Below are 461,373 nucleotides of genomic sequence, written 5' to 3'. Positions count from 1 at the left end.
CGACTCAATACTGTAGACAAGTATCACTATTTAATTAAATAACAAGGAGGAAGTAGAGATGAACGAAGGCAATAGAACGTTATATCGAATTCCTCAGTCAGGTAAAATAGCGGGTGTTTGCGCAGGCATTGCAGATTACTTTAATTTTGAAACTTGGTTAGTTAGAGTGTTAGCCGCTTCAATTTTCTTATTGGGTGGCTCAGGGATTGTACTGATTATCTATGTGTTGCTTTGGATGATTTTGGATATCAAACCTGGCACTGGTAAAAACGAGCTTTCAAACAAAGAAATTGGACTAAAGAAGAAGATTTGGCAGTCGGGTGAGCCAGCTAAAATGGCATTAAGGGACGTAAATAGCCAGTTTAGATCGTTAGAAGTGAGGTTACAAAACCTTGAACGTCACGTCACTTCCGACAATTATGATCTTAAAGATCAAATCAACAATTTATAGATGAATCATCTATAGCGAATCATCTATCAGTTCGATGACGGGGCAGGCTATACTGCCCTAGAACCTTCTCAAACGAGTTTTACTTCATTTTATGGTAAGTCTTAAACGCTCTCTCAAAAAACTCAGTAAGAATACTCAAGCCGTTGCGCTTAGAACAACCGATAGAAACTTACGCCTCGCGGTTACAGGCTTGGCGGGGGCGGGTAAAACAGCGTTTATTACTGGCCTAGTTAACCAACTGCTTCATTCAGGTATTGCTGAAACTAGCTCTCAATTACCCTTATGGCAAGTCGCCCGCGATGGCCGGCTGTATGGCGTAAAGCGCGATATGCAACCGGATTTAACCATTCCAAGTTTTAATTATGATGGCGCAATTAAATCGTTAACGACTGAACCCCGAGTTTGGCCTGTATCTACCCGTAGTATCAGCGAGCTAAGACTCGCCATTAGATATCGTCCAGCTAAAGGCTTGTTATCAAAGATCACCGATAGTGCCACCTTATATTTAGATATTGTCGACTATCCAGGCGAATGGCTACTCGACCTGCCAATGCTAAAGTTATCGTTTCAGCAGTGGTCAAATACTCAGGTAGAAAGAAAGGCTGTCTTTGAGCAGTCAGATTATTACGCACAATTTTCTCAACTGCTAAATAGTATTGATTTAGCCAGCGAAGCTGATGAACTTAAGTTACAACAAATTGCAGATAGTTATCAAAAGTTGCTGCAAGACTGTGTGAATAATCATGGATTTTATTATGCTCAGCCGGGACGCTTATTATTACCCGGAGAGTTAGATGGCACGCCAGTGTTGGCACTGTTTCCACTGCTTGATATCGATGACGTTGGTTTTCAAACACTTGAACAATCAGGGGCTAACAGTTTTTATCACACATTAAAGCAGCGTTATAAAGAGTATGTGAGTCGGGTGGTTAAACCTTTTTATCACGATTACTTTGCCAAATTTGATAGACAGTTACTATTGGTTGATTGTTTTACGCCACTTAACCGTGGCCGGGCTCAATTTGATGACATGAAATCAGCTATCCATGCGGTGATGGAGAGTTTTCAGTTTGGCCAGTCGAGCTTACTTAAAAGGCTGTTTTCACCAAAAATAGACAAGCTGCTGTTTGCAGCCAGTAAAGTTGACCATGTTACTCGTGATCAGCAAGGTAATGTTTTATCTCTGCTGACTCAATTAGTCCATCAAAGTCAGCAACACGCTAAGTTTGAAGGGTGTGAGGTTGAGACTATGGCTATCAGCGCCATTAAATCAACCAGCCATGGCATGGTCAAACAAGATGGAAGCGAAATAGAAGTGGTGCGCGGCACCGAGTTGACCGAGCAGGTACCAGTGACCCTGTTTCCTGGCGAGGTGCCTAAGTCCTTACCTTCTGCCGATTTTTGGGATAATCAGGGCTTTGAATTTGTTAATTTTGCGCCAGCAGTTAATCAGCACCCGCAGCGCAGTAATGCCGACTTTGAGCACATACGTTTAGATCACGTATTGCAGTATTTACTCGGCGATAAATTGAAATAAAGTTAGATAAGATTTTAGGCAAAACGTTAGGCGAGTGAGAGTGTATGTCACAAGGTGAGAGTTCCATTAAAAAGCAGCAACGATTCGACAATAATGACAGCCATAGCAACGATACCGATGTGAAGCTAACTGCGGCTAGTAACTTTGACCCACAGGTTGAATTTATCGAAACAGACAGTCTTTCTGAGCTTGAGCTTGAAACCATAGTCGATGACCGTTTATCCGGTATTGATCCATTAGAGCAAGAAAGTGCAAACGCGCCACGCTTAACGCGTAAACGGGCTTGGTTGGGCAAGTTATGTCTAGCTGGCATCGCTGTGGTCGTGGTTGTGGAAGCCGTTCTTAGCCTACAGGCTGCTTTTTTACAGAGTAGTTGGTTATTTAGCCTTTATGCCAGCGTCACAGGGCTAGTAACACTGTGGGCAGGTAAAATGACTTTTGCTGAATGGCGTAAGCTAAAAGCCTTAAAACATATCGAAGACTCCCAAAGTGTGGGTAACCGTTTAGTGCACAGCATGCAGATGGGAGAGGCCGATCCCTTTATTGATGAGATCATTGAAAAACTGCCTAAAACGGCGCAAGTTAGCCGCTATCTTCAAAGTGCTACAGCTGAACATAACGACGCTGAAAAGCTCAGTTTGTTCGATTCTCTAGTATTAACCGAGCGTGATTTAGTGGCTAAAAAAATCGTGCGCCGTTTTGCTCAGGAGTCTGCCTTATTACTGGCAGCCAGCCCATTAGCTATGTTAGATATGGCGATTATTCTTTGGCGCAACCAGAGCATGATTAATAAACTTGCCGCCTGTTATGGTGTGGAGCTGGGTTATTGGAGCCGAATAAAACTTATTCGTAGCATTATTGGCAATATTATCTACGCCGGTTCGAGCGAGATTATTACCGACTTAGGAACCCAATTATTGTCGGTAGAGATGTCAGGCAAACTATCAGCGAGGCTGGCCCAGGGCTTAGGTGGCGGACTGTTAACGGCAAGGCTCGGCTATCAAGCGATGGCATTATGTCGTCCGCTTGAGTTTACTGCCCAGTCTAAGCCTAAGCTTTCTGGGATCCATAAAGAGCTGCTACTCAGTTTAAAAGAGCTATCGGCGAGCGTACTGTCTAAAACCGTTAAAGCGGAGAAGAGTCAAGTCCATAAAGACTAGTCTTGCATATTCCCCGTACTAAAGGCTTCAGCGCTAACTTATAAGCATTTATATGTTAGCCACTCGCGTAAAAGCATCCACTCATATCAGTCTCCTCCTTAAATATTAAGCCGCTTGTAACATTCAGTTTACAAGCGGCTTAACTCAAATTCGCCTCAAATAGTATGATCTTTAGCCTGAGTAGTTCATGTTGACTGCATAACACTGAACTAGCCCTGTTGTTTGATTTGTTGATGAAATGGCTTGGCAAATTCATTTGAGATTTAAAAGATAAAGCTGACATTCACAACTATTAAAAAGTCAGTGTAGATCAAGTAGGGAGTGCAATATGCAAGATAGATGGAAACTCGCCACAAAAGTGATTCATGCCGGACGGGAAAGTAATCAAGCTGGTGCACTAGTGACGCCATTATGCCAAAGCGCCACTTTTGTGTTTGATAGCGCAGAGCAGGGCGGAGCGAGATTTGCAGGAACTGAGCAAGGTTATATTTATACTCGTTTAGGAAACCCGACTACAGCAGAGCTTGAGCGAAAAATTGCCGCACTTGAAGGCAGTGAAGCTGCAGCCGCTACAGCCTCAGGTATGGCTGCGGTATCGGCGGCGTTGTTAGCCAATTTAAGCCATGGCGACCACTTAGTGGCATCCAATGCCGTATATGGCTGCACCTTCTCACTGATGACCTCACTGTTAACTAAATTCGGCATTGAAGTGACGTTAGTTAACTTCAGTGATGAAGCCGCAATTAAAGCCGCGATAAAACCCAATACCAAAGTGATTTTTTGTGAAACACCGGTAAATCCCCATTTAGATGTGTACAACCTGGATCTAATCGCCGCCATTGCTAAGCAACACAATTTAGTGAGTGTGGTGGATAACACCTTTATGACGCCGTTATTGCAGCAACCGATTAAGCATGGCATCGATATTGTTATTCATAGTGCAACTAAATACCTCAATGGTCACGGTGATGTTATCGCTGGGCTTGTATGCGCGAGTAATGAGCAGATGGAGGTGATTAAATATGAAGTACTAAAGGATGTTGGTGCAGTACTGTCTCCCCATGATGCGTGGCTCATTCTTCGCGGGTTAAAAACCTTAGATGTTCGTCTTGAAAGGCACTGTGATAACGCCGAGAAAGTTGCTAGCTACCTTGAGTACCACCCTAAAGTATCTAAGGTGTACTACCCGACACTTAAAAGCCATCCTGGCCATAAATTGCTTGGCCCGCAGATGCGAAGAGCGGGCGGTGTAATAGCGTTTGAGCTTGACGCAAGCCTTGAAGAATCAATAAAGTTTATTAATCAGTTACCGTTATTTTCTATTGCGGTCAGTCTTGGCGATGCCGAGTCGCTGATCCAGCACCCCGCCTCAATGACACATTCTCCTTATACAGATGAGGAGCGGAGCAGAGCTGGGATCACTGACAATTTACTGAGGATCTCGGTGGGCCTTGAATCCGTAGAAGATATCATTCAAGCACTTGAGGGGGGCTTAGATAAGTTGCACATTAACCAATTGCTATAAAACTCGAATGGTTCAATAAAGTATAAAAAGAGCCCGACCTAAGGTTGGGCTCTTCTGTATTAGGTTAAATATCCCAGAAAGTATGGGCGATGATATAAAGTACTATCATGCTGATAAAGTTGATAATCACACCAGCCTTCATCATTTCCGACTGTTTGATATAACCTGAACCGTAAACGATGGCATTTGGTGGTGTCGCAACAGGTAGCATAAAGGCGCAAGATGCAGCGATACCAATCAACACCGACAGCATCACTGGTGACAGTCCTAACGCTTCGGCTATGGCGGCAAACACAGGAACTAGCAGTGCGGCGCTGGCAGTGTTACTGGCAAATTCAGTTAACATGATGACGAAGGCAATCACAGCAAAAGTGAAAAGTGCCATATGAGTATTACCAAAGATATCGGTGATCCAATGGGCTAAAAATACACTAGTACCAGTCGCTTTAAGCACAGCACTTAAGGTTAAACCGCCACCGAACAGGATCAGTACCCCCCAATCTGTTGTGGTTTCTATTTTCTTCCATTTTACTAAGCCAAGGCCTGCCAATAGCACCACTGCACTCAGTGCCACAATGGTATCGAATTTTGCTATACCGCCTAAGGCTTGTGATATAGGTTTACTGAAAATCCAGCAGCATACTGTTGAGATGAAAATTAGCAGTGTCAATTTGCCTTGGAAGGTCAGTGATTGTTTTTCCTGCTTTATGTCGAAGATCACTGAAAGGTCGGGTTTAAAATACATATAGAGCGCAATAAGCATCATAGGAAGCATAATCGCAACGGTAATAAGACCAAACTCAAGCCAATCAGCAAAAGATAAGCCGACTTGAGCGGCAGCGATAGCATTGGGTGGGCTACCCACCAAGGTACCGATGCCACCGATGTTGGCAGAGTAGGCGATACCCAGCAGTACGAACAGGTAGGTGCTTTTATGTTTAGCGATATCTATTTGGTGCAAGATCCCTAGCGCCAGAGGTAGCATCATAGCCGTTGTAGCCGTGTTGCTGATCCACATCGATAGGCCCGCTGTTATTCCAAATAGCATCAGGCAAGCGACTGATAAGCGCCCTTTAGAGACGGTCAGTACTTTCTGGGCGATGAGTCTATCGATCCCCTGATGGTTAAGTGCAGCAGCTAGCACAAAGCCACCAAAGAAGAGGTAGATAATGGGATTAGCAAAATGACTCATGGCAGATTGGGTTTCGAATACCCCAAATAACACGGCCAAGATTGGAATGAGAATGGCGGTGACACTGATGTGAATGGCTTCTGTTAACCACAGGATTGCCGCAAATACCAGTATGGCCAAGCCTGTATTAACACCCTGGTCGAAGGGGAAGAAGTTATACATCAAAAATAACAGTATGATATCAGCAGCTAAAATGATTAACTTTTTCTGCTGTGTTGACATCTTGCCATCAGTATTGTCGGGTACTTTTGTTGATTCAAATGACATTGTAATGTCCATTATTATTTTAGGTTGCGTCACTCTAATTCAGCTTTAGCTAAGTTCAAAATGTGAGGCAACGTTAAAAACTTTCAGTATTGACCAGAGTAAGTTGTGATAACCGTCCCGAAAGCACCTCGATTGCGATAAACATCTCTTAACTTTGTTCTGTTTTTTCGAAATTTATTACTCAAACGGGTACTTATTGTATTGGCAATGCAAGTTACTGAAAGTTAATCATTATTCGCTTAGTGTGATCTCGATCTCTTTAGGTTGAAGGCTGATGTGATGGTGATCGCCTGTTGGCGGAATTCGAGCCTATGATCTACCTTTTAGTCGTGGCCAAGGAAAAAGGATTGCGGCCATACATTTAAGGATAAATAAAAGGAGTTAACTATGTACAAAGTTTTTTTGTCTGTTTTATGCCTGTCTAGTTTATTAATATTCCCTGCAGTGTCGGCAACCAAGGTTGCAGAAACCCCTACTTCTGAGCAAGCAAAACAATCTCAAGCTAAATCAGAGTTGATTAAGATTAATAGTGCAACGGTTGCTCAGTTGTCTGCGTTAAGTGGTATCGGGGAGGCTAAGGCGGCTGCAATTGTTGAGTATCGTCAAGTGCATGGTAAATTTGACTCAGTAGATCAACTCACTGAAGTTAAGGGAATTGGTGAAAAGTTGATCGAGAAAAATCGCAGTCAACTAAGTTTATAGTCAACTATGGCTAAATAACTCGCTATAGCTAAATAGTTAAATAAACAGTTAAACCCTCGCGCTATCAACTCTGCCACCCTCCACCGTATGGTAGTAGTTAATAGAGTGGCTATGTAAATAGTGTAAAAAAAGCCCTTTTTTAAGGGCTTTTGTTTATAGAATCGTCGATTAAACCAAAACTAGGCCAAGTTAGGCGATAATCACTTGATTGCTTGTGATGCATGATAGATAATGCAGCCGTTCTTTGGAGTTACGCTCTTAAAGAAATCTGTGGTGACCCTAGGGTCCCTCCGCAATGATAACTTGTGAACTCGGCCAGGCCTGGAAGGGAGCAACCGCAGCAAGTGACTCATGTGCCGGAGTGCGGCTCTAGGGGAGCCTCCAAAACTCCCCCGCTTTATGTAAAACATCCAAAATAACTCTCTGATTTTAATTGATAATCTAACTGACGTTTTCAGTTGTTTACCATGCTTTTCATTTAAATCGGCCTAGTTGTACAATTCGTGTGTACCACCTCATATTGCTAATGTAATCAATACGTGGCTCTACGGACACTTCCCAACAGACTCTTAAGTCATACAGTTAATGTCGTCACTGCTGGATATTGACTCCGCAAGACGCCATGAACTCATCCCTGAGGGCTTAACTACAGCATCCATGCTGCAGATCCTTGCTCGTTCAATATCATGCTGCTCCTTATTGGGCTTTAATATCCTCTGCCTTTTATAAAGCGTCATGAATGATAATGGGTTCACTAAAGCCAATGGGTAATTTGTTGCTACTGGCTCACGGTCACTTATGACGGTGTCATTTAACTGTACCCATTTGATAAACTTGAGTACCTCTATTATTTTACTGCTGAGATATGTTCTGGCTAGGTTATGTCGCCATAGGTAAATAGGTAAATAGGTAAATAATCTAGGCAAGAATGAGACCAAACGCAGCAAGTGGCTCATGTTACTAATACAACTCATGCAATCAATACGCGGCTCTACGGACACTTCTCAAAAGACTCTTAAGTCATAACTGTTAATGTCGTCGCTGCTGGATATTGACTCCGCAAGACACCGTGAACTCATCCCTGAGATCTAATCGCTTTTGAAAAACGATCAAAAAAGGCTCAATTTGAGCCTTTTTGTAAGTGAGAACTGAGGTTAAACACGCTTAATGATAATCGCGGTTCCCATTCCGCCTCCAATACACAATGAAGCAAGGCCATAGCTGAATTTTTGCTTTTGCAATTCATAGAGCAAGGTCGTCAATACTCGACCACCTGAGGCTCCAAGTGGATGACCTAGGGCAATAGCTCCACCATTGAGATTAGTTTTATTGTCAAACCACGAAAGCTCAACACCGTGCTCTTCACTCAATCCATGCATAACACCAATCGCTTGAGCTGCAAAGGCTTCGTTGAGTTCAAGTAGTTCAATATCTCTCAGGTTCATGCTGGCTCGCGTTAAGGCTTGCTTAATCGCGGGTACAGGTCCTAGACCCATAAACGCTGGATCTAAGCCACCTTGGCCATAGCTCGCGATCTCTGCTAGTGGTTGTAGATTATATTTTTTAACAGCCTCTTCAGAAGCGATAATAAAAGCCACGCCGCCATCATTAATACCCGATGAATTTCCCGCCGTTACAGAGCCCTCTTTTTTGAAGGCTGCTCTAAGTTTTGTTAGGCTTTCTATCGTTGCGTCTGCTCTCGGGTATTCATCGGTATCGAAACTGAATGACTTTCTTCGCTGAGTGACTTCAATAGGAGCTATCTCATCGGTAAAGCGGTTACTTTCAATTGCTGCGCATGCGCGTTGCTGACTGCGAAGCGCAAACTGATCTTGCTGCTCACGAGAGATCTGATATTTATCTGCAATATTTTCAGCGGTTATTCCCATGTGATAATGATTAAAAACATCGGTTAGACCATCGTTTATCATTGAGTCTATAAGCTGCTGGTTCCCCATTTTGCTACCAAAACGGTTATTGCTATTGAGTAAATAAGGTGCGCTTGACATGTTCTCCATACCAGCAGCGACAAGTATGTCAGCATCACCAGCTTTAATTTTTGTCGCTGCTTCGATGACAGTTTTCATGCCGCTGCCACAAATCATGTTGAGGGTATAAGCTGGAACGGTATCAGGAATACCCGCATAACGTGCAGCTTGTCTACCTGGGCCCATCCCTTGGCCTGCACTTAACACATTACCGACAATAACTTCATCAAGATGTTCAGGTGAAACACGAGCTTGAGCTAACGCAGCTTTAATTGCTTCGCCGCCAAGTTGATAAGCTGGAACAGATGCAAGGGCACCACCGAAGCTACCAAGTGCAGTCCGCTTCGCACCAACAATAAATACTTTTTTCATAGACTCTCCAAAACTGATTTTTTAATTGAAGCAATGCTTGATAACCGCTGCTTCAATTAAGCAGTAATTCAACATGGTGTGGTTATATTACAAGGCCACCATCAATTTTAAGGGTCTGTCCGGTGATAAAGTTGGAGTTGTCACTGGCAAGAAAAAGTACACCATTGGCGATATCTTCAGGCTTACCCATACGGCCAAGTGGTGTTTTACCTTTCATGAAGTTAAGTACTTTTTCTGGTAACTCAATCGTCATTGGTGTTTCAATAAATCCTGGAGCAACACAATTGGCGCGAACTTGCGCCCCTTTACGAGAAAACTCTTTAGCCCAACCCTTGGTCATGGTGATGACGCCGCCTTTAGTTGCGGCATAATTTGTTTGTCCAACATTTCCATCAGTTCCAACAACAGAAGACATCGTAATAATCGAGCCTACACCATTTTCAATCATTAATGGTGCTACTGCTTGGGTCATATTGAACACACCTTTAAGGTTAACGTTGATGACCATGTCCCAGTCATCTTCACTCATTCTATCAAGCAAATTATCACGGGTAATTCCAGCATTATTAACTAAAACGTCAATCTTGCCATGTTCGGCTTTTAGCGTCTCAATGAGTGCTTGAATGCCCTTGCGATCGCAGACATTAAGTTCTTTAGCTGACACATTGCTGTATTGTTCTTCAAGGTCTCGCATCGCCTCTATATTCATGTCGCAAGCGTAAACTTTAAGCGCACCTTGCTGAGCAAACGTTTCAACGATGCATCGACCAATACCTTGTGCGCCGCCAGTGACTATACAGATTTTGTTATTTAGCATAATGATTCCACCATTTTGAGTGTTAGCAAGCGCCAAACGAAGAGGCGATATTTGCTTAGATTTGGACCTATATTAGGCTCAGGAACATTGAATGTTTAGCGTTAATAGAACAAAACACTATTGCAAAAAGGGGATAAAAAAATTATTTATCTTATTTTTATGGGATAGTTAGCAGTAATTGTTGGATATATGAATAATGATAGAAACGCTAGCACTTAATAAGTGACGCTATTTTACGTTTCACATGTTAAGGATGTGTTTTAACGGGTTGGTTTATTGACCAAGGTACTCATTAACAGCGAAGTGTCTATGTTAGATAAAATTGTTTATTTTTTACATGTAGTTAGAACTGGGTCTTTTAGTGATGCAGCGAAGCAGTATGGTATATCAGCCTCTGCAGGGAGTCGCTGGATCATTGAGTTAGAGGAAAACATGGGGGTGAGCCTGCTTAAACGCTCAACTCGTAAAGTTGTTCCGACTCAGGCAGGAGAGCGATTATTCGACCGATTCTGCCATGTGAACACTGAAATTGATGACATTCTCACAGAGATTCAAAATTTAGGAAATGATGATCGGGGAGTCATTCGTATTGCCAGCACCCCTCTGTTTGCTAAAAAATTCTTGAGCCAAGTCGTTGGAGAATACTTGTGTGAATACCCCTATGTGTCTTTTAAGATTGTTGAAACCGCTTATGAGATGGATCATGTCGGCGAAGTTGACTTTGCTATTCGAGCAAATGCGACATATCAAGGTTATCAAGAGAAAGATAGCTTGTTGGTTAAACGGTCATTGCTTAGGTACCCGCTTAAGGCTTGTTGTTCACCACGCTACATCGAACGTTTTTCTTTGCCTGAAACTCCCGAAGAGCTAAAGAAACATAATTGTTTGTATGCATCGACCTTAGTGGGGGGAAATAAATGGGTCTTCGAGCGAGGGGGGGAATTTACAACGGTCGAAATAGCCCAAACTGTGCAGGTTGAAGATAGTGAGTTTTTGAAAACAGTTGCGTTAACTGGCGCTGGAATTGCTTATTTACCCACAAGTTTAATACAAAAAGAATTAAATGATGGTTCATTAGTCCCTATTTTAGATGATTACAGTAATAGTCATTTTGAGTTTGGACTATATTTCAGACCAAGAAAGCAAATGCCAACTCGTTGTGTAAATTTTAAAGACTTTTTAATTAGACGGGTAACAGAGATAGCATCTGAATTAGAAGTCAGCTGATTATTGTTTTTGGTGTGCAAAGCGTAATGTAAATGGCTTTTAAAAAAGATTCAAAGATGAGGTTGGTGAGTTAGTACTTAGATATTTACCACAACTTAATTTGTATTTTTTAGCGTAGGTACTTATATACCTACGCTAAGCATTTTGTGATTAGTTAATTATGATTTTCTATTGCCCAACCACTTCCAGCCATCCGCAGTCTTGATAACTTTGCTCCCTTGACTAAAGGGAACGGATATATTGCCTAAATTAACCATTCCTTCAACAAAATACTCATCAGATTTATTGGGATCTTGTTCAAATTTGATTAGAGAGACCTTATAGTCATTAACACTGGCCATTTGACTATACAATATCTCTAAAAATGCAGGTTTGTCATAGCCGTTTTCGATAAAGTTTTCTGCATAAAAATTGGCAATGTTAGTCTTATGCTTACTCACTAATGCATGTTTAAACTTATTAAAGAAAGCGGTTACTTCTTCAGGAGGTAAGATGATAGGTGGTTTATAGTTTGAAACTTTTTCAATGCCAGAGATCCTTTCTCCAGCAAGAAATTTAACTACGTCTTGATTAAATCTTTCAGGAATATCGGTATGAATAAAATGGCCAACATTAGGGTAAATGATTACCGTAGGCTCATTACCATTGTTTGATAACTTTTCATACACAGGCTTAATGATGTCCCAACGTAAACTTTGCTGACCACTAAAAATGGTTGTTGGAATAAAGGGTTCTTTTTCACCATAGGTGATAAGTATCGGAGCTTTAATTTGATCAATTTTCTTAACTAAACTTTGAGGGTCTTCAATACGAACTTCAACTCCCATTGAATAGATATCTCTGATATAAGTCTCGGTGTATGCTCGGTACTCTTCAGGTGAGTTTTCAATCATGTGCTGACGGTTTTGGGTAATATACTCTGTCATTGGGGTTTTATTGATAAAGTATCCAGCAGGAGAGTCCATTACTTCGCCACTCTCAGGGTTTTTAGCTTTGAAGTAATTGAAAAGTTCAACATCTTCTGCAGTTTTAACTTGCTCTTTTTTCAGTGTGCTCCCCCAGATTTTAGCCCAATTTTCGTATGATATTTGTTGTTCATCGCCAAAAAATGACAGTCCTGCAATATTGGTTGGGAACTCCTCCATACCACCAGAAGCTTCAAGTATTATCTTATCAACTTGCTCAGGGTATGCTAAGGCATAACCTATTACCCATTGGCCTCCCATTGAGTGACCAAGAAAGCTGGCTTTGTTTACATTTAATGTATTTGCTAACAGATCATGAATGGCTGTGCGTGTGTCATCCAGTGAACGTGTAATTGGATTATCTAAGTTTCCAGGCAAAGATTTACCATAATTAGGTAGGTCGGGCACAATGACACGGTAACCTTGAGTCAGTAAAACGTTCATCAAATCTGCAAAATAGCCACCATATACTCCTTTTCCATGGATAAGTACCACGGTTTCAGGAGAAGGTTTATCACCAGCATATTCGTCCATATAGGCAACTTCCCACTGAATCCCTGTACTATCTTTAGCTTGTGCATAATGCACAGGAAACGGATAAGTTACACAATCTTTCCAATAGCTGCCTTCACATTGTTGTGTCACTGTTAAGGCTTGCATATTATTTACTGGATATTGAGTTGTCCCACAGCCAGCAAAAAGAGTGAACAGCGATAATGAGAGTAAGTGAAGCTTGATACTTCTACGCATTTTATAGGCCCTAGTGATTATTTAATAAAAGTGAGTACTTGATGGCTGATGTCATCAAGTTGATCGATAAACAAGGAGTGGCCACTATTGGGATAGATTTTTATAGTGGTAAAGACCTCTTGCTCTGTTATCATTTTATGAGTGTGTCGAGCGGTATCAACGGCAATAACCAGATCATCCTCACCGTGTAGTATTAACGTAGGTGTTTTGAATTGGTGAATTTGACCTGTTCCATTAGCTACACCATTAAATTCATCCATTAGATTGAAGACGGATAATGAGTAATAAATATCGGCTAAGTTGACTTGCGTTAGGACATCATCAATCAGTAAATCATAGTTTTGTGGGGTTGGTTTTTTATGGTTATAGACCACCATATTCCATAAACCCTGCACAAAATGTTTATCTTTGTTTTTGAAAGCAGAGAAAACAGGCGCAAACATTGGCTCATCCAATATTGCTTGTTTACTTTTAAGGTAATCACCTTGGCCCCCGTTGGATTTGATCGGGTAACCATTCATTCCGATGCTGCTGATGAGTACAAGTTGATTGACTTTTTCATGATGGTTAATACAGTGGTCAATGGCAACGCCGCCACCGGTAGACCAGCCCGCGATGGCATAGGATTCAATATTGAGTTGGCTGAGTAAATCCGCAATATCTTCAGATAGATCATTCAAGTTGGAAACAGGATGATTGTAGCTAGACTGCCCAAATCCTCGCATATCAGGAGCAATAACTCTTAACTCAGAAGAAACGGACTTCATAAACTCTTCAAGATGAAAAGATGAGGTCATATTGCCATGTAATAGAACTAATACAGGCCCTTTACCGCACTCTCTATAATAAATCTGTTCACCATTAGCTAAGATCACTTTTTCAGTATTTATTTGTTGGCACATGGCCTGACTCCTAATATGATTAACTGAAATTTAGTTCATCATATCTGCATTTTGATTTCTTGGTTACCCCATCTACATCCCGTAAATGAAAAAAAGAATCCCGAATTTACTAGATAACAAAACCTTACGAGTTGGTAATATGATTATGTGTTGTTAATGGGTGAAGGTGATTAAAGTGGATTTTAGGTTTATATTTATTTCTGGTTTTTTATTAACATTATTTATATCAACTAATACTTATTCAGTAGAATGTGATAATCATAATGGGTTCATTTGCTCTGATTCAAACTATCAATTTGCTGATAACTTCACCGAGCAAGGTAAATACACCGATGGTGGCTTTGGCGGCGGAAACTGCCAAGCAACCAAAACACCAGTAATATTCCTCCATGGTAATGGAGATAATGCTATTGGTTGGGCCTTGCCACCAAGTGTTCAGCCAGAAAACTTCCCACGAGCGCCTTTTTCCGTTTATGAGTCATTTATACAAGCTGGCTACAATGACTGTGAATTATTCGGGCTAACTTATCTTTCTATCGAACAGCGCCAATCTCCCCAGCTTAATTACCACGATGCAGTCACACAGCAAACTATTAATCAATTTATTGAGGATGTTCTGATATATACCGGCCAGAACAAGGTCAATATAGTGGCTCATTCACTAGGGGTATCATTAGCAATTTCAAGTCTACATAAATATCAGGCTTGGAACAAAATTGACCGATTTATTAATATTGGTGGTGCAATTCGGGGACTACAGTCGTGCCTTTATACTGGGTATGCGAATGCACTCGTTCCAACGTGTGGCAGTCAAAATCTTTATCAAACGAATACTTTTGGCTTATATCCTGATAATGGCAGTTTATCCCCTTTATGGGGAAAAAATGCGTGGACCGGAAATAATGACTCTCTAAGTATGCGTCATTTTCCTTCACAGACATTAGGTAGTCGATTCTACAGCTTGACTGCGGGCTTACATGATCAAATCCACTGTACAACCATGTCCGGCCAGAGAGCTTGTGTTCACGGGGCCCTATTTACACCCAATAGTAATGTTAAGGCACAACTACAATTGGGCGCTGGCACAATAGCAAATGCACTTGATTTTAATTTTAGTGATTTAAGTCCTTATAACCTATCCGGTGGCGATCTGGATGGTGTTGGACATTTTAATAGCAAAATAAATAGCGGGGCCATATTGGTTGAGATGCTGACTAGTGACTGTGAAGGTGTTGCTTGTGCTAACTCTTATTTAAGTGGACCTGTTAACAATGCGCTTTAAATTCTACTTGTATTAAATATAAAAATAAAAACTTATAAAATAAAGGAATTGAAAATGAAAAAAATGACAACTAAGTTAACAAATATCGCTTTAGCTTGCTCGTTGGGGTTGATGTCCTCTGCTTCAATTGCGGCATCAGTAGAAATTGATGATGTGGGGACAATTGAATTTAAAGCCGATGCATTCATCAAAGCTTACGACGTTGATAATGGTGAAGGTAATTTTAATACTGGCGACAGTATCAATGGTGCTTTATCTCAAGTACGATTCACACTTAATGTTGCTAATGAAACGGGTTGGTCGATTAATACTAGAATGTTAGGTTTCTATGAATGGGCTGGTGATCGTCGCCATAGTGGTGGTTCTGGAACCGATTATACCAGTACCGATAATCTAGATTCATTATCACTCGATCTTGCTTATCTTCAATACAAAACTGATGACGGCTGGTTATTTCGTGCAGGACGGCAAGAGGCAAGCTGGGCTTATGGGTTTAATATTGCCGACGATCGCCGAGATCGAATTCTTGCGATGAAGACACTTATGACTGATGGTGGTTATGTAGGATTAATTGGTATATACGATCTACGATTTTCTGAAGACTTTTCTGAAAATAGCTTAGCAGACCTTTCTACTGGTGATCTGAACATGTATGCACTTGCTGCTGTAGGTAACCAGAGCGGTCTTGACTGGGGAATGTTATGGGCATATTTCGATGGTGAATCAGCACCGAGTGATTTTAGTCAAGTATCTAATCCTTATTACATTAAAAACTTCCATAACCTCTCTCCTTATCTAGGTAAAACGATTGGTAACTTCTCATTTAAAGCAGCGGCAAACTTTAACTTATCGGATGCGAATGATGATGATGCCATTTATTTTTGGGGAAATAATAGTTGGGCAGCGTTCCTAGAAGCGGGCTACCAAATCACACCTGAATTTCAGTTGCAGGCTCAGATAGCAGGTATTGGTGATGGTGGCCAGGTCGGTAGAGGCTGGGATAGTTATTCTATGTTAATCAACAACTCTCCTAGAAACGAGATTAATCCTACACGCACGGAATTTTTTGGTGGTTTAGGTAATTTCAATGGCAACGCGGGCAAAGACGGTACCATTTATGGCCTTAGAGCTAATTGGAATCCATCTGATGAGCTTGAGTTTACCTTTGCTGTTGGTCGTATGGAGTTAGACTTGTATAACGCCAACCTACATGAAGTGTTGCCTGAAAATTATCGTGATAATACATATGGCACTTTTTATGATGTAAAAGCTCTGTACAAATTTAGTAAGGGCAATACCATTGAAGTCAGAGCGGGTCATGCTGATGAAGATATTGATGACACAGCGATTATGACAACGCTACGAGTCAGTTTTGGTTAATACCCGATAATAGAATAATAAAAGAGTTGCTGTATTTTATATAGCAACTCTTTATTTTATGTTTGGTGTTATTTTAACGGTCTTAATTTTGTTTTTTAACTCTATTATATACTGCTTAGTATTGTTCGCCATTTCATTTATATAATCCATTTTAGTTTATCTCTAGCTTGTGGTCATTCACTTGAAGCTTAATAGTTGTAGCTTGTTTTTACTCAGTTAGTTAATTAAAGCCGGTCTGAAATAATACCGATGACATTATCCCATTTTTGCAATTATCCTTTCAGTTTTTGTCTATTTTCTCAGTAATCACAACACCTTAAACTTCAGTTATTACCTCAGCGTCACATCGGCTATTGGTTACCCCATTATTCAGTTTTGAAGGAAGATGTTATGAAAGTAAAAATACTGACAGCAACTCAGGCAGCGTCTTTGATTAAAGACGAAGATAAAGTAATTCTAGGGGGCTTTATTGGTGCCGTAGTGCCTGAAGCAATCGAAAAAGCGATTGGTGAACGATTTCTAAGTTGTGGGCATCCTAAAGCACTAGAACTTTATTTCACAGCAGGCCAAGGAGATGGAGCGACCAAAGCTGCTAACCATATGGCATATCCTGGTATGGTAAAAATGGCCATGGGCGGACATTGGGGGCTCATTCCACGTCTGCAAAAGTTGGCTAATGAAAACCAGATCCAAGCCTACAACTTTCCGCAAGGGGTCATAGCGCAACTGTTACGTGACTCTGCAGCGGGTAAGCCCGGCACACTTTCTCATGTTGGTATTGGCACTTTTATCGATCCGCGTATTGATGGGGGCAAGATTAACAGTGTGACTAAAGAAGATCGCGTCTCAGTAATAAACATAGATAACAACGACTATCTATTTTATAAGCGTATGGATGCCAATGTTGCACTGCTTCGAGGCACCACTGCTGATGAAAATGGCAATATCACCATGGAGGACGAGTGCCTATTCTTAGAGAACTTAGCCGCTGCTCAGCTAGTCACTAATATGGGTGGCACCGTCATTGTGCAGGTAAAAAGAATTGTAAAAGTGGGGACTCTAGACCCACAGCAAGTACGTATTCCGGGTATTTTTGTTAATGCCGTCGTGGTGGTCTCCGAAGAGGAACACCATATGCAGACCTTCGCTGAGAATATGAATCCTGCTTACTGCGGACGTGGTAAACAAGGCGCTGACAAGCAGATCTCAAGAAAACTTGACGCTAAGAAAATTATCGCTCGCCGAGCTGCAATGGAATTAACAAGGGGCGCCATTCTCAATTACGGTATTGGTGCGCCAGAGGTGATAGCCAGTGTAACGGATGAAGAAGGGATCACCGACCAAATGATTGCCACTGTTGAGCCTGGTGCCATTGGTGGCACGCCTGCGGGCGGTTTAAGCTTTGGTGCCTCAGCATTCCCTGAAGCGATTATTACTCAAGATCAAATGTTTGATTTTTACGATGGTGGTGGAATTGATCAAGCATTTCTTGGTTTAGCAGAGTGTGATGAAAATGGTGACCTAAATGTATCCAAATTTGGCCCTAAAATAGCGGGCTGTGGTGGCTTCATCGATATTACCCAAAATGCTAAGCAAGTTTTTTTCTGCGGGACTTTTACAGCGGGGAAACTACAAATAGAGACGGGTAATGGTGAGCTGGAAATTATTGAAGATGGCCACATTTGTAAGTTAATTCGTAAAGTTGCTCAGATTACTTTTGCTGCCAATATCGCAAGAAAAAATGGCAAAAAAGTCCTCTATATCACAGAGAGGGCTGTTTTTAGGCTAGCAGATAAAGGTATTGAGCTTATTGAAATAGCGCCTGGTGTCGATCTTAATAGAGACATCTTGCAAAAAATGGAGTTCATGCCGGCTATCAGTGCCAATTTAAAAATGATGGATAGACGAATTTTCACTGAGGCGCCAATGGGGTTATCACTTGATGAAAATAGCTTTAGCTCACAAGTTGACTCTGCAGCGTAAACATTAAGGCATAAATAGGTAAGTAGTATGAGCTATACAATTGGGCAGATAAATATTGGCCAACAAGCCAGTTTTGAAAAAACCATCACTGAGACCGATGTGCAACTATTTTGTGGTGTGAGTGGTGACATTAATCCGGTGCATGTCAGTGAACTTGCGGGTAAAGAAAGTGTATTTGGTGCCCGAGTTGCTCATGGGATTTTAGTGTCAGGTTTAACTTCTGCGGTTCTGGGCATGCAATTACCCGGTCCGGGGACTATTTATTTAGGGCAAGAGCTTCGATTTAAAGCCCCTGTTTATATCGGTGACACGATTCGAGCCGTTGTAGTGGTAGCGGAAATCATCACCGATAAGAATATCGTTAAACTCACAACACAAAGTATTAATCAAGACGGCGTCGTCGTCATCGAAGGCATCGCAACTGTTATGCCTCCCAAAGCCGTTTAATGAAGCCAATTTAGGAATTATTTATGATCATCGAACCGATTGTTAAAGGTGTTGTTGCACGAAATTCGCATCCTGCTGGCTGTAAACAGGCCATTTTGAACCAGATTAATTATGTTAAAACGGCAAAGCCGATAGAGTCAGGAGCCCAAAAAGTGCTGATTTTGGGTGCATCTTCAGGTTTTGGCTTGGCATCAAGAGTGTCTTTAGCCTTTGGCGGTGCATCGGCAGATACCATTGGAGTGTCATTTGAACGTGGCCCTAGTGATAAAGGGGTTGGGAGTGCAGGTTGGTACAACAACATATATTTTCGTGAACAAGCTGAGCAAGCGGGTTTAATTGCAAAAAACTTTGTTGGTGATGCTTTTTCCCCTGCAATGCGTGCTCAGGTTATCGAGTATATCCGTGCTGAGTTTGGTGGCAAAGTTGATCTGGTTGTTTACAGCTTAGCGACAGGGATTAGACCTAACCCTGAAACCGGTGAAATGTGGCGTTCAAGCATCAAGACCGTTGGAGAGCCGGTAACGGGTCCAACAATTAATATTGAAACCGATACTATGGAGCAAATGACAGTCGGGACAGCCACAGAGCAAGAGATCATCGATACAGAAAAGGTGATGGGCGGGGAAGATTGGGAGAGTTGGATTGAGATATTGTCTGAAGCGGGTGTGTTAGCAACGGGGTGCAAAACGTTGGCTTATTCATATATCGGTGGAAAAAGTACTTATCCTATTTATCATCAAGGTACGCTAGGGCGTGCTAAGACACATCTGCACACGACCAGTGATAAATTAAATGAGAAGTTAAGTGCGATTGGTGGTAGTGCCCACGTTTCAGTATGTAAGGCGTTAGTGACTAAGGCCAGCGTTTATATACCAGCATTTTCGCCTTATATCCTTGCACTGTATAAAGTCATGAAACAGCAAGGTACTCACGAAACCTGTATTGAGCAGATGCAGCGGCTTTTTTCGGAACGAGTTTATACCTCAGGCGTTACCCCTATTGATTCTGAAAGATTAATCCGTATTGATGATTGGGAGCTGGATGCTTCAGTGCAGCAGGAAGTTGATAAGTTGATCGCTAAAATTACCCCCGATAATTTTGCTGAAGTGGGTGACTATGAAGGCTATAAAACTGAGTTTATGCAACTCAACGGTTTTGGCTTCGCTGAAGTAGATTACCAAACTCGTGTGGATTTTGATTCTCTCACTCAATTACAGCCGTAATACTCAAACTAGACAAGGTTAAATTTGCAGCAAGCTTCATGGAGAGTAGACTTGCTGCAGACTCTGCAATATTACCTTCTATTTTATCCAATAGTGATTAATCAAATTAGTTAGCGCAGTAGCTATTGGGCAGTCAATACATTCATTTAAACAAAATACTTGGGCTTTCCCCATGTGTTATAGGATTACTCATGTCAAATAAATATGTCTTAGTGCTGAACTGTGGCAGTTCTTCGCTAAAGTTTGCCGTTATCGATGCGATCAGTGGAGAAGATCTACTCAGTGGTCTAAGTGAATGCTTTGGTCTTGAAGATGCCTGCATTAAGTGGAAAACCCGAGTCGGACAACAAGAGAGTAAGCATCAAGAGAGCTTAGGAGCCTTTAGTGCTCACACTGAAGCGATGGCCTATATTGTGGATACAATTCTTGCTGCCCACCCAACGCTTAAGCAACAGATCCTGGCCGTAGGACACCGAGTCGTACATGGCGGTGAACAATTTAGTGGTTCGGTTATTATTAACGATGAGGTACTGCAAGGTATAGAGGCCTGCGCCACGCTTGCTCCATTACATAATCCGGCGCACATTATCGGTATTTTAGCCGCTAAGGTTGCCTTTCCACAGCTTGCGCAGATTGCCGTGTTTGACACTGCATTTCATCAAACTATGCCTCAAAAAGCCTTTATTTATGCGTTGCCATACCAGCTTTATCGTGAACATAGTATTCGACGCTTTGGTATGCACGGCACTAGCCATCGCTATATTTGCCAAACAGCGGCTAAGACATTAGGGATTGCTGTTGAGGACCTAAACTTGATCAGTGCACACCTTGGTAATGGTGCTTCAGTTACCGCCATTAAAGCTGGAATAAGTGTCGATACTTCGATGGGAATGACGCCTCTTGAAGGGGTGGTAATGGGGACTCGCTGTGGTGATTTAGACCCTTCAATCATTTTTTACTTAGTGCAAAACCTAGGTTATAGCCTAAAAGAAGTCGAAGATATGATGAATAAACAAAGTGGTTTATTAGGAATTTCTGAGCTTACCAATGATTGCCGCGGTATTGAGGAGGGACATGCTAATGGACATAAAGGCGCGAGCTTGGCACTGGATATATTTTGCTATCGTTTAGCAAAGTATATCGCTTCATACACAGTGCCATTAGGACGTATTGATGCACTAGTGTTTACTGGTGGCATTGGTGAAAACTCGGCATTAATTCGCCAAAAAGTTATTGAGTTACTCTCTATTTTCAATTTTAAGTTAGACAGACAGCGAAACCTTGCGGCCCGTTTTGGGCAACAAGGGCAGATCACTGCTGATACTGGTCCTGTTGCGATGGTGATCCCAACAAATGAAGAGTGGGTTATCGCTCAAGATGCACTGAAGCTAATCGATTAAGGATTTTGCGTTGGTCGTTGGAAACGTCAGGCGTGCAGTGCACGTTAAATTGAGATGAAAAACAGCAAAACTAGAGCAGATTAATATGCCACGTAAAATAATGTTGGTTCCAATCGGGAGTGGTGTCGGTCTTACCTCTATAAGTTTAGGTATGGTGCGGGCATTTGAACATCAAGGTGTGAAAGTTCGCTTTTTTAAGCCTATTTCGCAAATTCGAGTGGGTGATAAAGGCCCTGAACGCTCTAGTACCATTTTAGGAAACTCTCCTCGAGTCAATCCTATTGAGCCTTTTGAGATGGCGTGGGCGCAACAGCTTATTCGTGAAGGTAAAAGTGATGTATTGATGGAGCAGATTATTGCAAGAGTCGCTAAAAGTATTGATTCAACAGAGACTCTAATAATCGAAGGGCTTGTTCAAACTCGCAGCCAACCTTTTGCTAATGATGTGAATTACGCAATAGCCAAAGCGCTTGATGTCGATGTGATTTTTATTACTTCGCCGGGTAATGAACAACCCGATGATGTTAAAAATCGAATAGAAATAGTCTGCAACCGTTGGGGGGGGGCAAAAAACCAACGAATTGCGGGGGTTATTGTTAATCGTATCGGGGCGCCTGTTGACGATGAGGGAAGAATTCGACTCGATCTTTCTGAGGTGTTTGACAGTAATGGCAAGCTTGTATTCGACAATAAGAAGTTAATGCGCAGTTTGAGTACTGCTTCTGTGCCTGTTTTGGGGGCTATTCCTTATAATCCAGATCTTGTTGCTCCTCGAGCATTAGATTTAGCAAAGCACTTAAATGCTAAAATTATTAATTCTGGTGAAATGGAATTAAGACGCCTACGCCATGTGACATTATGTGCTAGAACCATACCGAACATGGTTTCCCATTTCAAAACTGATGCGTTACTGGTGACATCCGGTGATCGCAGTGACGTGATTACCGCTGCCTGTTTAGCGGCAATGAATGGGGTTAAAATTGGTGCATTATTATTAACAGGAGGCGTGGATCCTGCCCCAGAAATACTCGAACTTTGTGCTCAGGCTTTGGCTACAGGTATGCCGATTTTTTTGGTGAATAGCAATACTTGGCAAACGGCGCTTAATATTCAGCGCTTTAATCATGAAGTTCCCGTAGATGATATTGTTCGCATTGAAGAGGGAAAAGAATTTGTTGCTAAACTCATAGATAAACAATGGGTTAAAAGTGTAACTAAAGATTCATCACGTGAGCACCGTCTATCACCTCCAGCTTTTAGATTCCAACTTACAGAAATGGCACGTGCTGCAGGTAAAACGGTGGTCTTGCCTGAAGGTAATGAGCCAAGAACGATTGAAGCTGCGACTATATGCGCTCAACGAGGCATTGCTAAGTGTATATTACTGGGTGATAAAGAAGAGATCACCCGTATCGCTGCACAAAAGGGACTGACACTTGGTGATGGCGTGGTGATCGTTGAACCTCATGCTGTTCGAGAACAGTATATCGAGCCAATGCTGGCCTTGAGACGCCATAAAGGGTTAACCGAAGTGGTGGCAAAAGAGCAACTTAAGGACAATATGGTGCTAGGCACCATGATGGTTGCCCAAGGAGAAGTCGACGGTATCGTCTCTGGTGCCGTAAATACTACGGCTAATACGATTCGGCCTCCACTGCAGTTGATAAAGACAGCGCCAGGTTCAAATTTAGTATCATCAATCTTTTTCATGTTGATGCCTGAGCAAGTACTTGTTTATGGTGATTGTGCAATTAACCCCGATCCGTCTGCTGAGCAGCTTGCAGATATCGCGATTCAATCGGCACAATCTGCGGCTTCTTTTGGTATAGAGCCAAGGGTAGCGATGATCAGTTATTCCACCGGGAATTCAGGATCGGGCTCAGATGTCGATAAAGTGAGAGAAGCTACACGAATAGCAAAACAGAAATGCCCAGAACTGATTATCGATGGGCCATTGCAATATGATGCGGCTGTAATGCCAAATGTAGCTCAATCAAAAGCGCCCAATAGTCCCGTTGCTGGCCAAGCGACAGTATTTGTATTTCCGGATCTTAATACAGGTAATACCACTTATAAAGCGGTTCAACGCAGTGCAGATCTTATCAGCATTGGCCCAATGTTGCAGGGCATGCGAAAACCAGTTAATGATCTTTCGAGAGGCGCCTTGGTCGATGATATTGTTTACACAATAGCACTGACAGCCATTCAGTCTGCGCAGACTGCATTATTGGAGTAACGGATTACAAGTTTTGCTTGATAAAGCACCAAGTGGCAGCACTGGTGCTTTTTTTATATTGAAATAAAAATAGTCAATCAAGGGATAGAGTTAAATCGTGATGGACATCAAAATTCTATTTATGTAGTCGCGATGAGTATCGAAAATTTGATGCAATTATATATTGCGAAATCGGGAAAATGGTCGTGATTGTTATTGAGTAATATAGAGACAGTTTAGAAATAACGTCTTTATACTCTGGGGTCTAATATGACAAGAAAACATTTAATTGAGATAGTAATTTTTATGACATATGCGCTTTTTGCTATGTCATGGGTTGCGGGTTCCATGATGACTACCAATATCATGGCTTACTATAATATTGAAGGAATGGCCGCTGCGACATGGATGACCAATGCGATTACTATCGCAAAAATCATTGGTAATTTAGCAGCAGCTTGGCTACTTGTGAAAATGGGCCCTAAGAAAGCCTTTACCTTTGCTTCAATTTTAATTGTACTCGGCGCACTTGGTGCCTTTGCATCCAGTTATCCTATCTATGTTATCTCCCGACTTATTATGGGATTCGGTGGTGCTTTTGTTATTGTTTACTTTAATCCTATTGTAGTGAAGTACTTCACTGCTGAAGAACGTCCAATGATTAACGGTATTAATGCGGCAGCATTTAACACGGGTAACTTACTTGCAATTTTGCTAACGGGTACGCTGATAGCCAATTTTCAGACATGGCAGAATGTTATTTTAGCCATTTCAGCAGCCAGCTTTGTTGTATTAGTTATCTGGTGGTTTGTGAGTGACGATTTCTCTCTAGATGGCGGTTCTAAGAATGGTGCTGTAAAAGAGACATATACGTTAAAAGATGGTTTTAAAGATCCAGTTAATATTTGGCTTCCCTTTGCATATTCTGGCTTACTATTTTGTTATATCTCAGTATTTGCATTGTTTCCTATGGTTCCAACCTTTGCGGCAGAAGCTAAGTATTTATCATCAATAATGATTGGTGCCGGTATGGTGGGTACCATTGCTGGTATTATTACAGCTAAACGTTACCCTCTTAGAGTGCCTGTTATTCGTTATTGTGGTTTGGCTATGACTTTGTTTGCTGCAATGATGATCACAACGTCGAGTGCTGAAATTGCATACTTTTCCGCCTTTATGGCCGGATTCTTCATGTTTGTTCCTATGACCGCACTGATTACTCTGCCACAGGAATTACCTAACATGACACCTACACGGATCACTGTGGTGTTTGGTATGTTTTGGTCTATCTCTTACACCATTGAAACAGGGCTAATGTATATTGCGGGTGTATTGGCTGATATTACTGGTGACATTGCGATATCGGCAACCTTTGCTGTGACTTGTTCATCTACCTTCTTTATTGCTAGCTTCTTTTTACCTGAAACCGGTAAAAGAAAACCTGTTCCATCATCAGTCACTGTAACGAAATAATTGGGAAGTATTATGAGAAATGTAAGTGAAAAACTCAAACCTTGGCTAGATAACTTTAATACACAAATAGCAGTTTTAATTGAAAACGGCTTTAAGCCAACAGCGACTAATGCACGTGAAGGTTTAGCTAATCTGACGAAAGGTTTAGTGACAAATATTCCTGATATTGCATGGGTAGCCGACGATTTGGTCATGAATGAACAGTACAATGTACCCGTACGTATTTATCATCCGGTGCCCACTAAAAAATTACCTGTAATTGTGTATTTTCATGGTGGTGGACACATGGCTGGTAGTGTCACGGTTTACGATCCCATTTGCCGTAAACTTGCCAATGCGACTCAACATATCGTGGTATCGGTTGACTATAGACTGGCACCAGAGTGCCCATATCCTGCTGGCGTGAATGACGGTTATGCAGTAGTTGAAGGGATCTGGGCAGTACTCGATGGACGTTCAGTTAATTATCAGAAGCAACTATCCGTAGTCGGAGATTCTGGTGGTGGCGCATTGGTGGCTAGCGTAAGCGGACGAGCTCAATTTGATAAGTCGGTGATTATTGACAAACAGGTAATGATATACCCAAGCCTTGATTACACAATGGACACTCCTTCAATGGATCAAAATGCCGTTGGGTACTTATTACAAAAAGGCAAAATTGGCTGGTATTTTGATAACTATTTTAGTGAAGCTGACGACAGAGTCGCTGCATCCCCACTGCATGGTAATTTAACCCGCGCATTACCGGAAACGTTAGTATTTACTGCTGAATTCTGTCCATTAAGAGATGAAGGCAAAATGTACGTAGACAAAGTTAAGCAAGCGGGTGGTAAAGCAGAGTTGATACACTTTGATGATATGATCCACACGTTTTTGAACATGGAAGACCTTGTTCAAGCTGAGTGCGATTTAGTTTATCGAACAATGGGTGAGTTTTTGAATCGATAATTGCTTTCAACCATTGTTTTGACTAACAAAAAAGACCGTTTATAGATTCTATTCGGTCTTTTTTCTTTAAAATTCAAAACTGCTGATATTAGAATTTAAGGTCGCTTTAACTTCATGCTGTTAAGTTATAGTTGCACTTCAGAACCCTGTTTGTCTTATATAAGCGATAGCGAAAAGACTTTTGAGAATATTCAATTAATAGTCAAAGCTGATTTATTTGTTACTCGACTTCAAAAACGCTCGCGACTTCTCTAATGCTTTTTGGATCTCATCTTTCATCCGTTGTAGTTCGTTGTAATCTTCGAAGAAGTAAGTATCCACTAAGTGCCTGATGTAACGCACGGGGAGCTGGTTGAGTGTGACGCAACATAGATCGGCTAAGTAATCTTCGGGCAGTTCATCTAAGAGTCCTTCATCGGAAAGCAGTTCTAATAGTAGTACTTCGTAGTAATTTCTTATTTCTAATTGCATGTAACACTCCTTGTGTAGCCACTATAAAAGCCACTTAATCCGGTTAAAACGGGCTACCAGAGGTTGTTCGCGGCAATAAAAATTGGCTATGACGAATACTTAAATGAGTTCAAACTTTACTCTATCCGCCGCCAGTGACACAAGCAATGGCTATTTTAAGTTATTGTTAGATGTTATTTATTTTGTGCACAGTGAGTCCGTTTTATGTCATAGGGAGATGATTGTTTACTAACGGGAAAATTCTATTAGCAGTGAGTAGAGCGGCTATAGGTACAAATCTTGGTGCTTAGGATTAGGGCATTAAAGGTGAGAGGGTAACGCCAGCGTAGAGTCGCTGGCGTGATATAACAATGGGAGCCTACTCAATTTAGAATTGGCTCAGGCATTATCTTAAAGTTGTTTAATGGCCCAGCTCATGAACTCTTTACGTGTTTGTTCATCAGCGTGTAACCACCAGTATTGCAGCATTTGCTCGGCTTTTGCTGCATCATCACTTGAAGTCACAGGTGCTGTGGTACTTGTTGCTGAAACTGCTGGCAACGTTGCAGCGGCCGCAGGAGAAGGCTTGCTAACCGGGGCGCTAGGCGTTGATGCAACGGCTACAGCGGCTCCAGTTACTACCGCGGCTTCAGCGTCTAGGTCTGTGGCGTCATTGCCACTGAAGAAGCGAGAAACAAAAGACTCTTCACCGATGTTCGTTTGAGTGACTTGATAGCTAACATTGCCTTTGTCTTCGCGAGTAATCACAACTTGTGGCGCCTTAGCAAAGCTTTTTGGGTTTTTAACAAACTCACCATCGGCGGGTTTTAGTTGATAGCTATAATCGCCATCGACATCAATTGTCACAACGAAGGCATTGGACTTGATGTTAGTTTCACTGTCGCTAAAATCATCTTCAACGAGATCGTTATAGCGGATAGCAATTTTATGAGTGCCTTTATCAAGCTCAATCTCTGATTTATGATTAAAAAGGCTAGTCTTGATCTCTTGTCCATCAACTGCGATGTATTCAAAGGCCATTGGGATGTTGAAGTCAGCGGCAAAAACTGCTGAAGAACCACATAGAGTAAGAAGTGCGGTAATGGTTAAACGTGGTTTCATTTTTGTTCCTTAACGATTTTGACTCTTAAAAGGTCGCTCGAATAATTGGATGCGGTCTTCGATATAGCTGGTAGCTTGTCGACATTTACCTAGCCGACTGTGCAGAGAAAGGATCTCATTCTGCAGCTTGATTTTGTCAGCACTATGACAGTTTTCAAGTGAAGATTGCAAATTTTCAATTTTTTGTTCAATAATCTTAGCCCAGTTCAAATGTTTGTTAAGTTCTTCATAGAGTTGATGGCTATTTTGCATCACGTTTGAGGCAATCCAGCTAAAGCCACTTTCATTATGAGACTTATTTCCGCGTTTGATTGCATAGGCTCTGCGGCTACGTTTTTGCTGTTCAATGGATTTAACATTAATACCGGTTGTCATTAGGGCTCGTCTGAGCGCACTAAATCTATCTTGAATTTTCTCGCAGCTAGAGACAATCGTGTGGGGGGAGCGATTGGCTTTTAATAGCTGTTCAAGTTGAGCAATGTTTTTACCGAGTTGATCGATACAAGGCTGGAGCTGCCCACCCACTTGAATAAATAGCTCGTTATTAAAGCGTTCGACATCTTGCATCATTTTACGCTGCCCTGGTGGCAGACGATGATCATGCTGCAGTACTTCTTGCTCCAGCTGCTTGAGCTGTAACTTGAGTTTTTTTATTAGCTCATCGGTGGTCATAACCAAGCACTCCAAACTAACTGTGCCGCTATTAATAGTATAACGGTGATAAAAATAGGTCGAATAAACGGCAGGCCAAATTTTATGGCAGAATGCGCGCCGATATAGGAGCCTGCCATCATGCAAAGTCCCATCGATAAACCTATGACCAAGTGAACCTTTCCTAGCATGAGAAAGATAATCAACGAGGTGAGGTTACTGGTAAAGGTCATGGCTCTGGCGAGTCCACAACTATAGAGCAAAGGCAGTTTATGCAAACCGGTACTCGATACCGTCCAGAAGGCACCAATACCTGGGCCTGCAAAACCATCGTAAAAGCCTAATGGTAAGCCTTGTAGCCATTGCCTTAGTTTGCTCTTAGGTTTAGTTGGAATTTTATGGTTGTGATCGCCCATGGCATTGGGCTGAAACAGGGTATAGAGCGCGATGGCGATAATCATAATCGGCAGCCATTTTTCAAGCCATTGATTATCAATTAGGTAAACAATAAAGGTACCTATTACTGCGCCTATAAAGGTGGCAATAAAAGTGTGATACCACAAAGATGGCGAAAATAGCCGCTGTTTATAGTAAGTGTAAGCTGCCATTGAGGAGCCAAAACATGCGGCTAGCTTATTGGTACCCAGTGCCATATGGGGTGATACGCCCATGGTTAACAATGCCGGGATCGACAAGAGTCCACCGCCGCCAGAAACAGCGTCGATAAACCCAGCAATAAAACCCACTAATGCGAGTATGGCCCAACTACTTGGGTCGAGAAGTAAATCCAATGCTTATCCTATTCAATTACACGGCGAAAAGGTGGTAGGGCGTCGAGCAGAGATTTTCCATAGCGCTTCGTCACTAAGCGTCTATCTAAGATTGAAATCCGGCCATAATCCTGTTCTTTACGTAGTAATCTACCACAGCTTTGCACTAGTTTGCGTGAGGCATCTGGGATCGTAAGCTGCAAAAATGGGTTGCCACCTTTAATCTTGATATATTCTGAGTGTGCTTGCTCAACAGGCGAGGTTGGCACGGCAAAAGGAAGCTTAGTAATAATAAGGTTAGTTAAATAGTCACCGGGCAGATCGAGACCCTCAGAGAAACTACCTGTGCCAAAAATAATGCTCGGCTTACCTTCATCACAGCGCGCCTTATGTTGCTTGAGGATCTCTTGTCTTGGCAGTGTACCTTGAATGAGTAAGCCTGTTTTTATTTTACTTTCGACTAAGTCGGCGACTTTTTCCATCTGCCAATAAGAGGCGAACAAGACTAAGCTTGCCATCTCGTCTTCGACCAGTTTGATGATATGCTTGGCTAGCTCATCGGTATACTTGTCATCTGTTGGCTCGCAGTCCATTTTGGGTAAAAATAGGGTCGCGTTTTGCTCAAAATCAAAAGGTGAGTCTAGGGCTAGGTAGCGACTGCCGTCATTAATCGATAATCCGACTTGATGAGTAAAATGATTGAAGTTGTTTAGTGCGCGTAACGTCGCACTACAAAGTACGACACCTGCAGCCTTATCCCACAATAGGTTTTCCAGCATAAAGCCGACCTCAATTGGCGAGGCACTAAATAGGTAATCGGCTTGCTTACCGGTTAGTTGCTCAATCCAGCGTGCCATAGGCGCACCTTTTGGGCTGTCTTCTTTGGCCATCATCTTCCACAGCTTTTGCAAATTCTCAAGCCGTTGCAGCATGAACCCTGTCTCAGATAGTAATGCTTCAGATTGATGCTTGGGGATCTCGCCATCTTTTATCGCTTCGTTCAGCAAGCTAAGCATTTTATTAAATTGCTTTAGCGCTAAATTGGATGCCGTTGCCAAGTTTTCTGCTTGAACCAATAGTGCTGACGGCAATTTTCCATGCTCGAAGCGGAAGCGATTTTCTGGGTTATCAAATTTTGCAGATTGCGCGTCACAAAACTGTGCTACTTGATTCAGTAGTCCCGAAATATCACCGATATGATCGAGCATCGACTGCGCGGGCGCGATGATATAGTTGCTCTTAATCTGGTTCTGAAGTTTGCTGGTGGTTTTGCTCAGCTTATCGAGCCAGTCGGTTGCGCCGCGCACGGTAGACTGCGCGCTACTAAAGTCTCTTGCGACAATCGGTAGGTGGTGCGCTTCGTCGATGATGTAATACATATCTTCTGGATCGGGCAAAATCACGCCGCCGCCAAGTTCTAAATCGGCAAATAGCAAGCTATGGTTAGCAATAAGCACATCCCAAGTGTCGATATCTTCACGTGCCTTATGGAAGGGGCAGTTTCGATGGCTAGCCAGTTGGCGATGGCAGCTATGTTTGTCGCAAGCGATCTGTTGCCATAGATGATCGGGTAGTGGCTTAGTTAATGTATCGCGCTCGCCATTCCAAGTGCCTGCTTGATAGTCTTTTAATAAGCCTTCTAGCATATCGACCTGGCTTTGGTCTGGCTTGGTTTGCCACATCGCCATCTGGCTGCTGTTATCGGGACCGACTAACATCTCTAACTTAGATAGACAGACATAGCGTTGACGACCTTTGACTAAACCAAAGGTAAAGTCGAGCCCAGATTGTTGCAGAAAAAATGGCAGGTCTTTATGTAGCAACTGCTCTTGCAGTGCCACTGTTGCCGTTGCGATGCAGACTTTTTTCTTACTGGCTAATGCCAGTGGAATTGAGCCAAGAATATAAGCCAGTGACTTACCAATACCCGTGCCAGCCTCTACCACGATAATGCGGCGCTGTTTGTCATATTCCCCAGCAAGCGTTTTTGATATTTCCGCAACAATATAATTTTGCTCCCGACGAGAGCGAAAGTTAGGCAAGGATGTAGAAATGCCCTTATATATAGTACGAATTTGAGTTTTAACGTCTGCGGATAACATGAATGCACTAAGCTAATAAATAGTGCTGTACATAATAACAGTGATTACTTAGCCTAAGAAGCGTTTAGTGATTAATAGTGCATTTAATTGAGTATAAAGTATGAATTCAAGCTTGAGCGAACAGCAAGTGATTAAAGGTCGAGTCTTGACTCGCCATGCGGTCAATCGGCAGGGCAGCCTGATCTTGCAGTATTTTGTTCAAACCGAAGCGGGGCCAGTGACTGTTGAAATTCCTCATCAAGAGCATGTTTGCTTTATCCATACCAGTGATGAATTCCGCTTATTACAAAGCACAGACCTAAGAGGGGTCCGCTGTAGTACGCTAGCACTTAAGAGCTTTCAAAATATTCCTGTATCAGGGCTTTATTGTGGCGATGCACGCCAGTTACGCACGTTAGTGAGAGCCGCAAGAGATCTGGATATTGAGCTGTTTGAATCAGACGTAAAAACCGAGCATAGATTCTTGATTGAACGCTTAATCGCATTAGATGCGGAGTTTCAGGGGCAGTTTCAAGAGCCGTCCACTCAAAGCCCACAAGTCATAGCCCCGGTCTCAGATCTAGCCCCAGCGAAGCGTCAGCCACTGTTTATTGCTAATAGGGCGCGTAGAACTGAATCGACGATAAGGCTTAGAGCCATCTCTTTAGACTTTGAGTGTAGCTTTAGCGGCGAACTCTACTCTGTTGGCCTGTATGGACAAACACTTGACGGTATTGTCTACCAAAAAGTGATTATGGTCGGTGAGCCCGAGGAGACGGAGCAAGGCTACATCGAATGGGTTGCCAATGAGTTCGAGCTCATCATGCGACTAATAGCATGGTTTAATGAATATGATCCCGACATTATCATTGGTTGGTCAGTGGTCACTTTCGACTTGGCGTTACTTTATCGCCGAGCGAAATACCATAACATCGCCCTCAATATCGGTCGTGATAATCATCCTCTTAGCTGGAAAGTCGAAGATAAGTTTCGCCCAGAAACATTGTCGCTCCCAGGCCGAGTCGTATTAGATGGTATTGATTGGCTTAAGGCGGCCTTTTATCAATTTGAGCGCTACTCGCTCGAATTTGTGTCACAAGTGCTATTGGATGAAGGTAAAGCGATTCATAACGTTGATAACCGCATGGATGAAATCAACAGTCTGTTTTTGAATGACAAACCGGCCCTAGCTCACTACAACCTTACCGATAGCCGCTTAGTTTGGGATATTTTTGAAAAGACCCAATTATTTGATTTTGTCATTGAGCGCGCCAAGCTGACCGGTCTTGAGCTTGGCCGTGTTGGCGCCTCGGTGGCGGCGTTCAATAATTTGTACTTGCCTCACCTACATCGAGCGGGTTTTGTTGCGCCAAGTAAACCCGTTAGTGATGGCATAGAGAGTCCGGGTGGGTATGTGATGGACTCGGTTCCGGGCCTGTACCGCCATATTTTAGTGCTTGATTTTAAAAGTCTATACCCCTCAATTATTCGAACTTTCCTTATTGATCCTAAGGGCTTAGTTCAAGGACTTAATCAATTGCTTAATCAAGGGCAAGACGAAACTGTACCCGGTTTTCTCGGTGCTAGGTTTAGCCGTGAAAAGCCGATACTCCCCATGTTAATCAAAAAATTATCAGAGGAGAGGGAGTCCGCCAAGAAACACCTGGATGCGCCGCTATCGCAAGCAATAAAAATCATCATGAACTCGTTATATGGCGTACTGGGATCCCGCGGCTGTGTGTTTCACGACGCTCGCTTAGCGAGTTCGATCACCATGCGTGGCCATGAAATCATGAAACAAACAAGGCGTTGGATCGAATCTGAAGGCTATGAGGTCATCTACGGTGATACCGATTCCACCTTTGTTTGGCTTGGCAATGACTTTGATCCCGCTAAGGTGCTGCAAACCGGTAAAGCACTGGCTAAAAAGGTCAATCAGTTATGGGGTGACAAGCTTAGTAATGAGTTCGATCTAGAGAGCTTTCTGGAATTGGAGTTTGAGACCCATTTTGAACAGTTTTTTATGCCTACACTAAGAGGCTCTATAGAAGGCTCAAAGAAACGCTATGTTGGAACTAAACGTAATAATCTGGGGGACTCTGAATTAATTTTTAAAGGCATGGAGCAAGTTCGTAGCGATTGGTCGCCGCTCGCAAGGCGAATTCAATATGAGCTTTATGACAGATTGTTCCAACAACAAGACGTTGAGTCTTACTTAAGAGAAATCGTAGATAAGCTAAATCGTGGTGATCTTGATAATGAACTGGTTTTTACTAAGCAGTTAAGGCGTGATCTAGAGGAATATACCGCTAAGTCTGCCCCGCATTTAAAAGCCGCCCGCAAACTCTGTGATGCAACGGGGGACTCTCAGTACGGTAAACGCGGTGCTCGAATTGAGTATGTGATGACATTAAATGGTGCTGAACCTGTACTATATACTTCTGCATTAATTGATTATAACTATTATCTTTCTCGGCAATTAGAACCGATTGCTGAACCAATCCTTACAATATTGAAAACAACTTTCAACAAAGTTACTACAAATCAAATGTCGTTAATTTAAGGTGTTCATCATTAATCGATCGCTAATTAAATGTTAATGTTTGGTTCAAAGTCTTGGTGTAAGTGTATTTACCAGTTAATCCTGTGCAAAATCTAACGAATAATGTGATGTTCGTCTTTGAGTGGTTGCTAATCTTTTGCTAATCTCGCAGTTAATCAGGATAGAAAGAAAACAACGAAATGGATGTCAATTTGAATGAAGCAGACTGAACAACATAAAGGTTAGGCAAATTAAATGAAAAAGACTCTAGTAGCATCGGCCTTGGCGGCAGTGATATTCGTACCAACAGCATCAGCAATTGAAATTTATAAAGATGATAAGAACGCAGTAGAAATTGGTGGTTATGTTGATGCTCGTATCATCAACACTCAAGGTGCTACAGAAGTGGTTAACGGCGCTTCACGTATTAATTTCGGTTTTACTCGCCAGATGAGTGATGGCTGGAAAGCCTATACTAAACTTGAGTGGGGCGTTAACCCATTCGGTGACAGTAAGATTGTTTACAACAGTAACAGTACGTTCGAATCTAAAAGCGGTGACTTCCTTAACAATCGTCTAGGTTATGTTGGTCTTGCTCACGATACTTACGGTTCAATCACTATCGGTAAGCAGTGGGGCGCGTGGTACGACGTAGTTTACAACACTAACTATGGTTTCGTATGGGACGGTAACGCTTCAGGTACTTACACTTATAACAAGGCTGATGGTGCGATAAACGGTACTGGTCGCGGTGACAAAACAGTTCAATACCGTAATGCGTTCGGTGATTTCAGCTTCGCAATTCAAGCTCAGCTAAAGCAAGATACATTCGAAATAGGTGAAGTGCCAAGTGCTTCTAACCCACTTTTCCCTGCAGCTGATTTCATGTCAGTTAAAGCTGCCGGTGTAAATGTTAATAGCTCAGTGACAACAGTTGAGTACAACTACACCTACGGTGGTGCGGCTACATACAATGTAACTGATATGCTAACTTTGACAGCTGGTTTCAACCTAGGTGAGTTTGAAGCAACAACGTCTGCAGGCAAGCGTCTAACAGAAACCGATTCTATCTATGGTGTTGGTGCAACATGGGGTAACTGGAATTCAGAAGGTGTTTACGCTGCATTTAACGTTAACAAGCAAGAGTTCCATGATACTGACAACCTAGGTCGTATGATGCCAGAAGCTAAGGGTCTTGAGTCTCTAGCATCTTACAAGTTCGAAAACGGTATCCGTACATTCGTTTCTTACAACATTTTAGATGCGGGTAGTGAATACGAAGCGGCTTACAACGGTGATGTATTTAAGCGTCAATTCGTTGTAGCGGGTGTTCACTATGTTTGGGATTCAAACACAGTACTTTATCTAGAAGGTCGTAAAGACTATAGCGACTTCACTGGTGTACATGCAGAAGCAATGGCAAAATCAGAAGATGACGGTATCGCAATCGGTATCCGTTACACACTTTAATTTGTCTAATTAATAGTGATAGAAAAGCGCCTTTTAAGGCGCTTTTTTTTGGCTTGGATATTTTGAGATTAAAAGTGGAGTATGAATATTGTTATGGCTGAAGTCGACCCTGAAGCTAATGAATGTAGCAAGCTAGGAATAAGCTTTTGATGCTAGCTTGATAGTTGTAATTTTTTAATAAATGAAGTCTCGACCGATATATAGAAAGTATCTATCGCCGGATAGTTTATAGCTGGTGGGAGTGCGTTGACACGAGTTTGCTGCAAATAATAAAAGCAATGATGTTTAATTTGTGAACGATTTGTGTACGTTTTATGTGTGACTGATGTTTTACAATGGCTATCAGATGTACCTCTGTAGCATGTTGTTTTGCGTAAAAAATATTCTCCTTAGTGGTGTTAGTAACGTGAACTTGAAAAAGTTTATGTCATTTTTTAATAATTAAAGCAAGTGTTTTAGCAAGTGCTTCTGTATGTTTTATCCTTTTCTTGAATGCTGCCAATCTTGTATACCTTATTTATTTTAGTTGGTTAGCTGTTTTGTTTGCTCCCGCTTAAAATGCCTGGGTGCTGCTACGCGATTAGCCCTATACGAATACGATTACATTAATGTCTAAAGCCTTTATCCCCCCCTTTTTTCTAAATAAGTGATATTTACTTTACCTTCATCTAAATATGTAGTTTGTATCATCGTGTTGTTTCAAGTGTTGTAAAATTGTTTCCAATGTGTTTTTATTTGTTTGCAAAATAAGTCTTATGTAAGTTTTTGTTAAAGAATGTTTGTTTTGCTAAAAATAATAAAAGAGAGTCCAGGGAGATTTACAATGTATAAGAATAATTTACTAACTAACTCAGTGCGCTTAGCGCTAGTTAGCGGTGCAATGACAGCAGCGTTTACCGCACCAGCAGTATTTGCGGCAGAAGAAGATAAAGTTGAACGTATTGAAGTGACTGGTTCGCGAATTAAGCGTGTAGATATGGAAGGGGCTAATCCCGTTCAGATTATTACACGCAAAGATCTTGTTGAGTCAGGTATATCTAACCTTGGTGATATTCTTCAAGAAATTCCAGCCGTAGCTGGTGCTGCAACAAACACTGCTGTGAACAACGGCGGCTCTGGTGCTGTTCGTGTATCTCTGCGAGGCTTAGGCAGTGCTAGAACATTGGTTCTAATTAATGGTCGTCGTATGGTTAATTCTGGGACCGGTGCTGATTCATCAGCAGATTTGAGTACTATTCCTGTAGCAATTATTAAGCGAGTAGAAGTCTTAAAAGATGGTGCATCAGCGGTATATGGCTCTGATGCTATTGCTGGTGTTGTAAACATTATTACTCGTAACGACTTTGAAGGTTTTGAAGTCAATGCATCTTACGATGGGTCGACTGCTGAGTGGGACGGAGAAACAAAGACAATCGATGTAACTATGGGTGTTACAAACGAGAACTCGAATGCTGTAATTAGCGCGTACTACACTCAACAGACTGAACAGATGTCTGGAGACCGAGATTGGTCAGCGTTTGAATACGACCTCAATCCAGAAACTGGAGAGCTAGATAAAGGTGGTTCTTCTGCACCACCGTGGGGTCGTTATAATGGTATTGACGGCAATATTGCTGGTCAAGAGTGTAGTTCATTTACTCATGGTGCGGGCAGTGGTCCAGGTCAGTCAGATCCTTCTGACTTTTCAAATCCAACGGGCTATGACTGCTGGGATTGGGACAAAGATACCTATAACTATGCACCAGCTAACTACCATCTAACTCCGCAAGAGCGCTATGGCGTATTTGCAGGTGGTGAATATCAATTTACAGATTCTCTGCGCTTTTTTACTGAGTTATCATTTAACCGTCGTACCTCAAAGACTAAGCTAGCACCGTTGCCTTTAGCGCCTTTAGCTTTCTTTGGTTGGACTGATGCTCCATATTCAGCTGATAACTACTATAACCAAGAGTTAGGCCCTAAAGATAAAGATGGTAACAGTGTAGATATTACTGATTGGCGTCGCCGTATGGTTGAAACTGGTGGACGTGATACTTCATTCCAAGTTGATACTGTCCGTGCTGTATTTGGCATGGCTGGTGAGTTTGGCGAAACTTGGGGTTATGAAGTTTCTTATGTATATGGTAATAACTCCTCCTCTTCAGCTAGAGCAGGTGGAGTAAACTTTGAAAAGGTTTCACAAGCAGTTGGGCCATCTTTTAAAGATGCAGAAGGCAATATTGTATGTGGAACTGTTGATAATCCAATTTCTGACTGTGTGTCTTTAAATACTTTCGGTGTCCCTGGAACAGATACTCAGGTATCTCAAGAGATGCTAGATTTTATCACATTTGAAGCTCATGACTTAGGTGAGAATGAGCAAACAGTATTAAGTGCTAGCGTATTTGGTGATGCATTTGAGCTTCCCGCTGGTTCTGTTGGAATGGTATTTGGTGCAGAGCATCGTGAAGAATCTGGTTCTGACTTACCTGATGCACTAATTGCGTTAGGAATTACAAGTGGTACTACTCGTCAAAAAACACAGGGCAGTTATGAGGTTGATGAATTATATACCGAAATGAACTTCCCGCTGCTTTCTGGTGTCGTTGGTGCTGAGAGCTTAGAGATTGACGGTGCACTGCGTTACTCTGACTACAATACATTTGGCGATACAACAAACTATAAGCTTGGTTTGCGCTGGATACCACTTGATGGATTGATGTTCCGTAGCACTGTATCTACAGCGTTCCGTGCACCTTCAACGAGTGAGTTATTCGCAGGGGCTTCAGATAATAGCCCAAGTGTCACCGATAAATGCGCAACAAACCCGACTCCTTTCTGTATTGCTGATGGCGTTCCTGCTGGTGGTTTTGAGCCAATTGGTGACCAACTATCTTCAACACGTGGTGGTAATGAAGATCTAACACCAGAAGAAGCGGACACGTTGACCGTAGGTATTGTGTATAGCCCTAGCTTTATTGAGGGTCTATCTTTAACCGTAGATTATTGGGATATCAAACTTGATAACGCGATTAGCACAATTGGTGAACAGTTAATCCTTGATAAGTGTGCGGACGAGGGCCTTTACTGTGACCAGATTACTCGTTATGGGGCTGACGCTGGTGCACTTTATGGTAACTCAAGTGATATTGATGATCGTAATGTAAACGTTGGCTCTATTACCTCTAAAGGTTATGACTTCAACGCAGTATATGCTATTGAAACTGGTATTGGTGATTTACGCTTCAACTTAGATTCTACATACTACGATACATATGATATCACTCAAGCAGATGGTTCGGTTGTTGTGAATGCTGGTTGGTTCCGTCGTTCAAGTGGTGATGGTAACTTCCCTGAGTGGAAAACCAACTTTAACATTAATCTTTCTCAAGATGATTGGGCTGCAAACTGGAAGATTCGTTACATTGGTGAGTCGCTAGAACCATTTGATGCGAACAACGATGGTGAGACAGATTTAGATGATTTAAGCGATTCTCGCACTATTGATAGCCAGACTATCCATGATGCCGGCTTCACTTATTTCTTTGAAAATGTTACTGCAACTGTCGGTGTAAACAATATCTTCGACCAAGACCCTCCATATGCAGCAACAGGGTTTAATGATAATACTGATCCGCGTACATACTCTACAACAGGTAGGCATCTATATTTAGGTGTTGGTGTGAAGTTCTAAGGCGAAATCTAATTTAGTTTTAAGGTTCGACTTAAAGACATGGCTTGTATAAGCCATGTCTTTTTATTTAAAGGACATAATTTATGTTTAAAATAACGTTGTTATTTTTAAGTGTTTTCTTGTTTGGCTGGCTTCACATAAATATGTAAACAGTAACGCTTACAGGGATGAAGAGTTAGTACGTTGCGAAAGCAGGAAGTCATCTAAAAAAGAGAACATGTATGACCCGTCAATAGTCTGATGAACTCAGAAAATGAAAACGATTTACGAGAAGCTTCGCGTACTGGACAGACACAAGCTAAGGCTAAATAATCGAGAACCTAATTGGTTCCCATGCCACCTTCCTCATCTTACTGACTTTTAATGGGTGTTGTTGAATAAGGTTGAAAGCATTCTACGGATCAAAGCCATTCGCTCTGCATTTTTTCTATCGTCTATACGGTCAAACTCATCGATATCGAGCCATCCTTCGCAATCTGATGCAATAGCAGAGTTAACCAAGAACATAATGTCGACAGGGTCGTGCTCATGATTAATGGAGGAGCGAGGAGCTTTGATGATGCTCAAGTGTTCAAACCGGGACATGGCAACGACCCATAAGAATAACATACCCGATCAGATCATGCCTTGCCGTTAAAGTTCCCTTCAGTTAACAAAGTATGAGACCCCGGCTCTGAAGGTGGATTTCTTACTTTTAGAGACTGGGTATTAATTCAGGATTGTTGTGAGGCACTGTTAGCTCCATAAATAGTGTTAATTTATTAGCTAACTAACAAATTACCGAGTCTTGAGACATTTTGAGTCAATTCCAAACTTATCAAAACAATACTATGTGTATCTCTGTTCTTAGCCTTTATGAGCGCTTTAAATGACATTTTGTGACTGATTACGCCTTAGGGATATACATTCACTCCAACCAAATTTTATACAATAACTTATATATTATGACTGCTAAGTTAAAAGCTGCCACTGAGCACAACAGCTAATAAAATGACTTCCAGTGCAATGTTTTTATCAGCTAGGGCTAACCAATAAGACGTGTTTAGCATTCATTAGCGGTAAATTAGCTACTGGTTTTACCTGTCTATGTTAATGAGGTGTTAAAATGCTGCTTGTGTGCATTGATTGGTTATTCCTCATAATTACAGTTGGTTGCGTGGGGGCGCCTCAAGCTTTATTCATCATAGTTTCAATTTTGTTTACATCATTTTTTGAAAAAAGTCCCTTTTGATTATTTTCCATCCTTTAAGCTCGTTTTCTGATAGTTTTTGCTGTTTCTCAATGTTGACACAGGTCAACATTTTGTGAAATGATGCCAGCGGGTCTACATCCTCGAAGATGTAGCAAAGGAAGATAATAATTAACAATCACAATAGAAAGACAGGCTTAGGCAATAGGGAACTAAAGCAAAATAAGCGCATGCACCCTGTTGTCGATAAGTTAAAGCTTTTTTAATCACTTCAAATTGGTTGGGAACTATGTCCAAGGTAAGCAATAAAACAAAAATCGCTACAGCGCTCATTGGCGCACTAGCCTTAGCAGGCAGCAACTTAGTGATTGCCGATCCTCTTTCTGATGTTCAGAAAGCTGACGCTAAAATTCACGCGGAAGCCGCAACATCTCAAAAGAAAGTCGATAAGTATTTTGACCAAGCTCAGGACATGTTGTTCGAGTATGGGTCAGTTGCTGATGAACGTGAATCACTAAAATCTTATAACGACTACGTAGCAGGTCTGGTTGCAGACCAAGAAGCTACCATGAAATCTATTCAAGGTGACATCAACGGTGTTGATGCATTACGTCAGGGCGTAGTGCCATTGATGTTTAAGATGGTTGACGCATTAGAGCAGTTTGTTGCTCTAGACCTTCCATTTAACACTGAAACACGTGTTGCACGTGTCGAAAACCTTAAAAACCTACTTAACAGTGCTGAAGTCACTCTCGCAGAAAAGTATCGTCTAATCCTAGATGCATACTCAATCGAGCGTGAATATGGTGGCTTCATTGCGGTTAAAACCGGTCAGTTAGAACTTGACGGTAAAGAAGTACTCGTAGACTTCTTTAACCTCGGTCGTGTAGCACTTTACGCTCAGAGCTTAGATGGTAAGTCAGCCTGGATGTATAACGATGAGACTAAAGGCTGGGATAAGCTAGATGATAGCTACCTGCGTGAACTCACTAAAGGTATCCGCATTGCACGTAAACAGGGTGCACCGGATCTATTCTCGTTACCAATTCCTGCTGCGGAGGCTGCACAATAATGAAGAAGTTTATCACTACAGCAATCGTTGCTGCGAGCCTGTCATTAACGGCCGGTATTGCTAGCGCTGCAGATGCACCGAAAACAATCGATCAACTACTTAATCAAGTAAAAGTCGATCGTGCCAATGCATCTAAGACAAACGTAAAGCGTGAGCAAGAGTTTAAAAATGAGCGTGGCGACAAAGCTGCATTGTTAAAGCGTGAGAAAAATGCTTTAGCGACAGAGCGTCAACGCGGTAAAGACTTAAACCAAGCGTTTTTGGATAACGAGCGCAAAATTGGTCAGTTAGAAGAAGACTTAAAAACAGCTCAAGGTGACTTGGGTGAAATGTTTGGTGTTGTTAAAGGTGATGCCGGTGACTTCGCGGGCAAGTTAGCGGGTTCAAATATTTCTGCACAGTATCCTGGACGTGATGTCTTTATCGCCGACCTAGGTGCGCGTAAGCAACTTCCAAAAATTGATGAGCTAGAGCGTTTCTGGGAAGAGCAGCTGTTCGAAATGGCTGAGTCTGGGAAAGTGGTTAAGTTTGAAGGCTCTGTAACCGGTATCGACGGTAGCGTGAACAACACGACGATTACTCGTGTTGGTCCATTCAATCTTTTAGCCAATGGTCAGTATGTTGTTTATAACGCTGAGCTTGGTCTAGTTCAGGAGCTTTCACAGCAACCAGGTAGTTACCAAACAAAGCCTATTGCTGTATTTGAAGAGACAACGGCTGGTTCATCTCAACTTTATATCGACCCGGTTAAAGGTGTGCTACTGAACATCTTTACCCAAAAAGCGACTATTGAAGATCGTATCGAAGCAGGTGGAACCATCGGTTACATCATTATGGCACTATTAGCTCTCGGTGCACTAATCTCAATCGAGCGCCTAATTACGCTAGGTGTTGTTGGCGCGAAAGTTAAGGCGCAACGTAAGCACCTAGATAATCCTGGTAACAACCCACTTGGCCGTGTACTTAAAGCATACCAAGACAACAAAGATGTTGACGTTGAAACACTAGAGCTAAAACTTGACGAAGCAATTCTGAAAGAAACACCTGCACTAGAATCGCGTATCTCTATCATCAAGGTTCTTGCCGCTATCGCACCTATGATGGGTCTACTTGGTACCGTAACCGGTATGATTGCAACCTTCCAAAGTATTCAGTTGTTCGGTACGGGCGACCCTAAGCTTATGGCGGGTGGTATCTCTATGGCGCTTATGACGACGGTTCAAGGTCTAGTTGCTGCTCTACCGTTAATGTTGATGCACGCTGTTGTAATTGCACGTAGCAAGTCAATCGTGCAGATCCTTGAAGAGCAAAGCGCGGGTATCGTTGCATCGCACGCTGAGAAGAGGAAAGCCTAATGTTATTCCTGATGGATATGTGGGATTCCGTCAGGGGCTTCATGGCCGCCGGGGGCGACGTCCTCTGGTTGGTAGCGGCAGTGTTGTTTGCTATGTGGGTATTGATGCTTGAGCGTTACTGGTATCTCAATTGGGTATCACCAAAAGCGCACAAAGCAATCATTACGGCATGGGAAGCGCGAGAGGATTCAACCTCTTGGTACGCACACCGCATCCGTGAAGCTTGGGTATCCCAAGCGAAGCAAGATTTAACTGCACGTATGCTGCTTATCAAAACCTTAGTTGCTATCTGTCCTATGATAGGTCTACTAGGTACCGTAACCGGTATGATTTCAGTGTTCGATGTGATGGCAGTTCATGGGACGAGTAATGCTCGTATGATGGCAGCTGGTATTTCAATGGCGACCATGCCGACAATGGCTGGAATGGTCGCAGCATTATCGGGAGTATTCTTTAGTACTCGTCTCGATGCGAAAATGAAAATCAGTTTAGCAAAGCTAAAAGACAGCATGCCTCACCACTAGAGAGAGATTGAACATGGCACGTAGAAAGCATTCAAGCGTAGACGAAGAAGCTGAGATTGATATGACCCCGATGCTCGACATCGTGTTCATCATGCTTATCTTCTTTATTGTAACAACATCGTTTGTAAAGCCATCAGGCCTTGACTATAACAAGCCTGAAGCATCACAAGCGACGAAGAAGCCTTCGGCGAACATCTTTATTGGTGTGAGCAAGACTGGCATCATCATGATGGAAAACCGTCAAGTTGATATCGAACGTGTAACTGCAAACGTAGAGCGTATGCTTGCAGAAGCACCAGAGGCTGCAGTATTAATTCAAGCAGACCAAGACGCTAAACATGGTTTAGTGGTTAAGGTACTTGATAACGTAAAAGCTGCGGGTATCGATAAGATATCTGTATCGGCGGGGAACGAATAATATGCTGAGAGGAATAGTATCACTGATAATTGGTGCTGCTGTGACTTTTGCTTTGTTTGTCTTCATGGCATTTTTGGTAGGTGGCGGTCCAACCCGCCACGATTCCTCGACAGAAACACCTGTCATTGAAATCACCATGAACAAAGATGATGCATCAGCGCAGAAAAAGCCAAGGGTTAAGCCTAAACCGCCTACACCTCCTGAGCAGCCGCCAAAGCCGGATACTACGCCACCAGATAGTTCATCTGACATTGATACTAATATGTCATTTAACATGGGTGGAGTTGATGCCGGTGGTGCAAACACTGGATTTAAACTAGGCAACATGATGACGCGCGACGGTGATGCTACACCTATCGTTCGAATCGAGCCTCAGTATCCAATTGCTGCTGCACGTGATGGTAAAGAAGGTTGGGTACAGCTTCGCTTTACGATTAACGAGTTAGGTGGTGTTGAAGACGTTAAAGTCATCAAGGCTGAACCTAAGCGTGTTTTTGATAAAGAAGCGCGTCGTGCACTTAAAAAGTGGAAGTACAAGCCAAAGATTGTTGATGGCAAAGCCCTTAAACAACCTGGTATGACGGTCCAACTTGACTTCACTCTAGATAAAGGAGGCAGATAATTATGCGTAAAGTTAATTCGATTGCTGCTGCTTTATTACTTTGTTTAGGTGGAAGTATCGCGGTTGCTCCTGTTGCTTATGCAGCAGAGAAGTGCCCGATTGAGAAGCGTAAATCGAAAGCTGTTGGCCAAAGCGCCTCTAAAAAAGTACAGAAGTCTTTTCAGGCATATACCGAAGGTAATGTTGATGAGGCTATTGCGATTCTTTTAGAAGCCAATGCAAAGAATGACTTCGATAAGGCCTATATCGCCCGTATGCTAGGTAACTTCTATGCGGAAAAAGGAGATATGGCTACGGCGATTAAGTACCTTAAATCTGCTGTAGATGCTGATATTCTGGGCGGCGTTGACCACGCGCAAACTCTAAGACTCTATGCTGATCTCCTGATTGGAGAGAAGCAGTTCAAAGAGTCTATCCCTATGTACTACAAGTGGATGGAGTTTACCTGTAAAGAAGATCCGCAAGTGTACCGTCGTATCGGTATTGCATATTCTGAGCAGAAGCAGTGGGATAAGGTGCTTGAGGTTGCTGACCAAGGTTTAGCCATCACGGAAAAGCCAGATAAAGGCCTATATCAGATGAAGCTAACTGCTTACTTCAATCAAAAGAAGTATAAGGAAGCGGTTAATGTTCTTGAAGTCATGGTGCCATTATTTCCGGACGACAAGCGCCTCTGGGTTCAGTTAGCTCAGTTCTATTTGATGACAGAGGACTATACAAAGTCACTAGCGACTTATGACTTGGCTTATATGAATGGATTTTTGGAAACGGCGGGTAATATTACTCGTTTGACCCAGCTGTTAGCACAAAATGGTTCGCCATACCGTGCAGCGCAGATCTATTCTAAGCATATGAAGTCAGGAATGATTAAGGAAGATGAAAAGACCTTAACTATCCTCGCTGGTTTTTACCATAATGCTAAGGAGCTGAAACAAGCTGCTAACACTTACGGTAAAGCGGCTGCAGTTAATAATGCTGGCAAGCTGTACCTGAGACAGGGTCGTATCCTAACCCTAGATGGTGAGCATAAGTCTGCAATCACTGCGCTGAAAAAGGCTTTGGATGCTGGAATTAATAATCCAGGTGAAGCTCAGTTCGAACTTGCTTTAGCTTATCTCAGCTTAAAGCAGTACAAGTCAGCATATAAATATGCCAAGCTTGCTGCTAATGATAAGAAGACTGCGCGTTCAGCTAAGAGCTATATCGCTTACATTAAAGAAAAAGCGCGCGTTCATAACGTGACCCTTTAACTTAATGAGTTGTTTAAAAGCCCCTTTTAAGGGGCTTTTTTATGTCTTAAATTTGGTGAGCAATTCTTTGTCGCTAGAGATGAATAAGCCTATGTTCAACGGGATGAGGCAATCGCATTAGCTCAGTATGATGCTCGACTGCTTCAAATAGCGTATCGAGATAAAGGTCTTTATTTGGACGGCAAACACAGCCTCCAAGTTCGTACTTGATTAAGCCGTGGTGTTGAGAGTGTAGCTGATGATTAAACTCGTTAATCGCATGCTCTAATCGGTCAATAACCACATGAGCTCCAGCATCATCAACCTCAAAAATGCCTAATGCAAAGGCTTGATTATCAAGCCTAGCGAGTAGATCGGTACTGCGCAGAAGGGCTTGTTGTACTTGCTTCATGAATAATTCTAACAATTGTGGTTGAGAAATAGTTTCATGAATGTGTGGGCATAGATACAATAAGGCGAGACTTTTGTGGTCACGTATATGGCGGTGCCATTCACGATTGAAGACTTCCATAAAATAGGTTTGGTTATAAACGCCTGTTTCAGGATCTCTAAAACCAGAATTACTGAATGAATAAATCATTAAAAGCTCCTTATGTGCTTCTGGTTTAAGTATAGAAAAGATAGAACATAGAACGATAAATAAAAGGAATAATAAAATGAGGAAGGCGGTACTGGCGTTGTCTATTGGCGCGATTTTAGGGTTAGCAGGCTGTGGTGAAAATGATAATAAGCAAATCCAGCAAGCAGAGAAAACTGCGCAACCTACAGCTGAACAATCCGCTCAAATGCAATCTGCAGAGCAAGTCTATCTGTTGTTAGTGGATAATTACTTTAAGGATTTATTGCAGCTGGAGCCTATTTACGCCACATTTGTTGGCGTTAATGACTACAACGATCAATTTGGCGATGGTTTATCTGATGCATACTTAAAGCAGCGTCACGATCTCAACACGCGCTATTTAAAAGAGGTCAAAAAAATAGATCGTAGTCAGCTATCAAACGAGTTAAAGCTCAGCTATGACATGTTTAACTATGATCGTAATGTCGCCTTAGCGGATGAGACATTCCCTAATCACTTTATGCCAATGAACCAGTTTTATAGCACTGTGATTAGCATGGTGCAACTTGGCAGTGGTGAAAGCGCCCAACCATTTAACACTGTTGAAGATTACCGTAACTGGGAGAAACGTCTACAAGGCTTTATTGAGTGGCTTAAGCTCGCACAAGTTCGTATGGATGAAGGTGTCCAGAGCAAAGTGGTACTGCCGCGTGTGCTTGTTGAACGTATTATTCCTCAGTTAAGTGCTCAGCTTGTCGATAACATTAGCGACAGCTTGTTCTATACCCCGATCACCTTGATGCCTGAGTCATTCTCAGATGCAGACAAACAAGCGCTGACTCAAGAGTATACGGCGTTAATTGGTGAGCAGCTGCTGCCAGAGCTGACATCGCTTCGCGATTACTTTCAAAATACTTACCTGAAGTCATCCCGTGCAACTGATGGTTGGTGGGGGCTACCAAACGGTAAAGTTTGGTACCAGCATCTTGCTAATTCGCACACTACAACGACCATGCCTGTCGATGAAATCCATAAAATTGGCCTAGATGAAGTTGCCCGTATTTTATCTGAAATGGACAAAGTTCGAGTTCAAGTTGGTTTTGAAGGCGACCTAAGTGACTTTTTCGCATCATTGTCATCAGAGCCACAGTACTTCTTTACAGACCGCCAAGGCTTAATTGATGGCTACATGGTTCTTAAAGATAAAATCAATCTAGAGTTACCTAAGTACTTCAATGTCATGCCAAAAGCCGATTATGTGGTTAAGCCTGTAGAAAGCTTTAGAGAGCAATCGGCAGCAGGTGCCTCATACGATGCTCCAGCGGTTGATGGCTCTCGTCCGGGGGTATTCTATATTAATACCTATAACCTTAAGGCACAGCCAAAGTGGGGCATGACGACGCTGTCTCTGCACGAGGCTGCGCCAGGTCATCACTTCCAAATCGCGATTAAGCAAGAGCTATCTGGTGTGCCTGAGTTCCAACGCTTTGGAAACTACACTGCATTTGAAGAGGGCTGGGCACTATACGCTGAGTACTTAGGCATTGAGATGGGCCTATTTAACGACCCATATCAATACTTTGGTAAGCTCTCAGATGAGATGCTGCGTGCTATGCGCTTAGTGGTCGATACGGGTCTTCATGCTAAAGGTTGGACTCGTGAGCAAGCGATTCAGTATATGAAAGACAATTCGCCAATGGCGGAATCTGACATTATCGCAGAAGTTGAGCGTTATATGGCGATTCCTGGCCAAGCATTGAGCTACAAAGTAGGCCAGTTAAAGATTTTGTCGCTGCGTGCACAAGCGGAAAAAGAGCTGGGCGAACAGTTTGATTTAAAAGCGTATCACGACCAAATCCTCACTTCAGGCTCGTTGCCGATGGAAGTGATGGAGTTAAAAGTGAACGATTGGATAGCTGCGCAAAAGTAAGCGAGCTAATCAGTAAAAACCCAGTTGGGATGTACCGTATTTCCAAGTCGTTTGGCTATAAATAATGGTATATACTGGCTGGGTTTATTTTTGCCTAACAGGCAATGACATTTATATTTTTGGAGATTAACCATGGTACAAGCGACTGCAAGACACCTATTAGTAGATACCGAAGCTCAGTGTCAAGATCTTAAGCAACAGATCCTTGATGGTGCCGATTTTGGTGATGTAGCTAAAGCAAACTCTTCTTGCCCATCTTCAGCTCAAGGCGGCGATCTAGGTTCATTTGGTCCAGGCATGATGGTAAAAGAATTTGATGAAGTGGTTTTTAGCGCGCCATTGAACGAAGTTCAAGGTCCAGTTAAGACTCAGTTTGGTTACCATCTTCTTGAAGTAACAAGCAGAGGCTAATCGCCTTTAGCTTTGCTAAACAAGAGGGGAAACATGCTCGAACTGTATACCGATAGACTCAGGTTAAGAACGGTTACTCCAGGAGACTGGGATAACTTTCTATATACTCATTCAAGTGAACAACTAAATGAGTTTGTACGAAAGCCTCAGATTGAATCGGAGATACGACAAAAGTTCGAGCGTGTTTTAGAAAATCGAGAGTTTTGTGAAGGCGAGTGGTTACTCACTATTATCGAGGATGCCCATACACATGACTTTATTGGTTTCATTGGGCTGCATAATAGCGATGCCGAAATGGCGCAAATGCAAGTTGGTTATATGATGCACCCAAGCGCTCATGGGCAAGGTTATGCCAGTGAGAGCTTAAAGGCGATTGTCGATTGGGCATGCCTATCCTACGCGCCCCACAAGTTTATAGCCTATTGTGTAGAGCAAAATATTGCTTCAACTAAGGTGCTGGAAAAGTGTGGTTTTAAGCGCGAAGGTTTGTTGCGAGAGAACTGTAAAATCGGCGAGCAATGGTTTAACGATTGCGTTTATGGACTCTTAGCAACAGAAAGAGTTTAGCAACACTAGAAAGCATGTATAGGCATCTCAATTGGGTGCTATAATGCTGTCAGTTTTGATTATTTAAGGCGAAATACCGTGAGTTCAGATACTCCAACGTTGACATTAAAGTCAGGCGAAGTTTACATCGAGTTATACAAAGTGTTGAAAGTTCAAGGAATGTTGAGTGCTGGTGGCGAAGCTAAGCACGTGATTTCTGAAGGGCAAGTGACCGTTAATGGCGAAGTTGAAACCCGCAAGCGCAAAAAGGTGGTTGCTGGTGAAGTTGTTAGTTTTAACGGCGAAAGCGTTAAAGTTATCGCTGAGTAAGTGACAAGAGAGGATTAACATGCAATTTCCAGATGATGATAATGGCAAGATGCTTGAAGCCATGGCTGATGCAGGTATCGACTTATCGGTAGCACTTGATGTCGACTTCTTCTTAGTTTTTGATGATCAACGCGATGCTGAGTCAGCACTAGAAGAGCTAGGCAAATCAGATCTTGAAGGCGAAATTGAACTACTACTGAATGATGATTCAGGTAAGTGGGAATTAATCGTTTGCCTAAACATGGTGCCAGAATACGACGCTATTGTAGAGCAAGAGATAAGCCTACATGAATTTGCCCAAGAGTTTGGTGGTATCACCGACGGTTGGGGAGTGATGCAACATCAAGAAGGCGATGACGATTTTGCCGATGATGAACATGAGTGCGGTGACGGTTGTAAGCACTAAATTAACACTCAAAATCATTTTTAAAATAAGCCACTTATATAAGTGGCTTTTTTGTGCCTATAAGATGAGAATGTTGTTAGTTTATCTAAGAATAATTGCCACCGAAGGAGAAAAGAATGGCAAGAATGATAAGTTTTGGGACACCTGTTAACGATGCCGAACGTTGGGCATTCTCCTTGTTAGCTGATGAGCTCCCAGAAGATTATATCTTACTGACCAATGTTGAAATCCCGACTAAATCGGGCCAAGCCATGGAAGTCGATGCGCTGGTGATCGGCGAGTGGGGCGTATACGTTGTCGATGTGAAGGGCTATATTGGCCGTCTAGATGCGGGTTTGCATGCATGGTCGCTAGATGGCCGCGAAGTTGATAATAGCTTAGCAAAGGCTAATTATGTCGCACGTGTCTTGGCGGGCAACGTCAAGCACAAAATCCCTGTCGGAGTTTACGCTCCTTGGTGCCAAGGCATGGTGTTTGTGACTGGGCGTAAAGGTGAAGAGATCGAGCTTGAAAAACAGCAAGGCTCACTGAGTATTTATACGCCTAAGCAAATTGTTGAGGCATTAACCAAGGAGTGGGGGCTCACTGCACCAAGAAAGCATCAAGTCACCGATACCCAGAAAGAGTTGGTTTTGGAAACGATAGGTCAAGTTGCAATTGTTGAGAAACGCAATAATAAGATCCAAGACTTTACTAAACTTAAATGTTTGTTTATTCAAAGCGGGCTAGAAGTTTGGCAGGCAGAGTATAACCCTGGCGAATGGACTGCGCCTTGGTTGCTAAAGGTACTGATCCCAACACAGTTTACTGATAGCGAACAGTCTGAGACTCATGAAGCTCAACTTAGAAGTGAGTTTCAGAGGTTACAATCTTTATCTGGCTGCTGTGGTGTTCCCTATTGTGCACCCCTTATTCAAGATGGTGAGCAGTTAGTACTTCCTATCCGTATGCCCCGCGGTGTACCACTCAATGTGCTCCAGTCTGAGCAGATGACAACTTACCAACTGCTTGAAGTGTTACGCCGCAGTGTGACGGGGTTACAACAGATCCATCGCCGTGGCTTTACCGTGGGCGGCTGGACCAGTAATTGTATCTTTGTCTCTGACATGGGCGATGTCGAGTTTATTGATATTAAAGATAATGTTAGCAGCAGCGATGATATTAAAGCCTATGCTGAAGGCTTCTTGGCGATTGCAGAGCAAACCCAACAACCTCGAGTTTACCAATGGTATCGAGAGGCCGTCGCTGGAGGTACAACCGACTTGGATGCACTGCGTAGCGACCTGTCGGCGTTGATTGACCATGGTGTATGCGACACTGTGCCAGAGAAGATAGAGATAACCGCTGGAGCAATTGTTGACCACCACTTCAGATTAGAACAGTTTATTGCTGCCACTGAAACCAGCCAGTTCTGGCGTGCAACACATCTGCAGGGCCAATATCAATGCGGCATATCGATTTACAGTCGAGTCGAAGCCAATTGGCCGACGCTGAGTAATATTTACCGCAGCTTAGCCAAAATATACCACCCGCATATTGAAAAGGTACTGGCTTTTGGTCAGCTACCGCAAAGTGAAAACCTGTTTATTGCAAGGGCGTGGGAATATGGCGTCTCTATTGATGAGCTTGAGGAGATCCGCCTCGGTCAGCCTTTGATGTGGTTTACTCAGTTGCTGACGGGTCTGCAATACATGCACCAAATGGATATCTATCACGGCGCAATTTGTCCAAAAAATATCATCTGTAATCCGAATAAAGCGATATTGGTTAACTTTGGTATCGGGCTCGATATTGCCGCTAGCCATTATGCTTCTCAGTATGCAGATCCAACGCTATGGGAAGTTGAAGGCGAAGCTGAGAGGGATCTTTATGGCTTAGTCGCCAGCTTCATAGATGCGATGGCGCCCGAGAGCTTAAAAGGGGACTTATGCCAATCAGGTATTATTAATGCGTTGGAAGCGTTTGATAGAGAGTGGTTCGGTGAAGCACTTTATGACGTTTGCCATAAAGTGCTTAACTTTGACTTGAATGTTCATGCTGGTATGAACTATTTAGAGATGTTTGACTTAGCTGAAAATGACGTCATCTAATAGCAACCAGTATAAGGCTGATGGCCATCAGCGGCACCGAGATTAATGGTGCCGATAAGGGCTAAAAAGTTCGAGTAGCCAGTCGATAAAAGATTGCACTTTTAACGGCAGGTTACTCGATTTTGGCGTTAATAAATAGTAACGGTAGGGGCTGATGAAGTTTGCCTCGAAAGGGATCACCAACTTGCCTGTGCTAAGTTCATCTTCAATAAAAAAGCGTGGAATAAGCGCCACGCCCATACCGCTGGCCGCCGCTTGGCTCAGCATATAGAAATGCTCGACGCCGAATTTCTTATCCGTTGTTAACGTAACACCAACAGTCTGTGCCCACAGTTGCCATAAACCCGGTCTCGTGGTGTGCTGTAGCAATGTCATATTATTGATGTCGCCAAGAGTATTGAGGGCTGGCGCCAAATCGGGTGAGCAGACCAAACACAGATCCTCATCCATCAAGGTTAATACGTTGGCCGCTTTGGGCACCGTTGTGCTACTGCGGATGGCAATATCGTAGTTAACCTTGTTAAAATCGACCTCAAAATCACCGATTGACAGATCCACATAGAGGTGAGGATAGCGTGACTTAAACTCTTCCATTCTCGGGATCAGCCAACTGATAGTGAGGCTAGGCAGCACATTGATAGCCAGCGTTTGGGTTCTAAGAGGCTGAGTAATTAAGTCGCTGGTTGCATTATTAATGGTTTGAAGAGCCGCTTGTGCATTAACAAAATAACGCTCCCCCTCATCGGTCAATTTAAGGCTTCTGTGCTGCCTAATAAACAATGGCATACCCACAAAGTTTTCCAGTAATTTAACTTGCTTACTTATTGCGCCGTGAGTGACATATAGCTCTTTGCCTGCAAGCGTAAAACTCATTAATCGAGCTGAGGCTTCAAAGGCTCTAAGCGCATTTAATGGGGGGAGATGTGAATACATTAGGGGCGCCTTAATCGTGTTTAGTGTGAAAAAAACTCACTTAAGGCGAACAATAACTCCTTTGTGTTTTAACTGCAAACCACGTCTAATAGCGACACTTAAATTATCTGTTAACGAATCATGACTCTAGATCTTACTTTTGAGCTTATTGCACTGCTATTTTTTATTGCCATGTTGGCGGGTTTTATCGACGCGATTGCGGGTGGGGGTGGCCTGCTAACCATACCGGCATTAATGTGGGCAGGCCTTCCGCCAACAGTGGCGTTGGCGACCAATAAACTGCAAGCCTGTGGTGGTAGCTTCTTTGCCAGCTTTTATTTTGTACGTAAAGGTATGGTGAAGCTCGGTGATATGAAGCTCAGTATTGCCTGTGCATTTGTTGGTGCGTCGCTTGGCACGATTGCTGTACAGATGATCGATACCGCATTTTTAGAAGTGTTTTTGCCTTTCTTGATGTTAGCCATCGGAGGCTACTTTTTGTTTTCTAAAAAGATCAGCGAAGACGATAAGCTACAAGTGCTCACCCCTGGTGTATTTGCTTTTACAGCAGCCTTGGGGGTCGGTTTTTATGATGGATTTTTTGGCCCCGGAACCGGCAGTTTCTTTGCGTTAGCGTTCGTATCGCTCGCCGGTTACGGGCTGGCAAAAGCCACCGCTCATGCCAAAATTTTAAACTTCTCAACTAATATCGCATCGCTCATCTTTTTCGCCATTGGCGGCAAGGTATTCTGGATGCTGGGTGGTGTGATGCTTATCGGCCAAGCGATTGGTGCAACGCTTGGCTCTCGTCTAGTGCTTACCAAGGGCACCAAAATAATTAAGCCGTTAGTGGTGGTGATGTCGATTGTCATGAGCGTTAAGTTGTTATCGGCGCAGTACGATCTATTTGCGTGGCTATAAATACTATTTTTAAGGATGACCTTTTTGATGAGTGTGCTTAAACCTAGCGATATAAAGACAAATAACAATACGGGATATTGGGCACGTCTTTTTCTTCCGCTAGCGGTTTTTATTACCACACCTTTTCAGGTGTCGGCAGCACTTGAGGAACGTTCTGATTGGCAGCAATATTTTAATCACTACGATGCCAAGGGGACGATAGTGGTGCGCGATGAGCGCGGCCCTAAAGCCAAGCTCTGGGTTGTTGATAGTGAGCGTGCCCAGCAGAGGTTTTCACCTGCATCGACCTATAAAATTCCACACACGCTATTTGCTTTGGATGCCAAGCTGGTTAAAGATGAGTTTCAGACGTTCAAATGGGATGGGGTCAAAAGAAGTTTCACGCTGCACAATCAAGATCAGAACCTGCGCTCAGCCATGCGATACTCTGCAGTGTGGGTTTATGACGAATTTGCAAAACAACTTGGCGAACCAAAAGCCCAGCAATACTTGTCGCTAATTGATTACGGTAATGCCGACTCGAGCTTTGATAAAGTAATCGAAGACAGTGACAGTTACTGGATTGATGGCAAGTTGACTATCTCAGCCACAGAACAAGTGGAATTTCTACAGGCTTTATATCGAAACGAATTACCTTTTGATTTAGCTGACCAGTTATTAGTTAAAGATATTATGATTGTTGAAGCGGGTAAAGATTGGATTTTACGGGCGAAAACAGGCTGGCAAGGGCAATATGGCTGGTGGGTTGGTTGGGTAGAGTGGCCAGTAGGCCCAGTATTTTTTGCTTTAAATATCGATACACCAAATAGGATGAAAGATCTTTATAAACGAGAGACCATCACACGGGAGATCTTACAGTCTATTGAGGCGCTACCTGCTAAGTAATAACTAGCGGTCCTCAGTTAGTCGCTAGTCGCCAAAAGAGGTTTAATACTTCAGTTAAACAATCAATTCGCCAAGATACCCGATTTATGATTTCAGTTCCTTAGCCAAACTCCTTGTTTGCGATTAGAGGTGTATTTGAAATGATCAGAGAGTGCCTGTGAGGCACTCTCTGTGTAATATCTCTATTGTTCAATACGGCTATGATTCAATCTTAGTGTTAAACACACTCCAGCCCATTAATTGGCTAATATGTTTGATCATCAGCTGTCCTTTAACACTATTACCGGCCGGATCTAAAGGAGGTGAGAAGGTGGCAAGTGCGCCAACATTAGGGATGACAGCAACTAGACCGCCACCCACGCCACTCTTACCGGGTAATCCAACATCATAGGCCCAGTCGCCTGAGCGTTCATATAGGCCTTCCATCGTCATATCGGCAAGAATATGCGATACGTTTTTTGAGTGAATAACCGTTTGTTTGCTGCATGGATTAAAGCCACCATTGGCCAATGTTGCCCCCATCGTGGCCAGCTCGACACAGTTAATTAATGTTGAGCATTGACGTGTATATACATCACAGGCTTCAAGCGGATCGCTATACATGCATCCCGCCGCCTTTAGCAGTAAAGAGATGGCTTGATTGTGAGTATTGGTGGTTTGCTCCGATTGGTTTACTTCATCTGATAATTTCGTTGCACTGTTAGTAAAGCGTGACTGGCAGTCGAGGATTTTTTGCCAGCGCTGCTCCTTGTCATCTGCCTTGATTAAACTCACAGTTGCCATTGCGCCTGCATTGACTAGCGGTGTGAGTGGCTTGCCATTATGGATCTCTAATGCAAGAACAGAGTTGAAAGGTAATCCAGTTGGATCGGCGCCAATTTTACTGTGGACAGCTTCACTTCCCGACTCCTCTAATGCTAAGGCTAAGGTAATCACTTTTGAGATTGACTCAATTGCAAAGTGATAGTTGCTGTCACCAAAACTGGTGACTTCACCGTTAACTGATACAAAAGCGATTCCGGTTAACTCTGAAGGCACTTGTGCTAAGTACGGAATATAAGAGGCATTTTTTCCGCCATGCTTGCCTTTGTACTTATCGTATGCTTGTTGCATAACATCGGCTAATAAGACCATCATTTATCCTCGTCTTGACTTAGTTAGGTTGATGTAAAGTGTGAGTGACTTTATCCGATGGGTTAATCACACCCGGATGTTTATCCTCAATTTCCCAAGTGAAAGGGGCAAAGTCAGTGACTTCAGGATCGCGCCAGTGAGGCTTACGTGCTTTATAAATTAGCAGGGGTATAGAGACAAAGACAATAGTGAGGATCACCAAGATGGCGACAAAGGTTTCAGGGCTACCGACCGCGATTTGTGATGGTGGAATAAATGAAAATAGGAAAGCGGTTAATGAGCCAATAAAGCCTAGACCCGCAATCAACCACATACCGAGACTTCCACCAGGAATTTTATAAGGACGAGGACGATTAGGCTGGCTGTAGCGTAAGTATATGGCTGCAGCAAACATCATCAAGTACATAATGAGATACAGTACAATCGTTAGCTGACTCAAGATTTGGTAAGCAGCTTGCACAGAGGGAAGAACCACAAATACCGTTGAAATTAAGGTCACTAACAGTGCTTGTGCCATCATGATGTGCGTAGCCATACCGTGTTTATTGGTTTGCTGCCAAAAGCGAGGAAGGTAACCGCCTTTTGCTACTACAAGTAGCGCAGAAGATGGACCTGCAACCCAGCCTACAACACCGGCTAATACGCCAAGTGCCAAACATGCTGCCATCACTGGAGCTGCCCAGCCTATACCTGCCCAAACAAACATGTCGTGATAGGCCACTAATAAGCTTTGCGTTAGGTTAATCTCTGACTGAGGAATAACAAAAGCAATTGCCAGTGTACCAAGAACGAAAACGAGCACCGTACCTAATGCCGCAATACCGATGGCAATAGGGTAATTTCTAGGGGCATTATCGACCTCTTTCACATGGATGGCATTCATTTCCATACCGGCATAGAAGAGGAAAATACTGGCAGCAAGCACAACATTATTAAAGTTTGAAAAGTCAGGAATGACATCTTTCCAAGCTAACTCGATCTGTGGCGTATTACCTGCAAAAAGATATGAAAAACCTAATACGATAAGAATCACACCTGGAATAACGGTACCTATCAAACCACCCCATTTTGCGAGTTTTGCGAAGGCTTCAGTACCGCGTAGAGCTACAAATGTTGCCAGCCAATAAATGGCAAGCACAATGGCGAGAACAAAAAATTTATTTTCAGATAAGGATTGATCCCACGTTTGATTTGGCCCCATAAACGCAAGAGAGACTGAACCAAAAGTTAAGGCGGTTGGGAACCAAACCGTCACCTCAATCCAGAGCATAAAGATAGCAATTAGGGCTAGCTTAGGGCCAAATGCCTCACCCACCCAGCGAAATACGCCTCCTTTTTCTGACCAACCCGTCGCGAGTTCGGCAGCGACTAAAGAGACAGGAACTAAAAAAACAATGGCAGCAAAAATATAGTAAAATATAGAGCTCAAACCATACTCTGCTTCAGCTGGTAATCCACGCAAACTCACCACAGCAACAACATTAAGCATTGCTAAGGCAAATATGCTGATCCCTTTTTTTTCTGTTTGTTTCATACTTTTCTCTCAAAAATGTATTAATTCATTCTAAATTGATGACTGCATAGCGCTGCAAATAAGCGTTGCTTAGCTAAACAAGTGATTTAGGCTGTTGTTATGTAGTGTTTTTTTATTTATTTCATTCTCTGCAGCTTTATTAAATAAAAAAACCACTATATAAAAAGTAGCAGATGTATTGAAAATAACTTTTTGGCTCTACATCATTATATGAGTCCATGTAAAGTCCACTAAAAATCAAAGAGCTGCTATGTAGCTTGAGCGACTCTCTTCATTTTATGAGCTAACTGGTTTCAAAATTGAGTGCAAAACATTGATACAATTGTTAATTAAGTCAGGGGTTGAAAGTGTGATATCGCTCACAAAACTGTGTGAATAAATACAAAAGTCGCATGTTTTTTTGTTGATCGCTGTTTGTTTAGTCAGTGACAAGTAAAATACGCTGTCGTAGAAAGGAGTTTAGATAAATTGAGCCTGACCTTTACCGTATTGTTTAAATGCTGAATTGTTAGGCATTGAAGAGATATCACGACTAACCTAACCATAGTACTGTTTACTACTAAGTTGATAAAATTTAAGTATGAATAAAAAATTAAAACAAGGAATAAGAGTGCTTTTTCAGTCTCTGCCTTTTATTGAGAAGATCCTGCATTTTGTCGTCATGATTGGAGTGCTACTTCAACTGATCTCCAGTTCGTTAATGCATGTGCATGGGGATACACCACTAAATAAAATTGCAGATCTTGCATTTATTCACATATACGCGGGATTAGTGCTTCTGCCACTCGGTATTATTTTTGCAATAAAAGTTATTATGCGACGTAGGTTATTCGATCTTTATCCATGGCTGTTTGGGCGGTATGAGGGGATTAAAGAGGATGCGGAATCCTTGCTAAAAGTGATACTCCCTGAGCCTAAACCTGCAGGATTAGCTGCAACCGTTGAGGGCTTAGGGCTGCTTGCTTTATTGCTAGCTTTAGTCACTGGCGCTACGTGGTTTTTAGTGGTCAATATGAGTGGACCAAACGAGTTACTTCTGTCAGTCCATAAGCTCTCTGTGACATTTATTCAGGCTTATTTCTTTGCTCATGGAGCTTTTGCATTGCTGCATCTATTTAAATGGTGGCGAGAATAAGCCTATAGGAATGAAATAACTATGGATGGCCATGTTGTTAGGTGCTGGAATTAAGTTTGCTGAAAGGTTAGATAATGCTCTTGCGGCTAACATCATTAAATGCTTATAAAGGATAAAAATTTCAAGATTATAATTTAAAACGTGAACGTGCGATTCGTGTTGATGAATTTGAACTTGAAATTATGAAAGACAAAGCGATTTGAAAATCGCTTAAACCCATCTAATTAGCACGGGTTAATTTGTATTAGCGCTGACTACATCTTACGCATTGACGGCAAGCTACATAGATTGTGGATTTTTTATGCAATTGATTATGGTTAATTGCGATATTTATAACACTAAGTTCATTGCAAAGATGTTGTAAGTGTTGATTGCATGCTTGCTATGTTGCACGTGTTGTTGGTGATGCTTGTTTGTAGGTATGTAGAACGTAAAATAAATTAGTCACAGCTAATTTATTTTGGCGCATTTTTTGATCTTCATTTATGTATCAAGTTGTATCATGTTAAAATAGGCCAGCTTAAATCGACTTTTAGAGGTCGATTTTTTTTATCCAATTTTTACGATACAGGACTTGTTATGACCGAGCGCAATCGCATCCTACTCACATGGATAAGCTTTTTATCCTATGCATTAACGGGATCTTTGATTATTGTCACTGGGATTGTGATGGGGGATATTGCTAAATTTTTCAATTTACCTATCTCCAGCATGAGTAACACTTTTACATTCTTGAATACTGGCGTATTAATTTCTATTTTCTTTAATGTGTGGTTAATGGAAATCATTTCACTGAAAAAGCAGCTTATTTTTGGTTTTATTCTGATGCTACTGGCGGTTTTAGGGTTAATGTTTGGTCATAACCTTGCAATCTTCTCTGGTAGCATGTTTGTTCTTGGTGTGGTGAGTGGTATTACCATGTCAATTGGTACTTATTTAATTACTCGCCTCTACCATGGTAAACAACGTGGTTCACGATTACTGTTTACCGATTCATTTTTCAGTATGGCAGGTATGATTTTCCCGCTAATTTCGGCTGCATTACTCGCACACAGTATTGCTTGGTATTGGGTATACGTTGCCATTGGCATGATTTACGTTGCTATCTTTATACTGGCACTTATTTGCGAATTCCCTGCACTGGTTAAGTCTGATGAACAACAAGCGGTAAAAGAGAAATGGAGCCTAGGTATTCTGTTTTTAGCGATTGCAGCACTTTGTTATATTTTAGGGCAAATGGCTTTTATTTCATGGATCCCTGAATATGCAACTAAATCGTTGGGCATGAATTTAAGTGGTGCAAGTCAATTACTAAGTTACTTCTGGGGCGCATACATGCTTGGTATGTGGGGCTTTAGTATATTAATGAAGCGATTTGATATTCAATATTTTGTATTGGTGCTTTCTGCTTTAGCCACTGGATTAATGTTCTGGTTCAATATGGATACAGATACTGAGCATTTACTTATTATCATCTCAGTATTAGGTTTCTTCAGTAGTGCTATTTATACGACCATCATTACACTGGCGTCACAGCAGACAAAAGAAGCATCGCCTCGCATTGTAAATTTTATTTTATTCTGTGGCAGTATTGGCACTATGTTGACTTTCGTTGTTACCAGTCCAATTGTGAAGAGTTATGGTGCGCATGCAGCAATGCTGACCGGTAATGGTTTATATGCGGTCGTATTTATTATGTGCTTATTAGTCGGCTTTGTAACAAAGCATCGTATTCACGGCCATTCATCAAGCCATTAATTAATTAGATAAGTGAGTAAGCCCCCTCTTTTGAGGGGGCTTTTTTATGTATTTTTTATAATACTAAGCCGAAGAACTTAACATTGACGCGTGAGCGAGGCGGTAACCGTCGGTGTCATGGCCGCTCTATGACATCCATGTCACCGCAACATTAATGGAATCGTTCACATCAGATGTCTCCACGAGAGTATCACTGTCGTGTCACGGAAGTGGTTACGCGTAAGCCTTCGCGACCTCTTCGCTGATAATCGCAATGCCTGCGCGCATCTTGGCTTCATCTTGCACATAGTTCATGCGTAAGCACTGACTAGCATGGTCCCAATCATCCTCTAGTCCAAAGAAGAAGTACTCGCCGGGGACAATTAACACGCCGCGCGCTTTTAGTCGGTTATAGAGCTCCATTGTGGTGATAGGTAACTCATCAAACCAAAGCCAGAGGAACATAGCGCCTTCTGGTTTATGAATTTTAAATCGGCTATCAGTAATCGATTGCTGCAATAAGGCAACGGCAAACTCAGACTTTTGCTGATAAAAAGGCTTGATGACGTTTTCGCTCAAATTCAGTAAATCGCCAGACTCAATCATGTGCTTAGCGATTGCAGGGCCGAATCCCCCCGGTGCTAGGCTTATGATGGCATTAAGATTGGACAGTGCTTGAGTGATCTCTTCGTTAGCGATCACAATACCACAGCGAACACCCGGTAGGCCGAGCTTAGATAGGCTCATACATAATATGGTGTTGCTATTCCAAAACGGGGTCACTTCTTCGAAGATGATATTCGGGAAAGGGGTGCCATAGGCGTTATCTATGATCAGTGGGACTCCGTTAGCACGCGCTAACTCATCGAGTTTTGCTACTTCTGCATCGGTGAGTACGTTACCCGTTGGATTGGTTGGGCGAGACACACATATTGCCGCCACTGAATCGTCGATCTCTAATTGCTCAAAGTCAACATGGTACTTAAACATGCGGTTGTCTAGCATCTCAATATCGGGGCGATAAGAGACAAAAATGTCATCATCGAGCCCGGTATCGTTGTAACCGATATATTCAGGCGCGAGTGGTAACAAGATTTTCTTATGGCTGCCATCATCTTGCTTACCAGCCAGTAAATTGAATAGATAGAAGAAGGCGCTTTGGCTACCATTGGTCAGGCTGATATTCTTTGGACTGATGTCCCAGCCGTAAGTGTCCCGTAATAGAGATGCCAAGGCATTTAAGAAGGTATCTTTTCCCTGTGGGCCGTCATAGTTACCTAATGCCGAGACGAGCTCGCCATTGGCCAGCATATCGGCTGTCGCTTGGTGAAAATAATCTTGCATGGCAGGAATAGATGCCGGGTTACCACCGCCGAGCATAATCGCGCCGGGTGTGCGTAACCCCTCATTAAGATCATCCATTAACTGAGTAATGCCGGAGTAACGATTAAATTTTTCACCAAACTTTGAAAACTGCATGCTATCTAGTACCACTATTACTTAAGTACGCCTGTAGTAACAATACTCAGAATAAAACGCACTCATTTTTTCAATTTTTAGTGACTAATTTGGCATAGGTCATATTTTACTGATGAAATCGTAAATTATTTGTTCAATCACTCGATTTGATTCAAAACGGAACTCAGTGGTTTGTGTGTTGTTTGTGTGTGATTGATGCGCAGAGCTTCACTTAGTTTATCTGTCTTGCGTAGGCTATTGTGCAAATGGTTCAGTTTTCTTACTATTATCAAAACGGAAAGCCGAAACTGAAACTTAAACAGAAAGTCTTCACGGACACTCTCCCGGATCCTCCTCATTTTTAAACGAGAAAGCATGAAATTTATCCATACTTCTGACTGGCACATCGGCAGACAGCTTCATAACCAGAGCCTGCTCGATGATCAGCGCTTCGTTTTAAACCAAATTGTCGAACTCGCTAAAACCCGAGATGTTGATGCTGTGGTTGTTGCAGGTGATATCTATGACAGATCTATTCCGCCAGCGGCAGCGGTCGCTTTATTGGATGAAGTCGTTAATCGTCTGGTGAATGAACTTAAGATCCCACTTATCATGATAGCGGGTAACCATGATGGTCACGAACGTTTAGGTTTTGCTTCAAGACAGATGAATGACAGCGGCTTGCATATCATAGGTCCGCTAACTCAAGAGGTTAGGCCTATTGAGCTTAAAGGCAAGCAGGGTAATGCCATGTTTTATGGTCTGCCTTATGCCGACCCTGCCACCGTACGTCATGTGTTTGATTGTGAGGTGAGTACCCATGAAGAGGCAATGGCAAAACTGCTTGAGCAGGTGAGTGAGCATGATAGCCAAGGGCTACCAAAAATCGTTGTCAGCCACTGTTTTCTCGATGGTGGCAGTGAGTCTGAATCTGAGCGTCCGCTCAGCATTGGCGGCGCAGATAAAGTCTCGCCTAAATTGTTTAATGCTTTTAATTATACCGCATTGGGTCACCTGCATGGGCCGCAATACAAAGGCGCTGAACATGTTAGGTATTCGGGTTCAATGCTCAAGTATTCTTTTAGTGAGCAGCATCAAAACAAGTCTGTCACCTTGGTTGAATTAGACCGTGACGGCAAAGCGAGCTTCGAGTTACTGCCGTTAACAGCCATGAGAGATGTGCGCATTATCGAGGGGTTACTTGCCGATTTGTTAGAGGCTGGCAAAACCGATCTTAATCGTGAAGATTATCTGATGGTGAGACTGAGTGATAAAACTGCCATCTTAGATGCCATGGGTAAACTGAGAAGCGTGTACCCGAATGTGCTGCACTTAGAGCGTACAGGTTTAATGAGTGAGGGCAGCAAGGTTGAGCTAAGCCGAGATCATATAAAGAAGGGCGAGTTTGACATGTTTACCGACTTTTTTACTCAGGTGTCTGGTGAGCCAATGACAGAGGCGCAAAAGCTGGCAATGACCAGCGCAATCGACGAGCTACATAAAGTGGAGCGCACATCATGAGACCCATTACGCTAGAGATGTCGGCGTTCGGCCCTTTTGCATCGACTCAAATGACCGACTTTGCAGCACTGGGTTCTAATCCGCTGTTTTTGATAAATGGTCCTACTGGTGCGGGTAAAACCACATTATTAGATGCCATCTGTTTTGCACTGTATGGCAAGACCACAGGTGATGAGCGCGAGGGCAGCCAGATGCGCTGTGACTTAGCGCCAGACAGCTTATTGACCGAAGTCACCTTTAGTTTTGCTTTGGGTGATAAGCAGTACCGCATACGCCGAGTGCCAGAGCAGCAGCGGGCTAAAAAAAGTGGCGATGGTTACACGGTACAAAAGCCGGAAGCTCAGCTTTATCGCATCGATAGTGATGGTAGCGAGCATTTGCTGGTAGCGAGTAAAGTTTCAGAAGCCACAGCAGAAATAGAGAGTCTTACAGGCCTCGATGCCGATCAGTTTCGCCAAGTGATGGTGCTGCCTCAGGGCAAGTTCCGTGAGCTGTTGATGGCAGACTCTAAAGACAGAGAGAAGATTTTCAGCCAGCTATTTCAAACGCACATTTATCGTAAGATTGAAGACAAACTGAAGTTTCAAGCTGCAGCGATTAAAACTGAAGTACGAGATCATCGTAATAAACGTGCTGGTATGTTGCACAATATCGAGCTTGAATCCGATGAAGCGTTAAATGATGAACTCATTGAGCTCGAACCAAAGCTGGCCCAAGCTTTAGTGCTCAAAGAGCAGAGTCAACTAGCGCTCATTAACGCTAATAAGCAGTTTGAGTCGGCTAAGTTACTGGTTAATGACTTTGATGCGCTAGATAAGCTTAAACAAACCGCCGCCTTACTCGATGAAAAAAAACAGGCGATAGAGCAAGATAAGACAAGGCTTGAGAACGGCCAAAAGGCACTGCAACTCAAACCTGTGCTTGATATGTCACTTGCTCGTGACGCCGAAGTGGTACAGTCCCAAGGCGCATGCGTTAACGCACAAGTGGCGAAAGAGAGTAGCGCGCAGTCGCTAGCCCATAGCCAAACGCAAATAGATGTCTTGCCAGAGCAAGAGCAAAAGTTGCAAAGCGCACAAAATGAATTGCAGCAATTAAGCCAATTATTACCGCAATTACAAGGTTTTGATGCACTGCAGCATCAGGTAAATCAAGCCATTGTGCAGCTAGAGCAAGCTAAACAGAAAGGCATTAATGCAAAAGGGCAGTTAGATGCGCTGCAAGCGCAAAAACAACAAGCCGAGCAGCAGTTACCGCAATTAGAGCAAGTTGCAAGCGAGCAGGTTAATGCTCAACAAGCACTTACGGCACAAAGTGACTTGATTGAGCGTTATCAGCTTTGGCAACAAGCTTGTAGATATGCTGAAAATACAGAACTTGAATTGAAACGAGCAGGGGAAAAGGGTAAAGAGTTTCGTTTAGATGCCCAAGCTAAAGAAGACGCTTTTGATCAAATGCAATTGGTATGGTACCGAGGTCAAGCAAGTCTTTTAGCGCAAAAACTTAGCCCTGGAGAGCCTTGTTCAGTGTGTGGTAGTGATGTTCACCCGAATCCTGCTCATAGTGAACAATTGCTGCCGACAGAAGAACAATTAGAGTCAAGTAAACACGCCTGTGGCCTTGCAAAAGATGCGCTGAATAAAGCAATAGCAGATTATAAGGGAATAAAAGCTCAACTTCAGGAGCAAACGAAGCTCAAGGGTGAGTATCAACAAAAAATTGGCGATGCCAGTCAACAATCGATTGATGAGTTGCAGATGCATTTGCATATTTTACAGCAACAATTAAAGCAGACTAATGATGCTGCTCTGCAATTAGGCCAGTTAAGAGGCCAACTGCAAGAGTGGCAAACGAAAGAAAGAGCGCTACAAACTCAGCTTGAAACAGAGCGAGAGCATTTTTCTGATCAACAAAGTTTGCTGGCAGAGCTGCAGGGTCAGCTTAAGCATGCATCAACCGCCATTCCTGAGCATTATCGTAGCGTCGATGCATTAAATGGCGCCATAGCGCAAGTTAACGTGCAGATTGCAGTTATGCAGCAAGTGATTAATTCGACCCGCCAAAATCATAGTAAGGCGGCGGAGTTAGATGCATCCAACACATCGGCATTGGCGGCAATTCAATCTAGCCTTGCTCAAGCAAAAGGGCACAGTGATAAAGCGTTAACAGAATTAACGACTCAGCTTTTAAGCGCAGGGTTTAGCGATCAACAGGCGCTAACTCAAGCCTTGTTATCCAGTGAGGCACTTAAAGGCATAAGCGACGAGATAGCAAAGTATCAGCAAGATTGTATCGCGAACCAAACGACACTAAGCCAACTGAGTGACAAGTTATCAGAGCGAGTTAAGCCAGAACTTGTAGATGTAGAGACAAGCTTAGCGAGTATTCAAGCTGAGCTGCAAGCGGTGGAAGCAGATTGGCAAATGCTCAAGAGCCGAGTGATGCAGCTGATGCAAACCCAAAAGCAGCTCAAAGAGGCCGATGCCAAAGCTAAGAAGCTTGAAGATGAGTATGCGGTGATCGGTACCTTATCCGAAGTGGCCAATGGCCAAACAGGCAATAAAATCAGTTTACAGCGTTTTGTGCTAAGTGTGCTGCTTGATGATGTATTGCTTGAGGCGAGTCATCGTCTACAGCTGATGAGTAAAGGTCGCTATCGTTTACTGCGTAAAGAGGAGCGAGCCAAGGGCAATAAGGCGTCTGGACTGGAACTTGAAGTGGAAGATGCCTACACCTCAAAAGTTCGCCCTGTAGCGACCCTCAGTGGCGGTGAGAGCTTTATGGCGGCCTTGTCTATGGCGCTCGGGCTGTCCGATGTTGTACAGGCCTACGCTGGTGGCATAAAACTCGATACGCTATTTATCGATGAGGGCTTTGGCAGTCTAGATCAAGACTCGCTAGATCTCGCCATTCGGACCTTGATGGATCTGCAATCATCGGGCCGCATGATCGGGGTTATCTCCCATGTGTCTGAGATGAAGGAGCAGATAGGTACCCGTATCGATATCAATAAGACTGCAATCGGCAGTGAGGTAAGCATAGTACTGCCTTAAAGTCATGTTCGTGTTAGACAGGTTTTATCCTGTTGAAGTTGATTATTTATCACTCGACTTCAACAGGGGAGCCTTTTATGGTCTTATATTTATATTGGTTACATCAGTAATTTGTGCGATAGAACAGTTTGTAAATTGAATTATTTTTGATATAACTTGGCGTCAAACCTCGTATTGAAGGGGTTTTTTGGTCAAATAGATAATCATAATAATGAAAGTTGAGGCACAGGTTGCGCGCACGTAAATTTTCTTTTTCAAATATGTCTAAAAACCGTTTCGCGGGGCTATCTTCTTTACATCGAAAAGTCCTTTTAGGTTCGGTGTTGGTTATTGGCGCTGTCATGTTAATGCCAAGCCAGCATGAGCTAATGCCACAGCGGATCCCGGTTCAGCTCGATATTGAGTCTATTCTTTCTCAAAGCGTGACTCTTCCCCGCAGTCAATTGTTAGAGCCTGCGCCGGCGTTTCAAAAAGAGATAGTCAAAGGCGATACCTTAAGTGGTTTGTTTGAGCAGGGCGGCGTGGATCAACAAACCATGTACCGTGTATTAGAAGCTGACTTAAATGTGTTGGCGTTAGATACCTTAAAGCCTGGCAATAAAATCCAGTTTTGGTTAAATGATGCTGGTGAGCTGCAAAAACTCAGTCTCTATTTTAATGCCGCGAGACAGGTGATTTTTACGCGTTTCGATGATGGTTCATTTAACGTTGACGAAATTAACATCGAAGGTATTTGGCGCGATCGCGCCATCTCTGGTCAGATCCATGGCTCTTTTTATGTTTCAGCCAAAAAGATGGGACTCAATGCCGCAGAGATCCAGCGTGTTGAGTCGTTACTGAAAGAGAAACTCAACTTTGCCCGCGATCTTCGCGCGGGTGACAAATTTTCGGTATTGATGAACGATCAGTTTATCGATGGCGAAGCCACGGGTAATAGCCATGTGCTGGGCGTGACCATCGATAGAGGTTCTAGCAGTATTAATGCTTATCAGCATACTGACGGTAACTTTTATGATGAGAAAGGGCAGAGCTTAGCGCGCGCATTTCAGCGCATTCCACTGGCTAAAAATTACCGAATTAGCTCTCGATTCAATCCTAATCGCCATCATCCTGTAACTGGACGAAATTCGCCTCACAACGGGACTGACTTTGCTATTCCTATTGGCACTAAAATTGTCGCACCTGGTGATGGTATCGTGTCTTTGGTTACCGATCATCGATTTGCAGGTAAGTACATCGTAATTGACCACGGTAACAAGTATCGCACTCGTTATTTGCACTTGTCGAAAGCACTCGTGCATAAGGGGCAGCGTGTCTCTCGTGGTCAAGTGATTGCGCTGTCGGGCAATACAGGTCGAGTGACTGGCCCACATCTGCATTATGAATTTCATATCAATGGTCGCCCAGTTGATGCCATGAAAGCCAAAATACCGATGGCGAGTAAGCTCTCTTCTAAAGAGATGAGCGAGTTTAGCCAGATTGTTAAGGTAAGAAAGATGATGATGGGCATAGCTTAAGCGCAATTGGTATCAGGTTAAACTCATCAGAGTAAGTTTCTAAAAGTGAGTTTCTAAAACTGAAAGTATAAAAGCCATCTTAGGATGGCTTTTATACTTATGATAAGAAGGTACTAGGAAAAGCAGGTTCTAGATCCTAGGGGCGAAAAGACGGTATAGACTAAGGCAGAAAACCATAGGTTGGATAGCGCTATCATAGTCGCAGGCTTTACTGGTATTGAGCTCAAATTTTGACAAATGGGATTCACCACGACGAATATGGCGAAGCCATGTGCTAATAAGCGAGAGCTAGGGATTGCGAACTGGCCGTTAAACACGGATGTTATTGGGACACCGAGATCACGAAGAAAGGCTGCTATCTTAACCTTTCTGTTTTTCGTAGCGCTTAGAGCCCAATTTATATCGTAGTCATTACTTAGTAGTCATTTAAGCTTGAGGCTGAGTCAAATTGCTTTGCTGTTTTTCACAATACTTGTTCACAACCAAGGATTGAAGAGCGCCAAAGGCACTCGAAGTAGCCCAGTATAAACTCAAGGCTGAAGGGGCTGTAACCAAAACAGCAACACTGACCATTGCCGGGATAAGCAGAAACAAAGCATTCGCTTGTTCTGCACTGTCAGGCATCATAAGCATAGATAAATAGGTTAATGCTCCTACAAGCATTGCTAATGCGATATCTGGCTTAGCGATATTAGAAATCCATGCGAATTTACTGCTAAAAATAGCCTTTTGAAGTACCTGAAACATCCCAAATCCGAATATTGCTTGGCTGGAAACATTAGCGACAAGGGTTTTGCTAATAAATTTTATATCGTGCTTTCGATACAGCGCCATTGTTTGTTTAGCCATTTCGTTTGGCTTGTCTTTATAAACTGACTTTAGCTTATCTAACTCAGGTTTTATTGCTGCCATCGTCTTTTTATTTTTATAGCTATTAATCATTGCAGAACAACTGATAGGGCTGAATAGTAAACGCACTACAAGCGTAAGCAGAATGATTGCAACACCTTGGCTTACACCTACCTCCGTTGTTAGAAAACCAATAGTCTGTATTAGCAAGTCGGTAAAATTTGTCCAAAGTTCCATGATATCTCTCTATCCCTAGCTGACGGTATTTTATACTACGGACTTAAGACATATTATGTCAATAGCGTTGCGACATATTATGTCGGTGGCATTGCGACATATTAAGTCGAGAGTTTTTGAACGCTGCTTGCATCATAAACCTTGCGGTTTACTTTAGATAAAGGGCGAGAGGCTAAGTCACAAAAGATATGATTGTCCTATCTTTTCTTACTATCTTTTCTTTTTTTAGCCCGTATAGCGCGACATTGTTTAAACTTTGATAAATGGGTAGGAGCAAAAACGCCACCGGTTGGTGGCGTTTTTGTGTTTTAAGCACCAACGTAGAAGCAGGTGTAATGATGATAGCGAAACCTATCAGTTTGCAGCTGTCGTAGGGAGAACACGTTTTAAAATATCGGCGAGGGTTACTACGCCCACCATTTTTCCATTATTACTCACTACCGCTAACTGAACGCTGGCTTCACGCATACGAGCCAGTGCTTCATAGACCGGCGTTTTCGAATCCAGCACAAATGCATTGCGTGCGACTTCTCTCGCCGGTCTATCAGTCGGTTCCAGTAACGTATCACGCACATGAACCACCAGTGGTTTGAGACCACTTTTTCCAAATACAAGAATACGTAAATGCCCTGACTCCATCGCAGCGGCACGCACATCGGCTACAGTCGCATTCTCGTCGACATGAGCCATTACCTGACCTTCAGTCAATAAGGTGTCGACAGGGATTGAACTCAGGTCAATAAGACCAGTGAGCTGCTTTTGAATATTCGGTTTCAGTGTGCCGACATTGCCAGAATGCTCAACCAACTGACGAATGGTGTCTATATCCTGTCCACCGACAGCAGCGCTTTCCACGGGGTCAACACCAGAGGCTTTCACCAAGCGGTTAGCAATACTGTTGATCCAATTTAGCAGCGGACGCAATGGCCAAACGTAAGCTCTGGCAACGATACCGATAGCAAGTGCCGACTTCTCTGGATGCGCAATGGACCAGGATTTGGGCGCCATTTCACCAACAACCAAGTGCAAAAATGTCACCACGAACAGCGCAAAACCGAAGGCTGCCCCATCGGCTGCCCAATCAGGCAAGCCCATAGCAATAAAAACCGGGCCAACCCACAGATCAACAGCAGGTTTCGTCACCGCACCTAGTGCGAAGGTACAGAAGGTAATACCAAGCTGGGCACCGGCCAACATCAGCGTCAGATCATTCATACCGCGCAGCGCAGCTCGCGCAGAAGCGCTCTCAACTGCTATTTCTTCAAGACGGTGGCGACGAGCGCCCATCAAAGCAAACTCGATGATGACGAAAAAGCCACTCAAGACAATTAAGGCCGTTGTCACTAGGGTGACAATTAACGGATCGGTCATGCTTCACCCTCCACGATTGGCTTCTCTACCAGTTTTACACGCACTTCTGTTGGCACATGTCGCTCGATACGCAACACATCAACCTCAAGATGTCGCAATACAGGCTCACCTGACGCGAGCTCTGAAGGATCAATTGGAAGATCAATAATGACGGTATCTCCCTCCGATGGAAGTGCGCCTCGTGCGGAAATCAGCATACCCGCAATGGTTTCCACATCGCCACGCGGCAGGTCATAACCAATCGCGCGCTCAACTTCATCGATATGAACGTCACCTTCCATCAACCAGACATTGCCGCTCTCAGAAACAACAGCATCACCGCTATCCGCATCATGCTCGTCGGTGATTTCGCCCACAATCTCCATCGCCAAATCTTCAATCGTCAACACACCGGCAAAACCACCGTATTCGTCGATAACACAGGCGATCTGATTGGTCGAAGTAACAAGCTGATCAAGCGCGTCAGGCAGTCGCATCAGCGTTGGTAGCACGGTGGCAGGACGCATCACAGAAGAGACAGTGCCATCAGCATAGCCCGCATCTATTCGCGCAAGCACATCTGAAAGATGGACAACACCGACAGGCGCGTCATCATCATTGATGACTGGGTAGCGAGTGTGTGCTTGTGCCATCAACGACAAGAGTTCCGTTAATGTGGTTTCTGGTTCTACCCAATCCACTTGCGAACGGGGCACCATGGCGTGTTCTACGTCGCGTTCTGGAAAATCAAGGATGCGATCCATCATCAGTGACAGTTCTACAGGCAAGTCACCGCTATCGCGCGAGTTGGCGATGATGTGGTGTAAATCCCCTTCCGAGGCACTAACGTCGAGATCATGCACAGGCTCTATGCGAACAGCACGGAGAAGGAGGTTCGCGGATTTATCGAAGAAACTGATGATCCAGCCAAACACAGACATGTAAATCAGAGTCGAGCGAGACATCATACGAGACATTGGCTCTGCGTTCGCAATCGCAAGGTTTTTAGGGTACAGCTCACCCAAAATCATTTGAACAACCATGGCGACGGCTAAGGTGCTAACAGTACCGATAGCGATACCAGTCTCAAGTGATAATCCAACGCTTTGTAATATCACCCCTATAGATTGGCCGACGAGAGGTTCTGCGACAAAGCCTAACACCAGACCTGTCACTGTGATGCCAAGCTGTGCACCTGATAACATAAAACTGGTACGTTTTGTAATTGCCAGAGCGCGCTTTGCGGCTTCATCACCAGTGGCAGCCAAGGTTGCGAGCCTAGCTCTATCCACTGCCATATAGGCAAATTCTTGGGCAACGAAATAGCCGTTTGCGGCAATAATTACCAAGATAAATAGAATGCCAAACAGAAGAGTAAGAAGGAGCTCAATCATTACTGTATCCTCCCTTGGTAACATAAAACCAGTAAGGGGTTACACAATCGACTAGAGTTGGGGTCCACAAAGTATTCCTAATATAAAAACAAGAAGTATAGTATATTCCCGCTATAACAACGCCGTCTACTCAATAGTTACACAGCAACTTGCTAACAAAATAAGACAGTGTGCCCAACCGAAAAGAACACAACCTTTGAAACGTAAAGGCGTCAGATCTTTCTTTTGCCTTTCTATTAATCATAGTATTACAAAAGTCGTTTATTGAGAGCCATTCTTTCATTTTGGTCAACTTGTTTTGGGGCTCTTCCAAGTTAGAAACCAAACCTTAATGGCTAAATGAAGATACCAATTATTCAGTGTAGATATCGCTACGGACTTCGATGAAAGGGCTGCTCTATGACATCCATGTCACCGCGACATTTATGAATCCGCTCACATCAGATATCAGACCCGTCTTTCATAAAGAGCTGCAGCGTCTCACTGCAGTGTCTGCACATAAGGCCGTTCCTTCACACTTGGGCCATAGGGAGATGGTAAATGTCATTGTTATGTAGGGAATATCATTGAGAATGTGGTCACGATATTAGGACATCCTGTCCAGCACCCGCTGTAGGTGATTAATAACGACTAAACAACAAGTTCCAACGGGTTAATTGGTAGCACTAAGCCAAAAATAGAATGTATAAATCCTTCATTCGAAGGGGCATATCTATGCTTGTTTACGCTGTTCGCTTTTCATCGCGCATAAGCAGGCTTTGCCGCGAAGTGCTGGGCAACTTTTACAAGGCTGGCGCTTATGGGGGCGATACAAGTGAGCTTGAGCAATGGTTTGCTGGTGGGTCCTTAGCGGTGTAAATATTGATGCATTAGCGGCTGCATCATTAGCTGGGGTGAGGTTAGTGTAAGCGGCGAATTGGATAATTTGCGCGTCGATACGTTTAAGCTTTAGCTGACGCTTGATGATTTTCAAGCGATATTTACACAGCTTGGCTGCGCGCTTTTTAAGGGATATTTCGCTGTCTTTTAGTTGCGAATAATGGCTGATTTTCTGCTGATATTTAGCCAGCTTTCGGCGACACTTCTGCTGCTTTTTGATTAAATCATCATTCATCTCTCACCACTCATTACGATCCGCCAAACAATTAGAAAATGTCTAAACACTTGATTGGCTAAAGTGTAATCGAATTGACTTTAAATGAAAATCATTATCGTTAACTGGTTTTGACATTTTAGGCAAAGTGGCTGTTTACCATCAAGTGTACGGATTTTGCTCTGTATCGATTAAGGTGAGTAACAACCTTAGCTCAAACTCCAATTGGTGGTAGTCACCGTCCATGTGGCAACAAAGTTGATAAAAGGCTTTGTTATGTTCTTTTTCTTTTAAATGAGCAAGCTCATGCACCACAACCATCCTCAGCAGTCCTTCGGGTACTTTTTTAAGCCGTGATGATATTCGAATTTCATTCTTAGCTTTTATCTTTGCCCCTTGTTTACGGGCGACGTAAGAATGCAATCCAAGCGCCTGATGGCTTAGGGAGATTTTGTCATCGAAGATCACTTTCGATAAGGGCTGAGACTTACGCAGATATTGGTTCTTAATCGCAATCGTGTAGTCATACAGGGCCTTATCAGTGCGAACAGAGTGGATCTCTGGGTGACGTTTAAGCAGGAATTGTCCGAGTTGATCTTGGTCTAATAAATGTTGAACTTGATCTTGGATTTCGCTTGAGTAACCCGCGAGGTAAGTGAGTTTTTGCATGCTTTACTTATATTCGAGGACAAGACAGAGGATATATAAAAAGGGCGCCCTGAGTGCGCCCATTAGTATTTACTGTGACAGTACTTATTCTTCGTCTGTCTTGTAAATCGTCATATTATGGAATGCATAAGCGGCTTCGAATGCACTCTTTTGGAAACGCTTAAGCTCAAGACCTTCGAAATCTACCTGAGGTGGATTACGCTTTAACTGCTCTTTGATAGCCACAGGTGATACCAACGTCACGTTGACAGGCAGGATTTGAATAAGGGCTTCTAATTTAAAGCTGGTTACGCTGCCTGCGCCTTTACCTTTCTGCTCACGTTCGATAATGGCGATTTCATCGACTCTGTAGTCTTCAATCAACTTACCAAAAGCGAAGTGAAAATCACGCATAGTTTCGGTGTTTTCTGAGTTTGAAATCACGAATGATTTTTGACGGCAATCCGGCACGTTATACGTTTCGCCTTCATAACTTAATAAACTGATGATGGCTTCGCCACCTTTTAACTCTACGCCACAAATTCTCATGATAAACCTTAAAAAAACAATATTGCGGATATTGTAGCGCTATTTCTCGAAACGGTCAGCGTTTTAATGCGCTTTATGCCGCGAATAAATTACTTTTCGTTACTCAGGTGGCTAGCATCGCTAACAGAATGCACTTTGCAGCGAGGAGTAGCGATAGACGCTATTTTTAAATCAATAAGCAAAGTATTTGATCCACAATGTTTGAATAAAAAAAGCCGCAGTGATAATCATCAATGCGGCTTGTTTTCTTGCTTAAATGAATCGCGAACTAGTTAACATAACCAGAGTGCAAAACACTGCAACTGCAAGATTTAGTCTTCAGGTGTATCTTGAAGCTTAGATTTTGGTTTTCTAAGCATTGGTGCATCACCCACGTCAACACCTGTGGCAAAACGTCTATCACGATTTGCAGCAGCTTTAGCCGTCGATTTTCTTTTAGCGGTCGCTGCTTTCTTTTTGGCTGTCGCGGCTGGCTTGGCTTTAGTTTTGTTTGCTGCCTTAGCCTTTAAACCACTGAACTTAGCTTTAAGACCTTCAAGCTCACTGAAGTTGAACGTCTTATTTAAGAAAGTTTGTACTTGGGTAAAGTTAACCCAATCTTTAGGACCAACAAGTGAGATTGCATCACCTTTTGCACCAGCACGGCCAGTACGACCAATACGGTGAACATACTCTTCGGCAAACTTTGGCATATCAAAGTTGATCACTAAAGAGACGTTTAATAGATCCAGTCCACGAGATGCAACGTCTGTCGTTACAAGGATTTGCTGCAAACCACGGCTAAACTCATCCATGATCTGGTTACGCGCATTTTGCTTTAGCTCGCCGCTTAATGATGCGGTTTTAAAACCTTCTGCAGCTAACTTTGTCGCTAAACGGTCTGTATCTTGTCTTGTGGCAGTAAAGATGATGATCTGTTTTTGCTGCTCTTCTTTTAGAATGCGAGTCAAAATCGCTTCTTTATGATCTAAGTGATCACATAAGAAGATACGCTGAGTAATATCTTTGTGCTCTAGATTACTTGCGCCAATTGCCACGTGCTCAGGGAACTTTAATAGTTCGTTGGCAATGTCATTCACATCACCATGATCTAGGGTTGCAGAGAACATTAAGGTTTGGCGACGCTTATGGTCTGCCGCGTTGTTAATTAGCTTTAACTGCTCAGCAAAGCCAAGATCAAGCATGCGGTCAGCTTCATCTAAAATCAGCAGTTCAAGACCATTAAGGTGAAGGTGGTGCTGCTTTAGGTGGTCAGCTAAGCGCCCTGGTGTTGCCACAACAAAATGCGGATCACGGGCTAAGGCTTTAGCTTGATCATTAAAGTTTTCACCACCTAAAATTTTAGTTGCCTTGAATTGAGTATTGGCAACTAATAATCGTAGCTGGCTGTACACTTGAGTCGCAAGTTCACGGGTCGGTAATAGAATGACTACCCGAGGATCACGCTTACTCAATGCTTTACACGAAATCAGTCTTTGCATCGCTGGCAACAAAAAGGCCAATGTTTTACCAGAGCCTGTTTTAGAAGACGCCATTAAATCTTTGCCTGCAAGGGCGATAGGAATGGCTTGCTCCTGGATCTCTGTTGGGGTGTCAATGCCCATGTGCTTAAGACTCTGTAACAGACGCTGATCCAGTGCGAAATCGGTAAATTGCAAAGGTGTACTCCATAAATGATACGACCGCATATTATAACCTACAGATTTACCAATGCGCTACGAATACCCTCAACTTTGTTCTTCAATGGAGAGATTTCTGCTAAAATGCTAAACTTTCCAGTGGGAACCTTCGTCTAGTGTCGCTATGATTTACAGATTCAGCTGACTATAACGATTGGTTTTATCCAGTAGAGAATGATTAAGTGCTTATTTAGCTTAGCGTTATTTCATTAGCGCCGAGCGTGACTTAGAAATTGATAAAAGGCGCTTTGGCATTGAGTGTTAAAGAGTCTACTTTAAAGCTGACCTATGGAGTCATTTTAGCGTGTCTACAAATAAAAAATCAGTACGAATAGGTTTAGCATTAGGTAGCGGAGCCGCAAAAGGTTGGGCGCATATTGGTGTACTAAATGGCCTTGCTAAAATGGGGATCTATCCCGATAAAATTGCAGGTTGTTCAATTGGTGCGTTAGTCGGTGCGGCTTACGCCAATGATCACTTAGAAGAGCTTGAGAGTTGGGTGCGCAGTTTTAGCAGCTGGGATGTACTTGGGCTGATGGATCTCAGTTGGGGCCGAGGCGGTCTTATTGGTGGTGAGCGAGTATTTGATGTGCTGCAGCAGCGTATTGGTGATCTGCAGATAGAAGACCTGAAAAAGCCGTTTGCTGCAGTTGCGACCGATCTGTATTCCGGCCAAGAAATTTGGTTTAAGGAAGGGGATTTACGCCACGCTGTACGGGCATCTTGCTCTATGCCGGGTATTTTGCCACCCGTTAAGGTAGGCGAGCGTTGGTTGGTTGATGGTGCAGTCGTTAACCCTGTTCCCGTTTCGGTTAGCCGCGCCATGGGCGTAGACCTCGTGATTGCGGTCGATCTGCATGGGCTTCGTCGTGGTCGTATGCAAGTTTTACCCGTGAATATGAAAAGTAACAAGCCAACACCCGAAGAAGTGCATGAGGCTGAGAAGCATAAAGATAAAGGCTTTACCGATCTGTTAGCTCGAGGCAGGGGTTACATTACGGGTTTAACTGATAAGTTCTCCCTTGGTGGTAAGAGCAATGCACCGCATAACCCTAATCCGGGGATGCTAGCGGTCATGCATCAATCGATGGAAATTTTGGAAGGGCGCCATAAGCGAGCGCGTTTGATGGGCGATCCGCCTGATATCTGTATCGTGCCGGATATAGGGAATATAGGAACTATGGAGTTTCATCGTGCTGAAGAAGCGATTGCGGCTGGTGAAGCTGCGGTTGAGAAAGTAGCGCACTTGATTGAAGCGGCTCTGATACAGCATGAAGTCTAAACGGTTTTGTGTGTTTGGTTTTTGAATAAAGAGGCGCTAATCGCGCCTTTTTTGTGACCTTTTTCTGGTTTTATATATGCCTAAATACCGTGTTTTACTGCTCATTGAGCTGAAAGCTCTTTTTAAGCAAGTTATAAGCTAGAACAAGGCCAGTTTGAACGCAGAACAAATTGAACCGCTTAGGACGTTTTGCTTGGCGTTAATACCAATCACATATTTAATGTGATTGGTATAACTCAAGAGTTGGCGTAAAAGTAATCAATTGATATTCTAATTAAAGAAGTCGGCACGTTAAATGCTTTAGAGATATTTATACTCTTTCTACGCCGGCTTTTTGACGATGAACCCACTTAGCAGTATCAGTAACGCAGTAAATAGTAATGCACTTGTATCCGACGCCTATGGCGTTAATAGTGGCCAGTCAAATGTTGGCGGTGCAGGAGTTGCTACAGAGGTAGGCGCTAAAACCGTCCAAGCTGAAACCACGTCGCTGACAAAAAATGATAATACGCTTGTGTTATCAGACCGTGCAGAAAGAGCGAAGAAAATAGAGGCGATGGCGAATGACTTTTTTAAAGGGGGGCAATTTAATTCGGCGCAATTACCGGCTCTCATTCAACGTCTCTATCAAGATGGCATTCTTTCAGAGGGGCAGCTTAATCGATTATCTAACAGTGGCTTTGAAATCCCCCCAGCCGATGAGCAATCGCTATCTGACTTTATCGACGAGCAACGTGCCAGCTTGAGTGATAGTGATGATGACAAAAAGCTAGCAGCGATGTTAGATGATGCAAAGTGGGTGATGGGAGCGATGGATATCTCTCAGTCGCCATTAGTTGCTCAGAAAGCCAACCGTGTTTCAAGCCAGATCACCGAGCTGTTAAATTCGGAAAAACCACTGAGTGAAGCGCAAGCAAATCATTACAAAGGACTTAAATCTTTGATGCAATTAGCCTCTATGACTGGTGAGCATCAACAGGAAAACGGTCAACTTAATAGCTACCTTGCTTTAGCTAAAAGACATTAGATTTTTATCCACAATTTATACCTAAATTATCCTGTCACTAGCCCGCTTCTAGGTCTTCGTCAAGGCCATAATTTGAGATCAGTGGCTTTGTAGGCATAACTGTTTTCTTATTGTCATCCTCTTTTAAAATAATGATCTGGATCAAAGTACTTATCATTATTTTATAGCTTAATACGCCACATATTGTGATTTATTGAAAAAGTAGCACTATATATAGTGTTACTTTGATGAGCGAGCTGAAGAGGATTTATACAATGCCAGTGGTTATTAAACGGGATGGTTACCGTACGCCTTTTGACGAAACAAGGATTAAAGACGCCGTGATAGCAGCTGCTAACTCGGCAGGTATTGAGTGCGCTGAATACGCACAACAGATTGCTGAAAATGTAAGAGAAAGTGTGTCGCAGTTAGCTGAAGTTAACATTCACGATCTGCAAGACACAGTTGAAAACTTGCTGATGGAAGGGCCGTACAAATCTTTGGCGCGCGTTTACATCGAATACCGTCACGATAGAGATACCAATCGTGAAGTTAGCAGTCGTTTGAATAAAGAGATCCGTGGTTTGGTTGAGCAAAGCAATGCGGCTTTGTTGAACGAGAACGCCAATAAAGACTCTAAAGTGATCCCAACTCAGCGCGACTTGCTTGCGGGTATCGTGGCCAAGCATTATGCCAAATGCCACATTTTACCTAAAGATGTCGTTGCCGCACATGAGTCTGGTGAGATCCACTACCACGACCTAGATTACGCGCCATTCTTCCCGATGTTTAACTGTATGCTTATTGACCTAAGTGGCATGTTAACTCAGGGCTTTAAGATGGGTAACGCTGAAATTGAAACCCCTAAGTCAATTTCAACCGCGACAGCAGTGACGGCGCAAATTATTGCGCAAGTGGCAAGCCATATCTATGGCGGTACGACGATTAACCGTATCGATGAGGTCTTGGCACCCTTTGTCGCTAAGAGTTACGACAAGCACTACCAAGTGGCATTAAACTGGGGCATTACTGACGCGAAAGCGTTTGCAACGGCGCAAACTGAAAAAGAGTGTCATGATGCATTCCAGTCACTAGAGTATGAAGTGAACACGCTACATACGGCAAATGGTCAAACCCCATTTGTGACCTTTGGTTTTGGTTTAGGCACCTCTTGGGAGTCACGCTTAATTCAACAGTCCATGATGACAGTACGTATTGCAGGTTTGGGTAAGAACCGTAAAACAGCGGTATTCCCAAAACTTGTTTTCGCTATTCGTGATGGCATCAACCATAAAGCGGGTGATTGTAACTACGACATCAAGCAGTTGGCACTTAAGTGCGCTTCAACGCGTATGTATCCCGATATTCTTAACTATGAACAAGTTGAGAAAGTGACGGGTTCATTTAAGACGCCAATGGGCTGCCGTAGCTTCTTAGGTACGTTCGAGCAAGATGGTGAGCTTGTGCATGAAGGCCGCAACAACTTAGGTGTTGTGAGTTTGAACCTGCCACGCATTGCGCTAGAAGCAAAAGGTGATGAAGCTGAGTTTTATCGTATTCTTGACACACGTTTAGCCATGTCTCGTAAGGCCTTGGATACTCGTATCTCGCGTCTTGAAGGTGTTAAGGCGCGTGTCGCTCCTATCCTTTATATGGAAGGTGCTTGCGGCGTACGTTTACGTGCCGATGACGATATTTCTGAGATCTTCAAAAATGGCCGTGCATCTATTTCATTAGGCTACATCGGTCTGCATGAAACCATTAATGCGCTTTATGGCACTGAAGAGCATGTTTACGACAGTGAAATGCTACGTGAAAAAGCCATTGCGGTTATTAAGTACATGAAGCAAGCAACTGACAGCTGGAAAGCTGAGTCTGGTTACGCATTTAGTTTGTACAGCACGCCAAGTGAAAACTTGTGTAGCCGTTTCTGTGCACTCGATACCAAGGTATTTGGTGTCGTTGATGGGGTTACCGCTAAAGGTTACTATACCAACAGCTTCCATTTGGACGTTGAAAAGCAAGTTAACCCATACGACAAGATTGATTTTGAACAGCCATATCCTGAGATAGCTAACGGCGGTTTCATCTGTTACGGCGAATTCCCTAACATGCAAAATAACGTAGAAGCGTTAGAAAACGTGTGGGACTACAGTTATAGCAGAGTGCCATATTACGGCACTAACACACCTATCGATGAGTGTTACGATTGTGGCTTTACTGGTGAGTTTAGCTGTACCAGTAAAGGTTTCACTTGCCCTAAGTGTGGCAACCATGAGCCAAGCCGCGTGTCAGTGACTCGTCGTGTATGTGGTTATTTAGGTAGCCCTGATGCAAGACCGTTTAACTATGGTAAGCAAGAAGAAGTTAAGCGCCGCGTTAAGCATCTATAATACCTAATTTGTAGCGCAATCATCGCGTTCAAGTAATGACTGAAATATGAAAGGTGCTGATATCAGCACCTTTTTTATCTCCCAAGCTGAAACGAGTTTAATATGAATTATCATCAATATTATCAAACCGATGTGATTAATGGGCCCGGTACTCGGACCACACTTTTTGTGTCGGGATGCGAGCATCAATGTCGTGGTTGCTATAACCAGTCCACTTGGAATCCTTGCTCTGGTCATCTATTTGATGAACAGATGCAACAGCGCGTTATTGATGATTTAAATGATCAGCGTATTAAGCGCCGTGGTTTGTCGTTATCTGGTGGCGATCCTCTGTTTCCTGCAAATCTAGCGGCGATATTGTCGTTAGTTAAGCTGGTGAGGGAGCAGTGTCCGGGTAAAGATATTTGGTTATGGACGGGCTACACCTTAGGGAATTTAACGGCTCAGCAGCAGGAAATTGTCGACTTAGTGAATGTTGTGGTTGATGGTAAGTTTGAGCAATCGCTTGCCGACCCAAGCTTAGTTTTTAAGGGAAGTAGTAACCAAGAGATCCATTATCTAAGATAAGCTTGCTATAAACCTAGGTAAAATTGACATATATACTGTTATAATGTGGCAATAATGGCAAAACAGCGTCAGTTAACTGAGGCTGTTTTTGTTTCTAAACGTGTTAATTAGATTTGAATTTAAGGTCTGTAAATGAATTTAAAGCAGGAGCTGCAAACGCTCAACGATAAGTTAGACAAATTTCGTCGTAAGCTAGCAGCAGCTGAAAAGCGTGCTGATCCTACAATTGTGATGCAGTTTAAAAAAGAAATTGCAGCTGTTACTAAGCGGATTAGCGCTGTTAAAGGTCAACAGACTCGTGAGCTAAGCAAAGAAGGCAGTACAGTTGTTGGCCTTAAGTTTAGCCGTGTATTGACTAAAGCCGAGCAAGCAGACATGGGCAAGCTTAAAAAGTCAGTTAAAGGTTTAGTTGTGGTGCACCCAATGACGGCATTAGGTCGTGAAATGGGGATCAAGCAAGTCACAGGCTTTGCACCAAAAGAGTTTTAACTGCTTTTAGTTATTGATTTAGTGAGCCGCTTCAAGGTTATCTTTAAGCGCTGGGCTTATGCTTGCTCAAGTTAAGTCTATGGCGGATTAGAGAACACTTTAAGCCATAGACTGATTTGATCATTGAGCTAGCAAGAGTATCGTCTCAAGCATTTATTTTCTTTATCAGGACGTTTGCAGTCTCATGGAGTGAGAGTTGTCGTTAAGGTTTTTCATGTCGATTAAATATATAGCGTCTTCAAAATTACCGACCCCTTGGGGTGTTTTCGAAATGCATGGTTTTGAAGATAGTGAGACGGGTAAAGAGCACGTTGCGCTTACCTTTGGTACACTTTCTCCAGATGCACCCATCCTCGGGCGTATTCACTCAGAATGTTTAACTGGTGATGCATTGTTTAGTCTGCGTTGTGACTGTGGTTTTCAGCTGCAAACAGCAATGCAAAATGTAGCTGAAGAAGGGCAAGGCTTTATTCTTTATCTACGCCAAGAAGGCCGTGGCATTGGTTTGCTGAATAAAATCCGTGCTTATGAGCTACAAGATCAAGGCGCGAATACAGTAGAAGCCAACGAACGCTTAGGCTTTGAAGCCGATATGCGTAAATACGACATGATCATTCCGATGATGGAGAAGATTGGTGTCGCTAAAGTTCGCCTAATGACCAATAACCCTCGTAAAGTGAAGGCGATGCAAAGCTTTGGTTTAGAGGTCGTTGAGCGAGTGCCATTGCAAGTGGGTAAAAATCGCTATAACGAAGGTTACCTCAAGACAAAGTCGACCGAGTTAGGCCACATGATGTCTGAGCACCACTTTACTGACGCTGATACTGAAGCAAAGAAAGATTAATCCCTTTCGGTAAAAGTGTTAGTTTTCATGGATTTTACCCTGCAATACCGCTATATTCGGGCTATCGATTAGAGTTTAATTAAGTTTAAAGTCAATTTATGGCCCGTTTGCGTTACCTTTCCATTTCACCTCTCTTGTTTATATTGCCTGCTCATTCTGAGACCGATTACAGCCATTACGCATTTGCTAATTATTTGGGTAGCGGACTCTATCGCACGGCTGGTCAAAACGCGACGGTCGCCAATATTCCCATTAGTTTCGACTTGCAGCGCAGTGAAACAGAATCATTAGTCCTGAAAACACCGGTATCCATGGGTTTTTTCAACTTTACTTGGCGTGATTTACCCGAAGGTGAATTTCCCTCGAGTGTCGGAACCTTAACGGTAACTCCTGGATTGGAGTATCGAATCAAAACCTCAGATACCCATGAATTCCAAACGTATGCCGATCTTGGTTTTGGCACCAACTTTACCAATAGTAACGATGTGATTATCTATTCAGCTGGGATGTCGAGCCTGCTTGATTTTGAGTTGGGCGATTCTGATCCTGTATGGGTGAACCGTATATTTTTTGCCGGTTATAGCACCTTACATGATGGTTCGAGCGAGACATATTCCGCAGTGCAATCCGGTGTCGATATCGGTACCAATCTTCATTTTCAGCTTGGGGGAGTCGATATGGAACCTCGATTTTTCGCCGCAGGCTATTGGTATTTCGATCGCTTAAAGTTCACTACGCCATTTGAAGAGGACGTGCTGGTGGCGAATAGTTTTGAAGCTGGGATCACCTTGGCTTTTTCAAAGCCGATAGGTTGGGACTTAGTTAATATTGATCGCTTTGGGATTAGTTACCGGGCGGGTGATGGTGTTGAGGTTTGGCGTTTAATTTTTGAGTTTCCTCTCTAAAAATCATCGTAAATCATTGGCTTAATCAGATCGACGATTAAACCAACGTATTTAGTCTCTTGCTTAATGGGATTATTTTCCCCAAATTTTCGCATTGACCTCAGGTAATGGCTCTTTAGATTTTTGCGGTTTAGCGACACGATTTTCACCGTCATAATCTCTTGGCGCAGGCAGGGGTAATTTATTCATTTTAAGATAAAGGTACTCAACTTTATCTCTTGCCCATTGTGTTTTACGCAAAAACTTTAAACTCGATTTTATGCTCGGATCATGAGTAAAGCAGCGGATTTCGATACGGCTACCTAGCTCCTCCCAACCATAATGATCGACAAGATCCGTTAATAAGTCTTCGAGCTTAATGCCATGTAGTGGGTTGTTTACTTGAGTCATAGTCTTGTTGCAATCGTCTTGTTGGTACTTACCTGAATGAATTAATTATATCAGTTTATTAATAACAGGTCTTGAGCTTAATATTGCAATAAAAAGAGAGCCATAAGGCTCTCACTTATAAAAGTCATTGAACAATGAGCATCTTAGTGCTGCTTGCTCATTAGCATTTGGTATCCACCACCATTATAAACATTGGTGTAACCTTCACTGACTAACATTTGGTTGGCGATACCGCTGCGATTGCCACTACGGCAATAAACCACAACAGAGCGGTCTTTTGCGATCTGCTTATTGGCAAATTCAGTGTTAATTTGCTCATAAGGAATATTGATTGCGTTCGGTAGGTGCCCCTGAGCAAACTCTCCTGGCGTACGGACATCCACGACTAAGGCACCGGCTTCAATTTTTTGCCAAGTGACTTTAGGGTCTTGATCTGCGGCCATTGCCAAAGCGCTAAACATCATCAGTAAAACACTTAGCCCTAACAACCAAAGCATGGTTTTTGGTCGTTTTTGCTGTAAATTAAACGCGTTACTCATCAATATACCTTTATTTATTTTTATTTAATCTTTATTGGCAGACGCTAATTGCGCTTCGGATTTAAAGCCTAATTTACGCATAATCATCGCCGCCGGACAAAATCCAGTATAGGCGCTTTGAAATAAATTAGCTCCTACAAAAACGGTTAACCAGATAAAATTATCATTAATCCATACAGTTAGAGCTATGGATACTAAAACCATAAACCCTGCGAATGCCATGATGGCGCGTTCAATTGACATAGAAACTCCTGTTTAAATTCAGCTAAGCTGTTATAGGTTTTGATAAGGGTATTGGCGCCTTTTGAGCGCCAATACGTGAGGTTGAATTACTGATAACGCTTTTTCATCACTGCGTAATAAAGCACTGGGATGACAACGAGGGTTAACAGTGTTGAAATTAAGATGCCAAAGATAAGGCTGATTGCCAGCCCATTGAAAATGGGATCGTCTATGATAAACAGCGCACCAATCATGGCGGCCAATGCCGTTAGCATAATGGGCTTGGCTCTCACTGCACCGGAGTGGATCACAGCTTGCTCAAAAGGCACGCCTGCTGCCGTTTCTTGAACAATAAAATCGACCAAAAGAATCGAGTTACGCACAATAATCCCCGCTAGGGCGATCATGCCTATCATGGAGGTTGCGGTAAATTGTGCTCCTAACAGTGCATGCCCCGGCATGACGCCAATAATCGTCAGTGGAATAGGTGCCATAATGATGAGTGGAACAATGTAGGATCTAAATTGGGCGACCACTAACAGATAAATAGCGATCATGCCAACAGCATAAGCGATACCCATATCTCGGAATGTTTCGTAGGTAATTTTCCACTCACCATCCCAAAGGATGGCTACACTATCGAGTCCATTAGGTTGGCTGATATAGTGTTGGTCAAAGCCAAGACCTTGCTTATCATTGATTTTCCCGACCATATCAAACATGCCGTATAACGGACTATCTAGTGGCCCCGCCATATCAGCAACCACCATGATCATCGGGATCATATTCTTATGGATGATCGGTGCATCGATATTACCTTTGTCGATACGGACCAGTTCTGATAACGCAACGGCCTGGTTGTTATTGCCGCGTAAGGTTAAATTGAGTACCTGGTCCAAATCAACTTTGGCACCTTCTTGTAGCTGGATGTTGATGGGTACTGGGTGCTTTTGGTTCGCTTTATATAGATAGCTAATATCCTTACCACCGACGGCCGTGGCGACTAAGTCGACAATTTTACTATAAGGAACGCCGAGTAAACTGGCTTTACTTCTGTCGATAATAACCTGCCATTTGGCGGCTGACTCAGGCAGGTAAATGTCGATGTCGACCACATCCTTGGTCTGTTTTAATACGTCTAGGAGCGCATTGGCGGCTTGCTCGCGTATTGCTTCACTGGGGCCGTAGACTTCAGCCAGTATAGGAGACCAAACTGGCGGCCCTGGTGGCACTTCGACCACTTTGATATTGGCGTTATATTTTTCACCAATAGCTTGCAGTGGCTCGCGAACCGATAAGGCTATGCTGTGGCTATCACGGTCACGGTGTTTCTTATCGACTAAGTTAACTTGAATGTCGCCGAGTTCCTGAGTTTGACGCAGGAAATAGTGACGCACTAAGCCATTAAAGTTCATCGGTGCACTGGTACCGGCATAAAGCTGATAGCTCTCAACTTCTTCAACCTGATTAAGGTAGCGACCTAACTCTTTGAGTGCTTTTTGTGTCTGCTCAACCGGCGTGCCCTCTGGCAAGTCAACCATCACTTGAAACTCAGACTTGTTATCGAAGGGGAGCATCTTTAGCACCACTAACTTTGCCATTGGAAGTGCAATGGCTCCAGCAATGAGAATGAAAATACCAGCCGCTAAGCCAAGTCTTGCTTTTCTGGCATTTTTACCTTGGACAAAGGGGCCAATTAAATGGTTAAACAATTTAAACATGATGCCTTGGTTAAGATGCTGTTCACTATGCTGCTTCTCATTATGCGGGGTCTGCGGGTATTTAAGAAATTTGCGGCTCAGCCAAGGGGTGATCATAAATGCTACACCAAGAGAGATCAGCATGCCCATACTGGCATTGATTGGGATAGGGCTCATATAGGGGCCCATCAAACCAGATACAAAGGCCATAGGGAGTAGGGCGGCAATAACGGTAAACGTTGCGAGTATGGTCGGACCGCCTACTTCATCGACTGCAATGGGAATAAGCTCAGAGAAAGAGCGTTTACCCATCGCCATATGTCGGTGAATATTTTCAACCACCACAATGGCATCATCGACTAAGATCCCGATTGAAAATATCAATGCAAACAGCGATATTCGATTGAGGGTAAAGCCCCAAGCCCAAGAGGCAAAAAGCGTAAGGGCTAGGGTGATGATGATGGCTATTCCAACCACTATAGCTTCTCTAAATCCCATCGTGATTAAGACTAAGATCACCACCGCGGCTGTGGCAAACACTAGCTTTAACATTAAGGTGTTGGCTTTATCACCTGCCGTTTCGCCATAGTTGCGCGATATGCTCACCTCAACCCCGTCGGGGATCAGTACGTTTTCAACTTGGTTGACGCGCTCTAAGATAGCGTTGGCGACATCAACAGCATTTTTACCCGGCTGTTTGCCTATTGCGATGGTAACGGCTGGATAGATCTCTTGCTTGTCTCCATGCCAGGCGCTTTTCACTGGGATATCTGACTTGAGACTGATTTGCGCTAGATCGGCGAGATAAACGGGTGACGCTTGACCACTGGCGTCCTGCTTTACGGCAACGACTAACTGCTTTACATCTTCAATATTTTGTAGGAATTGTCCAGCCTGAACCTTAATCTCTTGGTTACCTTGTACAAGAGATGCAGGCATTGAAATATGGTTGTTGCTACTGAGGCTTTGATTTATTTCATCAAAAGAGATGCCATAGTAGTTCAGTTTAAGCGGATCGATTCTGACGTTTAATATTAGCTGGTGCTCGCCAACGGAGCTGATTTCTCTGGTGCCAGGAATACGTTTAATTTCAGTTTCTAAGCCGTTAGCAATATGGGTGAGTTGCTCGGCTGAGACTTGAGGCTGTTTTGACCATAGCGTTAGGCTAACAATAGGCACATCATCGATACCACGAGGCTTTATTTGTGGTTCTCCTACGCCAGCCGCTAGGGGCAATTTGTCGAGGTTAGAATAAATTTGATTGTAGAGTTTTACGATGGCGTCATTACGCTCAATGCCGACTTCAAATACCACGATAAACAGGGCGCCGTCAGGCTGTGAAAACGAATAGAGGGTGTCGATACCTTTAATTTCAGAGATTATCTGCTCGGTGGGCAAGGTGACCAAACTTTCCACCTCTCGGGGAGTCGCACCGGGGAAGGGAACAAACACATCGGCAAAGGTCACATCGATTTGTGGCTCTTCCTCTTTAGGGGTCACTAATACTGCAAATAGGCCGAATAATAAGCCCAGCAGTGCCAATAATGGTGTGATAGCACTGGATTGAAAAGCGCTAGCAATGCGTCCAGAAATACCTAATTTGTTTTGAGTTTGCATGACAGGTCTTCCTTAAAGCTAGGTTCGATTAGGTTTTATGGTTTATTGCTTTGCTTAAGCATTAATAGCGCATGGTAGGCATCTTTGGCGATAATATCGCCATCGGATAAACCTGCCAAGATCTCAACCATGCCGTTATTGTTCTGGCCCAATCTCACTTGATTTAGCACCCAGATATCATTTTGCTGAATATAAACGGCACTGAGCTCATTCATGGTCAGTAATGCCGATTGAGGAATAAAATAGGCGTCTCGGCTACCACTGATGAATTGCGCTTTGATCATGCTTCCTGGGATCACGCCTTGAGTATTTTCAGCTAGAGGGATCCGTACTTTATAACTATGACTTTGGGGATCAACAAAACTGAATAGAGTTGGATTACTCACGTCGAGCTGTTGGCCGTTATTTAAGGTTAACTTGAACTTAGGCTGCTGTTTTAGTGCTTGTATGTAACGCTGAGGAACTTGGGTGACGGCGCGCATCTGTTTAAGTGAGTAACCAGAGTAGAGTGGCTGCCCCGGAGTGACGGTTTCGCCTTGCTCTACATGTCTTTGGGTAACAACGCCAGAAAAAGGAGCACTAACGACTGTATATTTTAATGACTCGGTAGCTTGAGTTATGCGTGCTTTAGCTACGCTAACCGCCTGTTTAGTTGATTTTGCATTGGCTTCAGCTTCATCCATCTCTCCTTTTGAAATTGCGCCTTTTGGGAATAGTTTTTGATAGCGTTCGAGTTGGAGCTGAGCTTCTGTATTTAGTGCACTGGCTTTGGCGTAATCGGCTTCGGCAGCAGCAAGCTGTGCGCCTTGCTCTTTATTGGTGATCTCGAGTAAAGCAGCGCCTTCAGGAACGATATCGTTAATATCATAGTTAAGATTGATAATTCGACCGGAAGTTTGGGCTGAAACCGTAGCTGACTTAGTTGGCTCTACCATTGCGTCAAGGGATACCCAATTAGCATATGACTTTGCGGCAACGGTTATAGACTCGAGTTGTTTACTTTCAGCAAAAGCCGAGATACTGAAAAAAGGGATAGAGCCTAACAGTAGATAGCCAAATAATGATTTTTTCATATTTATAGTACGCCAAATAGTACGCCAAAATTAATCCATGCAATAATTCTAATGGAAGTGGCCATTATCTGCAATCATTATTCATTAGAAAAATACGATGGATGATTCTGTGGCAATATTTCTCACATTGATGAGGCTTAAAATATAAAGGCTTAACCAAAGTTAAGCCTTTATATTTATCCAGCCCAACCCAGCGGGATTAATCGTTAAGAAAGTAGGTTAAGGTTGAAACGATACGAACCTTTTTGATGTAGGGAGTGTTGCTATCTCTGTCATTGATACTAAATTGCCCTTGGGAAGCTTGCTTAATTTTACCTAGTTTAGAGTTTGAGTCTTTGGCAAATTTCTCGGCAACTTGACGGGCATTTTGAGTGGCAGATTGAATCATTTCCGGTTTGACTCTGTTTAGCTCTGTAAACAAAAACTGCGCTTTACTATTGTAGTCTTGATCGGAAATGGCAATACCATCTTTAGCAAGGCTCAGCATATTGCTGCGGGTTGTAAGCAGCAGTTCGACGTTGTCTGTGTATAACGAGATAGAGATTTTTGCTGCGTAGCGGTACTTAACATTTGGGTCGACATAGCCTTGAGCTTGCCTATCTTCAATGGCAGGCAGAGCGACGGTAATTTCATCTTCACTAAAACCTTGCTGCTTTAAAAAGTCGACGACTCTATCGGTCTTGTTTTGCACCGTTTGGTAAAGATTATTGAGATCGTTATCGACTTCACTGAACCGAATTGGCCAAATCGCTACATTGGCTTTTACTTCTTTTTCGGCTAAGCCTTTTACTGTTACTGTTCGCTCCATGGCTTTCATCTTAATAAGCTTATCGCCAATGGTGCTGGCTGACATTATCAGGCCAAAGCAGAGTAAGCTACCAAGAATAAGGGCGGGTAGGGAATTATTTTTAGACATAAAGCGCTCGCGGTGACTGAAAGTACTTTTAAATTAGCAGGGAATAGTAGGCGAAGACAATGAATTTACTTTCACCAGCAAGCGAGTTGTAACTTATCTCAGGGCGAGATACTAAATACAATAAAAAAAGCCGCATTAATATGCGGCTTTTAGAACAAAACAACTTCTACAGTTAAGCGCTTAGCTTAGAACTTGTAGTTGTATTGAATTGAGTAGTAAGTTGCATTTGACGTCGTTGTCGCGTGCACAGTACTAAGATCATCGCCTAGAGCAGGGTTTAGGTTACCTACCAAGCCTAATACAGAGCTTTGTTCTGTTAGATTCGTCTCTTCGCCACGTACAAATGCGATACCAAAATCAAGGCTGGTGTGCTTAGACAGGTTGTAAGTCGCACCCATGGTGTACCATTGACGATCTGAATCTGGAATAGAGATAGAGCTCACTTCACCCACAACACCTTGGTCGAACATGTAACCCGCGCGTAGCGTCCACTTATCAGTTAGGGTATATGTACCACCCACACTGAATAACCAAGAGTCATCCCAAGCGTATTTCTTTAGCTGTGCTTCAGCAGGATCGGTAACCGTGATCTCGTGGAAGTCACCCCAAGTGGTCATCTGCGCAGTGTAGTGAAGAGCAAAGGTGTCTGTTAGCTGGTGGAAACCGGCAACTTGGAAGATATCAGGAAGAGGAATATTGATCTCTTGGTAATCAGTGCCAGCGAACATCACTGTACCATCAGCGGTGAACTCTGGGCTGAAACGGTAGCTTACACCAAAACGGTTGTCAGCATTGATTTCATATACTGCGCCTACAATACCACCAAAGGCGATACCATCAGCATCTACATCAACTAGCTCTACATGCACTGGATCAGCACCAGTAGGCATAGCACCACCACGCGTTAGCGTGCCAGAACCATAGATCACATCAAGACCTGCACCCACACTGAAGTTATCGTTGATGCGGTATGACGCACTTAGATTGAAGTTGATTGTAGTGACTTCAGTCTTACCAAGTAGATCAATAGGGGCTGGTATTGCACCCATAGCGATGTTGTTTGAAAGTTCGGTCGTATCAGTACCGGTACCGAAGTTACTGAACATCGCCACGCCATAAGCGAACTTGTCGTTTACAGGGCTTACATAGTAAAAGTTAGGGATAACTTTAGCTTCAGCGCCATCGTCTACATTGCCGAAGTGTAGTTCACCTAGATTTGAGTTTACGAATACATCCTGAACTTCAACTTGTACGTCAGCATAAGTTAAGCCCATTGAAAGTTGTTTCTCGTCAAACAACGCCATAGCCGCTGGGTTACGTGAAAGTACTGATGCGTTGTCGGCAATCACGGCGTCACCGGCAAATGCACGGCCAATACCCGTTGCCGATTGGGCGTTAATCTGAAAGCCAGCAGCCATTGTTTGAGTGCTTACTAGAGCTACTGATACAGCAATAAGAGTCTTGTTGAAAATCTTCATTATTATCATCTCTATTATATTTTGGTCTTGCTTATTCGGGGCTAATTTCATGATTAGCGGCAAGATCCACTTATTAGACCAGTGCATAGTAGGGAGATGTGAGCAAGCTAACAACTCCGACCAGAATTGTTTTGTTGTTAGTTATTAGTTAATTGTTGCGTGTTTTTATTGCGGTCAAATTAACAGCGCAATTGAAATTGGCATCAGAAACTATAGCCAGCATGGGCTTAGCGCTATGAGTCAGTTTGATTGTAGGTTAATGAGATGTAAGTGGTGCGAGGTTTAGGAGGTTATTGATAAAAATAAAAAAAGCGTACAAATGTACGCTTTTTATCTGTTGTCGCTCGCTATTGAAGCTATAGCTTAGCTTCGAAGCTATCGAACTGCTGTTTAATGCTCTCTGCAGGACTTTGCATCTTACTGACAATCACACCAGCAAGCGTGGCTAAAATAAATCCTGGTAGAATTTCGTAGATGTCGAAAATGCTGCCAGTCAGCTGCTTCCAAATTACAACCGTAAGCGCACCAACAACAATAGTAACGATTGCGCCATTACGGCTATAGTTACGCCAAAACAGTGAAAGTAATACTACAGGACCAAAAGCTGCACCGAAGCCGGCCCATGCATAGCTCACAAGGCCAAGTACGCTACTCTCTGGATTGAGGGCAACCACACCAGCAATAATGGCAATGGCCAATACGCCAATACGACCGACTAACATAAGCTCTTTGCTTTGTGCTTGCGGACGTAGCCATTTTTTATAGAAGTCTTCGGTGACAACACTTGAACAAACAAGAAGCTGTGAATCAATCGTACTCATAATTGCCGACAAAATGGCTGCGATTAATAGCCCACCAATCCATGGATTAAAGGCTGCATGCGCAAGATGGATGAATACGGTTTCAGGGTTTGATAACGGTTCTGCCGCAAAATAAAGGCTACCAGCAATACCTGTCGCTAATGCACCTAATAAGGCGAGTAACATCCAACCCATGGCAATGCGACGTGAAACCGGAATATCATCAGGTGAAGCGATAGCCATAAAGCGCGAAAGAATATGTGGTTGACCAAAATAGCCGAGTCCCCATGCTAATAACGATACGAACCCAATAAAGGTGGTATTTTCATTAAACATAGACAACATAGCAGGATCGATATTTTCTAGGCCAACTTGTGTTTCTGGTTGGCTAAAGATGGCGATAGGGACGATAAGTAGAGCGGCTAACATTAAGCAGCCCTGGAAAAAGTCAGTCCAACTAACGGCAAAGAAGCCACCCACGAACGTATAAGCAACGATAATGGTAGAGCCGATAATCAAGGCTAAGGTGTAGTCTAGGCCGAATACTTTTTCAAATAAAATGGCGCCGCCAACCATGCCTGATGAAGCATAAAAGGTGAAGAAGACTAAGATAGTAACCGCTGAAACTAGCTTCAATATGCCATTCTTATCTTCGAAACGTTTTTCAAAAAAGTCAGGTAGGGTGAGTGCGTTATCGGTAAATTCCGTATAAACACGTAAACGTCTCGCGACAAATAGCCAGTTAAGCCAAGCACCAAAGACTAAGCCTATACCAATCCAAGCCTCCCCTAATCCACCTAGATATACTGCGCCAGGTAAGCCAAGAAGTAGCCAGCCTGACATATCGGACGCACCCACGCTGAGTGCTGTTACTGCAGGGCCCATCCCGCGGCCACCTAAAATATAATCGTCTACTGAGTCTGTTGCTTTATAAGCCCATAAGCCTATGCCCATCATCAGGCTAAGATAGGCAATAAAAGTAATTAAAACGGGTAATTCAATTGTCATGTGTGGTTCACGCTTCTTTTCTTTTCTATTTATGTGGGCGCTATGCTAGCAGATTTATGAGCCAAGGCTCAAATAGGGAGGGAAATGTGATGACGTTCTAACCAATGATGCTCGTTGAACATCATTGGTTGTGAATAGATTTAGATAAATGTTTGCTTAATCTCGTTTTTAACGTAATTAAGATCTTGTCTTTGCTCACCGACGAGTAACATGTAGGCGTTATCCGTTTCAAAGCCCATGCCTTGGTATTTGTTGTCGGCAAAGGCTTTATCAAGCACCATGCGGTCTTCTAGAGGTACAATAAACAGGGTTACTTTTCCTTGTTCGCCTTGCATTACAAGGTGTAAGCTTTGTACACCTTGGAAGTCGCAGTATGTACTGTAAAATACTTTGCCCGGCTGCTGCGTAAACCTCATCTCACTTTTTCCACCGAGGGAAGCAAGTTGGAAGTTTACATCTTGAAACGGTACATCTTGGTCGATATGCAGGGCTTTATCCTCATGATAAACGTGGGCTAGGGCATGTTGACCTAAATCCACAGGTCCCATTCTTAATAGGGTGAAGGTCATTCCCGCTAAAAATGCCACTGACGCGACCAGTGCAAATGCAAATCCTGTCTTACGGCGCTGTGACTGATGATGATGCAGCTGTTGTCTTAGCAGTAATTTTGCAGCGAGATCATCAGGAACATCAACTTTTAATGCACGCTCAATTTTATTGTCTAAGCCTTTTAGATCATTTAAAAAGGCTTCTCTTTCTACTGACTTCATCGCAGCATCGAGAAAGTCAGGATCTTGACTATTGGGTTCACTGTAGGCCTGGCGGCGAAACTTAAGCTCATCCATTGGATTGACCCCTGTGTTTTGGTGGTTCAAGTACATCTTTAAGCTGATTTCTTGCTCTAAATAAACGAGTCATAACGGTATTACGATTTAAATCGAGAATGCTTGCAATCTCATCACCGCTAAATCCCCCGATGACTTGTAGCAAAAGTGGTTCGCGATACTCGAGTTCCAACTTAGCTATTTGTCTCTGTATTAAGTGTTGCTCAGCATGTTCTTCACTGCTGCCGGAAAAAGTATCTTCAATAAACTCTTGTTCAATATCGGAGTAATTAAACTGTTTTCGCTCAAAACGACGAGCATTTTCTCGACGCAAAATAGTGATTAACCAAGCTTTAGCGGCCTTTTCGTCTTTTAAAGAGTCAAGTGAGCGCCAAGCACGGAGAAACGTTTCTTGAGTGATATCTTCTGCAATGTGTTTATCGCCGCATAACCAGTAGGCGAAACGGTATATATCAGCATGAAGTGCCCTGACAAGGCTATCGTATCGTCGTTGTTTGCTAACCATGTCTGAAGAGACCGTGGACTTCGACTTTTTATTTCGCCAACTATCAAACATTTTTTATTTTTTCTAACTGGATCAATAAAACACAGCTTAACCTCGTTGAACTTCGAATACCAATTGTTAACTTTAACGGTGTAATACCAATCAGTATAAAGATTTGGTTACTCAGCGAGAGTTTAGCGGCACTGAGACAAGGTCATTAAGTGCTCCTGCTTTAATGACATTCACCACATCCATGTGGTTTGCAACGAGTGACGAGCATAGTTATTCTACGTTTAAGCTCCCTCTTGTTCCTTAAGAGTCACAGCATCAGAGCCGCTAAAACTCGCCATTCTGGAGCGTTTTTGGCTGCCTACTTCTGCGTTGAACAACTTCACAAGGGAGCAACCATTCTTTCAGTTATTCGCCTTGAATTAGTTTGTCAAAAACGTTCTGAGTAGATCAACTTCTTATACTGATTGGTATAAAAGTAGCCAAGCTGGGCTATGTAAGTAATTTATCGTTTAGCTTAGCCTGAAAACAAAAAAGACGCTTACATAGAAGCGTCTTTGGTTGAGTCTGTATATGAATCGAGTCAAAAGGCGTTAATCTTGCCTTCGGCTAACTCTACTTTTTTTGGGTAGGAGTTTGGCCGGAGTTTAGCTGGGATTAAGCTTAACCAGTGCCGATGTTTTAGCTTGAGAGTGAGCAGCTTTTGCTGCTTTTACTGCGGCTAAAAGCTGAGCAAAGTCGATACTTTCAGTGAGTTTACTCGGGCTGAACGCAGTGCGTTGCAACCGCTCAATAGCGGTGGCTATCACAGAGTCTGTCATCGAAATTTGACTCAGAGACATCGGCTGTTGATATAGCTCAGTGTAATAGCGAGTCAGGCCGTTCAGTACTCGTGTGGCATCCTTTGCGTGACAGGCTGCCTGCAAATCCGACAAGGTATTGCTCGGCTTGGCAGCGATTGACTTAGTGCCCGTTGGGATGCTGGTTTTCTTACGGGCGTTAAGCCACAGTGCGAGGGTGATTAACCAAAGTGTGCCTAAGGCTAGCGACAACCAAGGCCAAAACCCGCCACTATTATTTGTCGGCGTTTGTATCACTTGCTGCTCAATAGGCTCAATTGCTTCTCCACCTTTTACAACAATCGTGCGGGCGGGCAAGGTCGCTAACTGCTGTTTGTTAAGGTGTGGATTCCACCATGGCACTTTAATTTCTGGCAGGGTGTAAGTCCCCGGGCTCGTTGCAACAATCGCTGTTGTTTGAGTGAGTTGCGACACCATTTGGTTATCACGAAGGAAGGTCTTTCGCTGCGCTTTTTCAGGGTAGGTTTTCAGTGCCTTCGGGGTAGACATAACGATGTCTGGCAAACTCGTCTCATCGGTATTGGATGCCAGCAAGGTGATGGTGCGAGTGATCGGTTCACCAACATTATATTCAGTTGCCGTCTCAGGCCAATCCTCTTTTAACACCACTAGATCAGATACCAACCATTCTCCATGGTAATCTATCGGAATAGGGTTGATCAGTACCATCATTTTAGGCGCTTGTGTTTGTGTTGGTCTGCTTTCATTAAACGAGAACATGGCCCCATTGCGTCTTGATTGGACGAGTACGTCGCCTGAGAAGCTAGCGCCTGTAATTGTCAGCTCACCAGGTTGATCGGCAATAATGGCGTAATTGCGCTCAATCACACGGTAACGACGACCATTAACAATTTCTGTGCTGTCTTTATCTTCTCCAAGCTGCTTTATTTGCGCGCCTTCAAGATCGGGAGCATTAAGCACTCCGCGCTGCAGCTCTAGCGCTAAATAGAGCTTCACCTTGTAAGTTAGCATTTGGCCTACATAGGCCTCATCACTCGAGAGGTTTGCGCGCATAAAGATATCTTGCATCTGCTGCGGCTGAGAACCTGTTTTCAGTACAGATAAAGGGATAGAGTTAGAGCTAATACCATCGATGTTAAATGCAGGAATGATTAGATTTCCGCTGCTCCTCGGTGATAGCAGCACCTGCCAACGAGTCTCGTTGCTGGCATCAAAGTTCATGATTTTTTTACTGCGGCTGATACTGGTTCGACCGACAATAAAGTCTTTAAGCAGCATTGAGGTATCGAGCTTTCCACTGTTGAGATCGTCATCAGCGGTGACCGTCAGTACTAAAGTCTCCCCTTCCATAACCGGGTTGCGATCTACAGAAGCTTGAAGTGTCGTGATCGCGCTCGCTGGAAAGGCGGTTGTTAGGGCGATAATCGCTAAAAGAAAAATATGCCGTATTACCACTGTTCGTTTTCCTTAGAATTGATGCCTTGTTGGCGACGTTTCTGGTATTCAAGTTGCATTTTATTACGTAGCAAGACTTGGGGGTCATCAGCGATTGCACGTAGAGCCCGCTCCATCTCTGGTGGCAAAGGCTCGTCGGTGGGCACTGCGCTTGCGGCGACTTGCTGAGATTCAGCGTCTGACTGCTCGCTCTCCTTATCAGTCTCAGCTTGCATTCTTGCTGCTGAGTGCTCTTGTTCACCTTGCTTATCTTGCTCTTGGGCTTTATTTGCCTCAGCATTTTCTGTCATAGGCTGCTGTGATGTTGGAGGCTCTGGTTCAGCTTGCATTTCTGCTTCATTGTTTGCCTCTGTTTGATTAGAGGACTGCTGTTCAGATCCTTGCTGAGCTTGATCTTGTTGGCTCTGCTCTTGTTGAGATGGCTCACTCTGCTGCTGTGATTGCTGCTCTTGAGACTGTTGCTCACTAGATTGTTCATCTTCGGATTTGTCGCTGCTAGGCTGACCATCTTGAGACTTCTTGTCTTGAGACTTCTCGTCTTGAGATTGAGCATCTTGAGATTTGTCTTGTTGCGACTGACCGTCTTGAGACTTTTCGTTTTGAGATGGGTCTTGTTGCGACTGCTCATCACTTGATTGCTGTTCAGACTGGTCAGCGTTTTGTTGCTCTTGTTGCTGCTGGAGATTTTTAGCGAGGGCTAAGTTACTCTTTGCGGCATCAAATTGCGGTTCTTTATCTAATGCAGACTGGTAGCGCTTTTGCGCTTCTGCATATTTCCCTTGCTGCATTAAGGCATTGCCTTGGTTATATAAGCCATTGGCAGAGTCATCTTTTTCAAATGCGCTGAGAGCTTGCTCATATTCGCCTGCTTTATACAGTGCACTCGCCTGCCATTGAGGGGTGACAAATTGCTCTGCTGCTGCTTGGTAGTCATCTGCTTTGTAGGCCTGCATCGCTTGTTGATCTTGGGTTTGCCACAGGTCATTCCAGGTACTGGCATAGGCTTGCTCACTCGGTTGGATAAGCATAAACAGAGCAAACGTTGCAATCATGCCATTTCTAAAACTCAGCAGGGCAGGTAATAGCAGTAATAGGGCAAAATAAGGTCCCAAGTCTTGCCAGACTTCGCCCTCAAGATCACTGGCTTTTGTATCTTGTGTGCTAGCGAGCCATTGCGTTATTTGAGTGATATCAGAGCCATCTGCTCGACTAGGCACTAAGATGCCGTTCGCGTCGCTCGCTAACTGTTTTAATAGGCCGTAATCTGTTTTGGCGACAACAATTTGATTGGCACTATCCCGTAATAGTTGGCCATCAGGCAGCTTGATTGGTGAACCTTGCTGGCTACCAAAGGCAATAATTGCCAACCGATATTGGCTGTCTTTTAGTACAGATTCGGCGCGCTTAAATTGAGTACTAGAGATCCCGTCAGTAAACAAAATAATATCGCCTCGAATATGCCCACCTTGGCTTAATAAAGATTTCGCCTGAGTGATCGCAGCTTCAAGGTTTGAGCCCTTAATGGGCATAATGCTAGGGGTCAATGTGGGCAATAGATTAAGCAGTGTGGCTTTATCTCGCGTCAGTGGACTAATGGTGAAGGCATCACCAGCATAGGCAATTAAGCCTGTTTCACCATCAGGTAGCTCATCGATAAGGTCAGTTGCTTTAAACTTTGCTTGAGTCAAGCGGTTAGGGGCTAAGTCATTGGCATACATAGACTGAGACATGTCCATGACGATGACACGCCCTTGAGCCGACTCGTAGACTGGCAGTGCTTTTTTCTCAAATGCTGGGCCAGATAATGCAAACACAGCGATGAACCAAGCGATAGCCAAATAGGTAATATTATTGTGCTTCTTCTTAATTGAACCACCGACTAATATTTTAGCTAGGTGTGGTGCAATATAATGGTTCCAGCTAGAGCTTGCGGTTTTGCTTTTATATAAAAACAGTAATAACAGGCCTAATGGTATCAGCGCAAGGAACCATTCTGGACGTAAAAAATGCATGCTTAACGTCCTCCTTTCATTCGGTTGGCATTGGTGTAGGTATTAGTGTTGGCATCTGTTTTAATGGTTTTTCGTCTAAACAACGAGACTTGACTCAGTGAGATGAAAATAGAGGCAAGTAGCGCCAGCCCTAGAGGCCAGTAAAACAGTTCAGATTGTGGATGGTAGCTCAGTTGATCACGAGTAACAGGTTCAAGGGTGTCTATCACTTGATAGATCTGCTCAAGCTCTTCGGTATTGCGCGCTCTAAAATATTGGCCGCCAGTTGTTTTAGCGATCTCTTGCAGTTGGGATTCGTCTAAGTCCATTGATGGATTGACTCTTTCTTTACCAAATAGGGTTCTACGCTCCATCACGTCGGCACCGACGCCGATGGTGTAGATGGTGATCCCTCTTTTTGCCGCGATTTGAGTGGCTTGCTCGGGTGAAATAGCCCCCGCATTGTTTGAGCCATCAGTCAGTAAGATTAACACGCGATTACTTTGTTCAACTTTGTCAAAGCGCTTAACGGCAAGAGCGATGGCTTCGCCAATCGCAGTTTGTTTACCGACTAAACCGATCTGCGCCTCTTTTAAATATTGCGCAACCGTGCGCCTGTCTTGGGTCAACGGAGATTGCAGATAGGCATGGTCTGCAAACAGGATAAGCCCGATACGGTCGCCTTTTCTGCGTTCAATAAAGTCACTGATCACATGTTGAATAAGACTAAAGCGGTCAACGACTTTACCGTCGAGCACCATATCTTCTATTTGCATACTGCCCGAGAGATCGACCGATAACATAAGATCGCGGCCTTTACTCGGTAGCTCAATGGCTTCACCGACCCATAAAGGGCGGGCGCAGGCCAATACGAGTAAGCACCAAACAATCCAATAGCGTTTTTTTGTCGCGAGATTTTTCTCAGTCGCAGCAACTTGGCTCGGTAGGCTGGCACCGGGCAGGATCAAATGACCACCCCGTTGTTGTGTTTGCTGCTTCTTTCTAAAAATGAGCGGTAGAGGCAATAGCAGCAATAGTAATGGCCAGGCAAGCGTTAGCATGGGCTTACCTCGTTCTCGATTTCATTGTGTGTTTTACCTTGTTTATTGCTTAGCGGCAGGGCGCCCTTTAACCAGTTTTGAGCATGGTGTTTAAGCGCTTGCTTGTCTTCATCGCTGAGGGAGAGTGGCTGAAAGCGCATGGCCAATAATCGGCACAGTTCATCTTGAGGCGTCGCCACTTGCGCGTTAAGCCAATGATCCCAATCATCACCACAGAGCTGGGCGACCTGACTGCGAGAGCAATAGCTCATCGCTGCACGCTTGAGGATGCTGCTGACCTCTGTGACATATTGTTCACTGTGCATGTTGAGTTTGGCTAACTCGACTAATGCAGCGCGTTTTGCTGCACTGACTTGGCGACGCTTCTTAAACCAAACGATGAGTAGTGTGGCAACCAAAATAATGATTAACAGACTGATCCAATAGCCATAGGCTAAAGGCCAGAGGCCAATTTCGATAGGTGTTTGAATGTCTTGCATCGAGGCAAGCGCGGGATTAACAGGATTCGTCATCTATCTAAGTGCCCCTAATTGCTGATTAAGGCGTTGTCCTGCATCGAGAATACGGGTTTCAACATTGAGCTTTTGCATCATTTCAATAAATTGGTTTTGTAGATGTTGTTGGTTCGCCAGCCATTGCTCGTAACTGTTTCTGTCAATAATGAGCTCTTTAGTACCTTCTCTCACCGGAAGCTGAAAGTGCTTAGGCAGTGATAACTGGCCTTGGCGCAGTGGGTCTGTGATCAAAAATGCACCCATATCACAGTGTCGCTTTAAGTCCGATAGTGCTGCCAAGCACGCAGGCGTGAAATTACTGCCGTCAGTGATTATCCATATTAATGAGCCCGGTTTGGCAAGCCGTCGTAATCGCTGACAGGCTTTAGCCAAATGATCGGGCTCTGGTTCTTGCTGCGCAATATTTTGCAGTTGATTCTCATGCAGTTTTTTTATGGCTGAGATAACTTGCAATATCCCTTGTTGGCGGCTTCTTGGTTTAAGCTCCACATGCTCTTGCTCGGTGGCGATTAACGCGCCTAAACGGTCACCGTGTAATATCGCGCTCCAACCCAGAGTTGTTGCAAGATGGGCGGCTTGTACCGATTGCAACATTAAGCTCGAACCAAAATAGAGACTATGGCTAAGATCGAGCAGCAGTAGAACAGGGCGTTCGCGCTCTTCAACAAATAATTTAGTGTGCGCTTTACCCGTTCTCGCCGTGACTCGCCAGTCTATGGTGCGAACGTCGTCGCCACTTTGATAGTGACGCACCTCGGCAAATTCCATGCCGCGACCCTTAATCAAGCTGGCACGATGACCAGCGAGACTCGCTTTGGCTTTTGTGCGTTTTTCTGGCAACGCTTTCGCGAGGCTTTGACAAGCAAGCAACTCTTTTTCAGTAATATGAATGCCATCGCTAAACAATGGCAGCTGTGTATTGACCATTAAGGGACCGCAACTTGAGAAAGAATATGATTGATCACATCGTCTGCACTGACGCCATCGGCTTGTGCTTGATAGCTTAAAAGCAGACGGTGACGCAGCACGTTAGGCGCAACGGCTTGGATATCTTCCGGAGACACAAAATCACGCTCATATAGATAGGCTCTTGCTCGCGCGCAGCGCTCAAGTGATAAGGTTGCACGAGGGCTCACGCCATATTCAAGCCAGCTAGCAAGCTCTTGGCTATAAGCCTCTGGTTTGCGGGTTGCCATAATAATATCGACGATATATTTCTCTAGTGGCTCAGCAAGATAAATTTGCAGTGCGTGCTCTCTGGCTGCAAAAATATCACCTTGAATAATGGGCTCAACCCGGGGAACTTCTTGTTTTAGCGCTTCATTACGAGACATACGCATGATCTGAAACTCGGTCTCGGCACTTGGGTAATCAAGATTCAAATGCATTAAGAATCGATCTAATTGTGCCTCGGGTAGCGGATACGTCCCTTCGTTTTCTAGTGGGTTCTGTGTTGCCATCACTAAAAACAGTTCCGGCAGTTGATAGCTGTGCTTGCCCACAGTGACTTGCCCTTCAGCCATCGCTTCTAATAGAGCTGACTGTACCTTAGCTGGCGCGCGATTAATCTCATCGGCCAAGATAAGGTTGTGGAAAATAGGGCCCGCTTCAAATTCGAAGGTTGCCGTTTGGGCGCGATAAATATCGGTGCCCGTTAAGTCTGCTGGTAATAAGTCAGGGGTAAATTGGATACGGTGAAAGTCCCCTTCGACGCCATCACATAGCGCTTTTACTGCACGAGTCTTAGCAAGACCTGGTGGGCCTTCGACTAATAGGTGCCCATCGGCAATTAATGCAATTAGTAGATTCTCGGTGAGAATAGGCTGTCCTAGGATGACAGAATTTAAGTATTCGCGTAACGCGTGAAATCGACTCAAAGGCATGATGCTACTCGGTTTATTTAAAGTTAGTTAGATATAGACCAACGACATAGTAAAAATTCCTTTAGGGTTTGGCTAGTGCCAATTTACCTTTAGGCTGATAAGTCACCACAATGGTATGACTTAATAGGATGACAATAAGTCCCCTGCAAGATTGTCGCTTTTGCTACATTTAATCGTTAATGAGTAAAAAGATAGACAACAGTAATTCAGTTTTTATCCATTAACGTTTGTTAATGCACAAGATTTGTATATTTTTAAGACAAAAAAACAAACAAGTGTTTAAAACTTTTCAGTAAGAAGTTAGAATCAGATCACACTTTAATGGTCAGACCTGTTTAATTGAAAGCAAATAGGTTTCTCAAGGATATAAGAAAGCGCGCAACGATAAGTGAGCGAGCAGAATAAGAGGGCGAAAAATGAGTGATAGACAACAGGTGACAAATGCGAGAGGCGAACGTATCGCGATTGTTTCGGGATTGCGTACACCATTTGCTAAACAAGCCACCGCTTTTCACGGGGTGTCGGCATTAGATATGGGCAAGATGGTAGTCAATGAGCTATTGTCTCGTTCTGAACTTAATCCTAAAGAAATTGAACAGCTTGTTTATGGTCAAGTTGTTCAGATGCCAGCTGCGCCCAATATTGCTCGTGAAATTGTATTAGGCACGGGTATGGATGTGAGTACCGACGCTTACAGTGTGACAAGGGCTTGTGCGACCAGCTTTCAGTCAACGGTAAATGTCGCTGAGTCTATCATGACGGGCAATATGGATATCGGTATTGCTGGTGGCGCCGACTCTTCATCTGTATTGCCGATTGGCGTCTCTAAGAAACTTGCCCATGCCTTGGTTGATCTCAATAAGGCGCGCAGTTTTGGTCAGAAGTTAGCAATCTTTCGCAGATTAGGCTTAAAAGATTTACTACCAGTGCCACCTGCGGTTGCCGAGTATTCGACAGGTTTGTCGATGGGGCAAACCGCAGAGCAGATGGCAAAGACTTACAATATCAGCCGCGCCGATCAAGATGCATTAGCTCACCGTTCACATACCTTAGCCACAGAAACGTGGAATGCAGGAAAGCTTGCAGAAGAGGTGATGGCTGCTCATGTCCCACCTTATAAGTCATTTATCGACCGTGATAATAATATTCGTGAAAACTCAACGCTAGAGTCTTACGCAAAATTACGTCCGGCTTTCGATCGTAAACACGGCTCAGTGACAGCGGCTAATAGCACGCCGTTAACCGACGGTGCATCGGCCGTACTCTTGATGAGTGAAGGGCGCGCCAAAGCCCTTGGTTACACGCCTATCGGTTACATTAAGAGTTATGCCTTTACAGCCATTGATGTATGGCAAGATATGTTGATGGGGCCTTCATACGCAACACCACTCGCGCTTAAACGTGCAGGAATGGAACTTGAAGATCTGACCTTGATTGAGATGCATGAAGCGTTTGCCGCACAGACTCTGGCAAACATGCAGATGTTTGCTTCGAAAAAGTTTGCCGAAGAGAAACTTGGCCGCAACCGTGCGATTGGTGAAATCGATATGAGTAAGTTTAACGTACTCGGTGGCTCGCTTGCTTATGGCCACCCATTTGCGGCAACGGGAACACGATTGGTGACGCAGGTGTGTCACGAGCTTAAACGCCGTGGTGGTGGAACGGGTCTCGCAACAGCATGTGCTGCGGGTGGTTTGGGTGCAGCAATGATTGTTGAAGTGGAGTAATCACATGGACATGGAAAAGACATTTAATTTAACGCGCCGCGATGATGGTATTGCCATATTAACTATGGATGTGCCGGGCGAAACTATGAATACCCTGCGTAGCGAATTTGGGCCTGAGATCAGTGACGTACTCGCCGAAATCAAAGCCGATACTAGCATTAAAGGTTTGGTATTAGTCTCGGGTAAAAAGGACTCGTTTGTTGCTGGCGCCGACATTTCGATGCTTGATGCATGTGAAACTGCAACCGATGCAAAGCAGTTATCTCAGCAGGGACATGTAGTATTTAATGAGCTGGAAAGCTTACCAATCCCTGTTGTTGCAGCGATTAACGGCGCTTGCCTAGGTGGTGGCTTAGAGCTTGCTTTGGCTTGTCATAAGCGAGTGTGTTCACTTAATCCAAAAACTATGATGGGTGTACCAGAAGTTCAATTAGGTTTGCTGCCAGGTGGCGGTGGCACTCAGCGTTTACCGCGTTTGGTTGGCGTCACGACTGCGCTTGATATGATGCTAACGGGTAAGCAACTGCGTCCGAAGCAAGCATTAAAGATGGGCTTAGTCGATGATGCTGTTCCGGAGTCAATTTTACTGCGAACTGCTGTAGAAATGGCCTTAGCGGGTAAACGTCCAGCGAAGAAAAAGCATCAATCATTCTTTAATAAAGTGCTTGAAGGCACCAGTGCTGGTCGAAATATTATTTTCGATCAGGCAGGTAAGCAAGTTGCGAAAAAGACTCAAGGTAATTACCCCGCTCCCGCGAAAATTATTGACTGTGTTCGCCAAGGCATGACCAAGGGAATGGCGAAAGGGCTTGAAGTTGAAGCGAGTCACTTTGCCGACCTTGTAATGTCGAAAGAGTCTGGAGCAATGCGAAGCGTCTTTTTTGCGACCACCGAGATGAAAAAAGAAACGGGCGCTGGTGATGTTGAGCCTCAGAAAGTTAATAAGGTTATGGTATTAGGCGGAGGCCTAATGGGTGGCGGTATTGCCTCGGTGACGACGACTAAGGCTAAGATCCCTGCTCGAGTTAAAGATATCAGCGAGACAGGACTGAGTAACGCGTTAGCTTATGCCTACAAACTCCTCGACAAAGGGGTTAAGCGCCGTCATATGACGCCTGCTGTTCGCGACAATTTAATGGCACTCATGACAACGACGACAGAATATAAAGGCATTAAAGATGCCGATATTGTTGTAGAGGCCGTTTTTGAAGACTTAGCGCTGAAGCATCAAATGGTTAAGGATGTTGAACGTGAATGCGGCGAGCACACTATTTTTGCTTCAAATACTTCCTCTTTGCCAATAGGGCAAATTGCTGAAGCGGCCAGCCGACCAGAAAATGTCATCGGTTTACACTACTTCTCGCCAGTTGAGAAAATGCCATTAGTTGAAGTGATTGCCCACGAAAAAACCTCGGCAGAAACCATCGCAACCACGGTGGCATTCGCTAAGAAGCAGGGCAAAACACCGATTGTAGTTCAAGATGGCGCAGGCTTTTATGTAAACCGTATTCTGGCACTTTATATGAACGAAGCTGCCCAGCTCTTACTCGAAGGGCAGAGCGTAGAGCATCTCGACAAGGCTCTGATCAAGTTTGGCTTCCCTGTTGGACCCATGACGCTCTTGGATGAAGTCGGTATCGATGTCGGTGCTAAGATCTCACCCATTCTTGAAAAAGAGTTAGGTGAGCGTTTTAAAGCACCAACCGCATTCGATAAGCTTTTAGCCGATGATAGAAAGGGCCGTAAGAATGGCAAAGGTTTCTATCTTTATGGTGGAAAGAAGAAGGCCAAAGAGGTCGATCAGACTGTTTATAGCGTTTTAGGACTTAAGCCTGGTGTCGATACCGAAGCGACTGAAGTGGCTCAGCGCTGCGTAGTACAGATGCTTAACGAAGCGGTACGCTGCTTAGAAGAGAGCATTATTGCTTGTCCAAGAGACGGTGATATTGGTGCGATATTTGGTATTGGTTTCCCACCTTTCCTCGGTGGACCTTTCCATTATATTGACACGCTAGGCGCTGCGAACTTAGTTAAGATCTTAGAAAACTACCAGTCTAGATACGGGAGTCGTTTTGAGCCGGCTGCCAAACTTAAACAGATGGCGGAAGAGGGAACACGCTTCTTCAGTTAGGTAGATGAGCTAAACCTAACAAGCTGTATTTTTGTAAAGTTGCATTTTACAATGTGGCATTTCACAAAGAGAAAATTAACAAAGCGGCAGCATGTTGCCGCTTTGTTATTTGTTCTAGGCTATTCTTTTCAATGTAATAGTCTCTGCTCATCTAGAACCAAAAACATCCACACCAATTTGGTTTTGACTATATAATGCGCAGCTGGTTATCTGCCTTTGAAGGGCGAGCCTATTTGTTGTGGGGTGTAGATAAGTGCTATTTGCGATTGTATTGATATTAATCTGTTCAGGCTATTCGTTAGGTCACTCAGCATTTAAAGCTGGGCTTCCTGTTAAGCGTTGGGCGTTTGCTGGTACGTTATTAGGGCCTGTAGCTTACCCCTTGTTTAACACTCATAAACAGTTGGCATACCGCAAAGCGATGGGCAGGCAGGGGGCTTCAATAGCTTTGTGAGCTGCTAGGGCATTTAAGTTTCTCTTATAAAAGATAACAAAAAAGGAGCGTAGGCTCCTTTTTTGTTATTTGAACTAATGCACTAGTTACATCAATCTGGACACATAGCGGTCCAGAGACTTAGTTAGCTTGGTATTAGTTCCACCAACCTTTGGCTGGGATAACTTCTAAGTGATTCAGACCGTCAGGTAACTGAACTTTTTTACGAGCAGGTTTTGCTAATCCAAGTACTTTCATCAGTGAAGCAAACATAATCTTACTCCTCAAAATCTATATTTATTACCTAATTCCACCAACTTTTGGCTGGAATAACTTCTAAGCAGTCAAGCCCTTCAGGCAGTTGTACTTTCTTGCGAGTTGGCTTTTCTAGACCAAGCATTTTCTTTATTGAGTCGAACATCATGACTTCCTCTAATTAAGCCGTTGCTTGGTTGATGTACTTGATGTTTGGGAAACCAGCAGTCTGTAGTGGCTGATACTTAATATTTGGGAAACCAGCAGTTTGTAGTGGCTGATACTTAATATTTGGGAAACCAGCAGTTTGTAGTGGCTGATACTTAATATTTGGGAAGCCAGCAGTTTGTTGTGGCTGATACTTAATATTTGGGAAACCAGCAGTTTGTAGTGGCTGATACTTAATATTTGGGAAATCAGCAGTTTGTAGTGGCTGATACTTAATATTTGGGAAGCCAGCAGTTTGTAGTGGCTGATACTTAATATTTGGGAAACCAGCAGTTTGTAGTGGCTGAAACTTAATATTTGGGAAGCCAGCAGTTTGTAGTGGCTGATACTTAATATTTGGGAAGCCAGCAGTTTGTAGTGGCTGATACTTAATATTTGGGAAACCAGCAGTTTGTAGTGGCTGATACTTAATATTTGGGAAGCCAGCAGTCTGAAGTGGCTGATACTTAATATTTGGGAAGCCAGCAGTTTGTAGTGGCTGATACTTAATATTTGGGAAACCAGCAGTTTGTAGTGGCTGATACTTAATATTTGGGAAACCAGCAGTTTGTAGTGGCTGATACTTAATATTTGGGAAGCCAGCAGTCTGTAGTGGCTGATACTTAATATTTGGGAAGCCAGCAGTTTGTAGTGGCTGATACTTAATATTTGGGAAACCAGCAGTTTGTAGTGGCTGATACTTAATATTTGGGAAACCAGCAGTTTGTAGTGGCTGATACTTAATATTTGGGAAACCAGCAGTTTGCAGTGGCTGATACTTAATATTTGGGAAACCAGCAGTTTGTAGTGGCTGATACTTAATATTTGGGAAACCAGCAGTTTGCAGTGGCTGATACTTAATATTTGGGAAACCAGCAGTTTGTAGTGGCTGATACTTAATATTTGGGAAGCCAGCAGTCTGTAGTGGCTGATACTTAATATTTGGGAAGCCAGCAGTTTGTAGTGGCTGATACTTAATATTTGGGAAACCAGCAGTTTGTAGTGGCTGATACTTAATATTTGGGAAACCCGCGAGTAGGCTATTATGGACAGCTGCTGAAATAATTGAGTTCTGGTAGACTGGTACTTCTAGGCTATTTTGTGATGCGATAGCTGATACTGAACATGCTAATGCAACTGAAGTAACTAATCCTTTAATTATTGTTTTCATTTTGTACCTTCTCATAGAGTATTAAATATAAAGTAATATTTTTGACTTATGAGAAGGTAACTGCAGTTGTTGTGCCAATGTTGGCGTTTGTTTTGTTATTAACCTCTTTTTGCCGGAAGTGGTGTTATCTGTTTCTCTACGGTGTCTTTTTGTAATAGCTTGGTAAACTCGGTTTCAGTTACCGCTTTACTAAATATATAGCCTTGGATCTCTTCGCACTTTAATGCGCGCAATATACTGAGCTGGGAGGCTTCTTCAACGCCTTCACCAACAACGGATAGCCCCATGTTATGGGCGATCGTGATAATGGAGTCAACCATTTTCAGATCTCGATCCGACTTGTCTATATCATCAACAAACGCTTTATCAATTTTTAAGGTATGAATAGGGAAACGCTTTAAATAGGACAGTGAAGAGTAGCCGGTACCAAAATCATCTAGGGCTAAACTGACCCCCATTTTAGATAACTGCTGCATCACTTTAATGGCTTTTTCAGGCTCTTTGATAACCGTGCCCTCGGTGATCTCGAGCTCTAGATTCGTCGCAGGCAGTTGAGTTAGCTGTAAAATTGACTCGATACGCTGCTGCAGATCGGGTAACGCAAACTGTTTCGACGATAAATTGACGGCGACTCGGCCATTAAATAAACCTTGCGAACGCCACTTTTGCGCAGCGAAGCAGGCTTTTTTAAGCACCACATCACCAATTTCGACGATGAGACCATTCTCTTCCGCTAGGGGGATGAATTTATTTGGCGGTATTAAACCATGCTCAGGGTGGTTTAGGCGCACTAAGGCCTCCATACCTGCCATGCGTCCCGATTTTAAGTCTACCTTTGGTTGATAATAGACCTCAAATAGATTGTCTTTAAGACCTTCACGGATGAGGTTTTCAACCTCTAGTTGCCTGATGGCATTTTTGTTTAACGATTCAGAGTAAAACTGATAGCGGTTGCCGCCAGCAGATTTTGCATGATACATGGCGATATCGGCTTTTCTTAACAGGGCTTGTTCATTTTGATCATCCTCTGGGTATAGCACAATACCAATACTTAGGCCGACGACGACTTTTTCCTTGGTTAGCTCAAATGGCATTTCGAAGGCATGAATGACATTCTTAGCGATTATCGCGCTCGTGCCGATATCGGGGTTTTTATCGACGAGGATGGCAAACTCATCCCCACCGAGTCGATAGATGCTGGTATGGCTAGGGACGGCAACTTGAATTCGCTCCGAGACTTGAACTAGAAGCTCATCGCCTACTTGGTGGCCCAGAGAGTCATTAATTTTTTTAAAGTTGTCTAGGTCTAATACCATTAGTGTATGGTGGGAATCTCTCTTGACTAAATTGCCGAGCGTCACCATAAGGTTAGAGCGGTTGGGTAGGTTGGTCAGTAGATCATTGTTGGTGAGTTTTCTCAGTTCCTCCTCCTGCTGCTTGCGGCGGCTGACATCAGAAAATACCCCGACATAATGTGAAAGTTCACCCTGTTCGTCGTAAATGGCATCGATAGAAAGCTCCATCAAGAAACTGGCTCCATTACCCCGTGTCGATTCGACTTCATTATTCCAGCGACCTTGCTGTTTTAGGATGGCTCGGATCTGCTCTGAATAACTATCAGGGTAAAGGTCAAAGTTGAATAAACGACCAATAAATTCCTTTTTACTCAGCATAACGAGATCGCAGCAGGCCTCATTAACTTCAACAAACTTAAAATTGTTATCGAGAATAAACATGCCTTCAGAAATATTTTGTATAGCACGTTCAAACAGTCTTAACTGCTCCTCGGCTTGTTTAAAATTACTGATGTTTTTGATGGTGCCAGTCATGCGAACGGCATTGTCATTTTCATCTCGTTCTACAATTTTCGCTCTATCTAAAATCCAGACCCATTCATTATTCTTACCTTTGACGCGATAGGCGGCTTCAAAGTGATCGGTTTCGCCATAAAAGTGTTTATTCAATGCCTCGCGAACGCGCTCTTGATCCATTGGATGGATGTTGCTCTCTTCTCCCTGACTACCAGAGCGTTGTCCATCTTGAGGAAATTCTAATGAACCCCAAATATTTGAGCGGTAGATCTGACCGGTTTCAATGTCCCAGTCCCACATCTCATCACCACTACCCCATAAAGAAAGCTTAAGTCGTTCTTCGCTCTTGGCTATCTGCTGTTGAATCTCTCTTCGACGCAATATCGTCTTAATGACTAATATGGAAATAAATAATGAGCATAGAAAGTAAATTAGCTTTGCTATGCTAGATAGCCACCAAGGTGGCGTGATCTCAATATCTAGATTTCGTACGGGACCATGTTTACCGGTAACAGGATCGATGGCGTAAATCGAAAACTGATAATCGCCGGGCGATAAATTGGTATAGGTAGCAGAATTTGTTCCCTTTGAGTGAATATAGGTTTCAGACAACCCCTGCATTTGATATGCATAATTAATGTCTCTGAAAGAACTACTTGGGCTACTGAAGGATATTGTAAATGGATAGTCTGAGTATTTAAGCTTTATAGCATTGGTTCTAGATAATTGATTGTTTAATACTTTACCATCTGTATCTTCACGGATGTTAAAAATTAACAGTTCTTCAAGAATGGTTTTTGGCGCCTCATTCGTTGCTAAGTAACTGGTTAGCTTTTCTGTTGAAATAAGGCTTAATCCAGATATTCCACCAATAAAAATGTTGTTTTTGTTTTTTAAAATAGCATGTGTGTTATATTCATTTTGAATTCCAAACTCATCATTCACAATGGATGCTTTCCCATTGTGCCTGTTAATTACAATTAGTTCATTAAGTGATGAGGCAATTATATGTTTGTTACTGTGTGAAATTGAAAATACGGGTTTGTTATTTGAATATAGTGTGTCTATGTTTTCTGAACTTAAGTTGTAAAGGTTGATCCCCTTGCCTGTGCCAAAATATAGTTTGTCATCAACAATGTCAATACTTGCGACTAGCTGCTCTTCATATAAAGTTTTTACATTATTACCGTTAAGCTTGAATAGCCCTCCTTGCGTTGCTATAAATATTCCCCCTTTATACTCCTTTATATCAAAGATTGGGTTTTTATTATCAACGATGTACCTCGATATTTTTTTTGTCTCGGTATTGTAAAAAATTATTTCCCCTGTGCTAGAGCCAATAATAATACTTTTGTTATCGCTGTGAAGCTTGGTTATGAAGAGTCTCTCATTAATTATTTTTGTTATTTCACCTGAAGTTATATCAATGGCCTCAAACCCATTATTGCTAGCTACGTATATATTGCCATTTAAGATGGATGCAGATTTTGGCCCTTTGATATTCGAGTCGTACTCTCGCTTTAAAGATAGGTTTGAATCATAAAGTATTATATTTGGAGCGTCTGTCGTGACTAAAATATCTGATGCATTAGATTGTGAGATAGACCATACGTTCCCACCTACAACTTTTTTTGTTTTAACGAGGTTTCTCTTGTCGTCAATAATCAAAAAACCGTTGTCTTGGTTTGAAATAAATGTTTTGTTTTTTCCTCTTGTGATCTTTGCATACTCTATATTTTGAATCGGATTATTAAGTACGCCAACTAGCTTGGTTTTATTCATGTTGTTAGCGCTGTAAATATTGTTCCCAGATAATGCTAGGTATCCATTTTCTGAAGCCGTGACACTCGAATAAGCTGTGTTGTCTATTTTTATCGGAAATTCATTTTTGTATTGGTAAACACCTGAGTTTGTGAAAAGGAGTAATCCGCCTTTATTTTCAAGCATTGTGTTCACGTTGTTAAGTACTACTGCACCTTTTGGGTTTGTTATATTAGCTACTGTTCCAGAATAGTTTTTGACGAAAATATTCTCAGATGTAAATGCAATTTCTTTTATTCCTGAGTAATTTCCAGTGTAAGTTTTTTCTATATTTAAATTTAATATTTTACTGTGCTTTTCATTGACTTTATAAACTGAGTTTTCTGTCCCTAAATAAAGTTTGTTTTTGTTTTTGAATATTGACCAGATAGGCTCATCAAGCTTTAAACCATAAGTTGAAGCGGAGTTAATTCGATCTTTATCTCGATCATAAACAGCGAGGCCTTTATCTGTGCCTATGTACATAACACCGCTATCGCTGATAAATAGGCTACGAATAAATGCGCTGGGCAAGTCATTCTCTGGTGAGGGGAAGTAGTGACGGAACTCTTTACCGTCATATCGGTTCAGTCCGTTGACGGTGCCAATCCAGATATAGCCATCGGCATCTTCAACAATTGATGTGACGTTGCTCTGTGATAATCCATCTGAAACGCCTAAAGATGTGGAGTTTAGCGTTAAAGAAAAAGCAGAGTTTGCCATGAAAATGGAAAAGAATAGAGACATCACAATTTTTAAAAGAATTCTAGGCATATTTTTGTTTAATTATTAACCAATAAAGATAAGCAACTAGTTGTTATTCCCACTTTTTCAGAAAGTGATGACATTGTCAAAAGCTCTAATGCTAATTGTAGCGGCTAATGAGTATTATCCTCTATTTATTTGCGTCACTTAATCTTTACAATCTTCTGTTTCTAGATTTTTATTTTGTTGTTCCTCGATAGTTTGGGTTAACCATCTGCTAGCGCGTATTTTAATTCTATTTGTAGATAAAACCGCTTTTGCTAACAGATATTGCCTATAATCGATATTTTTACATTCTTCTGTCAGCCAGCCAGTTAGTAATCAAACTGCTCTGCTCCTTGTTTGAATGCGCGCAGATCTGTGATCATCTTGTCTGATTCTAAAGGTGCTTGTTCTAAATGTGAGTCTCCAGTGCTGAACAAGACTAAGCGATCACAGTATTTAGTGCGCATTTTTCGCATGATGAACTTAATAAGGTCTGCTCGAGTCAGCGACTTAATTTGTTCCGCGACACATTCTCTTTGATTAAATTTGTAATCTTTATTGCCAATACTTGACCAATAGCGTTGGCTACGAACCTTTAGACTCGAGTCTTTTACCAGTACTTGATTGATGAGCCCGTGTTTTGTTGATTCCCATTGCTCGTTGGTCATTTGCAAAACGGCATAAGCAAAGTCAGCAATAAACTCATCAATTGCTTCTAGTAATAACTTAGGGCCCGAAGTGGGAGATTGAATATAGAAAATAATTCCTGGATAACGGTTCAACGGGAGGTAGCCTGTACCAACCATGTAACCTAGTTGTCGCTGAGTACGGAGTTCGTGAAAGAAAGTCGAAGACATGGTGTGATTTAGCAAGCTAAACAAGGCCATGGTTTCTGGCGTTGTAACGTCGGACTGGTAATAAACAATAATGCTACTGTCAGGGTGAGAGGCGGGGATCTCACGCAACAAGGTGCCCTTATTTGAAAGATCGATAAGCTCACGAGATGACTCATTACTCGGGCTGGTCACCAGCGATAATATTCTTTCTAACCGTGTGCCTAACACCTTAGCTTCACTTTCAAGCCAATCGCCATAAACGAGCCCCTCTAAGTGAATTTTTTCGTAGAAGCTTTTTACATGAGCATGCAGATCATCGAGAGTGATTTCTTCGAGTAATTCAGCCATTCTGGAAGGTTCAAAGCTGCGTTTTTGAAGCGTAACAGTCAAGCTAGTAAACAGCTGTGAAATTGGCTTTGCTTGAGAATGATTATACCAAGCACGCAAAATCTGGCGCTTAATCAGATCGAAGCGGTTTTGGGTGAAGTTACGCTCTCTGGCTTTAGCGATAACCAGCTCAAGCAATGTTTCCTGCTTTCCTGTAAAGCCAGTTAGATGAAGTGTAATGCCACCTTGATGGGGGTAAATATTATAACTGAGGCCCGCAACTTCGGCTTGATAGGTATATTCGGTCAAATAGTCGAGTAGCATTTCAACGTAAAGACGGGTTAACGCAGCATGCCTTGGGGATGCTGCGGCTTGAGCCGAGTCAAGTGACAGATACAGATGCCCCTTAGGTACGTTGAATTCATCGTCCTTACGATGCCATATGCGATAGCCTGTTTTTTGCGCAACAACAATGGGAACCTTCGCTTGGCTCTTATCGGGTCTAGCAATGCACTCTTCACTGATAAAAGGATTTTTAGGAGGTAAATGAAGCTCGTCACGGATCACAGGCTTTGACCAGCGGGTAATATCTTCGCTCGCAATTGCTTTCATCTGATAAGGGGAATGATACCAAGCCGCATTCTTATTGGTATCTAGCTCAGCAGCAATTAACTGGATCCGCATGTTAGATGGGACCATGAGTGCCAACAGCTGTTCGGTTTCCTCAACTCTTAGGCCGTCCATACGATAGTCACCGTAAACCGTATCCTCAACATCATAATGATGCATATTGATACTGAGGTGACTGGCTAAGTCGAGAGCGTTAACTTGCTCCTGATATCGAAATGCGACTTTTAATAAGGCGGCCCTTTCATCGTATCGCCATGCCTGTAAACCCTCTGTGCGAATTAACTCGATATATTCAAATGTTGACTCAATAACGGTATTTAAATCAGCAAGACCACGGTCTGTAAGCTGAATGCTTATATTGAAGTCTTTAAAGTTGTAACCGTTAACGCCCCCACCTGCTGAGAGATTGTTGGCAAGCCCGAGTTCTTTTAAGTACGACAGCAGGCTTCCTTTGCCTTCGTAACCTAACAAATGGCTGATAAAGGTCAAAGGTTTATGTTGGTAAAACGGTTCAATAGCGGGAAGGGCAAAGGTAATTGCTACGCGTTTTTGTTCCTTTAGTGGCAAGATGTTAATTTGAGTTTGCAGCTGCTCGGGTAAATAAATTGACACATCTGGATAGCCATCAGTTGGGGAGTGATCACTAATATCATTAAAGTATTGTTTAGCAAGTGACTCGAGATCATCCAATGATTTTGGCGCAACTAAACACAAGGTCATAACGCTGGCACAGTATTTAACTTGATAGAAGTCGAGAAGTTCCTGTCTTAATTCACTCTCTTCTCCAGCTAATGTTTTTAAGTTTCCAACTGAGAACTTTGAAAAAGGGTGCTCTGGGTTAACCGTTTCTTTTTGGACTTGATAGACACGGCGAATATCATCTTTTATCTTCATGCTAAATTCGGATTCAATGGCATGACGTTCACGGTCAACTAAATCAATATTAAACAGCGGTGCGATAAAAAACTGGCTAAATCTATCGAGTGAATCTTCAAACTGGTCAGCGTTAATGCTGTAAAAAAAGTTGGTGTGTTCGGTACCCGTCCAAGCGTTATTTGTTCCGCCATGTTGGTTAATAAATGCGGAGTATTCTCCCGAGTTAGGGTATTTTTCGGTGCCTAAAAATAGCATGTGCTCAAGAAAATGCGCCATACCAGGCCGTGCAATCGGATCGTCAAAATGGCCTACCCCCACAGCCATAGAGGCAGCAGATTGGCTGGCTTTTTGATCTTCAACCAGTAGTACAGATAACCCATTTTCAAGCATAAAATGGCGATAGTGTCTGTGGTCATTTGGACTGGTTTTTATCTGTTTCGCTTTGGGCAAGGCATGGCTCCAGTATCTAGAGGAGGCAAGTCCACAACTTGGCCCCTCATATGGGTAATTTTAGGCATAAGCTATAAACGTAACTGTTTGAGTAAAAACTAGTTAATTTAACTTAGCAAGTTAACTTGCCATCATTTTGGAATATCTTCAAACACAACTGCTGTAAACTCTAAAATAAAGTGATGTTTGACTAAAAAATGTCAGCCAATCGAAGTTCGAGCCACCGTGCTTTAGAAAACATTTTAGTTGCTAGATATCTATTCGACTAATTAATAACTAAATAACGGTATGTTGGCGCATAGATTCGGACTACAATTACTAAAATAAGAATAAAGAATTGGGAGTAGCCAAGCAGTATGCAGCTATTTTTAATGCGTCACGGAGAAGCGGGCTATAATGCTCATTCTGATAGGGAACGCACACTCACGGACATGGGGCGTCATCACACTGGGCTGATGAGTAATTGGTTAGGGCTTACTATCAAAGAGTTCGATTTGGTATTGGTTAGCCCGTATTTAAGAGCGCAGCAAAGCTGGCAAGAAGTCAGAAAGCACTTTCCAGAGCCTCATAAATGGATCACTTTAGATGAATTAGTACCTTCGGGAGATCCTGAGCAGGTTGCTCATCTTGTGCTCGCCTATGCGGAGCAATACGCTGCTAACAATGTATTAGTCGTCGCACATATGCCGCTATTAGGCTATTTGGTCAGTGAACTGGTTCCTGGCGTCGAGCCGCCGTTGTTTGCCACATCGGGAGTCACCTTGATTGATAGGCAAAATGGCACAAACCACTTGGTTTGGCAGCATGCGCCACACTCAATTAGCTAATTCGAACAGAACCCGTCGAGCACAATAAAAAGTGAGTCATTCTCGTGTATGTAGAAGACTCACTTTTTATTGTCTCATGTTTATTAATTTGTACATCAGCGGCGATAGGGCTGATCACCAATATCGATCAGGATTAATAACGCTGCATCGCCGCCCCATTCTTTAGTCGCTTGATGAAAAGCTTTTACATGGGGATGCTGTGCTAGCCACATTGGAATATTTTGCTTCAAAATGCCGGTGCCATGGCCATGCATAATGCAGCAGCAATGGCTCTGTTGTTTGATGCAAGCTTGGATCAATGCGGCAAGCTCAAGTTTCGCCTCTGTTTGGCGCATTCCGTGCACATCGAGTAGAAGATCGGGCAGGTAGTCCCCCCGTCTTAGACGTTTGACTTCATGCCTATCTACATCATCTCTTGCCCACTTCATCGGCCCGTTAACAGGCAACAGAGGTTGGTAGGTGTCGGAGAAATAACTATCTGCATGCAGCTGCTGTTCTTTCTCTTCAACAATTTTTCGGTCTTTAGGAGCCGTAGTGAAATGGTGCTTACTTTGCTGAAAAGGCTTTATTCCCTTTGTCAGCTCAGTAAAAAGAGCCAGATCATCGTTATCTTTGCTTTTATTCATCTTTCTATTTTATTGAATCCGATGCCATATGAATAGAGTTCAGTTACAATGAGTCGGAATTAAAAAGTTGGAGTGAATTTTGGATAAGATTTTTGTTGATGAAGCGGTAACAGAATTACGCACTATTGGCGATATGCTACGTTGGGGGGTCAGTCGTTTTAATGATGCAAACATTTACTATGGTCATGGTACCGATAACGCGTGGGACGAAGCTATCGCGTTAGTATTTTATGCGTTGCATCTGCCGGAAGAAATTGGTCAGCAAGTTATTCACTCTAATTTAACCAGCAGTGAAAAGCATAAAATTGTTGAGCTTATCATTCGCCGTGTAAGAGAGCGCTTGCCTGTTCCCTATCTAACCAATAAAGCACATTTTGCAGGGTTAGAGTTTTATGTGGATGAGCGTGTACTTGTTCCTCGTTCACCGATTGCTGAGTTAATCGCAAATCGATTTAGCCCTTGGTTATACAACAAGCCTGTTAACCGCGTACTCGATCTGTGTACTGGTAGCGGTTGTATTGCTATTGCCTGTGCCTATGAGTTTGAAGATGCAGAAGTTGATGCCTTAGACATCAGTGTTGATGCACTAGAAGTTGCGCAGATCAACATTGAGACGCTTGAGGTGATGGATAGAGTGTTCCCTATGGAATCAGATCTATTCTCTGCAATTCCAAAAGGGCCGCATTACGATTTAATCGTTTCTAACCCGCCTTATGTCGATGCTGAAGATATCGGCGACATGCCTGATGAATATCATCATGAACCAGAGATTGGCTTAGCGTCGGGTCGTGATGGCTTAGATCTCACTAAGCGCATACTTGCTAATGCCGCCGATTATCTCACCGAAGATGGTTTGTTAGTGGTAGAAGTCGGCAACTCAATGGTGCATTTGAGCGAGCAGTTCCCAGATGTGCCGTTCACTTGGGTTAACTTCGAAAATGGCGGCGACGGCGTGTTTATCTTAACTCGCGACCAGCTAGTTGAAAATGAATCACTTTTCGCCATCTACAAAGATAGTGAATAATAGATTCTAGCCGCAGGCTTGCCTGCGGCGTTTTATCAATCAGTACTCCTACATTGTGATTGATATTTAATTGGGTATAGATGAGGTATTTACCGACAAAGCGCGGGTAAATAATAATGAGAATAAAGCGATAGAGGGCGATAAAGCGGATGTCGGGAAACAGTATTGGTCAAAATTTCGTAGTAACAACATTCGGTGAAAGCCACGGTGTAGCCATTGGTTGCATTATCGACGGTTGCCCTCCAGGCGTTGAGCTGACCGAAGCGGATATGCAGCACGACTTAGATAGACGCCGGCCAGGTACGTCACGCTATACCACGGCTCGTCGCGAGCCAGATGAAGTGCGTATTCTTTCAGGCGTATTTGAGGGCGAAACCACAGGTACTTCAATTGGCTTGTTAATTGAAAATACCGATCAGCGCAGCAAAGATTACTCAAATATCAAAGATTTGTTCCGTCCAGGACATGCCGATTACACTTATCAGCAAAAATATGGCCAGCGCGATTATCGTGGCGGCGGACGTTCATCTGCTCGTGAAACGGCAATGCGAGTGGCAGCTGGTGCTGTCGCTAAAAAGTATTTGAAACAAGTTCACGGCGTTGAGATCCATGCGTATCTGTCACAGCTTGGTCCTATCTCGGCCGAGACTGTCGATTTTGAACAGATAGAGCAAAATGCCTTTTTCTTCCCTGATGCATCAAAGTTAGCGTCATTAGACGAATATATGCGCGAGCTTATAAAGAGCGGCGACTCGATTGGTGCTAAAGTTTCAGTGGTTGCAACGGGTGTACCTGTAGGGCTTGGCGAGCCAGTTTTTGATCGCCTCGATGCCGATATCGCTCATGCGCTTATGGGCATTAATGCCGTGAAAGGTGTTGAGATTGGCGATGGCTTTGAGGTGGTTAATCAAAAAGGTTCAGAGCACCGAGACTTGATGTCACCAGAGGGCTTTGCGTCAAACCATGCTGGCGGTATTTTAGGCGGAATTTCATCAGGCCAACCGATTGTTGCCCATATCGCGATGAAACCCACTTCAAGTATTAGCGTGCCAGGCGAAAGCATGACAGCCCAAGGTGAAACCGCTGAAGTGGTTACAAAGGGTCGTCACGATCCTTGTGTCGGTATTCGAGCTGTACCGATTGCAGAAGCCATGCTAGCAATCGTATTGATGGATCACCTTTTACGTCACCGCGCGCAAAATATGGATGTGAATAGCAGTACACCTATTATCGGAATGCGTTAATGTTTCAACCCAAAAGCACAGAGCAGCAACTGCGCTGGCTCTGTGCATGTTATTTCTTTTTCTTTTCTATTCTTGGCATTATGGTGCCTTATCTTGGCGTTTTTTTTGATAGCCGTGGTTTTGACGCCCAAGAAATAGGCTTCTTGCTTGCAATCTTAATGGGCACGCGGATTATCGCACCGAACTTATGGGCCATCGTTGCCGATAAAACCGGTATGCGCTCCGAACTCATTAAGATTGGTGCCGGCGCCGCAGCATTAAGTTATCTCACTTTTTTCTATGACGGCGGCCTCGCTTACTTAGCGATTAGCCTAGCGGTATATACCTTTTTCTGGAACGCCATACTAGCTCAGCTCGAGGTTATCACTCTTGAAACCTTAGGTGATGACGCTAATCGCTACGGTGCGATTAGAAGTTGGGGCAGTGTTGGTTATATCGTACTGGTTGTCAGCGGCGGTTTTGCTATTGGGCACTGGGGGCCACAGATTTTACCCTATATTGGCATGACGCTATTTATCGGTATGCTTATTAGCGCACTGCCATTACCGTCTAATCGAGCCGTTGTCGATAACACTCAAATACGTAAGCCACTGGTCTTCGATAAAGCCTTAATCTGGTTTTTAGTGTCAGCTATGTTACTACAGATGAGTGCTGGGCCATTTTATGGTTTCTTCGTTCTGTATTTAAAGCAGGCTGGCTACTCTGAATCTGCTGCCGGTATTTTTGTCGCGCTGGGTGTGGTGGCTGAAATCGTCATGTTTATGTACGCCCCTAAATTATTGGGTCGCTTTGGGGTGAAGTTTTTGCTGGTGGTGAGCATCGGCTTAACCGCCGTTCGCTGGCTATTACTCGCTTATGGTGTTGAGAACATCTTATACCTGAGTATTAGCCAACTATTACATGCCTTTACTTTTGGCTTAACCCATGCGGCATCGATTCAGTTTGTACACAAGCATTTTGATATTAGCCGCCGAAGCCAAGGGCAGGCGTTATATGCGAGCTTAAGCTTTGGCGTGGGTGGGGCAATAGGGACTTGGCTATGTGGCATTATCTGGGGTGATGGCTCCGGCGCCATGTCCACTTGGATCTTTGCCGCAGGCTGCGCATTTTTATCTATGCTAGCCGTGTTATTCATTCCTAAAGCACAGGCATAGACTACTTAGTAGTGAAAGTTAGCGTCAAAATGGAGTATTGATTGTGGGAAAGTTTCGTCTCGGGTTAATTATTAATCCACTTGCAGGCCTTGGCGGTAGTGTCGGCCTAAAAGGCAGTGATGGGGTAGCTTCAGAGGCGATAGCCAAAGGAGCCGTGCCTAAGGCGGATCTTAGAATGCAGCAAGCGCTTACCGTTATCGAACCTTATAAAGCGCGTATTGAGGTGATAACAGCCTCAGGTGATATGGGAGAGAAGCTTGCGAAAGAGATGGGTTTTACTACTCGAGTGGTATACCAAGCGCCGAGTGAGACTGGGGCTCAAGACACTCAAAAAGTAGTCAGTGAGCTATTGAATGAAACGTTAGATTTGTTGCTATTTGCTGGTGGTGACGGTACCGCGCGAGATGTGTATGCCATCGCCGACGACAACATTCCCGTGTTAGGCGTACCTGCAGGCGTTAAAATTCACTCTGGTGTATACGGTATTACCCCTCATGCGTCAGGTATGGTGGTGAAAATGCTACTCGACGGTGATTTAGTCAGCTTAATGAGCGCCGATGTGATGGATATCGACGAGATTGCGTTTAGAGACGGTGTGGTGCGCGCGCGCCGCTTTGGCGAAATGTTAGTGCCTGCCGAGCCAAGATACGTGCAAGCGGTTAAAATGGGCGGTAAAGAGAGCGATGAGCTGGTGCTTGCCGATATAGCTGCAGAAGCGATTGAGCAGATGGAAGATAACCTCTGCATCATGGGGTCGGGTAGCACCGTTGCCGCGGTGATGAGTGAGTTAGCGCTTGATAACACCCTGCTAGGTGTCGACGTTATTCAAGATGAGGCCTTAGTTGCCAGCGACTTGTCTGCCAGCGAACTTCTACAGCTCTCAGAAAACAAAGCGCTAAAGCTGTTCATTACGTTAATTGGCGGTCAAGGACATATCTTGGGGCGGGGCAACCAGCAGCTCAGTCCCGAGCTGATAAGGCGTGTAGGAAAAGACAATATTGTTATCCTAGCGACAAAAACAAAGCTAAAAGCACTTGAAGGTAGGCCGTTAATTGTGGATAGTGGCGACCCTGAATTAGATAAAGCGCTAACGGGTTACTATAAAGTGATCACGGGTTATCATGATTACGTGATGTATCAGGTTGCAAACCCGGACTTGGCATAACAAAGAGTGTTCATCAAGTCGGTCTTTAAATTGCAGACTGAACGATCTCTGGCTATTAATATATATCGTCTGATGTGAAAATTTATCTAAACGTTTTGACTAGATGGCGAAAGTGTCGACAGCTAGTCCATAATAAAAAATGCGGAGCCCTCGATGATTGAGAAGTATGAGCAAACACTACAAGACTGGATTGAGAGCATTGTTGCCGAAGGCGATGATGACGCGTTATTCGCAAGTGGTTATTTACAAGGTCACTTTGCTGTTGTGTTGTCACAGCTAGAAGTTGAGACTGAGCAGGGGCTAAGCGCGTTAGAAGCTAAGATGACCGAGTGTTTGCTGCTTGCGAGAGAAGAGTTGAGTGACAGTGACTATGCACTGGTAAATGATGCTTGGGCTCAATTGAGTGTAAAATTAGCGGCATAAGTACTTTTCTTAAGTGTTCTATATCGGTATTAAGCGTTAAATGTATAGGTTAATGAGAGTTTAAGCTTTTATGAGTATGAGTAGTTTTGTTGCAATTGGCCTTGTAAACCCAAAAAGTCCGACCAATGTTGGTGGCATTATGCGCGCCGTGGGTTGCTATAGCGCTGATGCAGTTTTCTATACAGGTAAACGGTATGAGTTAGCGTCCACTAACGGCAGTGCTCAATACAATACTGACACTAAGCGTGCGAGTAGTTCAATTCCACTTAGCAAAGTGGAATCATTACTCGATGCGATAGAACCTGATGTGAAAGTGGTGTGTGTCGATCTGGTCGAAGGAGCGATTCCTTTACCTGAGTTTGAGCATCCAGAAAAAGCGATTTATATTTTTGGCCCAGAAGATGGCACCATTAGTCAGCAGGTTGTTAACGGTGCCGATGCCGTGGTTTACGTGCCAACCGTGGGTTGCATGAATTTAGCGGCGTCAGTAAACGTTTTGCTTTATGACCGATTGGCTAAGTCTTCATCTATCGCCAGCGATGAGCTTATTAGAAGTAGCCGCGATACTAACAATCGAGTTAGGGTAAAGCGTTAACTTTTGTTGTTTTAGAAGCCACTGTAGAGTGGCTTTTCTATTTTCGGCTAACCACCGAGTTTGGTGGTGGGGCCCTGAAATATTGAGGGTTAAAGGCCCGCGGCCATCTCAGAGCTAACTCTTTCCACTCATCTCTAGTGCTTTACCTTTTAATAGCTTACGCATCCACATCCGATTTGGGTTTAGTAGTGACACAAAGTCCAAACTAATCGGCATCGGTTCGCCACAAATTTGTGCAGCTAGTGCCTCGGCGGCTAAAGGGCCTGAGCATAATCCGCGTGAGCCTAGGCCACCGAGAACATATAAGTTTTTATGAGTTGGCGCCGCATGAGTTTGCCAGAATTGGCGGCTTTCAGGCGTCAGTTGATGCTGCTGATAAAGCGCTAAGATAGCGTCTAAATTAGGTACAGGACCCATCATTGGGGCATGATCTCGGGTCACCATACGTACGTCAACACGGGCGCTATGGCCTGAGACATCGATATCTTCTATCCAATCTTGGCCGATATAGCTATGTTGAATTTTGTGTAAGTTCTCGACTTGCTCGCTAGGGCTGTAACGAGTATCAGCAGCGTTTTTAACGTAACTCGCGCCTAAGCAGTGCAAGTCGTTATTGCTGGGCGTCATATAACCGTGTGCGCACAGTACTGCGCTGAGTTTTGATAGCTTGGCTCGAGAGGGGACATGGCTGACTTGACCTCTAAAACCTGTGGCTTGTAGGTATTGTGTTTGTGGGTATTGAGTGATCGACTTACCGTTGGCAACAATAAGTGCCTTAAAGGGGCCAAAGCGTTCTGTCTTGCTGCTAAGGTACCAAACGTTATCTTTGCTATGAATACCGGTTATCTGGGTATTGAGCTTAAGGGAAGCATCGCTAATTGCTTGTGCTTGATTAAATGCCGCGCGAGTAAAGTCTTGTGGTGATACCCAGCCACCTTGTGGGTAGAAAAGACCGCCGTCATCAAGTTTAACCCCTGCAATGTTGGATGCCTGTTCGGCAGCAATAGCCAGGGCGATATTCGGCTCCCAGTTGTGACCATGGGTAATCTTGGCCACCCGCTTGCGGCTGCGCTCATCATGCCCGGTGTGCACTACACCGCATAGGTCAAAATCAATTTTATGTCCTCTAGCGGCGAGTGTTTTCAGTCTTTGTAAGCTAAAAAGGTAAGCCTGCTGAAAATATTGGCTTAAAGTGTTGTTATCTGGAGTGAGCAGTGGATAGATAGCCCCTTGTTTGTTGCCGGAGGCGGCTTGGGCTAAGGCATCGTCTTCACAAAAAAGAGTGACTCGTTGATCTCGTTCGGCTAACGACAGAGCCAAACACGCACTGGCTACACCGCCGCCAATAATGGCGATACCAATATCGTTTTCAACAGGCGTTAAAGCGGCTGGACAGATAGGAAATGGGGCTTGCTGCTGGTGGCTCTGCGCGCGAAGGGCGGCGCGCTCTTGAAAGAGGGTATCATCGTTTTTGAGCGGCAGCTCGCTATATAAACCGACTTGCTCGGCAAGTAAAAGACTCTGTTGCTGAGCTTCTGGCGTTAATGTGGGCTCAAGGCAAAATAGGCAGTCATTATGAGCTAACTTCGCCATTTGCCAAAAAAGTGCACTATCTAATTGCTCTTGCGCTAGGTTGTCCGCCATGTTCCAGCCATCAATAAATCCCGAGCTGACAATGGGTAACTGTTGTAATTGTTGAGCGTAACTTCCCAGATGAAAATCAATCTTCAGCTTGCCATCATTAACAATAATTCGCTGACAGCCTTCTATCGCCGCCAAACTTAAGCTGGTGTTTGGCTTTGAGCTAAACAGTTCAGCTAGCTCAGTATCAGAGATGAATGTGTGTAAGTTTGGCTCTATCTGGCTAAAAATCTTCAGCGTGACTCTGTGGTCAGATATAAGCTGAAGCTGCTCAATGATTAACTGCTTCAAGCTTGCTAGCGAGCCTAAACCTAGCTGCGCAATCACTATCTGCCGAGTCGTTTTACGATTAATTACTTGCTTGAGAATTTTACTTACTGTCATGGTTATGTCTTTAATGGTAAATTAAGCACTCACAGATATGCTTTAGAATCGTTTTCACTTGCGGAAATTGTACCTTTTTATGGGCATATTTGGGCAAAGATTATACGTAAGGTCTCATAATGAGCATTATTTTTGTGTTCTTTATGGAAAGCTGACCACTTAAATGGATGAAAAGCGATACCATTGGTGCAGCAAAATTGGTACTAGATGTACAAAATGGAAAGTTAATAATGAAAAGAGTCGTGATCACCGGGCTTGGCGTCGTTTCAAGTATCGGTAACAACAAGCAAGAAGTCACTGAATCATTAAAAGCGGGTCGTAGTGGTATTACCCACTCAGATCAGTTTGAAGAAATGAAGCTGCGTAGTCATGTTTGGGGCGACATTAAGATTGACCCATCAGAATATATTGACCGTAAAGCATTGCGCTTTATGGGTAATGCAGCAGCCTACGCACATATCGCAATGCAAGAAGCGATTAAAGATGCAGGTTTAGTTGAAGAGCAGTATTCAGACCCTCGAGTCGGTATTATCGTAGGCTCGGGCGGCGCATCTTCAGCAAACCAGGTTCAAGCTGCAGACACCTTGCGTGCCAAAGGCGTTAAGCGCGTTGGCCCATATATTGTGCCGCGTATCATGTCGAGCACAGCGAGTGCGTGTTTAGCAACGCCATTTAAAATTAAGGGCATGAACTACTCTATCAGTTCTGCTTGTGCAACCAGTGCGCACTGCATTGGCCACGCAGCTGAGCTTATCCAGATGGGTAAGCAAGATATGGTATTTGCAGGTGGTGCAGAAGAAGTTGATTGGACGCTAACCATGGGCTTCGATGCTATGGGCGCGCTATCAAGTAAGTATAATGATGATCCAACAAAAGCGTCTCGTACCTACGATGCAGACCGTGATGGTTTTGTTATCTCTGGTGGCGGCGGTATCGTGGTTGTTGAGGAGCTAGAACATGCTCTTGCTCGTGGCGCAAAAATCTACGCTGAGATCATCGGTTATGGCGCGTCATCAGACGGCTATGACATGGTTGCGCCATCGGGTGAGGGTGCGGTTCGTTGTATGCAGATGGCTCTTGCCGACGTAGACACACCAATCGATTACATCAACACTCACGGTACTTCAACGCCAGTGGGCGATACGCGAGAGCTTGAGGCACTGCGTGAAACCTTTGGTGATAACCTACCAGCTATCGCATCGACTAAGTCTCTGACTGGCCATGCGCTAGGTGCTGCGGGTGCACACGAAGCGATTTACAGCTTAATCATGATGGAAAGCAGTTTTATTGCGCCGAGCATCAATATCGATACACTCGATGAAAAAGCGGAAGGCATGCCGATTGTGACCGAAATGACTGAGAAAGAGCTTAACACTGTGATGAGCAACAGCTTTGGTTTTGGTGGCACAAACGCAACGTTGGTTATGCGTAAGTACAAGTAAATAGTACTTAGCAATAAACTTCTTTAAAAAGGAAGCCTGGATAATATCTAGGCTTCCTTTTTTTATATGCAGTATTCAATGGTTAGGTCACTGTTGGGCAGCGTTAACGTGCAGGTACTCATAGGGTCATAGCCATCCACTAATAATCAATAATATGTAATTCTATCGATTATCAGCACTTAATTACTTGTTATGTAGTACTTAAAACTTAAATTCCGAACTTGGTATAAATTATATTTGCTTTTTACTAAAGTAGATTCTACTGTTTAATTGGGTGCGCTCATATTGAAATGAGTACTACGATTGTGATGGATGTAATCATCAGCCACCTTGTTCTTATCAACTGTAACATTTCACAAAAAAGGCCAGCTTTTGGCTTAGTTCATCTCTCTGTAAAACATGAGCTTTCGTGTGACTTCATGCAGTTAGATACCACTTTTAATATGGAGGCACACCGACCTAGACCAAGCATACACTGGTGCTTTTAAAGGCGCTCAAGGTAAGAGCATTCGCCTTATTTGTTTTTTGTGAACTTATTGCAATTGGAAATAAAAGGAATTGAGTCCAAGAAAAAATCATTTACAGCAGCTTGTTTGAGGTTTTTTCTACACTGTTCATAAGTAAAGCCAAAGGAAGGTTTCATGAATTTAGATAAAGTAGCAGTAAGTAGAAAACAGATTAGTGGTGAGGTGCCAATGGTGGTGGCTGAAATCACCGATGGCTGTATGTATTCTGGCCTTTTCGGTTCGTTAGACTCCGCTAGAATGAGCGCGGTAATCGAAAAATTAACCTATGAGTGTGAATCTAGATGCATCAATTTAGTCATCATCGACCTTGGAAATGTTGATGCGATTGACTCTGCCATTGCTGGGCAAATAATTCGCCTCGGTAATATTTTAAAGCTCGTGGGTGTATCAACAATTTACTGCGGAATAAGTTCCATTTTAGCAAACACTATGGTGACTACAGGTGTTTCAATCGGTGATGTCAGAGTGGAGCGGGATCTGAAATCTGCCTTGACCTTATCCTATAGGCTTTCAGGTTATAAACTGATAAAAAACGCTGAATAATGCGGCCTGATTATTTACAGAAAGATAACCTTTTTATATGTGAAATAATCGAGGAAGCAGATGTTTATTATATCGCTGGCGTCAGCAAGGTAATAGCAGAACATCTCGGATTTTTGGCATATGAAAGTGGTTTGATTTTTATCGCGGTGTCTGAAATTGCGATGAATGTTATACGCCACGCCGAACGCGGAATGGCGACCATCACACGTACTTCTAATAATAAAGGCCTTGAGATCCATATCGATGATTATGGTCCAGGAATACAGAATTTAACGGATGCAATGTGCGACGGTTACAGTACGTACGGAAGTATGGGAATGGGATTTGGTGCAGCACGTCGCTCAGTTGATGAGTTGATTGTCCAAAAGAGTGACCCGTCAGGCACATCAATCACATTAAGGAAGTATCTTCCCGTTCCTGATGATTTTGTGGATATTGGAGTCGTTTCCCTTCCTGCTGTCGATGCTAATTTAAATACTAATGAGCACATGATTATAGAATATGAAGGTGACAAAGTACTCGTTGCACTTCTTAAGTGTGTAGAGCAAAGGCTAAAAACCTCAGTGATTACCGATATTTCCAAAGAGATCATCAAGGAAAATTGCAGACTACCGTTAGAACAGTTGATTGAAAAGTGCTCGTGCACGCTTAAGGCAAGTGAGCATGCATGTCGTTTTGAACTGGCCCTGTTAAGGCTTGCTGGGGATACCGTTGAGTTTGCAAGCCTTGGTAGCATAGGTATTCATGCGCACTCAATACCCCAAATCTGCTTTTCGATTCAAAAGGAAAACGACGATTTAATCATGCTTGAAAAGATCAATGTGATGAGGTTTAGCAGGCCGATACCATTCTGTTTTATTCTCCACTCAGGTTTCCTCCCTTATTTCCATTTTTCGTCAATAGACCAATGTTCTAATTCTTCTAAATCAATCGCAATGAGTATATTTGATCAATATGCCGCCAGTCATGATGAGAGTGACACTGTGATAGTAATGAAAGGGTAGTAAAATGAACCATTCGACACAGCAGACAGTTGCTCTGAGACAATACCTTACAGGCATTATTGGTAATGCTCCGTTCGGGATCTTGACGATTTCCGAAGAGATGGAAATTAGCATTATAAATGCCGATGCAATCAAGCTACTTGGTTTACCTCTGTCTGATCTAGCCGATATGGTCGATATTCCATACTCTGAAGCCTTCGTTAATATTCCTGAGTTACAAGAGAACTTTGAAACATCAATTATCGGAAAACAAAGCCGACAATGTGATTTGTCACGTATTAAAGCTAACGCCTATATTCTAAATATAAAATGTCGAAGTATGCTTCACGGTACACTCGTTATTATCGAAAATGTCACAAAACAGGCTGAACTTGAAGACAAGTTACTGTATCAAGCGACCCATGACAATCTAACAAAACTGGCCAATCGCAAGCAATTTGAAGAAAGACTTAAACGATTTATTGCCAAATCCAAGCTTCATACTTTATCGGGTGCTGTAATATTTATTGATATTGATCGTTTCAAACCGGTCAATGACACAGCTGGCCATGCTGCGGGCGATGAGCTCTTAAAACGTGTCACGGCGATCATGAAAACGAATATTAGAGAAAGAGATACTCTCGCAAGACTTGGAGGTGATGAGTTTTCCATTTTGTTGGAAATGTGTTCACTGAATAAAGCTGTGCAAATCGCTGAAAAAATACGTAAGGAAATTGAGAGTTTTGTTTTTACTTATGGAAAAAAATCTTTCAAGGTGGGTATTTCGGCCGGTATCTCATTGGTCAATGTGCCTTATGATACGGTGAGTGCGATTATAAATGCCGCTGATAATGCCTGCCAAATAGCAAAAAATAATGGCCGAAATAGGGTGCATGTTATTAATTTGGAAAATGGTGAATTAGAGGAGCATATTCGTGAGGTGGAATGGCTAGGCAAACTGAATTGGGCTTTAGCATCAAATCAGTTTGTTATCTATGCGCAAAAGATCTGTGCAATTGGAGGGGGAGAGGAAAGTAGCCATTTTGAGGTGTTGATTAGACTCAAGGATGAGGATGGGATGATTATTTCTCCAGGGGTCTTTATTCCACCAGCTGAACGTTATGACCTAATGCCTGATATTGATCGTTGGGTTCTGAAGGCTACGTTCAGTAAAATTACCCCTTCGTGTAATTATTCAATAAATCTCTCTGGTCAAACACTGTCTGATGATAGTTTAATCAACTATATCGAAAATTTACTCGATACCTATAACGTTAATCCAAAGCAGATCTGTTTTGAGATCACTGAAACGGCAGCGATACAAGAGTTGGACAAAACAGTCGCATTAATAAGTTGTTTAAAACAAAAGGGCTTTTGTTTCTCATTAGATGATTTTGGTTCTGGCCTTTCATCATTTTCATATCTTAAAAAATTACCTGTCAACTATTTGAAGATTGATGGCGACTTTGTCAAAGATATCGCAACAGACTCCGTTTCTTATGCCATGGTAAAATCAATCAATGAGGTTGGTCATACCATGGGGTTAAAAACCATCGCTGAATTTGTCGAAAGTGAAGCAATTTTGGCTAAGTTAACCGAAATTGGAGTCGATTACGTTCAAGGTTATTATATTCATGAACCACAACCCTTTGAAAAACTTTGCAATACTGTTAATTGTAACCGGGCTGATTGTAATACCACAAATTGCAACGCAGCGAATTTATCGTCGATGACACATGCTCCATGTTAGGGCTTTACGATAACAATTGGGTGAAGCAAGGATTTCATTAACGAGAATGAACCGTCCTCGGCAGCAGTTTCTGCGTTACTCCACGTCCTAAAGCCGTTTAGTCGTACACTGAACTGCATGCAAAGTGGTATAGGGGCTAGTCTATTGGCAAGTCATTGATGTTTGGGTACTCTTTTAGCAAATTAATTAGCGGCAAAAACAGCGGTTGCGGAAGTTCATTTAGTTTACACCACTTCCATTGCTTACATTTATCTGGCTCAGTTACTCGAGGCTCACCGTCACCACATGATGCAATAACAAATAATGTCACGTAATGCTTACTTTCTTTTTCGAAAATATCATTAGTAAAGCCAAGTTTGGTTATCGATTTTACCACTAAGCCTGTTTCTTCTAGTACTTCACGTCTTGCACATTCCTCGATATTCTCACCAAGTTCCAGATGCCCACCAGGAGTTGCCCAAGTTTCTGAGCCGTGAGAGCCTATACGCTCACCAAGCAAAAGGCAGTTATCCCTAAAAATGACTGCGGCAACTCCTACACGTACTTCTTTATTCACTGTTTGTCTCCTTTCATAAATTGGATTACCTAACGGTTATCATGGCGCTGATAATGTTTGGCTAAAATGTGTAGCTGAACGAAACAGCTTCAAACTTAAGCTATTTTGCTTGTACTGCTCGTGCACGCCCTGCATGCGTAAAACTAAATAGGTAGAACTAATTAGGTGAAAGCTTCCAAAGGAGGCTACCGTTCAATAAAATGCTGTTATTTAATGTACCAGTGCTTACTTCCAAGGTTCTGGATATAGTCGCTCTTTTAGGAGTCGAATAAACCCCGAAATCCGCGCTGAACGCTCTTTTTCAGGGCTAGATAATAACGCAACAATATTGGCGTTGGGTAATGAATAGTCGGGCAATAGTCGCACCAGCTCACCGCTGTTGATCTGCGGCTGTACATCCCATTCAGAACGCATAATAATCCCAAGTCCAGCTATCGCCCAATCTTTAATGACGCGGCCCTCGTTACTGGCCAGCGTTGGCGTGATCCTAACCATCTCAAGTTTGTCGTCGGTAAAACGGTCATTGGCCTGCTTGTCGTGTGACAGTTTGCTAAAAGACCACAGGGTGACATCTTCGTTATTCTCTCTTAAGGCGATACATCGATGCTTGAGCAGCTCTTGCGGCGCTCTAGGTGTGCCCATTTGCTTAAGGTATTCAGGCGAGGCGCAGATAAACCTCTGATTAGGTGCCAAGGTGATCATTTTCAATGAGGAATCATTGAGCGCCCCGATATAAATAATGATGTCCCATTTATGATGACTTGACCAATTCGGGTTATCGGATAGTTCAAGCTCGATATCTAGCTGAGGGTGGCTGACTTTGTATTCTCCCAGTAATGGCGCGATATAATCATTACCAAAACCTAAGGGGGCCAACACCCTGAGTTTGCCGCACACATGCTCCTTAAGTTCATCGAGCTGTTCTTGTAGCTCATCGAGTTCGCGCAAAATAGGCAGGCCTTTATCTAACAAGAGTTGTCCCTCTTCGGTGAGACTTACGATTCTCGATGGGCGCTGGATAAGTTTAATCGACAGCTTTCTTTCAATATGTTGCAGTCTAAGTGTCACCGAGGGGGGGGTGATATTTAAGGTTCTCGCTGCATCAGCCAATGTTCTGTGACTGGCAATTGTTGTAATGAACCTGAGATCTTCAGTGGTGATCATTTGGTTTAAACCTAATCTATACCTTAATAAGTATTAATGTAAAACAAAACCAACTTCTTGGATACTCTTGTTCTACTCGCTGGTTTGATGTCGCTCACGTGCATCAAATCTAGCAATGACTTATTTGATTGTTCTGGTTAATAGCCCTGGTTAATAGCCCAGATTAATAGTTCAGATTGATAGTTTAGGAAATCAAGCATGTTAAACAGTGAAAACCCAAATCCACAATTGTCGAGTCAATATCAGAGTCTCGATACGCCTTTTTTGTTAGTCGATAAACCGCTCATGCTTAAAAACCTAGCGCGATTACGCAATAAGACCGAAGCTTTAGGAGCAGAGCTGCGGCCTCACTTTAAAACCGTAAGAGCACTCGAAGCGGTTAATCACCTACTGCCACAAAAAACATCGGCAATCACAGTCTCAACCGTAAAAGAAGCTGAGGCGTTGGCAGGTGAGGGCTACACTAACATCGTTTATGCGGTTGGTATTTCTGAGGGCAAATTACCGAGAATCGAGCAGCTTATCGTTAAGGGGGCTGAGGTAAGGGTACTACTCGACACCGTAGAACAAGCTGAGTTTGTGAGTCACTATTGTGAGCAGCACAACTGCGCCATTCCAGCTCTGATAGAAGTTGACTGTGACGGGCATCGAGGCGGCATTCACCCTGATGATCCCAAGTTAATTGAAATCGCCAATCTGCTGCACCAAGGCGCAGCGAGCTTCCATGGTGTGTTAGCCCATGCTGGTGAGTCTTATCTTTGCTTCGATCAAGAGTCCTTAGCTGAAGCTGCCCGCAACGAAGTTCAAATGACCCTTAAGGCGGCTAATAACTTACGTGCAGCAGCAATTCCTTGTGACATCGTTAGCATCGGCTCAACGCCTACTGCTCATAGCTATCAAGACCTGACAGGGATCACCGAAGTTAGAGCGGGGGTTTATGGTTTCTTCGATTTAGTCATGACCGGAATAGGCGTGTGCCAGCTTGACGATATCGCAGCCAGCGTGGTAACTACGGTGATTGGTCATAATAAGGAAAAGGGTTGGCTGTTTATTGATGCAGGATGGATGGCACTGTCGGCTGATCGCGGCACCGCGAGTCAACCTAAAGATTGCGGTTATGGACTAGTCGCTAAATCCAATGGTCAGCTCGTTGAAGCAATGCAGGTGATTGGCGTTAATCAGGAGCATGGCATTATTGCTGCAGTTGGCAGTGATGGGATCAATTTTGATGATTTCCCTGTTGGTTGTCGATTACATATTCTGCCTAATCATGCCTGCGCCACCGCCTCTATGCATCAACACTACCATGTGTTTGATACACAAGATAACACCTACGAGATCTGGAACCGAATTCAAGGCTGGTAACATGCAATATTTAAATGAAGCGCAAACCGCAAAACTGATCACCCATCAACTGGCCTATACCGCCGTTAAAGAGGCGTTTATCGCAGCCATAACCGATGAAGCGACCCTGTTTCCCGTGGTTAATGCATCAGGACCACAAACGGACTCGATGTTTTCAATGAAGTCAGCTTCTACGGCAACACTCGTTGGCTGGAAGACGGGGAGCTACTGGCCGGGTAATCAAGCCAAAAACATGCCGTGCCATGGCACTAATGTATTTCTGTTAAGCCCAGAAACCGGAGAGTTGGTTGCAGTGGTTGCCGCAACACAGGTTAACGCCTACCGCACCGCGGCAGCGGACGCGGTTGCAGTCGATTATCTCGCTCGAAAAGATGCCACTGTGTTGGCTGTATTTGGCACTGGCCACCAAGCCGAGTACGAAGTGTTAGCCATTGCACAAGTGCGTGATATCACTAAGGTGATGGTTGTTGGTCGAGATAAGCATCGTTGCGAAGCCTTTATTAAGCGTCTCGTCGATAAAGGCTTGCAAGCAGAGTGTACAGTCACCAGTGCCCAATATGGCTGTGAAAGTGCAGATATTATCGTGACCGCAACCACAGCCTGTGCGCCGCTATTTGAGGCCAGCTGGGTTAAACCGGGCACCCATATCTCAGCCATGGGCGCAGATAAAGTCGGCAAGCAAGAGCTACCGGCTGAGCTGTATAAAAACTCAAGTTTATTTTGTGATTATGGCGCGCAGTCAGTCGTTATCGGTGAATTTCAGCACTCGAATCATGCGCAAGTGACAGAGATTGGTAAAGTTATTACTAGCGCATTAGCAGGGCGCATTGATAATGCCGATATTACGATTTTTGATAGCTCAGGCATTGCCATTCAAGACTTGTTTGTCGCCGCTAAACTGCTAGAGCTCAGCCAACTGCAATAAGGTTGCAATTAATTGTTCATCAAATCACTAGATGATAGCACTAAACGTTTGCTCTAAAAGCCAGTCGCTAACTGCTACTGGCTTTTAATTCTTGCACCAAGCTGGATGGCTAATATTTGAGATGAGAACGCTTATGTGAATAAACTATTGAGGCCTTCGTTTTTTGTTTGGTGGCTTTACTAAATTACCAAACCTTGTGTCTAAATGTTTATCTAATAGAAAAACGGGTATAAAAATAAGTAAGGAAATACCACCTAAGAGACCAAATAATCCAACTAGACCTGAACATATAAATAAAATTGAAAATTGCAATGCCCAAGAAGAAAACTGAATCCATCTCGGTTTCGTTTCGAGTTTAGATTTGGCGCTACAGTGCGGACAATCGTAAACACCTCTACTAGAACGCCAGTAACGCTTCCAAGTTACTAAGATTTCCTCATGGCAATTTGAACAAACTAGGCTCCCCATTTTCTAAAAACCTTCAAGACATCTAACCCTGCTAATAAGTGAACCATATGTTAGTGGACTATTTGCTCAGCGAATGGCTGTCTGCCTTGGCGATTCTTAATTCAGAGGCTTGATTAGTGGGATTTAGCAACCTAATTTTTATCTAATCATGCTCGGCCTTTAACAAAGCCTACAGACAAAAATATGGCTGATGAGATTAAAAAAATTGCAGAACCAAACAGATCTTGTTCTATAACATTATAAATCAAACCTAAAAACATGATGAGCGATGCCCAATAATATCCGCTAGGTTTTGATAATAAACTGGTTTTCATTGATGATTCCTTTCTGTAAAAAACAGGTGCTATTGTAAACCTCTACCGCCTTGCTAAGCGGCATAAAATAGTTGTTAAAATTAGAGAGAAACGAACACCTGTCCACTGTTAGCCCGCTACTTGATTGGCTTGCTATATTTATATTAATTTAGCTCTATTTCAGGATGATCTTTTAATCCATACGCTTCTTCCATAAATTTAATATAAAATTCTAATGGTGGCATTTTTAGATCAGCCCTTCGTTTGTCTACATTGGCTTCATCATCTATGGGTTTGATAATAATTGCACCATTTACATGTTCAGCCTGGGTACCGTACAGCTGGTTTTTTCCTTGTGAAACAAGCACGTTATCAGTTAGAAGAGCTAACTTCTGACCGGTGACGCCTTGGTCATTAGAGTACGCTTTTTTTAGTTTGGGCAGCATTGCTACTTTAAAATCAATGTCCGGTGAGTGTTGAATAATGAGAAACCCTGCATTAACGCCTTTGACACCAACCAAATCTTTTGTTGGCCAAGAGTGCTCCTCAATAATAGCTTTCAGCTTTTTAGTATTAATAGCGTCAATTGCTTTAAGTTTATCAAGTAAGTATTGAGGTGAATTGTTCCAACCTACTTTCGCAATTTCTTCTCGAATTTTTTGGTCTTTAACTCCCATTTCTATTAACTCTTTTTGAAGCTCTAGGTTCATCTCTGCAAAAGCCGAGAAAGAGAAAAAGAGTAAAACTAATAAACAACGCATGACCTGAACACTCCTTGTACACATAACTACGTTAGCGTTAATTCTAATAATCGCACTCGCAACATTTTGCTCTATAGCTAAAACCGACTCCAATACTCGTTGTTAATTTAATGTTTTAACAACCATGCAACTTAACATTTGTTGCTTTAACGTACAACTCATGTAATGAATGATAAAAGTGGAAAATTTGCTAGTTGCAAGTGGATAGTGCCCCTATTCGTTATGTCTCCGTCTTCGTTTATTTTCAATGCTATTTTCAATGCTATTGTTTCTAATAAATTGACCATCTTGTTAGAATGCAGTCCATACGCATTCAGGCCACTTTAGGGAACCACAATGAAGATCCTTGCCGATGAAAATATGCCTTATGTACAACAGTTATTTGGTGATTTGGGCACGATTGAAACCGTAAACGGTAGGGAGTTAACGCCTGAGCAAGTAAAAGATGCCGATGTACTGCTAGTGCGCTCAGTGACTAAGGTCGATCAAGCATTGTTAGCAGAGAATAACCGACTTAAATTTGTCGGCAGTGCCACCATAGGTACAGATCATATCGATTTAGATTATCTTGCAAGTCACAATATTCCCTTCTCTAATGCGCCGGGCTGTAACGCCACTGCTGTGGGGGAGTTTGCCTTTATCGCCATGCTTGAGTTGGCGCAGCGCTTTAATAGCCCACTTAAAGGCAAGGTGGTGGGTATTGTTGGTGCGGGTAATACCGGCACTGCGGTGGTTAAATGCCTTGAGGCTTATGGCATTGAAGTACTGCTTAATGATCCACTGTTAGAGCAAAGTGGCGATCCCCGCGACTTTGTGTCGTTAGATACGCTTATTGAAAAGTGCGATGTTATTAGCCTGCATGTGCCGATAACTAAAACTGGTGAGCACAAAACTTGGTATCTGTTCGATGAGCAGAGGCTCAATAGCCTAGCTGAAAACACCTGGCTGGTTAACTGTTGCCGCGGTGAGGTGATAGATAATCGTGCCCTGATTAAATTCAAACAACAGCGTGATGACGTCAAAGTGGTGCTCGATGTGTGGGAAGGCGAGCCCAACCCTATGCCTGAGTTGGTGCCCTATGTTGAGTTTTGTACGCCCCATATCGCCGGTTACTCGTTAGAGGGTAAGGCGCGCGGTACCTATATCTTGTATCAAAAATTGGCTGAGGTGCTTCAAATTAGCGCCGACAAACAGATGGAGTCGTTACTGCCAGCGCTGTGGAGTGAGCGGGTCTTAGTGCAGGAAATTAGCGATGAAAGAGCGTTATTACAGCTGGCGAGGTTTGTCTATGATCTGCGCGATGATGACGAATTATTTAGAAAACAGTTTCTAAATAACCAGGGGTTTGATCATATGAGAAAAAATCACACCCATCGGCGCGAATTTAGTGCATTAAAGGTAGGCAACACGGGGCAAACTAATGTAAATTGGTTATCCAATTTAGGGTTTTCAGGAGTCGAGCTGTAATTATGTCGCAGGAATTTAATGTTGTCGTATTAGGTGCATCGGGCGCAGTGGGTCAAACAATGATTGAGATCCTCGAAGAGCGTAACTTTCCGGTTGCTAATTTATTTCCATTAGCCAGCAGTCGCAGCGCCGGTAATACGGTCAGCTTCCACGGTAAACAGGTCGAGATTTTAGATGTAGACACCTTTGACTGGTCACAGGCTCAAATCGGTTTCTTCTCTGCTGGTGGTGATGTTTCAGCTAAATGGGCGCCAATCGCCGCTGAAAACGGTTGTGTTGTTATCGATAACACCTCTCACTTCAGATATGACATCGATGTGCCATTGGTGATCCCAGAAGTGAACCCTGAAGCGATTGCCGATTTCAGAAATCGTAATATCATCGCTAATCCAAACTGCTCAACGATTCAGATGTTGGTTGCATTAAAGCCTATCTATGACGCGTATGGTATTTCACGTATTAACGTGGCGACCTACCAGTCAGTGTCGGGTTCTGGCAAGCAGGCAATCGAAGAGTTAGCAGGCCAGTGCGCTAAGCTGCTACAAGGCTTACCAGTAGAGCCTAAGACTTATCCTAAGCAAATTGCGTTTAACGTATTGCCACAAATCGATAAGTTTATGGATAACGGCTACACCAAAGAAGAGATGAAGATGGTGTGGGAAACGCAGAAGATCTTTGGTGACGACAGCATAGTGGTTAACCCAACGGCGGTGCGTGTACCGGTATTCTACGGTCACTCTGAGGCGATTCACCTAGAAACACTACAACCTGCCGATGCCGAGGATATTAAATCGGTATTACGTGGTGCTGAAGGTGTTGAGCTATTTGAAGGCGATGAAGATTACCCTACAGCAATTACTGAAGGCGCAGGGACTGATCCTGTTTATGTTGGCCGCGTGAGAAAAGATATCTCTCATGAAAACGGTATAAACCTTTGGGTTGTATCAGATAACATCCGTAAAGGTGCTGCACTAAACAGTGTTCAAATTGCTGAAGTATTGATTAGAGATTACTATTAATTTTTAGTTTAAATATGCTTTGACTGAAGAAAAAGCCCGCCTTATGCGGGCTTTTTATGTTTTAAAGTTGTGAACAGTAGCAGGGCAGCAGAATCTAGTTTATAGTAATCTCAATAAATACAATGCTTAAGGCTCGTCACCAGGGTGGTGACTCCAGCGTGCTTTAAAGGGAAGGATTGATGAACTTTCGCACATCGCATCTTGTCGGCTTAATAGCCACGGGGATAGTGGCTATTGCTGCCCCTTCGATTAACCCAGTTGCTGCTGAGCCATTAAAAATTACAGGGCCAGATGGCCAAGTAAAGCAAAGCATTCGTCAATATGGCCCAACAACCTCCGCCGATACTTTTTGGAGTATTGCTCAGACCGTCAAGCCTGATAATAGCGTTACTATTTATCAAGTCATGTCGGCGCTATATGACGCCAATCCTCACGCCTTTGCTAGCAAAAACTATAACAGCTTGGAGCGCGGCATGATTTTGCTGGTGCCAACTAAAGCTGTGATGTTGCAGACCTCTCAAGCCGATGCAAAGTCTCGCGCCGAACGCAGCGACCGTAGATGGTCTTCAGCGAGTGTTGTACCTAAGCCAAGCGTGGCAGCAAAAGTTGTCGCTCCAACGTCTGTTACCCCTAAAGCGAGTGTAACCCCTAACCTTTCGGTTGCAGCTAAGTCCAATCCATTAATTGCAGAGTTATCGGCAGAAGTCGAAGCCTTAACTAAGCAAATGGAAGAGAGCCAAGCTCAAAATCTCGCTCTTACCGATGAGTTAGCACGAGCGAGTGATGAGATTGTTGTTGGCTCGTCTGATACCGAAGCATTTCAACAGGAAATCGCCCAACTTAAAGAAGAGAACGCTCTGCTAAAGCAGGCGCTGCAAGATTCCAAGTCTGAAAATGAAGCGCTAGATCAAGAATTACAGCTTAAACAGCAGCAGCTTTCCGCTATAAATGAGCCTAAACAAGAGCCAACGTCTGATCTGTGGCGAACCATAATGGATAACCCGCTATTATTGGTTTTAGGAGCCGTATTACCTGCTCTTATTGTCGTTGCCCTGTTCTGGTTGTTTATTAGACGAAGAAATGACGCTAATACTGAAGAGCCAGTAAATGAAGAAGCGGCAATAGAAAAGCAAGCAAATGTAGCTCAAGAAGACGATTATTTAGACGATAAGTTTGATGATGCGGACGGTTTGGCCGTGCATCTTGATACCGATGACTCTTCAGATATGGATGTATTAAAGCGGGACGCGGACGCAAGTACGGCATCCTCGGCTCTAGCAGAAGAGCAAGATATTGTTGTTGAAGACTCTCAAGACGAAGGCCAATCATTAGATGATTTATGGGCTGAGGCGATGGGGGAGCAAGAGCAAAGTGAAGCCGATGAGTTTGATGCATTTAATCGTACTTCAGCTAATAATGAATCTTCATCATCTGATGAAGACGATCTTGATTCGTTGCTTGCAGGTTTCGATGAGCCTGCAGAGCGAGATAGCAAAGAGCTATCTACAGAGGCCAAAGATCATGACCTCGATGCCTTGCTCGCCGGTTTTGACAATGACGAAACCGAGGTGGTTCAATTAGAGCCTACTGATACTACAGACGTCAGTGCTGAAGACGATTTAGACTCGTTGCTTGCAAGCTTCGATGAAAGTGATGCTAACAGCTCAGTTAACAGCAATGATGAAAGCGTACTCGATGCAAAAGATGACTTTGCTTTTGAGGCCGATGCTAATGCCGTGACCGATACTGCGGCTGAAGATGATGTTGATGCTTTATTGGCAGGTTTTGACGAAACAACAACAGAACTGAGTTCAGCTGTTGCAGCTGAAGATGATATCGATGCTTTGCTTGCCGATTTTGATAGTTCAAATCAGCAGCCGGAGCCAGTGGCTGAGTCGGTGACTGCTGCTGACGTTAAAGTCGACGATGATCTGGATTCATTGTTGGCAGAGCTTGAAGGCGATGAGAAATCTCACGACGATAGCAATGAGCCGAAAGATATCGATGCGCTCTCTGATGAGATAGCGGCAGAACTTGAGCTTGGGTTTGAGATTGCTGCCGAACTGGATCTACCAGCCTCAGATGATGCAGACCAAGACAAATTAGACAGTGAGCTAGACAGTGAACTTGAAGCTTTACTGGCAGATCTTGAAGCGCCGTCAGAAGAGGGGATTAGTGCAGACACTAAGCTGGATTTAGATGCAGAACTAGAATCTGAGTCTGAAGTTGGATCAGAGCTTACACAGCAAGTCGAGCCAGCATTTGAGCCGCTAGCAGAACAGACCGTTGAGGCAGAGCAGAGCGTTGAGGCAGAGGCTGAGCTTAATTCTCAAGCTGCAGAGGAACTTGCGTCGATAAATGCTAAGGACTCAAATAGCCTTGATTTCGAGCTGACTGAATTTAATCATGAGCCGAACGCACTTAGCTCAACGGCACTTAATTCAGAGGTGGATAGCCTTGATGCTGAAGCAACTGAGAGCAAAGCTGCTGAGGCTAAAGCCGACGACATGCTTGAGTTTACTCTGCCTGAATCTGACGTTGAGCCAGACACTAAATCAAGCACGGGCTCAGACACGGGATCAGACACTCGGTCCGACCTAGTTTCTGAATTAGAAACTGCCATTGTTAAGAACGAGAAAGAAAGCGGTTTCTTCGACGATCTCAAAGGCGATAAGAAGCCTGAAGAAAATTCGTTAGATTGGGAAAGTATTGCAAATCTAAGTGATACTGATGATGAAACGGTTGCGATTTCAGCATCAGTTGAGCTGTCTGATGATGAACTATTGAGTAGTTTGACCGCCGAGGACGATTCACAAGAGCGGACTCTTGAGATCGCTGACGATGACGCATTCTCACTCGATGATGATCCTAAGATGACTGTCGATGAAGCCTTGGCTGCACTCGATGCAGAAGAGCAGGGTGACAAAGCGGCAGGCAAGAGCGCGGTCGCGATGCACGACCTAACGACTTTCCAGAGAGACAATGGTTTTATCGATATTGATATGCTCCTAAGTGAGGCCGATGAAGATAGTGGTGATACCGATCTTTATAAGGAGCTTGATGTCGATATGGGGGAACTCAACTCACTAATGGGTAATTCACCCATGGTCGATGTCGATGATGAAGAAAACTCGGTTAATGCCAAGTTGGATCTTGCCCGTGCTTACATCGAAATCGATGACAATGACAGTGCACGCGCACTGCTTAAAGAAGTTGAGCTAGATGGTAACGACCGACAACAGGCTGAAGCCATGGGGTTACTCAAAGAGTTAGTTTAAATATAAACAGTATAAAAACGGCGCCTTTGGCGCCTTTTTTATACTTATCGTTTGCCGTGAGTATGCTAGAATCGCCGCCTATTAAAAGATTTCGTTTATCCGATCTGTTCGCCAAATACGGTGGGCGGTCGAATAGCAGTTTAACCGAGTTATAGAGGTGTGAGATGCGGGTTGCGCTAGGTATAGAGTACGATGGTAGTCAATATTTCGGATGGCAACGTCAGGCCGAAGTGGACACTGTACAAGAGCGGCTAGAAAAAGCGCTTTCGATCGTTGCTAATGAACCTATTGCGGTGCAATGTGCGGGTCGTACTGACGCGGGGGTTCACGCGACAGGACAAGTGGTTCATTTTGAAACGAATGCCGTGCGCAAGGATACCGCTTGGACACTTGGCGTGAATGTGAACCTGCCAGATAATATTGCAGTGCGCTGGGTTAAAGTCGTTGATGATGAGTTTCATGCTCGTTTTACGGCAACGGCAAGACGTTATCGTTACATGATTTATAATCATCAGCTTCGTCCAGGCATTTTACGCAGTGGCGTAAGCCATTACCCTGGTGTTATCGACGAAGCCAAGATGCACCAAGCGGCGCAGTATCTTCTGGGTGAACAAGATTTTACTAGCTTTAGAGCCGTACAGTGCCAGTCCAATACACCGTTTCGCTGTGTACATGAAGTCAATGTGAGCCGTCAGGGTATGTATATCTGCGTTGATATCAAGGCCAATGCATTCTTGCATCACATGGTGCGTAATATTGTCGGTTCGTTATTAGAGGTTGGTTTAGGTAATCAACCTATTGAGTGGATTGAGCAATTGCTTGCACTAAAAGATAGAAATAAAGCTGCAGCAACAGCCAAACCTAATGGTCTGTATTTAGTGGATGTCACTTATCCTGAAAGTTACCAATTACCTAAGCTATCACTTGGTCCATTATTTATGTTGGACTAAGGCATGTTTAATGAGGGTTAAGGATAATCTTAACGGTAAAGGTTTGGGCCTTTAGGTTTTAAATGGATAAAAGTTTGTGATTGAACAAGACACATTAATGCCAGTAGCACCAAAGTCAGGTGCTACGTTAAACCGCTGGTTAGATTTTTTATTAGCGATTCATCCAACCGAAATTGATATGGGCCTTGGGCGTGTATCACAGGTTGCTAAACGCATGGGCTTAACCGATTTAGGTGAGACCAAGGTTGTCACTGTAGCAGGCACCAATGGCAAGGGAACCACCTGCGCCATGATTGAAGCTGCATTGCAGTTGTCAGGACAAACCGTCGGTGTTTACAGCTCTCCTCATCTGCTGAAGTACAATGAACGCGTGCGCATAAATGGCCTTGATGCGACAGATGCAGCGTTAGTTAATGCATTTGAATCGATTGAAACCGCGCGCGCAGAGATCTCATTAACCTTTTTTGAATACGCGACACTAGCAGGTCTTTATCTTTTTAAAGCCGCTAAGTTGGACGTGATATTGCTCGAAGTTGGTCTGGGCGGTCGACTAGACGCCACCAATATTATCGATACCGATATTGCGGTCGTGACCTCTATCGATTTAGATCATCAAGAGTACCTCGGTGATACGAGGGAGCACGTTGCTGCAGAAAAAGCGGGTATATTCAGAGCCAATCGTCCGGCAATCGTGGGTGAGCCTGATTGCCCAAGCTCGCTGCTTGATGTAGCCAATCGAGTTGGTGCATCACTTTACCGAGTCAATAGTGAGTTCAGTTATCGTTGCAGCGATAAAGATTGGCACTATCAAGGCCAACATTTCGACCTAGATAACTTGCCGTTCCCTTATTTGCCTCAACCTAATGCCGCCACGGTTATTGCGGTACTTGAGCATCTTTGCCCCACTATTTCAGAGGATATTATTGCTAAAGCAGTGGGAGAGACCCAACTTGCGGGGCGATTAGAGTGTCTTAATGATTCTCCAAGAGTGATTGTTGATGTCGCACATAACCCTCATGCCGCGCGTTATTTAAAGTCACGTTTAGCCGCGATGCCAAAGCGTCGCTTAATTGCACTTTGTGGCATGTTAAAAGATAAAGATGTGCGCTCTGTGCTACAGGAGCTATCGGCAGATGTTGATCAGTGGTATTTGTGCGATCTGTCTGTGCCACGGGGAGCCACCGCTGCAGACTTGAAAGCATTCATGCCTGCACAAACACAAGCTTCAACTTATACCGATATGAGTGCCGCCTGGCATGCGCTTCGAGCGCAATTGCAGCCTGATGATGTGGTAATTGTATTTGGCTCATTTTACACTGTTGCAGGTTTTAAAGATTTGTTTAAGGGAGAGAGTCTTGTCTAGTCAATTTCAAAACCGTCTTGTCGGTGTCATCGTTATTGTGGCATTAGGGGTTATATTTTTACCCGATATTTTGGATGGTAAAAAACAGCGCGAAGAAGAACAGTTTGCTGAAATTCCCATTAGACCCGAGATCCAACAAAGCGAGCTGCCTGAGCAAAATATCGAAACGGTCGATCTAGGCGCTGATGGTAATTCGTTAGCTGACGGCTCTCAATCGGCTGAAGGCTCTAAATCCGCTGATGGTTCCCAATCCGGTGACGACTCTTGGCATATAGCCGAAGAGGGCGGCCAGAGCCAAAAGTCGGAGGCGAAACCCGCCAATACGCAAGTGAACAAGTTTGCACCAGAGCCTACAAAGCCAGCCGCTAAACCTAAAGCGGCCTGGACGATTCAGTTGGGTAGTTTTAACAATGCGGCCAACGTCAAAGGCTTGGTCAAACGCCTTCGTGAAAAAGGTTTTACCGCTTATACCTTGCCGACTAAACCCGTCGATGGACAATTAACCAAAGTGTTTGTCGGCCCTAATGTGTCTAAAGATAAGCTGAGTGGTATGCAGCGTGATATCGAGAAGTTGACACAGCTAAAAGGCCGAGTGGTTGTATATAACCCCGTAGAAAAATAATTAATCGTGATTGTCTTTGTCTGAGAAAAAGTTATTTCGCCGCGAAAGCGTGAGAAATAACTCTGTCTCTGATAGAATCGCGCCGTCTTAAACCCTATGCTGGATAACCTCTTAAATGGTTTGGATCGATTACGCCATCATTATTGTTATCGGACTATCAACTCTGATTAGTTTGGTCCGTGGTTTTGTAAAAGAGGCCATGTCTCTTGTCGTTTGGTTTGCTGCTTTTTTTATTGCCAGCCAGTTTTACCTCAAACTCGCTACGCATCTGACTCAGATGCAAGATGAATTGGTTCGAAATGGAGTGGCGATAGCCATCTTATTCGTATCAACGCTGATCCTTGGCGCACTCGTTAACTACTTAATCGGTCAATTGGTTTCTAAAACCGGATTATCAGGCACCGATAGAGTGCTCGGCTTATGTTTTGGTGCGCTAAGAGGCGCATTAATCGTGAGCGCGTTACTGTTTTTTATGGATGCTTTTACCGGAGCACCCAACACAGATTGGTGGCAAGATTCTACACTCGTGCCCGAATTTGGAGTTGTGATCCAGTGGTTCTTTGACTACGTGGAAAATACCTCAAGCTTTGTACCCAAAATATAAAATGCACTAAAGCATTACTTGGTTTTAGGTGAGTATTTGTATTCACCTAAAGCAAAAATATTAAATAATAGAACATCTTACAATGAGGAAGCTTACCCATGTGTGGTATTGTCGGAATAGTTGGCCAGTCATCGGTTAATCAAACCATTTATGATGCACTGACTGTGCTCCAGCATCGTGGACAGGATGCTGCTGGCATTGTGACCGTCGATGGCAGTGCGTTTAGGCTGCGTAAAGCCAATGGTTTGGTGAAAGACGTTTTTGAGCCAAAGCATATGCAGCGCCTACAAGGTAATGCTGGCATAGGTCACGTGCGTTACCCTACTGCAGGAAGCTCTAGTGCTTCTGAAGCTCAGCCATTTTATGTTAACTCTCCTTTCGGTATTTCATTAGCGCACAATGGTAACTTAACCAATACGGTTGAGCTGCATGAGCGTTTAGTGAAGCGGCGCCGTCATGTTAATACGACTTCAGACTCGGAAGTGCTACTTAACTTACTCGCCGATGAACTGCAACAGAGCACATCAGATGATTTGTCAGCAGATGATGTGTTTAACGCAGTGGTTAAGGTACACGATATTACTCGTGGCGCTTATGCGGTTGCAGCCATGATTATTGGTCAAGGCTTAGTTGCATTTAGAGATCCCTTTGGTATTCGTCCGCTAGTGCTAGGTAAGCATGAAACGGCAACGGGCACCGAGTATATGATTGCATCGGAAAGTGTCGCCCTAGATGCAGTTGGTTTTGAGGTTATGCGCGATGTCGCGCCGGGTGAAGCGGTTTATATCACCCTCGACGGTGAACTTTATACACGCCAATGTGCTCACTCGCCAAGCTACTCTCCTTGTATTTTCGAATTCGTTTATTTTGCTCGTCCAGACTCGACGATTGATAACATCTCTGTTTATAGCAGTCGCGTCAATATGGGAACCATGCTGGGTGAAAAGATTAAGAGAGAGTGGGAAGATCATGATATCGATGTCGTGATCCCTATTCCTGAAACCTCATGTGATATCGCGCTCGAGATCGCGCGTCACATGGATCTACCTTATCGCCAAGGTTTCGTTAAGAACCGATATATCGGTCGTACCTTTATCATGCCGGGCCAGCAAGAGCGCAAGAAGTCAGTGCGCCGTAAGCTAAATGCGATTAAAGCCGAATTTGAAGGTAAGAACGTGTTACTGGTTGATGACTCCATTGTTCGTGGTACGACTTCTGAGCAGATCATCGAGATGGCACGTGACGCCGGTGCCAAGAAAGTATATTTCGCGTCAGCAGCACCTGAAATCCGCTTCCCGAATGTGTACGGTATCGATATGCCAACCACTAACGAATTGATTGCTCATGGTCGAGATGTTGAAGAGATCAATGCGTTGATTGGTGCCGACGGCATGATTTTCCAATCACTGCCGGATTTAATTGAAGCGGTACGTAAAGAAAATCCAGCGATTAAGCGTTTTGAAACCTCAGTATTTGACGGTAAATATGTCACCAATGACGTGAATCAAGAGTACTTAGATTACATCACGCAGTTGCGTAACGATGATGCCAAAGCCAATCGTAGCAAAGATATTGGCACTAACTTAGAGATGCATAACGTCTGCCATCCTTAAGTTGCTAAAGCCCCATGAAACAAGCCGAGCAATAGCTCGGCTTTTTTAGCGCTAGCATTTGTGTTTAAAGTGCCAAGTGGGAATGCTTCTTTGCAAAATAGACACTCATTGAGTAAAACCTAGTCACTTCGCTGGTAAATAGCCTCGACCGTTCGGCTTTCATTTGCACCCTTTAGCGCTTCAAGGTACAGTTACTGTTAATTTATACAGTAATCCTAATTCTTGCTGATGATCTTATATATTGCTGAAAAACCTAGTCTTGGTAGAGCCATTGCCGATGTATTGCCTAAGCCTTTAAAGAAAGGTGACGGGTTTATTCGCGCTGCAAATGGCGATTGTGTCTCTTGGTGCGTCGGCCATCTACTTGAGCAAGCTGAGCCTGATGCTTATTCGCCTGAATACAAGTCATGGAAGTTTGAACATCTACCGATCGTGCCTGATAACTGGAAGATGAAACCCAAATCTAAGATGCGTGGCCAGATTGCAGTACTTAGAGGCCTAGTTAAAGAGGCGACTCAATTAGTGAATGCTGGCGATCCAGATAGAGAGGGGCAGCTTTTGGTCGATGAGATCATCGCCCATCTCGGGGTTAAAGGGGCTAAGTTACAAAATGCGCAGCGCTTGTTGATCAGCGATTTAAATCCTCAAGCAGTAAAAAGAGCATTAGGACAGTTGCGCTCAAACCGCGAATTTATTCCCCTTTCGACTTCAGCGCTTGCGCGTTCCCGCGCCGATTGGCTCTATGGTATGAACATGACCCGTGCTTATACCATCCAAGGCCGTAAGGTGGGTTACCAAGGCGTGCTGTCTGTTGGGCGGGTGCAAACCCCGGTGCTGGGCTTAGTGGTGCGCCGCGACGGTGAAATTGCCGAGTTTGTCTCTAAACCTTTTTATGAAGTGTTTGCGCATCTGGCTACCGACAACCAAGAGCGCTTTAGCGCCAAATGGCAACCGAGTGAAGCCTGTCTGCCCTATATGGATGAAGAGGGGCGGGTACTATCAAAAGGGTTGGCGCAAAATGTGGTGGGTCGCATTAACGGCCAACCTGCCACGGTAGAAAAGGTAACCGCTCAAGATAAGAAGCAGAATGCGCCTTTGCCTTATAGCTTATCGGCACTGCAGATTGATGCCGCTAAGCGCTTTGGTATGAGCGCAAAAGCTGTGCTCGATACCTGTCAGTCGTTATATGAGAAGCACAAACTTATCACTTATCCCCGCTCAGATAGTCGTTACCTGCCAGTTGATCAACACGGGCTAGCCCCAAGTGTTATTCGCGCGGTGCTTAGCGGCGCGAGTGAATTGGTGTCTAGTTGCGATGAGCCTAATGCCAAACTTAAGTCTAAGGCGTGGAACGACAAGAAAGTCGACGCCCACCATGCGATAGTGCCTACCGAAAAAACAGCTAATTTATCTAACCTTAGCCAGGCTGAGAAGCAGTTATATCTGCAAATTGCACGTCAGTACTTGATGCAGTTTTATCCGGCTTATCTTTATAAAGAGACCCAAGTTGAGATCATCATTGCTGGTGGTTTATTTAAAACTAAGGCTAAGCAAGAGGTGGCGTTAGGTTGGAAGCAACTCCTTAAGCTGTCAGCAAAAGCAAGCCAAGAAAAGAGTTCGAGTGAAAAGTCACAAACTGATGATGACGAGCATCTAGCTAATATTCCAGCCCTCAAAAAAGGCCAAATTCTGCTGTGTGAACGCGGTGAGTTATTAGAGAAAAATACCCAACCACCAAAGCACTTTACCGATGCGACATTACTGGGCGCGATGACCGGGATCAGTCGTTATGTTACCGATAGTGAAATTCGTAAAATCTTAAAAGACACCGACGGCTTAGGGACTGAAGCGACGCGGGCTGGAATTATTGAGCTGTTATTTAAGCGTAACTATTTAACTCGTCAAGGTAAGTCTATTTTGGCCACAGAGGTGGGTAAAGGCTTAATTTACAGCTTACCCCAAAGTGCGACGACGCCGGATATGACAGCACTTTGGGAAAATAACCTCGATGCCATAAGCCGTAAAGAGGCTAAATATCAGAGTTTTATGGACCCTTTGGTCAACTCTCTGCAAGGGTTGATTGAACAAGCGGGCTCGCAACTGCCCACATCATTGCAAGGGGTTAAGTCTCCAGATGGCGGCTTTAAAAAACGTCGCTATTCCGGCAAAAAGAGTACGACCACGACAAAATCGGCTATCGCCAATAAAACACCAGCTAAAAGAGCGAGCACGGCTATGACTAAGACAAAGAAAGCGACTTCCTAAATCATCAGCTTGAGTTCTTGTTTAGTAACTTTCAATTGTCTACCGCAGCCCTGTAGGTTAACTTTGTTGCTCAGTATAGTAATGACTGAGTATGCCAATGACTTAGCTAAGCAATGGATTAGCTTGGCAATGAATTGGTGGCCAATGGCTTGGTTTGAAATAAGCAGACTATCAATAGCAAACGGGTGAATAATAGGGATTAGGCTGATGTTTGATTGGGTCGAAAAAATTGCCTTTAACGAGGCCAGTCCATTAACGGTGCAGGCTCAAGATACACAGTTTGGCTTTCATCGTAAAAAGCCTGCGGTGATGGAGCACAGTCATTGGCATGGTCATATTGAAATTAATTACCTGTTTGATTGCTCAGCCGACTATCTGATTAATGGCCAAGAGATCACCGTGCCCGAGGGGCGAATGATCATCTTCTGGGCATCGTTTCCCCATCAAATGACCGCCTCTCGTGGCAATGGTGAACTGGTCAATATCTATATCCCCTTGCCGTCTTTTCTGACCTGGATGCTACCAAGTGGCTTTGTTAGCCAGTTACTACATGGTGAGGTTATTGTCTCAGACAGTCTTTACGCCTGTGATAAGCAGCTGACTCAGATCTGGGAAACCGATATTAAGGGTAATGAACCGCTTTTGACTAGCCAAGTGATTAACGAGATCCGCGGCCGTATTCGTCGCATGTCGATAGAGCAGTACAGCACCTATGAATTAGCCAATAAAGTGGTTAAGCGCGAGGACAAACCTGTGTTTGGTGGCTTAAACCATATTCAAACCATGCTGCGTTATATTGCCGATAATTACGATCAGAAAATTACAATTGAAAATGTTTCAAGCTCAACCGGCCTGCATAAAAACTATGCCATGAAGCTATTTAATCGGGTGATGAAGGTGTCGATTAAGCAATACATCAACCAACTTAGGCTGCAACATGCCCAGGCATTATTGATTGATACCCAAAGCCCTGTGCTCAATATTGCCCTTGAAGCCGGCTTTGGTTCCGTGAGTCGCTTTTACGATATTTTTCAGCGTGAATTTGCCATGTCACCTTTGGAGTTTCGTCGTAAGGTGAATGGCTAATACTAAGCCTGATATTCTAACGTTCTGCTCATTCAGATTAGTTAAGGTGATTTTTTAGGAAGGCTTTACGACTTTCTAGTAAGCGAACTCATGATTGTTCGTGTTTCAATCAGTTTCAATAACTTCTTTATTAGTTTTAATAGCCTGCATCGGCCAGTCAGGATTATTAGCTAAAAAGCTGACTGGAATAACGCGAAATATAACGAGAGCTTTATGAAAAAACTGTTTGCCACCTCTACCTGTGCCATCGCCATATTGTCTGCCTGTTCTAACGCCTCTCAAGTCGTAAATAATCCTGAATCTGATGCACTCGCAATAGAAAACAAACAATATTTAAATGGCTTAGCCGATAGGCTGACAGACCGTTGGCAGTTAACCGCTAATGGTCTGGTATGGGATGTGAGTGATAGCCATGAAGATCATATTGAGATGAGTGGCGAGCAAATCTCGGCCATTATCTATTATGGCAGTGATAGCAATGGGAATTTGAGCTTAACGCGAAAGCTGGTGTGGCCGATGCTGCGCACCATTCCTAATGATACTCATGCCAGCCTTATTCATGATTTTCCGTTGAGCCAGTCTCCTAGCATTAGCCTTAATGGCGAGCTAGTGAGTCAAGAGCGGCTACAGCAGGCTCGCATAGATGGTAGGTTGACTCTTGTGAGCCAAATTGGTGAAGGTGTTGAGCTCACTCGAACCGTATCTGTGAGCACCACACAGCCCGTGGTGATTGAGGCGCTGAGCTTTAAAAATACTGGTAACGCTGCACAAATACTGCAACTTGGTGAGCTTGATTACCACATCGATACGGCAAAAGAGCAAGGGGTATACGGCAGTTATCTTATAGAAGCGACTAGCGATAAAGCGGGGACATTTGAATTAGAACCGAATGATAGTGTAACTGTTTACCTAGAGTTCAAAGCCACCAAAACGGGGCAAAACCGTGAGTTTGATGCTGTAAAAGAGCTGGAATTACGTCAACAGTACGTAGCGGGTTTGAATAATAATCTGCAGCTGATTACGCCTGATGAGAACATCAACAAGATGTTTGAGTTCGCCAAGCTTCGAAGCGCAGAGTCCATTTTTAGAACGAAGGGCGGCTTGATGCATGCGCCAGGAGGTGGGCGTTATTACGCGGCTATTTGGGCTAATGATCAGGCGGAATATATCAATCCATTCTTCCCATTTTTAGGTAATGATGTCGGTAATGAGTCAGCCATTAATAGCTTTGAGCACTTTGCTCGCTTTATGAATGAGGAGGGTAAGGCGATTCCATCTTCGATTATTGCCGAAGGGGATGATATTTGGAACGGTGCCGGCGATAGGGGCGACTGCGCCATGATCGCCTACGGTGCAAGCCGATTTGCACTGGCCTATGGCGATGAAGATCAGGCTAAAGCACTGCTGCCGCTGATCGATTGGTGTATCGATTTTAGTTACGCTAAGCAAACTGATGAGGGCGTTATTGCATCGGACAGCGATGAATTGGAGGGGCGTTTTCCAGCAGGAGACGTCAACTTAAGTACCAACATGCTGACCTATGGCGCTTTGGTTTCATCTAGTCATTTGAATAACGAGCTTGGTCGAACTGCTATTGCAGTAGAATATCAACAGCGTGCAACCAAGTTAGCAATAGATATCGAAAGTTACTTTGGCGCCAGTGTGCAAGGCTTTGATACCTACCAATACTATCAGGGCAACGACAAGTTACGAGCCTGGATTGCGCTGCCATTCTCTTTTGGAATTTTTGACCGTAAAGATCAAACCTTAGCGGCTGTATTATCTGATCAACTGTGGAGTGTAGATGGGATCTATAGCGAAGCGGGCAATAAGACCTTTTGGGATAGGGCGACACTTTATGCCTTTAGAGGCATTTTTGCAGCTCAAGAGACCGACACCGCGATGCGCTACTTTAAGTATTATTCACGTAAGCGTTTGCTCGGTGAGCATGTGCCTTACGCGGTAGAGGCATGGCCTGAAGGCGATCAGCGCCACCTATCAGCAGAGAGTGCGCTCTATGCTCGGGTAGTCACTGAAGGCATTTTCGGTATCGAACCGACAGGCTTCAAACGTTTCGACATCGCCCCTTATCTGCCGGCGACTTGGGACAATATGTGCTTAAAGCATATTCGTGCCTTCGAGAGTAATTTCGATGTTTGTGTGAGCCGCGTGGAAGGTACTGAGCAAGGTTTCAATGTCACCATAGAGCAGGAGCAGGGCGATCTGCAGCAGTTTAGCTGGGACGGGCTGTCTCCTATTAGTATCAGCCTATAAGGCTAGGTAACCAAAGCAGGTTAAGTGGTATCGACTTAACCTGCTTTTTTATGATTTTGATAGTATTTGATGGTAAATAGTAGATCTGCTTACTCAAGCTTAGCTAGGGAAATCTGACGCCATGGTGAATACTCAGCCTGATAACTTTAATATTAACTTTAATCGCCCGATGAGCAAGACCACTCGGATGTATCAATTGGCGATGTATGTGGTGTTTGAAAGCCCGCTATCGATGCTTGCGAACACGCCATAACCCTTGCACTGAGTGGTGGCTGGGGAGTGAGATTGACGCTGCTTTAGGGATGACTCGGTTTGACAAATAAAAAAGGGAAGCTCTGCTGTGATATTCACACGCAATGGCTTCCCTTAGCACATTATTTATCGCTAGCTATCTTTTATAAGATAAAAGTTTCTACCTTTGAATTCAGGTTATCGGCTCTATCTTTTAGGGTCTGAGCTTGGTTTAAGTGCGCCATTGCCGATTCGGTAATATCGTCGGTCACATCTTTAATTGCGACGGTATTTTGAGTGATCTCATTAGTGACTTGAGTCTGCTCCTCAGCCGCCGTGGCGATTTGACCAGCCATATCTGAAATTAAATTCACCGCTTGGGTGATCTCCTCAAGCGCCTGAGCCGCCGCATTGACATCGACTACGCTATTGCTCGCCAAACCTTGGCTGCTTTGCATCAATTGTACCGCCTTTTGAGTGGTGTTTTGCAGTGTCTCAATAGTGGTGTAGATCTCTTGCGTCGAATCTTGTGTGCGACGAGATAAGACTCTCACCTCATCGGCGACGACGGCAAAACCACGACCTTGCTCACCGGCTCGTGCCGCTTCGATGGCAGCATTCAGTGCTAGCAGGTTGGTTTGCTCGGCAATGCCTTGAATCGTCGTTAAAATGCCTGAAATCGCTTGGGCGTGAAGATTTAACTCTCCAATCACGTCGGTGGCTTGGCCTACTTCGTTTGCCAGAGAGTTAATAGTGCTGCGCGTCTTATCGACTAAGCCTTTGCCTTCTTCACTACTCGTTGCAGATTGCTGGGCTGCAGTCGCAGTATTTTCGGCATTAGCGGCGATCTCATGGGTTGCACTGGCCATCTCTGTGACAGCCGTTGCAACCATCGTCACCTCTTGCTGTTGACGCTGAAGCTCATTGACCGTGGTTTGGTTAGTCACTAGGCTTTGCTGGGCATCGGTCTCTAGTTCACTGGCCAGCTGACGGATATGGCTGATCAACTGATGTTGGCTAGTCACAAAGCGATTAAAGCTTCTCGCCAATACACCGACTTCATCATGGCTGTCGATTTCAATGCGCTGAGTGAGATCGCCATTACCATCGGCAATATGAGCGAGTGCTTGGGATACACGGCCAAGAGGCGCTAACAGAATCGTTAAAAACCAAGAGATGGCTAATACGCTAAATAGAAGCGCTAAAGCCGATAACCCAAGCTGTGTCAGCAATAGATTCGTCAAAGGAGCTTCTAGGGTGTCTTTATCCAGTACAAAAATAAGCTCCCAGTCAGTATTTGGGATCTCAGTTCCCCAAACTAGCTTATCTTTGCCTTCGCTTGCAAAGTATAGCGGTAGCAGCGTTCCGGCTTGACGGCTTTTCGGTGCTATCTGGGCATTAAGTTGAGGGTCGATATTCTGTATTGGTCCCATCGACTTAGCATGATCTTTATAAGCGATAACGGTGCCATCTTTATGCATCATGATGGCGTAACCCTTTGCCGGTAGCTGCATGCTGTTAACACTATCGACAAGACTCGCAATGGATAGGTCACCGCCTACTACGCCATCTGGGGCGGGCTGCGCCATCGAAACGACTAAAATGTTATAGGCAACATCGATATATGGCTTCGTTAAAATTGGACCTTGTTTCGCCATCGCTTGCTGATACCAGGTGCGGCTGCGAGGGTCATATCCGCTGCGGTCGATACTCGGGTCTGAGTCTAGCATCTGGCCGGTTTGAGAACCGAAATAGGACAGTTCAAAAGGTCCAGATAGCTGCGCTTGCTGCAATACATTTATACTATCGCCGTTTATTTTTGCGGCGCTTGCGGCAACAATTCCTTGGCGGTCAGCTAACCACTCTTCTATTCGCTTAGCTTGTTGTTCACCAAGTTGACGCACCTGATCGACACTGCTTTGCAATAATAGCTGCTTTTGGCTTGAATAACTTTGCCATGACAGCAGTCCGATCACGACGGAAAAGGCGAGTACAACAGAGAGAAGAATTTTTTTCTTGAGCGAATATGAATTCATTTGATGTCTTATTTTAACAAGTAAGTGATATTTCGGCTTGTAGGATCGATAGCGACTGTTATTAGGTGTGGTTAACTGAAAGTTAACCACTAATTTGGTGTTATTTTCGCACACTAATGGCTGTTCAAAAAGTGAATAACCCAAAAAATGTAAATAAATTACACATCTAAGCTAAGTTAGACTTTTTTTGAACGATTGCTGACCTGAATTAATCACTGCTGCTTAGGCAGTGTTTTAACAGTTTTTCTATTATCCGGTAGCGCACTGGTAGACCTGTTGACCTTGCTCGGTAATTTCAAATTGTTTGTTGAGGCGGGTGATAAGAGAGTGGCCGCAGGCTTGCTCTAGTTTCTGGATCTGCTGGCTCACGCCCGGCTGAGTCATATGTCATTTCTCAGCGGTTTGGGTAAAGTGCCCAGTATCAATAAGGCTTTTAAAGGTGTGTAATCAAATAGGTTTGTAATCAAATAGGATTGAGCGTTGGAGTTCCTTATATTGACGACATAAGTTGTTTTAACGCCATCGAAAGGAAGCCGCTTTTATCGGCAAAATATGAGGTGAGTTATGTCACAGCTAACTCAGCTAGAATAATCAGCAATGCCTTAGCCAAGAACCTTTTATTATGAAAATTAACCGAATAAGGGGAGACAACATCACAAGGATAGCGTTTTTATAGGAGTTAAAAGCGCCTTTTCAGGAATGACTCTTAAGCTTAACTAGCCGAGCATACGGAGTATTCTCCTACGGCTTAAAAACCTTGCTAATGACGCAAAAAAACGACCCACAGTTTGACCCCAATGAACACTCTCATCGTAGATATAACCCTCTGACTTCTGAGTGGGTACTCTTGGCGCCTCATCGAGCGAAGCGACCTTGGCTTGGGCAGGTGGAGGCCGCAGAACCTTCAGCTTCACCATCACACGATAGAAATTGTTTCTTGTGCGCGGGTAATACGCGAGCCAACGGTGAAGTCAATCCAGATTACCGAGCGACCTTTGTGTTTCAAAATGATTTTTCTGCCTTGGTTCCCGATACCCCTGAGGCCAGCGATAGTGACCCGCTATTTCGCTTTAGCACCGAGCGAGGAGAGAGCCGCGTGATCTGTTTCTCTGCCGATCACTCCAAGACGCTGCCTGAGTTATCCATTGCTGAAATAGAGCAAGTGGTTAACACTTGGCGCGTCCAGAGTGAAGAGTTAGCAGAGCGGTATGTCTGGGTGCAGATTTTTGAAAACAAGGGCGCAACTATGGGCTGCTCCAATCCACATCCTCACGGACAAGTCTGGGCCCAGAGTCAGTTACCGAGTTTGGTGGTAAAAAAACAGCAGAACTTATTGGATTACACTGCGCAGTATGGCAGTAACTTATTGGCCGATTACGCAGATAAAGAGCTCGAGCGCCAAGAACGAGTTGTTATTTACAATGACGATTGGCTGGTGGTGGTGCCCTATTGGGCGGCGTGGCCATTTGAGACCCTGTTACTGCCTCGTTTTAACATCAAGCGTATGACTGAGCTTAGTGAAACAGAGCAAGTGTCGCTGGCTGAGATCTTAAAACAGCTGACGACCTGCTATGACAATCTATTTCAGTGTTCATTTCCCTACTCTATGGGCTGGCAAGGCGCGCCTTTCGATGGTTTTGAGCATACAGAGTGGCGTTTACATGCGCATTTCTATCCGCCATTGCTTAGAAGCTCTAGCGTTAAGAAGTTTATGGTTGGCTATGAGTTGCTGGCTGAAACTCAGCGCGATATTACGCCAGAGCAGGCTGCAAAGCGACTGCGAGATGCACGTGGAGTCCATTACACTTTGAGTTATCGCGAGTGTTAGTTAACGCGGTTTATATTGGTTACAATTTTGGTCGTACACAAAGCCACTGGCAGCCAATTTTTGCTCCAATAACTCACTCTCAATATCAAGATCATAAAATAGCGCCTGTCTATCTTTGCAGTTTAAACGTAGATGCTCATTTGCAATACCGACTAAGATCTCGGCGGGGAGCGTATCGAGACGGTCACTGTTCATAAATTTACCTTAAGCAGATATGCTCACAAGTTAAGGGGCCACAATCTGAGGACACAGTAAAAGTATGTGCTGTTAATAGCAGATTTTCCAATACAGACATGAGTGAGAATTTTAAGGCAAAAAAAAGCAAGCCTTAATAAGGCTTGCGAAAGTGATACAGGTGAGGAACAGATTACATAATGTCCCATTAATCTTAAGTGTTTCTTAATTAACGCAACATTTTCCCACGATTAATTACAATTAATCTATCGAGAATATGCTCACCATCCATACGAATACCATTGTGTTCATATTCTGAAGTGAGCCAATATTTAAGATTACCGACTTTGGCAACGGTTTCTAAGCTGTATTGCATCTCGACGAACATATCTTCACTGTAAATAGCCGCGGTAACGGGGACTTGATTGTTTGCCAGCTTGTCTATTTGATAGAGTGCAGGCCAATCCTGTTTCTGTGCGATCAGCTCGGCTGCTTGCTGCAGTGGCTTTAGGTTGGTGAACTGCTCAAACATCCACGGATAGATCATCTCGCCAGAAAATAGGAAAGGCTTGTCGCTGCTGTAGTTGAACTCAGGATACTCAGCTCTTACTCTGTGAGCGGCCCAGTTAGACGCAGATTGTTGGCAATAGATAGACTCATGTAACAGTGCAAAGATTGGATTGGTGTTGTAATCAAGTAGCTGACAAAAGTGCGCTAGGAACAGCGGGTTAACCTGTGTGCCTGATGTGGTTTCGATCAATGCCTGCTCTAGCAGGTAATAGACGCTTTCAGGGCCTTGCTCCATGCCGATGTTGATCCCAAGTAGTTGCAACATCTCAACGGTCAGGCGCTCACCAGTTGCTAGCGTTACTTGGTTCTCTTGGATATGGGTCGCTAGGGCTTTAATCAAGTCTTGTGCATCACTAAAGCGGTTAAAAAAGTCTTGGTTTTTAGCGAGTACGCGCTTGTAAGTCGCTTGATAAACTTCATCTGCACAGCGAGTCAGTGATGGAATGCCGCCAGTGATATAGGCTTCAGCTAATCCTTCTGGAGCATCATTGAGGTACTTGAGTACACAAAAACCACCAAAGCTTTGCCCTAGAATGGTCCATTTATCATTATTGGTGAGTTGTTTACGGATAGACTCGGCATCACGAATGATATTATCGGCTCTAAAGTGAGTTAGGTACTCAGCTTGTTCATCGGCCGATAGATGCGCCAAACTGGCAAAGCTTATTGGCGTTGAAAGGCCCGTGCCACGTTGGTCCAGTAGCAATACTCGGTACTCTTTGAGCGCGCGTTTTATCCAGCCGCCATTTGCCGTGGGACGAATAGCACCAAAGCCTGGGCCGCCTTGAAAGAAAACGATAAAAGGCAACGCTTTAGCCTGATTTTCAGGGCTTGAGATCTCTCGGGCAAAGATTGAAATTTGCTCGCCATCAGGCTCTTGATAATTAAGAGGTAAACGAAATTGATGTTTACGGGCAACCATGCCTGCAAAAGTGAGTTGGGCTGAAAGTTCTGAAGTCATTGAGTCGACCTTTTTATAAAGAGTTCTTGTTAGATTACTACTTTGGGGTGCTATGTCAGTGATGCAAAGTTTACCGACAGTGCGGCCTGACAGAGAACGAGTATTGACGATTGTATACCAAACTTTATAGCCAATGCAGTGTTTATGCTGGTGGAAAGATACAGCTACAAACTAAGGCTGAACTAGGTAAAAAATATAATGCAGTTTTTGTGAGCGTTAGATCAAATTATCCTAATTATAAATAGTCGAAGAGCCCAACATGGCGTAATCTTTACCCATTCACAGCGAAACATAGAGCCTTAGGTGATTATCGATGAAGTATCAGTTAATACCCGTCACTCCATTTCAGCAAAATTGTAGTTTAATCTGGTGCGAGCAAACCATGAAAGCGGCCGTGGTCGACCCTGGTGGCAATGTCGAGCGGATCCTTGAACAGGCCAGTAAAAATAATCTGGTGATTGAAAAAGTATTACTGACCCATGGCCATATTGACCATGTCGGTGGCGCTAAATTGTTAGCCGATCAGCTTAATGTGCCGATTATTGGCCCCCATAAAGCGGATGATTACTGGCTAGAGAGCTTACCAAAACAGAGTCAACACTTTGGTTTTGTGCATTGCGATGCTTTTACGCCGACACAATATCTCGAAGAGGGTGATGAAGTCACAGTGGGTCAGCAAGTGCTTAAAGTGATCCATACACCTGGTCATACTCCTGGTCATATCGTGTTTTTTGCTAAAGAGAGTAAGGTCGCTTGGGTTGGTGATGTATTGTTTAGAGGCTCTATTGGTAGAACCGATTTCCCATTGTCTAATCATCAAGATTTAATTGACTCTATCACCCAAAAGCTTTGGCCTTTAGGTAACGATGTGCAATTTATTCCAGGCCATGGGCCACTATCGACTTTTGGTGATGAGCGAGTGCAAAACCCATTTGTTGCCGACCAGCTGTTTGTCTAATGTTAATGCCAATTCATTAATGCCAAGTCGTTAATGTTAGTCCCTTTACCCAGTCATCATTTTACTATTACTGGGTAAAAAAAGCGCCTAAAGGCGCTTTTTTTATGGCCAAACCATTTTACTCAAGATCACGCTTCTATCGATTTATACCAATAATATTGTTTTTTGAATATTTTATATCGAGCTGTCTATTTACGTTTTTATAGCGAAAATTTGGTTTTTTTACTACATAAAAGGCGTTTTTGTGCACTTTATCTGCGATTGAGTGAGATTATTGGCTCTGGATCGTGTTTTTTTACATATAAAAAAGGTAATTTAGCTCACCAGATACTAACTCACTTGCAGTAAGTGAGTTAACGGTAAAGAGGTAAGCTATGGAAAATCGTTGGCAGATTGCTATTTCAGCAGGACTACTTGCTGCTGTTTGGGCCGGTGTGGCAGATGCTCTGCATTTGGTTACCTGGATTGGATTTCTGAGCTGTAGTACCTTCTTTGCCCAAACTCATTCCGGCATAAAAGGCATGTTGATGGCGATGACCACCAATCTTTCAGGCGTTTTCTGGGGCTGGTTAATTATTTCTGGTAGCAGCTTCTTTGTCTCGCCACTAATGAGTTACACCTTTACGGGGATCGCAACGGCAGCTATGTGCTTACAGGCTAGCCATCATAAGCTGGCATTTATTCCTGGCGCATTTATTGGGTGTTGTATCACTTTTGCCATGGGCGCAGATATTGCCGCCATCATTCCGCCATTATTATTGGGCGCAGTGCTTGGTTACAGTATGAGCCTACTTACTGGCCAATTGATCAGTTTAACCAATAAAATGCAGGGTACTGTCACAGCAGAGGCCAAAGAGTCTTAACAAACGCTCAGCTTTACGGTACATCAATAATGATAATAATAGTTACCTCTAGGGGACGGCGAAGGGCTGGACCATAGAGGATGGCTTTGGCCAAGGGAAGGTAGAATGAAACAGATTAATTTCCGCAAGATTGACGCTCTGTTGATCAAATTGAGCCTAAATGGCAAGTTTTGGGTGCTTTGTTCTATGGTGACACTGCTCACCGCTGCGGTCGCCTTAACAAACTATCATCACAGCAAGCAGTTTATTGAGTCCAGCTCATTAGCACGCGCACAATCGAGTATCGATTCTTATGCCAATATCGCTAACACAGAGCAACTTGCAGGTGCTGCATTAAGCCATTTTGCACAAAAAGCTGGGGTAGAGGTGCGTACAGGCCTAACGACTTCGCGCCGTGGTGATCTGTTATCGGTTAGCGCGCCAGTGGGCAACAGGGCACTGAGCCAGCAAGTGAATGTCGCGAGTTGGGAGCAAGATGCACTTTCACAAGCAAATATGATGTTATTGCTGGCTTTTGTTGGATTATTACCGCTATACCTTTTGAGTTACTGGGTATCTACATCCTTAGGTGGTGGGCTATGGGATATGTACATGGCGATTAAGCGTCTTGCAGATGGTGACTTAACTCATAGACTTAATTTTTTTGGTAAAGACGATTTCAGTCTTATCGCCCGTGAAATTGATCGCAGTGCCGATAATATGAGTGAAATGGTGCAGGCGATTTCAAGTAATGTACAAACGTTAAATGATGCGGCAGACGAGTTTACCCAGCAAGCGAGCCGTAGCGAAGAGCTGACCCATTTTCAGCATCAGTTCTTAGATACAGTCGCAGTGGCGATGTCACAAATGACTGCGGCGGTGGAAGAGGTGTCCCAAAGCGCGTCTAACACCTCTGAGCAGACTCAACAAAATTCGAGTCAAGCCGCCAACAGTCAAGTCCAAATTGCCGAGGCCATTGAACGAATTGCTGTACTAACGAGTAAAATTTCTGAAGCGTCAACCTCAGTTGAGAACTTGTCTCATGCCGCCACCGAAATTGGTGCGGTCGTAACGACAATTAATGGCATTTCTGAACAAACCAATCTACTTGCGTTAAATGCGGCTATTGAGGCTGCAAGAGCGGGTGAGCAAGGTCGCGGATTTGCAGTCGTGGCCGATGAAGTGCGAACATTGGCGAGCCGTACACAGCAGGCTACGGTTGAGATCCAGTCGATGATTTTGGGCTTACAGACAGGTACTGGTAAGCTGTCAGATATTACTAATGAGATCGTATCTCAGGCGGACAAAGGCCGTATGGCGATTGAATCTGTCGGACAAGATGTTAATAGTATGGCTGAGTCTATCAGTATCGTGTTTGATATGAGCTCACAGATTGCGGCATCGTCAGAAGAGCAAAGTGCGGCCTCTCGTGAAATAGCGACGCAACTGAATGATATTCGTGGCCAAGCGGAAACCATTAAAGAAACGGCGCAAAACTCGGTGAGCTTAGCGGCCAATTTGGCGGGTTCATCTAAAGGCTTGGAACAAATTTTAGGTCAATATAAGTTGGCAAGAAATTAAGCTGACACCCTGCTTAAATTATAAAAAAAGCCAGCAATTTGCTGGCTTTTTTGTGGCACAAAAACGTTAGTTTTTAACTAAAACTGCTCCAGATAGGGGCGTGATCAGATGGTTTTTCAATACCACGCAGCTCATAATCCACATCTGATTCAGTTAGGTGTTGAGCCAAAGATTTAGTTGCCAAGATCACATCGATACGCAGGCCGCGATTATCGACAAAGCCTTTACTGCGATAATCAAACCAAGAGTAGCGTTCGCTGCGAGTTGGGTGAAGTTCACGGAAGGTATCGACTAATCCCCAATCCATCAAGGTTTTTAGCCACTCACGCTCTTCTGGTTGGAAACTACACTTACCGGTTTTTAACCAGCGTTTAGCATTAGGCTCACCAATACCAATATCGAGATCGACAGGAGAGATGTTGATATCACCAATAATAGCAATGTCTTCATCTGCACTGTGGTATTCATTAAGGTACTGCATCAGATCTTTGTAAAATTTACGCTTAGCAGGGTACTTAGTTTCATGGCTGATGTTATCGCCTTGAGGAAAGTAGCCGTTAATCACTGTGAGTGGACGACCATTTTCCTGCATAAAGGTGCCCATGATCATACGACGCTGAGCGTCTTCTTCATCCGTAGGGAAGCCTTTTTGTACCTTGATAGGTTCCGCTTTTGACAGCATAGCCACACCGTAGTGGGCTTTGCCGCCATGGTAATGGACGTGATAGCCCATCGCCTCTACATCGGCTAAAGGAAACGCTTCATCGTGCACTTTTGTCTCTTGCAGGCCAATAATATCGGGCTGATGAGTGTCGATAAGTGCTTGAAGTTGGTGCAGCCTTGCTCGCAATCCATTGATATTAAATGAAACAATTTTCACGGTGGCTTCCTTTTTACTTACGGCAACACGAGTTTGTAAGGCTTAACGATAACGCTTTCATATACGCCCGCAGCGATATAGGGATCGGCATCGGCCCAGCTCTGTGCATCTTCAAGTGAGGCAAAGTCGGCAACAACGAGAGAGCCTGTAAAACCTGCTTCACCAGGGTTTTCACTGTCAATGGCTGGGTGTGGACCGGCGATCAATAGACGGCCTTCATCGGCGAGAAGCTGCAGACGAGCTAAATGGTCAGCACGAACAGATAAACGCTTTTCTAAACTATTTTCAATATCTTGCGATGAAATCATGTACCACATTATTTGAGTTCCTTACGATCTTCTTCAGACATGTTTTTAAACAGATAGAGGACGGTTAACACGGTATTGATAAGCGTTAGTGCGGTCAAACCGAATACTTTAAAGTTAACCCAAGTTTCTTGTGACAGGCTAAAGGCCACATAGATATTTACTAGGCCACAGACTACAAAAAAGCTGACCCAGTACCAAGTCACGCGAGCCCATACTTTATCTTCAACGATAAGTTCTTTTCCAAGCATGCTCTTGAGCAGTGGCTTGTTCATTATTTGGCTGACACCTAAGGCGATAGCAAATAAAGCATATACAATGGTGACCTTCCATTTGATGAAAGAGTCATCATGCAAAATAAGCGTGAGTGAGCCAAATACGGTTACCATCACAAAAGTAATAAGATGCATTTTTTCAAGCTTCTTATACAGCATGTAACTGATGACAAGTTGCAGCGCTGTTGCCGCGATTAACGCGCCGCTGGCAACGTAGATATCGAAAAATTTATAGACAGCAAAAAAGATAATAAGCGGTAAAAAGTCGAGCAACTGTTTCATAGAGTTGTGTCAGTTTAAAATTCAAAAAATTAACGCCGAGTGTAGCATGCTAGCTTGCGGGGAAAAAGTGAAAGCCGATGACTGCGACTTGAATCGATGACGGGGTTATAATACCAATCAGTATAAGAAGTTGATCTACTCAGAGCGGTTTTTGGCAAACTAATTCAAGGCGAATAGCTGAAAGAATGGTTGTTCCCTTGTGAAGCCGTTCAACGCAGAAGTAGGCAGCCAAAAATGCTCCAGAATGGCGAGTTTTAGCGATTCTGGTGCTGTGTTAACGAGCTTAACCGTAGAACAACTATGCTCTTCACTCGTTGCCTTGCCTCATAACCGCTAAACTCTCGCTGAGCGACCAAATCTTTATACTGATTGGTATAAGCTTTGGTTTCTTGTTAATTCAATGATGCTTGTTTTTATACTCCAAACAGATAATTGATCCGCCCCGTATAGGTGAGTATTCAGGGCGAATTACTTTAGTCTGCCAGCCAGTTGTCGATCGCTTGGCGTTTTTGTTGCTTGAGATCATTTCTTACCTTGTCGGTAATCTCGTCTCTTGGATCTAACTTATCTTTTGTTTTGTTCAACTTTTTAGCGGCATTATCTTCAATTTTCTGTAAACGTTTGCTGGCGTAGTGTCCCTCTTTAACGGAATCGATATTAGCCTGAGCCTTATCGAGTTTACGCTTGGTTTTTTTGACCTTTTTGTTGTACTGTTTCTCTGCTTTATTGATGTCCCTATTTAGGCGCACGGCGTCTTTAAGTACATTCTGAGCGAAAACTGGCGTGGTGATAGCGATTAGCAGCGCTATGATTAAGGCAGTGAGTTTATGCATGAAAAGTATTCGATATCATTGAGTGTGGCGGGCATTATGAAGATTGTGAGTAGGCGATTGAATGCACGATTGTTCATAGTGGTTATAAGCAGGTGTAATAAAGCGGAGTAACCCTTTTGTTGGTGTTGTGACGACTTGATTAAAAATGTTCTATGAATTAAGTTGGTGGCGAATAACAAACAAAGGAATGTATATGAAAGTAATAGGATTAGCGGCTTTTGCGCTGCTTTTAGTACCGCAAATGAGTCAAGCTAAAAACGTGTATGGTGAAGTATTGCTGACAGAGGTAGAACCTAGCACACAAAAGGTCTGGCACAGAGAAGGTAACAAACCACACCCATATCCAATAGAGTTTGCTCAAGCAAAGTTGCAAGGGTGCGCCGTATTGTCTTTTGACATTTCAGAAGAGGGACACACTGAAAATGTAGAGGTGATAAGCTCTGTCCCTAACAGGCATCTGGGCAAAAACTCTCGTAAAGAGGTCAAACGTTGGCGCTGGCAACCGCTTGATACTGAGTTACAAGCGACGGCTGAGAAGCGCGTGCTCAGAATCGATTATTGTCTCTCAGATGTGTCGGAGGAGCAGTCTTTAGCGCAATGTCAGCGACAAGCGCAATTGAATTGCGGTTAAAGCGGCTTGGTAAAAGATGACTTGCACCGCTGTACTGTAAATACAAATATTGCGTTTCCACAAACAAAAGCCTGAACTTGTTTCAGGCTTTCAGCTGCCACCTAGCGCAGCTTTCCCTTCTAGGCTGTATTTTGAGTTAGAGTTTGAGTTAGATTTAATGACCAAAAACCGGATTAAAATCACCTTTAATCGGTAAACTCAAGTATCATATGGCCATGAAAGATGAAAATACCACAGACTGTATATTGGTTGACTTGCACAGCCACACGACCGCATCCGATGGTCAACTAACCCCATCAGAATTAATAGCGCGCGCGATAAGTAAAGGCGTGCAGATATTTGCCATTACCGATCACGACACCACAGATGGCTTAAAAGAGGCACATGAGTTTAATCAGGCACATGAGACCCCATTAGCACTTATTAACGGCGTTGAGATCTCAACTCGTTGGAATAATTTTGATATTCACATCGTGGCACTCAATGTTGATACCGATAATGTCGACTTGGCCGCATTTTTACACAATCAACGTGAGTTACGATCGAGCCGAGCCCAAGAGATTGGTGAGCGCTTAGCAAAGGCGGGTATAGAGGGCGCCTATGATGGCGCAAAAGCTTATGCTGGTGAAGCGGCGATTAGCCGAGGACACTACGCGCGTTGGTTAGCAGAAAAAGGGTACGCTACCAATACTGCCAATGTATTTAAAAAGTATTTAGCTCGTGGAAAGACGGGATATGTTCCCAATAACTGGGGCGACATGGCCAGCGCGATTGAGATTATTCATCGAGCCGGTGGCGTCTCTGTATTGGCGCATCCGAGCGGTTATAAATTGTCGGCTAAATGGCTTAAGCGCTTAGTGCGTGAATATAAAGAGGCTGGCGGTGATGCGATGGAAGTGGTGTTAGGCCAGCAGACCATAGATGATCGCAATAATCTTATCTCGCTAAGTATCCAAAATGGGCTGACATGCTCGTTAGGCAGTGATTTTCACTTTCCTGGCAGCTGGATTGAAATTGGTAAAAATATGTTCCAACCCCAAGGAGTGAACTGGGTTTGGCAATCAGAGAAATGGAAGGTAGTACAATGAGTCAGTTTTTTTATGTGCATGAGGAAAACCCTCAAACGCGCTTAATTAGCCAAGCTGTGAACGTGATTAAAAGCGGTGGTGTGATTGTGTATCCAACCGATTCAGGTTATGCATTAGGTTGCCTAATCGGTGATAAAAACGCGATGAGCAAAATTGCGCGCATCAGACAGATTGATAACGATCATAATTTTTCGTTGATGTGCCGTGATCAATCTGAGCTAGCAACATACGCTCGCGTTGATAACCAAGCTTACCGCTTGCTTAAGCAAAATACACCGGGTCCTTACACGTTTATTTTTATGGCATCGAAAGAAGTGCCTAAACGCCTTCAAAATCCGAAAAAGAAGACAATCGGTATCCGTGTACCTGACAATGTAATAGCTCTGGCTTTGCTAGAAGCCTTAGGTGAGCCATTAATGTCGACCAGTTTGATTTTACCGGGCCAAGAGTTTACTGAATCAGATCCTGAGCATATTCGCGATATTCTAGAGCATCAAGTGGACTTGATTATTCACGGTGGCTATTTAGGCGAGAAGCCAACCACGGTAATTGACTTATCTGACGGTGAGATTGAGGTGATCCGTGAAGGCGCTGGTGACGTAACGCCATTCCTCTAAAATCGATGCCGTTGTTAAAGGTCGCTGTTGTTATCAGCAAACGATAACCGCAATTGCTTTAATCTGGGAACATTTGTACCCAAGTCACCTATAGCTGTGCTCTGAAACGAGTAGCTTGAGGTAGCTTGGGTATACAGGTATAATCGCGCGTTTGCGAAAATATAGAGGGTTTACGGATGGAGGGCGTTCAGCAAAAATTGCCTTTAGCCGTTGTTCGCGGCCAACCGTTTAAGGTGATGCCAAAAGACCTTTTTATTCCGCCAGAGGCATTAGAGGTTTTTCTCGAGTCTTTTGAAGGGCCATTAGATCTTCTGCTTTACTTAATCCGCAAACAAAAGCTTGATGTTGTAGATTTACCGGTTTTTTCTATTACGCAGCAGTACCTTGAGTACGTTAATTTGCTGCAGGGAGCTCGTGTTGAGCTCGCGGCAGATTATCTGGTCATGGCGGCAACCTTAGCCGAGATTAAGTCTCGTCTATTGTTACCAAGACCCGAGATTGAGCAAGAAGATGAAGAAGATCCTCGGGCACAGTTGATCCGTCAGCTTAAAGCCTATGAAGTGATCAAAGACGCGCAGGAAAAGCTGGATGAATTGCCTAGAATGGAGCGAGATCTGTTTCAGGCAAAAGCGGTTCCAGCCGCCAATATTAAGCCTGAGTTACTGCCTCCAGAGGTCTCGCTTACAGAGATTGCCAGAGCATTTTCATCGGTATTAAAGCGCATTGAAGCGACAGAAAGCCATCATGTCGTGCGAGAAGTGTTATCGACTCGCGAGCGTATGGCGCAGATTTTGGCAAAGCTTAATGCTGAAACCTATCTACCGTTTGAAGCGCTATTTGATTTTGAAGAGGGGCGCAGCGGTGTGGTCGTGAGTTTCTTAGCGTTAATGGAGTTAGTCAAAGAGTTGCTGGTTGAGCTTGTACAAGCTGAGCCATTTTCAACTATACATGTTAGGGCGTACTGATTGTCTCAGATAAATCCAGATCAGCTTAAGCAGTTAATTGAAGCCAGCCTGTTTGTGTTGGCAAAGCCGATGACGATTAAAGCATTGAAAGAGACTGTACTGTCTAACTTTAATGTGTCGCGGGTAAAAATTAAGGCATGTATTGATGAGTTACAGCTCGATTATGAAGATCGAGGTGTACAATTAGTAAAAGTAGCGGGGGGATATCGATTCCAGACATTGGCTGAATTGAGTCCATTTTTGCAACCGTTATGGCAAGAAAAAGCACCGAAATATTCGCGTGCGACGTTAGAAACCTTGGCTGTCATTGCTTACCGCCAACCTGTCACCCGAGGTGACATTGAGTTTGTACGTGGGGTTGCCGTGAGCAGCCACATTATAAAAAGTTTAAACGATAGAAACTGGATTAAAGTTGTTGGACATAAAGAGGTGCCGGGAAGGCCAGCGCTTTATGCAACGACGACCGAGTTTCTAGCTTATTTCGGCTTAGACAGTATTGTGGATCTTCCACATTTGTCGGATGCCGAATCATTGGCCGCGCTTTTTTCAACTGAAAAAGTCGTGACCGAAAATATAGAAGAGTCTACTAATGAGTGAAAAATTGCAGAAAGTCTTGGCCCGTGCAGGCCATGGCTCCCGTCGTGAGATGGAGGCATGGATTGCTGCAGGTCGAGTTAGTGTTGACGGTGAAATTGCAAGCCTAGGCGATCGCGTTGAAACTGACGCTAAAATTCGTATCGATGGGCGTACAGTTTCTATTCGTTCTGAAGAAGATGTGGTGTGCCGAGTGATAGCGTACCATAAGCCTGAAGGTGAGATCTGTAGTCGTAAAGATCCAGAAGGTCGCCCAACGGTATTTGATCGTCTACCAAAAACTCGTGATTCACGCTGGGTTGCAGTTGGACGATTGGACATTAACACTTCAGGTCTATTATTGTTTACCTCTGACGGTGAACTAGCAAACCGCTTGATGCACCCATCAAATGAAGTTGAGCGTGAATACGCTGTACGTACTTTTGGTGAGGTTAATGACGCATGTATTCAGCGTCTGCGTATGGGCGTGACCCTAGAAGATGGCCCCGCGAACTTTGACAAAGTTAAAGCCGCTGGTGGCGAAGGCATGAACAAGTGGTGGCACGTTAGCTTAGCTGAAGGCCGTAATCGCGAAGTTCGTCGTCTATGGGAATCTCAAGAAGTTCAAGTAAGCCGTCTTATCCGTATTCGTTACGGTATGATTGAGCTGCCTAAATCTCTACCTCGTGGTGGTTGGATTGAGCTGCCAATTGAACAAGTGAACTACTTACGTAAGACTGCCGGTATGGATGAAGAAACACGTTCAATACTGGGTACCGATAAGCACAGTGTTGCTCGTAATAAAGTACGTAGCGCAAAAATTAAACGTGCCGTGCATAAACATAAAGTTGCTTCGGGTAGACCAAAGCCATCGCGTCAGCGTAGCTAATTGCTAAGTCGCTTATCGATTAAATATTGTTGATTAAAAGATAAGTATTAAAAAGGCCGCTAACTTAGCGGCCTTTTTGTTTTTCAACTGTTTATTTTCAATGCTTTATTTGCAATTGATATAAGAGTGGCTTACTGAGCATTTAGTTGTTGGCCATTTATCTCTTTTGAGTCGTCACCCATTAAGTATAGGTAAGTTGACATGATCTCATCAGGAGCTTTTAGCGTCTGTGGGTTCTCAGCTGGGAAGGCATTTGCGCGCATACCTGTGCGAGTCGCACCGGGGTTAATGCTGTTAACACGTATATTGGTATCTTCATACTCATCAGCAAGTGACTGCATCATACCTTCGGTGGCAAATTTAGAAATAGCGTATTCCCCCCAATATGCGCGGCCTTGACGGCCAACACTGCTAGAGGTAAACAGGAGTGATGCACTTGTTGATTTACGCATTACGGGCAGTAAGGCCTTAGTGAGCATGATCTCGGCAATAACGTTTACTTGCATCACTTCTTCAACTGTGTTCATCGTCATATGCTCGAACGGACCTAACACACCTAAGACGCTCGCATTATGTAGTAGCCCTTCAAGCTGACCAAATTGCTCTTCGATAGTGTCGGCCATATCTTTATAGTGTTGTTCGGTGGCACCTTTCAGATCAAGCGGAATAATGGCTGGTGTGGGGTAACCCGCTTGTTCAATTTGATCATATACGGCTTCTAATTTTTTAACTGTCTTGCCTAACAAGATGACTGTTGCACCGTGTTTTGCAAAAGCGATCGCCGCAGCCTTACCTATACCGTCTCCGGCACCAGTGACTAAAATAGTTTTGTCTTTTAGTAGATCTTTTGCAGCTTGATATTCCAACATGAGTTATTACTTCCTCAGAGCTCAAACGCCCGTCACTTCTAGAGTCGCTGATGTGATAAACAGCTGTTTTAAACAAACGATTAACCTTCGCCTGCTCAATTGGTGTTCAAATGTGACAAAAATGTAGCTAAGTCAATAATTTTACGTTAACTTGAGTCTAGCTAAGGACTAACGATAAGTCCTCTTGGTCATACTTTGTTGACTATTGTGACCAATTTCAAGTGAAAACAAAATTATTACAACAAGATTTGGGGAAAAAAGATGAAAAAACTCTTTTTGGGCGTAGCAATCACCTCTGCATTGGGGCTCAGCGCTTGTAGCGAAGATACTTATGATGAATTAGTGGACAAAACTGAACCACTTGTCCCCCAGTCTGTTATCGTTTTTGATCCGGGAAATGGTGAGTTACCAAAACCAAACGATATTCTCTTTAGCGGCACTACCGATGGCACCATCAATATTCCTAAAAGCGATGATCCCACTGCGCCAAGTGAAGAGAACGGTGATTACACCGATCCGACTATCGCACTCGGCGCGTTAGATGGTTGGTCGACAACGGCCCCTATCAGTATCGAAGTGGCACCTGCCATGGATAACGATGGCGCGATGCTGACATTAAGCAAAGTATCGGTTGAGCAACCAGGTGCGGTTAAGATGTTTGAAGCTACGGTAGGCGGGGGCTTATCATCGGATCCTGAGTGTAAATCGGCACCGGATATAACAGCTTGTAAGGTTGGCGCTGAGCTGCAGTTTGGTGTTGATTTTGTTACGACAACATCGGGTAATACCATTGCAATTGTTCCATTAAAGCCACTTAAACCCAATCAATCTTATATTTATGCCACTACCTCACTCATTCAAGACTCAGCAGGTCGAGCAATTGCTCCATCCGCTACATACGTACTGTTAAAACTCGATATCGAGACTAAGCCACTTGAAACACCTGATCAGCTAGCGCTGCAAGCGGCTGTGAACAGTTATGAGAAAGGCTTGGCTGGAGCAGGGGTTGATACTGACTCGCTTAGCTATTCAGGGCTTTTCACAACACAATCTGTCGCCGATGTGTACGAAGTCTCGAAACTCTTGATTGCTGGCCAACCTGGCTATATGCCAGAGTTCGTTCAAGCGCCAACAGATAGCGGATTTACTCTGGCACAAGCGTTAATGATGCCAGAGCTGCACCCCGCCTATGAAGGGGCAAGTAAGGTCAATGTTTGGAGTGCAGCAATTAAGCTACCTGTTTACGGCGAGTGTTCATCGACGAGCTGTTTAGATGCTGATGGTAATGCAACGATTAACGGTATTTGGTCAGCGGCTTATGACAGTCCTGTTTCAGTATTAAAGGCGCTTGAAAGTGGCACTCTGAGTCAAGATAACTATTTTGCCCAAGCGATTGAAAATGGTATAGAGGATCCGATTGCCGCGCTGAGTGACCCTGCTCAGTTAGCGGGTAAACTTTGGATGCTAGATGATGGCACAGCTGCCGATAAGGCAAGACACTTAACTAAGTTTAATCCAATCCCACAGATCAGAAACTATGAAGTTGTCCCCGTTCAAATGACGGTACCTAACTTTGCACCCGCTCCGGCAGCTGGTTGGCCAGTGACTATTGCTATGCATGGTTTAGGTGGCGGTAAAGAGATGGCATTTGCTTATGCGGGGACCTATGGTGAGCTTGGCGTAGCAACAATCGCTATCGATATGCCGCTACATGGCGCTCGCTCGTTTGGTAAAGGTTTACTTGTACCTGGGGCTTATACCGTTTCGGCTTCTTCACCAGAATTTGGGGCCGTTGTTGGCGACGATGTCTTATTCTCATTGGGCGATCCCTTAGCTTTTATCAATATTGGCAGTACATTAACGGTACGTGATAACTTCCGCCAAGCGACATTTGATCATCTAGCACTTCGCGCTGCGTTTACCGGCTATGCTGGAAAGCTGATGGAACTTGGTGCTCCCCAACTGTTTGATGCGAATCAATTCAGTGCTCAAGGCCTCAGTTTAGGGGCTATTGTGGGCACTAACTTTGCGACTTACGCAAGCACCGGGCTTACGCATCCAACTGGAGCGGATTTGAGTCATGTGTATAAGCTAAACGCGGCGTCATTAGTGGCACCAACCGGTGGTTTTGCTGGAACCTTTGTTGGGTCGGCGACATTTGGCCCAATGCTGTTTGAGAATATCGTTACCACAGAGGCCTTTATGGCACTGGTGGAGGAAGCGAATAAAGAACACGGTTTCTTACCCGATACGCCTGAGTATGATGCGTTAGTTAAATCGGTTTATGATGCTTTCCTACCGACATTTGCCTTTGCCGTTCAAACAGCAGTGGATAGCGCGGATCCGATTAACCATGCGGCTATGCTTAAAGCAACGGGACTTCCGCTGCATATCATTGAGGTTGTTGGTGATGGTGCGAATAGCCTCCCAGATCAAGTGCTGCCAAACCGTGTGGCAGGGTATCCTGTTTCGGGTACGGAGCCTCTGATTGAGAACCTAGGGTTAGCTTGTGTTGATAGCACTACAGTAGGCTCTGGAGCGGTTCGCTTCTCTAAGGGGCATCATAGTTCGCTTATCGATCCATCACCTGTTGATGGTGTGACTGATGGGTTTGAAGATGTTGCAACGGTAGAGATGCAAACTCAGGCAGCTTTCTTCTCATACAGTGCAGGTCTTCCAGAGGCGGATAGCCCAACGATATTCCTTGGTTTAGTGACAGGTGAGGCTGCACAATATGTAGTCGCTCCCTGTGCTCAATAGTGCTTACAATAAAATCTAGAATTGTTTAAAAAAAGACCCAGCGAAAGCTGGGTTTTTTATTGACATGTTTTATTGGCAAATAGGCTGGTAGAATAGCGACCAATTGAAGAGATAGAATTGGTTTAGCTGGAGAATATTTTGGAATTCTTGTACGAGTACGGTTTGTTTTTGGCCAAGGCGGTGACCATTGTGGTCGCAATTCTTGCGGTCGTGATTGTTGTGCTTGCGTCTTCTATTAAGCACAAAACTGAAAAGGGTGAGCTTAAGCTAACGAACCTAAGCGATAACCTTAAGTTATTGAAGCATGACTTGAAAGAAGAGCTGTTATCTAAGAAAGCATTTAAAGCTTACGAAAAACAGTTAAAAGCCGACGAGAAAGCTAAAGAGAAAGAGCAAAAAGATAACGTCGAAGAAAACGAACCTAAGGTTTTTGTTGTTGATTTTAAAGGCAGCATCGACGCGAGTGAAGTCGCGTCACTGCGTGAAGAGATCAGTGCAATTCTTGCTATTGCTGATAAAGGCGATGAAGTCATTGTTAATGTTGAGAGCGGCGGCGGAATGGTTCATGGCTATGGTTTAGCATCAAGCCAGCTTGACCGTTTACGACAAGCTGAGATCCCTCTGAGCATCTGTGTTGATAAAGTGGCTGCCAGTGGTGGTTATATGATGGCCTGTGTGGCGAATAAGATATATTCAGCGCCGTTTGCCATCGTAGGTTCAATTGGTGTTGTGGCTCAGGTGCCTAACTTTAATCGTTTATTGAAAAAGCACGATATTGACTATGAGCAGCACACAGCAGGTGACTTTAAACGTACCCTGACCATCTTTGGTGAAAATACCGATGAAGGCCGTGAGAAGTTTCAGAAAGAGCTAGAAGAGACTCATGTGCTGTTTAAAGAGTTCATTGCCAAGTACCGTCCCGATTTAGATCTTGATAAAGTGGCAACGGGTGAGCATTGGTATGGTCAGCAAGCTATTGAATTAGGCTTGGTTGATGAAATTTCAACCAGTGATGATGTGATTATGAAGCTGGCAAACGAACGTACCGTTATTAAGGTGCGTTATCAGCTTAAGAAGACATTATCAGATAAGATTGCCCATGGAGCATCACTGTCTTTTAATACCATTTTTAATAAGTTTGCCGAGAAGAATCAGCCGCTTAAATAATTGAGACTCGGTTTTACCACCAGAAAAACCTGCATTGTGCAGGTTTTTTTTGGTCTAAATGTTAGTGGCCAAATTAACTATGCCACCACACTAGAACCATAACTCGTTATTGGACCAAAGTTATTCACCACGGCGAATATGGCGAAGCCATGTGCTAATAAGCGAGAGCTAGGGGTAGCGAACTGGCCGGATGTTATTGGAACACCGAGGCCACGAAGAAAGGCACTGCTCGTAGTAAGCTCACATGTCACTACTTCTGTGGGACGCTATAAAGCCCTCCTTGGCCGCTCTGCGGTTTCATCCTTGAAACCGAAGCCCACAGCCGCACCGACATCTGACTATTCATCTCTGCGAATTAGCCCACTCAGATGTTGGTGATCACAAACGTTATGAATAGAACTGTGATTACCGAGGGAGCCTGACGGAATAAAAGCCAAGCGACTTTGTCGTTCACTATATAGTCTAGCCTATCATGCTAGATTTCCTTATTTAGGGATGCAGCTCGTTTAACTCGAAGCTCTCTGGTATTCATCACCTCACGCTTCCAGATATTTCGGATCGTGGCACTGCTTACTGTGATGTTGTGATCCCTTTTAAGCTCAGTCATTAGTTGAAGGGAAGTACGATATGGATTGTTGAGTGTCAGCTCGACGATTTTCTCTTCTGTCACCTGAGGAATGCGATTTTTGTTTCTTTTTAAGGGCTTGTTGATACGTTTAAGCCCCAGCACACCCTCTTCTTCCAGCACCTTTTGATAGGTATAGATACTTTGCCGAGAGCACCCCGCAACTTGAGCAGCTTTGGTCACGCTACCTAAGGTTTGGGCTAGCTCGATCACATCCAACTTACGCTGAACCTCCATTCCGAACTCAGAGCCTCTTGGTGGTTCTTCTAGCTCTGTTATATGAAGTTTTCTATGGCCAAAATAAACCGAAAATGTCCCATCAAACTGACTGCGAATTTCAAGCTTTTGATTGACGATAGAATATCGAATTGGCGAGTCGATAACGTACATCTTGTTGTTATAACTAAAGGTATGGTCTCGTCGTACCTTCCGATATTCCTTGTACACACAGATAGTATCTAAGTCGATATGCTCAGGAACGGCTTTGAAGGCTGACAACTTACTTTTCGCTTTCACGGTTATTTTCTGTTGCCAATATATGGGGATAAACACCTTCTGAAGATACTCATTCGCACTGTGCATATCGGTGATATTGTGAAGCCTAAGCTCAGGAACCAGTCGGTCTTGGAACGTATCAAAACAGCGTTCAACTCGACCTTTTCCTTGTGGAGAATTGGCGAAGATGATTTCGATCCCTAACTCCTCACAAGCACGTTGCATCTGAGAGAAGTGACAGCGCTTGGGACCACCAAAAATACCTGCTCGGTCGACGTAAAGCGTCTTAAAGAGTCCTCGCTTCTCGATGTAAGCCTTCATGACTTTCATGCAACCTTCCGTCGTTTCTGAAGGGTAAAACTCAGCATGGATATCACTCGTTGCGTCATCGATAATGGCAATCAAACACGATCGACTATCACCAAACCAACGATGAGGGCTACCATCCATTTGCAGCATTAGCCCAGGTGATTCCATACGCTCTCTGTACTTTCTTACTTGACTGCGTCGACGTTTGGCTCGTTTAACATGTTTAATCTCGTGAGCCCAACCTCGCAATGTTTCACGCTTAATGCTCAGTCCTTCATTTTCAGCGAGCAATTCGGCAAGATGCTGTAAATTGAAGTCGTAATACTTGGTTTGAATGAGGTGTAGCACCTGTTTTTTCAATGACTCAGGCGTTCTATTGATGGGTGCACGACCTTTATTACCATGCACGATAAAGCGGATACCTTCAGCCCGATAACGACTGAGGTAACGTTCAATTGTTCGACGGGATTTATTGAGGAGCTGAGAGGCACTGTTGATGCTGATCTTACCTTGGGTGACTTTGGCGATCACATCAACGATAAGTTGAGAGCGAGAATCCATGATGATCATCCTTAATAACCCCTAAATAGTAATTAAAACTATTAAAGGATTATGTATAAAAATGGATCCGTCATTTTCCCTTGGTAATTAGCAAACCGACAAAATCGGTTGGTAGTTAAGATACGACATAATCGCTTGGTGATCACAACGTTATGAATAGAACTCTAACTCGTTAGTGGACAAAAGCTTGTTAGAGTTAAAGCTCAGGAAGTGATAATTGTCATTAGGGAAAGTATTGCAATCAAATACGCGACAACGCAGCTCTAATAGGTGAACTAAGTGCTGGCGACAACTCGAACAGTGCGTGAACTGACAGCCTTAGCAAATTATAATTAGGTAGTTACACAGAATCTGCTACAGAGTCTTTTTAGCGACTACGAATCTGACGTTCCCTTGTTTCTCATGAATATTAGAACCAAGGTTAGATAATAATTCATCACAAAAATCAGGGTACTCACCTCCAAGAAAGTAACTTAATTTATTCATTCTCTTGAGCCTTGCTAACCACCCCTCGATAATTTCCGGTGCCGCGGAACCAGAAAAATTCAATTCAGGATCTGTTACATTATTATCGAAATATACAATCTTAAACCCAGCATCCTTCAACAGATCTTGCATTTTTGAACCAAAATCAAAATCATATAAACCAGACCTATATGACTTTAATTCAAACCTTCTTACTCTATCGTAATACTTGCTATCTCTAGCAAGGTTGCCTGAGATAAAGCAGGATACATCCAGCAGTGCAATCCAGCCTTCATCGCTCATCACAGAGTTTAGAGCTTTTAAGTAAGCTAATGGGTTACTAAGATAAGATAAAGAAAAGCTCCCCCAAATACCGTTAATATCACCAAAGGATAAATAATCAGCACTCTCAAAGTCACTAAGAATAAAGGCTTCGTTCTCCTTCCTTCTTGAATCACAGAACTCAATAAATTCCTTATTAATGTCTATGCCTATAACATTGTTTACTCGCAGCGAAAAGACACGAGATACATCACCGACGGAGCAGCCAAGGTCAACTACAGTGTCACTTTGACTTAACGGTATAAACTTAAGGTAATTCTCCCAGCTTCTCCACTTCTGTTGTTTTTCATATTCAGCAAAAAGAGACAATTGATACTCCGCATACTTTTATCAAAGCTATTGATTAATAATCACTCTACCAAAGCAATGCTGAAATAACGAGCATGACCTACCGAAAGTAATCTGTAACTGTCATTTATCGATTAGTAAAAGTAGGTCAACTGGCTCGTTACTTATCAGTGCTGCTTATGCCTGCAACTCATAAATAGGCATTTCCAAGTTAGACATCAAATCGCTATGACCTAAGTTAGTACACCAATTACTCAGTGCAGATACGGCTGAAGCCATGGAAAACAAGGTGAAAGATAACGAAGTTATCACGCTTTGGAACGAGAGGTATGGATACCGAGCTGGCCTTTTAACAAGGATGTTTTTTAAGCTTAATTTAATAAAAGGCTGTTAATTCAGATTTAGATCCGTTAAAAATATTGATACAGATCAACTTATCGAAGAGCTCAATGCATCAGGCCTGTAGCTATAAACCACATATTCGGGTAGGGGATCAGTCTTATCCTGCTTATGAATTAAAGAATCTGTTTCGCTATCTCAAGTTGCACTTTGCGAGTGAGGTTGTCGAACGACTCTATACTGACATAGGAATTGGCGAGGCGGAGCTAGCGCTCAGTCAATTTGTTTATGTGTGGCAGGTTGAATATGCAATGAACTATCTTCGTGAACTCAGTCCGGATCCAGAAACCGCCGTCAAAGTTGCATCCAGTTATAGGGTTGCCACATTAGATGTGTTGCTGCCTCATTTAACCCAATTTAAGACCTTGGGACAATGCCTACAGTTTGCAATTTCAAATCCTGACCTTGTCGGCAGTTTTTCCGATACTTTACTGCGTAATCATGATGGCCATTTACATGTGAGATGGCTAAATACCAATAAAGTCGATACCGAACACTATAGTTTCCAATTTCAGCATAGCCTTTGCTCCTTGCTGGCAGTGGCTAAAGAGTTAACGGGGGAGGCTGTCCAAGTGTCTCATATCTCTTTCGCTGAGCCAGCAAGAGCGGTTGACTTATTATCGGTACAGTCTGGAGCCGATATTAGGTTTAATAGTGAGTTCTTCGAGTGGTCGATTGATCATCGTTATCTATCGCTGCCAGTGACTTACTCTTTTGAGCAAGATGTTGCTGGCTGCAGCATTGTCAGTTCACATTCCTATATATCAGAGATTTTAACGATATTAAGGCAGCAAGCACCAGAGCTTGCTTGCATGGAATCGATGGCAGAGTTACAGAATATCAGCGCTAGAACACTAAGACGAAAATTAGCTAACGCCAATACCAGTTATCAAAAGCTGGTGGATCAGGTTCGCTGCCAAAAGGCCATTGACTTGATCTTAACCAGTAACTATTCGATAGATGAGATCTCAGAGCTAATGGGCTTTAGTGATGTTAGTCATTTCAGGCAAAGCTTTAAGCATTGGATTGGCTATCCTCCTGGCCACTTTCACCTTTTAAATCGCCCACTTACTGAGAGTCTTGCTAGCAAGTAGGCGAGTGGTAATATTAAGTTAACCACTGATCCGTTCTAATGCTGACAGTTTCCAAGTTCAGGTGCCATCTCATCTATCCATTGCTCTATGAGGGCTACAGCGTCAGTATGAGCAATACTGCGGCCTATCGGAGGCATTCTGTCTTTGGGCTCATTGAGCTCCTGCCTGTAGACCAGAATCGAGTGTTCACCATCACCCGGGATGATGTCATAAGACAGACCCTTAGCGCCGCCGTCCCAACCGGGAGGCTGTTTACAAATGCCATATTCAAAGCTGGTATGATCCACATAAAATCCTAGCCTTAATCCTGATATGCTAGCGAAGCCTTGTGGGTTATGACAATGGGCGCAATTAATATCTAAATAGCCTTTAGCCCTAGCAGTTAATGGCGCCGACTCATCAAAAATATCATAGGCCTTGCCAACTTGAGTAAGCACGGGTAGACCGTTAAGTAATCCAAGTTGCTGCCATAGTTGCAATTGATTGAGCTCGCTTCCTTGGTGAACAACAGGGCGATTAAGTAGGTGGGCTTTTAAGCCGATAGGCTCAATTCGACTGCTGTCGGCACTGGTTTGGTGACAGAGCTTGCATTCGGCTCTACTTGGAACGTGGTAATCGAAGCTTTGGCGCTCACCTTTATGATTTAGAGTATGGGGGATCTCTTTGCCAGCGACGTGCAGTTTTGCTTCGCCGTCTTGCCAGATATAGGGCAGGGTCGTCCAGCCTGCTGCTCTATGGATCAGTAACCGAGTCTCAATTAGTACTTCATTATTCGCGCCAGTAACTTGAGTATCAAACGGCAATGAGAAGGTTTTTACGAGTACTGTCCCTACCGGCATATCGAAGGTATCCGTGGCATCATAGCTAACGCTTTTCCCGTCCGGTATGAAGATGAAGCGGTGTTTACTGGCATAGTTAGAAAAAAGCTGAGTCGATAGTTGATAAGGGAGCCCTGGTGCAATGGGAGAGGCTGTCGGAATACTGGGGTCGACAAACAGGCCATATTGCGCCAAGAAGGCACAGTCTTCATTCATGAGTGCGTCCCAGTTAACCTCACTGGTATTGGTTTCACAGGCAGAGCTTGGAGCCGGGTCTGGTGTGGGATCGGGTGTTGGGTCGGGTGTAACGCTAGGTGTTTCGGGTAGCACATCTATGTCAGCTTGTTCATCTGAGCCACCACAGCTAATTAACGACATCAGTAGCATAAGTAGAATTAGTTTACGCATACATCACCTACGACTGTTTTTATTGTTAGAAAAAAGGCCGGGAGTCCCCGGCCTTTATATTGATGAGTGCTTAGCTAAATCATTAGATAGGCTCTCATATCATCACATCATTATTTAGCGCAGCTTGCTAGTTAGAGCAGCTTGCTTGAGGCAGACGCTTAATCCACTCATTGATAAGGGCAACACCCTCGGCGTGAGATAAGCTACGGCCGATCTCTGGCATTCTGTCACCTGGATCATTCGACTCCATTCTAAAGTGCAGAATCGACTCTTCAGGGCTACCTGGCACAATATCAAATCCAAGTGAGCCACCACCATAGGCAACTGGCGACTTACAGGTACCATGTGATAAGCCTGCATCCTCATCGTAAGCTCTCCAATACTCTAGCTTTAAACCAGTATTTGAAGCGTTACCTTCAGGGCGGTGACAGTGGGCGCAGTTAATGTCTAAGTACCCCTTAGCTGTTTTCATCAGATCAGCATCAGACATCGCAGCTAGATTGACTTCATCACCATCGTTAAAGGCTGGAACAGCATCAACGCTAGCCAACTCGGGTACGCCTTGCAATATACCAGCTGCTTGCCACTTGAGTAGCTGATTCATGGCGCCATCGCTATAGGTGTAATCCTTATTGAGGTTACGTGCCTTAGTACCAATAGGGGCGAACTTAGCAGGGCTGTCAGCATCGGCCTTTAACTGGTGACACTGTTTACACTGGTTCATGCTCGGAACGATATAGTCAAAATCCATGTCTGTACCATTATGCATAACAGTCTTGCCTTGGATGGCACCGGCTTTGGCCAACACGGCGTCAGATTTTTCTGCATTCCAGACATATGGCAGTGCAGTCCAACCCGTTGCACGCTTGATCAATAGGCGCGTTTCAACCAGCTCTTCGTTGGCTATTCCACGTTTGCTAGTGTCTGCAGGTAGGGCGAAAGACTTAACAATGACACTACCAACAGGGAACTCAAACGATTCATTTTCTGAGTAGTTGGCTTTCTTACCCTCTGGTACGAATACATAGCGATATTTACTCGAATAATCGGTAAACAGCTGGGTATTCATATCGTAAGGCATACCGCCAGAATTTGGTGCGTCTGTCGGGTTCTTCATATCGGCGAACAGGTTGTAGTCAGACAGGTTAGGGCAGTTCGCTTTAAGCAGCGCGTCCCAAGAGGCATTTGAACCTTCAGCCTTACATAGACTGAGATCCCCATCGCCATCAAGTCCAGCTTCATCTTCGCCGATGCTACCACCGCCTCCAACAAGGTTGCCGCCATCACAGCCTTCTGTTTCGTCATCAACACCACAGCCGAAGATCTGCTCACCAAAAGTCACGGTATGAACAGGAAGGCTCACCTGTTGGCAATCCATAATATCGACTTGAGTCTTCTCAAATAAGAACTCGGGGCTCGCCATATCGGTATTGTCGTTAGCGTACAAACGACCAAATGAGACATCGCCGTTGTTGCTAGCACAGATGTTATCGCTGCCATCCGCTGCAAAAGGGAGCTCCTGTAAGCCTAGATAAGCAGCGGTACCGTTATTGGAGAGTAACTCACCTAAACCATCGTAGAGCACGCCAGGGAATTGACCGTGAGTAAATAGATAACCTTTGATGATGTCATCGATAAGATAACCGTTTGGCTTCTGGCCATAGCCTTCAATCACATTATCGTGTAGATAGATATTACGCGGCGTCGGTCGCCAGCCATCTTCGATAGGCTGACCCGGTTGGCCATAGTTGGCGACAAAGGTTGAGATATCGGGCTCAGCGATGAAGAAGCTTGAGATCGTCACCCCCATGGTATCGTGGTTAGTTACCTCGTTGTTGAAGATCTCGACATCATCGGTAGAGAGAATAATCATACCGGTTCCTGGTGGAACGATATGTACACCAGCCGGGTTAGCAGAGGCGTTAGCAAAGTTTTTGGTATTGTTATCGTAGACTTTGTTATTGAAGATACGCACGCTTGAGCCGTATCTATGGTTGCCGATAGGTAGATCGAATACCAAAATACCACCAGTATTGCCCATGGCTTCGTTGTCATACACGTCGGCATATTTTGAGTTTTCAATTTCAATACCGGCAACGTTTTCTTTGGCGATATTTCGACGGACCACTATGTACTGAGACTGGCCGACATAAATACCTGCATCGGCACTACCACGCACATAAGTATCTTCAATTAGAATGTTCTCACACTCAACAGGGTAGAGACCGTAAGCGCCGTTGCCTTCATCTAGCTCACCTTCCCAGACGGTAGCGAGTCGACGTAGGATGATGCCATTGGTATTTTTAAGCTTTATGCCGTTGTTTTTGGCTTCATTGACCGACATATCCTGAATAATAATATTGAGCGCATTCTGAACAAAGATACCATCGCCTGAGTTAGCATTGGAGAAGTCTAGAACCGTCTTTTCCATGCCATAACCCATAATGGTTACGTTTTTTGCGTAACTGCCGTCACCGTCGACATCACCGTCAAAAAGTAGTGTTGACTCGATCTCAAAGTTACCTTTGGGTAGCACGATAACGTCACCGCTTTGTGCGTTGATTAAGGCTTCTTGGATGCGGATGGTTAGGTTTTCACCGTCTTCAACCATGATGGCACCATCAGGGAAGATGGGGCCGGGCTCTGGCGTCGGTGCAACGACGGCAGTGTCCTCTTCGACTACGTTGGGTTCGTCATCGTCTGATGAACAAGCTCCAAGGCTTATTGCTACAGCACTGGCAATCAAGGTAGGCATAAGCCATGAAGGTTTCTTGTTGAGCATAGCGTCTCCAATATTTATTTTTATTATGCGATTACTAGATTGCACTGGCGTACAAGATAAGCAATGTGAAATGTGGACAACAAATTATTAACATGCTAGGTGAAAACTGTTTTCGGAAGGGGATTAAACGTTGGGGTAAAGCTTAATACTTGAAACTTAATGTGAACAAGCTCACGTTAAAACGCGTGTATGAATTGCGTGCTATTCAGAAAGATATCCAATTATTTTACAGAACTGGTGATGGTATACTTTAATTTTGATTTTTTTACTTTGGCTATCAATGAGTCGAGCGTTAACTGGTTGACCCGCATTGACAGAGATAATTTTAAGTTAGAAGAGGCTGATTAATGAAAAATCCCTACCATATATGATGGCAGGGATTTTAATTAATTTGGCTAGTAGTGGTAATGCTAGCGGTTAGATATCGATACCAAAACCGATAATAAACTGGTAATCGTCCCGTTTAGGAATAAAGTTGTTCGAGTCGGGCTGTGGATTGTTAATGCGGTCCCAAACGAATGACAAATCTAAGTCAAACATGCTGGTTAGCTCAATCTCTAATGTGGCAATCGCATGGTGGGTATAGCCACCCGATTTCTCATTACCATATTGAATTCGATATAGCGTATTGAAGTCGATATCACTGGTGATCTCGGTGTCATAAACCGTTTCTATCACCATTGCGGCACTACCATCGTCAATCTCTTCACCGTCTACAACTTCGTTGAATCGAGTGTAGGTATATGCAGGACCGCCACTGATACTCCATTCGGTTTTTGAATTATCTATGATGTTGTAACCGAGACCTGAACCGAGTGTGACTCTGTAATCGATGTTTGAGAAGGGATCTTTATAGATCTCGGCAAACACTGGTCTTAAGTAGAACTGCTTGGAGATAAACCAGTCAAAGTTAGTGTTGATACGGTGATTATTGATGCGATTTTCACCATCGGTTTTAGAGTAGTTACCGATATAATCAAGATTGAAGCGCGACTCTGTCGTTCGGCGCATGGTTTTGGCTAAGGCACTGTAATCGAGCTGGTCTGTATTACCACTGCGAAAGTTAGCACCTAAGGTAATCTTACTCGACCAGTAGTTAGCTTCAGATTGATCGCCCGCAATAATGGTCATAATTTGTGAGTTATCAAACTCTTCACCATCAATATAAGACTTACCATTTTCAACCAATAAATGGCCGGTTTTGGTGCTTAGGTCGGTAAAGCCTATACTGACGATGCCGCTACTTTGTAGCACTTTCACATCTTCCCAGTCGATAAACACCGTATCGAGCTCATCACTCTCAAACTCTAGTTTGTCATCATAAAGGTTTTTAATCTCACCCTTTAACAGCTCTAACGAGGTCAGCTGCAACCAGTCATACTTGCTATCGACGGGAGGATAAACCTGTTCAGGCTTTAACGATTGCTCCTTTGGAGCAATGGGGCTGACTTGTGTGGTAGGCTCTGCCGAAGTTGCTGAGGTGGAGCAGATGGCAGCAAAACAAGTCGCCGCAATAAGTGAATAGCGCATATGGGTTTCCATGTAACTCTCCTTGAAATGGTATAACTAACCCTGTGGCTGGTTTTATTATGCAGTTTGCCAGCTTAATTTAAGGCAAAATTTACTGTTTAATGCTAGGTCGTGCAATGACTTATGGGTGATTATAAAGCCTGTTTAAGCCATGGCAACATAAACTCTGCAATGGCTGGTTGTGCTTTTTGATTGGGGTGGATGCCATCTCGCTGCATTAAGGAGGGGTCTATAGCAATCTGCTCCATAAAAAATGGCATCAGAGTCACTTCGTGTTCAGTCGCTAGCTCTTTATAGACGGTACTTATTTGTGACGCATACCTTGGTCCATAATTAGGGGGAACCATAATTTCGCTGAGCAAAATCGTGACCTGCTGTGCCTTAGCAAGCTCGATAATTTTTGTAAGATTTGTTTTCAGCTGCTTGGGTGGAAAACCACGTAGTCCATCGTTACCGCCAAGTTCAATTAATAACAGTTCAGGTTGAGCAGATTCAAGTAGCGCGGGGAGTCTACGTAGACCACCTGCTGAAGTCTCTCCACTCACAGAGCCATTTATAATGCTGTGATCCGGCATCTTTTCACGTAATAATTGCACCCATCCCTGATCTTCGGGCATGCCATAACTTGCACTTAGGCTATCACCTAGGATTAATATAGGGGCAGCACTCAGTGGAAAACTGCTGAAAACCAATAATAAAACCAAGCCGCCGAGACGGCTCTTAAAGCCTGAGAAGGATTCTATGTCTGAAAATAGCGCCATAACCGTAAGTCACCTAATTAAATCAGTTGTTACTCAAGAGGGAGAACTGACTATCCTCAACGGCATTAATATGGATGTCAAGCATGGACAGAGTGTGGCTATTCTTGGGCCATCGGGTTCGGGTAAGTCAACCTTACTTGGCTTGCTCGCAGCATTAGATTCACCCACTAGCGGTTCGATAAAACTCGATGGTGTTGCCCTAGAAGATCTCAATGAAGAGAGTAAGGCATCCCTACGTAAACAAAAAGTTAGCTTCATTTTTCAATCTTTCATGTTGGTCGATACCTTAAATGCGCTGGAGAACGTCATGCTGCCAGCAGAGCTTGCCGGCGTTGCTAAGGCCAAAGAGAAGGCCGAGGCGATGCTAGTGCGAGTGGGACTAAGTCATCGTTTAACTCATTTCCCGAATCAGCTATCGGGCGGTGAGCAACAAAGAGTGGCGATTGCCAGAGCCTTTATCTGTGAACCTAAAGTGCTGTTTGCCGATGAACCAACGGGAAATCTAGATTCGGCGAATAGCGATAAGATTGCTGACATGTTGTTTGAGCTTAACCGTGAAAGTGACACGACCTTGGTACTCGTGACCCACGATATGACGCTTGCGAGTCGTTGCCAGAGACAGTTCATTATGGACTCAGGCTATTTGAGCGAAAAACAGAGCGAAAAGCACAAAAGTGATATCGTCGATGAGGCAAGCGCATGGAGCTAAGTTTAGCCTGGCGACTGTTTAAAAGAGAGTTGCATCAAGGGCAGTTATTGCTGATTATTCTCGCCATTACTTTGGCTGTTTTATCGGTAACGGGTCTTGCTAGCGTGAGTGAGCGCTTGCAGTTAGCCATTAATGGTCAAGCGTCAACATTTATCGCCGCAGACCGCATCATTGACTCACCGGCCAAAATTGATCCGCAAATATTAACCTTGGCTGATAAGTTAGGTTTAGCTCGCGTTGGCAGCATGCAGTTCAACTCCATGGTCTATGCTGGGGATGCCTTTCAGCTCGTGACTGTAAGGGCCGTTGAGCAAGGTTATCCACTCAAGGGCGATATTGAGCTGAGTGGCGGCAAAGCCCAAGGCTTGCCTCTGGCTGACAACATCTGGTTTGAAACGCGGCTCGGTGGCCTGTTAGGTTATCCGGAGCAGATAGAACTGGGTAATGCTAATTTTAATTTGTCCAAGGAAATTATCCGCCTGCCTGATGCGGGATTTAACCCGTTTGCGTCATCCCCTGTTGTACTGATGCGCATCGAAGATGTTGCTAAGACGCAAGTTATCCAGCCGGGTAGTCGCGTGACCTATCGATACCAGTTTACAGGTAATAGTCGTCAGCTCAGTGCATTTGAGCAGCAAGCAAAGCCACTACTCAACACCAGTCAGCGTTGGGTCGATGTGCAGTCGGGGGACTCGCCAATCGCGGCAGCGGTACAGCGTGCCGAGCGATTCTTACTATTAGCCAGCCTATTAGGCATAGCGCTCGCCTGTGCGGCCATTGGTATTGCGGCGCAGCGATATTGCCAGCGTCATTATGATGTGGTGGCTATGCTGAAAACCTTTGGTGCATCGGCAAAACAGATCAGAGTGTTATTTGGCACTCATCTGCTGCTGGTTACCACCGTTGGCGTACTGCTTGGTTTGCTCGGTGGTTTTGCCTTAGATAGAGGGATCACAGCATTTCTACCGATAGAGATTGCCGCTTATACCCCACCGATTGGTCGGCCAATCATGTTAGGTATAGCGACAGGCTTTATTAGTGCTTTTATGTTCTCGGCTTATCCGCTAATGCGTCTATTGGCGATTCCACCTCTTCGGGTACTACAGCGTCAACTTGAAGGCTTGCAGCTGGGGATGTGGCTACACCTTATTTTAAGCTTAGGTGCGATGGCGCTGCTGGGCTATCTCTACTCTCAAAGCTTAGCGCTAACCTTAACCGTCGTGGCTGCCGTATTGCTGCTGGGAGCCTTACTGAGTGTGCTGGGCTTTTTTATGATCCGTTTAGGTCACAGTGTTGGGATGAAAACCACCAATCCGCTACAGCTGGCGCTCGCTGGTCTTAGGCGCAGAGCCAAGCAAAATGCGGTGCAGCTTGTTGGTTTCAGTAGCGCCTTGGTATTGTTATTAACGATTCTGGCGCTTAGACAAGATTTGTTGCAGGAGTGGCAAAAGCAATTACCCGAAAACTCACCTAACTACTTCTTAGTCAATATTGCACCAGAAGAAACGCAAATCATTAGTGATTTCTTGGCGCCTCACCTTAAAACATCACCCATTATCTATCCTGTGGTGCGCGGTCGTTTAACTGAGATTAATGGTGAGGAGTTGATCTCTAACGCGCAAAAGCAAGAGGGGAGTGAAGGGAGAGTTGGGATCTCTCGTGAGCTCAACTTAACCTATCAAGCGAGCTTGCCACCCAATAATGAGATCTTAGAGGGCGAATTTAATCAAGATACACTCGATGTATCGGTGGAATCAGGAGTTGCCGAGCGCTTAGGGGTATCGATAGGTGATAGCTTAACTTACACCATAGATAATCAACCGCTTACGGTTAAGGTGACCAGTATTCGTGCGGTACATTGGGAAACGCTGCAGCCTAATTTCTTTATGATTTTTACTAAAGAAGCATTGGCACCGTTTGCTTATACCTCGATGTCGAGTTTTCACCTTGCAGACTCTCAACGAGGGTTGATTTTGGATTTGATTAAGCAGTTTCCTACCGTATCCATTATCGATGTCGGCGCTATGGTGAGTCAGCTGAGGCAGATTATCGACCAAGTGTCCTTGTCACTGACACTCGTATTGATATTGGTGTTATTGGCGAGTGCTCTGGTGATGATAGCTCAGACCGAAGCGGGCATGGCAACGAGGCAAAGAGAGCTCGCGGTATTGCGCACCTTTGGCGCATCGGGATGGTTACTGCGAGCGGCAACCGGACTTGAGTTTGCCCTGTTAGGGACCATTGCAGGTATATTGGCCGTGATAGTGGCGGAGTTCACGCTTTACCTGCTAAAGACTCAGGTGTTTGAGCTTAATGTCTACATGCATTGGCCTTGGTGGGGGATAGCGCCGTTATGTGGTGGTTTAATTGTGGCGTTGCTCGGCATTTGGCGCTGCAGGCAGCTACTGAATAAGTCGTGTGGTGAGCTACTTAAAGGCCACTAAAGTGGATGAAACGCCAATGTATAGGGATAGTTTAGCTATCCCTTTTTATAAAGTTAACTGCTTATGCTGCAGGTAAGTTGCAGATAAGCGAAGACTAAGTCAGCAGCTGTTTTAGTGCACCTTCAAGCTCAGAGTATTGGAATACAAACCCTGAGTCTAAGGTGCGTTTAGGCATCACATATTGCCCTTCTATTAATAGGCAAGACATCTCACCCAGAGCAACCCTTAATACGAAAGCCGGTACAGGAATAAAGGCGGGGCGATTTAACGTATGCCCAAGTGTTCGGGTAAACACTTTGTTACTTACAGGGGTTGGGGCGCAACCATTATAGATACCGTTGCAATCAGGGTTATTGAGTAAATGCGCGAAAAGCTGAACTAGGTCTGATTGGTGGATCCAGCTCATACCTTGCTCTCCGTTAGCAATCGGCCCGCCAAGCCCCAATCTAAACGCAGGTAACATTTTAGCCAAGGCGCCGCCAGTGCTACCGAGAACGAGTCCAATTCGGATAATACAGACGCGAGTCTGTTCACCGTTTGCTTTTAATGCGCCATCCTCCCAGCGTTGACATACTTGATGAGTAAATTCGGCTAAATTGGCATTGCTGACTTGATAGCTCTCATCGACAGGGGTTTGGCCTTGATTACCGTAATAACCCACCGCAGAGGCACTGATAAAGGTATGTGGAGGAGTGGCACTGGTTTCGATAAGCTTTGTGAGTTGTTCGGTTATATTCCAGCGGCTTTGGCAAATATCGAGTTTTTTCTGTCCGCTCCAGAGTTTTTCCGCAATAGGCTCACCTGCCAGATTGATAATGGCATCAAAACTATCTAAGTCTTTAAGTTCATCTAATGAACTTAAATAGTCATGCTTAGCGCCTAGTATAATGGCAGAGCGCTGGGGATCGCGGCTGAGGATAGTTAACTGATGTTGAGGTTCTAAGGCGCTGACCAGTTGCTTACCGATAAATCCACTGGCGCCAGTCATTAATATATTCATAGGCTCAAATAGATGTTGTTAAATTAGATTAAAAGGTATACCTACCTGCTATATAGATTATAGCTACTATAGCGATGCTTTTTGGTAACATAGCTCAAGAGAGACTGAATCTGCAAAGCGCAGCGCGTGTGGCTTGTCGATTTCGACCTTGGCAAAATCGACCCACGGGTGTTCACTGGCGATCTGTAAAACTTGGCTAGTGAGGTTCTCAAGTAAAGAAAAGCGGTTGTTTTCAACTAAAGCAATGATCTTTTTGGTAATCGTGCGATAATTCAGAGCATCATCCATATTGTCGCTGTTTCTAGCCTTATCCGCACAATAGTGAATAACGGTATTTATGGTGACATCTTGCTTATTTTGTATTTCGTCTTCCTTAATCCCAATGTAGGTACGTAGCCTAAGGTTTTTAATTCGGATCACGGCGATTTCTGGTTTCATAAATAACGATGTCCTTATAGTGTATGTTAGAAGCAGTTTATATAACCCTATCAATATTATAGTGAATCAAGAAGGATTTTATTGTAATGAGACGATTTGAGAATCAAGGCGTAGCATTTAAAGGCTTTGCTATTTCGGCGTTTATCATTGTTATTTTAGCGGGCATTAAGGCGGCGAGCCCGATTGTCGTGCCTTTTGTGCTGTCGGTATTTATCGCCGTGATCTGTAATCCGATGATTAGCTGGATGACCCGTCATCGTGCACCACGTGGTTTAGCTGTGCTGCTGTTGATGGTCTTTATCGTGATGATGGGACTATGGTTAGCCTCGGTGGTTGGCACCTCGATTAATGAGTTCTCTAAACAGTTGCCATTTTATCGCGACCAGTTGATCGAGCAGTTCTCATGGGTTGTTGAGAAGCTCGCCGCGTTTAATATTCAGATCTCTAAAGAGCAGATCTTGGCCTACTTCGACCCTGGTGTGGCACTGTCGATGACCACGAATATGTTGTCAGGCGTGGGGAGCGTGATGGCGAACCTGTTCTTAATCATCTTGACCGTGGTGTTTATGTTGTTTGAGTCCAATGGTTTTTCGACCAAGATGCATTTAGCGTTAGATGATCCTGATATGCGCTTAAAGCAGGTAGACCGTTTCTTGAATTCGGTAAACCAATATATGGTGATCAAGACACTCGTCAGCTTAGGTACTGGCTTGATTATCGGTGTAGGTTTGTACTTTATCGGCGTAGATTATGCCTTGTTATGGGGTGTTATCGCATTCCTGTTTAACTATATTCCAAATATCGGTTCGATTATTGCGGCCATCCCCTCTGTACTACTGGCGTTTATTCAATTAGGCCCTGGCGCCGCTGGTGGAGTCGCACTGCTGTATTTAGGCACAAATACAATTATGGGGAATGCCATTGAGCCTAGATATATGGGCAAAGGCTTAGGTTTATCGACCTTAGTGGTGTTTTTATCGTTAATCTTCTGGGGCTGGTTGTTAGGCTCTGTGGGGATGTTGCTATCGGTGCCACTAACCATGATCGTGAAGATAGCCCTAGAGTCTAGCTCTGGTGGTCGTTGGCTAGCTGTTTTGCTTGGGGATGATGTCTCTGAAGAGCAGCTGCAAGTGGCTAAATCAGCCGCCTCTGCTCAGGAAGAAAGCGCTGAGTTAGAAAACTCTCAGATAGAGAACTCTCCGTTAGAGAGTTCAGAGTTAAAGAATAGAGAAAAGTGAGTTTGATGCAGTTATTTATTGAAGCAGTAAAGCAAATAGAGTTATCAGAAGATGTCGGACGGCTATTTCATGGTCGAGGAGGGCGTTTTCAAGGCTGTGAACATCTTTGTCTCGATTGGTTTTCACCGGTGCTACTGTTAACCAGTTTTAAAGTGTTAGAAAGCGATGAGCTAGACAGCTTATGTGCAGCCATTGAGCAACGCTGGGTTGAGCTAAAGGGCGATGAGCCTCTTAATCTTGTGTTTCAATACCGCCGTGGTGGTGAGACTCACACCGAGATCATTAAAGGTGAAGTACCAGAGAAGCACATAGTCACTGAAAATGGTGCATGTTTTCAAGTGCATCTGTTGCGCGGTCAAAACCATGGTTTGTTTCTCGATATGCGCAATGGCCGTCAATGGGTACGTGAACACAGTGCACACAAGAAAGTATTAAATCTGTTTGCTTATACTTGTGGTTTCTCTATAGCTGCGCTGCAGGGAAAGGCGGATGAAGTGGTTAACATCGATATGAGTAAAGGTGCATTGTCGATTGGTAAGCAAAATCATCTACTCAATGATTTCAAAGTCGGCGCGCGTTTTCTGGGGCATGATATCTTTAAGTCATGGGGTAAGCTCACTAAACTTGGCCCATATGACTTGATCATCGCCGATCCGCCTAGTAATCAAAAGGGCAGTTTTGTTGCTACTAAAGATTATGCTCGTTTGTTAAAGCGACTACCAGAGCTTTTGGCGGATGACGGTGACATGCTGCTTTGCTTAAACGCTCCAGAGTTAAGCATAGAGTTTCTAATGAATCAGGTAAAAGAGTACAGCCCAAGTTTGGTATTTTGTGAGCAGCTAGAAAATCCTGCAGTTTTTGAAGATATCGATCCTAACAAAGCTCTAAAAGTGCTACGTTATCAAAAATCTTAACCAGTAGATTGATATAAAAAAGGCCAAACCCAGTGTTTGGCCTTTTTTATGCGCCAACGTTAGTAAATGAGCCGCTTCAAGCTAATATTAGGCCATACCCTCTAGGTATATTTTTTGGGCGTATAAAAATTGCTGCTAAGCTCATTTTTGAATTAAAAGTTGTAATTCTTTCATGTTGAGTTTCCTGTTTATAAGTTTTTGGCTACATTTTTGTGATGTTTGGCTGCTTTTTACCTTCAGTTGTGAAAGTTTTTTGTAAGTCATATCTTAAAGCTGTTATAATCGCCATTAGAAACGATGCGTAATTGGCATGTTTTAAAAAAGGCAAAATGTCACACTATTGATGACATGCCTTTGTCCCTACACCTTAATCAGAGATCCGGAGTCGTTATGGAAATTCAGGAATACGAAGGCGCGTATTATCAACTACAAGACGAGATGTTAGAGTCTCTTCCAGTTGAGATAGATGAAGAAGCGTTTTTAGATTAAGGAAAATCATTTAAAGCCCATCACTAAGCTTTAAAAATAAAATAGCAACCACTAGGTTGCTATTTTTGTTTGGGCTAGCTAAACAGCGGATCTGGAAACTGATGTTAGTTAGCCATTCACTTGACGTTTTTCTGGCATGATCTCCACGATAATCCAGTTACCATTGCGTTTATGTAGGCGTAGGGTTCGATCATCAATCCATTGCTGTCCACCACGCAGCCCTTTAATCTTAATAATAACCGTTACATCATCGGTGAATTTTCGAAAGAAATCGATGTCGACTTCATCGACCTCAAGCTCAACATCTGTCATCGACAAGTTCAACATATTACGCTGTACCGAAGCTGCAATATAATAGTGGCTTAAGATCTCTTTAAGTGGCTCATCGACATATAACTTGGCTTTGTCCACATTTCTATCGACGTAAATAGCACTCAAGAAGCCAAGTGACGTTAACTCCGGCGTCCTAAGGGAAAGGGGGGCTGAAATGCTTGAGTCGTCACTATGTTGTTCTGAGGGGCTACAGGCTATAAGTCCAAATACTGCGCTGGCAAAAAGTATAGCTTTAATCATGGCATAAAGAGGTGAAGAATTTTGTGCAGTATTACGATTCTTAAGCATTAACGCAAGAATTTCATAAAGGATCGCGAGAAAAGCTTGACCTCGCTAAAGATCTGAGGCATATCTGTAGAGATGACATAAATAGGTTATCCACAGAATCTGTGGACAACTATGTTGAAGACTATTTTTAACTTGCTTAAGTTGTTCATATTTAAGCAGTAAATTAGCTGGTTGTTTTTTGAGTCATTCCTTTGCAACTGAGTTTCCCTCGCAAATATATACTCCTTATCCCTTCGGCATCATGCTTTTTAAAGATCCAGCGAACATTTGCCGTGCACTTGTTGATAAGTGACATTAAACCTTGATTATTGCCTTCCTAATAGCATTCGTTTAGCTGACTAGTTTGAATCGTTAGTAGGCAATAATACTATTGCCGGAAGTCTCTTGTCGCGTAAGCTAACGGCTCTATTTTTGCGTGACTTGCCATTTTTAAGCGGCTTACCTGCTATTATCGATTGAACTTAATCTATTATCGATTGTTCGAACACAAAGGAGAACTTATGACGAGTCGCGTATACGTTTTAGCTCAGTTTAAACCTAAAGAGGGCAAAGAAGAGGAGCTGTTTGAAGTGCTTAAGGCGCTTGAGCCAGACTCATATCGAGAGCAGGGCTGTATTCAATATATGTTGACCCGCCAAATCAGTCATCCGAGTGCGACAGGTAATGATTACCCGATTGTATTTAATGAAATCTGGGAGAACGCTGAGGCGTGGGCGGCACACGGAACCAGAAAGCAAATTCAGCACTTTTTTGAAACCCAAGTCCAAGCCGAAACAGGTTTAGTGGATGATGCGATTGTCACAGCGTATACCGATGAAGGCTACCATTATGACAGTCCAATCTATAAGTAAGCGGACTAGTTTGCGATAGATACAAAAAAGCCTGCAGATGCAGGCTTTTATAATGGGTTAGTCAAAGCTAATTAAGCTTTTTCGTTCTGTGCCGCTTGGATTGCAGTTAGTGCGATCGTGTAAACGATATCGTCAACTAATGCACCACGAGATAGATCGTTTACTGGCTTACGCATACCTTGAAGCATTGGGCCAATAGAGATCAAGTCAGCACTACGCTGTACCGCTTTGTATGTCGTGTTACCCGTGTTTAGATCTGGGAATACGAATACAGTCGCTTGACCAGCAACTGGGCTGTCAGGCGCTTTTGAGCGAGCAACGTTTGGCATTACCGCTGCGTCATACTGAAGAGGACCGTCGATGATAAGATCTGGACGCTTCTCTTTCGCGATGCGTGTAGCTTCACGAACCTTATCTACGTCAGAACCTGTACCTGAACTACCAGTCGAGTAACTGATCATCGCTACGCGTGGCTCGATACCGAATGCAATTGCAGATTCTGCAGATTGAATCGCGATATCGGCTAGCTGCTCAGCATTTGGATCTGGATTAATCGCACAGTCACCGTAGATATAAACTTGATCAGGCATTAGCATGAAGAAGATAGAAGACACTAAGTTTGAACCTGGTGCAGTCTTAATCAACTGTAGTGGTGGACGAATTGTATTCGCAGTGGTGTTTACCGCACCCGATACGATACCGTCAACTTCGCCTTGAGCTAGCATCATAGTACCTAGTACCATGTTGTCTTCAAGTTGCTCTCTGGCAACAACTTCAGTTAGACCTTTACCGCGACGTAGTTCAACCATCGCCTCAACATAACGGCTACGTGATGTTTCTGGGTCGATAATTTCAACGCCATCGCCTAGCACTACACCTTGTTGTGTTGCGATACGCTCAATCTCTTCGCGGTTACCTAATAGTACGCAACGTGCAATGCCACGTTCAGCACAGATGGCAGCGGCTTCGATGGTTCTTGGCTCGTCACCTTCAGGTAATACAACAGTCTTACGCGCCGCACGAGCAAGTTCAGTTAGCTTGTAACGGAATGCAGGTGGTGATAAACGGTGTTCACGAGGTGAGTTTTTAGTGATGCTTTCAACCCAGTTCTGATCGATGTGGCTAGCAACAAACTCTTGAACGAGTTCAATACGTACAGCGTCATCAACAGGCACTTCATGGTCAAAACGCTGGATGTTTAGCGCAGTCTGCCAAGTGTTAGTATCGATTAAGAAAACAGGTAGACCCGTTTCGAATGCTTGCTCACAAAGCTCCATGATCTGTGGCTCTGGCTCATAACCACCAGTAAGTAGCAAGGCACCGACTTTTACGCCGTTCATTGATGCAAGACAGGCCGAAACGATAACATCAGAGCGATCGCCTGAAGTCACAAGTAGTGAATCAGTTTTAATATGGGTAACCATATTCGGAATACTGCGAGCACAGAAAGTCACTTTACGCATACGGCGAGTGTTCATCTCACCGGCGTTGATGATTTTAGCGCTTAAGTGCTTAGCAAGATCTGACGCACGTGGTGCAACCAAATCTAAGTTGTAAGGCACGCTACCTAAAATACGAAGTGGGCTCTTGCCAGGAAGTTGGAACATGCTTGCAGCATCTGGACGTTGCATTTCATCATGATCAAATACTTCTGATAGATCTGGACGTGCACGACCTTCGTCATCAACCGGTGCGCCAATCTTGTTGACGATTGCACCAATTAAACGTTTGTTTTCAGATCCACCCCAAGAGTTATGAGAAATCTCTAGGCGGTTCATCAATGCTGTAGCACTTTCGTTACCTGGAGTGGCAACAAAAATAATGTCAGCATCAAGTGCCTTTGCGATAGCATGGTTTACATCGCTTGAGAAAGGATGATTACGAGTCTGGACTAAGCCTTCGACGATCAACGTTTCTGTATCATCAGCACATTCTGTTGCACGAGCAATGATCTGCTCCATCAACACATCAGTTTGGTCTGCACGAATAAGCTTCTCAGCGTGCTCCATCTCGAATGGCTCGAGTGGATTAACGGTAGGAGACTTGCTCAAAATCGTTGTTGAACGCTCTGGGCCGTTGTCATTTGGACGTTGCTGAGCGATAGGCTTGAAAAAGCGAACTTTAACGCCGTGGCGTTCAAGTGCACGTACCATACCTAAACTGATGGATGTTAAACCAACTCCGGTACCCACAGGAATGAGCATAATGTTACGAGACATAATGACCTCTTAAAACTCGATAATGTCATACAAAGTATGACTGAAAACTAAATTGCACCAACAGCAGCTAATACCATGTATTAGCTGCTTTAATTGTATACTTTAGTTACTTGATTAGCTCGATTGCGTCTTGCGCAATAACCCACTCTTCATTAGTAGGGATAACCATAGCAACAGTACCTTCGTCAGTCGTGATCTTGCCACCATTACCGAAACGAGCTGCAGCGTTACGCTCGGCGTCTACGTTGAAGTTAAAGATAGCTAGAGAGTTAAGTACTTTCTCACGAATTAGGTTAGAGTTTTCACCGATACCACCAGTGAATACTACAGCGTCAAGGCGCTCTAGTGGTACAGTGTAAGAAGCGATGTACTTAGCTAGACGGTAACAGAAGATCTCAAGTGCTAATGTCGCACCTTTATGACCGTTTTCGAAACCTTCTTCGATGCCACGGCAATCGTTAGTTAGTTCAGAAATACCTAGTAGACCACTTTGCTTGTTCAGTACAGATTCAACTTCATCCAATGTGTAACCTAGACGGTTAACTAGATGGAAGATAACTGAAGGATCAACGTCACCACAACGTGTACCCATTACCAAACCTTCTAGAGGAGTTAGACCCATAGAAGTATCAACACTCTTACCGCCTTTAATCGCAGTAACAGACGCGCCATTACCTAGGTGAGCACAGATGATGTTGGTATCAGCTTCGTCTTTTCCTAGTGCAGCAGCAGCTTCGCGGCTGATGAATAGGTGGCTAGTACCGTGCATGCCATAGCGACGGATAGCATTTTCACGGTATAGCTTGTATGGAAGCGCGTAGATATACGCTTTCTCAGGCATAGTTTGGTGGAACGCAGTATCGAACACAGCAACTTGTGGTAGAGCTGGGAAAGATGCTTGTGCTGCACGAATACCGATAAGGTGTGCTGGGTTATGAAGTGGTGCTAAAGTTGCACAATCTTCAATACCGTGAATAACAGATTCGTCAATAATTACTGAGTGAGTGAATTTCTCACCACCGTGAACAACGCGGTGACCAATTGCTTGGATCTCAGCAGCGATTTCTGGGTGAGCACCTAGAATGTCGTTAACAATGTATTCAACAGCTTCTCTGTGAGCGGTAAAAGCACCTAGGCTAGCTTCACTCTTCTGGCCGTTAACTTTCCATTTGATTCTTGAATCTTCAAGACCAAAACACTCAGCTAGACCTGAAATTTGATCATCGCCAGAAATCGCATCAATTACTGCAAACTTTAGAGATGAACTACCACAGTTAAGCACCAGTACCAGTTTGTTTGACATGTTTAAACCTTTCGCAATAAATGGTGAAGCCGTTTGACTCACCTAATAACAAAACTTCATATGGCAACTATAGCCGAAGTCGTAAAGTATGCTCTTTAAAAGAGCAAAGTTGTGTCTTACTCTGCTGTAGCCCTTGGGGCTGGCCGAGTGTTTATGCTAAAGTTAGGCTGTTAATTTTATTTATAGGTGCCATCGTTGAGCATTCAAGTTCTCAAAACATTGGGCGAAGGTCGTCGTTATATGAAGACCTGGCCTATGGTTCGACAACTCAGTTATTACTTTCCTGAGTATCGCGTCATGCGAGCCACTAAACTGGCATTGCCGTTAATGCCATTATTGGCTATTTTGGCTGCGGCGAGTCAGTTGTACTTGCATGGCTGGAGCTATCTGCCCCAAGCGATAACCATCGCATTGTTCTTTATCAGCTTGCCTATTCAAGGCTTACTCTGGCTCGGTTGGCGTTCTCGCCATCCTTTACCACTCTCTTTACTTGACTGGGGTAACCAGTTATCGACTAAATTAATGCAATTGGGCGTTAATTGTCGGCCGCTAGGCGCTAAAGCGTGTTATTTCGATATGGCGCTAATATTAAAAGCGGCCTTTGAACGCTTAGATGCCAGTTATTGGGAAGAACTCTAGCTTATTTGCTTAGGTCCTTGCTTTAATCACGCGGTTAATAAACCGCGTTAATTCCCATATCAGTAAAGACTTTCTTAATCTGTTCCATGGTTTCGGTGCTGGGTGGTGAGATCGTATTAAGCTCATAGTCCACCCCCATCGCTTCCCATTTATGCTTACCTAGCTCGTGGTAGGGGAGTAACTCAACCTTTTCCACATTAGTCATAGGTTTTATAAATTCGGCTAGCGCTTGTGCTGATGGGATATCGTCGGTATATCCGCCAACAACCACATATCGAATCCATGTTTTTTGCCCACGCTTATGCAAATACTCTGCAAACTGTAGCGTACGGTGGTTACTGACATTGGTCAGAACGATATGCTTTGCATCATCAATCTGTTTTATATCCAGTAACACTAAATCTGTATTATCGAGTAACTCATCGATAATTGGTGTGTGCTTTCTAACAAAGCCATTGGTATCGAGGCAGGTATGAATACCTTCCTTTTTACACGCTTTGAAAAGTTCAGCAACGAAATCAGCTTGTAATATCGCTTCTCCGCCACTTGCGGTAACACCACCGCCACTGGCTTCAAGAAAAGGTCGATAACTAATGATTTGACTCATTAAGTCATCGACTTTCATTTCTTTACCACCGTGTAAGTCCCAAGTGTCGCGGTTATGGCAGTATAAACAGCGCATTAAGCAGCCCTGCATAAAGGTGATAAACCGGATACCGGGACCATCTACTGTTCCGAAAGATTCAATTGAATGAATCCGACCGATAACTGCCATTTTTACTCCTGTTAGGCTGACGAACGCTTGACGTTACATCAGCCGAATCGACACTTAATTAAACTTACAGACCTTTAGTAAAGGTACGGGTAATAACGTCTTGCTGTTGCTCAGGCGTTAGAGAGTTAAAGCGTACTGCGTAACCAGAAACACGGATCGTTAACTGTGGATACTTATCTGGGTTAACAATAGCATCTTCAAGCATTTCACGGTTCATTACGTTAACGTTCAGGTGTTGACCACCTTCACGGTTATCGTTGTGTGCGAAGTAACCATCCATAAGCGCAGCTAGGTTTGTCTTACGAGCATCATCATCTTTACCTAATGCGTTAGGTACGATAGAGAATGTGTAAGAGATACCGTCTTGTGCGTGAGCAAATGGTAGCTTAGCTACAGATGTTAAAGATGCAATTGCGCCTTTCTCATCACGACCGTGCATTGGGTTAGCACCTGGAGCAAATGGTGCACCAGCGCGGCGACCATCTGGTGTGTTACCTGTCTTCTTACCATAAACTACGTTTGAAGTAATGGTTAAGATAGACTGTGTTGGGATCGCATCACGGTACATCTTCATAGCACGGATCTTCGCCATGAAACGCTCAACTAATTCAGTAGCAATATCGTCAACACGTGGGTCGTTGTTACCGAACTTTGGATAGTCGCCTTCGATGTCGAAGTCAACAGCAATGCCGTTTTCATCACGGATTGGCTTAACTGTTGCGTACTTAATAGCAGCTAGTGAGTCAGCAGTGATAGAAAGACCTGCGATACCACATGCCATAGTACGACGTACGTCTCTGTCATGAAGAGCCATAAGAGCTGCTTCATAAGAGTACTTGTCGTGCATGAAGTGGATAGCATTTAGTGCAGACACATATTGTGTAGCAAGCCAGTCCATCATAGTGTCTAAACGAGCCATAACGTCATCGTAGTTCAATACTTCGTCTGTAATTGGCGCAGACTTAGGACCGATTTGAGCGTTAAGTTTCTCGTCAACACCACCGTTGATTGCGTAAAGCATTGTCTTAGCAAGGTTTGCACGCGCGCCGAAGAACTGCATGTGCTTACCCACGATCATTGGGCTTACACAACATGCGATAGCGTAATCGTCAGATTCGAAATCTGGACGCATTAGGTCATCGTTTTCGTATTGGATAGAGCTAGTATCGATAGATACTTTAGCCGCGTACTTCTTGAAGTTTAGCGGTAGTTGCTCTGACCATAGAACCGTGATGTTTGGCTCTGGGCTAGGACCCATGTTGTATAGAGTGTGCAAGAAACGGAAGCTTGACTTAGTTACTAGTGTACGGCCGTCAAGACCCATACCAGCGATAGACTCTGTAGCCCAGATTGGGTCGCCAGAGAATAGCTCATCGTATTCTGGAGTACGTAGGAAACGAACCATACGTAGCTTCATTACGAAATGGTCAACCATCTCTTGAGCTTCTTGCTCAGTCAATGTGCCATTCTTAAGATCGCGTTCGATGAAGATATCTAGGAAGCTAGAAGTACGACCTAAAGACATAGCCGCACCGTTTTGGCTCTTAACTGCAGCTAGGTAGCCGAAGTAAGTCCACTGGATCGCTTCTTTAGCGTTAGTCGCAGGTAAAGAGATGTCGAAGCCGTAGCTTGCTGCCATCTTCTTCATTTGACCTAGTGCTTTGTGCTGCTCAGCAATTTCTTCACGAAGTTGCATAGTGTAAGACAAGTTTTCGCCAGTTTCGAAATCAGACTGAAGAGAAGTGAACTGAGCAAACTTGTCCGCCATTAGGAAATCAATACCGTATAGCGCAACACGACGGTAGTCACCAATGATACGACCACGGCCGTATGCATCTGGTAAACCAGTCAATACGCCAGACTTACGACAACGCATGATTTCTGGAGTGTAGATATCAAACACACCTTGGTTGTGTGTCTTACGTAGCTCTGAGAATACGTATTTTACGTCAGCGTCTAGTTCACGGCCGTATGCAGCGCAAGAACTTTCAACCATACGAATACCACCGTTTGGCAACATAGCGCGCTTAAGCGGAGCTTCTGTTTGCAGACCAACGATAGTTTCTAAATCTTTAGTAATGTAACCAGCTTCGTGAGAAGTGATTGTTGATACGCGAGATGTATCAAAATCTACAGGAGCGTGAGTGCGGTTCTCTTCCTTAACGCCAACCATAACTTTGTCCCAAAGTTCGGTCGTTGCTTCAGTAGCACCGGCAAGGAAAGACTCGTCGCCTTCATAAGGAGTGTAGTTAGCTTGAATAAAGTCACGCACATTGACTTCAGTTTTCCAATCGCCAGCGGTGAAACCTTCCCACGCGGTTGCAAACTGTTCAGTTTTTTCGGTCATCGTACTATTACCTTCTGTTTGAGATAAGGTTATTGGGTATCGATATTGGCTCAAAAATGAGGCGCGCGATACACCAATAGTTAAGTCTTAAAAAGCTCCCACAAGATATATCTGCTGAGGGAACTGGTTTCCGAGTTTTATCTCTCGGAATGTTCTGTCCATTTGATACCGATATGAAAAATGATCCGTTTACGATGAATATCGGCTATCGGTAATTAGCAAATTGGTAAGACCAATTTACCGGAAGTATATTAACATAAGCAGAGATAAGCTGCATCTTAATACGCTTTGTTTGGTCTGCTAATTTTAAAAATTGTCGTCCATGCATCAATTTTTAACCAAAATAATATTTTGGTCTAACACTAACGTCAGTTATTGGAACAGCGATAACTAAATAAGGCTGCATCATTTAAACATTTGAGCAAACTCACCAACAACCACTCGATAAGGTGTTTGATAGCCGTTTAATGGACAATGTTCTTTATATGCCGTTGCTTATCATTTATCGGAAAGTTGATGTTAGTGTTAGGCAGCGAGAAGAGTCACTCTTCTCGCTATCTCTTTTATAAAAGAGCTGGGATACCTGGGATCATACCCACTGCAAGCATAGCAGCTAAACAGATCACAAAGGCAAGACCAGGAATAACGATACGATCAACCACAGATAGTGTTTTAGCACGCTCTTCGTCACCGATCAGTCCGTTATTGTCTAGGAACATAGTTAATGCCCAAGCCAGTACAGGGTTGGCAACAAAAGCGGCAAAAATACAGATACCGGCAGATTGGCTGCTCTTAGTGTCCTTCACCATCTGCATACCCGCTTCAAGTAGAGGCAAGAATACGCCAACAAGTAGTGCGATAGACATTACTGGTTGCCATACAGCGATATCCATAGGATAGCCAATAATAGCGACGACGATACACAAGATACCCAGTAAAATGGCACCCGCAGGGATCGGACGTTTTGCCGTTGCAGCAGGTATCATATAAGTTCCCCAAGATGACGTAATGTTACCGCCACCCACAGCTGTACCAACGATTTGACGCAATGAACAGGTCGTCATAGTGTCATCAACGTCCATTAATACCTTTTCTGCGCCTTTAGGGTAGTTAAGCTCTTGGAAGATACGGTGGCCTAAGAAGTCAGGAGACCACATAGCAACAGCCAAGATCGCAAAAGGTAGAGAAGCAATGAAGTGCTCTAGGTTAGGTAAGCCTAACTGCCAACCTTGCTCAGTTGAACCCCACCAGTACACAGGGTTAAGGTTCGGAATGCCAGGCTCAGTTACAAATTGTAGATCTAGGCCAGCACCTAAGCCGAAAGCCATTGCTACTGCAGCAATAGAGCACAGTGGAATGGCTAACCAACGCTTACCAATTTTTGCTAAAACGGCATATAAGACCACATTGGCAAGCAAGATAAAGAAGGCGACGTAACCTAAGCTGTAATCAAGGTTGTGTTTAGACTGCAGGTTACCAGCCCAATCAAATAGAGAACTAATTTGGCCTTCAGCTCCCATAAAGCCAAGGAAGACTAATAGACCACCTGCAACCCCGCTGCTGGTCAGGTTGACTAAGCGAGAACCACCTTTTACATAGCTTAATATTAAACCGAACACTCCCAATAAGATCGCAAGAGCTAATGGGTGAGCGCCAGCCAAGGCAATCGCACCAATAAGTGGGATCATCGGGCCATGGTTACCAGCTAAGTTAGCTTTTGGGTTAAAAAAGCCTGAGCTGAGAATACAGAATAATAGTGCAGGAATAAGCATTTCAACGCGGACAACTTGAGTTGCAAACTCAGCTCCTAGGTTAACATGTTCCCATCTTTCGCTAAGACCCGCAGCCCAAGCTGCCATAACGGCCGAGTACATTACGGTAATACCAATAGTACCTGCGATAGCTGGGACAAAATCTTCCCATTCAAAACGGAAATCACGACCGGGGAGGTTTAAGCCCCAACGTCTAGGCTTCATGATTTTTAGTTCATTGTCTAAGTACTCTTCACGAGTTTCAAACTCAGACGCTGGACGGTGAAGCTCTCGGTAAGATTTTTCCGAGTCTTCCATTTGTTCGTTTTTCACTGTTTCTGACATAATTTCTCATTCTCCGAGAAGAACATAGTGATTCATCTAATGCGATGACAACTTTAGTGGTCCTTGAGTATTAACTTTAGTATTAGGAGCTCACTTAGCTGCACTATTTACTGAGTTAACTTACCTGTACTATTTGTGACAAAAACAGAGGGCCTGATTTTGCCGGCTATACAGTTGTCTTCCGTAACCATTTTAATTTAATTGGTAAGACCAATTTACCCTGCGAATACTAACACATAGGACGACCGTCTTCATTAAGTATCAATATTCTTGAATTAGGTGATTAAGCTATTTGAGATCCAGTTAACAACTTATACAGGGATCGCTAAACAAATAGGGGGGCGGCATATAAATTGCACTGGGTGTTGGTCACGTTTTTCGTGTATTTGTGAGTCGTGGCGCGTTAGCTCCGTGTGGTTTGAACTTTGCCGCACATCTTATTGTAGTGTGATTAGCGTTTGGTGATTGATTATTTATTTTGTGCAGTTGATCTCGTATTTTGGCTTGGGCCACTTGATGATGTACAGATCCCGCTTAGTTTTTCAAATTTTTGTTCGGTTGGCTTCAAGCTTCAAGAATACTTATATTAGAGATGAATCTGCCATTGTGAAGCTCAAAATCTCTGTGATCCCTTTATAGTTAGTTGACGCACTTTAGTCTGCTGATAATTCATTAAAGCAGGTATCATGGTTATTACTCCTTTAAAAACAACTGCTTGTTGATAATCCTCTTATTGTATTCAAACTCTCAAACCTCCACCTGTGCATCAGGATATTTGATACTGCTTATGATTATTATCAAATTTTATTGCCCCAAATTTCTAATTATATTTGTAGGTACAAAATAACAAGTTAGTAGATAAAAATGGGCAATAGAGTAATGAAAATGACAAATTTATACGCTTCCATTTGGAGTGGAATAAATGTTTTCTAATCATGCGGTTAAAGCGCCGGTGATAGTTAACCCAATCCAACAAAGTGTTGAGCTTCCCAAGCCAGAATTATTGAGCCTGTATCAACAGGCTGAGCATTATGGCAAGGCTAAGGTGATTAAATCTGCATGGCAGTCGTTCGGTTTAGCGGCCTTTGCTGGTGCTTTTATTGCGCTGGCGTTTGTTTTTTATATCACAGTGACAACTGGAAGCGATGGAGCATGGGGATTAGTTCGCCTTGCTGGGGGATTAGCATTTAGTTTAGGTCTGATGCTAGTGGTGATCTGTGGCGGGGAGCTTTTTACCAGTACCGTTCTTAGTAGCGTTGCCTGGGCTCAGAAGCTTGTTACTACAATCGATCTAATTAAATGTTGGGGGCGAGTATACCTAGGTAATCTAATTGGAGCGGTGATCATGTTGATTTTGATCATGTCAGCTCGAATGCACGAACTTGATGGGGGGCTGTGGGGATTAAACGCATTACAAATTGCCCAGCATAAGCTGCACCATAGTTGGGGGCAGGCCTTCGTTCTTGGCGTATTGTGCAATATGTTAGTTTGCTTAGGGGTGTGGATGACATTTTCCAGTCGTGACGCTCTCACCAAGGCGATCTTACTTATGCTGCCTGTTGCCATGTTCGTTAGCAGCGGTTTTGAGCACAGCATTGCAAACCTGTTTATGGTTCCTTTAGGGATCACCATCCACCAGTTTGCCGACCCAGCTTGGTTTGAAGCCTTAAATATCAGTCGTGATAGCTTTGCCGACCTGACTCTTAGCAATTTTATTTTCAATAATCTCATTCCCGTGACCTTAGGAAATATCGTCGGTGGTGGCGTTTTTGTTGGCTTAGGTTACTGGCTTATCGAAAAGTCTGATCAAAGCCTAAAAACTTCCTTAGTTCATAGCACACCACAACTTGAAACATCTGCCCAAATACATCAAATCCCTACTTCTGGAGTACTGATTAAAATGCCTAAAATAATTAAAAAACTATCTGTTAAAGATCTTATGGACCCAACTCCACTGACGATCTCTTCTGAACTGTCTGTATATGCTGCATTGAGCTTACTTGCAGATAATGAGTGTCGTAGCGCACCCGTTCTCGATGAAAATAAGCGTTTGCTTGGTTTTATCTCACAGCAAGATCTACTGCGTAGCCTTTGGTCTGAAGAGTTTGCCAGAGGGGTTTCATGTAAGGTTAGTGATTTGATGCAAACGGAGGTGATGACGCTGTCACCACAAGACTCAGTTGCTGAACTAATAGAGTTAATGGTCGTTGATCGTAGTAAGTTATTCCCGGTTAATGAATACGGGATCTTAACGGGCAATACTTTTAAAAGCTATGAAGAGCGATTACGCCGTGCGTCGCCAAATAAGCCGAGTGTCTTTCCTGTTTTAGATAATGGCCTATTGTGTGGAGTGATCACACGAGAAGCGATAGCCAAAAGGGTGTGTGAGGTTTATAGAGTCTAGTTTTTATTTTAATGATGTGAAACGGGACGATATCGTCCCGTTTTTCTTATCTTACTAGCTTTTCATCTGCCGAATACGGCTTAATCTTTTTGCCTCTGTGATAATACAGTCCCGTAAGGGGTTTTCACCTGAGTCTGCACGCCAGATGAACGAAAGATGGCGCTGCATATTAATTTGAGGGGTAGGAAGAATCACCAACTCACCATTAGCAACCTCCTTCTCCACATCCAGATAGGGTAGGCTACTAATATATTGCCCATTTTTAACTAAAGATTTTAACACCGGTACCTGCTCGTATTCCTTCCACACATTAAGCTTTTCGATAATACCGTGAATTGCCCCTTCGAATATTCTTCTTGTTCCGGCACCTTGTTCTCGTAACACCCATTTTGCTTGCTCAAGTTGAGATAAGCTGGCGCTTTCATATTTCGCATAGGGGTGATTGGGAGATGAAATGATAACGAGATGGTCATCAATCCATCTCTCTTTATGTAATCTAGAGTCGTCGTTTCGCCCCTCAATAATCCCAAGATCAAACTCATAGTTGAGCAATCCTTCAATGACATTCTCGGTATTTTCTACCGAGAGTTCGATTCTTAGCTCGGGAAAATCAGTATCAATTTTACTGATGAGTTCGGGGATTAAATGCTCTGCTGCGGTTTGGCTCGAACACAATCTGAATTGGCCACTGATAAGGTGTTGTTCGTGAAGACCAAATTCGATATGTTGTGCCTCTTGCAGTAAGCGTCTAGCTTTGGGGCGTAACCAGTTTCCCCAATGGCTTAATGTTAATCGGTTTCCCTGGCGAATAAACAGTGGACGCCCAAGCAAATTTTCCAATTGTGCAAGTGACATACTGACCGCCGATTGGGTCATCGACAATTTTCTTGCTGCAGCACTGACACTTTCTAGGCTGGCTACAGCGTCAAAAACGGTGATTTGCTTGAGTGAATACTTCATCTGTTACCTACGGCTTCCCTATATGAAAATAACGATAGTTGAAACTATCAATAAAATTGATGGTTCAAGATTCGATTTTAGAGTGTGTATAGAGACGTAACAAGTAGAGTCGGTCCCCGTAATAGTAGAAGTTAGAGGGAACTCACCCTTTTTAGGTATATGGGCGATTATTTAAGTCTGAATTAAGTTTTGTTCTACTGTTAATCAATGGGTTACAAAGTCTGTCTTTTGGGCCAACTTAAGTGAATAAGCGAAAGTTATGGCCAGTTAACTGTGATTCAATGCAATTATTTCCGCGCACTTTTGATTTCTTATCATGTTTTTGATTTTTGCTCTTGATCACCGTCTAGCATCCTGTGGCATTATTGATTAAAATTGCGCGCTTAAAACTCTTTTCTTAGCTGCGGCCTTCACACTTATGAGTTTGCTTACCAAAACCTCATTAATACTCACGTTGAGTTACTTTTTCCTCTGGTGCTTTGGTCCATTATGGCTCAGTGAACTGGGGAACTGGTTTGGCTTACCGCTATGGTTTTGGTTTTCCTGTATCGGTGCACCGCTTTTGCTGATAGTCAGTCTTAGATTTTTACTTACTAAGGTTGTGAGTAAGGTTGAGGAACGTAATGACTAGTTTATTGCCGGTATTAATTTACCTTGGGTTAAGTTTGGTGATCACTCGGGTCTGGAGTGCGCGTCAGGCTAAACAGTCTCAGCAATTCAGTGATGATAAAGCTAAGCGCTTTTTTATCGGTGGGGCGTTCCTTAGCGGCCCATTGTTAGCGTTAACTTTGGTGGCTACCTATACCAGTGCGGGCTCATTTATTGGCGGGCCCGGTGCTGCTTATAAGTTCGGACTAGGCTGGGTATGGCTGGCTGTGATCCAGGTTCCTGTGGTTATTCTTACCTTAGGGGTTTTAGGGCCTAAATTTCTCGCGCAAAAAAAGCAGTACAGCACCATTATTGAATGGCTTGACGAACGATATAGCAATAACTGGTTGAGCACGATTGCTATGCTGAGTTTGGTTGTTGGCTTTGTCGCTATGATCTCGGTGCAATTTATTGGCGGTGCCCGATTACTTTCTGGAGTAACCGGAGTCAGTTACGAGCTGGGTTTGGCGGTATTTGTGCTGACAGTGCTTGCCTACACCTTAACGGGTGGTTTCAGAGCGGTTGTACTCACAGACGCTCTGCAAGGCATAGTGATGCTACTCGGATTAATCATCTTGTTACTTGTGATCTTAACTCGCCCCGAGCTCAGTTCACAGTTAGCGGTGGAAACCGCCAAAATGCCCCAGCTACTCAGCCCTCATGGGGTGGATGACTTTTTAAGCTGGCCTATGATGTTGTCGTTTTGGGTATTGATCTGTTTTGGCACCATGGGCTTACCTCATACTATTGTAAGGCTATTAGCAGTTAAAGACCCGTTGTCACTAAAGCGAGGCATGTTGTGGGGAACGATAATTTGCTTCTTGATGACACTGATCCCACATCTATGCGGCTTTCTTGGTCGCGCGCTATTTCCAAATCTTAGCGTGCCCGATCAAATTATGCCGACCTTAATCGCGCAGTTAATGAGTCCATTCTGGGCGGGTATTTTGCTCGCCGCGCCGATTGCTGCGGTGATGTCATCGGTAGACTCTATGTTGCTGCAGTCGGCTGTCAGTATCGTTCGTGATGGCGTGGTTAAAACAAGGCCAGCAATGAGCGCGACGGCTCAGGTGCGCATGACGCAAGTGCTGATGGTCGTTATTACGGCGCTAGCCTGTTTTTGGGCTGTGAAGCCGCCAGATATGATCGTTTGGATTAACCTTGCGGCTTTTGGCGCTTTGCAGGCAGTATTTCTATGGCCCATTATCGCCGGGATGTTTTGCCCAACGGTGAATGGTCAAACGGCCTTGATAGCCATGTGCAGTGGTATGCTAAGTTATATTGTGCTGCAATGGCAGTCGCCGTTGATTTTCCATATTCATCCTATTGTGCCAGCATTGCTATTTTCGTTGCTTATGTTGGTTATAAGTCACTTTATTAGCAAAGTCTTTGTTAAGAGCTCTATCGCAAGTGGTTAAGGTAGATGGTTAACTTGGCTAGCTAATAGTCAGTCATTGGTTTATATTGCCGCCATATAATAATAAAATGGTGGCAAAATGGACCCTGTTAGCGCTTCTAATACCCTAGATAATCAGTTGGTTACTCCGAAAACAACCGTGAGAATGCCCGACACCCTCGTCATTATCTTCTTCGTTGCCATTGCGGCGGCAATTCTGACTTATTTTGTTCCTATTGGCTCATTTCAAACTCAAGACATTAGCTACGTTGTTGATGGTGTGGAAAAGAGCCGCAGCGTTATCGATCCCAACTCCTTTGCCTATGAAGTCGATGATGCAGGCTCACCCATATTAAACCCTGTCGCACTATTTGAAGGCAACGGCGGGGCGGGCTTCTTTAACTTTGCCTTTGAAGGCTTAGTCTCGGGCTCTAAGTGGGGTAGTGCTATTGGTGTGATCATGTTCATGTTAGTTATTGGCGGTGCTTTTGGCATCGTGATGGCGACAGGTACCATAGATAACGGCATTTTAAAGCTAATTGATCGCACCCGTGGTAATGAGGCGCTGTTTATTCCAGTAATTTTCATACTCTTTTCCCTTGGTGGTGCAGTCTTTGGCATGGGGGAGGAGGCGATTGCGTTTGCCATTATCATCTGCCCGCTGATGATCCGCTTAGGCTATGATGGTATTACCACAGTGATGGTGACCTATGTAGCGACTCAAATTGGTTTCGCTTCCTCTTGGATGAACCCATTTAGCGTGGCTATCGCCCAAGGTATCGCCGGTGTACCAGTGTTGTCCGGCTCAGGTATGCGCTTTGTGATGTGGTCCGGTTTTACCCTGATGGGACTTATCTTCACCATGCGTTATGCCGCCAAAGTGAAAGCCATGCCTACGCACTCTTTTAGTTACCAAAGTGATAGCTACTTTAGAGAAAACCTTAAAGAATCCAACCTTGAAAGCCGCTTTAACCTAGGCGATATCTTGGTATTGCTCACTATATTCGCAACGGTTGCGTGGATCATCTGGGGGGTGATTGCCAAGGCGTGGTTTATCCCAGAGATTGCCAGTCAGTTCTTCACCATGGGGATTGTTGTCGGCATTATCGGTGTCGTCTTTAAGCTCAACAAGATGAATATCAATACCGTAGCGGTGAGCTTTAAGCAGGGCGCTGCCACTATGCTTGAACCCGCTGTTTTAGTCGGCTGTGCCTCGGGTATTTTGCTGCTGCTCGGTGGCGGAGATGCTTCAACCCCAAGTGTACTCAATACCATATTGAGTAAAGCGGGGGAGTTTATTGGCCAACTTCCGAGCGTGATGTCGGCATGGTTTATGTATGTGTTCCAATCGGTGTTTAATTTCTTTGTTACCTCGGGTTCGGGACAGGCTGCGCTCACCATGCCACTCATGGCTCCTCTTGCTGACTTGGTTGGAGTCACTCGTCAGGTGGCAGTGTTAGCATTTCAATTGGGCGATGGATTTACCAATATATTGGTACCAACATCGGCATCCTTGATGGCGACATTAGGTGTGTGCCGTGTCGACTGGGGTCAGTGGCTTAAGTTTATCTGGCGTTTTATGCTGACACTATTTGTGACCTCGAGTGTGATTGTGATTGGCGCGCACTATATGGGATTTAGCTAGGGCTGGAACCGCTGATAAAAAACGGCATCCTAGGATGCCGTTTTAGTGTGGAGTAAACTAATATCAGTTCTTATTTAGAACTTCACTTCACCTTCAACAAACCACTCGCGTCCACGTGCGTTATAGATGCTACGTGGGTAGTGTGGCCATGATGTTGCTGTTGGATCGAAGTTAGGACCTGCATCAAATAAGTTAACGATACCCGCTTTAACTTTAATTGAATCAGAGAACGTGTAACCCGTCGTCAGATTCCACTTAGTTTGAGAGGCAACTTCATGATCCTCTTCAACAAATACGTCACCAGCAGCTTCAGCAGCTTCTTTGAAAGACTTATATTGTGAGCCGTGCATACGCGCAGTGTGGTAAGCACCGAGTGTGGCCTCAAAGTCGTCAATGAAGTAGCCAAGGATCAAGTTAGCACGGTACTGTGGTAGACCACCGTTTTCGATATCATCTTCAACTGGATCGCTCTGGGTTAGTTGATACTCAGAGTTTAAGATATAGGTACCGCTAAAGTTAAGCTTTAGTTCGCCAAAGCTATTTAGATCCCAGTCGTAGCCAGCAGTTAAGTCAAAACCACGGACTTCTTGGTACGCCAAGTTTTGCGCTGTTGCATTAATATGAGTAATGGTGCCTTTGTCATCACGGGTGATCATGTCTTCATACAGCTCATATTCACGAGCGGCTTGTGAAGCACTGATATCACTCACCATGTCATCTAGCTTCCACTCCCAAAGATCGAATGATGCGTTGAATGAATCTCCGCCCCATACCGCACCTAGGTTGGCGGTGTAGCCTGTTTCTGCTTCTAAGTCTTGGTTCGCACCCGTTGTGGTGTCGATATGTAGCTCATTACAGATAGCATTTAGGTTTTCATCTGGGTAACTTGTACCCGGTGTTCCCCCCATAGCTTGACACTGTTTAAAGTCAATTACTGTGTTAAAGCCGTTGGTTGGGTCTCCATATACACGGTGCATGTCTGGTGCACGGAATACAGAACTCCAAGAACCACGGACTAGTAGCTCTCTTAGTGGGCGATACTCAACTGCGATCTGTGGTGAAAGATTGCCACCAAAATTGTCGTAATGGTCGTAACGCAGCGCCGCATCAATCGTTAGTTCATCAAGTACAGGAATACTTAATTCAGCATAGGTTGCCCAGTTTTTACGCTCGCCCGCACCCGATGAGCCGCCCTTACCTAAGATGTTACCGTTTTTAGACTCAGAGTCAGAATCTGTTTCATAGCTTTGAATCGTATACTCGCCACCAAAAGCAAACATGGCATCACCAGCATCCATCTCAAATAGCGAGCCGGTGATGTTAGCTTGAATGTTTTTTTGCGTAGACTGAGCGCGCTCAAAAGAGCTATAAGAGGCTTTTTCCGCATCTTCTGGAGACATATTCTCTAGTAGTGAGTTACCATTTTCACCAGCTGTGAGGTAGTCAAACATACCGCCAACGGTTGCGTTACCGCCACCAAATACGTCGACGCTGGTGCGGCCGTAGTTAACCGAAGCATCCCAGTTGTATTCGTCGGCAATTAAGCCTTCAAGGCCAGCGGTGAAGAAGTAATTGCTCGTCTTAGTTTCAGTTGTGCGATTACCTAGTTCATGTAAACGACGTGCGTAATAGTAATCACCATCTTCGGCATTGGCAAAGTCACCATTTAGTGCGGTGGACTTATCATCAAACACTTTGCTCATATAGTTATCAGCACCAACTTGACCGTAACTAACGGTTAATTGGTTGCCATCGACGGCAATATCGTAGTCATCGATTGCCGAAGGCTCGATGTTAGTGACAGATTTTGCTTCTGCGAAGTCTAAACGACCCACAAAACTGACGTCGTCAGCAAGTTCATAGTTAAAGATTGTTGAGCTGATAAAACGCGTGCTCTCAGGTTGTAAGTCGCGCCATGCAGAGCGGTCAAAACCACAAATGTTACGAGCAGAATCCCATAAGAAGCCGCCAGCAGTACATTCTTCAGCTGTTAGTTGACGTGCACCATCACCAGTACCGGCGATTCTTGCACCGTATGAGCTGTATTGAGAGAATGGGCTGTGAGGCACTTTATCTGTGTGTAAACCGAAGTTTTCTCTATCTGTCGCTTTTAGTGACTCGTTGTCAGTAAATTCGATAAAGCTTGATACGTTACCTCTGTCAGATGAAGCACCTATTGATAGCGCCACACGATCGTTGCCACCGCCGCCATTTGTGGTATCGCCATGGCGATATTTAACAGCAACACCTTCAAAGTCTTTTTTCAAGATAATATTGATTACACCACCAACTGCATCGGCACCATAAATGGCTGAACCACCGGATTGCAAAATCTCAATGCGTTGTACCGCCTCCATCGGCAGGTTCGCCGTATCAACAAAGTTATCAGTGCCGCCAGCTGGCTTTGGATATTGGTTTAATCTTTTGCCATTGATCAGCGTCAACGTGCGGTTTGCGCCTGCACCGCGAAGACTAATAGATGAAGCTGCTGGTGTGAATCCATGAACCGATTGAGTCGTCATTGCACTTGTAGATGAGGTTAAGCTTTCTAAGGCATCTTGAATACTCGTGAAACCCTGATTAGCCATCTCATCGGCACTTAATACAGTCACTGGCGTTGCCGTTTCCATATCACTACGTTGAATACGAGAACCTGTCACTTGGATACGTTCTACGTTCTCATCATCTGCGGCAAGAACAACTGGCGAGCTAAGTGCTGCTGTTGCGGCACCTGTTGCTAACGCAAAGCGAATAGCCTTGGCCAATCTTGAGTTGAGCTGCATATCTTTTACTCCCTGGAACCTATAATAGTTATTTTTGTTTAGTTTCTGCTTCTTAAGTGTTTGTAAATATATGTCAAGAAGTGATCGCTAAGATGGGATGTAAGCACAAGTTAATAACTGGGGCAACATGCTATTTACAGGTGTTTTATTTACCTGTTTTCAGTTTGAAAAGCTGCTGGTTAACAGGATGTGAATGAATGAGCGGCGCATAAGGGGGTTTGTGTTGCTCTTGTGTTTAATGTGATGTATACGTGTTATTTTTGTATTTGCAATGGTGCTGAGTTGTTATTTGTTTTTTAATTGCCTGTGGTATTTATGCTGATTTTTAGCTGATTACACATTAGTCTATACAGTGGTGTAATAGGTGATGCAAAAAGCCTGAAATGTGAGGTGCGTCACACTTAAGGCTTGGGGAAAGAGGTGATAATAGAGAAATGTTACATTTAGGTTTAACTATTTTAACGGCTTAATGTGTAACAATTAAACGGGGTAATTTATATCAACTTTTTAATTCGCTGTTCTGCCAAGAATACTTGCCTTGTAGTGGATGAGGTATTTTAGCGCAACATAAGTAACAACAAGTGTCGCTATGATAAGCTCGAATTTTGCAGCGATAAGTAAATCAAAGGAAAGCACGCTTGCACCGTATGTAGCTATTAACCATTGTACCGTTTTAAATAGGGCGGTAGCACCAATGACCATAGGGAAGGTGAATGCGGCGTAACCGGGTGAAAATGGTAGTCTTAGTAAGTGAAAGAAGGCTAGATAAATCACGCTTGTCATTAGCAATGCAAGAGTGAGTAATACTCCTACGATAATCAATGATGGCTGAGTTGAAATTGTTAAGTAGCCTGCTAAAGAGAGGCTCGCGGGTGCTGCTAAAATTGCGATGGTAGGCTTAGCTGCGTCAGCAATGGGGTCACAGAAGATCAAGCGATAGATCATGATTGGTAGCATCACCAGATAGCTGACCATGCCAAAGGTGAGAATTGCATCGGCCAGCCACTGATACTGCAACTCTGAGCCATGAGGAAAAGATACCGCTGCGACAATAATGCCGATAGGTGGCACAAACCAACTTGGCACCATATGCTCGAGTTTAAAATCAATGGCGCGGAAATAAATGAACAGAGTTAAAAACACGATATGAATGGTAATAGCCAATAGCCATATTGTTACCGCTACACCGTGATTAAATTGCCCTATGGCGGCCGAGACTACCATTAAGGCCATCGCAAAGGTCGGGATCACGCTACCAACCACAGGGTGAGTCAATTCTTGAATGAGTACTTTTGGATGAAGCACAAATTTGGCTACCAACATCAGCAGCATAACGGACGCTATCGACGCACCTACTAATTGAGCTTGGTTACCAAAACTTGGCAGCATACTTTCCCATGCCCAGCCTAAGCTAGCGATAGCCAGTGCAAGCCCTGCCATCGGACTTGGTAAACGTGATACTCGGTGTCTTAGCTTATTATGTGTTGTGGTCATTTTTTTCTCCTGAAATCAATCTTATACAGCTATTTTATAAGTACCGTTTGGTAAGTAAAATTGAAATAATGTTAACCGTAGATTCAATTTTACTGAATCTATATGGAGAGAGATGATCTTAGTGAGAGTGGTATTAGTGGGGATGGATTTACTGGAGATAGCGAATTTAAGCTGGTTTGGGCTAAGGCTATTTGAATACGCCCTGTGTAAACTTAAGCCTAGAACGAATAATCGCTTTAGGCTTAAGTCTTAAACGTGCAAACCTTAAAGTTTGTAACGAATGAGTCTTTAATATATGGGGCTTAAGGCTTGAGCTTACAACGTAGTAGCGTATGTCCTAGGCCGATATTGTCGATATCTTCATCAACAAAGAGTCCTGCTTGGCTGATTAATGTCAGTAAGGTTTTACTGTGATACATGCGGCTATTACCGTTGGCGATGGCGGTAAAATATAAAGAAGTGGCATTGACGCAATAGGCTCCCGCTTCAAAAGGTTGGCGATCCCAGAAGGTTTCTAAGATACAAAGTTCACTCCCAGGCTTCATCACTGATGCGGCTCTCTTTAAGATGCTGAGAATTTCGGCCTCGGAAAAACAGTCTAAGAATTGGCTCATCCAATACAGATCACCGCCTTCACAAAAGGGTTTATTTTCATCGAGCAGATCGGTGGCATAGGCTTGAACGCGCTCAGAAACCCCAGCAGTCATCGCATTTTCCATAGCAACCTTTAGCTGGCCAGGCAGGTCCATAATGGTGATCTGCACTTGGTTATCGTAACCCGTGCAAGCCAATGCCCATTTGCCAGTATTACCACCAACATCAACGATATGTTTGGGTTTAGCTTGAAAAATTAGCGGTAGAAGCGATTCAAAAGCATGATCTGAGTAGTAGTGATCAAACTCAAACCAGCTCTTTTTTATTTCATCAGGCAGCTGACTCAGCCCTGGGTAAATCGTTGGCCAGTCACCAAGGGAACTTAATCCTTTAGGCTTACCTTCAATTAATGACGCTTCTAGTTCGAATAGGCCTTGATAACACACATCATGGGTAAAATTTAAGTTGGTTTTTGCCATATCATCATGCAGCAAAAAATGGCCAATTTTGTCTAGTACGTACGTGTCTTCATTTAGATAGAGCAGACCCATACTGAGTCCCATGTCGACCAATACTCCTACGGCATATTCAGATAGCTCAGATTGCTGTGCCAAGCTATTTAGGCTACAGCCTTTCTCGCCACTCTCTGAGATGAGTTGTAATAAGTTAAATTTTAAAAGACAGCGTGCTACTTGAAAACTAATTGGGGCAAAAGCAATTTTTTGCGCTTCAAACTTTGCGTCAAAAGCACTGATAGAGAGAGGAGAGCGATAAAAAGACATAAGTTCAACCAAGATAAGCTTACAGAGTATTAGTGGAGCCAAATTTTACATGTTACAGTTTGTTAATTGTTTGAGCTTGATCCTACTTCACACGGATAAGTGTGATTTTAATAAGTTTAAAAGTGGTTTTAGCCTGCTCAAGCAGCATATTTATTAGTCTAACGGGAGCCGATATGCTTGTGCCTTTGACCTATGTGGGTCGTCAATCAAGCCGTAGCGATGGTCAAGCACGGCGTATTGCAATATTAGAAGCAACCTTGCGCTTAATCGTAAGAGAGGGGATCCGTGGAGTTCGACATCGTGCTGTAGCTAGTGAGGCTAATGTGCCGCTATCTTCAACTACTTATTATTTCGATGATATTAAAGATCTTATCAGTGATTCCTTAACCTATTTTGCAGAAAAAACCTTGTGGATGAATAAGGTATTAGAGCATAAGAGTTACGCCTTGGTGGAGAGTGTTAGGTTGGAGCAACAAACGGCTGATGAGTCGCAGATGAAGGCGTTTATTATCGATAATCTCAGTCAATTTATCTGTGAGCATATTAAAGAACAGTTAGCTCATCGAGACGACAGGATCCTTGAGGTAGCGTTTCATGAAGAGGCGTTACGTAATCCGCAACTGGCGGCGGCAATCACCGCATTAGATAAAACCTTTCTTGATAGTATTAAGCATTTTTTTGCTGATATGGGCTCAAGTTCGGCTAATGCCGATGCACATCAGGTGTTAGCGATTATTAAACTCCTAGAGTACCAGTATCTTATTCGAACTGATATTGATGATCACGCCTTGTTAGATATTGTCAGCTCAACAGTCAATCATATTGTGATGGCAATAAAAAACCCAAGCTAAGGCTTGGGTTTTTTATTTTACGCTAGGTGAAGTTATTGCACGTTTTCGGCATCGCTAAACTGGCCTTGGAACAGGGCTGAAGATAGGTAACGCTCAGCTGCTGACGGTAAAATAACCACGATATTCTGGCCTTCAAATTCAGGCAGTGCGGCGATACGGTTTGCGGCTACCACCGCTGCACCCGATGAAATACCGACTAAGATCCCTTCTTCTTTCATCAAACGCTGGGCCATCTCAATAGACTCTTCATTGGTTACCGCTTCAACGCGATCAATAAGGTTAAGATCTAAGTTTCCAGGGATGAAGCCTGCACCAATACCTTGGATCTTGTGTGGTCCAGGTTGTATCGTTTGGCCTGCTAATGTTTGCGCGATAACGGGTGAGTCGGTTGGCTCAACTGCAACCGATGTAATCGCTTTACCTTGAGTGTTCTTAATATAACGGCTAACACCGGTAATGGTACCGCCAGTTCCTACACCCGCAACAACGACATCGACTTCACCGTCGGTATCATTCCAGATTTCCGGTCCAGTGGTTTTTTCGTGGATCTCAGGGTTCGCAGGGTTATTAAACTGCTGCAGTAATACATATTTTTCAGGGTTTGATAGTCTGATCTCTTCAGCCTTATCAATCGCCCCTTTCATGCCTTTAGCCCCTTCGGTCAGCACAAGGTTGGCACCAAGGGCTTTAAGTAATTTTCTACGCTCTAAACTCATGGTGTTTGGCATTGTTAGAGTCAACTTATATCCACGAGCAGCAGCAACATAAGCCAGAGCAATACCGGTGTTGCCTGATGTGGGTTCAATAAGCTCTTGCTCTTGAGTTAGAAGGCCTTTTTTCTCAGCATCCCAAATCATATTGGCACCGATACGGCACTTAACGCTAAAGCTTGGGTTGCGAGCTTCTATCTTGGCAAGCACTCTACCATTACTTACACGGTTTAGACGGACAAGAGGGGTGTTACCAATTGTTTGTGAGTTATCTTCGAAAATTTTGCTCATTGATTGCTTGCTCCTTTAAATGCACAGTTAAATCATAATAGGCTTTTGCAGTAATAGAAGTGATAGTTTGTTCTTCGTTATTCTTTTTAGTTATTAAAGCGTTTGCTGTTATTCGTAAAGATCGATATAGCACAGGAAATGCTGTGTTAACATAATGTTACTTTTGAGGTTCGAGTCTGTCAGTTCCCCAGTTACAACGGGATATTCGTGTCGCTAAACAGGCTAATGAGGTGGTTCTATGAGGCAGCAGCAGATGAGTAAACATGATGATCCTAAGACCTGGGTAACGCCATTTGCCTTTGATGTATCGCCAAATATTCTTTACTTGCCATTAGCAAGTCCGCTTAAGCGAGGCTTGGCCATGATGATCGATGGCCTTTTGGTTGCCGTGCTCGCCGAAAGCGCTGGCTGGCTCTTTATCTTATTGGTGTTGGCTACACTCTTAATTCAAAAGCAGAGTAAAGCCGTGGGCAAGTTGTTTAAGTGGGGATTATACCTACTGATGTTGGCTGCTTTGATCTCGGCAGTCGTTGGTTATTATAGCGACGTAACGGTTAAACCGCCAAAGCAGGGAAGCCATTTAGACGCTAATGGCAGCATTGTGAAACCAGCAAATGGCGATGATGGCTTAGCGAGTTTGACTGAAATGGTGGGCTATGTGCCGGCCGTGATTGTTGCAAGTCAGTGTGAAGATTTTGCTTGTGCGCAAAAGAAAATGGCCGAAGTGGAGCAGGCCTTGTCTCGCTCAAGCCTGCCAACAGCAGAGCAAACACAAATAATCAATGAGTTAGTAGCAGGATTACCGCTTTCGACGATGGAGAAGCAACAGCTTTATCGACAGCAAGATCTTGAGAAAGGCGCACCGCAAGTCAGTGAGTTAGGAGCCAACCCAGATACGGAGGCTGGTATAAGTAGTAATACAAAGAACAGTACTAAATTAATTGCTAAATCAAGCGCTAAATCAAATACTGGATCCGATGAAGAAGCGGATATCAAAGCCAAAACCGCTCTAGACTCAAAACCTGAGATTGGAGCCGATTTATCTGAAGCTGGCGATATGCAGGCTCAAGGTTTTATGTCAGAGACCGCGATGGAAGGAAGCTTAGAAAAGATAGAGGAAGCTGCGCAAGCGTTAGAAAATCAAAATGTTCAGCTCGAATTTCTGCCAGAAAAAAATGAATCGACAACTAGTCCGTTGGCGTGGATTAAAGGTTTACTCAATGATCTTGGTTTAGGCTTTGGTTGGGCCGCTTTTTATTTTACCGTGTTCACCGCATGGTTTGATGGTCAAACATTAGGTAAGAAGCTATTTGGCATTCGTGTCATTCAACTCGATGGCACCAAAATCTCACTCTGGGATGCGTTTGGTCGATATGGTGGTTACGCGGCAGGGTTTACCACTGGTTTGTTAGGCTTTTTCCAGATCTACTGGGACGCTAATAGGCAAGCGATTCAAGATAAAATTTCGGCAACCGTGGTCATTGATGTGCGTAAAACCAAACATGAAGCTGCACTTGAACATGCCGCTATAGATAATAAATCTATTAACTTAGCGGTTGAAACGGGTGTAAATATTTGACATTAGTTATACCGTTTTCTCCCCGCAGACGTTAAGCTGAAAACGAATAAGAAGCGCGTAAATATAATATGCGACGGAATAATATTTCCTATTTCGACCTGCAAACTTAGCCAAGTAACCAAGGTTATTGGTTATCAAGAGCCTGAAAAAGGTTTGCTAAGTGCGGGGAGAAGCAATATAGGGAGAAGGAGAGCAAGTTTGCGGATTTTAGTGGTTGAAGATAGCCAAGTGGTTTCTAGGGTGATGCGGCACCTGCTAACCCAGGAGTTGTGTTGTGAGGTCGATGTTGCCTCTGACATGGCCAGTGCCAAGGAACTATTGGCACACAATGAGTACTTTGTTGCGATCACAGATTTAAATCTTCCTGATGCACAAGAAGGCGAGATAGTTAAGTTTGTTTTGGAAAAACAGATCCCTTGTATTGTATTAACTGGGAGTTGGGATGCCGAGCAGCGAGCTCGCTTATTACAACTAGGTATCGTGGATTATGTATTTAAAGAGAACCGTTTTAGCTATGAATATACCGCAAAACTGGTGAAGCGCTTACGCCGTAATCAAAGTGTAAAGGTGCTTGTGGCCGATGACTCTGTCGTTAGCCGCAAATTTATTCGTAGCTTATTAGAACAACATCTGTTTCAGGTGATAGAGGCCGATGATGGCATTTCTGCGTTAGAGACCCTTAATGATAACCCTGACATTACCCTACTTATTACCGATTATAATATGCCAAGGCTTGATGGTTTTGGCCTCATCATTAAGGTGCGAGAGCGACTGGGTCGTGAAGAGCTTGCTATTATCGGCCTGTCTAGTGACAGTGATGAAAGCCTGTCAGCACGCTTTATTAAAAATGGTGCCAACGACTTCTTGCAAAAGCCATTTGTACACGAAGAGTTTCATTGTCGAGTATTAACGACACTAGACTCGTTAGATATGGTCACTAAGTTGTGGGAACAGGCAAATCTCGATTACCTCACTAATGTGTTTAATCGGCGGTATTTCTTTAATTTTTATCAGGAGAAGTTAACCGAGGTTGCCCAGAAACAAGGTTCTTTGTCCTTGGCTTTATTGGATATCGACTTTTTCAAGAAGGTGAACGATACCTATGGCCATGATGTCGGTGATGAGGTGTTAATCGAATTTGCTTCGCGATTAAAGCAGTCTTTTTCACAGCACTTCACCGTGGCGCGTATTGGTGGTGAAGAGTTTGTGGTGGGGTTTAAAGGTCTTCATATCGAAAAGGCTTACGCCTTGATAGATAGATTCCGTATGCAACTTGAGATCACGCCGATAGAAACCTCAAAAGGGGCATTAACGATTACTGTCAGTACTGGAGTGACAGAGTTTGGCCATGACGAAACCGTCGATGAGTTGCTAAAGCGCGCAGATACGGGCTTATATGAAGCGAAGAGTGCAGGGCGTAACTTGGTTAGTATTGCAGAAAGTTAGTTTTTCAAGCTTGATTGTAACCCATAAAAAAGCAGCCAGATGGCTGCTTTTTTAATGTCTTGTCCTGAAATATGTAAACAGATTTCAGGACAAGACATTTGTAAGAAAAAAGTCACTTAGAAACATGGCTTTTGCAGAGTGATAATTTTGTTTTTATTCAGGTGCAATCATATCGTTTTTATAGGCGGCGCGATATTTATCGACCCACATGGCAGTTGCACCACAAATCGCTACGGGCATCACCACGAAGTTTAAAATGGGGATCATTGAGAACAAGGTGACAGCAGCGCCAAAACTAAAGCTACTGCCCTTGGTTTGGTTGAGCGCAAACTTCATATCTTGAAACGGTACTTTGTGGTTATCAAATGGATAATCACAATACTGAATTGCCATCATCCAGGCGCTAAACAGAAACCACAAAATAGGGGCCACAGTTTGCCCGACAAAAGGGATCCAGAACAGCAATAAGAATACGATGGCCCTAGGTAGATAATATTTAAGTTTCGTCCACTCTCGGCCCATGATCCGTGGTAGATCTTTAACCAGATCGATACCGCCACCAGTGTTAAGTGATTTACCCGTAAGCTGCTGCTCCACTTTTTCAGCCAATAAACCATTAAAAGGGGCGGCAAGCCAGTTCATTACCGAGCTAAAAACAAACGACAGTACGACTAATAAGGTCAAGACTGCCAGTGGCCACAAGATGAAGTTTAGCCAGCTTAAATAGTCTGGAAGCTGACTGGAAAGCCAGGCAAACACACTCTCTAATTGGCCAATGGCAAAATAGATTAGGCCACCAAATAATAATAAATTGATTGAAAGTGGAATAAAGACAAATCTTCTAAGACCTGGCTGCTTAATTAGGCTGAACCCGTCGAGAAAATAATTAACACCGCTTTTTTTTTGTACTTGTTTGGTTTTATTCATAGAAATATTACATTGTTAAGAATGCGCATTCGTACGATTGTGAGTCAGTCGGTATTTAATCACAAGTTAAAAGCGCTTAATCGTCAATAAAAAGCGTTACAAAATGCAGTGAGCTTTGGTAAAGTTACATCCTATATAAACGTTATTACTAGGCTTCCTATGCTAGTTCTCGAACTTAATCGCTAACATGCTAGCGAGGAAATGACTAAACGGCACCATGAGACTTAAACAGATTAAACTTGCCGGATTCAAGTCATTTGTCGATCCAACTAAAATACCTTTACTTAGCCCACTAAGCGCCATTATTGGCCCGAACGGCTGCGGCAAATCAAATGTGATTGACGCGGTGCGTTGGGTATTAGGTGAAAGTTCTGCAAAACATTTGCGTGGCGATTCCATGGCCGATGTTATTTTTAATGGCTCTACAGCAAGGCGCCCTGTATCTGTTGCCAGCGTGGAGCTGTTATTTGACAACCAAGATGGGCGCTTAGCGGGTCAGTACTCCAGTTATCAAGAGATTGCCGTTAAGCGTCAGGTGAGCCGAGACGGTGACTCAAGTTATTTTCTCAATAATCAAAAGTGCCGCCGTAAAGATATTACCGATCTCTTTATGGGCACCGGTCTTGGACCGCGTAGTTACGCCATTATTGAGCAGGGTACGATTTCAAGGTTAATTGAGTCTAAGCCTCAAGACTTAAGGGTTTTCATCGAAGAAGCGGCGGGGATCTCACGTTATAAAGAGCGTCGTCGTGAAACTGAAAACCGCATTCGTCACACCCGAGAGAACTTGGCTAGACTCGGTGATATTCGCTCTGAATTAGCCAAACAGTTAGACAAGTTAGCCGAACAGGCAGAAACCGCTAAAAAGTATCGAGAACTAAAACAAGCAGAGCGTAAGTGCGACGCCGAACTATCGGTCTCACGCTATCATGAGCTGCTGCAGCAAATCGCTAAAATAGATGAGCAACTGGGTAAGTTAGCACTGCAGCAAGCCCAGTTTTTGGCTGAAAAGCAGACCATAGAGCTGCGCTTAACTGAACTTAATTTGAAGCTAAGCGAACTCGATACCAAAGAAGCACATCAGGTTGAAGACTTTTACCTAACCAAAACGCATATCGCTAAGTTAGAGCAGTCGCTAAAGCACCGTGAGCAACAGGATGAGAGCCTGAGTCTGCGACTACAAGAGATTGCTGCGCAGATGCAAGCTTATCGCGCCCGTTTAGCCGAAGATGAAGCTAAACAGACCCTGCTCAATGAGCAGCAAGCAAGTGCTTTGCCTGAAGCAAGTCTATTACGACAGCAATTGGCAGAGCATGATGCCGAGCTTTCTACCTTAGTTGAGCAGCTTGAGTATTTAAGCGAGCAATTAAATAGCTTAAATGAAGCACATACTCAGGCGCACCTTGCTTTTGAGATGAATCGCAATCAACTCAGCCATGCTGAAACCGATATTAGCAATAAACATAAGCTGGTCGCGAGACTAGAAGATCAAGCGCTGCAAACCGCTTCCGATCTTGAATTGCTTAAATCACAAGATATCACTGAACAGGTGAGTGAACTTAGCGGTGTTATTGAGCAAGAACAAGAAGTGCTCGATGAGTTAAACTTCCTGCTCGAAGCAAAGCAGCAAACTGAACAAACATTGTTTGCAGAGCAGGACACTCTGAAAGTTAAACTTGCAGATGAGCAAGGCCGGTTATCTGTTGTGTCTCAGTTATTACCGACCGATAAGGACGGTGAATGCCAAGAGTTATGGCAAGTTATCGATGTCACTCCCGGCTGGGAAAGCGCTGTTGATATTTTATTATCTGGGCTATTAAGTGCGCCAGTGTTATCGGCTGCTGACTCTCAAAGTAATGACTCTAATCTGTCGCAGTTTGGCTTTGAAACAGCAAGTACGCAACTTGCAGCAGTCAAGGCGCCGGTAAACCTTGCCCCTTGGTTAAACCATGTCACGTGGCTAGAGACTATAAACCAAGCCATGCTACAGCGAGGTGCGCTCAAGCAAGAACAGTTAATTGCGACCGCCGATGGTTACCTTGTCGGTATCGACTTTATCATAGAGAAAACCCAAGCTGCAGGCTCGATTGTCGAGCTTAAGAATGAGCAAATCGCTCTGCAGCAAAGTGTCACTAATAGCCAAGCTAACTTAGCAAGATTAACGGAGTCTCTAACTGAGATAAAGTTAATGGTGGTGCCGCTTGTTAGCCAAGCTCAGCAAAAGCAGCAGTTGATCCAAGCCAAGCAGATAGAGCTTGCTAGTTTAAGCTCGCAACTGCGCTCGCAGCAGCAATCGATAGTCGATATTGCTTCTAGACTCGCAAAAGTGGAACAAGAGTTAGTCGAGGCTAAGCAAGAGCGACAGGATTTTCAACTCAATGTAGAGCAGCGTAAGCTGCAACATCAGTTACTCAACGAGACACTCGAACAGACACTGCGCGCTAAAACTCAAGGTCAGCAGCAAAGAGCACTGGCGGCTGAAAAAGTTGCGCAGCTAAAACCGCTACGCCAACAGTTAGACGCAAAGGTGACGCAAACCTCATTGAGTGAGCAGGGCTTACATACTCAGTTGGTGCTAATTAAGCAGCAGGTTAACCAACACGAACAGCGTATACTTGAGCTTGAACAAAATGAGCGTCAACTGCATAAGCAGTTAGACGCCAAAGACAGTGCGCAGGAAGAGGGCCAGTCACAGCCTCTTAGAGAACAATTAGATCAGGCCCTGCAAGCGCAACAAATTAAGCAAGAGGCGTTAACAGTCTTAAGGCGGCAGCAAGCAGAGTTACAGGAACTGTGCGATAGTGCAGGAACGAATAAAAAACAACAGCTTGCGAAGCTAGAAGACTTGACTCAATCTTCCAGCACGTTAAAGTTACGTCGTGAAGGTTTAAAAGGTCAAATTGACAGTCAGCTGCGATTGTTAAATGAACAACGCGTTGATGTTGAACTGATATTATCGACGTTAGACGATAAAAAGACCATGCTGTGGCGTCAAAAAGAGCTAGAACGACTAAGGGAACAGATAGGCCTTTTAGGTGCCATCAACTTAGCCGCTATTGAAGAGTACGATCAGCAAAATCAACGCAAGTTGTATTTAGACAGCCAAGATGATGACCTTAACGCGGCACTGAGCAGTTTAGAAGAAGCGATCCGTAAGATAGACAAAGAGACTAAGTCTCGCTTTAAAGATACTTTCGATAAAGTGAATACTGACTTAGGGATCTTGTTTCCCAAGGTCTTCGGAGGTGGTAGCGCGTATTTAGCCTTAACCGACGATGATCTATTAGAAACCGGTGTGTCCATTATGGCTAGGCCTCCGGGCAAGAAGAATAGTACAATTCACCTTCTTTCTGGTGGAGAAAAAGCGCTAACCGCTTTATCATTAGTTTTTGCTATTTTTAGATTGAATCCTGCACCATTTTGTATGTTGGATGAGGTCGATGCGCCTTTGGATGATGCCAATGTCGAACGATTTTGTCGTTTGGTAAAAGAGATGTCCCAAAGCGTACAATTTATATATATTAGTCACAACAAGATCACCATGGAATTGGCCGATCAACTTATCGGTGTGACGATGCATGAGCCCGGTGTTTCGCGCATCGTGGCAGTTGATATCGATGAAGCGGTGGCATTAGCCGACGCTGGATAAACATAAGAAATACAGGGTAATCAATGGAAAATTTGCAGCTGGTATTGCTTCTTATAGGTGCGATAGCCATTATCGCCGTACTTGTGCATGGTTTTTGGTCCATTAGAAAGCAGCAGCCTAAAGGGTACAAACAGGGCTCGATGGTCGGTATCAATCGTGAACGTCGTGATGCTGAAGGTTTCGATAACGATGGGATTGGTGAAGTTAGAGTCGTTAAGTCAACTCCTGCCGAGGCTGAAACGAGCAAGCCCGATGTTAACGAACAAGCGCCACAGTTCATAGAGCCAGTTGAAGAAGCGTTTGAGTTGAGTCAGGCTCCTGCGATTAAGGTGAATAAAACACGAGTTGAGCCTTCTTTGTCAGCAGAGGCTCCCGCTTTTACTGCAGAAGCTCCTGTACAAGAGTCTTTGTTCGCAACTGATGAGCCTTTATTGGCTGAGCCCGTTATCGAAGCTCGTCAGGCACCTTTAGATGTTGCACCACAAGAGCCCGTTGTAGATGAGCCAAAGCAAGTGGCTACCGAAGCGTTAGGTGAACCACAAGACGTGTTAGTCCTACATGTTGTGGCTAAAGAGGGAAAGGAGCTAAGTGGCGCCGAGTTGCTGCCATGTCTGCTAACGCTTAACTTTAAGTTTGGTGATTTAAATATTTTCCACCGTCATGAAGATAATGCGGGTACTGGAAAGGTACTGTTTTCGATGGCGAATATGGTTAAGCCTGGTGTATTTGACCCAGATAATATGGAACAATTTAGCACTCAAGGTGTGGTGTTATTTATGACGCTACCTTGTTATGGTGATGCGTTAATGAACTTCTCCATCATGCTTAACTCTGCTCATCAAATCGCCGATGATTTAGGAGGTGTGCTACTCGATGGTGGCCGCGATGAGTGGTTAGAGAGTACCAAGCAAAACTATATCCAGCGGATCAGAGCGCAGGCCTAAACTCCGTCCTAAGCTTAAGCGCAAATCGAGCCTGCCTTAAAGCTAAAGCAAAGACTTAAACACATTAGGGTAGTTTGAGTCTACATTCTAGGCTTTTGAAATATATACACATTTGAAAGGCCGCAGTAGCGGCCTTTGTTATTATTTGGACATTAAGATGCAAGCTATTCAAACTGAAATTGCTCAGCTCACCGCTGAACTTAATCAACACAACTACCGCTACTATGTTGATGACAGTCCCTCTATTCCCGACTCGGAATACGACCGCTTATTGAACAGGCTGAAAGCGCTAGAGACTGAGCATCCACAATTTTGTCTTGCCGACTCTCCGACACAAAGGGTCGGCGGCGAGGCATTAGCTAAGTTTGAGCAAATTCAACATTTGAAACCTATGCTCAGCCTAGATAACGTCTTTGATGAACAAGAATTTACCGCGTTTAATCAACGTATTACTGATAAAACGGGCAGTATAAGTTACTGCTGTGAACCTAAGCTGGATGGCCTTGCGGTAAGTATTACTTACCGTGATGGTGTGTTTGAGCGAGCGGCGACCCGTGGTGATGGTCAGACTGGTGAGAATATCACCGAAAACGTGCGCACGATTAAATCGATCCCACTGCGATTACGTGGTGATAACTTTCCGCTGCTAGTTGAAGTACGTGGTGAAGTGATTATGCCGCACAAGGCGTTTGATGCACTCAATGAACGTGCTCGTGCCAAAGGTGAGAAATTGTTCGTAAACCCACGCAACGCTGCGGCGGGTAGCCTGCGCCAGTTAGACAGTAAGATCACCGCCAGTCGCGCTTTAGGCTTTTATGCTTATGCGTTAGGAGTGGTGGAGCCGGAATCTTGGGAGCTCGCCGACAGTCATTATGGTCAGCTTGAACAACTGCGTTCTTGGGGCGTACCCGTTAGCCAAGAGGTTAAAGTGTGTGACTCAGTCGCTCAGGTGATAGAATATTACAATGACATTCAACAGCGCCGCAGCAGCTTAGAGTTCGAAATTGACGGTGTGGTGATTAAGGTTAACCAAATTGCTCATCAATTGAGTCTAGGTTTTGTCGCCAAAGCACCGCGCTGGGCAACAGCATTTAAGTTTCCTGCGCAAGAAGAGATGACGCTATTAGAGGGCGTCGACTTTCAGGTTGGCCGTACTGGTGCGGTGACACCGGTGGCGCGCTTAAAGCCTGTGTTTGTCGGTGGTGTAACCGTATCAAATGCAACCTTACATAACGCAGATGAAATAGCCAGACTTGGCGTAAAAGTGGGTGATACCATCATTATCCGCCGCGCGGGTGACGTGATCCCGCAGATTGTTGCGGTTGTGGCGGAAAAGCGTCCTGATGATGCAAAAGAGATTAGCTTCCCTGCACGTTGTCCTGTGTGTGACAGTGAAGTTGAGCGCGTCGAAGGTGAAGCGGTTGCACGCTGCACTGGTGGACTATTTTGTGAAGCGCAGCGTAAAGAGGCGATTAAGCACTTTGCATCACGCAAGGCGTTAGATATCGATGGTATGGGCGACAAGGTTGTCGAGCAGCTTATCGATAAAGAGTTAGTCCAAAGTCCAGCCGATCTATTTAAGTTGACCGCATCTGCCATGACGATGCTAGAGCGTATGGGAATGAAGTCGGCGACTAAGCTTGTTGCGGCTATCGATGTCGCTAAACAAACCACGTTTGCTCGCTTCCTTTATGCGCTAGGAATACGCGAAGTGGGTGAGGCGACAGCTGCGAACTTGGCGGCATACTTTAAGACGCTCGATGCACTCAAAGCGGCAAATGAGGAAACCTTTATTAAGGTCGATGATGTCGGCACCATTGTGGCGGCGCACTTAGCTCACTTTCTTGCCCAGCCACATAACTTGGAAGTCATTGATAAGCTGATTGAAGCAGGCGTACATTGGCCAGCAATTGAAGAGGTTGCAGAAGAAGACCTTTCTCTGAAAGGGCAAACTTGGGTATTAACAGGAACCTTAACTCAATTAAACCGAAATGACGCCAAAGCCAAGCTACAGTTGTTAGGTGCTAAGGTGGCGGGTAGCGTATCGAAAAATACTGATTGTCTCGTTGCTGGTGCCGCTGCTGGGTCAAAACTGGCTAAGGCGCAGGAGCTAGGGGTTAAGGTTATCGATGAAGAAGCCTTGATTGCTATCTTGTCATAGTGACCCATTAATTTTAAAAAAGCTCCTTAGGGAGCTTTTTTAATGCTTGAAAACTGTCGATTTGTCGCCATATCTAGTTGTAGGTTTAGCAGCATAGTTGTACTTAAGGCTTACTTGTCGTCTTGAGTCATAGATCAAAGGAAAGGATTTGAATTTTAGTCATATCACTTGGCTCGATGATAAAGGTCATGTAAAGCCGCCATTGATGCTTTATTTATTGTTGGTATTTATCGCACGTGGTTGGTGCGTGTTTATCGCATCGCTCACTCAGGCCAGCGATAGAGCCGCGTTGGTCGAACTGTTTTATCCCCACAAAAGTGACTTCTTGATGGCATTGGCCGCAGGTGCTGGCGCCTTAGTTGTTTATGGCGCTGTTATTGCTGAGAGAAAGCGTGCACCCAATTGGGTTAGACCAATCTTTCCCTATATGAAATGGCTACTGGTGCTGTTGCTATTTATCGATGGCGGCTTACTTATCCAGCGTGTGTTGCATACTTACTATGTCTACAGTTGGAGTATTGGCTTAGATGCACTGCTGCTATTCTGGAGTGCTTTGTACCTCTATAAATCAAAGCGTTTGAAGCTGTACTTTAGTGATTGGAAAGAAAATGATTGCAAGGAAAAGAGTAAAAAAAAGACGCTGCAAGCAGCGTCTAAAGAATCTTAATTCAGAGAGTCACTCTGTATTTGTGATCCGTAGATTTACGATAAAAACCTTCTAAAGCTAGGCAATAATCAGACACCGATTTCGACTTAACTTTGTAAAAGGACAATTGACAGTATTGCTTCCTAAACATCATCTTCGGGGCGACCGATCTTAAGAAACAATCTCAGTATAGAGCGGTTGGATATTATATACAATGTTGGGTTGTAATAATTTGGCATGAAAAAGATACAAATAGGGAATAACTTATTCTATATCGACTATATTGAAATCACACTGATGCGTAAAATGGGTGGTTTTCGTATTTATGCGTGTCATTTTTCTCTCCTTTGTCATAAAATTGACGCAGCTGAGATGGTCCTACCCTATTATGGATATCGGGTTTACGACAGAGACGACCATTATTTTATCAGGCTACAAGCGTCGATAGACTCACTGACAACAAAGTGAGTTTGTAACACAAGGGCGTAAGAAGCGCGTGTGCCCAACTGGGTTAGCGATAAACGGTAAGCTTAAAAGTTAATGTTGGAGTGGCATAAATGTCAAAGGCGGCAGAGTTGCAAATCCCTTTGTCAGAGTTGAAAGTGGGTATGACAGTGAAGTTACCACTTTCATGGACGGATCATCCCTTTCTATTTAATCAAATAGAGATAGAGAAATCGGCTCATATAGAGTTAATTAAGACCTTAAATGTGTCTTACGTTACCTTGATCGGCGGCGGTGAACTGTTAACTGATGATGTTGCTCCCGAAGTTGAAGAAGTCTCGCCAACGCCGGAGCAGGTCGCTGCGGACTCCAAGATATTAGTCAGAAAATCCATTCGAATGGGTCAGCAACGGTTTACCAAAGGCGCGAGTGATTGCCGGGCGACATTTTCAAAACTCGGTGCCGACCCCCAAGGTGCTTATCGTAGCGCTGCGACCCTAGTCGAAGAGCTGATGGATCACCTAAAAGAGACGGATACTCCCCATTTAGCATTGGTCAATCCCGGTGAAGATATCTCAGTCAATCAACATGGCGTGTCGATTGCGGTATTATCCATGATGATAGGCCAAGCTCTTGCAATGAACCATTCGCAGCTACGTGATATCGCCATGGGCTCGCTGTTTCATGATATTGGTAAGCTGAAGGTGCCTGATGTGATTAGGCGCAAGAAAAACAACCTGTCAGATCATGAAATTAACTTTTTAAATATGCACCCTAACTTTGGCTATGACATGCTCGATAAACTGGGCCTGTTCTCTAGTGAGGCCTTAGATATTGTGCAGCATCACCATGAGTGGGTCGATGGCAGTGGTTTTCCTCATGGGCTAAAAGGCAAACAGATAGCGCTCACGACTCAAGTCGTCAGTTTAGTTAATGATTTCGATCGTTTACTTAGAGGGGGGGAAGGGCGCTCGCCGCAGGTGGCATTGGGTTACCTATTTAAGAATCGGGTCGGTAAACATGAGGCCGAGTTAATCTCAACCTTAGTTAAAGTACTAGGGATCTATCCTCCAGGTACTATGGTGCAGCTTAGTGATGGTCAAGTGGCCAAAGTGATGATAACCACTTCAGAGGTTCAAAAGCCCATAGTGTGGAGTTGTACACTTGACGGACAAAATGCAAGATTACGTTTTTTGGCCGAAGAGTCTGAAGATATTATCGGGGTACTTAAGGCTGATGAGCTATCATCTTCGGCGCTTAAAACCCTCGATGGTAACTCGACTGTCAGTTTTTACTTTAGTAGTTTGTAGTCAAGCTACAAATAAGCTAGAAATCGGTGTTTACTTCTTCCTACGTGCACTTCACCATGCTGCATGCGAATATCATTAAATTAAAGAGCGAAAGAGTAACTGCATGATTAAATCCGTTTGTATTGTTGGCTGTGGCTGGTTCGGGCTTCCACTCGCTAAGGCATTGGTCGCCCATGGGGTGACTGTTTTTGGCAGTAAACGAGAGTTATCTCAAGCACTGGCATTGAAAGAGCTGGGTATCGATGGCTTTAGGCTTGATTTAGATGACGATGTGCATCTGCAAGACGATAGCGCAGAGATCACGCAGATGTTGGCTACAGACTGTTTAATCATCAATATCCCTCCCGGACTAAGAAAAGCTCCTGACGCTTATTTGCAGCGACTGACTAACTTAAAACAACTCATCGGCGATCATAGCTATAAAAAGCTTATTTTTGTCAGTACAACGGGCGTCTATCCGTCTATAGAGGGGATGTTTACTGAGTGTGTTGAACAAGATGCTAAGGCTCACTCTGAGATCAGTGAAAAACTATTACAAGCAGAAGCATTGTTTGTCGATAATGCCAACGCTTGTATTGTTCGTTTTGCCGGGCTTGTCGGCCCTAAGCGGCACCCTGGACGTTTCCTTGCGGGTAAAACTGGACTTCCCGGCGCTAATAGCGCAGTAAACCTGGTTCATCTTAATGACTGCATTGTTGCGGTGACGACGCTATTGTTTAATCCAGCAGCAAGCACCGTTTATAATGTGTGCGCACCGAATCACCCGACACGACAAGGTTTTTACCCAAAAGCGGCGAGTGACTTGGGCTTAGCGGCACCACAATTTGTCGATGATGGCGTAGAGAGTAAGCTTACTGGTAAGTCTATTAGCAGTGATAGATTGATTATAGAGTTCAGTTTCGAGTATCAATTTAGCGATCCAATGGATATGCTGACAGCATGCTAATTTATTAGCATTGATAAACTAATAGAACCTAAGGATAAATATGAAGCCGTTTAAACAATCACTTGGTCGCATCTTTATTATTTTCACCATGTTATGTCTACCTTGGCAAAGTGCATCGGCAGCGCCTTATCAAGAAGGCGTAGATTATGTCAAAATAGCTGGGATCCCAGAGAGTTCGACACCCGTAGTCCGAGAGTTTTTTTCATATAATTGTGGTCATTGTTACCGCCAAGATCCTTTCTTCGAACAGACCGCACACCTTCTCGGCGATGACATTAAGTTTGACCGAACGCCTGTCGGCGCAGGGCGTACTAGTTGGATCTTAAGCCAAGAGGCTTATTACTTGGCGCAAAAGTTTAATGTGACGAAGCAAGTACACGGTAATATTTTCACTCGTATTCATGAGCAAGAGGGCGCTTTTACTCGTCCTGAACAGTTAAGGGACTTTTTTGTAAGCCAAGGGCTAAATGCAAAAGAGGTTGAAGCGGCGATGAATTCTACTGACGCTAAGCTTGCCTTGATGAACTACGATACCCAAGCACAACTAGCCGAAATTCGTGGTGTACCATCACTAGTGGTTAACGGTAAATATCTGGTAAAGAACCCAGGTAAGACACCCGAGGATTTAGCCAAGCTTGTCCGTTACTTGAGTACACTTGAGGAAGACAACAAGCCTTAACAGCTTTCATTGTTATTGATGAGCCCACTTAAACGTGGGCTTTTTGTTGTTCCGGTCTTAATAATCACAGACAGTCATAGTCAATGATGACTCTTGCCAATGGCCTTGTTCAAAGTAGAAGTGCACCACCAAGCGTTTGGCTTTTACGAAAAACACCAAGGTAAAATGATTTTGAATGGCCTAAGTTGTTGCCGTTTTTAGTGGCCTCAGTGTCTTTCGTGGAGAGCTGCTTTTGTCCTGAATAGGCCTCAGTCTCGCTGATAGCTTCCGACTAAGCGGTTCATGCCAATTAAATTTGGCTCAACCTTGGCTAGCAATTCTCGCATGCTTAAGCCTTCGGGAAGCTCCAATTGTGTATCCAGTGCCAAAACCCAAAAGTAATATAGGTGTATGCCATGGCCTTTAGGTGGCATTGGGCCGCCGTAACCACCTCGTCCAAAATCGTTCAGTCCTGAGGTATAGAGGTTGCTATCTTCTTCAAGTTGGTGAATATCAGACGGGATATTGTAAACAACCCAATGTACATAGCCGTATGTTCCGTCGGCGTTGACTCGTGGGGCATCGGGGTCATGGCACACAACGGCAAAAGATTGGCAGCCATCAGGAATGTTTGCCCAGCTGAGCTGTGGGGAGCGGTTTTCAGCCTCTCCTGTGTGTGTATTAGGAATTTCACCTAGCTGATTAAACGCGGTACTGGTTACGGTGAGATCGCAAAGCGCAAAGCCCATTATATTTCTCCTGTAAGCTAACAATTGATGATTCGTACACTCTAAGTGACTATTTTAACAATCGAGGCTATTGTTACAAGGTGATGGCTGTCTATGTTTAGCCTGTGTTTTAGCCTGTATTTTTAGTCGGTGTTTTAATAATACCAAGCCAGAATAAATAAGCCATTGTGGCTTTTAGGCGCAATCACTTTTGATGACATGACGTTGACTTATCCAACGCAAGACTTGAAAACAGTATGACATTCGCTTTCAGATTATTACTAGGCCTACAGAAAAGCCCCGATATTGTCGGGGCTTATGTGTTTTATAAATTCAATTCAAATTAGAATTTAGCTTTAACCCAAACCATGCGGTGGTCAGAAGAAACGTCCTTACCATTACCCCACTTGCCTATACGGCTATCGTTAAATAGCATACGGCCTTCTTGGTAACTTGCTTGCCAGTATACACCTGAGTCTACAATATTTAGCGACGCAGAAGGAATGGCGTGGTCAGCATTAATACCACCGCTTTGGAATTCAGCGGTAATACGATTTGGGTATGGGTGAGTTGGACTTGACTTAACGGCATACTCTGCAGCACCATAACTTGTAGGATACAGGTCACCGTTAGTCACATTTTGGTTCACGACAGGGTCAGCATGTAGCTCAGCCATAACCTCTGTTAAGCCATCACCCGCACCCGTTGCCGCATCAAGGTTTTGGTCGCCCACAATCACAAAGTGCGCACCTTCTTTTAGTGCGCCAGTGTTGCCAGCATCATCGTAAAAGTCTTGTGCGTTGGTTACGTAGTTATGCCAAAATTTAACTTCTGCCGCATTCTGTACCAAGTTTTTACCTGTATCAAATACCGGCGGCGTTGGGTGAGACATCAGGATATGGATCGTCTCAATGCCATCTTTAGTCGACACTAAGATTGGTGCATCTACGTGGTTTTTAGACGACAGTGTCATCTGTTGCCACTCTTCAGCTGTATACCACTCTTCGCCACAGATCATACCATCAGGAATAGGGTTCTTTTCATCTTCACAATTAGTGATAGTTGGGATAGTTGCACCTTCAAGATCTTTCCATTTGAAGTTTTGGAAAGTACGGGTGTTTTTAGTATCGATTTCATATTTAGACATCAGCGCGAAAGCGTATTGACCGTGGTATTTACCAAAACCCCAAGCATCATTGGCATAATCAAAAGAGTTAACGTCCTCTTTTGTCGCAACATAGCCATCGTTATTCAAGTCGAACCCGCTTAAGCGGCCAGTATTAGTTGCGTAGCTTTCAGCAAATGGGTATTCAATCGGCTCTAAGTTCGCTTCACCACCCGCGCCATCAAGACTTTGGGCAACTGACAGATAGTTTGTTTGGAAGTCTTTCAGTGCCGTTAGATCTTCGCCTGTACCATCGTTATTATATTCACCCATCATTAACACATCAGGACGATTCTTCTGAATAATCGCTGCAACGTTACGGATCTGAATAACTTTTTCAGCAGTGGTTTTATCCGCAGGCTCCATCGCCTCACGATCTTCAATGTAAGCTGAGACTAATGCAGTTTGTTCAGCTGAAGTCAGTGCCATCTCTGCAACTAAATCTGCAAATGTATTGCGATCAAAAGAGAGATTGTAAGTCGCAATTTTAACTTCGGTATGATCAACATACTTTACATCGTCATCATTACAACCAGTAAGAAGTGCAACACTGACAGCCAAGGCTGCAGCAGTTTTTAATAGTTTCATATAGTGACCCATCTTTAATTAGTTATTATTTTGGCTCAATTTATTTGAGCTCCTGCGTGATTGTATACAGGTGTATAAGAAAAGATAGAACAGCCATATTTTTTTGTGATTTAGGCCATCACTTTGTCCAAAATAAAAGCGCACCACATAAGCGCTGCGTTTTCACGAAAAGCACGAGATAAACCTGTGGATCTTAAAAAGCTTGAAGCTATCGCTTTTCTTCGTGGCTCTCAGTGCTGTTCGTGGTGGGTCGCTTGTATCCAAAAATGAATTTAAGTCACTTATCATAATCTGGGGCTTTAAGCTCTACCTTAGTGAGAACATGGACTCTAAGTACTTAAACGAAAGTCGCAATATGGATAAAGCAGAGTGATTCAAGTCACACTTTCTTCTGCTGTCTAATGAGAGAATACAGATCTTTAATAGCCTATCCATTCCAGTCAATTTCATATGTACTCCACAACAGTAAACCACGCTTCATCTTCATTTAAGGGCAACGCACTCGCCGCCTTCTCATTCCTATTATGGGGCATGCTGCCGCTCTATTATCATTTTCTTCCTAATGCGAATATTAATGAATTATTGGCATTTAGGATCCTCTTCTCGGTCCCTTTTATGCTGCTGGTATTTCTGCTAATGGGGCGGAGCATACCGTCAATGGCACAGCTTAAAGCCGACAAAAAGTCAGTAGCACTCTGTGGACTGGCGTCGCTTATCATGTGTGTCTCTTGGTATAGCTTTACTTGGGCTATCACTCATGGACAAGTGCTAGCGGCCAGCTTAGGTTTTTTCATTAATCCACTGTTTGCCATTGCTTTAGGTGTACTGTTTCTTGGGGATAAATTAACGGCAGCACAAAAAATGGCTGTGGTATTGGGAGGCTGTGGCATCAGTTACATGGTCTATAGCTATGGAGAACTTCCATGGCTTGCACTCAGTATGGGCAGCTTTTTTGCGCTCTATGGCCTATGTAAAAAGTTTATCCGCTTCGACTCTCTTACCTCAGTGACATTAGAAGCGCTGCTACTGATGCCATTTGCCGCGATCTATTTATTCTGGTTGTGGAGCTCAGATCAAAGTGTAGCGATATCTTCAGCACTATCAGGAGAGACATCAGTATTACTACTCTATATCGGCTCTGCTCCAGTGACCTTAATGCCTTTAGTGTTCTTTGCGCTGGCTATCAGGGCCACCAGCTTGTCTATGATAGGGCTGATGCAATATATCGAGCCTAGCTTGCATTTCCTCTTGGCAGTTGTTTTATTTAATGAGCATTTTGATCAGGTTAAAGCGGTCAGTTTCGCCTTAATATGGACGGGACTACTGCTATGTTCGCTCGAAGCGCTTCCAAGACTAAGACACAAGTTTCGAGCGAGTCGACATCCAAGTTAATCAAATGACTAATCAGCTGAGGTGAGCGAATTGACTCTAGGATGATTCCTTTAGAGTGATTCGCTTTAGGGGATGTACCATAAAGCGGGTTGTTACGTTATATTGATTGCATTGAACTAATCACGGGCTTGCTAGAAAGAAAATGCTATGGGACAAGACGCTATAAAAGAACATATCCAGCTATGGTTATCTCGGGAAGTTGCAAATGGCGCCGTTAGAGGCTTGCTCGATTCTTCAATCGCAATGGGCAGCGATGTCGGCAATATTAGGCCGGAAAATCAAGATAGGGTTGTTTGCGTACAGGTGCAAGTAACGGCTTCTGACTCTTTTATCATAGGAATTTTATGTGATGGTATGGGGGGAATGGCTTCAGGATCTAAATGTGCCGGTCTGAGTATTGCTTCATTTATAAGTAGCTGTGTCAACAATCTAGAACTGCCAGTGGCGGAGCGATTAATAAAGGCTGTGGAAGAGGCAAATGCCGATGTTTATTCCATATATAACAGCAACGGCGGGGCGACTTTATCGGCTTTTATTTATGATAGTCATGGTCAATTTTGCGCTGTAAATGTTGGTGACAGCCGTGTATACGCTAATTTTGCCCACGGCATTAAGCAGTATTCTAAGGATGATACTTTTGCTGGGCAAAACGCGGATGCAGCTGGCGTTTATTTAAGTAAAGGCTTGTTGCAATATGTCGGAGTCGGGCCAGAACTAAAAGCACAAATTGTTAGCTTTCCAAAATATCGAAATATTAAGCGCTTAATTTTGACGTCTGATGGCGCACATTACATTGAAGCGAGTACGTTTAAGCAAATTCTGAATCAGAAGCTATCGGCCTGTGAGCTTTGTAGCAGGCTGATTCAAGTGTCAAAGTGGTGTGGTGGTTACGACAATACCTCAATTTTAATCGTGAATGATCTGCTTAACATTTTTACAGAGCCAGATAAAACGTCTTTACCTGCAGGTACGGTTAAGCTTTGGGATCCGTTTGGTGAAATCCAATTTATCGGAGCGATAGCCCCTGCGGGCAATGGTTAACAATGGCTAGAAGTGGCTAATTGTCTGAAAATTTAGGTCTACCACAATAGTGATTCGAGATTTCTATCTCTCGCTATAGATAAAAATTGGACTTTGAATGTTTGAGAGGGCAAGGATGCCTAGACTCAACTCAACTCAACTCAACTCAACTCAACTCAACTTAGCTTAGCTCAACTTAGCTTAGCTCAACTTAGCTTAGCTCAACTTAGCTTAGCTCAACTTAGCTTAGCTCAACTTAGCTTAGCTCAACTTAGCTTAGCTCAACTCAGTTCAATTCAGTTCAATTCAAGTTAGCTTATGTAATTCCACTTTTTTCATAGTGTCAGTTACGCTATGAAGAGAGCGGTTTTATGAATTTTATTTCGTTTTTTTGCCTGCACTTTATCTACATCACTTCCTGTTGGCTGGAACATATCTTCGCCAAACTAACCGAACTCAGATCTCAAACCTCGCGACGCGCTACAACGACGCGCTACAGTTTTTTGCCATATTCGATTACTACCTTGGTCTAAGGTTTTGTTTGAAAAACACTCATGGTTTACGTTGGCGTCAACATGTAACCACTTGTTAATAAGTTGTTTTTATGTTTGTAGCGTTAAAGTTTCCGTTGGCGTTAGACTAAGGTCGCGATTGTTGTTCCCTCTGTGCTTGTTAGATTAACTCATGACTTAATATAAAAATCAGCACATGGGAGTCACTATGAGTTTTGAAAGCAATGAGAAGGCAGAGGGATATTGGCGCGAGAATCTGCGTCTAGTACTTGGCTTACTAGCCATCTGGGCGGCAGTGTCATTTGGCTGCGGTATTTTATTAGTAGATGTGCTCAATGAGATCCATTTCATGGGCTTTAAGCTGGGATTCTGGTTTGCACAACAGGGTGCAATGTATGTGTTTGTGGCACTTATTTTTGTCTATGTCGCTAAGGCGAATGCATTAGACAAAAAATATGATGTACACGAAGACTAAATATAACCCGAACCAATCCATACAATAAGGAATCATGAGATGGACGTACAAACACTAACCTATCTGATTGTCGGGTTTACATTTGCCCTATATATCGGAATCGCGATCTGGTCAAGAGCCGGATCGACTAAAGAATTTTATGTTGCAGGTGGTGGTGTTCACCCTGTACTTAACGGAATGGCAACGGCTGCCGATTGGATGTCTGCTGCATCATTTATCTCGCTAGCGGGTATCGTGTCATTCGTCGGTTACGACGGCTCGGTATACCTTATGGGCTGGACGGGTGGCTATGTGCTATTAGCACTCTGTATGGCTCCATACCTACGTAAGTTTGGTAAGTTTACGGTACCTGACTTTATTGGTGATCGTTATTACTCTCAAGCTGCGCGTACTGTCGCGGTAGTATGTGCCATCTTTATCTGCTTTACGTATATCGCAGGGCAAATGCGTGGTGTAGGTGTTGTGTTCTCAAGATTCCTTGAGGTTGATGTTGATACCGGTGTTTATATCGGTATGGCGGTTGTATTCTTTTATGCTGTGTTAGGCGGCATGAAGGGGATTACCTATACTCAGGTGGCTCAATACTGTGTGCTTATTTTTGCTTTCATGGTGCCAGCTATCTTCATCTCGGTGATGATGACAGGCCACATCATTCCGCAAATTGGCTTTGGTGCTGAGTTAGTTGATGCCGCGGGTAACGGTACGGGGGAATTCCTGCTTGATAAACTCGATGGACTGTCGACAGAGCTTGGCTTCTCACAATATACCGAAGGCTCTAAGAGCATGGTTGATGTGTTCTTTATTACTGGAGCTTTGATGTTCGGTACTGCGGGTCTGCCTCATGTTATTGTTCGTTTCTTCACGGTACCCAAAGTAAAAGATGCACGTGTATCAGCGGGTTGGGCATTAGTATTTATCGCTATCATGTATACCACTATTCCAGCACTGTCTGCGTTCTCTCGTGTGAACATGATTGAAACCATTAATGGTCCTGAAATGACTGGTACACCTTATGAACAGTCTCCTGAGTGGATTAAGAACTGGGAAAAGACGGGATTAATTACGTGGGAAGATAAGGATGATAATGGCCTTATTTATTACGCAAATGGTCCTGAAAATGAGATGAATATTGACCGCGATATCATCGTATTAGCGACACCAGAAATTGCCAATCTACCAGCATGGGTTATTGCACTTGTAGCGGCTGGTGGCCTAGCGGCTGCATTGTCTACTTCAGCGGGTCTATTGCTGGTTATCTCTACATCGGTATCTCATGACTTACTGAAGAAAAACTTTATGCCTGATATTTCCGATAAAAAAGAGCTGATGTATGCACGTATTGCTGCTGCGGCCGGAATTGTGATGGCAGGTTACTTCGGTATTAATCCTCCTGGGTTTGTGGCAGCGGTGGTCGCAATTGCGTTCGGTCTCGCGGCATCGTCACTGTTCCCTGCAATCATCATGGGTATTTTCTCTAAGACTGTAAACAAAGAGGGTGCAATTGCAGGTATGGTAACGGGTCTACTATTTACTGCAGCTTACATTGTTTACTTCAAGTTTGTTAACCCAAGCGCTAACAACGCCGATAATTGGCTGTTTGGTGTTTCACCAGAAGGTATCGGTCTATTAGGTATGGTGATTAACTTTGGTGTGGCATTTGCTGTAAGTAAAGTGACAACCGCTGTACCACAAGATGTTGTTGATATGGTTGAGTCGATTCGCTTCCCTAAAGGGTCGGGCGAAGCACAAGATCACTAACTGTTACTAGAGATTAGAGCAAGGTAAAAGAGCGCTTCGGCGCTCTTTTTGTTTATCTATACCCAAGCCTTTAGTCGAATAGAGCTCATAGGGGAAACCGCGATATAGTGAACGATTGTTTGATAGTGGGAATGAGATAATGGATGCCAGCGAATTACAACCCATCATGCAGTTTTTACAACAGAGAGTACCATTTGACTCGTTAAATGAGGGGGGCTTATCTCGCTGCTGCCATGCGCTAACTATCGGTTATTACAGTAAAGCCTCCGCTTTCGTGCCATTAGACCCAAACCATCCTCAGCTTTATATCGTTCGCAGCGGTGCATTTGAAGTACGTGATAAAAATGGTGAGTTACTCGATAGGTTGGGCGAAGGAGACTATTTTGGTTTTCCCTCTTTGCTATCCGGTGAGGAGGCCAGTAACCGCGTCGCCATTCTCGAAGATGGCTTGGTGTACCACCTGCCGCCACAGATGTTTGATTATTTAAGGCAAGAGAGTCGAGAGTTTGACCGTTTTTTTAATCGAGCGTTTGCAAAACGGCTGCGTCATCAAGGACGATTTAAAGCCAAAGAGTTGGCCACTACTAGTCGGGTTACCACCTTAATGTCGACCTCGCCACTGACGATAGATATGAAGTCGACGGTTGCAGAGGCAAGCAAGCTGATGCGTACCTCCCGAGTATCCTCTGTATTAGTTATTGATAATAATAAGCTTGTTGGGATCTTAACCGATAAGGATCTGCGTAATCGTGTGTTAGCCGAAAACTTTGATGGCAGTTTGCCAGTGCATCAAGCGATGACAACCACTCCTGTGACGATAGAGTCCAACTCCTTGGTGTTCGAAGCCATGTTACTGATGAGTGAACACAATATTCATCATCTTCCCGTTGCCGATAATGGTGTGGTTACAGGCATCGTCACCAGCACAGACATACTGCGCGGCCAGAGCTCTCAACCTTTACTGCTGATTGGCGAGATAGAGCGGCAAAAGGATTTGCAAAGCCTGATCCAGGTGAGTAAACAGATCCCGCTACTGCTGCAAAACCTAATCAGTGCTGATGCCAGAGCCGAAGAGATTGGCCGAGTGTTGACCTCGGTGACCGATGCGCTAACCCGGCGTTTAATCGTTCTCAATCAACAAATATTGGGTGAGGCGCCGATGGCTTTTTGTTGGTTGGCTTTTGGATCGCAGGGGCGACAAGATCAAGCGGCGTGTTCAGATCAAGATAATGGCTTACTGCTTGCTCATGAGCCGGATGAGGCTGCGCAAGGTTATTTTGATGCTCTGTCTCATGCAGTATGCAAAGGCTTAGATGAGTGCGGCTATATCTACTGCCCCGGCGATATTATGGCGCAAAACCCTAAGTGGCGAATGTCGCTTGATAAGTGGAAGCAGGTCTTCGATAAATGGGTTAATACTCCCGAGCCTAAGGCATTGATGCATGCCAGCATCTTTTTCGATATGCGCTCAGTTTACGGGCCGCAAACCCTGTTTGATGGCTTGCAAGACACTGTACTCAATAATACTAAAGGTAATGATATCTTCCTCGCAGGTTTGACTGGTAACTCGTTAACAAGCGCGCCCCCGCTGGGCTTTTTCAGAAAGTTTGTGCTAGAGCGTGATGGCAGTGAAGTGAAGGGGATCGACTTGAAGCATAAAGGTAACGCCTTGATTAATGATATTGCGCGGGTGTATGCGCTGTCAGCTGGCATTAAAGAGGTCAATACCGCCAAGCGCATACGTGCGTTGATGGAGCAAAGTATCATCAACCGCAAAGATGCGCTCAACCTTGCCGATGCCCATGAGTTTATCGCTCATATGCGGCTATCTAATCAAGGTTACCAGTATACTCAGTCCTTACCTGTGACCAATTACCTTATGCCTCAGAACCTTTCCTCTTTAGTTCGCCACCAGTTGCGAGACGCCTTTAAAGTGGTTCACGATGGCCAAGTTGGGCTAAAACTTAAGATGATGCGCAGCTATTAAGGTTATTAACAGTGCTAAATAGAGTTGGTGAAGGGACGCTAAATTGAGACTGCTAATTTGAGAAATTTGTATTTAAAAACACGATTGCAGCTTAATGCCTTGCTTTGCAAAGATGCAGTGATTAGCGATTATAATCGAGCATTAGTGGCGCAGATCTCTAAGCCGCTATCACAGCTGCCCTTGATGGCTGTGGATCTGGAGATGACAGGTTTAGACTGTCAGTTCGATCAGATCTTGAGTATCGGCCTAATTCCAATTCATAACGGTTTACTGCAAGTTGCGAAGTCCCAACATCTTTTAGTGAGTATCGATGGCAGCGTCGGTGACAGTGCCACTATTCATGGGATCCTTGATAATCAACTGACCCAAGCGGTCAGCGCCAAGCAGGCTATGGCGTGGTTTTTAGAGCAGAGTAAGGGGCATGTGCTAGTGGCTCACCATGCGCCGTTAGACCTTTGCTTCTTAAAGACAGAAATTCAACGTTGTTACGGTCAGACGATGCAGTTTGTGGCAATCGATACTATGGCTGTAGAAAAGAAGCGCCTACTTAGACAGCACGATGTGATTAAGGAGGGCACCTTAAGGCTCGATGCCTGTCGCCAACGCTATGGCTTGCCTGTATATACGGCTCATAATGCGGCCGTAGATGCGCTCGCCTGCGGAGAACTGCTATTGGCACAGATGGCGGGCATTGCGGGGAACGATGAGTTGAGCTTGTTCGACTTATTGGGTTAACTCTGTGCCGCAATAGCGGTGCTATTTTATCTTTGCCCACCATTCTGTCAGTACATTTCTGATCTCTTGTTTCTGGTAGGGCTTATTGATAATGCCATTCATACCGCATAGATAACACTGCTCAGTTTCGGTGGAAGTCGTACTCGCCGTTAAGGCAATAATGGGTTTACTGTAGCCGCTGTTTCGCAATCGTTTAGTGGCTTCAAATCCATCGACAACAGGCATGCGACAGTCCATAAAGATCACATCAACCACGTGAGAGTCAAGATACTCTATTGCCTCGAGACCGTTATTAACAATGGCAGGCTTGATATCAAATTTTGCTAAGATCATCTCTATTAAGACTTGGTTGACAGGGCTATCTTCCACTACGAGCACTGTCATCGCATCGATAGCAACATCGACTTCGTGAGTATGGTTTGGTTTTTGACTGGGCGGTGCAAGCTTTAATGGTAGTCGAATGTTAAATTGCGTCCCTTTGTCTAGTTCAGAGGTTAGTGTCAGATCGCCGTGCATCTCATCAACGAGGTGTTTACAGATTGCTAGCCCTAGCCCTGTTCCCTCGTAGACGCGATTGCTAGAGTTATTGACCTGAGTAAAAGGGTCAAACAAGGTATCTACTTTATCGGCAGGGATCCCACACCCTGTATCGGTCACAGAAAAGCAGAATTGGCCATCTTGCCACTCTATATCAACGGTTATTTGCCCTGATTGAGTAAACTTAATGGAGTTACCAATTAGATTTACAAATAGTTGCTTAATTCTATCGGGATCGCCGAGCAATCTCTCTGGCACCTCTGTGTGGTAATTAAATGCAAAGCTGAGCCCAAACTCTGCGGTTCTTTGCTTAAAAATATCGTAAATCATGGTACAAACTTGTCTAGGTGAGAAGGATATTTCCACTATCTGCAGCATACCCGCACTCATTTTACTCAAATCCAGCAGATCATTGATGATCACCCGTAACAGTTCACCGGACTGGTGCATAGTGTTTAACAGTTGGCGCTGATGCGGTGTTAACTGGGTATCGCTCATGAGCTCTGCTGAACCTAAAAGTCCGTTTAAAGGTGTTCTAAGCTCATGGTTAATCATGGCTACAAAGTCTCTGGTGGAACGTTCAGAACTCTCAGCACGTTGCTTCTCTTCAATGGTTCTCGCGAGTAGCTGTTGGCGTTTGTGCGCGGCGCTAATCATTTCACAAAACAGTAGGAGCTGTTTTTCAATCGTATTTTGCCATGTTCTAGGGGCATCTATGACTAATGTTAACCCCCCTAAAATGTTAGCTTCGGCATTGATAATAATGTTGAGCTGTTGATAGTCTTCACTCCAGTAGAGTGCCGAGTTTGCTTTGAGTTCAGACTGAAATAGTAGTTTGTTGCCGGCGTAAAATGTCTTGGCTTTTTTTTCTGAGGTGAGAGCATTAAAGCGGATCCTGCAGGCTTTAACTTCATCTATGCCAATGAGATCATCGAGAAGCCTTTGTAGTAATAGATCTGAAATTGGTTTTTGTAGAAACAGCTGGTTAAAATCAAGCAGGATAGACTCTAGATAGGTCTTGAAATGCAGCAGAGCGATATCTTGCTCAGACTTTTCTTTTATATTCATTAAAGAGTCTTCGACAAGCTGTTTAGCAGCATAAAGCTCACGACTTTTTTCTTCGAGAAGCTTTTCAGCTGCTTTTTTAGCAGCCTTTTCTCGCTCAATCTTCCTAGAAAGTAAGTTAACTTTTTCAGTTAAACTATTGAATTCATCATTTGGCATAATTCACACTCAAACTATTCTAGACAAGTGATGGTAAACCGAACTTGAGACTCATCGGCAGTAATGGGGTCCATTTGAATCTCGATATTTTCTGCAAAGTGCTCGGCACAGCCTTGAATGAGTCCGAGACACACATGTGACATACAGCGAGCAGACTGGTAGTCCATAACAAGTTGTGTCTTACTGGAAGAGATAAAGTTAAAGCTGGGTGGGTTAGCATTGGGGTAGAGCTTTTTGACTTCAACATGAATGTACTCTTCGACACTCTTAATAAAGCTAAAGGTAGAGTCTGCCTTACCGTCGAGTCCAGGCAAGCTGTTATATAGGGTTTTAAAGACGGATTGACCATAAATCCGTTGTAACTCCTCAACTGATACCCCAGTTAGTTTACTTAAGCTTATAATGAGATTGACTAAATCTTTATGGTCATAGGTTCCAACGCTAGTGTAGACCCCGTCATTTTTATTCTCGTCTAACATTTTTTGGCAGACATCAAGCCCAAAAGAATTTTCAACTAGCTCTAGAAACTCTGCGAAGATAATCCCTTTCATTTATCACTCCCTTATAAAACCACTAATATTTAAGGTAGTGTATTAAAAGGGACTATTCAATGTGTTAGCGCGTATTTTAGTTAGAGTTTTGAGATTTTTATAAGCTAGTTTTACTTGCATAAAAACGAGGAAGCCTTGCTAAAACGGATCAAGTGGAGAAAGGCTTCGTTACACTTTTATGCTTCATGGGCTGAAAGCCATTCTCTATATTATCTATAGTTAGCTTTATTTGAACTCAAAATCGAATTTTAGCGAGACAGTTGTTTCAGTGAAATAAATAGGAAGAGCAGATGGCATTTCCGTTAATTTGGTTAGGTGCGGCGGCCGTTGGAGCCGCAATTGTCGCTGAAGAGCGAGAGAAGCAAAAGTCGATAGCGTTAAAGCGTCGACAAGGAAAGGCAAATGCCGAGCATCGTCAGGGGCAATCGGCAGCGCTTGCCCCCAGTCTATGGAAAACTGGCGATAAAATGGTTGCACCAGAGCCTGGGGGCCTAGTGTGTTGTTTCGTCTTTGGTGTGATTGAGCACACCGGTATTTGGATTGATGATAATACGCTGGTGGAACTACACGGCAGTGGTTTGGTGCGAGCTGTATCGGTACAACGTTTTTTAGCCGGACGCACGGGAAGCCGCATCTATCAGGCCTGTAACCATCAGCACCAAGCCTTAATTGGCGAGCAAGTGCTTGATAGGGCTAAGCGGTCTATTTTTAGCTATCGAGACTATGATCTGTTCGACAACAACTGCCACCGTTTTGTCTGGCACTGTTTAACTGGAGAGGAGCGGGCTTTATCAAGTTTCAGTAAGCTTAACGATAAAATCGGTAACCACTTTTCAGAAGCGGTTTATTGGGACGAACTGGATTTGTACTCATAATTGTCATAATCACACATAGTCAAGTGGTCATCAAACACTGACATAAAAAAACACCGAACTGAGTTCGGTGTTTTTATTCAGCTATTGGCTACGACTAAGGGGAGCTTAGCCGCAGAAATGCTTAACCGCTTTAGCGACAAGTTCGATACCTGTCTTATCACAAGGCGGTAGCTCAGCATCGGTGGTGTTAATTGGTGTGACTCTATCGCCCCACTTAATCAATGCCGCTGCAGAAGTCAGGCCGGCACCAAATGCACAAGACAAAATCATTTGGTTAGGCTGGATCTTACCTTGCTCTAGGGCATCACAGATCGCAATCGGAATTGTCGCAGCAGAGGTGTTACCGTAGTTGGCAATGTTAACTATGGCTTTCTCTTTCGGGATCTTCATGCGGCTAATTAGTGTATCGATAATACGTTCATTCGCCTGATGAGGAATAACCCAGTCGATCTCATCTTTGTCGATGCCGCACTTTTCAATCACTTTCGTGCTTAGCTTACCCATGCCTGCGATAGCGCGTTTGAAGATCTCTTGACCATTAAACTCGATGTAGAAATCTAAAGACGAAGCTTCAAATCTATCCATCGCAGTACCAAAGCCAGCCTTTAGGATGTCACGGCCATCAGGGTCATTATTAAGCTCGTAGCCTAATACACCAATCGCTTCATCTGTAGCTTCAACTACTACAGCACCGGCGCCATCGCCAAATAATACCGCAGTATCACGACGAGACCAGTCGAGGAAAAAAGATAGGCGTTCAGCACCAATCACCAATACTTTTTTACACTGGCCGCTCTTGATCTGTGAGCTAGCTAGACCTAGGCCATATAAAAAGCCGCTACATGCAGCGTTGATATCGAATGCGGCGCAGGTTGCACCCACATCGGCTTGTACTGTCGAAGCGATGTTTGGGATTAAAGTGTCTGGTGTTGCTGTGGCGAGAATAATCATATCTAGCTCGCTACCATCTAGCCCTGCTGCTGCAAGCGCACGTTTGGCGGCAACAGAGGCTAGCGCAGACGTATCAACGTGGCTGATGTGTCTTTGGCTAATACCCGTGCGTGGTTTAATCCACTCATCTGAGGTTTCGATAAATGTTGCAAGATCATGATTTGTTAGAGTGGCTGGCGGAACACACTTTCCCCAACCAGTAATAGTGGCGTACTGCATCTAGGTATTCTCTTAAATTAAAAAGGCAGAACCTTAGCTCTGCCCTATGGGATCTGTATAAGTGAAGCTTAGCAAGGATTATGCTAATCAAACAGTGAGCTAGTCGTCTTGTTGGCTAACCAGTACGCGGATCGCTTCGGCAGCGTGCAAGATATGTGCGCGTAGTAGCTCGACGGCCTTTTCAATATCTTTCTTCTTACAATATTCAAGCAGTTCACGGTGATCTTGTTGAGCCTTAGGTACACCGCTTGCTAAAAACAGCTGTAATCGAATATATCGGTCACAGCTAGTGTTAAGACCTTGAACGACTTCAAGTGTATGTGGGCGATTTGCCGCACTATAAAGACAAGTATGGAATTGGGCGTTTAATCCACTCCAATTTTCGACTTGCTCTTCATCTTGGAAGGCCGCGTCCATCTCTTCAAGAATATTTTCGGCTTGATTAAGGTCTTCTTCACTTAAATTCGGAATCGATTTAGCGAGCAAGTCGCCTTCAATCAGTGCTCGTAAATCAAAAAGTTCGGTGACATGTTCAGCTGACAACAGTGTTGCTGTAGCGCCTTTATGGGCTTCAAATTTAACTAAGCCTTCGGCCTCTAATTGCAGTAAGGCTTCTCTTACCGGGATCCGGCTAACATTTAACTCATCGGCTAAAGCGCTTTGACGCAAGGGTTTTCCTGCCGCAATTTCACCGGAGAGGATTTTTTCCCTAAGCACCTCAACCACAATTTGTGTGCGAGTTTTATGGACGATAGGTGTTGTTCTGCTCATAGTTCCCGATTTTTTGTTATTTATACAAGTTGATCCGTCCTAGGGTACCGCTAATGTCAATATAATGAAAGGGGAACAGATGGTTCCCCATCATATTTTGACCGTTTTAGAAAGTCTTTACGCCAGCTTCTCCCTCTTGTACACGCGTTGGAAGCAGTGCTTGAGGCATGTTTTGATAACAGATTGGTCGCTCAAAGCGCTCCATGGCGGCCGAGCCAACAGAAGTGGTGCGGCTGTCGGTGCTAGCTGGGTATGGACCACCGTGATTCATCGAGTGACACACTTCAACACCCGTAGGCATCTGGTTGAAAATCAAGCGTCCAACATTGAAAGCAATGGCTTCAATGAGGGTTGTGTTTTCAGTCAGCTCAGGCACTAGGCCGTGTACTGTGGCGGTCAATTGCCCTTCAAGCTGCTCGGCAATTGATTGCATCTGCGCGCTATCATCGCACTCGACTAATACGGCACAGGGACCAAATACCTCCTGCTGAATCGCATTCGAGGCGATAAACTCTGTTGCCGTCACTTTCAATGCCATAGGGCGAGTAAAGTGGTTGGCTGGCGATGACTCTCCTTGAGCGATAAGCTCCACTTTTGGATCTGCCAGTAGTGTTTCAATCTGTGCTTGATAATTGGCAGCAATACCAGCGCTAAGCATGCTGGCAGCGCTTTGGGATGCGATATCTTGAGCCAGTGTTGCCTTGTAGCGATTTAAGGCATCACCCTTAACAGCCACGATTACGCCTGGACTAGTACAGAACTGACCGTGGCCCATTAGCATTGACTGCACTTGAGTAGTTGCTAAGCTTTCAGCTTGCTCATCTAAGATATTTGCTAAGATAAACTGCGGATTGATTGAGCCTAGCTCGCCATAGAAGGGGATTGGCTCAGCGCGTGCTGCACAAAGGTCCGATAAGATGCGGCCAACTTTGAGTGAACCGGTAAAGCCAACAGCTTTGATAGCTGGGGTTGTGACTAGTTGAGTCGACACCTCTGGTGCACAACCTTGGACCAAGTTAAACACGCCGTTTGGCATATCACACTTAACGGCTGCACGCTCGATTGCACGGCTAACAAGTTCGCTTGTTGCGGCGTGGGCGGGATGCCCTTTAACAACAATGGTACAGCCCGCGGCGAGTGCCGATGCGGTATCGCCGCCCGCAGTTGAGAATGCTAGCGGGAAGTTAGAGGCCCCAAATACGGCAACTGGGCCTAATGGTAGTGTCGTCAGTCTGGTCTCTGGCTTGGGTAGTGGTTGTCTTGCTGGGTTAGCGAGATCCACATAGCGGCTGTCGATAGGGTTTCGTAAGTTGCCTGCAAATAAACGCAGTTGACCACATGTACGCCCGGTTTCGCCTTGAAGGCGCGCCATCGGTAAACCTGTTTCTAAATGAGCTGTTTCGGTAATAGCTACAATATCTGCTTGGATCTCATCGGCAATTGCTTCTAAAAACTCGGCACGGCGCGTAGGTGCAAGACTGCGATACTGAACAAAGGCTTGCTTCGCCGCAGCCGCCGCACTGGCAACGATGGTTTTGCTGGCATTAGCAAAGCGAAACGAAAGGGCTTCGTTGGTCACTGGGTTAGTACTGCTGAAGTCTGTTGACTCGTTAGTCCATGCACCATTAATAAAGTGTTGGCCTGAAATCGCAACTTGGTTTGAATCTGTCATGTTTACTCCTGAGTTTTAAAGCTCATTTAGAAATAGGGTTCTTTACACTACTTGGAAGCCAAAGGCATAAGGGTCGCTATCATCTACCGTGATGGCGTTCTTGCCGGTGATCCTTGCCCAGCCTTTGATACTCGGCATAATCGCTCTGTGTTCACCGACGCTGGTTTCAGCTTCGATGCGACCGACAAACTGGCTACCGATAATGCTTTCGTGGGTGTATTCATCGCCAACACTGAGTAAGCCTTTAGTAAATAACTGGGCTAGACGTGCGCTGGTACCTGTGCCACAAGGAGAGCGGTCGATAGCTTTGTCGCCATAGAAAACTGCGTTGGCACCATCGGAGCCATCACTGATAGGGTCACCAGTCCAGAGCACATGGCTGACGCCGTTGACAGTTGGGTCATCTGGGTGAATACAAGTGAGTTGCTCTTGGGCGACCTCCCTAACGATTGGGCTCCACTTTAGGATGTCTCCCGCGCTCCAGTGACGAAGCCCTGGGAAATTTTCCTGCGGGTCGACAATCACGTAATAGTTACCACCGTAAGATACGTCGACTTTGAGTGTGCCGAGTCCTGGAATATCTAAGGTTTTATCTCTATGGGCGAGGTAAGCGGCAACGTTATAAATTTTGACCCAATCGACTTTCTGGCCAGTTTGCTGGTAATCGATGCTAATTTGACCTGCAGGGACGTCGATAATTAATCGACCTGGTGTCTTAGCGGTTAACAGGCCGGATTCAATGGCGGCGGTGATTGTGCCTATGGTGCCGTGGCCACACATAGGTAAACAGCCACTGGTTTCGATAAAGAGAATAGATGCATCAGCGTTGTCAGAGCAAGGAGGGTAAAGAAAGGCGCCGGACATCATATCGTGGCCGCGAGGTTCAAACATTAAGGCTTTACGGATCCAGTCATACTCACGAAGGAAATGTTGGCGTTTATCACTCATGGTATCGCCAAGCAGGTGAGGGTGGCCGCTAGTGACTAACCTAACCGGATTGCCGCAGGTATGGGCATCAACACAAAAAAAAGTGCCTTTCAGCATGTAAAACACTCCATTGTTATCGTTATTGTTATCGCTATTATTGTTAGAGTGATCTAAGCCAGCCGCTTAATCTGCATTAAACGGCTGGTTTACTGGCGATCAGACTTTTTTATTAGTCGATGTTGTACTTGTCTAGATTGATACGAGTCTCTAACGCATGAGCAATAACCTGCTCAACGTATGCACGCTCTTCGCCGATTAGCGTAAGACGCGGTAGACGAACATTTTCACTACCACGACCCACAATCTGTTCGGCAAACTTGATGCACTGTACAAGTGTTGGGATGGTGTCCAAACGTAGCAGTGGCATGAACCAACGGTAGATCTCACGTGCTTCTTCAAGACGGCCAGCGCGAGCTAGCTTATAAAGCGTCACAGATTCACGTGGGAATACGTTGGTTAGACCAGAGATCCAGCCTGTTGCACCAAGAAGTAAGCTCTCAAGTGCGATATCGTCAACACCACATAGGATGCTGAAACGCTCGCCGAAACGGCTTTGTAGCTCAGTTAAGCGACGGGTATCGGTAGTCGACTCTTTAATCGCAACGATGTTTTCTTCTTCAGCAAGAATCGCCGTCATTTCAAGATTGATGTCTACGCCATAACCGACAGGGTTGTTGTAGATCATGATAGGTAGCTGAGTTGAACGCGCTACCGTTTGGTAATGAGTTACCACTTCACGGTCGGTGCCGCGATATACCATAGCAGGAAGTAGCATTAGACCATCAACACCCAGCTTTTCAACATCTTGAGCGTACAAAGATGCTGCTTCTGCTGTGTTTTCAGTGCAGCCTGTTAGAACAAGAATACGACCATTTACCGTTTCAACGGTATGCTTGATGAACTCACGCTTTTCTTCAGGGCTTAGAGAGGCGTTCTCACCGATTGTGCCTAAAGCAATAATTCCGTCAATACCATCTCTGATCAGATCTTCCAACATGCGAGCATTCGACTCGTAATTGATTGAACCATCTTCATTAAACTGTGTTGAGATCGCAGGAAAAACACCTTGCCAATTTACGTTCATATTAAGCCTCTATTACTGCTGTGTCGCGTTTGGAGTTATATGTGGGTTGGTATATTGTATACGCATGTTTTCAAAATGAAACCCTTTTGTATTGGGAATGTATATGAAATTCTGCTACCAAAACCACAAGAATTATTGTATACAATATCCAAATATTATCGCTGGAGCAATAAAAATATGCAATCGATCACAATAAGCCCTGAATTGGCGAGTCATTTCAAAGATTTTGTCACCATTGATGCCCACACCGAGGGTGAGCCACTAAGGATTATTATTTCGGGGTATCCGGAGATCAAAGGCGCTACGATTTTAGAGAAGCGTCAATATATGCAGCAAAATCTGGACCGTTACCGCAAGTTACTGATGCATGAACCTAGGGGCCATGCGGACATGTATGGTGCATTGATTACAGAGGCAGTGACTCCTGAGGCTGATTTTGGGGTGCTTTTTTTACATAACGAAGGCTATAGCAGCATGTGTGGTCACGGGATCCTGGCCTTAGTTAAGGTGATGTGCCAAACGGGGGCTATCGATTTAGGACAAGAATCACGGATCATTAAAATCGATGCGCCAGCAGGTTTGATTACCGCCAAGGCCTATCGCGATCCGCAGGGTAAAACTCATGCTAGCTTTAAGAATGTAGACTCTTGGGCCGATGCACTCGATTGCAGTGTGAATGTCGAGGGTTTTGGTGAGGTTCGCTATGATATCGGCTTTGGTGGCGCCTATTATGCTTATGTCGATGCCGATGCTCACGGCATTAGCTGTGGTCAAGATAATGTGGCGCAGCTGATTGATATTGGCCGCAGAATTAAACTGGCGGTAATGGCAACTCACCCATTAGTACATCCACTAGAGGAAGAGTTAAGCTTTCTTTATGGCACCATCTTTACCTCGAAAAAGGTGACGAACCCCGAGGCTCATTCACGCCATGTGTGTATTTTTGCTGATGGTGAAGTGGACCGCTCACCTACGGGAACAGGCGTTGCAGGGAGAGTGGCGCTTTTATATGCCAAGGGCGAGGTCGAGCTTAACGCGCCGCTGATGATTGAAAGCATTGTCGATGGCAGAATGATTGTTAGTGCCTCGGCGGTGTCCGAGTTTCATGGTAAACAGGCGGTGATCCCTGAGGTTTCGGGTCGCTCTTATATTACCGGCAAGCATCAGTTCTTTATCGACTCCGATGATGTGTTTCAAAACGGTTTTATGTTGCGTTAATTGCATCAGCAAAATGAGTGGAGAAAAGTTATGAGCAATAATAGGCATCCTGACACATTGACCATTGTTGGCGCAGGTATTGTGGGATTAGCGGCGGCGATAGAGCTGCAGCGAGCGGGATTTAATGTCACGGTTGTGGATAGAGAGGGCGCGGGTGCGGGAGCTTCAAAGGGCAACGCTGGTCACTTTGCCACCGAGCAGGTATTTCCTTTAGCGGATCCTGCCATGTTACCCAAGCTGCCAGGTATGCTGCTGGATCCGCTTGGGCCGTTTCGTATTCAACCTCAGTACTTTTTAAAGGCGCTACCTTGGTTTTTGCGTTTCCTACACAATATGTTGCCTTCACGTAGAGCCAATAATAGTCGAGCGATTAAAGCGCTTAATCAAGGCTCTATCGCGGCGATAAAGTCCCTTGCTGAGTTTTGTGGCTGTGAAGAGTTACTGACCTTTAACGGCAGCTTGCTGGTATTTGAAGGCACATCGCAGCAGGAAGTACACAAAGAGTTTCGTGCTTATGCCGAAGCGGGAGTCGAAGTTCAGTTATTGAGTGGCGATGAAGTCAGGGGACTAGAGCCTTCGTTGAGTGTTAATATCACCAATGCGTTGTACTTTACCCATGTGGGTCACACTGAAGATCCCTATCGTTTATGTTTGGCTCTAGAAGCTAAATTTAAACAGATGGGGGGAGAGGTGGTCACCGAAGAGTTAGTGAAGATCAGTAGCTCCAATACAGATTCGAATATCAGGTTAGAAACAAATTTTGGGAGCCATACCACCGAACGGCTGATTATTGCCTCAGGCGCCTGGTCTAAGCCTTTTGCTAAGCAGCTAGGCTATTCGGTGCCTTTGGAAACAGAGCGGGGTTATCACTTGATGATGCCGCAGCGCAGCTGCTTGTCTCGTCCGGTAGCCTCTTATAATCGTAAGTTCATCATCACCCCGATGCAGGGTGGCACAAGGTTAGCCGGTACGGTTGAGTTTGGTGGTCTGAAGGCGCCTTTAGTAGAGGCAAGAGCTAATTGCCTATTTCCTCATGCAAAGGCATTGCTGCCGGAGCTATTTGCTGACGCATCCGTTGAGGACGGTGAGCGTTGGATGGGCTTTAGGCCCTCTATGCCAGATAGCCTGCCAGTCTTGGGTCGAAGCCAGAAGCAATCGAATGTGTTTTTCTCATTCGGTCACCAGCACCTGGGGCTCACTTGGTCGGCGATTACGGCTAAGTTATTGACGCAAGAGGTATTAGGTAAGCAGGCTGATATTGACTTAAGCCCCTATCGAATAGATAGGTTTAGTTAGAGTTAGCCTAACATTCAGCATATGAAAGTGGACTTTTTAAACGGAGTTATTAAGTGAATACGCTGCAGAAATTGATTGTTATTGAGAGCACCGTGTTGATCTCTTTCTTACTGTATATCGCTTCATATTGGCACGCGAGCTTTCATCTGCTCGTTACCGTTATTTTGTATAAGGCTGTAAAAACTGCCCATATATAAGTAAAAAAACCATCGACTTAGGTCGGTGGTTTCTTATTTTGTGGCAGTTCGAATAGACAATCTAGCCGTGTTAGTTAGAGTTAGTTAGAGTTATTTAGAGTTAGCTTCGTGCTCTTTAGTCTCTAAGTTTTTAACCAACTTGGCCACTTTCTTGGCCGACAGCACCGCGCCCTCGTGTAGACCGTCATAGAGATAGGCACCGACATGGTAGGTGTGGTTAGCGCCATTGTTGTCGATAATATTGCGGCGGTATCGAAATGCATCGACGCTATAGAGCGGCGTGTGGTGCTCAAATGTTTGCAGGATATTTTGTTCTGCAATCAAGTTCTCAATGTTATAGGCCAAGCTGTATTGCGGCTTTGGCGGTAGATTACAGATCCGGGTTAGGCTAGCGTTATAGCCCCATCCAGCTTGGGTCTGAAAAAAATCAAACTCCGATGGTTGGTTTATACCGAAGCGTGGATAAACTAGCGCATCTCGATGCAGCACTGTTTTAGCAATATTGGCTTGCCAAGGGGAGAAGTGCTTCACTTCTGAAGCTGTTGGCTCTGATATTAAGCGCAACACTTGATCTGGTGGAACGGCTAAAACGAGTTTGTCGAAATGCTCACTGCTGTCATCGGCAAAGTGCAGTGTGACGCCACTATAGGAGCGGATCACTGTTTTTATGTTCGCATTGAGAATGACTTTGCCCTTTAAGCGGCGTTCAATTTTCTCTATATAGCTGTAGACCCCGCCATCTATTCGTTTCCAATCCGCCCAAAAATAGCGCCTAAAAATATTAAACGCTAACTCTGCAGGAATCTTGGTGATGGCTTTGTAGGGAATAGAGAAACAATACATAGTAAATAGCTTTAACCAAGTGTTTCTCACCTGATGTTTAGTGACGTAGTCAGCAAAAGGCTTGCCTATAAGAGATGATGAGGGTTTGAAATATATCTGCAGCAATAACCAGTTCGCAGAGAGATAAACATAAGCGAGTTTGAAAAACTCAGCGATGAGAGCCAACCCCTTTATATTACCCGTGATAACGGAGGGAGAAAGAAAACGTTTCTTATTGCGCTTAAAGATTGCCGAGCCAACGTTCAGGGGCTCGAGGCTAACATTGAGTTCATCCATCAAAGAGAGAAAGTGCTTAAAGTTACTGGAAAACTCAACCACACCGCCTTCAAGTATTAGGTTTTGCGGAATGTTGGGATTTTTTATGTTTTTGTTTACTGTGCGTATGTGTCCGCCTAACATGGCTTGTTTCTCAAACACGCTCACAGTGTGCCCCTGTTTACTCAGATAGTAGGCGGTTATCATACCGCTAGCGCCACCTCCTATGATCGCAAACTTCATATCTTCCTCCTATTCGTCGCTAGTCTAGCCAAGTTATAGAATGCGATCTCCGCTTAGATGTTGATATAGCTTGGCTCCGGTCCAAAATGTACCCGCAAAACCAGCATAGCCGGACGAGGCGTTACAAAAATAGAGACCCTGTAGTGAGCTGTTGTGATTTAACCGCCACAGATTGAAATTGCTCGGTGTCATCGCCGAGCCGTAGGAGTTCCCCTCTGGGCACCAGCAGAAGTCCTCATTTGTCGTTGGGCTCCCTGTGCTCTTATAGGATAAATACTCTCTAAAGTTTGGAACGTAATGCTCTTCAACCGTATTGATTATGGCATCTAATATCGCTCGTTTCTTCTGCCTATAGGCTCTTGGATCGCGCGCCTTTAAATCTTTAAAATATTGGTAATCGGCAACGGTGACAAACTCGATAATCTGATGCCCTTCTGGTCTATCCGACGTGTCTTGAGTTAAAAAGCCAGGAGTGGACATGGCGAAACTGGGAGCCGAGTAGTCATGATTGTGATACATGGCATCGAAGGCAAGGTTAAGATCGTTATGACCGGTGTGAAAAATGTTCCACTTGCCAAAGCCGTAGTTCGCTAAGTTAATATCTTTGACTGAGCAATAGGCCATAAAGTTAGATGCTGAATAGTCATAGTTCAGTTGTCTTCTTACCTTCAAAGAGAATTTCTCTATGCCGATGAGATGGGCGGCTTTTTTAGGATCCATATTACAGACGATGCTTTTTGCTGCGTAACGGATTGTCTCTTTGGTTATGAGTTCAGTTGCTTCGACTGCAATGACACGATTATTTTCTAAAATAAATTTATCGACCTGTGTCTGATAGATAATTTTTCCGCCATTTTCTTTAATGGTGTCGACTAATGAATGGATCACATGCTCAAAATGATGCGTAGGGTAGTAGGCTCCTCTTTGATACCCAGTAAAAAGCAGCACCCAGGCACAGAATGAAAGCTGATTTGGCGGAAGCAGAAAATCGGGCCACTGAAGTGCGAGCAGCGTTTGCGCCTCCTGTGGCAGCTTATGTTTGTCAAACATCTGCTGCAGAGTAAATCTGATGTTTCTATATGCAGTTGCGGCTTTTTCTAGATTTTTGAAGATATTTTTAAAGCGTTCGTCACCGGATAGCACGGTTAGCCCATCAGCAGTTCGTCTGACCTCATCAATAAAGGCGCGGCATTGCTTAGTATGCTTAGGAAATAGGCCCTCTAGGCGGGTAAGCAGTAACTCTGAATCAGAGGGAATATCGAGTTGATATCCAGGCATGCGCATATGATCGAAACCTTGTGGATCAAATGACTCGAAAGTGACTTTTTGCTCTAATTGCAGTTTCTTAAGAACTTGGTTAACGGTTTCTCCTTCACCACAATTCCACACATAGTGAAGTTGGGCATTAAATTTGTAATGCTTGCCTATGGGAAAAGTGTGCCCGAAGCCTCCAGGATATTGATGTGCTTCCAGGATCACCACTTTACGGCCCGATTTTGCACTTAGAGCGGCGAACACTAATGCGGATATACCACTACCGACAATTAAGTAGTCTGCATCCATTATCGACTCCATCTGGCTGGTGGGCAAGGCTCGCTGTTTTTAGCTTATTGGGCTATAAAACCTAGTATCTTAGATTGTAGTTTGCGAGGTGAGAGCCAGCAAATGAGAGCGCGTTTTTAAGGAGTGACTTTTGGCTGCATCTAGGCTCGAGGTCGCAGGTTGGTTGTTAGCCTGTATGAAATATGGATGAGGAGATAGGCAAGAGATAGATTAACGTCACCTCTGGTCATGTACTCTACAATGAGTTATAGACTCAAGAGCATAAGGATTATCATGGATAAACTTGCAATGAATATCTCTCAAGAAGTGCTTCTTCAAATTTCAAAGATAGTTGAAACCGAATGCTGTCAGGATGCCAGTGCATTGTTAGATGAAGGTTTTGTTTTACTCGCGGTGAATACCAACGTGTTTGAAGATAGTGAGAATCGTTTTGTCTATGCTTTAGGGTTTCCCAAACCATTAGATAAACTCAGCGATTGGGCCAAGTCGAACTTTTAGTCACTATCTCTAGGTGAGGAGCTCATAGCGGAAAGCTCGTAGCTTAGATATTGAGGATTAGAGCTTGAGGCTTAGATCTCGAGATTTAGATATTGAGACAGGGCTTGTTATCAATTCCTAATGCTTGCACTTCGTCAGCATCAGTTTCTTTTTTTCTGCTTAATTGGTCTTGGTTTAAGCTAAAAGGTAGCTAAAAATTTGCACCCCAAGTAGGAAAAGACACAGCAGAGCGCCTGTAATCGGCCAGCCTTTGCGTTTTTTAGCTTTATCTCTCGCCTTATCTTTCAGTTCCTCTTTGGCCGTTTGGCGCTGGACACGCCAAAGTGACAGGTTAACTAAAGCGAAAATAATCAGAATAATAAAGCTGGTGGTTTTGGCCAGAGTGACAAGAGGCAGCCAGAGCGCGAAAAAGCAAACAATGACGGTAATGATAATGGTGGCGATGATCGGCGTTTGTGTCTTGCTGTTTACTTTGGCGAAAAAAGCCGGGGCTCGCTCTTGATGAGCCATACCATATAGCACTCTGGCAGCCATGATTATCTGCACTAATATGCCGTTTAGTATGGCAAATAAACTGATGACACTGATTAAGGTACCCGCCATGGGGTGGTGGGGGCTCAGAATATCTTTAAGTGGAGCATCTGAGGCCGCGAGTTGCTCTAAGGGAAGAGAGAAGACTGCGACTAACGCCACAACCACATAGAGTAAGCTGGCGCTAATAAATGCCAGTATTATTCCCCTTGGCATGGTTTTGCTTGGGGACTTAACCTCCTCAACAATATTGACCATATCTTCAAAGCCGATAAAGGCATAAAAAGCGAGAAATGCGCCGCTGAGCACACCTCCTAATACGAGTGTACTTTCAGGTATAAAAGCTTGTTGTAGATCTAAGGAAGTTGGAAGTGCGCTGCCAGCAATCGTAATGACCAGTAACAAGCCGAATACTTCGATGACGGTTAACACGGCCGCGAGCCAGAGTGACTCGGCGATCCCCCATACTGCAATGAGCCCGAGTAACAGCAGCATTACAGATATGCTGACGTGGCGTGGGATCTCGACAAAATGGGCTAAATAGCCGACAAAGCCATTTATCAGTGTTGCAGATGACACTATGCCGGTAAACACCACTAGGTAACCGACAATGATGCCATAATAACGACGCTGGAATCCCTGCTCGACATAACAGGCTTCGCCAGCACTTTGAGGAAAGCGGGATACCAGCTCACAGTAACTCAGTGCTGTCACGTAGGCGATAATGGCGGCAACGATAAAGGAGAGTGGTGCGAGCATGCCAGCATAGGCCGCTACTTTACCCACTAACACGTAGATCCCAGCGCCGAGCATGGTCCCCAGTCCATAAAGCGTCAGTAGAGGCAGGCCAATCTTACGTGCCAAGGGGCTATCTTTGGCAGAGGAGGGATCCTGTGTTTTAGGCGTCGGTTTAAAATTTTGCATGGAAACGGATATTCGCTGAGCCACAAGTACTTCTTTTAGTGTAGTACATTGAGTCTGTGGTTTTACTCACTATGGAGCTAATTGCGATAATGGCCGAGTAGAGAGAGGCGCAATAACATGAACTATTGCATTATTGCGCCTAACGCTATTTTTTATGATTGAATAACGATAGCTTTAGGCTCCCATGCAATCTTCAATTTCTTCTATTGTTCTAGGCACATCGACTGACAGATTTTCAAAGCCTGTTTCGGTGACTAAGATATCGTCTTCGATACGGATCCCCATGCCACGATAAGCTTCGGGAACGTCGAGTGCATCTTTAGCGAAATAAATTCCCGGCTCGATAGTGAACACCATGCCCACTTCTAGTGTGCACCAATTACCGTCTTGGTCATGATAGGGGCCCACATCATGAACATCCATGCCTAGCCAATGGCCTGTCTTATGTACGGTAAAGCGCTTATAGCTTTCTGTTGCCATGATCTCGTCAATGCTGCCTGTTAACAATCCAAGCTCCTTTAGACCTTCGGCCATCACTTGCATACAAGTCTCATAAAGACTATTCCAAGCCGCTCCAGGTCGCACCTTGGCAATGGCCTGATCTAGCGCATTAAGCACCAATTGGTAGATGGCTTTTTGTTCCTGTGAAAAGGTGCCATTAACGGGGTAGCTGCGGGTAATATCCGCAGCGTAATGTTCAAATTCACCACCGGCATCGATAAGTAGCATCTGGCCGTTGGATAATTCGCAGCAGTTATCTTCATAATGCAGGCAGCAGGCATTATTACCGCCAGCGACGATACTAGGGTAGGCAACTGCATTACAACCATGTTTAGCGATAGTAAAATCAAATAACGATGATAATTCTCGCTCGTTAATACCCGCACGACATACTTGCATCACCGCTTTGTGGCCTGCGGTTGACGCAGCTACCGCTGCGCGTACTTTCGCGATCTCTTCAACAGATTTTGTGACACGCATCCCATGCAGTATTTCGGCTAACGGTTTAATCGAGGTGAACTGCTTAGGAGTGTCAAATGAGCAGTGATGCCTTTGATTATTTGCCCATCCAATAAGCTGTGATGAGAAGCGGCTCACTTCATCACTAAGATAGATAGTGTTAATACCTTGCAGGAGTGGTAACAAGGAATCTTCGAACTCTGCAACGGAATACGCCTTATCTGCACCGTACCTCTCTATGGCACCTTCAATACCTGCGCGTGCGCCAAAGCTGACCTCTTGAGCAGGGTCTTTTGGACGACAAAATAAGATGTATTGGTTTACATCACTCTTAATAAGCAATGCAATGGCATCGGGTTCGTTGAAGCCAGTTAAATAGAGAAAGTCGTTATCTTGTCTAAAATGGTATTTGATATTCTTGCTGCGCACTTTTTGCTGGTAGCCAGCTACAAGCACTAAGCTATTATTCGGTAACTGATTAAGCAGTTCATCGCGTCTTTGGTTATAGATATTAGACATCTTATAATTTCCATTGCTACTTATTTACAGGCGAACCTGTTATTGAGAATCGGCAGAACAAGTAAAGTGTATACTTTATCCATTACACGATATTACTTGCTATATAGCAAGTTCACGGTGCAATTTGTTGTAATGAGTGAAATAATAATAGCCATTGCATATTAGAGAGAATGTATTGTGAATCGAGCGGTGTTTTTAGACAGAGATGGCGTTATCAATCTAGATCATGGTTATGTACACCAGGTTGATGATTTTGAATATGTAGACGGTGTGTTTGATGCGTGCGCTGCACTTAAAGAGATGGGATATCTACTTGCAGTCGTTACCAACCAGTCTGGTATTGCTCGAGGAATGTATAGTGAAGATCAGTTTCATTCATTAACGGAGTGGATGGATTGGAACTTTGTTGATAAAGGTGTTGAGCTTGATGGCATCTATTACTGCCCACATCATGCTGAAAAGGGCATTGGCGAATACAAAATCGATTGTGACTGCCGTAAACCGAAACCTGGCATGCTTAACTCGGCGGCACAGTTTTTAAAAATCGATCTGTCTCAGTCGGTCATGGTGGGTGATAAACGAGATGATATGTTAGCAGCAGAGGCTGCAGGCGTACCGACACGCATTCTTGTTAGAACCGGCAAGTCAGTAACAGATGACGCGATTGCGGCTGCAACTGTGGTGTTAGATTCAATTGCAGATGTTCCTGCATATCTAGCAAGCAGATAGAAATTGATATAATAACAGCGCCTCTAGTAAGTAGTAGAACTAAATAGCAAACACGAAAATGCCCCATCTAGGGGCATTTTCGTTATCAGCATTCGGTGATGAGCTATTACATACTCCGTTAACACCCAAACTCGTATGTTTTACAGCCCGCAATGCTGTATAAAACAGCGTATCGTGTAAATGATGTTCATTTGATTCGAATGTTCTAATTTTATTAAGAAAGCGCCTTGCGCTTTAATCTCACATCCCTATAATGCGCATCCACTGACACGGCACAGCAGGCCAAGTAGACTTACGCTTGAGATTAGAAATAGTCGTTAAGCTAGGTAACACGGGACTTGCAGCTTAATCAGTATCTCTTTTAAGTAAGAGGTGAGGTTTGAAAATCGAAAGAGATTTGAACTAGGTGACAAACGCTTTAAGAGCTTCGAGTAGTGAATGATTTTCGCATTAGCGATTAAGAACACACCGCTTGAGAAACTTCTTAAAATAAGTGCTTGACGCCAACGACGGGAAGTGTAGAATACACAACCCAAGCCAACGACCTAGCGTCTTAGGCTGCTAACTGAAAGACTTGTTCTTAATAGGGTTAGCACCGCTCTTTAACAATATGACAAGCAAATCTGTGTGGACACTCACAGAGATTAAGTTATTCGAAATTGCCTACTTCTTTCTAGTAAAGAATGAGGCAATCAAAAAATTACTTAATGAATGAGTGTTCATAGCAATATGTAATACAGAATTCGTTGAGCCGCTGATTTAGCCTTACTTGTAAGGTGGAAGAAGCAAAAAAACTTTAATTGAAGAGTTTGATCATGGCTCAGATTGAACGCTGGCGGCAGGCCTAACACATGCAAGTCGAGCGGTAACACAAGGGAGCTTGCTCCTGAGGTGACGAGCGGCGGACGGGTGAGTAATGCCTAGGTATCTGCCCAGTCGAGGGGGATAACAGTTGGAAACGACTGCTAATACCGCATACGCCCTACGGGGGAAAGGAGGGGACCTTCGGGCCTTCCGCGATTGGATGAACCTAGGTGGGATTAGCTAGTTGGTGGGGTAATGGCTCACCAAGGCGACGATCCCTAGCTGGTCTGAGAGGATGATCAGCCACACTGGAACTGAGACACGGTCCAGACTCCTACGGGAGGCAGCAGTGGGGAATATTGCACAATGGGCGAAAGCCTGATGCAGCCATGCCGCGTGTGTGAAGAAGGCCTTCGGGTTGTAAAGCACTTTCAGCGAGGAGGAAAGCTCAAGCGTTAATAGCGTTTGGGTGTGACGTTACTCGCAGAAGAAGCACCGGCTAACTTCGTGCCAGCAGCCGCGGTAATACGAGGGGTGCAAGCGTTAATCGGAATTACTGGGCGTAAAGCGTACGCAGGCGGTTTGTTAAGCAAGATGTGAAAGCCCCGGGCTCAACCTGGGAACTGCATTTTGAACTGGCAAACTAGAGTCTTGTAGAGGGGGGTAGAATTTCAGGTGTAGCGGTGAAATGCGTAGAGATCTGAAGGAATACCGGTGGCGAAGGCGGCCCCCTGGACAAAGACTGACGCTCAGGTACGAAAGCGTGGGGAGCAAACAGGATTAGATACCCTGGTAGTCCACGCCGTAAACGATGTCTACTCGGAGTTTGGTGTCTTGAACACTGGGCTCTCAAGCTAACGCATTAAGTAGACCGCCTGGGGAGTACGGCCGCAAGGTTAAAACTCAAATGAATTGACGGGGGCCCGCACAAGCGGTGGAGCATGTGGTTTAATTCGATGCAACGCGAAGAACCTTACCTACTCTTGACATCCAGAGAATTCGCTAGAGATAGCTTAGTGCCTTCGGGAACTCTGAGACAGGTGCTGCATGGCTGTCGTCAGCTCGTGTTGTGAAATGTTGGGTTAAGTCCCGCAACGAGCGCAACCCTTATCCTTATTTGCCAGCACGTAATGGTGGGAACTTTAGGGAGACTGCCGGTGATAAACCGGAGGAAGGTGGGGACGACGTCAAGTCATCATGGCCCTTACGAGTAGGGCTACACACGTGCTACAATGGTCGGTACAGAGGGTTGCGAAGCCGCGAGGTGGAGCTAATCTCACAAAGCCGGTCGTAGTCCGGATCGGAGTCTGCAACTCGACTCCGTGAAGTCGGAATCGCTAGTAATCGTAGATCAGAATGCTACGGTGAATACGTTCCCGGGCCTTGTACACACCGCCCGTCACACCATGGGAGTGGGCTGCACCAGAAGTAGATAGCTTAACCTTCGGGAGGGCGTTTACCACGGTGTGGTTCATGACTGGGGTGAAGTCGTAACAAGGTAGCCCTAGGGGAACCTGGGGCTGGATCACCTCCTTACCTATACGACTAACTTAATCGTTGTTGAGTGTTCACACAGATTGCTTGTTTGTCTCTACTTGTAGAGATGAGCGACAAAATATCCTGCCTTAGTTGCAGTTGATATCGTTCTTTAAAAATTTGGAAAGCTGATAGTGTTAATCTGAAAGGGATAATGACTACGATTTATCGTGTTGTTATTTATAGGATTAGCGCGAAATTAAAAAATTGAGTTCTAAAAACACTTAACATTAAGTGTCTTAGCTTGTTGTTTAACATTAACTTGTTGAGCAATGAGATAAAAATTCTAATTTTGGCGAAAGTAGAAACCATTAGTTACAGTACGGCTGTGTTGAGCTTACCCGCTCAAGACAACGAGTATTTCTCATAGAGACTTATTTGGGTTGTATGGTTAAGTGACTAAGCGTATATGGTGGATGCCTTGGCAGTCAGAGGCGATGAAGGACGTAGTAACTTGCGAAAAGCGTTGGCGAGCTAGTAACAAGCATTTGAGCTAACGATGTCCGAATGGGGAAACCCACATGCATAAGCATGTATCACTACATGAATACATAGTGTAGTGAGGCGAACCCGGGGAACTGAAACATCTAAGTACCCGGAGGAAAAGAAATCAACCGAGATTCCCCTAGTAGCGGCGAGCGAACGGGGATTAGCCCTTAAGCGTAGAGGGTGTTAGTGGAATGTGTTGGAAAGCACAGCGGCACAGGGTGATAGCCCCGTACATGAAAACTAACTTTACGTGAAAACGAGTAGGACGGGACACGTGACATCCTGTTTGAACATGGGGGGACCATCCTCCAAGGCTAAATACTCCTGACTGACCGATAGTGAACCAGTACCGTGAGGGAAAGGCGAAAAGAACCCCTGTGAGGGGAGTGAAATAGAACCTGAAACCGTATACGTACAAGCAGTGGGAGCGGTTCTTGAGACCGTGACTGCGTACCTTTTGTATAATGGGTCAGCGACTTACATTTTGTAGCAAGGTTAAGCGAATAGCGGAGCCGTAGGGAAACCGAGTGTTAACTGCGCGTTTAGTTGCAAGGTGTAGACCCGAAACCCGGTGATCTAGCCATGGGCAGGTTGAAGATTGAGTAACATCAATTGGAGGACCGAACACACGTATGTTGAAAAATGCGGTGATGACTTGTGGCTGGGGGTGAAAGGCCAATCAAACCGGGAGATATCTGGTTCTCCTCGAAAGCTATTTAGGTAGCGCCTCGTACGAATACCATTGGGGGTAGAGCACTGTTAAGGCTAGGGGGTCATCCCGACTTACCAACCCTTTGCAAACTCCGAATACCAATGAGTACTATACGGGAGACACACGGCGGGTGCTAACGTCCGTCGTGAAAAGGGAAACAACCCAGACCATCAGCTAAGGTCCCAAAGTTATTGCTAAGTGGGAAACGATGTGGGAAGGCTTAGACAGCTAGGATGTTGGCTTAGAAGCAGCCATCATTTAAAGAAAGCGTAATAGCTCACTAGTCGAGTCGGCCTGCGCGGAAGATTTAACGGGGCTAAGCAATACACCGAAGCTATGGGTACTAGTGCTTGCACTAGTGCGGTAGAGGAGCGTTCTGTAAGCCGTTGAAGGTGAAGGGGTAACCCACGCTGGAGGTATCAGAAGTGCGAATGCTGACATGAGTAACGATAAAGGGGGTGAAAAACCCCCTCGCCGAAAGACCAAGGGTTCCTGTCCAACGTTAATCGGGGCAGGGTGAGTCGACCCCTAAGGCGAGGCCGAAAGGCGTAGTCGATGGGAAACGGGTTAATATTCCCGTACTTCTGCTAACTGCGATGGAGAGACGGAGAAGGCTAGGCTAGCGCGGCGTTGGTTGTCCGCGTTTAAGGTTGTAGGCTGTACACTTAGGCAAATCCGGGTGTACTTAAGGCTGAGAACTGATGACGAGTCACTAAGGTGATGAAGTAGTTGATGCCATGCTTCCAGGAAAATCTTCTAAGCTTCAGGTTAGTAGGAATCGTACCCCAAACCGACACAGGTGGTCGGGTAGAGAATACTAAGGCGCTTGAGAGAACTCGGCTGAAGGAACTAGGCAAAATGGTACCGTAACTTCGGGAGAAGGTACGCTCTTAGTGGTGATGGGACTTGCTCCCTAAGCTGCCGAGAGTCGCAGATACCAGGTGGCTGCAACTGTTTATCAAAAACACAGTACTGTGCAAACTCGCAAGAGGAAGTATACGGTATGACGCCTGCCCGGTGCCGGAAGGTTAATTGATTGGGTTATCTTCGGAGAAGCTCATGATCGAAGCCCCGGTAAACGGCGGCCGTAACTATAACGGTCCTAAGGTAGCGAAATTCCTTGTCGGGTAAGTTCCGACCTGCACGAATGGCGTAATGATGGCCACGCTGTCTCCAGCCGAGACTCAGTGAAGTTGAAATTGCGGTGAAGATGCCGTATACCCGCGGCTAGACGGAAAGACCCCGTGAACCTTTACTATAGCTTGGCACTGAACATTGAACCTACATGTGTAGGATAGGTGGGAGACTTTGAAGCTTCGTCGCTAGATGGAGTGGAGTCAATCTTGAAATACCACCCTTGTAGTTTTGATGTTCTAACCGCGGCCCCTGAATCGGGGTTCGGGACAGTGCCTGGTGGGTAGTTTGACTGGGGCGGTCTCCTCCCAAAGAGTAACGGAGGAGCACGAAGGTTGGCTAAGTACGGTCGGACATCGTACGGTTAGTGCAATGGCATAAGCCAGCTTAACTGCGAGACATACACGTCGAGCAGGTACGAAAGTAGGTCATAGTGATCCGGTGGTTCTGTATGGAAGGGCCATCGCTCAACGGATAAAAGGTACTCCGGGGATAACAGGCTGATACCGCCCAAGAGTTCATATCGACGGCGGTGTTTGGCACCTCGATGTCGGCTCATCACATCCTGGGGCTGAAGTCGGTCCCAAGGGTATGGCTGTTCGCCATTTAAAGTGGTACGCGAGCTGGGTTCAGAACGTCGTGAGACAGTTCGGTCCCTATCTGCCGTGGGCGTTGGATGATTGAAGGAAGCTGCTCCTAGTACGAGAGGACCGGAGTGGACGAACCGCTGGTGTTCGGGTTGTCATGCCAATGGCATTGCCCGGTAGCTACGTTCGGAATCGATAACCGCTGAAAGCATCTAAGCGGGAAGCGAGTCCTAAGATGAGTCATCCCTAGGAATTTAATTCCTCTAAAGAGCCGTTCGAGACTAGGACGTTGATAGGCAAGGTGTGTAAGCGTTGTGAGGCGTTGAGCTAACTTGTACTAATGACTCGTGAGGCTTAACCATACAACCCTAATGGGTTTTGTATGAGACTGATGTTTCAACAGACACCAGAGTTAGAATTTAAGCACTTAATGTAGTGTGAACTCAAAAATAATTTCAATTACTTGCGCTAGCGAGTAACAGCTTTTCAAATTTACCGAATTTGTCTGGAAACCATAGAGCTGTGGCACCACCTGAATCCATTCCGAACTCAGAAGTGAAACACAGTATCGCCGATGGTAGTGTGGGGTCTCCCCATGTGAGAGTAGGTCATTTCCAGGCGCCTATTTATTCTCGAAAGAGAAGTGAGAAAGCCCGCTACGATGTAGCGGGCTTTTTTCGTTTTTGGCTGGTACGAGAATTGACCACTCGAATATGGGGAAGTAGAAAGCTCGAGCGTAGCGAGGTTCAATAACCATGTGGAGTAGGGTGAATAGTCTGCGCTTATCAAGCACTGCTTGATGCAGGCTATGAACGCGGAGAGCTTGTGACCTACAGGGTGTAGAGAATGCCATTTATGCAGGATGCATATAAATGGTCTCGAAGCTGGCCATTTCCAGACGCCTATTTATTCTCGAAAGAGAAGCAAAAAAGCCCGCTACCATGTAGCGGGCTTTTTTACGTCTGCAATTTGTGATTTTCAAAAAACCTCTAATCGATAGCAAGCATGAAAAATGCACGAAACATATTTGCGAGTGCCGAGCTTCCCAAGCCTTGGAGCTATCTGGATAAGAAGTTGATCTACTCATAACGTTTTTGGCAAACTAATTCAAGGCGAATAACTGAAAGAATGGTTGCTCCCTTGTGAAGTTGTTCAGCGCAGAAGTAGGCAGCCAAAAACGCTCCAGAATGGCGAGTTTTAGCGGCTCTGATACTGTGACTCTTAAGGAACAAGAGGGAGCTTAACCCTAGTTCAACTATGCTCTTCACTCGTTGCAAACCACATGGATGTGGTGAATGTCATTAATGCAGGAGCAATTAATGACCTTGCCTCAAAATCGCTAAACTCTCGCTGAGTGACCAAATCTTTATACTGATTGGTATAATTCAAGGCGAATAGCGAAAGAATGGTTACTCTCTTGTGAGGTTGTTCAACGCAGAAGTAGGCAGCCCAAAACGCTCCAGAATGGCGTGTTTTAGCGGCTCTAATGCTGTGACTCTTAAGGAACAAGAGGGAGCTTAACCCTAGTTCAGCTATGCTCTGCACTCGTTGCGAGCAGCATGGATAATGCGAATGTCATTCATGCACGACTATATGGATATAGGAGGTAGAGTAACGCAGGAGCATTTACCGAGGAGCAATTAATGACCTTGCCTCATAACCGCTAAACTCTCGCTGAGTGACCGAATCTTTATACTGATTGGTATAAGCTAGGCATCGCTATGTCGAACAGAGCTTTGCCCGGCAAAGGATACTTAGGTGGCTTGTTTACGCATCAGTAAAGCCATCGTAAAGGTGACTGACAGTATTGCAGGTATCGTGTAGTTCCAGTTTACTTCAATCGACTCTCCAGTGAGCAATACAAACACAGGAATTAAAAAAACGTAGGCAGAAACTTGCTGGGGCGCTAAGCTGACACTCGCTCTTTGAAATAGAAAGAAGCTGATCGCTGTGGCAAATATTGCAAGGTATAGAGTGGCGAGCCAAGCATCAGATGACACTTGCAACCAGTTATAAGCAACAATTTCAGGCATTAACGCTAGGGATAACAGAAGGCTTGCGGCAAATAAACTCCATCCAGTAAACACCATAAAACCCTCTTCTCGATAGCAGGCCTTGATGATCAAAGGGTTTGCAGCCATTGCGATGCATCCCAGCATGAAAAGCGTGTAACCAGAATTCCAAGTTACATCAATGCTTGAGTCGCTGGCTTGCTGCATGACTAGGGCCAGCGCACCGACAAAGCCTAAGCCCAATGCAGCCCAGTTGCTCAGCTTACCTAAGTGCCTATTTACCAGAACGACCAGTAAGGCGGTAATGAGGGGAACCGATGTATACAAGGCACTCGTTGCGAACGCCGCCGTTTGAGTCAGGGCGCTGAACATAGCTGTAAAATACAATAATGAAGGCAAGCTAACCAAGGTGTAGCGTACTAAGCTCTTCCAACTAGGTAATCTTAATCGACGAGTCACAGCCAGCAAGAGGGTAAAAAGTATCGCAGCAATGATATACCTAAGCCAAGTTGCAATCATTGGCGGGACTTCTAACATGAGCTGCTTACCGATAGGGAAGGTCATGGCTATCACAAAAGTGAAGAGCAGCATCTGTAGGTGTGGTAAAGCGGACTTGTACATGTTTAAACCTTCAATAAAAAAGGGCGGAATTCCGCCCTTTGTCTACAATAGCCTAGTGTTTAGTTGGCTAAAGAGAAGAATATACCTGCTATTGCAGCACTCATTAAGTTCGAACAAGTGGCTGCAACGACTGTGCGTAAGCCATACTTGGCGATAAAATCTGTTCTTGATGGACATAGCGTACCGAGTCCGCCAATCAAGATCCCCATAGAGGCTAAGTTTGCAAAGCCACACAGTGCAAAGCTGATAATAACTTTACTCTTTTCTTGAAGAACCTGTAGACCCGCAGCGGTCACTTCTTTGCTGTCTTTCAGGTAGGGGGCTAAGTCACTGTAGGCAACAAATTCGTTAACGATAAGCTTCTTACCAATCATAGAGCCTGCAATCGCCATATCAGCAGCTGGAACGCCCAGTAAGAAGGCCAAAGGTGCGAAGATCCAGCCTAAAATGCCTTCAAGAGACAGTTGCAAACCGACCATGTCTCCAAAGCCGCCTAGAAGGTTATTCACTAGAGTCACTAGGCCAATCATGGCGATTAGCATGGCACCAATGGCTGCCGCTAGTTTAAGGCCGCTTGCAGCGCCTTCACCTGCCGCCGCAAGGACGTTGACTGGTGGTTTCTCATCAAACTGCACCTTCTCACTCATACTGTAAGTGGGGGTGCTGGTTTCAGGGAGTATTAATTTTGCAAATAGCACACCACCTGGCGCCGCCATAAACGATGCTGCCAGCAAGTATTCCATATCCACGCCCATCATGGCGTAGCCTGCTAATACTGTGCCAGACACTGAGGCCATACCACCACACATCACGGCGAAGAACTCTGAGTCGCTCATCTTCGCCATATAAGGCTTGATTACCAGTGGTGCTTCACTTTGACCAACGAAGATATTAGATACGGCAGACATAGACTCTGGCTGCGTGGTACCCAGTATTTTCGCCATACCACCGCCAATAATACGAATGATAAATTGCATTATGCCTAGGTAATAAAGTACAGCAATTAAAGCTGAGAAGAATACAACTAAAGGCAATACGTTTAGTGCGAATACAAAGCCGATTCCCTCTACAGAAAAGTTAACTAAGTTGCCAAATAGAAAGCGAATACCTGCCTTACCGCTATCGAGTACCACATGTACCCCATGAGACATCGACTCTAGTGCTTGGCGGCCAAGTGGTACGTATAATACCAGTGCGCCAATCAATACTTGTAGGCCTAGTGCTGCACCCACAGTGCGTAGTTTGATTGAACGTCGATTAACAGAACAAGCTACAGCGATACCTAATAGTACCAGCATGCCTATAAAACCCATGAACATCATAGTGTTATTCCCTTATTTCTTTACGCTATCGACAAACGCGTTAATCAGTTGTAAAAAATCGCCTTCAGCTAATTTTGCGCACTTAAGGGTTTGTTCATGCGATAGCGTCACATCACCTAGGCCTTCAGCCATGTTAGTGATAGCGCAGACGGCCAATACGGGTAAGCCACAGTGAGCTGCAGAGATGACCTCTGGCACGACAGACATACCAACCACATCACCACCAATGATTTGCATCATGCGAATTTCTGCGGCAGTTTCAAAACATGGGCCAGTATAAGAAACGAAGACACCTTGGTTCAGTACGATACCTTGTGCTTTGGCTATGTTCAGCGCTTGCTCACGCAAGTCTTTATCGTAGGCATTGGCAAGGCTGAAGAAGCGAGGACCATACTTTTCGTCATTTGGGCCAGTCATCGGTGTGCTAGGCATGGTGTTGATGTGGTCAGAGAACACCACTAGTGAGCCAACATCGATACGGTCAGGGCGGAGTGAGCCAGCTGCATTGGTCACAAGTAACATCTCACAACCTAGTGTCTTGAATGTACGAACAGGCGTCGTCATCACTTTCATGCTTTCGTGCTCATAAAAGTGGCCGCGACCTTTCATGCATGCTACAGGTACGCCATTTAGGTAGCCCAGCACTAATTCACCACTGTGACCTTCAACAGTACTTACTGGAAAGCCATCTAGTTCTTGATAGCCGATACTGACTTTGTCTTCTAGCTTATCTGCAAGCACACCTAAACCCGATCCTAAGATCATGGCGATTTGTGGTTTGAAACCAGGCTTGTATTTTTCGATGGTAGCTACAGCATTTGGGACGGGATCGTACAGAGACATTTTTTTATTCCGAAGTGGATTTGTTATTGGCCTCACGATATTCCCAAGTCGTTTTTATTAAAATCACTAAAAACGACTCTAATGTGCTGTTTTTCGGTACATTCGGCGGATTGAACGCTTTGAGTGGTAAAACTGTTATTTAAGATATTGAAAACTGCTTCAACGTTCAGTTTTTACACCGGAATAGCCCAGTTATGGCAAAGAAATGGATACTAAATTTGTGAACAATGACCATAGCGTTGCACCGCTAGATTTAAATAGCCTCTATTGGGCTGAGCGTATTAGTATGAAAATGCTGCGGTATTTTTATGTGGCAAGTCATAGTCAAACTTTAACTCAGGCTGCTGAGCGGCTACATATTTCCAAGTCTCCCTTGAGCGCAAAGATGAGAGAGCTTGAAACGATTCTTGGCGTCAAGCTATTTAATCGGGATAAAAGAAGTGTTCAGCTGACTTCCACTGGCTTGATGTTACGCCATGAGTGCCAGTCAATTTTTAGTGTAATGGAAGGTGCGGTGAGTAAAGTGACTCAGCACGCTAGAGAAACCCAGGGGCAGCTTCGTTTAGGTATTGTTAGTTCGATATTTTGGGCGGGGTTTGGTTATGCCTGTCAGCAGTTGAAAGCCCAATATCCAAGTATTCAATTTGAGTTCTTGGAGCTATCGCCACAGCAGCAGAAGGTGGCACTGTTTAATAATGAGATCGATATAGGCTTTGTTCGTTACGCCGACACTTTAGATATTACCCCGTTAGAGTCCTGCAATCTTTACTGCGAGCCTATGGTGATCGCGCTTTGTGACCGGCATGAACTCAGTGGACGGTCTCAGTTATGTTTGTCGGAACTGGCCAATGAAAAGTTTGTCATCATGAGTCATAAAAACTCGGCTTCGGCACAGTTGGTCGTCAATCATTGCATCAAGGAGGGCTTTATCCCACAAATCACTCAAGAGGTGGTGGAGCCGATGACTTTGATGAACGTGATAGAGAGTCAGGCTGGGATCTCTGTCGTTCCCCAAAGCTTTAGTCGTCAGAGTTGGAGACATATTCGCTTTATATCGCTAAGGCAAGAGATCCACGCCAATATTTGCGCCGTGTATAACCCACAAAAAATCAACCCAGAGAAACAGGCTCTGATCCAGTCATTGCATCAGTTTATGAATGCAGAATCATTAAAGCCTATTTAGTCTTTACCCTGATAGGTATAACAATGCAGATAGAAGAAGCCCGCTCTCACAAGAGCGGTTTTTTTGATAGCGAAAAGCTATTGGTTTTCGATTCGTTTTTTAAAGGCTTTGCGCGTCTCTTCGTCGGCTTGTTGGTACCAAAAATCGAGCATCTGCCCCACATCCACCTGATTACTCGCTTCAGGCTTATCGCTTGTATTAGCAGGTGTATTCGCTGCTGCTACGGCAATAGTAGCAGTTGTCGGTATAACGTTAGTCGCAGTAGGCTGGATATTCAGTGACGCTTTTTGCTCTGTGAGGTTGTAGGCTGTCATTTCTGTCTCGTAATCTCTACCTAGCTGCAAGCCTTTCTTGATGAGCATTCCAAGCTCGAAGGGAACAAGGTTGCTGTATTGATTTTCTAAGGTTACTTGCGGAGACTGATTAAACTTGTCGGCCGCATTGCCTGAACGAACACTCGGCATAGATAATGCTAACTGGGCGTTGCTTTGGTCGAACTTGATGATAATGACATCTGACTGGAACTGAGTTTGAGAGCCCTGTTGTTGGTAACGTCCAAGGTATCGAAAGGCAATCTGATTAATACCATTTTTAAGGTTTAGCGTATCTCTGCCACTAGCATCAACACCATTAACCAGTACCAACTCCGAGTTTGAAGGCATAGAGAGGGTGACGTCAGCAAAAGCTGATGGCGTAAACAGTAGCAGGGCACCACTTAAGGCACTACTTAAAACAAGAGCATTACGCTTCATTTTGGATCCTAATATGAATTTATGCCCTCTTTATAGCAGAAGGAGGCTGAATTTACCTCACTCGTATGCCAATGCTTGGATATTAATAACAGTTTATCCGTTTTTTTGTAGGTATAATTAGCGTAAACAGCGCAAAGGGAAAGCAAGTGCTTACTAAAATTTTAATCACCTTACTGATCATCGTTGGCGCGATGGTTTATATCCGTAAACCGAGAGAAAACGGTGTCCGAGCGAGTACAAAAGAGTTAGGTAAGAACATGAAGCTGCGGATTGGTGCTTATGTACTGATTAGTTTATCGCTCACCGCTACGGGTGCTTATTGGTATTGGGATTGGAGTGATGGTAATAAAGTTGTCAGTGTGACAATAGTGTCACCTATGAGTGACGAGACGGTTGTTTATCAAGTTAGAAAGAAAGATATTGCTAGCAATGAGATAACAACTGTCAACGGAATTCGCATTAGATTGTCCAATCAGGAGCGTATTATCGTTGCGAATTCGGTTAATAAGTAATTTTTGAGCACTTTATTATGCTTAACCCTTTGCAATAAGGTGTTATAGGTTAGAATAGCCCACGTTTTTTTGTTCAGAATATTTGCTATACGCGTTTAAAGGAGGAGCTATGATTACAGCCTATGCCTATAAGGATCGTAAACTTACGATTATTGAATTGAGCATCAAGGATAGTATCCCCCCCAGTATTATTTGGCTGGACTTGTATAAACCTGATGAACATGAAAGAGAGTGGTTAAGTCATTTTTCTGTTGAAGATGTGCCAGATGAAGAGGATATCAACGAGATTGAGGCTTCTGCGCGTTTTTATCAGAACAATGATGGACTGCATATCAACTCTTTGTTTCCACAGCGTGCAGGGCAAGATGTTAAAGGTGTAAACGTCTCTTTTAATTTGCGCAAAAACTTTTTACTAACAATCCGCGACGAAGATGTGGGTCTTATCCGCTTGCTGCGTAACTACCTGAGATTAGGTAAAATCGATGCCACGACGCCAGAATCCCTACTGTTAGAGTTATTTACTCTTAAGGTTGATTATCTTTCTGATCTAATCGAGGATGTATATACCGTTCTTGAAAACGTCAGCGAAGAGGTCTTTAAGAATGAAGAGCTCGATAACGTATTTAAGTTAATTACCCGTCAGGAAGATTCAAACGGTAAGATTCGTTTAAGTTTGCTCGATACCCAGCGTTCATTAAGATTTATGCAGAAGCATTATCGAAGTAAGCTGTCTGATGATGAATTAAAAGATCTGCGTGAGATGCTGTCGGATATCGAGTCTTTGATGCCTCATAGTCAGTTCATTTTCGATAAGCTCAACTTCTTACTCGATGCCGCTATGGGCTTTAGTGGTTTACAGCAAAACAAGATCATTAAGATATTCTCTGTTGCCGCCGTAGTGTTTTTACCACCAACAGTGATCGCTAGCTCCTACGGTATGAATTTTGTGAATATGCCTGAGCTTGATTGGAGGTTTGGTTACCCAATGGCAATTGCTATGATGTTTAGTAGTGCGGCGGGAACTTACTTTTTCTTTAAGCGTAAAGGTTGGTTATAAAATAACGGCTATTGCATAAAAAAGCTCGCGATTGCGAGCTTTTTTGCCATTACGGCTATAGTAATACCAATCGGTATAAGTGCTACTTAGCATTTTTCCTGAGTGGAACAACTTCGGCCTTATGTTGGAGAAACTCTCCAGGTTGACAATAAACTTGGTTTAGTTTCGCTAGTTTATTAAACATAAGGCTACTTACGAGGTGACAACGTTGGTAGGGGGTTTTACAGCGTGCTAAACGCTTATCTAAGTCGTCAAGCAATGATGTTAGACTCGCTTGATTACTCTCGCGGCTCTGCGCAATAGTCTCTTTACTCAGTCTTTTTTGTAGAGCATCCAATTTCTCTGGGGTGTTTTCTGCCATCCATAACAGTCTGTCAAAACTTGGTAGTTTAGTCATAAAAACTAACCTCGACATGAAAACCAGTAGATTTAACCTTAGTCAGTCGAGGGCGGTTCAGCAAGAAATTGGCCGTTCTACACTATTGTAGCGTTATTTGGGATAGGTTATGTTTCTGCTCCAAAGAAGTAACTGATTTTCTCTCTTGGGTTGAGATATTTCAGTACTTTTTCAGGTAGCGCTGCAACAGGCAAACATCTTACGATGTTTAGGCTTTCACTGGCCAAGTCGATTATTGGCGCTTGCTCTTTAGGTACGGTGGGATCATATACCAGCACCCGAGGTAACAGTAGTTGGCTTAAGTTGACTGACATCACCATGGCAAACTGCCCCGAGGTTAGCTCGACAATACTGCCTGGCGGATAGACGCCGAGCATCTTAACTAATCGATTAATCACCTGCTGATTAAGCTGGGTCTGATAGTTTTTATAGAGATAACCGAGGGCAGAATAAGGTGTTCTGGCTTTTTTACTCCGGTCAGAATGGCACAAGTTGTCGTAAGTGTTTATGGCACAAACTAACTGACTTAGCTTATCTAAATCTTTTTCTTTTTTTCCTTTAGGCACGCCAGAACCGTCTAAAAATTCGTGATGATTTAAGATGATTGGTAGTGCTTCTTGCGGGAAATTGTCCGCAGCGATTAATAATTCAGCTCCCATTGCAGGGTGTTGATTAAAATAAATTTGTTCAGCATGAGTAAAAGGTGTGGTCTTTCGAAGCAGCTGAGTCGGAACCTTAAGCTTGCCAATATCATGGAACAGCGCGCCCATACCGACTAACTCGATTTCTTGACGGCTCCAGCCTAACTCTTTGGCGATAAGCATAGACAGCACAGCGACATTGAGGGAATGATAATAGATCCCTTCATCACTTTTGGCATCAGACATCAAATGAAGCACTAATTTATCGTCGGTGAGCAATTGATTACAGACGCCATGAATAAGCTCTTTGGCTTCATTGACCGCATTGAGCGGACGGTTACGTAGCTTACCGATGAGGTTTCTCATCATAGCAACGTTACGAGTGAAGTGCTTTTCTGTTTTCTGTAAGTGACGCCTTAACGATTGTTGTGCTTCGATACTTTTTGTTTTTTGCTGATTTAGCTCACCAGATAATCGCTCAAGGTTATTGTCGAGAATTTTGGGTTGCTGTTTAGCTTCAATGCTGGAAAGCGGTTGAGTGTCGCTGCGCTCCGGGCGTAGGTAGACAAAGTCAATGCCGAGATTTTTAATCAATTCAACCTGAGCTTCCTGTTTTATTTTGAAGCTATTGAATATAAATGGGTGATCTTTCCACGCAATCGGTAACTGAACAAAGTTACCGACTTGCAACTGTCCTACTGCGACTTTACAACTATTCGTCATGGGCAATTAGTTTAGGCTTTTCATTAGTCGCTATTCTAACTCAAGTTATATAATTTACAATTACTTAACTGATAAATTTACAGATGTTGCAAACATGATAATCTTTAAATGGACTTCATAGAAATATACCCTGAGACGATAGCAAACAAACGCTGCTATAAGTTTAAAAGGTGTTTCATAGAGAAGAGACTCCACAGATAGTTATCAGTGGATCGCCCTGTTACAGGGTAATTCTCTTCTCAAATTACTCTTAATTTGCAAATTAGAACTGGTGATTGAACTCTATTCGCCAATCGACATTTTTATCCACATTGAAGTCAGTCGCAGCGTAATTAGCGAAGAGACGAATATTTTGCTTTGGGTTTATCTGATAACTGACAACGACTTCGTGATAGAGGCCATCCATCATGTCCGACATATATTCATTGTTGTTTAAGGTGGTCATATACATAGGGTTGTAGTTAAGCCAGATATTGTCTGTGAGGGTAATTTTTGCGTAGGTTCCGACAACGGCGAAGCTTGATGGAATTGCGTATCCCACACTGCCAATCTCGGTCTCTTCACCACGAATGACCGCAGTGTCCGTCACGGTTATACCTACACCCGCGAGTGGGAATAGCTGCACTGGGCCGAACGCTGGCAAGGCTTGAATAAAGCTGTAGGATGCATTACCTACATTGTTATTAAAGTCCCAGTTAACATCGACCTGTGCGCCGCGTCCATTGGTCATATCTAAGTTGAAATTGCGATAACGAAGGTTACTGATAGAGTCATTACCATCGAGGCCAAGGCTATCACCAGCGATCCCTTTTAGTTCGATGATATTCATCGCCATCGTATCTGGGTTTCCCGTATCGTAGGAGTTGCCAAGTTTTAGGTTGATGCCTTTATTGGTGACTCCGGCACCAGCTTGGGTATAAACAGCGAGTGGGTCTGACATATCTTGAACTTCATCTTGAGCCTGCTGGGCAAAAGATAGTGGTGAAAAGCTAAGTGGTGCCAACAGAGTAAGTGCACTGACTAGAGTTGAATTTTTCATAATATACTCATGAGAGGGAGGGGGCCGAAGCCCCCAGCCGGGAAGAGAGGGGTCACTGTTTGTGACTACTTCATATCAGCGAAAAGATACAATCTTTAATCATATATATGCTGATAGTAGTGCGTTGATAGCAGGGGACGCAGTCCCCTGCAGAGCGATTATTTGTTATCTGCGATTGGTAGGATTTCAAACAGCGGGCTGAAGGTATCTAGGTTTGGCATTATCTGTTGGATAAAGTTTTGCTGTCCTTTGATTTCTGCTTGCTTGCTTTTCAGTAGATCTGGCAGAGTTGTTTGGCCCGTCATGACCTTAGCTAGATCTGCTCTGTTGATGTAGAAGGTTGCATCAGCGCCTTTAACCTCATCACTTGTGATCACACTTGCCATGTTGCCGTTGGAGATCTCAGAGTAGAAATGCTCGTTAGTGTCAGGGTGCACTAAGTTAAAGCTGAGGTTCAGGTTAGCTTCAACTGCTTTTGGTGCATTCAGGCGAACCGCAACATAATCTAAAATGTTGAGCGTTGGGCTGTTTGCCACAATATCGGCGGAGTTTTGCTTGATTGACTCATGGATCACGTTGGTACGCAGCTCATAAGCACCCGATAGGTAGGAGTTACGCCATGCCATGGTTTCAGACTGATAACCCTGCTGCTCGAAAGAATCAGCTAACAAATTGCGGGCTGTTTGGTTATTGGGGTCGCACAACACAACATCGTTAGCGAGTTGAGAAGCCGCTTGATACTCGCCTTTTTCAAACTGTGCTCGTGCCCCCCTCATCAGGGTATCTGCACCAGCGGCTTCCACATAGACACAAGACTTATCTTGGCTAGTTAGTGGGTTAGTGTTAACTGGATTTAGGTCATGATAGCCCAGGTAGAGGTTAACAACGGCGCGAGCATTGTGTGAGTATGAGCCGTGGTAGCCATTGGTGTGCCAAGTATCAAATTGAGTCTGTGGAATGATCTTGTCTATCTCGCGTCCCACATCATTGATAGTGGTGCCGTGATTGGCTAAACGTAGGGCTTGGTTATGGATAAAGCCGTAGTTATCACGTTGCAGCGTGATGTACTCATTGATATCAGCAGTATTCCAAACTGGCGCTGAATGAGATGAGGTTAATGCCTCGATGCGGTCACCGTAGGCAAGCTTCATTTCGGTTAAATACTTACTCCACGCGAGAGCATCACGTACTTTTGCACCACGGAAAGTGTAGATGTTATGCATGCCGTGATAGGTCAGTTCGCCGGTAAATAGGGTTTTGTACTTCTCTACCCAAGTGATGATCTCAACGGGAGCTTCAGCCCCAGGTACGTTGGTAAATTCAAACTCAACACCATCGATATTATGCTTCTCAATTTTGTCGGTGATATCAAGCGTTGGAGTAATTAGGGTTAAGCCGCCAACAATACCAGGTGTTAATCCGATAGCGTTATCTACTGTACCGTGGGCATCTTTACCTAGTGTGACGCCGTATTGATAGTTTGAGCGACGTGACATGGCATTACCCGCTAGCATGTTTTCATCTGCTAGCGCCTGCACAAAACCATCTGGAGCAACAATTTTCACATCATCGGCAAAATCTTCACTAAGGCCACGAACGCCACCGAAGTGATCGCCATGGGGATGTGAGTAGATCACAGCGTGAATCGTGTGGGGAGCTGGAAGGTGCTGCTTTGCAAATTCCCATGCAAGCTTAGTTGTCTCATCGAGGAAGCCTGGATCGTTAACCACATAACCGTTATCAGTTTTAAAGATTGTGATATTAGCGATATCATTACCACGGATCTGGTAAACACCATCAACAACCTCATATAAGCCCTCAGCCTGATAGTTCATCAAGCCTTGGCGGAAGATAGAAGGGTTTACAGTATCTGGGAAATTAGCGGGGTCGATATCTTGCATCATATCGCTAAATTGCAAACGTGCTTTACCCGCTTCGTGGTCACCGAATGCGGCGATTAGGCCACGCTTTTGTTGCTCAAAGGCTGTCATGTCTGAAAATGGTAAGCGCTCGGCAAGAGCTTTATTTGCCGCCACAGTGTGCTTAGTTGCAGCTTTACCCGCGTAAGATGCCATCTCGGCAGCATTGATATGTTCATGCTCGTGGTTATGCTTTTCAGCTTCATCATGAGAGTGGGCAATGGCATTAAATGAGAACAGGCTAACAATAGCGGCTGCTAAGCTTGTTCTTTTGAATATTTGATCTTGCATATGTGTCACCTTCGAGTCTAAGTCAATGAACGTTATGGATCTTCTAGGGAGAAGCCATAGGTTGCTAAGTACTTTAATGTTGGTGACAGAGTAGGCTTTTCAGAGGCACTAACCAATAAACTAAGCTTTAGATGATACATAACGATTTTGTATGTATTGGTATTGGTATGTATGATTGTTACTTCTGTATTAATGGCGGGAGTATTGTGTGAGTAGCAATATAGATAAAAGATTCGACTTTAATTTGTTGGCGATATTCTTAGAGGTTTATCAGTTACGTTCTATTACTTTAGCTGCTGAATCCTTAGGCTTAACTCAACCCGGTGTAAGTGCGGCATTAAAGCGCCTACAAGCTAAACTCGGTGTGGAGCTTTTTGTTCGTGAAGGTCGTGGTATTTCACCTACCAACGCGGCTATTCAGCTAGCAAGTCAAGTCTCTCCAGCCTATAACACTGTTAACAGTGCGCTGAGCAATGTAGTCGGTTTTGATAAGCTGACTCCGCGTTCGTTTCTTGTCTATGTCGATGAACCGATAATGAATTTGCTGCAACCCTTAGTTGAGCGAGATAGCGATATGGGCAATTGTGAGATTATGTTTCAACTACCGCCGATTGAAGAGGATCAACTGCTTCATCAACTGAGTTTGCAAAAGGCCGATCTGGCAATCGACATTGGTCAACTACCGAGCCTCTCCTACACTAATCAACTCTTTTACCGTGAAAGTGTCACTATGATCTGCCGTAAGGGTCATCCGCGTATTAATGGCAAGATAGACAAATCCCAGTTTTACCAAGAGAAGCATATTACGTTGAAGCTTCGCCGTGCGACGCTGTCTGCACTGGATTTTTTTACCGAGGAGGTGATCCGTGAACGCAAGGTTAGCTGTGAGTGTCACTCATTACTCTCTATGATGGCGCTCGTTTCTGAGAGTGACTGTATTGCTATCACCACAAGGAGTACCGCTGATAAATATGCCGAGAAATTTGGCCTTCAAAGTATCGAACTGCCCTTTAACACTAAACCTGTTCTACACAATATGATGTGGCATAAACGCAATGAGTTTAACCCAGCACATACTTGGCTTAGAGAAAAGCTAAACCAATTGATGAAGCAATGGAAATAGTTATATATTTACAATCCGTTAACTATTACACATGCCGCTAAGCAGAGAACCTTAAAATGGACTTCATTGAAATATACCCAGATGCGATTCCAGCTGAATTTTGTGATGAGTTGATTCACAGCTTTGAACGGCATTCAGGAGTGAGCGCGGGTAGTACCGCTGGTGGGGTTGATGAATCGAAGAAGCGTAGTCTGGATCTAATGCTAGACTCCTATGACGACTTAACGCCACTGAAGAATAAATTGCTTGGTTATACGCTATCCCATGCAACGCAGTATTTCGACAAGTATGCGATGGCATTAATGGGGGCTGTCTCGGTGAGTGTTAGTGATCAAAGCGGCCAGTCAATTACGTTAACGCCGGATAACTTTGATGAGTTAGGTAAGGGTAGGGCCGAAGCCATCGTTAAATATCTGTACCGTAGCGGTAGCATCAATATCCAAAAGTACCAACAAGCTAAAGGCGGCTATCCTCATTGGCATTCAGAGCAATTTCCGCAGTTAGGGCATAATGAAGCGCTGCATAGAGTGGTGCTATATATGTTTTATTTGAATGATGTGGAAGAGGGCGGCGAGACAGAGTTCTATTACCAGAATAAGTCGATTAAACCCAAGAAGGGCACCATGGTGATAGCCCCCGCAGGTTTTACCCATTCTCATCGTGGCAATATGCCACTCAGTGGTGACAAGTATATCGCCACTTCTTGGATCATGTTTAATCGTGCCGAGCAGTTATACCAATCAGTATAAGAAGTTGATCTACTCAGAGCGCTTTTGGCAAACTAATTCAAGGCGAATAGTTGAAATAATGGTTATTCCCTTATAAAGCTATTCAACGCAGAAGTAGGCAACCAAAAACGCTCCAGAATGGCGAGTTTTAGCGGCTCTGATGCTGTGTTAACGAGCTTAACCGTAGAACAACTATGCTCCTCACTCGTTGCCTTGCCTCATAACCGCTAAACTCTCGCTGAGCGAGCAAATCTTTATATTGATTGGTATATGGCCCTGCTAAATAATGACTATTGAAGTTAGGGATAGCATTAATGCTTATCCCTGTATTTCAAATCAATCTGTAACGAGCTCAACTTAAATCGGAATCGAGATCCTAAAGCAAGCACCTTCAAGCTCAGAGGTTTCGATACTGAGCCTGCCGCCATAGCTGATGACAATCTCATTACACACCGCAAGACCTATGCCTTGGCCAGCTTTTTGGGTATCGGCGCGCACGCCTCGCTCAATGATGTTTTGGCGAATGCTCTCTTCGACGCCAGGGCCGTCATCTTCTACCAGAAGCTCAAACTCTCCGGCATCGTTATAGTATGACGACACTCTGACGGTTGAAATACACAGCTTGAAGGCATTTTCCATCAAGTTGCCGCAAAGCTCCATCAAGTCGCCTTTATCACCCGGGAATACATGCTCTTTAGGGATAACGGCTTCAAATTGAACCTGTTTGTCACGATAGACTTTGAATAACATCTGCGCGAGCTGATCGACCAAAGGTGCGATTTGGGTTTGCTCCTGCTTTAGACCTTTACGGCCTAACATGGCGCGCTTCAATTGGTATTTCACCAATTGGTCCATCTGACTCACTTGCTCCATGATCTTTTCGCTGCAGGCATCTTTATCGAGCGTCCTGTCATCGGTAATCGCATGTACCGCGGCAAGACGTGTTTTAAGGCTGTGGGCCAAGTCGTTCATCGCATTTTGGTAACGCTGTTGCTGAGCACTCGATTGGTTCAGCAGTTGGTTGAGCGCCTGAGTCACGCCTTCTAGCTCAACAGGATAGCCATCAGATAAGGATTTAGCCTTACCGCTGTTGACCGACTGCAGTTCGTTTTTAAGTCGAACTAAGGGGCGCATTCCCCAATAGGCAGCACTGATCAAAAGCACTAATGCGAGTGCCATTACGAAAGCTAGACGTATATAGGTAAGGCGACTGAACTTGCTGTACTCTTCTTCAAGCTTTTCTGCATCTTTCAATACCAGCAGGTTGTACTTAGTGCTGGCGATATCGAGAGATAACAGATAGATGAAGTAGCCTTTGTTGTCGGCAAGTGGCAGATAGTAAGGCGGAGAGGTGTTTCTGATCTCGTTAAAGCGTTCACAGGTATCGAATAAACCTCTGTCTACCGCTAACGACGAAGTCCAGACCTGATTGAAGTTGTTGTCACAACTGGCAATAATATAGCGTTGAGTCGCATTATTCTCTTCTAGCCACTCATCACTGGTATCGGGGATGAGATCGTGTTCCCTAAGCTCTGCAGCGACGTTGGGGATCTCTGCAATCAGTTCGGCGGTTTCTTCGTTATAACTATTTTGGGCATGGAGAATATTTACCATCCACGCCAAACCGAACCCTACTAGAGCGATGATCGATAACGAGGTGAGAAACATCCGCGTGAGCAGACGTTTCTTAGGCTTGAATCTTAATTGCATGGCAGATTAAATTTATAGCCCTGTCCACGAATGGTGATGATAGGGTTTTCGATGCCGCCTTTGGTGAGCTTCTTACGCAGACGACTGACCATCACCTCGATAGTATTGGGGTCACCTTCTTTATCACCGTAAATCACGTCGAGTAAGCGCTGTTTAGCGACCACTTCATGACAATGGCGCATCAGATATTCCAGGATCAGATATTCAAATGCGGTCACTTCCATGGGCAGCTCGTTTAGCGTGACCTGCTTTGCCGCAAGGTCAAGTTCGAGCGCACCGCTGCTGATCAGAGGTTTTACAAAGCCAGCACTGCGGCGCACAAGGGCATCAAGGCGGGCGACTAATTCCTCTTTCTGGAAGGGTTTGACTAGGTAATCGTCGGCGCCGGCATTGAGTCCTTCAACCTTATCCTGCCAGTTCACTCGAGCAGTAAGGATTAGTACAGGAGCTTTGAGTCCATCATCTCTAAGACTCTGAATGAGACTAATACCGTCTTGGTCGGGTAATCCTAGATCGACGATGGCCACATCGATAGGGTAATTGGTGGCTTGATAAAATCCCTCTTTCGCTGTTAATGCTACTTGAACTTGATTGCCTAATTCACTCAGTTGCACTTTTAAGTGGTGAGATAAAATGGGGTCATCTTCAACAACTAATATTCGCATAGTCACAATATCCTTGAATTCAATACCAATTAGTTTACGCAGAATTATGCTCACTGCCAACTAGGTGTTTCTAAGTAGAAGAAGCTTACGCCTTAGATACTTAACCAAGGCTGAACTTGCTAGTGTAACCCTGTTTGGCTGTTGTTTATTTGAACTAAATGGTGATATTTGTCTACCAAGCTCACGAATAAGCGAACTTAGGCGTTATTTTATGTCGTTACTTCTGGGTTTGTTGCTGATTTTTCGTTAAGGTTACGTGAAAATTTACCAGCTAAAGGATTAAAATATGTCGCATGTAAGGCGGTTTACAGTGCTACTGCTACTGTTATTAACGCCGAGTGTGATGGCGACAACGTTTACGTTTACCGCTATTCCCGATGAAGATGAGCGTCAATTAAGAACTCGCTTCGATAAAATTGCCGTTTACCTTGAAGAAAAACTAGGGGTTGAAGTTAAATATATCCCGGTAAAGTCTTACTCTGCAGCGGTAACAGCTTTTCGTAACAATCAAGTGCAACTGGCTTGGTTTGGCGGACTGTCGGGTGTGCAGGCGCGCCGTTTGGTTCCGGATTCTCACGCCATAGCACAAGGTTATGAAGATCAGTTTTTTAAGAGCTACTTTATTGCTCACGCTTCAACCGAGATCATCCCAAGCGATAGCTTTCCTAATTTAAATGGTTACACCTTTACCTTTGGCTCTAAGAACTCTACCTCTGGGCGCCTGATGCCTCAGTTCTTTATCGAGCGTAATCTAGGCAAAAATAGCAAAGATATCTTCAAGCGTATCGGCTACTCTGGCGATCATAGCCGCACCATCGCTCAGGTTCAGGCGGGTGTTTATCAAGTGGGGGCGGTCAATTACAAGGTGTGGGAAACTGCATTGGCTAACGGCAAAGTAGACCTTAATAAGGTCAGTGTCATTTGGGAAAGCCCAGCTTACCCTGATTATCAATGGACCATACGTGGCGATGTTGATAGCGAGTTTGGAGCGGGTTTTGCCGCAAAAGTCGAAGCGGCGCTTATTGGTATGACAGATCCCCATTTGTTAAAAAGTTTTCCTCGCCGGTCATTTGTTCCGGCTGACAATTTAGATTATCAGCCGATAGAAGATGTGGCGAAGGCTATTGGGCTAATAGACTAACCCCATGTTAGTGCTTAACGATTTAGTCATTCAGTTTGGTGATAAAGTGGCTTTAGACATTGAGAGCTTAGCCATCACCCGTGGTGAAAAAATTGCCATTATTGGGCGTTCCGGTAGTGGCAAGTCGACCCTAATTAATCACATTTATGAAATGCTACGTCCAAGCTCGGCCCTATGTTCTCAACGACAAGGCTTAGTTGAAAATTTAAGTGTGTTTCATAATGTTTTTATGGGGGCGCTTAATCGCCACCGCTGGTATTACAATCTGCTGAACCTTGTTTATCCGCTGAGCCAGCCATTAAAAGAGGTTGGCCTCATTGCTACAGAGCTTGAACTGGACTGCCCGCTAACAAAACCCGTTTCAGCCTTGTCTGGTGGACAAAGGCAACGTGTTGCGCTGGGTCGAGCCTTGTATCAACACCAAGAATTGTTTATTGGTGATGAGCCATTCTCGGCGCTCGATCCTGTAATGGGGCAACGCTTGTTAACTCATGTATTAGCGGATCACAGCACTGTTGTGATGGTTTTACACGACATGGATATGGCACTGGCTCATTTTGACAGAGTCATCGGTCTTCGAGACGGTCGAAAGGTGCTCGACATTGATGCCAAGTCCCTCAACGTTAATACCCTAGAAGCTTTCTATCAAGATGATACGGCACTCGATTTTATGGTGGCGGCTTCGCCAGCAACGAATCGTCTCGAATCGCTTCCACGCGCTGTTAAGCGTTATTAGTTTGCCAAAACAAAGCCTTACGCCGCCAACCTTGTTTGCATTTGTCGGCTACTGGAAAAAAGTGACCCTAACACTGTGGGCGATAACACTGCTCAGTTTCTATTTTGCCGACACCGAAGTGATAGCCCTCGACCCATGGAGCGAGTTATTACTCATAGGTAAAGGTTTTATTGCCCCGGACTTTTTTGCCACCGAATATTTATTCGATGCCTTATGGCAAACCGTTAGCTTTGCGCTGCTAGGTGTATGCTTGGCGCTTGTGTGGGGCGCACCCGTTTCACTTATCTACCACAAACCTTATATTGCAGCCTTGTGTGCATTTATTCGCTCTATTCATGAGATTTTTTGGGCACTGCTATTTTTACAAATTTTTGGTCTATCACCACTGACCGGTATTCTAGCCATCGCACTGCCGTATGGCGCAACCTTTGCGCGGGTGTTTAGCGATATCTTGCAGCAAGCCCCTACAACAAGCTTGCAAACGTTTCCAAACCAGACAGACCGCATTAGCCGCTATTTATATGGCCGAATCGCGCATGTTTTTGTGCCTATTCGAGCCTATGTACGCTATCGGTTTGAGTGTGCCTTGAGAAGCAGCGCGGTGCTAGGTTTTGTCGGCATGCCAACCTTAGGTTTTTATTTAGAATCGGCGTTCCGTCAGGGCCATTATCATCAAGGCGCAGCCTTACTCATGATGTTTATTGTCTTGATCGGCACAATTCCATATTGGGGCCGAATAAAATTACTGCCAGTTTATTTTGTGATAGCGATATGGGCGTTGCCAACAATACCGGATGTTGACGGTGCGTTAATCTGGCGTTTTCTAAGCCAAGATATCTTGCCGCCCATGTTTCAAACCACGCTTCAGAGCCAAGCGTTACAAGCCAGTGCAATGAGTAGCGGTGATGCGTTTAGCCAGTTCCTTGATTGGATCAGCAGGCTACTCACAGAGCAAGCGTTGCCCGGTGTGATAGCAACCTTAATACTTGCCCTTGCGGCATTGGGGATGAGCCACCTTTTTGCACTGATAGGTATTGCGGTGAGTGACAAGCGCTTGAGCGGGCGCTTTGTTGCCAATATCAACAGCCTTGCGCTATTGATCCTGCGCTCTGTACCAGAATATATTTTTGCCTTTGTGTTTATGTTGTTGCTTGGGCCATCAATGTTGCCAGCCATGTTAGCGTTGGCGATTCATAACGGTGCGCTTATCGCTTACTTAACCATTCGTCATGCCGATGATGTCTCTGTGTCGGCGCACTTTAATGGCAGGCTCGATGGCTATGGTTACGAGGTCTTACCCGCAATATACCCAAACATGATGGCATTGCTATTTTATCGCTTCGAAGTGATCTTAAGAGAAACGGCAATTTTAGGTATGTTAGGCATCGCCACATTGGGATTTTATATCGACAGTAATTTTGAAGAGATCCGCTTTAATGGTGCATTAGTGCTGATGTGCGTGACGGCTTTGGTCAATATTGTGGTTGATATCTTGAGTCGACGTGTCTTGTACAACAAAAACAAAACGCAACTAGGGTGTGCGCATCAGCAGTAGAGCCTTGCTGAGGCTAGTTGCGTTTTTGATTAAGCTTATTTATTAACTGAAAATCTTACGTTGATTGCGTTTTTGAATGATGCCATTACCACACCAAGCGGCGAAAAATGTAAAGGCGATGACACTAGCCATAATCGCACTTAAACGATACCAAGGCGCTTCGGCAAGCATTCGTATCTGAATGTACTCAAAGCTACTGATCCCCCAGACGAGAAACGCTGAAACCACAAGCCCAAGCTGTAGCAATCGAGTCGCCCAACTGGCTCTAATAAAGAGTAGTAACGGACTTAAGGCAAAAGCGATACAGGCCTCGTTTTGGCCAAAGCGTAAAAAGTGTGCACCGATAAGAAGATACGCTAAACAGATAAGCAGGATTCGCCACCACATGACAGGTTACCTTAATAAATTATTATTTGGATAGAGCTTACGTGAAAGTATAAGGAGCATTCTATAGACGGCTTCACATTAATGATATTTTTCCAGACAGGAAGTCGGCAACCGCTAATTTACGGGTTTTTGCTTAGTACATTTGCTAGAATCCCCCATTATTTTTTGCAGCAACCCTGACATAGAGGCTTGCTGGCACACTCTGTTTTCACGGATGGCTTTTCACTGTTCAGTTTTTGCACTGATATGGTTTTGCACCGTTCAGCTTTATACAGAGTATTTAGGTTTTACTATTTAAAGGCAGGCTATGACCGTTCTTCTAATGACTCCACCAATGACCCAGCTGAATACGCCTTATCCGGCAACAGCGTATTTAACTGGTTTTTTACGCTCTCAAGGTTATGAGGCGGTGCAGCGAGATCCTGCTATTGAGCTTTTCCTAGAGATGATGACAGCGCCTGCGCTGGAGGTTATTCGTCAGCATGTAGAAGAAAACTACGAGCATTTTGAAGACGATGAACTGCCTGATGTGATCTTTAATTTTCTGGCTGAGTATGACCGCTACCATCTAGCCGTTGAACCCGCTATTCGCTTTTTACAGGGCAAAGATCCTAGTCTTGCACTGCGTATTAACTCCCGGCGTTTTTTACCGGAAGGACCAGCGTTTGACACGATTGCGCAGATGGAAGCGGTGTCCGGCGATGTGTTGCAAGCAGCCTTTGGCAATCTAGGTGTACAAGACAAAGCCAAATATCTCGCAACCTTGTTTATTAATGATCTGTCCAGCGTCATTACTCAAGGGGTCGATCCTTACTTTGAGGTGAGCCGTTATGGCGAGAAGTTAGCGGCGGCCAACCCAAGCTTCGACAATCTTTACGACACCTTGATGGACGAGCCGAGTTTCAGCTCGGAAATTTTGGAACAATTAGTCGAGCAGTATCTGGAAGAAACTCAGCCTAGCGTCGTCGCGTTAACCGTACCTTTTCCCGGCAATATGCTAGGCGCCTTACGTATTGCACAAACCTGTAAGGCCATCAATCCTGAAATCCCCATAGTAATGGGCGGCGGCTTTATTAATACCGAGCTGCGCGCGCTGAAAGATCCTCGAGTGTTTGAGTTTGTCGATTTTATCTGTCTGGACGACGGCGAACGTCCTTTTATCACGCTGCTGGAGTACTTTGAAGGGCAGCGTGAGGTAGACGAGCTAGTGCGCACCTATTTTCTTGCTGAGGATGAAAATGGCGAGGCCTACGTACACTTTAATGAAAATACAGAGCTGCACGATATCCCACAAACCGATGTCGGTGCGCCAGTGTACGACGGTCTGCCATTGGGTGAATATCTGTCTTTGTGTGAAATGCTTAATCCGATGCACCGCATATGGAGCGACGGACGCTGGAATAAACTGACCATAGCCCATGGCTGTTACTGGCGTAAATGCAGTTTTTGCGATGTCAGTCTGGACTATATCGGCCGTTTTGATGCCACAGAAGCCGATGTTTTAGTGGATAGAATCGAGCAACTTATCGAAGAAACCGGCGAGACGGGGTTTCACTTTGTCGATGAAGCCTTACCGCCAAAGCTTTTGTTTGCACTAGCCAAACGCCTCATTGAACGCAAGGTTGTGATCAGCTGGTGGGGCAATATCCGTTTTGAAAGGACATTTAGTCAAGCACGTTGTCAGTTGCTGGCAGAGTCCGGTTGTATCGCTGTTAGCGGTGGCCTTGAGGTGGCGTCAGACCGTCTTTTGAAACTGATGAAAAAAGGCGTGAGTGTTGAGCGGGTCGCCCAAGTAACCAAAGCCTTCAGTGATGCAGGTATACTGGTTCACGCCTATTTAATGTATGGTTTTCCAACTCAAACCGAGCAAGAAACGGTTGATTCATTAGAGATGGTGCGTCAGATGATGCAGCAAGGTTGTTTCCAGTCTGCCTACTGGCACCGTTTTGTGGCCACAGTTCACAGTCCTGTTGGCATCAACCCAGAGAAGTTTGGCATCACGCTTACTGAGCGCCCTGAGATCTTATTTGCTGAAAACGATGTGGACTTCATCGATCCAACCGGTACGGATCATGAGATGCTTGGCGAGGGGCTGCGAAAGGCTATCTACAACTATATGCATGGTATTGGTTTTGAGCAGCCGATGAGTTTCTGGTTTAACCAGAGCGTTGTGCGAACTCAGATGAAAAAAGATCTAGTCTCAAAAGCGATTAACAACCTAATCGATAGCTGTGAAGAATAGAAGTGGTTCTAAGTGTTTGCGGCATGCGTATATGTAGATACGCAGACCGCATCTACTCACCACGGCGAAGCCATGCGCTAATAAGCGAGAGCTAGGGATAGCGAGCTGGCCGTTAAACACGGATGTTATTGGAACAAAGAGGCCACGAAGAAAGGCAACAGCTCGTAGTCAGCTCACATGTCACTACTTCTGTGGGACGCTATAAAGCCCTCCTTGGCTGCTCTGCGGTTTCATCCTTGAAACCGAAGCCCACAGCCGCACTGACATCTGACTATTCATCTCTGCGAATTAGCCCACTAAGATGTTGGTGATCACAACGTTATGAATAGAGCTCTAACTTGTTAGTGGACAGAAGTTTGTTCCACTAAATGAGATGGCTTTCATTAGATTTATAGCCTGTTGCTGAATGTGCGAACACTTCAGTGACACGGCGCGGCTTTTGATTTCGTAAGAAGTGTCCCTATACGCTCTACGACAGCTTCCCAGCTGTCGAAGGTCACTGCCGTATTCACACCTCAGCATTCATCTCATCTAATTTGCTTCTCTAATTCGCTTGGTGATCACAACCGCGGAGGGCTTCGTTCAACTCATTTTTGGACAGAAATGTGCTAGAGCTTAAGCACTAAAATTTACTATTACCATTAGGTAAAAGGCTCTTCTCTGCTTACATGAGTCTATTCATATCAAAGATCATAAATAACATTATCATTTACAACACTTTCTTATTTGTGAATAAGTGAATATACCTTGCCATCATTATCATCCGCCCTATTTAGCTTTAAAGGGCAATGTGTGCAGTCCTTTTCTATAGAACAAGGCTCTCATTCTATTCTTGTACGATGCCGCCGAGACGGACGGTTTAAAGTTAAAGAACCAAGAACTGAAAGGCGATGTACAGTTGATCACTATGTAAGAAGACGGGTACACGATCTACCTGTTAGTGGACGTCCTTGTAACATCGAAGTCGAACTCGCTCAGACCAGAGATAAAGACGGAAGAAGGTTAATTGAGGCGACTGAATACGTTGCAAAAGGAGCGCGATATACCATTCGCTTCTGTCAGTTCATTAGCGGATTGTGCCGATACATGAGCATTCACGCAGTCTCTCAACATTTAGGTATTCGTTGGGAGACGATAAAAAACATTGATAAGGAATATCTACATTCAACCTTACCAGGCTTGGAGCCCGCTAAGCTTAACAACTTAATCCATATTGGCGTTGATGAGGTAGCCCGAGCTAAAGGACATGACTATATGACCGTGGTATACGATTTGGTTTCTGGTCATTTAATTTGGGTCGAACACGGTAGAAAAGCAGCGGTCCTAATTTCGTTCTTCGAGCAACTATCAACCGCGACGAAAGACGGTATTAAAGCGGTTTCAATGGATATGGGTCAGCCTTATCAATCCGCAGTAAGAAAAATGCTGCCTAACGCCGATATCGTTTTCGACCGATTTCATGTGATGCAAAACTACGGCCTGTTAATCAAAAAAGAACGCTCCAAAGCCTTTCGAAATGGTTCTCATGAAGAGAAAAAGATGCTCAAAGGAACGTTGTTCCTATTGCTGAAAAACGCCCATAAACTGGATGAGGGGCAGTCAGATAGGCTTGGTGACTTACTCGAGAGTAACAAGACTCTCTGCATCGTTTATATGCTGAAAGAGCAGTTACAAGCGATATGGGATGAAGCGTGTTACAAGTCGATGGTAATGGCACTTGAAGCTTGGTGCGGTCTTGCTAGGTCAACGAGGATATTGTCCTTGTGTAATTATGCAGACGCACTATTGGATAGAAAAGTCGGCATCTGCAATTACGCAAAATATAGATTAACCAACGCTCGAGTTGAAGCAGGGAATGTCTCTATTGGTTTACTCAGGCGAAGAGCTCGAGGGATCCGAGACATTGAATACTTCAAACTCAAGATCAGACAAACATCAGTCCCTGATAACCATTCAACCTTTTATCCAAATATCAAGCTCATGTAAGCGGAGAAGAGCCGGTAAAATATGGCTAAATTCGAAAGGACTAAAGTGACTGTAGCGGTGTCTTTAAGATAGTAGTCGGCCTCAAATTAGGGGGCAAAGTCCTAGAGGGATCCGCCTAAGCCCGCATATTGTTAATTTTGTTCTGACCCGATTATTCCTTGTTATTTCTAGGGGGAATCTTGAAAAAAAATAAATTGACACATCATCATAGCTAGTAGTATAAGTTGTTAAAAATCTGCTAACACAAGGATGTGTCGATGCTTAAAGTCACTGCATTATTAACTGCAATATTTCTCCCTGTCTATGTATATGCAACTGCAGACTTTCCTTCACATTTTGGTAACTCGCCATATAGTTTTGACAAAACTAATACCCCTTCAAGTACTTTTATCGTTTCAGATCAGGGACAAGATAATGATGTTTACCTTAAGCGAGATGATACAAAAACTTTTGACTATCAATTTAGCTTGAAAATCGATCGCTATGTCGGAGATGTCGCTAGATTAAAATCGAATAAGTTGATATCAGAGAAGTTTACAATATCTATGCCCGTATTCGATGTTGACAACGAGTCAGCTTTTGAAGACTGTGATTATGACGGTGAGCCTGAACACTTAACTCACGAAATTGATGAAGTCTACTTTAACGGCGAGAAAATAGGGATTTTGTCAGGTGCTAATGAATTATGGGCAAAGAATTCATTCGAACTGGATATTTCAAAACTTAATCTTCCTACCTATCCAGGTGAAGTGGCTGAAAACCTAATACAGATAAGAATAGATGCCGGCAATGAATTTGTTGAACTCAGCTCTGGAACAATAGGTTGCAAAAAATGGGCTGTAGAAATTGATTATGTGACACTGGAATATGAAGTCGTAGATCCGGTACTACTGATTGTCGGACTTGGCGGCAGTCCTGACGTTATGACAAGTGATCAAAGTAATTACATCGGGTTAATGGATAAGTTAGGTATTCCATACCAAATAGTCTCTCATGACTTCTCTGCTGAGATCGATAGTTGTATCTCTGGTGAGACTCCATCTTTTATTGAGCATGGACGAAACGTTAGAAGTGTAGCGGTTGAATTTGCAGATACATTGAAAACCAACAAATTTAATTTGATTGCCCACTCTAAAGGGGGGCTTGATTCAAGATGGTTTATCAAGAATATTAATGCCGAGCCTTTATCTGTTTCCGTGGGGTTGATGGATAACAGTGTTGTGAAAAATGTCTTGGCTGTTAATTCACTCGTTACTCATAGCACTCCTCATTATGGGACCGTGGTTGCCGACGCCATTGATTACAATGATATTTTCCATGAGTTTATAACTATTCCAGTTAAAGCCATATTGACAGATATTTGTGACTTAAAAACTGATATAGCGACTGAATTTACTCGACGCCATGACATACCAAAAGAGATAAAATTCCTTGCTATTGGCGCAAACATAGATGCTGATAAGGATGGTAAAGTTGACAACGTGGAAAATCTGCACAATCAACTTCCTTCAAGAATACTGGCGACGAAAACGTTTCTAAAAATTAGGGACGTTAAAGAATACGTTGTTGAGGAAAAATATGCCGCTCTGTATTGGCCTCAACAAAGTCCGCCCTTAACAATACCTGTGTTCACCCCCGTGGCCAATGATGAGCCGCAACTTAATGACTCTTTAGTAAGCTTAAAAAGTGCCATGACTGGTGACGCAACAAAAACTGTTGCAACCATTGGTAATCATAACACTGTGCTTCGTGCAAACCCAAATGGGGACATTTGGACTGGGGCACAAGAGATTGTCAGAGAAGAGGCGTTAACTGGAATGCTGAAATGGAGTGTTGGCAATGAGAATAACTAAATATATATTAGTAGCAATATTACTTTTATTGTCTTTCCTATCTGAAGCCACGACGCCACTGCAACCGTTGCGTATAAACAAAGACGCGATGGTGTCAAATGGCGAGTTCAGCACCTCATTTTATGTGCCTAACAGCGAAAGCATTACTGTGATAATACCCAATATTGAGGGCTTTCAAACCAGCGCTATAAACATCATTAGCCCTGATAATGAAGTGATCACTGAAAGTAATGCCGCTCTATATGGTGTCGATATAATAGAGTTTTCACCGGTAACCAGTGAAGAGCATTTTATCGCGTTAACCAACAGTTGGATTGTTGAAATAACAGATGCCAAGGCGGGTAGATATACCATAAAAGGCTTGACCACATCCTTACACCCCAAAATACCGGTAAGCGTTCAGGTTAATGATTCGAATATATTGTTTCATTTGACGATAGGCGAGTCTTCAGTTAATCCAACGGTTAACCGCTTTATGCCGATTACAGTATTTTTAGTTGAAAATGGATTACCTCAGTCACAAAGTAGCGTGACTATTGAGGTATCGAAAGATGGAGTAGTATTGCAGCAAGATACCGTACTCGATAATGGTATTTATCCAGATTATTCGACGAATGATGGTTTGTATTCGACGTTATTTAAGCCTTTATCCACGGGGATATATAATTTGTCTGTGCATATTACTGGAATTAACGGGAATGGAGAAGAGTTTGAGGCTAACGTTGCATCTCGCTTTAAAGTAAGTGTCGAAAACATTTACATCAAGGATACATATACAGAAGAAGTGTCAGATAAAGATGGCGATGGATACAGTGACGAACTTATTTTAAACTTTGATACAGGAGGAGAGTTTCCAGCTACCGGCCGTTTCACTTATAGCGTTACGTTGGGGCTTGGTGATGAAGGTAATTTGGTTCATTACGGCAGTATTGATGCGTCAGAAAATAAAATTTATGCCAAAATTGATGGGGAAAAAATTCGGAGCTTTAATTACTCTGGAGAGTTTAAAATTAAAAATTTGGCAATCGAATATGGTGACCAGTATATTCAATGGAGTGGCTCGCTAGCTAATACCGCATTTTATGATAATGACTCTTGGGAACGTGATGACATACTCTATCTAGGCAATGTGACTTTCGACCCCATCGACAGCGCAGATAATCGTTTCATTGATATGATAGACGTGTCCTTCGATGTTGATTCACTATTGAGTGCAAAATTTGGATATTCTGCAACGATCACTTCTGTCAGTGGCGAAAATGTGGGTGTCTACGGAAATCAAAGCATTGATTTAATCCAAGGTATAAACACAGTCACATTCTCAATTCCCTCATCTAATTTTGCAAAATTACAATCAAACACAGCTTTAAAGATAAAATATTTATTGATGTATCCATTGATTAAAGGCGGAAATGTCATCGACAAGAGTAAAGTTGCAACCAGTTTGCCATATTCGTGTTGGGATTTTTCTGGTTGCTCGGGAGCTGATAATTCAATTCCGGTGACGGTCGATGATGACGTTATTTCTACCGGAAAAGCAATGTATATACATGTTGCTCAAAATGACCTTGATGATGACGGTGACTTGCTTAAGGTTAACTCACTAACATCTGCTCAGCATGGGGTTGCAGAAATAGTGGGGAATTCTATTCAATATACGCCAACGATAGGTTTTGAAGGTGACGATGTTTTTCAATATGAAATAATTGATCTTAACCCCAAAAATAATATTTGGAAGGGGGGAGTGGCATTAGGTACGGTACGGGTTAATGTTAAACCCAACCATGAACCAATCGCGAATGCAGATACGTATCATGTACCTGAAGGCGTCACGACTTATTTTAAAGTCTTGGACAATGATTTAGATGTAGATGGAGACGGGCTATATATTTCATCTTACTCCGAGCCTATGCACGGAACCGTTATCAACTACGGTAATCAATTGGGGTATACACCAACTCAGGGCTATGTTGGTGCTGACAATTTCACCTATACAATTATTGATTTTAATGTCACAACTAATGTAACCAAAGGTGGGTCGGCAACTTCTCAGGTATCTATTCAGATAGGAAATATTATTAATCAAGAACCTGTTGCGATGAATGATAGCTATTCATTAACACCTGGCACCCAATCCACACTGGATGTATTGCAGAATGATTCGGATTTGGACAATGACTCTCTGAGAATAAGCGGTTATTCTTTACCCGCCAAAGGAATAATAGATGTTACAGATAAGCTCATTACCTATAATGCAAATATTGATGCCAATGGCACTGATTCGTTCGCCTACTCTATTGCGGACGGTAAAGGGGGGAGTGGGACTGCCATTGTTACGATTACCTTTGTTCTCGAAAATAATCCAGTTGTAGCCGTTAGTGACCGTTTTGAGGTACCAAAGAACACATCACTTGCTATCAATGTGTTGAGTAATGATTATGATATCGAGGGTGATAGTTACAACATCGCCCGTTTCACCCAGCCTTTCAACGGATCAGTTGTAAGAGGTTTAGCAGAGGAGCTGATCTACACACCGGATACGGACTTTATCGGGGATGATGATTTTAGTTATACTATTCAAGATGTTCAGGGAAACCTTGCAACAGCCCTAGTGCGCTTAACCGTTTTTAATGATCAACCGCTCATTATCGCTAATGACGACACCGTGAAATTGTTTATTAACACATCCGTTGGAATTGATGTGCTGAGTAATGACACCATCGAGTCTACGGGGTCGTTAAGCATTGCTAACTTTTCACAGCCTACTAATGGATTTGTAACTCTGTCGAATAATAAGCTCACCTACATCCCTAATACTGATTTTAATGGAACAGATGAGTTTAGTTATTCGATTACCGATGGCTTGGGAAATTCGGATAGTGCGACTGTATTTGTCTCCGTTGATAGCATTAACTCCTCCCCAACAGCAGTGCAGGATGTTGCGTATACACAGGTTGGAACAAGTGTAAGCGTCGATGTGTTATCAAATGACTATGATATAGATATTGAACCGATTAAATTAATTAGCTTCGAACGGGGGCTATACGGCAGTACACAGCTATCAGGAAACAATATAGTCTATCAGCCCGAAGACGGCTTTGTTGGGAAGGATACGTTCACTTATCTCATTTCTGATCCATCTGGTGCTGAATCGGAAGGGATCGTGACTGTAAGCGTCCTTGATAATAATGAAGCTCCTTTACCCCAAGATGATTTTATAGAGGTTTACCAAGGAAGGAGCATAATTTACGATGTCCTTTTGAATGACGTTGATCCGAATGGTGATTTTTTGTACCTATCTTCGGTTTCTGAGCCTGTAAATGGTAGCGCCGTAATTGAGGACAACAAAATAAAATATACAGCTAGTGTGGATTTTGTTGGAAACATCGAAGTTTCGTATGTTGTCTCTGATGGGAAATTTACCTCATCATGCAAGCTAACCGTTTCTGTGCTTCCTGCCCCCAATACAGCTCCAATCATTGAAATTGTTAATCCAATCGATGGACAACACTTTTCTTATGGGTCTTCTATTCACCTTATTGGTAAAGCATGGGATGAAGAGGATGGTGAGCTAAGTGATAACATTTTATGGCATTCGAATATCGATGGAGGCTTAGGCATAGGGGAAAGAAAGGAAGTTTTACTGTCATCTGGCCTGCATACAATAACGGGCACCATAATTGATAATGATCAGCTTACATCTTCTATGTCGGTATCTATTACGGTAGAACAGCTATCAGGACAAACATATTCCAACTCAACTGAACACAACATACCGGACCATAAAGGGTATGGTGTGGCATCAAGTATCACAGTACCCGTAGATATATATTCAACAACGGCCAGAGTAACGGCTAAAATATCACACCCTATGTTAACTGATATTGCGATTCAATTAATATCGCCTACAGGAAAGCATTATAAATTGGTGAACCCAGGCAGGTATATATCTAATGAAAATTGGAAAATAGACTTAACTAAACTAGAAACATCGAAAGGTGTTTGGGTTCTAAAAGTCAATGACCAAAAGAAAGGTAACCTTGGAACATTAAAGCAATGGAGTATTCAGTTTAATTAAGTTCAGGATACTGGAAGCTCTATGTTCGCTGTTATTTGGGGCTGTATTGTTTTACAGTGCAGCCCCTGCAGATAAAGGTAATTCTTTCTTTCCGATATTATTAGAAATTAAGCCGCTCTTGATATGTTTTTGTATCTGGCTGGCATTATCAGGTTTGACTACATGGTATTTTGAGTTACCTAAATTGTCGAGGATATTGTTTTTTTGGCTCATAGGCATGTTGATTGTCGTGATTTTTTTCCCTATTAAAACAAGATGGTATAACCCTCCTGAAAAGGTAATTACTGCTGTGATGCAGTATTTGGACAGCAATAATTATCCATATGTAAGATGCCTTGATTGGATAATGATATACAAGTTTCTTTCTCTAACTCATTGATTGGTGAATGACCCTATTTAGTTAAAGTATCTAAATTATTAGATATGAATCCAAAGTCTTCATCTGAAACATCAAATATTGAGCGTGCGGAATCATGGCTTTTATTCAATTTAAACCATGCAGCAATTACATGCCGTTTATCATAAAAGAACCAAATAGCTGTAATACCACCTAGTAATGTGGCAATTCCTAAGATTAACTCCAAGTACAACTCCATAGACGCCTAATAGCATATTAGGCTGAATTCCGAATAAGAACGGTCTTAATAAGAGCTGCTTACATGTGTTTTTAACATTCAAGACTAACAGTAAAACAACGTCTAAACAATAAGTTATAACATAAAAAGAGTTCAACCTCTGTTTCTCTGCGTGAGTAAAACAAAGAACCTCGATCATTGCATAAGTGCAATATACACGCGCGGAGAGAAGTCGGGACAGGTCTTATGTGTGGCACCTCAAATTAGCTTAGCTATTGCAAAGGCTGATAAACAGGATACAAACAAACTTCTTCCCTAGCTGACTTTGGGGCATTTCCAAGCTAGCAATCAAGCCACTACTCCCTAAATGAAACACCAATTATCTAGTGCAGATACGGTCGTGACCGTCCATGACAAGGTGAAAGATAACGAAGTTATCAAGCTTTCGAACGAGAGGCAGGATGTCGAACTGGCCTTTTAGCAGGGATGCTATTCGTCATGGTCGAGCTTCCAAGGACGGACTTGCTGCGTGTCACGGCAGTGTCTGCACATACCCCGCTGGAGGCGATTGATACCCATGAAGCTAAAATGAAGAACACACTTCCCCGTAGCTACAGCTCAGAGAAAATGTAATCAGCCTTCATTCGAAGGTTAACCCACTTTGGGGCACTTCCAAGTTAGCCATCAAACCGCTATGGCCTGAATGCAGGTGCCAATCTATTGTCAAAGTGTTTGCTCTGTGGTGCTTATCGGTGAGGCATGTATCGAGGCCGTAGCGTGGCTATTGGCACTTTGTAAGAACTCATCAATCGGCATCGGGCGGGCGTAATAGTAACCTTGGAAGGTGTAAATATTACTTTGGGTCAGAATATCAACCTGCTCTTTGATCTCGACCCCCTCGGCAATAATCTGGGCGCCGCCACTTTCAGCGATTAACATGAGACCTTTGATGACATTTGGATTTTTTATCAGCATCTCATGGGAGGCCAGCGACATATCCAATTTAATATAATCAAAGGCAAAGCCTAGAACGTTAGCGACGTTAGAATAGCCTGTGCCGAAGTCATCGAGTGCAATTAAAATATTGTGTGACTGTAATCGCTCAAATATTTTGTTGTAGGCCTGCTCTTTTTCCCATTGCTGATTTTCAGTGATTTCAACCACAAGCTTAAGGCCTTTTGTCGCCATTTTCTGCGACAATAAGATGAGCTCAGATAGGATCTGTTCTGAGCAGAAACTTGAGGGAGAAATATTGATTGATACCTTAAAGTCTTGTGGCAGTGCATGGGTATCCACGAGCTCGCTGACCTGTGTGATCACAATGTAATCGATATCGCTGATCACCCCAACACGTTCGAACAGGTCGAGGAAGTATGGTGGGCTGATTTCACCGCGATCATCCCTATAACGCAGCAGGATCTCACCGCCATTAATGGCATTTTGTTTGAGGTCGAACTGAGGTTGCAGGTAGAGAATAAACTCGCCACCATCCATAATCTGCTTGATGGTCTTTTTTGCTTGATTCTGCTCTGAAATAACATCGCGATAGTCGGAGAACTTGCCCGCTAAATCTGTTTGATTGATCTTATCTAGGTTCGCTCTAGGTATGTGTTCTGCACCATATCTATCCAAAAATGGCTTATAAATAAGAGCGCCAAGTAAGATCATTGCCAGTTGTAGCATGCTAGCGACTATGTCCCCATCACTGGCGAGCCAAACATTGTAGACTGCAGGCAGCATCCAATTCACATTCTCAGTCAGGGGGGGAATAATTTCAGCCGCGGTTAAGCCATAGGCCAGTGAAAAGTTAATCAAGGGCACCAAAATAAAGGGCACGATTAGCCAAATATTAAAAATAATTGGCATGCCGTAGATAATGGGCTCGTTAATGTTGAGTATGGAAAACGGAGTGCTGACCTTGGCAAGATTGCGATGGGAGCGGCTCTTAGAGAAAAACAATACAGCCACAATTAATGACAGTGTCGAGCCACTACCACCAATGGCGCTGTATATGTCCATAAATTGGTAGGTTAAAAAGCTATCTGGGGTAGAGCCACTGTTTATTAACGCAATACGTTCGGTGCTTAACGCTTGAAACTCCAGACCTAAATTACCGACAAGGTGGTAGCTATGAAATCCGAAAAACCAACAGATGTTGCGAGTAAACTCATAGAGCAGCCCTGATAGGTAATCATGGGGAATAACGCTGGCTTCGAAGGAAAGGGTGAGATCTTCTATAACGGCTTGAACTGCCATTAGTGCATATGAAAAGATTACGGCAATGGCAAACACTAAGCTGAATTGAATCAGTTGCAAAATGCCTCGATCAACGATCTCATTAGAAATGTCCGATGATGTTTTAAATCGGGTGCACCACTTAATGGTGTAGGAACACAGTGCTGTGACCATAACCGTGATGAACAGGTTGAAATCGATGATTGAGGGGCTACCATTTAAGATGTAGTTAACGACCGCAATGAATACCAAACTACATATCAAACACATGATGCCGGATATGCGCAGATAGGTTGAATGTACGTAAGATATGACCACGCAAAATAGCAGCGGTAGCACCTCTAAAATAACGTCGCTCATGCCATACAGGAACTGTGCTAGCCATGTCTGCGCGTTAAGTTCGGCAATAACGGCGACAATCTGAATGATAGCCCTAAAAATAGCGATGGGCATCAACATAATCGAAGATGATACCAATGCATTAATGATGGTAAATCTAGATATGCGTGTTGAGTAGTTATCAACAGTTGCAATCAAGTTTTTTATGGCAGCAGGAATGCAACCTAAACCCATTTAAAAAGCCTCAAGCAGTAGTAGAAGTCATTGGGGGGATTGAAAAAAAGCTAATCTAATTTGTTTTGGGTTCGTTGTCTATATATAACAAGCGCCGTGGCAAAATACTAAATACATATGGTGTTAAGAGTTAACGGCGCTATCTATGTTAACTGTGCCATCTATGTTGAGTGGGGCTGGGATGGGGGCCTTGTTTTGTATTGGTCTGGGCGGCTAAGCTACTACAGATAAGCCGCCCCCATAACCGCAGCGCCACAGCTAATCACCGATAAGCGTTTAAAAGGGGGAGCAGCAACAGCTCACTTTTGCGATAATGCCTCGGTCAATTTTTGCTTATCTTCATCGCTCAAGTCGGCTTGTTCGATAAGTTCGAGAATATCCAAGCGGGTTGGTTTATCGTGGCCTTGGATGATTAGCACGCGTGATGCTTCACCATCAAGCCCGAGTCGCTCTAATTCAAGCTCGGTAATTTGCTCGGTGAGCACTTCGATATTATCACCGATAGATTCGATATGGATCTCAAATTCCCCCTCATTTTGTTCAAATAGTACTTCGAGTTCACGGGCCTTTTTTTCTAATATTTTAGCCTTAGATTCAAGTTTCATCGCATGGGCTTCCATTTCTGCTTCTTTACCATTTAACTGCTTATGAAGTTTCTCAAGCTTAATTTTAATGGCTTGCTCAACTTTAGGATCCAGTGTCGCCTTTGAGTTTACAGCGTATAGCTGCACTCGCTCTAGCATTCTCGCAATAGGCTTTTGTACCTCTTTTGGTAACTCACTAACCTTCTGCTTAATGGTTTCTTTGTCACTGAGCTCTTGGGCCGTAAATGACAAGTCATAGACTGTATCGTTTAAGCGAGTCGTGACATGGGTGATGTCATTTTCATCGGTATTGATCTTGGTGATTAGACTGTGGTTGCTCTTTTCTATGACCTCAACATCAGTTGGTGCGCTATAGGCGAGTTGAGGCAGGGCTAAACAGCTTGTGATTAGCGCGATAGCAAGTGGTGTTAAGTTCATATCGATCCCCTTTAATGATTGCATTGATGATTTACGTTTATAAGCCTGTTGGCGATTTTTGATTCATTGATTGATACAAGGGGAATTGCGAAGGATATGCCAACTTTGTCAATCCCTGATGGTTAATGGCGTTGGTTGGTATTTTATCGGTTTGCCGAAAAACCAGTGCTTAACAAAATTGCGGATATGGGTAGGTAATTTGCTGATATGGGGATATTGACTCAATCTGTGTTAGCTTGAGTCATGTATAGCGTCGCTAAAGCCCAGTATTTGAGAAGCTTTTTATCAGAATGATTAGGGAAAGCAGTTGGTATCAATCTTGTATAGTGATATGAGAATAGAGTGATATGACCGCAGCCTGAACGTGTAGATAGGGAAATTAAAAGAGTAGATTATGTCGATAAAACGCTACGTGTTTATGTTATTTGGGGCGCTGATCCTACTACTGGCAATGAGTCAGTTATTTGTGGCGCAATATTTCAAAACCCAATTACAAGCAGAGCTTGAGCAAAGCTCAAAAAGTTTATCAAAAAGCCTCGTGAGTGTGGTGATTGAAAATGCCGCAGAGCTTGAACGTATGGAGTTTTCATTTCCTCAGGTGCCCGAGGTTGTACCCGCTGCTGTATCAGAAGTGCAGGCTGAATTTGAACTGGATAGCATTGATTGGGTTGAACACAATGAGCTTATAAATGAACATTTTGAAGATGAAGCTGATCGATTAACCGATGAGGCAGAGCAGCAGCTTGATGGCCAGCTTGAGGGCTTAAATAGTGAAATAGACCAGTTAGCACTTGAGCTCGCCAATAGTGCGACCCAAGGCGGTGAGTTGCAGCTCAAGAGTGAGGCATTTAAGGCTAAGAAAGCTGCGCTTGAGCAGAAGGTTCAAGCGTTATTAGCCAAAGAGCGCATGTTAGTAAAGAGTAATCGCGAGAACATGCAGCAATTGCGTGAGCAAGCCGCACGTGAGTATCAGCAGCGGGTAGAGCGCAGCCTTGAGAATATAGAGATCCATACCGATGAATGGCTTAAAGACGGTAGGGTGCTGATTATTGAAGGCGCTACAGCTGAGCATGCTGTTGATGGAAAAGATATGCTGGTTCACGATATCAGTAGTAACGAAGACAGTGGCCAAAGTAACGCGCTGCAATTTAGAAGTCAGCGTACTGTCGAGCTGCCAAGTGGCGGGGCAAATCATCTGCTTGAGCGTTTTAGTGAGTCGGTATTATTGGCGATTTTACTAACCAGTGTGATGGCACTGCTATTGGCGTATTGGCTAAGTCATCACGTTACCGAGCCTTTGACTGAACTTGCAGGTGGGCATAAAAAGTTGGCGGAGGGGCAGTTTGGTATACAGCTTAAGGAGCAAGGGGTAAAAGAGCTGAAGCAGATCTTGGCTGGCTTTAACCGTATGAGTCAGGCATTAGCCAAATTAAGTAAAAAAGAGCAGCAGATGTCGCAGCAGCAACATCTTGCCGATCTTGGGCAGATCACTCGCGGTATCGCCCATAGTCTGCGAAACCCGCTGCATACGTTGGGGCTGCTATCAGAGCAAAGTACCTGCACCGAGTCCCTTGCTGAGCGAGAGAAACTCAATAGTAAGATGCAACAAAAAATCGCCTTGATGGATAAGAGTATTCAATCGTTGCTAACGCTTTCGAGCAATGAGGTGGCACGAGACAAGGCGGTGCCGTTAAATGCCATTATTCAAGATATTTTGTTAGAGCTTTCAATAACCGGCATTAAGCCTAAAGTCATGTTTGACTCACAGTCTACCATCTTGCGTGTTAATGGCGCGGAGTCTGAGCTGAGAAGCATTTTACATGCAGTGATGATCAACGCCGTTGAAGCAGATCCAGAGGCAAAGCAGATAACCATTGAGCTGAGCCAAGATGAAAAATCTAAGCGAGTAACCATTACTGATTGGGGCAAAGGGATAGACCCATTAGTTAAAGAGCAGATATTTAAACCCCATGTGACCACCAAAACCGAAGGCTCTGGCATGGGGATTTATATTGCTAAGCGATTAATCGAGAGCCATTATGATGGTGAAATCCAATTTGCAGATAATCCCCAAGGAGGCACAATCGTGACACTCATTTTTGGTCTTGGTACGCAACAGCTTGAACAACAAGCCGATATAGAACAAGGAGGTCACTCATGAGTCATGCCCCCCTACAGATCTTAGTCGTTGAAGATGAACCGGATCAACGCGAGCTTATCTGCCAAATTTTAGCTGCAAATGAATATCAGATCCGCAGCGCTGCAAGCGTTGAAGAAGCCATACTATCGATAAAACAGAGTGTGCCAGACCTCGTGTTTTCAGACTGGAAGCTTGGACAATTGACTGGTATGGATCTGCTGAGCTACGTGAGACGAGAGTACCCCGACCTTGGCTTTATTATCGCCACGGCTTACGGCACTATCACCCACGCGGTAGATGCCATGCAAGCGGGGGCTGATGATTATCTGTCAAAGCCATATCAGCGCCAATCACTGTTGATGGCGATAGACAAAGTCGCTAAGTCGTTGACACTTAAACAGCAAAATCGACGCTTAGCCTCAGAGTTATCCCAGCAACAAGAGCTGGTGGGCTTAGTGGGTAAGGCGCCCTGTATGCAAAAGGTGTACGCCCGTGTGCAACGGGTGAGTGCAACCGACGCCACTGTGCTGATTGGCGGCGAAAGTGGTACGGGTAAGGAGCTTGCGGCTCGGGCCTTGTACCAACTGTCGAGCCGACAGCATAAGCCGTTTGTCGCTATCAACTGTGGCGCCATTCCTGAAACCCTTGCCGAATCAGAGCTTTTTGGCGCAGAGAAGGGGGCGTTTACCGGTGCGAATACCTTAAAGATAGGTAAGCTTGAAGCCGCTAATGGGGGCACCATATTTCTTGATGAGATAGGGGAGCTGCCTCTGCTGCAACAAACTAAGCTATTGCGATTTTTACAAGAAGGAGTGATCTCACGGCTTGGACAAAATGGTGAGATAAAGTTAGATGTTAGGGTCATCGCAGCGACTCACCGAAATCTTAAAGAGGAGGTGGAGCTGGGTAACTTCAGAGAAGATCTGTTTTATCGATTGAACGTGGTTCCCATTGATATGCCGCCACTTAGAGCACGTCGAGAAGACATTGGCCGACTGATTGAACATTTTCTCAAAATCCACGGTGGTCAGTACGGGGTTGAAGTCGTTAAGCTAAGCGCTGACACCATGAAATCACTGCTGGATTATCCTTGGCCTGGTAATGTACGCGAGCTGTCGAATCGAATTGAGCGATTTGTGCTACTCGGTGATGAACAAGAGCTGGTTGCCGAATTACAATCTGGCAAAAGTACAATTAACCCCAATCATTTTGTGCTACCCGTTGATGGTTTTGAGTGGGAAGCATTTGAGAAAGATTGCTTACAGCAGGCGATGGCACGTCATGACCGCAATCGAACCCAAGCGGCAAAGCAACTGGGTTTAAGCTACAAGGCCTTCTTGTACCGCCTAGAGAAACATCAACTGGTGTAACCCGTTACTGATACTTGAACGCTAATAGGAATAGCGATGAGCACTCGCTATTCGCATTAGCGACTATTGTGACGCCACGAGCCCGGAGATAATTATCAGTGCAACGCCAATAAACACCACCCCAGTGATGAGGTTAATTAGCGGGCTGGCCTTTTTCATTTTAAGCTGAACTTTGGGCTTCGACAGCACGACCGCAATAAAGGTGAACCAAACAAAGGATAAAGAAAATAGCAGCAAAGCGGCCATATTCTTGGTGGCGAAGCTGACTTGCGGCGTAATAAGGGTTGAGAATAGGGTGATAAAAAACACCAGCGCCTTGGGATTTAAAATATTGGTATACAGCCCCTGCATAAAGCCTTTATACGCGGTGACTCCGCGTCCTCGTGCGGCGGTCTCAATCGATACCGGATCTTGCCAATGCCGCCATGCAGCTTTTATTGCGCCCATTCCCATCCAGGCCAAATAGCTGGCACCAGCCAATTGAACCATGGTGAATAAGAGATCTGAGCTTTGAATGATCAGACTGACGCCAGTTAGGCTCAATAGCGTATGGCCTAAAATCGCCACGGCGATCCCTAGCGATGAGGCAATAGCTGCTGCGCGCGACTCCTGTGTCGCGAGGCGAACCACTAAGGCAAAATCGGGTCCGGGGCTAGCAAGTGCTGCGAGGTGAATGATGCCGAGCGATATGAGTAATTGAAGTTCCATCGGGTCTCTTATTGGTTTGATCTAAAACACGCTTTAGCGTTTAAGCGGCACATATTTCCTAGCAGAGATTAAATTAACACGATTGTTATTAAACAGGTCGTGAATTGTCGCAAGAATTCACCCATAATATAAACCAATTTTTATGCCAACCACCATCGGAGTGTAGAACGTGAAAGGACAGATCTTAAGGGAAATGAAGGTGCTTAAAGCAATCGATCCCGCTTTTGAGGTGCAAAGACGTGTGGCATTTATTAAGTCAAAATTAAAGCAATCGAGTACAACGTCACTGGTGTTAGGGATCAGTGGGGGGGTCGACTCCTCTGTGGGGGGACGTTTGTGTCAGCTTGCGGTTGATGAGCTCAATAGCGAGTCTCAGAGCAGTAGCTACCAGTTTATAGCGGTTCGCCTGCCTTATGATGTACAAAAAGATGAAGACGAAGCGCAGTTGGCTTGTCAGTTTATTCAGCCTTCAAAGCAAGTGACGGTAAATGTAAAGCTTGGTGTTGATGGCGTTCATAGTGAAACACTCGCGGCGATTGAAGCTGCAGGCATAGCCTTACCTGAGCATGATAAAATCGACTTTGTAAAGGGCAACGTGAAGGCAAGAATGCGCATGGTTGCTCAATATGATATTGCAGGACTTGTAGGCGGGCTCGTGGTTGGCACCGATCACAGCGCCGAAAATATTACCGGCTTTTACACTAAGTGGGGTGATGGTGCATGTGATTTAGCGCCGCTGTTTGGTCTCAATAAACGTCAGGTAAGACAGTTGGCAGACTATCTTGGCGCACCGGAAGTATTAGTGAGCAAAGCGCCAACCGCTGATCTTGAAGAGGAACATCCGCAACAAGAAGATGAAGAGGCGTTGGGGCTAACATACGAGCAGATTGATGACTTTTTAGAAGGTAAAGTGGTCAGTAATTTTGTTAATGATAAATTGATCAGTATGTACCTTGCGACGCAGCATAAACGTGAACCAATTCCTACGATCTATGATTAGGCTAATGGCGGCGCGGGTACCGATAGGTATTCGACGCTATTGATATACGAAAGACGCCTAGGCGTCTTTTTCTTTAGGCCGCTTTTAAGGATGATACTAATTTAGATAAACAGGGGCTCAGGTAAAGTCAGTTATCGTGGTATCAAGGCCTATTATCTGTATATTTTTATTCCATTTTCCTCAGTTTTCCGTTTCACTGTAAAAACATGTAAGTTATCTTTTACTATATTGCCTGTTTAGGATGAATAGCGACGCTTATGAAAGCCATTATTATTGGATCGACAAAACATCTCGCCTTTGCTTTGTTTTATGCGTCGTTAGGCACTAGCATTGCGTTAATTGCTATGGTGGTGTGGTTTTTAAACTCCCGTCCCGAACTGTCACTTTGGCATACTACCGAGCTAACCTCCGAGTATCGCTTAAAGAGCAACCTTAATAGCTTCGATGAATATCTGGAGCTTGAAGATAAGCTCTTTGCTGAGCTAGAGAGTAAAGTGTATCAACAGTCTAGCGAGCCGCAGTCGCTCGACATTCTCAATCGTTATGTAAGAGGAAGTTATTCAGATCCTGGTCACTGGATCCAAGATTGGAATCGCAGTTATGAGTGGGCTAACGCTGACGCAGAATATGGGGTATTACTCATCCACGGCATGTCTGACTCTCCTTATGCTATGTCGCATTTCGCTAAACATTATAAGAACAAGGCCCATGTTTTGGGACTCAGGTTGCCGGGTCATGGCACCTTGCCCTCGGCGTTGACCAATATCTATTGGCAAGATATGGCTGGTGCAGTTGCTTTGGCGACCAGGCATATGAAAACGGCTTTGGGTGACAAACCTTTATATGTAGTCGGATTTTCAACGGGAGCAGCATTGGCGTTGAATCATGACCTTGAGCGCTTAGCTGTTAATAGAGCCGCAGATTATTCGGCCATGGTGTTGATCTCGCCCGCTATCGGTCTTCCTCCGGTCGCAGCAGGCGCTAAGTGGCAGGCAAGGCTTGGTAACCTACTAGGGTTAGATAAACTGAGCTGGAACAGTATTCAAGTCGAATATGACCCGTTCAAGTATGGCTCCTTTGCTGTAAATGCTGGCGATGTCGTTTATCAACTTTCAATGCGTAATCATGAGCTGGTTTGGCAACTTGAGCATGATGGACTCAATGAGCTGCCGCCAATCTTGACGTTTCAATCGCTTACCGATGATACCGTAGATACAAGTGCGGTGGTCAATGGCCTATATAGTCGCTTGCCAAGCGCAGGTCATGAGCTGGTGTTATTTGATATCAATCGCACTCAGGTGAACTTGAGTCTGATTTTGAATGACCCTATACAGCCTTATCAACAGCTGATGGCGCAGGGGGAGTTTAACTATGACTTTACTCTGATTGAAAACCGCAGTCTAAAGAGCAAATATATTCAAGCTCGTAACTTAAATGACAATAGCATTACCTCTCTAGGGCTAAGCTGGCCTAAGCAGGTTTACTCGCTATCGCATGTTGCCTTGCCGTTTCCTAAAAGTGATGCCTTGTATGGGCCTATTTGGGATGCAAATAAGCCCCATATTCAGATTGGCACAGGGGCTTCTAGAGGAGAGAGAGGGGTGATCAGTGTGCCTGCTAGCGAAATCATGAGACAGAAATGGAATCCATTTTATCCTTATATACTTGATAAAATGGATGAGGTAATAATCCCTTAAAGGGCCAGACTCAGAACGCATAAACTAAAAGCAATACATGACCTCCGCTCTAGGTTGTTGCTAGCAGGTTTTTGCCCTGTTCATTAATCTTTTAAGGTAGTGAAAACAAGTTTATTTCGGCCTGTCTCTTTGGCCTGATACAGGTTAGTGTCCGCTTGCTTAACCCATTCTTCCAGTGACGTGCTGAAAGTGCCATTACCTATAACAGCGCCTATGCTGGTGGTTACTTGGAACGGCTGCTTGCCCTTGATGATGATGTTCTCGAGTTTTCTTCTAAAGCTTTCTAAGTGATGCTCAATTTTTAGTGCATTACACAGAGGCATGATCAATAGAAACTCTTCGCCGCCGTATCTTACAATGATATCGGAGTCACGTTTAAACTCTTGCCTTAGCAGTTCGGCGATACGCTTAAGAGTCAGATCTCCGCCGTCATGACCGTATGTATCGTTAATGAACTTGAACTTATCAAGATCTAATAAGGCTATTGCAATAACCTCATCGCTCCGTTGGCAGAGCTCCTGAATAGCCGGAAATTTATCTTCAGCATAGCGGCGGTTATATAAACCTGTCAGCGGGTCTTTCTCGGCTAGCGCCTTTAATTTGCAATTCGCGTGTTCGAGCTCCAAAGTCCTTATCGCCACTTTCTCCTCAAGCTCTAGCTGATAGCTAATAAGTTGGCTTTTACTTTGCTGTAAGCGTTGAAACAAGGTGTAGATCTCTAGTGGGGAGTCATCATCTACCGCATATTCAATTCTCGCGCTCTCTGAGCTTGTACTGAATTTATTAGCGATGTTTTCCAGCGGTAAGGTTAGGCGAGAACTGATGACTCGGGAGAGGTAGATGGTAATTGATAGCGCGACAAATAAAATTGCAAATGTCGCTAAATACATGCCTTCGACTAATTCGACTAACGGCCTAAAAGGATTAAGAACAAAGAGTTGCCAATCATTTTGCAAGGTTACACTCGCATAGACGAATTCTGGTGCCACATTATCGTTCTGGGTGATATTGAGCATAGGAAACGGCGTAATATAGTTTTTACTGGGTAGCGAGTAACTAAACAGGGATAGTGGAGCAAGGCCGAGATTGTCACTGGCGTATATGATCCTTTTATTTTTATCTATCAGCACAATTGATTGATTATTGCTGTCGGTATTGGCGTTATCAATCGCTTTGAACTCATTTAAGTCTAATGAACCCTCGATGATCCCGATGGGGTGATGGGGCGTGTCTGCACGGTAGATAGGAGCACTAATCGCGACGATAGGATCATGACCAAAGCCTTTCCCCTGAAATACTGGCGAGGTAAAAGTGCGCTGATTGATAAAAGCTTGGATAAAATAGTTTCGATCTTGAATATTGATCTGTTTTCCTTGCACCTCATTGCTGGGAAGTAATGAGGCTGGACTGGCTCCTATAATAGTGCCGTCTCTATCGGCAAGTAACATAGTAATAAAGCCTGGGTAGTTATCATGTAACTGAGATAATAGAATCTGCTCTTCGGCCGTAGAGTGTTGGTTTAAGCTGAGCCACGCAGCCGCATTTTTAATGGCTCGGGTATGGGAGTCTAGGTAAGCTTGGGTTGATAGACCTAGATGGTCAGCGGAGTTTTCAATATTCTGGTAGAGCAAGGTTTGTTGGCGTTCGATAAATTGATTATTGAATAGCAATGCGGCTAATAGTAGGGCAATGGTAATGACCAGTGTAAAGGTATAAGTCAATTGCCCATTAAACGTACGCCGCTGTGTGTCTTTGATTTTGCTTTTAAACTGCCAAAAAGAGGGGGTTAAGATGACGAGCATTGAACCAATACTCGCATACACTAGGCCATTAATCCCTTGCTTTAGAATAATAAAAGCAATATGGCTACTGGGTAACTCTGAGAATAAAAAGACATATAGGTAAAATAGTGGCATACCTATAAATATCCAAAAGCCAAAGCTAGCATATAAAGCGTAGATATCTCGCCGTCTTGCAAATCCGAGGCAGAGAGCTTCAACACCAAATAATAGATAAACATGAGCGCTGTCCCAGGCGATCATTAGTCCTGTAACCGTTATTAGTGCTGTGTAGAGCGCATACCAAGGGCCAAACAATATCGCGACAATAACATAGGATACGTTGCCTAGGATCAGCTGTATGTTAGCGAATAGGTGAATTGGATACAGGTTGACTAGTAAGCCGATTAAACCTAAAACAGAGGCTAACAGTAATTTATTTTTTTCTATTTTCCACAAAAGAGCGCGCCTTTGTTTCTGATATGAGTTCTTATCTATTATCACTGAATTGCTTATTTACAATTTATTAACTTTAAAAGCCGATAGCAACCGTTAAATGTACAAAGATACGCGCACGGTTAAATTTTGAGCGCATTTATATATTAACTTTTCACAAAAATTAGCCGTAGGCTCGTTTTAGATATTTTAAAAAATAAAATTGCAAAGTCGACTATATGTCAGACCTTGCTCACATCCTTTACAAGTCATAGAGTTGTCATTCAGCTTTTGTTCAACTCAGTGGTTAAATTTAAGTTTCAGTTAAGGTTAATTCATATCATGGTAGGCAAGGGCTGCAGAGACTCTAAGTCTTTCATTTATTAAGCGGCACTAACAAAAATAAGCCTTAACAGTTCTGTGACACCACAAACATTAAGTGCGATAACTCCGATATTAAGGAATGCATATGAAATATTTAACTTTGGTTGCTGCGTTAGCGTTTTCTGCGTCAGCTATGGCTGTAAACTGTACTGACTGCCATGAAACAATTAATGTTGAAGAGCATACAGAGATGGAAGCAAGCATCGCGACTTGTAACGATTGCCACGATATGGCAAGCGCTCACGAACTAGATAAAGAAGTTCACACTCCTGAACTAACAATGAAAGAGTGTGCTGACTGTCACGAGTAAATACTCGGCAGTGATAAAAGCGCTGTAATTATTAATAATTACAGCGCTTTTTTATTTCAGTAGAAAAGTTCAGATACAAAAAAGCCAGCTAATAGCTGGCTTTTTTGTTTAATGTGGTCGGGATAACAGGATTTGAACCTGTGATCTCTTGTCCCCCAGACAAGCGCCTTACCGGACTAGGCCATATCCCGAGATATTCAACAGAACCCGTTATAGCAATGTATAACTAAGGGGGAGAGTTCTGAAGAGCCAGCACTTTATCAAGTCATTTTTGTTAACGCAAGCTCTTCATGGCTTTAAACGGTTCATTTGCTTAGTTTATAATCTTTAATGGATGTAGAGCCTACGTCCCTCGCGCATGACTTCAATCAGCTCAGGAGCGCTCAACTTCTTGTTTAAGCGCTTCTGATACTCACTATCGTAGATACGGTACTTACCGTGGCGGTCAATAACTGTGATTTCATGTTCTTGGTAAATTGCAAAAATGCGGTGATCACCAACGTAAACCCAAGTTTTATCACTTGGTTGCATCAGGCTCTGATCAGAACTGTAGTCTGAAGCGGGATTAGTGCAGCCTAGGGTTTGAGTCAAAATCGCGGGCACTAAACCATTGTGTGTGGTGCGATACTTGATCTGTTTAGGTGACTCTTCATTTGGCCAGTGAATAATCATCGGCACTCGAATACTATCGGGAGACAGGTTAACCCTCGCTTCGTCAGAGTTACTGGTAAACATCTTGCCATTCACCCCTGTGATCACCACCATGGTGCTTTCTGGTAAGCTACTAACGACCTGTTCAATCTGCTTGTCGATAAAGTTAAGCGATTGACGATACTGGTTAAATAGTACCTTTTGTGCGGGCTTTAACTTTGATGATGCTTGGACCGTTTTAATACCTAAGAAGCCAATTGGCGTGTCATAGCTCTCTGGTGATTTGAGATTGAGTAAGCTAAACCAAGGTTGCTTCACCGATTGTGTCCACTGCTGCCAGTTAGCAACGGATTGAAGATCAGATTTGGCATAGCTGTTGATATGCTCAGCATCGATGCGTTTAAAGTCGTTAAATATTGCTTGTGTCTCGGGTAGCGTATCTTGGGTGGTAAACAGCCCTAATTGATAACCTTTAGCTGCTAGCTCTTGGGTTAATACTGGACTTTGATAGTGCAGGTCAATCGCATTGGAATAGCTGCCTTGCAGACCATAGAGTAGGCTAAACATCCCGCTATTGAACTGGTTACCGCCACTGAGGTGTTGGGTAAAGTTCATATTTTGTTTTGCGTAAGAGGCAAGAAACGGCATCGTTGACTCATCGACAAGATCGGCGCGCAAGCTATCTACCGCAATGACTAATATATTGGGTTGGCTATCGGCACTACACTGCATCGGCGCTAAAGGGTACTGCAGGCTAGACCTAGGTTGTGTTTGATTTTTATGGTCTTGAATTCCTTCAATGCCGTAGCTTTCCATTAGGCTTTTTGCCGTCGCAGGGTAAGACAGCGGATAGGCATCATCGAAATGGGTAATCTCGGTGACATCTGCTGCGTCGCCCCAGATATGAATAAGATGGCTGGCGACAAAACAGATCCCCACGATGGCGACGACCTTGTTACCGACATTGCGCTTACGGATTTTTTCGATTCGCTTCCACAGGAAATTGGCGAGCGTGAGCTCTATCACCAAGATGGCAATAGGCGTAATAATGTATGAGGTGCCACGAAGTAGGGCATTTAAGTCTGCCCAGGCAAGGTCGAACACAAAGGGACTTAAGTGCAGACCATAATCGTCATAGATAACGGTATCGTAGAGTAGCAAACACAGGCTAAGAGTTGCGACTGTGGCGGCATAGCCTCTCAGAATTTTTGAATAAGGCAGTAACAGTGTGACTGGGAAGATAAAGACTAAATAGACCATAAAAGCTAAAAAGCTAAAATGGCCTATCGTGCTGATCACTAGGTAACCCCAGCCTATAAATGATTCAGGAAGTCCTATGGTGTCGAGATAGCGATAGCCAACGATAATGGCAAGTAATCCATTAATGAAGGCAAACCAGTGTCCCCAGCTTACTAAGCGTGAAACGCGATCACGTCCAATCTGTTTTTGTCGCTCAACCATGTTGATCCATTTATTGTTTAGGCGTTGTGAAGACTAATTGCTCGTGAATTAGCCTCAACGTGTTCAGCTTAATTTATCTTAGTTAGTTTTTACTGACTGCGACAATGCTTTAGCAAACTGCTCTGTGACCACTTTACGTGATTCCGCAGGAACTTTGTTCTGCAGTAAATGTGTTACGCAGTTACCTAGTGCCATCAAACTTAAGTCAGTTGGAGCTTGGTGCTTCTCTAGTACTGCGAGTAACTCAGCAATAATAGACTCTACTTGGGTATTAGAATATTTGGATTGAATAGCCATAATGATAAAGGTTCACTTTAAATCTTAATTAACGTCATATAATAACGGATTTTTTGCAGAAGCTCCGCACTTTTTATTCCCCTTTGCAGGATGAATACACGATTGAGCCACAGAGTTGCTCAAAAATCCCTGTTTATACTTTATCTACAGATTGGTTTTATATAAGTTTCGGTCATAGGCATTAACGGCTCTTTCTATCTGTGTCAGAGCGGCATTTCAAGTCGTTTGGTGCATTTTGTTTATGATTTATCAACAGAAATTTACAGTCTGGGACATAGCGCCATAAAAGGTTTTTTACTCTTGAGTCTTCATTCAAGATATATAGATTTTTAGCGGCTCTCTGGTATGATAGCCAACACCTGATTGTGGTCAGTAGCAGAGCAATAAACTGCGGCTATTTAGACTGCAAAATAACCGTTGTTTACATTTTTTAGAGCACAAGCCATTCGCTGCGCTCCTTGCCAAATTTTATCGAGGCTCAATGAGTATTAACGTCGAACAAGCAATTATCCACTCCATTTCGCAAGATGGTGAAGGTCAACTTAGTTGTCGATTACGTCCACAACCTTTGCTAAACAGTCAAGCGGTTGAGGCGATGCTAGAAGAGTTGCATCAAACTTACACCACAAAGGCGGGTAAAGGGTTTGGTCACTTTGGTATTAGTGGTGAAGATGGCGAAGCAAACACTAAGTTTGAAGACGCGCTAACCACCTATCGCAGCGGTGAGCTTGGCTTCGTTGAGTTCTCAGGCATTGCAGGTAAGTTGTTACAAGAAGAATTGTCTAAGTATGACTTCAGTACTGGTGGATTCTTACTGCTATCTTGCTACACCTATATGACAAGCGACTACTTGTTTGTATCTCTGCTTAACGCAAAATCATCGATGACTGTACTCGATGATATGGAGTTGTCGCAAAATACCCACTTAGATCTGAACAATGTGCAACTTGCTGCGCGAATCGATTTAACGGAGTGGCAGGCGGATCCTGACTCTAAAAAGTATATCTCTTTTGTTCGTGGCCGTGCGGGTCGTAAGGTTGCAGATTTCTTCTTGGACTTCATGGGCTGTGTCGAAGGGGTTAATATCAAGGCACAAAATAAATCTTTAATGAACGCAGTTGAAGATTTTGTTGGTAACAGTGAGCTGACTAAAGATGAGCGTCAGCAAGCCCGTGAGCGCGTATTCGATTATTGCACCGAACGTTGTGATGAAGGCGCATCAATACAGATTAAAGACTTAGCCGATGAACTCGCAGATCAAGGTGTGGACTCTTTTTATGATTTCGCTCAGGGCGGTGATTATGAGCTGGAAGAGGAGTTTCCTGGTGATAAACCAACCTTAAGACAGTTGAAGAAGTTCTCAGGTACTGGTGGTGGTGTCACGTTGAGTTTTGACGGCCAACATCTTGGTGAAAGGGTGATTTATGATCCTGTATCTGACACCATTATCATTAAAGGTGTACCAGCAAACCTTAAAGATCAGCTAGACCGTCGCCTTAAGGGGGAATAATCCTAAGCCATCAGTAGGTGGCTCCTTGTTCATAGCAAATCATGAATAGAGGCAAATTAACAAGCCGAACCATAAGTGTTCGGCTTGATCATTGTAAGCTAAAATTATTAAGAGAAGAGTCACCTTTACCGACTCTAGAGCACATTACCATCCTGCGGCCAATGCTGTATGGACTAAGACAGGTAGACTGTTTTTCTACCTAGGAGCGCAAATGCAACTATTTGTAAAAGATTTAACTGTTATCGATTTTTCTTACCTTTGCCCGATACGAGGCATGGTCGGTGAGAGCTGGATTGTCGATGTACTGCTTGATGGTGACTTAGATGAACAAAATATGGTGCTCGACTTTGCTAAAGTGAAGCGCACCATCAAACGCACCATAGATGATGTCGCCGATCACCGTTTATTGATCCCAACGGCCTGCGGTGAAGCGCGTTGGCAACAACAGGGGGACAGAGTATGGATGGACTTCTCTAGTCAGCAAGGTGATATTCATCTAGCCTGCCCGTCACAAGCATTTGCGCTGATCCCGAGTGAAATTATCGATTTTGAAAGTGTGAATAAGTTTCTACAGCAAGCTTTAAAACAAACCTTACCTGCGAATGTGGAAGGTATTTCGTTGACCCTAAGAAATGAAATGCATGATGCGCCGTATTACCACTACAGTCATGGTTTGAAAAAACACGACGGTAATTGCCAGCGTATTGCTCACGGACACCGTAGCCCTGTAACAGTATTTGAAAACGGCGTAGCAGCACCTAAATGGGATGAGTATTGGGCTAAACGTTGGAATGATATTTACCTCGCTACAGTAGAAGACCAAGTTGTCGTCGGTTCATTGTCTCTGTCTCCACAGACTGTGGTAAGCGATGAGACCCACTTTGGCTTCCATTACCAAACACCGCAAGGTGATTTTCAGTTAGCAATGCCTAAAGAGTGTTGCGACATCCTTCCACACGATACAACGGTTGAGTTATTGGCTGACTATATGGCACAAACTTTATCAGAGAAAGTCCCTAGCAGTGGTTTTAAAGTGATTGCTTATGAAGGGGTGGGTAAAGGGGCAATTGCTAGTAGAACGGCTTATAATACTGCCGATTAGAAAAGCACTTAAGGAGTGGCTTTGAGAGCATTTACGCACATCATCTTTACTGGTGTATTGACCAGTATGACGTTTCAGGCCAGCGCCGCCGTTGAACTAAACGGGGAGTTATCCCAAGGCGCGCTCGTCCGAGCAAAGGTGCAACCTGGCACTCAGGTATTTTTAAATGATTCACCGATAAAAGTGAATGCTCAAGGCCTGTTCACCTTTGGTTTCGCTAGAGAAGCAGAGCTTGAGCAGATGCTTAAGCTGGTTTATCCCGACGGTTTAACCGAACTTAAACCGTTAAAACTGAAGAAGCGCAAATACCGGATCCAGGAAGTTAATGGGATCAGTAAGAAGATCATGAAGCCCGATCCTAAGGCACAAGCGCGGGCAGCAAAGGACTCTAAGCAGGTTAAGGCCGCAAGGGCGCAATTTACGCAAAGTGATGCTTTTAACCAGCAATTTATCTGGCCATTAACCGGCAGGATCTCCGGCGTGTATGGCAGCCAGCGTATTTATAACGGTAAACCTGGCACACCACATTACGGTGTTGATGTGGCAGCTAAAACGGGGACTGTGGTTGTGGCACCTGCCGATGGTGTGATCTCTCTCTCTGTGCCAGATATGTTTTACTCTGGTGGCACCATGATTATTGATCATGGTTATGGCGTGAGCTCAAGCTTCTTACATTTGAGTAAGTTATATGTAAAAGAGGGGCAGCAGGTTAAGCAGGGTGATAAAGTGGCTGAGGTAGGCTCGACAGGCCGCTCGACTGGCCCACATCTCGATTGGCGAGTTAATTGGTATCAGGTGCGACTCGATCCAACGACTATCGTGCCTTCGATGAAGAGCGTTTTAGCCAAGCAAGATGCTAGATAGGCTCGTTCTTTTAAGCAATAAAAAAGCAGCCTAAATGGCTGCTTTTTTATTGGGAAATTTAAGTTGGCGTGCCTATTTATAGCGTTTTTTCCACTTAAATAATACAGAGTATTTCCAGAGGTTTTGTATTAAAAAGTAGCCCAATAGTGAGAAAATGCATGCAAGCACAATACAGCCAAGAAGAAACGGTGGACCAATGGTTTCAAGCGAGGCTTGGATCCAATGCCAACTAGCTTCGAAATTAAACGCCTGAGGTTCATGTCCTAATAGGGTCGCGCCTAAAAGGTAGGCGATATAAAACATAAAAGGCATGGTGATCGGGTTCGTGACCCACACTAGCGCAACGGCTAGGGGGAGGTTAACGTTAAATAAAATTGCCAATGCGGCGGCCAATACCATTTGAAATGGCATCGGGATCCACGCGACAAATAGGCCTACGGCGAAGGCACCGGGGGCTGAACGACGATTTAAGGTCCATAAATTGGGTTTTAGTAGTAGATCGCCAAACATGCGCAAGTGTTTGTGTTCGCGCAGTGTTTCTGGCTTCGGCATAAACTTTTCAATTATTTTTTTTGGCATAACTTCAATTTGCTGTCTTAACTTACTCACTATGAATCGATTTATGTGCGGCTACTGCATCACTATTGTTTCAGCGTTGCTTTGGCCCTCTCTACCTACTCTCTATATTCTGCCTGTACTTATCGTTGTGGCTATTATCGCGTGTAAGCGTGTGCCGTTTATCGCTGGCAGCCTGTTTGCAATTAGTTGGATTAGCCTGTTTTATTCACTATTAATGGGTTGGAATACAGATGAACGAGTCGATACATTGAATGTCGAGTCTGAGATCATATCATTTGTTCATACAAACGGCGACCGGATCAGTATGGATATTGTGCTTATCGATTCGGTTTTTTCCCATATTGTTAATCGAAAGCTGAGGTTAACTTGGCGTGACGCTCCGCCCGTAGCACCAGGTCAGCGCTGGTTGTTAACCATAAAGCCCAAGTCCATCACCAGCATGTTAAATCAGGGCGGTTTTAACCAACAAAAGAATTTGCTCGCTAAACATATTATAGGAAAAGGTTGGGTTGTTAGTGGGAAGTTGTTAAGAAACGAGCCTGATTATCGTACAAGATTAATTTCAGCGCTGAAATCTGTGTTGGTCGATGACGCTAGTGGCGATCTGTTACTTGCGCTGGTGGCCGGAGATAGGAGCCTTATTTCATCAGCACGTTGGCAACAGCTCAGAAATACGGGAACGGGTCATCTGTTTGCTATCTCAGGTTTACACCTTTCGGTGGTATCGCTTTGGTTGTTGATCCTTACTCGCTTTTTCTTGTATCGATACTCGGCGGTAAATACTCGCCGAAATTGGTTGTTGTGTTTGGTTATCTCTGCTCTGGGCGCAATCGCCTACGCATACCTTGCGGGTTTTTCTGTTTCGACACAAAGAGCGCTGATCATGTTGCTGGCGTTTATCTGTTTTAGCGCATTGAAAACACACTCCTCAAGTTGGGAGCGGCTACTCTATGCACTCTTTATCGTCTTAGTTCTTGACCCCTTGAGCATGCTTAGTGCTGGTTTTTGGCTATCTTTTAGCGCCTTGGCGATTATCTTACTCACTGTGACTCAGTATCGGTTTAGTGATGAAGCGGGTTCCAATATCGGCCTGTCACCAAGCGAGAGTGTTGCCACAAGTTGGAATTTGACTCTATGGAGCAAGCTTCGTATGGCGGCCCTCTCTTTTTGGGCGGTACAGTGGCGTTTAACCCTTGGGTTATGTGTGGTTCAGGCTATCTTTTTTTCCGGAGCATCAATGGCCAGCCTAGTCGTCAATCTGCTGTTAGTCCCTTGGTTTACCTTGCTGCTTATCCCTATAAGTCTGTTGTCATTATTGGTTTTTATTCTGCTAACCAACTTTGGTATATCGGCGCCGGGAGTATTTGTCCTTGCGGCTTATGCTATGTCGCCTGTGGTCAGTATATTGAACTACAGTAGTTCTGTTGATTTTGTGTGGCTCGATCTCGCCAATGAGGTTATCGCTGCTTTGATGGTTGCATTAATAGGCCTTTACCTTACGGTCAATTTTAAACAATGGCCATGGCGGATCCTACTGTCGGTGATGTTCATTCCCTTATTGCTCACGATACTGTTTAGATTGATGCCCATTGACGATAAGCGCTGGCAAGTTCACCTGCTCGATGTGGGCCAAGGTCTCTCGCTCGTTATTGAGCAGGGCAAGCGAGCCATTATTTATGATACAGGCGCCCGTTATGGCAAAAACTTTAGTTATGCTGAGCGGGCACTGCAGCCATTTCTCAAAAGTAGGGGGCTTGGGCATATCGATTACCTTGTTGTGAGTCATGGTGACAATGATCATTCTGGCGGCGCCGCTTATATCATTGATAATTACCCCGATGCCGAGGTGATTTCAGATTTGCCTCTTCAGCAACATGATTGCAGACCCAAGACACTGTTTTGGCAGGGGCTGAGACTCGAGATATTGGCGCCCTATGTGCCTAAATCGGGTAATAACGGTTCATGTGTGATTCGAGTGAGTGATGCTGATAACAGCGTATTATTAACGGGGGATATAGAGCAGCAGGCTGAGTATCGATTGCTTGAAATGACAAAGAGTCATGACCTCATTCTACAGAGTCGATTGTTAATAGCCCCTCATCATGGTAGTAAGACCTCATCGACCGAATCATTTATTGATGCCGTCTCTCCTGAGCTGGTTTTGTTTCCAGCAGGCTTTCGAAACCGCTATGGCTTTCCTAACAAAGAGGTCATTGCACGCTATCAGCAACGGGATATTTTAACTCTCACGGCTGGGATGCAGGGGCAGGTCAGTGTTTTATTTGACCAAGAAAGTATGAAAGTTCGTACATATCGTTCAGATTTTGCACCATTTTGGTATAACCAAGTGTTTAGGTTTGGTCAGATTAAAAATCCAGAGTAGAATGCTTCTTTTGCCAATATGTTAATCTCTCAATGACAACATCTCCTAAAAATGAAGTCTGGACTGTATTTAAGCGCCTGTTAGGCTATTTAAAGCCTCTTAAAACAGTGTTAGCTTTTGCCATCATTGGCCTTGCAATGTACGCCCTTGTCGATGCCACTTTTATTGCGGTGATTAAACCTTTCATCGATGAAGGCTTCGGCGGTCAAGCTGGACAGGCGGCTCAAGCTGCTGGTGGCATAAGTAGTTTAGACTTAGGCACGAGCGGTGGTTTCAACTCATCGAGTGATGTCCTATTGATGGCACCGTTTGTGGTTATCGGACTATTCTCGCTTCGCGGTCTGGCAAACTTCCTATCGACTTACTGTATATCCTACATGAGTGCGCGGGTGATCATGGATATGCGCCAAGAGGTGTTTGAGCATTACCTGACTCTACCTGTGAGCTACATAGATAAAGAAAACACTGGTAACCTTATCTCTCGTGTCACCTATGACACAGAGCAGATCGCGCGCGCGTCGGGCAGTGCGCTTATCACTATCGTTCGTGACAGTATTACTGTTGTCGGCATGATTGCAATCATGTTCTATTTCTCTTGGAAATTGTCTTTGGTTATCTTGGTTGTAGGCCCCATTATCGGTGTGGTGATTACTGTCGTCAGCCGCCGCTTTAGAAAAGTCTCTAAGCAGATCCAAACCGCAATGGGTGGTGTGACGGCTGCGACTGAGCAGATGATCAAAGGCCATAAGAACGTATTGTCTTTTGGCGGACAAGAAACAGAAGCCCAGCGCTTTGCTAAAGTGAACGATCAAAATCGTTATCAAACAATGAAACTGGCTACGGCGCAAGCGATTAGTCAGCCAGTCGTGATGATTATTGGCTCATTTGCATTGGCATTTGTTTTATATGCCGCAAGTATCGAAAGCATGAAAGCTGAGCTAACAGCGGGTACTTTTGCCACCATATTAGGTGCCATGCTTGCCATGCTACAGCCGATTAAAAACCTCACCCGTGTTAACGCAGAATTTCAGCGCGGTATTGCCGCCTGTACCACGGTATTTGAGTTACTCGATACAGAGCCAGAAAGTGATACGGGAACGTTGGAAGTTGACCGTGTTAAAGGTGAGCTGGCCTTTAACAACGTGGACTTTAGTTATCCAGGCCACGAGAAACTGGCACTTAATGGCATCGACTTTAAAGTTGAGCAAGGGCAAACCTTGGCCTTAGTGGGACGTTCAGGCTCTGGTAAGTCGACCATCGCAAGCTTAATCACTCGCTTCTACACCGGTCTTAAGGCGGGTGAAATTACGCTTGATGGTCACAATATCAATGATTACAAACTGAAGTCGCTGCGAAGCCAAGTTGCGTTAGTGTCACAGCAAGTGACGCTGTTTAATGACAGCATCGCTAATAACATCGCTTATGCTTACCCAGGCGTGGCGACTAAAGAGCAGATCATCGAAGCGGCGACACTCGCTCATGCTATGGAGTTTATCGAGCCTATGCCTGAAGGGTTAGATACCCAAATTGGTGAGAATGGCGTGATGCTCTCTGGTGGGCAAAGACAGCGAATTGCCATTGCACGAGCAATACTACGTAACTCGCCCGTGCTTATACTTGATGAAGCAACCTCTGCACTTGATACTGAGTCAGAAAAGGCGATTCAGCAAGGGCTTGATAACCTACGTCAAAACCGAACCTCTATCGTGATTGCCCACCGTTTGTCGACCATTGAAAGCGCCGATCAAATTCTTGTGGTTGATCAGGGACAGATTGTAGAGCGTGGCACTCATGTATCCTTGCTTGCTAAGGGTGGCGTTTACGCCAACCTGTATCAGATGCAGTTTGGTAGCTAGATGCAATCTTGGGTTAATAAATTATGGTATCAAGGCCATCCGCTTAGGTTTGCGTTATGGCCTCTGTCTCTACTATTTGGCTTTGTCACTTGGCTAAGACGTGTACTTTTTAGTTTAGGGCTCAAAAAAGCGGCTAAATTGCCAGTTCCCGTGATTATTGTGGGAAACATTACCGTTGGCGGCAGCGGTAAAACACCAACGGTTATCTACCTGATTGAGTTATTAAGAAAGCACGGTTTAAAGCCAGGAGTCATTAGTCGTGGCTATGGTGTCGAGATTGATGGCGTCAGAGCCGTTTTGTCTGGAGATCGCGCCGATAGCGTTGGCGATGAGCCTGCGATGATCGTGGCACGAACTCAAGTGCCTATGCTCGTGGGGGCGAAACGTATCGATGCTGCTAATCTGCTGCTATCTGAGTTTGATGTCGATATTATTATTAGTGATGATGGACTGCAGCATTACCAACTCGCCCGAGATATCGAGCTGGTCATACTCGATGGTGAGCGCCGTTTAGGTAATGGTATGTTGTTGCCTGCGGGGCCACTGCGCGAAGGACCTTGGCGTTTACAAAACGTTGACCATGTCATCGTTAATGGTGGTAAGGCGTTGCAAGGAGAAGTGCAGATGACATTGCAGCCATCAGCATGGCTACCCGTGTCGACTAAACATAATGCTGGAGAGCCTCCAAGTAAAGATTCGCCGCTGGTGGCGATGGCGGGGATTGGCAATCCACAGCGTTTCTTCGATACATTAGCGCAGCAGGGGTATCAAGTGGAGCATACTCAAACATTTGACGATCATAGTGCATACAGTGAGTCAGTGCTCAATGAACTGGCAAGCGGTCGCATGTTGGTCATGACTGAAAAAGATGCGGTGAAATGTCGCGATTTCGCAAAAGATAACTGGTGGTATCTCGCAGTAGATGCGAAGCTATCCGCCTCGTTTGATCAACAACTACTCGCTAAAATCGATCGGTTAGTAGCAGATAAGTAAAGGTATTCTAAATGGCATTTGATAAAAAATTACTCGAAATTGTTGCGTGTCCAGTGTGCAAAGGCAAGCTTGAATACAATAAAGAAGCGCAACAGTTGATCTGTAAAGCAGATAGACTCGTTTATCCGATTAATGATGGTATTCCAGTGCTATTAGAGAACAAAGCTGAGCCCTTAATCGAGTAAGTTTAGCAATCCTTAAAAAGCGCCTCTATGGCGCTTTTTTACATTAGATAGCTAAAAACTAATATCTAAACTCTAAACTCTAAACTCTAAACTCTAAACTCTAAACTCTAAACTCTAAACTCTAAAATTGAGCTTTATCCTATTTTATTATAGGGTTGGGGATAATCGCTGCATTAGAGCTACTTTCATTAAAACTCAAGTCTCATAAAAGCCTAAGTAAATCCTCGTATAAACTCTCGCCATCAAGCTTCTTTTTTGAACGAATGTCGCTTATCAATTACTTAGGCGTATAGTTGGTTAAAAAACACGCGATCGATCAAAAAATGATCAATTCTTGTTTGTAATTTAACCTGGCGCTTTGGTAGTATGCCGCCAGGTTGCTCTGGTCAAACCTAGAGCTAGCAAGGGTTTGTGCCCTTTGCTTTATGATTATTTATTGATTTTCATACCGATAATACCAAAATGAGAAATCTGTCGTTAGGCAGGTTTAAATAAGTACGTTCGACTCTTAGGGGTAATGATATTTGAACAACAAAAATGTCAAATTGGCAGCGCGTTCGGCTGCCACAATTTTGAAGCTATCGGCCACTACATTGTTGACCTTTTCAGCTTTCACTTTTTCAGTTGCTTCAACTGCTGCACCCACATCTAATGCTCATAGTTATGCTCAAGGTGATACTCAAAAGAAGGGATCAAATCCTCATAAGCAACGGGTTGAAGATCAGACCTTGCAGCTTGCCAGTCGTATGGCTGAGTTTCGTCAAGCGAGTAAATCAAACAAGCAGCAGCTTAAGCAAGAATTAATCGCTCATACTACAGCCCGTCAGCAATTGCTCAACGATTTGGTTAAAACCAATCCTCAAGCGGCCGTTCGTGCAGTACTCCCTGAAGCAGCTAGAGCGGGTATGCCAAAAGAAGTTTTGGCCATGCTGACTCAAAAGCGTGAGCTTACTGGTGAGCTGGAACTGTCATATGTTGATTATGAGGACGGTAGTCACAGCCAGCTACGTCACACGTTAATAACTGATAATGGCTCGGTAGAGTTGCACCTTCCTAAAGGGGCAAAGTTTGAGCAACTGAAAACTGGCGTTCAAATTAAGGCTAAAGGCTGGATGTTTAAAGGGGACAGTGCTGAGCAAGTTGAATCTAGTGCGTTAGTGCTTAACGATGATGGCGATAGTTTGCAGCTTCTCGCTGCCACTAATATAACGAGCGTTTCGGCATCTAGTTTACCTAATACTATTGGTGAGCAGCGCACACTGGTTATTCTGGTTAACTTTCAAAACAACACCCGTCAGCCTTGGACTAAAGAAGAGGCGCAGGAGCTCGTCTTTGGTACGGTCAACGACTATTACCAAGAAGCATCTTACGGTCAGACTTGGTTAAGTGGCGATGTGCAGGGTTATTTTACGCTGCCTATCGATGCAACATGTAGAACTAACGATATCGATAACTATGGCCGTCAGGCGGTTGTCGATAGTGGTGTCGACGTTTCTGGCTATGATCGCTGGGTGTATATCTATCCAGAGAATTCAGATTGTGGTTGGACTGGTCAGGGGACGATTGGCGGAAGCCCATCGCGTGCCTTTATCAACGGCTCAATGACATTGCGTACCGTTGGCCATGAAATGGGACATAATTTGGGGCTATATCATGCTAAGGATTATGACTGCTCTGAGGGCGTATTAACGGGTCGTTGTATGTCATTTGAGTATGGCGACACCATGGATATTATGGGTAAATCAGAAGTAACGGGTCATTTCAATGCGTTTAGCAAGCAGCAACTTGGTTGGATAACACCAGCTGCTGGAGGGATTGTTACTGCTGAAAATGATGGTAGCTACCTGCTTGAGCCCTATGAAACAGTGCCTGCTGGTAATGCCAAGGGACTAAAGGTGCGACGTGGTACCGATGCCGATACAGGGTTGCCGCTGTGGTATTACCTTGAGTATCGTCAGGCGATAGGTTTCGATGATTTTCTTGCGGGTAAAAATGGTATTACCGATGGTGTGGTATTACATCTAGCGACAGAAAACGATATGCAGAGTAATCTGCTCATTGATATGACGCCTAATAGTGGTATTTATGATTTTGATGATGCCGCTTTGTTGGCGGGGACGAGTTACACCGATCCTGATGCTGGCGTAACCATTACCACTGAGTGGGCCGATGCTTCGGGCGCCAGCGTCAGTGTTAGCTATTCGGGCCTAAGCTGCGTCAAGGCAAATCCGAGTTTGTCATTGCTGCCTAATGAAAGTGCTTGGGTAGAGGCGGGAACGCTTGTGGCCTATAGTGCCTCGGTAACCAATAATGACAGTACAGGCTGTGCAACATCTGATTATAACGTATCTGCTGTTGTGCCCAGTGGTTGGGTAGTGACACAAAATAGTCTCAGCTTAGCGCCAGGGGCGAGTGGTACGGTGAGCTTGAATGTGAGTTCGGCTGAAACTACTCGCGATGGTTTCTACGATATCGCCATAACGGCGGTTGACCGTAGTGACAGCGAGTACGCTAAGACTGGCATAGTCAGCTATGTTGTTGACTCACCTATTGAAGCCTGCGTAATGGCAAGTCCAAGATTTGTGTTGTCGGTCGATAACAGTGGTGAACTGGCTCCGGGAGAGATTGCAACCTATCGCGGAACCATCACCAGTCAAGATAGCAGCAGTTGTGCAAGTAGTGATTTTGATGTGACAGCAAATGTTCCAGCTGGTTGGAGAGCTGACAGCCTTGGGGTGAGTCTCGCACCCGGTGAGAGTCGCAATATTAGTTTGAATGTCGAATCATCGACTGTCGCACAAGATGGCACCTATGATTTCGATATGAGTGCACAAAATCACCTAGATAATCGCTATATTGGCAACGATAACGCAAGTTATACGGTCGCAAAGCCGCTACCAACGTGTACATTAGCCGCGCCAATTATTGTGGTATCTAACCCTCAAGGGGCGGAAGTCACAGCGGGTACTCAAGTGAGTTATAGTGCAACTGTGACTAGCCAAGATAGTGAGGCGTGTTCAGAGGCTGTATTTACTCTATTTGCCGATGTGCCAACAGGGTGGAGTGCAAGCCAGGCACGGGTGACTTTGGCGCCTGGAGCCAGTACCGTTGTGGATATTAACATTACATCGGATACTGAGGCCGAGGCTGGATCATTTAATATTGGCCTTAATGCTCAGAATGCGAGTGCAACTGAATATTTAGGTAAAGCTAGTGTGAGCTATACGGTTAAGTCGGCTGCTAATACGGCTCCCGTGGCGGTCAGTGATAGTGTGACGATGTCTTCAAAGACATCTGTGGTTATCGATGTGCTAGCCAATGACTGGGATGCAGAGAATGATGAGCTAACGATTGTTTCAGTGAGTCAGGGGGCAAAGGGAAGTGTACAGGTTAATGGCAGTGGTCAAGTGATATATTCACCAGCAAAGAGCTTTAAGAGTAGTGACAGTTTTAGCTATACCATCAGCGATGGCGATAAGACGGCAACCGCCTCTGTTAGTTTGAGTCTAGCAAGCTCTGGCGGTGGCGGCGGAAACGGCCATGGTAACGGGAAAAAATAACCTTTGTTCTGGTTTTGCTATTAAGTTCATCATCCTAGATTGTGATATATAATATCAATCGGTATAAAGAGGGCGACGGTATTAACCGTCGCCCTCTTGTCATTTCAAGGCTAAGTACTGTTAATATAAGTACTGTTAATATAAGTACTGTTAATAATAGTACTGTTAATAATAGTACTGTTAATTGTTGAGTCCTGTTATTTACTCAACGGTATTAACTTCAACAGCTACGCCATTGACAATCGGCGTACCTTCATCATCCTCTACCACAGCGACGATACCGTCGACTCCTGCAGATAGGAAGGTGATTGGGTCTGTGTTTTCCACACCCGGCTTGAGCTCAATCGTAAAGGCACAGGTATAGTGTTCACTACCTGAACCGCTATAGCCAAGTACCGTACCTATGGCACAAGGAGAGTATGCAACACCTGCATGTTCCCCACTGGCAGCATTGAGGACGGTAAACTCTGCGTGTGGATTATTATGGGCAACTGTTACACCCTTCACTGTGAGTTCAGTTAAGGTCACATTCTCGACACCGGCATTAGTTAGCTCTAACACCACTAGCATACTGGTTGCGAATGCCATATCGGTATCTGGAGCCTGCGGTGTAAAGGTTACTGTCGCATCATTGGATGCATCGACATCCTGACCGTCTTCATCGACACCTCTAATGGTGGCAATATTGACATGAGTATCACCTGCATTACCTTGTAATCCCTTGGTGATATCACAGCTTGCGTACTCGCCAGGTTGTAATACAAAACCGTTAAGTGCTGTATCAGCGATAGGGTTACCGTTTTTACTATCTACTGTACACTCACCAGTTAGGCTACCAAACATATTATCTGTTAGAGTGGTGAAGCTCACGTCATCCACACCTGCAGCATCGACTTTAAATTCAAAGTTATAGCTAACGTTGCTGTAGTTAGTTGGATCGTCACCGGTTTCTAATACTTCTGTTGGATTTGCAGTCTTAATCAGAGTGATTGACGATGGTACGTCACGGATATCGACCATGGCAGAATCGTTACCTGTCGCCTTATCATGCTCATCATCGATCGCTGTAGCGGACACTGTATTGGAGTGCTTATCGCCAGCATCACCAGCAATAAATTTGGTGAACTTACAAGTATAAGTCCCACCTAAGGCAATAGTCTTGGAGATTGCAGAGCATTCATCGGCAAGAAGATCGCCAAAGTCGGTGTCATTTAACACGGTTAACGTGAGTGGAGAATCCCAGAATGCCGCATCATTTTTGACCGTAACGGTAAACTCAACATTTGCACCAGGTTCCAATACAAACGTTTTATCTGTCGTCTTGGTCACGGTAATCGCGGGTGGCAGGTTGGTGATCTGCACTCGGACCTCGTTACTACAATGATCGCCGGCAATGCTTGAAATTGCAGAGCAGCTATCGCCGTTAACAACGGCATCACCATTCTTATCTATCAGTGCTAGCTTAATTAAGTCATCATAAAGCTCAGGGCTCTGATCATTGGGCAGGTCCCGGTCGACAATATGTACTGTAAAGGCACAACTGTATGTGGCACTAGGCAGAATTTCACCGCCGTTAGCAGGCATTGAACAGTTAGTTGCTGTTAGGTACAGCCCATCAACGTTTGGATTGGCTGTGACAGGTGAACCCCAAAGATTGATTGAAGTATCAAACCCACCTTCTGCACCAATATCAATTTCATCACTTAATGATGTGATAAACAGAGAGGTTTGGGCATTAGGGTTAGTAAAGCTAACGGTATAGCTAAAGGTGCCACCAGGCTCACTACGAGTTGAGACGCTAGTGAGTGTTTTAGTCACAACAGGGGGTTTAGGCTTAATAAAGACATCGATATTAAAGGTGTCACAATTACACTTAGATTTGTTGTTAGGGACCTGACCCGCGTAAGGGTCTTCTTCATAGGTACAATTATCTCTTTCGATATTATCCCACGCCGCACAGTAGGTGAAGTCAGCCTGATTATTACCATCGGCATCGGCACATAACATGGTGATAGGCTCATTGGTGAGCACATACTCATCTGGACCTAAAGCTTTGGTGATATCACCACATTGGTCGCCGTCTAATTGGACATCGGCGGTTTCAGGGCTGTCACCGGGTATAGGTAAGATCATGCTACAGTTACGAAGGCCTGCACCTTGTACAACTTGAGGGCTGGCTTCTGTTAAAGGTAGATAGAAAGTGGTATCCCAACGCTCATTCGCATTAGTTCGTACCGTTACATCGGCATTGAAGGTGAACACGTCACCTAAGTTACACTCGGCGTTTGGGTCGATAGGTGTGACTCTAGTGATTTCGACGTCATTAGCGGTACAATTAAGTGCATTTTGAGCGAGCTTATTACCGTCTTTCATCAAGTAGGCGTCAGCCATACAAAATTTAGTCGGATCTTCGCTCATGCCGAGCCAGTCGTAGGCTGCGGCATCTGCCGTTGACAGGCTCGTCACACCATAGAGGGTGGTCGAGCTTATAAGCGCAATACCTAACGCGCGAATAAGCTTTTTGCATTTGATTCGTTTCATAATATTTACCATCTTAATAAGTGAATATGGATAAAACGTGCTTAGTTTTTGTCAATTTTTACTAATAAAATCTTTACTTGCTGTGTGTCAAAATTTGACGTGGCCCCATGGTCACGTCACTGTCGGCAGTTTGCCGATAAGACTGATTACCTGACTGAAAAGATCGCTAGCAATTTACTTCAGTGAGGGCAAATTCAAACTTATGCTAAGAGAGTAAGCAAACCCTAAGCCATAGCTGTATCCATTTGAATACAAAGGGTAATCTTTGTTTTCGGCTCTCTTGGTTGGAATGAGATGTTTCAGAGGTGAAACAGAAATATTTAGGTCGCCCATCTAACTAATTGTTTGTTTGGGGGTTATTTTTTTATAGTGTTCAAGTTGAGGCTGTAACGCTTGTTACACTTGGTGCAGTTCTCTTGTGAATTCAGCGCTCCGTGCCTGAGAATAAGTGTGTTTAGCAATGAAAAAGCAGAACTAAAATAGTGCTTAGCACTTCATTCAGTCTAAATCGTTAGCTCACGTAGTTTACTTGGGGCAAGCAAGTAAGGGGGGGATAGAGCATGGTAAGAAAGGTATTTAAAGATGAGTATATAAAGCCTTTGCTTAATTTAGAGGGTCTGTTAATAGTAAGAGGTTATTACCAGTAAGGAGCTAATACCAATAATGGACCGTGGCCCAATACTGGTATTAATCGTTTTAAGCTGGAACAGTATAGAGTCGTGATATATTCACGGATTTTACTGTTTGCTAGTTACTTTTTTGGGATTGGCGAGTAGCTCATCGAGTAATCGCGCGAAAGTTTGATAACTCTGGGCACCGACAATCAGCTTGGGTGAGATTAATTGACCGTTCTCGACTCTACCAATCACAAAGCTAGGTGTGCCTCTGATCCCTAGAGAGGAGCCATAGGCAACATCTTGCTGCACCTTATTGAGCATCTGCTCATCTGCAAGGCAGGCGTTAAACTTGGTCATATCTAATGAGAGATTGCTGGCGATTTGTTGGTACAGCTCATCATCGAGTTGCTTCATATTCTTGAACAGTGAATCACGCATTGGCCAGTATGCGTCTTGTTGCAGACTGCAGTTTGCGGCAATCGCGGCGCCTTTGGCCTTAGGGTGAAAGTTCAGCGGAAAGTCGCGGGTGAGATATTGCACCTTGCCAGTATCGATATAATTGGATTTTAGCTTAGTGAATGTTTGATCGATAAAACGTTTACAGTAAGGGCACTGGTAGTCTGAAAACTCGATAATGGCTAGCTGAGCTGTGGCATCGCCCTGTAAAGGTAATTTACCATCTTCACCGTAGTTAGACTGTGTCGGTAAGGTTTTATATTGCGGCTTTTGAGATCGCATCGCAATGGTATGAATATCGTTAACTTGACCTCCAATCGTACTCATCTCTTTTTTCAGCTGCGTGATTTCCTGCTTGAGTGATGCCATCTCCTTTTGCAATTCGGCGTTATTTTGCGGCTGGCAGCCAGTAAGTAACAAGGGAGTCAGTAATAACGCCAGCGGTAGTCGTTTATATCTTAACATTGTGGGGATCCTCGGCTATTCAAATGGACTCGAATAGCCATCACTAGAGTTTAATTTTGCATTTCTTAATCAGACGGTAAAAGGTGGTTCTGGAGATCTTGAGCTCACGCGCCGCAGCAGAGATATTGTGGTTATTACGCTTGATGGCATCGAGTAGCAGCTCGGTATCGATCACCACTCTGTGCTGAGCAAGATCAACCACATCGTTTTCATCCGGCTTAATATTGGTGATTTTTATGCCTAAATCCGCTGCGCTTAATTGATCGCTATTTGCCATGATAATGCCGCGATGTATGCGGTTCTTGAGCTCTCTTACATTGCCTGGCCATTCATAAGCGAGCATGATATCCAGCGCTTTGGGGGAAAGGGTATACTTTTGATATTCGGGACTGAACAGATTAAGGTACTCATTCGCGAGCAGTAAAATATCTTCTTTATGCTCTCTAAGACTCGGCGCGTGTAGGTGCAGTATATTGATGCGATAATAGAGATCTTCACGAAATCGCCCCTCTTCGACAGCGGTTTCAAGATTAATATGAGAGGCGAAGATGATCCGGCAATCAATGTTGATGGTTTTATTGCCACCGAGACGCTCGATGATATGCTCTTCGAGAAATTGTAACAGGTTCACTTGAGACTCTAACGTAAGATCACCTATTTCATCTAGAAATAGTGTGCCTTTATTGGCTCTCTCTATATGGCCTATGTATTGTTTATCTGCGCCAGTAAAGGCGCCTTTTTCGTGACCAAATAGCTCAGAATGGATCAAGCTTTGTGGCAGGGCGCCACAGTTGATGGTGATGAAAGGGCCTCTTTTTCGGGCTGACTGGCTATGGATAAGACGAGCACATAGGCCTTTCCCCGTGCCTGTTTCACCGCTGATCAATACTGCCTCGTCCGATGCGGCAACCTTGGTAATGTTACTTCTTAGTTTATTGATCAAATGAGAGTCACCCAAAAACGGTGTTTTCTGACCAAGATGACGGCAACCTCCTTGCTCCTTTTGCTTCAAGATTGCCATGCCATAAGCATGACCCAATGTTTGGTTGAGGTGGTCCCAGTCGATGGGAAGATGGTGGTAGTCGGTAAAATAGTAGGGTAGGCGTGATATGAGTGCTGCATCTACCGCATCGATATCGATTAAAACCGCTATCCAAATAATGTTCTGTTGACGCTGGTTTATCTCATTGACGCTGTTGAGCACCCGATGCTGAGTTTTTTTAGATAGCACTGCAATGGCAACGAAAAAATTATAATCTTGCACTGCTTTATTTGCACTCGCGAGGGTATCGGCAAGGATGCAGTGCCAACGAAACGGTTTGCGCTCTTTTGCACAGAAAAAAAACTCACCAGTAAGGTCAAGCACAAGGATCTCTCTACAAGCAATGGGTTTTTTCTTTTGGAATTTGTTCACGGTTCTCCCTTAGAGAAACTCTGTGTCAGTGCCCTCAATGGCGAACTATCGATGTATAAATTTTAGGTAGGATTTGACGGAACGCAAGCCGATAGGCAGCTAAAAATGCCGAGTTATTGACGTTTGGCAAAATATTGTCACTATGAGTGTCGATATTGGCTTTGAATCGGATCTTGCTCTTTGCTCCCCAGAGTTGGAGATAGGTAGAAAGTGAAGCTCATCCCTGAGCTTAGGTGGTACTAGTATGCGACGGGCAGTGCAGGGCACTGACTAGGATCGCTTGGTACGTACTTAACACCGTTACCATCGGCAACTTTCATGTTGTTAAAGGTATCTAACAAGGTCTTGTAGTGATTTTGCGCTGCGGCATCTGTACCTTGCCACGCGCTGATTGCTGCTGCAACGATATCTGCGGTAGACATAGTGCCTCCGCCAGGCATCATTAACACGGCATCACCACCTAGGCGATACTCAATATTGAACAGAAATGCCAGCAATTGCTGAGCGAGCTGCTCTCGTGGATCGCCGCCGCCATTACCATCAATTAAGAAGTGGGACACCTCGGCTTTGACGGTACCCGCACCTGCTGAGATCCCATCTGTGATGGAGTCATTTTTGTAAGCAGTATCGACCAAAGTACCATTGGTGAACATGCCATCAAATGGCTCATCGCCTTTGCCAAAATAGCTGGTTTCGCTGTCATAAGGATCTAAGCTATTGATATAACTTGTGACAAAAGCGGTTTCCATTTCGCCTAAGCCATTCTTGTTATGCCAATAACCTTTAGTACCGAAACTCGCTTCGTTGAAGCAGATATTGGTAAATACCACGTCACCTAAAAGGGTGTTGCTATTGTCTTGATAAGCGTTACCCATGATAGGAGGGTGTCGACCATCTGGGCCGCTGGCCTCGGATCGCACATCAAAGTCGATTGTAATACTTGATGTCGCCATCCAACCTTGCGCTGTGGCCTCTTCTACCTGATAGAAGTCAGATGGATACTGAGTCAATGGCGCATCACCATAGCCATTAGGTAACAGTACGCTAAAGGTCATTTCACCGTTGACATCGGTCATGCGGTTTGCGTAACCATTCTCTAGGAGCGGATCTGCGGTGAGTCCAAAGCGTGCGACAACCTCTGCATACACATCGGCATTAACCGTACTACTAATCGTATCGGGAACGGGTCCACCGTTAGATTCCAGTAAACTTGGGGCGTACTTTAATCGAACTGGCCAGTTGGCTAGCCCAACTTCATTGCCATCTTGGATACCGTTATTGTTAGTATCAAAGATTTTCTTGACCTTAATATTAGCAAAGCCCACCTGACTTAAGGTGATAGTGATTTGTGGGTCGCTATCCACTAGAGGCTCAACGCCTAAGGCTGCGGGTGTAAAGTCAGAGAACTCATTACTGGTATGTGGTGCTAGACCGTCATCAAACAGATCGGGACAAGGCATCTCCATCACGAAGCGCTGAATAAAATCATTGGCGTCATCGCCATCCCAAAGGTTAGGATCCTCAGGGCCGGTATTGAGTGAGCTAAACGCTTGGTAGTCATGAACATAACCTGAAGTCGTGAAATACTGACTATTGAGGTTTTTGTCTTGATGTTCAGTCCATCTGAAGTGGTCCAAAGACCAAATATCATTGAGCTGTCCTAGAGCCTCTTTAAGTAAAATCGTGGTTGGATCGCCACTGGACTCATCATTGGTGTTATCGTCATTACGGACATTTAAGCCATCCTCGATACCATATTGCCATTGCCAGATAAATTTTTCACCTAGGTCTAAACGACAGTTTAAGTTGGCATCGTGGTAGTTACGCAAAGCGATAATACCGTACTGAGGTTTTTTCTCCTTCACTTTAAAGTTATCGGTTTTGGCGAAGCGTGGAATAAAGCCGTGGAAGTTTCCCGCTTGATAACCTTCTTGGTTAGGTTGGTTTGTTGCTCCCATGCCTCCAGTGTTGTCGAACTGATTGATAGGTTCATAGTCACCGACAGGGGTAACCCACGCCTTATAGACCCCACCTTTGTTGGGAGTGTCATCATAGGGATAGAGCTGGATGACCATGGCATAGAGGGGATCGCCGCCGTGATCGATGTCGGAGTTAAACTCGTGAACCGCCATGGTTTTGTTACCGTTTGTGGGGTACTGCGTACAGGAAACGGCCTGCCATGCGCCTTTATCTTTCACATAGTTTATTCCACCGGCACCTGGGTACTCAGTAATGACGCCATTTTCGACTTTAATCTCACGGCAACTGATGTGGTCTCTTGAGAGAAGATCTTTACCACTGGGATCGGTAACTTGGAAATAGTAATTACCGTCAGGTAGCGCTGCAGCGAATGCTGGCGCATTCATCCTTGGCCCACCATCAAGGTAAACTTCGAGTTTACTGCCATACCTCACATTCTCATTGACTATGCCGCCATCTTCTGTAGTGGTGAAAATTGCACCCGATAGCGCATTAGCTGCCATTGGCAGGCCTGCAAGAACAAGTGCTGCAAACATAGGTAAGAATGAGAAACGAGGTTTACTGTGAATACTCATAATTGATACCTCATTTATCGTAATATTCACCTAGATTAGATACATATATAGTGCCAATCATTTATTTCTTATTATTCAATTAGTTATATCCCTCTTGGCGATGAAAGTGTAACAGGGATCAGTAGGTTGAATTTATCTTGAATTTTTTCAGTTAGTTAAACTGTTTCATAAGTGGAACAGATCCCAGAGGGGCTAAGGGAAATATGTGGGTATTGGTTAATAATAAAATATATCTAACTCATAGAGTGCGGCGTTATCGTCATAGGACTCATATTTTGCCAGAATGCTGAAATGCTCTCTCTCGATATCGACCTGCTCAAAGTTATCAATTGCATCATTAAAATGCGCTAGCATGCCTTGTTTTTCGAGAGGGAGTTTCAGCGCGTTAATCGTGCTAATAAAGGTGTTATCACTAGTATTGTAAAATAGAGAGTCACTCAATTTTACTTTCTCAAGCTGCTGGTCATTAAACCTGAGCAAAATATTGTTGCTGACTAACCACCAAACATTATCGTCGTTGGCAATATTGAGTTTATTAGCAAACGGAATATGGTTTTTAAGCTCATCTAAAGTGAGTGTTTGTCCATTTTGTGGCGCTAAGCGTTCGAATAACCACTCTTGTTGACTGCTTGTTAGGTTAGGGCGCTCACTCATATCCAGAGACTTATTGATAGGTGTCAGGGTGAAATGGGTTAACAGTTGCTTGGAGCTGGACGCTTTTTCAGGATGAAATTTGTCAAAATCGAGGAGTAGGTGTTGTTGATTTTCCTCGATGATAAGCTGGTTATCGCTCTTTTGAGTCATGCTTGATGACAGTGTTAACTGTACGTGTTTCATGTCGTCATTTTGAAGCGATACGTCTTCTATTTTCCAGCGAGTATCATCAAAGCCTTCTCTAAAACCGATAGCGTTTAGTCCTGCGCCGTTTAGCATATGCAACTTAGACGTGACCATACTGAGCTTGCCTTTGCTAAAGATGAACCATAGGTTTCTTCCGTAACCCATAATTATTTGTTTATCTTCAAGCATGAGTTCAATACTTGCGGGGCCGAGTTTTTCAAGCGTTTCCTTGATACTCGCACCGAGCTTAATGCCGTAAACCCCTTTCGCTATTGAGATATTTGCTGGTGGCAAGATAATCTGTCTAGAAAGTTTGAAAGGCGATAGAGAGTTTGAGTCATCTAAGTTGATCGTATACTCATAGGAGAAACTGTGAACGATGTAGCCCTCGGCGTTATAGGGCGCAGCCTCTTTAGATAGTGACTTATCGCTTGTACACATTTTGTAAGCTTGTGCTTGAACCTGTGTATTGAGTCTATTGTGTTTGGCATCGACATTCGATGCCTCCCGAAATTTTTCGGTATATTTGGTAATGTGATAATTAACATGGGTAATGATTAACGCATCGGCGCCCTTCTTCGTGGCGATGTGGCGAAGCTGCTCTAGGGCAATTGACAAAGATCTATCTTGGGTAACGTCCTCCTGAGTTAGAGAGTCTACATCTTCTGTTTTTAGGCTAATTGATCCTAATTCTTTTTCAATACAATTGGGTTTGTAGTTGAAAATGACCGCATCAGATGAGGTTTCGCTATAAGAGGGCAGAGTGATGAGTAGTGAGCTTAGCAGCGAACTAAAGAGTATTTTATTGTAAATCCTTGGCATTAAATGCATTTCCTTATGCTAAATAGTGGCATTTAACATCTTATTTAACATCAACAAAGTCAAACCTTATATTAAACATATTGTTTTGTGATCTAAAAGTAATGTGTAAAAAAGGCTGAGTTAACAGCCTTTTTGGTCTTAATTTAAGCGTTAGTTTATTTAAGTGTTCAGTCCCATTAACTCATCCAAGGTAACAACTTTCTTGAGAAACTGTCTGCTTGCCCGAGGCGAATTGCGCTGCGGTGACGCATTCTATAGAGCGCTTGATAACATAGAGGCACCAAATATAGGCTGGTGACCGTTGAGAAGGTGAGTCCACCGATAATCGCAATCGCCATCGGTGAATACGACGGGCCGCCGCCTCCTAGTTGAGTGTCTCCCATTGCGAGTGGCACTAGACCAAGTACCGTAGTGCCTACAGTCATCAGCACTGGGCGCAATCGGGTATAACACACTGCACTGATAGTGTCTGATAGCTCATCAAGCTCAGGTGAAAGTTGATTGATTTGATCCACCAATACAATGCCGTTATTGACGACAATTCCCATCAAAATCAAAATACCTATCATCGCCATAATCGACATCGGTGTGCCGGTAAACAGCAGTGCCCAAAACACGCCGGTAATAGAGAACAGAATCGAGGTGATAATTGCCGTTGGTAATAGTAGTGACTCAAATAGGGCCGCCATGACGATATAGATCATCGCAATGGCCAATATCATATTGGTTGCCATTACCGCTTCATCTTCATCTTGCTTTTGAAAGCCGCCTCGTAATGAGTAACCGTAACCCGCAGGGAAGTTAACGCTGTCCATCACTTGGGTGATTTTCTCCTGTGCTTCCTCTGTTGTCAGCTCATCTAAGTTCGCCCCAATTGAAAGCGCCGTTTGTCTGTCGTAATGCCTAATGGTGTCAAACCTTGGCAAAATTTCGATTTTGGCCAAGCTGTCTAAGGTATAAACGCGGTTATCAATCCTGATCACTGGCAGTTGCTTTAACTTCTCAAGCGATAATCGCCATTGCTGCTCATACGCCATCTCGATACGCAGTTCGCCGCTAGGATCGTGACGGAATGAACGCAGAGGTGTACCTCTAAGGGCCATAGAGATACTTGATGCGACTTCATTGAGTTTTAAGTCCAGTCTGGCTGCCATCTGACGGTCGATACGAATGACTACCTCTTGCTGCGCACCGTTTAGCTCTGAGCGTACATCGGTAAGGCCATCGATATTGCTCAGCAGAGGGATCACTTGCTCACTAAGGTGAATTAACTCTGTAGTCGAGCGTCCGGTAAGCGACACCCGTACCCCATTGTTTTCCCCACCCCAACCAAATTGCGGCTTAGCGATGGCAAATTTGGGGAAGCCTTCGCGTATGGTTTTCTTAAGCGCCTTCATATCGACTTCGGTATCTTCTTTTAAAATAAGCGTCGATTGACCTCTATCGGCAGCAAAATAACTGTATACCGAATCAATTTGGAACTCGTCCTTATTGGCATAAAGGTAGGTTTCCATCTTAGTGATCATCGCTTCGGTGACATCTAAGCTGTGGCGGCCCTCAACTTGATAGTTAATGTATAAACGATTATTCCCCTCACCGTCGGACTGATCTTGCTTCACCATACTCAGTGGTAGCGCCGTCGAAGCTAGAATAACCATGGCTAGTACACCTGAAATACGCGGGTGCGCCAATATCCAGTTGAGGCTAGTTTGGTATCTCGCTTGAAGGTGACTCTTTTTAGGCGCCTTCTTTTGGCTAAAGCTCATCCTACTGAGCATTAACGGCAATAGGGTCTTAGCTACCAACAAAGAGGCGGCAAGGGAGATACAGATGGCGATGGCCACATGTTCTAAGAAGATGGTCAGCTCGACTTTTACACCAAATATGTTTGGCAAGAAGACAATTGCCGTCGTTAATGTGCCAGCAAGCACGGCAAGCGAGACTTTATCGACGCCGCGAAGAATGGCGCTGCTGTTTATCTTGGCCACTCCCGCTTCTTGTGCTGAGCCATCTGCTATTTGAGCCTGTTTCTGCTGCAGCACACTTTCGGTGACCACCACGGCATTATCAATTAGCATACCGACGGCTAGCAGTAGCCCCATCATCGATAAGATATTAAGGCTATAACCTAAAAAGTACATGGCGGCCAGAGTCATACAGATGGCAATAGGTACTGATGAGACGATCACTAGGGTCATCTTCAGATCCCGAAGGAACAGATATAAGACCACAAACGAGAGCAGGGCACCAATTAGTCCGGCTGTGAGCAAGTCGCGTAGGGACGAGGTCACGCCGTAAGCCTGATCTTCCATAACAAACAGTTTGATGCCTTCAAACTGTGAGTCACGCTTAGCCTCATTAATGACCTTCATCACCCGCTGTGAAACATCGACAAGATTGGCCCCAGACTCCTTAAACACATCTAAGCCAACGGCGTAGTTTTGATCTAAGTGACGGCCATCTAATCGTTCTGGCAGTGAAAAACTGACATTAGCGATATCACCTAAGGTGATCCCAGGTGCTAACACTAATGCGGTAATATCATCTAGATTTCTAAATTCGCCCTTGGGTGATACTTGATAGACACGGGAGTCAGTTTTTAGCACACCCGCATTGATGACAAAGTTTTCTTGTTGCAGTCGTCTGTTTAGCGATTGCACTGAAATATTGCTGGCAGAAAGCTTGTCTGCATTAATGCGGATCTCTATCTGTTTTTGCTCTACGCCATAAAGGGTGACTTGCGATACACCTTCCACACGCTCAAGCGGCTTTTTGAGCTGTTTATCTAGCAAATCAAAAGCGCTTGAAAGCTCACGGTCGCTTGAAATTCGTAAATTGAGCACTGGCATATCAGCGGTGCTGAATTGGCGGATGAATACTCGCTCCACATCCTTAGGTAGCAAGTGGCGCACCGCATCGATTTTCTCTCGTGCTTCTAGGCTTTTGGTGGCAACGTTTTGACCCCACTTCATCCTTAAATCGATTTCGGCGCCATTTTGCGAGGAACTCGAACGCAGCTCCTCGATGCCGCCCATAGTGGCTAGCGACTCCTCCAATACGTTGGTAATGTCACGCTCCACCTCTGCAGGTGTTGAGCCCTTATAGGGCACCTCTACAATCACCTGAGGAATATCGATGCCAGGAAACATCTCTAGTGGCAATAATCTACTCGAGGCGAGGCCAAATAGTAGTATTGCCACAAAGAACATGGTGGTGGTAACGGGTCTTGCTAAGGCAAAGCGGGTGATATTCATGCTTGGCCTCCTTCAAGAGTTGGCTTGTTGATTAAAGAGGTTTCACTGATATTTTTATCAAATTCTTTTCTATCAAAGAGGGCATAAAGTACTGGGATCACCACCAGTGTTAGCAAAGTAGATAATGACAGCCCGAATATGACGGTTATCGCCATTGGGGCTCTGACTTCACTACCGTCGCCGAGGCCTAGAGCCATAGGGGATAGGCCAAGCGCTGTGGTCATGGTGGTCATGATAATCGGGCGTAGACGAGATTTCGCCGCATTTGAGATAGCGGTGATTTTCTCTTCGCCGTCTTGACGAAGTTGGTTAATTCTATCGACTAATACAATGGCGTTGTTCACCACGATTCCTGCCAGCATGATGAGGCCGATAAATACCACCACGCTTAGGTGTGTTTGGGTGATGAACAGGCCTAAGATACTGCCACCGACCGCCATAGGCACGGCAATTAAGATAAGTAGAGGATGCAGCAAGGATTCAAACTGGCTGGCCATCACTAGATACACGAGGAACACTGCAAGTACTAAGGCAATTTGTAGTGACTTAAAGGAGTGCTCCATCTCCTCGTTTTGACCACCGAAGCGGGCTTGAATTGAGGTCGGCAGAGTTTGCGCTGACAAAATATCGCGGGCGTTGAGTACGGCATCATTCAGATCACCGTATGCCAAGTTTGCAGACACAATTGCCACGCGTTGCTGGCTAATACGGTTAATCGCCGATGGACCGAGCTTTAAACTCACGTCTGCCACCGCACTGAGTGATATTGGATGGCTACTATTTGGGTTAATGATCATCGAGTCGATATCACTAATTTGATTACGCTCATCGAGCTCACTGCGAACTAAGATATCAATCTTACGGTCGCGAACCGTGTATTGACTTGCAATGGTGCCGCCTATGCGCTGAGCGATACGATTGGCAACTGTTGGTGCATCCATACCAAGAGCGGCTAAGCGCTCATGATCGAAGCGAATACTTAGCTCTGGTTGACCATCTCTTAGGCTGGTATTGATATCGGCGAAGCGATCTGAGTCAGACAATGCATCGACTAAGTTGTCGGCGGTTTGCTTAAGCTGACCTAAATCGTAACCGACGAGCTCAATCTCAAGCGGCGTCTTAAAGCTAAATAGTTCAGGATGCTGCATTTTGGCTTCAAGTTCTGGAATGCGCATCGCAGTGGAACGTAGCTTATCGGCTACCGCATCGAAGGCGTTGTGATTCTGAAGAACCACCTGTAAACGCCCCCAGTTTTCACCGCCTCGCGAGGTGTCTGATGTCATCAAGCCGCCGCTACCGGCCTGGCTATAAGCGTGCTTTACATCGCTGCGATCTTTAATCGACAGCGCGAGGGTACGCAGTACTCTATCGGTTTGAGTGACTTCAGTTCCGGGTGGCAGTAAAACCTCTACGTAGAATTCGCCTTGGTTCATTGGCGGAATAAGCTCCATGCCAAGGCGTGGTATTAATAGCCCAGCCCCTGCGGTCACCGCAATCGCAATCGATAACGTCAGTACTTTAAACTTAAGTGCCGCCGCTAACAGTTTATGATAGAAGCGCTCCAACTTGTGATAGCCCCAATTAAAGGCGCCGCTAATGGGACGCATCACTAGACCCGTTAACCAAGACAGGCTACGACCAATAATCAGCACTAAGGTTAACAGTGCGCTTGGCAGGTAGTTAAATAACAATACAAAAGGAAATGAGAATACGGTGGCACTGTAATGCTTGAGTTTGGCCATCTTGGTTTCAGGCTTGGGTTTTGCCGTTTTTTCAAGCAAAGGTGGCAGTGCCTTAAAGCCTTCGCGAGAGGCAAGCATTGGGATAGTGGTTAATGCCACAAGCAATGAAGCGAGGAGGGCGAAGGTCACGGTTAATGCTTGGTCTGAAAACAATGCTCCTGCGACGCCATCGACAAACACGAGAGGCACAAATACCGCAAGTGTGGTGAGCGTTGAGGCAAAGATAGCGCCGGCGACCTCCTTGGTTCCTGTCACGGCGGCGTCTAATCGATTCATACCCAGCGACTTACAGCGGTCGATATTTTCTAGCACCACGATGGCGTTATCGACCAAGAGACCAACGGCTAAGGCTATTCCTCCAAGTGACATGATGTTAAGGCTGATATCGGCAAAGTACATCATGTTAAAGGTGGCGATGACCGAGAACGGAATAGAGATAGAGATAATAAGCGTCGGCACAATATCCCTAAGGAACAGGTAGATGACCAGCATTGATAGCAAGCTACCAATCAAGGCGGCAGTAGTCACCTCATTAACCGCACTTTCGATAAATTCCGATTGATCGTAAATGACTTTAAGTTCAGCTTTGGCATTATGTTTATTGAGTTTATTAAGCTCATTCGTGACTTTTTGAGCCACAGCAACGGTATTGGCATCGCCTTCTTTGTAGATCGCCAGCTCGATAGACTCTTTATCACCTATTCGCGTGATGTCATTACGTTCTTTATGGGCATCGACAATTTGAGCCACTTCAAACAGACGCACCAAAGTTTGCTCATCACGATAGATCACTATCTGGCCCAGCTCCTCCAGAGAATTGAACTGATTCAGGGTACGGACTAAGTATTCTTTGTCACCTTGGATCACCTTACCTGCAGACAAATTAATGTTTTCTTCGGCGATACGGTTACGGATAAGATCGGCACTTAAATTAAGCTGAGTCAGTTTTTGCTGGTTTAACTGAATATGTACCTCTTGCTGCAGACCGCCGGAAAGCCTTACTGCAGCAACGCCTGTTAGAGACTCAAGTTGACGTTTAAGCTCCTCCTCGGCATAGGTTCGCATCTGCTTGAGCTCGGTTTCACTCATGCCTTCAGTCGTACTCTCACTGGTCTCAGGCACCGATAGGGCTAAACGAACGATGGGATCTAAGTTGGGGTTAAAGCGCAGTAATAGTGGCTTTTTAACATCTAGTGGCAATTCGATGGTGTCGAGCTTTTCTCGCACATCGAGGCTTGCCATATCCATGTCGGTGCCCCATTCAAACTCAAGTACGACATCTGACATGCCTGAGCGAGAAATTGAGCTGATTTTTCTAAGCCCCTTTACAATACCCGCCGCTTCCTCGATAGGTTTAGAGACTAACTGCTCAACTTCAACGGGGGCCGCACCCACATATTGAGTACGAATAGTGATGGTCGGATAGCTCAAGTCCGGTAAAAGCTTTACCGCAAGGCGGGAGAAACCCACCATGCCGAAAAGAATGACCGCAAACATAAACATCCATACTGTTACCGGTCGATTAACCGCAGTTTTTATAATAGACATAACGTGTACCCTGTTATTTTACCTGATGCTAGGTCCGGGAAAGTAACCCGTTCAATGGCTGATATAACGTCGATATTTTTGATAATAGACATAACGTGCTCCGTTGTTACTGTTCTATTTAGCTGACGCTAGGTCTAGTGAATTGATGACTTCGACTAAAGATTGGTCTTTGAGATTTTGTTGACCGCGGATCACAATTTGCTCGCCAGGTTCGATTCCAGCGACGACTTCTACAGTGTCTGCTTCTCGGTAACCGAGTGATACAGCACGGCGAGCGGCGTTGTCACCATCAATAACATAGAGCGCAAATTCATTGTCTTGGTTAATGACTGCGTTATAGGGAACGGTGATCACGTTGTTATGAGTGTCGTATTTAAGCTCGACGCGGGTAAACATGCCTGCTTTAAGAGCCGCATTTTGATTTGGTACCGAAAGCGTGACCTTAAAGGTGCCGCTTTGTGCATCGACGATTGGACTAATGCGCAGAACCGTCGCGTGAGTCGTTTCCTGAGTGTGCTTATTGGCAAAAATTTGCGCATCTTGACCTAAGCGCAAGTGCTGCAGTTGCTGCTCTGGTAGGTGGACGATGCCGTAGAGTTCATCCTGATTGACCACATAAAATAGTTCATCGAACTCTTTCGCCATGTTGCCGGACTTTACAAAGCGTGTTGCTACAACACCCTCGATAGGTGAGCGGATCATGCTTTCTTGGACATAAAGGGCGGCTAAGTCTCGCTTAGCTATGGCGGCCTGTAGATTGTATTCGAGCTTCGCCATAGAATCGGCACTGAAAAACTCTTTATTATTTATCTTTTTAAGACGATTTAATTCTTGTTCAATGATTTCTACTTCGGCTTGAGAGCGGTCTAAATCAAACTTTTGTCTTTTAGAGTCAATAACCGCTAGTAGCTGACCTTTTGTGACTCTGTCACCTTCTTCAACTTTGATTGATTGTATGAGACCTGCGACGCGCGTGACGACTTTTGCCTCTTGGGGGGCTTCTAATGTGGCTGTTGTACTATAGAAAGAAGAAACATCGCCTTGGATCACTGTGGCTGTTTCAACAGGAACGGCATACTTCTCCTCTTCTTTAGCTTGTTCTTGTTCGCCACAGGCAGTTAATAGTGTTGCGAGTAGTAGAGGGAGAATGATTATTTTCTTGTTTAACGCTTCCATGTAAGCCGACCTTTATTCGATTTTCCGATAGGTCTGATAAAGCATTATGCGTGCCAATAATTTAAGTCTTTAAATTCAGCGGCTTACTTGTGAGCATGACTAAGGGATAGTATTTCTTACGAATAATGTAGCGAAAAGTTACATATGTTAGTTTTTTTAACAAAGTGGTTGGGTTCGCCACTATATGTCTAATTTAGTGAATTTCATGATGAATTTTATTCGCGTTATAATGGACATTAACAATATAGACATAAAAAAAGCACTCGATTGAGTGCTTTTTATCAATTAATGCTAACTCAGACCTAAGTGACGAGTTCAGGTTTAGTCGCGTTTTAGCTGCTTAGTTAATCGCGCTTATCTTTATCGATAAAGTCACGTTTAGGATCACCCGTATAAAGCTGACGAGGACGGCTAATTTTGTGACCTGGCTGATCTAGCATCTCTTTCCAGTGTGCAATCCAACCGACAGTACGCGCTAATGCGAACAATACAGTGAACATGCTTGTTGGAATACCAATCGCCTTCATGATAATCCCTGAATAGAAATCAACATTCGGGTAAAGTTTCTTAGAGACAAAATATTCATCTTCTAGCGCGATGCGCTCAAGCTCCATCGCCACATCGAGTAGCGGATCGTTCACCTTAAGCTCTGCAAGAACTTCATGACAAGTTTCACGCATTACCTTAGCGCGAGGGTCGAAGTTCTTGTAAACGCGATGACCGAAGCCCATTAGACGGAAAGGATCTTCTTTGTCTTTAGCGCGCGCAATGAACTCTGGAATACGATCAACGGAGCCAATTTCTTCGAGCATATTTAAGCATGCTTCGTTAGCGCCGCCGTGAGCGGGGCCCCACAGTGATGCGATACCCGCTGCAATACATGCAAATGGGTTAGCACCAGAAGAACCAGCTAAACGTACGGTAGAAGTCGAGGCATTTTGCTCGTGGTCAGCGTGAAGGATGAAGATACGATCCATCGCGCGTTCTACGATTGGGTTAACCTTGTATTCTTCGCATGGTACGCCAAACATCATGCTTAGGAAGTTACCTGCATAGCTTAGCTCGTTGCGTGGGTAGACAAATGGTTGACCGATTGAATACTTGTAGCACATAGCTGCGATTGTTGGCATCTTTGACACCAAACGGTATGCGGCAATTTCACGGTGACGTTCGTCATTTACATCCAAAGAGTCTTGGTAGAATGCAGATAGGGCACCAGTTACACCACATAACATCGCCATTGGGTGAGCATCACGTCTGAAGCCTCTAAAGAAGCTTGCAAGTTGCTCGTTTACCATAGTGTGAGTCTTAACTGTATATACGAAATTTTCGTATTCCGCTTTATTTGGTAGCTCACCATATAGTAGCAAGTAGCATAGATCCAAATAATCAGATTCTACTGCCAGCTGATCGATTGGGTAACCGCGGTGTAGCAGTACTCCTTGTTCTCCGTCGATATAGGTAATCGCAGATTCACAAGATCCGGTCGCAAGAAACCCTGGATCGAAAGTAAAGTAACCTTTGCTACCTAGCTTGCTGATGTCGATTACATCAAATCCTGCCGTACCTTCTTTAATAGGCAGCTCGATTGAATCATTCCCTGGTAGTTCTAATGTGGCTATATTATCAGCCATACCCCATTCTCCTTACTTCATTCTTATTGAGTGCGGCTTATCAAACTTGATCACTTTACAGTGAATGTAGATCACATTTCAATTTAAATAAGCGTTTAAATTTGTTAGACCATGGTCTTAAATAGCCTTAATCCCTTGTGGTTATAGATGCTTGGCAGATTTTTTTACCAAAAAAACTAAATTTGCATAATGTGATGTTTGTATTTGACATTTCACCCACGTATACTTGCCGCAGCTCAAAAGAGCGGCATACATTATCAAATGGTTATCACTTTTTTGCATGCTTAATTAGTGGTTGCTTAATTGTTGGATGTTTGTTTCAAGTTTTCTTTTGTTAAAGCTTTAATCTGTGATCTGGATCACCGATTGGAGTTTAAATAAAAGCGGTTCATATAACAAAAATTAGCTCAATTGAGCAGAGTGAGCAGAACGTGAAAAAGCAAAGACCTGTCCATTTAAATTTGCAAACCATACGCTTCCCTGCAACAGCGATCGCGTCCATTCTTCATCGTGTATCGGGTGTCATCATGCTGTTTGCCGTTGGCATTCTTATCTGGTTGCTTAATGAATCATTAGCATCAGCTGAGAGTTTTGCTGGCGTCCAATCTCTCTTTGATAACTTTATCGTTAAGTTCATCGTCTGGGGAATTCTTACCGCACTGGGTTATCACTTGATAGTGGGTCTTCGCCACTTAGTGATGGACGCGGGTTACTGGGAAGAACTTTCTTCAGGGTTAACTTCGGCTAAAGTCGCTATTGGATTGTCAGTAGTGTTTTCAATCATTGCGGGGATTTGGGTATGGTAACTAACGCAGCAACTCTTGGTCGCAGCGGCGTCCATGACTTTATTCTTATACGTGCAAGTGCGGTAGTCCTAGCTTTTTACACCATTTTTTTGGTTGGATTTATCGCATGTAGCTCTCCAGTAACTTATGACGTATGGCATGGCTTATTTAGCACATTGTCGATGAAAGTTTTCACAGTACTCGCGCTGATAGCGGTTTTAGTTCACGCCTGGATTGGAATTTGGCAGGTGCTAACCGATTACGTTAAGTGTATTTCTCTACGTGGTGTACTTCAGTTTGTTTTTGTCATTGCAGCCTTCTGTTATTTGGTCGCTGGCATTTTGATTGTGTGGGGTGTTTAAGTGAGTATTCCTGTTCGCGAATTTGACGCGGTTGTAATCGGTGCTGGTGGCGCTGGTATGCGTGCCGCTCTACAGATCTCTAAAGAAGGTAAGAGCTGTGCGCTGTTATCTAAAGTATTCCCAACCCGTTCTCATACCGTATCTGCCCAGGGGGGTATTACTGTAGCCCTTGGTAATGCCCACGAAGATCATTGGGAACAGCATATGTACGACACCGTGAAAGGCTCCGATTTTATCGGTGACCAAGAAGCGATTGAGTTTATGTGTAAGACGGGCCCCGAGGCGGTGATTGAACTTGAGCATATGGGATTACCCTTCTCTCGTTTTGAAAACGGTACTATTTATCAGCGCCCATTTGGTGGCCAATCTAGAAATTTTGGTGGCGAGCAGGCTGCTCGTACTGCAGCAGCGGCTGACCGTACCGGTCACGCACTGCTTCACTGCCTGTACCAGCAAAACGTTAAGCATAAAACGGAAGTCTTTTCTGAGTGGTATGCACTCGATTTAGTTAAAAATGAAGACGGCGTGATTGTGGGTTGTACCGCTATCGAAATTGAAACCGGCGAAATTGTCTATTTCAAAGCCAAAGCAACGATTTTAGCGACCGGTGGAGCAGGGCGTATTTACGCATCAACCACTAACGCTCATATCAACACTGGTGACGGTGTCGGCATGGCGATGCGCGCTGGCGTTCAGATGCAAGACATGGAAATGTGGCAGTTCCACCCAACGGGTATTGCTGGCGCAGGTGTTTTGGTGACTGAAGGTTGTCGTGGTGAAGGTGGATATCTGCTAAACAAAGACGGCGAGCGCTTTATGGAGCGTTATGCGCCAAACGCGAAAGATTTGGCATCACGAGACGTGGTAGCACGCTCTATGATGACTGAAATTCGCGAAGGTCGAGGTCTCGATGGCCCATTAGGCCCGCATTGCTTACTTAAGCTTGATCACTTAGGTAAAGAAACCCTTGAAGCTCGTCTTCCTGGTGTTTGTGAACTGTCTCGCACCTTCGCACATATCGATCCAGCCGATGGCCCAATCCCCGTTTTGCCGACTTGCCACTATATGATGGGTGGTCTACCTGCTAAAGTCAGTGGCCAGGTCGTACGCCAAAATTCAGATGGCAGTGAAGAAGAAGTAACCGGTCTATTTGCGGTTGGCGAAATTGCGTGCGTATCGGTACACGGAGCGAACAGATTGGGTGGTAACTCATTGTTAGATCTTGTAGTATTTGGTCGAGCAGCGGGTCAACATTTAGGTAAAGCGCTGGACGAAACTCCAATTGCTAAAGATGCAACTGAGGCCGATATTGATGCTTCTCTAGCACGCTTGAACCGCTGGGAAAGCAACAAGAATGGCGAAGATCCTGCGGTGATCCGTAAAGACCTACAGCTTTGTATGCAACTTAACTTCTCGGTATTTAGAAGTGGTGATGCGATGGCTGAAGGCCTTAAAGAGCTTAAGGCGATTAGAGAGCGTTTGGCGAATGCCAAGCTTTCTGATAACTCAACAGAATTTAATACTCAGCGTATCGAATGCTTAGAATTAGATAACTTGATGGCAACGGCAATTGCTACGGCGACAGCGGCGAACTTCCGTACTGAAAGTCGTGGTGCTCACTCTCGTGAAGACTATCTGGACCGAGATGATGAAAACTGGCTATGTCACAGTATTTATGACCCAGTCACCGAGCTTATGACTAAGCGCGATGTGAACATGCAGCCAAAGCTTCGTGATGCATTCCCGCCAATCAAGCGTACTTACTAAGGAGAAGTCGAGATGAAATTGGAATTTGCAGTTTATCGCTACAATCCTGATGTAGATACTAAGCCGTATATGAAGGATTACAGCTTAGAAGTGGAAGAAGGTACTGACATGATGGTACTGGATGCGCTTTTAAAGCTTAAAGAGTTAGACCCAACACTGGCGTTTAGACGCTCATGCCGTGAAGGTGTGTGTGGCAGTGATGGTATCAACATGAATGGTAAAAACGGTCTCGCATGTATCACGCCTGTTTCGACCTTCAAAGGTAACAAGATTGAAATCCGCCCACTACCAGGCATGCCTGTAGTACGTGATTTGATTGTGGACCTGACTCAGTTCTATACCCAGTACGAAAAGATTAAGCCTTTCTTGATTAACGATGAGAAAACACCTGCGCGTGAACATCTGCAATCACCTGAAGAGCGTGAGCATTTAGATGGACTCTACGAGTGTATCATGTGTGCATGTTGTTCTACGGCTTGTCCTTCATTCTGGTGGAATCCAGATAAGTTCATCGGACCGAGCGGTTTACTCCACGCTTATCGCTTCTTGATCGATAGCCGTGATACGGCGACAGAAGAGCGTTTATCTGGGCTTGATGACGCATACAGCGTGTTCCGCTGTCATGGCATCATGAACTGTATTGACGTTTGTCCTAAAGGGCTCAACCCGACAAAAGCAATTGGACACATTAAGTCAATGCTTCTGCAGAGAGCCGTTTAGATGCAGTACCAAGAGCCGATATTGATATAGCTCTATACGAGTCACTTTTCCTGTGGAAAGTGGCTCTTTTTTGTGTCATGGAAGACAAATATAACGATAATCTGGAACTCTAGGGGCTACAGAGATTACAAATCCTTTGAATATGTAAGGATCTGTATTTATGACTTTGGCTAAGCACGTGTATACAGTTTGAAAGGAATAGAAATGCACCAAGGCATCATGAAAGCCTGGCTCGAATCGTCTCACCTTAATGGCGCGAATTCGACCTATGTAGAAGAGATGTATGAAGCCTATCAAGTCGATCCACAGTCTGTTACTGAAGACTGGCGTGTCGTGTTTGATAACCTCCCTCTAGTGAATGGCACATCGGCTGATGTACCAGAAGCTGCCCACTCTAAAGTACGCGACTATTTTCGTAGTCTTGCATTAGATGGACGTCAAAAAGGTTCACCTAAGGTGACCGATCCTGAAGTCGATGCAAAACAAGTTAAAGTCCTACAGTTAATTAACGCTCACCGTTTCCGTGGTCATCAGAATGCCAACTTAGATCCGCTCGATATTTGGAAGCGCGACAAGGTATCTGAGTTAGACCCAGCATTTCATGGCTTAGACAGCGATGATATGCAGCGTCAATTTAACACGGGTTCATTTGCTCATGGTGGCGAAACCATGAAGCTGGTGGACTTAGTAAAAGCATTGAAAGCAACCTATTGTGGTTCTATCGGTGCCGAGTATATGCACATTACCGATACCGATGAGAAGCGTTGGATCCAGCAACGCCTCGAACCCTCTCTCGGTGCTGCAAATTACTCAAAAGAAGATAAGACTCGCATTCTTGAAGGGCTTAACGCCGCCGAAGGTATGGAAAAATACCTAGGGGCTAAGTTCCCTGGTGCTAAGCGCTTCTCACTCGAAGGCGGTGATGCACTCGTTCCTATGATGCGTGAAATCATCTATCGCGCTGGCGATGCGGGCACCAAAGAAGTTGTTATTGGTATGGCGCACCGTGGCCGTTTGAACGTACTGGTGAATATTCTTGGTAAGAAGCCATCGGAACTGTTTGATGAGTTCGCTGGTAAACATAGCGATGCGCTTAATGGTTCTGGTGACGTTAAGTATCACCAAGGTTTCTCGTCGGATTTTGAAACCCCGGGAGGCAATGTTCACTTAGCACTGGCCTTTAATCCATCTCACCTTGAGATCGTCAATCCAGTCGTTATCGGCTCTGTGCGTGCGCGCTTAGACCGTCGTGGTTGTGACAGTGGCCGTCAAGTGATGCCAATTACCATTCACGGTGACTCGGCAATTACTGGGCAAGGTATTGTGCAAGAGACATTTAACATGTCTCAAACCCGCGCGTTTAAAGTGGGCGGCAGCATTCGCATAGTCGTGAACAACCAAGTTGGTTTCACCACTAACTTAACCGAGGACGTGCGTTCTACCGAGTACTGTACAGACATCGCTAAGATGGTACAGGCGCCGATTTTCCACGTGAACGCAGACGACCCTGAAGCGGTGGCGTTTGTTTCACAATTGGCAGTCGATTATCGCAATGAGTTTAAACGTGACGTAGTGATCGATCTGGTTTGTTATCGCCGCCATGGTCATAACGAAGCCGATGAGCCGAGTGCCACTCAGCCACTGATGTATGCCAAGATCAAGAAACATCCAACACCAAGAAAAATCTACGCTGATAGATTGATTGCTGAAAATACACTTGGTAGCGACGATGTAACCTCTATGGTCAACGCTTATCGTGATGCACTCGATGATGGTGATTGTGTCGTTAAAGAATGGCGTCCAATGACCTTACATTCTGTTGACTGGAGCCCATATATCGGCGCTGAGTGGAATGATGCATACGATGCTCAAATGTCTATAGAGCGCATCAAAAATCTAGCGGATAAAATTAGCTATGTGCCCGAAAGCCATAAGCTTCAATCACGTGTTGCCAAGATCTACAAAGACCGTCTTGCAATGGCATCTGGCGAGAAGCTACTGGACTGGGGCTTTGCAGAGACATTGGCTTATGCATCGATTCTGGAAGATAAGAAGCGTATTCGCATAACGGGTCAAGACTCTGCACGCGGTACTTTCTTCCATCGCCACGCCGTTTTGCATAACCAAAACGATGCTACGGCTTATATGCCACTGCGTAATATTGCAGACGAGCAGGGCCCAATCGATATTACTGACTCTGTCTTATCAGAGGCATCTGTTTTAGCGTTTGAGTATGGTTATGCGACTGCAGAGCCTGGTGGCTTAACCCTGTGGGAAGCGCAGTTTGGTGACTTCGCTAACTGTGCCCAAGTGGTTATTGACCAATTCTTGTCATCGGGTGAGCAGAAGTGGGGCCGTTTATGTGGTCTAACTATGCTATTGCCACATGGGTATGAAGGACAAGGTCCTGAGCACTCAAGCGCTCGTCTAGAACGTTTCCTACAGCTTTGTGCTAACCACAATATGCAAGTGTGTGTGCCTTCGACTCCTGCTCAGGTTTATCACATGTTGCGTCGTCAGGTGGTACGCCCTATGCGTCGTCCGCTTGTGGTTATGTCACCTAAGTCATTGCTACGTCATCCACTTGCTGTTTCAAGTATGGAGGAGCTCGCTGAAGGCTCGTTCCAAAATGTTATCGGCGAAATCGATGAATTAAATGCAAGTCATGTCGATAGAGTCGTGTTTTGTAGTGGTAAGGTTTACTTTGAGCTCTTGGAGCGTCGTCGTAAAGAAGGCTTAAAGAATGTTGCGCTAATTCGTGTTGAACAGTTGTACCCGTTCCCACATGAAGAAGCGGCAGTAGCTCTTGCCGATTATGCCCATGTTAAAGATTTCGTTTGGTGCCAAGAAGAGCCGCAAAACCAAGGTGCTTGGTATTGTAGTCAGCACCATTTCTGGAGCGTCATTCCGTCAGGAGCTCAGTTGAGTTATGCCGGTCGTGAAGCGTCAGCTGCACCAGCATGTGGTTACCCTGCATTGCATGCTCAGCAACAAGAATCATTAATCAACAGTGCGTTAAAGCTGTAGTAATAGACATTATATAAAAAGGATCGTAATCCATGAGTATCGAAATTAAGGTACCCGTACTGCCAGAATCAGTTGCAGATGCAACCATTGCTACATGGCATGTTCAAGCTGGCGAGCAAGTTTCTCGTGATCAAATCCTTGTTGATATTGAAACTGATAAAGTCGTACTTGAAGTTGTTGCACCAGAAGATGGACAAATTGCTGAGTTTTTGGCTCAGGAAGGTGACACTGTACTTGGTGAGGCAGTGATTGCTAGCTTCGTAGCTGGCGCTGTTGCAGGTCAAGAAGTGACCAAAGCTCAAGCAGAAGCCGCTGCGCCAACAAGCGAAGCATCTGATGAGTCAAACGATGCGCTAAGCCCATCTGTTCGTCGTCTTATCGCAGAGCATAATGTTGAAGCAAGTGCTGTTAAAGGTACTGGCGTTGGTGGACGCATCACTAAAGATGACGTTGAAGCTTTCGTTAAAAATAAACCCGCTGCAGCGCCTGCGAGCACATCAGCCCCAGCTGTTGTTGCTCCTTTAGCCGAGCGTAGCGAGAAGCGTGTTCCGATGACTCGCCTTCGTAAGACGATTGCTAACCGTCTACTAGAAGCTAAAAACTCTACTGCCATGCTAACGACGTTTAACGAAGTTAACATGAAGCCAATCATGGATATTCGTAAGCAGTATCAAGAGATTTTCGAAAAACGTCATGGTATTCGTCTAGGTTTCATGTCCTTCTATGTTAAGGCTGTGACAGAAGCACTTAAGCGCTTCCCTGAAGTAAACGCATCAATCGATGGTAACGATATTGTTTATCACAACTACTTTGATATCAGTATTGCAGTGTCGACTCCTCGTGGTCTTGTGACACCTGTACTACGTGACACTGACAAGATGAGTCTTGCCGATATCGAACGTAACGTTCGTGAACTCGCGATTAAAGGTCGCGACGGCAAGTTAACGGTTGATGATATGACTGGCGGTAACTTCACCGTGACTAACGGTGGGGTATTTGGCTCATTGATGTCAACGCCAATCTTGAATTTGCCACAAAGTGCGATCTTAGGCATGCATGCCATTAAAGATCGCCCTATGGCAGTAAATGGTCAGGTTGAAATCCTGCCTATGATGTACCTCGCACTTTCTTACGATCACCGTATTGTAGATGGACGTGAATCAGTTGGTTACTTGGTTGCGATTAAAGACTTCCTTGAAGATCCAACTCGTCTGCTTCTTGACCTATAAGTCAAGACAGACAATACCCTAGCTGCAGGCCCGTTTGGGCCTGCTGAAATACATAAGAAGTAGAATGGATAGATCATCATGAATTTGCACGAATATCAGGCAAAAGCGTTATTTGCCGAATATGGCTTGCCAGTGTCAGAAGGTTTTGCATGCGATACGGCTCAAGAAGCTGTAGAAGCTGCTGGTCATATTGGCGGAGATATGTGGGTTGTTAAGTGTCAAGTACACGCAGGTGGCCGTGGTAAAGCGGGCGGCGTTAAAGTCACTGGCGATAAAGAAGAGATCCGAGCCTTCGCTGAACACTGGTTAGGTAAGAACTTAGTGACTTATCAGACTGATGAGAAAGGCCAGCCAGTTGCTAAAATCTTAGTTGAAAGCTGTACTGACATCGCAAACGAGCTTTATTTAGGTGCGGTTGTTGACCGTGCAACTCGTCGCGTTGTATTTATGGCATCGACTGAAGGCGGTGTTGAGATTGAAACTGTGGCTGAAGAAACGCCAGAGTTGATCCACAAGGCTATCATCGATCCACTTACAGGCCCTCAGCCATATCAAGCACGCGATCTTGGCTTCAAGCTAGGTCTAAATCCAACTCAGATGAAACAGTTCACTAAAGTCTTTATGGGCTTAGCGAAAATGTTTGAAGACCATGATTTCGCACTGCTTGAAATCAACCCACTTGTTATCACAGACGAAGGCAACATTCACTGTCTCGATGGCAAGATTGGTATCGACGGCAACGCACTGTTCCGTCAGCCTAAAATTCGTGACATGCACGATCCATCACAAGATGATGCTCGTGAAGCACACGCGGCTAAGTTCGAGCTTAACTATGTTGCACTCGACGGAAACGTGGGTTGCATGGTTAATGGCGCGGGCCTAGCAATGGGTACCATGGATATTGTAAATCTACACGGGGGCAAGCCTGCTAACTTCCTTGACGTTGGTGGTGGCGCAACTAAAGAGCGTGTAGCTGAAGCATTTAAGATCATCTTGTCTGATTCCAATGTTAAGGCGGTTCTTGTTAACATCTTTGGTGGTATCGTTCGTTGTGACATGATTGCTGAAGGCATCATTGGCGCAGTTAAAGAGGTCGGTGTTGAAGTACCTGTTGTTGTTCGTCTTGAAGGTACTAACGCTAATCTAGGTCGCGATGTATTGGCAAGCTCAGGCCTTGACATTATTGCTGCTGAATCACTAACAGATGCTGCTGTTAAAGTTGTTGCTGCTGCGGAGGGCAAATAATGTCTGTATTAATTAACAAAGATACCAAGGTTATCTGTCAGGGTTTCACTGGCGGTCAAGGCACATTCCACTCTGAGCAAGCTATCGCTTATGGTACTCAGATGGTGGGTGGTGTTTCTCCAGGCAAAGGCGGTCAAACTCACCTAGGTTTACCAGTATTCAATACGGTTAAAGATGCGGTAGAAGTGACTGGTGCAACGGCTTCAGTTATCTATGTACCAGCGCCTTTCTGTAAAGATGCAATCCTAGAAGCAATCGACGGTGGCATCGAGCTAATCGTTTGTATTACTGAAGGGATCCCAACGCTAGATATGCTTCAAGTTAAAGTTAAGCTTGAAGAAACGGGCGTTCGCATGATCGGTCCAAACTGCCCTGGTGTTATCACACCGGGTGAATGTAAAATCGGTATCATGCCTGGCCATATCCACAAGCCGGGTAAAGTAGGTATTGTTTCTCGCTCTGGTACGTTAACGTACGAAGCGGTTAAGCAAACAACTGATGAAGGTTTCGGCCAATCAACGTGTGTTGGTATCGGTGGTGATCCCATTCCTGGTACTAACTTTATCGACGTGTTGGAAATGTTCCAAAACGATCCACTAACAGAAGCTATCGTTATGATTGGCGAAATTGGTGGTACAGCTGAAGAAGAAGCCGCTGAATACATTAAGGCTAACGTGACTAAACCTGTTGTTTCATACATCGCCGGTGTAACTGCACCTGAAGGCAAGCGTATGGGTCATGCTGGCGCGATTATCGCTGGCGGTAAGGGTACGGCAGAAGATAAGTTTGCAGCACTAGAAGAGGCGGGCGTAACGACTGTACGTTCACTTGCTGACATTGGTAAGGCACTGCGCACTAAAACAGGTTGGTAATTGCTAATCTTGTTTAAAAAGGCGCTTTTAGCGCCTTTTTTGTATCTGATTTTCAAGTTTACAAAAAACTGAGTGTAATTTTTAAACTTTGTCAGTTTGTTTTTAGAGTTTAATTTTGCGCGCTACAGGATCTCTAGAACGATTGGCGATAAATACCGCTTATTTGGTCAAAAAAATGGCGGAGTTTTAACAATCTGTTATACCTAATTTATCTATAAAGAAATTGTAGGTAACTTTTATGTCTATGGTCAGTGCAAAAGAGTTTTCCGATTGGTTGAGATTGAGGTTTGGTGAACTCAATGAAGGCGTAGCATTGACACGCCAAGATATCAATCAGTTAACCGGTCGTCAGAATTTTTCCTCGGACTTTGTTAACGATATTCATTTCGAGTTAATGCGTCATGGATTAGCATTTGTGACTGATACCTCCAGAGAACACTTTTACTTAGTGCCAATTAATAAGCAGTCGTGGCGAGATCGCCTAGAGCAGCAGTTTGAGAGGGAAATTTTCTGTAATATTATTCCGCTCAATGTGTCTAGTAAGTAGTATGTCTTCGCTTAAAAATCAGAATAAATAGATTTAACCATATATCAGTTTTATCTAGACAACTTGATTTATGATTGATCTCTTGTTCTTGTAGTTAGCTGTAAACATTAGCTCACATCAACTTTGATCATGCGTTAGCTTGGCTTTCTAGGGCGCGAAAGTTCGGCTGGTGAAAGGATATAGAGATCTTCTGAATAGAAGTCCTCTGTCTGCGCCATTCGCCACCACTCATTCCATGGACCCGCAAGCGGCTTTTCGTTGAGCAAGTCATTAGTTTGAAGCGGTTCTATTAAGCTACCAACCGACATTAATAACCCATATGGGGTGCGTCTTTTGACCATATGTGGTTTTAACTTAGTGGGATTATCTAGTCCCATGCTGCCGACTAACTCAAAGAAGCTATTGAGCGTGTTTTTGTGATAGTTTTTTACTCGTTCACTCTTAGCGCTGACGTTTATTGCTTTGCTACGGGCAGGATCTTGTGTCGCAATGCCGGTGGGGCACATGTTGGTGTTGCAATGCCTTGATTGAATACAGCCTAGAGAGAGCATCATAGTACGAGCAGCATTAACGGTATCGGCTCCCATGGCTATTTTTGCTAGTAGATCAAAACTTGAGGCGGTTTTACCCGACGCAATGATTTTTATTTTATCTCTTAGCCCCGCGCCAGTTAAGGCGTTATGCACAAAATATACGGCCTCTAGGCACATCATACCTAGGCGGTTAGTAAACTCCACTGGCGCAGCTCCTGTGCCACCCTCTGCGCCGTCTACGGTAATAAAGTCAGGGGTGATCCCGGTTTCAATCATGGCCTTACATAAGCCTAGAAACTCAACTGGGTTACCTACACACAGTTTAAAGCCAACAGGCTTTCCTTCACTGAGTTCTCTTAATGTCTTGACAAAGTTCAGTAGCTCTTTTGGCGTAGTGCACTCAGGGTTTACAGCGGGAGAGACACAATCTCGACCTGTTGAAATATGGCGTATCGCTGCAATTTCATCGGTTATTTTGGCCGCTGGTAATACGCCGCCGTGAGCGGGCTTAGCACCTTGAGATAGTTTTATTTCTATCATCTTTATTTGAGACCGAGTTGCCATCGCTTTAAAGGTCTCCGGGTTAAAGCTTCCAGAGTTGTCACGACAACCAAACAAACCTGAGCCAATTTGCCAAACAATATCGCCACGATGTTTTAAATGGTAGGGGCTGACGCCACCTTCGCCAGTATTGTGGTAACAGCCGGCCTTGAGCGCACCGAGATTGAGCGACTCGATAGCATTGGCGCTAAGAGAACCGAAGCTCATGGCGGAGATATTGAAATAGGAAGCTTGATAAGGCTTTAAACAATCGGGTCCGCCAATCTGTACGCGCTTGGCCGTTTCGCTGACTTCCTTAGGGTGCAGTGACTGCCATAGGCTTAAGTAGTTATCTTCTAACAGATCTCTTTGAGTGCCAAAGGCGATTGTGTCGCGTACGTTTTTTGCTCGTTGATAAACTAAAGAGCGTTGCTCTCGATTAAAGGGCGTTTCTTCTGTGTCGTTAGCGATGAAATATTGTTGGATCTCTACTCGGTAAGACTCGAGAAAGTAACGCAGGTACGCAACAACGGGATAGAGGCGATTAAGTGTATGTGAGCTGTGGTAGAGATCAAAATAACCGACAGCGGTATAGAAAAGCGTCGCCATCACGACTAAGCTTGGAAGCAGTCCGGTGCTGTTGAGAAGGTAATTGATGGCAACTAGGTTACCTAAGGTTGCAATAATCCAATAAACTTTTTGCATTATAGTCATAAAGCATTCCTTTGTTACTGACTCTAATCTGATATTTTCTTATTGAACGCTATCGGTGTCCATTAAGCAAACATGTTTTAATACTTTCTAAACTAAACAAAATATGAGTATATTAGTAGGGGTTAGCAAGGGGACTAAAAGGAGTTAATCGTGATTATTACTGAGACTGACAGGCTTATTCTAAGGCATTTTGAGCCTAAAGATACTAAGGCTATTTTTTTATTGAATAGTCTTCCCGAAGTCCTAACTTATATTCCTGGCGAGCCCATGACATCAATGTCTCAGGCTCTACAGATTCTTGAAAGCGTTATTCTACCCAGCTATCAAGAGCGAGGATACGGCCGGTGGGCTGTGGAGCATAAAGCTGATGGTAAGGTTATTGGTTTTTGTGGCCCAACATTTATTACGGAATTTAATGAAGTGGAGCTGGGATACCGATATTTACCGCAATATTGGGGGCAAGGCATTGGCTTTGAGGCTGGAGCGGCGGCACTCGAACGATTTAAGGAATATGACATTCACGAAGCTATCGCACTAATTTTATTGGGTAACAAAGGTTCTGAAGGGGTGGCGCGCAAGCTTGGGATGAAGCAACGAAACCGTGATAAGTTTATGGGCCATAAAGTGAATGTCTTTCATAAAATATTGTAAATGATCAAGCAGACACAAAAAAACCAGCAAGAGCTGGTTTTTTAATGCTAAATAGCATTATGCGTCGCCGTGCTCACAGCCATCATTAGTGCAAACACCGTATAGATATAAACTGTGATTAGTCAGCTTGATATTATGCTTCATTGCAATTTCATCTTGGCGACGTTCAATCATCTCGTCCGAAAATTCGATAACTTTACCACATGATAGACATACTAGATGGTCATGGTGATGTTGAGATGCAAGTTCGAAAACAGCTTTGCCACTTTCAAAATGGTGACGAGTAACAATACCAGCATCATCAAATTGGTTGAGTACACGATAGACAGTTGCAAGACCAATTTCTTCACCAATATCGAGTAATTTCTTATAGAGATCCTCAGCACTGATGTGTTGATTATCTGGCGCTTGCATCAATTCTAGAATTTTGACTCGTGGTAAGGTCACTTTCAAACCCGCTTTTTTTAGCGCTTGATTTCCATCTGTCATTATTGATCTCTTGATTGCAGAACGATTAGCTATAAGTTAATCCGTTCATTTGTGGGGATTCGATCCATTATATGTGTACAAATTGAAAACTTAAACCTTTGATCTAGCAATAAAGCATCTTATGCAAATAAAAGCCATTAACTAGATATAAAACAAGCAATTTATACAGTCATTTTGTATTGTTTTTGCCCATTTATACTAACGCCTAATGTCATATACGCCTACAAATAGGCAAAATAGTAACAAAGACCGCAAAAAGGACTGTAGATGTACCAGCAGATTGTAATATTGACCGGGGCAGGGATCTCAGCAGAATCAGGGTTACGTACCTTTAGAGATCAAGATGGTTTATGGGAAGAACATAAAATAGAGGAGGTCGCAACTCCAGAGGGGTACGCCAGTAACCCCCTTTTAGTCGAGCGTTTCTATAATGATCGTTGGCAGCAATTCCATAATGGTTGTATCGAACCCAATGCTGGCCATACAGCCCTTGCTAAGTTAGAGCAACAATTTGAAGGCGAGCTGTTAGTCGTTACACAAAATATTGATGATCTACATGAGAGAGCGGGTTCGAAACGTCTTTTGCACATGCATGGTGAGCTATCCAAGGGGCGCTGCCCACGCTCACAGCAAACTTTTATATTAAGGGAACCCTTCGGGCCGAGGCATACTTGTACTTGCTGTATCCCTGCTCAGAGGTTGAGACCTCACGTTGTCTGGTTTGGCGAAATGCCATTTGGTTTAGACAGAATCCAGCATGCGCTTGATAGTTGTGATCTATTTATCGCTATAGGTACATCGGGCACGGTTTATCCAGCGGCAGGTTTTGTTGATACGGCAAACCATCATGGTGCGCAAACGGTTGAGGTCAATCTTGTTGCAGTAGATAGACATAGTCAGTTTCAATATCACCTAGAAGGTAAGGCGAGTGAGTTAGTACCAAAACTTGTCGATGATATTCTCAGTGGAAAAATAGTGAACAACGTACTTTAGCATATGTGCTTAAGCGTATTATTAAGGTTCTCGCGATAACGCGAGTAAAGGGTAATAGTTGATGAAACAGCAAAAAGATGTTGGTGGGATAGCGATCATTATGCGTGGGCTGCCAGGGAGTGGCAAAAGTTACTGGGTAGAGCAGTACGTTAAGGCACTACCAAAGTATGCTAACGAGAGCACAAGCGTAAAAGTCTGCTCTACGGATGAGTTCTTTTACTGTGATGGTCAGTACAACTTTGACCCTAAGCACTTATCTAAGTACCACCAACTTAATCTAACGCGATTTATCCATGCAATTGCCAATAAAGTGCCTGTGGTTATTTGTGATAATACCAATATGGCTCAGTGGGAATTTGAGGGATATTGCGTGGCTGCGAAAGCTGAAGGTTATCAAGTACAGATCCAGCAGATTGGTGAGCCAAAGGATAAAAATCATCAATTGCTGTGTGCTGACCGAAATAAACATCGGGTGCCGCTAAATAGCATTGTGCGAATGGCCAAAACGTTCGAGGCCTGTATATAACGGTGAGTCTGTGATTTGCAGGCAATAAAAAAGCCTATAGATAAAATCTATAGGCTTTTTATTAAAGTTTAAAACTCAAAAGAGTCATAACTAAACAGCTAGTTACTTCTTAGAAGCTTCTGCTGCTTTTCTCTCTTTAACTTGAGCGATAACTTTATCAGAAACGCTGTTAGGACATAGGCTGTAATGAGCAAATTCCATAGAGAATTGACCACGGCCTGAAGTCATAGTACGTAGAGAACCGATGTAACCGAACATTTCTGAAAGCGGTACGTCAGCCTTGATACGAACACCTGTTACACCAGCCATTTGGTCTTTGATCATGCCGCGACGACGGTTAAGGTCACCAATTACGTCACCAACGTTGTCATCTGGGCTGAATACGTCAACAGCCATGATAGGCTCAAGAAGCTTAGGATCAGCCTTTGGAATTGACTGACGGAAAGCGCCTTTAGCTGCGATTTCGAACGCGATAGCTGACGAGTCAACTGCGTGGAAAGCACCATCAAGAAGTTCAAACTCAACGTCAAGTACAGGGAAGCCAGCAAGTGTACCGGTATCCATCAAGCTCTTGAAACCTTTCTCAACAGCAGGCCAGAATTCCTTAGGAACGTTACCACCAACAACTTTAGACGTGAATACGAAACCAGTGTTAGCTTCACCAGGCTTGATCTTGTAGTCGATCTTACCGAACTGACCTGAACCACCTGATTGCTTCTTGTGCGTGTAGCTATCTTCAACTTCTTTAGTGATAGTTTCACGGTATGCAACTTGAGGCTCACCAACAATTAGGTCAACGCCGTAAGTACGCTTAAGGATATCAACCTTAATGTCTAGGTGAAGCTCACCCATACCTTTAAGGATGGTTTCGCCTGAGTCTTCGTCAGTTTCTACGCGGAAAGATGGATCTTCTGCAATCATTTTACCGATAGCGATACCCATTTTTTCAGAACCGCCTTTATCTTTTGGCGCTACTGCGATAGAGATAACTGGCTCTGGGAATACCATTGCTTCTAGAGTACAAGGATGCTTAACATCACACAAAGTGTGACCTGTTTGCACGTTCTTCATACCAACGATAGCGATGATGTCACCAGCTTGAGCGTAATCAAGTTCGTTACGTTCGTTAGCTTGCATCTCAACCATACGACCAACACGCTCAGTCTTACCAGTTGCACTGTTAAGAATGGTGTCGCCTTTACGTAGCTGACCTGAGTAGATACGTACGAACGTTAGTGCACCAAAACGGTCATCCATGATTTTGAATGCTAGTGCTTTTAGTGGCTCATCGATAGAAACTAAAGCGAACTCACCGTTTTCGTTACCTTCTTCGTCAGTAAGAGGCTGTGGATCAACTTCAACTGGATCTGGTAGGTAATCAACAACAGCGTCAAGAAGAAGCTGCATACCTTTGTTCTTGAAAGCAGAACCACAGTATGTTGGGAAGAAGTCCATAGTACGAGTACCCTTACGGATACAACGCTTGATGTCTTCAATAGATGGCTCTTCGCCTTCCATGTAGGCTTCTAATAGGTCATCGTCTTGCTCAAGAGCAGTTTCGATTAGCATTTCACGGTATTCTTCAACTAGGTCAACCATGTCAGCTGGAACATCTTCAACTGTGTAGTTTTCAGCTTCGCCAGTGTCATCCCATACGTATGCTTTACGAGAAAGTAGGTCAACAACACCGCTGAACTCATCTTCGATACCGATTGGAAGTACCATTACTAGTGGGTTAGCAGCTAGTACGTCTTTAGTTTGCTTAACAACACGTAAGAAGTCAGCACCCATACGGTCTAACTTGTTTACGAAGATGATACGAGCAACTTCTGATTCGTTAGCATAACGCCAGTTAGTTTCTGATTGTGGCTCAACACCACCAGAACCACAGAATACACCGATACCGCCATCAAGAACTTTAAGAGAACGGTAAACTTCTACTGTGAAGTCAACGTGGCCAGGGGTGTCGATAACGTTGAAACGGTGATCTTTCCAAAAACAACTTACAGCAGCAGACTGAATGGTAATACCACGCTCAGCTTCCTGTTCCATGAAGTCAGTTGTTGATTCGCCGTCATGCACTTCACCGATCTTATGGATCTGACCAGTAAGCTTTAGGATACGCTCAGTTGTAGTAGTCTTACCCGCGTCAACGTGAGCAAAGATACCAATGTTTCTGTACTTTGATAAATCAGTCATTTTTCTACTCTATTGGAGTTACGTTCTAAAATTCCGCGCAAGTATAGCAATACTTTTCGATTTATTTTATCGATTTTTATCATTCAGGGTCAAATTAAGCGAAATTTTATAAAAAAATACATTTTATCGTTAAATTTATGAGCTATTCGCAGCATCGAAACATGGGACAGGTTTTGGCTGGTTTATTTGAGAGCTAAAAACAGTTATAAGCGGGTCGTTAGCGACAGTACTTAGCCGGCGGTCACCGACTAAGTTTGAGTCGCGTTTAGCCGTGGCTGATAAAAGGACTCGCGTCGTTGGGGAGTGATACTTGCCTAGCGACCGTTTTCATTGCATGAGTCAATTTGCTTAGCTGACTAGGCGTAACACAATAGGGGGGCATGATATAAATAAGATTTGAAAAGGGTCTTATCCATACACCTAAGTCGACAAACTGCTGCTGTAACTCTGCAGTATTAAGTGTGGCACTCATTTCTAATACACCAACAGCTCCTAACACCCTTACATCTTTAACATTTGGGTAGTCTATCGCATCGGCTAATTCACGCTTTAACTGAGCTTCAATGCTACTAACCTGTTCTTGCCAGCGGTTCTCTCGAATAAGCTCAAGGCTTGCAATGGCAGCTGAACAGGCTAATGGGTTAGCCATAAAGGTCGGGCCATGCATAAACACGCCAGCAGGAGAATCACTAACACCTTGAGCAACCTCATCACTACACATAGTCGCAGCGAGGGAAATATAGCCGCCAGTTAATGCTTTGCCTAAACATAAAATATCGGCCTCAATATTACTGTGCTCGTAGGCAAATAGCTTACCCGTACGACCAAAGCCAGTGGCGATTTCATCAAGAATTAGCAGTACATCATATTTGTCGCACAGTTTTCTTAAGGCAGCTAAATACTCAGGGTGGTAAAAACGCATACCGCCTGCACCTTGCATAATGGGCTCGAGCAATAACGCTGCTATCTGTTGATGATTATCTTCAAATAGGGTGGCAATCTCGTTGAGCTCTTCTGGATTGAAGTTGTCATCGAAGCGAGACTGAGGAGCTGGGGCAAACAGTTGTTTGGTCACTAACTCACCAAACATGGTGTGCATGCCGCCTTCTGGATCGCACACACTCATAGCCGCAAAGGTATCGCCATGATAGCCATTTTTAACAGTCAATATTTTTTGTTTATTAGGTTTAGCCCTACCTTGCCAGTATTGCAGCGCCATTTTCATCGCCACTTCTACTGCGATAGAACCAGAGTCTGCTAAAAACACCTTGGTGAGTCTTGGGCTTGTCATCTCTATGAGCATCCGCGCCAATTCAACCGCTGGGCGGTGGGTGATCCCGCCGAACATAACATGGCTTAATTGTGCCGTTTGCTGCTGCATTGCCGCGACAATTTTTGGATGGCTATAACCATGGACACAAGCCCACCATGAACTGGTGCCGTCAATGAGTTTTGTGCCATTTTGCAATTCTAGTTCAACGCCATCGGCGGCAATGACCCCAAATGCGGGTAATGCATTGGCCATAGACGTATATGGATGCCACAAGTGCTCTTTATCAAATTGAAGATCGATACTGCTTGTAGTTGATAGAATGTCATTGCTCATAAATTAACCGTTAGTAAACCTTTTGATTAGTGTGACATTGACAGGTTACGACCTGTAGGTATCCTAAGCAAGATAAATATTAAGTAAAACTATTCGGTTAACTATAGTAGTGCATTGTTTTTAAAATAAATTATATGTCGGCTTCACAATGTATTACGCGAATGTTCGCCTTCTTTTTAAAGTAAGAAGATAGTGGCAGACGAAAAAGTATCAGATTAATTGAACGTATGAGCAAAAAGGGACCAGCATGTCTGAAGTACAACTAAGAAATAACTGGAAGCGTGAAGAGATTGAAAGCTTATTTGCGCTGCCAATGAACGATCTTCTATTTCAGGCGCATAGCATTCATCGCCAAGAGTTCGATCCAAATGAAGTTCAGATAAGCCGTTTATTGTCCATTAAAACCGGTGCTTGCCCTGAGGATTGTAAATATTGCCCACAAAGCGCACGTTATGACACCGGTCTTGAAAAAGAGCGCTTACTCGCCATGGAAACTGTATTGACCGAAGCGCGCAGTGCTAAAGCCGCTGGAGCATCTCGTTTCTGTATGGGCGCAGCTTGGCGTAATCCGAAAGAGCGTGATATGCCTTACCTTAAGACTATGGTAGAAGAAGTTAAAGCATTGGGCATGGAAACCTGTATGACCCTTGGCATGTTGTCTGCGGAGCAAGCCAATACACTTGCTGATGCCGGTTTGGATTATTACAACCATAACTTAGACACATCGCCTGAATATTATGGCGATGTGATCACAACTCGCACTTATCAGAGTCGTTTAGATACCTTATCCAATGTACGCGCATCAGGCATGAAAGTGTGTTCTGGCGGTATTGTTGGCATGGGCGAGAAAGCGACCGACCGAGCGGGTCTCATTCAGCAATTGGCAAACTTAGATCAGCACCCAGATTCTGTGCCGATCAATATGTTGGTTAAAGTTGAAGGTACGCCATTTGAAAAGCTAGATGATTTAGACCCATTAGAGTTTGTTCGTACCATTGCTGTTGCACGTATTACTATGCCCAAGTCTAGAGTGCGCTTATCGGCTGGTCGTGAGAATATGAGCGATGAACTGCAAGCGATGTGCTTTTTTGCGGGAGCCAATTCAATCTTCTACGGTTGCAAGCTGCTAACTACGCCCAACCCAGAAGAAAATGATGATATGGGTCTATTTAGACGACTGGGGCTCCATCCAGAGCAGGGCGTAGCCTCAACTAAAGAACAAGATGAAGCCATGTTGGCAAAAGCTGCTGCGCAGCAAGACAAGAAAGTGTCAGCATTTTATGATGCTGGTGCGCTTTAATTTAATTGTCATAAGCCAATATTACAAAAACCCGCCAAAGATAAACGGTGGGTTTACAAGGCCACAGAGCCTTTTAACTGAGCATACTAAATGTCAGAAAGTTCCAAATACCAGCCGTTAGTTGAGTCCTTGAGTGCTAGAGTCATCAATAAAAACCAAGCGCTAGAGCAACAAGGCCTACTTCGACGACGCATTAATCTTGTGCTGGACCCTAATCAGTCAAATTACTTTGAAGCCGATGCGCTGCCATATGTTAATTTCAGTAGTAACGACTATCTAGGCCTATCAACATCCCCAGAGTTAGCCGAGGCGCTTTATCAAGGTGCCAAACAGCACGGTGTTGGCAGTACTGCCTCGCCATTGGTTGTTGGTTATAGCGAAGCACATTTACAACTAGAACAAGCCTTATGTGAAGCGACTGGACATGAAGCCGCACTATTATTTTGCTCAGGTTTTAGCGCCAATAACGCACTAATGAAGACCTTGTTCAATGAAAATGACCTAGTGCTGGCCGACAAATTGATCCATGCCTCTGTGATCGATGGTATTCAGGACAGTGGCGCTAAGCTGAAACGCTTTAGCCATAACGATGTCGATAGTGCTAAGAGCCATTTAGAGCGATTCTCGCCAAGTGCATTGCTGACCGAAAGTCTATTTAGTATGGATGGTGATATTGCCCCTTTGGCTGAGCTGTCTGCGCTTTGTCAGCAGCATAATGCTTGGTTGATAGTCGACGATGCTCATGGTTTTGGGGTGCTAGGCGAAAATGGTTTTGGTGCAACAAGGATTGCAAACGATATTAATATTGACGCTCAGTTAGTGACGTTCGGTAAGGCAATGGGAGGCCAAGGCGCAGCAATTCTTGGAAGCCAAGCATTAATTGATTTCTTAGTGGCAAATTCTCGTCACTATATATACTCAACAGCTTTGTCGCCAGCTTGCGCTGCAGCGGCCTTGGCCGCAATCAATATGATTAAGCAGCAACCAGAACTTCGACAGAAATTGAATGATAATATTGCCTGCTTTAGAGCCGCTTGCTTAGAAAGTAATATTGAACTTTCAGACTCGCAAACGGCAATTCAGCCAATCTTACTCGGCGATACAACTAAGACGATGGCGGTGGCTAAAAGGCTAAAAGAGCACGGTTTCTGGTTAGGCGCGATTCGGCCGCCAACCGTACCAGTCGGAAGCGCAAGATTAAGATTGACCTTAAATGCTAATCACTGCCAGCAAGATATTCTGGCGTTAGTGGATGTGTTGGCCGCTATCTTAAATGATGAATGATTAGGATCCAATGCAGTGAATACAGGATCAAGTAAACTTAATCACCAAGTTGCAGCGTGCTTCTCTGCCGCCGCAGCACATTACCATAGCTATGATGTACTGCAAAAACGAACCGCAGAGCATCTATTAGCTCAAGTGACATCAAGTACGCGCTTATTAGACATAGGTGCAGGTCCAGGTACTTGTTTTGCACATATCCCGGCCATTGAACAAGTTTTCAGCTTAGATATTGCCGATGGTATGCTTAAAACACTTAGCGAAAACTTCCCGCAGTACATTCCGATTTGTGGCGATGCGCAGAGCCTTCCTTTCGCTGCAGGCACTATCGATGGCATCTATTCCAATGTTGCGTTGCAATGGTGTCAAGACCTTCCTCTAGCAGTGAGTGAAGCTTGCAGAGTGCTCAAGTATGGCGGCGAGCTCAATATGAGTATCGTGGCTGAAAATAGTCTGCATCAGTTGGCTGAACTTGGGCTCAAGGTGAATACATTTATCGATGAAAAGTCACTGCTTGCTTGTTTTGAGCAAGATACTTGGCTGATAGAGGTATTTGAAACACAAGCGGTAACCGTTAATTTTGTAGATCTCAGAGCCATGCTGCAGTCAATTAAAGGCGTGGGAGCATCAATAGTGAAACGAGAACAAGATGTTAACTTGCCTCAGGTCACATTGAGAGGACGTAAAGATTGGCAAGCTTTGCAAGCTCAGGCAGAGTTGAGTCGAGCCCCTGAGGGCCTTCCTTTAACTTATAATATTAGCTTTATTAAAGCGCGAAAAAAGCGCTAGTCGCAGCTTGGAGTTGACATGACATTTTTTGTAACGGGTACAGATACCGATTGTGGTAAGACGTTGATCTCATCTGCATTGCTAACTGCCGCTAACGGCGAAACCGTAGGTTTTAAACCGATTGCTTCTGGCTGCGAACAAACAGACAAAGGGCTTCGTAATAGTGATGCATTGGCGTTAATGGCTGCCTCGAGTATTAAACTACCTTACGAGGATATTAATCCTTTTGCCTTTGAAGCTGCGATTGCGCCGCACATCGCAGCCGCAGAGAAAGGCGTTCAATTAGCGCCTAAGCGTATCGAAGCGCTGCTCAAGATGTCAGAGTATGTGGGTGCTGATTTTTGCTTGATTGAAGGTGCTGGAGGATGGCGCTTACCATTAGGAGAAGGGCACTTCCTTTCTGAGGTTGTACAATCAATGAACTTACCCGTGATCTTAGTGGTGGGGATGAAATTAGGCTGTTTAAATCACGCATTATTAACGGCCGAAGCGATTAAGGCTGACGGTTTGAATCTTGTTGGCTGGGTGGCGAATCAAGTTGACCCTGACATGGCTAATCAAGAGGAAAACCTCGCCGCGCTAAAAGAGATGATGTCGGCACCTTGCTTAGGTTATGTTCCATATTTAACAAACCCAACTGCTGAACATGCTGCGAGTCACCTAGAGCTTAGTGTTTTGCTATAAGCTAACCCAATAGCAAATATGTAAAAGCTTGTTCGCAAAATTAAAGCCCAATCTGGGGAGGTATGATGCTCTCTGAATTGGGCTTATCTTTCTGTTAACAAAGATTAATCCCACGTGTTCTATAATTATTCTGCTTTAGTGATTAAATTAATCTTAGATTAATGAAACCGACCTAGACTTCGCCAACTTGATATTAGTGGAGTCCAGTCGTCTATTATTGAAGCGACAAGACATTTATTGAAGCAACAAGACATAAATTTTACTGCATCCCCTTGAAATCTTGTTTTTTGGACATATTATGTCTTTTAAGAGTGTATATCAGGTACTTTGTATCCTACAGGAGCTTAAATGAAGCGTATATTTTTACTGATTGCCACTAACATGGCGATCTTATTGGTGGCATCAATTGTGATGTCTATCTTAGGTGTTAATACCTCAACTATGGGCGGATTATTAGTATTCGCTGCAATATTTGGTTTTGGTGGCGCATTTATCAGCTTGGCTATCTCTAAGTGGATGGCCAAGAAGACAATGGGTTGTGAAGTGATCACAACCCCTCGTGATAACACTGAACGTTGGTTAGTAGAAACCGTTGCTCGTCAAGCTGAGCAAGCGGGCATCAAAATGCCAGAAGTCGCTATTTATCAATCGCCAGAGCTCAATGCATTTGCAACAGGTCCTAGCAAAAACAACGCATTAGTTGCTGTGAGTAGCGGTCTGTTATACGGCATGAGCCAAGATGAGATTGAAGCTGTACTCGCCCACGAAGTGAGCCACGTAGCTAACGGCGACATGGTAACTCTGACCCTTATACAAGGCGTGGTGAACACATTCGTTATCTTCGCTGCACGTGTAGTGGCTGGCATCATCAATAACTTCGTTGCGAGTAATGACGAAGAGGGTGAAGGCTTAGGTATGTTTGCTTATATGGCTGTGGTTTTCGTACTGGATATGTTATTCGGTATCTTAGCCTCAATCATCGTGGCTTACTTCTCTCGTATTCGTGAATATAGAGCGGATGAAGGTGCAGCACGTCTAGCGGGTAAAGAGAAGATGATTGCAGCGCTTGATCGATTACGCCAAGGCCCTGAAACAGGTGCTATGCCAGCGTCAATGTCAGCATTGGGCATTAATGGTAAAAAATCTATGGCGGAATTGTTGATGAGTCACCCACCACTAGAAAAGCGTATCGCGGCGTTAAGAGCGAGCTAAATTACGTTTTTCTAACTAAGGCGGTTGGGAGTTAAATACTCCCAACCGCTTTTTTTTACCCAAAATCAGAGCGATAAATAGGCGACTGGGTCTTATTCTCTGGTGTAATTTGACTGAGCGCACATTTTGGTAATTGACACAATGGTATGATCTTTCAGCTAAATTAGTTGCGAATTAGTTAATGATTAGCTAACTTAACCTAAGTCGTGCTAAAAAATATTGGTCGCAAGATGAAAACAACCTGACTATTAAGTTTTCACTATGCGAGCATCAAATGAGGATACAATTGTGAGCAATAAACTACTAAGTGCAATTTTTGGTGCGGCATTCGCAGCATTGGCTTTATCTCCTTCAGTTTTCGCTGAAGGTCAAGAACTAGCCGAAATGCATGCTGAAATGGACGGTTGTGAAGCGTGTCATGCTGATGGTTCTCCATCTGCAGATGGCGAATACGAGTTCGAGCAGTGCCAGTCATGTCACGGTACATTGGCTGAAATGGACGCCGTTCACCAGCCACATGACGGCATGCTAATGTGTGCTGATTGTCACGCGCCACACGAAATGAACGTGGGTGACAAGCCAACATGTGACAGCTGTCACGATGACGGCCGTACTGCAGATTCAGTACTTAAGTAATTTGAATTAATTTCAATTGCTAAATAAAGCCAGCCTAGAGCTGGCTTTTTTGTGTAAAAAATCCAGTTAAGCAGATGATTACTGTTATAACTCCTGACCCGTTAACGGGAGAGCTGCTTTTTAAGGGCGCGCAAGCTAGATGTAAAACGGCGAAGGATTTTAATCGACTCAATTATGTTGCTAGATTCGAAATCAATCCATTAATGCTGATTTGGATGGATAAAGCGATATAAAAATCATTGAGTTTCGATGTTAATCAGCGTCAACGACGACAGTGAGTGGATTTTTGACATGGCTCACCTAAACCATTGGCATCAACCAACTAACAATAGGTTGTTGTTGTATAAGAATCCACTGCTATTTTGGCAGAGCTTGTCGGTTATTAGCACTTGATGATCCGAGTCCATATAAATGGTATTTACAGGCAACCGATGCAATGAAGCAAGGTGATTTTATTAGTGCTAAGGTATACCTGAATAAGTTTATAGAAAACAGGCACTACTATCATAAAGCCTATTATGACATGGCTAAGATCCACGTTAAGCTAGGTGAACACTTGGCGGCCAAAAAATCTCTCGATCTGGCGTTAAGTTACTCTGAAAAAAATGAACATATCCCCTTATATCAAGCTAAGCTGCACTGGTTATCATCTCAGCAGGGCATTGCTTGTACCTTCTTTAGTATGGTGAGCTTATTTAGCGCTAGCATTATCAATAAGTGGCTTCAAAATCATTGCCACCTCTTCTCTGCAAGGGGTTAATCTGAATCTAGATTTCAATCCGTAGGGAAACAACGACTCGTTCCTGTTCTACAAATGGCTAATCCAATCTCAATGACAACTTACCAAAGCGGCACAGAACATGGTGTTGCCGCTGTGCAGTATGGAGAGGTTTCATCTGCTCAGGTAACTCAGGGTTATATATCAAATTAAGTCTTTTTTGTTATTTTTAGTGACGTATTTGTAGGTGTTTTTAGGTTTATTTATGGTTTAAGTGTATTACAATAAAAAGCACACGGATGGTGATATACAGTAAACACGGAGTTAGTTTATGTTTAAAGTGACACATTGGGTTCTGGTAACCCGCTCGCATTTATTTGCGGATCTTCTTAATACCAGATGGCCACAAGAGTTCTTGGTCAAACTACATCGGATCTCTCCAGAGCACTTTAATGGCGAGCTGTTAGAGAGCCGCATCACTATAATCTTGGTCGATCTGTCCACTGTGGATGTTCAAACCGCATATCAAATTCAAAAGCGCATTGAGAAAGGCTGTAATATTGCCCGTGTCGTATTTGTGCATTTTCCAAAACAACTTGATGCCAAGTTCCTGATCCATCCTTCAGTGACCGCAGGGGTATTTTATTCCGATGCTTCTCTGGAAGCGATAGGTGAGGGCATGGCCGATATTGTAAAAGGCAAAGTTGTTATTCCACAATGCGTTACTGAGAGTAATGGCAGTAACGATGCCGCGGTTGATGAAGTTGAAACCTTAACGATTCGTGAGCGTGAGGTATTGCAAGTATTACGTAGTGGAAGTACCAATATTGCTATCGCAAATAAGCTTTTTGTCAGCGAAAGTACGATAAAGACACACCTTTATCGTGCGTTCAGAAAAATTGGCGTATCGAGTCGCGGACAGGCAATAGCCTGGGCTCAGACGAATATGCATGAAGTGATGCAATGAGGCGATTAGGCTTATTCTTTTTTGTCGGTAAGTATAGCGGTTTTTAATTGGGGCAAGTTCATAACTAGGCGGCTAGATATCTATATTGCTATGCACGTGTATACCTTTGCTTTATGATCAGCTCACGTTTGATTAATTTGAAAAGAGAGTTGATTATGAAATTGATACCGATATCGAGTGTGCTGCTGACTTCTGCATTGACTATTTTATCCTTGGGTGTTTTTTCGGTCGATGCCGCGACAGTGGGCTGTGAGCGTGCTGGTGGGATAAAATGCCAGAAAGTTAAAAAGCCATATAGCCGCACTAAAGTGATTGTTGTGCCAAAAAACCACCGTCATTATCATGCATACCGCTCTCCATTATTAACAGCTCTTGGTGTAGCCATTGTGTTGGATGCTGCTGGTAACGCTGTAACAGATACAGGTAATGAAGTGGTTGTGTTAGGCGAAGGTAACGAAGTCAAAAATGTTTATGAGAAAGATGGCGTTGTCTATCTGATCAAAGAGCTAGGTTAACATGTTTGATCATCTTGAGTTTAAGGCTCAACTACCGTTAATTGATAAGGCGTTAACCTTTTTAGCGGTAGTAATGTGTGTTTCAGGTTTACTCTTTATCATTAAATCCAATGCGTCAGAGCTTAGTGTTATGACGATGATTGCCAGTACGGTTATCGCCTTATCTATTTATCTGTTCAAGGTGTTGGTAATAGGTTTAAGTCAGAGTGTTGCAAGCATATCAGATGGTGTGCAAGTTAAGTACACCACCCCGAAGCCAAAGATAACGCTTGAGCAAAGAAAAGTGGCTAGTTTTGGTTTATGTACTTTCTGTAATCAGTTTGAGACTAAAAATACTTTAGCTGGACGTTATGTCTGTTCCGATTGCTATCAAGTGTTTTTGAAAGTTAAAGGTCAGGTTTTAGTGCCCAATATAAGCCCAATATCGAGTGTTACAAAAGCAAGCTAATTTATTTTATACCAATCGTACTAAATATATAATTGGTATTAGAACAAGCCCCGCAAGTGGTGATGTAAGTTGTGAACAGGGGGGAGCAAGCTCAGATATAAAAATAGTCGGTATAAAGCGACTATTTTTATATTCATTCTAATTTATCTACTTCAGCTAAGTCACTGATTTGGGAGACGGAAGTCTTTACTTGTATAGCAGATGAAAATTGAACTACTTATTCATCTCGCGTTCTTGACTTAAAAACTCGAATCCACTTTTCAAGAGGTTAAAGCGATCATCATCAGGCAGTGAGCGAACTTGGGCCAGCATCAGCGCGAAGGCGGAATCAATCATCAATCGATCCGACAGTTTCAAGTAACGATACACAACGGGTCTGAGCACAACGGTGAACTGACCGGTGAATTCATCGAAGCGTTGCTCTTCGATTGCTGTCGTATTATTCACAAGCTCACGCATACATAGAGCCGCAAGTAGTGCATTCTTATCGCTAAATGACTGGTACTGGGCTGCGCGGGAGTAGCCTGCTCGTTTATGTACATCAGACATGTTCAGTGCAATCATGCCTTTTTCTTGTACTAGCTCTGTTGCCGCGTCTAAGAGTGCGGTTTCTTTTTCTGTAAGCATTGTCATACTTCCTGCAAATATTTTTTTTATTAGAAGTCGTAATCTATATAAAGTCAACCATATTGTATATACATATGTTTAATTCCTGTACAGCTAACCCCCAGCCAATTGCGTGATTTACTTCATTAATCGTCCATCGCCTTGTGCATATTTTCGAGTATACTATGGCTAGTAATTTCCTTTTGAGGGCAGACAAATGGCCGAAGAAACCATATTTAGTAAAATTATTCGACGTGAAATTCCTGCGGACATCTTATATCAAGACGATCTTGTGACGGCATTTAGAGATATTACGCCTAAAGCGCCGACGCATGTGTTAATTATTCCCAATCATTTGATCCCTACAACAAACGACATTAAAGCATCCGACGAAAAAGCCTTGGGTCGTATGATGTCGGTGGCCGCTAAACTCGCTCAAGAAGCCGGTATTGCAGAAGATGGCTATCGCTTAATCATGAACTGTAACCATCATGGTGGCCAAGAGGTTTTCCATGTTCACATGCATTTATTGGGCGGTCACCCACTAGGCCCGATGTTGAGCCCTAGTGCATGAGTGTAAGCAGTGATAGCTACCCGCTAACAGGTATGGCGAGCCGATTTGTTGAGCAGTTGACACAATGCCGTAAGCTTAAATTAAAGGTGCTAGAAGGTAGCGGAAAGCATGTGCTAATTGAACTACCTTACGACACTCAGCTTGTTGGTTACCCTGATACTGGCGTGATCCATGGTGGTGTCATCACCACATTGATGGATACGGCGAGTGGCTGTGCGGTGGTGTGCTCCATATTTGATAAGTTTCGCTTACTTGAGATCTCTCCTACGCTCGATTTGCGTGTCGACTATATGAAACCCGCAGAGCCGCACAAACCCGTTTTTGGTTTTGCCGAGTGTTATAAACTGTCTTCAAGTGTTGCCTTTACGCGCGCTATTGCCTACCAAGACTCTATAGATGATCCGATTGCTCACGCGGTGGGGTCATTTATGCGTATAAGCCCTGAGATGGTGGGTGAAGAGTTTAGACAGGCGTTAATAGGAGGCGACGAGTATGCATGATGAATTGCACTTATCTGTTGACCCCGCATTAGACGACAGTGCCAAATTAGACGTTAAGAGCATTGTTAGAAAGGCAAAAGAGCTGAATGACTTTGGTCATCTGCTAGAACATGTGCCTTATGCTAAGTTTATCGGTATGGGGGTTGAGCGGTTTGGTGATGAGCTGGTTTTCAAGTTGCCAGCAAAAGATGACAACATAGGTAATCCCATTTTGCCAGCGTTGCATGGTGGAGTGATCGCAGGTTTTATGGAGATGTCGGCTATTGTGCAATTGATGGTGTTTATGCAAACCACAAAAGTGCCAAAGGTCGTGGATTTTTCAATTGATTACTTAAGGGCGGGTTACCATAAAGACAGTTTCGCCGAGTGTAAAATCACTCGCCAAGGCCGTCGAGTCGGCAATGTGAGTATCAATTGTTGGCAAACAAACCGTAAACATTTAATCGCGACCGCTAGAGCACACTTTTTGATCGATTAATTTGGCTGTAGATTGTAAAAATAGGCTGTATAAATAGACGATGCGTTGCTGCTGAGAAGGGGATTGGTATGAAAAAGGTTTTATTGGGACTATTTACTGCATTTGTTATCACGGCATGTGCTCCACATACAGCCGGTGTGATGGTCGGCTCTAATGGGGAAGTACGAGTAGATAACAATAGTTTTGGTAAAGAGGTACAAGTGACCAATATCATGGCTCGACCTGAAGGTGGATTCTTACGCGGTACTGGTACGATTGCCAGCCAGGTATCAACCGACTTAAGGCTGCAATACAAGTTCACCTGGTTTGATCTAAACGGAATGACGATTGATGATGAAGGTATGAGCTGGAAATCGGTAAAACTACATGGAAAACAGCAACTGCAAGTTAGCGCCGTGGCTCCAAATGCGACTGCGACTCGATTTGAGCTGTATGTTCGTAAGGCATTTTCTAATTAAGCGTACCTCAGTTTTTACTTAAGTAACAAACGTTAACAAAACGTCAGTAAGGCTGGCGTTTTTTTATGCGTTTCCATCAAGTTTATAAAGAAGTCTGTCATCGAGTTGTGAATTTCATGTATAATCGCGCTCGCCAAGGGGTGTTAAAGTCTATAAACCGAAAGTTGGATTTATTGGCGTTGACTGAGATGTTGCAAAACGAACCCTTTGAACCTGATCCGGCTAATACCGGCGTAGGAATGGGCCAAAAGTCATTTCCCGATCGCTTCTTTACTGATGCCGGATCTCAAAATTTTACTTTGAGGTCCTATGTTAAATCTAAAATCTTATTCGCCAATATCCCTCGCGGTTATTGCAGCACTCTCATCTTCTAACACCTTCGCTAATGCTGATGCATCAAAGACTGACGATGATATCGAAGTCTTGGTTGTGACGTCAGACTTTCGCGGCTCTGATTTAGAAAAGATGCCATCAAGTGTCACCGTTATCGACCAGCAGCAAATTGAAGATGAAGGTGCACAGCACTTTGAAGATATCTTAAATACGGTTGCCAATTTAAACTGGTCTGGCGGTAGCTCTAGACCTAAATACTTTCAAATTCGCGGTGTGGGCGAGCAAGAGGAGTATCAAGGCGCACCTAACTCTTCGGTAGGCTTTGTGGTTGATGATATCGATCTATCTGGTTTAGGTATGGTCTCTAGCATGTATGATTTACAGCAGGTCGAAGTGCTGAGAGGACCTCAGGGGACACGTTATGGCGCCAATGCCTTGGCGGGCCTTATCTACCTTAAGAGTAATGACCCGACCGATGACTTTGAACATGGCGCCGAGGTCTCGTTTGGTGATGACAATCTGCAGACCTTCAGTGGCTTTAGCTCGGGCCCTCTTACCGATTCAGGTGATCTGCTTTACCGCGTATCCTTGCAGCAGCATCAACAAGACGGTTATCGCGATAACCTTTACCTCGATAGAACAGACACGAATGGTCGCGATGAGTTTACTGGCCGTGCAAAGTTACGTTGGTACGCAACGGACGATTTAGAAATTGATTTAACCTTGCTACATGCCGACTATGATAATGGCTATGACGCTTGGACACTGGATAATAACGGTTTTGATACCCTAACCGATGCCCCCGGTGTCGATAAGCAGCGCACGACAGGTTCATCACTTAAGTTTACCTATACCGGAGCTGATAATTTTGAGCTGACCTCTTTAACTTCATTGGCACAATCAGACACTCACCATAACTACGATGGTGACTGGGCAAACCCTGATTACTGGGCTAGCCGAGATTGCGGTGGTAGCCCATGCGAGTACGAATATAACTGGGATAAAAAAGGTGAGCGAAAAACGCTAACTCAAGAGTTTAGATTATCGTCAACTGAATCAGGGCGTATTTTTGCAGATAGCACAGACTGGCTGATTGGCGTTTATGCCATGGATCTACAGGAAGATAACGACACCCTCGATACTTATAACCAGTTATCTGCTGAGTATGAGGCACAGAACTATGCGCTGTTTGGTCAGTTAGATTCTGACTTAGGCGCAAGTTATGCCCTATCTGTAGGTTTGCGTGTTGAGCGCCGAGATAGCGATTACCGTGACTCTGCAGGAGACAGCTTTGGGCCAAGTGAAACCATGTGGGGCGGTCATATTGCATTAAGTAAGGCCTTAAGCGAAAAACATGAATCTTATATTCGTGTGGCTCGAGGCTACAAAGCGGGTGGCTTTAATATGTCGCTGCCAGACGAGCTGGCTGGCAAGAAAGAGTATGACACTGAAATTCTTTATAACTATGAATTGGGTTTGAAGTCTACTTGGTTTGATGGCCAGGCGAGCACGAATCTTGCCATCTTCTATATGGATAGACAAGATCAACAGGTTGCGGCATCGCAGCAGTCAACGGTTCCGGGCGAAGAGGGTAACTTTATCTTATTCACTGAAAACGCAGGTAGCTCGAATAACTACGGCGCAGAACTTGACGGTAACTGGTACGCGACAGACAACTTGAACCTGTACGGCAGCCTTGGTTGGCTTGAGACGGCCTATGGCGATTATCAATATGAAGATAAGTATGGCGCAGTAGTCGACCTTTCTGGTAGAGAACTGGCGCACTCTCCTAACTATACCTTTAGCATCGGTGCGACATATCGCAGTGATAATGGTTGGTTTGCCAATGTCAATGCTAGCGGCAAGAGTGATTTTTACTACTCTGACAGTAACGAATCCAAATCAGATGCATACCAAGTTTTTAATGCCAAAGTGGGTTATGAAGCAGACATCTGGTCAGTTTATCTATGGGGCCGTAATCTATTTGATGAAAAATACGGCGTTCGTGGTTTCTACTTTGGCAATGAGCCTGATTTAGACTGGGCTGATAAGCAATATATACGTTACGGTGATCCTCGCCAACTGGGGATGACGTTTAATCTTAAGTTCTTGTAATTAAAGTTATAGTTAAACGTGTGATGTAAGCATGAGTCAGAGTTGGTTAACCGGTTTTGTTGATCACTCTTTTAATTAAATAATCAAATTGAGCCACCCTTTGGTGGCTGAGGTCAATATCATGAAATTAACTGCAGAAATTAGTTGCTACCCACTACAAGATAACTACTTAGACCCGATTAAGTGGTTTATTGCCCGTGTGGATTCCTATGACAACATCCAGCGCGTTACCAATGCGATGGCAACTCAGGTGGTCGGTGAATATGCCGATGTGATGTCCATGCTTGCAATTGAGATGCAAGCGGCTCATGAAAAGTTTGGTAAAGCAGTGTTCGTATGCAAATTTATTGGTGGTGAGCTAAATCTAAGTCACAGCGAATAAATTTATTTAGATGTGGTGGTTGTAGGATAAGAATTGCCCTGCAACCACTTATGACCTTAACAATATATGACGATGATTTAGGGCAAGGTTTCTTGTGCTAAGTTCCCGTGTTAAGTTTCTTGTGTTAAATATAGGGCACTTTTTATGTCTGAGTTTTGGCTAACGTTAGTCAATAGTTTTACTGCTGCTTTTGGTGAAGCTGAAGCCTTAACAGGCTGGGAGGCCGTAGCGGTATTACTGGCTTTAGCTTATCTTGTTTTTGCGATGAAAGGCAGCATCTGGTGTTGGGCTGCGGCATTTATTAGTACCGCAATTTATACGGTATTATTCTGGAAAGTGTCGTTGTTGATGGAATCTGTTCTCAATATTTACTACATGGCCATGGCTGTTTATGGTTATTGGATGTGGACTCGAGGCGGCAAAGAGCACGATGGGGTGAACATCGTTTCATGGCGACTGTCGACGCATCTGAAGATAATCGGTATTACCACCTTAGTAGCACTCGTTATAGGCCATTTTATGGCGACTCAAACTCAAGCTGCTTTTCCATATTTAGATGCCGCCACGACCTGTTTTGCGGTCATGACCACCTATTTAGTCGCTAAGAAGGTGTTAGAGAATTGGATTTATTGGTTTGTTATTGATGCTGTTTCGATTTATCTCTACGTCAGTAAAGGCTTGATGTTGACCGCCGTTTTATTTGTGTTTTATTTAGGTATGGTTGTGTTTGGCTATTACATGTGGCGCAACAAAATGAAAGTGCAGAAAACAGCGCAACAAATTGATTTAACAGCAGGTACCGCCTAAATGGCTCAAGCTTTAGCTAAAATGCTAGCGCCCTATTTTGTGCAATCAGGGCTGACAAGTGTCAGCCTTATCGCGCCCTTGACTCAAGGGTTGAGTAATCAAAATTACTATATTCGTGGGGTTCACGCGAGTAAGCCTAATGCCGCGGAGTGGGTATTAAGAGTCAATAGCTGGGCAAGCTCACAGATCTGCAATCGAGATGATGAAGTGTCAAATTGGCTGCTTGCAAGTGAGGAGCGGCTCGCACCACAAATTGTCTATGTTAGTCCAGATAACAGCTTTTATTTGAGTGAGTTTTTTGCGCAAAATGAGCCAGTTTGTTGGAGTGAGCTGATTAGTGCGAATGGGTCACACCCCCTTACCACGACCCATAATCTCTGGCCAGACGCCGAGCGAAAATTGCTCGAGTTATTAAATGGTTTAAAACAATTACCTCTGCCAAGCAATGTGATGAATGTCGATACGCAGTGGCAGAGATACCTTGCGCGTTTAACCAACATGAACCTGCAATTGACTCGCTTGCTGGGCTTATCGGATATCGAGTGCAGCGTCGCTGATGTTATAGCTCCTCCTAGCGCGAGCGTTCATCGTTCGGACATTAAAAGTCGAGCGAGACAAAGTGTCAGTCATACAAGTGAGGGCAATAATCTTGCCGAGCAAGCATTGTTAAGTCGTTGGCAACAGCTATATCAACAGCTTTTGGCTCAATCTCATCAGATTGATGCCATGCTTGATAGCCTAGCTGCTTGTGTGAACAATCTGCAATTTAGCCACCGAGACTTAAACCCATATAATATTTTGGTCGTTGAAGATAAGCTCAAATGCATTGATTTTGAATATGCCTGTCGCTCACACCCTTTATGCGATCTTGCTGCTGTGCTTGCCAGTCATTCTCTGTCATCTGAGCAGCGCCATTGGCTGATTGACAGTTATTTAGCCACAAACCTGAACCTAAATGACCAGGCAAGAGATGCGGTCACTTCCGCCGTCGATCTATATTGGGTCTTCGCGGTGTGCTGGGCACTACAAATGGCTTTTGACAGCCTAGTAAAAGAGGGCCAGTTGATTAAACTCGATACGGGTGAAGCATATCACTTAGTCGAAGATTACCTGAACTGCGCTCAGCAATACGATGAGTTAATAGCCTGCTGCACCTAGCTAGCGACGCTGAAAAATCAGCGAGTATCGTGGCAGACGTTAGCGTGTATCTGTGTCTGCCAATGGCTTTTTGGGTATTGAGTTAACGTCTATTTTTACCTATTCACTCTTTATTTAATTACGTTCTATTTCATTAGTTTCTACTTCATTCATTTGTCAAAAATTTTATACAAGATCATTATTTATACCAATCAGTATAAAGATTTGGTCGCTCAGCGAGAGTTTAGCGGCACTGAGACAAGGTCATTAAGTGCTCCTGCTTTAATGACATTCACCACATCCATGTGGTTTGCAACGAGTGAAGAGCATAGTTATTCTACGTTTAAGCTCGTTAACACAGTAACAGAGCCGCTAAAACTCGCCATTCTGGAGCGTTTTTGGCTGCCTACTTCTGCGTTGAACAACTTCACAAGGGAGCAACCATTCTTTCAGTTATTCGCCTTGAATTAGTTTGCCAAAAACGTTCTGAGTAGATCAACTTCTTATACTGATTGGTATTATATCCCTGTTGATGCTCATCATCACGACCTTGCCGCTGTATGAGGCAGTTTGTAACTGCGCGAATTCCTGCCGATGTTCTATGCTAGGTTAAAGGCACGCATAGCTGTGTGTTGATATTGAGGTTAAACATAAGCCTAAGTTGTGAGTTCAATAGGAGGCTAAATGAAAAAGGTAGGCTTATGGGTTTTACTCCTAGTTTCTCTTGTTGGCTGCTCGACTAAGATGGGTTATTACTTTTTAGATTGGGTTATCGAGTGGAAACTCGAAGAATATGTCTCATTAACCTCTGGGCAGCAAGCCCAATTTGACTCAGCCCTTAATCAATTTTTGATCTGGCACAGAGCAGAAGAACTTCCTCTGTACGCTAAACAACTGTCGCAATTCTCACTTGAGTTTGAGCAAGCAAGCCTTACACCCGCAGTTTGGGCTGCACAAGTTGAGCAGCTTAAACAGCACTGGCTCAGAACCTTTGAATTTATTAAACCGTTTATTGTGCCAATGATAAGTTCTTTCACCGATGAGCAGGTTAAACAAGTTATTGCGCAGCTTAGAGTTGATGAGAAAGCGCTAAATCGAAAGTATTTAGGTAAAGATAGGCAAGCATTAGTTGAAATGGCAGATAAGCGCATCAATAAACGCATAAAGAAGTGGATAGGAAAGCTCACATCAAAGCAAAAGCAAGCCATACATGAATATAACCTTGGGCGTTCATCGAACTTAGATATGTGGCTTGAATATCGGCATGAATGGATAAGGCTGTTGTCACTAGCACTGAAGAACCGTCATAACCAAGCTGCATTATCTCATAGCCTAACAGTGTTGATGACTCAGCCTGACAGGCTTAAATCTGATGTATATAAAACCACGCTGGATAACAATACTGAGCAATTTGGTACCTTGTTGGTCCGACTTAATTTGCTGGCGACGATAAGCCAGAAAAAACATTTTCAAGCAAAGCTTGATGCGTTAATCGTTGATCTTAATGAGCTCAGCGAGGCTGATTAACTTCACTAAAAGCTAATTTTACCGTCTGGCATGAAAGATAGGTTCAGTTGTAAGGGTCTATATAGCTAGGCTAAGTGACAATTCATAGAGGGAACCGGATGCAACTTATTAAACTTTATCAGAAATTTTTGAAGCTACTTCAATATGGCGAAGGGGTAGCACCGCTAGCCCTGCGTTTATATCTCGCACCGGTATTGATGCAAGCAGGATATAATAAACTCTCCAATTTTAGTGACTCAGCGGCTTGGTTTGGTAATCCAGACTGGGGGCTTGGTCTACCTTTCCCTGAAGTGATGGTCGCGCTTGCGGCAGGGACTGAGCTTTTTGGTGGTGCTTTGCTGATTGTAGGTCTTGCGACCCGGCTTGTCGCAATTCCACTGGGTTTCACCATGTTAGTGGCAGCCCTTAGTGTACATATTGAAAACGGTTGGTTAGCGATAGCCGATCCTAGCTCTTGGCTTGCAAATGAAAATGTAATGGCCTCAGCTGAAAAACTTGAGCGTGCGAAAGAGATCTTACAGGCAAATGGTAATTACGAGTGGCTAACGAGTTCCGGTAATTTTGTGATTTTGAACAATGGTATCGAGTTCGCAGTTACCTACTTATTTATGCTAATGGTATTGGTGTTTATGGGCGGGGGGCGTTACACAAGCCTTGATTATTATATTGCTAAGCGTAATGGTCTAACTGAATAGACGTTAAAGGCGCGCGTGTCAGCGAGTGTAAGTTTTGGCTTAAACTTGTCGACAACGCTGCTTGAAGTTGTGTCCTATTTTGACTGGTATAAGTAACAGGTTTATAGAGTAGATAAATGATTAAACAAGCCAAATCCCACTAAATAGGTGGGATTTTTTTTGCGCCCTTGATACTCTCAATGGGGACTCATTTGTTAATCCCTATTTTTCGTACAAACATTATTAAGGATAATAAGTTGGACGCATTAGAATTATTATTGACTCGCCAATCAACCCCACGACTGATTACTCCAGCCCCTAATACCCAGCAGTTGCAGCATATTCTCGATGCCGCGACGCGAGCGCCCGACCATGCGGGGTTGACACCTTGGGAGTTTATTATTGCCGAAGAAGATGGTTTGGCACGCCTAGGAGAGGTGTTTGTTAATGCGCTGACCTTAAAAGGTGCAGACGCAGACTTTATCGCTAAAGCTCAAAACATGCCTCTAAGAGCCCCGATGGTGATTACCGTGGTCGCTAAGGTGATTGAACACCCCAAAGTGCCAGCACTCGAGCAGCATCTAGCTGCTGGATGCGCTGCGATGGCGATGCAACAAGCGGCGTTTGCCCAGGGATTAGGAGGGATTTGGCGCACGGGGGAGCTCGCGTTCGATGCAAACGTGCATCAATTATTGGGGCTACAAGCAGATGACCAAATAGTGGGGTTTCTCTATTTAGGCACTCCAGCAGTCAATGCCCCGGTGAAGGCTCTAAAAGATGGGATGAGTTTCGCTCGATATTTATAGCGCTTTATCCTGATTATTATGATAAAGATATCGTGTGTGAGTTGAGCTAGTTTCATCAAGAGTTAGCTTAAAATGAGTCTGTTACCATGCTAGTGTAGAATAATAAAAAGACAGGAGGTTGTGGTGAACGAAGAAGCAAGAGAAACCAGTTTAGTGGGTGAGTATATCGTCCTAGAGCCTTTATCACTGGAACATCAAGCAGCCTTAAGCATTGCCGTTGCGGATGGCAATTTGTGGGAGCTATGGTATACATCGGCCCCCCATCCAGACAATATGAAAGCCTATATCACGACAGCATTGGAGGCTGAGGCTCGTGGTGAGGCACTAGCCTTTGCGGTTCGGGATCGTCACTCAGGTGAAATTGTTGGTTGTACACGCATTTGTAACTGGCAGCAGCAACATCGCAGACTAGAAGTGGGTTACACCTGGTACTCAAAAAGTGCTCAGCGCACCGCAGTTAATACCGAAGCAAAACTACTCATACTTTCTTATGCATTTGAAACTCTTGACGTAATGGCTGTAGAGTTTAGAACTCATATTCAAAACCAAGTATCCCGCGAATCGATTTGCCGATTAGGTGCTAATCAAGACGGCATTTTACGCAACCACCAAATTTTGAATAACGGTACCGTAAGAGACACTGTTGTGTACTCCATCATTGATAGCGAATGGTCTAAAGTGAAGCAAGGATTGAAAGATAAACTTGTTGCGTATCAAGACTAATGAGTTTTCCTGCAAATTTTTACTAAAGAATCTAGATAGGAAGTCCGGTTGTGATTGTCCTCGCCTCGCTAAAACATCTAGGTGTGATAGTGGGGCGTTTAACCGAATACCTCCAATTTATCATCTCGCTCAATCTCTGTTTTTCATCAAAATCGGCAAATTTACGTTAGAAACTCATTATTAGAGTCGTCGTGCTTAGCTGCGGTATATCTTTATAAAATAATGACAAGCTATACACTTGATATTCATTAAAAGCTAAAGTAGAAATAAGTCGTTAAACTAGGTTTTAGCGCCAAATATTAGTCACTAAAAAGAAAAGGATAACCTTTAATGTTTGCAAAGACGAATTTAGCCCTATTGGCACTCGGTGCTTGTGCACTCTCTTTTAATAGTTTCGCGGGGGAGGCTGAAGAAGCCTTTGTGAGTGAACTCGCCGATTGTGCGGCTTATTATCATATCGCTTCTGATACGATTTCAGCGATGAATGCACCTCAGATGGAAGCTGTCGTTGAACGCTTAAAGCTGTCAGGTGAGCAAGCCGAGCAACTTGCAAAGCAATATCAAACTGAAGATAAGGTTTCAGCGGCGATAACCGCAGCGGCTGAGAAGCATAGAGCCACCATGCCAAATGCTAAAAGCTTAGGTCCATTGATGGGTAAATATAAAGAGACCTGTCAGAGCATTCTTGCCCAGCCTGAGAAGCGCCTCGATTATTGGACTATGGTCACCATGTAATGCACTAGGAGCAGTGCTTCGTTTTGGCTAGTCTTGCATTTTTTCGTTTAACCGGACGTTTTTTGTAAGAATGTCTGCTAACGTCCTGTCTACTGTCCTATTAATGGCTTCTAAAATCGGAAGTCATACCGACAACCGTCTTTAGTGACGGTTTTGTTGGTGATTAAGTGGGAGTACTCATGAATGTTTATCTGCTGTTAGCTGGAATTATTGCAGCCTTTACCTGTGTCGGCCATTTTACCTATGGTCGGAAACACTTTTTATGGCCAATGCAAGCAGCCGACTTCGATCCTGTAGCCAAAGCGATTATGCACTGTGTGTTCCACTATGTTTCGGTGTTTCTGGTGCTCTCAAGTTTGGTTTTACTGGCTTGTTCGTTTGAAGCGATATCACAGATGCAAAGCTTTGGGATGTTGATTTTTATCGCGCTAAACTTTGGTTTGTTTGCCATATGGCAGCTTTATATCGGTTTTATGAGCAGTCTCGAAGCGCCATTTAAGTCTCTATTTCAATGGGTGTTTTTTGTACCTATCGCGTTATTAACCTTCGCCGGCGCTATACTAAGTTAATCTAATCGCTTCTGGGTGTTTCTCACAACCAACACTGACTTGCCCAATGCATAGAATTTAATCATTATTATTGAAATCTCTTCGGGGCGCTTATGTCAGTGTTTGGTTTGCTCTCTCTTGTGTTTTGTTATGAATGCACGTAGTTTGTATAAAATATTCCAAATGAGTTGGAGTGGCTGAAACAAAGGAAGCAAGGAGGCAAAATGCTGGTTAATCAACAGTCACTAGATTTTAATGCACTAGATTTTAATGCACTAGATTTTAATGCACTAGCGCGTCACCCCTTCTTTTATTTCTCTTCATCGAACAATTTGTGAAAACGGTTGTCGGATAATGATACCAATCACATGTTGAGTGTAATTGGTATTAATACATTTATATTACGATTATTTACAAATTTTTGCAGATCATCTAATCGGCCTATATCGACTTATCTGTATGATAGACGCATTGATATAATTATCGCTAATCCTGCTATATGAGCACGTTATGATTAAAGTTCATCAATTAACTAAAGAATATCCCATGGGCGAAAGCTTGGTAAAAGCGCTCAATGGGGTGAGCTTCTCAATCGCAAGAAATGAGTTTGTTGCCATTATGGGACCATCGGGCTCTGGTAAGTCGACGTTAATGAATATTATTGGCTGTCTCGATAAGCCAACGTCGGGTAATTACAGTTTGAACGACCAAGAAGTGGCTGAGTTAGATGATGACGCTTTGTCGGCGGTACGCAATAAAGAGATTGGCTTTGTGTTTCAAAGCTTTCATTTGTTGCCGCGTTTGTCTGCGCTACAAAATGTGTTATTGCCCTTAAGGTTTTCAGCCGATGCGGTGCAAGACACTGACTATGCACACCAACTTCTAGAGCGAGTTGGTCTCGGTACTCGGTATGACCATAGGCCTAACCAGTTGTCGGGTGGCCAAAGGCAGCGAGTTGCGATTGCGCGCTCGTTAGTCAATCGCCCCGCTATTTTGTTGGCCGATGAGCCAACGGGGGCACTCGATAGTAAAACGTCAGTTGAGATCATGGCATTATTTACTGAACTGCATCAGGCCGGGCAGACCATTATCTTGGTGACCCACGAAGAAGAAGTGGCCGCTTATGCTCAGCGGATTATTCGAATGCGAGATGGCGATATTGTAGAGATCGAAGAGAGAGGTGAAAATGCCGCTTAAAACTTGGGTTAGTCAGCGCACGATGACTCAATTAAAGAGTCTTTTTCCTCGGTTATCTCTGAGCCTATCAGTTGCCATATTTGTTAATATTAGTGTTTCATCAATGGCTAACGCTGATCAGCTTGCTAGTACTTCGACAAACTCGCAAGCGATAGCAGCAAACCAAGTCGTTGATGATACCTCTGCCACTGCCAGTTTGACCTTGTTAAACAAAGCGGATTTGATGCCACTGCTGCTCACCGGACAAGTGGCCTCAGTGGTGTCGCAACCTTTTGTAGTGCCTAAAGCTGGCGATACATGGCGCTATCAAATTCAATGGATGCTGCCAGAAGGGAGCTTAGCTAAGCCTGGGCAAGTGGTGGTAATTTTCGATAAGAGTGAAATCGATAATCGTATTGAACAGCTTGAGGGAAGCTTATTGCGAGTGACGGCGCAGGAGCAGAGTCAATCGATAGAGCTTAATGCACAGCTATTACAAGCCAAATTTGAGCTTAAACAAGCTAAACTTGAGCTTGAGAAAGCCGAACTCGATGCTGCAATTCCGGCCGATTTTATTGCCGCAAAAGACTATGCCGACAATCAATTTAATCAACTCAAAGCTGAGTCTGAACTGTCAAAGAAGCACCAAGCATTAGCCGAGATATTAGATAAACGAACGGCGTCGTTGTCACAGTTAGCGATTGATAAAAAGCGCGCCGAACTTGAGCTGTCTCAAGCGTTATCAGGGCTTGAGCAACTCGAACTTCGTGCCGATATCGCAGGTCCTATGCTTTATTCTCGAGATCCTTGGAGTGACAAGAAATATTCGGTGGGCGATAACGCTCAAATAGGCAGACAAGTCGCCAATATTCCCGCACTTGATGATTTAGAGGTGATTGCTTGGGTCAATGAAGTCGATGTGGATCGCATCAGCATTGGCGAACCCGTACGCTTAAGGCTTGATTCTCAGTCTAAAACCACCCTCAATGGCAGCATCAATGACATCAGTCGCCAAGCTCGTAAACAACCTGCTTGGGGCAACAGTAACTGGTTTAAAATTTCGATTAAATTTGTTGTAGATGACAGGGTAGAAATTATTCCTGGTATGAGTGTGTTAGTCGAAACAGGAGTCGCTCCATCATGAAGATGACAGCCATAAATACATTTATGCTGGCCGCGCTGCTCACAGGATGTAGTCAAAATGCAGTGACTCAAGTTGAGTCAGGAATTTTAGAGCAACAAATCGAGGTGACAGGTGAGCTCGTGTCGGCCAATACGGTGAGCCTAAAGCCGCCAGCACTGCGGCGAGTGTGGCAGTATCAAGTGAAAATGTTGGCACCGGAAGGCAGTGAGGTCAAAAAGGGCGATAGAGTGGCTCAGCTTGATACTTCAACATTAACCCAAAGGCTTTCTGTGAAAGCGGCAAACTTGGCCACCACGATCCAAGATATCGAAACGTCTAAATTGCGTAATGCCAAAAAGTTAGAAGAGTTAAAGCTTGAATTGGCTGAAGCTAAAATGACCCAAGAAAAGAGTCAAATGAAGGTCGACATTTCAGATGAAACCGTTTCGGTTATCAATCAACAAAAATATCTGAGAGATGCGATTATCGCCAAAGATCGGGTCAAATTGATTAATCAGAAAATCCAGCTTGAAATTGAGAGTGCCGAGCAGCGAATGAAGATGCTGGCCGGTGATCAGCAAAAATTTGGCTCTGAGGTTGCCGGACTCGAAAAGGGGATTAAGTCTTTGACCTTAATTGCTCCGCGCGATGGCATGGTGGTCTATGGCAATGATCAGCAAGGTAATAAGCTGGCCGAAGGGCAAAACATATTCGGCGGTGACTCGATATTAAGTATTCCTGATTTGCAGCATATGCAAGTTAATATGACCATCCCAGAAGTCGAAGCGGGCCGAGTCAAACTCGGTCAAAAGCTAAAGATCCGCCTCGATGCGAATCCCGATAAGAGTTTTGACGGTGAAATTATCGAATTGGGCGCTGTATTTAGAGTAAAAAACCAAGATGTTCCCTTGGTCATTTTTGACGCTGTCGCCAGTATCGAAGCCCCCGATACTGAGATGATGCGCCCTGGAATGACGGCCAAAATAAGCATAGATATCGCCAATAACACCCCCGATTTACTATTGTCTCTAGATGCAGTGCATTATGACCGTGGTAAGGCATATGTATTAAAGCCGGGATTAGTTAGCGACACTAAACAATACGTGGGTCTTGGAGCTATGGGGAAAGAGCGAGTAGCGATTACCTCAGGGTTAATAGCGGGAGATGAGGTGCTATTGCCATGATTAACCTAATGGATAAAAACGTAAACGTGCCTGATGAGCGACAAATGAACGCAAGTTTGACGGCTAAGCGGCCTCGATTACTCAGTGTTTTGCTCGTCGGTATCATGCTGTCTGTAACGGCTTGTGGTGACTCGGCAAGCAAAGGGGTGTTAACGGTTGAAGTGAGTCGTTCTGACTTTAAAGTTGATATTCCAGCATCTGGCGAGTTAGAGGCAAGCAACTCGACCACGGTTAATGTTCCTACAGGTCTGAGAGGCCCGCAGTCTCTTGCTTGGATCATGAACAATTTTAGTATCGTTAAAGCCGGTGATGTGGTTGCACGAATGGATGGCACTCGAGAAAGCTTTCGGTTAGAGATGGAAGCGCTCGATTATGATCGCCTAGGCCTCGATAGCCAAATCCAGACTCAAAAAGATAAAACCATTGATAAGAGTTTGACAACCGACACTAGGCTTACTGCTCAAGAGCAGGACTTAGCCGATCGATTTTTCAGCGAAGATGAACGGATTTATACCAAAATCGATATTATCGACCAGATGCGTAACCAAGATTATCTCGAAGCCAAGATGGATTTTTACGACTGGGGCCTTAGTCAGCACGGCTCTCAAGCGCAAGCGGAGCAAGAGTTAATTAAGTTAAAGCAAAAGGGCCATAAGGCGAAGATGAACCGTTACTCCAGTAACCTAAAGCAGATGGAGATCGTCGCGCCTCATGACGGGATATTTGTCGCGCAAACGGGCTGGAATGGTAAGTTACCCGCTGCCGGCGACATGATGTGGTCGGGTATGGCTATCGGCCTATTACCCGACACATCAAAGATGCAGGCCAAATTACATGTACTCGAATCGGAAGCTTTAGGGTTAGCGATAGGTAAGCCTGTGACCTTATATCTTGATGCTTATCCGGAGTTTGCAATAAACGGTACCTTGACTCAACTCGATGCATTAGCAAAAGCCAAAGAGCAAGACAGTCCGGTAAACTATTTTGAGATAACGGTGACTTTGGATAAGACCATAACGGAAATCATGCAACCTGGCCGACAAGTTAATGCCATGGTTCATGCTTTAGATCTCAATGATGTTATTACCGTGCCGAATCAGGCTCTGTTTCAAAAGTCTGGCGAATACTGGGTTTACCTAAAGACATCGGCAGGCTTTGCTAAGCAAAGGGTTACACTTGGGAATCGTAGCCTCAACAGAACGGTGATCACCGAAGGGTTGAAGCAAGGGGATACCATTGCATTGACTACGCCACCGAAAAGGAATCGTGTATGACCGTTAACAGAGCATCGGTGAACCTGGTTAAACCGCTTAAAAATGACGCCTCTAGAAAATCATCGGTGCTTATCGCCGTCTATTGGGAGGGCATTAAACAAGCGTTCGATGAAATGCGTCATCACAAACTGCGGACCTCCTTGACTCTACTCGGCATGATATTTGGTGTCGGTGCTGTTATCGCAATGCTTAGCGTTGGTGAAGGTGCCGAGCGTGAAGCATTAAAGATGATCGAGTCAATGGGCGTGAATAATTTGGTGGTTAATGCGCGCAGCGCAGAAGGGGAAGCCCTTAAGTCGGTGCGAGAGCACAGCATAGGGCTGAGCCTGCGAGACATAGAGAGCGCCCGTGATACCTTGCCATTTGTGGAGAACTGGAGTGCTGAAAAATATGTCAAAGTGTTCAGTCTGTTTAGTCTCAAAGGCCGCAGTGATGCACAAGTTGTCGGTGTCACTCCAAGTTATTTTGAGCTTAGTTCACTGCCGTTAGGTGAGGGGCGTACACTCAATGATACAGATGAAGCCTACTACCAACAGGTCGCCGTGTTAGGGCCAGAAGCCGCCAGAAGTTTATTTCCTCAAGGCAATGCGATAAACAGTTTGATTAAAGTGAATCATCAGTGGTTTACCGTTGTTGGCGTCTTGCAAGAAAAAGAGGGCTCTAAGTCTAGTATCCAGGGGGTAAAGCTCGGTGGTGAACGTAATCAAGTGTTTATTCCGTTAACAACAGCACTTAAAAAGATGCAGTTTAAGAGCTTAGAGAATGAACTCGATGCGTTTAAGTTGGCTTTAGCCGATGGGATAGATCCTTCGCTCGCCGCCAAAAGTTTGCAACATCTATTAAATCGGCGCCATGGCGGAGAGAAAGATTTTGATGTGGTCGTTCCGGCCGATCTACTGGCACAACACCAGAAAACCCAACAAATTTTTAATATCGTGATGGCGTGTGTTGCAGGGATCTCATTGCTCGTGGGTGGCATAGGTATTATGAATATCATGCTAGCAACCATTTTAGAGCGCACCGGGGAAATAGGTCTGTTACGCGCCTTAGGAGCGAAACGTAAAGACATTGCCCGCCAGTTTTTAATCGAAAGTATCGCTATCTCGGCCACGGGCGGCATTATCGGCATCGGGGTGGGATTATTGTTGGCGCTAATTATCTCTTCTGCCGCGGGATGGCCTGTGGCGTGGTCTCCGTTTGCTATCTTATTAGCACTGGGGGTGTGTATGACCATCGGTGTAGGCTTTGGACTCTACCCCGCGAACAAGGCTGCCAAGCTTGATCCCATTGTTGCGCTACAGCGAGATTAAGTTGGCGATTCTGTAAAAATAACCCGCGATTTTTATCGCGGGTTTTTATTTTCAGCCTTATGCCACCGACTTCAGAAGGTGGATTCTTTACTGCTTGAGATCCTGAGATGCTTAAGTTGACGAGCGAATGAGAAATTGAGTTAATTACTGGGTTAAATGTTAAAAATATTCGGTAATCGATTGGAAAGTAAGCTATTGTATTAGAAGAATTAGCCCAGTGAATGTAACGTTTTAAGCACAATAGACGATAACTGACAAGGAAGCGCAAGTTTGAACCAGCGAAGAATTAATAAGCAGAATAACTTCTATTATATGACAGGAGCACTTGTCGTGCTGCTGTTGAGTGCATCTTTGGCTAAGTCCCTAATGGGCGGCATGCTGGAATCCTTACTCGAAGGCGTTATTGCAATCACTTTTTTAGTTTGCGTGATTAGCTTAGGTGTCGATAAGAGTTGGAAGCGCTTTATGCAGGTGCTAATCGTTATTTGGCTGCTAACAGCTATCAGTAAACGTTTTGTCACTATCCCCCACCTTGACCTTTTTATGCTTGGGTTAATGTTTGCGTTTTTCTGGGGCACCTTTAGCTCTATAGCAAAGCAGGTCCTGTTTTCGGGGGCGGTTAGTGGTAATCAAGTGGTTGGGTCTATTGCACTTTTTCTACTGCTAGGCCTAATGTGGGCTTTGGTTTACTTGCTGATTTTAGCATTATCGCCTAACGCATTTTCTGGGATAGAGCATAGCGCCTGGGGGCAAAATTTTTCACAGATGGCTTATTTTAGTTTTGTTACCCTGACGACATTAGGCTACGGTGATATCAGCCCCAATACGCCTTTTGCGCAGGTTGCGGTATATATGGAGGCCATTGCCGGCGTGTTTTACATGGCGATTGTCGTGGCAAGTTTGGTGAGTGCTGGATTGGCACAGAAATCAACCCAACAGGAAGGTTAATATGGAAAATCCTATGCAACATAATCAAAATAAGTTGTTCATCAGCAATATGATGGAATCGGCAATAAGGATCGGCTTGCTGTTTATTCTGATTGTTTGGACCTTCGATATTATCAAGCCATTTGTTATCCCAGTACTTTGGGGGGCGATTATAGCGGTAGCGCTGATGCCTATTACTCAGAAACTTGAAAGGGCATTAAAAGGACGCCGCGGGCTCGCAGCGTCAATTCTTGCGTTAGCGGGGATTATATTGCTTATTGCGCCATTCTGGATTGTTTCAAGTTCAATTTTTGATGGGGTCACACATATGATTGAAGTGTTGCAATCAGGTGATGTAGACATTCCTGGCCCGACTCAAAAAGTCGCAGATATCCCGCTTATTGGCGATAAACTTTATGACATCTGGGCGTTATTTGCGACTAATTTAGAAAAAGCCGTGCTGCACTTTTTACCGCAAATTAAAACCGGAGTAACAGCCGCTGCAGGTATGCTAGGTAGCAGCTTAGGTTCTTTAGTGATGTTTATTATTTCGCTGGCCATTGCTGGTGGTTTTATGGCGCATGCAGAGAAATCTGCGGCGGCAGTGAGTACTGTTGCGGTCAGAGTCGCTGGTAAGCACGGAGAAGAGTGGACGAGTTTAACTGCCGCCACGATTCGCAGTGTATTGCTTGGTGTGGTTGGTGTTGCGTTTATTCAAAGTATCTTGATTGGCTCGGCATTGTTTACCTTTAGCATTCCTGCAGCAGGTATATTTACCTTTATCGTGTTCATTTTGGGCATTGCTCAATTGCCGCCATTATTAGTGGTATTACCGCTTATTTTCTATGTGTTCTCAACTCATGACTCGACGCCAGCAACCATATTTACAGTGTGGGTGCTGATCGCCGGTATTTCAGATAGTTTCTTAAAGCCTATGCTGATGGGGCGTGGGGTAGATGTGCCTATGCCGGTTATTCTAATTGGTGCGATTGGTGGCATGATCACAGCTGGTATCATTGGCTTGTTCTTAGGGGCGGTTATTTTGGCTATTTGGTATGAGCTGTTTATAACTTGGCTAAAAACCGAAGAGGAGGCAACGACAGGCTCCCAAGCGCTTAACAAGGCCGAAGATAAGCTGGTGACGGCTCCTGGTCATGATGGCGCCAATGAGTAAGCGTTTGTTGCGATAATGAGTTAAATCACATAAGGGTGCCATTGTGCACCTTTTTTATTGGCTCTCGATTATAATTGTCTGGCATAGACGTCAATATCGACATGTAAGGAACACGCTAGTGAATGACTTAAAATCTGTGGTTTGGCGTTGGTTTCAACAGGGGGCAATACCTGAAAAGTCACTGTCACAAGCCCTGTCTCTTGTCAGTGTTGCTACCGAAAATGAACCTGATAGCACGCAATGGCGCACTCTAAATGAACTGTTGCTCACCTGGGGAGCTGCGCTTCTGTTAGGCTCGGGGCTTATCTTCTTTATTGCCGCTAATTGGCAAAGCATGAGTTCGGTGGCACGATTTGCATTGGTCGAGTCAGCCCTTGTATTGGCACTGGCTTTATATCTTGTTTTACGTATGTGGGCAATTAAACGCGGCGATCCGCTCGGATTTGGCTATACCTCAGCAAACGCGGTGTTGTTCGCGACCTCGGTAATCATTGGCAGCTTGCTGGCCTTGCTCGGGCAGACCTACCAAACGGGAGCGGATCCTTGGCAGTTGTTCGCACTCTGGGCGTTGTTTATTGTTCCTATTGCCTTGGTGGCTGGCTCTGAGCTGCTGTGGTTGTTATTGGGCTTACTCGTTAACCTCGCTGTCGTGCTCTATTATCAAACCTTTCCCGGTTTATTTGGTCGTTTGTTTCTGTTTGATTTGGCGTTAGAAGCGTTATTTTTACTCAATCTATTACTGCATTTTAGCTTTTTGTTACTCAGTGGTAAGCTTGGCGCATTGGCCTATATACCGTCTTATCGCCCCCAAAGATTCGCAGCCCCTCTATTGCAACATATCACCATCACTATTGCCGTTTTCTGTATAACCCTATTGGTGATAGAAGCGATTTTTGATGGAGACGCACTCGTTTGGCTGGGGGGGTATTTGGGATTCATTACAGCCGGGGCCTTGCTATATAACCTGATACTTAAACAGATCTTTGTCCTCGCCATTGGCGGATTTAGCCTCGTCGCTGTCACCAATAGCCTATTATTGCGCCTAGTGCTTGAGGGGCAAGATCCCGTGGGGATGTTGTTAGTATTAGGGTTAACCATTATTGGCTCAACGAGCTTGCTCTCTTTATGGCTTAAGCAGCGTCAGCAAGCTTTTCAACTGGATAGGGGGCACGATGTTGCATAAACTCTTTTCTAATCGTGGCGGGAGTCTGGATGCAGGTGAAGCAAAACTTTGGTCTGAATTCGTAACGCAGAATTTGACCCGTCAAGATAATATGCCTGAGACCGTTCAGCCAAGCCCTTGGTATATAAAATTGATGCAAACATTTGCCGCTTGGGTGGCTTCACTGTTCATTCTTGCCTTTAGCATCAGCTTTTTTAACCTCTTCTTCGATGATTTAGACACTGGCTTCGCGACTATTGTGGGGATATTTTACAGCGGCTTTGGCATTTTGCTCTATCGCCTCAGGGCTGCTAAGTCGTTGTTTGTTAATCAGATGGCACTCGCCTTAAGCCTATGTGGACTGCTGTCGCTTGGCTATGGCATGACAGGCTGGTTCGCCGACAGCTTAGGCGAGAATATTGGACTCGCATGGTATTTAACCTTTGGGGGTATTTTACTGCTCAATTGGTTTTGGATAGGGCACGCTAGCCACCAATATGTGATGAGCTTTGCCATGATAGCCTGTCTGGTCGGTGCTGGTTATGAGCTAAGTCTACTTGAGCTTATGCCAACGCTCATCATGTTACTGTTTGCCATTGTCTGGTTGAACCACGGTAAAAGCGGCAGACATCTTGCCCGTTTGAGTGCCCTTGGCCATATGCTCGCCTTGTGGGTGATACTCATTCAGTTACCACTCTTAGCGAATCATTCAACAGCCAGCCAATCTGTATTAATCACTGGAGATAACCTTCCCATATTGGCTACATGGACCAATGTGTTATCAGTAGTTACAACGCTAATTGTCTTAGTCATATTGCTGGTGCAGATTTTACGGTCATTACCCTTAAGCCTGAGCAGTAAGCAGGCGCAGATAAGCGCACTAGCAATTCTGCTGCTGGCAGGGCTTGCTATCCCTATGACGGGTCTATCGGCAGCAGTGTTGGTGATAATGTTGGGCTTTTACGTCAGAGAAAGAGCCGTTTTCTTCATAGGCCTTACAGGATTATTGAGTTTTATTGGATGGTACTACTACAGTTTGCAGTTACCCCTACTGGAAAAGTCACTCTGGTTGATCTCATTAGGCGCATTACTGATCTTAGCTAAGTTACTATTAACTTGGCTTTTACCTAAGCTGGATAAGCATGGGGGAGAGCAGCATGAAGGTTAAGTTACCCATCTCAGTTTATATTCTGATAGCGACCATTTTTGCCATATTGACCTTGGTTAATTGGGATATCTATCAAAAAGAGCAGCATTTAGCTCATGGCAAAGTGGTGCGCTTAGCGCTTGCGCCAGTGGATCCTCGCTCGTTAATACAGGGCGATTATATGGCACTGAATTATGCTATTGCTGCTGAGCTGAGACCGTTAGTTAAGATGGACGCCGGTGATGGTTTATTGCAAGTAAAGCTTGATAACAACCAAGTGGCCTCGTTGGTGTCTGTTGGTTACGACCAGAAAGAAAATGAATTAGAAGAAATCGCCCCAAATGAAGAAGATGAAATCATCCATATTCAATATCGAATACGCCACAATCAAATTAAGTTTGCCAGCAACGCTTACTTTTTCGAAGAGGGACAAGCGAGCCACTTTGAAGTGGCAAAGTATGGTCAGTTTAGGGTTAATGAGCAGGGGGATTTGTTGTTGGAGTCCATGTTAGATAAAGATTTTAAGCCGATTTAACCTGCACTTTTTATGTTAAACAGGCTTGGCACCCAAGGTGATTTTGAGTTGCTCATTGCCGTTGACTAAGCTGGAGACGGGTTCATTGGGAGATAGGTTAGCCTCTTGTAGACCGTTAAACTCAATATCATTTAGCTGACAATTAACCAGACACTTAAGCTTAAGCAGGTTAGAGGGAGTCGTTGTTAAGCCTGAGTCTACAAAGCCGCTTTCAACGTCGATACAGCACCTTTCAGATGTGAATGTTTGCCTTTCCCCAACATAAAAACGGCGACTCTCTGCTATGAGCACTTTACCGCCGAGCTCATTATTTGCGAACTCTTTATTACTGAATACTGTATCACTGAGTATTAAGCTCAGATCAAGCTGGACGCGTACCCGATGCGATAGGTCAAACTTGGCTTGTTTATCCCGGTTAAGGGAGGATAGATATAAACCACCAAGTGGACTGCTCATCTGTTAACTACCTATCTGTTTTCTAATGCTATCTAAAATTTTGGTTCGGGTAGCACGGCTGGTGTACTATCCACATAAGTTAAAAAGTTATCCCAGATCTCATATGTTCTCAGCTTTGTCAGCCTTGTCTTACATGAAATCGCCATGACACCTCGAATGGTACCATCACGCCACTGGGTATATACCGAATCACAGTGAGAGGTTAAATATTGCTGCCAATCATTTTGAGCCACTTTAATAGCATTAATCAGTTGGGGATCGTAACTATTGTGCTCATAGCTTTTCGCTAAATAAGTTTGCATCTCAGCTTTAGCGGCATCCAACTCCATCGCTGCACATTGGTTTATCTCTATGGTCGAGTATGCAGTGTCGCAATTAATCTCATCTGCAAACGATGCAGTTGAAGCTAACGCTAATGTAAAAAGAATATACTTTTTCATGGATCTCTTAGTTATCTTCTATCGGTTTAGCTTGGAAAAAAATCCCCAGCTTAACGCTAAGGATTAATAAGCTGTGTGGCACACAGCTACCGCGATGAACGACTCTTTTTGCTCACCGCTTAGCGAAAAGAAGTTATTTCTTAATCCATTTTCCTGATTTACTTTGGATATAGTGGCCTTTCTTGGTTGCTTGAATGGCTCTCTCTGCGGCTAGCTTAGCGACATCACTGACAGAGATGCTGTTCTGCTTAGCGATTTTTTCATAGTGTGCTTTACGTTTAGTATTCACTGAGCTTGCAACTGCTTTTGCTTCGGCAGAATTTTGTACCACACCTAAATAGCCATTGATCTGTTCACCAACTAGACCTTGAGCCTTGGCATCTTGCAGTGAGATTGCAAAGGCATTAAAGCTAAGTATTAGGCTTGCAACTAGCACAAGTAATTTTGACTTCATCGTGATCTCCTTTAATTCCTTTGCTTAAAATAGTTCGTCGTTGGCTAAGAGTTGATCTAACTCTTTATCGACTTTGATCTTAATTTCATGCTCAATCTTCACGTTGAGATTAATCACAATAGGTTTATCTGGTGGCTCAATCTTAACCGTTGGGCTACAACCAACTAATGCATATAGCGCGAGCATCACGCTTAATAATATTTTCGGATTATGCAATGTTTTCATTGGCTTATCCTTTTCCTTATCGGGTTGGGCTGGTTTGAGGTCTAAATCGGTATTATCTGAAAATACAGAGAATCAATCATAACTCTTTGACAGCCTTTATGATTATTTAACTGCACGTTCAATCTGCTCCTGCAAATTATCGCCGATCTGTAAACTTCTGAGCAACTGTATCATGTTCTCCTCTTGAGAGTAGTTGAAGTGGATCGGTCGTTCAATACCTTGACTGCGTCCTTTTATATTCACCTTAAGCTTGGCATCGCCTAGGGCGTTCATGTCGAAGCTGCTCGAAAGCTCAGAATAGTTTAGGTGTTCTAGGGCGGAGAAAGCGAACTCGAGGTAAGGTTGGCTTTGTCGCATCTGTTCTACGGCGGGATTATTACCTATGGCAATTATGCCGCCGGGGGCGCGAGCTGCGAGTCTACCACCGCTAATACTGGCTTTGCCCTTTTCGATGCTAACGGGCAGTACGCCATCGAAGATGCCATCGGCGTAGATCCCGACTTGAGGATGGATTGCCAGCAGCTGCTTAAGACTGATGTGTTGTAATACAAAGTAAGCTGAAGAGGGCTTTCTTAAGTTCAACTGAAACTTTGGGATCAGTAGCTGCCCGCTTAATAAGTTCCCTCGCGCTGTAAGGCCTACCGACGCTTGTTTGACCCCTAGAAGTTGCTGCGCTAAGGCTAAGTTTTTAGCCTTGTCTTGGCTTTCTACAGGATCTGCCGGTTCGGTGATGTTTGATTCCGTGGCGAATGAAACCGCGGCTTCGGCGTTGACATCGGTGATCAGTACACCAGGATTAAACGCTTGCAGAGAGAGCTTTATATTATCGCAGTTAAATGCACTGGCGCGTTTATTGGCGCTATCTTGTTGCCAATTAAATTGACATTGGGTATCTATATTTCCGCCTTCGAAGGGCAGGTTATTAAGGCTACCTTGAATATTACTCACCTGTGGGTCTAGGGTTAGATTAAAGCCAAGCTGTTGATTTCTAGTAAGCTGGTAATGCATGGCAAGCTTGGCATTGCCTTGAATATCGAGCGAATTGGGTAAGCTGTCGGTTTGGCTTAAAAATGCCAAAATTGGTGCGAATTCGCTGCTAAATTGCCAGTCTCCGCTTAAGTTAAAACGGCTTAAATCGCTTAAATTGGGGGTAAACTGATGCTGGCTAGTGAGGTAAAGATCATTAATTTGCCAGCTTTCATCACTGTCTAACCGGTGGTGATTAAGGGTTAGCGTTTGGGTTAGTTCAATCGTATCGAACTGAGCGAGCTTTTGTTTAATCTGACGTCTTTTGTGTTTGTTGGCTTTACTGCTTTGTATATGGAGCGCGCGATTATAGCCTGACTTGTCTAGGCTGAGTTGAGTTAGCGTTAAGTCGATTTGATTACTTAGTTTGTGACTCAGAAGCTGAGAGACAAACGATGAGTCATCTTTAACATGAGCAGCATGAGCCTTGCGAGATTTAAACATCAGGGGGATGGCTTGCTGTAACGCGAAGTCAATACCATCTAGCTGCAGCTTATAGTGCTCCTCAAGTGCATTGTTGAGTTGTAAGTCACCTGTTAAGTCTGTGACTCGATAGCGAAGCGCTGGGATGGTTAGTTGGTTTTGACTCTGGTTTTGACTCTGACTGTAATTGTATTCAAAAGGCGAGTTTAGGGTCAGCTGTGTCTGGCCAATATGAGTATTAAGCTGTGAAGGTGAAGTCTTGTTATCAGCCACTTTCGCTGAATTGCTTAGCGTTATTGCCTTGCTCGTTTGGGAGGCTCCGCTAGCGATTGTGATGCGGTAGTGGGACAGCTGTTTAGCCTGAGTTGCCGTTAATCCGCCCTGCATACCCAACGAGGCCTCGCCTATCTCAATCTGGTAAGCTAGTTCACTTAGCTTGGGCCATAACTTATTGAGGCTAAGAGATTGCTCATGCGATGCCTTAAGTTGCCAGTTTGCGCTGAGTTTATAATCATTTGTAGTAGAGATTGTCGTAGAGCTTGGCTCCGTGGGCGTCGATGCAGTTTGGCTTTCAAGGGGTTGGTAGTTTAAAGATGAAACTAACAGCTCGGCATCGAGCTTACTGTCTTCTAAAAATAGCGCGAGTTTTGGCACTGATAGATTTTGTTGTTCGATCTGGTAGCTTAATCCATCATCAAGACTGAGCATCAGGCTAGGGCGTTTCTGCTTGGCTTGCCCTGTTTTCTTAGCTTTGGCATTTTCTTCGGCTATAGCATTGGGGCTTAACTGCTTGTATAGATTAAACAGCGCTTGCTCGAACGGCTTATCATTGAGTCGTTGCAGTATGCGACGAAGCTGCTCATCGCTTTTTTGGCTACTGTCCAAGATGTCAGATGCGGCTAAGCTATTCTCTAAGGCGAGTACCAGCTTAAACGGCATAACCGTTAATTCGAGGCTGGCTATATGGCCGCCGAACTCAAAATTTAGCCGGCCTAACTGCTCTTGTTCCTTTTGTGCTTTTTGGCCCAAGCCAAGGTTGATGGGCTGCAGTGTTTGCTTGGCGAAATCGTTAAAGGTGACTCTGGTTCCTAACAAACTGTGCTTGGAGCTGAGCTGCGCGTTTTTTAAATTAAGCGTAAACTGTGAGTCCAGCTTGGCCTCGATGCTAATATGCCTGTCATCTATCGCTTGAGTGAGTCGGTATAGCGGTGCCAATAGACTTTCGTTTTGGGAATGGATTTTCTTCTGACTTGTTGCTTGAGCTTCACTCTGTGATGACAAAGATATTTGAGTCTGCTTGGCGTGCAATGCTTTTTCGGTCGCAGCTAATTGACGACTAAAGGATTGCAGCAGGGTTAGATCAACACTAGTGGTTGCACTCCATCGTTTCGGTGTCAGTTTTGCCGATAGAGAGAGCAGAGGCTTGTGGTTGACATCGATTTGGCTTTTTAACTCTCCGTGCTTGCTTAAACTCAGACCATTTAGCTCAAGACTTGGCGCAGAACTATCGGCACCTTTAATAGAGATGTGCGTCTGCTTGAGATCAATATCGGGAAATGCATCAAAGTTAAGCGCTATGGTGGGCCCCGTTTCACCGCTATCTTCGGGCGATGCGGTTAATGCGCTTAGTGCGAGCTTTACATCAACCTTAGCGACGGAAAGAGCGGCAAGATCGCTGACTTTAAAGGCCCAAAGCTGTGTTTTTTCATCGAGTAAGATATCAATGTCAGATATCTGAACTTCTGTTTCATCCACGGTTAATTCAGTGCTCGATATATGCCATTGCCTTAAACTGATGGGTTTAAAGCTAAGTTGGTGGATTTTTGTGTTATAGGGCGCTAGAAACTGGTTGGCGAGATCCATCGTGATGCGCTCATAATACCAAAGAGCAACCCCACCAGTGAGAGTCACAAGTGTGATTAAAGTGACGAGTGAGAATAATGTAAAGCGCGCGGCTTTTTGTTTCCAATTTTTCGATACTGCCTGTTGCACTAGCAAGGTTCCGTCTGTCGTTGGCTAAAGGAGCGGTTTGCTTCTCGCTTTCAGTATAGTCAGAGGATTCTAACATCTTAACCAAAGTGCTGAATAGCTGAACGATACTTAGTTGCTTGTCAATAAAGCTAAAGACTATGAATGCCTGAAGGGCAGTTACTCGCTTTAGTTAAGGTTAAATAAACCAAAGAGTTGTGACTGAGTTCAAATATTTTTTCGTTGTTAGCCATTCCATCTGATACAAATTGAACCATCTGTTACTTAACTGCTCAACAGGTGGCGAGTCTTGGTATTCGTAAGGGTCAGCGATTCATTTTACTGAAGTACTATTTAGCGAATGCTGACATCAGTTAATAGATCCGTTTAACAAGAAGAGGTTTAGATTGAAAAACTTGGGTTGGTTGTTGGTTTTCATTCCCGCATTATGCATTTGCTCTCTAGTGCTAATGGTTATTTTTCATTACTTTCATATTATCGAAAGTTCCAGCATTGTATTAAACAGTATGTTTTTGTTGCTGGGGATTAATGTGCTTGGTTGCATTGTTATTGGTGTCAGAACGTCTGGAAATCTTCCCTATCTGCTTTTTGGTAATCTATTATTTTTTATCATCTTTGTATTTTCGATTACCACAGTGAGAAATCATAACTGCAATCATCATGAGCAGGATGAAGTATTCCAATACGGGGTACATGAAGCGAGCGCACAGTTTGATATCGGTGTGGATGCTAGGTGTGATGTATGTGATTAGTATTTCGGGTGAGGTTTTTTAAAGCTTCACAGCGAGAGTGTCGATTAAAAGCTTCACGTGGGTATTCGTTTAATTCGACTGCAGCGATGATCTTATTAGATTTTCACTGCAGCCGAACTTAAGTGAGAAGGTGAGCCTAACGTTAGGCTTACCTTCTATCACGTTATTATTTCCAGCCAATATGGGTCGTGAGTGTGTGACTCTCGTTAGGTGCCAAGGTGATCTTATCTTCTAATACATTGGCCGCTTCCAAGCAGACCATAGTGAGATAGTCATCGCTATTAAAGCGCGATAAGCGTTCAGATTTCTCAACCCATGGGTTCCAAAGCACAGCACTTTTGCTGTTTTCTCGGCGCACTTCGATGATGCCATCTGGCGTATGCAGCGCTTGGCATTCGCTTAAGTCGGTATAGACACGATCCGTTTCACGGGTAAAGCTGACGCTATCATCTTCTTGAGGGTGGGGGCCTTTACCAAATTCAATATATTTAGCCCCGCTAAACCCCGTCGCCTTTAGTTGGTGAATGTTGCTGATGGGGAAATAGGTATGCAGCGCCTGAGTTAAGCTGACATCATAATCACCATGGTTAGTATTCTTAAGGCTTACAGAGAGTGTGTCACTTAAGGTAAATAGCAATTCTACTTCGGTATCATGGGGCCAATATTGCCTGTCTTCATCACTCAGTTTAAGCGTGAACTTGAGATCCACCTGTTGCTCGCGCATCTTTACTGACTCGAGAGACCAAACTCGTGTGCGTGCGAAGCCGTGTTGAGGGAAATCAGGGTTATCATTCATTCCAAACCAAGGCCAGCACACTGGAATACCACCACGGATCCCGCTGCCGGGCTGATAATCATCGGCGCTGGAGACCCATAATAGTGGTTTTTTACCGACGGGTTCGAAGTAATCAATTTGTGCGCCTTGCATAAAAATTCTGGCTTTGCACAAATCGGTGTTCACTTCGACATACTCTAAGCCGTTAGCATGTTTGTTCGTGGTGACGGAGCCCATTGGGAGTAGTCCTTTCATAGCGTTAGCGCGGATAATTTAATTAGCTTACCCGTTTTTCAATATAGAGATAAGCCTTGTTTTGACTGTATTTACGGTAATGCTGTTCTGTTGTACAAACAAAGTGAAAATGTTGCTGAGTTTTTACTCAAACTTGGTTATGGTGGTCAGAGCACTGACCATTACTAATAACGACTAATAAGAAATGAAAGGGATGACACTATGCCTATTTACCAAGCGCCAATACGTGATTACCAGTTTATTTTAGGCGAACTGCTTAATATTTATCAGCAAGATCACTTAACAGGGTTCGATGAGTTTGATCCAGAGCTGATTGATACCGTACTGCAAGGCGTTGCAGACTTCACCACCGATATTATGCTGCCATTAAATGGCAGTGGTGATATTGAGGGATGCCGTTTGCAAGATGGTAAGGTCGTAACCCCTAAAGGTTTTATTGAAGCCTACCAACAATATGTCGATAACGGCTGGGCGACATTAACCTGTGATCCTGAGTTTGGCGGCCAAGGGTTGCCCGAAGTGGTCGGTGTTTTTGCCACCGAAATGAAAACTTCAACCAACATGGCATTTGCCATGTATCCCGGACTCACTCATGGTGCTTACGCTGCCATTCATGCCCACGGTAGTGATGAGTTAAAAGCCAAGTATTTAGAAAAGTTAGTCAGTGGTGAGTGGACTGGCACCATGAATTTAACTGAGTCCCATGCGGGTACCGACTTGGCATTGTTACGCACTAAAGCCGTACCAGCAAGCGAGGGCTCGTTCGCCATTACTGGGGAGAAGATCTTTATCTCCTCTGGCGATCATGACTTAACCGACAATATTGTGCATTTAGTGTTAGCAAGGTTACCGGACGCGCCAGAGGGCGTAAAAGGGATCTCGCTGTTTGTCGTGCCTAAGGTACTGATTAACGATGACGGTAGTTTAGGTGAACTCAACAGTCTTTATGCAGCAAGCCTTGAGCATAAAATGGGGATCCACGGTAACTCGACCTGTGTGATGAACTTTGATGGCGCCATCGGCGAGCTGGTGGGCGAGCCGCATCAGGGTCTTCGCGCCATGTTCACCATGATGAATCAAGCTAGACTGGGAGTGGGAGTTCAAGGATTAGGCGTGTCTGAAATCGCCTATCAAAATGCCTTAGCGTATGCCAAAGATCGTATTCAAGGCCGTGCATTGAGCGGCGTTAAGCAAGCAGCGCAAGCGGCTGACTCCATTCTGGTACATGGTGATGTGCGCCGAATGTTATTGTCACAAAAAGCCTTTAATGAAGGCACTCGTGCACTAATGGGGCAACAGGCGCTCTGGCTCGATGAAGCCGAAAGACACAGTTCTCCTGAACAGGCCAAAGCTGCGTCAAAGCTTGCCGCACTGTTTACGCCCATCGTGAAAGGCTTTGTGACTGACCAAGGGTTTAAGGCTTGTGTCGATGCTCAGCAAGTATTTGGCGGGCATGGTTATATTCATGAATGGGGGATGGAGCAATTTGTACGTGATAGTCGTATTGCGATGATCTATGAAGGCACCAATGGTGTACAGGCGTTAGATCTTGTCGGGCGAAAAATACTGTCTGATAAAGCGCAGACTCTGCAGCTATGGTCCGAACAAGTTAAACTGCTTATTCAACGTAATATGGGTAATGATGCAATGAAGCCCTATATCGCAGGCTTAATGGATGCGGCGGGCGATCTTGAAAAGGCCACGGGTTACATTGCGGAAAATGCGGCTAAAAACCCCGATATTATCGGTGCAGCCTCCATGGCATATATGCAGATCTTAGGGATTACGGCGCTGGGGTGGATGTGGACTCGAATCGCCGAAAAAGCCCTGCATCAATTGGCTGAAGGCGCAGAAGAGAAGGCGTTTTATCAGGACAAGTTGAAAACAGCTGAATTTTATATGGGCTATTGGGCTGTGCAGACTCGAAGCTTACGCAAACAAATACAGGCGGCAAGCGCTGAAATTGTCGCATTTGAGGATAGTGCATTCTAAGGATGGCTGCACTTTGCAAATGCCCCCCTCTATTACTTATGCTAATAGAGGGGGGTTGTCTTTAGGCCTAACCCATCGACATTAAGCCGTTTTTTTATAGAATTTTCGCTAAGCACTTAGACAAAAATATCCAAACTGAGATAACCTTGCCGCACTTTATTTAGCAGCAATGGCTGTCTTTATTTAATTAGGATTGATATGCAGTACAAATGGGTACTTTTTGACGCTGATGAGACCTTGTTTCACTTCGACGCTTTTCAAGGATTACAGTTGATGTTCTCTCGTTTTGATGTGGATTTTACCCGTCAAGACTTCCAGCACTATCAAACGGTTAATCAACCACTTTGGGTTGATTATCAAGATGGCAAGTTGACTGCAAAAGAGCTGCAAAATATCCGTTTTGAATCTTGGGCGGAGAAACTTACAGTTTCAACCCAGAGACTCAATAGCGATTTTCTCACCGCCATGGCAGAAATTTGTCAGTTGTTACCCGGCGCTCAGGAGTTGATAGATAGCCTTACTGGCCGAGTCAATATGGGCATTATTACCAACGGCTTTACCGAATTACAGAACGTTCGCTTAGAAAAAGTGGGCCTAGCTAATCGTTTCTCGCCGTTGGTGATCTCCGAAGAGGTCGGCGTGGCAAAGCCCGATGTTGGTATTTTTAATCATGCGTTTGCGATGATGGGCCACCCCAAAAAAGAGTCGATACTCATGGTGGGTGATAACCCACACTCAGATATTCTTGGCGGGCTAAATGCCGGAATTCATACCTGTTGGCTCAATAGTCACGGCGCTGAGAAACCCCATGATATAGAGCCACATTATCAGGTAGGTTCCCTATGTGAGCTACGTCTGCTGTTGTCCGATAAGATGATGGCTTAGTCACGTTTCTCAAAATGCAGCAGGCGGTTATTGGCAGGCATCGGGTGGTCTGTGACCAGCGTCAAGCCTTGGGCCGCTGCTAGTGCGGTTATCCACTCTATATCGCGGATCGCACTTTGCGGGTTCTGCTCAAAAAGCCATTTATCAAACTGACGATTACTGGCGCTGGTATATTCACCACCGTAGTTAAACGGGCCATAAACACAAAACTGGCCCTTTATTGCCAAGTGTTTTCCTAATCCTCTAAAAAAATCCTCGACCATAGATTTAGACATAATATGTAAGGTATTGGCGGTAAAAATACCTTCTAGGGTGTCATTCTCAAGTTTGTTTACAGGCCAAGGCTGAGTGACATCTAGCTCGATAGGTGCCCGTAAATTATCACTGGGCTGCTTGGCGAGCCAAGCGTTGATACCATTGTGATAGGCCAATTGATCACTGGTTTGCCAGATAAGTTGAGGTAACTGCTTGGCAAAATAAACCGCATGTTGCCCCGTGCCGCTGCCAATCTCTAGCACCTGGCTGACATCGCTAAAGCTGTGGATTAGCACGGCCAAAATGGCTGATTTATTATTTTCGCAAGATTGAGAGTAGGGAACTTGGTTCACGATAGCTTCTTTGATTTAGGGTCAGAGTATTGGTTTTACCTTGTCTACCGACTGAATTCAACTTGCAGGGTAAATCAGGTCAGCCTCGACAAGATTGTGACTGCAGTACAAGGTCACAGTATATCAAACTTAACCATAAGATTTAGTTTTAGGCGTTGCAGGTAAAAGACGTTAATATCTAAGTCCAATTTTGAGGTTAACAGGCATAATTTTGGCTATTGAGCATAATGAGATTGTATCGCTACTAAGCGAACTTGAATGCAGAACGAATTTTTCAATCAAGAAAGTGACAGAATATATGCTTCCTAAGCTTAAGGAGCCGTTTTATCTGTATCTCGATGGCAAGCAAGCACAATTGGTGATCCGTCCTGCTTATGAGGTGTTTAAAGCAGATCTCGCCGCAATTGAAGGTGTGAATGCCAAAGCACAATACTGCCACTACTCAGAGATGACGCGATTTCCTAAGCGTATCCAAAAGAGCGTTAACGGTATCCATTATGGTCTAGCCTTTAGCTTCGACTCTAAAGAAGCCGTGAAATCTTTTGTTGAGAAACTGATCGTGATTAATCAAGGCTAGCAAGTTAGCTTATATTGGCACGGTTAGGCAGAGTTAGTCGTTTTAAAACATTCTTACACCAAAATGTATACCAGCGTTTAACTTAATCTGGTTTACACTTATGCGTTATGCGTTATGCGTAGTGAATGATGGGTGTGATGGATAAGACAAGGAGTCAAATAGACATGGAGCCTAATAAGGTTGAGTCCCAAGAACCGATGCATGATGCCGATATTATGGCTCTTTTATCGGAGCTAAATAAGAAAAGGCTAAAGTTACTTGTGTTAACCCTTGGCGTTATTGCAGGGATCCCCGCAGGGTTTTATGGTGCGCGCTGGTTATACCAGTTATTTATTCCAGCAACTTAGCTAAACTCAAATGATAAAAAGGCGCCTACTAACTAATAGGCGCCTTTTGAGTTTTCATTTTAACAAAGTTTCAAATGGTTAGTTCGATTTTACTTAGTCAATAAACCTCGGCTGCGTAGTAGTGGGTCAATACCCGCTTCTTTACCACGGAACTGTTTGTATAGCTGCATAGGATCTTCGCTGCCACCTTGAGAGAGGATGTTGTCTCTAAAGGCATCGGCAGTGGCTTTATCGAAAATGCCATTCTCTTTAAAGGCTTCAAACGCATCAGCCCCTAAAATATCAGACCAGATATAGCTGTAGTAACCTGCCGAGTATCCGCCAGAGAAGATATGCGAGAAGTAAGTACTCCGATAGCGCGGGGCGATCTCTGAGATAAGCCCCATCTTGTTGAGTGACTCAGCTTCAAACTTAGCCGCATCTTTTGGCATAAAGTCGGTCACCGTGTGCCAATCTAAATCAAGCTTAGTCGCCGCCATATACTCAACCGTTGCAAAGCCTTGGTTGAACTTGCTTGCGGCTTGAATTTTCTTCACTAGCTCTTGTGGGATCACTTCACCGGTTTTGTAGTGCTTGGCAAATTGCGCTAATACCTCAGGTTGAGTCATCCAGTTTTCCATCACCTGAGATGGGAACTCAACATAGTCACGTGGCACAGATGTGCCTGCTTGAGAGCGATACTCAACATCAGAAAGCATGCCGTGCAGTGCATGACCAAATTCATGGAATAGGGTGCTAGCTTCATCGAATGTTAGCAGTGCTGGCTCGTCGCCCACAGGACGAGGATAGTTAAGTACGTTGACGATGATTGGCTTAGAGTCAGTGCCATCCATGTTGTATTGTTGACGGTAAGAGTTCATCCAAGCGCCGCCACGCTTGCTATCGCGAACGAAGTAGTCACCCATAAATATGGCCATTAGCTCGCCATTCTTGTCATACACTTCCCACGTTCGCACTTCGTCGTTGTACTTAGGCAGGTCGGTACGCTCTTTCACCGTGATACCAAACAGGCGATTAGCGGTATGGAACACACCTTTAAGGGTATTTTCTAATGAGAAGTAAGGGCGAGTTTGCTGCTCGTTAAAGCTGTATTTAGCAACGCGGATCTTATCTGAGTAGTACCACCAGTCCCATCCTGCAAGCTTGAAGTCACCGCCTTCAGAATCGATAAGTGCTTGCATGTCAGCCACTTCAGATTCAGCTTGAGCAAGCGCCGCTGGCCACACCTTGTTAAGTAATTCGTAGACATTTTCTGGAGTCTTCGCAGTGCGCTCTTCGAGTACGAAATGCGCGTGGGTCTTATAACCCATCAATTGGGCGCGCTCAGCACGTAGCGCTGCCATCTTGGCTAGAATCTTCTTGTTATCATTGGCGTTATCGTTGTTGCCGCGCTCAACGTAACCTTTATAGAGGGTTTCACGCAGCTCGCGGTTATCGGCATAGGTTAAAAATGGCGTGATAGAAGGGCGTGAAGTGGTGAATACCCATTTGCCGTCGTGGCCACGCTTAGTCGCAGTTTGCGCCGCAGTGTTAATTACGTCGTCAGGCAGACCGGCTAAGTTGGCCTTGTTATCGATCACTAGCTCAAATGCGTTGGTTTCGGCCAGCAGGTTATCGCCAAACTCTAGACTCAGTTTGCCAATTTGTTCATTAAGCGCACGCAGTTTAGTCTTATCTGCTTCACTTAGGTTGGCGCCGCCACGAGTAAATGACTTGTAGGTATCTTCAAGCAGTTTTGCCTGAGCAACATTTAAAGAGAGAGTATCGCGCTGGTCATAAACCGTTTTCACTTTCTGGAATAGGGCATCATTTAGCAAGATATCATCACTTGCAGATGACAGCATAGGCGCCACGTCTTTTGAGATTGCTTGTAGCTCCTCGTTAGTGTCTGCACCCGTTAGATTATAAAAAACGCTAGCCACTTTAGTGGTTAAGTTTCCAGAAAACTCCATCGCTTCAATAGTGTTAGCGAAAGTTGCCGCATCAGGATTATCAATAATGGTTTGAATTTCAGCCTGATGTTGTGCGATCCCAGCCTTGAAAGCGGGTAGGTAGTGCTCTGGCTTGATTTTAGCGAAATCAGGAATTCCGAAATAGGTATCATATGGCTTGAAAAATGGGTTGCTGGCATTGTTGTCAATGATTTGCTGAGCAACAACATTAGGCGCGACGAGTGTTTGTGTGCTCGTATTCGTGCTTGGATTGGAAGCACTACATGCACTAAGTGCTAATGCTAATGCGACAGCTGAAACGATTGGTTTGAGGGTTAATCCCTTCATATTTATATCCCCGAGTATGCTTGTGTTAATTCACGTTAATGCAAGTGCGTTAACGTTAATCACTTTAGATATCACGGTTTAATATGTTAAATCTACCCAAAAGCCGCATCATTTGTAACAAAGCGTACTCCTAGCTATTTTTTGTACATTTATAGGGTTGTTTTATGGCATGCTAGCCTGAGTTTTATTGATAATCATAAATGGAATACCATGAGAGTCCTTCCCTACCTTATCGCCCCTTTGTTGGCATCGACGCTGTTATCACCCTCAGTATTGGCGGTTTCACCTCTATCGCAAAAGGTCGCCGATTACGCGGTTGATAACTATTCTAAACCGATGGTCGAGAATCTCGCCAACTTAGTGCGTTTTAATACACAAGCTGTAGAAGGATTGACTCCCGACACCAACCCTGAATTTATAGGCTTTAAAGCTGAACTTAAGGCATTGAGCCATAGGTTAGGATTAGACTATAGCGATCATGGTTATGTTGTACTTATTGGCCTTGGACAGAGTGAGGAGAAACTTGGCGTAATTACCCATGGGGATGTGCAGCCTGCAGATCCTGAGCTCTGGTTGCAGAGTCCCTATATTCTGGATACGCAATCTGAGCCGGGTAAACTTATTGGTCGCGGCACCGAGGATGACAAGGGGCCGATAGTGACCGCCATGTACGCAATGAAGTCGATAAAAGACAATGATATTCGCTTAAATAAGCGTATAGAGTTAATGGTCTATATGGCCGAGGAGTCAGATTGGCAGCCGTTGAGAGATTTCTTACAAAGTTATACCCCCGCAAACATAAATATCACCATCGATGCCGAATATCCTGTGGTTACCGCGGAAAAAGGTTGGAGTCAAATTGCCTTTACCATCCCCAATATCCAATCAGACTCAACGACGAGTGAACCTCAACTGCTCGAATTTAATGGTGGCTCATTTGCAAGTCAAGTGCCACAGCAAGCGTTTGCTAAGCTTATCAATGTGAATAGTGAACTGCTCGCGGCGTTTAAAAAGAAGGCCGAATTACAACCACAGATGAGGTATCGCTTTAAGCAAACTCAGGAGAGTTTAACTATTTTTGCCGATGGTAAGTCTACGCACTCCTCAACGCCTGAAGACGGTATAAATGCGGTTACTCATCTTGCAGAGTTACTTTCAATCCGCACTTGGCCCAAATCGACAGCATCGTTAACCCAGAAATTTATTGATGACATGGTCGGTTTAGGTCACTACGGTGAACAATTTGGTGATATTGCTTATAAAGATGAGTTTATGGGCGCGATGAGCCTAGCCCCGACGGTGGTCAAACAAGGCGTCGCAGGCACTAAGATCACCATTAACCTTCGCCGCCCTAAAGGTAAAACGGCTGAGCTTCTGGATGAGCAAACTCTCTTTGCAATGGCGCGTTGGCAGGCTAACAATCATGTCCAGTTAGTGGGGATTGATACTTACTGGGGGAAACCTATGGTGATGGAGGGTGCTCCACACTTGGAGACCTTACTGAGTATCTTTGGTCACTATACCGATACTGATAACCCACAACCTGTCGCTATCGGCGGCTCGACCAACAGTAAACTATTCCCCAATGCCTTGAGTTTTGGTCCCGCTATGCCGGGCGTTGAATACACGGGACACAGTGAAAATGAGTTTATTACTTACCAACAATTTATGCTGAACTTAAAGATGTACACTGCGGCATTTATCGAACTCGCGGCGAGCCAGTAACGATACACAGTCATGACAGGAGTTTAAACCCCGGATCATGACCGTGTGTGTGAGTAAAGTGTTTGCTAAAGTTCGTGATACAGCGTTTTATTAACAATGTGATATTTGTCATGATTTATCATGAGCAGAATGTCGTTTGTTGATAGCAATCAATGATTTCATTATCTGATCTTGTCAGAATCGCTGCTATCTTGTTTAAGCAATAAGACTAATAACAATGCGAAATAACCAACCGGTCACGCAAACAGAAAAAACATTAACTGACAATTGCATATTACTGTCGACGACGGACCTTAACGGTAATATTAAGTATGCAAATGAAGGCTTCATCAATGTGAGTGGCTACAGTTTTGATGAGTTGCATAGACAGCCTCACAATCTGGTGCGTCACCCCGATATGCCGGAGGCGGCTTTCGAGTCGCTTTGGTCGCGTATTAAAACAGGTAAGCCTTGGGTGGGGATTGTTAAGAATCGCAGTAAAAATGGCGACCACTACTGGGTCAATGCCTATGTGGCACCCGTCTTTGAAAACGGTAAAATCCACGAGTATCAATCGGTACGCCGTAAGGCCACGCCGGAGCAAATCAATCGAGCCCAAGGCATCTATCAAGCTATTCAAAAGGGGAAGCAGCCCAAGGCTATACGCAAACCTTTATTGGGCTTTAGCGCTAAGCTGTATGTTTGGCTGATGTTAACCGTAGTTATCGCTGCGGGGCTATCAAGTTACTCCCCCATAGCTGCGGCCATTCTAGCCACAGTGGTTGGTATCGCGGGGTTAAGTGTTATTTTAAAGCCGTTTAATACTCTAGTGTCTCAGGCTAGAAATACCATTGATGATCCTTTAGCCGCGGGCGTATTTACGGGTCGACAAGATGAAATTGGCAAAATTGGTTTTGCTCTACAGTTTTTACTGACCGAAACCGGAGGCGTAGTGGGCAGGATGGCGGATTCTGCAGGCTCAATTGAATCCCTTAGCGCCAGCTTAAACGCTACCATAGCGAACACTCGTCAGCGTGCCGATAGCCAAAGCATGCAGACTAGCCAAGCGGCAACTGCAATGGAAGAGATGAGTGCCAGCTTTAATGAGGTGAGTCAAAATATTCATAGCGCTGCACGGGAAATGTCAGTCAGTAATCTTTCGGCAGAAAAGGGCCATGAGTTGCTGGTGCGGGTTATTGAGTCTATCAATCAGCTTAAAGATGAGGTGGGCAACTTTGCATCAGTAGTCGCATCGATTGAGCAAGATAGCCAAGACATTAATAATGTATTGGATGTTATTCGTGGTATCGCCGAGCAGACGAATCTGTTGGCATTAAACGCGGCTATTGAGGCCGCAAGAGCTGGCGAGTCAGGACGAGGCTTTGCTGTCGTGGCCGATGAAGTACGTCAACTTTCAAGTCGTACCAGTGAATCGACTTCGCATATTGAAGCTATCGTCAGTAAGTTTAGAGAAAGCACCGAAAGGGCGGCTAAAACTATGGCTGCGGGTCAGCGTAAGGCGGAGCAATCTGTTGACTTAGCCAAGCAGGTAGATGAATCTTTTGAAGCGCTCAGAGAGTCCATTATAAGAATGAATTCGATGAGTGATGAAAACGCCTGCGCTATGACTCAGCAAACCACGGTTGCAAATGATATTAGCCACTCTATTCAGGTGATCAGTGAGTTGTCGCTAGAGAGCTTGGAGCAAACGCTGGATGCATCACAGCGAGGCGAGCAGGTGTCGCGTTTATCGACCAAGACCCACAATTTATCAAGACAGTTCTGGGAACAGAGCGTACAGAGAAAGGTTTAGTTTTCGTCACAAAGTGGATAAACGAGAAACGCAGTTTAGTTAAACTGCGTTTTTTTATGGGGCATTGTGAAAGAAGGTCCTAGGAAAAGCAGGTTCTAGATCCTAGGACAATCTGAGGCGGGAAAGCAGAGTCTCCCGCTGAATGAGCACATATTTAATGTGATGGGTATATCGCTAATTAAACTCGGGTAGCCACTGTTTTTGCGCTTCAACCATCTCTTTGAACATGGCATCTATCTGCTCAAGAGTACAAACTGTTGCAGTGACAGGATCGAGTGACAATGCATATCGGGCGGCATCGAGATCGCGATTAAGCGCCGCTTCAACTATCAGCTCCTGCACTGCAGTATTGGTTTTAATTAAGCTGGCGCACTGGGTGGGTAATCTGCCCATAGGCTGTGGGTGTAGCCCTTTGCTATCCGCCCAGATAGGCACTTCAACCACACAGTTTTGTGGCAGATTATCGATTAACAGACCATCTTGCTGCTGATTGGCGACATTACCGTTGATCCGGGTTCGCTCACCGCTGACGATGGCGTTGATAAGCTTAGGGGCATTGAGCATATTGGGGGCGATCACAAAATCCTTCTCTCCAGCCAGTTGAGCATCTACCTCTAGCTTGCCTGCCGCATGAACTTTTTCTTCAAGTGCTAACAGGTTCCAGCGGTTGGGTAGAAACTCATTTATCATCGCTTCATTTTTTCTAAAATAGGGCAGGTAATCGCTGCAGTGCCAGTGGTTCTCTGTACACCAGTGGCCGAAGAATTTAAGCACCTCGCAGCGCACACCATCGGCAGCATAGACCTTAGGATCATCGACAATGCGCTGAATATCGGCAAGCTTATCTTCCCCATCGACCGTCAGCTTAGTTATCCAGGTCATATGGTTGATGCCAGCAAACTCATAGTCTATCTCGCCGGGCACCTCTTTATACATTAGCTGCTGCCAGATCTCAGGCGTAGATGGATGCTCAATCCACTCGCCAAGCCCTAAATAGCCAGCTAATTGTGCAACGGTGTAACGTACGCCATAACAGAGACCCACACTTTTTATAGTGCTAAATTCCTTCGCCGCCCATGTCAGTGGCGCTAACGGATTGGCATAGTTGATAAACAAGGCATTGGGGCAGACCTGCTCCATATCTTTAAGGATCTCAACCATTGGCGGGATGTGCCTCAGAGCCCTGAAAATACCACCTGGCCCCATCGTATCCCCCACCTCTTGGATAACCCCATATTTTGCAGGGATCTCGATATCAAGACGCCATGGCTCGAGGCCACCAACTTGAATAAGGTTGAGCACGAAATCAGCACCGATGAGCGCTTGCTTCCTGTCAGTAGTCGCACTCACAGTTACGGGCACCTTGGCCTGTGCAACCATCAGAGTGATCAACTTTTCGCTGCGGGCAAGCACCTGAGGATTGAGATCCATGAGCTCCAGATGCATCTTCTGCAGTGCAGGATAGGAGAGCAGCGCCGAAACGAGTTGGCGAGTGAACATTACACTGCCAGCACCAATAATCGTAATTTTTGTCATAGCGCACACCTTAATTCACCACTCAACACTTCACCACTTAATGCCGCTGACAAGTGAACATCACTCTGCCAATGTCCAGCACCAATAATTGTAATTTTTGTCATCTTTATAACCTTAATTTACAAAAGCCATTCTACAAGATCCATGACTTAACCACGGTTAAGAAATAGCTGTCGCCAAGCGCCCTTGTGTTGTTTAAGCAGCACACTGTGGGTGACGAGTGAGGCAATAATAATTATCCCATACACTAGGCGAGTCCAAAATCCGGCTAAGCCGCCACTGATGATCCCCGCCTCTAATATCCCGATAATACAGGCGCCAAATAGTGTGCCCACTAAGGTACCACGGCCGCCGAGCACCGAGGTGCCGCCAATAAATACCGAGGCGAATACCAACAGCATGTAACCTTGCCCTTGGTTGGGCCACCAGCTACTCATCTCTAGCGTAATAAATACACCGACCAGAGCTGAGAGCGCGCCCATGATAATGAACAACAGTACGCGGGTGCGCTCGACAGGAACGCCCATTAAGCTCGCAGCTTTGGGATTATCACCCGTAAAGTTGACGCTATCGCCAAAGGTGTGGCGAGATAAAATAAGCCAAAATGCCGCGCCGATGACTAAGCACCACACGGCTTGTGCGGGAACAACACCGGCAATCCGGCCCACCATTAAGCCATGTAGCCAGGTTTCCCGTAAAACAGGAAGACTCAAGGCTAAACCATCGGCAAGAACTGTCGTCAGGCCACCAATAAAGAACTGGGTGCCAATAGTGACGATAATCGAAGGGATCCTAAAACAGACCACCAGCAAACCGTTAAGCAGGCCACATGCCACCCCTGCCGATATGGCTGCAATGAATGCGATTGATGGGGAGAGGGTAGCCTCGAAGATAACCCCAAAAACAAAGCCCCCCAGCGCCACAACAGCGGGGAAGCTCATATCAATTTCCCGCGCGATCACCAGCAGGGTCAAACCAAAAGCCAGAATGGCAGTAAAGGGGATGGTCGACATAAATGAGGTGTAGATCCGCCCATGCAGGAAAGTTTGCGGGCTATATATTGTAAATAGCAGCCAGATCCCCACCAGCATAATTGCAGTTAGCACTGGGGCTCGATGCTGCATAAAGAAGTTCCTCATTGGCCACCTCCCACTGCATCGAGTAGTGCCTGTTGTAATCCTGCTTGCGAGATATCACTTTTATGGTATTGAGCAATAATAGAGCCTCTATCCATTACGACAAATCGGTCGGCAACTCTATAGGCATCGTTCATATTATGGGTGATCAGTAGGCAGGCAGAATCTTGAGACTTGAGCTTCTCGATAAACTTAAGCACTTTATCCACTTCACCTAGTGACAGTGCCGTCGTTGGTTCATCGAGTATCACTAGTTTGGCGCCAAAAAGCATGGCTCGACCAATTGCTAGCCCTTGTCGCTCTCCACCTGAGAGTAGCTGTGCCGGAGTATCGACATTGGCGCCAATGCCATTAAATTCAAGCCTCTCCAGTAGTGCCTTGGCCTGTTTTCGCTCCTCTTTGTGATCGATAAAGCCAAATCGGTTGTGTAAGTGACGACCTAAAAAAAGATTACGCCATACGCTCTGCTGCTCACCGAGAGAGCCCGACTGATAGACCGTTTCTATACCCAGTTGTCGCGCCTTTTGTACACAGTAGCCTTTTGCCGAAACGGTTTTACCCATGATGCTCAGTGAGCCAGAGCAGAAAGCTTCAGCGCCAGAGATCACCTTAATCAGGGTCGATTTACCTGCACCGTTATCACCCAACAACGCAACGACTTCGCCGGGTTGAATTGCTAAGCTAATATTTTTTAACGCATCCACTGGACCATACTGTTTATTCAGACCTTTTAACTCAAGGACCATCTCTAAGGCACTGCCAGCCATTAACGGATCCCTTTAGCGGCCAATGGTGCAATTAACTCAATATTATCTTTACTGATAAAGCCCGCCCCAGTATTGATATCTAGACCTGAGAAACCGTACAGTTTTGATAGTACCAGCTGTACTACTGAGAGATAGCCAATCAGGTAAGGTTGACCATCACCCACTAACTGTACATAGCCAGTACGGATAGCATCGGCAGTGGCAGGAGATAAGCTAAAACCGCCGACAAACAGCTCACCTGGACGTACGCCTGCATTGCGTAAGAAGTTGCCCATTTGGGCCGTTAGTGCACCATGGTCAACCAAGATAAGCTTGGTATCGTAGTGACTTGCTAGGTAGGCCGTGATAGCCGTTGTGCCAATTGAGGGGTCTTTATCTGTTTCTGGCGAGATCTGAATAAAATCAACTTTTAATCCAGCGGCCTCTAAGGTGCTGATCATTCCCCGAGTCGAGTGACTACGTTCAGCAATATCTTTCATTCCCCACACTAGGGCGCGATCGCCTGCTTTAAACGACCCTTTAGCAAGTGCCTCATTGGCAAGTAAAATGCCTCGCTCACGGTTATTTACGCCCACATAACCAAACCCTTGGCTCCGCTTAGCCGCCATAATTTGTGGTAATGGCGTATCAACCGAGGTGACTAAGATGTTGTTGCTATAGGCCTCATCAATTAATACCTGAAAAGCACTATCACTAGGATGGCCCATCACCACAATTCCAGAAGGCTTTGCCGCAAGAGCATGTTTAAAGTTTTCAACCATCTTCTGCGGCTGCCAGTCTGAGTAGACAATGCGAAGATCGACATTGAGATCTTCAGCCGCCTGCTGGGCGCCATTTTGAACGACAGTGGCATATGGACCACCCACCGGGCCACCCACATCAAACCAAATAGATAACCCCTTGCCAGAGGGCTCTGCGACAACAGGAGCGGCACAGGTAAGAGAGAGTAAAAGTACAGCGACTAGATTTCGTGGGGCCGTCAATAAGCTAGAACGTCTGACAACCGAAGAGAGAGTAGCAAGCATATATACACCATCAGGAGAGCGTCTAGCCCATTGCGGGTAGATGCAATAAATTCAGAGAGGTTGAGTTTAATGACTCTATCCTGAATAGCAATATAGTGCAGAAAATCATAGCTGTATTGTGCAATAGCTCACTGCAATAGGTATGTAATCAATTCGGTCCCCCATACGCAGTGCGGCTGAGGTTAAAAGCGATGGCCATAGATACTGCACGTATTGAGTAATGCAAAGCTCGCCGCTTGCTTAAAAAGCAGGATTGTATTTACTGAGAGAGGATTGCCTTTCACTCTTGAAGCATAGAGGCTAATCAGAAAGATAAAACTAATAAAACTAAGACAGCCAGAATTGACAGCCAGAATTATTTCCTAAGTATTTTGGTGTTTTGGTTATTCTAGTTGTCCCATATTAATGTTAGGGGAATAAACCATCCCATTTTGTCTAAGTGAAAAACGAATAAATCGAGACACTCTACGGCTTCCTCTATATACAGTTAAAGTCCTATTAATAGTTTTTCAGTTGGCTAAAATGTGAAGCGAAGCGGAACCTAGCCAACTGTAAAAAGTCATTACCTAACGGCTTGTTGCATTTAAGTGTTTTTATTGTTTAACATTTTAAGAGTCATATTACGTGTATCTATTTGAGCTTGAACCATGCTTAAGAAACACAGTATTAACCCTAACCCAAGAAGGGTTGACACGACAACAATTACACCACTCGATATTGCTATAAGACCTTGAACAAAACCCCAGTTAAACGCTCTCATGCTCGTTAGGATTAAAGTGCTTCCTGATAAACAACCCAAAACAGCTCCTATTATTGAGGCTACTTTAATTAATCCATAAAACTTGGGCAGTTGCATTACTTCCATTATTATCTCCATATGATTTTAGTGTGGTCAAACATAACGTCTTATTGAATAGATACTCAATAACGTTCCGGTTAAAGTTATAACTTAGTCGTAGTCCCTCAAATTTAGCCGACGGTTGATAAAAAAAAATATAATTCAAGATTTACTTTCTCAATCTCAAGCCCGAAAAACTGAGTGTCTTGATGTAGAGGTTTCTATCATTTTTTGCTAATCAATATTGCTAAATTCCACATTGCTAAATATCTACATTTCAATAACTTATCAAAATCTCGGGAGTATATCGAGCATAAAGAATTCGCTTTAGCTAACTTTGATCACATTTTCTAAAAATGGATTGCAACTTAGAAATAATACTTATCGATGAAACAGGTCAGATCATTCAAGATGATAAACGGGGTACTATTTCAGCTAATGCAGAGAACATCCCGAATAGACTCAATATTCCAAGTGATAATTGGCTAAAGCTTACTACTGAATTCGGTAAGTTACTTCATGGACCTGTAAGGGCACGGCAGGAATTAACTTATTATTGTGAGCATTTAGAAAAATGACGGCAGCACTTTGCTAACAGTTGTCAGTATCTCTTAGTCAGTAAGTCAGTTAGTCAATTTAAATAATTAGCCCACTCTGTTCTTAGATCCATTCAATGTAGCCTGTTACAACTCTTAATTGCACTTAGTACGCAGCAAGCTGACAAATGAGCACTACTGGATTGCTAATAATAAAAATAGACAAGTATGTTATTGGTTTATCATAGATGACTTTGTTTTTGTTGCTATGTTTTCTAGTTGATTTTTAGTTGCAACATTTAAGTTGCTTTTTAAAGGTATTGGTGATAAATGTTGCGGTGTTAAATCATTCTATAAAACAAAAGTTTAGCCGAAACTGAGTTATACCAATAACGAAGTAAGCCATTAAGCTATTTTATTAATATGACCACGAGTATGACATGAACCCCAAAGTATACCTCTTAGCGCTGATCACTTTTGCTACGGGAATGGATGAAAATATCGCTGGTGGTATCGTCCCCTTTATTGCTGAAGATCTTGGTGTTTCGATCAGTGCTGCAGGCCAGCTCACTACCGTATTTTCACTTACTTTCGCCTTGGCCGCCCCCGTTTTACTGTTTGCGACCGCAAAGTTTAATCGCCTTCGCCTTTTACAGGTCGCGCTGTTCACCTTCTGTTTAGGTAACCTATTCTCAGCGCTCAGCCCAAGCTACGCCTTTCTTTTTGGTATGCGTATTATCTCAGCGGCAAGCTGCGCACTTATCGTTGTACTGGTGACCACCATAGCCACCGAAATGGTTGAAGCTGAGTTTAAAGGCCGAGCGATCGGCATCATCTTTATGGGCATTAGCGGCTCGTTAGTATTGGGGGTTCCGGTAGGCTTACTTTTTTGTAACTGGTTAGGCTGGCGCGCTCCCTTTGCTTTTATCGCCCTTATGGCGCTATTACTCTGCATTATTGTGCCATTGATGTTACCCAATGTTTCTAGCAATGGGCAACGCATTCCGCTCTCAAAATATGCAGAACACCTTAAAAACCCGAAACTTCTTACTGCCCAGCTAGTATCGATCTTGATGATCGGCGGCCACTTTGTTCTTTTTGCCTATCTGGCCCCCTACCTACAGGCCACTATCGGTGCCAGTAAATCAGAGCTGACCTTCTACTATTTTCTATTCGGAGCCGCAGCGATCACTGGCGGCTATATGGGTGGCTGGCTGTCAGACAAGCTAGGCCATATCACCGCTATCATACTCATACCGTCGATATTTATCCTATTTCTCGGTGCGATCCCCTTCACGCTTAATTCATTAGTACTGTTTATCCCCTGCATGATGCTCTGGGGTGGCTTAAGCTGGACGATATCTCCTATTGTGCAGAACTACCTGATCCAATCTGACCACGCCAATGCTGGTGTTAGTATCGCTGTCAACAACACCTCAATGCACCTTGGTGTAGCGCTTGGTTCACTACTCGGTGGCGTAGTCATAAAGTACAGTTCTGTTAATTGGACTCCAGCAATAGGCGTGTTCGTGGTGGTGCTATCTCTGCTATGCGCACTCTACTCCACACGCTGTCAGGAAATCACGCGAGAAGAATGTAAGGAAAAGCTAATACAGCCATAATTATTTTCTGTTATGCAGTAAAGCGGTTTACCACGAAGAATATTGAGGCAATGAAAGACACTGGGGCCACGAAGAAAAGCCACAGCTTATATCGAACAACAAAATACTTATTTAGCCTGTGCGGGCAGGAGAGGACACGCTTGCAAATTAATGCTGGAATGAAGCAGGGCTAAACAGTTGAGCGGCTTAGCCCTGAGCTGAAATAGTTAGCCCTGAGCTAAAATAGTTAGCCCTGAGGTGAAACTGTTAGCCCAGTGTTGAAGCGGTTAGCTATGAGTCGCTAGGTAACCGCTGCTAGTTATAATCTGCCATTATAATCAACTAGTTATAAGCATTTAGGCACTCAACGATTAAATCGACAAAGCCTTGTCTATCGAGCTTGCACAATACTTGGGTATTATGCGGATTATTGGTTAACTGATAACGGTCGACCACCGTCATGCCCTGCGTATATTCACCTTTGGTTTCAACGCCAACCCAGCAATCGTACGAGGTAAATAGTTCAGGTTTGAGTAACCAGGCGATGGTGCAAGGGTCGTGTAGTGGTGCCCCCTCAAAGCCCCATTTTGGATCTCTGTGGTAGATCATAAAGAAATCCAGTAGCTCGGCGACGCACTTGGCTACAGGGTTGTGAATCGCTCGAATACGCTCAATATCTTCATCCATGATCTGCGCTTGGTGAGTAATATCTAGGCCGCACATGGTGATAGGAATGCCCGATTTAAACACCATATCAGCCGCTTCTGGATCGACGAAGATGTTAAATTCAGCCGCTGGGGTCCAGTTGCCAGCTTCAGCTGCGCCGCCCATCAGTACAATGCGCTCAATCTTGCTGTGAAGTTCAGGGTAAGTTGCTAAAAACAGCGCGATATTAGTTAGCGGGCCGGAGGGCACCAGGGTTACGGCTTCATCACTTTCGCGCACTTTTTGCGCCATTAACTCAATGGCAGAAATCGTTAGCGGTGCAAAAGCGGGGTCAGGCAGTTTAGGGCCATCTAGGCCACTCTCACCGTGAACATTGTCGGCAATGATCAGCTCTCGTGCCAAAGGCTTAGGCGCACCTGCTGCAACAGGAATATCGTGACGCTCAAGTAGCGTTAAGATGCGCAGTGCATTGTTTAAGGTTTTGTCTGGGGTTTGGTTACCAGCACTGGTCGTTACCGCTAGCGGCTTGAGTGCGCTGCTGCTCATGGCTAGGATCAGAGAAATGGCATCGTCATGGCCTGGATCGCAGTCGAGGATAATAGGGGTAACTTTTTGGGATAGTTGGTTTGCTTGAGTAGGGCTCATTGTTTAGCTCCGCAAAATGAGTGTCGTGTAAAATGCTTTATCGATTTTGTTTAGCATCCTAGTGAGTTATAGAGGTAAAAACTGTGACTGAGTAATCGCTTTGGGCTGCTGATGCCATTGCTTAGCTATTGTTTCTTGGCTGCAGTCGAAGTGGCGTTTTATCGTAAAAGGCTGCCTTTTAGCTTATTACTTTGGTAAATGCTTTGGTAATTACTTTGATAAGTAAAGAATCCACCTTCTGAAGTAGGTGGCTTAGGGCTGAAAACAAAATCGCCCTTAGGGGGAAACTCCTAAGGGCGAGGGCTTATAAAAGAGCAATTGCTTATACGCTATTGCTTGTTGATTTAATTCGGCCGCTGCGGTTAGTAGCCTGCCGTTTCGCTGCCTGCACGGCGAGGATCACTGGAGCCAAATATTCCTTGCTCCGTCACCATAATCGACTGGGTTGACCCCATGGCATTATTGACCTTAACCTCATGACCTTTGACCCTTAGCAGGCTCTGGGTATCTTGGTTAAGGGTATGCTCAACTCTCAGGATATCGGGTAGCCACTGATGATGGACGCGAGGTGCATAAGTGGCCTCGGCGATATTTAAGTCATGGTCAATCACATTCATGATGATCTGCATCGTGGTGGTGATGATACGTGAGCCACCAGGGCTACCTGTCACAATAAAGGGTTTATTGTCTTTCATCACGATGGTTGGGCTCATCGAACTCAGTGGGCGTTTATGCCCCTCTACGGCGTTCGCTTCGCCGCCGACTAACCCATAGCCGTTAGGTGTGCCGGGCTTAGCCGAAAAGTCATCCATTTCGTTATTGAGTAAAATCCCAGTGCCTTTGGCGACAAGACCCGAACCATAACTGAAGTTAAGCGTGTAAGTGTTAGATACAGCGTTGCCCCACTTATCAACCACAGAGTAGTGGGTTGTCTGATTGCTCTCATAAGGGGCAAGTTTACCGGGTTTGATTTCGCTGCTAGGTGTCGCCTTATCTGGGGAGATCTGTTTGGCTAGCTGCTTGGCATAATCCTTACTTAACAGCGCGTTAACCGGAACATCATAAAAGTCAGGGTCGCCTAGGTACTCGCTGCGATCGGCATAGGCGCGCTTCATCGCTTCTGTCATTAAATGCAAGGTCGCAGCGGTGTTGAGGCCAAGCTCTTTAATGGGGTAGCCTTCAAGCATGTTGAGCATCTCGATAATGTGTATACCGCCTGAAGAGGGGGGCGGCATAGACACCACCTGATAACCGCGATATTCACCCACAACAGGCTCACGTTCGATCACTTTATAGTTTTTAAGATCGGCTAGCGTCATGATCCCGCCAGCCTCTTGAATGGTGTTAATGAGCTTTTCTGCGGTCTCGCCTTCATAGAAGCCTTCACTACCGTGCTTGGCGATTAAGGATAATGAGTGCGCTAACTCTGGCTGTTGTAATAACTCTCCGCTTTGATAATCGCTGCCGTCGGCTTTATAAAAGATTTCGGCAGAACTAGGCCATTGGGCGATACGTCTCTTAAGGCCTGATAACGATGCTTGTAGATCGGGGGTGACGACAATGCCATCTTTAGCCATCTTTATCGCAGCGTCGGTCACCTGTTTCATGGTCATGGTGCCATATTTCTCTAGCGCCAACTCCATGCCCATCACCGTGCCGGGGACGCCTACTGCTAAGCCATGTTCACGGCTGAGCTTATCGACAGGGTTGCCACCCTCATCGAGGAAAATATCGCGATGTGCGCTACTTGGTGCCATTTCACGGTAATCGATGGCGATGGTTTTGTTTGGCTGACTTAAGTGAACCAACATAAAGCCGCCGCCACCAATATTGCCCGCTCTAGGTAGGGTCACCGCTAAACTAAAACCCACAGCGACCGCAGCATCGACCGCATTACCGCCCTGTTTTAAGATCTCAACTCCAGCCTGAGTCGCAAGGGCCTCCTGGCTCGATACCATGCCATGCTTAGCCCAGATAGGTTGGGCAGTGGCGATATGGCTATAGATAGAGGTTTCTTTGGCAGTTGCGGGGAAGGGGGCCGTGGCCGTAAGCGTTAGGGGGATTGCCATTGAAATGGCGAGGGCCAATGCTTTAAACGAATAAGGCTTTAGCAGATGAGATTTAGGCAAGAGGGTCTTAAAAGCGCGCATTTTCAATCCTTTGTATTTATTGTTATGGTCCAAATATTACACTTACTGTTATGGTTGTAGGATAACGAGTTAGAGTCATTAGGCATTAAATATTGTTGATTGAAACCTGTCTGTTTCAAATATCGTGACAGCAATGTGACGTTTATTAGTATTAAATGCAAGTCGAGCTGACAAATCTAGTTTTACAATTTATAGAGCCGCAATCACAGTCTATGACATAGCAGACCAACTACTTGGAGTTGATTTCACCTTGAAATACGATAATTTCATCTTGTCCTGTTTTAGTTCGAAGTAAGCGATTCTGTACGTCAGTCGTGATAACTGGGTTTCATTAAGGCTTAGCTAATGCCTTGAGTTTTACAGACTCCGCTTTCGCCTCTTGTAGCCCCTCGATTAGCTTATCCACCTGAGCTTCATCTAGGCAGTACAACGATACAATATCGACTGCATACTCGCCAACGGCGGTAAATTTCACTCCGCCATTAGTACAAAGAACTGGCGCCATATAGGCTGAAACGTAGAGCGTTGAGTCATTGGCGCTGACCGATACTTTGTTGCCTTCGATGGTCATTGCACGAGTGGATGCAGAGGCAAGTAAACCCATAATCATGATTAACGCTGTGATTATGTAAGCGAAACGTGGGCTAAATCTTCTGGTCATGTGGTAGTTCTCTGTAAGTTTTGTCTAGGTGAGTATACAGTTGTTTACAGCTTAATTTCAAGACACGTGTCTAGCTTGTTGTTTTTTACGCGAGCTCTGTCATATGACAGGGGATGTTCCTCTTTTTACTTGATGGGGGGCTTTTTATCTCAGCGATGACAGTTGGAAAAGATAGGGAGTAGGTGAAAGGATAAGAAAATGCCAAGCATTGAGCTTGGCATTTTTGGCAGAGATAATTTATCGGCTGCTGCTTAACTGCTGCTGTATTGACGCTGCTAACTTGTAGACCCACTTATTATAGTTTCGGTGAATTTCACCATAGTTATAATCTAAGTTAGTGCTGTCGACATAGTTGATATTATAAAAGTGCTCATTATAACTAATACGTACATGAGCTTTATGGGATCTCACCGTGATATAGGCGTCAATCGTATTGCTGTCGGCTTTTATTGGCGTCCAGCCTTTTGCTTTGCATCCTTTTAAAATAGCTTGCTCAATGGATTGCGCACTATTTATCGGGATTGGCTCGTTGGCTAGATTGACTAACTTTACAGAGGTACAACCCGAAACAAACAGGGCGGTTAATAGTAAAAAAACCATGTTGAATGACTTCATCAAACTACCTTTTTGAGTTTAGTTCTGAAACGCTTGCATATACGCAGCGGTCACTTTAGCCCAAGGCTAGCCAGAATCCTACACTTACCATTAAGCTACCAGCAATACGGTTCATCCACTTGATATTGTCACCACGACTTAAGAATATTCTCAGGCTTTTGCCACCAGCAGCATAAGCCATCATGCTAATGAGCTCTGTGAATAGAATGATGCTTAACAGCGCCACAAGCTGCGGCGCCACGTCACGTTCGACGCTAATAAACGGCGGCAGTAAAGACACCATAAACGCCCAGCCTTTAGGGTTGGCAATCGCTGTAATAAATCCTTGGGAGATGAGTGCGACGTTGCTTACGCTTGGGGTTTGCTGACCTTCTATGATGGCCATCTTACCTTTCGAGCGCCACATATTGACACCGATATAGCATAGATAGATCCCGCCGACCCATTTAAGCACGGCAAACAGTTCTGGGTAGTTAAGCATGATGCTGGCAACGCCCATTACCGCTGCTATGGCAACTAAGGCGACACCGACTAGTTCGCCAATCATCATCCAAAGGGTGCGGCGAAAGCCAATACTCATCCCCAGAGTCATGGCGAGGGTCATGCACATACCGGGCGTGATAGAGACAAAAAAGAATGTGGGCAGGAATACGGCTAATAAAGTTAAATCTGGCATTTTGTTATATGAGCTAAATAGACGAAAATGAAAAGGCGCTCATTGTAGAGACGAAAGCGGCTCTAGGATAGGGGGTAAGAAAAGAAAACTAGCCTGACGGCAGGCTTTGCCCTAAAGGTGTTGACCTTCGAATGAAGGCTGATTACATTTTTATCTGTGCTGTGGCTACAGGGGAGAGAGTTCTGTACTGTTGATTTTGAGTTATTAATCGCCTCCAGCGGGGGGGGGGGGGGGACAGGATGTCCGAATGTCGTGATCACATGGTCAATGATGTTCCCTACATCATAATGACATTTCCCATATCCCTATGGGTCAGATGTGAAGGAACGACCTCATGTGCAGATACAGCCGTGACACGTTGAACTCGGTAGTTACAGCTTTAACTTAATTGGAAATCCCCCAAAGTGTGTTTAGCTAACGCATAAATTTAGCGTTAACATCATTTTTTACAAAGCACTAATCTCACCACGGAGCGCTGCGCTTTCACCAAGTTCACAGAGGTAAAGATGAAGAGATTTACTGGCTTCACTGTTGATCTTCTCCGTGTCCTCTGTGGTGAATAGCTTTTGCCCCAAAGGTGGTTAGCCTTCGAATGAAGGCTGATTACATTTTCTCTGAGCTGTGACTATGGGGAAGTGTGTCCTGCCTTGATGCTTCATGGTTATCAATCGCCTGCAGCGGGCGTATGTGCAGACACTGCTGAAGCGCGCCGCTAGTACGTCCTTGTAGGCTCAACGAAAACATCCCTGTTTCCGACGGCTTCAGCCGTACCTACACTAGGTAATTGGTGCCTTCATTTAGCCATGGTGATTCGACTTCTAAATTGAAAATGTCCCAAAGTGTATTTACCTTCGAGTAAAGGTGTACCTAATCGCCTCCAGCGGGGTATGTGCAGATACTGCTGAGGCACGCTACAAGCACGTCCTTGTGAGCTCAACGAAAACGTCCCTGTTTTCGATGGCCTCAGCCGTATCTACACGGGGTAATTGGTGCCTTCATTTAGCCATGATGATTCGACTTCTAAATTGAAAATGCCCCAAAGTGAGTTTCGCAGTTCAAAAGGTAAATAGGGCGAGTATAGCTTTGGCTATAGGAAAGCTAATCTGAAAGGCACTTACTCAAAATAGTCACGTTCAATCGTGAAGTGCACAATCTAGAAGATATGCCTTTCTCGTCTTTTTAAATTAAGGCATATTTTTAGCTTTGTATAAATTCCTTGATTGTCACGTGAATTAAAGGTTAGAAGTCGCTGATACAAGCATGCCCAATAACCTGAGTGATCGAGCATGGATATTTCTAGTTAGCCTGAGAACTAACAATAGTCCTTAGTAACAGTTCTTAGGGTTATTACTTGGAATAAGCCGTTATAATAAATCGCTGGAATTAGAGATTGTACTTAGCTTTAACCTGTTCGATTAGCTCAGCCCATTGAGAATGCTTTTGCAAACTTTGCTGTAGATCGCCCCATTCCACCATCGTGTCTTCCATAGACACCTTATTACCAATACGTAGCTGATCTAGATAGGCGAAAGCCGAGGCACGATAATTAGCCATGCAGTGGATAATTATGTCTTTGTCACGGTTCTTGTCCATCACCTCGAAGAAAGCTTCCACCTGCTCAACTTTTGGATTTATCCAATCGACTGGAATGTAGACATATTCCATTCCTGCATCGGTAACCAGTTTGGCTTCATCCGCGTGAGAATCCTTTTGCTCATCAGGCATTAGGTTAATCACCAACTGTACACCTGCTTTACTTAGAGTGTTAAACTGTGTTTCTGTCGGTAAACCTGCGGTTAAAATCTTAGAGTTGAGCTGCTGATAATCTTTAATCTCATTTAACTCTGGCAACGGGGTGATGTTAGCATGGCTAAAGCCAGTAAATAGTAATAAAGAGAGTAGCGTTGATTTTTTCATTTTTTATTCCAGGAATTAATTTGCTAAATAAGGCATTCAATCAAGAGTATTAGTTCACTAGGATTTTAAAATGTTTGAGATAACACCCAAACAAAGACCTTTGCATTCAAGATCACCATTAAATCCGTACAGTTAAACTCGTATTACATGTATAAAGTCGAAAGGCTAGTCAGTCACCACAGTGATAAGATATCAGACTTAGTAGAGAGGGGCGGAGTGCAGATTGAGTATTACAAAACGCCTAACGGTATAAAAACGATGTTAGGAAATTTTGACCCATAAACCGAATAAGACGTTATCGAGCATCCAGTTGTAATACATTTTTTAATGTCAGAAGTGGCTTTTAGAGCCTTAACTTTAACTCATTTCTGTCCAAAAACGAGTTTGTAACATCTAAGAGCTAATTCGGAGAGGTGAATAGTCAGATGTCGGTGCGGCTGTGGGCTTCGGTTTCAAGGATGAAACCGCAGAGCGGCCAAGGATGGCCTTATAGCGTTCCACAGAAGTAACGACATCTGAGCTTACTGCTAACTGTAGCTTTTCTTCGTGTCCTCGGTGTCCCAATAACATCCGTGTTTAACGGCCAGTTCGCTATCCCTAGCTCTCGCTTATTTGCACATGCCTTTGCCATATTCGCCGTGGTGAGTCGCTTTTGTCCAAAAATGAGTTGAACGAAGCCGTTATGCAGTGTGATAACCAAGCGATTAGAGAAGCAATGTGATGAGATGAATGCTGAGATGTGAATACGGCAGTGACCTTCGACAGCAGGGAAGCTGTCGTAGAGGCTATAGGGACACTTCTTACGAAATCAAAAGCCGCGCCGTGTCACTGAAGTGTTCGCACATTCAGCAACAGGCTATAAATATAATGAATGCCATATCATTCTGAAACTAAATCTTAATACCAACTCCCAAACCTCAAACCTCAAACCTCAAACCTCAAACCTAGAATTTCACTACTAAGCTACTACCACGAAGCGCTGCGCTTTCACGAAGAACACGAAGGTAAAGATGAAGAGTTTACCAGACCTTGGCTGTTGCTCTTCTCTGTGATCTTCGTGTCCTCTGTGGTGAATTGCTTTATCCACTATTTACAGCACGCCGCGTCGCTGTTGATCGCGCTCAATCGACTCGAACAGTGCCTTAAAGTTACCCTCACCAAAACCTAGGTTATTCTTACGCTGAATGATCTCGATAAAGATGGGGCCAAATAGATTCTTAGTAAAAATCTGCAATAGATAGCCATCTTCATCCCCGTCCACCAAGATCTGATGATGCTTAATACGGTCACGATCTTCAGTCACCTGTGGCAGCTTATCGAAGATGGTATCGTAATATTCTGGAATGATATCTAAGGTCTGAATCGATGTGCCTTCCATCGCATCGAGTGAAGCCACAATATCGCGGCTTCTAAAGGCGAGGTGCTGTACGCCCGGACCATCGTATTCACGTAGATACTCATCAATCTGGTTCTTATCGCTGCCTTTTCCTTCATTAATCGGGATACAGAAGCTGCCATCGGGTGAACGCAGGGCGTAGGAGATCAGCGCCGTCTGTGAGCCTTTGATGTCAAAGTAGCGAACCTCAGTAATGGAAATAACCAAGACACCCAAAATTGTTGGATAGCGATTCCTCTACTAGGCTTTAGTTAAGGTTGAACAGAGGAGTGTGTTATGCCTACGCCAAGAAAGGCGTTAGTCAGCTTGGAAGATACCCCTTATTATCATTGCATAAGTCGTTGTGTTAGAAAGGCATTCCTGTGTGGGGTTGATGTTCACACGGGACAATCCTATGAGCATAGGCGTGACTGGGTCGAAAGTCGGCTGTTGCAGCTAGCTGAAGTGTTCGCAATCGATATCTGTGCTTTTGCGGTGATGAGTAATCATCTGCACCTTGTATTGCGGGTTGATGCTGAGTTGGCTAAGAGCTGGTCAGATATCGAGGTTGTTTCTCAATGGCAAAAGCTGTTCAAAGGCGATAGCCTGAATCACGATTTTATTAAAGCTGAACCTCTTGAATCTTATCAACAAACAATCATCAATAAGCGGATAAAAGAGTACCGACTTCGATTAATGGATATCTCCTGGTTTATGCGGGCACTTAATGAACCCATTGCCAGAAAGGCTAATGCTGAAGATAAGTGTAAGGGGCGGTTTTGGGAGGGACGTTTTAAGTCCCAAGCGTTACTTGATGAAGCGGCAGTGTTGGCTTGTATGGCCTATATCGACCTGAACCCTATCCGGGCCAATATTGCTACATCCCCAGACACCTCAGACTTCACCAGTATCCAAATGCGCATCAAAGCGGCAGTTAAAGGCGAACAACCTAAATCGCTACTCCCTTTTGTAGGCGATGAGCATAAAGATATGCCTAAAGGTCTCATGTTTAATGCAAAAGAATATCTACAACTAGTTGATGATACAGGTCGAATCCAACGTAATGATAAACGAGGTGCTATCAGCCAATCCTCACAGCAGTTGTTATACCGCTTAAACATTCCTGCTGAGAACTGGCTTAAAATGACCGCTGAGTTCACGAAAATCTTCAAAGGCGCAGTGGGCAATACTCAAGAATTATCGACGTATTGTGAACACCTAGAGCGTAAACGACGACAAGGTGCAGCCAATTGTCACCGATGGCTAGATTGTAGTTAGTTTACGTTAAACCTACTCACCCCTTTTTACGCTACCAGACTGATGTTTGGGCGTTTTTGCTGCGTGATTTTCATTTTAATTGCTGATATTTTGCTCGCAAGTCATGTTCAGCTTGTAATTGCAGAGCTTAGGCAAGGTGTGAGTCAAAAGCTTTGGCCATTTGAGTTGTGATTGAGGACGATAAGTACTGCAAATAATAATGGCTGTCTTAGTTATTGCCATACTCAAAGCTGACGTGGCCATCGATGTCACTGATGATGTTATTGTCAGGTAATACGCCACTGTAAAGATAACGAGACAGATATTTAAGGGCTGGCAAGCCTTTACCTACATCTTGACAGTCGACAACCCATTTCTTTGGGGTGGCTGCTGGCAGTGCGATATCTTACTTATTTGTCAGGTATTCCAACAACCTTGCTCTCCACACTTTGGCGAGATTAAAAGCGTTGAACAGATATTTACCTTTGCTTTTCTGCCACTATGATCACCCCGTGGTTGGGTTGAAACGCAGATACTGAAATTAACAGAGGTGTTTGCGATTGACGTTGCCGCGTATGCACTCTTGGTGGAGGAGAGGGATTAATCATCTTCATCTGGTACTTTATATTGACCTCGAAACAGTTAACGCTTGGTCAGATAGAGAAGTCGTTGAGCAGTGGCATAACTTGATGTTGCGTTGCTCACGCCCTTAACAGGGCCTTATATGTAGAACTCAAGACATAAAGTGTGGACATCGTTTATAGTAGTAAGTATGGTCAATACAATATCCTAGGAGGGGAAAGTGAGCGAAGCTAAAGACCTACTGATCGCTAGCTTAACTGCTGAAAATGAAGCGCTTCGAGAGAAAAGTCGATTGTTAAAAACGATATTGAGTAATGCACCACTGCTCATCTCTGCTAAAGACACTTCAGGTAATATACTCTTCACTAATCCTCAATTTAAGCTGCTTGAGGGCCCCGCTCCTGAAGACTATGTTAATAGAAATGTGTATGAGTTATTTCCGAAAAATATTGCTGATGAACTTTGGAACAATGATCTAAGAGCACAAAATTCTGTTGACCCAATCCACGTAGAAGAACAAGTCCAACATAAAGACGGAAACATACATTCTTATCACACAACAAAGTTTCGGCTATTAGGAAAAGCCGATGAAGTTATTGGCACCTGCGCAATTTCTATTGATATATCGCATGCAAAGAAACATGAGTTCGACGCATATCATGACTCTCTTTCTGGATTGCATAATTATCGATATTTCGTAGAAAACCTTCCTAGAGATATTGCTCGTGCTAAGCGCAGCAATAAATTCCTTAATGTGGTGCTTATTGACTTAGACTCCTTTAAAACTATTAATGATAACCTAGGCCATGATCAGGGGAATACTGTACTGATCGCTGTAGCGAAAGCACTAAAAGAGTTGTTCCATCGCCCTGATGATAAATATATGCGAATTGGTGGCGATGAATTTGCATTGATCTTCATGAGTAATGATATAGACAGCGCGAGAAATATCATTACTCAGGTGCACACTAACATCAATCATGCAATCGAGATTATACTTGGTAACACTGGGTTAATCTGTACAAACTCTATTGGGGCAAAGTGTTTTAAGCCTGATGAGACTGCTGATTTTGATACTGTTTATAAACTGATCGATGATGCTCTTTATAAAGTAAAAAAGAATGGCAAAAATAGTATTCATGTCTTTGGAGATATACTGGAACGATAACTGGCCAATATAAGGATGAGTATTTTCTGTTAACGTATATAACCAGTACATCAATGATAGCCAGCATGTAGAAGCTTCGCGGCTCTCGCATCGGTATCTTCACCTTGAGTCAATTCATGTAGAATCAATTTAAATCGTGCCAATTCAGCTTTCTAAAAGCACTAAAGGCACCAGTTCAAGCGTTTAAACGGCTTGAACTGTTGCCTTTATGCGTACTCTCTGCGTATTTAGTGATGAGTCGCTTTAGTTCAAACTCACTTTACTAATTACAGTACATTCTATTTAAGTACATTATATTTAAGTGTGTTCTATTTAAAGCATGCTATTTACAGCACGCCGCGTCGCTGTTGATCGCGCTCAATCGACTCGAACAGTGCCTTAAAGTTACCCTCACCAAAACCTAGGTTATTCTTACGCTGAATGATCTCGATAAAGATGGGGCCAAATAGATTCTTAGTAAAAATCTGCAATAGATAGCCATCTTCATCCCCGTCCACCAAGATCTGATGATGCTTAATACGGTCACGATCTTCAGTCACCTGTGGCAGCTTATCGAAGATGGTATCGTAATATTCTGGAATGATATCTAAGGTCTGAATCGATGTGCCTTCCATCGCATCGAGTGAAGCCACAATATCACGGCTTCTAAAGGCGAGGTGCTGTACGCCTGGGCCATCGTATTCACGTAGATATTCATCAATCTGGTTTTTATCGCTGCCTTTACCCTCATTAATCGGGATACAGAAACTGCCATCGGGTGAACGCAGGGCGTAGGAGATCAGCGCCGTCTGTGAGCCTTTGATGTCAAAGTAGCGAACCTCAGTAAAGCCAAAGATATCTTTATAGAAGTTGGCCCAATACTCCATCGTCCCCTTGTAGACATTGTTGGTGAGATGATCCACCTCAATAAAGCCTTTCTCTTGAACGATGACTTGGTCGTTGAGATCTTCAAAATCGGTGGCATAGATATTATCGTCTTCGCCAAAGGTATCGATAAAGTAGATCAAGCTATCGCCAATGCCGTAAATGGCGGGATAGGGCAGGTCTTTTGCTGATTCATCAGCAGGCTTTGCACCACGGGCAACGGCATTTTTGAATGCAAACTGTGCATCTTCGACGCGCCAACCCATTGAGCAAATAGCCGGGCCATGGCTCTTAGCAAACTCGGCAGAAAAACCTTTGCGCTCGGTATTCAATAAAAAGTTAATGTCGTTCTGCTTGTAGTACAAAATCTCTTTAGTTTTTGACTTCTTTAACAGTGAAAAGCCAAAATCGATAAAGACCTGATGCATAAAGTCTTGTTCAGGTGTCGCGAACTCGGTGAATTCGATGCCGAGTAGGCCCAGTGGGTTTTGTTCGCTTGCCATTGTTATGTCCTCTGTCAATTTGATGCTATATACCAGCCACTCTGTTGATGGCTTCTGTTGATGGCTTCAGTTGAAGGCTTAAAGTCTTGAAAAAATCGTTTTGATTAGCTTTCTATCCAAGAGCGGTTGTAGTCGTTGCTCATGCAATGCTTTACATGTTCGGTCAGTTTCAGTGGGGCGAAGGTATCGACCATCACTGCGTATTCGTAAGTTTCAGTTTTGCCGATAGAGGCCTCTGTGCGCCCCGGCTGCGGCCCGTGGGGTACCCCTTTTTGGTGTAGCGTCATGTAGCCCGCTTCTATGCCGGTACGGCTCATAAAGTCACCGTCGACGTAATACAGCACTTCATCGCTGTCGATATTGCTGTGGTAATAGGGGGCAGGGATTGACTCTGGGTGAAAATCGTAGGGGCGCGGCACGAAATTACAGATCACAAAGTTGTGCGCGGTAAAGACTAAATGGTCCGATGGTGGTAAATGAATTTGTCCAACCTTAGGAGCGTACTCTTGGATATTGAACGCCCAAGGGTAAACGCAGCCATCCCAGCCCACAAGATCGAATGGGTGCCACTCTAGCGAGGTCAGCTGATATTTATCACCAAACTTACATACCAGTGGGAACTCACCTTGTTCCACTATGGCATCCTGTAACTCGGGCGTGCGGATGTCGCGCTCACAATAGGGCGCAGACTCTAGCATCTGGCCATACTCATTGCGAAAGTGCTTGGGGACTTCAATCATGCTCGATGACTCGATAACGAATAAGCGTGCATTGCTGTAGTCATCAAATTTTAGTTGATAAGTCGTGCCGCGTGGGATCACTAAGTAGTCCCATTTTTTAACAGCGAGCGCCCCATACTCACTATAGAGTGCGCCTTGACCTTCATGGATAAATACCACTTCATCGGCATAGGCATTACGGTAAAACTCATCGGTGTCTTCGCTGACTTTTGCCGTATACATGGCGACATCATTATTGAAGAAGATTTTATTACGGCTATTAAAGAAGTTGCCGCCACAGTCGGCTTTCTTGGTGTCGAGTTTATAGTTTTGTACTAATGGATCTTGCCAGTCTTCGCCGTGAGATAAGCTATATGGGCTAACAGCCAGTGCCTTGGTCGGCATGTTGTGATGATATTTATTGGAATAGATATTGGCAAAGCCATGGGTTGAGAACAACTCTTCTCGATAAAGTTCTCCATTGTCTTTTTTAAAGGTGATATGGCGCTTACGGGGAACACTCCCTTGCTTTACATAAAATGGCATATTCGCTTTTCCTTTGTGCTCTAACGCATCTATTTAATTGATAATGTGATCTAGCTTTAATTTAGTTGCTTAAATAAACAAAAAAAAGAATAATAATTGGCTTGTGATCATCGAATTTTTAGATGCTTCTGTGAGGTTTACGTAAGGAAAACACTATGCGAATAGATGTCGATGCATTTAAAGTACTGCAGGTTTTAGTCGAAGAAGGCAGTTTTGCCAAGGCTGCAGAGCGTTTACATAAGGCGCAGTCCGCAGTGAGCTATCAAGTGAAAAAGCTTGAACAACACCTAGGCGTAAACCTTTTTTGTCGCGACCAGTATCGAGCAGAATTAACCCCTGAGGGTAAAGTTATCTTGGCTGAAGGACAAAGGCTGCTGCAATACCTTGCCAATATTGAACATTTAGCCAGCCGTTTTAGTGAAGGTTGGGAGCCAAAACTAGAAATGGTTATTGACGGCGCCTTGCCTATGAAGCCGATTATGCGAGCTTTAAAACGTCTTGCTGAATTACAAATCCCCACTAAAGTGCAACTAAATATGGAGTTTTTAGGTGGCGTACAGGATAGATTTGAGCGTGACAGTGCCGATTTAATGCTAGTTAAGGATTATCGAACAGGGCCCTATTACCGACCTCAACCTCTACCGTCGATCACCAGTGTATTGGTGGTCAGTGCTGAGCATCCGTTAGCTAAGCAGAAAAGCCTTAGCCTTTTTGAGTTACAGCGGCATGTGGAGTTAACCATCGAAGACTCATCGGCCGATAAACATTACCGAGATGAACTGCAGTTTGGTGGCGATAAGGTATTCTATCTTTCTGGCTTTATGATGAAGAAAAATGCGCTGTTGATGGGATTGGGCTTTGGCTGGATGCCTGACTTTTTAATCGAAGAGGAGCTTAGCTGTGGTGAGCTTGTCGAAGTCGACTTTTGTGGTGGCAATCGCTACCGCTTTACCCCTCAGTTGGTTTCAACCATGGAACGCCCTCTTGGAAGGGCGGGAAGGTTATTTACCGATCTGATTATGGAGGAGTTCAGTGCTGAAATCGGCTCTGCTGAAATAGGTAGTGATTAACGCCTAACACATTATATTCGCCTGCCGTAGAAAGATGGGGCATCGAAGTATAGCTTGCCTCCGCGAGATTTGCAGATTGCATGGATATTTGCCAATTGAGCCTGTCGCAAAATAGGATCCCTTAATAGGTGAGTACAGCTTGGAAGTGAGCTTAAGCAATTGAAACTCGTTGTTACATGGTTAACCGTATGATTTAGGCGCTTTAGTCGTTAAGTTTGCGTTCAGCATGCCTCAATTAGAGTGACCTTACAAAACTTGGTACAGCATATGCAGTTTCTAAATCATGGCTGACGAAGTCTTTTTGAAAGAAGTCTTTTATAAAAGAAGTCTGTTATGAAAGAAGTCATTGATGCAAACAGGTTGGCGGCAGAATGAATAATCGGTGGACGCTACCAGCGATAATCGGAGGTTAACTATGGACAACTCAATTTTGCAAGGTTATGTAACCGATATATACGCCAAGTATGCTAACGATCTTAAGCTCGGCAACCATTTTGTTTCTGATAAAAGGTTACAAGAATTTGTTGCCGATCTTGAGAAGAGTGACATTTTACTGGAAACATTTGACTGGGACCAATGGTATCAAAACAGCCATATGGTCGACCGTCCTGAATACATTGCCGATGCATCATTCTACGAATGTCAGTTGCTACTAACGGCGATGTCGCGTATCGATAAGTTTAGTCCCGGGATCTTAAGTAATATGCGATGCCAGGGGGTGTTGGTTGCTATTATTGAGCGTTTGCAAAGCCTTTATTTTAAAAGGGCAGTTTAATTAGCGGTAAGTCGCCGTTGGCGAAACACTGAATAGATCAACTAACCTGAAATCAAAAAGAGCCGCTGACTACGGCTCTTTGGCAATAAACCCAATAGGATGACAGATTAAACCTAATCTGCAAATGGAAGCGGTCTAGGGGTGTCCTTGTTAGATGGCGGTAATATTGGCAGTACGATTTGTGGTTGATCACCTGTCAAGGAGTCTAGGAATGCAACCATCTCTTTAACCTCTTGAGCTGACAACTTCTGTCCAAGTTGAATATCAGCCATAGTATTAACGGCTTCCTCTAGCTCCCAAACACTACCATCGTGGAAGTATGGGTAGGTTAGTTCTATATTACGTAGCGTCGGCACTTTAAACACAAACTTGTCGGCTTCGTTACCCGTTACGCCTTTTCTGCCTTCAGCTGGATTGTCGGTATGAAATGGCTTAACTAGGCCCATCTTCATGTACATAGTGCCACCAACCGCTGGACCATTGTGACAGCTCACGCAGCCTTTATCCTTAAATAACTGATAACCCGCTTTTGCTTGCTCGTTGATGGCGTCTTTGTCGCCCTGCAGATACAGATCAAATGGTGCGTTTGGTGTGACAAGTGTTTTCTCAAACTCAGCAATCGCATCGGTGATCATATCGATGTTAACGTCTTTAGAGTCATAGACTTTTGCAAAACGAGCCTGATAAGCAGGCATAGAACGAACGGTGTCGACTGCCAATTCATGGGTGAAGTCCATCTCTTTTGGATTGGCAATAGGACCCGCTGCTTGCTCTTTTAGATCTTTTGCTCGACCGTCCCAGAACTGCGCAAGACCATATTCGGCGTTAAGTACAGTTGGTGAGTTAATAGGGCCTTCTTGCCAGTTATGACCAATTGATGTTGGTAGTGCATCAACGCCACCTGTAGACAAGTTATGGCAAGAGTTACATGAAATGAAGCCAGATTTGGACAGTCTTGGTTCGAAGAATAGCATCTTTCCAAGCTCAACTTTTTCAGGGTTAGTGATCACGGCTGCTGGAATGATTTCGATAGGTTCGTTCGCGGCATTTGCGTTAATCGATAGTGTTGAAAGTAGAGCGACGGAGATTAAACTAAGCTTGTTCATAATGGCCTCAAGTAAACATTGTAGTTTGTAGGGGTAATTTATGAGGCAATAATAGTTAGCTTTGAAAAAAGAAGATAACGCTTTGTTTCGATTAGGACTATCGTGGATTTGGATTAATATTTTGCGAGGTAGATCTCAGATTGACTACCTAATGTTAGGTAGGGTGAGTTTATTATTAGCTTGGTATGATGATTTTAGTTTTCCGAGGCACTCAATTAATGGGTAAAACCGTTTAAGCATCAACAAACTGTTTTACACTCTTCTATCTTAAGCGTCGAAGTAAAATCTTTCTGTCTAACCAACGCGCAGTTTGACTTAAATGCGCTTGGCTCTTTTTTAGCCAACACCTTGCCCAAGGATATTCAAGACTCAGTACCGCTAAACCAATAGGCAAAAGCAACCAAGCAGGTCCAGGGAGGACGATTAGTAAAGTACCTACAAGGGTGAGGCTTCCCCCTATGAGTGTGACCATCACTTTTTTCATCATTTGCCCACCCGTCTAATTTTGCTTGATTATGTTTTGCTTGATTATGAACTAGTTTAAACCAAAGCCAACGTCTTGATTTGAATTATTTGTAACAAAGGCTAATACAAATTGCATTAAGTATCTGTTCATTCAGTGGGAAGCGCTCAAGCGATCCAGTTCTGCTTTATCACCTCTTTGCCGTTATCCCAATCATTGACTAAAATTAGGGGGAGGTTTAGTTAAACTGGTACTGAACTCCTAGCGTTTTTGTGATGGTTTTAGTACGTAAAAGGCAAGATGGTGAACACGGATCTTACCGTTCTGATAAGACATAGTGTGGCTTGGGCTGGCTTTTTTAAAAGGCAAGCCAAGGTTGTCGTGTGTCTGTTTGTTTTATCCCCCCCCTGGGTGACTTATGCCGATACGCTGTATTTGACGTCAGTTCATTGGCCACCTTTCGCTGGAGAGCAGCTGAAAAATCAGGGCGCTTGCATTGCTGTGACAAGAGCAGCGCTAGATGCGGTTGGCCATAAAGTTATCGTGGATTTTTACCCTTGGAGTCGAGCGGTGAGAATGGCATCGCGAAATGATTCTAAATATCTTGGTTATCTACCTGAATATGCTTATCCAACAGACAAGTTTGTTTTTTCTGAGTCGATGGGCCGAAGTGGCTTAGGTTTACTGGAACAAAAATCTCACCCCATTAGCTGGACGCAGCAGAGCGACTTGAATCACTACACGATTGGAGTGGTTCAAGGCTATGTCAATACCACTGAACTGGACGGAATGATGGCACAAGGAACGCAGCCTTTTGAGGCGGTGGCGTCGGATCAACATAATGTGAATAAGGTGGCTACTGGTCGAGTCGATGCCGCGATTATTGATGAGCATGTGCTGCAGTATATTTTGGCTCAACCGAATATGGGGGCTGTTAAGAATAAGCTGCAATTTAATAAGAAGCTTTTAACTTATAAAGAGTTATTTGTAGCATTTAAAAATAATGAAGAAGGGCGAAAATGGCGAGATCGCTTTAATCAAGGCCTAACTCAAATTGATGTACAACAGATCTTAGAAACAAATATGCGTCAATAGTGCTACTTTTAACCTGTGGGCAAGACATAGAGTCTAGCGGAGCACTGATGGCGACAGTTGTACTTGTACGTGGTTTGATGCGTGATAAACGGCATTGGATTGGTTTTGAGCGGATGCTAAAACAGACAGTATTGGCTAACCATGACGTTATTTCAGTCGATACATTGGGTAACGGTGAGCTTGCCTCTAAAACGAGCCCATTAAATATTGAGGTATATGCAGAAGATTTATGCTGCAGGCTGCGCAGCGTTGAAGATAAAGACTGCTACCTTGTTGGTTTATCAATGGGAGGAATGATAGCCCTTGAGGCGGCCGCGAGACAGTATGGTGCTAACGGCAACGAAATCGCTCTAAAAATGGCTGACGCCGATGTAAAAATTAGAGGCATAGCGCTGATAAACACCAGTGCCGCAAACCTTTCACCTTGGTTTAAACGTTTTCAATTACGTGGCTTGCTGTTTGGATTTAAAAGTCGTCTTAAAGGAGCGGGGATCAATGCTATTGAAGCGACAGTGGTTGCGTTAACCAGCTATAAACAAAACCATAATCGCAAACTTGTTCGCAACTGGAGTCGCTATCGCGTAGAGAGAAAAACAAGACTTGTTAATGTACTACGCCAGTTCTGGGCCTGTAGCCAGTTCATCTGTCCGAAAAAACTGTATGCGCCTGTAGTGATCCTGAGTGGAACTAAAGATAAGTTGGTCCACCCTGATTGCAGTCAAAAGCTTGCTCAATATTATCAGAGCAAGCTTATTGAATTTGACCAAGCCGGTCATGACTTGAGTTTAGATTCACCCCAAAAGTTATGTGAGGTGCTTATAAAAGCATTTTTACTCGAACATTAGGCCTTTGCCACTACGGTCTGACCGATAGGAGTTAAGCTCAAAATTGCTAACTTAAGGTGCTGCAAGGCAAATGGAATTCCAATGATGGTTACCGCGCAGGCTAATGCATGGACGATATGGCCGATAGCTAACCAGATCCCGAAAAATAGGAACCAGATAATATTACCCACCATACCAAATGCGCCGGTTCCAATATCTTCACTGCCAGTTAATGTTCGTCTGCTAATAGAATCTTGCCCAAATGGCCAGAATGTCATCTCACCGATAACAAAACAGGCTCTGCCAAACGGGATCCCGATAATGCTAATGAAACAAAGCAGTCCGGCAAGCCACCATGCGAGTCCCATCACAAAACCGCCTAAAACAAACCACGCAATATTAAACACTAAACGAAGTACGGCCATTAATGGCTCCTTATATCTGGACCAACCCTTTTTGGGAATAATAAAGCTTAGCGATTTTCATGCCAACTCGTAAGTCGTTGTTTTTTTTGTGTTTGCGTTAGTATTGAATGTGCGGGATATCTATTTTGACTAATAGTTAGTGAATTTTACATTGAATAGTTGGCAGACTTACTGTGTCGCTTTTTGGTTGAAGTTGGGTTGATGCTATTTTTAACGCCGTAGTTACGGTATTAATTTCTTACCACGGATGGGGCAAAGGTTTAGAATAGACAGGTAAAAATCAATAATTAAGCATAAGAGTGAGTACTTCTTTGTTAGTTAATACCCCGGTAGAAACCCTATCTTTTAATGGCAAGCCTATTTATGTGAAACGTGATGATCTGTTAAGTGAAGCGTTTTCAGGTAATAAAGCGCGTAAGTTTGCTTATTTTCTCGATAATGATGTAACAGGCAAGTCCGTTTTGGTTGGTCATGGCTCTCCTGTAGCCAACTCTCTGTATTCGATGTCGGCATTGGCCAAGCTTAAGGGGTTACAACTCGATTTTTATGTCGACCATATTGCGGATCAGGTATTAGCTTCAACAGTGGGTAACTATGCGGCGGCCATTGCCAACGGTGCTAATGTCATTGATCTATCTAAATTGTCAGACAGGCAAGATTTGAGCTGTATTGAGTACATAGAACAAAAGGTTTTACCCAATCGTGATGAACTATTGTTTGTACCTGAGGGAGGGCGCTGTGAATATGCTAAGCATGGTGTTTACAAACTGGCGCAAGAAGTGATTGATTGGTGTAATTCTGAGCAGCTAAGTGAGTTGCGTGTTTTTCTTCCCTCGGGAACGGGTACAACGGCGGTGTTCCTGAGTGAATATATGGCGTTATATGCTCCTCACATCGAAGTGCTAACCTGTGCCTGTGTGGGAGATAACGATTATTTAAAACAACAATTTAGTGTTCTGGTTACCAACGAGCAATTACACCCTAGAATTGTTGATACAGGTAAGAAGTATCATTTTGGTAAGCTGTATAGGCCTTTCTACGAGATGTATAAGAAGGTGTCAGCATCAGGGATTGAGTTTGAACTGCTTTACGATCCACTCGGCTGGATGTGTGTCGAGAAGCTACTGAACACCGAAGCTGTGCAACCGATACTTTATATCCATCAAGGTGGCCTGCTGGGGAATGCGACTATGTTACCTAGGTATGAACGTAAATATGGCCAGTTAGATTTAAAAGCTCAGGTATAAAGCTTAGATTTAATACTCTTGGACTTAGAGCTTAGATTTATAAATGTAGATTTAACCGTTAAGTTTAAAAGTTAGCTTTGAAATTTGAGTGAGAAAGAAATTGTTCCATTTGGTTAGGCTAGATACCTTTAATAAGGTACGGCCTAAACCAAATGAATGCGACTAAATAGCTGAGTAGATGTGTCAGTCCTATTCGTTTGCCTATGAAGGCAAACATTCGATACGAGTGAGAGGAGGTGTATCGAAGAGTCAGGTTTTACTTGTTGTGAGCTTATTTATTACTAGACAGTAACCACTTCATAAATGTAAGCGCTTCTGTACGCTTAGAAAATGTCTGTCTATTTTTGCCTCGACTATCTGTAAAGGCGATTGATGTTTTGTTTACTGAAATTGAGTCAACTGGAAAGTTAACGGTAATTTCCTGTCCATTTACTAGGTATGACATATGCCACACTCCTTTTATTTTAAGCTACCCAATACAGGTAGTACTTTTTAACAATAAGATATCCTTAGCATTTTTGCGAAAGATGAATTTTAAGTTCAGTTTGAGATTACTCACCTTTTTATGCTTATACAAGTCGCTTGCGATTAATAATTTATGTAAATATGTTCGCGATGTCGCAAAATTTGCATAAAAACAAGCTGCTTAGCAGTTAAACATAATGTTATGACAGCTACATTACTGCAATAAAGATGATTTTAACCAGTTGAGATAACGCTTATGTGGGGATCAAACGACGAATCGTGGATTTGACAAAAAGGCGGTGACTTCTATCTAAAAGGGTCTATCTGAAAAACTGCGCGAATTATATTCAGTGTAATTCTATTGTCAAGTGTTTAATCAATAAATTTCTTCATTTTTTAGTCTTGCCTGAGTGTTAACGGCTGGTTAAAGCTTGCTAGAATATGTGGAACGCTTGTTCTGTTAGTGCAAGGTAACGTCTTTTGAATGGAGTCTTCATGTTACGACCTATCTCTGCTTTACTGTTATTTATTTCGCTAATATTTCCACTCTTTGTCCATAGTACGGCCGTTATCAAGGCCGCGCAGCAACCGACAGAGGAGGTAAAGCCTGCACCGACTAAAGAGGAGTCGTACGAGTATCAAGACGGCTTATTTAGAGATACGCCTAGGGGCACTCTTGCGGGCCTTTTTGAGGCTGCTTTTGAACAAGATTATGATAAAGCGGCTAAATATTTAGACTTACGTTACTTACCTGATGATATGGATGCCGCACTGGGTCCTGAATATGCTAAACAACTGATTGCGATCATCGAACGCAATATTTGGGTCAATCTGCAAGAGATCAACGATACGCCCGGCGGAACAAGTGGAGACCAACTGCCCAATTATCGTGATGCCTTTGGTCGGGTGGAGATTAAGGGCAGTGAGATCACCCTACTGCTGCAAAAGGTGCCGAGTAAAGAACTAGGCTCTATCTGGAAGATCTCAAATGCCACTATCGCCAAGGTGCCATTGCTATATAGCGAGTTAGGCTATGGACCTGTGGTTGAGTGGTTCGTACAGCACATTCCTCAAGGTCACCTGTTTAAACTAAACCTTTGGGAGTGGGCACTGCTAGTTTGCTATCTATTGTTGGCCTTGCTCGTTGTTATTCCAATCACCTGGGTAGCAAAAAAACTGATATTGCGCAGTGATTATCAGTATAAAGAGGATGTCGCTCATCTTGTTATCGGGCCATTTAGACTACTCGCTGCCTTGTTATTGGTAAGGGCATGGATGGCACATACCACGCTATCGGCAAATGTAATTGAAGTCGTCAACACTGGCGTTTTGCTCCTTATTGCAGTGATCTGGTTTATTTGGTCATTGACCGATGTAGTTCAAAACAGTTTGCGCCTACGTTGGATAAAGCGGGGAAACAGCCAAAGTGCATCGTTGTTAAGACCGCTAGCCAACTTTACAAGAGTCATGCTGGTGGCGTTATCGGTACTTATCTGGTTAGAGCATTTGGGCTTTGATGCCTCCACCATTTTAGCCGGTTTAGGGATAGGTGGTATTGCCATCGCATTGGCCTCAAAGCAGTCGATTGAAAACTTTATTGGCACTATCACCCTGTATTCATCGGCGCCGATTAAGGTAGGCAATATTGGTCGCTTTGGCAGCATTACCGGCACAGTGGAGGAGATAGGGCTGAGGTGTACACGTATACGAACTATCGATCGTTCAGTGATCAATGTGCCAAATGCGAGATTGTCGGAGATGGATATCGAAAATATTTCTGAGCGGGAAAAAATTCGCCTGAAAACGGATATTCGTTTGGATTATCGTACAACTACCGAGCAAATTCACAACATCATCGATGATATACGCACCTTATTAGAAGGACATGAAAAAGTGGAAGAAAGCCCACTGAGAGTGACCTTTAAAGGTTTTGGCTTATACGGTTTGCAGCTCAATGTGTTTGCCTATATCGGTACGACAGATTTTGCTGAGTTTCAGTTGGTGTCTGAGGAGCTTCATTTTGGCATTATGAATATTGTCGCCGAGCACGGCTCACGGATAGTGCCTGTGGTGCCTATCGCTGCGGCTCAGTGCTAATATGTAGTGCCTATCGCTGCGGCTCAGGCCTAGGTATTGGTGAATCTCTATAAAAACCTAAATTGTGGGCTAGGTAAATGATTTATGTGTATAAATCATTATAATCTTCGAAAAATAAGATGATATTTTAAGGGACTCATATGGCTCAAATGTTGGCAAGTGTCGATCAACGCACAAAGCTGGTGGGTGAAAACCGACTCGAGTTATTGTTGTTTCGAATAAGTGCGACTCAACTCTTTGCCATTAACGTGTTTAAAGTCAAGGAAGTAGTTAAAGTGCCAGCATTGAGTACGATGCCTGGCAGTCATAGCAGTATTATTGGAGTTGCCAACCTTAGAGGAATATCTATACCGGTTATTGATTTGCGCAAGGCGATAGGGTTTAGACCATCAGTTATTCAACCCGAGAGTAACCTTATCGTCACAGAGTACAATCGCTCCATACAAGGCTTCTTGGTCGATAAAGTAGAGCATATCGTCAACCTGACTTGGGGCGATATTTTGCCGCCGCCGAAAACCGTCGGACGAGATAACTATTTAACGGCAATTACCCGTATTGATTACCAAGAAAAGCAAGAGCTGGTTTCAATTATTGACGTTGAGAAGGTACTCGCCGAGATCATACATTACGACATTAAGTTGTCTGATGGCGTCCTAGATGAACAGCTGTTACCTTTGATGCAAGGCCGTAAAGTGCTAATTGTTGATGACTCGGCAACGGCAAGAAGACAAGTTCGTGAAACCCTCGAACAGCTGGGTTTAGAGGTCATTGAGGCAACTGATGGCCTAGTGGCACTTAATCTGCTTAAAAAATGGTGTGACGAAGGCAAGGTGATAACCGATCACATTTTAATGCTGATCACCGATGCAGAAATGCCTGAAATGGACGGCTATAAACTTACTCATGAGGTGCGCAGTGATAAACGCATGTCGGATCTATTTATTACGTTAAATACGTCGTTGAGTGGCAGCTTTAATAATGCGATGGTCGAGAAAGTGGGTTGCAATCGATTTATCTCAAAATTTCAACCAGATTTACTCGTCGAAGTGGTGCAAGATAAATTGCGAGAAACGTTAATGGGCTAGTTTCTGTTAACGTAAAGAGCACCGGAAACTTAATCCGAGTGCTCTTCTCTTAAGTCGCTCAATACTTGCCTTTTTAGCTCTGGTACTGCAGCAATATTGATTTGTGCGATGCGAATGGCAAATCCAAACCTGTCTTTACCAACAATGGCAATGGTATCTTCTAAAAAGCGTTTATCTAAGGTGAATTGTTTGGCGTAAAAAGCAATTGCCTGGCTTACCGAGCGGTAATTCACCCCATCGAAACTGAATGATGCGTCATATCCATGGTCGTCGAGCATCACACCGTTTAGACTTAAAGGCCAGCCGCTATAGTTAACCCGATCCCGTGCGATCTCATACATCATCCAGGCGCTCTTTTTAAAACCACCAAAAACTTTATCTTCAAACTCTGACTCTTCGAGTTCTTGCTTGGTCCAGTTCACCCCAATGGCAAGGTGCTTTTCATAGATCCGCATCAACTCGTCTTTAACTGCCATTTTGCAGTCCCAAATTGAGGTGAGTTTATGCTGTTTAGCAAGCCTTAAACATTCGCTGCAGCAAGGAACCGTTAGAGAAGGGTGCGGAGTATAGGCTTCTTTTAAGTAGCCCCACTCTTGATTGCTAGGCTCGCCACAAAACCAGCAATGATGCCTACGATTAAACGGGATATCGATTAATGGGGCTATGTCCGACACGGGATTTATTCCTTGCATGATAAAAACAAAGCGCACAATGGATTAGATTGTGCGCTTTGATATAAAAGTGACTTAGTCAGTGACTTATCGCGGTATTATTACTCTTTTTCAACATTGACTAGCGATGTTGCCAATACGATTGGGTCCACTTCTTGACAGTCTTGATCGGCAATCCAATCAACGCCGATTAATACGCCGTCATCATTTAAATCGCTAACCCAGAACTCTAAAAATTCTTCAAGAGTGATTGCTACCGCTGCGTAACCTTCCCATTCGTCGGTGCAATGACTTTTTGCTTGAGCCTCTTCAGACCATAAAGGCATCACATCTGTCGCTTCGAATTCAGAAGAGTCACAGACAACCCAGCCTTCACCTGTTTCATCTTGAAGACCCCAAACAACCTGGGATTGTTTTACGTTGTTGATGAAACTTTCTACTGCAGGAGTCATTTCAGTCATGATTAATCTCTTGTTTGGTTAGGTGTAAATGAGCTAGATTTCAATGTGTATTAGTCTGCAACTGGCTTAGCATTTTAGCAAGTCATTTAAGCTAATTATCTATAGATGAATAAAGCAAAAGTAGCTTATATCCGCGATTTTTGCTCGCAATTCGAGCATTTGCTATGTATTCGTCACTTCAGCGTAATATTAAAGTGAATTTAATCTATATTATGCTGCTAGCATAGTATGATATTTTACAAGAGCTTGATAAAACCTCGTGAAAATGATTATGAATGAAATTCAGATTAGATGAAGCGAGTTTAAGGTCAGTTTAATCAAGCCACGTCATTTTATACGTTACAGTCATTCATTTTGGGAGTCTTCTATTGTTTAAATCAATCCCCCTGGCTACAGCGCTTCTACTTACGAGTTCAGCAGCATACGCGACATCCGAGCAGCCAAATTGGGCAACTTGTGTTGCAGACCTACAACAGACTGCAAAAGCTCAAGGCTTATCACAACAGACTATTGACACAACCTTGGCAAACGTTAAATTTGTGCCAAGAGTCATAGAGCTTGATAAAAAACAGCCAGAATTTAGTCAGTCGTTTGAGAACTATTTTACTAAGCGTGTTACCGATTGGCGTGTGGCTCAAGGTCGCAAGCTTTATCAAGAACATAAAGTGCTATTACACAAGCTGGCAAAAGAATATGGCATTCCGCCACAATATCTTTTAGCGTTTTGGGGGTTAGAAACTAACTTTGGCTCCTATAAAGGCAAGATGTCTGTACTCGATTCTCTAGCAACACTGGCTTGCGATCCAAGGCGCAGTAGCTACTTCACCACCGAACTGATGCAAGCGCTGAAGCTCAAAGAGCGTTATAACTTTGCTGAAACGGATATGGTTGGTTCTTGGGCAGGAGCCATGGGGCATACTCAATTTATGCCTTCAGCATATGCAAAATATGCGGTTGATGGAGACGGAGATGGTAAAGCAGACTTGTGGAATAGCACCGAAGACGCATTAACCTCTGCAGCTAACTTTCTACAAAACCTAGGTTGGAAACGCAACGAGCGCTGGGGAAGGGAAGTGACTCTGCCGGCAAACTTCTCCTACGCGCATCTTGGTAAGGCTGAGGCGCAGCCACTTGCGCGTTGGGCAGAACTCGGTATTACTCAAACCAATGGCTCACCACTGAGCACGCCTGAGATGCAGGCGGCGCTTTATTTGCCATCAGGGCATACCGGTCCTGCATTCCTCGGCTATGACAACTTTGATGTGATCATGCGCTGGAACCGTTCGACATTTTATGCGATAGCCGTTGGCCATCTTGCCGATAGAATTAATGGGGCAGTGGCTTTAAATGTGGCGCCTCCTAAAATGCCAAATCTAAGCCGAGCGCGGGTGAAAGAGTTACAAGTTCAATTAAATAGCCAGGGTTATGATGTGGGCAAACCCGATGGGATATTGGGCGCTAAGTCGGTAAAAGGACTACAGGCTTACCAAAAGAGCCAAGGGCTAGTTGCCGATGGCTATCCTGATGAGGCGACGTTTAAGGCATTGAAAGTTAGATAAACTTCAAATTTGAATAGGGTGCAATCAAAACGGTTGCATCGTTATTGTGATACTTTCAAACTCTTATTAAAAGCTTAGATAAAGCATTTTTGTCTATAAGAGTCCAAGAACGATAAAACTAGAGGCCTAGGTTGAGTTTTGGTAAGCTGCGGCCATTAAATTAGCGTTAAGGAATACCATGAGTATTAAAGATGATTCAGTTGTGCAGTTTAACTACACATTACGTGATGAGCAGGGTGAAGTATTAGAAACCAACGAAGGTTTAGACCCAATTGCGTACCTTCATGGCCATGACAACATGATGCATGGTGTTGAAGATGCTCTGACGGGTAAAGACGTTGGTGCTAAGTTCTCAGTTACGCTTCCTGCGAGTGAAACTTATGGTGAGCGTAATGAAGATTGCGAGCAGCGTGTTTCTGTTAAACATCTTCAAGGTGCATCAGTATGGAAACCTGGTATGCGTGCACTGATCAATACCGATGAAGGTCAACGTCAAGTGACTATCCTTAAAGTGGGCAAGTTTATGGCAACTGTGGATGTTAACCACCCATTAGCGGGCCGTGAATTGACTTTCGACCTTGAAGTGATGGACGTACGTGATGCGACTAGTGAAGAGATTGCACATGGTCATGCACATGGTAAAGGTGGTCACCACCATTAAGCTGGTGTAGCCTGTAGAAATAGAGCCCAACCTAAGTTGGGCTTTTTTATTGTCTTTGTTATTTTAGCTTTTTTAGAGATGCTAACCGCTTATGATCATCCATTTTTCCGCTGGAAAATTTATTGTTTCCCCTTTTGAAGTTCAAGTGCGTTTAGATAATGGCTGTCAGTTATATGCCATGGTTGATGATATTAAGTTTCATCAAGACGCTTTGATGGTTGTTGCTGATGCTGGTGCGGTGCGTTGGAACATCAAGCTCGACTCTAGCGAGCAACTGCTGCTAGTGATGGAAGAGTTAGGGGTAGGCTAAAATAATAAGCCCCCCTGTTGCTAACCTCGGCCGTGGGTTGATGTTAAGTCTAAAACAGGCCCATTAGGTACAATGCGGGTTGGATTAATGGTGTCATGGCTAAAGTAATAGTGCTGTTTAATATGCTCAAAATTGACCGTACTCGCTACGCCTGGTCGTTGATAGATATCTTTGAGGTAACCTTGTAGGTTCGAATAGTCGACAATACGTTTCATATTGGTTTTAAAGTGACCCACATAAACCGCGTCGAAGCGAATAAGAGTGGTAAATAGCCTCAAATCGGCTTCAGTGAGATCAGAGCCAGTTAAATAACGCTTGTCTTCAAGGATGCGCTCGATTTTATCAAGCGCATCAAAAAGAGCGTCATAAGCTTGGTTGTAGGCCGTTTGGGTCGTGGCAAAGCCAGCTTTATAAACGCCATTATTGATAGTCGAATAAATAAAGTTGTTAAGTTTGTCTATTTGTTGGCGTAAATGCCGCGGGTAAAAGTCGAGCTCGTTGCCCGTTAATTGATCAAACTCGCTGTTTAACATGCGTATTATTTCTGATGATTCGTTACTGACAATAGTTTGATTCTGTTTGTCCCATAATACTGGCACTGTGACTCGACCATTATAGTTGGCTTGAGCCTTTTGGTAGATTTGGTAAAGGTAGTCAGCTTGATTGAGTGTGTCTCTGTCTGCACCAATAATATGATGAGCAAGCTTACTTTGTTTACGACCTGCAAACTCCCACCCATTACCGAGCATATGCGGCTCAACAACAATGACGCTGATAAAATCTTTTAGCCCTTTTAAGACTCGAAATATGAGGGTTCTATGGGCCCAAGGGCAGGCGAGTGATACGTATAGGTGATAACGGCCTTTTTCTGCTTTAAAAGGAGTTTCCCCTGTTTTAATTGGTTGACCATCTGCGGTGATCCAGTGTCGAAAACTGGACTCTTCACGTTGAAACTGACCATCTCTGTCTTTGGTTGAATACCATTGATCTACCCATTGTCCATTTTGAAGAAGTCCCATCTTATTTCAGCCTTAGTACTGATCCATCTACAATTAGCTTATGATCTAAATTGTGATAGAGAAAGCCGACAACGCGACAATAACTGATTTAATGGTTTGAATGTCAACTCAGTGTCTTCGGTTATTTTGTATCATTACCGTCGCGGTTCTTTAAGGGGCGGCACTATGGGCTAACTCCCTATAGGCTGGTAATATCAAGGCGAATTTAACAAATAGTCATTTTTAAGGGATACAATGTCTGACTCCAAGCTTGAGCGTATTACGATAGAACCAACCCAAGAGGCAAAAGCCTGCGTTATCTGGCTTCATGGCCTAGGAGACTCTGGTGCAGGTTTTGCTCCTGTTGTACCAGCATTAGGCTTAGGTAGTGAGCATGGGATCCGCTTTATATTCCCTCATGCGCCAGAGCAAGCCGTCACCATTAACGGTGGCTATATTATGCGTGCTTGGTATGACATTAAGAGTATGGATCTACATGAGCGAGCGGATAAGCAAGGTGTCGAGCAGAGTGAGCAACAGATCATCGCTTTGATTGAAGAACAAATAGCGCTCGGGATCCCAACTGAAAACATTGTGTTAGCCGGCTTTAGTCAAGGCGGGGTGATGAGCCTGCACACAGGCCTTCGGTTACCGCATAAGCTGGCTGGGATAATGGCGCTTTCTTGCTACCTTCCAAGTGGTGACTCCCTCCCCAAAGGACTTTCAAATGTAAATCGTGACACGTCAATCATACAGCACCACGGTGTTGAAGATGATGTAGTTCCAGTATATGCAGGTGAAATGGCCTTTAAACTACTGCAAGGCGAGGGGTTTAATACCCAATGGAAAACTTACAACATGGCCCACAACGTTTTGCCCGAGCAGCTACAAGATATTTCGCTTTGGCTGCAATCAGTGCTGCCATACGGTAAGTAAAATCTATTTGCTTGTTTTTTGCACAGACTGGCCGCGATACTTTCGTTGCCAGCTGTTCCGTAATCGGGATAATTAACGGCATTCCTTCTTGGCTTTAACTCAGTGTATTTTCGTGTTTTATTTTTTATTTTGCTTCCTCTATCCCAAACGCTCCTATGCTTGCCTATTCGGGTTGCCACCCTTGTTTTGCATGGCGAACGATCATATCGATAATGTGTATATAAAAGAGTCGTTTAGATCACGATGTATCATAAATGTGACACAACATATGCCTAAGCTTTGATAAGATGGCTTCCGCAAAAGGAAATGATGCTTTTTGCTAGATAACTTTAAAGTTACAAAATATAAAAAATATATCAAGGGGTTGATTGTAATGAATAAGATTTTACTTAAAGGGCTAGTCGCAACAGCTGTTGTATCTGCGTTAACAGCTTGTGGCAGTGATAATAACGATGACCATAAGTATATCTCGCAAGCTTGTGCTGATGCGGGTGACGCTTGTACGATTTTTACTGTAATCCACACCAATGATAACCATGGCCGTTTCTGGGCAAATAAAGATGGCGAATATGGTATGGCGGCGCGTAAAACAGCTATCGACACTATTCGTGATGAAGTAGAGCGCGAAGGTGGCGAGTCTATTTTACTTTCTGGTGGTGACATTAATACGGGTGTACCAGAGTCTGATATGCAAGATGCAGTACCAGACTTTATCGGTATGGGGATGTTAGGTTATGACGCAATGGCTGTTGGTAACCACGAATTTGATAACCCTCTATCAGTATTAGATATGCAAGCTAATATTGCTAAATTTCCAATGCTAGCTGCAAACATTTACAAAAAAGATAGCGAAGGAAAACCTACAGCGGAGCGTTACTTTGAACCTTACCGTGTTTTTGAAATCAACGGGTTAAAGGTTGCTGTCATAGGTTTCACTACTGTTGATACACCAAAAGTTGTCAGCCCAGACAATGTAGAAAGCCTGCATTTCACCGATCCTCAGGTTGAGATTGAAAAAGTACTAACTGAAATCGAAACAAACGAAACCGTAGATATGGTGTTCGCGCTAACGCACATGGGTCATTATGCAAATGGTGAGCACGGTACTGAAGCTCCAGGCGATGTAAAGTTAGCTGAATCGGTTGCCAAAGGTAAGTTACAAGCCATTATTGGTGGTCACTCACAAAACCCAGTTTGTATGGAAGGTGATGGCTACGCAGATTTTAAACCTGGTGATGAATGCAAGCCTGATCAGAAAAATGGTACTTATATCATGCAAGCTCACGAATGGGGCAAGTATGTTGGCCGCGCTGATTTTGAATATATCAATGGCGAATTGACATTAGCTAGCTATAAGCTGATCCCTATCAACTTAAAAGAAGAAAATGAAAACGAAGAACTTGTTTTCATTACTGAAGAGATTGAACAAGATCAGTTGGTAATTGATGCGCTGCAGCATTATCAAGATATTGGTCAAGAGCTACTTGATGTGGATATTTCAAGTACAGATGGCAAGCTTGAAGGTGACCGCGGTGTTGTTCGTGCTGAACAAACTAACCTAGGTCAACTATTAACTCGCGCTTACGCTGATTGGGTTACTGCTAACTTCGCTGCGACTGTAGACTTTGGTGTGATGAACTCTGGTGGTATCCGAGATTCTATCGCTGAAGGTACAATTTCATACCGTGACGTTCTTACTGTACAACCATTTGCCAATGATGTTGCATTTGTGACTATGTCTGGTACCGAAGTACAAGATTACCTAGCGAATGTAGCGGTAAAGACTGGTGGTGGTATGCCTCAGCTTTATCCAATGGAAATGAACGTGGCTTGTGATGCTCTTGAAATTAATCCAGAGGCAACTTCTGCTGACATCGTAGATATAGCATCTCTAGGTGGCCGAGATTTCAATCCTAACGATAATTACACTTTCTCATTGATTAATTTCAGTGCTAAAGGTGGTGATGACTACCCAGTAGTGACAGCTCATGCAAACTACATTGATACGCAACGTAGCGATGCATCAGTACTTCGTGAATACTTCGAGAAGAACCCAAGCATTAAGGTAGCTGAATACGCGCCTGCTAATGGTGGTCACCCTAAATTCTTCCGTGGTGGCTCAGAAGTTAAGAGCTGTGCTAAAGCTGCTGATTAATCGTTATTAGCCCAACTGAATCGTTTAAATTTGATTATTCGAGTTTAACGATTTAGCAGACAAAGACGTTGTATTTTTAAAATCCAGTACTTGCTTTTGCAAGTACTGGATTTTTTTTGGCTCAATAGGTAAGTGAACATTGATTTACTCCCTATTTAGGAAAACTTTAGTGCACGCACTTGAAATACTAATATCCGATCCATATATAGTTATTAAGGTCGCTCAATGAGGGCCTTAACTGAATATCTAATTGTTGTGCCTTCGGGGCAACATATAGATAAGCAACAAGACTTAACAGTCTCAAAATCGGTGCGACAGTTGTCGGCCACCATACTTTTAAATATATTGCTTAAGACAAGGATATACCCATGAGAAACTACGATTTAACACCACTATACCGCAGCGCGATTGGATTTGACCGTTTGGCACAACTTGCCGAGCACGCGGCGTCGAATAAAGGTAATTCTGGTTACCCACCGTATAATATCGAATTGATTAATGAGCACCGCTACCGTATCACCATGGCTGTAGCAGGTTTTACCATGCAAGAGCTCGATATCACGAGTGAAGGCGATAAGCTGTTAGTCAAAGGCACTAAAGCTGATACAACAGATGAGCGTGAATACCTTTACCAAGGCATAGCAGAGCGCGGATTTGAGCGCACATTCCAATTGGCTGACTATGTGACAGTGATAGGTGCAGACTTAGAAAATGGTCTACTCAATATTGACCTTAAGCGCGAAATCCCTGAAGCGATGAAGCCAAGAAAAATTGAGATTGGCAGCACAAGATTGCTCGACGCCGAGTAATAGACCGATAACCGCATAGGTTATAATCAAGAAGTGAATTTAAAAAGGGAGCCGATTGGCTCCCTTTTGTCATATCAGGCTTCGATTAGGCTTTCATCGCTTTCTCGCCGCGCGCAAGGCCGACAACTCCTGAACGTGAGATCTCAACCACCTTAGTAGACTCGGCTAATGCCGCGATACATGCATCAAGTTTTTCGCTGGTTCCGATAAGTTGCACGGTATAAAGGCTTTGCGTGACATCAACAATTTGACCACGGAAAATATCGGCTAAGCGTTTTACCTCTTCACGGTTGTCACCGTGTGCCTTAACTTTGATAAGCGCAAGTTCTCGCTCCACGTGAGCAGACTCGGTAATATTAGAGACCTTTAGTACATCAATTAGCTTATGCAGCTGCTTTTCTATCTGCTCTAAAACATATTCATCGGCATTCACCGTGACTGTTAAGCGCGACAGGGTTTTATCTTCAGTAGGCGCAACCGTTAAGGTTTCAATGTTATAACCGCGCTGAGAAAATAGACCAACAACCCGTGAGAGCGCGCCAGATTGGTTTTCAAGTAACACACATATAATTCGACGCATTAACTCTTCTCCGTTTTGCTTAGCCACATCTCGTTCATTGCCCCACCACGGATCTGCATCGGGTGAACATGCTCGGTTTCATCGACGTGGATATCCATAAACACCAGTTTGTCTTTCATGCTTAGTGCTTTTTCAAGAGCGGATTCTAGTTCGGCAGGATTGCTAATGGTCATGCCTACATGGCCATAAGCCTCAGAAATTTTAGCAAAATCAGGCACTGAATCCATATAAGATTGGGAGTGACGACCTGCATAAATCATATCTTGCCACTGTTTAACCATGCCCAAGAAGTGATTGTTTAAGTTGATAATAATCACTGGAATATCGTATTGCAACGCGGTAGACAGCTCTTGAATATTCATCTGAATCGAGCCGTCACCCGTAACACAGATTACCGTTTCGTCAGGTTTAGCCAGTTTGACACCTAGCGCTGCTGGTAAACCAAAGCCCATGGTGCCAAGGCCGCCTGAGTTGATCCAGCGGCGAGGCTTATTGAATGGGTAATAAAGCGCGGCAAACATCTGGTGTTGACCCACATCTGATGCGACATAGGCGTCACCATTGGTGAGTTTATGCAGGGCCTCGATCACTTGCTGTGGCTTAATTTTTTGGTCGTTGGTTGAGTAGGCAAGACTGTTACGTGCTCGCCATGTGGCGATATCGCTCCACCATTCATCATTGGCTGCTGGATCTGTGATGGCATAATCGTTCGCATCTATCTGCGCCAACATATCATCTAATATTTTCTCTGCTGAGCCCACGATAGGAATATCGACTCTAATCGTCTTTGAGATAGAGGAGGGGTCAATATCGATATGTAAGATCTTGGCGTTAGGACAGTACTTCTCGACATTATTGGTAGTACGATCATCAAATCGTACGCCAATGCCAAAAATAAGGTCGCTATTATGCATTGTCATATTAGCTTCGTAGCAACCGTGCATGCCTAACATGCCGACACTATTTTTGTGGGTGCCTGGAAAGGCACCTAAGCCCATTAAGGTGCTGACAACAGGGATCCCAAGCTTTTCAGACAACGCTAGGATCTGCGCATCACAACCGGATATTACCGCGCCACCACCGACATAGAGTACAGGCTTCTTGGCGTTTAGCAGCGCTTGTAGACCGCGGCGGATCTGACCTTTATGACCCGATGTTGTCGGGTTGTATGAGCGCATGCTGATATCTTCTGGGTACTGATAATCATGCAAAATGGCAGGATTCATACAATCTTTCGGCACATCAACGACAACGGGACCTGGTCGACCACTAGAGGCGATATAAAAGGCTTTTTTGATGATGGCAGGAATATCTCTTGGATCGGTAACCAAGAAACTGTGCTTAACGACCGGGCGCGAAATACCGATCATGTCGCACTCTTGAAACGCATCATTCCCGATGAGGTGGCTTGGAACCTGTCCTGAGATCACCACCAGAGGGATTGAGTCCATATAGGCTGTGGCAATACCGGTAATAGTATTGGTTGCACCGGGGCCTGAGGTCACTAAGACAACACCAACTTCACCTGTGGCACGGGCATAACCATCGGCCATATGAACGGCTGCTTGCTCGTGACGGACTAAGATATGTTCGATATTAGATTTTTCGTGTAGGGCATCATAGATATCCAGTACGGAACCGCCTGGATAGCCAAAAATATGTTTAACACCTTCATCAATAAGAGAACGGACGACCATGCTGGCGCCAGATAACTTCTCCATAGTACTTCCTCTTAAGTTACCGCGACGTATGCAGTATCTTGATACAGCGACGGTAATCGCTCTAATAATTAAGCTCAGACGGTAATCTTTGCTCGTGAAATGCCAGATAATCTAAGGTAAGGATTAATGCGCAATCGAATTGCTCGGCAAACACTCATAAACGAGTGAGTTTTCATAATATAAAACCCTTGAGTTATTACAAGTGCTTTAAAGGGAAAAATTGTTCTTAATGAAGAACATTCATTATTACTAACAAAATAGTGAGTAAAAACAGCGGAAAAACAGCAAAGGTGTAACTTATTAGGTGTTATCGGTTAATACCGCGGGCTCATGGCGGCTAAGAAATTGACATAAGCCGACTAAAATAACTGCAGATAACATGAGGGCTGAGAAAGGTACAGCAGTCCCTGTATAAAAGAGTGCCAGTAAAGGGCCCGCTAATGCACCAAAACCAAAGCGTAACGTGCCTATGACCGCCGTTGCAGTGCCTGTCTCTTTTTGAAATTTCATCAGTACAATAGCATCGGCATTAACCGACATAACGCCTAGACAGGCCATGAGTGGCAGAAGCATCATAACGCTAAAGTGATAGCTTAGCCCAAGCAGATTGACGCTCAGTAGCGCTATACCAGAGATAGTTCCAAAAAACGTCGACACCTTGAGCATACGTTTAGAACCGTAGCGACCAACTATCCTGCTGTTAACCACGTTGGCAAGCATTAAGGCACCAACGTTGGTGCTGAACAAAACCGCAAACAGTGATTTATCTAGCCCAAATACTTCCATATATACGAAAGGCGAAGCTGTGAGATAACAGAAAAATGCAAACGAGGTGAGTACGCCGCTGGCGATATTGAGCTTGACGCCTTTTTTTGTAAACACGGTTGCATAGGCACCAAAAAATGATTGAGTGCTTCGAGTGCTGTTGTCTTTATCGCTAGGCATCTTAAGTTTAAGACTAATCAACAGTAATAAAATAAAGGCATAGGATGCCAATATAAAAAAGATTAACTGCCACTCACCAAACTCTAAAATAAGGCTGCCGATACTCGGGGCAATCAGCGGTGCTAGCATCATAATAAGGCTGACATATGACATGCCTTTAGCGGTATTTTTACCATAGAGCTCTTTGATATACCCCGGTACGACTACAGTGGCCGCTGCGCCTATAAAGGCTTGTAAAAAACGTAAAGCCAAAAAGTTTTCAATTGTTGTAACAAAGGCAAGACTCAAACTCGTCAGCATAAAGCCTGTTAAACCGAGTATGACCAACCTTTTTCTACCAAACCTGTCGGCAAGCGGGCCAAAGCACAACATGCCAAGCGAATAACCGCCTAAATACAGACTGAGTGATTGTTGAACTAAGGTGATATCGGTGTCAAAGCTTGATGCTAGCGTTGCCATGGCTGGCAGGTACATATCAATAGCAAGTGGTGTGATAGCGACGATGGCCGATAGCATAGGGATTAGCAGTGCTAAGCTGGCACCAAATGGGTATTTAACAGTCGTTTGGCTATTTGGTGAGTCGTTCAACGGAACCTCTACAACTTGCTGCTTAATGCTGAAAATAAAATGGCGCTAACACTTCACTAGCGGAAAGTTGTTTGTTTATGGCAAAAGACTTTACGGAGAAATTCAATTTAACGCTAAAAACTGTATGTACTCAATCTGGTGGTACTTACATTGCAGACTAAACAAGTTAACGGCTTTAGCGAATGAAAGGATCACGTTAATTAGCAGGGGGAATTAACGTGTCAGATATAATTATATTAGCGTTTTAAACTTAATAATCAATCTCTAATCGGCTTTTTACCCTGAAACTGAATTTAGGGAATAATATTGCTAACTTTGAAATTAATACCGATACCGGCGAGATGATAGGCGATTAGGCCTTAGCAGGTGATTTAGGACCTGAAGGAATGAAGTTCATTGGGGCCGAGAAAAGCCCTATAGCCCAACCTCAATTAGTCATTGGAAATGAAATTAGTGGAACGACAACTAATGCGAGAAAGTTTTAACAGGGCTACTTAGTTGTATTTTTTGCGTATGTGACAAACACTAAGATTTAAAAGCAATTATTGTGCTCGTATTCGCCTGGTTTTTAATTTCTAATGAAATTACTTTTCCATTATCATCCTGTTGCTGCCAAATTTCATTTGGCTCATTGATGCTGTGGCTGTAATCGATAGCATTAACACCCGTGCTAATCGTGAGCTTGTTTCCCTTAGTTACAGGATCATAATCAATAGCTAACAGAGGCGAAGCATCGGCGAGAGGTTGATCACCAATGGCCACTCCGACCATTTCTATCGTTATCAAACGGCCTTTGTTGCCATTGCTGAAAGAAACAAAATGATCAGACCAATCTGCTTGGTGCAATTGTTTAGTTTGTTGCATAGTCCATGTCCTATTATTAAATTTATCATACTGCGCGAAGCTAAAATCTCAAAAATAAATATAGTACAGCATACTTTCATGGGCAAGATAATGGCATGGCCAAGATACAGGGCTGGGGTATGAGAGAGGTAATAAAAAACTCCGCTACCCTAGGGTGACGGAGTTTTTTATTAATCGAAGTTGGCAAATGGTTTGCTTCTACGATAGGTCTTAATCAATGATGATTAGAAACCGCGAGGAAGTTGACCTTTACCTGCTAACTTTTCGCGCCAAAGCTCTTTTGGTGTTTTACCACCGTTTTTGGCTGCAGGCTTAGCTGCTTTTTTTGCTGGCACTTTCTTAGCCGTCGATTTAGCTGCAACAGCCTTTTTCTCGGCTTTAGCCTCAACAGGTGCACTGTCGGCGCCAACTTCAGCTAACATCGCTTCTAAATCACTAAAGCGTAAAGATTTACCGCCATCGATTTTGTACCAGCTACCTTTCTGTTCAATCTTAACAGCTTGGCCATCACGCTGAGTGAGCGCTGTCTCAAGTGAGCTGATAACTTCTTCTTTGGTCAGTTTTGACATAATAATAACCTGTTATTTTTGTGTGTACTTGAAGGTTTGTAGTGATTTTATCGTTTAATGTACCGTAAAGTCCAATTTTAGCCGGATCTGGCTGAATTTCTATGACATTTTAAGCACTTTAGCTCAAATAGTGAGTTAAGTCGGTGTGCTTTTTAAGCAGACCACCTTAGTGGCGTATTGATGACTTAACTGTATATTTACACTAACAATAGGTTAAAATACCGTTTTTGCTACTCTCGGTGGACTTATGACTCGAACCGAATTAAGCCAATACTTGGCAAGCTTTTTACAAATTTCAAATTTTAAAGATTATGCGCCAAACGGTTTGCAGGTCGAAGGCAAGGCTGAGATCAACACGATTGTGACAGGTGTAACGGCTTGCCAAGCATTGATTGATGCAGCAATAGCGCTGAACGCAGACGCAATTTTGGTTCATCATGGATTCTTTTGGAAAAGTGAACCAGAAGTGATTGTTGGTATGAAACAAAAGCGGATCAAAGCACTGTTGATTAATGACATTAATTTGTTTGGCTATCACTTGCCGTTAGATGCTCATCCTGCGGTTGGTAATAATGCCCAGTTGGCAAGCGTGTTAGGGCTTGTTGAGCCGGAAGTGATTGAAAACGTCGCACAAGGTTTAATGTGGCAAGGAAAGCTTACGACTCCCATAACTGCGAGTGATTTTAACCAGCAGATCTCTAATAAGCTGAGCCGTCAATGTCAGCATCTAGGCGATAGTGATGCCATGGTTAGCACGGTCGCTTGGTGTACTGGTGGCGCGCAGGATTATATTGATATCGCAGCAAATATGGGATTTGACGCGTTTATTAGCGGAGAGGTATCTGAGCGAACTTATCACTGCGCTGTAGAGCAGGGGATCCAGTATTATGCAGCAGGCCATCATGCGACAGAATTATACGGTATTCAGGCGTTAGGTGAACACCTCGCCGAGCAGTTTGGTATTAAGCATCATTTCGTCGATATTGTTAATCCTATCTAACCGCTAAAACAAACAGATTAGCTTTCGATTTTCTCTCGTTTCGGCACACATTTGTCGAAGCTAATTTGGCCATCTCTTTGTACTGAACAGCCAATAAAAAAGCCGCTTATCAAGTAAGCGGCTTTTTACTGTCTTTATATTTTAGCGAGAATACCTTGTTGGACTCGCGCTAGAGTGTGCAGACTATTTTACTTTCATACCCGGTTGGGCGCCTTCGTGAGGCTCCATGATCCAAAGATCTTTACCACCAGGACCTGCTGCTAATACCATGCCTTCTGACACACCAAAGCGCATTTGACGCGGTGCAAGGTTTGCCACCATAACGGTTAGCTTGCCTTCGAGATCTTCAGGAGCATAAGCCGACTTTATACCAGCAAATACTTGCTTAGTTTCGCCGCCTAAATCTAGCTCAAGACGTAAAAGCTTGTTCGCCTCTTTTACGTGCTCAGCCTTGGCGATACGCGCGATACGCAGATCAATCTTAGCGAAATCATCGAAGCTGATTTCATCTAAGATAGGATCTTGCTCAAGCGGTGTCTTAACTTCTTTTTTAACTTCAGGTTCAGCAGTGACTTGAAGGTTTTCTTTAGACGCTTCAATAATCGCTTCGATGCTCTTCATCTCAACGCGCTGCATCAAGGCTTTGAATTTAGCAATTTCGTGACCAGCAAGATCGATATCTAAATTGTCCCAAGTCAATTCCATCTGTAGGAAAGCTTCAACATCTTGAGCAAGCTTAGGTAACACAGGCTTAAGATAAGTCACCAAGATCCGGAACAGGTTAAGTGCATTGCTGCAAACTTGATGTGCTTCTTCTTGCTTATCTTCTTCTTTAATTAACTGCCATGGAGCTGAATCTGCCACGTAAGCATTAGCAATATCAGCAAGCGCCATGATTTCACGCATCGCT

367 protein-coding genes, 1 tRNA gene, 3 rRNA genes, 1 other RNA gene, 4 pseudogenes and 1 riboswitch (1 of these 377 cut by a window edge) are annotated in these 461,373 nt (G+C 44.1%); of the genes and pseudogenes, 215 read left to right on the top strand and 161 right to left on the bottom strand.

All coding sequences use genetic code 11. The features are described 5' to 3' along the window. Positions 1-58 precede the first annotated feature (58 nt). From pspC to SHAL_RS14260, 4 genes are all read left to right on the top strand, one after another. Positions 59-451: an envelope stress response membrane protein PspC gene (pspC, locus tag SHAL_RS14275; RefSeq protein WP_012277835.1), complete on the top strand. Its 393-nt coding sequence runs from the start codon at positions 59-61 to the stop codon at positions 449-451. 91 nt (positions 452-542) lie between these two features. Beyond that, on the top strand, positions 543-1,988 hold the full coding sequence (locus SHAL_RS14270; protein ID WP_012277834.1) for a YcjX family GTP-binding protein: 1,446 nt from the start codon (positions 543-545) through the stop codon (positions 1,986-1,988). Positions 1,989-2,032: 44 nt separating this feature from the next. Beyond that, positions 2,033-3,148, top strand: coding sequence for a TIGR01620 family protein (locus SHAL_RS14265; RefSeq protein ID WP_012277833.1), 1,116 nt, complete (start codon positions 2,033-2,035; stop codon positions 3,146-3,148). Positions 3,149-3,476: 328 nt separating this feature from the next. Then, positions 3,477-4,673 (top strand): trans-sulfuration enzyme family protein, encoded by a 1,197-nt coding sequence (locus SHAL_RS14260; RefSeq protein ID WP_012277832.1) that lies wholly within the window; start codon positions 3,477-3,479, stop codon positions 4,671-4,673. 64 nt (positions 4,674-4,737) lie between these two features. On the opposite strand, the gene SHAL_RS14255 is transcribed toward SHAL_RS14260, so the two are convergent. Continuing rightward, positions 4,738-6,132 carry an SLC13 family permease gene (locus SHAL_RS14255; RefSeq protein ID WP_049763884.1) on the bottom strand — a complete coding sequence of 465 codons (1,395 nt, stop codon included), beginning with the start codon at positions 6,130-6,132 and terminating at the stop codon, positions 4,738-4,740. A 387-nt stretch (positions 6,133-6,519) separates the two neighbouring features. Between SHAL_RS14255 and SHAL_RS14250 the strand changes: the two genes are divergently transcribed. Both SHAL_RS14250 and ffs read left to right on the top strand, forming a co-directional pair. Next, positions 6,520-6,834, top strand: coding sequence for a ComEA family DNA-binding protein (locus tag SHAL_RS14250; protein WP_012277830.1), 315 nt, complete (start codon positions 6,520-6,522; stop codon positions 6,832-6,834). 279 nt (positions 6,835-7,113) lie between these two features. Beyond that, positions 7,114-7,210: signal recognition particle sRNA small type (ffs, locus tag SHAL_RS22440), an RNA gene on the top strand. A gap of 778 nt (positions 7,211-7,988) precedes the next feature. Here the strand turns inward: ffs and SHAL_RS14245 are convergent. Both SHAL_RS14245 and SHAL_RS14240 read right to left on the bottom strand, forming a co-directional pair. Next, positions 7,989-9,194 carry an acetyl-CoA C-acetyltransferase gene (locus tag SHAL_RS14245; RefSeq protein ID WP_012277829.1) on the bottom strand — a complete coding sequence of 402 codons (1,206 nt, stop codon included), beginning with the start codon at positions 9,192-9,194 and terminating at the stop codon, positions 7,989-7,991. Positions 9,195-9,276: 82 nt separating this feature from the next. Next, complete coding sequence (locus tag SHAL_RS14240) at positions 9,277-10,011, bottom strand: beta-ketoacyl-ACP reductase (protein ID WP_012277828.1); 735 nt, start codon at positions 10,009-10,011, stop codon at positions 9,277-9,279. 309 nt (positions 10,012-10,320) lie between these two features. Between SHAL_RS14240 and SHAL_RS14235 the strand changes: the two genes are divergently transcribed. Next, positions 10,321-11,238 carry a LysR family transcriptional regulator gene (locus SHAL_RS14235; protein ID WP_041416454.1) on the top strand — a complete coding sequence of 306 codons (918 nt, stop codon included), beginning with the start codon at positions 10,321-10,323 and terminating at the stop codon, positions 11,236-11,238. Between the two features lie 158 nt (positions 11,239-11,396). Here the strand turns inward: SHAL_RS14235 and SHAL_RS14230 are convergent, their stop codons facing one another. Both SHAL_RS14230 and phaZ read right to left on the bottom strand, forming a co-directional pair. Further along, on the bottom strand, positions 11,397-12,953 hold the full coding sequence (locus tag SHAL_RS14230; protein ID WP_012277826.1) for an alpha/beta fold hydrolase: 1,557 nt from the start codon (positions 12,951-12,953) through the stop codon (positions 11,397-11,399). Between the two features lie 17 nt (positions 12,954-12,970). Continuing rightward, positions 12,971-13,855, bottom strand: a complete 885-nt coding sequence (phaZ, locus tag SHAL_RS14225) for an intracellular short-chain-length polyhydroxyalkanoate depolymerase (RefSeq protein WP_012277825.1) — start codon at positions 13,853-13,855, stop codon at positions 12,971-12,973. 175 nt (positions 13,856-14,030) lie between these two features. Here phaZ and phaZ7 point away from each other — a divergent pair, with 175 nt between their 5' ends. From phaZ7 to SHAL_RS14180, 9 genes are all read left to right on the top strand, one after another. Further along, entirely contained in the window at positions 14,031-15,137 is a 1,107-nt protein-coding gene (gene phaZ7, locus SHAL_RS14220) for an extracellular native short-chain-length polyhydroxyalkanoate depolymerase PhaZ7 (RefSeq protein ID WP_012277824.1), read from the top strand. Between the two features lie 54 nt (positions 15,138-15,191). Further along, positions 15,192-16,517, top strand: coding sequence for a hypothetical protein (locus SHAL_RS14215; protein ID WP_012277823.1), 1,326 nt, complete (start codon positions 15,192-15,194; stop codon positions 16,515-16,517). 390 nt (positions 16,518-16,907) lie between these two features. After that, positions 16,908-18,500: an acyl CoA:acetate/3-ketoacid CoA transferase gene (locus SHAL_RS14210; RefSeq protein ID WP_012277822.1), complete on the top strand. Its 1,593-nt coding sequence runs from the start codon at positions 16,908-16,910 to the stop codon at positions 18,498-18,500. 27 nt (positions 18,501-18,527) lie between these two features. After that, on the top strand, positions 18,528-18,947 hold the full coding sequence (locus SHAL_RS14205; protein WP_012277821.1) for a MaoC family dehydratase: 420 nt from the start codon (positions 18,528-18,530) through the stop codon (positions 18,945-18,947). A 23-nt stretch (positions 18,948-18,970) separates the two neighbouring features. Then, complete coding sequence (fabV, locus tag SHAL_RS14200) at positions 18,971-20,170, top strand: enoyl-ACP reductase FabV (RefSeq protein ID WP_012277820.1); 1,200 nt, start codon at positions 18,971-18,973, stop codon at positions 20,168-20,170. A 191-nt stretch (positions 20,171-20,361) separates the two neighbouring features. Further along, positions 20,362-21,570: an acetate kinase gene (locus tag SHAL_RS14195; protein ID WP_012277819.1), complete on the top strand. Its 1,209-nt coding sequence runs from the start codon at positions 20,362-20,364 to the stop codon at positions 21,568-21,570. Between the two features lie 85 nt (positions 21,571-21,655). Continuing rightward, positions 21,656-23,806, top strand: a complete 2,151-nt coding sequence (pta, locus tag SHAL_RS14190) for a phosphate acetyltransferase (RefSeq protein ID WP_012277818.1) — start codon at positions 21,656-21,658, stop codon at positions 23,804-23,806. Between the two features lie 285 nt (positions 23,807-24,091). Next, positions 24,092-25,258, top strand: a complete 1,167-nt coding sequence (locus tag SHAL_RS14185) for an MFS transporter (protein WP_263053406.1) — start codon at positions 24,092-24,094, stop codon at positions 25,256-25,258. A gap of 12 nt (positions 25,259-25,270) precedes the next feature. Continuing rightward, complete coding sequence (locus SHAL_RS14180; protein ID WP_012277816.1) at positions 25,271-26,206, top strand: alpha/beta hydrolase; 936 nt, start codon at positions 25,271-25,273, stop codon at positions 26,204-26,206. Between the two features lie 213 nt (positions 26,207-26,419). Here SHAL_RS14180 and SHAL_RS14175 read toward each other — a convergent pair whose 3' ends face one another. The 5 genes from SHAL_RS14175 to dinG form a co-directional block, all read right to left on the bottom strand. Continuing rightward, positions 26,420-26,677, bottom strand: coding sequence for a late competence development ComFB family protein (locus tag SHAL_RS14175; RefSeq protein ID WP_012277815.1), 258 nt, complete (start codon positions 26,675-26,677; stop codon positions 26,420-26,422). A gap of 390 nt (positions 26,678-27,067) precedes the next feature. Next, positions 27,068-27,778: a DUF2057 domain-containing protein gene (locus SHAL_RS14170; protein ID WP_012277814.1), complete on the bottom strand. Its 711-nt coding sequence runs from the start codon at positions 27,776-27,778 to the stop codon at positions 27,068-27,070. A 9-nt stretch (positions 27,779-27,787) separates the two neighbouring features. Beyond that, entirely contained in the window at positions 27,788-28,450 is a 663-nt protein-coding gene (locus SHAL_RS14165; RefSeq protein ID WP_012277813.1) for a primosomal replication protein, read from the bottom strand. Next, the gene (locus SHAL_RS14160; RefSeq protein ID WP_012277812.1) at positions 28,447-29,220 is read right to left on the bottom strand and encodes a sulfite exporter TauE/SafE family protein; all 774 of its coding nucleotides are present in this window, start codon (positions 29,218-29,220) and stop codon (positions 28,447-28,449) included. The genes SHAL_RS14165 and SHAL_RS14160 overlap by 4 nt, the downstream gene beginning before the upstream one ends. Positions 29,221-29,228: 8 nt before the next feature. Beyond that, positions 29,229-31,301, bottom strand: a complete 2,073-nt coding sequence (gene dinG, locus SHAL_RS14155) for an ATP-dependent DNA helicase DinG (protein ID WP_012277811.1) — start codon at positions 31,299-31,301, stop codon at positions 29,229-29,231. A gap of 100 nt (positions 31,302-31,401) precedes the next feature. Between dinG and SHAL_RS14150 the strand changes: the two genes are divergently transcribed. The 3 genes from SHAL_RS14150 (at position 31,402) to SHAL_RS14140 (ending at position 38,965) form a co-directional block, all read left to right on the top strand. After that, a complete protein-coding gene (locus SHAL_RS14150; RefSeq protein ID WP_012277810.1) occupies positions 31,402-33,843 on the top strand; it encodes a DNA polymerase II in 2,442 nt (813 codons plus the stop codon). A 234-nt stretch (positions 33,844-34,077) separates the two neighbouring features. Then, on the top strand, positions 34,078-35,292 hold the full coding sequence (locus tag SHAL_RS14145) for a porin (RefSeq protein ID WP_012277809.1): 1,215 nt from the start codon (positions 34,078-34,080) through the stop codon (positions 35,290-35,292). A gap of 823 nt (positions 35,293-36,115) precedes the next feature. Then, on the top strand, positions 36,116-38,965 hold the full coding sequence (locus tag SHAL_RS14140) for a TonB-dependent receptor (RefSeq protein ID WP_012277808.1): 2,850 nt from the start codon (positions 36,116-36,118) through the stop codon (positions 38,963-38,965). Between the two features lie 360 nt (positions 38,966-39,325). Here the strand turns inward: SHAL_RS14140 and SHAL_RS14135 are convergent, their stop codons facing one another. Next, positions 39,326-39,550 (bottom strand): hypothetical protein, encoded by a 225-nt coding sequence (locus SHAL_RS14135; protein ID WP_012277807.1) that lies wholly within the window; start codon positions 39,548-39,550, stop codon positions 39,326-39,328. 893 nt (positions 39,551-40,443) lie between these two features. Between SHAL_RS14135 and SHAL_RS14130 the strand changes: the two genes are divergently transcribed. Genes SHAL_RS14130 through SHAL_RS14105 form a run of 6 tightly spaced genes read left to right on the top strand, consistent with a single transcriptional unit; the run spans position 40,444 to position 45,395 of the window. Next, positions 40,444-41,226, top strand: coding sequence for a DUF3450 domain-containing protein (locus SHAL_RS14130; RefSeq protein WP_012277806.1), 783 nt, complete (start codon positions 40,444-40,446; stop codon positions 41,224-41,226). Continuing rightward, a complete protein-coding gene (locus tag SHAL_RS14125) occupies positions 41,226-42,581 on the top strand; it encodes a MotA/TolQ/ExbB proton channel family protein (RefSeq protein WP_012277805.1) in 1,356 nt (451 codons plus the stop codon). Before SHAL_RS14130 ends, SHAL_RS14125 begins: the two co-directional genes overlap by 1 nt. Beyond that, complete coding sequence (locus tag SHAL_RS14120; RefSeq protein ID WP_041416023.1) at positions 42,581-43,105, top strand: MotA/TolQ/ExbB proton channel family protein; 525 nt, start codon at positions 42,581-42,583, stop codon at positions 43,103-43,105. Before SHAL_RS14125 ends, SHAL_RS14120 begins: the two co-directional genes overlap by 1 nt. A 13-nt stretch (positions 43,106-43,118) precedes the next feature. Beyond that, complete coding sequence (locus SHAL_RS14115) at positions 43,119-43,523, top strand: ExbD/TolR family protein (RefSeq protein WP_012277803.1); 405 nt, start codon at positions 43,119-43,121, stop codon at positions 43,521-43,523. 1 nt (position 43,524) lies between these two features. Beyond that, positions 43,525-44,145 carry an energy transducer TonB gene (locus SHAL_RS14110; protein ID WP_012277802.1) on the top strand — a complete coding sequence of 207 codons (621 nt, stop codon included), beginning with the start codon at positions 43,525-43,527 and terminating at the stop codon, positions 44,143-44,145. 2 nt (positions 44,146-44,147) lie between these two features. Beyond that, positions 44,148-45,395 carry a tetratricopeptide repeat protein gene (locus SHAL_RS14105; RefSeq protein ID WP_012277801.1) on the top strand — a complete coding sequence of 416 codons (1,248 nt, stop codon included), beginning with the start codon at positions 44,148-44,150 and terminating at the stop codon, positions 45,393-45,395. Positions 45,396-45,468: 73 nt separating this feature from the next. Here the strand turns inward: SHAL_RS14105 and SHAL_RS14100 are convergent, their stop codons facing one another. Then, a complete protein-coding gene (locus SHAL_RS14100) occupies positions 45,469-45,975 on the bottom strand; it encodes a diguanylate cyclase domain-containing protein (protein ID WP_012277800.1) in 507 nt (168 codons plus the stop codon). Positions 45,976-46,051: 76 nt separating this feature from the next. Here SHAL_RS14100 and SHAL_RS14095 point away from each other — a divergent pair, with 76 nt between their 5' ends. The 6 genes from SHAL_RS14095 (at position 46,052) to SHAL_RS14070 (ending at position 51,667) form a co-directional block, all read left to right on the top strand. Continuing rightward, entirely contained in the window at positions 46,052-47,884 is a 1,833-nt protein-coding gene (locus SHAL_RS14095) for a DUF885 domain-containing protein (protein ID WP_012277799.1), read from the top strand. A 132-nt stretch (positions 47,885-48,016) separates the two neighbouring features. Beyond that, on the top strand, positions 48,017-48,295 hold the full coding sequence (locus SHAL_RS14090) for a peptidylprolyl isomerase (RefSeq protein ID WP_012277798.1): 279 nt from the start codon (positions 48,017-48,019) through the stop codon (positions 48,293-48,295). Positions 48,296-48,328: 33 nt separating this feature from the next. Then, positions 48,329-48,862 (top strand): GNAT family N-acetyltransferase, encoded by a 534-nt coding sequence (locus SHAL_RS14085; RefSeq protein ID WP_012277797.1) that lies wholly within the window; start codon positions 48,329-48,331, stop codon positions 48,860-48,862. 78 nt (positions 48,863-48,940) lie between these two features. Then, positions 48,941-49,171 carry an RNA-binding S4 domain-containing protein gene (locus SHAL_RS14080; protein WP_012277796.1) on the top strand — a complete coding sequence of 77 codons (231 nt, stop codon included), beginning with the start codon at positions 48,941-48,943 and terminating at the stop codon, positions 49,169-49,171. A 19-nt stretch (positions 49,172-49,190) separates the two neighbouring features. Beyond that, on the top strand, positions 49,191-49,577 hold the full coding sequence (locus SHAL_RS14075) for a ribonuclease E inhibitor RraB (RefSeq protein ID WP_012277795.1): 387 nt from the start codon (positions 49,191-49,193) through the stop codon (positions 49,575-49,577). A gap of 116 nt (positions 49,578-49,693) precedes the next feature. Beyond that, entirely contained in the window at positions 49,694-51,667 is a 1,974-nt protein-coding gene (locus SHAL_RS14070) for an NERD domain-containing protein kinase family protein (protein WP_012277794.1), read from the top strand. A 42-nt stretch (positions 51,668-51,709) separates the two neighbouring features. On the opposite strand, the gene SHAL_RS14065 is transcribed toward SHAL_RS14070, so the two are convergent. Beyond that, the gene (locus tag SHAL_RS14065) at positions 51,710-52,600 is read right to left on the bottom strand and encodes a LysR substrate-binding domain-containing protein (RefSeq protein ID WP_012277793.1); all 891 of its coding nucleotides are present in this window, start codon (positions 52,598-52,600) and stop codon (positions 51,710-51,712) included. 120 nt (positions 52,601-52,720) lie between these two features. On the opposite strand from SHAL_RS14065, the gene SHAL_RS14060 reads away from it, so the two are divergent. Together SHAL_RS14060 and blaOXA are read left to right on the top strand one after the other, a co-directional pair. Continuing rightward, positions 52,721-53,500 carry a TSUP family transporter gene (locus SHAL_RS14060; protein WP_012277792.1) on the top strand — a complete coding sequence of 260 codons (780 nt, stop codon included), beginning with the start codon at positions 52,721-52,723 and terminating at the stop codon, positions 53,498-53,500. A gap of 27 nt (positions 53,501-53,527) precedes the next feature. Further along, positions 53,528-54,385: a class D beta-lactamase gene (gene blaOXA / locus SHAL_RS14055; protein WP_012277791.1), complete on the top strand. Its 858-nt coding sequence runs from the start codon at positions 53,528-53,530 to the stop codon at positions 54,383-54,385. 198 nt (positions 54,386-54,583) lie between these two features. Here blaOXA and glsA read toward each other — a convergent pair whose 3' ends face one another. Both glsA and gadC read right to left on the bottom strand, forming a co-directional pair. Further along, positions 54,584-55,522 (bottom strand): glutaminase A, encoded by a 939-nt coding sequence (gene glsA / locus SHAL_RS14050; RefSeq protein ID WP_041416021.1) that lies wholly within the window; start codon positions 55,520-55,522, stop codon positions 54,584-54,586. A gap of 16 nt (positions 55,523-55,538) precedes the next feature. Then, a complete protein-coding gene (gadC, locus tag SHAL_RS14045; protein WP_012277789.1) occupies positions 55,539-57,053 on the bottom strand; it encodes a glutamine/gamma-aminobutyrate antiporter GadC in 1,515 nt (504 codons plus the stop codon). 580 nt (positions 57,054-57,633) lie between these two features. Between gadC and SHAL_RS14040 the strand changes: the two genes are divergently transcribed. Both SHAL_RS14040 and tsgA read left to right on the top strand, forming a co-directional pair. Further along, the gene (locus SHAL_RS14040) at positions 57,634-58,188 is read left to right on the top strand and encodes a cytochrome b/b6 domain-containing protein (protein ID WP_012277788.1); all 555 of its coding nucleotides are present in this window, start codon (positions 57,634-57,636) and stop codon (positions 58,186-58,188) included. Between the two features lie 579 nt (positions 58,189-58,767). After that, positions 58,768-59,946, top strand: coding sequence for an MFS transporter TsgA (tsgA, locus tag SHAL_RS14035; protein ID WP_012277787.1), 1,179 nt, complete (start codon positions 58,768-58,770; stop codon positions 59,944-59,946). 213 nt (positions 59,947-60,159) lie between these two features. On the opposite strand, the gene SHAL_RS14030 is transcribed toward tsgA, so the two are convergent. Next, on the bottom strand, positions 60,160-61,404 hold the full coding sequence (locus tag SHAL_RS14030; RefSeq protein WP_012277786.1) for a valine--pyruvate transaminase: 1,245 nt from the start codon (positions 61,402-61,404) through the stop codon (positions 60,160-60,162). A gap of 354 nt (positions 61,405-61,758) precedes the next feature. Between SHAL_RS14030 and SHAL_RS14020 the strand changes: the two genes are divergently transcribed. The 3 genes from SHAL_RS14020 to SHAL_RS14010 all read left to right on the top strand — a co-directional run bounded on the left by SHAL_RS14020 (position 61,759) and on the right by SHAL_RS14010 (position 67,474). Next, positions 61,759-62,904: an exonuclease SbcCD subunit D gene (locus tag SHAL_RS14020; protein WP_012277785.1), complete on the top strand. Its 1,146-nt coding sequence runs from the start codon at positions 61,759-61,761 to the stop codon at positions 62,902-62,904. Next, complete coding sequence (locus SHAL_RS14015) at positions 62,901-65,957, top strand: AAA family ATPase (protein WP_012277784.1); 3,057 nt, start codon at positions 62,901-62,903, stop codon at positions 65,955-65,957. Before SHAL_RS14020 ends, SHAL_RS14015 begins: the two co-directional genes overlap by 4 nt. Before the next feature lie 260 nt (positions 65,958-66,217). Beyond that, positions 66,218-67,474, top strand: a complete 1,257-nt coding sequence (locus SHAL_RS14010; protein ID WP_012277783.1) for a peptidoglycan DD-metalloendopeptidase family protein — start codon at positions 66,218-66,220, stop codon at positions 67,472-67,474. A gap of 426 nt (positions 67,475-67,900) precedes the next feature. Here SHAL_RS14010 and SHAL_RS14005 read toward each other — a convergent pair whose 3' ends face one another. The 7 genes from SHAL_RS14005 to SHAL_RS13975 all read right to left on the bottom strand — a co-directional run bounded on the left by SHAL_RS14005 (position 67,901) and on the right by SHAL_RS13975 (position 75,252). Continuing rightward, positions 67,901-68,560, bottom strand: a complete 660-nt coding sequence (locus tag SHAL_RS14005; RefSeq protein WP_012277782.1) for a YidC/Oxa1 family membrane protein insertase — start codon at positions 68,558-68,560, stop codon at positions 67,901-67,903. A 354-nt stretch (positions 68,561-68,914) separates the two neighbouring features. Further along, a complete protein-coding gene (locus tag SHAL_RS14000) occupies positions 68,915-69,931 on the bottom strand; it encodes a CNNM domain-containing protein (protein WP_012277781.1) in 1,017 nt (338 codons plus the stop codon). Further along, positions 69,928-71,304, bottom strand: a complete 1,377-nt coding sequence (locus SHAL_RS13995) for a hemolysin family protein (RefSeq protein ID WP_012277780.1) — start codon at positions 71,302-71,304, stop codon at positions 69,928-69,930. Before SHAL_RS13995 ends, SHAL_RS14000 begins: the two co-directional genes overlap by 4 nt. A 712-nt stretch (positions 71,305-72,016) precedes the next feature. Beyond that, positions 72,017-72,418, bottom strand: a complete 402-nt coding sequence (locus SHAL_RS13990; RefSeq protein ID WP_012277779.1) for a hypothetical protein — start codon at positions 72,416-72,418, stop codon at positions 72,017-72,019. A gap of 141 nt (positions 72,419-72,559) precedes the next feature. Next, on the bottom strand, positions 72,560-73,066 hold the full coding sequence (locus SHAL_RS13985; RefSeq protein ID WP_012277778.1) for a M48 metallopeptidase family protein: 507 nt from the start codon (positions 73,064-73,066) through the stop codon (positions 72,560-72,562). A gap of 84 nt (positions 73,067-73,150) precedes the next feature. After that, positions 73,151-73,594, bottom strand: a complete 444-nt coding sequence (locus tag SHAL_RS13980) for a DUF3010 family protein (RefSeq protein ID WP_012277777.1) — start codon at positions 73,592-73,594, stop codon at positions 73,151-73,153. Between the two features lie 311 nt (positions 73,595-73,905). Next, entirely contained in the window at positions 73,906-75,252 is a 1,347-nt protein-coding gene (locus SHAL_RS13975) for a DEAD/DEAH box helicase (RefSeq protein WP_041416019.1), read from the bottom strand. A 325-nt stretch (positions 75,253-75,577) separates the two neighbouring features. On the opposite strand from SHAL_RS13975, the gene rssA reads away from it, so the two are divergent. From rssA to SHAL_RS13940, 7 genes are all read left to right on the top strand, one after another. Then, the gene (gene rssA, locus SHAL_RS13970; protein ID WP_012277775.1) at positions 75,578-76,555 is read left to right on the top strand and encodes a patatin-like phospholipase RssA; all 978 of its coding nucleotides are present in this window, start codon (positions 75,578-75,580) and stop codon (positions 76,553-76,555) included. A gap of 340 nt (positions 76,556-76,895) precedes the next feature. Further along, positions 76,896-77,582 carry a hypothetical protein gene (locus SHAL_RS13965; RefSeq protein ID WP_012277774.1) on the top strand — a complete coding sequence of 229 codons (687 nt, stop codon included), beginning with the start codon at positions 76,896-76,898 and terminating at the stop codon, positions 77,580-77,582. Between the two features lie 254 nt (positions 77,583-77,836). Then, positions 77,837-79,954, top strand: a complete 2,118-nt coding sequence (gene nrdD, locus SHAL_RS13960; protein WP_012277773.1) for an anaerobic ribonucleoside-triphosphate reductase — start codon at positions 77,837-77,839, stop codon at positions 79,952-79,954. Between the two features lie 102 nt (positions 79,955-80,056). Further along, positions 80,057-80,521, top strand: a complete 465-nt coding sequence (nrdG, locus tag SHAL_RS13955; RefSeq protein ID WP_012277772.1) for an anaerobic ribonucleoside-triphosphate reductase-activating protein — start codon at positions 80,057-80,059, stop codon at positions 80,519-80,521. 132 nt (positions 80,522-80,653) lie between these two features. Then, entirely contained in the window at positions 80,654-81,010 is a 357-nt protein-coding gene (locus SHAL_RS13950) for a YibL family ribosome-associated protein (RefSeq protein WP_012277771.1), read from the top strand. A 214-nt stretch (positions 81,011-81,224) separates the two neighbouring features. Further along, positions 81,225-81,854 carry a GTP cyclohydrolase II gene (gene ribA, locus SHAL_RS13945; RefSeq protein ID WP_012277770.1) on the top strand — a complete coding sequence of 210 codons (630 nt, stop codon included), beginning with the start codon at positions 81,225-81,227 and terminating at the stop codon, positions 81,852-81,854. A gap of 98 nt (positions 81,855-81,952) precedes the next feature. Further along, complete coding sequence (locus tag SHAL_RS13940) at positions 81,953-82,759, top strand: hypothetical protein (RefSeq protein ID WP_012277769.1); 807 nt, start codon at positions 81,953-81,955, stop codon at positions 82,757-82,759. A gap of 72 nt (positions 82,760-82,831) precedes the next feature. On the opposite strand, the gene SHAL_RS13935 is transcribed toward SHAL_RS13940, so the two are convergent. The 16 genes from SHAL_RS13935 to SHAL_RS13855 all read right to left on the bottom strand — a co-directional run bounded on the left by SHAL_RS13935 (position 82,832) and on the right by SHAL_RS13855 (position 101,566). Continuing rightward, positions 82,832-83,149 (bottom strand): VF530 family protein, encoded by a 318-nt coding sequence (locus SHAL_RS13935; RefSeq protein ID WP_012277768.1) that lies wholly within the window; start codon positions 83,147-83,149, stop codon positions 82,832-82,834. 143 nt (positions 83,150-83,292) lie between these two features. Beyond that, positions 83,293-83,688 carry a rhodanese-like domain-containing protein gene (locus SHAL_RS13930; RefSeq protein WP_012277767.1) on the bottom strand — a complete coding sequence of 132 codons (396 nt, stop codon included), beginning with the start codon at positions 83,686-83,688 and terminating at the stop codon, positions 83,293-83,295. Between the two features lie 24 nt (positions 83,689-83,712). Continuing rightward, positions 83,713-83,931 carry a YgaP family membrane protein gene (locus tag SHAL_RS13925; RefSeq protein WP_012277766.1) on the bottom strand — a complete coding sequence of 73 codons (219 nt, stop codon included), beginning with the start codon at positions 83,929-83,931 and terminating at the stop codon, positions 83,713-83,715. 86 nt (positions 83,932-84,017) lie between these two features. Continuing rightward, positions 84,018-87,227, bottom strand: coding sequence for an efflux RND transporter permease subunit (locus tag SHAL_RS13920; protein WP_012277765.1), 3,210 nt, complete (start codon positions 87,225-87,227; stop codon positions 84,018-84,020). A gap of 35 nt (positions 87,228-87,262) precedes the next feature. Further along, the gene (locus SHAL_RS13915) at positions 87,263-88,300 is read right to left on the bottom strand and encodes an efflux RND transporter periplasmic adaptor subunit (protein WP_012277764.1); all 1,038 of its coding nucleotides are present in this window, start codon (positions 88,298-88,300) and stop codon (positions 87,263-87,265) included. A gap of 199 nt (positions 88,301-88,499) precedes the next feature. Continuing rightward, positions 88,500-89,216 carry an SIMPL domain-containing protein gene (locus SHAL_RS13910; RefSeq protein WP_012277763.1) on the bottom strand — a complete coding sequence of 239 codons (717 nt, stop codon included), beginning with the start codon at positions 89,214-89,216 and terminating at the stop codon, positions 88,500-88,502. 185 nt (positions 89,217-89,401) lie between these two features. Next, positions 89,402-90,694, bottom strand: a complete 1,293-nt coding sequence (locus SHAL_RS13905; protein WP_041416017.1) for an OmpP1/FadL family transporter — start codon at positions 90,692-90,694, stop codon at positions 89,402-89,404. A 356-nt stretch (positions 90,695-91,050) separates the two neighbouring features. Next, positions 91,051-92,502 (bottom strand): sodium/proline symporter PutP, encoded by a 1,452-nt coding sequence (putP, locus tag SHAL_RS13895; protein ID WP_012277761.1) that lies wholly within the window; start codon positions 92,500-92,502, stop codon positions 91,051-91,053. Between the two features lie 140 nt (positions 92,503-92,642). Then, on the bottom strand, positions 92,643-93,347 hold the full coding sequence (locus SHAL_RS13890) for a DUF3379 domain-containing protein (RefSeq protein ID WP_012277760.1): 705 nt from the start codon (positions 93,345-93,347) through the stop codon (positions 92,643-92,645). Continuing rightward, a complete protein-coding gene (locus SHAL_RS13885; protein ID WP_012277759.1) occupies positions 93,340-93,903 on the bottom strand; it encodes a sigma-70 family RNA polymerase sigma factor in 564 nt (187 codons plus the stop codon). Before SHAL_RS13885 ends, SHAL_RS13890 begins: the two co-directional genes overlap by 8 nt. Positions 93,904-94,487: 584 nt before the next feature. Further along, entirely contained in the window at positions 94,488-96,116 is a 1,629-nt protein-coding gene (locus SHAL_RS13880; protein ID WP_012277758.1) for a BatD family protein, read from the bottom strand. Continuing rightward, entirely contained in the window at positions 96,110-98,128 is a 2,019-nt protein-coding gene (locus SHAL_RS13875; protein ID WP_012277757.1) for a vWA domain-containing protein, read from the bottom strand. Before SHAL_RS13875 ends, SHAL_RS13880 begins: the two co-directional genes overlap by 7 nt. A gap of 2 nt (positions 98,129-98,130) precedes the next feature. Continuing rightward, positions 98,131-99,168 (bottom strand): vWA domain-containing protein, encoded by a 1,038-nt coding sequence (locus SHAL_RS13870; protein ID WP_012277756.1) that lies wholly within the window; start codon positions 99,166-99,168, stop codon positions 98,131-98,133. Beyond that, positions 99,162-99,680 (bottom strand): DUF4381 domain-containing protein, encoded by a 519-nt coding sequence (locus SHAL_RS13865; protein WP_012277755.1) that lies wholly within the window; start codon positions 99,678-99,680, stop codon positions 99,162-99,164. Before SHAL_RS13865 ends, SHAL_RS13870 begins: the two co-directional genes overlap by 7 nt. Next, positions 99,681-100,610 carry a DUF58 domain-containing protein gene (locus tag SHAL_RS13860; RefSeq protein WP_012277754.1) on the bottom strand — a complete coding sequence of 310 codons (930 nt, stop codon included), beginning with the start codon at positions 100,608-100,610 and terminating at the stop codon, positions 99,681-99,683. After that, a complete protein-coding gene (locus SHAL_RS13855; RefSeq protein ID WP_012277753.1) occupies positions 100,610-101,566 on the bottom strand; it encodes an AAA family ATPase in 957 nt (318 codons plus the stop codon). Before SHAL_RS13855 ends, SHAL_RS13860 begins: the two co-directional genes overlap by 1 nt. Positions 101,567-101,982: 416 nt before the next feature. On the opposite strand from SHAL_RS13855, the gene fadI reads away from it, so the two are divergent. Both fadI and fadJ read left to right on the top strand, forming a co-directional pair. Continuing rightward, the gene (gene fadI, locus SHAL_RS13850; RefSeq protein WP_012277752.1) at positions 101,983-103,293 is read left to right on the top strand and encodes an acetyl-CoA C-acyltransferase FadI; all 1,311 of its coding nucleotides are present in this window, start codon (positions 101,983-101,985) and stop codon (positions 103,291-103,293) included. A 10-nt stretch (positions 103,294-103,303) separates the two neighbouring features. Further along, a complete protein-coding gene (gene fadJ / locus SHAL_RS13845) occupies positions 103,304-105,424 on the top strand; it encodes a fatty acid oxidation complex subunit alpha FadJ (RefSeq protein ID WP_041416449.1) in 2,121 nt (706 codons plus the stop codon). Between the two features lie 869 nt (positions 105,425-106,293). Here the strand turns inward: fadJ and SHAL_RS23285 are convergent. The 3 genes from SHAL_RS23285 to SHAL_RS13830 all read right to left on the bottom strand — a co-directional run bounded on the left by SHAL_RS23285 (position 106,294) and on the right by SHAL_RS13830 (position 114,970). Beyond that, positions 106,294-107,490 (bottom strand): hypothetical protein, encoded by a 1,197-nt coding sequence (locus SHAL_RS23285; protein ID WP_012277748.1) that lies wholly within the window; start codon positions 107,488-107,490, stop codon positions 106,294-106,296. A gap of 98 nt (positions 107,491-107,588) precedes the next feature. Then, positions 107,589-111,875, bottom strand: a complete 4,287-nt coding sequence (locus tag SHAL_RS13835; RefSeq protein WP_012277747.1) for an EAL domain-containing protein — start codon at positions 111,873-111,875, stop codon at positions 107,589-107,591. 305 nt (positions 111,876-112,180) lie between these two features. Beyond that, a complete protein-coding gene (locus SHAL_RS13830) occupies positions 112,181-114,970 on the bottom strand; it encodes an insulinase family protein (protein WP_012277746.1) in 2,790 nt (929 codons plus the stop codon). Between the two features lie 356 nt (positions 114,971-115,326). Between SHAL_RS13830 and sixA the strand changes: the two genes are divergently transcribed. Continuing rightward, the gene (gene sixA / locus SHAL_RS13825; protein ID WP_012277745.1) at positions 115,327-115,797 is read left to right on the top strand and encodes a phosphohistidine phosphatase SixA; all 471 of its coding nucleotides are present in this window, start codon (positions 115,327-115,329) and stop codon (positions 115,795-115,797) included. Between the two features lie 95 nt (positions 115,798-115,892). Here the strand turns inward: sixA and smrB are convergent, their stop codons facing one another. After that, complete coding sequence (gene smrB, locus SHAL_RS13820) at positions 115,893-116,423, bottom strand: endonuclease SmrB (RefSeq protein WP_012277744.1); 531 nt, start codon at positions 116,421-116,423, stop codon at positions 115,893-115,895. Between the two features lie 79 nt (positions 116,424-116,502). Between smrB and prmB the strand changes: the two genes are divergently transcribed. From prmB to SHAL_RS13790, 6 genes are all read left to right on the top strand, one after another. Further along, the gene (prmB, locus tag SHAL_RS13815; protein WP_012277743.1) at positions 116,503-117,447 is read left to right on the top strand and encodes a 50S ribosomal protein L3 N(5)-glutamine methyltransferase; all 945 of its coding nucleotides are present in this window, start codon (positions 116,503-116,505) and stop codon (positions 117,445-117,447) included. Between the two features lie 149 nt (positions 117,448-117,596). Further along, complete coding sequence (aroC, locus tag SHAL_RS13810) at positions 117,597-118,691, top strand: chorismate synthase (RefSeq protein WP_012277742.1); 1,095 nt, start codon at positions 117,597-117,599, stop codon at positions 118,689-118,691. Next, positions 118,691-119,845, top strand: coding sequence for an MFS transporter (locus SHAL_RS13805; RefSeq protein ID WP_012277741.1), 1,155 nt, complete (start codon positions 118,691-118,693; stop codon positions 119,843-119,845). Before aroC ends, SHAL_RS13805 begins: the two co-directional genes overlap by 1 nt. A 43-nt stretch (positions 119,846-119,888) precedes the next feature. Beyond that, the gene (locus tag SHAL_RS13800; protein WP_012277740.1) at positions 119,889-121,010 is read left to right on the top strand and encodes an ATP-NAD kinase family protein; all 1,122 of its coding nucleotides are present in this window, start codon (positions 119,889-119,891) and stop codon (positions 121,008-121,010) included. A 153-nt stretch (positions 121,011-121,163) separates the two neighbouring features. Then, positions 121,164-121,433, top strand: a complete 270-nt coding sequence (locus SHAL_RS13795) for a YfcL family protein (RefSeq protein ID WP_012277739.1) — start codon at positions 121,164-121,166, stop codon at positions 121,431-121,433. Between the two features lie 70 nt (positions 121,434-121,503). Then, positions 121,504-122,028 (top strand): RNA methyltransferase, encoded by a 525-nt coding sequence (locus tag SHAL_RS13790; RefSeq protein WP_012277738.1) that lies wholly within the window; start codon positions 121,504-121,506, stop codon positions 122,026-122,028. A gap of 114 nt (positions 122,029-122,142) precedes the next feature. Here the strand turns inward: SHAL_RS13790 and mnmC1 are convergent, their stop codons facing one another. Continuing rightward, a complete protein-coding gene (gene mnmC1 / locus SHAL_RS13785; RefSeq protein ID WP_012277737.1) occupies positions 122,143-124,053 on the bottom strand; it encodes an FAD-dependent 5-carboxymethylaminomethyl-2-thiouridine(34) oxidoreductase MnmC1 in 1,911 nt (636 codons plus the stop codon). Positions 124,054-124,283: 230 nt separating this feature from the next. Between mnmC1 and fabB the strand changes: the two genes are divergently transcribed. The 4 genes from fabB to SHAL_RS13765 all read left to right on the top strand — a co-directional run bounded on the left by fabB (position 124,284) and on the right by SHAL_RS13765 (position 129,298). Further along, on the top strand, positions 124,284-125,495 hold the full coding sequence (gene fabB / locus SHAL_RS13780; RefSeq protein ID WP_041416447.1) for a beta-ketoacyl-ACP synthase I: 1,212 nt from the start codon (positions 124,284-124,286) through the stop codon (positions 125,493-125,495). A 641-nt stretch (positions 125,496-126,136) separates the two neighbouring features. Continuing rightward, positions 126,137-126,565 (top strand): STAS domain-containing protein, encoded by a 429-nt coding sequence (locus SHAL_RS13775; RefSeq protein ID WP_012277735.1) that lies wholly within the window; start codon positions 126,137-126,139, stop codon positions 126,563-126,565. Next, the gene (locus SHAL_RS22405) at positions 126,565-127,569 is read left to right on the top strand and encodes an ATP-binding protein (protein ID WP_012277734.1); all 1,005 of its coding nucleotides are present in this window, start codon (positions 126,565-126,567) and stop codon (positions 127,567-127,569) included. The genes SHAL_RS13775 and SHAL_RS22405 overlap by 1 nt, the downstream gene beginning before the upstream one ends. A 4-nt stretch (positions 127,570-127,573) precedes the next feature. Next, a complete protein-coding gene (locus SHAL_RS13765) occupies positions 127,574-129,298 on the top strand; it encodes a putative bifunctional diguanylate cyclase/phosphodiesterase (protein ID WP_012277733.1) in 1,725 nt (574 codons plus the stop codon). Positions 129,299-129,434: 136 nt separating this feature from the next. Here the strand turns inward: SHAL_RS13765 and SHAL_RS13760 are convergent, their stop codons facing one another. Both SHAL_RS13760 and SHAL_RS13755 read right to left on the bottom strand, forming a co-directional pair. Next, entirely contained in the window at positions 129,435-129,854 is a 420-nt protein-coding gene (locus SHAL_RS13760) for a nucleotide triphosphate diphosphatase NUDT15 (RefSeq protein WP_012277732.1), read from the bottom strand. 225 nt (positions 129,855-130,079) lie between these two features. Then, entirely contained in the window at positions 130,080-131,018 is a 939-nt protein-coding gene (locus SHAL_RS13755; RefSeq protein WP_012277731.1) for a LysR substrate-binding domain-containing protein, read from the bottom strand. A 198-nt stretch (positions 131,019-131,216) separates the two neighbouring features. Here SHAL_RS13755 and SHAL_RS13750 point away from each other — a divergent pair, with 198 nt between their 5' ends. Next, positions 131,217-132,383 (top strand): DSD1 family PLP-dependent enzyme, encoded by a 1,167-nt coding sequence (locus SHAL_RS13750; RefSeq protein ID WP_012277730.1) that lies wholly within the window; start codon positions 131,217-131,219, stop codon positions 132,381-132,383. Between the two features lies 1 nt (position 132,384). Beyond that, on the top strand, positions 132,385-133,308 hold the full coding sequence (locus tag SHAL_RS13745) for an ornithine cyclodeaminase family protein (RefSeq protein ID WP_012277729.1): 924 nt from the start codon (positions 132,385-132,387) through the stop codon (positions 133,306-133,308). A gap of 614 nt (positions 133,309-133,922) precedes the next feature. On the opposite strand, the gene SHAL_RS23280 is transcribed toward SHAL_RS13745, so the two are convergent. After that, positions 133,923-134,090, bottom strand: coding sequence for a hypothetical protein (locus tag SHAL_RS23280; protein WP_190273603.1), 168 nt, complete (start codon positions 134,088-134,090; stop codon positions 133,923-133,925). Between the two features lie 143 nt (positions 134,091-134,233). After that, on the bottom strand, positions 134,234-134,830 hold the full coding sequence (locus SHAL_RS13740; RefSeq protein WP_012277728.1) for a DUF6624 domain-containing protein: 597 nt from the start codon (positions 134,828-134,830) through the stop codon (positions 134,234-134,236). 336 nt (positions 134,831-135,166) lie between these two features. Here SHAL_RS13740 and SHAL_RS13735 point away from each other — a divergent pair, with 336 nt between their 5' ends. The 12 genes from SHAL_RS13735 to SHAL_RS22680 all read left to right on the top strand — a co-directional run bounded on the left by SHAL_RS13735 (position 135,167) and on the right by SHAL_RS22680 (position 151,624). After that, positions 135,167-136,297, top strand: coding sequence for a 4-phosphoerythronate dehydrogenase (locus SHAL_RS13735; protein ID WP_012277727.1), 1,131 nt, complete (start codon positions 135,167-135,169; stop codon positions 136,295-136,297). 2 nt (positions 136,298-136,299) lie between these two features. Further along, the gene (locus SHAL_RS13730; protein ID WP_012277726.1) at positions 136,300-137,316 is read left to right on the top strand and encodes an aspartate-semialdehyde dehydrogenase; all 1,017 of its coding nucleotides are present in this window, start codon (positions 136,300-136,302) and stop codon (positions 137,314-137,316) included. Between the two features lie 179 nt (positions 137,317-137,495). After that, positions 137,496-140,594: a FimV/HubP family polar landmark protein gene (locus SHAL_RS13725; protein ID WP_012277725.1), complete on the top strand. Its 3,099-nt coding sequence runs from the start codon at positions 137,496-137,498 to the stop codon at positions 140,592-140,594. A 164-nt stretch (positions 140,595-140,758) separates the two neighbouring features. After that, positions 140,759-141,544 carry a tRNA pseudouridine(38-40) synthase TruA gene (truA, locus tag SHAL_RS13720; protein WP_012277724.1) on the top strand — a complete coding sequence of 262 codons (786 nt, stop codon included), beginning with the start codon at positions 140,759-140,761 and terminating at the stop codon, positions 141,542-141,544. Between the two features lie 97 nt (positions 141,545-141,641). After that, the gene (gene folC, locus SHAL_RS13715; RefSeq protein WP_012277723.1) at positions 141,642-142,907 is read left to right on the top strand and encodes a bifunctional tetrahydrofolate synthase/dihydrofolate synthase; all 1,266 of its coding nucleotides are present in this window, start codon (positions 141,642-141,644) and stop codon (positions 142,905-142,907) included. After that, entirely contained in the window at positions 142,900-143,529 is a 630-nt protein-coding gene (locus SHAL_RS13710; RefSeq protein ID WP_012277722.1) for an SPOR domain-containing protein, read from the top strand. The genes folC and SHAL_RS13710 overlap by 8 nt, the downstream gene beginning before the upstream one ends. Positions 143,530-143,644: 115 nt before the next feature. Next, on the top strand, positions 143,645-144,133 hold the full coding sequence (locus SHAL_RS13705; protein ID WP_012277721.1) for a CvpA family protein: 489 nt from the start codon (positions 143,645-143,647) through the stop codon (positions 144,131-144,133). Positions 144,134-144,231: 98 nt separating this feature from the next. Continuing rightward, a complete protein-coding gene (gene purF / locus SHAL_RS13700) occupies positions 144,232-145,746 on the top strand; it encodes an amidophosphoribosyltransferase (protein WP_012277720.1) in 1,515 nt (504 codons plus the stop codon). Between the two features lie 228 nt (positions 145,747-145,974). Beyond that, positions 145,975-148,011: a DNA topoisomerase III gene (locus SHAL_RS13695; RefSeq protein WP_012277719.1), complete on the top strand. Its 2,037-nt coding sequence runs from the start codon at positions 145,975-145,977 to the stop codon at positions 148,009-148,011. A 207-nt stretch (positions 148,012-148,218) separates the two neighbouring features. Continuing rightward, positions 148,219-149,097 carry a helix-turn-helix domain-containing protein gene (locus SHAL_RS13690; RefSeq protein WP_012277718.1) on the top strand — a complete coding sequence of 293 codons (879 nt, stop codon included), beginning with the start codon at positions 148,219-148,221 and terminating at the stop codon, positions 149,095-149,097. 213 nt (positions 149,098-149,310) lie between these two features. Continuing rightward, a complete protein-coding gene (locus tag SHAL_RS13685; protein ID WP_012277717.1) occupies positions 149,311-151,371 on the top strand; it encodes a hypothetical protein in 2,061 nt (686 codons plus the stop codon). Between the two features lie 121 nt (positions 151,372-151,492). Further along, a complete protein-coding gene (locus SHAL_RS22680) occupies positions 151,493-151,624 on the top strand; it encodes a glycoside hydrolase family 97 catalytic domain-containing protein (RefSeq protein ID WP_223296194.1) in 132 nt (43 codons plus the stop codon). Between the two features lie 142 nt (positions 151,625-151,766). Here the strand turns inward: SHAL_RS22680 and SHAL_RS13680 are convergent, their stop codons facing one another. Both SHAL_RS13680 and SHAL_RS22675 read right to left on the bottom strand, forming a co-directional pair. Beyond that, entirely contained in the window at positions 151,767-153,638 is a 1,872-nt protein-coding gene (locus tag SHAL_RS13680; RefSeq protein WP_012277716.1) for a methyl-accepting chemotaxis protein, read from the bottom strand. A 249-nt stretch (positions 153,639-153,887) separates the two neighbouring features. Next, positions 153,888-154,022 (bottom strand): LysR family transcriptional regulator, encoded by a 135-nt coding sequence (locus SHAL_RS22675; protein WP_012277715.1) that lies wholly within the window; start codon positions 154,020-154,022, stop codon positions 153,888-153,890. A gap of 379 nt (positions 154,023-154,401) precedes the next feature. On the opposite strand from SHAL_RS22675, the gene SHAL_RS13675 reads away from it, so the two are divergent. Then, the gene (locus tag SHAL_RS13675) at positions 154,402-155,466 is read left to right on the top strand and encodes a UDP-glucose--hexose-1-phosphate uridylyltransferase (protein WP_012277714.1); all 1,065 of its coding nucleotides are present in this window, start codon (positions 154,402-154,404) and stop codon (positions 155,464-155,466) included. Here SHAL_RS13675 and SHAL_RS13670 read toward each other — a convergent pair whose 3' ends face one another. Next, positions 155,467-155,661: a DUF4250 domain-containing protein gene (locus SHAL_RS13670; RefSeq protein ID WP_012277713.1), complete on the bottom strand. Its 195-nt coding sequence runs from the start codon at positions 155,659-155,661 to the stop codon at positions 155,467-155,469. It abuts the gene before it with no gap. Between the two features lie 208 nt (positions 155,662-155,869). Next, entirely contained in the window at positions 155,870-157,171 is a 1,302-nt protein-coding gene (locus SHAL_RS13665) for an alpha/beta fold hydrolase (protein ID WP_012277712.1), read from the bottom strand. 313 nt (positions 157,172-157,484) lie between these two features. Between SHAL_RS13665 and SHAL_RS13660 the strand changes: the two genes are divergently transcribed. The 3 genes from SHAL_RS13660 (at position 157,485) to SHAL_RS13650 (ending at position 160,552) form a co-directional block, all read left to right on the top strand. Next, a complete protein-coding gene (locus tag SHAL_RS13660; RefSeq protein WP_012277711.1) occupies positions 157,485-158,129 on the top strand; it encodes an MBL fold metallo-hydrolase in 645 nt (214 codons plus the stop codon). Between the two features lie 374 nt (positions 158,130-158,503). Continuing rightward, the gene (locus SHAL_RS13655) at positions 158,504-158,992 is read left to right on the top strand and encodes a DUF1097 domain-containing protein (protein ID WP_012277710.1); all 489 of its coding nucleotides are present in this window, start codon (positions 158,504-158,506) and stop codon (positions 158,990-158,992) included. Between the two features lie 105 nt (positions 158,993-159,097). Next, a complete protein-coding gene (locus SHAL_RS13650) occupies positions 159,098-160,552 on the top strand; it encodes a methyl-accepting chemotaxis protein (RefSeq protein ID WP_012277709.1) in 1,455 nt (484 codons plus the stop codon). 73 nt (positions 160,553-160,625) lie between these two features. Here SHAL_RS13650 and xthA read toward each other — a convergent pair whose 3' ends face one another. From xthA to SHAL_RS13630, 4 genes are all read right to left on the bottom strand, one after another. Then, positions 160,626-161,432 carry an exodeoxyribonuclease III gene (gene xthA / locus SHAL_RS13645; protein WP_012277708.1) on the bottom strand — a complete coding sequence of 269 codons (807 nt, stop codon included), beginning with the start codon at positions 161,430-161,432 and terminating at the stop codon, positions 160,626-160,628. 17 nt (positions 161,433-161,449) lie between these two features. After that, positions 161,450-161,749, bottom strand: a complete 300-nt coding sequence (locus SHAL_RS13640) for a YciI family protein (protein WP_012277707.1) — start codon at positions 161,747-161,749, stop codon at positions 161,450-161,452. Then, positions 161,749-162,294, bottom strand: coding sequence for a septation protein A (locus tag SHAL_RS13635; RefSeq protein WP_012277706.1), 546 nt, complete (start codon positions 162,292-162,294; stop codon positions 161,749-161,751). Before SHAL_RS13635 ends, SHAL_RS13640 begins: the two co-directional genes overlap by 1 nt. A gap of 473 nt (positions 162,295-162,767) precedes the next feature. Continuing rightward, positions 162,768-163,127 (bottom strand): hypothetical protein, encoded by a 360-nt coding sequence (locus SHAL_RS13630; RefSeq protein WP_012277705.1) that lies wholly within the window; start codon positions 163,125-163,127, stop codon positions 162,768-162,770. Positions 163,128-163,320: 193 nt separating this feature from the next. Between SHAL_RS13630 and SHAL_RS13625 the strand changes: the two genes are divergently transcribed. The 6 genes from SHAL_RS13625 (at position 163,321) to rluB (ending at position 167,890) form a co-directional block, all read left to right on the top strand. Then, positions 163,321-163,758, top strand: a complete 438-nt coding sequence (locus tag SHAL_RS13625) for an energy transducer TonB (protein ID WP_012277704.1) — start codon at positions 163,321-163,323, stop codon at positions 163,756-163,758. Between the two features lie 209 nt (positions 163,759-163,967). Then, a complete protein-coding gene (gene rnm / locus SHAL_RS13620) occupies positions 163,968-164,846 on the top strand; it encodes an RNase RNM (RefSeq protein ID WP_012277703.1) in 879 nt (292 codons plus the stop codon). Further along, entirely contained in the window at positions 164,843-165,463 is a 621-nt protein-coding gene (locus SHAL_RS13615; protein ID WP_012277702.1) for an L-threonylcarbamoyladenylate synthase, read from the top strand. Before rnm ends, SHAL_RS13615 begins: the two co-directional genes overlap by 4 nt. A 176-nt stretch (positions 165,464-165,639) precedes the next feature. Continuing rightward, complete coding sequence (locus SHAL_RS13610) at positions 165,640-166,428, top strand: segregation and condensation protein A (RefSeq protein WP_012277701.1); 789 nt, start codon at positions 165,640-165,642, stop codon at positions 166,426-166,428. Continuing rightward, positions 166,429-167,025 carry an SMC-Scp complex subunit ScpB gene (gene scpB, locus SHAL_RS13605; RefSeq protein WP_012277700.1) on the top strand — a complete coding sequence of 199 codons (597 nt, stop codon included), beginning with the start codon at positions 166,429-166,431 and terminating at the stop codon, positions 167,023-167,025. It abuts the gene before it with no gap. Then, positions 167,018-167,890, top strand: a complete 873-nt coding sequence (gene rluB / locus SHAL_RS13600; RefSeq protein ID WP_012277699.1) for a 23S rRNA pseudouridine(2605) synthase RluB — start codon at positions 167,018-167,020, stop codon at positions 167,888-167,890. Before scpB ends, rluB begins: the two co-directional genes overlap by 8 nt. A gap of 131 nt (positions 167,891-168,021) precedes the next feature. Here the strand turns inward: rluB and SHAL_RS13595 are convergent, their stop codons facing one another. Next, positions 168,022-168,759, bottom strand: coding sequence for a YciK family oxidoreductase (locus tag SHAL_RS13595; RefSeq protein ID WP_012277698.1), 738 nt, complete (start codon positions 168,757-168,759; stop codon positions 168,022-168,024). A 261-nt stretch (positions 168,760-169,020) separates the two neighbouring features. On the opposite strand from SHAL_RS13595, the gene SHAL_RS13590 reads away from it, so the two are divergent. Both SHAL_RS13590 and sohB read left to right on the top strand, forming a co-directional pair. Next, a complete protein-coding gene (locus tag SHAL_RS13590; RefSeq protein ID WP_012277697.1) occupies positions 169,021-171,519 on the top strand; it encodes a VolA/Pla-1 family phospholipase in 2,499 nt (832 codons plus the stop codon). Between the two features lie 138 nt (positions 171,520-171,657). Next, positions 171,658-172,686, top strand: a complete 1,029-nt coding sequence (gene sohB, locus SHAL_RS13585; protein ID WP_012277696.1) for a protease SohB — start codon at positions 171,658-171,660, stop codon at positions 172,684-172,686. Positions 172,687-173,161: 475 nt separating this feature from the next. Here the strand turns inward: sohB and SHAL_RS13580 are convergent, their stop codons facing one another. Then, positions 173,162-174,685, bottom strand: coding sequence for an ISNCY-like element ISShha1 family transposase (locus SHAL_RS13580; protein ID WP_012277695.1), 1,524 nt, complete (start codon positions 174,683-174,685; stop codon positions 173,162-173,164). Positions 174,686-175,030: 345 nt separating this feature from the next. After that, complete coding sequence (locus SHAL_RS13575; protein WP_012277694.1) at positions 175,031-175,792, bottom strand: class I SAM-dependent methyltransferase; 762 nt, start codon at positions 175,790-175,792, stop codon at positions 175,031-175,033. A gap of 428 nt (positions 175,793-176,220) precedes the next feature. Between SHAL_RS13575 and SHAL_RS13570 the strand changes: the two genes are divergently transcribed. After that, positions 176,221-177,264 (top strand): AraC family transcriptional regulator, encoded by a 1,044-nt coding sequence (locus SHAL_RS13570; RefSeq protein WP_012277693.1) that lies wholly within the window; start codon positions 176,221-176,223, stop codon positions 177,262-177,264. 35 nt (positions 177,265-177,299) lie between these two features. Here the strand turns inward: SHAL_RS13570 and SHAL_RS13565 are convergent, their stop codons facing one another. The 4 genes from SHAL_RS13565 to SHAL_RS13550 all read right to left on the bottom strand — a co-directional run bounded on the left by SHAL_RS13565 (position 177,300) and on the right by SHAL_RS13550 (position 183,563). Then, on the bottom strand, positions 177,300-178,490 hold the full coding sequence (locus SHAL_RS13565) for an SO2930 family diheme c-type cytochrome (RefSeq protein WP_012277692.1): 1,191 nt from the start codon (positions 178,488-178,490) through the stop codon (positions 177,300-177,302). Between the two features lie 127 nt (positions 178,491-178,617). Further along, positions 178,618-181,272 carry a parallel beta-helix domain-containing protein gene (locus tag SHAL_RS13560; RefSeq protein WP_012277691.1) on the bottom strand — a complete coding sequence of 885 codons (2,655 nt, stop codon included), beginning with the start codon at positions 181,270-181,272 and terminating at the stop codon, positions 178,618-178,620. A 417-nt stretch (positions 181,273-181,689) separates the two neighbouring features. Further along, entirely contained in the window at positions 181,690-182,814 is a 1,125-nt protein-coding gene (locus tag SHAL_RS13555; RefSeq protein WP_012277690.1) for a DUF481 domain-containing protein, read from the bottom strand. A gap of 119 nt (positions 182,815-182,933) precedes the next feature. Continuing rightward, entirely contained in the window at positions 182,934-183,563 is a 630-nt protein-coding gene (locus tag SHAL_RS13550; protein WP_049763883.1) for an arylesterase, read from the bottom strand. Between SHAL_RS13550 and SHAL_RS13545 the strand changes: the two genes are divergently transcribed. Both SHAL_RS13545 and SHAL_RS13540 read left to right on the top strand, forming a co-directional pair. Beyond that, positions 183,544-184,272 carry an ABC transporter ATP-binding protein gene (locus tag SHAL_RS13545; protein ID WP_012277688.1) on the top strand — a complete coding sequence of 243 codons (729 nt, stop codon included), beginning with the start codon at positions 183,544-183,546 and terminating at the stop codon, positions 184,270-184,272. The genes SHAL_RS13550 and SHAL_RS13545 overlap by 20 nt on opposite strands. Beyond that, complete coding sequence (locus SHAL_RS13540; protein WP_012277687.1) at positions 184,263-186,716, top strand: ABC transporter permease; 2,454 nt, start codon at positions 184,263-184,265, stop codon at positions 186,714-186,716. Before SHAL_RS13545 ends, SHAL_RS13540 begins: the two co-directional genes overlap by 10 nt. A gap of 94 nt (positions 186,717-186,810) precedes the next feature. On the opposite strand, the gene SHAL_RS13535 is transcribed toward SHAL_RS13540, so the two are convergent. Both SHAL_RS13535 and folX read right to left on the bottom strand, forming a co-directional pair. Continuing rightward, positions 186,811-187,716, bottom strand: coding sequence for a TIGR01777 family oxidoreductase (locus SHAL_RS13535; RefSeq protein WP_012277686.1), 906 nt, complete (start codon positions 187,714-187,716; stop codon positions 186,811-186,813). Positions 187,717-187,782: 66 nt separating this feature from the next. Next, entirely contained in the window at positions 187,783-188,154 is a 372-nt protein-coding gene (gene folX, locus SHAL_RS13530; protein WP_012277685.1) for a dihydroneopterin triphosphate 2'-epimerase, read from the bottom strand. A gap of 86 nt (positions 188,155-188,240) precedes the next feature. Here folX and SHAL_RS13525 point away from each other — a divergent pair, with 86 nt between their 5' ends. Next, complete coding sequence (locus SHAL_RS13525; RefSeq protein WP_012277684.1) at positions 188,241-189,392, top strand: AI-2E family transporter; 1,152 nt, start codon at positions 188,241-188,243, stop codon at positions 189,390-189,392. Positions 189,393-189,397: 5 nt separating this feature from the next. Then, the gene (locus SHAL_RS13520; RefSeq protein WP_012277683.1) at positions 189,398-190,306 is read left to right on the top strand and encodes a class I SAM-dependent methyltransferase; all 909 of its coding nucleotides are present in this window, start codon (positions 189,398-189,400) and stop codon (positions 190,304-190,306) included. 597 nt (positions 190,307-190,903) lie between these two features. Here the strand turns inward: SHAL_RS13520 and SHAL_RS13510 are convergent. Beyond that, positions 190,904-191,365, bottom strand: a complete 462-nt coding sequence (locus tag SHAL_RS13510) for a hypothetical protein (protein ID WP_041416442.1) — start codon at positions 191,363-191,365, stop codon at positions 190,904-190,906. 551 nt (positions 191,366-191,916) lie between these two features. Between SHAL_RS13510 and SHAL_RS13505 the strand changes: the two genes are divergently transcribed. Continuing rightward, positions 191,917-192,267, top strand: coding sequence for a putative quinol monooxygenase (locus SHAL_RS13505; RefSeq protein WP_012277681.1), 351 nt, complete (start codon positions 191,917-191,919; stop codon positions 192,265-192,267). 71 nt (positions 192,268-192,338) lie between these two features. Here SHAL_RS13505 and pta (SHAL_RS13500) read toward each other — a convergent pair whose 3' ends face one another. Further along, positions 192,339-194,486 carry a phosphate acetyltransferase gene (pta, locus tag SHAL_RS13500; protein WP_012277680.1) on the bottom strand — a complete coding sequence of 716 codons (2,148 nt, stop codon included), beginning with the start codon at positions 194,484-194,486 and terminating at the stop codon, positions 192,339-192,341. 106 nt (positions 194,487-194,592) lie between these two features. Then, a complete protein-coding gene (gene ackA / locus SHAL_RS13495) occupies positions 194,593-195,789 on the bottom strand; it encodes an acetate kinase (RefSeq protein ID WP_012277679.1) in 1,197 nt (398 codons plus the stop codon). Positions 195,790-195,984: 195 nt separating this feature from the next. Between ackA and yfbV the strand changes: the two genes are divergently transcribed. Continuing rightward, positions 195,985-196,428, top strand: coding sequence for a terminus macrodomain insulation protein YfbV (gene yfbV, locus SHAL_RS13490; protein ID WP_012277678.1), 444 nt, complete (start codon positions 195,985-195,987; stop codon positions 196,426-196,428). A 34-nt stretch (positions 196,429-196,462) separates the two neighbouring features. On the opposite strand, the gene pflA is transcribed toward yfbV, so the two are convergent. The 3 genes from pflA to SHAL_RS13475 form a co-directional block, all read right to left on the bottom strand. Next, positions 196,463-197,203 (bottom strand): pyruvate formate lyase 1-activating protein, encoded by a 741-nt coding sequence (pflA, locus tag SHAL_RS13485; protein WP_012277677.1) that lies wholly within the window; start codon positions 197,201-197,203, stop codon positions 196,463-196,465. A 64-nt stretch (positions 197,204-197,267) separates the two neighbouring features. Then, positions 197,268-199,550: a formate C-acetyltransferase gene (gene pflB / locus SHAL_RS13480; protein ID WP_012277676.1), complete on the bottom strand. Its 2,283-nt coding sequence runs from the start codon at positions 199,548-199,550 to the stop codon at positions 197,268-197,270. Between the two features lie 563 nt (positions 199,551-200,113). Further along, positions 200,114-201,646 carry a DUF3360 family protein gene (locus SHAL_RS13475; RefSeq protein WP_012277675.1) on the bottom strand — a complete coding sequence of 511 codons (1,533 nt, stop codon included), beginning with the start codon at positions 201,644-201,646 and terminating at the stop codon, positions 200,114-200,116. 922 nt (positions 201,647-202,568) lie between these two features. Between SHAL_RS13475 and focA the strand changes: the two genes are divergently transcribed. Then, a complete protein-coding gene (focA, locus tag SHAL_RS13470) occupies positions 202,569-204,050 on the top strand; it encodes a formate transporter FocA (RefSeq protein WP_012277674.1) in 1,482 nt (493 codons plus the stop codon). A gap of 54 nt (positions 204,051-204,104) precedes the next feature. Here the strand turns inward: focA and SHAL_RS13465 are convergent, their stop codons facing one another. Continuing rightward, complete coding sequence (locus SHAL_RS13465) at positions 204,105-205,010, bottom strand: LysR family transcriptional regulator (RefSeq protein ID WP_012277673.1); 906 nt, start codon at positions 205,008-205,010, stop codon at positions 204,105-204,107. Between the two features lie 623 nt (positions 205,011-205,633). Between SHAL_RS13465 and panF the strand changes: the two genes are divergently transcribed. Both panF and yfcC read left to right on the top strand, forming a co-directional pair. Next, the gene (gene panF / locus SHAL_RS13460) at positions 205,634-207,076 is read left to right on the top strand and encodes a sodium/pantothenate symporter (RefSeq protein WP_012277671.1); all 1,443 of its coding nucleotides are present in this window, start codon (positions 205,634-205,636) and stop codon (positions 207,074-207,076) included. Between the two features lie 78 nt (positions 207,077-207,154). Continuing rightward, positions 207,155-208,699 (top strand): putative basic amino acid antiporter YfcC, encoded by a 1,545-nt coding sequence (gene yfcC / locus SHAL_RS13455; protein ID WP_012277670.1) that lies wholly within the window; start codon positions 207,155-207,157, stop codon positions 208,697-208,699. Between the two features lie 74 nt (positions 208,700-208,773). Here yfcC and SHAL_RS13450 read toward each other — a convergent pair whose 3' ends face one another. Then, on the bottom strand, positions 208,774-211,482 hold the full coding sequence (locus SHAL_RS13450; RefSeq protein WP_012277669.1) for a TonB-dependent receptor plug domain-containing protein: 2,709 nt from the start codon (positions 211,480-211,482) through the stop codon (positions 208,774-208,776). Between the two features lie 507 nt (positions 211,483-211,989). Next, positions 211,990-212,976, bottom strand: coding sequence for a TDT family transporter (locus SHAL_RS13445; RefSeq protein WP_012277668.1), 987 nt, complete (start codon positions 212,974-212,976; stop codon positions 211,990-211,992). 112 nt (positions 212,977-213,088) lie between these two features. Here SHAL_RS13445 and SHAL_RS23275 point away from each other — a divergent pair, with 112 nt between their 5' ends. Continuing rightward, the gene (locus SHAL_RS23275) at positions 213,089-213,229 is read left to right on the top strand and encodes a hypothetical protein (protein ID WP_190273602.1); all 141 of its coding nucleotides are present in this window, start codon (positions 213,089-213,091) and stop codon (positions 213,227-213,229) included. A 49-nt stretch (positions 213,230-213,278) separates the two neighbouring features. Here the strand turns inward: SHAL_RS23275 and SHAL_RS13440 are convergent, their stop codons facing one another. Then, the gene (locus tag SHAL_RS13440; protein WP_012277667.1) at positions 213,279-214,352 is read right to left on the bottom strand and encodes a methyltransferase; all 1,074 of its coding nucleotides are present in this window, start codon (positions 214,350-214,352) and stop codon (positions 213,279-213,281) included. 173 nt (positions 214,353-214,525) lie between these two features. Between SHAL_RS13440 and SHAL_RS13435 the strand changes: the two genes are divergently transcribed. Beyond that, complete coding sequence (locus SHAL_RS13435) at positions 214,526-215,203, top strand: TetR/AcrR family transcriptional regulator (protein ID WP_012277666.1); 678 nt, start codon at positions 214,526-214,528, stop codon at positions 215,201-215,203. Between the two features lie 32 nt (positions 215,204-215,235). Here SHAL_RS13435 and cysK read toward each other — a convergent pair whose 3' ends face one another. Beyond that, complete coding sequence (cysK, locus tag SHAL_RS13430) at positions 215,236-216,204, bottom strand: cysteine synthase A (RefSeq protein WP_012277665.1); 969 nt, start codon at positions 216,202-216,204, stop codon at positions 215,236-215,238. A 253-nt stretch (positions 216,205-216,457) separates the two neighbouring features. On the opposite strand from cysK, the gene SHAL_RS13425 reads away from it, so the two are divergent. Together SHAL_RS13425 and SHAL_RS13420 are read left to right on the top strand one after the other, a co-directional pair. After that, positions 216,458-217,783, top strand: a complete 1,326-nt coding sequence (locus SHAL_RS13425; protein ID WP_223296193.1) for an RDD family protein — start codon at positions 216,458-216,460, stop codon at positions 217,781-217,783. Positions 217,784-217,981: 198 nt separating this feature from the next. Then, positions 217,982-219,229 carry a response regulator gene (locus SHAL_RS13420; RefSeq protein ID WP_012277663.1) on the top strand — a complete coding sequence of 416 codons (1,248 nt, stop codon included), beginning with the start codon at positions 217,982-217,984 and terminating at the stop codon, positions 219,227-219,229. A gap of 153 nt (positions 219,230-219,382) precedes the next feature. On the opposite strand, the gene cysZ is transcribed toward SHAL_RS13420, so the two are convergent. Then, entirely contained in the window at positions 219,383-220,156 is a 774-nt protein-coding gene (gene cysZ / locus SHAL_RS13415; protein ID WP_012277662.1) for a sulfate transporter CysZ, read from the bottom strand. A 217-nt stretch (positions 220,157-220,373) separates the two neighbouring features. Between cysZ and smc the strand changes: the two genes are divergently transcribed. The 7 genes from smc (at position 220,374) to SHAL_RS13375 (ending at position 230,935) form a co-directional block, all read left to right on the top strand. Continuing rightward, entirely contained in the window at positions 220,374-223,805 is a 3,432-nt protein-coding gene (smc, locus tag SHAL_RS13410; protein WP_012277661.1) for a chromosome segregation protein SMC, read from the top strand. A gap of 23 nt (positions 223,806-223,828) precedes the next feature. Further along, positions 223,829-224,749 (top strand): cell division protein ZipA, encoded by a 921-nt coding sequence (gene zipA, locus SHAL_RS13405; protein ID WP_012277660.1) that lies wholly within the window; start codon positions 223,829-223,831, stop codon positions 224,747-224,749. A 157-nt stretch (positions 224,750-224,906) separates the two neighbouring features. Further along, positions 224,907-226,910: an NAD-dependent DNA ligase LigA gene (gene ligA, locus SHAL_RS13400; protein WP_012277659.1), complete on the top strand. Its 2,004-nt coding sequence runs from the start codon at positions 224,907-224,909 to the stop codon at positions 226,908-226,910. A gap of 148 nt (positions 226,911-227,058) precedes the next feature. Next, the gene (locus SHAL_RS13395; RefSeq protein ID WP_012277658.1) at positions 227,059-227,577 is read left to right on the top strand and encodes a DUF2919 domain-containing protein; all 519 of its coding nucleotides are present in this window, start codon (positions 227,059-227,061) and stop codon (positions 227,575-227,577) included. Between the two features lie 536 nt (positions 227,578-228,113). Continuing rightward, entirely contained in the window at positions 228,114-229,310 is a 1,197-nt protein-coding gene (locus SHAL_RS13385) for a cyclic di-GMP phosphodiesterase (RefSeq protein WP_012277657.1), read from the top strand. 103 nt (positions 229,311-229,413) lie between these two features. After that, positions 229,414-230,256: an SDR family oxidoreductase gene (locus tag SHAL_RS13380; RefSeq protein WP_012277656.1), complete on the top strand. Its 843-nt coding sequence runs from the start codon at positions 229,414-229,416 to the stop codon at positions 230,254-230,256. 40 nt (positions 230,257-230,296) lie between these two features. After that, positions 230,297-230,935, top strand: a complete 639-nt coding sequence (locus tag SHAL_RS13375) for a thiol:disulfide interchange protein DsbA/DsbL (protein WP_012277655.1) — start codon at positions 230,297-230,299, stop codon at positions 230,933-230,935. Between the two features lie 248 nt (positions 230,936-231,183). On the opposite strand, the gene SHAL_RS13370 is transcribed toward SHAL_RS13375, so the two are convergent. Both SHAL_RS13370 and SHAL_RS13365 read right to left on the bottom strand, forming a co-directional pair. Beyond that, complete coding sequence (locus SHAL_RS13370) at positions 231,184-231,663, bottom strand: YbhB/YbcL family Raf kinase inhibitor-like protein (RefSeq protein ID WP_012277654.1); 480 nt, start codon at positions 231,661-231,663, stop codon at positions 231,184-231,186. A 322-nt stretch (positions 231,664-231,985) separates the two neighbouring features. Continuing rightward, positions 231,986-233,395: an endonuclease/exonuclease/phosphatase family protein gene (locus tag SHAL_RS13365; RefSeq protein WP_012277653.1), complete on the bottom strand. Its 1,410-nt coding sequence runs from the start codon at positions 233,393-233,395 to the stop codon at positions 231,986-231,988. A 450-nt stretch (positions 233,396-233,845) separates the two neighbouring features. Between SHAL_RS13365 and rarD the strand changes: the two genes are divergently transcribed. From rarD to SHAL_RS13335, 6 genes are all read left to right on the top strand, one after another. Further along, positions 233,846-234,787, top strand: coding sequence for an EamA family transporter RarD (rarD, locus tag SHAL_RS13360; protein ID WP_012277652.1), 942 nt, complete (start codon positions 233,846-233,848; stop codon positions 234,785-234,787). A gap of 147 nt (positions 234,788-234,934) precedes the next feature. Next, positions 234,935-235,828 (top strand): PP2C family protein-serine/threonine phosphatase, encoded by an 894-nt coding sequence (locus tag SHAL_RS13355; protein WP_012277651.1) that lies wholly within the window; start codon positions 234,935-234,937, stop codon positions 235,826-235,828. A gap of 699 nt (positions 235,829-236,527) precedes the next feature. Further along, positions 236,528-236,794, top strand: a complete 267-nt coding sequence (locus tag SHAL_RS13350) for a DUF4212 domain-containing protein (protein WP_012277650.1) — start codon at positions 236,528-236,530, stop codon at positions 236,792-236,794. Between the two features lie 39 nt (positions 236,795-236,833). After that, entirely contained in the window at positions 236,834-238,552 is a 1,719-nt protein-coding gene (locus SHAL_RS13345) for a sodium:solute symporter family protein (RefSeq protein WP_012277649.1), read from the top strand. Positions 238,553-238,691: 139 nt separating this feature from the next. Then, on the top strand, positions 238,692-240,539 hold the full coding sequence (locus SHAL_RS13340) for a DUF294 nucleotidyltransferase-like domain-containing protein (protein ID WP_012277648.1): 1,848 nt from the start codon (positions 238,692-238,694) through the stop codon (positions 240,537-240,539). Between the two features lie 57 nt (positions 240,540-240,596). Beyond that, positions 240,597-241,274 (top strand): exonuclease domain-containing protein, encoded by a 678-nt coding sequence (locus SHAL_RS13335; RefSeq protein WP_041416011.1) that lies wholly within the window; start codon positions 240,597-240,599, stop codon positions 241,272-241,274. A 21-nt stretch (positions 241,275-241,295) separates the two neighbouring features. On the opposite strand, the gene SHAL_RS13330 is transcribed toward SHAL_RS13335, so the two are convergent. Together SHAL_RS13330 and SHAL_RS13325 are read right to left on the bottom strand one after the other, a co-directional pair. Next, a complete protein-coding gene (locus SHAL_RS13330; RefSeq protein WP_012277646.1) occupies positions 241,296-243,035 on the bottom strand; it encodes an ATP-binding response regulator in 1,740 nt (579 codons plus the stop codon). Between the two features lie 14 nt (positions 243,036-243,049). Continuing rightward, entirely contained in the window at positions 243,050-243,586 is a 537-nt protein-coding gene (locus SHAL_RS13325) for a heme NO-binding domain-containing protein (protein WP_012277645.1), read from the bottom strand. 290 nt (positions 243,587-243,876) lie between these two features. Between SHAL_RS13325 and SHAL_RS13320 the strand changes: the two genes are divergently transcribed. Then, positions 243,877-244,461 carry a lecithin retinol acyltransferase family protein gene (locus tag SHAL_RS13320; RefSeq protein ID WP_012277644.1) on the top strand — a complete coding sequence of 195 codons (585 nt, stop codon included), beginning with the start codon at positions 243,877-243,879 and terminating at the stop codon, positions 244,459-244,461. 105 nt (positions 244,462-244,566) lie between these two features. Here the strand turns inward: SHAL_RS13320 and SHAL_RS13315 are convergent, their stop codons facing one another. The 5 genes from SHAL_RS13315 to SHAL_RS13295 all read right to left on the bottom strand — a co-directional run bounded on the left by SHAL_RS13315 (position 244,567) and on the right by SHAL_RS13295 (position 250,145). Next, positions 244,567-245,631, bottom strand: coding sequence for a ketoacyl-ACP synthase III (locus tag SHAL_RS13315; protein WP_012277643.1), 1,065 nt, complete (start codon positions 245,629-245,631; stop codon positions 244,567-244,569). Between the two features lie 99 nt (positions 245,632-245,730). Then, on the bottom strand, positions 245,731-246,402 hold the full coding sequence (locus tag SHAL_RS13310; RefSeq protein WP_012277642.1) for a GntR family transcriptional regulator: 672 nt from the start codon (positions 246,400-246,402) through the stop codon (positions 245,731-245,733). A 106-nt stretch (positions 246,403-246,508) separates the two neighbouring features. Then, positions 246,509-248,074, bottom strand: a complete 1,566-nt coding sequence (locus SHAL_RS13305) for an aldehyde dehydrogenase (NADP(+)) (RefSeq protein ID WP_012277641.1) — start codon at positions 248,072-248,074, stop codon at positions 246,509-246,511. A gap of 42 nt (positions 248,075-248,116) precedes the next feature. Continuing rightward, entirely contained in the window at positions 248,117-249,118 is a 1,002-nt protein-coding gene (locus SHAL_RS13300) for a 4-hydroxyproline epimerase (RefSeq protein WP_012277640.1), read from the bottom strand. Positions 249,119-249,230: 112 nt separating this feature from the next. Further along, positions 249,231-250,145, bottom strand: a complete 915-nt coding sequence (locus tag SHAL_RS13295; protein WP_012277639.1) for a dihydrodipicolinate synthase family protein — start codon at positions 250,143-250,145, stop codon at positions 249,231-249,233. 177 nt (positions 250,146-250,322) lie between these two features. Here SHAL_RS13295 and SHAL_RS13290 point away from each other — a divergent pair, with 177 nt between their 5' ends. Both SHAL_RS13290 and SHAL_RS13285 read left to right on the top strand, forming a co-directional pair. Then, positions 250,323-251,363 (top strand): proline racemase family protein, encoded by a 1,041-nt coding sequence (locus tag SHAL_RS13290; RefSeq protein WP_041416010.1) that lies wholly within the window; start codon positions 250,323-250,325, stop codon positions 251,361-251,363. Positions 251,364-251,393: 30 nt separating this feature from the next. After that, a complete protein-coding gene (locus tag SHAL_RS13285; protein WP_012277637.1) occupies positions 251,394-252,659 on the top strand; it encodes an NAD(P)/FAD-dependent oxidoreductase in 1,266 nt (421 codons plus the stop codon). Positions 252,660-252,946: 287 nt separating this feature from the next. Here the strand turns inward: SHAL_RS13285 and SHAL_RS13280 are convergent, their stop codons facing one another. Together SHAL_RS13280 and SHAL_RS13275 are read right to left on the bottom strand one after the other, a co-directional pair. Beyond that, complete coding sequence (locus SHAL_RS13280; protein WP_012277636.1) at positions 252,947-254,197, bottom strand: FAD-dependent oxidoreductase; 1,251 nt, start codon at positions 254,195-254,197, stop codon at positions 252,947-252,949. Positions 254,198-254,230: 33 nt separating this feature from the next. Further along, positions 254,231-255,760, bottom strand: coding sequence for a phytoene desaturase family protein (locus SHAL_RS13275; RefSeq protein ID WP_012277635.1), 1,530 nt, complete (start codon positions 255,758-255,760; stop codon positions 254,231-254,233). Between the two features lie 273 nt (positions 255,761-256,033). Here SHAL_RS13275 and SHAL_RS13270 point away from each other — a divergent pair, with 273 nt between their 5' ends. Beyond that, positions 256,034-256,258, top strand: a complete 225-nt coding sequence (locus tag SHAL_RS13270) for a hypothetical protein (protein ID WP_012277634.1) — start codon at positions 256,034-256,036, stop codon at positions 256,256-256,258. 174 nt (positions 256,259-256,432) lie between these two features. On the opposite strand, the gene SHAL_RS13265 is transcribed toward SHAL_RS13270, so the two are convergent. Together SHAL_RS13265 and SHAL_RS13260 are read right to left on the bottom strand one after the other, a co-directional pair. After that, a complete protein-coding gene (locus tag SHAL_RS13265) occupies positions 256,433-257,713 on the bottom strand; it encodes an APC family permease (RefSeq protein ID WP_012277633.1) in 1,281 nt (426 codons plus the stop codon). A 174-nt stretch (positions 257,714-257,887) separates the two neighbouring features. Beyond that, positions 257,888-259,192, bottom strand: a complete 1,305-nt coding sequence (locus SHAL_RS13260; RefSeq protein WP_012277632.1) for an aminopeptidase P N-terminal domain-containing protein — start codon at positions 259,190-259,192, stop codon at positions 257,888-257,890. Between the two features lie 177 nt (positions 259,193-259,369). On the opposite strand from SHAL_RS13260, the gene gmhB reads away from it, so the two are divergent. The 4 genes from gmhB (at position 259,370) to rrf (ending at position 265,803) form a co-directional block, all read left to right on the top strand. Then, on the top strand, positions 259,370-259,921 hold the full coding sequence (gene gmhB / locus SHAL_RS13255) for a D-glycero-beta-D-manno-heptose 1,7-bisphosphate 7-phosphatase (protein WP_041416009.1): 552 nt from the start codon (positions 259,370-259,372) through the stop codon (positions 259,919-259,921). Positions 259,922-260,718: 797 nt separating this feature from the next. Continuing rightward, positions 260,719-262,261: ribosomal RNA gene (locus SHAL_RS13250) — 16S ribosomal RNA — on the top strand. A 389-nt stretch (positions 262,262-262,650) separates the two neighbouring features. Next, positions 262,651-265,545 (top strand): 23S ribosomal RNA (locus tag SHAL_RS13245). Positions 265,546-265,687: 142 nt separating this feature from the next. Further along, positions 265,688-265,803 (top strand): 5S ribosomal RNA (gene rrf / locus SHAL_RS13240). Together the 16S, 23S and 5S rRNA genes form the textbook arrangement of a ribosomal RNA operon. A gap of 1,134 nt (positions 265,804-266,937) precedes the next feature. On the opposite strand, the gene SHAL_RS13235 is transcribed toward rrf, so the two are convergent. The 3 genes from SHAL_RS13235 to xapA are packed head-to-tail and all read right to left on the bottom strand — an operon-like array spanning position 266,938 to position 269,981. Continuing rightward, positions 266,938-267,816: a DMT family transporter gene (locus tag SHAL_RS13235; protein WP_012277630.1), complete on the bottom strand. Its 879-nt coding sequence runs from the start codon at positions 267,814-267,816 to the stop codon at positions 266,938-266,940. A 59-nt stretch (positions 267,817-267,875) separates the two neighbouring features. Next, positions 267,876-269,138, bottom strand: a complete 1,263-nt coding sequence (locus SHAL_RS13230; protein WP_012277629.1) for a NupC/NupG family nucleoside CNT transporter — start codon at positions 269,136-269,138, stop codon at positions 267,876-267,878. A gap of 12 nt (positions 269,139-269,150) precedes the next feature. Beyond that, positions 269,151-269,981: a xanthosine phosphorylase gene (xapA, locus tag SHAL_RS13225; protein ID WP_041416008.1), complete on the bottom strand. Its 831-nt coding sequence runs from the start codon at positions 269,979-269,981 to the stop codon at positions 269,151-269,153. Positions 269,982-270,186: 205 nt separating this feature from the next. On the opposite strand from xapA, the gene SHAL_RS13220 reads away from it, so the two are divergent. Beyond that, positions 270,187-271,164: a LysR family transcriptional regulator gene (locus SHAL_RS13220; protein WP_012277627.1), complete on the top strand. Its 978-nt coding sequence runs from the start codon at positions 270,187-270,189 to the stop codon at positions 271,162-271,164. A 77-nt stretch (positions 271,165-271,241) separates the two neighbouring features. Here SHAL_RS13220 and SHAL_RS13215 read toward each other — a convergent pair whose 3' ends face one another. Beyond that, positions 271,242-271,916, bottom strand: coding sequence for a YccT family protein (locus SHAL_RS13215; protein WP_012277626.1), 675 nt, complete (start codon positions 271,914-271,916; stop codon positions 271,242-271,244). A 146-nt stretch (positions 271,917-272,062) separates the two neighbouring features. Here SHAL_RS13215 and SHAL_RS13210 point away from each other — a divergent pair, with 146 nt between their 5' ends. Further along, positions 272,063-272,428 carry a hypothetical protein gene (locus SHAL_RS13210; protein WP_012277625.1) on the top strand — a complete coding sequence of 122 codons (366 nt, stop codon included), beginning with the start codon at positions 272,063-272,065 and terminating at the stop codon, positions 272,426-272,428. Between the two features lie 109 nt (positions 272,429-272,537). Continuing rightward, the gene (gene corA, locus SHAL_RS13205; protein ID WP_012277624.1) at positions 272,538-273,485 is read left to right on the top strand and encodes a magnesium/cobalt transporter CorA; all 948 of its coding nucleotides are present in this window, start codon (positions 272,538-272,540) and stop codon (positions 273,483-273,485) included. A gap of 82 nt (positions 273,486-273,567) precedes the next feature. Here corA and SHAL_RS13200 read toward each other — a convergent pair whose 3' ends face one another. From SHAL_RS13200 to SHAL_RS13185, 4 genes are all read right to left on the bottom strand, one after another. Beyond that, positions 273,568-273,882, bottom strand: a complete 315-nt coding sequence (locus tag SHAL_RS13200; protein ID WP_012277623.1) for a DUF3135 domain-containing protein — start codon at positions 273,880-273,882, stop codon at positions 273,568-273,570. 107 nt (positions 273,883-273,989) lie between these two features. After that, positions 273,990-275,246, bottom strand: coding sequence for a cyclic di-GMP phosphodiesterase (locus SHAL_RS13195; protein ID WP_012277622.1), 1,257 nt, complete (start codon positions 275,244-275,246; stop codon positions 273,990-273,992). Positions 275,247-275,508: 262 nt separating this feature from the next. After that, entirely contained in the window at positions 275,509-276,285 is a 777-nt protein-coding gene (locus SHAL_RS13190) for a hypothetical protein (RefSeq protein ID WP_012277621.1), read from the bottom strand. Positions 276,286-276,443: 158 nt separating this feature from the next. Beyond that, the gene (locus SHAL_RS13185) at positions 276,444-278,495 is read right to left on the bottom strand and encodes an alkyl/aryl-sulfatase (RefSeq protein ID WP_012277620.1); all 2,052 of its coding nucleotides are present in this window, start codon (positions 278,493-278,495) and stop codon (positions 276,444-276,446) included. A 208-nt stretch (positions 278,496-278,703) separates the two neighbouring features. Here SHAL_RS13185 and SHAL_RS13180 point away from each other — a divergent pair, with 208 nt between their 5' ends. Both SHAL_RS13180 and SHAL_RS13175 read left to right on the top strand, forming a co-directional pair. Then, entirely contained in the window at positions 278,704-279,618 is a 915-nt protein-coding gene (locus tag SHAL_RS13180) for a LysR family transcriptional regulator (RefSeq protein WP_012277619.1), read from the top strand. Positions 279,619-279,674: 56 nt separating this feature from the next. Further along, positions 279,675-280,367: a 2OG-Fe(II) oxygenase gene (locus SHAL_RS13175; protein ID WP_012277618.1), complete on the top strand. Its 693-nt coding sequence runs from the start codon at positions 279,675-279,677 to the stop codon at positions 280,365-280,367. 336 nt (positions 280,368-280,703) lie between these two features. On the opposite strand, the gene SHAL_RS13170 is transcribed toward SHAL_RS13175, so the two are convergent. After that, the gene (locus SHAL_RS13170; protein WP_012277617.1) at positions 280,704-282,056 is read right to left on the bottom strand and encodes an ATP-binding protein; all 1,353 of its coding nucleotides are present in this window, start codon (positions 282,054-282,056) and stop codon (positions 280,704-280,706) included. Continuing rightward, complete coding sequence (locus tag SHAL_RS13165) at positions 282,047-282,721, bottom strand: response regulator (protein WP_012277616.1); 675 nt, start codon at positions 282,719-282,721, stop codon at positions 282,047-282,049. The genes SHAL_RS13170 and SHAL_RS13165 overlap by 10 nt, the downstream gene beginning before the upstream one ends. A 286-nt stretch (positions 282,722-283,007) precedes the next feature. On the opposite strand from SHAL_RS13165, the gene SHAL_RS13160 reads away from it, so the two are divergent. Genes SHAL_RS13160 through SHAL_RS13150 form a run of 3 tightly spaced genes read left to right on the top strand, consistent with a single transcriptional unit; the run spans position 283,008 to position 286,153 of the window. Then, positions 283,008-283,862, top strand: a complete 855-nt coding sequence (locus tag SHAL_RS13160; protein ID WP_012277615.1) for a putative selenate ABC transporter substrate-binding protein — start codon at positions 283,008-283,010, stop codon at positions 283,860-283,862. A 4-nt stretch (positions 283,863-283,866) separates the two neighbouring features. Next, the gene (locus SHAL_RS13155; RefSeq protein WP_012277614.1) at positions 283,867-284,598 is read left to right on the top strand and encodes an ATP-binding cassette domain-containing protein; all 732 of its coding nucleotides are present in this window, start codon (positions 283,867-283,869) and stop codon (positions 284,596-284,598) included. Position 284,599: 1 nt separating this feature from the next. Continuing rightward, complete coding sequence (locus tag SHAL_RS13150; protein ID WP_012277613.1) at positions 284,600-286,153, top strand: PhnE/PtxC family ABC transporter permease; 1,554 nt, start codon at positions 284,600-284,602, stop codon at positions 286,151-286,153. A 42-nt stretch (positions 286,154-286,195) separates the two neighbouring features. Here the strand turns inward: SHAL_RS13150 and SHAL_RS13145 are convergent, their stop codons facing one another. Then, on the bottom strand, positions 286,196-286,540 hold the full coding sequence (locus SHAL_RS13145; protein WP_012277612.1) for a hypothetical protein: 345 nt from the start codon (positions 286,538-286,540) through the stop codon (positions 286,196-286,198). 307 nt (positions 286,541-286,847) lie between these two features. On the opposite strand from SHAL_RS13145, the gene SHAL_RS13140 reads away from it, so the two are divergent. The 4 genes from SHAL_RS13140 to SHAL_RS13125 all read left to right on the top strand — a co-directional run bounded on the left by SHAL_RS13140 (position 286,848) and on the right by SHAL_RS13125 (position 296,699). Then, positions 286,848-288,782 (top strand): B12-binding domain-containing radical SAM protein, encoded by a 1,935-nt coding sequence (locus SHAL_RS13140; RefSeq protein WP_012277611.1) that lies wholly within the window; start codon positions 286,848-286,850, stop codon positions 288,780-288,782. 747 nt (positions 288,783-289,529) lie between these two features. Next, positions 289,530-290,768, top strand: coding sequence for an ISL3-like element ISShha2 family transposase (locus SHAL_RS13135; protein WP_418612217.1), 1,239 nt, complete (start codon positions 289,530-289,532; stop codon positions 290,766-290,768). 257 nt (positions 290,769-291,025) lie between these two features. Beyond that, complete coding sequence (locus tag SHAL_RS13130) at positions 291,026-292,621, top strand: lipase family protein (protein WP_012277609.1); 1,596 nt, start codon at positions 291,026-291,028, stop codon at positions 292,619-292,621. Then, on the top strand, positions 292,608-296,699 hold the full coding sequence (locus tag SHAL_RS13125; protein ID WP_012277608.1) for an Ig-like domain-containing protein: 4,092 nt from the start codon (positions 292,608-292,610) through the stop codon (positions 296,697-296,699). Before SHAL_RS13130 ends, SHAL_RS13125 begins: the two co-directional genes overlap by 14 nt. A gap of 51 nt (positions 296,700-296,750) precedes the next feature. On the opposite strand, the gene SHAL_RS23270 is transcribed toward SHAL_RS13125, so the two are convergent. From SHAL_RS23270 to SHAL_RS13110, 4 genes are all read right to left on the bottom strand, one after another. Next, the gene (locus SHAL_RS23270; protein WP_190273601.1) at positions 296,751-297,011 is read right to left on the bottom strand and encodes a hypothetical protein; all 261 of its coding nucleotides are present in this window, start codon (positions 297,009-297,011) and stop codon (positions 296,751-296,753) included. 80 nt (positions 297,012-297,091) lie between these two features. Further along, positions 297,092-297,283 carry a hypothetical protein gene (locus SHAL_RS13120; protein ID WP_041416005.1) on the bottom strand — a complete coding sequence of 64 codons (192 nt, stop codon included), beginning with the start codon at positions 297,281-297,283 and terminating at the stop codon, positions 297,092-297,094. Positions 297,284-297,997: 714 nt separating this feature from the next. Further along, complete coding sequence (locus SHAL_RS13115) at positions 297,998-300,082, bottom strand: EAL domain-containing protein (protein WP_012277607.1); 2,085 nt, start codon at positions 300,080-300,082, stop codon at positions 297,998-298,000. Positions 300,083-300,381: 299 nt separating this feature from the next. Then, complete coding sequence (locus SHAL_RS13110) at positions 300,382-301,104, bottom strand: Na/Pi cotransporter family protein (protein WP_150102094.1); 723 nt, start codon at positions 301,102-301,104, stop codon at positions 300,382-300,384. A gap of 394 nt (positions 301,105-301,498) precedes the next feature. Between SHAL_RS13110 and SHAL_RS22400 the strand changes: the two genes are divergently transcribed. Both SHAL_RS22400 and SHAL_RS13100 read left to right on the top strand, forming a co-directional pair. Beyond that, positions 301,499-303,265, top strand: coding sequence for a sensor histidine kinase (locus SHAL_RS22400; protein ID WP_012277605.1), 1,767 nt, complete (start codon positions 301,499-301,501; stop codon positions 303,263-303,265). Further along, positions 303,262-304,614 carry a sigma-54-dependent transcriptional regulator gene (locus tag SHAL_RS13100; protein WP_012277604.1) on the top strand — a complete coding sequence of 451 codons (1,353 nt, stop codon included), beginning with the start codon at positions 303,262-303,264 and terminating at the stop codon, positions 304,612-304,614. Before SHAL_RS22400 ends, SHAL_RS13100 begins: the two co-directional genes overlap by 4 nt. 63 nt (positions 304,615-304,677) lie before the next feature. Here the strand turns inward: SHAL_RS13100 and SHAL_RS13095 are convergent, their stop codons facing one another. After that, the gene (locus tag SHAL_RS13095) at positions 304,678-305,322 is read right to left on the bottom strand and encodes a LysE family translocator (protein ID WP_012277603.1); all 645 of its coding nucleotides are present in this window, start codon (positions 305,320-305,322) and stop codon (positions 304,678-304,680) included. Between the two features lie 169 nt (positions 305,323-305,491). Here SHAL_RS13095 and nadE point away from each other — a divergent pair, with 169 nt between their 5' ends. Together nadE and SHAL_RS13085 are read left to right on the top strand one after the other, a co-directional pair. Beyond that, positions 305,492-306,322 carry an NAD(+) synthase gene (nadE, locus tag SHAL_RS13090; protein WP_012277602.1) on the top strand — a complete coding sequence of 277 codons (831 nt, stop codon included), beginning with the start codon at positions 305,492-305,494 and terminating at the stop codon, positions 306,320-306,322. A gap of 257 nt (positions 306,323-306,579) precedes the next feature. Then, positions 306,580-308,019 (top strand): alpha/beta hydrolase, encoded by a 1,440-nt coding sequence (locus SHAL_RS13085; RefSeq protein ID WP_012277601.1) that lies wholly within the window; start codon positions 306,580-306,582, stop codon positions 308,017-308,019. An 83-nt stretch (positions 308,020-308,102) separates the two neighbouring features. On the opposite strand, the gene SHAL_RS13080 is transcribed toward SHAL_RS13085, so the two are convergent. Then, positions 308,103-310,256, bottom strand: a complete 2,154-nt coding sequence (locus tag SHAL_RS13080; protein WP_041416004.1) for a diguanylate cyclase — start codon at positions 310,254-310,256, stop codon at positions 308,103-308,105. Between the two features lie 445 nt (positions 310,257-310,701). On the opposite strand from SHAL_RS13080, the gene SHAL_RS13075 reads away from it, so the two are divergent. Continuing rightward, complete coding sequence (locus SHAL_RS13075) at positions 310,702-310,926, top strand: cytochrome c3 family protein (RefSeq protein ID WP_012277599.1); 225 nt, start codon at positions 310,702-310,704, stop codon at positions 310,924-310,926. A gap of 114 nt (positions 310,927-311,040) precedes the next feature. On the opposite strand, the gene SHAL_RS13070 is transcribed toward SHAL_RS13075, so the two are convergent. From SHAL_RS13070 to SHAL_RS13060, 3 genes are all read right to left on the bottom strand, one after another. Then, positions 311,041-311,117 (bottom strand) — tRNA-Pro (locus SHAL_RS13070). A gap of 136 nt (positions 311,118-311,253) precedes the next feature. Then, positions 311,254-313,038, bottom strand: a complete 1,785-nt coding sequence (locus SHAL_RS13065) for a DUF3413 domain-containing protein (RefSeq protein ID WP_012277598.1) — start codon at positions 313,036-313,038, stop codon at positions 311,254-311,256. 78 nt (positions 313,039-313,116) lie between these two features. Then, positions 313,117-313,335: a YejL family protein gene (locus SHAL_RS13060; protein WP_012277597.1), complete on the bottom strand. Its 219-nt coding sequence runs from the start codon at positions 313,333-313,335 to the stop codon at positions 313,117-313,119. 481 nt (positions 313,336-313,816) lie between these two features. Between SHAL_RS13060 and yejK the strand changes: the two genes are divergently transcribed. The 3 genes from yejK (at position 313,817) to SHAL_RS13045 (ending at position 316,811) form a co-directional block, all read left to right on the top strand. Beyond that, positions 313,817-314,845, top strand: coding sequence for a nucleoid-associated protein YejK (gene yejK / locus SHAL_RS13055; protein ID WP_012277596.1), 1,029 nt, complete (start codon positions 313,817-313,819; stop codon positions 314,843-314,845). 211 nt (positions 314,846-315,056) lie between these two features. Then, a complete protein-coding gene (locus tag SHAL_RS13050; RefSeq protein WP_012277595.1) occupies positions 315,057-315,947 on the top strand; it encodes a 6-carboxytetrahydropterin synthase in 891 nt (296 codons plus the stop codon). A gap of 66 nt (positions 315,948-316,013) precedes the next feature. Then, entirely contained in the window at positions 316,014-316,811 is a 798-nt protein-coding gene (locus SHAL_RS13045) for a M23 family metallopeptidase (RefSeq protein ID WP_012277594.1), read from the top strand. A gap of 72 nt (positions 316,812-316,883) precedes the next feature. Here SHAL_RS13045 and SHAL_RS13040 read toward each other — a convergent pair whose 3' ends face one another. After that, on the bottom strand, positions 316,884-317,390 hold the full coding sequence (locus tag SHAL_RS13040; RefSeq protein WP_012277593.1) for a DUF2062 domain-containing protein: 507 nt from the start codon (positions 317,388-317,390) through the stop codon (positions 316,884-316,886). 31 nt (positions 317,391-317,421) lie between these two features. Here SHAL_RS13040 and SHAL_RS13035 point away from each other — a divergent pair, with 31 nt between their 5' ends. The 5 genes from SHAL_RS13035 (at position 317,422) to SHAL_RS13020 (ending at position 326,367) form a co-directional block, all read left to right on the top strand. Then, complete coding sequence (locus SHAL_RS13035) at positions 317,422-319,773, top strand: DNA internalization-related competence protein ComEC/Rec2 (protein ID WP_012277592.1); 2,352 nt, start codon at positions 317,422-317,424, stop codon at positions 319,771-319,773. 32 nt (positions 319,774-319,805) lie between these two features. Next, positions 319,806-321,629 (top strand): lipid A export permease/ATP-binding protein MsbA, encoded by a 1,824-nt coding sequence (msbA, locus tag SHAL_RS13030; RefSeq protein ID WP_012277591.1) that lies wholly within the window; start codon positions 319,806-319,808, stop codon positions 321,627-321,629. Next, on the top strand, positions 321,630-322,622 hold the full coding sequence (lpxK, locus tag SHAL_RS13025; RefSeq protein WP_012277590.1) for a tetraacyldisaccharide 4'-kinase: 993 nt from the start codon (positions 321,630-321,632) through the stop codon (positions 322,620-322,622). Between the two features lie 11 nt (positions 322,623-322,633). Next, positions 322,634-322,807, top strand: coding sequence for a Trm112 family protein (locus tag SHAL_RS22650; RefSeq protein ID WP_012277589.1), 174 nt, complete (start codon positions 322,634-322,636; stop codon positions 322,805-322,807). Positions 322,808-323,331: 524 nt separating this feature from the next. Then, complete coding sequence (locus tag SHAL_RS13020; RefSeq protein ID WP_012277588.1) at positions 323,332-326,367, top strand: Ig-like domain-containing protein; 3,036 nt, start codon at positions 323,332-323,334, stop codon at positions 326,365-326,367. 201 nt (positions 326,368-326,568) lie between these two features. Here the strand turns inward: SHAL_RS13020 and SHAL_RS13015 are convergent, their stop codons facing one another. From SHAL_RS13015 to SHAL_RS12975, 9 genes are all read right to left on the bottom strand, one after another. Then, a complete protein-coding gene (locus SHAL_RS13015) occupies positions 326,569-328,908 on the bottom strand; it encodes a hypothetical protein (RefSeq protein ID WP_150102093.1) in 2,340 nt (779 codons plus the stop codon). A gap of 737 nt (positions 328,909-329,645) precedes the next feature. Next, the gene (locus tag SHAL_RS13010; RefSeq protein ID WP_012277586.1) at positions 329,646-330,446 is read right to left on the bottom strand and encodes a DsbA family protein; all 801 of its coding nucleotides are present in this window, start codon (positions 330,444-330,446) and stop codon (positions 329,646-329,648) included. 43 nt (positions 330,447-330,489) lie between these two features. Then, positions 330,490-331,860, bottom strand: coding sequence for a sigma-54 dependent transcriptional regulator (locus SHAL_RS13005; RefSeq protein ID WP_012277585.1), 1,371 nt, complete (start codon positions 331,858-331,860; stop codon positions 330,490-330,492). 239 nt (positions 331,861-332,099) lie between these two features. After that, complete coding sequence (locus SHAL_RS13000; protein WP_012277584.1) at positions 332,100-334,415, bottom strand: hypothetical protein; 2,316 nt, start codon at positions 334,413-334,415, stop codon at positions 332,100-332,102. Between the two features lie 216 nt (positions 334,416-334,631). Further along, positions 334,632-336,077: a hypothetical protein gene (locus tag SHAL_RS12995; protein WP_012277583.1), complete on the bottom strand. Its 1,446-nt coding sequence runs from the start codon at positions 336,075-336,077 to the stop codon at positions 334,632-334,634. Positions 336,078-336,253: 176 nt separating this feature from the next. Continuing rightward, positions 336,254-339,331: an efflux RND transporter permease subunit gene (locus SHAL_RS12990; protein WP_012277582.1), complete on the bottom strand. Its 3,078-nt coding sequence runs from the start codon at positions 339,329-339,331 to the stop codon at positions 336,254-336,256. Next, positions 339,328-342,621 carry an efflux RND transporter permease subunit gene (locus tag SHAL_RS12985; RefSeq protein ID WP_012277581.1) on the bottom strand — a complete coding sequence of 1,098 codons (3,294 nt, stop codon included), beginning with the start codon at positions 342,619-342,621 and terminating at the stop codon, positions 339,328-339,330. The genes SHAL_RS12990 and SHAL_RS12985 overlap by 4 nt, the downstream gene beginning before the upstream one ends. Positions 342,622-342,735: 114 nt before the next feature. Next, entirely contained in the window at positions 342,736-343,797 is a 1,062-nt protein-coding gene (locus tag SHAL_RS12980) for an efflux RND transporter periplasmic adaptor subunit (RefSeq protein ID WP_012277580.1), read from the bottom strand. 344 nt (positions 343,798-344,141) lie between these two features. After that, positions 344,142-345,431, bottom strand: a complete 1,290-nt coding sequence (locus SHAL_RS12975; protein ID WP_012277579.1) for a citrate synthase — start codon at positions 345,429-345,431, stop codon at positions 344,142-344,144. Between the two features lie 410 nt (positions 345,432-345,841). Between SHAL_RS12975 and sdhC the strand changes: the two genes are divergently transcribed. The 9 genes from sdhC (at position 345,842) to SHAL_RS12930 (ending at position 355,985) form a co-directional block, all read left to right on the top strand. Further along, complete coding sequence (sdhC, locus tag SHAL_RS12970; protein ID WP_086020037.1) at positions 345,842-346,237, top strand: succinate dehydrogenase cytochrome b556 subunit; 396 nt, start codon at positions 345,842-345,844, stop codon at positions 346,235-346,237. Continuing rightward, complete coding sequence (gene sdhD / locus SHAL_RS12965; protein WP_012277577.1) at positions 346,231-346,578, top strand: succinate dehydrogenase, hydrophobic membrane anchor protein; 348 nt, start codon at positions 346,231-346,233, stop codon at positions 346,576-346,578. The genes sdhC and sdhD overlap by 7 nt, the downstream gene beginning before the upstream one ends. Next, entirely contained in the window at positions 346,579-348,345 is a 1,767-nt protein-coding gene (sdhA, locus tag SHAL_RS12960; RefSeq protein WP_012277576.1) for a succinate dehydrogenase flavoprotein subunit, read from the top strand. It abuts the gene before it with no gap. 12 nt (positions 348,346-348,357) lie between these two features. Then, on the top strand, positions 348,358-349,065 hold the full coding sequence (locus SHAL_RS12955) for a succinate dehydrogenase iron-sulfur subunit (protein WP_012277575.1): 708 nt from the start codon (positions 348,358-348,360) through the stop codon (positions 349,063-349,065). A 204-nt stretch (positions 349,066-349,269) separates the two neighbouring features. Then, the gene (gene sucA, locus SHAL_RS12950; protein WP_012277574.1) at positions 349,270-352,092 is read left to right on the top strand and encodes a 2-oxoglutarate dehydrogenase E1 component; all 2,823 of its coding nucleotides are present in this window, start codon (positions 349,270-349,272) and stop codon (positions 352,090-352,092) included. A 32-nt stretch (positions 352,093-352,124) separates the two neighbouring features. After that, on the top strand, positions 352,125-353,321 hold the full coding sequence (gene odhB, locus SHAL_RS12945; protein ID WP_012277573.1) for a 2-oxoglutarate dehydrogenase complex dihydrolipoyllysine-residue succinyltransferase: 1,197 nt from the start codon (positions 352,125-352,127) through the stop codon (positions 353,319-353,321). A gap of 78 nt (positions 353,322-353,399) precedes the next feature. Beyond that, a complete protein-coding gene (gene sucC, locus SHAL_RS12940) occupies positions 353,400-354,566 on the top strand; it encodes an ADP-forming succinate--CoA ligase subunit beta (protein WP_012277572.1) in 1,167 nt (388 codons plus the stop codon). After that, complete coding sequence (gene sucD / locus SHAL_RS12935; protein ID WP_012277571.1) at positions 354,566-355,438, top strand: succinate--CoA ligase subunit alpha; 873 nt, start codon at positions 354,566-354,568, stop codon at positions 355,436-355,438. The genes sucC and sucD overlap by 1 nt, the downstream gene beginning before the upstream one ends. 238 nt (positions 355,439-355,676) lie before the next feature. Continuing rightward, positions 355,677-355,985 carry a hypothetical protein gene (locus tag SHAL_RS12930; protein ID WP_012277570.1) on the top strand — a complete coding sequence of 103 codons (309 nt, stop codon included), beginning with the start codon at positions 355,677-355,679 and terminating at the stop codon, positions 355,983-355,985. 134 nt (positions 355,986-356,119) lie between these two features. Here SHAL_RS12930 and SHAL_RS12925 read toward each other — a convergent pair whose 3' ends face one another. Continuing rightward, positions 356,120-357,772, bottom strand: coding sequence for an FMN-binding glutamate synthase family protein (locus SHAL_RS12925; RefSeq protein ID WP_012277569.1), 1,653 nt, complete (start codon positions 357,770-357,772; stop codon positions 356,120-356,122). A 150-nt stretch (positions 357,773-357,922) separates the two neighbouring features. Between SHAL_RS12925 and SHAL_RS12920 the strand changes: the two genes are divergently transcribed. After that, the gene (locus SHAL_RS12920; protein ID WP_012277568.1) at positions 357,923-358,423 is read left to right on the top strand and encodes a GNAT family N-acetyltransferase; all 501 of its coding nucleotides are present in this window, start codon (positions 357,923-357,925) and stop codon (positions 358,421-358,423) included. Between the two features lie 57 nt (positions 358,424-358,480). Here SHAL_RS12920 and fur read toward each other — a convergent pair whose 3' ends face one another. Continuing rightward, positions 358,481-358,912 (bottom strand): ferric iron uptake transcriptional regulator, encoded by a 432-nt coding sequence (gene fur, locus SHAL_RS12915; RefSeq protein ID WP_012277567.1) that lies wholly within the window; start codon positions 358,910-358,912, stop codon positions 358,481-358,483. Positions 358,913-359,179: 267 nt separating this feature from the next. On the opposite strand from fur, the gene cobB reads away from it, so the two are divergent. Continuing rightward, entirely contained in the window at positions 359,180-359,905 is a 726-nt protein-coding gene (gene cobB, locus SHAL_RS12910; protein WP_012277566.1) for a Sir2 family NAD+-dependent deacetylase, read from the top strand. A gap of 61 nt (positions 359,906-359,966) precedes the next feature. Further along, positions 359,967-360,431: an AAA family ATPase gene (locus SHAL_RS12905; RefSeq protein WP_012277565.1), complete on the top strand. Its 465-nt coding sequence runs from the start codon at positions 359,967-359,969 to the stop codon at positions 360,429-360,431. 102 nt (positions 360,432-360,533) lie between these two features. Here SHAL_RS12905 and fusA read toward each other — a convergent pair whose 3' ends face one another. Together fusA and bioA are read right to left on the bottom strand one after the other, a co-directional pair. Further along, positions 360,534-362,630: an elongation factor G gene (gene fusA, locus SHAL_RS12900; protein WP_012277564.1), complete on the bottom strand. Its 2,097-nt coding sequence runs from the start codon at positions 362,628-362,630 to the stop codon at positions 360,534-360,536. A 265-nt stretch (positions 362,631-362,895) separates the two neighbouring features. Next, entirely contained in the window at positions 362,896-364,236 is a 1,341-nt protein-coding gene (gene bioA / locus SHAL_RS12895) for an adenosylmethionine--8-amino-7-oxononanoate transaminase (RefSeq protein ID WP_012277563.1), read from the bottom strand. Between the two features lie 247 nt (positions 364,237-364,483). On the opposite strand from bioA, the gene bioB reads away from it, so the two are divergent. The 10 genes from bioB (at position 364,484) to SHAL_RS12845 (ending at position 372,786) form a co-directional block, all read left to right on the top strand. Further along, positions 364,484-365,536, top strand: a complete 1,053-nt coding sequence (gene bioB / locus SHAL_RS12890; RefSeq protein WP_012277562.1) for a biotin synthase BioB — start codon at positions 364,484-364,486, stop codon at positions 365,534-365,536. 90 nt (positions 365,537-365,626) lie between these two features. Further along, positions 365,627-366,820 carry an 8-amino-7-oxononanoate synthase gene (gene bioF / locus SHAL_RS12885; protein WP_012277561.1) on the top strand — a complete coding sequence of 398 codons (1,194 nt, stop codon included), beginning with the start codon at positions 365,627-365,629 and terminating at the stop codon, positions 366,818-366,820. Positions 366,821-366,835: 15 nt separating this feature from the next. Continuing rightward, on the top strand, positions 366,836-367,606 hold the full coding sequence (locus SHAL_RS12880; protein ID WP_012277560.1) for a methyltransferase domain-containing protein: 771 nt from the start codon (positions 366,836-366,838) through the stop codon (positions 367,604-367,606). An 18-nt stretch (positions 367,607-367,624) separates the two neighbouring features. After that, positions 367,625-368,290 (top strand): dethiobiotin synthase, encoded by a 666-nt coding sequence (gene bioD / locus SHAL_RS12875; protein WP_012277559.1) that lies wholly within the window; start codon positions 367,625-367,627, stop codon positions 368,288-368,290. Positions 368,291-368,638: 348 nt separating this feature from the next. Beyond that, positions 368,639-369,502: a protease HtpX gene (htpX, locus tag SHAL_RS12870; protein ID WP_012277558.1), complete on the top strand. Its 864-nt coding sequence runs from the start codon at positions 368,639-368,641 to the stop codon at positions 369,500-369,502. A 288-nt stretch (positions 369,503-369,790) separates the two neighbouring features. After that, entirely contained in the window at positions 369,791-370,138 is a 348-nt protein-coding gene (gene cctA / locus SHAL_RS12865; protein ID WP_041416428.1) for a tetraheme c-type cytochrome CctA, read from the top strand. 436 nt (positions 370,139-370,574) lie between these two features. Further along, entirely contained in the window at positions 370,575-370,898 is a 324-nt protein-coding gene (locus tag SHAL_RS12860) for a tetratricopeptide repeat protein (protein WP_012277556.1), read from the top strand. 289 nt (positions 370,899-371,187) lie between these two features. After that, positions 371,188-371,823, top strand: a complete 636-nt coding sequence (locus tag SHAL_RS12855) for a LuxR C-terminal-related transcriptional regulator (RefSeq protein ID WP_012277555.1) — start codon at positions 371,188-371,190, stop codon at positions 371,821-371,823. Between the two features lie 155 nt (positions 371,824-371,978). Continuing rightward, complete coding sequence (locus SHAL_RS12850; RefSeq protein ID WP_041416000.1) at positions 371,979-372,338, top strand: hypothetical protein; 360 nt, start codon at positions 371,979-371,981, stop codon at positions 372,336-372,338. Between the two features lies 1 nt (position 372,339). Further along, on the top strand, positions 372,340-372,786 hold the full coding sequence (locus tag SHAL_RS12845; RefSeq protein ID WP_012277553.1) for a hypothetical protein: 447 nt from the start codon (positions 372,340-372,342) through the stop codon (positions 372,784-372,786). Positions 372,787-372,999: 213 nt separating this feature from the next. Here the strand turns inward: SHAL_RS12845 and SHAL_RS12840 are convergent, their stop codons facing one another. Then, positions 373,000-373,413, bottom strand: a complete 414-nt coding sequence (locus SHAL_RS12840; RefSeq protein ID WP_012277552.1) for a TetR/AcrR family transcriptional regulator — start codon at positions 373,411-373,413, stop codon at positions 373,000-373,002. Between the two features lie 196 nt (positions 373,414-373,609). Between SHAL_RS12840 and hinT the strand changes: the two genes are divergently transcribed. The 24 genes from hinT (at position 373,610) to SHAL_RS12720 (ending at position 396,201) form a co-directional block, all read left to right on the top strand. After that, on the top strand, positions 373,610-373,966 hold the full coding sequence (gene hinT / locus SHAL_RS12835) for a purine nucleoside phosphoramidase (RefSeq protein ID WP_012277551.1): 357 nt from the start codon (positions 373,610-373,612) through the stop codon (positions 373,964-373,966). After that, positions 373,963-374,466: a PaaI family thioesterase gene (locus SHAL_RS12830; RefSeq protein ID WP_012277550.1), complete on the top strand. Its 504-nt coding sequence runs from the start codon at positions 373,963-373,965 to the stop codon at positions 374,464-374,466. The genes hinT and SHAL_RS12830 overlap by 4 nt, the downstream gene beginning before the upstream one ends. After that, positions 374,459-374,944 carry a PaaI family thioesterase gene (locus SHAL_RS12825; RefSeq protein WP_012277549.1) on the top strand — a complete coding sequence of 162 codons (486 nt, stop codon included), beginning with the start codon at positions 374,459-374,461 and terminating at the stop codon, positions 374,942-374,944. Before SHAL_RS12830 ends, SHAL_RS12825 begins: the two co-directional genes overlap by 8 nt. A gap of 68 nt (positions 374,945-375,012) precedes the next feature. Further along, positions 375,013-375,402, top strand: coding sequence for a YcfL family putative periplasmic lipoprotein (locus tag SHAL_RS12820; protein WP_012277548.1), 390 nt, complete (start codon positions 375,013-375,015; stop codon positions 375,400-375,402). A 126-nt stretch (positions 375,403-375,528) separates the two neighbouring features. Beyond that, positions 375,529-375,659, top strand: a riboswitch (TPP riboswitch). Positions 375,660-375,711: 52 nt separating this feature from the next. After that, complete coding sequence (locus tag SHAL_RS12815; RefSeq protein ID WP_012277547.1) at positions 375,712-377,850, top strand: TonB-dependent receptor; 2,139 nt, start codon at positions 375,712-375,714, stop codon at positions 377,848-377,850. A 121-nt stretch (positions 377,851-377,971) separates the two neighbouring features. Next, positions 377,972-378,232: a YkoF family thiamine/hydroxymethylpyrimidine-binding protein gene (locus tag SHAL_RS12810; RefSeq protein WP_012277546.1), complete on the top strand. Its 261-nt coding sequence runs from the start codon at positions 377,972-377,974 to the stop codon at positions 378,230-378,232. 144 nt (positions 378,233-378,376) lie between these two features. Next, entirely contained in the window at positions 378,377-379,039 is a 663-nt protein-coding gene (gene pnuC, locus SHAL_RS12805) for a nicotinamide riboside transporter PnuC (protein WP_012277545.1), read from the top strand. After that, the gene (locus SHAL_RS12800; RefSeq protein WP_012277544.1) at positions 379,040-380,197 is read left to right on the top strand and encodes a phosphotransferase; all 1,158 of its coding nucleotides are present in this window, start codon (positions 379,040-379,042) and stop codon (positions 380,195-380,197) included. Between the two features lie 663 nt (positions 380,198-380,860). Beyond that, on the top strand, positions 380,861-381,703 hold the full coding sequence (locus tag SHAL_RS12795; RefSeq protein WP_012277543.1) for a DUF6279 family lipoprotein: 843 nt from the start codon (positions 380,861-380,863) through the stop codon (positions 381,701-381,703). A 98-nt stretch (positions 381,704-381,801) separates the two neighbouring features. Then, positions 381,802-382,398: an HvfX family Cu-binding RiPP maturation protein gene (locus SHAL_RS12790; RefSeq protein WP_012277542.1), complete on the top strand. Its 597-nt coding sequence runs from the start codon at positions 381,802-381,804 to the stop codon at positions 382,396-382,398. 236 nt (positions 382,399-382,634) lie between these two features. After that, on the top strand, positions 382,635-383,183 hold the full coding sequence (locus SHAL_RS12785; RefSeq protein WP_041416427.1) for an NAD(P)H nitroreductase: 549 nt from the start codon (positions 382,635-382,637) through the stop codon (positions 383,181-383,183). Positions 383,184-383,306: 123 nt separating this feature from the next. After that, positions 383,307-383,906 carry a GNAT family N-acetyltransferase gene (locus tag SHAL_RS12780; RefSeq protein WP_012277540.1) on the top strand — a complete coding sequence of 200 codons (600 nt, stop codon included), beginning with the start codon at positions 383,307-383,309 and terminating at the stop codon, positions 383,904-383,906. A gap of 330 nt (positions 383,907-384,236) precedes the next feature. Next, positions 384,237-384,641: a hypothetical protein gene (locus SHAL_RS12775; protein ID WP_012277539.1), complete on the top strand. Its 405-nt coding sequence runs from the start codon at positions 384,237-384,239 to the stop codon at positions 384,639-384,641. A 179-nt stretch (positions 384,642-384,820) separates the two neighbouring features. Further along, positions 384,821-385,210: a hypothetical protein gene (locus SHAL_RS12770; protein ID WP_012277538.1), complete on the top strand. Its 390-nt coding sequence runs from the start codon at positions 384,821-384,823 to the stop codon at positions 385,208-385,210. A gap of 489 nt (positions 385,211-385,699) precedes the next feature. Further along, a complete protein-coding gene (locus tag SHAL_RS12765) occupies positions 385,700-386,386 on the top strand; it encodes an ABC transporter ATP-binding protein (protein ID WP_012277537.1) in 687 nt (228 codons plus the stop codon). Beyond that, positions 386,376-387,509, top strand: a complete 1,134-nt coding sequence (locus tag SHAL_RS12760) for an HlyD family secretion protein (protein ID WP_012277536.1) — start codon at positions 386,376-386,378, stop codon at positions 387,507-387,509. The genes SHAL_RS12765 and SHAL_RS12760 overlap by 11 nt, the downstream gene beginning before the upstream one ends. Next, on the top strand, positions 387,506-388,672 hold the full coding sequence (locus SHAL_RS12755) for an efflux RND transporter periplasmic adaptor subunit (RefSeq protein ID WP_012277535.1): 1,167 nt from the start codon (positions 387,506-387,508) through the stop codon (positions 388,670-388,672). Before SHAL_RS12760 ends, SHAL_RS12755 begins: the two co-directional genes overlap by 4 nt. Then, on the top strand, positions 388,669-389,946 hold the full coding sequence (locus SHAL_RS12750) for an efflux RND transporter periplasmic adaptor subunit (protein ID WP_012277534.1): 1,278 nt from the start codon (positions 388,669-388,671) through the stop codon (positions 389,944-389,946). The genes SHAL_RS12755 and SHAL_RS12750 overlap by 4 nt, the downstream gene beginning before the upstream one ends. Further along, complete coding sequence (locus tag SHAL_RS12745) at positions 389,943-391,256, top strand: ABC transporter permease (protein ID WP_012277533.1); 1,314 nt, start codon at positions 389,943-389,945, stop codon at positions 391,254-391,256. The genes SHAL_RS12750 and SHAL_RS12745 overlap by 4 nt, the downstream gene beginning before the upstream one ends. Before the next feature lie 270 nt (positions 391,257-391,526). After that, positions 391,527-392,204 carry a potassium channel family protein gene (locus tag SHAL_RS12740; protein ID WP_012277532.1) on the top strand — a complete coding sequence of 226 codons (678 nt, stop codon included), beginning with the start codon at positions 391,527-391,529 and terminating at the stop codon, positions 392,202-392,204. Positions 392,205-392,217: 13 nt separating this feature from the next. After that, positions 392,218-393,357, top strand: a complete 1,140-nt coding sequence (locus tag SHAL_RS12735; protein WP_223296191.1) for an AI-2E family transporter — start codon at positions 392,218-392,220, stop codon at positions 393,355-393,357. A gap of 118 nt (positions 393,358-393,475) precedes the next feature. Continuing rightward, on the top strand, positions 393,476-394,540 hold the full coding sequence (locus tag SHAL_RS12730) for a DUF2157 domain-containing protein (RefSeq protein ID WP_150102091.1): 1,065 nt from the start codon (positions 393,476-393,478) through the stop codon (positions 394,538-394,540). Next, a complete protein-coding gene (locus SHAL_RS12725; protein WP_012277529.1) occupies positions 394,530-395,687 on the top strand; it encodes a DUF4401 domain-containing protein in 1,158 nt (385 codons plus the stop codon). The genes SHAL_RS12730 and SHAL_RS12725 overlap by 11 nt, the downstream gene beginning before the upstream one ends. Continuing rightward, positions 395,677-396,201 (top strand): GDYXXLXY domain-containing protein, encoded by a 525-nt coding sequence (locus SHAL_RS12720; protein WP_012277528.1) that lies wholly within the window; start codon positions 395,677-395,679, stop codon positions 396,199-396,201. The genes SHAL_RS12725 and SHAL_RS12720 overlap by 11 nt, the downstream gene beginning before the upstream one ends. Before the next feature lie 15 nt (positions 396,202-396,216). Here SHAL_RS12720 and SHAL_RS12715 read toward each other — a convergent pair whose 3' ends face one another. The 6 genes from SHAL_RS12715 to SHAL_RS12685 form a co-directional block, all read right to left on the bottom strand. After that, the gene (locus SHAL_RS12715; protein WP_041415999.1) at positions 396,217-396,657 is read right to left on the bottom strand and encodes a hypothetical protein; all 441 of its coding nucleotides are present in this window, start codon (positions 396,655-396,657) and stop codon (positions 396,217-396,219) included. Positions 396,658-396,689: 32 nt separating this feature from the next. Next, positions 396,690-397,097, bottom strand: a complete 408-nt coding sequence (locus SHAL_RS12710; protein ID WP_012277526.1) for a lysozyme inhibitor LprI family protein — start codon at positions 397,095-397,097, stop codon at positions 396,690-396,692. A 133-nt stretch (positions 397,098-397,230) separates the two neighbouring features. Beyond that, positions 397,231-397,551 (bottom strand): YdbL family probable chaperone protein, encoded by a 321-nt coding sequence (locus tag SHAL_RS12705; protein ID WP_012277525.1) that lies wholly within the window; start codon positions 397,549-397,551, stop codon positions 397,231-397,233. A gap of 24 nt (positions 397,552-397,575) precedes the next feature. Beyond that, entirely contained in the window at positions 397,576-397,776 is a 201-nt protein-coding gene (locus SHAL_RS12700; protein ID WP_012277524.1) for a YnbE family lipoprotein, read from the bottom strand. Between the two features lie 102 nt (positions 397,777-397,878). Next, complete coding sequence (locus SHAL_RS12695; protein WP_041415998.1) at positions 397,879-401,217, bottom strand: intermembrane phospholipid transport YdbH family protein; 3,339 nt, start codon at positions 401,215-401,217, stop codon at positions 397,879-397,881. Between the two features lie 915 nt (positions 401,218-402,132). Next, positions 402,133-402,978, bottom strand: coding sequence for a D-hexose-6-phosphate mutarotase (locus tag SHAL_RS12685; RefSeq protein ID WP_012277521.1), 846 nt, complete (start codon positions 402,976-402,978; stop codon positions 402,133-402,135). 219 nt (positions 402,979-403,197) lie between these two features. Here SHAL_RS12685 and SHAL_RS12680 point away from each other — a divergent pair, with 219 nt between their 5' ends. Beyond that, the gene (locus SHAL_RS12680; RefSeq protein WP_012277520.1) at positions 403,198-404,988 is read left to right on the top strand and encodes an acyl-CoA dehydrogenase C-terminal domain-containing protein; all 1,791 of its coding nucleotides are present in this window, start codon (positions 403,198-403,200) and stop codon (positions 404,986-404,988) included. A 198-nt stretch (positions 404,989-405,186) separates the two neighbouring features. Beyond that, positions 405,187-405,873 carry a pyrimidine 5'-nucleotidase gene (yjjG, locus tag SHAL_RS12675; RefSeq protein WP_012277519.1) on the top strand — a complete coding sequence of 229 codons (687 nt, stop codon included), beginning with the start codon at positions 405,187-405,189 and terminating at the stop codon, positions 405,871-405,873. On the opposite strand, the gene SHAL_RS12670 is transcribed toward yjjG, so the two are convergent. Further along, positions 405,870-406,481: a DUF938 domain-containing protein gene (locus SHAL_RS12670; RefSeq protein ID WP_012277518.1), complete on the bottom strand. Its 612-nt coding sequence runs from the start codon at positions 406,479-406,481 to the stop codon at positions 405,870-405,872. The genes yjjG and SHAL_RS12670 overlap by 4 nt on opposite strands. Positions 406,482-406,692: 211 nt before the next feature. Here SHAL_RS12670 and SHAL_RS12665 point away from each other — a divergent pair, with 211 nt between their 5' ends. Together SHAL_RS12665 and SHAL_RS12660 are read left to right on the top strand one after the other, a co-directional pair. Next, the gene (locus SHAL_RS12665; protein ID WP_041415996.1) at positions 406,693-407,058 is read left to right on the top strand and encodes a hypothetical protein; all 366 of its coding nucleotides are present in this window, start codon (positions 406,693-406,695) and stop codon (positions 407,056-407,058) included. A gap of 164 nt (positions 407,059-407,222) precedes the next feature. Further along, positions 407,223-407,405, top strand: a complete 183-nt coding sequence (locus SHAL_RS12660) for a hypothetical protein (RefSeq protein WP_041415995.1) — start codon at positions 407,223-407,225, stop codon at positions 407,403-407,405. An 89-nt stretch (positions 407,406-407,494) separates the two neighbouring features. On the opposite strand, the gene SHAL_RS12655 is transcribed toward SHAL_RS12660, so the two are convergent. Then, positions 407,495-409,684, bottom strand: coding sequence for a M3 family metallopeptidase (locus SHAL_RS12655; RefSeq protein WP_012277516.1), 2,190 nt, complete (start codon positions 409,682-409,684; stop codon positions 407,495-407,497). A 210-nt stretch (positions 409,685-409,894) separates the two neighbouring features. On the opposite strand from SHAL_RS12655, the gene SHAL_RS12650 reads away from it, so the two are divergent. Both SHAL_RS12650 and SHAL_RS12645 read left to right on the top strand, forming a co-directional pair. Next, positions 409,895-411,409: a dipeptidase gene (locus SHAL_RS12650; protein WP_012277515.1), complete on the top strand. Its 1,515-nt coding sequence runs from the start codon at positions 409,895-409,897 to the stop codon at positions 411,407-411,409. Between the two features lie 217 nt (positions 411,410-411,626). After that, positions 411,627-413,201, top strand: coding sequence for a methyl-accepting chemotaxis protein (locus tag SHAL_RS12645; protein ID WP_012277514.1), 1,575 nt, complete (start codon positions 411,627-411,629; stop codon positions 413,199-413,201). Positions 413,202-413,375: 174 nt separating this feature from the next. On the opposite strand, the gene SHAL_RS12640 is transcribed toward SHAL_RS12645, so the two are convergent. The 5 genes from SHAL_RS12640 to SHAL_RS12620 all read right to left on the bottom strand — a co-directional run bounded on the left by SHAL_RS12640 (position 413,376) and on the right by SHAL_RS12620 (position 418,530). Then, positions 413,376-414,737 carry an alpha-glucosidase/alpha-galactosidase gene (locus SHAL_RS12640; protein ID WP_012277513.1) on the bottom strand — a complete coding sequence of 454 codons (1,362 nt, stop codon included), beginning with the start codon at positions 414,735-414,737 and terminating at the stop codon, positions 413,376-413,378. 149 nt (positions 414,738-414,886) lie between these two features. Continuing rightward, positions 414,887-415,861, bottom strand: a complete 975-nt coding sequence (locus SHAL_RS12635; protein ID WP_223296190.1) for an ABC transporter permease — start codon at positions 415,859-415,861, stop codon at positions 414,887-414,889. A gap of 11 nt (positions 415,862-415,872) precedes the next feature. Continuing rightward, positions 415,873-416,640 (bottom strand): ATP-binding cassette domain-containing protein, encoded by a 768-nt coding sequence (locus SHAL_RS12630; protein WP_012277511.1) that lies wholly within the window; start codon positions 416,638-416,640, stop codon positions 415,873-415,875. Further along, positions 416,640-417,665: a sugar ABC transporter substrate-binding protein gene (locus SHAL_RS12625; protein ID WP_012277510.1), complete on the bottom strand. Its 1,026-nt coding sequence runs from the start codon at positions 417,663-417,665 to the stop codon at positions 416,640-416,642. The genes SHAL_RS12630 and SHAL_RS12625 overlap by 1 nt, the downstream gene beginning before the upstream one ends. 583 nt (positions 417,666-418,248) lie before the next feature. Then, the gene (locus SHAL_RS12620) at positions 418,249-418,530 is read right to left on the bottom strand and encodes a hypothetical protein (protein WP_041415994.1); all 282 of its coding nucleotides are present in this window, start codon (positions 418,528-418,530) and stop codon (positions 418,249-418,251) included. A gap of 353 nt (positions 418,531-418,883) precedes the next feature. Here SHAL_RS12620 and SHAL_RS23470 point away from each other — a divergent pair. Both SHAL_RS23470 and SHAL_RS12610 read left to right on the top strand, forming a co-directional pair. Beyond that, positions 418,884-419,081, top strand: a pseudogene (locus SHAL_RS23470) (transposase); the annotation flags it as partial. Positions 419,082-419,479: 398 nt separating this feature from the next. Next, the gene (locus SHAL_RS12610; RefSeq protein WP_012277508.1) at positions 419,480-420,661 is read left to right on the top strand and encodes an MFS transporter; all 1,182 of its coding nucleotides are present in this window, start codon (positions 419,480-419,482) and stop codon (positions 420,659-420,661) included. 321 nt (positions 420,662-420,982) lie between these two features. On the opposite strand, the gene rihA is transcribed toward SHAL_RS12610, so the two are convergent. The 7 genes and pseudogenes from rihA to SHAL_RS12575 form a co-directional block, all read right to left on the bottom strand. Further along, entirely contained in the window at positions 420,983-421,951 is a 969-nt protein-coding gene (gene rihA / locus SHAL_RS12605; protein WP_012277507.1) for a pyrimidine-specific ribonucleoside hydrolase RihA, read from the bottom strand. Between the two features lie 362 nt (positions 421,952-422,313). Further along, positions 422,314-424,101, bottom strand: a complete 1,788-nt coding sequence (gene ggt, locus SHAL_RS12600; RefSeq protein WP_012277506.1) for a gamma-glutamyltransferase — start codon at positions 424,099-424,101, stop codon at positions 422,314-422,316. A 331-nt stretch (positions 424,102-424,432) separates the two neighbouring features. Further along, a complete protein-coding gene (locus SHAL_RS12595; protein WP_012277505.1) occupies positions 424,433-424,762 on the bottom strand; it encodes a hypothetical protein in 330 nt (109 codons plus the stop codon). A 237-nt stretch (positions 424,763-424,999) separates the two neighbouring features. Next, complete coding sequence (locus tag SHAL_RS12590; RefSeq protein ID WP_012277504.1) at positions 425,000-425,377, bottom strand: hypothetical protein; 378 nt, start codon at positions 425,375-425,377, stop codon at positions 425,000-425,002. Between the two features lie 55 nt (positions 425,378-425,432). Next, positions 425,433-426,053 carry a LysE family translocator gene (locus SHAL_RS12585; RefSeq protein WP_012277503.1) on the bottom strand — a complete coding sequence of 207 codons (621 nt, stop codon included), beginning with the start codon at positions 426,051-426,053 and terminating at the stop codon, positions 425,433-425,435. Between the two features lie 1,383 nt (positions 426,054-427,436). Then, positions 427,437-427,970 carry a protein tyrosine phosphatase family protein gene (locus tag SHAL_RS12580; protein WP_012277502.1) on the bottom strand — a complete coding sequence of 178 codons (534 nt, stop codon included), beginning with the start codon at positions 427,968-427,970 and terminating at the stop codon, positions 427,437-427,439. A 1,090-nt stretch (positions 427,971-429,060) separates the two neighbouring features. Then, a pseudogene (locus SHAL_RS12575) lies at positions 429,061-429,570 on the bottom strand (4-hydroxyphenylpyruvate dioxygenase family protein); the annotation flags it as partial. A 72-nt stretch (positions 429,571-429,642) separates the two neighbouring features. Between SHAL_RS12575 and SHAL_RS12570 the strand changes: the two are divergent. Next, positions 429,643-430,623: a transposase gene (locus tag SHAL_RS12570; protein ID WP_012277500.1), complete on the top strand. Its 981-nt coding sequence runs from the start codon at positions 429,643-429,645 to the stop codon at positions 430,621-430,623. A 211-nt stretch (positions 430,624-430,834) separates the two neighbouring features. Here the strand turns inward: SHAL_RS12570 and SHAL_RS22640 are convergent. Continuing rightward, a pseudogene (locus SHAL_RS22640) lies at positions 430,835-431,101 on the bottom strand (transposase); the annotation flags it as partial. Positions 431,102-431,113: 12 nt separating this feature from the next. Here SHAL_RS22640 and SHAL_RS23465 point away from each other — a divergent pair. Further along, a pseudogene (locus tag SHAL_RS23465) lies at positions 431,114-431,291 on the top strand (Mobile element protein); the annotation flags it as partial. 113 nt (positions 431,292-431,404) lie between these two features. Further along, on the top strand, positions 431,405-432,352 hold the full coding sequence (locus tag SHAL_RS12565) for a sensor domain-containing diguanylate cyclase (protein ID WP_012277497.1): 948 nt from the start codon (positions 431,405-431,407) through the stop codon (positions 432,350-432,352). Positions 432,353-432,678: 326 nt separating this feature from the next. Here SHAL_RS12565 and hppD read toward each other — a convergent pair whose 3' ends face one another. Beyond that, positions 432,679-433,719 (bottom strand): 4-hydroxyphenylpyruvate dioxygenase, encoded by a 1,041-nt coding sequence (hppD, locus tag SHAL_RS12560; RefSeq protein ID WP_012277496.1) that lies wholly within the window; start codon positions 433,717-433,719, stop codon positions 432,679-432,681. Positions 433,720-433,823: 104 nt separating this feature from the next. Then, positions 433,824-434,984, bottom strand: coding sequence for a homogentisate 1,2-dioxygenase (locus SHAL_RS12555; protein ID WP_012277495.1), 1,161 nt, complete (start codon positions 434,982-434,984; stop codon positions 433,824-433,826). 155 nt (positions 434,985-435,139) lie between these two features. Between SHAL_RS12555 and SHAL_RS12550 the strand changes: the two genes are divergently transcribed. Beyond that, entirely contained in the window at positions 435,140-436,054 is a 915-nt protein-coding gene (locus tag SHAL_RS12550) for a LysR family transcriptional regulator (RefSeq protein ID WP_012277494.1), read from the top strand. A gap of 415 nt (positions 436,055-436,469) precedes the next feature. Beyond that, a complete protein-coding gene (locus tag SHAL_RS12545) occupies positions 436,470-436,829 on the top strand; it encodes a DUF6508 domain-containing protein (protein ID WP_012277493.1) in 360 nt (119 codons plus the stop codon). 113 nt (positions 436,830-436,942) lie between these two features. On the opposite strand, the gene SHAL_RS12540 is transcribed toward SHAL_RS12545, so the two are convergent. Further along, positions 436,943-437,935, bottom strand: coding sequence for a cytochrome-c peroxidase (locus SHAL_RS12540; protein WP_012277492.1), 993 nt, complete (start codon positions 437,933-437,935; stop codon positions 436,943-436,945). Positions 437,936-438,197: 262 nt separating this feature from the next. Then, positions 438,198-438,407 carry a PGPGW domain-containing protein gene (locus SHAL_RS22630; protein WP_223296288.1) on the bottom strand — a complete coding sequence of 70 codons (210 nt, stop codon included), beginning with the start codon at positions 438,405-438,407 and terminating at the stop codon, positions 438,198-438,200. 291 nt (positions 438,408-438,698) lie between these two features. Between SHAL_RS22630 and SHAL_RS12535 the strand changes: the two genes are divergently transcribed. Then, on the top strand, positions 438,699-439,493 hold the full coding sequence (locus SHAL_RS12535) for a substrate-binding periplasmic protein (RefSeq protein WP_012277490.1): 795 nt from the start codon (positions 438,699-438,701) through the stop codon (positions 439,491-439,493). Positions 439,494-439,540: 47 nt separating this feature from the next. After that, on the top strand, positions 439,541-440,338 hold the full coding sequence (locus SHAL_RS12530; RefSeq protein ID WP_012277489.1) for an alpha/beta fold hydrolase: 798 nt from the start codon (positions 439,541-439,543) through the stop codon (positions 440,336-440,338). Here SHAL_RS12530 and SHAL_RS12525 read toward each other — a convergent pair. Further along, positions 440,335-440,742 (bottom strand): YccF domain-containing protein, encoded by a 408-nt coding sequence (locus tag SHAL_RS12525; RefSeq protein WP_012277488.1) that lies wholly within the window; start codon positions 440,740-440,742, stop codon positions 440,335-440,337. The two genes, SHAL_RS12530 and SHAL_RS12525, sit on opposite strands and share 4 nt — an antisense overlap. Before the next feature lie 311 nt (positions 440,743-441,053). Between SHAL_RS12525 and SHAL_RS12520 the strand changes: the two genes are divergently transcribed. Next, complete coding sequence (locus tag SHAL_RS12520; RefSeq protein ID WP_012277487.1) at positions 441,054-441,989, top strand: pyridoxal-phosphate dependent enzyme; 936 nt, start codon at positions 441,054-441,056, stop codon at positions 441,987-441,989. A 271-nt stretch (positions 441,990-442,260) separates the two neighbouring features. On the opposite strand, the gene SHAL_RS22915 is transcribed toward SHAL_RS12520, so the two are convergent. Beyond that, positions 442,261-442,434, bottom strand: a complete 174-nt coding sequence (locus SHAL_RS22915; RefSeq protein WP_012277486.1) for a hypothetical protein — start codon at positions 442,432-442,434, stop codon at positions 442,261-442,263. Between the two features lie 515 nt (positions 442,435-442,949). Between SHAL_RS22915 and SHAL_RS12515 the strand changes: the two genes are divergently transcribed. After that, complete coding sequence (locus SHAL_RS12515; RefSeq protein ID WP_012277485.1) at positions 442,950-444,551, top strand: mechanosensitive ion channel family protein; 1,602 nt, start codon at positions 442,950-442,952, stop codon at positions 444,549-444,551. Between the two features lie 140 nt (positions 444,552-444,691). Beyond that, positions 444,692-445,636: a chemotaxis protein CheV gene (locus SHAL_RS12510; protein WP_012277484.1), complete on the top strand. Its 945-nt coding sequence runs from the start codon at positions 444,692-444,694 to the stop codon at positions 445,634-445,636. Between the two features lie 29 nt (positions 445,637-445,665). Here the strand turns inward: SHAL_RS12510 and SHAL_RS12505 are convergent, their stop codons facing one another. Continuing rightward, positions 445,666-446,328: a PHD finger domain-containing protein gene (locus SHAL_RS12505; protein ID WP_012277483.1), complete on the bottom strand. Its 663-nt coding sequence runs from the start codon at positions 446,326-446,328 to the stop codon at positions 445,666-445,668. Positions 446,329-446,408: 80 nt separating this feature from the next. After that, positions 446,409-446,768: a DUF2750 domain-containing protein gene (locus SHAL_RS12500; protein ID WP_012277482.1), complete on the bottom strand. Its 360-nt coding sequence runs from the start codon at positions 446,766-446,768 to the stop codon at positions 446,409-446,411. A gap of 368 nt (positions 446,769-447,136) precedes the next feature. Between SHAL_RS12500 and SHAL_RS12495 the strand changes: the two genes are divergently transcribed. The 3 genes from SHAL_RS12495 to SHAL_RS12485 all read left to right on the top strand — a co-directional run bounded on the left by SHAL_RS12495 (position 447,137) and on the right by SHAL_RS12485 (position 449,298). Then, positions 447,137-448,327: a lytic murein transglycosylase gene (locus tag SHAL_RS12495; RefSeq protein WP_012277481.1), complete on the top strand. Its 1,191-nt coding sequence runs from the start codon at positions 447,137-447,139 to the stop codon at positions 448,325-448,327. A 178-nt stretch (positions 448,328-448,505) separates the two neighbouring features. Beyond that, positions 448,506-448,988, top strand: coding sequence for an FKBP-type peptidyl-prolyl cis-trans isomerase (locus SHAL_RS12490; RefSeq protein WP_012277480.1), 483 nt, complete (start codon positions 448,506-448,508; stop codon positions 448,986-448,988). Positions 448,989-449,079: 91 nt separating this feature from the next. Beyond that, positions 449,080-449,298 carry a DUF3389 family protein gene (locus tag SHAL_RS12485; RefSeq protein WP_012277479.1) on the top strand — a complete coding sequence of 73 codons (219 nt, stop codon included), beginning with the start codon at positions 449,080-449,082 and terminating at the stop codon, positions 449,296-449,298. A 20-nt stretch (positions 449,299-449,318) separates the two neighbouring features. Here the strand turns inward: SHAL_RS12485 and SHAL_RS12480 are convergent, their stop codons facing one another. Further along, entirely contained in the window at positions 449,319-450,317 is a 999-nt protein-coding gene (locus SHAL_RS12480) for a glutathione S-transferase family protein (protein ID WP_012277478.1), read from the bottom strand. 234 nt (positions 450,318-450,551) lie between these two features. Between SHAL_RS12480 and SHAL_RS12475 the strand changes: the two genes are divergently transcribed. The 3 genes from SHAL_RS12475 (at position 450,552) to SHAL_RS12465 (ending at position 454,196) form a co-directional block, all read left to right on the top strand. Further along, positions 450,552-451,232, top strand: a complete 681-nt coding sequence (locus tag SHAL_RS12475) for an alpha/beta hydrolase (RefSeq protein WP_012277477.1) — start codon at positions 450,552-450,554, stop codon at positions 451,230-451,232. Positions 451,233-451,605: 373 nt separating this feature from the next. Further along, the gene (gene ushA, locus SHAL_RS12470) at positions 451,606-453,387 is read left to right on the top strand and encodes a bifunctional UDP-sugar hydrolase/5'-nucleotidase UshA (protein WP_012277476.1); all 1,782 of its coding nucleotides are present in this window, start codon (positions 451,606-451,608) and stop codon (positions 453,385-453,387) included. Positions 453,388-453,755: 368 nt separating this feature from the next. Next, entirely contained in the window at positions 453,756-454,196 is a 441-nt protein-coding gene (locus tag SHAL_RS12465) for an Hsp20 family protein (protein WP_012277475.1), read from the top strand. A gap of 85 nt (positions 454,197-454,281) precedes the next feature. On the opposite strand, the gene ilvN is transcribed toward SHAL_RS12465, so the two are convergent. The 5 genes from ilvN to SHAL_RS12440 all read right to left on the bottom strand — a co-directional run bounded on the left by ilvN (position 454,282) and on the right by SHAL_RS12440 (position 459,463). Beyond that, positions 454,282-454,776 carry an acetolactate synthase small subunit gene (gene ilvN / locus SHAL_RS12460; protein ID WP_012277474.1) on the bottom strand — a complete coding sequence of 165 codons (495 nt, stop codon included), beginning with the start codon at positions 454,774-454,776 and terminating at the stop codon, positions 454,282-454,284. After that, complete coding sequence (locus SHAL_RS12455) at positions 454,776-456,497, bottom strand: acetolactate synthase 3 large subunit (protein ID WP_012277473.1); 1,722 nt, start codon at positions 456,495-456,497, stop codon at positions 454,776-454,778. The genes ilvN and SHAL_RS12455 overlap by 1 nt, the downstream gene beginning before the upstream one ends. 300 nt (positions 456,498-456,797) lie before the next feature. Further along, entirely contained in the window at positions 456,798-458,030 is a 1,233-nt protein-coding gene (locus tag SHAL_RS12450) for a multidrug effflux MFS transporter (protein ID WP_012277472.1), read from the bottom strand. Between the two features lie 525 nt (positions 458,031-458,555). After that, positions 458,556-458,894, bottom strand: coding sequence for a DUF5335 family protein (locus tag SHAL_RS12445; RefSeq protein ID WP_012277471.1), 339 nt, complete (start codon positions 458,892-458,894; stop codon positions 458,556-458,558). Between the two features lie 224 nt (positions 458,895-459,118). Next, a complete protein-coding gene (locus SHAL_RS12440; protein WP_012277470.1) occupies positions 459,119-459,463 on the bottom strand; it encodes a hypothetical protein in 345 nt (114 codons plus the stop codon). Between the two features lie 247 nt (positions 459,464-459,710). Here SHAL_RS12440 and SHAL_RS12435 point away from each other — a divergent pair, with 247 nt between their 5' ends. Next, positions 459,711-460,463, top strand: a complete 753-nt coding sequence (locus SHAL_RS12435; RefSeq protein ID WP_012277469.1) for a Nif3-like dinuclear metal center hexameric protein — start codon at positions 459,711-459,713, stop codon at positions 460,461-460,463. Positions 460,464-460,646: 183 nt separating this feature from the next. On the opposite strand, the gene metG is transcribed toward SHAL_RS12435, so the two are convergent. Next, positions 460,647-461,373, bottom strand: partial view of a methionine--tRNA ligase gene (gene metG, locus SHAL_RS12430; RefSeq protein ID WP_012277468.1) — the 3' end only. 1,313 nt of this gene lie beyond the right edge of the window; the window shows 727 of its 2,040 coding nt (coding positions 1,314-2,040); its start codon lies off the right edge, out of view; it ends in the stop codon at positions 460,647-460,649.

The organism is Shewanella halifaxensis HAW-EB4, from assembly GCF_000019185.1.
Lineage (GTDB): Bacteria > Pseudomonadota > Gammaproteobacteria > Enterobacterales > Shewanellaceae > Shewanella > Shewanella halifaxensis.
This window is presented reverse-complemented; position numbering and strand designations above follow the sequence as displayed.

Coding starts and splice junctions, on each gene's coding strand:
- fadI (WP_012277752.1), top strand. CDS start 101,983: ATGAGTGATAGACAACAGGTGACAAATGCGAGAGGCGAACGTATCGCG.
- SHAL_RS13545 (WP_012277688.1), top strand. CDS start 183,544: ATGTCTGAAAATAGCGCCATAACCGTAAGTCACCTAATTAAATCAGTT.
- SHAL_RS13375 (WP_012277655.1), top strand. CDS start 230,297: ATGAAGCCGTTTAAACAATCACTTGGTCGCATCTTTATTATTTTCACC.
- smc (WP_012277661.1), top strand. CDS start 220,374: ATGAGACTTAAACAGATTAAACTTGCCGGATTCAAGTCATTTGTCGAT.
- SHAL_RS12820 (WP_012277548.1), top strand. CDS start 375,013: ATGAAAAAGGTTTTATTGGGACTATTTACTGCATTTGTTATCACGGCA.
- pnuC (WP_012277545.1), top strand. CDS start 378,377: ATGTCTGAGTTTTGGCTAACGTTAGTCAATAGTTTTACTGCTGCTTTT.
- sucD (WP_012277571.1), top strand. CDS start 354,566: ATGTCTGTATTAATTAACAAAGATACCAAGGTTATCTGTCAGGGTTTC.
- SHAL_RS14020 (WP_012277785.1), top strand. CDS start 61,759: ATGAAATTTATCCATACTTCTGACTGGCACATCGGCAGACAGCTTCAT.
- SHAL_RS13525 (WP_012277684.1), top strand. CDS start 188,241: ATGAGACGATTTGAGAATCAAGGCGTAGCATTTAAAGGCTTTGCTATT.
- SHAL_RS12640 (WP_012277513.1), bottom strand. CDS start 414,737: ATGACAAAAATTACGATTATTGGTGCTGGCAGTGTAATGTTCACTCGC.
- ushA (WP_012277476.1), top strand. CDS start 451,606: ATGAATAAGATTTTACTTAAAGGGCTAGTCGCAACAGCTGTTGTATCT.
- SHAL_RS14125 (WP_012277805.1), top strand. CDS start 41,226: ATGAAGAAGTTTATCACTACAGCAATCGTTGCTGCGAGCCTGTCATTA.
- SHAL_RS12625 (WP_012277510.1), bottom strand. CDS start 417,665: ATGCTTGCTACTCTCTCTTCGGTTGTCAGACGTTCTAGCTTATTGACG.
- SHAL_RS13355 (WP_012277651.1), top strand. CDS start 234,935: ATGGGACAAGACGCTATAAAAGAACATATCCAGCTATGGTTATCTCGG.
- htpX (WP_012277558.1), top strand. CDS start 368,639: ATGAAGCGTATATTTTTACTGATTGCCACTAACATGGCGATCTTATTG.
- SHAL_RS14060 (WP_012277792.1), top strand. CDS start 52,721: ATGACTCTAGATCTTACTTTTGAGCTTATTGCACTGCTATTTTTTATT.
- SHAL_RS13325 (WP_012277645.1), bottom strand. CDS start 243,586: ATGAAAGGGATTATCTTCGCAGAGTTTCTAGAGCTAGTTGAAAATTCT.
- smrB (WP_012277744.1), bottom strand. CDS start 116,423: ATGAATAAAAGCAAAGATAACGATGATCTGGCTCTTTTTACTGAGCTG.
- SHAL_RS12650 (WP_012277515.1), top strand. CDS start 409,895: ATGAGAGTCCTTCCCTACCTTATCGCCCCTTTGTTGGCATCGACGCTG.
- SHAL_RS14255 (WP_049763884.1), bottom strand. CDS start 6,132: ATGTCATTTGAATCAACAAAAGTACCCGACAATACTGATGGCAAGATG.
- SHAL_RS14100 (WP_012277800.1), bottom strand. CDS start 45,975: ATGATTTATTCATTCAGTAATTCTGGTTTTAGAGATCCTGAAACAGGC.
- SHAL_RS14240 (WP_012277828.1), bottom strand. CDS start 10,011: ATGCTAAATAACAAAATCTGTATAGTCACTGGCGGCGCACAAGGTATT.
- SHAL_RS13295 (WP_012277639.1), bottom strand. CDS start 250,145: ATGAACGTAAATTGGCAAGGTGTTTTTCCTGCGATCTCAACACAGTTT.
- SHAL_RS14070 (WP_012277794.1), top strand. CDS start 49,694: ATGGCAAGAATGATAAGTTTTGGGACACCTGTTAACGATGCCGAACGT.
- SHAL_RS12700 (WP_012277524.1), bottom strand. CDS start 397,776: ATGAAAACATTGCATAATCCGAAAATATTATTAAGCGTGATGCTCGCG.
- SHAL_RS12955 (WP_012277575.1), top strand. CDS start 348,358: ATGAAATTGGAATTTGCAGTTTATCGCTACAATCCTGATGTAGATACT.
- SHAL_RS14095 (WP_012277799.1), top strand. CDS start 46,052: ATGAGGAAGGCGGTACTGGCGTTGTCTATTGGCGCGATTTTAGGGTTA.
- SHAL_RS22675 (WP_012277715.1), bottom strand. CDS start 154,022: ATGACTCAGCCGGGCGTGAGCCAGCAGATCCAGAAACTAGAGCAAGCC.
- truA (WP_012277724.1), top strand. CDS start 140,759: ATGCGGGTTGCGCTAGGTATAGAGTACGATGGTAGTCAATATTTCGGA.
- SHAL_RS13695 (WP_012277719.1), top strand. CDS start 145,975: ATGATCTTATATATTGCTGAAAAACCTAGTCTTGGTAGAGCCATTGCC.
- bioF (WP_012277561.1), top strand. CDS start 365,627: ATGTCAGAAAGTTCCAAATACCAGCCGTTAGTTGAGTCCTTGAGTGCT.
- xapA (WP_041416008.1), bottom strand. CDS start 269,981: ATGTCTCTGTACGATCCCGTCCCAAATGCTGTAGCTACCATCGAAAAA.
- phaZ (WP_012277825.1), bottom strand. CDS start 13,855: ATGTGCCAACAAATAAATACTGAAAAAGTGATCTTAGCTAATGGTGAA.
- SHAL_RS12440 (WP_012277470.1), bottom strand. CDS start 459,463: ATGTCAAAACTGACCAAAGAAGAAGTTATCAGCTCACTTGAGACAGCG.
- SHAL_RS12455 (WP_012277473.1), bottom strand. CDS start 456,497: ATGGAGAAGTTATCTGGCGCCAGCATGGTCGTCCGTTCTCTTATTGAT.
- SHAL_RS13195 (WP_012277622.1), bottom strand. CDS start 275,246: ATGACGAATAGTTGTAAAGTCGCAGTAGGACAGTTGCAAGTCGGTAAC.
- SHAL_RS13685 (WP_012277717.1), top strand. CDS start 149,311: ATGAAAAAACTGTTTGCCACCTCTACCTGTGCCATCGCCATATTGTCT.
- SHAL_RS14230 (WP_012277826.1), bottom strand. CDS start 12,953: ATGCGTAGAAGTATCAAGCTTCACTTACTCTCATTATCGCTGTTCACT.
- SHAL_RS12500 (WP_012277482.1), bottom strand. CDS start 446,768: ATGACTGAAATGACTCCTGCAGTAGAAAGTTTCATCAACAACGTAAAA.
- SHAL_RS13505 (WP_012277681.1), top strand. CDS start 191,917: ATGACGAGTCGCGTATACGTTTTAGCTCAGTTTAAACCTAAAGAGGGC.
- msbA (WP_012277591.1), top strand. CDS start 319,806: ATGACAACATCTCCTAAAAATGAAGTCTGGACTGTATTTAAGCGCCTG.
- SHAL_RS12715 (WP_041415999.1), bottom strand. CDS start 396,657: ATGAGCAGTCCACTTGGTGGTTTATATCTATCCTCCCTTAACCGGGAT.
- SHAL_RS12660 (WP_041415995.1), top strand. CDS start 407,223: ATGGAGCCTAATAAGGTTGAGTCCCAAGAACCGATGCATGATGCCGAT.
- SHAL_RS13040 (WP_012277593.1), bottom strand. CDS start 317,390: ATGCCAAAAAAAATAATTGAAAAGTTTATGCCGAAGCCAGAAACACTG.
- SHAL_RS22405 (WP_012277734.1), top strand. CDS start 126,565: ATGCGGCCTGATTATTTACAGAAAGATAACCTTTTTATATGTGAAATA.
- SHAL_RS13570 (WP_012277693.1), top strand. CDS start 176,221: ATGCATCAGGCCTGTAGCTATAAACCACATATTCGGGTAGGGGATCAG.
- SHAL_RS14180 (WP_012277816.1), top strand. CDS start 25,271: ATGAGAAATGTAAGTGAAAAACTCAAACCTTGGCTAGATAACTTTAAT.
- yfcC (WP_012277670.1), top strand. CDS start 207,155: ATGGACCCTGTTAGCGCTTCTAATACCCTAGATAATCAGTTGGTTACT.
- SHAL_RS12590 (WP_012277504.1), bottom strand. CDS start 425,377: ATGAAGTCATTCAACATGGTTTTTTTACTATTAACCGCCCTGTTTGTT.
- SHAL_RS14165 (WP_012277813.1), bottom strand. CDS start 28,450: ATGACCACCGATGAGCTAATAAAAAAACTCAAGTTACAGCTCAAGCAG.
- SHAL_RS13330 (WP_012277646.1), bottom strand. CDS start 243,035: ATGCCAAATGATGAATTCAATAGTTTAACTGAAAAAGTTAACTTACTT.
- SHAL_RS14170 (WP_012277814.1), bottom strand. CDS start 27,778: ATGAAACCACGTTTAACCATTACCGCACTTCTTACTCTATGTGGTTCT.
- SHAL_RS12760 (WP_012277536.1), top strand. CDS start 386,376: ATGCCGCTTAAAACTTGGGTTAGTCAGCGCACGATGACTCAATTAAAG.
- SHAL_RS13160 (WP_012277615.1), top strand. CDS start 283,008: ATGTCGCATGTAAGGCGGTTTACAGTGCTACTGCTACTGTTATTAACG.
- SHAL_RS14120 (WP_041416023.1), top strand. CDS start 42,581: ATGTTATTCCTGATGGATATGTGGGATTCCGTCAGGGGCTTCATGGCC.
- SHAL_RS22680 (WP_223296194.1), top strand. CDS start 151,493: ATGGTGAATACTCAGCCTGATAACTTTAATATTAACTTTAATCGCCCG.
- SHAL_RS12735 (WP_223296191.1), top strand. CDS start 392,218: ATGCAACATAATCAAAATAAGTTGTTCATCAGCAATATGATGGAATCG.
- SHAL_RS12830 (WP_012277550.1), top strand. CDS start 373,963: ATGAGTGTAAGCAGTGATAGCTACCCGCTAACAGGTATGGCGAGCCGA.
- SHAL_RS13755 (WP_012277731.1), bottom strand. CDS start 131,018: ATGATCACCACTGAAGATCTCAGGTTCATTACAACAATTGCCAGTCAC.
- fadJ (WP_041416449.1), top strand. CDS start 103,304: ATGGAAAAGACATTTAATTTAACGCGCCGCGATGATGGTATTGCCATA.
- SHAL_RS13660 (WP_012277711.1), top strand. CDS start 157,485: ATGAAGTATCAGTTAATACCCGTCACTCCATTTCAGCAAAATTGTAGT.
- SHAL_RS12465 (WP_012277475.1), top strand. CDS start 453,756: ATGAGAAACTACGATTTAACACCACTATACCGCAGCGCGATTGGATTT.
- SHAL_RS13635 (WP_012277706.1), bottom strand. CDS start 162,294: ATGAAACAGTTGCTCGACTTTTTACCGCTTATTATCTTTTTTGCTGTC.
- SHAL_RS14085 (WP_012277797.1), top strand. CDS start 48,329: ATGCTCGAACTGTATACCGATAGACTCAGGTTAAGAACGGTTACTCCA.
- SHAL_RS13690 (WP_012277718.1), top strand. CDS start 148,219: ATGTTTGATTGGGTCGAAAAAATTGCCTTTAACGAGGCCAGTCCATTA.
- SHAL_RS12505 (WP_012277483.1), bottom strand. CDS start 446,328: ATGCAAGGAATAAATCCCGTGTCGGACATAGCCCCATTAATCGATATC.
- SHAL_RS13060 (WP_012277597.1), bottom strand. CDS start 313,335: ATGGCTATTCAATCCAAATATTCTAATACCCAAGTAGAGTCTATTATT.
- SHAL_RS12540 (WP_012277492.1), bottom strand. CDS start 437,935: ATGAACAAGCTTAGTTTAATCTCCGTCGCTCTACTTTCAACACTATCG.
- rarD (WP_012277652.1), top strand. CDS start 233,846: ATGTACTCCACAACAGTAAACCACGCTTCATCTTCATTTAAGGGCAAC.
- fabV (WP_012277820.1), top strand. CDS start 18,971: ATGATCATCGAACCGATTGTTAAAGGTGTTGTTGCACGAAATTCGCAT.
- SHAL_RS22915 (WP_012277486.1), bottom strand. CDS start 442,434: ATGTCATACCTAGTAAATGGACAGGAAATTACCGTTAACTTTCCAGTT.
- SHAL_RS14000 (WP_012277781.1), bottom strand. CDS start 69,931: ATGACCGATCCGTTAATTGTCACCCTAGTGACAACGGCCTTAATTGTC.
- SHAL_RS12435 (WP_012277469.1), top strand. CDS start 459,711: ATGACTCGAACCGAATTAAGCCAATACTTGGCAAGCTTTTTACAAATT.
- SHAL_RS13965 (WP_012277774.1), top strand. CDS start 76,896: ATGAACCCACTTAGCAGTATCAGTAACGCAGTAAATAGTAATGCACTT.
- SHAL_RS14150 (WP_012277810.1), top strand. CDS start 31,402: ATGAATTCAAGCTTGAGCGAACAGCAAGTGATTAAAGGTCGAGTCTTG.
- SHAL_RS12525 (WP_012277488.1), bottom strand. CDS start 440,742: ATGGCCGTACTTCGTTTAGTGTTTAATATTGCGTGGTTTGTTTTAGGC.
- SHAL_RS13270 (WP_012277634.1), top strand. CDS start 256,034: ATGGATAAACTTGCAATGAATATCTCTCAAGAAGTGCTTCTTCAAATT.
- SHAL_RS13705 (WP_012277721.1), top strand. CDS start 143,645: ATGGTTTGGATCGATTACGCCATCATTATTGTTATCGGACTATCAACT.
- SHAL_RS13425 (WP_223296193.1), top strand. CDS start 216,458: ATGAGTAAACATGATGATCCTAAGACCTGGGTAACGCCATTTGCCTTT.
- SHAL_RS13745 (WP_012277729.1), top strand. CDS start 132,385: ATGCAATATTTAAATGAAGCGCAAACCGCAAAACTGATCACCCATCAA.
- SHAL_RS12995 (WP_012277583.1), bottom strand. CDS start 336,077: ATGCCAAGGATTTACAATAAAATACTCTTTAGTTCGCTGCTAAGCTCA.
- SHAL_RS14040 (WP_012277788.1), top strand. CDS start 57,634: ATGAATAAAAAATTAAAACAAGGAATAAGAGTGCTTTTTCAGTCTCTG.
- SHAL_RS13520 (WP_012277683.1), top strand. CDS start 189,398: ATGCAGTTATTTATTGAAGCAGTAAAGCAAATAGAGTTATCAGAAGAT.
- odhB (WP_012277573.1), top strand. CDS start 352,125: ATGAGTATCGAAATTAAGGTACCCGTACTGCCAGAATCAGTTGCAGAT.
- fusA (WP_012277564.1), bottom strand. CDS start 362,630: ATGACTGATTTATCAAAGTACAGAAACATTGGTATCTTTGCTCACGTT.
- SHAL_RS12810 (WP_012277546.1), top strand. CDS start 377,972: ATGAAATTAACTGCAGAAATTAGTTGCTACCCACTACAAGATAACTAC.
- SHAL_RS23275 (WP_190273602.1), top strand. CDS start 213,089: ATGATCTTAGTGAGAGTGGTATTAGTGGGGATGGATTTACTGGAGATA.
- sixA (WP_012277745.1), top strand. CDS start 115,327: ATGCAGCTATTTTTAATGCGTCACGGAGAAGCGGGCTATAATGCTCAT.
- SHAL_RS12705 (WP_012277525.1), bottom strand. CDS start 397,551: ATGAAGTCAAAATTACTTGTGCTAGTTGCAAGCCTAATACTTAGCTTT.
- SHAL_RS13165 (WP_012277616.1), bottom strand. CDS start 282,721: ATGCGAATATTAGTTGTTGAAGATGACCCCATTTTATCTCACCACTTA.
- SHAL_RS14005 (WP_012277782.1), bottom strand. CDS start 68,560: ATGGAACTTTGGACAAATTTTACCGACTTGCTAATACAGACTATTGGT.
- hinT (WP_012277551.1), top strand. CDS start 373,610: ATGGCCGAAGAAACCATATTTAGTAAAATTATTCGACGTGAAATTCCT.
- corA (WP_012277624.1), top strand. CDS start 272,538: ATGATTACAGCCTATGCCTATAAGGATCGTAAACTTACGATTATTGAA.
- nrdG (WP_012277772.1), top strand. CDS start 80,057: ATGAATTATCATCAATATTATCAAACCGATGTGATTAATGGGCCCGGT.
- SHAL_RS12985 (WP_012277581.1), bottom strand. CDS start 342,621: ATGTCTATTATAAAAACTGCGGTTAATCGACCGGTAACAGTATGGATG.
- SHAL_RS23280 (WP_190273603.1), bottom strand. CDS start 134,090: ATGAAAACCAGTTTATTATCAAAACCTAGCGGATATTATTGGGCATCG.
- SHAL_RS13805 (WP_012277741.1), top strand. CDS start 118,691: ATGTTTCAACCCAAAAGCACAGAGCAGCAACTGCGCTGGCTCTGTGCA.
- SHAL_RS12825 (WP_012277549.1), top strand. CDS start 374,459: ATGCATGATGAATTGCACTTATCTGTTGACCCCGCATTAGACGACAGT.
- SHAL_RS13795 (WP_012277739.1), top strand. CDS start 121,164: ATGATTGAGAAGTATGAGCAAACACTACAAGACTGGATTGAGAGCATT.
- SHAL_RS12720 (WP_012277528.1), top strand. CDS start 395,677: ATGAAGGTTAAGTTACCCATCTCAGTTTATATTCTGATAGCGACCATT.
- SHAL_RS12630 (WP_012277511.1), bottom strand. CDS start 416,640: ATGGCTGGCAGTGCCTTAGAGATGGTCCTTGAGTTAAAAGGTCTGAAT.
- SHAL_RS13290 (WP_041416010.1), top strand. CDS start 250,323: ATGCAATCGATCACAATAAGCCCTGAATTGGCGAGTCATTTCAAAGAT.
- SHAL_RS22400 (WP_012277605.1), top strand. CDS start 301,499: ATGTCGATAAAACGCTACGTGTTTATGTTATTTGGGGCGCTGATCCTA.
- SHAL_RS13865 (WP_012277755.1), bottom strand. CDS start 99,680: ATGACGAATCCTGTTAATCCCGCGCTTGCCTCGATGCAAGACATTCAA.
- SHAL_RS12845 (WP_012277553.1), top strand. CDS start 372,340: ATGTTTGATCATCTTGAGTTTAAGGCTCAACTACCGTTAATTGATAAG.
- SHAL_RS14140 (WP_012277808.1), top strand. CDS start 36,116: ATGTATAAGAATAATTTACTAACTAACTCAGTGCGCTTAGCGCTAGTT.
- SHAL_RS12855 (WP_012277555.1), top strand. CDS start 371,188: ATGTTTAAAGTGACACATTGGGTTCTGGTAACCCGCTCGCATTTATTT.
- SHAL_RS12755 (WP_012277535.1), top strand. CDS start 387,506: ATGAAGATGACAGCCATAAATACATTTATGCTGGCCGCGCTGCTCACA.
- SHAL_RS12585 (WP_012277503.1), bottom strand. CDS start 426,053: ATGCCAGATTTAACTTTATTAGCCGTATTCCTGCCCACATTCTTTTTT.
- SHAL_RS13365 (WP_012277653.1), bottom strand. CDS start 233,395: ATGAAACTATTAAAAACTGCTGCAGCCTTGGCTGTCAGTGTTGCACTT.
- SHAL_RS12515 (WP_012277485.1), top strand. CDS start 442,950: ATGTTACGACCTATCTCTGCTTTACTGTTATTTATTTCGCTAATATTT.
- SHAL_RS12850 (WP_041416000.1), top strand. CDS start 371,979: ATGAAATTGATACCGATATCGAGTGTGCTGCTGACTTCTGCATTGACT.
- SHAL_RS12475 (WP_012277477.1), top strand. CDS start 450,552: ATGTCTGACTCCAAGCTTGAGCGTATTACGATAGAACCAACCCAAGAG.
- SHAL_RS12655 (WP_012277516.1), bottom strand. CDS start 409,684: ATGAAGGGATTAACCCTCAAACCAATCGTTTCAGCTGTCGCATTAGCA.
- SHAL_RS13170 (WP_012277617.1), bottom strand. CDS start 282,056: ATGCAATTAAGATTCAAGCCTAAGAAACGTCTGCTCACGCGGATGTTT.
- purF (WP_012277720.1), top strand. CDS start 144,232: ATGTGTGGTATTGTCGGAATAGTTGGCCAGTCATCGGTTAATCAAACC.
- SHAL_RS13010 (WP_012277586.1), bottom strand. CDS start 330,446: ATGTTAAGATATAAACGACTACCGCTGGCGTTATTACTGACTCCCTTG.
- bioA (WP_012277563.1), bottom strand. CDS start 364,236: ATGAGCAATGACATTCTATCAACTACAAGCAGTATCGATCTTCAATTT.
- SHAL_RS13140 (WP_012277611.1), top strand. CDS start 286,848: ATGACCGTTCTTCTAATGACTCCACCAATGACCCAGCTGAATACGCCT.
- cysK (WP_012277665.1), bottom strand. CDS start 216,204: ATGAGCAAAATTTTCGAAGATAACTCACAAACAATTGGTAACACCCCT.
- SHAL_RS13670 (WP_012277713.1), bottom strand. CDS start 155,661: ATGAACAGTGACCGTCTCGATACGCTCCCCGCCGAGATCTTAGTCGGT.
- SHAL_RS13345 (WP_012277649.1), top strand. CDS start 236,834: ATGGACGTACAAACACTAACCTATCTGATTGTCGGGTTTACATTTGCC.
- SHAL_RS13385 (WP_012277657.1), top strand. CDS start 228,114: ATGTCAAAGGCGGCAGAGTTGCAAATCCCTTTGTCAGAGTTGAAAGTG.
- SHAL_RS12510 (WP_012277484.1), top strand. CDS start 444,692: ATGGCTCAAATGTTGGCAAGTGTCGATCAACGCACAAAGCTGGTGGGT.
- SHAL_RS13595 (WP_012277698.1), bottom strand. CDS start 168,759: ATGTTGGAATATCAAGCTGCAAAAGATCTACTAAAAGACAAAACTATT.
- SHAL_RS14250 (WP_012277830.1), top strand. CDS start 6,520: ATGTACAAAGTTTTTTTGTCTGTTTTATGCCTGTCTAGTTTATTAATA.
- SHAL_RS14195 (WP_012277819.1), top strand. CDS start 20,362: ATGTCAAATAAATATGTCTTAGTGCTGAACTGTGGCAGTTCTTCGCTA.
- SHAL_RS13580 (WP_012277695.1), bottom strand. CDS start 174,685: ATGATCATCATGGATTCTCGCTCTCAACTTATCGTTGATGTGATCGCC.
- zipA (WP_012277660.1), top strand. CDS start 223,829: ATGGAAAATTTGCAGCTGGTATTGCTTCTTATAGGTGCGATAGCCATT.
- SHAL_RS13300 (WP_012277640.1), bottom strand. CDS start 249,118: ATGCTGAAAGGCACTTTTTTTTGTGTTGATGCCCATACCTGCGGCAAT.
- SHAL_RS12775 (WP_012277539.1), top strand. CDS start 384,237: ATGTTTGCAAAGACGAATTTAGCCCTATTGGCACTCGGTGCTTGTGCA.
- SHAL_RS13265 (WP_012277633.1), bottom strand. CDS start 257,713: ATGCAAAATTTTAAACCGACGCCTAAAACACAGGATCCCTCCTCTGCC.
- SHAL_RS12680 (WP_012277520.1), top strand. CDS start 403,198: ATGCCTATTTACCAAGCGCCAATACGTGATTACCAGTTTATTTTAGGC.
- SHAL_RS13075 (WP_012277599.1), top strand. CDS start 310,702: ATGAAATATTTAACTTTGGTTGCTGCGTTAGCGTTTTCTGCGTCAGCT.
- SHAL_RS12545 (WP_012277493.1), top strand. CDS start 436,470: ATGGACAACTCAATTTTGCAAGGTTATGTAACCGATATATACGCCAAG.
- SHAL_RS12550 (WP_012277494.1), top strand. CDS start 435,140: ATGCGAATAGATGTCGATGCATTTAAAGTACTGCAGGTTTTAGTCGAA.
- pta (WP_012277818.1), top strand. CDS start 21,656: ATGCCACGTAAAATAATGTTGGTTCCAATCGGGAGTGGTGTCGGTCTT.
- SHAL_RS14010 (WP_012277783.1), top strand. CDS start 66,218: ATGTCTAAAAACCGTTTCGCGGGGCTATCTTCTTTACATCGAAAAGTC.
- SHAL_RS12790 (WP_012277542.1), top strand. CDS start 381,802: ATGCAACTTATTAAACTTTATCAGAAATTTTTGAAGCTACTTCAATAT.
- cobB (WP_012277566.1), top strand. CDS start 359,180: ATGTACCAGCAGATTGTAATATTGACCGGGGCAGGGATCTCAGCAGAA.
- pflB (WP_012277676.1), bottom strand. CDS start 199,550: ATGACCGAAAAAACTGAACAGTTTGCAACCGCGTGGGAAGGTTTCACC.
- SHAL_RS14105 (WP_012277801.1), top strand. CDS start 44,148: ATGCGTAAAGTTAATTCGATTGCTGCTGCTTTATTACTTTGTTTAGGT.
- SHAL_RS13750 (WP_012277730.1), top strand. CDS start 131,217: ATGTTAAACAGTGAAAACCCAAATCCACAATTGTCGAGTCAATATCAG.
- SHAL_RS13380 (WP_012277656.1), top strand. CDS start 229,414: ATGATTAAATCCGTTTGTATTGTTGGCTGTGGCTGGTTCGGGCTTCCA.
- SHAL_RS12485 (WP_012277479.1), top strand. CDS start 449,080: ATGATCATCCATTTTTCCGCTGGAAAATTTATTGTTTCCCCTTTTGAA.
- SHAL_RS14210 (WP_012277822.1), top strand. CDS start 16,908: ATGAAAGTAAAAATACTGACAGCAACTCAGGCAGCGTCTTTGATTAAA.
- SHAL_RS13305 (WP_012277641.1), bottom strand. CDS start 248,074: ATGACAGATTCAAACCAAGTTGCGATTTCAGGCCAACACTTTATTAAT.
- SHAL_RS13450 (WP_012277669.1), bottom strand. CDS start 211,482: ATGCAGCTCAACTCAAGATTGGCCAAGGCTATTCGCTTTGCGTTAGCA.
- SHAL_RS13465 (WP_012277673.1), bottom strand. CDS start 205,010: ATGAAGTATTCACTCAAGCAAATCACCGTTTTTGACGCTGTAGCCAGC.
- SHAL_RS13550 (WP_049763883.1), bottom strand. CDS start 183,563: ATGGCGCTATTTTCAGACATAGAATCCTTCTCAGGCTTTAAGAGCCGT.
- SHAL_RS12685 (WP_012277521.1), bottom strand. CDS start 402,978: ATGGGCTCCGTCACCACGAACAAACATGCTAACGGCTTAGAGTATGTC.
- SHAL_RS13995 (WP_012277780.1), bottom strand. CDS start 71,304: ATGATTGAGCTCCTTCTTACTCTTCTGTTTGGCATTCTATTTATCTTG.
- SHAL_RS12905 (WP_012277565.1), top strand. CDS start 359,967: ATGAAACAGCAAAAAGATGTTGGTGGGATAGCGATCATTATGCGTGGG.
- SHAL_RS12765 (WP_012277537.1), top strand. CDS start 385,700: ATGATTAAAGTTCATCAATTAACTAAAGAATATCCCATGGGCGAAAGC.
- SHAL_RS13185 (WP_012277620.1), bottom strand. CDS start 278,495: ATGCAAGATCAAATATTCAAAAGAACAAGCTTAGCAGCCGCTATTGTT.
- SHAL_RS14130 (WP_012277806.1), top strand. CDS start 40,444: ATGTCCAAGGTAAGCAATAAAACAAAAATCGCTACAGCGCTCATTGGC.
- SHAL_RS13535 (WP_012277686.1), bottom strand. CDS start 187,716: ATGAATATATTAATGACTGGCGCCAGTGGATTTATCGGTAAGCAACTG.
- SHAL_RS13310 (WP_012277642.1), bottom strand. CDS start 246,402: ATGAGCAGAACAACACCTATCGTCCATAAAACTCGCACACAAATTGTG.
- blaOXA (WP_012277791.1), top strand. CDS start 53,528: ATGAGTGTGCTTAAACCTAGCGATATAAAGACAAATAACAATACGGGA.
- SHAL_RS13110 (WP_150102094.1), bottom strand. CDS start 301,104: ATGAACTTAACACCACTTGCTATCGCGCTAATCACAAGCTGTTTAGCC.
- SHAL_RS13560 (WP_012277691.1), bottom strand. CDS start 181,272: ATGCTCAACAAGAAACCTTCATGGCTTATGCCTACCTTGATTGCCAGT.
- SHAL_RS14260 (WP_012277832.1), top strand. CDS start 3,477: ATGCAAGATAGATGGAAACTCGCCACAAAAGTGATTCATGCCGGACGG.
- SHAL_RS13905 (WP_041416017.1), bottom strand. CDS start 90,694: ATGAAGATTTTCAACAAGACTCTTATTGCTGTATCAGTAGCTCTAGTA.
- SHAL_RS13155 (WP_012277614.1), top strand. CDS start 283,867: ATGTTAGTGCTTAACGATTTAGTCATTCAGTTTGGTGATAAAGTGGCT.
- rihA (WP_012277507.1), bottom strand. CDS start 421,951: ATGAGCCCTACTCAAGCAAACCAACTATCCCAAAAAGTTACCCCTATT.
- SHAL_RS14185 (WP_263053406.1), top strand. CDS start 24,092: ATGACATATGCGCTTTTTGCTATGTCATGGGTTGCGGGTTCCATGATG.
- aroC (WP_012277742.1), top strand. CDS start 117,597: ATGTCGGGAAACAGTATTGGTCAAAATTTCGTAGTAACAACATTCGGT.
- SHAL_RS14235 (WP_041416454.1), top strand. CDS start 10,321: ATGTTAGATAAAATTGTTTATTTTTTACATGTAGTTAGAACTGGGTCT.
- SHAL_RS13875 (WP_012277757.1), bottom strand. CDS start 98,128: ATGCATTTTTTACGTCCAGAATGGTTCCTTGCGCTGATACCATTAGGC.
- sdhD (WP_012277577.1), top strand. CDS start 346,231: ATGGTAACTAACGCAGCAACTCTTGGTCGCAGCGGCGTCCATGACTTT.
- SHAL_RS14270 (WP_012277834.1), top strand. CDS start 543: ATGGTAAGTCTTAAACGCTCTCTCAAAAAACTCAGTAAGAATACTCAA.
- SHAL_RS13935 (WP_012277768.1), bottom strand. CDS start 83,149: ATGACTCAAGTAAACAACCCACTACATGGCATTAAGCTCGAAGACTTA.
- SHAL_RS13855 (WP_012277753.1), bottom strand. CDS start 101,566: ATGCCTTTGAGTCGATTTCACGCGTTACGCGAATACTTAAATTCTGTC.
- SHAL_RS13555 (WP_012277690.1), bottom strand. CDS start 182,814: ATGGAAACCCATATGCGCTATTCACTTATTGCGGCGACTTGTTTTGCT.
- ligA (WP_012277659.1), top strand. CDS start 224,907: ATGCAAGCTATTCAAACTGAAATTGCTCAGCTCACCGCTGAACTTAAT.
- SHAL_RS13095 (WP_012277603.1), bottom strand. CDS start 305,322: ATGGAACTTCAATTACTCATATCGCTCGGCATCATTCACCTCGCAGCA.
- SHAL_RS13730 (WP_012277726.1), top strand. CDS start 136,300: ATGTCGCAGGAATTTAATGTTGTCGTATTAGGTGCATCGGGCGCAGTG.
- SHAL_RS13980 (WP_012277777.1), bottom strand. CDS start 73,594: ATGAGAATTTGTGGCGTAGAGTTAAAAGGTGGCGAAGCCATCATCAGT.
- SHAL_RS12445 (WP_012277471.1), bottom strand. CDS start 458,894: ATGCAACAAACTAAACAATTGCACCAAGCAGATTGGTCTGATCATTTT.
- SHAL_RS12770 (WP_012277538.1), top strand. CDS start 384,821: ATGAATGTTTATCTGCTGTTAGCTGGAATTATTGCAGCCTTTACCTGT.
- SHAL_RS13320 (WP_012277644.1), top strand. CDS start 243,877: ATGGCATTTCCGTTAATTTGGTTAGGTGCGGCGGCCGTTGGAGCCGCA.
- SHAL_RS13765 (WP_012277733.1), top strand. CDS start 127,574: ATGAACCATTCGACACAGCAGACAGTTGCTCTGAGACAATACCTTACA.
- SHAL_RS23285 (WP_012277748.1), bottom strand. CDS start 107,490: ATGAAAACAATAATTAAAGGATTAGTTACTTCAGTTGCATTAGCATGT.
- SHAL_RS14090 (WP_012277798.1), top strand. CDS start 48,017: ATGGTACAAGCGACTGCAAGACACCTATTAGTAGATACCGAAGCTCAG.
- rnm (WP_012277703.1), top strand. CDS start 163,968: ATGGCCATGAAAGATGAAAATACCACAGACTGTATATTGGTTGACTTG.
- SHAL_RS13860 (WP_012277754.1), bottom strand. CDS start 100,610: ATGGTCAATACACAGCTGCCATTGTTTAGCGATGGCATTCATATTACT.
- SHAL_RS12480 (WP_012277478.1), bottom strand. CDS start 450,317: ATGGGACTTCTTCAAAATGGACAATGGGTAGATCAATGGTATTCAACC.
- SHAL_RS13735 (WP_012277727.1), top strand. CDS start 135,167: ATGAAGATCCTTGCCGATGAAAATATGCCTTATGTACAACAGTTATTT.
- SHAL_RS13125 (WP_012277608.1), top strand. CDS start 292,608: ATGAGAATAACTAAATATATATTAGTAGCAATATTACTTTTATTGTCT.
- tsgA (WP_012277787.1), top strand. CDS start 58,768: ATGACCGAGCGCAATCGCATCCTACTCACATGGATAAGCTTTTTATCC.
- bioD (WP_012277559.1), top strand. CDS start 367,625: ATGACATTTTTTGTAACGGGTACAGATACCGATTGTGGTAAGACGTTG.
- SHAL_RS13610 (WP_012277701.1), top strand. CDS start 165,640: ATGGAGGGCGTTCAGCAAAAATTGCCTTTAGCCGTTGTTCGCGGCCAA.
- SHAL_RS13015 (WP_150102093.1), bottom strand. CDS start 328,908: ATGAAACGAATCAAATGCAAAAAGCTTATTCGCGCGTTAGGTATTGCG.
- SHAL_RS14215 (WP_012277823.1), top strand. CDS start 15,192: ATGAAAAAAATGACAACTAAGTTAACAAATATCGCTTTAGCTTGCTCG.
- mnmC1 (WP_012277737.1), bottom strand. CDS start 124,053: ATGACAGTAAGTAAAATTCTCAAGCAAGTAATTAATCGTAAAACGACT.
- SHAL_RS13340 (WP_012277648.1), top strand. CDS start 238,692: ATGGATGCCAGCGAATTACAACCCATCATGCAGTTTTTACAACAGAGA.
- SHAL_RS13630 (WP_012277705.1), bottom strand. CDS start 163,127: ATGCATAAACTCACTGCCTTAATCATAGCGCTGCTAATCGCTATCACC.
- SHAL_RS13085 (WP_012277601.1), top strand. CDS start 306,580: ATGAAAGCCATTATTATTGGATCGACAAAACATCTCGCCTTTGCTTTG.
- SHAL_RS14205 (WP_012277821.1), top strand. CDS start 18,528: ATGAGCTATACAATTGGGCAGATAAATATTGGCCAACAAGCCAGTTTT.
- SHAL_RS13870 (WP_012277756.1), bottom strand. CDS start 99,168: ATGCTAACGCTTGCCTGGCCATTACTATTGCTGCTATTGCCTCTACCG.
- SHAL_RS12535 (WP_012277490.1), top strand. CDS start 438,699: ATGGTGAACACGGATCTTACCGTTCTGATAAGACATAGTGTGGCTTGG.
- SHAL_RS13130 (WP_012277609.1), top strand. CDS start 291,026: ATGCTTAAAGTCACTGCATTATTAACTGCAATATTTCTCCCTGTCTAT.
- SHAL_RS13260 (WP_012277632.1), bottom strand. CDS start 259,192: ATGTCTAATATCTATAACCAAAGACGCGATGAACTGCTTAATCAGTTA.
- SHAL_RS12795 (WP_012277543.1), top strand. CDS start 380,861: ATGAAAAAGGTAGGCTTATGGGTTTTACTCCTAGTTTCTCTTGTTGGC.
- SHAL_RS12555 (WP_012277495.1), bottom strand. CDS start 434,984: ATGCCATTTTATGTAAAGCAAGGGAGTGTTCCCCGTAAGCGCCATATC.
- focA (WP_012277674.1), top strand. CDS start 202,569: ATGTTTTCTAATCATGCGGTTAAAGCGCCGGTGATAGTTAACCCAATC.
- SHAL_RS14245 (WP_012277829.1), bottom strand. CDS start 9,194: ATGAAAAAAGTATTTATTGTTGGTGCGAAGCGGACTGCACTTGGTAGC.
- SHAL_RS13280 (WP_012277636.1), bottom strand. CDS start 254,197: ATGAAGTTTGCGATCATAGGAGGTGGCGCTAGCGGTATGATAACCGCC.
- SHAL_RS12930 (WP_012277570.1), top strand. CDS start 355,677: ATGTCTATGGTCAGTGCAAAAGAGTTTTCCGATTGGTTGAGATTGAGG.
- SHAL_RS13990 (WP_012277779.1), bottom strand. CDS start 72,418: ATGAATGATGATTTAATCAAAAAGCAGCAGAAGTGTCGCCGAAAGCTG.
- ackA (WP_012277679.1), bottom strand. CDS start 195,789: ATGTCAAACAAACTGGTACTGGTGCTTAACTGTGGTAGTTCATCTCTA.
- SHAL_RS13215 (WP_012277626.1), bottom strand. CDS start 271,916: ATGAAGCGTAATGCTCTTGTTTTAAGTAGTGCCTTAAGTGGTGCCCTG.
- SHAL_RS12570 (WP_012277500.1), top strand. CDS start 429,643: ATGCCTACGCCAAGAAAGGCGTTAGTCAGCTTGGAAGATACCCCTTAT.
- SHAL_RS13045 (WP_012277594.1), top strand. CDS start 316,014: ATGACGTTTCAGGCCAGCGCCGCCGTTGAACTAAACGGGGAGTTATCC.
- SHAL_RS12710 (WP_012277526.1), bottom strand. CDS start 397,097: ATGAAAAAGTATATTCTTTTTACATTAGCGTTAGCTTCAACTGCATCG.
- SHAL_RS13615 (WP_012277702.1), top strand. CDS start 164,843: ATGAGTCAGTTTTTTTATGTGCATGAGGAAAACCCTCAAACGCGCTTA.
- SHAL_RS12725 (WP_012277529.1), top strand. CDS start 394,530: ATGTTGCATAAACTCTTTTCTAATCGTGGCGGGAGTCTGGATGCAGGT.
- SHAL_RS14075 (WP_012277795.1), top strand. CDS start 49,191: ATGCAATTTCCAGATGATGATAATGGCAAGATGCTTGAAGCCATGGCT.
- SHAL_RS13445 (WP_012277668.1), bottom strand. CDS start 212,976: ATGACCACAACACATAATAAGCTAAGACACCGAGTATCACGTTTACCA.
- SHAL_RS12490 (WP_012277480.1), top strand. CDS start 448,506: ATGAGTATTAAAGATGATTCAGTTGTGCAGTTTAACTACACATTACGT.
- SHAL_RS12975 (WP_012277579.1), bottom strand. CDS start 345,431: ATGGCTGATAATATAGCCACATTAGAACTACCAGGGAATGATTCAATC.
- SHAL_RS13440 (WP_012277667.1), bottom strand. CDS start 214,352: ATGTCTTTTTATCGCTCTCCTCTCTCTATCAGTGCTTTTGACGCAAAG.
- SHAL_RS22650 (WP_012277589.1), top strand. CDS start 322,634: ATGGCATTTGATAAAAAATTACTCGAAATTGTTGCGTGTCCAGTGTGC.
- sucC (WP_012277572.1), top strand. CDS start 353,400: ATGAATTTGCACGAATATCAGGCAAAAGCGTTATTTGCCGAATATGGC.
- sucA (WP_012277574.1), top strand. CDS start 349,270: ATGCACCAAGGCATCATGAAAGCCTGGCTCGAATCGTCTCACCTTAAT.
- SHAL_RS12620 (WP_041415994.1), bottom strand. CDS start 418,530: ATGGAAGTAATGCAACTGCCCAAGTTTTATGGATTAATTAAAGTAGCC.
- yejK (WP_012277596.1), top strand. CDS start 313,817: ATGAGTATTAACGTCGAACAAGCAATTATCCACTCCATTTCGCAAGAT.
- SHAL_RS12595 (WP_012277505.1), bottom strand. CDS start 424,762: ATGACCAGAAGATTTAGCCCACGTTTCGCTTACATAATCACAGCGTTA.
- lpxK (WP_012277590.1), top strand. CDS start 321,630: ATGCAATCTTGGGTTAATAAATTATGGTATCAAGGCCATCCGCTTAGG.
- SHAL_RS13675 (WP_012277714.1), top strand. CDS start 154,402: ATGACGCAAAAAAACGACCCACAGTTTGACCCCAATGAACACTCTCAT.
- SHAL_RS14265 (WP_012277833.1), top strand. CDS start 2,033: ATGTCACAAGGTGAGAGTTCCATTAAAAAGCAGCAACGATTCGACAAT.
- dinG (WP_012277811.1), bottom strand. CDS start 31,301: ATGTTATCCGCAGACGTTAAAACTCAAATTCGTACTATATATAAGGGC.
- SHAL_RS13885 (WP_012277759.1), bottom strand. CDS start 93,903: ATGTTTGATAGTTGGCGAAATAAAAAGTCGAAGTCCACGGTCTCTTCA.
- SHAL_RS14015 (WP_012277784.1), top strand. CDS start 62,901: ATGAGACCCATTACGCTAGAGATGTCGGCGTTCGGCCCTTTTGCATCG.
- SHAL_RS14110 (WP_012277802.1), top strand. CDS start 43,525: ATGCTGAGAGGAATAGTATCACTGATAATTGGTGCTGCTGTGACTTTT.
- SHAL_RS13940 (WP_012277769.1), top strand. CDS start 81,953: ATGGCCCGTTTGCGTTACCTTTCCATTTCACCTCTCTTGTTTATATTG.
- SHAL_RS13200 (WP_012277623.1), bottom strand. CDS start 273,882: ATGACTAAACTACCAAGTTTTGACAGACTGTTATGGATGGCAGAAAAC.
- SHAL_RS13680 (WP_012277716.1), bottom strand. CDS start 153,638: ATGAATTCATATTCGCTCAAGAAAAAAATTCTTCTCTCTGTTGTACTC.
- hppD (WP_012277496.1), bottom strand. CDS start 433,719: ATGGCAAGCGAACAAAACCCACTGGGCCTACTCGGCATCGAATTCACC.
- SHAL_RS12635 (WP_223296190.1), bottom strand. CDS start 415,861: ATGCAGCATCGAGCCCCAGTGCTAACTGCAATTATGCTGGTGGGGATC.
- SHAL_RS12980 (WP_012277580.1), bottom strand. CDS start 343,797: ATGGAAGCGTTAAACAAGAAAATAATCATTCTCCCTCTACTACTCGCA.
- SHAL_RS12530 (WP_012277489.1), top strand. CDS start 439,541: ATGGCGACAGTTGTACTTGTACGTGGTTTGATGCGTGATAAACGGCAT.
- ilvN (WP_012277474.1), bottom strand. CDS start 454,776: ATGCGTCGAATTATATGTGTGTTACTTGAAAACCAATCTGGCGCGCTC.
- SHAL_RS13655 (WP_012277710.1), top strand. CDS start 158,504: ATGGAAAATCGTTGGCAGATTGCTATTTCAGCAGGACTACTTGCTGCT.
- panF (WP_012277671.1), top strand. CDS start 205,634: ATGACTAGTTTATTGCCGGTATTAATTTACCTTGGGTTAAGTTTGGTG.
- SHAL_RS13000 (WP_012277584.1), bottom strand. CDS start 334,415: ATGAGTATTCACAGTAAACCTCGTTTCTCATTCTTACCTATGTTTGCA.
- SHAL_RS13930 (WP_012277767.1), bottom strand. CDS start 83,688: ATGAGTAACGCGTTTAATTTACAGCAAAAACGACCAAAAACCATGCTT.
- SHAL_RS13950 (WP_012277771.1), top strand. CDS start 80,654: ATGAATTTAAAGCAGGAGCTGCAAACGCTCAACGATAAGTTAGACAAA.
- SHAL_RS13050 (WP_012277595.1), top strand. CDS start 315,057: ATGCAACTATTTGTAAAAGATTTAACTGTTATCGATTTTTCTTACCTT.
- bioB (WP_012277562.1), top strand. CDS start 364,484: ATGTCTGAAGTACAACTAAGAAATAACTGGAAGCGTGAAGAGATTGAA.
- yjjG (WP_012277519.1), top strand. CDS start 405,187: ATGCAGTACAAATGGGTACTTTTTGACGCTGATGAGACCTTGTTTCAC.
- SHAL_RS14030 (WP_012277786.1), bottom strand. CDS start 61,404: ATGCAGTTTTCAAAGTTTGGTGAAAAATTTAATCGTTACTCCGGCATT.
- SHAL_RS12800 (WP_012277544.1), top strand. CDS start 379,040: ATGGCTCAAGCTTTAGCTAAAATGCTAGCGCCCTATTTTGTGCAATCA.
- SHAL_RS13925 (WP_012277766.1), bottom strand. CDS start 83,931: ATGTCAATTGAACGCGCCATCATGGCATTCGCAGGGTTTATGGTTTTA.
- SHAL_RS13035 (WP_012277592.1), top strand. CDS start 317,422: ATGAATCGATTTATGTGCGGCTACTGCATCACTATTGTTTCAGCGTTG.
- SHAL_RS13890 (WP_012277760.1), bottom strand. CDS start 93,347: ATGGATGAGCTTAAGTTTCGCCGCCAGGCCTACAGTGAACCCAATAGT.
- SHAL_RS12925 (WP_012277569.1), bottom strand. CDS start 357,772: ATGACTATAATGCAAAAAGTTTATTGGATTATTGCAACCTTAGGTAAC.
- SHAL_RS12645 (WP_012277514.1), top strand. CDS start 411,627: ATGCGAAATAACCAACCGGTCACGCAAACAGAAAAAACATTAACTGAC.
- pspC (WP_012277835.1), top strand. CDS start 59: ATGAACGAAGGCAATAGAACGTTATATCGAATTCCTCAGTCAGGTAAA.
- SHAL_RS12750 (WP_012277534.1), top strand. CDS start 388,669: ATGATTAACCTAATGGATAAAAACGTAAACGTGCCTGATGAGCGACAA.
- cysZ (WP_012277662.1), bottom strand. CDS start 220,156: ATGAATAAAACCAAACAAGTACAAAAAAAAAGCGGTGTTAATTATTTT.
- SHAL_RS22630 (WP_223296288.1), bottom strand. CDS start 438,407: ATGGTCACACTCATAGGGGGAAGCCTCACCCTTGTAGGTACTTTACTA.
- SHAL_RS13370 (WP_012277654.1), bottom strand. CDS start 231,663: ATGGGCTTTGCGCTTTGCGATCTCACCGTAACCAGTACCGCGTTTAAT.
- SHAL_RS13100 (WP_012277604.1), top strand. CDS start 303,262: ATGAGTCATGCCCCCCTACAGATCTTAGTCGTTGAAGATGAACCGGAT.
- SHAL_RS14145 (WP_012277809.1), top strand. CDS start 34,078: ATGAAAAAGACTCTAGTAGCATCGGCCTTGGCGGCAGTGATATTCGTA.
- pta (WP_012277680.1), bottom strand. CDS start 194,486: ATGTCTCGTAACATTATGCTCATTCCTGTGGGTACCGGAGTTGGTTTA.
- SHAL_RS12610 (WP_012277508.1), top strand. CDS start 419,480: ATGAACCCCAAAGTATACCTCTTAGCGCTGATCACTTTTGCTACGGGA.
- folX (WP_012277685.1), bottom strand. CDS start 188,154: ATGAAACCAGAAATCGCCGTGATCCGAATTAAAAACCTTAGGCTACGT.
- SHAL_RS13065 (WP_012277598.1), bottom strand. CDS start 313,038: ATGGTTGAGCGACAAAAACAGATTGGACGTGATCGCGTTTCACGCTTA.
- SHAL_RS13920 (WP_012277765.1), bottom strand. CDS start 87,227: ATGCAAACTCAAAACAAATTAGGTATTTCTGGACGCATTGCTAGCGCT.
- SHAL_RS13565 (WP_012277692.1), bottom strand. CDS start 178,490: ATGCGTAAACTAATTCTACTTATGCTACTGATGTCGTTAATTAGCTGT.
- SHAL_RS13790 (WP_012277738.1), top strand. CDS start 121,504: ATGAGTATGAGTAGTTTTGTTGCAATTGGCCTTGTAAACCCAAAAAGT.
- SHAL_RS14135 (WP_012277807.1), bottom strand. CDS start 39,550: ATGTCCCGGTTTGAACACTTGAGCATCATCAAAGCTCCTCGCTCCTCC.
- SHAL_RS13145 (WP_012277612.1), bottom strand. CDS start 286,540: ATGTGGTGGCGAATCCTGCTTATCTGTTTAGCGTATCTTCTTATCGGT.
- SHAL_RS13230 (WP_012277629.1), bottom strand. CDS start 269,138: ATGATGTTCATGGGTTTTATAGGCATGCTGGTACTATTAGGTATCGCT.
- SHAL_RS13640 (WP_012277707.1), bottom strand. CDS start 161,749: ATGTGGTACATGATTTCATCGCAAGATATTGAAAATAGTTTAGAAAAG.
- SHAL_RS14065 (WP_012277793.1), bottom strand. CDS start 52,600: ATGTATTCACATCTCCCCCCATTAAATGCGCTTAGAGCCTTTGAAGCC.
- glsA (WP_041416021.1), bottom strand. CDS start 55,522: ATGATGGTCTTATTAGCCGATGTTATGCAACAAGCATACGATAAGTAC.
- SHAL_RS13350 (WP_012277650.1), top strand. CDS start 236,528: ATGAGTTTTGAAAGCAATGAGAAGGCAGAGGGATATTGGCGCGAGAAT.
- SHAL_RS13220 (WP_012277627.1), top strand. CDS start 270,187: ATGGATACTAAATTTGTGAACAATGACCATAGCGTTGCACCGCTAGAT.
- SHAL_RS13435 (WP_012277666.1), top strand. CDS start 214,526: ATGCTTGTGCCTTTGACCTATGTGGGTCGTCAATCAAGCCGTAGCGAT.
- folC (WP_012277723.1), top strand. CDS start 141,642: ATGCCAGTAGCACCAAAGTCAGGTGCTACGTTAAACCGCTGGTTAGAT.
- SHAL_RS14115 (WP_012277803.1), top strand. CDS start 43,119: ATGGCACGTAGAAAGCATTCAAGCGTAGACGAAGAAGCTGAGATTGAT.
- SHAL_RS13235 (WP_012277630.1), bottom strand. CDS start 267,816: ATGTACAAGTCCGCTTTACCACACCTACAGATGCTGCTCTTCACTTTT.
- fur (WP_012277567.1), bottom strand. CDS start 358,912: ATGACAGATGGAAATCAAGCGCTAAAAAAAGCGGGTTTGAAAGTGACC.
- SHAL_RS13190 (WP_012277621.1), bottom strand. CDS start 276,285: ATGAAAAATTCAACTCTAGTCAGTGCACTTACTCTGTTGGCACCACTT.
- SHAL_RS13725 (WP_012277725.1), top strand. CDS start 137,496: ATGAACTTTCGCACATCGCATCTTGTCGGCTTAATAGCCACGGGGATA.
- SHAL_RS13665 (WP_012277712.1), bottom strand. CDS start 157,171: ATGACTTCAGAACTTTCAGCCCAACTCACTTTTGCAGGCATGGTTGCC.
- SHAL_RS13740 (WP_012277728.1), bottom strand. CDS start 134,830: ATGCGTTGTTTATTAGTTTTACTCTTTTTCTCTTTCTCGGCTTTTGCA.
- ribA (WP_012277770.1), top strand. CDS start 81,225: ATGTCGATTAAATATATAGCGTCTTCAAAATTACCGACCCCTTGGGGT.
- SHAL_RS12580 (WP_012277502.1), bottom strand. CDS start 427,970: ATGAAAAAATCAACGCTACTCTCTTTATTACTATTTACTGGCTTTAGC.
- gadC (WP_012277789.1), bottom strand. CDS start 57,053: ATGAAACAAACAGAAAAAAAAGGGATCAGCATATTTGCCTTAGCAATG.
- SHAL_RS13285 (WP_012277637.1), top strand. CDS start 251,394: ATGAGCAATAATAGGCATCCTGACACATTGACCATTGTTGGCGCAGGT.
- SHAL_RS13115 (WP_012277607.1), bottom strand. CDS start 300,082: ATGGGTTTAGGTTGCATTCCTGCTGCCATAAAAAACTTGATTGCAACT.
- rluB (WP_012277699.1), top strand. CDS start 167,018: ATGAGTGAAAAATTGCAGAAAGTCTTGGCCCGTGCAGGCCATGGCTCC.
- ggt (WP_012277506.1), bottom strand. CDS start 424,101: ATGCGCGCTTTTAAGACCCTCTTGCCTAAATCTCATCTGCTAAAGCCT.
- pflA (WP_012277677.1), bottom strand. CDS start 197,203: ATGGCAGTTATCGGTCGGATTCATTCAATTGAATCTTTCGGAACAGTA.
- nrdD (WP_012277773.1), top strand. CDS start 77,837: ATGCCAGTGGTTATTAAACGGGATGGTTACCGTACGCCTTTTGACGAA.
- SHAL_RS13985 (WP_012277778.1), bottom strand. CDS start 73,066: ATGCAAAAACTCACTTACCTCGCGGGTTACTCAAGCGAAATCCAAGAT.
- putP (WP_012277761.1), bottom strand. CDS start 92,502: ATGACAATTGAATTACCCGTTTTAATTACTTTTATTGCCTATCTTAGC.
- SHAL_RS12745 (WP_012277533.1), top strand. CDS start 389,943: ATGACCGTTAACAGAGCATCGGTGAACCTGGTTAAACCGCTTAAAAAT.
- SHAL_RS13590 (WP_012277697.1), top strand. CDS start 169,021: ATGAAAAAACTCTTTTTGGGCGTAGCAATCACCTCTGCATTGGGGCTC.
- SHAL_RS13540 (WP_012277687.1), top strand. CDS start 184,263: ATGGAGCTAAGTTTAGCCTGGCGACTGTTTAAAAGAGAGTTGCATCAA.
- SHAL_RS14175 (WP_012277815.1), bottom strand. CDS start 26,677: ATGCAATTAGAAATAAGAAATTACTACGAAGTACTACTATTAGAACTG.
- SHAL_RS13835 (WP_012277747.1), bottom strand. CDS start 111,875: ATGCCTAGAATTCTTTTAAAAATTGTGATGTCTCTATTCTTTTCCATT.
- SHAL_RS12860 (WP_012277556.1), top strand. CDS start 370,575: ATGAAGCAAGGTGATTTTATTAGTGCTAAGGTATACCTGAATAAGTTT.
- SHAL_RS13315 (WP_012277643.1), bottom strand. CDS start 245,631: ATGCAGTACGCCACTATTACTGGTTGGGGAAAGTGTGTTCCGCCAGCC.
- SHAL_RS13175 (WP_012277618.1), top strand. CDS start 279,675: ATGGACTTCATTGAAATATACCCAGATGCGATTCCAGCTGAATTTTGT.
- SHAL_RS12990 (WP_012277582.1), bottom strand. CDS start 339,331: ATGAATATCACCCGCTTTGCCTTAGCAAGACCCGTTACCACCACCATG.
- SHAL_RS12840 (WP_012277552.1), bottom strand. CDS start 373,413: ATGCTTACAGAAAAAGAAACCGCACTCTTAGACGCGGCAACAGAGCTA.
- SHAL_RS12815 (WP_012277547.1), top strand. CDS start 375,712: ATGTTAAATCTAAAATCTTATTCGCCAATATCCCTCGCGGTTATTGCA.
- SHAL_RS13915 (WP_012277764.1), bottom strand. CDS start 88,300: ATGAAAAAATCATTATTTGGCTATCTACTGTTAGGCTCTATCCCTTTT.
- SHAL_RS13475 (WP_012277675.1), bottom strand. CDS start 201,646: ATGTCAGAAACAGTGAAAAACGAACAAATGGAAGACTCGGAAAAATCT.
- SHAL_RS13625 (WP_012277704.1), top strand. CDS start 163,321: ATGAAAGTAATAGGATTAGCGGCTTTTGCGCTGCTTTTAGTACCGCAA.
- SHAL_RS13775 (WP_012277735.1), top strand. CDS start 126,137: ATGAATTTAGATAAAGTAGCAGTAAGTAGAAAACAGATTAGTGGTGAG.
- SHAL_RS13910 (WP_012277763.1), bottom strand. CDS start 89,216: ATGTCTAAAAATAATTCCCTACCCGCCCTTATTCTTGGTAGCTTACTC.
- SHAL_RS13650 (WP_012277709.1), top strand. CDS start 159,098: ATGAAACAGATTAATTTCCGCAAGATTGACGCTCTGTTGATCAAATTG.
- fabB (WP_041416447.1), top strand. CDS start 124,284: ATGAAAAGAGTCGTGATCACCGGGCTTGGCGTCGTTTCAAGTATCGGT.
- SHAL_RS13275 (WP_012277635.1), bottom strand. CDS start 255,760: ATGGATGCAGACTACTTAATTGTCGGTAGTGGTATATCCGCATTAGTG.